Origin of the sequence: Bombella apis, from assembly GCF_018221685.1 — a bacterium.
Taxonomy (GTDB): domain Bacteria; phylum Pseudomonadota; class Alphaproteobacteria; order Acetobacterales; family Acetobacteraceae; genus Bombella; species Bombella apis.
Genome location: NZ_JAGJTM010000005.1, coordinates 64456 through 411263 on the forward strand (window position 1 = coordinate 64456; position 346808 = coordinate 411263).

Here is a 346808-nt window from a genome sequence, read left to right on the forward strand (position 1 = left end):
TCACGGCCAGCTGAAGGCTCAGCTCCAGCAGAACACGAAGGCCAGAAAGCAGAACCATGCCCATCATTGCGCCAGCCCCATGACAACCAGCACCCCCCCCAGAAAGACAAGCCAGAAAACTGCTTCCGGCTCCTGCACAGGGAGAAGGGACAGAATCTCCCTTGCGGAAAGACGAACACTGCGAACCTGCCGCTGCCCCCGCATCAACCACCGCCGCAGGCCCCGGGGACGGACAGGCTGTGCCTGCATGTAAGGCTGGAGACTACCCAGCATGGGGCTGCTCCCTCCATCCCGTTGCAGGCCAGCATCCGGCCCATCACGCCAGCGCCCACGGGACAGGCAGAACCAGAGAGGCAGCAGGCCCGCCCAGAACAGCGGCAGAGCCATCAGACTGCCATCACCACCGGACAGGCCATACAACCAGGCCGCCCAACCCGCACCATGGCCCGTCATCCAGCCTGCCACCATGCCACAGGCCGAAGGCAGCCCCATGGCCAGAAAGAGACCCCATATCCAGGACCGGCGGCGCTCCTCTGGCAGGACGGCCGCACCTTCACCCAGCAGCACCATGCCATCCCCACAGGCAAGCCCCATGATGGCCACCCCCAGCAAACAGCCCACCACGGTCCATCCTTCCGTACTGCTGCTCAACCCCAAAGCCGCATGAAGACCAACCCACCCTACGACAAATCCCGGCAACGGCGGAGCTGGCAACAGCAGCAGGGCCGCCCGGTGCCAGATCACAGCCAGAGACTGACAGACAAGGTCCAGCAGAAGCGCAAAAAGGGCACCCTCCACCCCAAGGTCCATGCCCTGTTGGCGTGAAATTTCCACAATGCCCAACAGAAGCACTGGCCGCACCAACCGACAGTGCCGATACAGGGAGAGCCGGTCCGGCCACGCCCCGGCCAGAAGACATACCCCCGCCAGACCGACAGCGGCCAGAACCCACCCCAGAGGATGCAGAGCAGCCAACCCATGCCCCAGCCCCAGCAGCAGGAACAGGGCGACCAGACGGGCCGCCCCATCGCTGCCGGCCCGGCCCGCACCCCAGAGACAGACGGCCATCAACCCCACGCCCCCTGCCCCATCAGGCAGCAGACCATACCCAACCAGCGCCGGAATCCCCCAGACGGGCTGAAAAACGGTCCCTCCTCCCATGAGGGTGAGCGACACGGCCACCAGACAGGCCGCCGCCCCCACATGGTGCGAGACTGCCAGCGCCAGCATGGCCACGACCATGCCTGCCATGTGGCAGCCACCCCGCCGCCAGAGAGCCAGTGGCACGGAACGCCAGAGCCCGCTGACAAAAATGCGGACATGCCTCTCCCCACAGAGCAGCACGGCCATAAAAACCAGCAGACAGACCATGAAAGGGTCATGAAACGACATGTCCGGCTTTACCCTGCCCTTCTCCAACCTCTGGCGTCCTGCTGCCAGTATGTCAGGCGGTATCCGGCCTGTTTCATCTCTTTCCAGCGCAGACGGGCCTGCTGGACGGCGTCCCCGTCATGCCCGTTGAACAGGTCGAAAATCCTCCTGAACCCCGTCAGCGCCCCATCCCAGGCCCCATTCATGCGGAACAGGAAGGCGCCGCCATTGGGTAATTCATCACACGCTGTCAGCCAGACAGGCTGGCGGTCCGCATGGCCCATCGCACGGCTGCCATGTGGCAGCCAGACACCGGCAGGCGTGGCCCACAGGGCCTCGTCCAGCATCTTGACCTGCCCGGCATCCTGACAGCGGATCACGGCACGCTCGCCAGCCTCAAGCGTCCGGTTCAGCAGGGCAGGCAGGGCGGCTTCAAAAGACGTCCGTGTCAGATGATAGAACCCCACCTGCACGTCCTGCGGCGGATACACCCTGCGCGTGACCAGCCCATCAGACGGCTCCTGCATGTCATGCCTCTTTCATGAAAAGCCCTTGCCGGTTTCCTTTCCCACAGGGGGGAAACCAGCAAGGGCCAGCCCGGACATGCCCCCCTGCGGGGACTGCCCGTCTCTCCATCCCTCAGTACCGGGACGTTCTCTCCTGATGCAACCGGACAAACCGGTCCAGCAGCCGTACACCAAACCCACTGGCACCTTTAGGGGTAATGGCAGAAGCCTGCTCTGCCCACGCTGTGCCGGCGATATCCAGATGAGCCCAGGGTGTATCCCCGACAAAACGCTTCAGGAATTCGGCTGCCAGAATGGAACTGCCCGGCCGTCCCCCGATGTTCTTCATGTCGGCAATGTCGGAATCAATCCGGCGATTGTAAGAGGCCCCCATCGGCATGCGCCACAGGGTCTCACCGCTTTCCTCACCAGCCTGGGCCAACGCACTGGCAAGCTGGTCATCATTGCTGAACAGCCCAGCATGATCGCTGCCCAAAGCCACGACAATGGCCCCTGTCAGCGTGGCCAGATTGACCATCAGGGCCGGTTCAAAAGTCTGCCGTGTGTAGGACAGGAGATCCGCCAGAACGAGACGCCCTTCCGCATCAGTATTCAGCACCTCGATGGTCTGCCCGCTATGGCTTTTCACGATATCACCCGGACGTTGGGCCGCCCCGGAAACCATGTTTTCCACAAGGCCGACAACCCCCACGGCATTGACCGGTGCCTTCCGGCGGGCCAGAGCGCTCATCACGCCCACAACAGCGGCAGCACCGCCCATGTCCATCTTCATTTCATCCATGCCAGCAGCGGGCTTGATGGAAATGCCACCGGAATCAAAGGTCACACCCTTGCCGATGAAGGCCAGCGGCGCACTGTCAGTCCCGGCAGCCCCCCTATGCCGCATGATGACGGTGAAAGGCGGCTTCTCGCTGCCCTGCGCCACGCCCAGCAGGGCCCCAAAGCCAAGCTCTTCCATCCGGGCACGGTCCAGCACCTCGACCTCCAGCCCCAGAGATTCCAGCTCTTTGATGCGCTGTGCAAATTCCTCCGGGAAAAGGACATTGGCGGGCTCGTTGACGAGGTCCCGCGTCAGGAAAACACTTCTGCCAAGCCCTTCCAGCTCCTTCCAGCCTGCCCGGGCCTCTGCCAGCTGTCCAGCATCAGGCAGGACCACATGCAGTGCCTGAAGGGCCGGTGTCCTGCTGCTTACCGTTCTGTAGCGGTCAAACCGATAGCTGCCCAGCTGGGCACCCAGGGCGATTTCCGCCGCCAGCGGCGCCTGCCCGGCTTCCAGCAGCAAGGCAGCGTCCTGCGCCTCGACACCGCTGGCCTTCAGCAGTTTCACAGCCTCACCCCCGGCACTCCGGGCCGCCGTCCCAACACTCTGCGGCTCATCATCCGCCGGGGCGCAGCCCAGAAGGTGGAACTGCGCCACAGCCGCTGATGGAGCTGTCAGGCTGAGAGTCTGTCCGGCCTTGCCAGAGAAGTCCCGCAAGGAAACAGCACGGGACAGGGCACCGCCCAGGGCCTCATCATGCTGGCGGAACACGGCACCCTGTGCAAACTCCGCTCCATGACAGAGCAGAACAGCGGAAAGGCCATTACCATCTTCCGGGCGGGCTGCTGCTGTAAAAGAAATATCGATCATGATCATCCTGTTTCATTCTTCTGGCAGGCCCCACCTTCTGCAGGAACAGCATGGACCCTGCCCTCATCTGCAAAGAAAGCCACAGCCCCGGCCAGGACTGGCGGACCAGCCTCACATGAGCGTGACGGGATGGGACTTCCTCTTTTCAGTCCGCCCATCATAGCAGAGAAGAGGAGAAGTGACGAATGATCCATAATACGGTAACCTGTTGCCATGACTGTTTCCCCCGAGACCCTCCCACACGACCATGAGCTGCTGACGCTGGCTCTGGAAATTGCCATCGAAGCCGCCGGGATCGTAAGAGAGATCCGTGACCGTGGGTTCCAGACCGAGATCAAGGCCGATTCCTCGCCTGTCACGGAAGCAGACAAGGCATCGGAGCGCCACATCCTCGCCCGCCTGCGGGACGCCTGCCCGGCCATCCCCGCCATTGCGGAAGAGGAACATGCCGCGGGCATCCATGTCCCGGCGGGCAACAGCTACTGGCTGATTGATCCCCTTGATGGCACACGGGGGTTCGCCGCCGGAGGGGAAGATTTCACCATCAATATCGGGCTGATCCGCAACAACAGGCCCGTGCTGGGTGCCGTGGCCCTGCCCGCCAGACAGGGCGTGTATGGCGGGGGTATCGGGCAGGGAGCCTTCCAGCTGATCGGCACGCAGCGCCACCCCATCAGGACGACAGAGCCGGGACCGGATGGGCTGCGGGTTCTGACATCATCTCACCACACATCCGAGGCCCTGCTGAAAAAATGGCTGGCCGGGCGGCATGTCCAGTCCGTCACGCACATGGGGTCTGCCGCCAAGATCATCCTCATTGCCGAGGGCAAGGCTGATTTCTACCCCCGCTTCGGTCCAACCATGGAATGGGACACCGCTGCCCCGCAGGCCATCCTGGAAGCCGCAGGCGGGCACCTGCTGGACGATGCAGGCCAGACACTGCGCTACGGCAAAAAGGGCTGGCTCAACTCCCCCTTCTTCTGCACCGGATATTCGCAGGACTGACCTCCCCCTCCCAACTCTCTCCCCCTCCCCGCTTCATCACCCGGTATCATCACCATGCCCCATACTGCCTCCTCCCATCACCGCACAGAACGGCTCGACCAGGACCATGATGGTATCCGGCGTGCAGCCCGGCTGCTCCGGCAGGGGGCTCTGGTCGCCTTCGGGACGGAAACAGTCTACGGGCTGGGAGGGCTGGCCACCTCACAGCGGACAGTGGAGCGTATCTTCAAGGCAAAAGGACGCCCATCCTTCAATCCCCTCATCAGTCATTTCGCTTCAGCTGATGCCGCCTTTGCCGAGGCCGACATGGCCATTCCCCTGCATGACATGGCCCGACGTCTGGCCCAGCGTTTCTGGCCCGGGCCGCTGACACTCATCCTGCCCCGCCATGCGAAGAGCCGTATTGCACAGGCGGTCACCGCAGGGTTGGAAACGCTGGCGGTCCGTGTTCCCAAAGGCCGTGCGGTGGAAGACCTGCTCCGCCTGGCCGGGGCTCCCATTGCGGCTCCTTCCGCCAATCGTTCCGGCAGGGTCAGCCCTTCCACCGCACGTCACGTTCTGGACGAGCTGGAAGGCCGGATTGATGCCGTGCTGGACACGGGGCCCTGTGCCGTCGGGCTGGAAAGCACCGTGCTGGACCTCTCCGGGTCCCACCCCATACTCCGCCGCCCCGGAGGCGTGACGCTGGAAGAGTTGCAGGAAATCTGCGGTCCCATCATTGTGGCCGACCATGCTGGCGCAGCTGATGGCACCAGCCACCCCAACGCCCCGGGGCAGCTCTCATCCCATTATGCACCGTCCCTGCCTGTCAGGCTGGATGCTACCCACGCCCAACCCGATGAGGCCTTCCTGACCTTTGGGGACACACAGGCTGAGACAGTTTCCTCCAGCCTCACCCTCAATCTCAGCCCCGATGGCAATGTGGAAGAAGCTGCCCGCCGCCTGTTTGCCAGCCTGCGCCAGCTGGACCAATCTGCCAGCCGGCAGGGACTGGCCGGCATAGCCGTGGCTCCCCTGCCGGATGCCGGGCTGGGCCGTGCCCTGAAAGACAGGCTGAAACGGGCGGCCGCTCCCCGCCCGACGGATTCTGCCGCTCCCCCAACCTGACATGGCCCGGCTCCATGCAGGCAGGGGCGGGCGCCTCATAAAACCCGAAAGGCTCCTCCCCCTGCGGGAACGTTACATCCTCCAGCACCTGCTTCTGGGACTGGCCGCCCTGACGGGCGGAGCCACTGCCCTGATATGGCTGACCCAGTCGCTGCATTTCATCGGCATGATCGTCCAGCACGGTCTCTCCCTGCCAGCCTTCCTGCATCTGACCCTGCTGATGCTCCCCTCCTTCATCACCGTCATTCTGCCGGTGACCTGCTTCCTCGTCATTCTCTGGGTCTATCAGCGGCTGGACAGTGACCGGGAACTGACCATCCTCCAGGCTACCGGTCTGTCCCCTCTACGACTGGCCTGCCCCGGCCTGCTCTGCGCCGGTTTTGCCACTCTGACAGCTTATGGATTGAGCCTGTGGGGGGCACCTCTCGCCTATCATCACTTCCACCGGTATGAGCTGGAAATCCGCAACCGGGCGGCCGCCTTCCTGCTGGAAGAAGGGGTCTTCACCCCCATCTCGAAAGCCATGACCGTTTATGTCCGTGAACGCCGCAGCGATGACAGTTTTGGTGGTATCATGATTGAGGACAACCGGGTTCCGGCCAATCCCGTGACCATCCTTGCCGAGGATGGGCTGGCAGAGCCGCACGGCAATACGCTGCGCCTGATCCTGCATAACGGCTCCCGCCAGACACTCAACCGCCGGACCGGGGAACTGAGTACCCTGCTCTTCCAGCTTGAAACGCTGGATTTCGGCTCCCCACATGACCAGGCCCTCAACCCGGACGTGGCGGAACTGACCATGTCCCAGCTTTTCCACCCACAGGGCGATCTGTCCCCCCATGCACGCAACAAGCTGCTCATCGAAGGCTGGACACGCCTGACCGGCCCGCTGGCCTGCCTGTCCTACGGCATGATCGGGCTGCTCTGCGTGCTGCGGGGGCGTTTCAGCCGCCATGGCAACATCATCCGGCCAACAGTGGCCATCCTGAGCGTCGTGGGGCTGATGATCCTGTCCCTGATGCTCAAGAATCTGGCGGAAAGAGACCCATCACTCGTGCCCCTGCTATGGACGGAGGTTCTGCTGCCCATTACCCTCGGGGGAGGGCTTCTGCTGTGGGATGCCACCCGCCGTTACAGGCTGTCCGCCGCCCCTGTTCCCTCCCCGGCCTCCCGCTAGCCCGACACGACAGAGAGCGCTGCGCCCCCATGGTCCATTCCGGTTTCTCTTTCACTCTTGCCCGTTATGTCGGCCGCCGGTTCGTCATGACAACGTGCCTGACCCTATTGGCCCTGACCGGACTGATCTCCCTGTTTGACTTCATCGACCTCCTCCGTCGGGCTGCCTCCCATCCAGAGGCTGGCCTCATGCGCGTGCTGGAAATCACCGCCCTGCATGTGCCGTATTATGTGATCTATATCCTGCCCTTTGCCATATTGCTGGGGGGTGTGATCTGCTTCTCCCGTCTGGCCCGGTCTTCCGAACTTGTCGTAACCCGGGCAGCGGGAATATCCGCCTGGCAGGTTCTCACCAGCCCTGCGTTCTGTGCCGCGCTGATGGGACTTGCCGTCAGTGCCGGGCTGTCGCCCCTTTCCTCCTTCAGCTACGGGCTGGCGGCCCAGCTGGACAAGACATGGCTGCGGGGCCAGCACGACCATGACGGAACCCGTTTTTCCGATCTATGGATACGGGACCCCGGCAATCCGGCTGCCCATGGTGATGTCATTTTTCATATCGGCACACTCCAGCAGCAGGGCCGGACCCTGCGCGGGCAGGCCATCACCATCTTCCGGCTGGGTCATGACATGACACTCCAGCAGCGGATGGAAGTCTCCGAAGGTCTGCTTGCGGATGGCTTGTGGAGACTCCATGGCGTTCTTGTCCTTTCGGATGGCCATCCCCCACAATGGAAAAATGACAGCCTGTTCCCCTCCGGAATCACTGCGGAAACCTTAAAACAGCGCACCCTTCCAGCTGATGCCCTGTCCCTCTGGGCATTGCCCGGAGTGATTAAACTGTTGCGTCATTCCGGTTTTTCCACGATACCTTATCGTCTCCACTTTCAAGGGCTACTGGCCCTTCCTATGCTGGCCGTCACCATGACGCTTGTTTCCGCCGGTTTTTCCATGCGCCCAGCCGGGCGGGGCGGGATCATGCGCATGCTGGGCGTTGGTGTCACCGCTGGCTTTGCCCTTTTTGCTGTCTCCAAAATAGCCGAGCAGCTGGGAAAGTCTGGAGCTCTACCCCCGTTCCCTGCTGCATGGGGTCCGGCGGGTGCCGGTTTGTGTCTTGCCGCAGCCCTGCTGCTGCACTTGGAGGATGGCTGATGCCACTGTCTGATGACTTTCCATTCCGCGCTGGAAAGCCCCGGTCACTGCTTAGCCAGGCCCTTGCAGGGACAGCCCTGGGGGCCCTGCTTCAGGTCATTCCTGCCTCTGCCCAGCCCGCCCCGCAGACCACTCCCGACAGCACGGCAGCCATGGCGGGCACAGCTCCCCGGGCAAAAGCCCCGAAGAATGCCCGCACTCTGCCCTCCAGCCCGACGACGGACAGTTCAGCAGATGGGCGTGTTTCCAGCTCAGACCCGGTGACGTATCTGGCCGACCATGAAAGCTACGATAAAACCGGGCTGCTCATTCTGGAGGGGAATGTCCGCCTCTGGCAGGGCGAGCAGACCCTCCGGGCTGATACGGTCACCTACGACCGGGCAGCAGGCATCATCAGGGCCATCCATCATGTAGCCCTGACACAGCCTGACGGGACCATCGCCTACGCTGATCATGTCGAGCTGGCCCACGGCATGAAAGATGCTGTCGGCTCCTCCATGTATGTCCGCATGCCAGATGAGGCCAAACTCTCCAGCAGCGGCATGCGCCGGAGCAACAGCCGCGTGACGGATTTTGCCAACCCCGTCTATACGGCCTGTCCCGTCTGTGCGGCTCACCCCGAGCGCTCACCCGTCTGGGACATCAAGGCCCATGGCATGACGCAGGACAAGGACAACCAGAACATAGAGTTCGACCGGGCCTGGCTGCATGTCCTTGGTGTGCCGGTCTTCTATTTTCCTTATCTGCCTGTCACGGATCCCAGCTCACAACGCCACAGTGGCCTGCTGAATTTCAATGTCAAACCCCATGACCATTATCTGGGTACGGTCTTCAGCCTGCCCTATTACTGGGTCATTGACGGACATCAGGACGCCACCTTCACACCGCTGGTCTCCACCAAATCCGGCCCGCAGCTTTCCACCATCTACCGCAACCGCCTGAACAACGGTTATATCCGTTTTGAGGGCGGGGTGGCTGATGACACCCTGCGGGGACGGCCCTTCTACAACGCCTTTGGCGAGCTCAGCAACGGCGGGAAAGAACACGGCGCACAGGCCTATATCGCCAGCCGTGGCGAGTTCAATCTCTCTCCGCACTGGCGGGTTGGCTTCAATGCCAATCGTGCCACCTCAGCCAACTACATGCGCGACTACAGCCTGCCAGGCTATGGCAACGACACGCTCAATTCCAACGCCTATCTGGAAGGCTTCGGGGTCGGCTCCTATCTCCGGCTGGATACGCAGGTCTATCAGGGGCTGAACCAGGGGCTCATCAACAACAGGGACCTGCCCTATTCCCTGCCCCGCTTCACCTATGAGTTCCAGGGAGAGCCGGACCGGCTCGGCGGGCGGCTGAGCATCCACACGACCGATTTCGTGGTCCTGCGCGAGCGTGGTGCCAACGACCAGCGTGGCGAGCTTGCCCTCCAGTGGGACCGCCCATGGACCAACCGTTGGGGACAGCAATGGGTGCTGACCGCCCGTGTTGACTCCATGCTCTACCACGCCACCCGCATGCATGAGCAGCCGCTCTATGAAAATGCAGGCTCCCATGTCCGGGGGCAGGCCCAGCCGACGGTGGCTGTCAAGGTCAGCTGGCCCTTTCTCCGCTCCTTTGCCAAAGGGCATGGCACGCAGGTTCTTGAGCCCATCGTGCAGCTGATCGCCGCCCCCAATACCGGTAATGCCCTGCACAGACAGCTCCCCAATGAAGACAGCTTCGCCTACGAGTTCAACGATACGACGCTGTTCGCGCTGAACCGGTACATGGGCACCGACCGGCTTGATGGTGGCCTGCGGGCCAATGTCGGCCTGCATCAGAACTGGAGCTGGAATGGCCGCTCCATCGACATGCTGATCGGGGAGAGCTTCATCGAACACCCCACCCGTGGTGGTCCGGCCTATCTTGCCTATTCTGGTGTCCAGCACACCTTCTCCGACCCTGTCGGACGGATCCAGATGACACCGTCGCGCTTTTTCGACCTGACAGCCCGCGGGCGCTTCAATCCCTACAGCCGGAGCTTCGATTACGGGGAGGGCCTCGTTTCTGCCGGGCTGCCTTTCCTGCGTGTATCGGCCGGGTATGTCTATGAGCCGATAACATCATATTACTATTACTACACCCCGCATTTCAGACATCTGGACCCCACAATCCTGAACAATCCCTATCTCAGCAAGACAAGCGAGATCAGCGGGGGCGTCACGGGCCGGTGGAAACATGTCCATTTCGCCTACTACACACGGCGCAGTATTTCCCGTAAGGAATTTGTGGCGAATGGTGGGGTAATCGGCTACTCTAACGACTGTCTCACAACAAATTTCTATGTCTCCCGTCAGAACACCCGCATTGGGGGACGGCGCCCCAGACTGTCTGTCGGCTTCAGCATTTCACTCAGATCTCTCGGTACGTTCGGAAAATGATCTTGACCACGTCCTTCTGCTCCCGTCTCTCCCGCTCCACCCTTCTGCCCCTGACAGCCTGCGCCGCCCTGATGGTCGGCGGTGGCGCCGTGGCCGCCCGCCATGGGCAGGCCCCAGCCCAGAAGCAGGCAGCTGCGACCCCATCAGACCAGGCAGGTTCTCCCTCTGCCCTGACAGAAGACCAGATCATTGCGATCGTGAACGGGCAGATCCTCACACAGCGTGATGTGGAAGACCGGGCCCGGCTGTTTGCCGTTTCCACCGGGCTGCCCCTCACCCCCGAAATCATGGCACGAATGCGCAGCCAGCTCATCAACCAGCTGATTGATGAACGGCTGAAAATGCAGGAAATCCTTGGCCGGCACATCAATGTCGAGCCTGAGCAGATTGCCGAGGCCATCCACACCATTGAGGCCCGCAATGGCATGCCGGAAAATGCCTTGCGGAACCGCCTGAAAGCGGATGGCATCTCCCTGACGACCCTGATCGACCAGCTGCGTGTCCAGATCGGCTGGATGCAGGTTCTCCGGGAAGACCTCGGCGTTCGCAGCCGTGTGACCCCCCTCCAGATCACCCAGCGTGAGCAGGCCCTTCAAAATGAAGCGGGCCGCCCGCAATATTTCATCAGTGAAATCTTCATCCCTGTCATTGATCCCCGTCATGATGAGACGGAACTCTCCTTTGTGAAGACCATCATCACACAGCTGCGCAACGGAGCTCCCTTTCCCATCGTGGCAGCCCAGTTCTCACAGGACCAGTCCGCCCTTCAGGGGGGCTCCCGCGGATGGATGCAGGAAGACAACATCGAGCCGGAAGTGCTTTCCGTCATCAGAAAAATGCCGGAAAATGCCATCTCCAACCCCATCAAGGTTCCCGGCGGTTATGCCATTGTCACTGTCCATGCCCGCCGGACCATCGGCAAGCAGATGGGGACACTCCTCAGCATGAGACAGGCTTTCTTCCCCTTCAGCTCTGCCCTGAATCCAGCTGAACCGACAGACCAGCAGAAGCTCTCCCTCCAGAAAGCTCTTCATGCGTCCCAGACCATCAAAAGCTGCAATGAGATGGAGAGCCTGAACACCTCCCTGGGCAATACCCGCCCCAGCAATCCTGGCCTTCAGGTCATGGAGCGTCTTGCGCCGCAGATGCGGCAGGTCGTGGAGAAAATCCCCACGGGGCATGTCTCCCGCCCGCTTGTGGCACCGGATGGCATTGCGCTCATCATGGTCTGCTCCCGCGAAGAACGCAATCTGGCACAGCAGACACCCGGCCAGATTGCCGACCAGCTGATGAATGAACGTGTTGAGCAGGCCTCCCAGCAGCTCCAGCGTTCCCTGCGCCGCCACGCCATCATCAAGCTCCGTCCGGCCGCCAAAACCGTATTGTCCCACGGATGACACCCGAGACTGCCCTGCCCCCCCTTCCTTCCCTGCGGGAGAGCATCCGGGCGCATGGGCTGGACGCCCTCAAGACACTCGGCCAGCACTTCCTGCTGGACCCCACGCTCTGCATGCGCATTGCCGCTCTGGGCGGCAATCTGACCGACAGTCACGTCGTGGAGATCGGTCCCGGGCCGGGGGGGCTGACCCGGGCCCTGCTGCAATCCAATGCCAGAAGCGTTCATGCTGTTGAAATTGACCGACGGGCCTGGCCTCTCCTTGAAGAGCTTCAGACCCATTATCCAGACCAGCTGCACATCGTCCGCCAGGATGCGCTGAAGCTGGATGCGGCCCAGCTCGCCCCCGCCCCCCGACAGATCATCGCCAATCTGCCCTATAATGTCGCCACCCCTCTTCTTGTAGGCTGGCTACGACAGGCCGACCAATGGTCCCGCATGGCTCTGATGTTCCAGAAAGAGGTGGCTGAACGGGTCTGCGCCGCCCCCGGCACCTCCGCTTACGGGCGGCTGGCCGTTCTTTCACAATGGTGCGCTGACTGCTCCATCGCCTTGACCCTGCCACCGGGGGCCTTCTCACCACCACCCAAGGTCCACTCAGCTGTGGCGCTCATCATCCCTCATGCTGAGCAGCCTTCTCCGGCCTTGTTCAAGGCCATGGAACAGGTCACGGCAGCCGCCTTCGGGCAGCGCCGCAAGATGCTGCGGGCTGCGCTAAAACCCATCAAGGGGGCCATACTGCTGGAAGAAACCGGCATCGACCCGACCAGACGGGCAGAGACGCTCTCCATTGCCGAATTTGACAGCCTCGCCCGCTGTCATCTCCAGCAAAAGCAGAACGATACATAAACAGAAAGCCCCCCATCATTTATCTGGGGGGCTTTCTTCTTCACGGACCTATCGACAGGCTCAACCTCCCGTCTTCGCTCTGTCTTTTTCCCGCTGGGCATTTTCAGCCTCAAACATGTAATCACGAGTCAACGGTACTGCTTCAATGCCCCGGGTGATCTGAAGCTGGAAGTTCATATGCCCCTGAATACGGAAGGCCAGCTCACTGGCCAGCAGATAAAGCTCGAACATCCGCACGAAACGGTCATCATACAGGGCCCGTATCTTTTCCCTGTTCCCATCAAAACGCTTCCGCCAGTGTGCCAGTGTCTTGGCGTAATGCAGGCGCCAGACCTCGCAATCCGTCAACCACAGACCTGTCTGCTCCAGTGCAGCCAGTGTCTCGCTCAGGGCCGGAGAATAACCGCCGGGGAAAATATATTTCGAAATCCACGGATTGGTCATGCCCGGCCCATCCATCCGCCCGATGGAATGAATGACCGCCACGCCATCCGGTTTCAGAAGCCGCTTGATGTGGTTGAAGAAGGTCTCATACTGCCGCACCCCGACATGCTCGAACATGCCGACAGACACGATACGGTCGAACTGCTTTTTCAGCGTCCGGTAATCCAGCAGCTCAAATGACACAAGATGATCCAGCTTCTCATCCTGTGCCCTCTTACGGGCCACCTGAAGCTGTTCAACGGACAGGGTAATACCCGTCACCTTTGCACCGTAATCCCGGGCAAGCGTCAGGGCCATGCCACCCCAGCCACAGCCAATATCCAGAACCTCCAGCCCCGGCTGATTCAGGTTCAGCTTGGCAGCAATGTGCCGCTTCTTGGCACGCTGAGCATCATCAAGCGACATGCCATCATGCTCGAAATAGGCGCAGGAATACTGTCTGTCCTTATCGAGAAACAGCTCATACAGGCTGCCATTGAGGTCATAATGATGAGCGACATTGCTGCGGGAACGCTTGAGCGAGTTCAGAGGGCGCAGCACACGGCTGACATAACGCAGCCTGCCGCTGATATCCTCACTCAACAGCCCTCCACGCTCCACATTGGGTATGATGACCCACAGGACGTCCTCCAGCGAACAGCCATCAGGCACGACCGTGCCGTTCATATATTCTTCACCGAAGGCAAGCGCTGGTTTGAGAGCCAGTGCCCTCTCCGCTGCGGCTGTAAGGATCCGGACAGCAGCCCTGCGCCCCGGCCTTTCTCCCTGATACTGTCGCACCGTGCCGTCGCTATAGGTCACGGACAGGCTACCAAAATAAATGAAGCGCTTCAGCAGAGCATCAAGAACCGATTTCATGCGTTATTCCATCCTGATTCGGAACGAAACAGGTCTGTTGCTACCAACCCCCTGCTTCAACTGCTTTTTCAGACTTTGGCATAGTCCAGCAATATGGCAAGCCCCCCAGCGTACTGGAAAAACGTCATCAGCTGAAAGGCGTCACTTTCTTCCCGCCCCCAAAAAGAAAAAACCCGGCAGGCGCCTTGCCTGCCGGGTTCTTCTGGACGATGTCCGAAAGGAATGATCGAAGATCAGCCCTCGTGACCAGCGCCTTCAGCAACTTCGCCTTCAGCTGCCAGAGCAGCGGACTCAGCCGCAGCCTCTTCAGCAGCCTGCTCGGCATGAAGCTCACCGAGGATATTGTCCTCTTCCTCTTCATGACCGACGGCCTCACCACGGGCCTGACGCTCGGCCTCTTCCTCAGAACGGGCCACATTGACCGTGATCTGGATGGAGACTTCCGGGTGCAGGATGATGCGGGCTTCCACAAGGCCAAGAACCTTGATCGGCTCATCCAGCACAACCTGCTGGCGGGCCACTGTCAGGCCAGCAGCCGTAGCAGCGGCAGCGATGTCACGCGGTGTCACGGAGCCATAGAGGCTGCCGCTGTCACCAGCCTGACGGATCAACGTCACGCTCAGGCCATGCATACGCTCGGAAAGACGCTCAGCCTCTTCACGCTTGCGGATGTTCTGGGCTTCCAGCTGGGCGCGCTCGTTATCAAAACGGGCACGGTTTGCAGCCGTGGCACGCAGGGCCTTGCCCTTGGGCAGGAGGAAGTTGCGGGCATAACCCGGCTTCACACGGACGACGTCGCCCATCTGGCCGAGATTTTCCACACGCTGAAGCAGAATCAGTGATGTCTGGGACATGTCGTGCTCCTCAGTTTACAACGTAAGGGAGCAGGGCGAGGAAGCGGGCGCGCTTGATCGCCTGCGCCAGTTCACGCTGCTTTTTGGCCGACACTGCCGTGATGCGGCTGGGGACGATCTTGCCACGCTCGGACAGGAAACGGCTCAGAAGACGCACGTCCTTGTAGTCGATCTTCGGAGCGTTCGCACCGGAGAACGGGCAGGATTTCCGACGGCGGTAGAAGGGACGACGTGCCCCAACAGCCAGACGGCGGGAGGCAGGGTTGACTGCCGGTGTCGTGTTTGTGTCTGACATGGTTTCTTACTCCGCTGCAGCCGCGTTGTGATCGCGCGTCTCTGAGGAATCGTTATGACGACGGCCGCCACGACCGCTCTCATAACGCCCACCGCTGCGAGCCCCACCACGGGACCCACGGTCACCACGATCATCCTTGCGGGACAGGATCGGGGACGGTGTCTCATCGATCTCATCAACACGGAGTGTCAGCAGACGCAGGACATCGTCATGCAGGCCCATCTGACGGCTCATCTCGTTCATGGCCTCGACCGGGGCTTCAATCCCCAGCAGGACATAATGGCCCTTGCGGTTCTTCTTGATGCGGTAAGCAAGGGTACGCAGACCCCAGAACTCACGCTTGCGGATGGTCCCGCCGTGCTCGCCAAGAATACCGGAGATGTTCTCGACCAGGGTTTCAACCTGAGCCTGAGAGACATCGTTACGTGCAATCAGCACGGTCTCATAAAGTGGCATGAAAACTCCCTTCGGATAAGGTCAACCCGGACCAGCCCAGTGCTGGCCTGACCGCACTCCCCCAATGAAGGAGTGCCGGGTATAGCCGTTGCGCCGCCATAGCGCACGGCAGGGAAAGCGGCCTTTAAGCACAAAAACGACCCAAAGGCAAGGAAAACCGGCAGGGCCCGAGGCCCTTACCGGCAAAGCGGATCAATCATCAAGGAAGGAGCGCAGCTTGCGGCTGCGGCTCGGATGCTTGAGCTTGCGGAGCGCCTTGGCCTCAATCTGACGGATACGCTCACGGGTCACATTGAACTGCTGGCCCACTTCCTCCAGCGTGTGATCGGTGTTCATGCCGATACCAAAGCGCATGCGCAGCACACGCTCCTCACGAGGCGTCAGAGAGGCCAGAACACGGGTCGTTGCCTCACGCAGGTTCGTCTGGATGGCGGCATCCAGCGGAATGACGGCGGTCTTGTCCTCAATGAAGTCACCAAGATGACTGTCTTCCTCATCACCGATCGGTGTCTCAAGGGAAATCGGTTCCTTGGCGATCTTGAGGACCTTGCGGACTTTCTCCAGCGGCATACCCAGCTTTTCAGCAAGTTCTTCCGGGGCGGGCTCACGGCCAATTTCATGCAGCATCTGCCGGGATGTCCGCACCAGCTTGTTGATCGTCTCGATCATGTGCACGGGGATACGGATTGTCTTGGCCTGATCGGCAATGGAGCGGGTAATCGCCTGACGGATCCACCATGTCGCATAGGTGGAGAACTTGTAGCCACGGCGATATTCAAACTTGTCTACCGCCTTCATCAGGCCGATGTTCCCTTCCTGGATCAGGTCAAGGAACTGAAGGCCACGATTGGTGTATTTCTTGGCAATGGAGATCACCAGTCGCAGATTGGCCTCAATCATTTCCTTCTTTGCCCGGGTGGAATCACGTTCCCCACGGGAAATGGTCTGATAGACCAGACGGAACTCATCCACCGGCAGGCCAGTTTCCTTGGCCAGGGCAGCCACTTCGTCCCGCATTTTCTCAAGGGCGGGGAGGTGCTTGCTTGTCAGGGTCTTCCAGCCTTTGCCGGGAAGCTGACAGATGCCTTCGATCCAGTCCGGCGCCAGCTCCTGATGACGATACCGGTCCATGAAATCTTCACGGGGAATCTTGCATGTTTCTGCCAGACGCAGCATCCGCCCCTCCACGGCATTCAGCTTCTGCACATGAGCCTTCAGGGACTGGACCAGCTCCTCAATACGATTGTTGTGCAGGCGCATCCGCTCCACAAGAGCGACAAGCTCCGTCCGCAGCTTGTTATATTTCTTCTCGTCCGTATCGGACGGGGACCGCCCTTCCAGCAGGACCTTGAGACGCTGGCTCTGCATCTTTATCAGCTTCTGATAAAGCGGCTCGAAGGCTTCAAACAGCAGCATGATGTCCGGGCGGAGTTTTTCCTCCAGCGCAGAGAGTGACAGGCCACTCCCCTCGCTGCCACTGCCATCTCCATCACTGTCCTCAGACTCGTCATCCGGTTCGTTCTCTTCCTCGGATGTCAGGTCTTCCATATCCTCTGGCGATTCAGGGTCGCTCTGGCTGGCCTCAAGATCGATCACCTCACGCAGGAGCAGCGTCTCGTTCTTGAGCTGCTCATACCAGCCCAGGATGGACTGGAAGGTCAGCGGGCTGCGGCACAGCCCTCCGATCATCTCTCCACGCCCGGCCTCAATACGCTTGGCAATGGCAATCTCACCCTCACGGGAAAGGAGCTCCACCGCTCCCATCTCACGGAGATACATTCGGACAGGGTCATCCGTCCGGCTGGCCGCAACAGCATCGACATTACCACCATTCGCCTCGTCATCCGAGGCGTCGTCATTGCCAGAACGGTCTTCGCTACTGCCCTCTTCTTCCTCCTTGTCCACGCTTTCGACCACCTGTATCCCCATTTCGGAGAGGGCAGCCATGACGTCCTCGATCTGCTCGGAAGACATCTTGTCCTGCGGGAGGATGGCATTCAGTTCATCAAACGTGATGTGACCGGCAGACCGCCCCTTGGCAATCAGCTTCTTGACGGCCGAGGACTGCACATCAAGCGGAGAACTGTCCTGCTCTGGTGCATTCCTGTCTGATCCAGAGGCTGATTTTGTGGCCATGCGTCTCTCCGTCAACTTTACTCGAAAGCCAGTAATGGGGCAGCTTGGAATTGGTTAATCCAGCCCTCCAAGTCAAGGACCGGGGCACCAGAAAGTTGCGATTGCGTGCTTTATCCCGGGCATCGGGCTCAACGTCCATCCGCCACTTCAGCCGTCTTCCGGCTCCAGCTGCGGGCTTTCTCCCCGGCGGAGGGCAAACAGCACGTTCTGCTTGGCCTGCATCGCCGCCAGTAATGTCCGCTTCGTTGCCTCATCCGATTCGGAGGAAGAATTCAGAAGCTGCTCCACTGTCTGGCGCACCTCTTCTTCCACTGTTTCCTGAAGTGTCCTGAGATTTTCCAGCGCATAGAAATGCCACCAGAGCTTCATGACCGCCTGCATGCGGTCCTCACCATCCTCCACCCGCACCTGCCGGGGCATGGAACTGCTGCACAGTGCTGCCACCGCATCTGCCAGCCCCTGCCCGGCCATCCACTCCCGGCAGCTTTCCGCCGTCAGGGCACCGGTACATTCATCAGCCCAGCTCAACAGGGCCGTACGGATGTCGGCGAGAGAGCCCGACAGGGCCAGCGCATTATATTCCCGGTCAATACCCGGCAATATGTCCGGATGCTGGAGCAGGATGGCCGTGAGAATGTTCAGCCGTTCACCACTGCCCTCCTCTACGGTGCGCTCCGCTGAGACCGGAATGACAGAGGCGGTCATGCTGTCCTGCTGCCCACGCCTCCCCCATCCCGGCTTCTGACGGCGATAGCGGGCGAAGAACATATCGTTCAACGTGCTGCGATATTCACCAGCCAGCACCTTGTCCGGAATCATCCGGGCCAGGGCATTGAGTTTCTCCCGCAAGGCCGCCCGCCGCTCGGGCGTCGGGTCACGCTCCTGCGCTGTCAGCAGGCCGAACAGCTCTTCTTCCATCGGGCGGGCAGCCGCAAGACGGCGCTCCATGCCCTGTACGCCCTCCCGCCGGAGAAGGGAATCAGGGTCATCTCCACCATCCAGACGACAGAACCGCAGGCTGCGCCCGACCTTCAGCAATGGCAGGGCAACCTCACAGGACCGCAGGGCCGCACGCTGCCCGGCGCCATCACCATCAAAACAGATGATGGGCGTGTCCGTCATCCGCCAGAGCAGTTCCAGCTGCTCATCGCCCAGAGCCGTACCCAATGGCGCCACAGCCCCGGCAAAACCTGCCTGAGCCATGGCAATGACATCCATGTACCCTTCCACCACCACGGCCTTTGCGCCCTTGTGGATGGCCTGCCGTGCCAGATCGATATTGAAGAGTGTCCGTCTTTTGGAAAAGATTTCTGTCTCTGGCCCATTCAGATATTTGGGCTGGCCATCCCCCAGAACACGCCCGCCGAAAGAGATGATCCGCCCCTTCCTGTCCCGGATCGGAAACATGACCCGGTTGAAGAACAGCTCGCCCTTGGGATGCCCATTTTCATCGGTCCGCATCAGCCCGACCTGAACCAGCGTCGCCGCTGTAATGTTTTTCCCTTCCAGCGCCTTCAGCAGGGAGCGCCCGTCACCAGACCAGCCGAGCCCGAAACGCTCCAGCGTCTCTTCACTCAGGCCACGCTTCTGCAGGTAATCCAGCCCGGCACGACCTTCCGGCTGGTAGAGCCTGCTGCGATAGATGGCCTGGACCTCATCCATGACATCATGCAGGGTCTGCCGGACACGGGCCTTCTCGACCTGCCGCGGGTCATCAGCCGGAACCTCCATCCCGGCTTCCGACGCAAGCCGCTCGACAGCCTCACGGAACCCGGCCCCCTCACTCTGCATGATGTAGCTGATCGCATCACCATGTGCGCCACAGCCAAAGCAGTGATAGTGATCATCATAGATGTAAAGCGAAGGCGTCTTTTCCCCATGAAAGGGGCAGCAGACTTTCCAGTTCCGGCCGGACCGGACCAGCTTGTTCCGCCGGCCGAACAGGGATGTAAGGGATGTCCGCTGGCGCAGTTCATCAAGAAACGCAGTGTCTATGGCCATGCACACACTGTGACACTCTCCCCCCCAAAAAGGAAGATGCTCCCGATTCCCCCTTGACGAAAGAGCCCCAAACTTCAACACACGACAGGTCACACCCTCCATTCCAGAGCAGAGAGCGGGCCTTTTCATGACACGTTCCACCTTCACCGGCATTGCCTGCGGCGCCGCAGCAGGAGCATTGTGGGGACTGTCCCTCCTCGCTCCGGAGCTGATCGGCCCCTTCGCACCATTGCAGCTCGCGTCTGTCCGGTTCGTCACCTATGGGGTCATCGCCCTGCTGCTGCTCGCCCCGAAGCTGAAGACACTCCTTCCCCATCTGGGTGCTGCCGAATGGTGGGGCCTGCTGGGGCTCAGCCTGATGGGCAACATCATCTATTACAGCCTGCTCAGCACGGCCGTGCAGCTCTGTGGCGTAGCCATGCCCTCGCTGATCGTCGGTTTCATCCCTGTCACGGTGACCCTCGTGGGAGCACTGCGGCATGATTCCACCCTGCATGTCCGCCAGCTTGTCCCTTCCATGCTGCTCAGTGCAGGCGGCATTGTCTGCATCGCCTGGCAGAATTTTCACAATGCCTCTCCCCAGCATCAGGGCGGCCTCTGGGTCCAGCTGGCCGGGCTGCTCATGGCGGCCTGTGCCCTGCTCAGCTGGACAGGCTTTGTCGTCAAGAACGCCAACTGGCTACGGCGGCTTGACCACATCACCCACAATGACTGGAACCTGCTGACAGGCCTCGTCACCGGGGCTCTCGCCCTGCTCATGCTGCCTCTGGCCTTCCTGCTGCCGCAGCATCTGCCCGCCACGGGCTGGGCGCATTTCCTCATGGTTGCCTGCGGGATGGGCCTGCTGGCCTCGGTCGTGGCCAATGCGTTCTGGAACAGCATGACACGCCTGCTGCCCCTGACGATGGTCGGGCAGATGATCCTGTTCGAGACGCTCTTCTCCCTGTTCTACGGCTTCCTCTGGGAGCAGCGTTTTCCCCGGCCTCTGGAGGCCTGCGCCATCGTTCTGGCCATCAGTGGGGTCATCTCCTGCGTCCGTGCCCATGGTCCGGCGAAGCACGACTGAACACTCTTCCCTCTTGACGCAGGCACCATTACCTACAACACAGGCCCATATCGCATAATTAACAATTCAAGAATGAGCCTGCATGACACGTTCCATCCTCATGGGCACCGCTTATGGTGCCATGGCGGGAGCATTCTGGGGGATAACATTTCTCGCCCCGGAGCTTGTCGCCCCGTTCACGCCTTTTCAGCTGGCAACGCTGCGCTATCTGACCTTCGGGATCGTCTCCCTTCTCATCCTTCTCCCACGCCTGAAAACGCTGCTGCCACACCTTACCTTCAAGGCATTCCGGGCGCTCGTACTTCTCGCCATACTGGGCAGCGTGGGCTATTATAGCATGATGGGCGTGGCCATCCAGCTGAGCGGCGTAGCCATGCCATCCCTCATCATCGGCTTCATCCCCGTCACGGTGACACTGGCTGGCATCTGTCGCCATAATGCCGTTGTCACATTCCGCCAGCTCATCCCGTCCATCCTGCTCAGCACGGCGGGCATCCTCTGCATCTCCTGGCAGAATTTCTTTGTCGGCTCCGCCCTGCATCATACCGGCCCGCTGTTACAGGCCGTCGGCCTGCTGATGGCCATCGGGTCCCTGCTGGGCTGGACACTGTTCAATGTCATCAACTCTGACTGGCTGAAAAAGCTGGATCACATCACGAGCGATGAATGGAACCTGCTGACGGGCGTCATGGCCGGTATCCTGTCGCTGGTCATTCTCCTGCCAGCCGCCTTCTTCTGGCCGGCGCACCTGCCCACGACCGGCTGGACACGCTTCATCCTCATTTCCTGCGGTGTGGGGCTGTTCTCCTCCACCATCGCCAATGCGTTCTGGAACCGCATGACCCATCTTCTGCCCCTGACGATGGTCGGGCAGATGATCCTGTTCGAAACGCTCTTCTCGCTGATCTACGGCTTCCTCTGGGAGCAGCGCCTGCCCACCATATGGGAAGCTGCTGCCTTCCTGCTCTCCGTCAGCGGCGTTCTGGCCTGTGTCCGGGCCCACAAGAACAACGAAGCCTCCCACTCCTACCACTGACACGAAAACCCCTCCTGTTTCATCAGGCGGGGTTTTCACACTCCGGTCCGCAAAGCGGAAAAACCGTCAGCCAAGATGGGCCTTGACGAGACCGCTGGCCCGTCCGGCATCCAGTGCCGCACCGAAGCGACCTTTCAGCACACCCATCACCTTGCCCATGTCCTTCATGCCCTCGGCACCTGTTTCCTTCACGGCCTCGGCAATGGCTTCTTTCAGGGCATCTTCGGACAGTTCCGCCGGGAGATAGTTGCGGATGGTCTCGATTTCCGCCTCTTCCTTAGCGGCCAGTTCGGGCCGGTTGCCCTGATGGTACATGGCCGCAGACTCCGTGCGTGTCTTGATCATGGAACGCAGGGCCAAAAGGATATCATCCTCACTCACCTCCCCACTCTTGGCCCGGGCAGCGACATCAAGGTCCTTGATCTTTGCGGAAATGGCACGGATCTGCGCCACACGGTCAGACTGACCGGCCTTCATGGCTGCCTTGAGATCATCCATGATACGGGTACGGAGTGACATGATGGTTCTCTCTCTTAATGATGAGTTTATAAGTTCCATAAAGGAGCGTAAGAGGTACCAGCCCTGCACTATCCTGTCGATATTGCAGGAGTCCACAGGGAGCAGTCACAGATGCGGGAAAAAACTTCCCACCATTGCTTGTATTCCGGCACCCTCCCTCCATATGGGAAAAAACTTCCCATCACGCTCTGGCTGCCCTATGAAGGGACAGGCCCATCCGGGTTCAGAACAGACAGGGCACGAGGCAGAGCAGCAGACAGATGAACGTCGATTCACTCATCAAGAAAGCAGGCGGTGCGGCTGAAATCGCCCAGCTTACCGGTGTCAGCACCGAGGCCGTGCGCAAGTGGCGGCAGGCTGGTATGATACCCACAAAACACTGGCCTGCCCTGCTTCATGTGCCGGGGATCACCCTGGCCGACCTGAACGAGACGTCAGAGGAGACATCCGCCATGACCCACCCTACCGATGACATGCCCCCCAAAGGCGCAACGGCCGTCCTCGTGCTGGCGGATGGCTCCCATTTCTGGGGCCGTGGTTTCGGGGCCTTCAATGACGGTGCCGCAGGCGAGCTCTGCTTCTCCACCGGCATGACGGGCTATCAGGAAACACTGACAGACCCTTCCTTCGCCGGACAGATCATCACCTTCACCTTCCCCCATATCGGCAATGTCGGCACCAACGGGGATGATGACGAGGCCCCCACCATGGCGGCCCTCGGCCTCGTGGTGAAAGAAGATGTCACCGCCCCGGCCAGCTGGCGGTCCATCCAGCCACTGCAGGACTGGCTGAAAGCCCACGGGCGGGCCGGCATCAGCGGTGTGGATACACGGGGCATCACCCGCCTGCTGCGGGACAAGGGGCCGCAGAACGCCCTGCTTTTCTACCCGAAAGATGGCCGCTTCGACCTCGCCGCCCTGCGCCAGAAGGCCGCAGAATGGCCCGGTCTGGAAGGGATGGACCTCGTGAAGGAGGTTGCCCAGCCCGCCCGCAGCTGGACGAAAACCACATGGCACAACACCCGCCCCGAGCGGGCCGTGAAACGCCGTGTCGTGGCTCTGGATTACGGAGCAAAAGACAACATCCTCCGCAGTCTCGTTGCCGCTGGCTGTGAGGTGCATGTCCTCCCCGGCACCGCCACGGGTGAAGAGATCCTCGCCCTGAAGCCGGAAGGCGTCTTCCTCTCCAACGGTCCGGCCGACCCCGCCGCCACGGCCGTCTATGCTGTCCCGGCCATCCAGGCCGTCATGGAGGCGGACATTCCGGTCTTCGGCATCTGCCTCGGCCACCAGCTTCTGGCCCGGGCACTGGGCGGCACAACCTACAAGCTGGACCGTGGCCACCGTGGGGCCAACCAGCCGGTGAAGGACCTCACGACGGGCCGGGTGGAAATCACCAGCCAGAATCACGGCTTCGCCGTGGATGAGAAGTCCCTGCCCGATACCGTCAGGGTGACGCATGTCAGCCTGTTTGACGGCTCGAACGAAGGACTGGCCTCCACCGTGAAGGAAGCCTTCTCCGTCCAGTACCATCCGGAAGCCAGCCCCGGCCCGACCGACAGTTTCTACCTCTTCGAGCGGTTTGTCGCCGTGATGGACCGCCGCGCCGCAGCCCGCACAACCAGCAAGGCAGGAGCCTGACCCATGCCCAAACGCACAGATATCCGCTCCATCCTCATCATCGGTGCTGGCCCCATCGTCATCGGGCAGGCCTGCGAGTTCGACTATTCCGGCGCACAGGCCTGCAAGGCCCTGAAAGAGGAAGGCTACCGTGTCATCCTCCTGAACTCCAACCCGGCCACCATCATGACCGACCCCGGTCTGGCTGATGCCACCTACATCGAGCCCATCACGCCGGAATTTGTCGAGCGCATCATCCTCAAGGAGAAGCCCGACGCCGTCCTGCCGACCATGGGTGGCCAGACAGCCCTGAATGCCGCCATGGCGCTGGACAAGTCCGGCTTCCTCACCAGGCACGGCGTGGAGCTGATCGGCGCACGGGCTGACGTGATCGACCGTGCCGAGGACCGCCTGAAGTTCCGTGAGGCCATGGATGCCATCGGCGTGGAAAGCCCCCGCAGTGCCATCGCCCACACGCTGGACGAGGCCCGCACGGCCCTGGAGCATATCGGCCTGCCCGCCATCATCCGTCCGTCCTTCACCATGGGCGGCTCCGGCGGTGGTATCGCCTATAACCGGGAGGAATTCTCCCAGATCGTGGCCAGCGGGCTGGATGCCTCCCCCACCACCGAGGTGCTGATCGAAGAATCCGTCATCGGCTGGAAAGAGTACGAGATGGAAGTGGTCCGTGACGTGGCGGACAACTGCATCATCGTCTGCTCCATCGAGAACATCGACCCGATGGGCGTCCATACCGGGGATTCCATCACCGTGGCCCCGGCCATGACGCTGACGGACAAGGAATACCAGCGGATGCGTGATGTCTCCATCGCCTGCCTGCGGGCCATCGGCGTGGAGACGGGTGGTTCCAACGTGCAGTTCGGCGTGAATCCGAAGGATGGCCGCATGGTCGTCATCGAGATGAACCCCCGCGTGTCCCGCTCCTCCGCCCTGGCCTCCAAGGCTACCGGCTTCCCGATCGCCAAGATCGCCGCCAAGCTGGCCGTGGGCTACACTCTGGATGAGCTGACGAACGACATCACCGGCACCATCCCGGCCAGCTTCGAGCCGACAATCGACTATGTCGTCACGAAGATTCCCCGCTTCACCTTCGAGAAATTCCCCAGCACGCCGGCCCTGCTCTCCACCTCCATGAAATCCGTCGGTGAGGCGATGGCCGTGGGCCGCAGCTTCGCCGAATCCCTTCAGAAGGGCCTGCGCTCCATGGAGACGGGCCTGACAGGTCTGGACCCTGTGGAGGCCCCCGGCGATGGCTCCCCGGATGCCTACCGTGCCGCCCTCTCCGAGCCACGGCCGGAGCGCATCCTCATGGCCGCCCAGGCCTTCCGGGCCGGTCTCTCACTGGAGGACATTCAGGAAGCCTGCCATTTCGAGCCGTGGTTCCTCCGCCAGCTGGAAGGCATCATTGCGACGGAACGTGAGATCGAAGCGAACGGCCTGCCGGATGACGCCATCAGCCTGCGCCAGATCAAGGCCCAGGGCTTCTCCGACCAGCAGCTTGCCCGCCTGAGCGGCAAAAGCGTGAAGGACGTCGTCGCCCTGCGCACGAAGCTGGACGTGCTGCCCGTCTATCGCCGGATCGACACCTGTGCAGCCGAGTTCTCTTCTGACACGCCGTATCTGTATTCCACCTATGAAGGGGGCTTCGGCATCCCGGACTGTGAGAGCCGCCCGACGGACAAACAGAAAATCGTCATCCTCGGCGGTGGCCCCAACCGGATCGGTCAGGGCATCGAGTTCGACTACTGCTGCGTCCATGCCGCCTACGCCCTGCGTGAGGCCGGTTTCGAGACGATCATGGTCAACTGCAACCCGGAAACCGTCTCCACGGACTATGACACGTCCGACCGTCTCTATTTCGAGCCGCTGACGGCCGAGGACGTCATCAGCCTCGTGAAGAAGGAGATGACGAACGGCACCGTTCTGGGCTGCATCGTGCAGTATGGTGGGCAGACCCCGCTGAAGCTCTCCCGTGCGCTGGAGGAAGCGGGCATCACCCTGCTGGGCACCCCGGCCGATGCCATCGACCGTGCCGAGGACCGGGAACGCTTCCAGGCCATGCTGCGCAAGCTGGGCCTGCGCCAGCCCCGCAACGGCATCGCCCGCACCCCCGACGAGGCCCTGAAGATCGCCGAGGAAGTCGGCTATCCGGTCGTGGCCCGTCCCTCCTACGTGCTGGGTGGCCGTGCAATGGAGATCGTCTATGACAGGGCCGGTCTTTCCCATTACCTCAACACCGTCCTGCGTGCCGCCGGTGAGGATGTCTCCACCGGGCCGGTCCTGCTGGATCACTACCTGAATGAGGCCATCGAGGCCGACGTGGACTGCATTGCCGATGGTCATGATGTCTATGTCGCCGGGGTGATGGAGCATATCGAGGAAGCCGGAATCCACTCTGGCGACTCTGCCTGCTCCCTGCCGCCCTACACGCTCTCCCCGGCTCTGGTGACGGAGCTGAAGGCCCAGACCGAAGCCATGGCCCGTGAGCTGGGCATCCGTGGACTGATGAACGTGCAGTTCGCCATCAAGGATGACGAGGTGTTCGTTCTGGAGGTCAATCCCCGTGCCTCCCGCACGGTGCCTTTCGTGGCCAAGGCCACAGGTGTGCCGGTCGCCAAGATCGGGGCCCGGATCATGGCCGGAGCCAGACTGTCCGAGTTCCCGCTGGAAGGCCGGTCCGTCGCCCCGCATGTGGCCGTCAAGGAAGCGGTCTTCCCCTTCAACCGCTTCTCCGGCGTTGATACGATCCTCGGGCCGGAAATGCGCTCCACTGGTGAGGTAATGGGGCTGGATGCCAACTTCGAGATGGCCTTTGCCAAATCCCAGCTGGCCGCAGGCGTGAAACTCCCCCGGACAGGCACCGTCTTCCTCTCCGTCCGGGAGAGCGACAAGGCCCATGTGCAGCCACTGGCCCGCAAGCTGGTGGAGATGGGCTTCACCATTCTTGCCACCCGTGGCACGGCGGACCGGCTCAAGGAAGCCGGTATTCCGGTCACCCGTGTCAACAAGGTGCTGGAAGGTCGCCCACACTGTGTGGATGCCATCCACTCCAACGAGGTGCAAATGGTCATCAACACCGCCCAGGGTGGCCAGTCCGCCCGGGACAGCTTTGACATCCGCCGCTCCGCCCTGACAATGAACGTGCCCCATTACACGACCATCGCCGGCGCCCGGGCAGCAACCTATGCCATCTCTGTCCTGAAGCAGAAGGAGCCGGATGTGGCGCCGCTGCAATCCTATTTCCACGGCGCCTTCTAAGAGAAGGCTTGCAGCACGCATGGCGTGCTGGTTATCCTGTCCGCCACAGCGTATGCCGCCCCGCCCTTTTCCGCTCCATGTGGAAGGGGGCGGGGCGGTGTGCCATTCATCTCTTTGTACCAGTGCGAGGATTCCCTCCATGCAGAAAAGCCCCATGACCGCCCAAGGACTGAAACGCCTTGAGGATGAGCTGCGCCAGCTCAAATCAGAGGAACGCCCCGCCGTCATCCGGGCCATTGCAGAAGCCCGCTCCCACGGGGACCTCTCCGAGAATGCGGAATACCACGCCGCCCGGGAGCGTCAGTCCTTCATCGAGGGGCGGGTGCTGGAGCTGGAGAGCCTGATCTCCACGGCCGAGGTGATCGACCCCACGACCCTCTCCGGCAGCCGCATCCAGTTCGGTGCCACGGTCGAGCTGGTGGATGAGGAAACCGACAAGGAAAGCACCTACCAGATCGTCGGCGCTCACGAAGCTGACATCAAGCAGCACCGCATTTCCATCTCCTCCCCCCTTGCCAAAGCCCTCATCGGGAAGGAAGCTGGGGACAGCGTTTCCGTCCCGGCACCGGGCGGAGACCGTACCTATGAAGTTCTGAAAGTGATCTACAGATAATGCCGGACTCTGCTTCCAAGACCAGCCTGACCTTCAACGACGTCAAAGACGCCCAGAAGCGCATTGCCGCCACCATTGCCCGCACACCCACGATCAGCAATGTGGCCCTTTCCCGGCTGACGGAAGCAGAGATTATCATCAAGCTGGAAAATCTTCAGGCCATTGGCTCCTTCAAGGAGCGTGGAGCGGCCAACCGCATGGCCCTGCTCACGCCCGAGGAACGCAAACGGGGTGTCATCACCGTCTCGGCAGGCAACCATGCCCAGGGCGTGGGGCGGCAGGCCAGCCTTCTGGGCGTGGAAGCTACCATCGTCATGCCCCGTTTCACCCCCGCCACCAAGGTGGCCGCCACCCAGAGCTGGGGGGCCCGGGTCGTTCTGGCGGGCGAGAATTTCGACGAGGCCGTGAAAACGGCCGAAAAAATCCGTCAGGAAGAAGGCCAGACCCTCATCCACCCCTTCAATGATCCTGCCGTCATCGCCGGACAGGGCACCTGCGCTCTGGAAATGATCGAGGATGCGCCCGATCTGGATGCCATCGTGGTGCCGATCGGTGGAGGTGGCCTCATGGCCGGTTTCGTCACGGTACTGAAAGAACTCAGCCCGAAGACGAAGCTCTATGGCGTGCAGGTGGAGGGCTATTCCCCACTGGGAGCCTATCCTGAACCGCTCCGCTCCGTTCCCGGCGGGTCAACCATTGCCGAGGGCATCGCCGTCGTCCAGCCGGGCCATCACTGCTTGGATGTCATTGGCAGGAACCTTGATGGCGTGTTCGTCGTCAACGAACTCCAGGTCGAAAGTGCCATCACGACGCTGGCCGAGAAGGCCCGTCAGGTGGGCGAAGGGGCCGGAGCCACGCCACTGGCCGCCATTCTGGCCAATCATGACCTCTTCAGGGGCAAGAAGGTGGGCTTTCCCATCTCCGGCGGCAACATCAATGCCCGCATCCTTGCCCATGTCATCCTCCGCTCCCTGCTGAGAGAAGGACGCATCCTGCGGCTGATCTTCCAGATTCCCGACCGCCCCGGCCTGCTGGCCGCCATCTCCGAGAAGATTGGCAGCTATGGTGGCAACATCATCGAGGTCTCCCATCACCGCCTCTTCGCCGCCCCTTCCGTGCAGACGGCAGAGCTGGTGGTGATGATCGAAGCCCGTGACACGGAACATGCCTTGGAAATCGAGCGGGAACTCTCCCGCCATTACCACGTCGAACGGGACTGACCCCCGGAACGTCCTCTGAAGCAGAAGGGAGTGGTCCTGCCCGTGTGAAACGGGGCCACCCCCTTTTTCCGTTCAGGCTCCCTCTTCGTCCGGGACGAAATGAAGGGCCAGACCATTGGTGCAGTAACGCAGCCCCGTGGGCGGGGGGCCATCAGGGAAGACATGCCCCAGATGACCATGACAGCCTGCGCAATGTATCTCCACCCGCACCATGCCGAGACTGCGGTCCTCACGCTCGCCCACCGCCCCGGGCACAGCCCGGAAGAAAGACGGCCAGCCTGATCCGCTCTCATATTTCGCCGTCGAGCTGAACAGCCTCTTCCCGCAGGCGGCACAGTCGTAATGACCGGGCCGTTTCTCACCATTCAGCGGGCTGGAACCCGGCGGCTCGGTCCCATGACCATGCAGGACATGCTTCTGCGCTTCACTGAGCGGCCCACAGCCACAGACGGGTGCTTTTTCAGATGTCTGGTCTTTCATCTCCACTCCTCTCCGGGGCACCATCCCGCCCCTCCGGCTGGACAGACAGCCAATTCTCCGCCACAAAAGACACACGAAAACCGATCATCGCATCTGTCCCGCATGTCCCTGTCACTCATTCCTGCCTGACTGATCTCATGCTGTCAGATGTGTTTTTCAAGCCCCATACCATCCCACCCGGAAAGGGATTCCCAGGCAGGCTCATGCTCCCGAAACGCACCAGCACATCCCTCGCCCTCTGCTGGCTGCTGCCTTGCCTGTTGCTGACCTGCCTTGCCGACCAGCATCAGGCCCATGCCGCCCCAGACCAGGCCGGTACTCTGTGGGGATCAAACACGCCCATTCCCACCACGGAGGCTGGCATCCGCAAGGCACGGGCTGCACGGCGGAATCTTCAGCAGCTTCTGGCCCAGAAAGCCCAGCTGCTCCAGCAGAAGGAAGAAGAAACCCGCAAGGCTGAAGCCCAGGCGCATCTCAGTGCCCGTCAGCTGGCCCGCCTGCGCCAGAAGCAGGCCAGACTGGCCCGGCAGCACATGCTCGTGGAACGTCACCTCACAAAGGTTTCAGCTCAGCTGGACCAGCTCAGTACGGGCAATGACCAGCTGAAAGCCGAAGAAAACACCATTCTTCTGGATGAAGCCACACGTCTTCCTGCCCTCCAGCAGATGAACACCACGCCAGAACTCGCCCTTCTTATGCCACCAGACAATCCAGCCATCAGCCCTGCAGTTCCTTTTGCCCTTCTCGCCCTGCGCCACCAGCAGAACCGGGACGCCATGGCAGACAACATCCAGCGGCAGACCCATCTCCAGAGAGAGCAGATGCGGCTGACAGACCAGAGCCGTACCATCACAGCACAGGAAACCCGCCTCCAGACCAGCCAGAACGAGGCAGAAAGCCGGGCCGAGCAGGCGGCCATAAAATCGGAACAGGCCCAGCAGACCCTGCTGAAGCAGCAGGCTCTACTGACACAGGCCCGCCAGAGCACGGAGGCCCTAACAGCCATCATCACCGTCCTGGCCCGGCAGGAAGCTGAAACACGCCGCCGCCTGCGGGCCCAGAAGGCCCGGTTCCACAAGCTGCACCAGCGCCACAAGGAACAGGAAGTGGAGCAGCAGGACCGCAGCTTCAACCCCGGCAAAGGGCTGATGCGGGGCTCTGCACGGGCCCCTGTGCAGGGGCGCATCGTCACACGCTGGGCACAGCCTACCGAGGCTGGCCCCGCCACGGGGCTGACCTACCAGACGGCTCCTTCCGCCCCTGTGACCGCCCCCTGCACGGGCCGCCTGCTCTTCAGCGGGGCCTTCCGCTCCTTCGGCCCCATGGTGATTCTGGACTGCGGGCAGAAACAGCGACTTGTTCTGGCCGGTCTTGGCACGCTCCAGCTACAGAGCGGCCAGTCCGTCCAGCAAGGGGGCGTGATCGGCCAGATGCCCACCCGGGACCCTCTCCTCTTCGTACAGCTGCGGCAGGGAACAAAGCTCATGGATCCGGCCCATTTCTTCTGAGGCCATGCTGAGTCCTGCCGGGAGTTTCACCCGTGCCGAAAACACTGTAAGCTGCCTCCATCATGTCTCCGGGCCAGGGCCCTCTCATATTGATCGCAGCGAACCGCCTGTCTTCTAAATGTTAAGGAATAGACCGACCATGAACTTCCGCACTGGCCTTATGCTGGGTCTTGCCTGTTCAGCCATGGGTGTTGCCTCTGGTGCCTTTTTTGCCAGTCGCCCGTCACTCGTCCCCCCCGCCTGGGCGCAGGAGATCACACACAAGGACAGCAACACGCCGGCCAACAGCAGCGACAGCAACAATGCTGAAACCGTCCGTATGCTGACACTGCTGGGCACGGTGATGGACATTGCCCATTCGGAATATGTCTCTCCCCTTCCCAACAAGAAGCTCATCCGCAATGCCATTGACGGAATGATCAGCAATCTGGACCCTCACTCTTCCTTCATGGATGCCCAGCAGCTCAAGGACATGCAGGATGAGATGTCCGGCCAGTTTGGTGGGCTTGGGCTACAGGTGCAGGGCGATGCCGGGCATGTACGGGTCGTCTCCCCCATTGATGGCACACCGGCCGCCAAAGCGGGCATCCAGTCCGGCGATGTCATCACCATGGTGGACAACAAGAGCATCGCCAACCTCACGCTGGATCAGGCCGTCCGCAAGATGCGGGGCAAGCCGGGAACGCAGATCACCCTGACCATCCTGCGCCCAAAAACTGGCAAGCAGCAGAACCTGACCCTGATACGGGAGATCATCCATGTGCAGATCGTCCGTTCCGCCCTCTATGGGCAGACGGGCTATATCCGCCTGAGTGAATTTGATGATTCGCTGGAAAAGGAGATGCGCAAGGCTTACGGCAAGCTGGTCCAGTCCGTCGCCAAGACGCCCGGCAAGACACTGAACGGCCTCGTGCTGGACCTCCGCTCCGACCCCGGCGGGAAGCTGGACCAGGCCATCGCCGTGGCCCGTGACTTCATCAAGGATGGAGAGATCGTCTCCATCCGTGGCCGCCACCCCGAGGGCAACCAGCATTGGGATGGTGTCGGCAAGGACATCACCCACGGCCTGCCCATCATCGTCCTGACCAACGCCGGCTCGGCCTCTGCCAGCGAGATCGTGGCCGGTGCGCTGAAGGACCATCGCCGGGCCATCATCATGGGAGACCGGACCTTCGGCAAGGGGTCCGTCCAGACGATCATCCCCATTGCCGACCAGGGGGCCATCCGGCTGACAACCGCCCGTTATTACACGCCGTCGGGCCGGTCCATCCAGGGGCTGGGCATCACGCCAGATGTGCCTGTTCTGGCCAGCCGGGATGATGACAGCCTCTTTACATACCATGAGGCCGACCTCGCCCACACCATCACCAACACGGATGGCAAACTGCCCAAGGAGGCCCCACGGACGGACCTGCCCGCTTTCGCCAAGACCGTGGAACGTCTGCCCCCTGCCAAATGGCCTGCCTTCGACCCCACGAAGCCGGAAACGGACTTCCAGCTCCAACAGGCCCTGCATTTCATCAATGCCCAGACTGGCGGGGCTGATGCAGCCCATGAGGCCGCCCTGCTCGCCCATCCACAACTGCCGCCACAGTCCCACGACACGGCCCCTGATGAGGCCAAGGACGACAGTGCAGCAAAGACGAAGAAATAAGCCCATGTCCCTGCGTGAAACACTGGCCTACCGCCCCAATGTCGGCATCGTCCTCTTCAATGGGAAAGGCGAAATCTTCATGGCCCGCCGTGCGGACCTGCCGGGGGACATCTGGCAGTTTCCGCAGGGCGGCATTGATGAGGGCGAAGAGCCGGAACAGGCCGTCTGGCGGGAAATGAAAGAAGAGATTGGCACAAACAACGCCACCATGATCGGTAAGCGGGATGGCTGGTTTCTCTACGACCTGCCGGACCACCTTATCGGCAAGGCCCTGCACGGGAAGTATCGGGGGCAGAAACAGCAGTGGTTCCTCTTCCGCTTCACCGGCCAGGACAGCGACATCAGGTTGGACACGTTTGAGGAAATCGAGTTCACCACATGGCGTTGGGTGCCGCCGGAGGATGTCCTGAGCGGCAGGTACAATCTGGGCTTCAAGAAGGACGTCTACGAACGGCTCCTGCCCGACATTCTTGCCATCTACCGGGCGGCGTCCAGAGCCTGAGCCTTCACCAGCCGGGCGTAAAGTCCGGCCCTGGCCATGAGCTGGGCATGGGTGCCCGTCTCGACAATCTGGCCCTGATCCAGAACCACGATGTGATCGGCACTCTGTACGGTGGAAAGCCGATGCGCCACGATGAGCGTCGTCCGTCCCTGCCGGAGCTGGGCCAGAGCCTCCTGCACACGGGCCTCGTTTTCTGAATCCAGCGCACTCGTGGCCTCATCCAGCAGCAGCAGGCGGGGGTTACGCAGCAGGGCACGGGCCAGCATGATGCGCTGCCTCTGTCCACCCGAGAGCCTCTGCCCACCGGGACCGATGATGGTTTCCAGCCCTTCCGGCAGATCATGCACGAAATCCAGTGCCGCCATCCGGCAGAGTGCCTCCACCTCCTCCCGTGTCGCAGAAGGACGGCCAAGATGGATGTTCTCCCGCACGCTCATGTCGAACAGGGCCGTTTCCTGACTGACATAGGCCAGATGATCCCGCAGGCTGGCCAGCGTGAGGGACCGTATGTCCACCCCCTCCAGCGTGATCGTCCCTTCCGTCACGTCAAAAAGACGGGGGATCAGGGCCAGCATGGTAGATTTCCCTGCCCCGCTCGGCCCGACCAGAGCCACGCTCTGCCCCGGCCTCACATCCAGAGATATATTTTTCAGGGCATGATGCCCATCCTGAAAACGATAGGATACATCCCTGAACACAAGGTGCCCCGGCCCTTCCGGCAGGGGCCGGGCCTCCGGCTGTTCCTGCACGCTGGCCGGTTCATCAATCACGGCAAAAATGCGTCCCAGCCCGGCCAGTCCTTCCTGCATGGAGGTGTTGAGCGACCCCAGGGCACGCAGAGGACGTGAGGCCGCAAACAGGGCGGCAATGAAGGCCGTGAAGTCCCCCAGCGTGGCCCCGCCCGTGGCGGCACGCCAGCCCGCAAACCCCAGCACGAAAGCGATCGCCACACCACCGATGACCTCCAGCATCGGGTCCAGACGGGCACGGTTGCTGGCAATACGGAAGAACATGTCATGCAGCCTGTCGAGAGCCGAACCGATGCGGTGATGCTCATGCTCCTCCATCCGGTAGATGCGTATCTGCCGGGACAGGAAGAAGCTTTCCGTCAGCAGGGCCGAGGCTTCCCCGACCTGCTCCTGCATCCCGCCGGAGGCCCGGCGCACCCGCCGCCCGAGCTTCTGCACGGGAATGATGGCCAGGGGATACAGCACGACCGCAATCAGGCTCAGTTCCCAGTCCGTCCAGATCATGGAGGCGACAAGCCCGATGATGGTGATGACGTCCCCCAGCGCATTGACCGAACGTGTCAGGGCTTCCCTCATGGCGAGGGCATCCGTGGTGAAGCGTGCCGCCCAGCGGGCGGGAGCCTCTCTTTCAATCCGGGCCACATCCGCCTTCAGGGCATGGGTGAACATGCGTTCCTGAAGACGCCGCACGACCTGAAGGACCAGTGCCTGCACGCAGACATTCTGCCCATACTGGGCCAGAGCCTTGGCCCCCGTCACGACCACAACCAGCAGGGGAATCTGATACAGGATGCGGGGATCATGTGCCGTGAACATGTCGATCGCCCGCTTGATGACAAGCGGATAGGCCGCCGTCAGCAGGGCCATGACGACCGTCAGCACGAACACGGCCAGCAGCATGAGCCGGTGCCGGGCAATGTCCTCCCGCCAGAGCCTCCGCATCAGGGGGAAGGTTGCCTCATACGCTGCCCTGTCCGCAGGGTGCCTGCCTGTCTGCTTTGTCATGCAGACCTTCTAGCAGCCCCCTCAGGAAGGGGAAAGCTGGTGGCTCACCCAGTCCCGACATGCCCCGGCATCGGGACGGCAACCCTGTGTGAGCCACCAGTGCTGCGTCTGTTTCAGCCACCGCCCCATTTCCGGCCCCGGTTTCACACCCAGAGCAATCAGGTCCCGCCCCGCCAGATGGAAAACGGGCTGCTCCACGGTTTCCAGCCGGTGCCGCAACTCATTCCAGCTCCCATCAGGCCGTCCCAGCTCCTGCGCCTGCACCAGCCAGCTTCGCAGCAGCAGGATGGACCTGTCCTGCTGGAAAAGAACCCGCCGGATACCGTCATCATCCAGCGTGACCGCCAGTTCCGGCCCGAATCTGGCAAAAGCGGCCAGCATGTCCCGGCTCTCATTGGAGAGTTTCAGATGGGCACCGACATCCGCCATGCCCTGCCCGTCCCCTCCGCCGGGTGGATACAGAACGGCAAGACGATGCAGCGGCTCGGCAGGATCACCACAGGCCAGAAGACGCCCCAGACCAGACAGGGGCGCATGATGCGGCAGCAGCACGGCAAGGGTGCCCGTTTCCTCCATCAGTTCCAGCGTTCGCAGAAGCTGCGGGCCTGACAGGATTTTCAGCAGCTCCATCGCCACACGCTCGACTGAAAGACGGGTCATCGTCTCCCGCAGGCGGATGATGGCCTGACAGGCCTCGCCATCCGGTTCGCCACGGCCATAACGGGCAAAAAAGCGGAAAAACCGCAGGCACCGCAGGGCATCCTCCTCGATGCGCCGTGCCGCCTGCCCGACAAACCGTACCTTCCCGGCCCGGAGATCATCCAGTCCGCCGAAATAATCATGCAGCTGCCCATCCTGATCCAGCGACATGGCGTTGATCGTGAAGTCCCGCCGCTGCGCATCTTCCTCCCAGTCATCCGTCCAGGCGACGACAGCATGGCGGCCATCGGTACTGACATCACGCCGCAGGGTGGTGATTTCATAAGGGTGATGGTCAATCACCGCCGTGATGGTTCCATGCTCAAGGCCGGTCGGTATCACCCTGGCACCGACCTCTTCCAGCCGCCGCTGGGCTTCTTCCGGTGGAACCGGGCTGGCCAGGTCAAGATCATGCACGTCGCGACTACAGAGCAGGTCCCGCACGCAGCCTCCCACCAGCCGGGCCTCCGGCAGGGCCTGCCAGATACGGGCCAGCCCGGCGTGACCGGGCACATCGGACAGGGCTGCCAGAAGGGCGGCCGGAGATGGTGTCCTGATGGTCACACGCACAGCTCCTCAAGGTCGTCCACGGTCTCATCCGGCAGGCGGGACAGCGGGAAGAACATCCCGTGGCTCCAGACTCCCATGCAGGGTTCACCCCCCACGCAGCCCGGAACGGCCAGAGCCGCCAGCTCGAAAAGGACCGCCCGGCTGATGCGGGCCAGAATGGGCTTCCCTCCTGCTCCGGTCCTCATGTGGATGTAGGGCACGGTCGCTCCATCAGCCGGGCGGTCCCAGTCACACAGAAGGGGATGCTCCGCATCCACACAGAAGACCTCATCCAGATTGGTCCGCAGGCACAATGTCTGCGTCTTTTCCGAACAGCCTCTGAAATCCAGCTCCACCGCCAGAAAGGGAACGTCATCCACCTGTATGACGCCAGCCTCGGTCGGCGTCCGCAGCCAGTAACGTCCCTGGCGGTCCCGGTCGAGGCAGGAGGCGAACAGGCAGAGCATGGCCTTGCGCCGGATGGGCGTCCCCCGGTACAGCCATGTCCCGTCCCGCCGGATATGGAAAGGCAGGTGCAGGACCATCTCGTCCTCGGACATCACGGCCTCATCCGGCCCCTCCAGCGGGGGCACCGGTCTCTCATAAGGCTTGATGCTCATGATCTCCTCCCTTTCCGTCCTTCCATCACGATGGACCTGCATGATGGTGTGCCACTTTCCTGCGACCCTCTCTTTTTAAAAGGGCCTCTTACATGGTAGCTTACCGCCTGCCCCAGAGTTGGGAATGATCCCGGCCTGTTAAAACCCCCCTACCCTCTGTTTCCGAATCTGTAATGACCCAGCATCCTTCTGCCTCCGGCCCGACATCCTCCCCCCAGGACAGGGCGTTCCACCATGATGACACGGTCCGTGCCTTTGATGGGCTGGCCCCCAGGCTGAAAACGCTCGTACAGGAAATTGGCCGAATCGTCCTCGGGCAGGAAACGGTCATCGAACATGTCCTCACAACCCTGCTGGGGGGGGGGCATGCGCTGCTGCTCGGGGCGCCGGGGCTGGGGAAGACGCTGCTGGTCAATACCTGCGCCCATGTTCTGGGGTTGGAAGACAGCCGCATCCAGTTCACGCCAGACCTCATGCCCTCCGACATCACCGGGGCAGAAATCCTGGAGCAGGATGAGCAGGGCAGGCGCCATTTCCGCTTCCTGCCCGGCCCCCTCTTCGGGCAGCTGGTGCTGGCGGACGAGATCAACCGCGCCAGCCCCCGCACCCAGTCCGCCCTGCTTCAGGCCATGGCGGAGGGGCACGTCACGCAGGGTGGCAAAACATGGCCCCTGCCCAAGCCATTTCATGTTCTGGCCACCCAGAACCCCATCGAGCAGGAAGGAACCTACCCCCTGCCAGAAGCCCAGCTTGACCGTTTCATGATGCGTATTCCGCTGGATTTTCCGGCACGGGAGGCCGAGCGCCGGATGCTGCTCCAGACCACAGGGGCCACGAAACGGAAGGCTGAACGCATCTTTTCCACCGCAGAGCTTCTGGCCACCCAGAAACTCGTCCGCACGCTGCCGGTCGGGGAAACGGTCGTGGAAGCCATCCTGACCATTGTCCGGGGCCTGCGGCCACAGGATGAAACAGCCAGTGCCGAGGTCCGTCAGTCACTGGATTACGGCCCCGGCCCCCGTGCTGCCCAGGCCCTGATGATTGCCAGCCGGGCACGGGCCATGCTGCATGGCCGTCTCTCCCCCTCGATGGAAGATGTCCGTGTGCTGGCCGAGCCTGTTCTGGCTCACCGCCTGGGCATCAGCTTCGCCGCCCAGACGCAGGGTGTGGATGCCCGGCAGCTCATTGCCGCCCAGCTGAAGCGCCTCGGCTAGGCCGGGCTCCCAGGGCGGTTCCCAGAGTACGGACATGGCCAGCTCACCCTCCTTCTTCCAGCGGTTTTTTGGCACTCGCAAAGGGCGTGATGCCGCCCCGCAGCCTGTCTCCCTGCCGGAGCTGGTTCTCTCAGCCCGAGGGCTGGCAAAGCAGCTGCGCAATGGCCCTCACGGCAACCGCAGAGCCGGGGACGGACATGAATTCTGGCAGTTCCGTCCCCATCAGCCAACAGAACCAGCCTCCCTGATCGACTGGAAACAGTCTGCCCGCTCGCCGGAACCAAACCTGCTCTGGGTTCGGGAGCGGGAGCAGCATGCCCCCCGGCCACTTTTCATCTGGGTTGACCCCTCTGCCTCCATGCGCTGGCGATCTGCCAACAGCCTGCCCAGCAAACATGACACCGCTCTGGCTGATGCCCTGGCCCTTGGCCAGGCAGCCCTGCTGGGCGGTGAGGATGTGGGCATTCCTGGCTTCCGGTCCCGTTTTTCCGGTCATCAGGCCTTGCCCCGTCTCGCCCATGCTCTCATGCAGCTTCCTCCCCGTGACGATACTGGCAGGGATGCGGTCCTGCCCAGCCTGACAGCTGTTCCCCCTCATGCAGCTCTGCTGCTCGTCAGTGACTTCCTTTGGAAAGAGGCCACCATGCAGCATTGCCTGGCGCCGCTGGCCACCCATCCCGGCCGCATCGCCCTGCTGGCCGTGCTGGACCCACAGGAGCATCGCCTGCCCTTCAGCGGGTCTGTCCAGTTTACCAGCTGCGAGGCTGAACCGGACCTGACACTCCCGGCCACGGAGAACCTGCATGAGGCCTATCAGGCCCGATTGACCGAACATTTCAGCCAGCTTGAAAAGATCGGAAAGGGACAGGCGCCCTTCTTCCGCCTCCATGTCACCGACCATCCTGCCCTGCCTGTCTTGGCGGACTGCCACACCTTCCTGCGGGGGCGGGCATGATCCTTCTCTCCCCTTACCTGCTGCTGTTCCTGCTCCTCCTGCCTGCCCTGTGGTGGCTGGTCCGGGCCATTCCTCCCCACCCCCGGCAACAGCGTTTCCCCTCTCTCATCCTGCTCCGCAGGCTCTCGCCTGTCCGACAGGATGCCGCACGCACGCCGCTCTGGCTCCTGCTCCTGCGCATGGTTGCCCTAGCTCTGCTTGTTCTGGCCTTTGCCCGGCCACTCCATCTCCCCGGACAGGACCAGCAGACCCCGCAGAAACTGGTTCTCATTCTGGATGATGACTGGGCAGCCACCCCACACTGGGATGACCGCAGGAAAAATGCCCTCGCTCTGGGAGAAGCCACACTCCGCTCCGGCGGGCGGGTGACCCTGCTGCTGAACACGCCAGAGGCGGACGGCCACATGCCTCGCCCCTTCCAGCCCGGTGACCGCACTGCCCTGCAACAGTTTCTTGCCGGTCTGTCTCCCCACACATGGCCTGGGGACCGGCAGACCCTCGCCCGCCAGCTTCAGGCGCTCGCCCCGGACCTGCATGGAGCAACGGTCATCGCACTTTCCAATGGCCTGGCACAGCCGGGGGATGAGGCCCTGCGTGCCGCCCTTCAGCCTGCCCACCGGACCGAAGATGTACGCTGGCCCCGCTGCGACCTCATCCGTCTTTCCATCCGGCAGGAAAGCCAGCTGACGGCACAGGCGGAAACACTCCCCGACTGCCCGGAGCAGACACGCCGCCTGCTGGGCATGACGCTGGAAAAAGACGGACATTTCGCCGTCCTGGCCGATACGCCACTTCCCACCGGAACCTGGCGTACCCTGCCTGACCCGGACCATTTCGATGCCTTCAGCCTGCCATCCGTTTCCGGTCCGGCAGGCATGGTGCTTCTACCCGGCAGGATGGACCAGCACCGGGTTGGCCTTCTGCACATCAATGGTGATGATACACCGCTGACAGGTAGCGGCTTCTACCTGACCCGTGCCCTGCAGGCTGTCATCCCCTATCAGGAGGGCACTGTGGACAGTCTCCTGCCCCGCCACCCGGACATCATCATCGCCACGGATGGCACACTCTCCGATGCGGGGCTGAGCGACATACTCGGCTGGGTCCGCAAAGGGGGCATCCTGATCCGCTTCGCAGGGCCGGAACTGGCCCGCCAGAGCCAGCAGACCATGAAAGACGATGACGCTGCTCTTCTGCCCGTGCCCCTCCTCTCCGGCATGAGGCAACTGGGGGGCCCCATGTCGTGGGGCAGCCCGCAGAAACTGGCTCCCTTCCCGGCAGACACCCCTTTCGCCGGGCTGACCATCCCCGAAGACGCCACCGTATCCCGTCAACTTCTGGCCCAGCCCACGGATGACCTGTCCCGGCATGTCTGGGCCACGCTGACCGATGGCACCCCCCTCGTAACTGCCCGGCAGGAAGGCGGCGGCCTGATCGTCTTCTTCCACATCACCCCGACGGCAGACTGGTCCAGCCTGCCACTCTCCGGCCTTTTCCCCCAGATGATGGAACGTCTCATCACCCGTACTCCCATCATGCAGACAAAGACAGGCACCAATCACACCACTTCGGACGCCCTGGCGCCATGGCGGGTCCTGACTCTCGACAAGACCCTCGTACCGCCATCCCCCGCCATCCGCCCGCTGCCCAGCACGACAGAACAGCCTGTCGATGCCCTCCATCAGGCCGGATTCTACGGAGGGGCTGCCCAGCATCACCCACTCAATCTGGCAGACCATCAGCCCCCTATGGCAGATGAAGCCGCTCTCGGTCCGATCAGGGCAGCAGGGCAGGCCACGCCAGAACAGCCCCTCTGGCCACCCCTCATGCTGCTAGCCCTCGGGCTGATCCTGCTGGACCTCTACCTCTCCCTCGGTCGGGCCGGACTGTTCCGCATGGCCCGCAACGCCACTCTTTCCCTGGGAGCCGGGCTGCTCATCGTGACGCAGTTGCAGGCCGCTACGACGGGGCAACCAGCCTCGGCCCCGCAGGCTCCTGTTCCTCCTGCGGCTCTGGCTATCCGTCTGGCCCATATCCAGACCGGTAACGCAGACACGGATGAGGCAGTCCAACAGGGGCTTGAAGGGCTGACGCACTTCCTCAACCAGCGCAGCACCACACATCTGGACAGTCCCGTAGGGGTCGTGCCGGGACAGGATGATCTGGCCTTCTATCCTCTCCTCTACTGGCCTGTCATACCCGGCACCCATCTGTATCCAGCCGGGAAAACAGCGCTTGCCCATTACCTGCAGCACAATGGCATGATCCTGATTGATGAGATGGGCGCAGGCAGCGCCATGGACGGTACGGATGGCCACGCTACCCGCACCGCCCTCAGACAGGCCATGGAGGGACTGCCCACCCCACCGCTTGCCAGACTGACCGACCAGCACACCCTCTCCCATACCTTCTATCTGCTGCACGATTTTCCCGGTCGCATTGCTGGACAGCCCGTCTATGTCGCCCGGCAGGGGAACAATGATGACAGCGAAACCGTAAGCCCTGTCATCATCGGCAATGCAGACTGGGCCCATGCCTGGGCCATTGACCAGAATGGAGAGCACCCTTTCGCCGTCATTCCTGATGGCGAAAATCAGCGGACACTGGCCTACCGCTTTGGTTTCAACACCATCATCTATGCCCTTACCGGCAACTACAAGAACGACCAGCGCCATTATCCAGAGATGCTGAAACGTCTCAGGAACGGGGATGATGACAGCCCTGATGACGCTGATGAAAGTGAGGCTCCATGACGGACGCCCTGTCTTCCATCATCTGGGCACCATTCCTGCCCCCTTGGCTGCTTGCAGCACTGGCGGGCCTATGCCTGCTCCCTGGTCTCTATGGTGCCCTGCGCGGAAGGCGGGATGTCCTCTGGCGGGTGGGTGCCATCCTGCTGGGGCTGCTCTGGCTGGCCAACCCCCGGCAGATACACCCCCACATGCAGACCCAGCCACAGGATGCCCTCCTCGTGGTGGATGTTTCCCCTTCCATGGACATCGGGCAACGGAAAGCCCTCGTCCAGCAGGCTCGTGCCCAACTGCTGCACCAGGGCCGGGCACTGCATGACCTGACAATCCATGAGCTGGAAGTTTCTGGCGGGCATGGCCAGGGCACACGCCTTTTCGACGCCATGGACCATGCCGCCCTCTCCCTGAACAATCCGGCAGGCACCTTCCTGCTCACGGACGGAATGGATCACGACATTCCCGACCAGCTTCCCCCGTCCCTCAAGGACATGACAGGCCGCATCATTCCCCTGCATCTCCTGCTTTCCGCCAGAGGGGAGGAAACGGACCGGCGGCTGCGGGTTCTCAGTGCCCCCCCTTATGTCATCATCGGCCAGACGGCCCATATCCGTGTTCAGGTCGATGATCTGGGAACGCCTGGCGGGCAGCCTGTCGATATTCTGGACCATGGCCCTGACGGCCAGACGAACATCCTCGCCCATACGAAGAGCGGCCAGCCCGTGGAGCTGGATGTCCCCGTCACCCATGCCGGGCTTACCCTGAAGGAGCTCACGGCCTCCCCCCTGCCGGGTGAAGCTTCCCTGCGGAACAACAGTACCATCATCCAGCTTCAGGGCGTGCGGGACAGGTTGCGTGTCCTGCTTGTTTCCGGTGTACCCAATCAGGGGGCCCGTGTCTGGCGCACCCTGCTGAAGGCCGATCCATCTGTTGATCTGGTCCACTTCACCATTCTGCGATCCCCCGATACGGAAGATGATACCCCCCTCTCCGACCTCGCCCTGATCCCTTTCCCCACGCATGAACTTTTTGCCCAAAAGATCAACAGCTTCGACCTCATCATTCTGGATGGCTTCCGCAACCAGAACATTCTGCCGGAGAGTTATCTGGAAAATATTGCCCGCTATGTCCGCAAGGGCGGTGGGCTGCTTGTGGTTGGTGGCCCGGAAATGACACAGCCGGGCACGTTGCAGGATACACCTGTCGGCGCCATCCTCCCTGCCCATGTCCCCTCTGAACAGGGTATCATGACACAGCCCTTCTCCCCCAGACGGACCGCCCTCGGGCTGTCCCATCCCGTCACGCAGGCCCTGCCGGAACAGGGCCCCTGGGGCAAAGAATGGGGCCCATGGTACAGGGCCCTCCGTACGGACCAGACGCAAGGCCGTACCCTTCTGGCCACACCTTCAGGGGCACCGCTGCTGGTGCTGGACCAGAAGGGACAGGGGCGTGTGGCCATGCTTCTCTCAGACCAGATCTGGCTCTGGTCCCGTGGGGAAAAAGGTGGAGGACCACAGGCCGAACTGCTGCGCCGCCTCTCACACTGGCTGATGAAGGAGCCGGAACTGGAAGAAAACCAGCTGGACGCCCATATCGAGCAGGGGCAGCTGCATGTCAGCCGCACCAGTCTGGCTCCTCTGGCCAATGTTCAGGCTGACATCATCGACCCGGATGGCCATCATGCTGTCCTTCCCCTCTCCCCCGTGCCGGGGCGTGACGGTATCTGGACAGGCAGCCTGCCCCTGCCATCACGGCCTGAGCAGAATGGCCGGATATGGACCGTCCAGCAGGGCGGGCTGAGCACGACCGTGGCCCTGCCTGAAACCAACCCGCTGGAAGACCAGGACCTGCGCAGTACCGCCACCAGGATGGCCTCCCTCGTGAGCCGCTCCGGTGGTGGCCTGTTCTGGCTCGGAACAGGGACCATCCCGGAGATCAGACAGGTCGCCGAAGGCCATCCCCTGCATGGAACAGGCTGGGCAGGGCTGCCCCTGCATCAGTCGGCCCTTGCAGCGGGCGGATCCAGCACGGCTTTTCTGCCAGGATGGCTGGCCCTCATCCTCATTCTTGCCATGATGGGCCTTGGCTGGTGGCGTGAAGGACGGTAAAACGACAGCAGTCCATGCTGTGGTGCCGTCACCCTGTGAAATTGACAGGCCCTGCCACTACCTGACATGATGCCTGCGGCCTGTCCCCCGTAGCTGGTAGAAAAGAAAGCACTGTTCCCGATCATGCGTCCATTGAGTTCATTCCTGCCCCGTCTCGCTTTCGCCATCGGTCTTTCGGCTGCCTCCATTGTGGTTCTGCCACACCGGGCCCATGCCCAGTCCGCCGATGAAGCCGAGGCCGAGCAGGAAGCCATGGACGCCCAGAAACAGGCCGAGGCCCGCAAGGATGCACGACGTGCGGCGCCACCTTCGGCCCTGCCCGGCGCAGAGACAGACAGCGGCGACAACAGCCATGCCCGGATGGACATCAACCCGACAGCCGCCCTGTTTGATGCCATCAACCGTGGGTCACTCATCGGCGCCAAAGAGGCCCTCAGCCGTGGTGCTGACATCAATGCCCGCAACGTGCTGGAGCAGACGCCTCTGGACCTTGCCATAGACCTTGGCCGCAATGACATCATGTTCCAGCTGCTTTCCCTGCGGACCTACAATCCCGATGGCAAGCTCATCACCAGCGCCACGCATGATGAGAGCAGCAGCCATATTACCGTCAATGGCCAGGCCAGCCTTGCCGCACGTGCTCCTGCGCCTGTTGTGGAAAATCCGGGCCAGCCCGTCCCCTCGGTCGGCTTTCTGGGCTTCGGGGGGCCGGCAGCCCCTCCGGCACGGACTGGAACAGCCCATGCCCCACAGCGCAGGCCCCACGCTATCGTGCATCGCACATCCCATCCGCAGAAAGCTCCAGCCCCTCGGACTGCGCCCTGAGCCTCTTCCTTTGTTTTCACAAAGCATGACTGATCATGAAAAAAGCCCTTCCCGTGGTCTGACGGAAAGGGCTTTTTTCATGGCAGCTGCCGGATGGTCACGATGAAGCCATTAGCGGCAGAGCGCTATAATAGATGATGGAAATGCCCGCCAGACAGATGAGAAAAATCAGCAGGTCCCAACAGAAACAGACAAAAGCGGACTTCTTCTGCGGGCGCATGATGATGAAATGAAACAGAATGGCAAAAACCAAAGCTATGACGGCAATGACCAGCCCGGTATGTGTCTCCAGAAAATCCATGCGTCGTCCCTTCCCTTCACATCTCTGAAAAGCCGTTTTTCAGGCAGTTCGGCGCAGCAGATGTGTCTCCTGCCGCAATGTATCAATGGACAGGAACTGCCCGTCCCGTTCAAAATACCAGAATGTCCAGCCATTGCAGGAGGCCGCATTGGTCAGCAGGGCCCCCAGCTTGTGAATGGATCCCCGATGCTGGCCGGATACCAGCGTTCCATCCGGTGAGACACGAGCCTTCAGCCGCTTCTGGCGATCATATACCACCGTACCGGCGGGCAGGCTGCCATTCTCCACGAAAGACCCGAACGGAATGCGGGGCATCTCCCGTTTGGCCGGAGTGATCTCCAGCTGGTCTGCTGGCAGAACTTCCACCCGCTCCAGCCGGGCTTCTGCTGCCTTGATGTAATCCGGATGCCTCTCAATGGCGAGATAACGGCGCCCCAGCTTTTTGGCCACGGCTGGGGTAGTCCCTGTCCCGCAGAACGGGTCCAGCACCACATCATCTTCTACCGTTGCGGCCAGCAGGGTCCGGTGCAACAGACTTTCCGGCTTCTGGGTCGGGTGCAGCTTCAGCCCGTGATCATTCTTCAGCCGTTCATTCCCCGTGCAGAGAGGCAGGTACCAGTCCGACCGCATCTGGAGGTCCTCATTGAGTGCCTTCATCGCCTGATAGTTGAAACGGTATTTGCTCTCCGGCCCCCGGGCAGCCCAGATCAGCGTTTCATGGGCATTGGTAAAGCGACGCCCCCGGAAGTTGGGCATGGGGTTCGACTTGCGCCAGATGATGTCATTAAGAATCCAGAACCCCAGGTCCTGCATGATCGCACCAAGACGGAAAATATTGTGATAGGAGCCGATCACCCAGATGGTTCCGTCCTTGTGCAGCAGACGGCGTGCCTCACCCAGCCAGGCACGGGTAAATTCATCATAAGCCTCATAGCCCGTGAATTTGTCCCAGTCATCATCCACGCCATCCACCACGCTCTCATCCGGGCGACGAAGCTCTCCCCGCAACTGAAGGTTGTAGGGAGGGTCAGCAAACACGCAGTTCACGCTGGCATCCGGAAGTGTCTTCATCACCTCCACACATTCCCCGCGTAAAATCCTGTTCAGGGGCATATCCGCTTTCATGCTGCGTGAACCTTTGCTGCGATCATCTGTCTCACAGGGGCAAAACTGCGCCTGTGATGGAGGGTTATCCCCTCTTCTTTCAGTCCCGTCAGATGATGTACCGTGCCATAACCAGCATTCCGGTCCCAACCATAATTACCATGGCGCATGGCGAGACGGGTCATCAGCCTGTCCCGCACGACCTTCGCCAGGATGGAAGCTGCCGCAATGGACAAACTCCGGCTGTCACCCTTGACGACCGTCTCCACACGGCAAGGCAGGGATGGTGCCCTGTTGCCATCAATCAGGGCAACGGCGGGCCATTCTCCCAACGCCTCGGCGAGGCGGACCATGGCCCGCCGCATGGCCAGATGGCAGGCCTGACCAATATTCAGCCGATCAATCTCCGGGACGGATGCCGCACCAAGAGCCGCACAGACCGTATCATCCTCCAGCAGAGCGGCATAAGCCTTCTCCCGGCGGCGGGCCGTCAGCTTCTTTGAGTCATCCAGCAGTCCGGACAGCAGAGGAGATGGTGGCGCACGGAACACAACCGCAGCCGCCACGACCGGCCCAGCCAGAGGGCCACGGCCGACCTCGTCCACACCGGCTACAAGCCCGTCATACTGTTCTTCCAGGCTGTAATCCGGCATCGGGTCCTTCTTCCACTCGCCTCACACGGCACATCATCAACGTGAGGCCGATTCTGAATCACTCCGAGTCGAAAGGAAAGACTTTTTTTGAAATAAAATGAGTCAATAGGAAAAATTATGCCCCGCTGGCCGGACAGACAGAAGCCGTCTGGCCATCAGAGCTCCACATGCCCGTTCTGGTCCGGACTTCCATCAGAAGATGCCCCGAACCCTCCATCACCATGAGACGCCTGACCATCCTGCCGGGGAAGCTCACGAGGGGACGAAGCAACCGGTTTTTCTGCCTGTTTCAGCTTCAGGAGCGGTTCAAAACCCGGTGGAGGATTGGAGAGAAGAATTCCGGCTTCCAGGAAGCCCAGGAAAAGGCAGGCAGCAAACAGCCCCACCCCACGGCGCAGCACTTTCATGCGGCACCAGAAATAACCCGGCAAGAACAGCCACCACCAGAAAGAAGGAGGTTTCACCCCAGCCCGGGCCAAGGTCTGGCGGTCCTTTATCAGCGTCAGAAACAGGATGACGTAAATACAGACACCCGTTACCGGCCGGTCCGGCGTGACCGCCCAATGTGTCCGCTGCCCGACAACGAGAAGAAGCAGGTCAACCAGCCCGGGAACCAGCATCAACCAGGCCCAGACGGACGACACCGCTCCCGCCACTCCTTCGTCCCGTGTGGATGACCGCCCACCCACGGCGACAAACAGCCGCACACCGGCGGAAGGCGACACAAGCCCAGCCTTGCTGGCCGGACGCCACTCATTCCCGAAACCCGGATGCCAGACGAGGGTTTGCGGCCGAATATGACGATGAATGATCAGCCGCACCATCTCGCTCTGCGATACTGGCCCAACCTCCCGACCATCCCGTTCGTAATACCAGTGCATGAACCCTCTCCGGCCTCCTGTTCCCTGTTTCAGCCACGCTTCCTGAAGAAGAGGCGTCCGATCACCAGCCCAACAAGGGAAACGATCCCCAGGGCAACGAAAGGACGCTCCTGAATGAAAGCGGCTACAGCCTCCAGGCGGCTTTCATTGGCATCGTAGAGATCCGCAAATTCATGTTTGGCACGACCACCCAGCTGGTCAATCTTCCCACCGGCCTGCATGGCAGCATCACCAGAGATCGCACCGACCGTGTCCTTCAGCCGACCTTTAGCTTCCTGCACGAAACCCTCGGCCTTCATCGACGTTGTATCAACCATTCCATCGCTCCCAATCAGCGCCATGCATTTCCATGCACCGTTTCACCTGTGGGCCCCAGTGCACTGCATGACGGGGCCACCCCGCAGATATGTAACCCTCATGGATTTTCTTCAAGAGGGGGACAGCCGTCCTCCTCCCTCAGGAGGAAGGTATTTTTGTGACTGCCGAATGTTTAGGTGCAATTCTGGCCAAGCATCTTTAATATGCGCCGGACTTTCTGACATAATGTCGATGACGTGCATGTCATGCACCGTTTCCCCAGCCTACAGGAGTGCCCTGCGACCATGAGCGCCGCCCCAGCTTCAGAAACCCGGCAGCCCGGCAGGGGGAAAAAATGGTGGATCATCGGGGCTGCCCTGGTCGCCATCCTGCTTTTCCTTGTCCTGCGTCCTCATGCCGGTGGTGGGCAGACCACCATGGCCCATGGCGACGTCGCCCAGGCCGTAGCCGTGGAGGCTGCCCACCGGGCCGATGTGCCGGTCATTCTCCAGCTGCTCGGTACGGTTGTCCCCATCACCAACGTCACCATCACACCCCGTGTCAGCGGGCACATACTGGCGGTCTATTATCAGGAAGGGCAGCACGTCCACCGTGGGGATGAGCTGGAACTGATCGACCCCCGCCCCTATGAGGCCACGCTGCACCAGTACATGGGCACCCTGGCCGCCGACCGTGCGCAGCTGGCCAAGGCCCGTGTGGACAATGCCCGCTACCAGAAGCTGATAAAGCAGAACTCCACATCGGCCATGCTGGCACAGGACCAGGCCTTCACCGTCCAGCAGCTTGAAGGGCAGGTCGCTTTTGACGAGGCCAATGTCCGCAATGCCGCACTGAATGTCCTGTACTGTCACATCGTCGCCCCGGTGGATGGCCGGGTGGGTATCCGTGCCCTGGATGCCGGCAACTATGTCACGGTCGGGCAATCCGGCGGGCTGACAACCCTGACCCAGATGCAGCCCATTTCCGTCATCTTCACCCTGCCGCAGAACAGCCTGCCGGATGTGCAGGACCAGCTGAACAGCCATCCCAGCCTGACCGTAGAAGCCTGGAGCAGCGACAACACCCGCCGCCTCGCTACCGGGACGGTCAATGCGCTGGACAGCCAGATTGATACGGCTACGGGGACCGTACGCCTGCGCGGCATCTTCCCCAACGAAACGGAGCGGCTTTTCCCCAATGAGTTCGTCAATGCCCATCTCCTCGTCCAGACACTGAAAGACGCCCTCGTCGTGCCCGGCAATGCCATACAGACAGGCCCTGACGGTGCCTTTGTCTATGCCGTACAGCGGGACATGACCGTGGCCATCCGCCTCGTGAAAACAGGCTATAGCGATGACCACCACACCGTCATTCTTTCCGGTCTCCAGGAAGGGGACCAGGTCGTGACAGATGGCGTCAACCATCTGCGCCCTGGCAGCAGGGTCACCATTGCTGCCGGGCCCGGTTCCTCCCCGAACCCTGCCACCACCCAACCGCACTGATGCCTGCAAGGATGCCCACGCCCCTCTCCTGCCCGCCGACCGGAAGCCCGAGCCCGTGAATCCCTCACGCATCTTCATCGAACGTCCCGTTGCCACCAGCCTGCTCATGCTGGCCATCATGCTGGCCGGTGTGCTGGGGTACCACTTCCTGCCCATCTCGGCCCTGCCGGAAGTGGAATATCCCACCATCACGGTCTCCACCTTCTATCCCGGTGCCAGCCCGGACGTGATGAGCACCTCCATCACCGCCCCGCTGGAAACACAGCTGGGACAGATGGCCGGGCTGGACCAGATGACCTCACAGTCCTCCGGCGGCGCCTCCGTCATCACGTTGCGCTTCGGGCTGAACATGAAGATGGACATTGCCGAGCAGGAAGTGCAGGCCGCCATCAACAATGTCGGCTCCCTGCTGCCCAGCGACCTGCCTGCACCCCCCATCTATGCCAAGGTCAACCCGGCGGACACGCCTGTCATGACGCTGGGCATCACCTCCCGCATCATGCCACTGCCGGAGGTGGAGGATTACGTCAACACACGGCTTGTCCAGAAGATCAGCCAGATTTCCGGCGTCGGGCTGGTGACGCTCTCTGGAGGCAACCGCAAGGCCTACCGGGTGCAGATCAATGTTCCAAAGCTGACCTCCTACGGCATTGCACTGGATACGGTCCGGACCATCATCGGCACAGTCAACGTCAACTCTCCGACAGGAACCTTCGATGGTCCCCAGCACGCCACCTCCCTGCGGATTGACGGGCAGATACAGTCTGTCGAACAGCTGATGGACCAGGTCATCGCCTATCAGAACAATGGGCCCATCCGCCTCCGTGATGTCGGGCGCGTGGTGGAGGGCGCAGAAAACAGCCAGCTTGCCGCCTGGGCCAACAGGACACCGGCTCTCATCCTCAACATCCAGCGGCAGCCCGGTGCCAATGTCATTGCCGTGGCGGACAATGTGCTGGCCATCCTCCCCCGCCTGAAACAGGAACTGCCACCGGGCATCGACATCATCCCCCTGACCGACCGCACGACCACCATCCGGGCGTCCGTCAAGGATGTGGGGTTCGAGCTTGTTCTGGCCATGCTGCTCGTCGTGGGGGTCATCTTCGTCTTTCTCTGCAATGTTCCGGCCACCATCATTCCGGGTCTCTCCGTCCCCCTCTCGCTGATCGGCACCCTGTCGGCGATGTACATGCTGGGCTTCTCGCTGGACAATCTGTCCCTCATGTCCCTCACCATCGCCTCCGGTTTTGTGGTGGATGATGCCATCGTGGTCATCGAGAACATTTCCCGCTTCGTGGAGGCTGGGGACGACCGCTACACTGCGGCCCTGAAGGGCGCAAAGGAAATCGGTTTCACCATCATCTCCCTGACCGTCTCCCTGATCGCCGTCCTCATTCCCCTGCTCTTCATGAGTGACGTGGTAGGCCGTCTCTTCCACGAATTCGCCATGACGCTGGCCATCACCATCACCATCTCGGCCCTGGTCTCCATCACGCTCGTGCCCATGATGTGCGCCCGGATGCTGAGCGAGCATGGCCCCACCAGACATGGCCATACCCGCCGTGAAGGTCGTCTGGCCATGTTCGCCCGAAAAACCGGCCAGATGATGGACTGGTGCATCCGCCATTATGACCATGCTCTCGGCATCGTCCTGCGGCACCAGCCCCTGACACTGCTCACCACGCTCGCCAGCCTCATCATTACCGGCCTGCTGGCCTGGTCCATCCCGAAAAGCTTTTTCCCCCCGCAGGATACGGGAGTGATCCAGGGTATTTCCATCATGCCAGCCAACATCTCTTTTGAAGGCATGAAGAAAAAGCAGGCCGAACTGGGAGCGCTCCTCCTCCAGAACCCGGATATTGTCAGCCTCTCCTCCTTCATCGGGATTGACGGCCAGAACATGACACTCAATTCCGGCCGTTTCCTCATCAATCTCAAGCCCAAAGAGATGCGGACCCACTCACTGGCAGAGATACAGGCCGGACTGGAAAAAGCCGCCACGGCCCTGCCGGGAGTTCACCTTTATACCCAACCCGTACAGGACCTCTCACTGGAATCATCCGTTTCGGCCATGCAGTACCAGTTCCTGCTGGAAACACCCGATTATGATGACTTCTCCCTCTGGGTGCCCCGCTTCCTTGATGCGCTGAAACATGAACCCTCTCTGGGAGGGGTCACCTCCGACCTTCAGGCGGATGGTCTGACCGCCATGCTGACGCTGGACCGGACCAACGGTGCCCGCTACTCCATCACCCCGCAGACGGTTGACAACCTGCTCTATGACAGTTTCGGCCAGCGGCAGGTGTCCACAATCTACACGCAGTCCAACCAGTACCGCGTGATTCTGGAGACAGACCCACGCTTCCAGAAACATGAAAGCAGCCTCTCCCAGCTCTATCTGCCCGGCATCTCTTCGGAGGCCGGAGGCAGCACGAGCGGCCCCAGCCGCCAGCCCACATCGGGACTGGTCCCGCTCCTCCAGGTCACGAGCCTTTCCCGCATCGTGTCTCCCCTGCTCATCACCCATTACGGGCAGTTCCCCGCCACGACGATCTCCTTCAATGTCGCACCGCATCATGCGCTGGGGGAGGCCACGACAGCCATTGACCATATCCGCCAGAAGATAGGCCTGCCCGCCACATTCCAGACAGCCTTCCAGGGAACAGCAGCCGCCTTCCGGAATTCCCTGACCAATGAGCTGGGGCTGGTCGTTGCTGCCATCGTGGCCGTTTATATCGTGCTGGGTGTGCTGTATGAGAGCTTCATCCACCCCGTGACGATCCTTTCGACCCTGCCCTCGGCGGCCATCGGTGCCCTGCTCGGGCTGTACGCATTCGGTATGCCGCTGGACATCATGGGCATCATCGGCATCGTGCTACTCATCGGCATCGTGAAGAAGAACGCCATCATGATGATCGACTTCGCCCTCCAGGCCGAACGTCAGGACGGGCTGGCACCTCCCGAAGCCATACGCCAGGCCGCCCTGCTGCGCTTCCGCCCCATCCTCATGACAACCCTTGCTGCCCTCTTTGGGGCGCTGCCGTTACTTCTCAGTGTCGGGACAGGGGCGGAGCTGCGCCGCCCACTGGGCGTGGCCATCGTCTTCGGGCTGATGCTGTCCCAGCTTCTCACCCTTTTCACCACACCTGTCATCTATCTCTTCATGAACCAGTGCAGCCTGAGGGTGAAGCGCTTCTTCCGGACCTCAGCCGATGACAGCGGCCTGCCTGCCGATACACCGTGAGTCTGATCCGCCTCTTCGTCACCCGGCCTGTCGGCACCATCCTCATGACACTGGCCATGTTCCTTGCAGGCTGCATCGGCTATGTGAACCTGCCTGTCTCCGACCTGCCTGATGTCGATTTTCCGGTTGTCATGGTCATTGCCAACCAGCCGGGCGGGTCTCCCTCCGAAATCGCCAGCACGATTGCCGAACCACTGGAGCGCCACCTTGGCGCCATCGCTGGAATCCGGGAGATCACCTCCCAGTCCACCGTGAACCAGACCCGGATTCTTCTCCAGTTCGATCTCTCCCGGGACATTGACGGGGCTGCCCGGGATGTACAGTCCGCCCTGCGGGCCGCCCGGCAGGACCTGCCCACTACCCTGCGCAGCGACCCGAGCTACATGAAGGCCAACGCAAACGGGCCGCCCATCATGGTCCTTTCGTTGACTTCACCCACCCGCACGCCGCAGCAGCTCTATGATTTTGCCAACAATGTCATCATGCCCGGCCTCAGCCAGGTCGAAGGGGTAGGCAATGTGGACATCCATGGCAGTGCGCTGCCTGCTGTCCGGGTGGAAATCAACCCCCTGCGCCTCTTCCGTTACGGCATCGGCTTTGAGGACATCCGGGCCGCCCTGACCTCTGCCAACGCCCATACACCAAAGGGCTTCATAGAGCTTCAGGGGCAGCGCCTCATCCTTGCCACCAACGACCAGGCCACGAAAGCAAGTGCCTACCGGTCTCTCATCATCGCCTACCGCAACGGCCAGCCTGTGCGTCTCTCCGACGTGGCTGATGTCGTGGACAGTGCAGAGGACCTCCGACAGGCCGGTTATGTCAACGGTGAGCCGGACATCATCTGTACCGTCTATCCCCAGAGCGGGGCCAATGTCATCAGAACAACCGATGGACTGAAAGCCCGCCTGCCCCAGCTGCGCACGGCCCTGCCGGGCAATACGAAACTGGACCTCCAGCTGGACAGGTCCATCACCATCCGGGCCTCTCTGGCCGATACGCAGCGCACGCTCATCCTGTCCGTCATTCTGGTCGTGTTCGTGGTGCTGCTCTTCCTGCGGGACGGTATTGCCGTCCTCATCCCGGCCATTACTGTTCCCGCCTCTATCGTCACCACATTCGCCCTGATGGATCTCCTTGGTTATCAGCTCGACATCATGTCGCTCATGGCCCTGACTATCGTGACCGGCTTTGTGGTGGATGATGCCATCGTCGTGCTGGAAAACATCACCCGCCACCGGGAAATGGGCAAGACAGCCCAGCAGGCTGCCATAGAAGGCACCGGAGAAGTCATTTTCACCGTCATTTCCATCACACTGTCGCTGATCGTCGTGTTTGTGCCCATCCTGCTCATGGAAGGGGTATCCGGCCTGTTCTTCCACGAATTTGCCATGACGATCATTCTGGCACTCTGCGTCTCCATGCTGCTCTCCCTCAGCCTGACCCCCATGCTCGGGGCCCTGCTGCTCGCCCCGGGGGACAGATACCGCCCCAGTCTGGTCCGGCGAGGCCTGCGCTGGTGTGGGGCCAGGCTGGATGATGGCTTCCGGATGCTGACAGCAGGCTACATGAGGTCACTCCATGCCATCATGCGCCATCCCGTACCCGTACTGCTCTCCCTGCCTCTCAGCCTGCTGCTGGCAGGCTGGCTCTTCGTCATCCTGCCGAAGGAACTGTTTCCCCAGCAGGATGAAAGCATGCTCATGGGACGGCTGGTAGCTGACCAGGACATTTCCTTCCATGCCTTGCAGGCCCTGACCATCCGGGTGGAAAAGCGGCTGGCAAAGGACCCGGATGTCGTCAGTGTCATTGGGGGGCCGGGCAAGCGTTCCGCCAACTCCGTGAATCTCTTCGTCACGCTGAAGCCAAAAGCCGAACGGAACGATGATATTTCCGCCACGGTCAGCCGGCTGAATCACATATTCCGACACAGGGCCGGTTTTTCCATCAGGTTGCGCCTGCCCAGCATGATCGGCGGGGGGGCACGATCAACAGACGGCGCTTATCAATACAGCCTTCAGGGCGACTCTGCGGAGGAGCTGTATCAATGGACACCCCGGGTCGTGACGGCGCTCTCCCACCTGCCCCTGCTCTCGGACGTGACCTCCGACGTGGAGGAGGGTGGCCGTGGCATCACGCTGGCCATCAACCGGGACATGGAGGCCCGCTACAGCATCACACCACAGCTTGTCAGCAACGCCCTGTACGACGCCTTTGGCCAGCGGGCTGCCTCCATCATCTATGAGCCCCTCAACCAGTACCGTGTCATCATGGAAGCTGCGCCCGTTTTCTGGGCCGATCCCGCTTTTCTGGAACAGATGCGTGTCAGTGTTACAGGGGGAACGGCCAACGGGGCCTATGCGTCCAACAACATCCGTGTCCGGGCCAGCAGCCGCCCTGCCACCATGTCGCAGAGCCAGCTTTCCTATCTGAATTCCGTGGCCAATGCTCTGGCCGGTGGCCGGTCAGCCTCCAATGGTTCGGCTGTTACCACCAGCAGCGAAACCATGGTCCCCCTGCCATTGCTCGGACCGCTGAAAGCAGTCAATGCGCCGCTTGCTGTCAACCATCAAGGCCAATTTGTCGCCACGACCATCTCCTTCAATCTGGCACCGGGGGCCAGCCTGGGACCCGCCATACAGGCGGTGGAAGGCACCATGGTCCGCCTTCACCTTCCCCACACCATACAGGGGGGATTCACCGGCAACGCCGCCAGTCTGAAGAAATCCGTCAGCCGGGAGCCACTCCTGATCCTCACAGCACTGGTAGCCGTCTATGTCGTGCTGGGCATCCTGTATGAAAGCCTGATCCACCCACTCACGATTCTCTCCACACTGCCTTCTGCCGGTGTGGGGGCTCTGTTGACCGTTGATCTGTTCGGGCAGCCTTTTTCACTTCTGACCCTGATCGGCGTCATTCTGCTCATCGGCATCGTCAAGAAAAATGCCATCATGCTGATCGACTTTGCCACCCATGCCCGCCATCAGGGCAAGACGGCAGAGGAAGCCATTCTCACAGCCAGCCATCTGCGTTTCCGCCCTATCCTCATGACAACGGCAGCCGCTGCCCTCGGAGCCGTTCCACTGCTTGTCGGTGGTGATTATGGCAGTGAAATGCGCCAGCCCCTTGGCCTCGCCATCCTGGGGGGGCTCTGCCTCAGCCAGCTTCTGACACTCTATACGACACCACTTGTCTATCTGTCACTCGACCGGCTGAGCCACAGGGTGCAGCGTTCACTCTTCAGGAAACATACATGACGTAATCTGCCCTCCGTATTGGAAAAACAAAAATCTCCTCCAATACGCCATGACAGATGTGATTGAATCATTCTCAGGAGAGAAAATTGCTTCAGAAAGACTGAAATACCTGATGGTTGTATGCATCGTATCTTATTATATTCTTTTTTTGGATCAAACAGATGAAGAAATCATAAATTCAGCCATGCGTGGGGACCGACAGACCTGTGACGGAAGGAATAGGCATCCACATACAGACCTGTCATCACACCACATTCAGACAGGCTGAGCCTGTTAAAAATTCTACTGCACATCTTTTGCCATCCTGGCTCAGTCATGCAAAACATCACATCCTGCCTTTCTTTCCCCACAAGATACCGCTAGCACCTTACCGGGCTTCCCTCAGCTTGCTGATATTCTTTATTCCAAAAACGTAATAATGCTCATGAACATGCCTCCATCTGATATAACACCTCCTCACACAACACATTACCTTATCCATCATCACGCCCGGATTTTCATGTCGCTTCCCTTTCGTGCCCTTCGCTCTGCCGTTCTGACAACAGGCCTGCTTGCTACACTGGGGGGCTGCATGGTCGGGCCGGATTATCACCGGCCAAAAGCGATCATCTCCTCACGCTTCAAAGAAGCCCCTCCACCTGAGGGCTGGACAAAAGCCAATCCGGCCATGAGCAACATGCCCAAGGGAAACTGGTGGACCGTTTTCAATGATCCCACGCTGAACGGACTGGAAGAGGAAGTCAGCCGTTCCAACCAGAGCCTGAAGCAGTATGAGGCGCAATACCGCAAAGCACGGGCCATGATCGACTCCGTGCGGGCCAGCCTTTTCCCTACCCTCAACGGCAAATTCGGCTTCAACCGCAATTCCAGCGGGGGCAGGACCATCAGCGGCCTGAATGCCGAACCCCATACCTTCGTCAACACCACCAACACCTGGACCATGGGGCCCAGTGCCAGCTGGACGATTGACGTCTGGGGCATGATCCGGCGGCAGATAGAACAGCAGGTCAGCTCGACACAGTCCAGCGCAGCCCTGCTGGCCAACATGCAGCTCTCCTACCAGCTGGAGTTGGCCACCGATTATATGAACCTGCGTTATCAGGACAGCCTGATTGACCTCTTCACACGCAATGTCGGCCTGTACCAGCATAATCTGGAGATTCTCAGCAACCAGCTGGCCGCCGGTGTCGCCGACCCCACCAGTGTGCTACAGGCCAAATACCAGCTGGAATCAACCCAGGCCAGTCTGGCCAACGCCCATGTGGCCCGTGCCCAATACGAGCATGCCATAGCCGTGCTGATCGGCCGTCCTCCGGCTGACCTGACCATTCCCCATGCACCGCTGCCCTTCACGCTGCCACCCATTCCACAGTTCCTTCCCTCCGACCTTTTGCAAAGGCGACCAGACATCGCCCAGGCCGAGCGGGAAATGGAAGGATACAATGCTGAAATCGGGTACGAGATCGGGGCCTTCTATCCGCAGATCACCCTGTCAGCCAGCTATGGCTACAGCGGAAATCCTATCCAGCATCTGATCCAGCTGGCAACACGCACATGGTCGCTCGGTGCAGCCGCCAGCGAGACCCTCTTCAATGGTGGGGCCCGTTCCGCTGCCGTACGGGAAGCCGAAGCCGACTACGACAACGCTGTTGCCAATTACAGACAGGTCGTGCTGAAGGCCCTGCAGGATACGGAGGACCAGCTCTCCAACCTGCATTATCTCGGCGACCAGATGACCTACCAGAATCAGGCTGTAGAGAGCGCACAGCGGGCCGTGGAAGTCTCCATGAACGAGTATCTGGCCGGAACACAGATATACACCACTGTCATCACGGCGCAGCAGACAGCCCTGCAATATGAAGAATCCCGCCTTCAGATACAACAGCAGCGCCTCAACAGTGTCATCCGCCTCATCACCGATATTGGTGGCGGCTGGAGCACAGACCAGCTACCCAGCAAGGATTCCCTCCAGACTGACAATCCCTTCCTGCCCAGCTTCATCCAGAAAGACAAAAATTGACCGCATCAAAAAAGGCGCCCTCTCCTCTGGGGAGAGAGACGCCTTTCCACGAGGACATGATTCTGTCCCGTGCCTTCAGGAAGGCTGCTGCTCCTGACAAGGCTTCTTCTTTCGGCCCAAAAGTATCCCTACGAAAAAAGCAAATCCAGTCCATCCCCAAGGATGGTCCATTACCAGATCCTCAATTACGTCCTGCACCATCCCCAGAATCGGGCTGCTTACGTCTTTCAGATTAGAACTCATGGCATTACCTGCTTTTCTATCGGGTACTCTTACCCCGTGAAAAAAGGCCGATGCCTGATGGCACCGACCTTTCCTTTATTCTCCCATTGGAGAAAAAGCTCAAGCAGCTTCCTGATCTTCTTTCTGAACAGGACCGCTATCTTTGCCCTTGGCCTCGACATCACGCTCGACCAGCTCAATCACGGCCATGTCGGCATTGTCGCCATAGCGGACGCCAGCCTTCAGCACACGGCTGTAGCCACCTGCACGGCCTGCATAACGCTTGCTCAGCTCAGAAAAGAGCTTGGTAACGATGGCATCATCACGCAGCTGGGCAAAAGCCTGACGGCGTGCATGAAGTGTGCCACGCTTGCCCAGCGTGATCAGCTTCTCGACAACCGGGCGAAGCTCTTTGGCCTTCGGCAGAGTCGTGGAGATCTGCTCATGCTTGATGAGCGCAACAGCCATGTTGCGGAACATCGCAGCGCGATGAGTGGAGGTGACGCCAAGTTTACGTCCGCTCAGATTATGACGCATGTTGTTTCCCTAATCCTTCTACCCGAACTTCCCAGCCGGGGTTCTTAGAATGTCTCGTCGAGACGCCGGGCCAGATCCTCAATGCTCTCCGGCGGCCAGGCCGGGACATTCATCCCCAGCGAAAGCCCCATGCCTGTGAGCACTTCCTTGATCTCATTCAGCGACTTACGACCAAAATTCGGAGTCCGCAGCATTTCCTGCTCGCTCTTCTGCACGAGGTCGCCAATATACACAATATTGTCGTTCTTCAGGCAGTTTGCGCTACGCACGGAAAGCTCAAGCTCATCCACCTTACGCAGAAGGTGACGGCTGAACGGCAGATCATCCTGCGGCTCTTCATTCTGAACCGGACGCGGCTCATCGAAATTGATGAAGAGCTGAAGCTGATCCTGCATGATGCGGGCAGCCAGTGCCAGTGCGTCTTCCGGAGTGACGACTCCGTTTGTCTCGACACTCAACAGCAGCTTGTCATAGTCGGTGACCTGTCCAACACGGGTCGGCTCCACCTTGTAAGACACACGCTGCACCGGCGAATAGATCGCATCAATGGGGATCAGCCCGATCGGTGCATCATCCGGACGGTTGGCAGAAGCAGGGACATAACCCTTGCCCATGTTCACCGTGAATTCCATGCCAAGCTTGACATCATCGTCAAGCGTGCAGATCACCAGCTCCGGATTCATGATCTCAATGTCATGGCCCGTCTGAATCTGCCCAGCCTTCACTTCTCCCGGCCCTGTTGCCGTGAGAACCATACGCTTCGGGCCCTCACCATGCATGCGCAAAGCAAGCTGCTTCACATTCAGCACGATGTCGGTCACATCCTCACGCACACCCGCAACGGATGAGAATTCGTGAAGGACCCCGTCAATCTGGATGGCCGTAACAGCAGCACCCTGAAGGGAGGAAAGAAGAATACGACGCAGGGCGTTGCCCATCGTCAGGCCAAAGCCACGCTCAAGCGGCTCTGCAACGATGGTTGCCATACGGGAAGGAACCGGGCCAGGCTCGACTTCAAGCTTCTCCGGTTTGATGAGAGACTGCCAATTTTTCTGGAGAACCAAGATCATGGCCTTTCAAACAACGAAGCCCGCCACAGGATGGCGGTGCCAGGCCCGCACTGTCGTGCGGTACGAACTCACCAAGGTCAATCTGGCTGCACCATCCATTCGTGACAGCCAGACCTACCAGATTTTTGCGTCCAGATCAGACGCGGCGACGCTTGCGCGGACGGCAACCGTTATGCGGCACCGGCGTCATGTCGCGGATGGATGTGATCGTGAACCCGACAGCCTGAAGGGCACGCAGAGCGCTCTCACGCCCTGAACCAGGACCGGAAACCTCAATCTCCAGCGTTTCCATGCCATGCTCGCGGGCCTTGCGCCCTGCATCCTCGGCAGCAACCTGAGCTGCATACGGGGTGGACTTGCGGGAGCCCTTGAAACCCTGTGCGCCGGAGGAGGACCAGGCGATGGCGTTGCCCTGGGCATCAGCAATCGTGATCATCGTGTTGTTGAAGGTGGAAAGAACGTGAGCAACACCGGAAATGATGTTTTTACGTTCCTTCTTACGGATACGCGGTGCGGCAGCCTTGGCCATAGTATGCTTGTCCTATTAAATCTGCGATAGGGTGAAAGAAGCGGCGCCTATCAGCGCGTTGCCTTCTTCTTACCTGCAATGGCAACAGCCTTACCCTTGCGGGTACGGGCGTTGGTATGCGTACGCTGACCACGAACCGGCAGACCACGACGATGACGCAGGCCACGATAGCAGCCAAGGTCCATCAGACGCTTGATGTTCATCGCCGTCTCACGACGGAGATCACCCTCCACACGATAATCGCTATCGATCAGGTCACGAATCTTCGTCACCTCATCATCAGACAGCTCATTCACGCGCTTGGCATTGTCGATACCGAGCTTCTCACAGATAGCCTGTGCGCTCGAAGGACCAATGCCATAAACATAGCGCAGACCGATGACCACCCGTTTGTTGGTCGGAATGTTTACGCCGGCAATACGTGCCACGCCAATTCTCCCATCCACACGGCCCAAAGCCGTGTTTACAAAAATCTTTGTCTGACCGGACCATGGCCGCTCACCGGCGTCGGTCCCCAGAACGATTCCAGCCCCACCATCAGGGCCGTACGCTCACCTTATGCTGGGCGAATATACTGCCCTGCCAGACAAGTCAAACCATAAAGATCACTTTTTCGTGATCAGCTCATTCATTCAGGAGTCTGCCCGATCGAGAATGGCATCAATCGCCCTCCCGACTGTTTCGACATCCTGCATACCATCAATGCGGTTCAGACGACCGTTCTGCTCATAATAGGGCAGGATGGGGGCCGTCTGCTTCCGGTACATCTCCAGCCGGGCATGGATCACCTCAGGATGATCATCAGCCCTGCGAGAGCCATCTTCATGCTGCCGTTCAGACAGACGCTTCACCAGCGCTTCCTCACTGACCTCCAGAAGAATGACTGCATCAATCTTAAGCCCCTGCTCCTTCAGCATGGAGTCCAGAATCTCTGCCTGGCTTTCAGTCCTCGGGAAACCATCAAGGATGACACCCTTTCCACAGTCAGGCTGAGCGATACGGTTTTCAATCATCTGAACGATGATCGGGTCAGGAACAAAATGCCCCTTCTCCATCAACGCCTTCACCTCCACACCAATCGGTGACTGCGCCTTCACCTCGGCACGAAGCATGTCCCCTGTTGAGATCTGCTTCATGCCCCGGCTGTCTTCAAGACGTTTTGCCTGTGTCCCTTTGCCCGCACCCGGCGGGCCAAGAAGAATGATGTTCACCGTAAGTTCCTTCTTTCCTTGCCCGCCCGGCCACGGGCTCCCTTCCGGCCACGCTGCTTGCGGATGAGCCCCTGATACTGATGGGCCACCAGATGGGACTGGACCTGTGTGACCGTATCGATCGTCACGGAGACAATGATGATCAGACTGGTTCCCCCAAAATAGAACGGCACATTATATTTGTTGATCAGGAACTGCGGCAGCAGACAGACCAGCACCATGTAGGCGGCACCGATAGTCGTCAGCCTTGAGAGAATCCGGTCAAAATAACGGGCCGTATTCGCACCCGGCCGGATACCCGGTACAAAACCACCCTGCTTTCTCAAATTCTCAGCTGTCTCTTCTGGATTGAAGGTTACCGCAGCATAGAAATAGGAGAAAAAGACGATCATGAAGGCATAGAATGCCATGTAAAGTGGCTGCCCCTGGGAAAGCCACTGCCCGACATGCCCCAGAAATCCACCATTGTTATGCATGAAGCCTGACAGCGTTGCTGGCACCAGCAGAACGGATGATGCAAAGATCGGCGGGATGACCCCGGCTGTATTGACCTTCAGCGGCATGTGCGTGGAATCGCCACCATAAATGCGGTTACCCACCTGCCTCTTGGGATACTGGATCACGACACGCCGTTGTGCCTGCTCCATGAACACGATGAAGGCAATGACAGCCAGCGCCAGCAGCAGGAAAACCACGACAAAAACCGGAGACAGCGCGCCAGTACGTCCCAGCTCCAGCAGGCTCCCCAGTGCATGAGGCAGGTTGGCCACGATACCCGAGAAAATGATCAGGGAAATACCGTTCCCGATACCCCTGGAGGTTATCTGCTCACCCAGCCACATCAGGAACAGGGTTCCCGTTACCAGCATCACAACATAAGAGACGAGGAAAGTCGGACCCGGCGAGATGACAGCACTGAGCCCTGCCTGCGTGTGCATGCTGCTCAGCCCCATGGCAAAGCCATAGGCCTGCACGATGGCGATCAGCACCGTCAGATAACGGGTATACTGGTTCAGTTTTTTGCGCCCACTCTCCCCTTCTTTCTTCAGCGCTTCCATGGAAGGCAAAGCCGTGGAAAGAAGCTGGATGATGATGGATGCACTGATGTAGGGCATGATGTTGAGAGCAAAAATGGTCATGCGCCCCAAAGCGCCACCCGTGAACATGTCAAACATGCCCAGGATGCCACCCTGCTGCTCCCCAACAAGCTGCCCCAGCACAGAGGCATCAATCCCCGGAACCGGGATGAATGTTCCCAGTCGATAAACAATCAACGCACCCAGCGTGAACCAGATCCGTTTTTTCAGCTCCGTCGCCTTCGCGAAGGCACCCATATTCAGGTTACCGGCCAGCTGTTCTGCGGCAGAAGCCATCTCCCCGTCCTTTCATGAAAACAGCGCCACCGCACATCGTACGGGACGCTGTTCACTAGTTCACCGTCGTCCCAGCAGGCTGGGCAGGACAGGCTCAGGCTTCAGCCTGAGCATCCTTCTTTGCGGCCAGAACCTTCACAGAGCCACCGGCCTTCTCCACTGCAGCCACAGCAGCAGCAGAGGCACCGGACACTTCAAAGTTCACGCCTTGAGACAGTTCACCTTTTGCCAGAAGACGCACACCAGCAACCTTGCGGCTACCGACCAGACCAGCCTGGTACAGTGCTTCTTCCGTCACAGGAGCAGAGGCGGAAAGCTTGCCAGCCTCCAGAGCCTTGCTCACTGCACCGATATTCACCGCAGCATATTCCTTGCGGAAAATGTTGACGAAGCCACGCTTCGGCATACGGCGATAGATCGGCAGCTGACCACCCTCAAAGCCATTGATGGCCACGCCGGAACGTGCCTTCTGACCTTTGTGACCCTTTCCGGAGGTCTTGCCCTTGCCGGAACCGATACCACGCCCGAGACGCTTCTTGTGATAGCGTGCCCCGGCGTTGTCGCGCAATTCATTCAGGTTCATATCAACCCTCCACCTTCACCAGGTGGGACACCTTGCGGATCATGCCACGGACAGAAGGGGTATCCTCCAGCTCACGGCTGGAACCGATGCCACGCAGGCCCAGCCCCTTCACCGTTTCCGCCTGACCCGGTTTGGAACCGATCACAGAAGCGATCTGCGTCACCCGGATTGTCTTGCCTTTTGTCTCAGACATTGGCAGCCTCCGTCTCTGACTGCTCACGACGTCCGAACAGCTCGAATGTCTTCTTGCCACGGCGGGCCGCAACCTGACGCGGGCTGCTTGCACGCTCAAGAGCGTTGAAAGCAGCTTTGATCATGTTGTGCGGGTTCCGGGTCCCGAGGCTCTTGGCAACAACGTCGCTGATGCCCAGGCTCTCGAAGACAGCACGGATCGGACCACCAGCGATGATCCCCGTACCAGCCTCAGCTGCACGAACGACAACCTCACCAGCACCGAAATGGCCCACTGCATCATGATGCAGAGTCCGGCCTTCTTTCATCGGTACACGGATCATGTTGCGACGGGCGCGCTCGGTTGCCTTACGAATGGCTTCCGGCACCTCACGGGCCTTGCCAGCACCGTAACCGACACGACCCTTCTGGTCGCCAACAACGACCAAAGCCGCGAAGGCGAAACGCCGACCACCCTTAACAACCTTGGCGACACGGTTGATGGTTACCAGCTTATCAACCAGCTCATCACCCTGCTCGCGCTCACGACCACCACGGCCGCCTTCTCTTGGCTCACGTGCCATGTGTGATCCTCCTTAGAAAGACAGCCCGCCCTCACGGGCAGCCTCTGCCAGGGCTTTCACCCGGCCATGATAGAGATAGGAGCCACGGTCGAACACGACTTCCTTGACCCCAGCCTTGACAGCGCGCTCGGCAACGAGCTTACCGATAACGGTAGCTGCTGCGATATTCGCACCCGTTTTACCGGCTTCACGAACACTCTTCTCAAGCGTAGAGGCGCTGGCCAGCGTAATTCCACGGGCATCGTCGATGACCTGGACGTGGATATTCTTGCTGGAACGGAAGACCGACAAACGCGGCCGGCCGCCGCTCTTGCGACGAAGCTGGAAACGCAGCCGCTTGCGGCGGCGTTCCTGCAATCCTTGCAGCGATGCCATTACTTCTTCTTACCTTCTTTCTGACGCAGAACTTCGGTCTCATACCGGACACCCTTGCCCTTGTAAGGCTCGGGCTTGCGGAAGCTGCGGATATCCAGAGCTACCTGACCAACGCGCTGCTTGTCGTTACCTTCAACCAGAATGGCTGTCGGGCGGGGCGTCGTGATTTTCACATCGGACGGGATCGGATAGATCACATCGTGAGAGAAACCGAGGTTCATGACCAGATTGGAACCCTGAACAGCAGCACGGAAACCCGTACCCTGGATCTCAAGCCCCTTCTGGAAGCCCTCAGAGACACCTTTGATCATGTTGGCGAACACCGCGCGGGATGTCCCCCACATCGTCCAGCTCTTGTTGGTACGACCACCCAGCGGAGACACGGTAACCTTGCCGTCGGCAATCTTCACATCAACATGAGAAGATACCGGCACGCTGAGCTCACCACGTTTACCCTTGACGCAGAACATACCGTCCTTGACAGCTGCTTCCACGCCTGCGGGGAGGTCAATAGGATATTTACCTACGCGAGACATATTCCCTCCTTAGAAGACGCGGCAGAGGATCTCGCCACCAACATTGGCAGCCCGAGCCTCGACGTCTGAAAGAACACCGCGCGGCGTGGAGAGGATGGAAACACCCAGACCAGCATAAACACGCGGCAGCTCTTTGATTTTGGAGTACACACGGCGACCCGGACGGGACACGCGATGAATCTCGCGGATCACCGGCTGACCATCTGTGTACTTCAGCTCGATACGGAACTGGGAAATGCCCTTGCGGACTTCCTCGGTCGTGTAACCGCGGATATATCCTTCGCGTTTCAGTGCTTCAAGAACACTGGCACGCAGCTTGGACGCCGGAGCAACGCAGGCAGCATGGCGGGCACGCTGAGCGTTACGGACCCGGGTGAGCATATCACCCAAAGGATCAGACATAGACATTCAGACTACCCTTTTACCAGCTGGACTTGACCATGCCGGGGATCTGCCCCGTAGAAGCAAGGTCACGCAGAGCAATACGGCACAGTTCAAACTTGCGGTAGTTCCCACGGGGACGACCGGTCAGTTTGCAACGCAGGCGCACACGGGTCTGGGACCCATTACGCGGCAGCTTGGCCAGTTTAAGTGTCGCTTCGAAGCGCTCCTCCATGGAGAGAGAGCGGTTCTTGATAGTATTTTTGAGAGCGGTCCGCTTTTCAAGGTCACGCTGCGCCATGGCAGCACGACGATTATTACGGTTCACCGCAGAGACTTTCGCCATCTCGAATCTTCTCCCGGAACCTGTCAGGCCTATCCCGACGGTTTTCCAATCACCGGACTTGTAACGGAAACTCCCCCCTCATGTGAAGGGGGAAAGTCCATTTTCCCGTGATTGATACGAAAAATTGTCGCTCAGGACACGAACGGCAGATCAAATGCCTTCAGAAGAGCTTTCGCTTCTTCATCGGTTTTTGCCGTTGTCACAAAGATGATGTCCATACCACGGATGGCATCAACCCTGTCATAATCAATTTCCGGGAACACGATCTGCTCTTTCAGACCCATGGCAAAATTGCCACGGCCATCAAAGCCCTTGTTCGCCGGAAGACCGCGGAAGTCACGGATACGCGGCATGGCGATCGTCACCAGACGATCCAGGAACTCGTACATGCGAGCCTTGCGCAGCGTTACCTTACAACCGATCGGCAGCCCTTCACGAATACGGAAGCCCGCAACAGCCTTGCGTGCCACAGTCTTGACCGGCTTCTGACCAGAGATCAGAGCCATCTCTTCAACAGCGGCATCCAGCTTCTTCTGGTCAGCAGCAGCCTCACCGACCCCCATGTTCAGGACAATTTTCTCCAGTTTGGGGATCTGCATGTCGCTCTTATACCCGAACTGCTCACGCAGCTTAGCGCGGAGCCTGTCCTGATATTCCTGCTGCAGACGGGGCAGAACGGCACTCTTGTTATCGCTCATCGTTCGCTCCTCAGCCTTCGATCACTTCGCCGGTCACCTTGGCAACACGGACCTTGCGACCATCTTCCAGAACACGGAAACCAACACGGGTCGGCTTACCACTCTTCGGGTCGATCAGCTTCAGATTGGACAGATGAACAGGCATCTCACGCTCGATGATGCCGCCACCCTCGCCCATACGGTTCGGCTTGGAGTGGCGCTTGGCAACAGCCACGCCACGCACCACAGCCTTTTCCACCTTCGGCAGAACGGAAAGGACTTCCCCACGCACACCGCGGGAACGGCCTGTCAGGACCAGAACCTGATCACCTTTTTTGATACGTGCAGCCATTACAGCACCTCCGGAGCCAGGGAGATGATCTTCATGAACTTGCGGGCACGCAGCTCACGAACAACCGGTCCAAAAATACGCGTACCAATCGGCTCCTGCTGCTTGTTCAGCAGGACAGCAGCGTTCCGGTCAAAGCGGATGGCGGAGCCATCTGCACGACGCACCGGGTAAGATGTGCGAACGATAACAGCCTGATGGACGTCACCCTTCTTCACCTTCCCGCGGGGAATTGCTTCCTTGACGGATACGACAATGATGTCGCCGACCGAGGCGGTCTTCCTCTTGGAGCCACCCAGCACTTTGATGCACTGCACCCGACGTGCACCGGAGTTGTCAGCTACGTCAAGGTTGGTCTCGGGATGAATCATGTGTCTACCCCCTTATGCGCCGACAGAAGTCGAAGCGGCCTCGGCAACATCGACTCCATTACGGGAAACGACCGTCCACGTCTTACGCTTGGAGAGAGGTGCGCACTCAACGATGCGGACCACATCACCAACCTTGCATGCATTGGCGCCATCATGCGCTGCATACTTCTTGGAACGGCGGATAAACTTTTTATAGAGCGGATGCATGACACGACGATCAACAAGAACGGTCACCGTCTTGTCCATCTTGTCACTTGTCACCCGCCCTGTCAGGACGCGCCTGGGCATCGTCCGTCTCCTCTCAGGACTTGGCGGCGGACGTTTTTGCGCCCGCACGGTTCTTCGACTGGTTCAGCAGTGTCTTGATGCGGGCGACAGCACGACGCACGATCCTGACACGGCTGGTGTTCTCGGACTGGCCTGTAGCCGCAGAGAAACGCTGGTTGATCTGCTCACGCTTCAGATCCAGCAGGAGAGCCTTGAGCTCATCCTCGCTCTTTGCGCGCAGCTCGGCAACCTTATAGGTCGTCTCAGCCATTCTCAAGCCTCCCCGATACGCTGAATGAACTTGGTCTTGATCGGCAGTTTTGCAGCTGCCAAGCTAAGAGCCAAGCGAGCAACCTCCGGCGGCACCCCTTCAATTTCGAAGAGGATACGACCCGGCTTCACACGGGCTGCCCAGTACTCGGGGTTACCTTTACCGGAACCCATACGCACTTCTGCCGGCTTTGTCGAGACCGGAGTGTCAGGAAAAATACGAATCCAGACACGTCCGGCACGCTTCATGGCACGCGTGATGGCACGACGGGATGCCTCGATCTGACGAGCCGTGATACGCTCAGGCTCCAGAGCCTTCAGACCATACGCACCGAAATTCAGCTGCGTACCGCCCTTGGCCATCCCATGAATGCGGCCCTTGTGGGCCTTACGAAACTTTGTCCGCTTTGGAGAAAGCATGATTTTCTATCCTCACATCAAGCACCTCGGATAAAAGACGGGGGAAGCCCCCCGCCCCTTAACGCTGAGGAGCCTGCTCCGCAGCACGACGGTCCTGGGCCATCGGGTCGTGAGCCAGGATCTCACCCTTGAAGATCCAGACCTTCACGCCGCAGGAACCGTAAGTGGTGTGCGCTGTAGAAGTCCCATAGTCGATGTCGGCACGCAGCGTATGCAGCGGTACACGACCCTCACGATACTGCTCGTCACGAGCGATCTCGGCGCCACCAAGACGTCCACTGCATGTCACGCGGATACCCTGGGCACCCAGACGCATTGCAGACTGGATGGAGCGCTTCATCGCACGGCGGAAGGCCACACGGCGCTCCAGCTGCTGGGCGATGTTGTCTGCCACCAGAGTCGCATCGATTTCCGGCTTGCGGATCTCGACAATATTCAAAGCGACATCAGCCTTGGCCATGGCGCTGAGGGTCTTGCGCAGGGCATCAATGTCCTGACCCTTTTTGCCGATGATCACGCCAGGACGTGCGGCGTAGATCGTCACACGAGGCTTCTTGGCAGGACGTTCGATGACCACACGGGAAACACCAGCACCCGAAAGCTTCTTGCGCAGGAAAGAGCGCAGCTTCAGATCCTCATGGAGCAGACGGGCATAATCCCCGCCTGCATACCAGCGGCTGTCCCATGTACGATTGACACCGAGCCGAAGCCCGATCGGATTAACCTTATGTCCCATAGATCAGGCTGCCTTCTGCTCTTTTGAGTTCTTGCCGGCCTTCGGAGCTTCCTCAGCTTCAGCGCGCTCAGCAACAACAATCTTCAGGTGGCTGAAAAACTTCTCAACACGAGCAGAACGACCACGGCCCCGTGCATGGAAGCGCTTCATCACGATCGACTTGCCAACCTCAGCAGTCTTCACCACCAGCTTGTCAACATCAAGCTGATGATTGTTTTCTGCATTGGCCACGGCACTCTCAAGAGCCTTCTTGACCTGCTGGGCGATACGGCGACGGGAGAACGTCAGCGCAGCGATTGCCTTGCCTGCCGGCTGGTTGCGGATCGTGGCAGCAACCAGATTCAGCTTGCGTGGGCTGACACGGATGTTGCGGGCAACAGCCTGTGCCTCTGTATCAGCCAGGGTACGGATATGCTTAGGCTTACTCATGCTCAGCCTCGCTTCGACTTCTTATCGGAACCATGACCGGTATAAGTACGGGTGGGTGAGAACTCACCAAACTTATGACCGACCATATGCTCCGTCACCTGCACAGGCAGGAACTTCTGACCATTATAGACGCCGAACGTCAGCCCGACGAACTGCGGCAGGATGGTGGAACGACGGGACCAAATCTTGATCACCTCATTCCGGCCCGATGCACGGGCCTTCTCAGCCTTGCCAAACAGATACCCGTCGACGAACGGGCCTTTCCAGACGGAACGTGCCATCTTCTATGCCCCTCTCTTACTTGCCGGTTTTACGACGACGGATAATCAGGCTGTCCGTCTTCTTGTTGGTACGGGTCTTGTAGCCCTTGGTCGGCACACCCCACGGTGTGACAGGATGACGGCCACCAGAGGTACGACCCTCACCACCACCATGCGGATGGTCGACGGGGTTCATGACCACACCACGGTTGTGTGGACGACGCCCCATCCAGCGACGACGACCTGCCTTACCAAAGTGCTGGTTCATGTTGTCCGGGTTGGAAACCGCACCAACAGTTGCCATGCACTCGGCACGCACGATACGCAGCTCACCGGACTGCAGCTTGATCTGTGCGTAACCGGCATCCTTGCCAACGAGCTGGGCATAGTTGCCAGCCGAACGGGCCAGCTTGCCACCAGCACCGGGCTTCAGCTCGATGTTGTGGATGATCGTACCAACCGGCATGGAAGCCAGCGGCATGGCGTTGCCCGGACGGACGTCAGCATGATGGGCAGCAACCACACGGTCACCAGCCTTCACGCGCTGCGGAGCCAGGATATAGGCCAGCTCACCATCCTCATAGCGGACCAGTGCGATGAAGGCCGTACGGTTCGGGTCATATTCCAGACGCTCGACCGTGCCGACAACATCGAACTTGCGACGCTTGAAATCAACATAACGGTAGGACTGCTTGTGCCCGCCGCCACGGAAGCGCACGGTTGTACGCCCGTAGTTGTTACGGCCACCAGTCTTGTTCTTGCCTTCCGTAAGCTGCTTGACGGGCTTGCCCTTCCAGAGCTCGCTCCGGTCAATCAGCACGGTACCACGAGTGCTTGGTGTCGTGGGATTAAAGTGCTTCAATGCCATGGTATCTTACCCCGCGCCTCAACCAAGCTTCGCTGTGAGGTCAATTGACTGACCTTCAGCAAGCTGGACATACGCCTTCTTGATGTCAGAACGGCGACCCGGACGACCTTTGACGCGCTTTGTCTTACCTTTCTGGATCAGGGTGCTGACACCAGCCACCTTGACGTTGAAAAGCTTCTCGACAGCGACCTTGATCTGCGGCTTCGTTGCTTCCAGAGCCACCTTGAACACAACCTGGTTCTTCTCAGAAGCCATGGTTGCCTTTTCAGTGATCAGCGGTGCACGCAGCACATCAAACAGAGCTTCCTGAGACAGGCCAGCAGCCGCCTTGCGTGCATTCAGAACTGTTTTCGTTGTCATGCCAGACGCTCCTTGAGACCCTCAAGAGCAGCGTGGGTAATCACCAGCACATCATGCTTGAGAATATCATAAACATTTGCCCCGATCGTGGGCAGGAGATCGATCTTGGGCAGATTGGCAATCGCACGGGCAAACGGCTGGTCAGCAACCTGATCCACGATCAGCGCAGACGAGCAGCCAAGAGCCTTCAGACGGGCAGCAGCCTCACGGGTCTTCTCAACGCCAGCCAGATCCTTCAGGATGATCAGCTTGCCTTCAGAAGCCTTCTGGGAAACGGCAGAGCGCAGCCCGAGACGACGCACCTTCTTGGGGAGGTCGAAACCATGATCACGGGCGACCGGACCATGCACGACACCACCGGTACGGAACTGCGGAGCTCTCAGAGAGCCCTGACGGGCAGAACCTGTCCCCTTCTGTCGATACGGCTTCTTGGTTGTGCCAGAAACGACACCCCTGCCCTTTGTTGCGTGTGTGCCAGCACGACGTTTGGCAAGCTGCCAGTTCACGACGCGGGCCATGATGTCCTTGCGGGGAACAATCCCGAAAATCTCTTCCGGCAGTGCGATTTTACCGGCACTTCCGTTTTCGAGGGTTTTGATATCGTATTCCATATCCCTCACCCGGCGGCCTCAACGGTCGCTGCCGGATATGGCGCGTCCGCATTACGGGCCTTCTTGATTGCATCGCGAACCAGAACAACACTGTTCTTGGCACCTGGGATAGCACCGCGCACCATGATCAGGTTACGCTCTTCATCCACAGCAGCAATTTCGAGGTTTTGTGTTGTCACGCGCTTGTCACCGAGGTGACCAGCCATCTTCTTGCCCTTGAAGACCTTGCCAGGATCCTGGCGCTGACCTGTAGAGCCGTGAGAACGGTGACTGATGGACACGCCGTGTGTCGCCTCAAGACCGGCAAAGTTGTGGCGCTTCATGACACCAGCAAAACCTTTACCCTTGCTGCGGCCCGTGACATCCACTTTCTGACCAACCATGAAATGGGCAGCAGAAAGCTTCGTCCCCGGTTCCAGCAGGGCATCCTCTGCCACACGGAACTCGGCCAGCTTCTTCTTGGGCTCAACCTTCACACGGGCAAAATGCCCACGGTTCGCTTTTGTGACGTGCTTGGCCTTTGCAGCCCCCATACCAAGCTGGACAGCCGTATAGCCATCACGCTCCTGTGTACGGGCATCCACAACCTCGACAGCATCAAGGTGCAGCACCGTCACCGGCACATGTGTGCCGTCTTCTTTAAAGAGCCGGGTCATCCCCAGCTTTTTTGCAATCAATCCGGTACGCATCGTCTGGACCTTAGAGTTTAATCTCGACATCTACGCCAGCGGCGAGATCGAGCTTCATGAGGGCGTCCACGGTCTGCGGGGTCGGCTCGACAATGTCGAGCAGCCGGCGGTGCGTTCTCATTTCGAACTGCTCGCGGCTCTTCTTATCCACATGCGGTGAACGATTCACAGTAAACCGGGCAATATGCGTCGGCAGGGGGATGGGACCCCGAACCCGCGCACCCGTACGCTTCGCCGTATTGACGATCTCTTTCGTGCTGTTATCCAGCACGCGATGATCATACGCTTTAAGGCGAATGCGGATGTTCTGGTCGTCCATGATTTCACTTCATCCTTAATAAACCGGATGCCGTCCTACTGCATTTCTCCTAGAAATGGAACCCCGGCCGAAAAAAATTCGACCGGGGCACCAGATTCCGAAGTCAGCAGGGACTTAGGCGCTGATGGAAGCCACCACGCCGGCACCCACTGTACGGCCACCTTCACGAATAGCGAAGCGGAGACCTTCGTCCATGGCGATCGGAGCAATCAGCTCGACATCCATGGTAGCATTATCACCCGGCATCACCATCTCGGTGCCTTCCGGCAGGGTCACAACACCCGTCACGTCCGTCGTACGGAAGTAGAACTGCGGACGATAGTTGGTAAAGAACGGCGTATGACGGCCACCCTCTTCCTTCGTCAGGATGTAGGCCTCAGCCTTGAACTTGCTGTGCGGGGTGATGGTGCCCGGCTTTGCCAGAACCTGACCACGCTCAACATCTTCGCGCTTCGTGCCACGCAGCAGAGCACCGATGTTGTCACCAGCTTCACCGCGATCCAGCAGCTTGCGGAACATCTCGACGCCCGTAACTGTCGTCTTGACGGTAGGACGCAGACCAACGATCTCGACCTCGTCACCGACGTTGACTTCACCACGCTCGACACGGCCAGTCACAACCGTACCACGCCCGGAGATGGAGAACACGTCTTCGATCGGCATCAGGAACGGACGGTCAACCGGACGCTCCGGCTGCGGGATGTAGCTGTCAACAGCCTTCATCAGCTCCAGGATGGCTTCCTTGCCCTGTGCCGGGTTACCATCTTCCAGAACGGCCAGAGCAGAACCCTTGACGATGGGGATATCGTCACCAGGGAAGTCGTAGGAGGACAGAAGCTCACGAACTTCCATCTCCACCAGCTCCAACAGCTCCGGATCGTCAACCTGGTCAACCTTGTTCAGGAAGACCACCAGAGCCGGCACACCGACCTGACGGGCCAGCAGGATGTGCTCACGTGTCTGCGGCATAGGGCCGTCAGCAGCGGAGACAACCAGAATGGCGCCATCCATCTGGGCCGCACCGGTGATCATGTTCTTCACATAGTCAGCGTGGCCGGGGCAGTCCACGTGAGCGTAGTGACGGTTTTCCGTCTCATACTCAACGTGAGCCGTGGAAATCGTAATACCACGAGCGCGCTCTTCAGGAGCCTTGTCGATCTGGTCATAAGCACTGAAGGTTGCACCACCGGTCTCAGCCAGTGTCTTTGTGATTGCAGCCGTCAGCGTGGTCTTACCATGGTCAACGTGACCAATCGTGCCGATGTTAACATGCGGCTTTGTACGCTCAAATTTAGCCTTTGCCATCGTCTCTCTCCAAAACCTTGACCCACAGGGGCCAGAGGTATGACTGAAACTTCATGCTGGCCACTCTGGAAACCAGAAAATGGCCAGAAGCCTTATTACCGGTAAAAATTACCAGCGATAATGACTGAATGCCTTATTGGCTTCAGCCATACGGTGAGTGTCTTCCCGCTTCTTGACGGCTGCACCGCGGTTGTTCACCGCGTCCATCAACTCATTGGAAAGACGGTCCTGCATGGTGTTCTCACCACGCTTGCGGGACGCCTCAATCAGCCAGCGGATAGCCAGCGCCTGACGGCGTTCTGCACGAACCTCTACCGGAACCTGATAGGTCGCACCACCAACACGGCGGGAACGGACCTCAACGGCCGGCTTTACATTATCCAGTGCTGAGTGGAACATGGCCACCGGGTCCGCAGAAGACCCGCCACGCTTACGCAGCACTTCCAGCGCTCCATAAACGATGCGTTCAGCAGTAGATTTCTTACCATCATACATCAGCGCATTCATGAAGCGCGTAATGACGGCATCTCCGAATTTTGGATCGGGAAGGATCTCACGCTTGACAGCGCGATGACGGCGACTCATTCCAAATACCCCTTATTTCGGCCGCTTTGCGCCATACAGCGAACGGCGCTGACGGCGTTTTGCGATACCCTGCGTATCCAGCACACCACGAAGAATGTGGTAACGCACACCGGGAAGATCCTTCACGCGACCACCGCGGATCAGAACAACGCTATGCTCCTGGAGGTTGTGCCCCTCACCCGGAATATAGCTCACCACCTCATACCCGTTGGTCAGACGCACCTTGGCGACCTTACGCAGGGCGGAGTTCGGTTTTTTCGGCGTTACAGTATAAACACGTGTGCAAACACCACGCTTCTGCGGACATCCCTGCAGAGCAGGAACCTTGTTCCGCTTTGCGGCCGGCTCACGGCCCTTTGCGATCAACTGGTTGATGGTCGGCATGCGCCCTTCCCAATCCTTGTCCATATGCTGACGGGAAACCCCCGCCACGACATTCCGTTCTAACCGACATGCGGCTGAACCGCCTGTCTTCGCACGATTGCACAGAAGAAAGGAAAGAATCTTCCCTCCTCCAAAGCTACTTGCCTCTGGACTTAACCTTTTTTTCCAAGAAACAAAAGTAGTGCCAGATGCTATTTTTTATTCTGGGACGATTCCTTCACCTTAACAGGCGGGAACTGTCTAAGGCGCGGACCCTAAGTTGGGTTGGCCCGAGAGTCAAGCCTCTCTGCCATAACAGAGAGGCTTGACCCCAGAATTCCTCACTCAGCAGCGTCTTCTACCTCAGCTCTCCCCTTATCGAGGCGAGCCGGAGCCTGGTCTGCTGCAAGATTACGCAGACGCCGCATGGCACCGCCCGTCCCTGCCGGGATGAGACGGCCCACGATTACATTCTCCTTCAGGCCACCAAGCGTATCGATTCTGCCAGATGTGGCGGCATCGGTAAGCACACGCGTGGTCTCCTGGAAGGAGGCCGCAGAGATGAAGGACTGCGTCTGTAGAGACGCCTTGGTAATACCCTGAAGGATCGGCATGGCCTTTGCCGGCTCACGCCCCTGCTCCAGAAGCATCCTGTTGTCCCGCTCGAACTCGATCCGGTCCACAGTCTCACCAATGAGATAGGTGGAATCACCCGGCTCCAGAACCTCAACCTTCTGCAACATCTGACGGACGATCACTTCAATATGCTTGTCGTTGATCTTCACGCCCTGCAGGCGATAAACGTCCTGAATCTCATTGACCAGATAGTCGGACAGGGCTTCCATTCCCATGACCTTGAGGATGTCATGCGGCACACGGGGACCATCGACCAGCGGGTCACCCTTCTGGACAAAGTCACCTTCCTGCACGGAAATATGCTTGCCTTTGGGTATCAGGTAATCCGTCCGCTCACCCGTCTCGTCATTATGTACGATGACACAACGCTTCGACTTGTAGTCCTTGCCGAACTCGATGCGGCCATCACCTTCGGCAATGATCGCATGGTCCTTCGGACGGCGGGCTTCGAACAGCTCGGCCACACGTGGCAGACCACCGGTAATGTCACGGGTCTTGGAACCCTCGCGCGGAATACGGGCCAGCACATCACCGGCATGGACCACGGCCCCATTCTCCACGGACAGAATACTGTCAGGAGACAGGAAGTAGCGGGCCTCGTTGCCGTTGGCGAGACGGACCACATTGCCATCCGCATCCTTGAGCTGGAGGCGGGGACGCAGATCAACACCCTTGGCGGCCTGCTTATAGTCCACGACAACACGTGAGGTCAGACCGGTCACCTCGTCAACCCGCTCGACCAGCGTGATGCTGTCGATCAGGTCCTGATATTCGACCGTCCCAGCCTGCTCCGTGATGATCGGCAGCGTGTAGGGATCCCACTCTGCCATCTTGTCACCACGCTTGACCTCCTGCCCTTCGGACACCATCAGGCGGGCACCGTAAGGCACACGGTAGCGGGCCTTCTCCGCCCCGGTTTCGTCAATCAGCAGAATCTCACAGTTCCGGGACATGACCACAGGAACGTTCTGGGAATTCTGGACGACGTTGCGGTTACGGATGGTCACCTTGCCGTCACGGAAAGCCTCGACCATGGACTGCTCGGCACCACGGGTCGCCGCACCACCAATGTGGAAGGTACGCATCGTCAGCTGCGTTCCCGGCTCACCGATGGACTGGGCAGCGATCACGCCAACGGCTTCACCGATGTTGACCGGCGTACCACGGGCCAGATCACGGCCATAACAATGAGCGCAGATGCCTGCCTTGCTGTCACAGGTCAGGACAGAGCGAATTTCCACCGCTTCAATCCCGGCACCTTCGAGCATCTCGACATCAGCTTCTTCCAGCAGACGGTTGCGCTCCAGCAGTTTCTCACCCGTCATCGGATGGAACACATCCTGGGACAGGGTCCGCCCGAGGGCACGCTCTGCCAGAGAAGCCACGACCTCACCGCTATCCGTCACCGCACGGACAACGAGGCCACGCTCGCTACCGCAATCAGTTTCGGTAATGATGCAGTCCTGCGCCACGTCGACAAGACGACGTGTCAGGTAACCAGAGTTGGCGGTCTTCAGCGCCGTATCAGCCAGCCCCTTACGGGCACCATGGCTGGACGTGAAGTAATCGAGAACTGACAGACCTTCTTTAAAGTTGGCCACAATCGGCTGCTCGATGATCTCACCAGACGGCTTCACCATCAGGCCGCGCATACCGGCAAGCTGCTTCATCTGGGCCGGTGACCCACGGGCCCCGGAATGGCTCATCATCCAGACAGAGTTTGTCGGCTTGCCCGGTACCTGCTTGGAAATCTCCTTGAGCATGGCCGCCTGCACTTCATCCGTACAGCGGGACCAGGCATCCACCACCTTGTTATAGCGCTCACCAGCGGTGATCAGACCTTCCTGATACTGCTGCTCGAACTCCTTCACCTCTTCGGTGGTTTTGTTAACCAGAGTGGTCTTTTCGGCTGGAACGATCATGTCGTCCTTGCCGAAGGAGATGCCAGCCTTGGCAGCGTGGCGGAAACCAAGAGCCATGAGACGGTCACAGAAAATGACAGCCTCTTTCTGCCCGCAGTGACGATACACGGTATCAATCACGTCGGACACCAGCTTCTTCGTCAGCTGACGATTGATCAGGCTGAACGGAATGGCCGGATGCTTCGGCAGGATCTGGGCAATCAGGGCGCGACCCGGTGTCGTCAGGATCATCTGACGGACCGGCTTGCCTTCCTCATCCTGAGCATCCAGACGCAGACGGATCTTGTCATGAAGCTTCAGTGCACCGGAAAGCAGGGCCGCCTCAATCTCGGCCACGGCCGCATAGGCAGGCGGAGCCGCCTTGATGACCTTGCCATCCTTGATCTCGGCTTCATCCGGCGTCAGACGGTACTCGGGCACCTCGAGGCTCAGATAGTACAGGCCAAGCACGATGTCCTGGGAAGGCACAATGATCGGCTTGCCGTTGGCCGGGCTGAGGATGTTGTTGGTGGACATCATCAGCACACGGGCTTCCAGCTGGGCTTCCAGCGAAAGCGGTACGTGCACGGCCATCTGATCACCGTCAAAGTCCGCATTGAAGGCGGTGCAGACCAGCGGGTGCAGCTGGATGGCCTTGCCTTCCACGAGGCTCGGCTCAAATGCCTGAATGCCGAGACGGTGCAGGGTCGGCGCACGGTTCAGCATCACCGGATGTTCACGGATGACCTCTTCGAGGATATCCCAGACTTCCGGACGCTCTTTCTCGACCATCCGCTTTGCGGCCTTGATGGTCGTGGCGTGCCCGTACTTCTCCAGCTTGGAATAAATAAAGGGCTTGAACAGCTCCAGCGCCATCTTCTTGGGAAGACCACACTGATGCAGCTTCAGCTCCGGCCCCACCACGATCACGGAACGGCCAGAATAGTCCACACGCTTGCCGAGCAGGTTCTGACGGAAGCGACCCTGCTTCCCTTTCAGCATGTCGGACAGGGACTTCAGCGGACGCTTGTTGGCCCCGGTGATGGCACGGCCACGACGGCCATTGTCGAACAGCGCATCAACGGCTTCCTGCAGCATGCGCTTTTCGTTGCGGACGATGATGTCTGGCGCACGCAGCTCGATCAGCCGCTTCAGACGGTTGTTACGGTTGATGACACGGCGATACAGGTCATTCAGGTCGGAGGTGGCGAAACGCCCACCATCCAGCGGCACGAGCGGACGCAGCTCCGGCGGAATCACAGGCACGATGTCCATGATCATCCATTCCGGACGGGCACCACTCTCGACGAAGGATTCGACCATCTTGAGGCGTTTGACCAGCTTCTTGCGGGCCGCCTCGGATGTCGCCTTGCGCAACTTCTTGCGCATGACCGTTTTTTCCGAATCGCCGTCCATCACTTCGGCGTCGTAATCGAACGGATCCGGCTCGCCACGCTCCCGGGCAGCACGGCTCAGCTCGGCCTCCTGAGCGTTCGGCAGACCCCAGTCATAGCTGGACAGCGCACGCTTGATGGCCTCGGCACCGATACCGACATCCAGACCGTCATCAGCGAATTCATCCATCAGCTCTTCGCAACGGATTTCATCCAGCAGATACTGGTCACGACGCTTGCCGTGCTTGTAGGACTCGACCTGATCGGACTCGCAGACGCCCTTGTCGAGCACCAGGAACTTCTCGAAATACAGGACCGGCTCAACATCCTTGAGCGGCAGGTCCAGCATCGTGGCAATGCGGCTCGGCAGGGACTTCAGGAACCAGATATGAGCGACAGGTGAAGCAAGGTCGATATGGCCCATCCGCTCACGGCGGACCTTGGCCAGCGTCACCTCGACACCGCACTTCTCACAAACGATCCCACGGAACTTCATCCGCTTGTACTTGCCACAGAGGCACTCGTAATCCTTGGTCGGACCAAAAATCCGGGCACAGAACAACCCGTCACGCTCCGGCTTGAAGGTACGGTAGTTGATCGTCTCCGGTTTTTTGATCTCGCCATAGGACCATGAGCGGATCTGCTCACTGGAGGCGAGCTGGATGCGGATCTGGTCAAACGTGCCTGACTGACCAGACTGACCCAGAATCTTCATGAGTTCGTTCATTTGCCGAAACCCCACTGTGCCGGGCGGCGTCCCGCCGGCACGTTAAACATGAACAATGAAGAAGAAGCGGAAAGCACTGCCCTCACAGCCCTCCCTGCTCAAGTTCGACATTCAGACCAAGCGACTTCAGTTCCTTCACCAGAACGTTGAAGCTCTCTGGAATACCAGCTTCAAAGTCGTCCTGTTCACGAACGATCGCCTCATACACCTTCGTCCGGCCGGACACATCGTCCGATTTCACCGTCAGCATTTCCTGCAGCGTGTAGGCAGCACCGTAAGCCTCCAGTGCCCAGACCTCCATCTCACCGAAACGCTGACCACCGAACTGGGCCTTACCACCAAGCGGCTGCTGGGTGACCAGCGAGTAAGGACCGATCGAGCGGGCATGAATCTTGTCATCAACAAGGTGATGCAGCTTCAGCATGTAGATGTAGCCCACCGTGGACTGACGCTCGAACTTCTCGCCCGTACGCCCGTCGATCAGCTGGGACTGACCACTCTCGCTGACACCAGCCTTCTTCAGCATCTCCTCGATGTCAGGGATGGAGGCACCATCAAACACCGGAGTTGCGATCGGCACGCCCTTGCGCAGGTTGTTGGCCAGCTCGATCAGCTGATCGTTGTCCATCGTGGCGATATCTTCATTGAAGATCTTCTCACCATAGACATCTTTCAGACGGTCCAGCAGCTCCTGCCGACGCTCACCCGTGCGCTGATATTCATCAACCATCGCACCGATGCTCTGGCCGATATTGGCACAGGCCCAGCCCAGATGCGTCTCCAGAATCTGCCCCACATTCATGCGGGACGGCACGCCCAGAGGATTCAGCAGCAGATCAACCGGCTGACCATTCTCGAGGAACGGCATGTCCTCGACAGGAACGACACGGGACACCACACCCTTGTTACCGTGACGGCCAGCCATCTTGTCACCCGGCTGAAGCTTGCGCTTCACGGCAATGAAGACCTTGACCATCTTCATCACACCAGGCGGCAGCTCGTCACCACGCTGGAGCTTCTCGACCTTGTTGTCGAAGCGGTTGTTGATGCGCTTGATGGCACCATCAAACTCACGGCACAGCGTTTCCAGCTCGGCCATGACGGCCATGTCGGCAACAGGAATGTTGCGCCACGTCACACGGGGATGCTCACCCAGCAGCTCGGCCGTGATCGGCGTACCAGCCCGTACGCCCTTGAAGCCTGCAGCAGCTTCCTGCCCGACCAGACGCTCCTTGAGGCGGTTGTAGAAACTGCGCTCCTGGATGGCACGCTCGTCATCACGGTCCTTGGCCAGACGCTCGATCTCGGCCCGCTCGATGGCCATGGCACGCTCGTCCTTGTCCACACCACGGCGGGAGAAGACACGGACATCAACCACCGTCCCGCTCGTGCCCGGAGGCAGCTTGAGGGAGGTGTCACGTACATCAGAGGCCTTTTCACCGAAGATGGCACGCAGAAGCTTTTCTTCCGGTGTCATCGGGCTTTCACCCTTCGGCGTCACCTTGCCGATCAGGATGTCACCCGGATTGACCTCGGCACCGACATAGACAATGCCGGCCTCATCAAGGTTGCGCAGGGCTTCCTCACCGACATTCGGGATGTCACGGGTGATTTCTTCCTGACCCAGCTTGGTATCACGGGCCATGACCTCGAACTCTTCAATGTGAATTGAAGTGAAGATGTCATCCCGGGCGATACGCTCGGAGATCAGGATGGAGTCCTCGAAGTTGTACCCATTCCACGGCACGAAGGCCACGAGCACATTACGGCCCAGAGCCAGCTCACCCAGTTCGGTGGACGGACCATCAGCGATGATGTCACCGGCAGCGACCAGATCGCCAACCTTCACCAGCGGACGCTGATTGAGGCAGGTAGACTGGTTGGAACGCATGTATTTGCGCAGACGGTAGATGTCCACGCCCTGGGTGGCCCCCTGCTCGTCCGTCGCACGGATCACGATACGGGCACCATCCAGCTGGTCCACCACACCGCCACGCTTGGCAATGATGGTCGCACCAGAGTCGTGCGCCACAGGGCCTTCCATGCCGGTACCGACCAGCGGGGCATCAGCCTTCACCAGCGGCACGGCCTGACGCTGCATGTTGGAACCCATCAGCGCACGGTTGGCGTCGTCGTTTTCCAGGAACGGAATAAGCGCAGCAGCCACGGAAACCAGCTGCTTCGGCGACACGTCACAGGCGGTAACCTGTTCCGGCGGCACAAGACGGAAGTCACCGGTCTGGCGGACAGCCACCAGCTCGTCCGTCAGACGATTGTCGCTCTGCTTGGCATCGGCCTGCGCCACCAGAAGGCGTTCTTCCTCCATGGCGGAGAGATACTTCCAGCCGTCCTGGAAAACGCCATCCTTCACCAGACGATACGGCGTCTCGATGAAGCCGTACTTGTTCACCTTGGCATAAGTGGCCAGGGAGTTGATCAGACCGATGTTCGGCCCTTCCGGCGTCTCGATCGGGCAGATACGGCCATAATGGGTCGGATGAACGTCACGGACTTCAAAGCCTGCACGCTCACGGGTCAGACCGCCCGGACCAAGGGCCGACAGGCGACGTTTATGTGTCACCTCGGAGAGCGGATTGGTCTGATCCATGAACTGGCTGAGCTGGGAGGAGCCGAAGAACTCACGCACGGCAGCAGCAGCAGGCTTGGCGTTGATCAGGTCATGCGGCATGACCGTGTCAATATCGACAGAGCCCATACGCTCACGGATGGCACGCTCCATGCGCAGCAGGCCGATGCGGTACTGGTTCTCCATCAGCTCGCCGACGGAACGGACACGACGGTTACCGAGGTTGTCGATATCATCGACCTGACCACGACCATCCTTGAGATCGCAGAGAATCTTGACCGTCCGCAGGATGTCTTCCTTGCGCAGCGTCCGCAGCGTATCGGGCGCATCCACATCCAGCCGCATGTTCATCTTTACACGGCCAACAGCAGACAGGTCATACCGGTCCTGCGAGAAGAACAGACCATGCAGCATGGCTTCTGCCGTCTCACGGGTCGGTGGCTCACCAGGTCGCATGATGCGATAAATATCGATCAGCGCCTCTTCCCGCGTGGTGTTCTTGTCCGCCATCAGGGTGTTGCGGATCCACGGGCCATGCGTTCCGTCAATTGCGAGAAGCGGAAGCTCCTTCAGGCCCAGCTCTTCCAGCTCGGCCAGTTTCTCTTCCGTCAGCTCCTCGCCAGCCTCGGCATAGATTTCACCGGTCTTTTCATTGACAAGGTCATGGGCAATGAAGCGACCCAGAATATCCAGACGCCCCACCTGCACAACACGGGTCTTCTCGGCGATCTTGCGAACGACACGGGCTGTCAGTTTGGTCTCGGCATCTGCCACAACCTCGCCGGTATCAGCATCCACCAGCGGGCTGAGCAGCTTCAGGCCACGGAAGGCATCCGGCTCAAACGGGCGGGCCCACTCGCCACCCATGCGGGTGAAGGGCACGACATCGTAGAAAGTGGAGAGAATCTCGTCCTCATCCATACCGGCAACTTCGAGTGTATCGACGTCACCACCCTCGGCCAGCTTGGCTTCACGAGCCTTGAGATAATTGTCACCTTCCAGTGCATAGAGCAGCGTGGTAACCGGCAGCTTGCGCTTGCGGTCGATGCGGACATGGATGATGTCCTTGGCATCGAACTCGAAATCGAGCCAGGAACCACGGTAAGGGATGATACGGGCAGCAAAAAGATACTTCCCGGAAGAGTGTGTCTTGCCCTTGTCGTGATCGAAGAACACGCCGGGACTACGATGCATCTGGGAAACGATGACACGTTCCGTCCCGTTGATGATGAAGGTCCCGTTGTCCGTCATGAGCGGCATGTCGCCCATATAGACCGGCTGCTCCTTCAGGTCGTGAATGGAGCGGGTCCCCGTATCCTCGTCAATATCCCACGTTGTCAGACGCAGAATGACCTTCAGCGGGGCCGCATAGGTCAGGCCACGCTGGATGCACTCTTCCACATCGTATTTCGGTTCTTCGAATTCATAATACTGGAAATCCAGCCGCCCACGGCCAGCAAAATCATGAATCGGAAAAACTGAACGGAACACCTCCTGAAGGCCAGCCGGCTCCCGGCTGTCGGGGCGCACATTCATCTGCAGGAAAGCTTCATAGGAAGCCCGCTGCACGTCAATCAAATTAGGCATCGGCGCAATTTCGGGAATGCGCCCGAAGCTCTTGCGGATCCTCTTACGCCCTGTGAACGATTTTGTGATCGCCATCTTATCCTGCCTCTGAACCAGACCTTCAAGTCGTCCGCTATGTGACCATCCCATTAACCCCATGGAATATCAGACGACTTGAACGGCTGGCTTAATCCTGTCTATGACGCGTGACGGAATGCCTTACTATAGACAACTTCCCTGTCAACGGCAAATGGGGCGGGCACCATAAAGCACCCGCCCACTCGCTCCAACGGCTCCCCCAAAGGGGACCGCATGGATACAGCTCTTACTTGATCTCGACGGTAGCGCCGTTCTCTTCCAGAACCTTCTTGATCTTCTCGGCCTCGTCCTTCGTGGCGCCTTCCTTGATGGTCTTCGGAGCGCCCTCGACCAGGTCCTTGGCTTCCTTCAGGCCCAGACCCGTGATGCCACGGATTTCCTTGATGACGTTGATCTTCTTGTCACCAGCCTTAGCCAGAACAACATCGAACTCTGTCTTCTCGGCAGCAGCTTCACCACCAGCAGCCGGAGCAGCAGCAACAGCAGCAACCGGAGCAGCAGCGGAAACGCCCCACTTCTCTTCGAGCAGCTTGGACAGCTCGGCAGCTTCCAGAACGGAGAGAGCGGACAGTTCGTCAACCAGTTTTGCCAGATCGGCCATGATAATATCCTCTAAGATGCGTAAATGTCAGGCGGCGTCGCTCATGCGGGCCACCCCGTTAATCAAGCGGCTTCCGTGTCGCCTGTTCTGGCATAGGCACCAAGAACGCGAGCAAGCTGCCCAGCCGGAGCCTGGGTGACGCCTGCGATGCGGGTTGCCGGGGTACTGATCATACCAACCAGCTGTGCACGCAGCTCGTCCAGAGATGGCAGGGAGGCCAGTGCCTTGACGCTATCAGCCGTAAGGGTCTGATTGCCAAGGGCACCACCAAGTACCACCAGCTTGTCATTCTTCTTGGCGAACTCGACCAGCACCTTCGCCACGCCAACCGGCTCATCCGACCAAGAAATGGCCGTCGGGCCTTTAAGCAGCGGCGCAATGCCGTCGAACTGGGTCCCATCCAGAGCACGGCTGACCAGCCGGTTCTTCGCAACCCTGTATGTCGCACCTACAGCGCGGATGTTGCGGCGCAGTTCTGTCGCATCGGCAACCGTCAGACCCAGATTCTGGGTGACGACAACCATGGACGTGCTACCAAACACCTTGCTGAGGGACTCGACAAAGGCCCGTTTTTCCGTACGGTCCAAAACCTGTCTCCTCGTTAGTCCGATTGCTCGGACCAGGTTACCCATAGGCCCTGCCCTACCCAAAGGCACAACAGAGCCCGCTCGCCTGTCCATGATAAGGAAGACCGCATCGCACCCAGAGGGCCTGATACGCTCTGCCCGTCTCACGCCTGCGCCCGAAAAGGGCTTTAAGGGATGACACCCACATGCGTTCTAGGACAGGAAAGGAGCAGCCTGGGCTGCTCCAGAACACCACCCTGGAGGGTGGCGATTCCATAATCTCCCCTCAATCAGCCTTCAAAGCTGGAGAGATCGATACGCACACCTACCCCCATTGTGGAGGAAAGTGAAGCCTTTTTCAGATAAGTCCCCTTCGCACCGGACGGACGGGCCTTCTGGAGCGCATCCACCAGAGCCTTCACGTTCTCAGCCAGCTGGGACTCGGAGAAAGAAGCCTTGCCGACGCCAGCATGAACGATACCGGCACGCTCGGCACGATATTCCACCTGACCGGACTTGGCAGCCTCAATGGCACCCTTGACGTCCATCGTCACGGTACCGAGACGGGGGTTCGGCATCAGGCCGCGCGGACCAAGAATCTTACCCAGACGTCCAACCAGAGCCATCATGTCCGGGGTGGCAATGCAGCGATCGAACTCGATCTCACCAGCCTGCACCTTCTCGGCCAGGTCTTCCGCACCGACAACCTCGGCACCGGCGGCGGCAGCTTCCTCAGCCTTCGGGCCACGGGCGAACACACCGACACGCAGCGTCTTGCCCGTACCGTGCGGCAGGGAGATCAGACCACGGACCATCTGGTCAGCATGACGGGGATCAACACCGAGACCGATGGAGAATTCAACCGTCTCATCGAACTTGGCCGTTGCGTTGCTCTTCACCAGAGCGACAGCGTCGTTCAGGGAGTACAGCTTGTCACCATCAACCTTGGCGCGCAGGGCGGCAATACGTTTGTTCTTGGCCATGTTCTCAGCCCTCCACCACATCAAGACCGATGGAACGGGCAGACCCTGCCAGCATACGCACGGCACCATCGATGTCGTTTGCGTTCATGTCCTGGAACTTCTTCTCAGCAATCTCACGCAGCTGGGATGTCGTCACGGACCCAACGGAAGACGCACGGCCAACCGTCTGGGAACCCTTGGTGATCTTCGCTGCCTTCAGCAGGAAGTAGGTGTTCGGCGGCGTCTTCGTAATGAAGGTGAAGGTACGGTCCGCATAGGCGGTGATCACGACCGGGATCGGCATCCCCGGCTCAAGGCCCTGCGTCTTTGCGTTGAATTCCTTACAGAACTGCATGATGTTCAGACCGCGCTGACCCAGCGCCGGACCGACAGGCGGAGACGGGTTAGCCTTGCCAGCCGGAATCTGCAGTTTGATGTAGCCAACTACTTTTTTGGCCATATCCGGGACTCCCTAATTTACAGTTCCCGAACCGTGGTTGAGACGGCGGGGATCATCCCCGCCTCCCACGTTCGACTGAGAGGGTGCCTAGACCATTCCCCCCATACCGTCAAGCAGGAATCAGGGGTGCGCTGGCACGGCAGCCGCCCCCGTCAGGTCACGTTCCGCAGCGGGTGGTTCGATCTCAGAACCCTTCTGCGGGGTTCCCACCGGCACCTCACCGGCGGGGCGGGCATGGTGCAGCCCCTCATACTGCAACGGCCCAATCGGATCGATGCTCTTTATGTCCGGCAGGAGCCTGTCCGACCAGCCGCCGCCAAGGGCACGGATGAGCCTGACCGTGGACTGGAGCTGCCGTGTCTGCGCCTGCACCTCCAGCAGGCGGGCCTTCAGCGCATCCTGCTGGGCCACCAGTGCATCCAGATAGTTCGTCAGCCCCCCCGTATAAAGAGCCATCGTCATGGCCTGTGTCCGCAGTGCAGCATCCACTGCCTGATGCTGCTGGAGCCGTTCCTGATGGTACAGGGCTGTCTGGCTCAGCCCATCCTCAACATCCTGAAAGGCCGCCAGAACCGTCGCCCGATAGGCGTCCACGCGTTCCCGATATTGCGACCAGGCCCGTTGCAGGGCCGCACGCCGCATCCCCCCCGTGAAAAGCGGCTCCACAGCCTGCACGGCCACCCGCCAGAACGCCTTGGAGATGCTGGCCAGATCAAACCCGGCATCCTCGAAGCCACCCGTCGCACTGATGGTGATATGGGGATAGAAAGCTGCCCGGGACACACCAATGGCCCGTGCAGCGGCAGCCATCTGCCGCTCGCTCATGGCCACGTCGGGCCGTCTCTCCAGCAGTGTGGATGGGATACCTTCCTTCACCCGGATGGTATCAAAATGCAGCCGGAAATCCTTGACCGGCTGGATGTGGAAACTGGCAGGCACCATGTTCACCATGACAGCAATGGCATGTTCCTGCACCTGCCGGGTCGCCTCCAGATAGCTCCTTGCCGCCTGTGCGGAGTACAGCTCATTCTCCGCACGGGAGACATCCAGCCCCGCACCAATGGCCCCCCCCTGCCGCAACCTCGTGATCTCCACGGCCGTACGGAAATACCGGATGGAATCATCATAAACAGCCAGCTGGGCATCAATCCCACGCAGTGCCATGTAGTTTGATGCCAGCTCGGCCTGGAGACTCAGCCTCGTCAGTGCATATTCAGCAGCCCCGGCCTGCGCCAGATTTTTCTGCATGTGCGTCTGGTTGCGGATGGCATCCCAGAAATCCGGCTCCCACGTGGCGGCACCGCTATAGGCGACGTTGGATTCATAAATGGGCGTATTGTTGCTCCGCCGCAGGAAGAGCCGCCCATCAGACTGCTTGTTCCGGCTCATCTGCGCCCCACCGGCCAGCTGCGGATACAGACGACTTTCCGTCTCACGGGCGATGTCACGCTCCTGCGTGAAAACCTCCGCCGCTGCCTGAAGGTCCGGATTATAGACGTTCAGCCGCTCTTCCAGCTCATCAAGCTGGGGATCGTGGAACAGCTTCCACCATTCTCCCCGCACGACTGCATCGGCCGGCTTGGCATCCCCCATGATGCCTTTGCCTGCCCACCCCTCCGGGTAAATGAAATGTGGCCTGTGATAGTTCGGAGCCAGATCACATGATGTCAGAAAAAAAGAGAGCCCTCCTGCCAGAAGGGAGACCGTCTTCCACACCCCTGTTGCCATCAGTGCTGCCCCTGTTCCTGTCTGACAGGCGCAGAATCGGATGCCGTTGCCCCTCTTTCGCCCGGCTTTGCCTGATCATCAGGGCTGTTTTCCTCCGGTGGTGGCATCGCACCGACACGCCTCAGATCATTCGATGTCACATTCGGCACTGGCTTCTCAGTATCCTTGGGTTTGACATCATTATATCCACGGGTGGGTGTCACAACCCGGACCTCATCACCATCCAGCATGTCGGCTGTCGGATTGGCCACAATCTCATCATCCAGGGACATGCCGGAAAGAACCTGTGTCGTCATGCCAAAATTCGTACCGACCTGCACAGTCTCCAGCCGGACATGATGATTCACAACCTTGGCCACCTGCATCCCCTGGGCACGGAAGATGAGAGCACTGGTAGGCACGATCAGCACGTTCGGGTCGCCAGGAGCCTGGATATGCGCCGTGGCATAAGAATTGGGCCAGAGCAGCCCATCAGGATTGTCCAGCACCAGCTCGGTCGTCACGGTCCGGGTTGCGGCATTGAAGGCATTGGCCGTGGCCAGAAAACGGGCCTTGAACACACGCCCCGGATATTGTGGCACGCTGAGCTCCGCACTGATGCGGGGCGAAATGACACTGGCAAAATCCTGCGGTACCGATACGAACACACGGATCCGATGCACATCCGCCACGGAAAACAGCTCGGCGATCGCCCCCCGTGAATTGAGATTACCCCCGGCCGCGTTCACATAATCCCCGACATTGACCAGACGGGACGTCACGATCCCATCAAAAGGGGCTACGATACGTTTGAAATTCTCCAGCGCCTCCACCCGTTCAACTTCATGGGCGGCAGCGTCAAGCTCGGCCTTCTGGGCAGCGGCATTGGCAGCCTGCACATCCACCTCCTGCCGGGAGACGGCCTGTGTCCCCCGCAGGGCTGTCCAGCGCTGCGTGGTAATCAGCGCCAGTTTGTAACGGGCATTGATGACCTCATAATGCGCCTTGGCCGCCGCGTACTGGGCATCAATGCTCGGTGTGCTGACCTCCGCCAGAAGGTCGCCCCGCTTCACATGGGCCCCGTAATCCTTATACCACATCTTCACATAACCAGAGACCTGCGCATAGATCGGCGCCTCATACCAGGCTGCCAGATTGGCAGGCAGGTCCACGGTCCGGGTGGCAGGACCCGGCTGCGCCTTTATCAGCACGACACGGGCAATGGCACTGTCCTGCGTCTCCCGCACCAGCTCTCTCCTGTGCAGGGCACGCTGCACAAGCCCCAACACAACCAGCCCTGCAAGCACCGCCAGAAGGATGAGAATCAGCAGACGCCCCCTGCCACGAGCCGAAGATGGAGTCTGATGGGGGGACGGATTCATGAAGGTTCTCCTTCTGGAGTGGCCCGGTCACTCTTCGGGGCACCACCATGGATCAGGGCAAAAACGCAGGGGACAAACAGCAGCGTAGCCACCGTGGCCATCATCAGCCCGCCGATCACGGCCTTGCCCAGCGGCGCATTGGAGGAATTGCTGATGGACATGGGGATCATGCCGATCATCATGGCAAGGGCTGTCATCAGCACGGGCCGGATGCGTTCAAATCCGGCTTCCGAGGCGGCAAGAACGGCATTGCCGTGTTCCTCCAGCCGCTCCCGGGCAAAAGCCACAACCAGCACGGCATTGGCCGTGGCTGTCCCCATGCACATGATGGCCCCTGTCAGCGCCGGAACGGACAGGGTCGTATGGGTCAGGAACAGGCTCCACGCAATCCCGCCCAGAGCGGCAGGCAGAGCCATGACAATGACGAACGGATCCAGCCACGACTGAAAGTTCACGACAATGATCAGATAGACCAGCACGATGGAAAGCAGCAGCCCGCCAATCAGCTGGACATAAGCATTGTTCATCGTCACGACCTGCCCACGCACCACCATGCTGGACCCATGCGGCAGGTCAGGCCGGACGCTTTCCACCTCCCGGTTTACAGCACGGGACAGAGCCCCGAGGTCGATCCCCTCTGCCGCCACGTAGATGTCAAACACCGGCATGATGTTGTAATGGGAGACTTCCGCCGGTGTCCCTGTCTGTTCGATATGGCTGACACCACCCAGTATCTGCATGGTCCCGTTCTGCGGGTTGCCATCCCCCTTGTCGAGCGGCATCTTCTCCAGGTCATTGAGGGTCTGGAGGTACATGGCCGGGGCCTGCACGTCGATCAGCTGTGAAGTGCCCTGCGGGTTGAGGTAATAAGTCTGCCCGACCTGCGAACTCCCCGAAAGGGTTGTCAGCACATTGAAGGCGATATCACGCTCCGTGATGCCGGTGCCCATGGCGAAACTGCGATGGGCATTGATGAGCATGGTCGGCTGGGTCATGGGTTGCTGGACACTGACATCCACCGCACCGGGAATTCTGCGCAGACGCTGGGCCAGACGGACGGCGAAGGCATAATTATGCTGGAGATCCCGCCCGACAATCTGGACATCAATGGGGGATGGCAGGCCAAAATTGAGAATCTTGGCTGTCAGATCGCCCGGCTGGAAGGTGAAGCCTATCCCCGGGAAAGCCGTGCTGAGGGCCGTACGCAGGCGCTTGCGGTATTCGGCGATCGGACTTTCATCATCCTCCAGCTGAATGGTGACATCACAGTCCTGTGTTCCTGTCGTGGGAGAGGGCACCATGGCCTGGTTCATCTGGCTCATCGGCAGGCCGCAGTTATTGACGATCAGCTTCACCTGACCCGGCAGGGCCTCACGGATTTTCTTTTCAATCAACCCGCTGAGTTTGGCACTTTCCTCAATACGGGTTCCGACCGGAGCCCGGAAATGCATCTGCATGGTCCCGGATTTGATCTCCGAGAAAAAATCCTGCCCGACAAAGAAAAGCAGAAGAAGAGACGCCAGCGCACCGGAGAGGAAAAGAATGATGAACCGGGCCCGTATCGCCAGTACGGCCAGAAGAACATCATGATAACTTTGGCGGAACCGCTCGAAATATGCCTCAAATCTCTCCTGGAACCTGCCAAAGAAACCCTTTTTCCGGCTGGCATGGTCAGGATGGCGCTGCTGCTCCACCTGTGCGGCCAGAAGCCAGTTCGCCATCGTCGGGACGAGCGTTCTGGAAAGAACGAAAGAAGCGATCATCGCAAAAATGATGGCCTCGGCCATCGGCATGAACAGCCATCCCGCCACACCTGTCAGCTCAAAGAGCGGGAACCAGACAATGCAGATGCAGGTGGTCGAAACGAATGTCGGGATGACGATCTGGTTGGCAGCATCGACAATGGCAGGCTCAAGCTCCTTGCCCATATGAAGGTGGGCATCAATATTCTCGATCATCACCGTGGCATCATCCACGAGAATACCGACAGCCAGAGCCAGACCGCCCAGCGTCATCACATTGATGGATTGCCCGGACAGGCTGAGGCCAATCAGAGCCGAAAGCATGGCCAGCGGAATGGAAACCGCTACGATCACGGTCGAACGCCACGACCCCAAAAAGAGCAGAACCGTCAGGCTGGTCAGGATGGCAGCGGTGATCATTTCCCGCACCACATCGACCACGGATTCCTTCACGAAGCTGGATGCATCGGTGAGAATATCCATGCTTGTGCCGGGGGGAAGCGTCTTCTGGATATCCGGCAGAAGTTTCTTCACCCCGCTCACCACATCCAGCGTGGAAGCGTTCCCGCTCTTCAGGATGACGATCATCACCGCCTGCTTGCCTCGCACCAGCACGGCGTTCGTCTGCGGCGGCCCACCCTTGTGGACCCAGGCCACATCCCGCAGATAGATGACGGAATTACCCACCTGCTTGATGGGCATCCGGTTGAAAGCGGCAATATCCATGGGGGCAGAATTGGTCCGCACCATGAAATCCATGGCACCGACCTTCTGATCCCCGGCCGGAAGCACGATATTCTGCCTGTTCAGGGCGCTGGCCACATCCACGGCAGAGAGACGGTGCGCCAGAAGCTTCACCGGGTCGATATCCACCATGATGTCCGCTGCCACACCACCATAGGGATTGGGGATGGCCGTCCCCGCTACGGAAACCAGCTCCGGCCGTATGAGGTTGGAGGCCATGTTATAGACCTCCGAAGCGGACATGTTGGGATTGTTGACCTGCAGGGTCAGGACAGGGACGGATGATGCATCCAGTGCCAGAATGAGCGGCGGCGTGGCCCCGGTGGGCAGCTGCTTGATGACCGTCTGGGACACGGAAGTGATCTGCGTCTGGGCAACGCTGGTATCCGTACCGGGCTGGAAGAAGATTTTGACAATCCCACGCCCGTAATAGGAGTTGCTCTCAATGTGCTCGATATTGTTGACGGTCGCCGTCAGGGCGCGCTCATAATAATAGACGATACGGCCGGAGACTTCCTCTGGCATCAGCCCTGTATAGGACCAGACAGCTGCCACCGTCGGAATCCTGATGTTGGGGAACACGTCCGTCGGCGTGCCCAGGATGGCCCTCACCCCGAAAATGAGGATCATGATGGACATGACCACAAACGTATAGGGCCGCCGCAGGGCGGTCAGGACAATGGCATTCATGACGGGCAGGACCCCATGTCGGACAGGGGCAGTCCCAGCATGAAGGCCCCCTCACCCATCCCTGCTTTCATTCGATAGGCTGTCTTCTCTGTCTCGATACTGCTGGGCAATCTGTCTCTCCACCTGGACGGGCCACAGGTGCCCGAAGGCCCCAACCCTGCGTCCGGGGGATTATAACGACGCAACCCAAAGAAAAAATGCTTTTCATCTGAAAAGATTTTTAAGAACACGGTTCCGTTACCAGCCTTTTATCTGCCACGGCCCATCACACCTCACCCTGCGCACTGGGCCTGTTCAGGAACCGGAAAAACAAGACGGAACACGGTTCCGCTGCCAACATCCCCCTGACGGTTCTCATCAATCACGAGACGGGCCTCATGCAGCCGGACGATGGCCGCCACAAGGCTCAGCCCCAGCCCGCTGCCGGGCACGTGGCGGCTCTTGTCTGCCCGGTAGAAGCGGCCCATCACGGCATCACGCTCCTCCACCGCAATACCAACCCCGGTATCCCGCACCTCGAACCACGGTTCCCCCAGCTCGTTCCGCCCTGCCCGTAGAGTGACAGCTCCCCCCTCCCCCGTGAATTTCAGAGCATTGTCCAGAAGATTGGCCAGAACCTCGTTCAGCAGGTCGGCATCCCCCCAAAGCTCCACGGGGCCTTCATGAGGTATCACGGACAGGGTCAGCCCCTGCGTTTCTGCATTGGGCTCGTACAGATCAGCCATGTCGGCAATGAGAGGCATGATATCCATGCGCCTGAAACCAGCCCTGCGCTGACCATTTTCAATCTCCCCGATCCTCAGCAGGGCCGTAATGACAGAAAAACACTGCTCGAGATCCCTCTGGCACAAAGCCATTGCCTGCTCGAAGCGGAGCTCCTCCTCCGGGGTCGATGTCAACGCCTGTACAAAACCGTTCAGGCGATCCAGCCGGGCCTGGACACGGGCCAATGGTGTACGGAGATCATGGGCAATGTCGTTGCCAACATCCCGCATTTCACCCATCAGCTGCTCCAGACGGTCCAGCATTCTGTTGACCGACCCGGCAAGACGGTCAAGATCATCATGACCGCGCCCGACAGGCAGGCGCTCCCGAAGCTGCCCCTTGACGATCTGCTCGATGGAATGATGCATCTTGGTGATGCGCCCCAACGCACGGCGGCTGAGGATCATCCCCGCCATGAGAGCAAACAGTACGACCGGAACCATGGAGAACAGGGCGCATTGCCGGGCCACACGCCGCAGCTCATCCACCATGTGGCGGGAGCGCCCCAATACCAGAAGGCGGGTCTTCCCCGGCTGCATCCCCGGCACTTCCACCACAAGAAAGCGCATGACCGTCACGGAATGATCCGGCAGGACAAAGGAGAGGTTCTGGGTAGAAGGACTGGCCGTAAGCCCTGCGGGCCACGTTGTCATGTCCCCGGCTATGGGGTGATGGTCCCTGTCGAACAGGGCGGCAGCATTCAGGAAGATGCGCAGCTCGCTCGTGCTGCGTTCTTTCAGCCGGACCTCCAGATCACCCGGGGCCTCCTGCATCAGGACCGAAGCAGAACGGCGCAGCAGGTCGTTGGTGCGCAGCTGCTCATAAGTACTGATCTGCCCGTAAAGCAGGATCAGCTCCAGCAGCATCCCCAGCACGACGACACAGACAAGCCCCAGCGTCAACCGGAACGCCGCCGTGCGAAACAGGTCACTCCGGGACACGCAGGCAGAACCCGGCACCACGGATGCTGTGGATCAACGGCTCCTCGCCATCCCGGTCCACCTTGCGACGCAGCTTGCCGATATGCACGTCCACCAGATTGGTGCGGGGGACGAACCGGTAATTCCAGACATCCTCCAGCAGCATGGTCCGGGTCAGCACCGTATTGGGGCGGCGGATCATGTATTCCAGCAGCCGGAACTCCCGTGGCAGAAGGTCGATTTCCCGCCCGTCCCGTCGCACCCGCCGTTCCAGAAGGTCCATCTCCAGCGGCCCCAGCTTCAGCATGGAGGTACGGCCATAGATGGGACGGCGCAGCAGGGCTTCCAGCCGGGCGGCCAGCTCTTCCATCACGAATGGTTTTGTCAGGTAATCGTCCCCGCCCGCCTTCAGGCCACTGATGCGGTCATCCACGGCTGACAGGGCCGACAGGACCAGAACCGGCATGGTCATGCCCTGCTCCCTCAGGGTCTCCAACACGCTCAGCCCGTCCATGCCCGGCAGCATGCGGTCCATCACCAGCAGGGCATAATCATCCCGGCGGGCCATCTCCAGCCCCTCGGTCCCTGTTGCCGCACGTGAAACCTCATAGCCACGCCCGCACAGATCCCCCACGATCTCTTCCGCAAGACTGTCGTCATCCTCGACAAGAAGGAGCTTTACCGGGGCCTGTCCCTCACCCTCCAGCGGAGCATCGCTGGGCCATGGCTGCCGTTCCATCTTCTTCATCTTCTTTTCCGCCGCCATCGCATCGCCCCTCCTCTGGCCACCATCACACACCAGACCGCCCTGCCGCAGCCTGTCCGGCCGCCACGCCACTGGCCCAGGCCCACTGGAAATTGTACCCTCCCAACCAGCCTGTCACATCCACGGCCTCTCCGACAACATACAGCCCCGGTACCGTGCGGGCCTCCATGGTCTGGGAGGACAGGTCTCTCGTATCCACACCGCCCCGCATGACCTCTGCCTTGGCGTAACCCTCCGTACCCGCCGGGTGGAGAACCCAGTCACTCACCTGCGCTGCCAGGGCACGCACCGCCTTCGCTGGCTGTTCCGCCAGCGGGCGGTCATCCAGCATTCCAGCAACCAACACCTTCACCAACCGGGCGGGCAGGGCCTCCAGCAGGGCGGGCGCATGAGCCTTCGGGCGCTGCTGGCAGATACCCCGCATATCCTCATGAACATCACGCCCCGGAGCCAGATTCAGGCGCAAGGCTTCATGCCCGTCCCACCATGACGATATCTGAAGGATGGCCGGGCCGGACACACCCCGATGGGTGAAGACCATCCCCCCCGTGAAGACCGGCTTCTTCCGACCGGCCAGCGAAGCCGTGACCTGAAGGGACACACCGGCAAGATTCGGCTGGGCCGCTTCAAGACGAAAGGGCACGAGGGCCGGAGCGGGTGGCACAATCCGCAGGCCGAACTGCCGGGCCAGCTTCAGGGCAATGTCGGTGGCGCCCAGCTTGGGCAGGGCCAGCCCCCCCGTTGCCAGAATGATGGACCGTGCCCGCACCGGCCCCTGTGATGTCTCCAGTGTGAAACTGTGACCATCATGGCTCACATCACTCAGGGAACAGCCCAGCTGGAACGTAACCCCGCCAACCCGACATTCATCTTCCAGCATGGAAACAATCTGCCGGGCCGATTCATCGCAGAAAAGCTGTCCCTCTTCCTTCTCATGCCAGCGAATGCGGTATTTCTCGACAAGGGACAGAAAATCCTGCGGGCGGTACCGGGCCAGAGCGGAGCGGCAGAAACGGGGATTTTCAGAGCGGTAATATGTCCAGTCCGCCTTCAGGTTGGTGAAATTGCACCGCCCACCACCAGAAATGAGAATTTTCCGCCCCGGCTGATCGGCATGGTCCAGAAGGACAGTCCGCGCGCCCCTCTGCCCTGCCGTGGCCGCCGCCATCATGCCAGCTGCCCCCGCCCCCATGACGGCCACATCCCACATCACCATGTCTGCCCCACGCCCTTCATGACCCGTCAGAAATCAAGATCGGCATAATGGGCAGGTGGTTTCACGCCGCTGACACGGTCACCCAGAAGATCACGGAAACAGGGGCGGGACTTTATGCGGGCGTACCAGTCCCGCACGCACGGAGCCCGGCGCCAGTCGATATCACCCAGAAAATCCAGGGCGGAAATATGGGCCGCAGCCGTAAAATCTGCCGCTGTCAGAACAGAACCCCCCAGCCATGTCCGTGTTTCGGCCAGATAGCCAATGTAATCCAGATGGAAACGGAGATTCTTGTACCCTGCCTGAAGAATCTTCCCATCAGGATGCCCCTGCCCGAAAAGACGCTTCTCCACCTTTTCCCCCAGAAGGTTGACCATGACTTCCTGCTGGAAGAGCCGCTCAAACCAGTCCATGAGGCGGCGGACTTCCACCCGTTCAGCCAGATTGCGCCCCAGAAGAGAGGTCTCCGGGTAGGCATCCTCCAGATATTCGGCAATCACACGCCCGCCAGGCACGACCATGCCACTGTCCTCCACCAGAACGGGCACCTCGCCTGCCGGATTCAGTTCGTGAAACCGTTCGTTCTGCTCCCACGTCTTTTCCACGACGAGCTCAAACGGCAGCTTCTTCTCTGCCAGCATGAGCCGCACAAAACGCGATTGCGGAGACAGGGGTAAGTGATGCAGTATACGCATATGTTTTTCCTACGGCATTTTTGCATCAGGGAACAGAGACCATTCCAATCAGTCCAGACACAACCACGGTGATCCACAGTTCATGTCCAGCCCATCAGCATCTCCGTCGTTTCATCCGTCAGATGCGTTCGCAGTGCAAGCCCCAGGTACCAGCAGAATGACCATCCGTGCCCGGGGCCGGTCTTTCCTGGCACTCATTCTCTCCCCAGAAGCCCCGCTGAAGGACTGGCTGGCCGGACTGGATGAGCATATGAGGCGCGCCGCCGGATTCTTCAACCGCCAGCCCGTCATTCTGGACCTCAGCCTGCTGGATGAAAATACGGAAGGACTGGCCGGTTTCCAGCAGGAACTGCGCCAGCGCCATATCCATCTGATCGGCATTGAGGGGGGAGATCGCCACTGGGCAGCCCTCCAGTCATGGGAGTGGCCCATCGAACTCCAGGGCGGGCGCCCGAGCGGGCCCGTGAACCTGCCCGATGGCGAAGAGCCGCAGGCGGCCGAGCCCGCCACTGCGAACCTGAGCGAACCGCTCATCATCAACCGGGTCGTACGCTCTGGCCAGTCCATCCAGAATCCCGATGGGGACGTCATCGTGCTGGGGGCCGTCTCCTCTGGTGCGGAGATCATTGCCGGTGGGTCCATCCATGTTTACGGGCCGTTGCGCGGGCGGGCCATTGCCGGGGTGGACGGCCATCCCCAGGCCCGCATCTACACCGCCAAGATGGAGGCCGAACTGCTCGCCATTGACGGTTTCTACATGGTGGCCGAAGAAATGCCGGAAGACTCCGTGGGGAAAGCCGCACAGGTCTATCTGGAACAGGAACGGCTGAATGTGACTCCCCTTCAGGCAGGGACTGTCAAAATATGACTTTTTCCTTTTTGAAAAAAGAAAACTGCCCACTTGTGACACAGAATGTCTTATCAATGCTTAATCATCACTGTAGAGTATGAAGCAACAAGGTAAGGTTCCCTTTTACTGAACCTTAATCATCTGCAATAATGTCCACAAATAAGGCTCATAAGCCGACTGCGGGAAAGCTAAAAATTTCATGGCAAAGATCGTTGTTGTTACATCCGGCAAAGGGGGCGTTGGCAAAACGACGACAACAGCCGCCCTTGGGGCCGCCTTGGCGCGAAGCGGACAGAATGTGGCTGTGGTCGACTTTGACGTCGGGCTCCGCAACCTGGACCTCATCATGGGGGTCGAACGGCGGGTCGTGTTCGACCTGATCAACGTCATCCAGGGGGAAGCCACACTCCATCAGGCCCTGATCCGTGACAAGCGCTGTGATACCCTGTCCATCCTGCCGGCCTCCCAGACCCGGGACAAGGACGCCCTGACAAGCGAGGGCATAGAACGGGTGATGAACGAGCTGCGGGAGCGCTTCGACTGGATCCTCTGTGACAGCCCAGCCGGCATTGAGCGCGGGGCCCAGCTGGCCATGCATCATGCCGACCACGCCGTGATCGTCACCAATCCGGAAGTCAGCTCCGTCCGTGACTCTGACCGCATCATCGGTATGCTCGACAGCCAGACAGCCCGGGCACAGAAAGGTGAGACGGTCGAGAAGCACCTGCTTCTGACACGCTACGACCCGAGCCGGGCCTCCCGTGGTGAGATGCTGAGTGTTGAAGATGTCGTGGGCATCCTCTCCCTGCCCCTGCTTGGCGTCATTCCCGAAAGCGAAGATGTCCTCAAGGCCTCCAACGTCGGGGCTCCGGTCACTTTTGCCTCCCCGGAGAGCGTCCCTGCCCTGGCCTATTTCGAAGCCGTGGCCCGCCTGGAAGGCAAGGACATCCCCGTCACCATCCCGACCGAAAAACGTGGTCTGTTCGACCGCATCTTCAAAAAGAGGGGATCATGAGTTTTCTGGACAGCTTCTTTTCCCGGAAACGCCCCGAGGCAAGCAGCAATGTAGCACGGGACCGGCTGCAGATCCTGCTGGCGCATGAGCGGCAGGCGCAGGAAGGTGGGGACTCAACCCTCCTCCGGACTCTCCATGCTGAAATCCTTGAAGTTCTGGCACGTCATGTCTCCATTGATGAAGACAATGTGCAGATCAAGATGGATCGGGGGCAGAAATGCTCCAAGTTGGAGATCGACATCCAGGTTCCGCAGAGTGGCCTGCGGGCGCAGGTTTCCACCATGACTCCCAATGAGGACCTGTAGTACTCCCTTTCCCTTGACCAGACCTTGTGCGGGGCCTGCCCCGCCACTGTCTCCCTATACCTGACAGGGATGCTGCCAGGCCGGTTTCTGCAGTCTTCGCTGCTCCGCTCCCCAGAGGAGCTTTTTTTGCCCCATAATTAACGATTCATCATAGTTAATTATGTGTCCAAGACAGCACAGTTCGGCGCCTTTCATGCAACAGGTGCCCTGTCACACCCTCTATCCCATGGTCTTGAAGACGACTGTTCTATATCAGACAGGCGCATAGATGTTTCTATTTTTCACTATGAAGAATAGGGGTTTGCCCGGATGATCCCCCGTGTGCAAGGTCCTGCTTCACCTGCTGGAAAGTTGGTCTCTGATGCGTTCCCTGCCTCCTTCACGTCGCCTGACTACCCTCCCCTCCCTGCTTGGCATCGGGCTGGGCTGCATGACGGCTCTATCCTCCCAGGTCAAGGCGGCAACCAGAGACCAGACCATGGCACCGGCACAGGAAAAAATATCTGCCACAGGAAAGCCCAAACCCATCACCAGGCGGCAGGCCACCACCCCGTTGCGTCAGAAACACGTCCAGCAGGTGCCCGGCGGAACGGAAACACTCATCGTCACAGGGACACGGGAGATCGGGAAAAAGGCCCGTGATTCCATTGCACCCATTGATGTCGTCTCCAGCCGGCAGCTCACCAGTACCGGCCAGCCAACCCTGCGGGATGCCATGCAGCTCCTGCTGCCATCCCTCACCGTCCCCACAGGCGGCTTTGATGCAGGCGCCCTGACGGATTCCATCAGCCTGAGGGGACTGAGCTCCAATGAGACGCTGATCCTCGTCAATGGGCACAGGCGGCACACCACGGCCAACATCTATGCCGATTCCGGGCCGCAGCAGGGCACGACCCCGACCGACATCGACATGATCCCCCTCTCTGCCATCGATCACATCGAAGTGCTGCGAGATGGTGCCTCGGCCCAGTACGGATCGGATGCCATTGCCGGGGTGGTGAACATCATCCTCAAGAAGCAGGATCACGGACTGACGATCCGGTCCAACAGCGGCATCACCAGCAAGGGAGACGGCTACCAGCAGGGCATCTTCATTGATGGCGGGGCCTCCTTCGGGGAGGACCGTGGCTTCATCCATGTCAGTGGCGACCTCGTGCATCAGGACCACAGCTTCCGCTCCGGACCGGACAGCCGGACCGGAACAACCATCAACAAGATCCTGAGCCAGCCGGAACAGACCCGGGAGTCCGTAGCCATCAATGCAGGCTATGACATCACCAACACGCTCCAGCTCTACAGCACGGCCACCTATGCCCACCGCCATGCGGAGGCCTTCCAGAATTACCGTCTGCCCTCATCCCTTGCCAGCACCCCCGGTTACGCCGCCATCTACCCGGACGGCTATTCCCCCCTCCAGACGCTGGAAGAAAATGATTTTGAAATCACGGCAGGGCTGAAAGGCCGTCTGGCAGGCTGGCACTGGGACCTGTCCAGCACGTACGGGCGGGATTTCGACAATATCGGCCTGAAGAATGACGCCAACAAGGCCCTTCCCGCCTCCGCCCTGCAAACCACCTACAACAGGGTGCAGGGCTTCAATGACACGCAGTGGAACAACGAGCTGAACCTGAACAGGAAGCTCAATCTGTCCTTCTGGCCCCACAGCATCAATCTCGCCGGAGGGGCCGGATACCGTTATGAAGCCTACTCCATTGCTGAAGGCTCCAGTGCCAGTACCTATGGCGGCGGCACCAGCCTGGCCCTCGCCGGAACAAGCCCCCGCAGTGCGGGCAACTCCAACCGTGACGTGGTCTCCGGTTATGTCGACATTTCCACCCATCTGACAAAGCACTGGCAGCTGGACATGGCCGGACGGTACGAACATTACACCGATGTCGGCAACACGCAGACCGGCAAGATTTCCACCCGTTATGACGTGTCAAGGAGGCTTGCCTTCCGGGGGACATTCAGCAACGGCTTCCATGCTCCCACACTGGCGCAGGAACATTATTCCGCCCTGACCCTCTCCCCGACCGTGGCCCGTGGGCTGGTGGCCGCCACCTCTCCCGGAGCCCTGGCCAGCGGGGCCCAGCGTCTGAAACCGGAGCAGAGCACGAATGTGGAAGGGGGCATCATTGCCGAACCCTTCAAAGGGCTGCATGTCACGACCGATTTCTACCAGATCGACCTGCGGGGCCGCATCCTGCCCGGGAACAACCTCTATGGTGTGGAAGCCGCCAACATTCTGGCAGCCAACGGCATCACCGACCTGCCCGCCAACATCACGAACAACAATCTGTCCACCCAGTGGTTTGCCAATGTGGCGAACACCCGCACGCAGGGCATGGACATGACCATCACCTACACCACGAAACTGCGCCACGCCGGGCGCATCAACTGGGATGCCGCCATCAACCTGAACCGCACCAGACTGCGCCATCAGGCGACCCGCAGCGACGGCACGCCGGTCCTCAACGCCCCCAGCCGGGCCTACATCACGACTGCGTATCCCCGCAGCAAGATCATCTTTGGTGGCACATGGGTATCCCCGGCGCATCGCTGGGCCGTTGCCCTGCATGAAATCCGGTACGGGCAGACGACCTCCGCCCTGACCTATTACCGGAACAACAATACCTCAACGGCCTCGACCACCAACTACCTCCAGTTCCATAACAGACCGAAATGGACGACCAATCTTTCGGTGACGTACAACATCAACAAAATCTGGAGTACAACACTGGGCGGGAACAACATCTTCGCCGCCTTCCCCAGCAAGGTGCCCCATGGCAACCGTTATCTGGGAGCCGCCAAATACTACCTGAGCACATCCCAGCTCGGCATCAATGGCGGCTACTATTATCTGGACGTGTCAGCCCACTTCTGAAAAGTGGGCCAGACGGTCACATCTCGGCCCATGTCCGCAGCAGGTTGTGATACACGTTGGTCAGCCGCAGGACCTCCGCATCCTTGGGGCCGTGACTCTGGGTCAGGGCCATGATGCTCTGGTCAAGGTCGAACAGGATGGACCGGTGCTCCTGCGAGCGGATGACGGACTGCGCCCAGAAAAAAGACCCCCAGCGGCTGCCCCGTGTCACCGGAGTGACCGTATGCAGGGCCGTGGTGGGATAGACAATCATGTCCCCCGCAGGCAGGCGCACCCGCTTTTCCTCTGAAGGCCCATGAAGGACCAGCTCGCCCCCGTCATATTCATCAAGATCGGAAATGAAAAGCGTGCTGGACACGTCCGTACGGATGCGGTGCCCCGTACCGGGAATGGGCCGCAGGGCGTTATCGACATGCGCCCCGAAATTCATCCCCACATCATAACGGTTGAAGAGCGGCGGCACGAGACGCAGGGGCAGCACGGCACTGTTATAGAGCGGGTTCGTGCCCAGCTTGCGCAGGACAAACGTGGAGAGCTCCTTCCCCAGCGGGCTGTCTGGAGCGATCTGAAGATTGTTCTTCACACTGCCAGACTGTGACCCGGCTGTTCCCCGGCCATCCACCCATTCTCCCGCGGCCAGACGGGACCGCAGGTCAGCCAGCTCTTCTGCCGAGAGAACTCCCGGAATATGCAACATCATGAGATCATGCCTTTCAGGCAGGCCAGCAGCCTCGCCACCTACAGGAAAAGGAGCAGACAGACCTGCCTGCTCCATGTGAAACCTTCACACCATCATCCACCGGTTTCAAGACCGGACATGCAGAAGGCATGGCCGGCCCCGACACTCAGTAATCCATGGTCAGACGGCCAAGGAATGTCCGCCCCGGTGCGGGCGTGGCATAGCCGCTGAAGAGACTGTTGTAGTTCAGCCGATTGGCCAGATTGTACCCGTTGAGAGAGACCTGCCAGTGCCGCCCGAAATGATGGGAAATGACGGTGTCAAAATCCACATTGGCAGGCACTTTGGAGGTATTGTTGTTATCCAGATACACTTTCTGACGCCATGTCAGACCACCACCGATGGTGAAGTTCCACGGCGTACCGGGGAAGGCCTCATAGGCGGACCAGAGGGTCGCCTGATTGTGCGGCACGTACTGGATCTGGTTATGCATCCGCCCGCCACCATTGGAGGACGTCTTCGGGTCATACAGGGCGTAAGTGGCCGTGATGTTCCAGCCCGGCAGGATCATGCCACCAAGGGAGAGTTCCATGCCCTGGTTGCGCTGCTGGGCACCCGTGTTGATGGTGGAGTTGGAGACCGGGTCTGTCGTCAGGGCATTGCTCTTGTCCAGACGGAAAAGCGAGATGGTGGCCCCCAGGCGGTCATGCAGCAGACTGAACTTGCTGCCGACCTCATACAGGCGGGCACGCTGCGGGCGTGTATCCACGGTTCCCTTTGATCCCGGCCGGACCGGCACGGCCCCGCTGGTCACATACATGCCCGTCGGTGTGGTGGAGCTGGCATAGGTGAAATAGACCGTCTGCCACTTCGTCGGTGTCAGCACAAGGCTGGCCGTCGGGTTGAAGGTATTTGTCGTCTGCGGGAAGCTCCTGTCCGGGTTGTTCGGCAGTTCGGACAGGCCGGACGTCCAGTAGTTGCTCTGCCAGCGGTCCCAGCGGAACCCGCCCTTGATGGATGCCCAGTTTGTCAGCCAGATCTGGTCATACAGGAAAATGCCCGTGTCGAACCCATACCCGCGGCTGTTCGGCTTCTTGCCAATACCGGCAATATTGGGCATGGAATTGGCCTGTGCGGAGACACGGCGCACCATGGCATCCGGCACATTGTGCGGGTCTGGATACAGCATGTTGGCGGTCGGCACCGCCTGGGTGAGGGAAGCACCCTCATAGGTATCCTGATGACGGGAATCATGGACATATTCCATGTCAAACCCTGTCACGACCTGATGCCTCAGAAAACCTGTCTTGAAGTCGGCCTGCAAGGAGGCGACGTCCTGGAAGGACCAGCTGTTCTGCTTGTAGGGCAGCGGCACGCTCCCGTTGGTGTTGCGGGTGATCACACCGGCACCATAATTGCCACTGTTCAGCGCATTGACGCACTTCGTGCCGCACTGCACCTTGGAGGCCTCAAAGTCACGGCTGTACTCACCGAAGCGCAGATCATTGTGGAATGTCAGATGATCGTTGAAGATGTGCTTCAGGCGCAGCGTCTCCATCGTGTCATCGGTATGATTATGGTCCTGCTGCTTGCCGTACCAGTTCTGCCGGGGCACGCCATATTCCGAGATCGGCCGCCCATAAGCGGACCCACGGGCCTTGACGACCGGCATCCCGTAATCCGGGATGCTGTTGTCCGTCTCATGCATCACCTGAAGCACGACGGTCGTCTTCGTCCCCAGCCCGAAGGCCACGGAAGGCGCAATGCCCCAGCGATGATCCCAGACATGGTCCCGCCCGACCACATTGTTGGACGCCCCCAGCCCTTCCAGACGGAAGGCCGTGGTGTCGTTGATCCGCTTGTTCACATCCACCGTGCCACGGAAATAATCCGCTGACCCGCCACTGAAATCCACGTTGTAATGGTCGTTGACCGTCGGCGTCTTCGTCACGACATTGATGGCACCACCGGTCGTTCCGTTACCGAAAACCTGTGAGGACGGCCCCTTGATGACATTGACGGAATCATAGTTGAAGCTGTCACGGGAATAGACGCCGAAGTCCCGCAGGCCATCTTCGTAGATGTCATTCTGTGCCGGGAACCCACGGATGAGAAACTGGTCCCCGTTGAGACCACCGGCCCCTTCCCCGACGGAAGCCGTGATGCCGGGGACGTTGCGCAGGGCCTCATCCAGAGACTTCGCATTCTGCTGCTTGATCAGTTCCCGGGGAACGACATCAATGGTCTGCGGCGTGTGCATGACATCCTGCGGCATACGTCCCATGTCGTTGCCTGCATGCATCGTGTTGAACGGATGACCGATGACATGGATACGCTCCACCTGCGTTGCCTGCACACCATCCTGTGCCGCCCGGGATGCAGATGTTCCGGCTGTTGTCTGTTCCGCATGTGTTCCATCTGATGTGGCAACGCCATCCTGATGCAGGGCTGTTGTGTCAGCAGCATAGGCCCCCCCAGCGACACCACCCAGTGTCAGGACAGCCGAAGCCGGCTTGAGGCATTGATGGATAAAACGACTCATACAAAGGTGCTCCACATCAGGGTAATACGACCTCCACCAAGGAGAGACACCTTCCATAGATGATAATTATTCTCAGTTTCAAACCATAAAAATCATACCAAATCGTTTACAGATAAGATTGTGTCTTAATTGCCACAATATGACACACCATTACCATAATGGCTGTTTCCTGCTGTTTTTCAGCATGTTGCTACCTCCACTCTCATGCTGTGAACAGGTATTCCCGATTATTTCTTAGAACTGACAGGATGAACCGAACACAAAAACAAGAGCCCGTTCCCCAGCCCCAATGCGGAGCCATACCTTCAGGCCGGACAGTATGTCCGGCCTGAAAAAACAGCTCAGTAATCCATGGTCAGACGGCCAAGGAATGTCCGCCCCGGTGCAGGGGTAGAATAGCCACTGAAGAGCGTGTTGTAGTTCAGCCGGTTGGCCAGATTGTATCCGTTGAGAGAAACCTGCCAGTGCCGCCCGAAATGATGGGAAATGACGGTGTCAAAATCCACGTTGGCGGGCACCTTGGAGGTATTGTTGTTATCCAGATACACACCCTGCCGCCATGTCAGCCCCCCACCGATCGTGAAGTTCCATGGCAGGTTGGGGAAGGCCTCATAAGCGGACCAGAGAGTCGCCTGATTATGCGGCACGTACTGGATCTGATTATGCATGGGCCCGCCATTGTTGGAAGATGTTTTCGGATCATACAGCGCATAAGTGGCTGTGATGTTCCAACCCGTCAGGATCATCCCCCCGAGGGAGAGTTCCATGCCCTGGTTGCGCTGCTGGGCCCCCGTGTTGATGGTGGAGTTGGAGACCGGGTCTGTCGTCAGGGCATTGTCCTTGTCCAGACGGAAGAGCGAGATGGTGGCCCCCAGGCGGTCATGCAGCAGGCTGAACTTGCTGCCGACCTCATACAGGCGGGCATGCTGTGGCCGGTTATCCACCGTTCCTCCATTCTTGCCCGGCCGGACCGGCACGGCCCCGCTGGTCACATACATGCCCGTTGGTGTGGTGGAGCTGGCATAGGTGAAATAGATCGTCTGCCAGCTGGTCGGTGTCAGCACGAGGCTGGCCGTCGGGTTGAAGGTATTCTTCGTCTGCGGGAAACGCTTGTCCTCATTCGGGACGGGGCGGTTTTTCTCATTCAGGGTCGTTTCTGGCCCACCTGTTACGGTGTACCCACTCTGCCAGCGGTCCCAACGGAACCCGCCCTTGATGGATGCCCAGTTTGTCAGCCAGATCTGGTCATACAGGAAGATGCCCGTATCAAACCCATAACCATGATTGTCCGGCTTTCTGCCCAGCCCGGCAATGTACGGCATGCTCTTCGGATTCTCCCCTCCCGGCACACGACGGGCCTGTGCATCCGTTACCTCATGCGGATTGGGATAGAGCAGATTGGCCGCAGGAATGGTCCCGGCATAGACGTCCTGATGACGGGAATCATGGACATATTCCATGTCAAACCCTGTCACGACCTGATGCCGGAGAGACCATGTCTTGAAGTCTGCCTGCAGGGACGCAACGTCCTGGAAGGACCAGCTGTTCTGCTTGTAGGGCAGCGGCACACTGTTGCCCGGCGTCGTGCGATTGACCAGCCCCTTGCCAAAATCACCGCCATTGATCGCATCAATACAGCCAGCCCGGCACACGACCTTCGAAGCTTCAAAATTACGGCTGTATTCACCGAAGCGCAGATCATTGTGGAAGGTGAAATGCCGATTGAAAACATGCTTCAGCCGCAATGTTTCCATCGTGTCGTCGGTGTGATTATGGTCCTGCTGCTTGCCAAAGAAATTGTGCCGCGGCACGCCATATTCAGACAAAGGCCGCCCATAAGCCGACCACTTTGTCTTGATGACCGGCATCCCGAAATCTGGCACGCTGTTATCTGTCTGGTGCATCACCTGAAGAACAACGGTCGTCTTCGTCCCCAGCCCGAAGGCCACGGATGGCGCAATGCCCCAACGATGATCCCAGACATGGTCCCGACCCACCACATTGTTGGACGCTCCCATGCCTTCCAGACGGAAGGCCGTCCTGTTATTGATGGTCTTGTTCACATCCACCGTGCCACGGAAATAATCCGCTGACCCGCCACTGAAATCCACGTTGTAATGGTCATTGGCCATCGGCGTCTTCGTCACGACATTGATGGCGCCGCCAGTCGTTCCGTTACCGAAAACCTGTGAAGACGGCCCCTTGATGACATTGACGGAATCATAATTGAAGCTGTCACGAGCGTAGACACCGAAGTCCCGCAGGCCATCTTCGTAGATGTCATTCTGTGCCGGGAACCCACGGATGAGAAACTGGTCCCCGTTGAGACCACCGGCCCCTTCCCCGACGGAAGCCGTGATGCCGGGGACGTTGCGCAGGGCCTCATCCAGAGACTTCGCATTCTGCTGCTTGATCAGTTCCCGGGGGACGACATCAATGGTCTGCGGCGTGTGCATGACATCCTGCGGCAGACGCCCCATGTCATTGCCTGCATGCATCGTGTTGAACGGATGACCGATGACATGGATGCGCTCCACCTGCGTCGCCTGCACGCCCTGCGTCTGGGCATCATTGACAGAAGGCGCTGGTGTCGTCGTTTCCTGCCCTGTAGGCGTGCTTTCTTCCTGATGGGAGGCAGAAGCAGCCAAAGCCCCCCCTGCCATGCTCCCTAAAGTCAGCACCGCTGAGACCGGTTTTAGACATTGATGGATAAAACGACTCATGGAAACAACCTTTGTCCTGAAAGGGTCACGCACATCCCCAGCGGGATAGCCGCTCATAAATGCGACTAATTCTTAATTTTAACTTTAAGAAATTGTTGTCCTTTGCAGAAATTTGATGAATGTGTCGTAAAAAACACATTTATTTTAATTTTTTGTTTATTATCTGTAAGACAGACACAGTCCCTCTCATGATTTTTGTTAATATTTAAACAATTAAATATTAACCATTGCGATCTCCCATAAAAAAACTGCGCCTTCCCAAACAGGAAAGGCGCAGAATCCAGCAGATGATCCGTGTCTGAAGGGTAGATCAGTAATCCATGCTCAACCGCCCAAGGAAGGCCCGCCCCGGAGCCGGTGTTACCCGGTTCGTGAAGAGTGAGTTGTAGTTGAGACGGTTGGACAGGTTGTAGGCATTCAACGACACGACCCAGTGCCGGTTGATGCGGTGCGAGATATAGGAATCGAACTCCACGTTGGCGGGCACCTTCGCCGTGTTGGCAAGGTCCAGATACACGCCCTGCCGCCATGTCAGCCCCCCACCGATGGTAAAGTTCCAGAGCTTGCCGGGAAAGGCTTCATAAGCGGACCACAGCGTCGCCTGATTGTGCGGCACGTACTGGATGTTCCGGCCATGATTGGGACCGGACATCACCCGCGGGTCATACAGAGCATATGTGGCCGTCACGTTCCAGCCCGGCAGGATCATGCCTCCCAGGGACAGTTCCAGCCCCTGGTTGCGTTCCTTCACACCCGTGGCCAGTACCTGCCCGGCGACCGGGTCCGTCGTCAGGGCATTGCTCTTGTCCAGCCGGAAGAGCGATATCGTGGCCCCGAGACGGTCATGCAGCAGGCTCATCTTGGACCCCACCTCATAGAGCTGGGAGCGTTCAGGCTGGGTGGCCACCTGCCCGTTCACGGGGCGGATCGGCAGGGCACCGTTGGTCACATACATGCCCATCGGCGTCGTGGAGCTCGCATAGGTGAAGTAGAAGGTCTGCCAGCTGTTGGGCGTGATCAGCAGGCTGGCCGTCGGATTGATGACGCCCTTCGTGTCATGATAATCCAACGCCGCAGACGGCGCCTTGCCCAACGGGCCACGGGCCGCCGCACTCTCCTGCCCGTCCGCTCCCCATGTCCTGTACATGGTCTGCCAGCGGTCCCAGCGCAGCCCACCCTTGGCGGACAGCCACTTGGTGAACCAGATCTGGTCATACAGGAAAAGACCCGTATCGAATCCATAGCCACGGGAATCCGGCCGCCCCAGACTGTAATTGGTGTTCTTCCAGCAGTTTCCGGAATCCGCCCGGCAGGTCGCATAACCATAATCGTCACGCTGCGGATGGTAGGTGTTCTGCCACGGAATGGCCCGGTGGGCACCCACGGCATCATACGCATACTGGCGGCGGGAATCCTGCACATATTCCATGTCGAATCCCGTCACGACCTGATGGCGCAGGAATCCCGTATTGAAGTCCGCCTGCAGGGAGGCCACGTCCTGAAAGGACCAGCTGGACTGCTTGTACGGCATCGGCCCGCCATTGAGGCCCACACCGGCAGCCGGATCGACCTTCTTGTACCCCGGATTGTATATCTGCATCTCGGAGCAGGACGCATTGGCACAGTGCGGCGTGGAGGCCGCAAAGTCCCGGCTGTATTCACCGAAGCGCAGGTCATTGTGGAACGTGAAATGACGGTTGAAGACATGCTTCAGCCGCAATGTCTCCATCGTGTCATCGCTGTTGTCATGGTCCTGCGTCTTGCCGTACCAGTTGCCCCGGCGCACACCGAGAGACGACTGCTCCGTGATGGGATGGCCCTTGACGACCGGCACGCCATAATCCGGCACGTTGCGGGAGGTCTGGTGCATCACCTGCAACACGACCGTCGTTTTCGTGCCGATACCAAAAGCGATGGACGGTGCAATACCCCAGCGGTGGGAATAGGCGTAATCACGTCCCACCACGTCATTGGAATTTCCCATGCCCTCCAGACGGAAGGCCGAAGTATCCCCGATGCGTTTGTTCACATCCACCGTGCCACGGTAGAAATTCCCCGACCCACCACTGAAATCGGCTCCGTAATGATCCTTCAGTGTCGGGGTTTTGGTGATGATGTTGATGGCCCCGCCTGTCGTTCCGTTACCGAACACCTCGGAGGACGGCCCCTTGATGACATTGACGGAATCCTGAAAGAAACTGTCACGGGTATAAACCCCAAAATCCCGCAAACCATCTTCATAAATGTCATTTTGCGCCGGGAAGCCACGGATGAGGAACTGGTCGCCACTCATTCCTCCAGCCCCTTCCCCCACGGAAGAGGTGATGCCGGGAACATTCTTCAGGGCTTCCTCGAGCGATTTTGCATTCTGCTGCTTGATGAGCTCCCGGGGAACGACATCGATCGTCTGGGCCGTGTGCATGACATCCTGCGGCATCCGGCCCATGTCGTTGCTGGCATGCATCGTGTTGAACGGGTGGCCGATGACATGAATCTGCTCGACCCCCTTGGCCTGAATTCCTCTGGAATCATCTGTTCCATCTGCAGGAGACGTTACATCCTGGGCAACCCTGTTTGCCGCTCCCGGCTCTGCATGGGCACCCCCTACAACACCCCCCATTGTCAGAACTGCAGATAACGGCCTGAGACCACTACGGATGAAACGACTCATATATACCACCAGAAAAACAACATTATTCAGCAGCCGTTCTAGGTGATAATAATTATCATTATATAATAAAGTTTAATTTAAAGATCGGACACACACCCTCCCTCAACAACAGAAGAATGGCAGGAAACTCATGTTTTTTCTGAAAAAAAGCAGATGGGAACAGTCAATGAAAACAGTCACAAGGACACAGTGAAAGGTATAACCTATTATGTGAATTAATGTATTTTATTCCCGATCAAAAGAACGGGGATGACACAGCCTGACAAGGTGACGGCGACAGAGCAGATCATCCGGGGCCCCGCTCTGCTTGCAGGCCAGCTCCAGCTCCTGCGTTGCCTCCGCTGCCTGGGAGAGAGCAACCTGAGACCAGCGCCTCATGCCCGCCAGAAAAGCATCCTTGTGACGAAAAAAGACAGGTGGCTTCAGGGCAGCCATGGCCTCCTGCCGGGACTGCCCCTCCTGCACCAGAAAAAACGCCCGCTGGAAGCGCTCCAGCACGGACAGTGTCACACGGGCAAAAGCAACAGGGCTGGCCCCATCCCCCATGGCCCGCTCAAACGCCCGGTCAGCCTCCAGCCGGTTCCCCGCCAAGGCCGCATACACCGCATCATCAAGGGACGCCTGCCCCGAATCCCCCACGCAGGCCTGGACGTCATCAACGGTCAGGGTGCTACCCGGCTCACCGTAAAGACGCAGTTTTTCCACTTCACTACGGACCAGCGTCCGATCATGCCCCAGATGACCGAGCAGCCACGCCATGCCATCACGATCCAGCCGGATATCATCTTCCGCCAGAATATCGCTCACCGTCCGGGCAAGGTTGCGCCCTTCCTCCGGATAACACCCGATGGACGCCACCTGCCTGTGTTTTTCTGCAAACTGCCGCAGCTTGGAGCGACTTCCCAATCCTGGCCCTTCCAGAACGACCAATGTATCGCTCTGATGCTCCAGAAGGGATTTCAGCTGGCCAAGAGCGCCATCCTGCACACCACGCAACCAGACAGCACGCCGCCCCCCTGTCAGGGACAGGGCCAGAGCCTCCTCCTCCAGCCTGTCCTGCTCTTCCGCTTCCAGCCGGGCCAGACGAAACGGGTCATCCAGATCATCCAGTATGGTCTGGACAGCCTCCCTCGCCCGCTCACGGATCAACCCGCCATCATCTCCGTGGAGAAGAATCACACGCCAGCTGCCAGCCTCCTTCAGAGTCTGCCTGGCAGCCTGCGTCTTGATCTTCACAGACCGTTATCCTCTTCGTCCTCCAGATTCCGGCTGTCCTCACCCGTCCATGTGGAGGCGTTGTTGCTGCTGCGCCCCGTTGCATTGGCTGGGAAGCCATCAACACCAATATAGCGCATGTCCGTCCGCTGCGTGCCGGGCAGACGGTCCAGATAGGGATCACGCCCCGGACGGATGGACTTCTCCTCTCCCAGAGACTGATGCGCCCGGAACCAGACAGCCACCTGCATGGTGATGTCATGCGCCAGGCTTTCCCCGATCCGCTTGTAAAGCGTTTCGTTATTGAGCGTCTGGGCAAAATACTGCTCAATATTCATGTTGAAGCCGTCCAGAGTGCGGGCATAGCCCCGTGCCAGCACCTTGCTGGTATCCCCGACACGATAAAGCCGCCAGTCAGCCCAGCCAACACCACGGGTACGACCCGAGGTATTGTCCTGATGGATATCGATCGACTCCAGAGAAGCCGTGGCATTCACACGCAGGATGTACCCCTCCGGCCGTTCCGGCCCATCCCCCGCCATTTCCTTTTGCAGGCCAAGGCGCAGCTCCTGCCCGAAACGGGTCGGAATGTTCGCTACATAAACATCCTTCAGCTGGGCATTGACGGCAGCATCCTTCTGCCCAGCCTGCCTGCCATAAAGTGGCTGGAAACCACACGCTCCCAGACTGGCAAGCCCGACCCCGGCCAGCAGGATGCCAAGGCCCCGGCGAGCCACTTTCTTCATCCGGGAGTTTCCGTTCATCCAGCCTCTCCCGCTCAGCCCGCTACCACAAAATTGACGATCCGGTTCGGCACATGGATCTCCTTGACGACCCGTCTGCCTTCCAGCGCTTTCGCCACATTCGGCTCGGCCCTGGCCTGTGCCAGCACAGTCTCCTTCGCCTCATCAGGGGCGCAGGTGATCGTACCACGCAGCTTGCCCAGCACCTGCACGGCAATGGTCACCTTCTTCACCGCCAGCAGGCTCTCATCCGCTTCCGGCCAGCTCCGCTCCACCACCATCGGGCCTTCCGGCTCCAGCAGCAACATCAGCTCCTCGGCCAGATGCGGCATCATGGGAGAAACCAGCATGGCCAGAACATGGGCGGCCTCACGGCGGGCGGCAGGCAGGCCCTCACCATCCCGGCCCTCAGCCTCACCCAGCGCAGAGGACAGCTCATGCAAACGGGCCACGGCCACATTCGGCGTGAACCCTTCCAGAGCCTCCGTCACGGCGGCAATGGTGCGGTGCGTCACCTGCCGCAGCTCCTCCCCGGCAGCCCCGTGGGCGGCATCTGCTCCATCCCTTGCCGCAACGGTCTGAACCTGCCGGTAGAGACGCTGCATGAAGCGCCCGGACGCTGCCACACCAGCTGCTGTCCATTCCATGTCACGCTCCGGCGGGCTGTCGGACAGGACAAACCAGCGGGCCGTGTCGGCACCGTAACGTTCAATGATCTCCACCGGAGACACCGTGTTGCGCTTGGACTTGGACATCTTCTCCGAACGTCCGACCGTCACGGGATTGCCGTTGTCCTTGCGGACCACCTGATCCCCACGCTGCTCGACCTCATCCGGGTACAGCCACTGGGTACCATCCCGGTAGCTCTCATGCGTGACCATGCCCTGCGTGAACAGCCCGGCAAATGGCTCGCTGACATCCAGATGTCCCGTCTTCTTCATCGCCCGGGTGAAGAACCGGGCATAAAGCAGATGGAGAATGGCGTGCTCGATACCGCCGATATACTGGTCCACGGCCAACCAGCCATCAGCCGCCTTGCGATCAGTTGGCGTTGCGGCCTTTGGTGCCGTGAAACGGGCGAAATACCATGAGCTGTCCACGAACGTGTCGCAGGTATCGGTCTCACGCCGTGCAGCTGCACCGCATTTCGGGCAGGAGACGTGCTTCCATGTCGGATGGTGGTCGAGCGGATTGCCCGGCCTGTCAAACGTGACATCCTCCGGCAGCGTCACCGGCAACTGATCTTCCGGCACAGGGACAGCACCGCAGGACTCGCAATAAATGATGGGAATCGGGCAGCCCCAATACCGCTGACGGGAAATGCCCCAGTCCCGCAGGCGCCAGTTGGTCACGCCACGGCCAACGCCCAACTCTTCCACCCGCTCGATGGCAGCCCGGATGGCCTCTTTCGTACTCTTCCCGCTCAGGAAGCCGGAATTGTAGAGCGTGGCCTCACCCGTAACGGCCTTCTTGCCGACGCTGAAGCTGGCTTCCTCTTCCCCTGAAGGCAGCAGGACGGAAGGAACGTCCAGTCCATATTTGCGGGCAAAGTCCAGATCACGCTGGTCGCCACAGGGGCAACCGAACACTGCACCCGTGCCATATTCCGTCAGCACGAAATTGGCGATCCAGACCGGAGCCGTCTGTTCCGGGTTCAGCGGATTCACCACACGCAGCCCGGTATCGAAACCACGCTTCTCCATCGTGCTCAGGGCTTCTTCAGACGTGCCAACACGCTGACATTCTTCAATGAAGCCCTGCGCTTCCGGGTTGTCCGCCGCAATCCTGCGGGCCAGCGGGTGATCCGCCGCAATACCGATGAAGCTCAGACCGAACAGCGTGTCAGGCCGTGTGGTGAAGACCTCGATGGAATCCTCATCCACGTCATAACCCTGCGGCGGGTTATGCAGGCTGAAACGGACCCGGGCCCCCTCGGAACGGCCAATCCAGCGCTCCTGCATGGTACGGACACGCTCCGGCCACTTGTCCAGCTCCTTCAGCCCCTCCAGCAGGGGCTCGGCAAAATCAGTGATCTTGAGGAACCACTGGGAGAGCGTCTTCTTCTCCACCAGCGCACCGGACCGCCAGCCACGGCCATCAACCACCTGCTCGTTGGCCAGCACGGTCTGGTCCACCGGGTCCCAGTTGACAGACGAATCACGTCGTTCCACCAGCCCGGCAGCCAGCATGTCGAGGAACAGCTTCTGCTGCTGGCCGTAATAGTCCGGCAGACAGGTCGCAATCTCACGCTTCCAGTCCAGCGAGAAACCGAGCCGCTGGAGCGTCCCCCGCATGGTGGCGATGTTCTGGAGGGTCCATTTGCCCGGATGAACGCCCCGCTCCCGTGCGGCATTTTCTGCCGGCAGCCCGAAAGCATCCCAGCCCATCGGGTGCAGCACGGCATAGCCACGGGCACGCTTGTACCGGGCCACCACATCGCCCAGCGTGTAATTGCGCACATGCCCGACATGCAGCTGCCCAGACGGATAGGGGAACATCTCCAGCACGTAATATTTCGGTCTGTCGGCCGGGGGCACGTCCGGCACATGGAAGATGTCGGCCTCCGCCCACCGGGCCTGCCAGTGAGGCTCACGGGCGTGGAAGTCGAAACTGGAGGAGTCAGAAACGTTGCTGGCTGTCATGTCACTCATCGGATTATGTTATTTCCCACCGCCGTTTTCGGCACGCAGCTGCCGGGCCCTCTCCAGAATACGGGCCGTGATATCCGCCGCCGTATTGGGAGCAGCCGGGGTATCCTGCCACTCTCCCCCATTGATGCGTGTCTGGCGGAAGACACTCAGCCGGATGGCATCCGACCGCAGGCGACGGTCCAGCACATAGGCCGCAATCTTGAAACGCTCATCCTGCGTTCCCGGGGGCTGGTACCAGTCTGTCAGGATGACACCCCCCTGGGCATCGGCAGAGGCCATGGGCATGAAAGAAAGCGTATCGATCGCCCCCCGCCAGAGATAGGCATTCACCCCACCACGGAGCTGGTCATCACCACCCTGTGCGCCACGGTCCACACCCAGCAGATGGTTGCGGGGCAGCGTCAGCGAGGACGGATCCCTTGGCTTGCCACCACAGCCCGCCAGCCCCCCGACAGCCATCACCGCCAGCAGCGACAGTACCATGGGGCGGCGCAGGCTGCACCGGAGAATGGAAGAACGGGATACTGGGCGGGATGATGAAAGGAACATGGGCAAACCTGCAAAGGCCGTGCCAGGGCCGGTCTTGAACAAGGCTTCCAGCATGGCAGGGGTGGAAGCATCAACTGTCAGAACAGGTCCTTCATATCGTGTTCACCCTCACAGGCCAAGGGACATGGTACGATGACAGGCTTGCGAAACCGTAAAAAAAGCGCTAGCTAAGCGTTGCGTGTCCGCGTAGCTCAGCAGGATAGAGCACAGGATTCCTAAGATAATTGGGCACCGGGATGGCAAACCGCCCGGTGAATTCGCTCAAATTCGGGGAACGCTAACGCCCTCATCAGGCCAGGCCAATCCCGAGCCAAGCCTGCCCATACGGGCAGGAAGGTGTAGAGACTGTACGGGCGACACCATGGCAGGCATAAGCCTGTGGTGAAGAGACAGTCCAGACCACGAACGGCCCTGGTACGGGTTCCGGCGGCGAAAGCCGAAGTGGCATGAATCCTGGGGTCGAGGGTTCGAATCCCCCCGCGGACACCACGCAGCACCGATAACAACCGTACTGCCGATGGAATGACAGCAGGGAAAACCCCATGACCCAGAGAGACCTCGAGGCCCTGCGGACTTTCCAGGAATGGTTTGTCTCTCTTGCCGGCCCGGGCCTGATGCGTGTTCCCCTTCATCAGCCCACCTGCCAGAGAGACGGAATGGTCGCCATTACCCTGTACCGGCGCAATGGCTATCAGGCTGAACTGGGCTACATTCCACAAGGCAGGCGATACGCCATCTCCTTCCCTGAGGGGCAATATGCCCTCCTGTCCTTTCTTGGTGGATCGTTTGACTGTGATCCCTCCACCGTACCGGGTTTCCCAGACCCGGCTGGCCGGGCCTACCTGCCAGACAGGTTTCTGGAGCAGACAGGGCCTGATACCCACGCCCCGCAGATGGAACAGGTACACCCATGCCTGTCACTATCCACAGACATACGCACCATTGCCCTGACCAACGGTGCGCCCAGCCGGGTCGTGTTTTCATCACCCGAGGGAGATGGCGTTGTCCTTCTCTTCAGTTTTTACAAAGAAGGAGAGATGGCCAGCACTATCCGGCAACTGCACATGATCGCGGAAAAAGGACCCTGATTCTTCTGGCATTTCGTAACATGATGATTTATAATTGGTTAAAATTACCCGCCGCCAACAGACGCTGAGGGGCACTATCCGCCATGGCCACCTACTCCTATAACTCCAGCTACGACAATCTGAAAGCCATCGGAACCAACCAGGTTACTGGGAAAAAGAACTGGACCTTTATCCTGGGCGGCAACACGACCGGCACCGCACGGGCACAGAGCGACCTCCACAACATTTACGCAGCCGGGACCAGTGGTTTTGGAGACGACACCTCAAACTCCCTCGCCTATGTCTATCAGAAGACCATGTCGAACGGCATCGCCGTAAATGGCGGCTCTCTGGCTGCCGTCGGAAAATTCGGTATCCTCTCGGGCGCCACAGCCCTTTCCGGAGCGTCCATCGAAGCTGTGGGGCAGGGAACCGTTCTGAATGGCATTGTCGGCTCGTCAGGGGGCATCTTCGCAGGGGCCGTCAGTCTCCGCCCCAACGACCCGAATGCGCCTTACGTCAACGGACCCGGCACGGCCATCAATCCCAGCGTCGGCTCTGGTGGATATGCGCTCGTAGGCGGTGGGGCCGCCGACTTCATCGTCAAAGGCTTCCAGGTCAACGGATCGGGTGGCCTCATGGTTGGCGGGACATTCAATCCTGGCAGCCTCTACGGAATTGGTAATGGGGGAACGGGAACCGGAGGCACCATCTTCGGCACTCAGTCCGTTTTCTCCAACGGGCTCTCACAAAACCAGATCTTTGTCGGTAAAAATGCCGTACAGACAGTTGTCAGCAATGGTCTTTCCTCCAAAGCAACCATCATAGGCGGGACGCTTCTCAATTCCGGTGGAACCACATCCGGTGCCACGATCAGCAGTGGCGGGCAGATACGCATCACGGGCGGAACCTACGTCACCTGGCTGAATGCAGGCTATCAGAGTGTAGCTGGCAGTTACGGGCTGGGGACCTCCTATGACGACACCATCACCTCCGGTGGCACGGAGGTGGTCGGCAGTGACGGAACCGTGTACCGCTCCGTCCTTTCCTCCGGGGCGGTCGGGACCATCCTCGGTGGAGGGACCTCCCTCTCTGCCAACATCGCCGGGGGAACGGAGACTGTCAGTTCCGGTGGTATCCTCAGCACAGGAACTGTCAGCAATAACGGTTCCATTTTTGTTTCTTCAGGGGGCTATGCCTCCAACGTGGACATCAGCCAAGGCTATGTTGAGGTCACATCCGGGGGCATCGGCTCCGAATTCTCTGCCAGCAATGGCGGCACCATCCAGATTGATGGTGGCGCTTCAGTCAGCCATCCTGTCGTAAATAGCGGTGGTACCCTGACCATTGCCTCTGGTGCCGTCATTTCCAACGGGGCGACCATCAATGCCAGCCCCGATACCAGCGTCGTTGTCCCTTCCGGGGCAACAGCGGACTATGTCGTGACCAACAATGGCACGACCCTCATCACTCCCGGGGCCACAATCCTCAACGAGGTCGTGTACGCTACCGGTAGTGGTACAACCCTCCTTTCGGGCTCCGGTGCCACCATCGGGACGGCCCTTGCCGGGTTCAACCCCAACAGCAGCCTGGCCAGCCGCGGGACCATCGCTGTCAGCAACGGAGGGGTTCTCTCTGCTGCCACGGTCCAGCTGGGTGGGGCTGTCATTCTCGGCTCTGGCGGGACAGTTGGTGGTACTCTCAGCCTCCTCGGGGGGACGGGCTCGTTCCTCTCCGGCGGCAAGATGGATACCACCACGCCGTTGCAGGTTTCAGGCATCAGCACTTCCGTGCCCATGGGGACATGGGTTGGAGCACCGCTCGACACAGTAACATTTGGTGCCGCCCTTTATGTCGACTCCGGCTACAATTTCACGGAGATTGACGTTGGCAGCAAAGCCACAGCCACCATCAACGGAGGTACTGTCGGTACCTTCACGATCGGCAGCGGTGGGACCGACACCATTACAGGCGGGGCATCTGTCACGTCTCTTGCGGCTACAAGCGGGCTGAGCACCATCTCCGGCGGAACTGTCGACAGTTTCACGGCCACAGAAGGGACCAACAATCTCGCCGCCGGGGCCTCCATCAATACGTTCAACGTCACAGGCGGTGTCAACAGCATTGGTTCTGGCGTGCTGGTCAACACGCTCAGCGCTGGCCCGGGGGCATCCCTCGCCCTCGCCAGTGGGGCGTCCGTCTCCAATGTCACGCTCAATGGCGCCAATCTCACCGTCCCTCAGGGCGGAGCAGGGATCACGCTTCTTTCTGCCCTCAATGGGGCTACGAGCATCATCAGTTCCGGCGCCCGGATCGACAGCGTCTTCCTCTCATCCGGTAATGCAACTGTCACCTCCGGGGCCTTCATCAGCCGCCTGACCATCATGAGTGGCGCCTCTGGCGTTCTGAACTCGGGAGCTTCCGTCCAGCATGTCGAGGTAGCCAATGGCGGCTGGGTCAGCGGGGCCCGCATTGCCAACAACAGTGAACTGGCTGTTTCCTCCGGCGGGACAGCTCTTCAGACACTTGTCACCTTCGATGCCGGTACGGGGCAGCATTCTGGCGCCTCCTACACCATGGTCCAATCCGGCGGGACCCTCTCCGGGGCCTCCATTATCGGGGCTTCCGGGGCCATCAGCAGCAACAATCTGGGGGGACTGCTGACTGTGGCCTCCGGGGCGGTGCTTCTCAACACGTCCATGGGCTATAACGCCCGCATCAAGGTCGATGGGCTGAAATACAGCAATTCCGGGAAGGTGACCATCAGGAATGGTACTCTGACAGTTACAGAAAATGGGCAGACCTGGGCGGTCGGTCTCCAGGGCAATTATGACGCCACCGGATTCGTTCTGAATGACGATGGACAGGGCAACACCATCATCGCCTATCAGAAATGCTTCCTGGCAGGCAGCATGATCCGCACCCCCAAAGGCGAAAAAGCCGTGGAGCGCCTGCGCAAGGGCGAACAGATCAATGTCTTTGTAGATGGCCGGGAAGAGACCCGTGACATCACGGCTGTCATCCAGCGTCGCGCCCGTGTCAACACATCCAGACCTGAAGACATGGCTGGCTGGTCTGTTCTCATCGCCAAGGATGCCTTTGGTGAGGGGCTGCCCAACAAGGACCTTTCCGTCACGCCAGAGCACTGCTTCTACTTTGAGGGCCGCTTTGTCCCTGCCCGTATGCTCGTCAACGGCACGTCCATCCGGTATGATCACAGTCAGGTTGAATACGATTATTACCACGTGCAGACGGAACCGCACTCTGTCATCTGGGCCAATGGTGTCCTGACGGAAAGCTGGCTGGATACGGATGAAGAAGATCTGTACAAACCGGAAGACGATTCCTCGGAAGATACCCTGAAGCTGGCAGAGCGTCATCAGCTCAACTGGGACGACCACGCCGCTGCGCCGCTGGATGTCTCCCAGACTTTCGTAAAGCCGCTGCATGACAGATTTGCCGCACGGACCGTTGAACTCGGCATTGCCGAAGCCGGGACGTCGCACGGTGCGCCGCATGACGGCATGACAGCCGATCCTGCTCCCTATATCCGTCTGCCAGACGGGCGGACCATCCGGCCTCAGCGGCATGAAGCCGGGCGCTACCTCTTTGCCCTCCCGGCACATGCCCGCCAGGTCACGCTGGGCTCCCGGACATTCCGGCCCTCCGAAAGTATCGGCCCACACGTGGATGACCGACGTGAGCTCGGTATTCTGGTCGGACAGGTCTCCCTCTGGGTTGGCGAGAAGGAGCACATCATCACCCGCCATCTGACAGAAAAGAACCTGAAAGGCTGGGATGTCATTGAAGCCGGTCCCCATCGCTGGACGCAGGGTGAAGCAGAACTTCTCCTGCATGATGCCCCCGCTGCCAGTGTTGGCCAGAACATGCTCAGCATTGAAGTACAGGCTGGCGGCCCCTACCGGCAGGTCTGACCACCCCCCGGGGAAGCAGGATAGTTTCCCCGGGCTCCAAAACGTCATAGGCTGTTTCATCGCTTTCCAACGCAGGACTGATGGCAGCCCATGACAACAGGCCTTTTCCTGACAATCATAGAAGCCATCCTGCCCATACTGGTCACGCTCGGGCTGGGGTATCTGGCAGCATGGCGGCGGGATTTTGATTCCCATCAGGCGGGTGTCCTCATCCGCCTTGTCATGCTTTATGCCCTGCCGCTGGCCCTCTTGGCCTCCATTCTCAGCACTCCACGGGAGCGGGTCCTCTCTGCGGGCCCGCTGGCTGGGCTGATCCTTGTTGCCATGCTGGGCGTGTATATCGTCCTCTTTGCCATCCTGCGCTGGGGGCTGGGACGCCGACAGGGAGAAGCAGCCCTGATCACCATGACCGTGACAGGCCCTTCTGTTCCCTTCATCGGGATTCCTGTTCTTGGGCAGCTCTTTGGCCCAACCAGCGCCGTTCCTATTTCCGTCGCTTCGCTCATCATGAATCTCTGTCAGATTCCGCTGACACTGATCCTGATGAATCACGACCAGCAGCGCCAACAACGGCAGCAACAGGATGCCGAAACAAACCCCACATGGCAGACCACGCTACGAGAGCTGGGGGGCCATCTGCTCCATTCCTGCCGGGAACCCGTCGTCTGGGCGCCGATGCTGGCCTTCCTGATGGTTCTGGCCAATATTCACCTGCCCCTCCCCCTCAAAAGTTCACTCCAGCTGCTGGGACACGCCACGGGCGGCACGGCGCTGTTTGCCTCCGGGGTTGTCCTCTGCGCCCGGCAGGTCCGCTTCAGCCTGCCTGTAGGACTCATGGTGCTGGGCCGAAATGTCCTTATCCCTCTTGGTGTCTGCATGCTGGCCTTTGTCTGGCACCTTCCCTCTCTGACCTTGCAGGAAGGTGTCCTCGCCATGGCCATGCCCAGCGCTGCCATGAATGTCATTCTCGCCATGCGCTATCACATGATGGAGCGTGAAATCGCCTCGGTCCTTTTTTTCGGTACGATCAGCTCCATATTGACTCTGGCATTCTTCATATGGCTGACAAACGCATGACAGATTCATCCTCCTTTCCTTCATTTCTTTTTGTCTGCACTGGCAATATCTGCCGTTCTCCTCTGGCAGAGCTGGCCATGCGCCGGGAGGCGGAACAGCGCGGCCTGATGGTCGACATTGATTCCGCTGGCACGGGAAACTGGCATGAAGGCGACCGGCCTGACCCCCGTGCCCGTGCCACGGCACGGCGCCATGGTCTGGATGGCAACCAGCTCCGGGCCCGCCAGGTCAGGACCGTGGATTTTGACCGCTTCGACCATATCATCGCACTGGACCGGTCCCACCTTGCTGCCCTGAAAAAGCTTCAGCCTGCTGGTAGCAAGGCCCATGTCAGCCTTCTGCTGGACCATGTTTCCGGCCGGCGGGGGGATGATGTAGTCGACCCCTACTACGGTCCTGAAGAAGGCTTTGAAACTACGTGGCGGGATGTTGAAGCGGGCTGCAAGGCTCTGGCTGCCCGCTTTCTGGACAGACCTTCCACCTGCTAGGCAGCGGTCAGGTTGGACCTGATCCCCGCCTGCTCCCCACCTCTTGAAAGTGCGCATCATGACGGCAACACCAAAGACACAGCAGCATCTTCTCCTGCTGGAACCGCTCCCGGAACCCACACTGGCAACACTGGGGGAACATTTCGTCATCCATCATTTCAGCACCATGGATGAGCTAAAAAAAATCGCACCGGAAATCCGGGCCATTGCCACGGGCGGGTCCTATGGTGTGGCACCGGAGGTCATGGCCGCCCTCCCCCATCTGGAGATCATCGCCGTCAATGGCGTCGGGCTGGACAGGATTAACCTTGCAGAAGCCAGGAGGCGGCATATCCGGGTTACCGTCACCACGGACATTTCCACCAATGACGTGGCCGACATGGCCATGCTCCTCCTGCTGGCCCTGAAGCGCAATCTCAGAAGCAATGAGCAGTTCCTGCTGAATGGCAGCTGGGCGGCTGGGAAACTGCCCCCTCTGGCTCATTCTCTCAATGGTCGGAAACTGGGAATCGCCGGTTTCGGTCGCATCGGTCAGGCCGTAGCCCGGCGGGCACAGGCCAGCAACATGGAGGTCGCCTACTTCAACCCCCACCCCCGTGAAGGCAGCCCTCTGACTTTTGAACCCAGCCTTGAAAAACTGGCCGCATGGGCGGATGTGCTCGTCATCACCCTTCCTGCCACTGCTGCCACAAAACATATCGTCAATGCCGACATACTGGCAGCACTTGGCAAGGATGGTGTGTTGATCAACACAGCCCGGGGCAGCGTGATTGACGAAGAAGCCCTGCTGGCCGCCCTGAAGGACAGGACGATCGCCGGGGCGGGGCTGGATGTCTTCCAGAATGAACCGACCATCAATCCGGCTTTTTCCACGCTGGACAATGTCGTGCTCCAGCCCCATCAGGCCTCCGCCACCATCGAGACACGGCTGGCCATGGGGCAGAACATCATCGACAACCTGCTGGCTCACTTCAGCGGGAAACCCCTGCTTACACCAGCCTGCTGACCCCTACGAAACATTACAGCCCGGGCCCCGTCAGACGGGTACCCGGGCTGCAAAATTCACCCTGCTGGAGCAGGCAGGCTCAGAACCATTCCTTGCGGTTCTGTACATAGACCCAATAAAAATCTTCATCAGATTTTGTCAGGTAAATCACTCCCTCGATGAAGGCGATCAACCCGATGATGACGGGAGGGAGCACCAGAATACACCCCAGAACCGACACCAGCAGCATGATCAGACCTGCCCGGGTGTATCCCAGATAAAATTTGTGGATGCCCAGCCCACCCAGAAAGAGGGCCAGAATCCCGGCAGCCGTTTTGGACTTGCCACCCACCTCTTCAAAGAGATTTCCTGCTGGCGTCTGGCCAGACCCGGGCACGATGAAAATGGACAGGGCCTCATCACCCTGCACATCAAAATCGACAACTGCACCATTCTTCAGGAAGGCACCTTCAGAGCCGAAGCTGGCCCCCTTGAAAGAGTAACGTTTTTCATCGTTCCCGCTAATGATGCCCTCACCATTGCGTATATCATAGTTCAGGATCGTCCCGCGCATCTCATGTCTCCATCTTTACTGATTGGCCAAAACATTAAAATGAATTCGATCAGACATAAAGGAACATTTCTGTCAGAATTCCTCCCCAGACAGAAAATTGCTCCACTGGCATTTAAAAAGTAATGATTTATTCAGCAAACTGTTCCGCAATGATCCGTTCGGACAGGCTGTGATCAGGATCGAAAAGAAGCGTCACCTTCTTTTCATCGTCCAGCCTGACGATGACCTCACTCACGTCACGGATCTCCTCAGGCCCGGCCACAGCCGAAGCGGGACGTTTGTCCGTGTCATAAAGCGTAAAACGGACTGTCACGCCTGCAGGCAGAAGAGCCCCCCGCCAGTGCCGGGGCTGGAACGGAGAAATGGGCGTGAGAGACAGCAGCTCCGCCCCCAGGGGAATGATGGGCCCATGGGCCGACCGGTTATACGCTGTTGAACCAGCCGGCGTAGCCAGAATGATGCCATCACAAATCAGACGGGACATCCGCACCCGGCCATCAATCTCAATGCCTATATGAACCGTCTGACGGGTCTCCCGATACAGAAACACGTCATTGAAACCAACACCTTCATGCAGCTCGCCAGACTTTGTCCGGGCCCACATGTGCAGGGGAGCAATCTCCGTATGCTGGGCATAAGCCAGCCGCTGGGGCAGGTGATCCTCCGCCGGGCTGTTCATGAGGAAACCGATTGTCCCATAATTCATGCCAAAGACAGGAATATCACTGCCACAGATATGCAGCAGCGTCTCCAGCATGAAGCCATCCCCCCCCAGACACACCAGAACCTCGGCCTGGTCCAGCGGGACATTGCCATAACGCTCAGTAAAACGCTCCAAGGCTTCCTGTGCAGCCTCGGTGGAAGCAGCAACAAAGGCAATGTTCATGGAACGGCTCAGGGAGACCCGCCACCCTGATGCTCGATCACATCATAGGCAGCTGAACCGGGGTAGGCCCCTTTGCGGACATCCAGGACCGAAGGACAGACCAGCCTGTCCTTGTCGTACAGGGCCAGTACCCAGATTTTCCGCCCATCGAGGCTGACCAGCCCGTGCACCTTCACCTCATTGGCCAGACGCACGAACGGCAGCAGGGATTCCGGCATGACAACATCCCGCCCATCAGCGAACAGGACCCCATCACCCGTAATGCGACTGACCGTACCGGTGAAGACCGGAACGGGCTTCACGTCATACTGGCAGTCGGCTGCCTGAGCCACCACAGGAAGCCCGCCCAGCAGGCTCCCCATCAGGACGAAAAGAGCAGAAAATCGGGTGATCATCATGGAACCTCAATGTCTGAAGTGGCGCATCCCCGTGAAGACCATGGCAATCCCGGCAGCATCGGCTGCGTCAATCACTTCCTGGTCCCGGATGGACCCGCCGGGCTGGATGACAGCCGTGGCCCCTGCGGCAACCACACTCTCCAGCCCGTCCGCAAAGGGGAAGAACGCATCGGAAGCAGCAACGGACCCTTTTGTCAGAGCCTCGGACTCCCCGGCTGCATGCGCGGCATCCTCACTCTTGCGGGCGGCGATCCGGGCACTGTCCACGCGGGACATCTGCCCGGCACCGATACCCACCGTAGCCTGATTCTTCACATAGATCACGGCGTTGGATTTCACATGTTTGGCAACACGGAAGGAGAAGAGAAGATCCGCCATTTCCTGCGCTGTCGGCTTGCGTTTGGTCACGACCTTCAGCATGTCCTCCGTGACATGCCCGTTATCCCGGCTCTGGGCAAGGAACCCGCCAGAAACGGACCGGAAGGACAGGCCCGGAGCCTGTGCATCCGGCACACCACCGGTCAGCAGCAGGCGCAGGTTCTTCTTCTTCGCCAGAATGGCTTTCGCCCCCTCATCAGCATCAGGAGCCACGATCACCTCGGTAAAGATCGCACTGATCTGCTCCGCCGTAGCCTCATCCAGCGTGCGGTTCAGGGCCACGATTCCACCAAAGGCTGAAACCGGATCGCAGCGCAGCGCAGCCTTCCATGCCTCAACCAGCGTGGCGGCAGAAGCCACACCACACGGATTGGCATGTTTGACGATCACCACCGTCGGCTCGTCAAACTCGGCCACAGCCTCGAAGGCAGCATCCGTGTCATTCAGGTTGTTGTAGCTCAGAGCCTTGCCCTGAATCTGCCTTGCCGTGGCCAGACCGGGCCGGGCACTGCCATCCCGATAGAAGGCCGCTGCCTGATGGGGATTCTCACCATAGCGCAGCAGCTCGTCACGCTGGCCGGAGAGTGTCAGGACCGGCGGCAGGGCGACCTTGCCCTCTTCATCACCCTGGCGGGTAAACCAGGCGGAGATCATGCCATCATAGGCTGCCGTATGGGTGTAGGCCGCAGCGGCCCAATCCCGGCGTTCGGCCAGCGTCGTGCCGCCCTGCTCCAGAGCCGCCAGAAAGCCCGCATACTGGGCCGGGCTTGTCAGGATGGCCACGGAGGCAAAATTCTTGGCGGCAGCCCGCACCATGGCCGGACCACCAATATCGATATTCTCCACGCACTGCTCTGCATCCGCACCGGATGCCACCGTGGCCGCAAAAGGATACAGATTGACGCAGACCAGATCGATCGGCGCAATGCCATGTTCCTGCATCTGCGCCTTATGCTCTTCCTTGTCCCGCCGCCCAAGGATACCGCCATGAATCCACGGTACCAGCGTCTTGACCCGGCCATCCAGAATCTCGGGGAAGCCCGTATGCTCGGAGACTTCCTTTACCGGCAGGCCAGCCTCACGCAGCGTGCGGGCCGATCCACCCGTGGAGAGGATTTCAACATTCCGGGCCACGAGGGCACGGGCCAGATCAACCAGCCCTGTCTTGTCGGAAACGGACAGAAGGGCACGACGGGGAGAAAAGCGTGTATCAGTCATGCTTGTGGCATATCCCTCACCTTCCGGCTGTGCAAGACAGATTCACATCACGACCTCGCAAAAAAGCCACGTTTCTGTCTCCCCAGCCCTACCGGACCGATCTTTCCCCGCTCCTTCCTCCAGCCTCTGCCGTCATGCGCTGCTCGGTGGCAGCCAGCACGGGCTGCCAGCCCCCACCCAGTGCCCGATAAAGACTGACAGCGGCCAGTGTCGTCTCCATCCGCAGATCCGCCAACGTCACCTGACTGGAGAGCAACATGGACTCCGCCCGGTCCACTTCCAGAAAAGGTACGGCCCCATCCTCATATTGCAGGCGGGCAGCCCGGTAAGCCTTCCGGTTCTGCGCCACAAGTTCCGTGACATGCTGATAGCGGAGCTGAATCTGGGCCAGCCTCGTGATGGCATCATCCACATCCCGCCACGCATTCAGGACCGTCTGCCGATACGCCAGAGCAGCTTCCTGCTGCTCGGCCTTCTTCAGGGACAGCGTGCCCCGCAGGCGCCCCCCCTCAAAGATCGGCACGTTCACGGTCGGGCCAAGCGTGAAATACTTGGCCGCAGGCATGAAGAAGTCCCCGGCCGAAAGGCTCTGCGTCCCCAGATTGCCCGCCAGATTGATATCTGGATAGAAGGCCGCCTTCGCCGCCCCGACCTCCGCCGTGGCCGCATGGAGGCGGGCATCCGCCACCATGATGTCCGGCCTGCGCTGCGCCAGACTGGAGGGCACATCCACCCCGACAGAAACGGGCACATCCAGCTGGGGCTGGACCGGCAGAAGGTCCTCCTCCAGCGCACGGGGCGGAAGGTCCAGCATGACCCCCATCGTGTTGATCAGGGCGGCCTGCATGTCCCGCAGGGGCGGCAGGGCACTGTCTGTCTGCTCCACCTGCCCACGGGCCTGCGCCACTTCCAGATCATTGGCCGCCCCCTCCTTCTGGCGGGCCAGCACGAGGGCCAGATCATGCCGCACGAGGGCCTGATGCCGTTCTGTCAGGCCTATCTGGGCCTGAACCGCCCGCAGGCGCAGATAGGCCTCCACGAAATCGGCCAGACGGGCCAGCGCAATGCCACGGGCATAGGCCTGCTGCTCGTCCACACGGGCCTTGCCGGCTTCCACAAGGCGACGGATGCGGCCAAACACATCCATGTCCCACGAGGCCGAGCCGATATTGGCATACTGCTCATATTGCAGGTTGGAGCCCGGAGCTGGCTGGGCGAGCGTCAGGAAGCCCTTCCGGCTCTGCTGTGTCCATGTATAGGACCCGGCCCAGTTCAGGCTGGGAACACCTTCCGCCGCCACGACCTTCAGCTGCCCCCGGGCCTGAAGCACACGGGTGGCGGCCTGCCGGATATCCAGATTCTCCCGGGAGAGCCGCTCCACAAGCCGGTTCAGGACCGGGTCATGCCATTGCTGCCACCAGCTGACATCCACCGTGGCCGGACTGGTGAAACCACGGCTCCGCCTCTCCCGCACATCCGCCGCCTTCTGCCAGGCCGCAGGCTGATCGTTCTCCTTCGGGGTATGATAGTCCGGCCCCATCCGCACACATCCACCCAGAGAGACCAGCCCCAGCATGGCCCATCTGGCCACTTTCCCCCGACCGCAGACAGACAGACCCTTCATGCTCATTTGTCCGTCACCGCCCGGTCCGTCCGGGTCTGCGCCCTGACCACGGAACTCAGCCCCGTATCCACGGTCGTCTCGACAGAGAAACCCATCCGCAGCAGGCGGGCCAGAGGCTGCCCCGGCACCAGCGTGATCTTGACGGGCAGACGCTGGACGATCTTGGTGAAGTTGCCGGTCGCATTCTCCGGGGCCAGAGGCGCAAAGGCCGCACCGGAAGCCGGAGGCACGCTGTCCACAACACCATCAAGGTCGATGTCGTACGCATCCACATGGATGTGGGCCTTCTGGCCGGGGCGCATGTGCTGGAGGGCCAGCTCCCGATAGTTCGCCTCGATCCAGAGCTGGTCCATCGGCACGACCACCATCAGGGCTGCGCCATCAGGCACATAGTTGCCGCTCTGCACCGTGCGCTCCCCGACCATGCCATCAAAGGGCGCACGGATGGCCGTATAGGACAGGTTCAGCTCGGCCTGATGCACCCGTGCCCGGTCCACGTCCACCTGACGGCGGCTGGAATCCTGCCGGGCCTCCAGCACACGGAGCTGCGCCTCGGCGGCATCCCTCTGGGCCTCCGCTGCCTGAAGGGACGCCGTCAGATCATCCAGACTGGCCCGGGTCCGCTCACCCTCTTCCCGGCTGCCTGCACCATTGAGGGCCAGATGGGCATAGCGGCTGGCATTCTGCCGTGCGAACAGGAGCTGGGCGGAAAGCTGGGCCACCCGTGCCTTTGCCTCGGCAATGATGGCGGGCTGGCGGGCCACGCTGGCAGCGGCATCCATCACGAGGGCACGGTCATGGGCTTCCACCGCCCGGGCCTGGTCTAGGGCCGTCTGATAGTCCCGTGGGTCCAGCTGCACCAGAATGTCCCCGGCATGGACGGTCTGGTTGTCATCCACCGGGACGGACACGACCTGCCCCGGCACACGGGGAGCAATGACGCTGTAATGGGCCGTCACGTAGGCATCATTCGTCCAGACATGCGCTGCGGGCACAAAAACAATGACCAGCACGCTGATGATGAAGGCAAGGATGATCCCCCCGGCCAGCAGGAACGGCCAGCGTCGCCGTCTTTCCCGTGCCAGAGCAGCCCCGTCACTCGGAACCGTTCTGGTGACACTGGCCTGCGGGCGGGCATCTCCGGCCTGTTTGTCTGATTTCTGCGTCATCCCCATCTCCCCCGCCTTGTCATGCCCATCATCCCGTGTCTCTGCTCTTCCCTCATGCCCTGACTGTCTCCTTGTGATGAGCTGCCGGATGGTCAGGGGATTTCCTTGCTCCACGGGGAGCGAACACGACCCATGGCGGATAGGTCCGCACGGGGACAAGCAGGATGAAAACCATCAATACCCCCAGCAGGGCGGCCAGAACGCAGAACAGGTCCGACAGGGTCAGAACGGCTGTCTGATGATGGAACTGCTCCTTGAGGTACCCCATGCTTCCCCGATAGCGGGGCCGTCCGTCCGGCAGGAGCGGTGTCGGACTCTGGATGAGCGGGCTGCTGCCCTGCACCAGCGCATAACGATACTGCCCCAGATGATCCGCCAACCTGTCCGAATGAAGCCCGCCCCGCCAGCGGCCCACAAGCTCCATCAGCCATGTACCACCAACCATCATGAAGGCCCGTGGCATGTTCACCAGAGCCACGGCAAAGGGCGATTCTTCCGCCACCACAGCATTGGTGGACATCAGCAGAAGGGAGGACAGCACCATCACACCGCCAATCCCCTGAAGAAACTGCCAGAGATAGAATTCCGGCCTCTGCCACACGGAAGTGACCAGTGAATCTCCACAACAGGCGATGAACATGCAGACCATGCCGAAGAAGCCGACAATCCGGCAGTCCACATCCCGCCGGTTGAGCAGGTAACCCACCAGCGGGGCTATGGCGATCTCCACGGCGGCGACTTCCAGCGTCACGAGATAGCTCTGCTCGGGCCGGTACCCCACAACCTTCGTCAGGAACTGCAAGGGCACGGCGGAGGCCGAAAGGGACACCACCACGAACAGGCTGATCCCCCCGACCCCGTAAATGTAATTGTTCCGGCTGAGCAGCTGAAAACGGAAAAACGGCAGAGGATGCTTCCATTCATTCCAGATCAGCAGTGGCACAGCTGCCAGCCCGATGGCGCCCAGCACACAGACCAGCGGTGAATTGAACCAGTCCAGCCAGTCCCCAAGGGAGAGGACGGTCGTCAGGCACCAGGCCGCCACGGCAAAGAACAGAAGGCCATACCCGTTGAAAATCTGGAGCCGGTGATGCTGTGGCTCCATGACGGGCATCCCGTACCAGATGAGCAGCCCTGCCAATGCTCCCAGCGGAATGGCCTGAAGGAAGATCCACTGCCAGCTGAGCAGGTCCGTCCATAATCCGGCAAGCATTGTCCCAAGATAGGGGAAACAGGTGGAAACCAGCGTGTAGGCCACCAGGCCATAGGCCCGGAGGTTGAAGGGCAGTATCTTGAGAATGGAAAACATGAGCAGCGGGATGGCGAAACCACCGGCCAGCCCCTGCACACTCCGCAGGATGTAAAGCAGGAGCGGCGTCTGGCAGAACGCCGTGGGCACGATGCTGCACACCGCCAGTCCCAGCACGAAAAAGGCCCACCGCCGCAGGCTGAAAGTAATGGCCATCCACGGCGAAAGTCCGGCCCCGATGACCTGTGCTGACGTATAGAGACTGACAAACCAGCGGGACGGATCATGGCTCAGTCCCATCCCGCCCATGATGTCATTGAGACCCTGCGCCGAGACCTGTTCGTTCAGTGTCGTCATGATGGCCGTCAGCAGCACACCGGACAGGCCGATGATTGACGTCATATGAGCACGAACAGCCTGCAACAATCCCTCCTGACTGACTGGTCAGAGTTGTATCAGGGAACGGGATACATTTTAACTGAAAGATCACTTTTTCATGATTATCCGACCAGTCTGTTACCTGAATACAACAGGCACCCCGTCCACACTCTTTCCTGTAGCGAGATACAAAAATGGCGGGGTACAGCCATGCCGTACAGCCCGCCATCTTTCAGACCGGGGGAACTCCCCCCGGTTCATGCAGCGCCAGTCTTAGCGCAGGCCCAGAGCCTTGGTCCGCTTGGCGACTTCCTCAGGAGACGCATCGCCAGCTGTCAGCCAGGAACCACCGACACAGCCAACGGTCGGCAGGGCCAGCCAGTCCTTGTAGGTAGCCTCGGTGATGCCGCCTGTCGGGCAGAAACGCACGCCAAGGTTGCCAAACACGGCGGACAGACCCTTGAGGGCCGGGATGCCACCGTTGGTCATGGCCGGGAAGAACTTGAAGCGGCGCAGCCCCAGGTCCAGACCCATCATGATGTCGCTGGCATTGGCCGTGCCGGGCAGGAACGGAATGTCACGCTCCAGCGCACCCTTGGCCAGAGCCGGCGTGATGCCAGGGCTGACGATGAACTTCGCACCGGCCTTGATGGCCTTGTCCATCTGCTCGGTATTCAGCACCGTACCGGCACCGACCAGAGCTCCCTCAACCTTGGACATCTCAGAGATGACATCCAGAGCAGCCGGTGTACGCAGTGTCACTTCCAGAGTGGAGATGCCACCAGCGACCAGAGCCTCGGCGATCGGACGGGCCTTGGCCACATCCTCAACCACCAGAACAGGCATAATCGGGCTGCGGTCCATCACCGCATCCAGTCTCTCGATGTAGCTCATACCTCGGTTCCTTTCTCAACATCGTCACCGATTTCTTCAAGTTCACGATCCATCATGAACAGCATCGGTGAAGCACCCTCTTCGGCGGACGGAGCCACCTCACGCATGAGGGCGAACAGTTCACGCCCCGTACCGGCTGTCGCACGGTGCGGCTTGGTCGGCGTACGGGCGGCCCATTCCTTCTCATCCACCAGAGCTTCCAGCTTGCCGGTGCGGGCACAGACACGGATGACATCGCCATCACGCACCTTGGCGAGCGGTCCGCCCACCTGGGCTTCTGGACCAACATGCACCACGGCCGGAACCTTGCCGCTGGCACCGGAGAGACGGCCATCCGTCACCAGAGCCACCTTGAAACCCTGGTCCAGCTCGACGCCGAGGGACGGGATCAGGTTATGCAGCTCGGGCATCCCGTTGCCGCGGGGCCCCTGACCGATGACGACCACAACGACATCACGATGCAGCTCGCCAGCCTTCTGGGCTTCCTTCACGGCGGTCTGGGACTGGAAGACACGGGCCGGAGCCTCGATGGTCAGCAGGTTGTCTGCCACGGCGCTGGACTTGTACACGCCACGGCCCAGATTGCCCTGAAGCAGCTGGATGCCCCCCACCGGGTGGAACGGCTCCTTCGCACCACGCAGGATTTCCGGATCGCTGGAAGGCTTGGCCGGCGTGTAGACGACGTTCTTGTCATTCCCCATCAGGGCACGCTTGGCGTAGTCCTCAAGGCCGTTTTCGGAGATGGTCGGAGCATCACGGTGCAGCAGACCTGCATCGGACAGCTCGGCGATGACCGTCGGCAGGCCACCAACCTCGTTGAACTTGTTCACATCGGACGGACCGCTCGGATAGACCTTGCAGAGTGTCGGCACGACGGCGGAGAGATCGGAGAAATCTTCCCAGTTCACGATGATGCCAGCAGCACGGGCCACGGCCGGGATATGGATGGTATGGTTCGTGGAACCACCTGTTGCCATCAGGCCGACAATCGCATTGACGATGGCCTTCTCATTGACAACTTCCGCCATCGGGCGGGGATCCTTGCCCTTGTTGCTGATCTCGACCAGACGATGCACACCGGCACGTGTCATGGCCTGACGCAGTGGCGTATCAACCGGAATGAAGGAGGAATCCGGCATCATCAGCCCAAGGAACTCCGCCATCATCTGGTTGGTATTGGCCGTACCATAGAAAGTACAGGTCCCTTCGCTGTGATAGGAAGCCATTTCGGCTTTCATCAGCTCATCCTTGCCGATCTTGCCCTGCACATAGAGCTGACGGACACGGACCTTTTCCTTGTTCGGCAGGCCGGAGGTCATCGGGCCGGAGGGGATCAGCATACCCGGCAGGTGGCCGAAGCGCAGCGCACCCATCAGCAGGCCCGGCACGATCTTGTCGCAGATGCCAAGCAGAGCAACACCATCATACATGGCATGGCTGAGACCGACAGCCGTGGACTGGGCGATCACATCACGGGAGAACAGGGAGAGGTCCATCCCCTCCTGCCCCTGCGTAACGCCGTCACACATGGCCGGAGCCCCACCAGCAACCTGAGCCGTGGCACCAACCTCACGCGCAAAAACCTTCATCTGCTCTGGATAACGGCCATAGGGCTCGTGTGCGGAGAGCATGTCATTATAGGTCGTAATGATCCCCAGATTGGGACGCTGCTCAAACACCAGCTCCTGCTTGTCAGCAGCGCTGGAAGCAGCGACGGCGTGAGCCAGGTTGCCACAGGTCAGCCGGGACCTGTCTGCACCTTTTTCACGATTACGCTCCATAAGAGTGAGGTAACGACGGCGGGACGTCTTGGACCGCTCAATAATTCTGGACGTTACACTCTCAACAACGGAATTCAGAGACATTGAAGCACTCGCTGTTCGGCTGGACACCCCACAGACAGACGGATAATTCCCCCTGAGAGACACGGCATCATATTATCATCGCTCGCTTTCCACTCTCATCGAGGAAAGCATGCATCGCCTTTTTTAGGGAAAGACGTCTCACCGGGCAAGCGGGCCACCCATGCACATCTCAGTCATCATCATCTCGCCTACGGCAAGTCCATTTTACGAAAAAGGGCAGTTTCCGGTGGGTTTTTAAAGAAAAACCCAGCTGGAGCCTCATGCTGCCATGCATGAAACTCCAGTCTGGGCTTTGTGAAACGAACCCCTCGGCATGCCGGATCAGAGCTCAGCTGGGCGAGTCACGCCCCTGCTCCTCCTCACGGAAGCTCGGCCACTGGCCATCAGCCAGAGAAACGAGAGACGGCGTGGCCACATGGAGACGGCGGCCATATACCCAGTCATTGGTCAGAACATTGCGTACATACTGGCGCGTTTCCGGGCTGGGCAGGCACTCTATGAACATCAGCGGGTCCTGAAGACCCTTCTGGCCGCTTTCCCATCGGAGAATGGCCTGCGGTCCCGCATTGTAGGAGGCCAGAACTTTCAGCAGCGACGCCCCATCACTCTGTTCCCCCTGGGCAAGGCTGTGGGCCAGATAAAGCATATAGAGCTGCCCGACCTCCAGATTATAGCCCGGCTCCCGCAGGCGGCGCTGCATTTCCTGATTGAAATCATCACTGGAAGCCGCTGCAACCGTCTGAGGCAGGTGGTACTGCTCACTTACGAAGCTGGCCGTCGTCGGCCTCACCTGCATCATCCCGTACGCCCCGGCAGCCGATGATGCCGTGGCGTCAAAATTGGATTCCATCCGGGCCACCGCATAAACGAGCGCCGACGACAGGCGGAAACCATGATGGGGCCGCAGGTCGGGCAATGGCCCCAGAGCATCCTTGAACTCTTTATGATCCAGTTTTGCCAGCGCCTGCTCCATCTGGTCAGCCAGAGCACGCATCCCGGCCTTTCTGACGACGAGCTGGAGCGAATGTGCCCGAACAGGGTCAGCCAGCGCATCCTGCCACATCTGGCGGGCCAGCATCTCGGCACGCCCCTGCTCACCGAGCTGGATCAGGGCGAAAAGATGCTCCCCCTCTCCCATGGAGGCCACGACATTAATGTCCACCTCACTCAGGGATGCCTGCTTCGCACCAGCCCGCCCGATCGTGGAAAGGGCGCCGGAAACGGCAGCGGCCTGTGATTTCTCGGAATGCAGCAGGCGCCCGGCCAGCAGGCCATAGAAACTCTCACTCTGCACGGATGTCCGGCGCAGCCATGTACGATACAGGGCTGTCTTGCCGTGCCGCTCCGCCACACGTCCGGCCCAGAAAGACGCCGCAGCCTGCACGTCACCATCTGTCTGCTCGGCATTGGCCGCCGTTTCGAACAGGCTGTAGGCCGCATCAAGCTGGCCCTCCCGCCAGGCAGCCAGACCAGCTGCAAAAGCAGGAAGCCCAACCCGGTACTGCCCTTTCTCCAGTCCGGCAGAACCAACACGCAGCGCTGTCCGTGTATCACCCTGGCTCAGAGCCTGCATGGCAATCTCGCCATACAGCTGGGCAGCATAAGCCGGAGACATCCCCGGTGTGACACGCAGCTGGGCCAGTGCCCTGCGGACACCTTCCTCCCCGGAGGAGGCCTTGTCCATGAGGTCCCGCTCCAGAAAACCATTGCGGACCAGTGTCTGGGAAAAGGGCGTCGCCCGGTCGGACTGCTGGATATCCGCAACATTCCGGTACCCGGCAGACGGGGCAGCAGCAGACACCCCCCGACGCAGCTCTTCCTGCTTCTGCCTGAGCAGCGGGGCATCAGGAAGAGCCGGATAACGACGGAGCCAGCTGTCCAGCTCGGACTCGGAAGGAGTGAAATATATACTCAGGTACCGCTCGGCCAGATAATCCGGCAGCAGGAGCTGTCCCGCCGTGCCATCCGTCCCCGAGCCATGGGTCAATTCCCCGAGACGGGCCGCATCACCTGAGCGGACTGCCGCAAAAAGCGCCCTGTAGTGTCCGGCCACCGTGGCCGGCAAAGGATGAGGCAGGGAAACCCCCGCCATGGAAGAAGGTGGTGCATCGTGGCCCTCACCGTCTGAATACTCCGGCACGTGGGACGGAAAAGAAAGAGCCTGCCCCTGCGCCGGAAAAACAGTGTTTCCCGCCAGAATGGCAGCACCGAGAACGGCACCACGCCACACTGCGGGAGACCCACATGGCAATATCCATCGCATAATGCCGAGGGACGTAACCCGCTTTTATTTTTCTGGCAACCCTTGACGTCAAGCCAGACAATTCCAGTGTGCCTTTCATAGTAACGGCTCCCTAGCCAGGAATCCAGAATATTCTTCTGATTTTACACGCTGTTAGCTTTTTTTCTGTATCTGGTCAGCGACAGAATTAAGAAATTATGAAATTCACTCCCATTCCGGCCCTCAGCCTCCTGCATCAACACCTGTTCCCGACTACGAATCGGCAGCCTGCGCTGCTTCCTGTGAGAGAGTCGCATCCAGCAGGAGCATGTCAGCCCACAGCGCCTTCCGTCGTCCCGCCGTTTCCCCCAGCTGGGCCGGGTGCCAGAGAGGTAACAGAGGCACACCCCCCTCCAGCCCCGGCACATGAGCCTCATGCCAGCGCCCCCGCAACTGACTCAGCCGGGAGGTATTCTGTAAGAGCATGGCAGCAGGCGTACTGCCCATCGTCACAATCCGGCGAGGTCGTGCCAGTGCCACTGCCCTGTGCAGAATGGGCAGGCAGGCTTCCACATCACGCTGTGAGGCACGCTGCCCTCCCGGCGGGCGCCAGGGGATGGCCGGCGCCATGGAAAGCTGGGACCGCTTCAACCCTATGGAGGCCAATATCCTGTCCAACAGGGCCCCCATGGGACCAGCGAAAAGAGTTCCATGCCGGTCCTCATCCTCATTTGGCACATCCCCCACCAGCAGAAATGGGGCTCCCTCCACGATGACAGGTGCCAGATGATGCTTGGCCGTCCGCATCAGGCCAACGCCCGGCAGCTGCTGGCTGGCCTTCAGCAGGGCGGCAACATCCCGGGCCGCAGCGATATCAGCCAACACCTCGTCCCGCCCCCTGACAACACGACGGGACGCGGAAGGTTTCTCCACTGGAGCAGCAGCCTTCTGGCGGGCCCGCACACGATCCGGCAGAACAGGGCTCTCACCCCAGACATCCCACGGCATGTCCTCCATGACAGCATCCACACCCCATTCCTGATGCAGACGGAGGGCAGCAAGAGCATCCTGAGCAGAGCAGGCCGGGAAAGATGCCATGATGAGCGAGATCTCTTCTCTACAGTTCCACGGGATGAAGGGGCGGCTGCACCCCCTCATGGTCTTTGAGCTTTCAATTTGTTACATAGCCTCATCGGAAATGAACACCCCTCCCCCGGACATGGTGCCAGAGCAGATCAGTCTCCCGCCTTGCCCGGCCTCTTCTGCAAGGATGCCCTGCCATGGCGCTGCATCAGGATATGGCTCACGCCAAGATCAATCTGTTCCTCCACGTCACCGGGCGCCGTGAAGACGGATACCACCTGCTGGACAGTCTGGCTGTCTTTGCTGGAGCGGGTGACCATCTCCACCTCTCCACCGGACCACAGGGTCAGGCAGACAGCCTCACGCTACAGGGTCCTTTCGCAAAAGGACTGGAAGCGGATGAAAACAACCTTGTCCTGAAGGCCGCCCGGGCCCTGCGCCAGACCCGGGGGGAGGAAGCAGCCAGACAGCCCGCCGCTGCCCTCACGCTGGAAAAACGGCTACCGGTGGCATCCGGCATTGGCGGGGGCTCTGCCGATGCCGCCTGCGCCCTGCGCCTGCTGACCCGTCACTGGAGCCTCCCAATGGAAGCGGCCGCCCATGTCGCCCCAACACTGGGGGCGGATGTCCCAGTCTGTCTGGCACAAAAAGCCACACGCATGGAAGGGATTGGTGACATCCTGACAGCAGCCCCGCCCCTGCCAGAGATGGGGATGCTTCTGGTCAATCCGGGGGTCGGTGTCTCCACCCCGAGCATTTTCCGACGTCTGGCAGAAACAGGCGGCATCACCCCCCGCCCGCCACTTGCCTTCCCGGAAGCAGGCTGGCCCACGCTGGACGCTCTCATCGCCTTTCTGGCGCAGACGGAAAACGACCTCCAACCCCATGCCATCGCTCAGGCGCCCGTCATTGCGACCGTACTGGAAACTCTGGCAACCCTACCGCAGGTGCGGTTCCATCGCATGAGTGGGTCAGGAGCGACCTGTTTCGCCCTGTTCGAGACAGCTGACCAAGCCATCAGGGCCGCAGACCATCTGATGGACAGGGACATAGCCCAGGCATGGTGGCACTGGGCAGGACCGGTCCTGCCCTGAACCCACCGGCATTCAGAATGCCCTGCAACAGAAAAGGCCCGCTGCGGAAGAGCGGGCCTTTTTCCATATCAGGAACAACCAGAACCAGCTTACTGTGCTGCACTCTTCAGCCGGGTGTTGCATTCGGAGTAATAACCGCCACCCTTCTGGATCCATTTCAGGCTGCCATTACGCCCGCTGCTTTTATTGGCATTATACTGTGCCAGGCAGGTCTTCATACGCGCCTTGCCCGGTGAGAGAGACGCAAACTCCGGCGAAACACGAGCCGGGAACAGGACATTCCCGCTGGCAACCGGAGCAGCTGCAGCTGGCGCAGCCGGCTTGCCTGTCTCAGCCGGGGCAGAAGCGACCGGCGTGGAGGCAGCAGGAGACTGGGACTGAGCCGCCGCAGCGCTGCCCGTGCAATGGTCCAGCTTGAAATCGGCATACTTCTGACCATTCAGCGTACCGGCCTTCTTCGCATCGCTGAAAGCCTGACGACAGGCCGCCGCAGACATCTTGCCCGCTGGAGACGGAGCAGCCAGAGCGCCCTGAACACCCAGTACGGAACAGGCCACCATGGGCAGGCACAGACGCAACAGTTTCATAGTCTCACCCCTTTTTCATCGTTCGTGATAGCGCAGCCACAGGGGCAGAACGCCACAGTCAGCCGGGCGGATAGCCCGGCCTCACCGTACTGCCTACCAGCCTTATAGGGCTGCCCTGCCTCCGGCAAGAGACAAAACAGCCCTGCCAGTGCCTCAGTTCAGTCGCTCGCCATGCTGGGTCAGGTCCAGACCCATCTGCTCTTCCTCGGCAGAGACACGCATACCGATCAGCCTGTCCACAACCCAGAAAATGAGGGCCGTCAGCACGACAGACCAGACAATCGTGACACCGACAGCCTCAGCCTGCCGGAGAAGCTGGCTCCATCCGCCGCTCACACCGGCAGGACTGGCTGCCGTCGCTGAAAGCGGCCCATAAGCAAACACACCTGTCAGAAGGGCTCCGACAATGCCACCAACACCATGCACACCAAAGGCATCCAGACTGTCATCATAGCCCAGCCTGTTCTTCAGCACGGCAGCGCTGTAGAAGCAGACGCCACCGGCTATCAGCCCGATGGCCAGAGCCCCACCGGGCAGCACATAGCCAGCAGCCGGGGTCACAGCCACAAGGCCCGCCACCGCACCGGAGATGATGCCCAGCGCCGTCGGCTTGCCATGCCGCCACCATTCCACCACCATCCAGCCAACACCACCACCAGCAGCGGCGATCTGCGTTGTCAGCATGGCCATGCCGGCACGGCCATTCGCACCGAGTGCCGACCCGGCATTGAAGCCGAACCAGCCCACCCAGAGCAGGGAAGCCCCGATGATGGCATAGGCCAGATTGTGCGGGGACATATCATCCCGCTTCAGCCCATACCGACGGCCGATCATGATGGCACAGACAAGACCAGCCACCCCGGAATTGATATGCACGACCGTTCCACCCGCAAAATCCACGGCACCAAGACCAGCCACCCAGCCCAGCGGACTCCAGACCCAATGGGCAATGGGAGAATAGACCAGCAGGGACCAGAGGATCGTGAACACGCAAAGTGCCGCAAAGCGGATTCGCCCGGCAAAAGCGCCTGTCAGCAGGGCTGGCGTGATGATGGCGAAGGTCATCTGATACATCAGATAGACACTTTCCGGGATGGTCATGGGGGTTTCAGCCGAAGTCCCGGCGCCCAGCGTGAAGGCTCCGTCCGCACCCTGATGGATATGCTCTGCCACCCCCCCCAGGAAGAAACGGGACAGATCACCAATCCAGGGTGTGCCCGTCGTGAAGGCCAGACTGTAGCCCAGCACCATCCAGACAATGCTGACAATACAGCATATGCCAAAAGACTGGATCATGGTGGACAACACGTTTTTGCGCCGCACCATCCCGGCATAGAAAAGAGCCAGACCAGGAATGGTCATCAACAGGACCAGCGCCGTGCTGACCAGCATCCAGGCGGTATCACCCGTATCAATCGCACGCATCACAGAGCTCCCTCGCCGGTTTCCCCAGTACGGATGCGCACCATCTGTTCCACATTGGTAACCATGATCTTCCCATCACCGATGCGGCCTGTCCGGGCCGTCTCCGTGATGGCCTGGATGATGTCTGGCACACGCTCATCCGCCACGACTGTCTCCACCCTGATCTTGGCAATGAAGCTGACCGTATATTCCGCCCCACGGTAAATTTCCGTCTGGCCTTTCTGGCGCCCAAAGCCCCGTACCTCCGTCACTGTCAGGCCATGCACGCCAAGCTCGGCAAGAGCCTCCCGCACATCGTCCAGTTTGAACGGTTTGATGATCGCCGTTACAAGTTTCATCCCTTGCGGCCCTCTCCCATGGCTCTTCTGCTGCATGAAGACAAAATCGTGCCACCTTCATAACGATTTCTGCAAGACTTTCTTTTCCGCAAGGATAGGGCTAGACACGATAGACCTGCTCCTTTGACGGAAAGTACCGCCATGACGGGAGCATCCTGCCATTCACCGGGCCGGAAGGAACATCTGCCATGGGCACGGATTACGACCTCTGCATAAATGGTGGTGGCCCCATCGGGGCGACACTGGCCTGCCTGCTTGCGCAGAAAGGGCTGCGCATCCTCCTTCTGGAGCGGGCTCCCCTCTCTCCCACCCCGGCGCAGAATCCCGATGGCCGGGCGTATGCCCTTGCTGAAGGCGTCCGCCCCCTGCTGGAAGAAGCGGGAATCTGGCAGGCCCTGCCCCTGTCTCCCCAACCCATCACCACCATCCATGTCACCGATAGTCAGGGGCGCATTCCCTCGGCATCCCGCAGCAGCATTGCAGACGGGCTGAGCCTTACCGGTGATGATGCCCCAGAAGGCCGCCCCTTCGGCTGGATGGTGGAAGCCCACAACCTTCTGGCAGCCATCGCCCGTACCCTGATGGCCCAGCCTGGGCTGGATGTCCGGGCACCAGCAACGGGCCGCTTCACCTTCTCGCCCGACAGCGCCCGGATCACCCTGGATACGGGGGACACCGTTACGGCCTCCCTTGTCATTGCCGCAGACGGGCGACGCTCCCTCCTCCGCGAGCAGGCCGGCATCGGGCTGACCCGCATTCCCTATCACAAGGTTGCCCTGGTCAGCGTTCTGGCCCATGAGAAACCCCATCACGGCAGTGCTCTGGAAAACTTCCTGCCGCAGGGGCCTTTCGCCCGGCTCCCTCTTCCTGCCACCGAAGCCCACCCTCACCGCTCCGCCATCGTCTGGACAGACCGGCCCGAGCGCATCGACCATTTCACCCGGCTTGATGCCCGCAGCTTTGCCCGGCTGGTTCAGGACCGTCTCTGTGGGGAAGACCTTGGTGCGCTGGAGCAGGCGGGCACCCACTGGACGTACCCTCTGGCATCGCAATATGCCCATCGCTATTGCGCCACACGGCTGCTTCTGGCCGGGGATGCAGCGCACGGGCTGCACCCCGTGGCGGGTCAGGGCATGAATCTCGGCTTCCGTGATGTCCGCACCCTGAATGACCTTCTGGGAGACGCCCATGCGCAGGGACAGGATCTAGGAGACCCTGCACTGCTGCGACGCTATCAGCGTCTCAGCCGTCCGGGCAATCTCGCCATGCTGGCAGGCTGCGACATGATGGAGCGGCTCTTCAGCACCGACATGCCCCTCATCCGTCATGCTCGCCATGCGGGACTCATGGCCCTGAAGCGCCTGCCATCCCTGCGTCATGGTTTTGTCCAACGTGCCATGGGGCTATAAGAAAACAGCTATGGCCACTTTTCTCGACAGGTTTCCACACTCCTCATCAGAGCCCGGATTTCTGGAAGAATTCTGGACCACCATGCGGGCGCAGGCCTGCGGCTGTTCCGATGCTCTGATCCAGGGGCTTTTTGCAGTGAATATCTGCAACCATGCGGATTTTGCCTCTGCCCTGACATCACTGATCAGCGCCAAGCTGACAGACCGGGCCATGTCGGAAGCCGCCCTGATGCACCTTGTCGCCTCCACGCTGGAGGCCAGTCCCGACATCGTCCGGGCTGCAGCATCGGATATCGTGGCGACCTTCCAGCGGGACCCCGCCTGCCCGGACCTTGCTACGCCGTTCCTGTTCTTCAAGGGGTTTCATGCCCTGCAATCCTACCGTATTGCCCATCATCTCTGGCTGGCTGGCCGCAGACCACTGGCCTATCACTTCCAGAGCCGTGTGAACGAGAAATTCGGTATAGACATCCACCCTGCCGCCCGCATCGGCCAGCGCATCACAATCGATCACGGCACAGGTATCGTCATCGGGGAAACCACCATCATTGAGGATGACGTCTCCCTCTTTCAGGGGGTCACGCTCGGGGGAACCGGCAAAAACAGCGGGCAGCGCCATCCTGTCATCCGGCAGGGCTGCATGATTGGCGCTGGTGCCAAAATACTGGGCCATCTGGAAATCGGTGCCCATGCCCGTGTCGGAGCCGCTTCTGTCGTGCTGGGCAATGTCCCGCCCCGTTCCACCGCCGTGGGCAACCCCGCCCGTATCGTCCGTTTTGGCGACATGGACCAGGACTTCACGAATTATCAGATATGACCGGCACGCCCCGACTTATCCCCAGTTCAGGGGACAGGTTGGGGCATCATCCTGTGTGCCGGGACGGGAAGAATGTGGATGGAATCAGGCGACTCCTGAGAAAACCGCCCTCCTCTACTGTTGATGATCTGTTCCGGCCCTCTTTTCAGCTCACCACAAAGCCGGAATACCCACCAATGAAAAAGCCGGACCGATGCATGACTGCACCGGCCCGGCTCCTTTCCCAGGATTCAGCTCCTGAAAGCCTCAGCCCTTACTGACGGGAAAAATGGAAGCTCATCCCGTAATCATAGGTCTGACCCGGCTTCAGCTCGATGCTCGGGAAGTTCGGCATGTTCGGGCTGTTCGGGAAGAATTCAGGCTCGAAAGCCAGAGCTTCCCATTTGCCATATGGACGGCCAGACGGCCCCTGATAATTGCCATACAGATGGTTGCCGGAATAGAACTGCATCCCCGGCATGTTGGTGGCAACTTCCATCACACGGCCGGAACGGGGATCCGTCACACGGGCCACGACACGCTCCGTATTGCCCGGCTGGGATGGGCCGATGAGGACCATGCACTTGTCATAGCCACCCTGCGGAGCCATCTGCGGGTCTGCACTGCCCAGACCTTCACCCACCGTGCGTGGCTGACGGAAATCGAACGGTGTCCCCTCAACAGAGGCCAGCTCACCCGTCGGAATGGAGTGCTCGTCTGTCCTCAGGAAACGGTCGGCATAGATCTGCACCACTTCCGGAGCAATGCTCCCGGAACCCTCGCCATTGAGGTTCCAGTAGTTGTGCGTGGACAGGTTCACGACCGTCGGAGCCTTGGTCGTCGCATTGAACTTCAGGCTCAGCGTGTCGTTGCCGCTCAGACGATAGGTAACCTGCGTCTTCAGCTCACCCGGGAAGCCCTGATCACCATCGGGGCTGACCATCTTCAGCACAACATAGGCCCCCTGGGAGTCCACGCCCTTGCGAACGATCTTCCAGAGTTTGCGGTCAAAGCTCTCAGCACCGCCATGGAGGGTGTTCGGCCCCTCATTGACGCTCGTATGATACTTCTCACCTTCCAGAGTGAAGACACCACCGGAAATACGGTTGGCCACACGCCCCAGCACGGCACCGAAGTGCGGGTCGGAGTTATGGTTTTCGTACCCGGCAATGTTCGGAAAGCCCAGAACAACGTTCCCCAGGCGGCCATTGCGGTCCGGCACGTCCATCTCATGGATGATGGCGCCATAGGTCAGCACGACAACCTTCACCCCATGATCATTGGTCAGGGTGATTGCCTGCACCTTCTTGCCAGTGGAAAGACGACCCCAGTCCTTTGTCTGGACCGTTGGCGCTGCGGCAGCCATGCCAGACAGGGCCACACTGGCAACCAAAGCGCTGGCAGACAGAAGCCAGCTGCGACTCTTCAGAAAAGACATAAAATCTCTCGCACTCCACGAAATACAGGACCCGCCAGGACGACGGGCTGCGCTCCTCCCGGGAGGGGCCGGAACACGTCCCCTTCAGGGCTGGTGTCCATCAGAAAACCTAACGATGCAAAAATGCAATACTTCTTTTTCTTAACATGCCTGATATTCGAAAGGGGTAGGCAGCATGGAGCAAGTACCATATGCTTGAGTTCACTGGTCTTCATGACTTGCGCATGTGGAATCAGACGTATGTTACGGCCCGTTCCCGTTAAAGGTACGCCGCTGCCATCTCCTGGTGGATGACGTGGCAAGCCGCATAGCCGGGCCTTGAAGAAAGAAAAAAACAGGAGCGGCAGCAGCATGGCGTGCACAGGCAGCACAAAACAGCATCATCGAGGCAGACTCACTGCACTTTCCGCACTGGTCGGCTGCCTGGCCCTGCTGTCGCTCGGCGGGTGTGGTTCCCTCCACGCCAAGCCGCCGACCGACCCGGACGATCTGGCGGATTACAAGGCGGTCAACGACCCTTACGAGCCTTTCAACCGCAAGATGTTCAGCCTCAACATGTGGGTCTATCACAAGGCCCTGCGGCCGGTAGGACGGTTCTGGAAGAACAACATTCCCCAGCCCATCCGCACCTCTGTCGCCACGCTGAACGAGACATGGCGCCAACCCGCCGTCTTCTTCTCCGATGTGGGGGCAGGGCGCCCGCGGCGTGCGGGGGATTCCTTCATGCGTTTCCTGCTGAACATGACGACGGCTGGCTTCTATGACGTTGCCCAGCATCTTGGCTACAAGCAGCATGAGACAGACCCTGGCATGGTCATGGCGCTGTGGGGGGTCAAATCCGGGCCTTACATTTTCCTGCCCGGGCTTGGTCCTACCAATTTCCGTGATGCCGCAGGCTATGCCATCGGCCAGGGGCTGACACCCATCAACTACGTGCCCAGAGGGTATGGCCTCATCAGCTTCAACTGGGGCTACAACATTCTCGGCACCTTCAATACCTTTGCAGACAGTACAGACCAGCTGGACCAGCTGGAACACCAAAGTCTCGACCCTTATGCTTTCATGCGAAGTGCATGGCAGCAGCAGCGTCAGAGCCAGATCGACGCCCTCAAGGCTGATCACCGCGCCACCACCCCCGACTGGTACTGACCATTCCGTCCCCGTGAGGACAGCCTTTATTGGAAGGATCCCCAAACATGATGCTCCGTCAGCTTACACGCCGCACCATTCTGGGAGCTGCCAGCCTGTTCGCTCTCATTCCCACGCTGGCCTTCGCCACTCCCTCCAGTGATGAAGCAAAGGCGTTTGTCAATGATTTTGGCGGGAAACTGGTGGCCGTCCTGAACAGCGACACTTCGCTGGACAAAAAGCGCGAAACCCTTCTGCCCCTCCTGCGGGCCAATGTGGACGTACCAGGAATCGGCCGCTACTGCCTGGGCCGCTACTGGCGGATCGCCACGCCGGAACAGCAGAAGCTTTATCTTGAGCTGTTTCAGGACGTACTGCTGAATGCTGTCACGGCCCGCGTGGGGGAATATCAGAACATTTCCGTCCGCCTGGTGGACAGTGTGCCCTCCCCGGCAGGCCAGAAGGTGACCCTTCAGATTTCCCGTCCGCATCAGCCCCCCATCCTGATGACGGCCGTCATTGATGGCGAACCGCCCAAGGTGGTGGACCTGTATGGTGAGGGTGCCAGCATGCGCCTGACACAGCGCAGCGACTACACGACCTACCTCACCCGCCATGGCGGGCAGGTGCAGACATTGATCGACGCCCTCAAGCATCAGCTGGGTCGTCACTGATCTCTCCATTCACAACGGATCAGCAACGTGGAGGGGGCCATAAGCCCCCTTTTCGCTGACTGGCCTGTTTCTCCAACCATGTCCCCGGAATGACTGACGACCTCTCCCTCTTCGATTTCACGCTCCCTCGTGACCATATCGCCACGGAACCTGCCCGCCCCCGTGACATGGCACAGCTCCTGCATGTCGTCCCACCGGCCCTTGCAGGAACTGATGATGCAACCCTCTCCCTCCATCGCATCCGCAATCTTCCCGAACTGCTGAAGGAAGGCGACCTGCTCGTCGCCAATGATACGGAAGTCATCCGGGCAAAAATGGAGGCCCGACGGGGTGACGCAAAAATCGGCATCACGCTGGACCGCATCCTGCCGGAAGGGCAGTGGCATGCCCTCGCCCGCAATGCCCGCAAGCTCCGCCCCGGTGACCGGCTCCACTTCGAGGATGATCCCGTCACGGCGGACGTCCTGACCAATGAGGGCGATGGGGCCGTGACCCTCCGCTTCTCGGTCGAAGGCGATGAGTTCGATGACTTTCTGGAACGCCGGGCCGCCCTGGCCCTGCCGCCTTACATTGCCCGCCCCAATGGTCCGACTGAAGCCGACAACAGCGACTACCGCACCATTTTCTCCCGCTTTCGTGGGGCCGTGGCAGCACCGACAGCGGGACTGCATTTCACGAAAGAACTGCTGGAGGCCCTTGCGGCCAAAGGCATACAAAAACAGACCCTCACCCTGCATGTCGGAGCCGGGACGTTCCTGCCCGTCCGCAGCACCATTGCCGAACATAAAATGCATGCGGAATGGGGCCATATTGATGAGGAAACGGCCCGTCTCATCAACGGGACCCGTGCCAATGGCGGCCGTGTCGTCGCCGTAGGCACCACCAGCCTGCGCCTGCTGGAAAGTGCGGCGGATGAACAGGGTATCGTTCATCCATGGACAGGCGAAACCTCCATCTTCATCCGGCCGGGTTACCGCTTCCGGGCGGTGGACGCCCTGCTGACCAACTTCCACCTGCCCCGCTCCACCCTTTTCATGCTGGTCTGTGCCTTTGCCGGTACGGAGACCATGCGCCATGCCTATCATCACGCCATTGCCGAAGGGCTGCGCTTCTATTCCTACGGTGATGCCTGCCTTCTGGAACGTGCCCCATGACGACCGACTCCACCCGCCCCAACCTTACCCCATCCGACCGCATGCACTGGCAGAAAGACGCCCAGTGTGGGCGGGCCCGGGCAGGCTGGCTGCATACCCGTCATGGCAGCGTACCGACACCGACCTTCATGCCGGTCGGAACCGTCGGGACCGTCAAGGGCATCACGATGGACAATGTGCGGGCCACCGGGGCGGGCATCGTGCTGGGCAACACCTATCACCTCATGCTGCGCCCCACGGCAGAGCGGGTCCAGCGTCTCGGCGGGCTGCACCGCATGATGGACTGGCCCGGCCCCATCCTGACAGATTCCGGCGGATTCCAGGTCATGTCTCTGGGGCCGCTGCGGAAGATGGATGAGGATGGCGTCACCTTCCGTTCCCACATTGATGGCAGCTCCCACCGTCTGACGCCTGAAAACTCGACGGACATCCAGTACAAACTGGATGCCACCATCACCATGGCCTTTGATGAATGTCCGGCCCTGCCCGCCACGAAGGACGTGCTGGAAGCCTCCATGGAGCGGTCCATGCGATGGGCCGCCCGCTCCCGTGAAGCCTTCATCGCCCGCCCCGGCTATGGGCAGTTCGGCATCGTGCAGGGCGGCACGGAACAGGACCTGCGGGAACGCTCCGCCCTTGCCCTGCGGGAGATCGGCTTCGAGGGCTACGCCATCGGGGGGCTTGCCGTAGGCGAAGGGCAGGAGCTGATGTTCTCCACGCTGGATTACACGACTCCCATGCTGCCCGAGGACCAGCCCCGCTATCTGATGGGCGTCGGCACGCCAGATGACCTGCTGGGTGCCGTCATGCGGGGCTGCGACATGTTCGACTGCGTCATGCCGTCCCGTGCAGGCCGTACTGCCCGGGCCTATACGGAGCGGGGCACGCTGAATCTCCGCAATGCCCGCTTCGCCGAGGACACCCGCCCCATCTCCCCCGAAGATGACAGCCCGATGGCAGGCCGGTACAGCCGGGCCTATCTGCACCACCTCTTCCGGGCCAACGAGATGCTCGGGCCGATGCTCCTGACCCTCCACAATCTCGCCTATTATCAGCGGCTCATGCGCCAGATACGGGCCGCCATCGTGGCAGGAACGCTGGAACAGACCGCCACCCAGCTCCGCCGGAACTGGGCCAGGGGCGACTGGAGCGAGGATGAATGGCCCATGCTCCGCTACCAGCAGGGCTAGGTCGTTCCTTCAGGGCACCTGTCCTTCATAGCTCCCCCAATGGGTGGCCAGCTCCCGCACGATTGGGCTGGCCACCTGATAGGCCGCACTGGTGGAAGCATAAAGGCCCGGCAGGTTTTCCTCATGCGCTGCATTGGCCAGCATGGTGGCCGGTGCCACGCCGTTGGGCGGCATGTCGAAATTGCTGGTCGTCCGCAGGATGAGGAGGCGCCGGTCATCCACACGTCCTGCTCTGGCCTGCAACGCCAGTGCCTGACAGAGGCCAATGTCCTCCTCTGCCGTCGTGACCATCTCGCCCTGATGGTCCGTCCAGTAAGCGACCCAGCGTTCCGCCCACCGGTTCATGAGCGCTCCAAGCCAGTATGTCTCACCGGAGATCGTATCACCCATCATCACATGCGGCGGCTTCAGTGCCTCGGGGAAACCCTGATAGGCCCGGCGATGGGCCTGAAGTTTTTCATTGTCCGGCAGAGCGATATGGCGTGTCCTTTCATAAGCCCAGCGCACAAGGGAAGGTCGCAACGTATAGGCCATGTCCCCAGCGATGGAATGGAGCGGTGGCCGTGGCTGCTCATCCGGTACATGGCCCTGCAACGGCGTAAAACCATCCGGCCAATCGGACGGAATTTCACGTGAATCAATCAGATGGGCTGCCCCGCCATTCACGACATGCAGCGCCCAGGCGGCAGACCCGATGCTGCCCTTATTGGGATTCACACCGGCAATCCCTGCCAGAACGAAATAGGCACGGCGGAGGTCAAACCGGGGGTCCAGCGCCAGAGCGGTAATGGCCGCTGCCATATGGCCCGGTCCCTCACCACTGACCAGCCCAAGCACATGGTCTTGCGCATTATAGCGAAGGACACCGTGCTCCGTCCCCGGTGCAGGCAGTGTTTGTTCCAGCGGGTACTGTTCCACCCAGTGCTGGAACTCTCCCGGCATGTCGCCACTATCCTGCCCCAGCTCGAAGGTTGTCACCACCACGACGTGTACCTCCAGCGGGACAGCCTGTGCCGGACGGGCAGACCCCGCCCCCGCTGCCACCAGCCCGACCAGAAGACCAAGACCATACATCCAGCCTGTCTTCACTGCCTGTCTCATCACATGTCTTTCCTTCCCATCGTTCTCTCCGGCCTGTCTCAGGGCACGGACCGCAGCAGGGGATTCTTCATCACATCCTACCCGAAAGCCTGAAAACGGGCCTCCAGCTGCCATTGCAGCCGTGCCTTCATATTGTCCTTCAGAAACCGTTCACAGGCTGGAGCGGCGCTTCCACCCGGCACCATGCCCGAACAGGCCGGCACAGCCTGCCCCAGATGATGCCCGGCCCAGAGGCTCTGCCCCGGCATGAACCCATATTCCAGCCCCGTACGGGACAGCTGGACAAGTGTCGGATAATCCAGATGGTAGGCCAATACGGCCCGCATGTATTCCTGCGTCAGATCGCTACGGGACACACCTTCATCATCTGTCGAGAGCGCCACGGGCACACCGGCCTGCCTGTAAAGCGAAAAAGGATGCCGCCCATCCCTGATACCCAGAATCTCATCATTGCTGGTCAGATTGATCTCCACCAGAATGGAGCGCCGTGCCATCTCTTCCAGCAGAGAGGCCGGGTCATGCTCCCACAGAACATCCACACCATGGCCGATCCGCTTGGCCCCCGCCACGTCAATCGCCGCCCGGATATGATGGTCCAGATCGCCCAGCGGCACGAGAGACGGTGTCACCTCCCCCGCATGAAGGCTCAGATTCGTCCCCGGATACAGCCGGTTCAGAGTATGGAACATCTGCATGTGCAGGTCATAGTCCTGCAGGGCCACCGGGTCATCTTCCGGCGCCACGATGTTGACGCCGACCAGCCGGGTATCCTGGCGGGCACTCTCATACGCCGCCACGAGCTGTACCCAGACAAACGGTGCCGGAAATGTCCGCAGGGCGGAATACTGATAGCGCACCGTCACCCCACACCCTGCGGAAGCCTGCGCTGTGCCGCACTTCATGATGGTTCGGGCACGGGCCTCCATCTCATCAATGGCCACATGGGACAGGGCTGCCATCCGCCCTAGGGCGGGCTTCAGAACCTCATAAGCCCGACTGAAATCAGCTTCCGTCCTCAAGGGAGGCAGGGCAGCAGCCTTCATCATCTCCCCCAATGCATCAAAGGGAATGGGAGCGATCTGCAATTCCAGATACTGCACATTGTCACGGGCAGCCCGCTCGGCAGCCTCGGCCAGCATGTCCCCCTGATGCCTTGGCTCCACTGCCATGAACCGCAGAAAGGTCGCAAAGAAATGATCATGGCCGGAGCGGTCATGTTCCGTAGGAATGAAATTGCGCATGGACAACGCATTGACCATCTCATTCCAGCCGGTTTCATTCCCTGGCAGACCATCTGCCGGAACCTGCCCCTCCCCCGGCTTTGGGCAATGACTGGCCAGAATGGTCCGCTTCTTCAGCGAAACGCAGAGGCCATCCCCCGCTGCCCATTTGAGGAAACTCTCGGCATAGACCGCCCCGGAAAGATGGTTGTGCAGGTCCGCTCCCTTGGGGAAGGCCCTAAGGAACAGCTCCAGCCGGACAGGGTCGGTCTTCACCCTTTCGAACAGGGTCGCCACGGAAGGCGGGGCCGCCACCGGGTCAGCAGACACCCGACCTGTCTGGCCAGCAAGAAAGACAAAAAAGGCAAAAACAGCAGAACAAAAGAATCTCATGCCTCATGATGGCGGCCTGCGCCGGAGCTGACAAGAAAATCCCTTTCCACACACAATGCCAGCTGCCACACTTCCCCCATGCACGCTCCTCCACCACCACCACCACAGTTGCAGAAGCGCAGCCTCAGCCTGTACGGGCACAGAACCTCCATCGCTCTGGAAGCCGAATTCTGGCAGGTTCTGGAGACCATGGCCCGTGCCGAACAGCTTGCCCTGGCAGCCTTCATCGCCCGGCTGGACAGGCATCGCCCCCCGGAACAGACGCTGGCCTCCCTGCTCCGCCTCACGGCACTACGCTTTGCCCTGAACCAGGCCCCGTCAGCCCCCGTGTGACCCGTCTTGGAAAGACCGCATATTCCTGTTCCGCCCTCCCCTGTCCCCGTGATAGAGTTTACAACCATGTGAACAGGGAGGGCATCGATGGCTTTCTGGGGGAAAATGTTTGGTGGTATTGCCGGTTTTGCCGCCGGGGGGCCGGTCGGCGGTCTTCTCGGGGCCATTCTGGGCCATATGAGCGATACGGACAGACTGTTGACCCCGCTCTCCGGCACATGGGGCGACCGTTTCCCCGCACGGGGGCAACCCGACCCGCATAATGCCGCCTTCTTCACCGCCGCAAAACTCTCTGCCCTGCTGGGAAAGACGGATCAGCTCTACGGCCTTGGTGTCGTCACGCTCTCCGCCAAGCTGGCCAAAATCGATGGCCCCGTGAACCGGGCCGAGATTGAAGCCTTCAAGACGGCCTTCCGGTTCCCTGAAGACAACCAGAAAGAGGTTGGCCTGCTTTTTGATCGGGCCCGGAACCGGACGGACGATTTCGAACTTTATGCCCGTGAGCTGGGGCGTGCCTTTGCCGACAAGCCGGAGCCGCTGGAAACACTGCTCAGCGTCCTCTTCCGCATTGCCAGGGCAGACCTGCCTGCCGGGGCCCCGCTGCATCCGGCAGAAATGGACTATCTCCGCCGGACGCACAAAGCCTTCCGCCTTTCAGAACGGGCCTGGGAGCGGGCCGAGGACGGCCAGCCCCGGGCTGCCTCCACATCATCAACGGCAGAGTGCTATCGTGTGCTGGGCATCAGTGCAACGGCAACGGATGGCGAAGTCCGGACACGCTGGCGTGTGCTGATCCGTGAACATCACCCGGACCGTCTTGCCCAGCGCCCCATGAGCGATGCTCAACGGAAAGCAGCACAGGAGCGTGTGGCCCGCATCAATGCCGCATGGGACCAAATAAAGCGGGACCGTGGCCTGTAAGGCGGGTCTGCTCCATCACGGCTGGGGTTGCTGTCCCCCCAATGGCACAGCCACCCAGCGCAGCCCCTCACCATCCTGCACCAACAGAAGGATATCCGTCCGCTTCAGCTCACGGGCACGGTCCAGCGCAGCCTGCAGGGCCTCCGGTGTATTGACCTCCTGCTGCCCGACCTGAAGCACCAGATTCCCTTCCGTCAACCCACGGCTGGCAGCGGGGCTACCCTCATAGACACGCATCACCAGCACACCCCTCTGGCTGTCAGTCAGGCCATACTGCGTCCGGGCCGCTTCATCGACCACGCCCAGCTTCACCCCCAGTTCTTTCAGGGTCTTTACCGGATGTTCCGGCGGGTGCGTGTCGGAAGGAAGGGGATCCTTCTCATCGGGGTTGCGCCCCAGGGTCAGATCCAGCGTCTGATAGCTGCCACGCCGCCAAAAGGTGAAATGCACCGTCTCTCCCGGTTGATACCCCGCCACGAGCCGGGGCAGGGTCTGGCCTGTCACCGGCTGACCATTCAGGGCTGTCAGAATGTCCCCAACCTGCAAACCTGCCTTCCGGGCCGGCCCATCCTTGCTGACCTCGGCAACGATGGCCCCCGTTCCCCGTTCTTTTCCGGGCACATCCGCTTTCCAGAAATCAAGGTCTTCTGCCATGTTGCGGGTGACATCCTGATAGCGCACACCCAACCAGCCACGCCGGACATGGCCTGTCTGCCGCAACTGGTTGATGATGCCTCGGGCATCATCCGAAGGAATGGCAAAGCCGATGCCGATGGAATCCCCACCAGACCCGCCATAAATCAACGTATTGATCCCGATGACCTCACCCTTCAGATTGAAGAGCGGGCCACCTGAATTACCGTGATTGATGGCTGCGTCCGTCTGGATGAAGTCGTCATACAAACCGTGATCGACATTCCGCTTGCGGGACGAAATGATGCCAGCTGTCACCGTGCCACTCAGACCGAACGGATTGCCGATGGCCAGCACCCAGTCTCCGATGCGGGCATCGTCACTATGCCCCAGCGGGACGGACGGCAGGGGCCGGTCTGCCTTCACCTGAAGGACGGCAAGGTCCTCCTTGCTGTCCCGCCCGACAATCCGTGCCGGATATTCCGTCCCATCCGACAGGGTCACGCTCACCTGCTGGGCATTGTCAATGACGTGATTGTTCGTCACCACCACGCCAGAAGGATCGATGATGAAGCCGGACCCCAGCGCCTGTACCTGACGGGCAGGGTGCCCATCCGCATGACGGCGGTGGAGATAGTCATGGAAAAACTTCTCGAGCGGTGACCCTGGCGGGAAAGGGGATGATTGCGGCCCGGACGGTGTACTGCCATCCGGCCCGTCCGGCTGCTGTTCATCAGGGTGGATCACGCTGGAGACGGAAATATTCACCACAGCAGGCAGGAGCCGCTCCACCAGTGCCGCAAAACCGGGCATCATGGCCGCCTCATGCGCAGCACGGGTTGTCACGCTCCCCCCCTGCGGCAGCTCTTCCCCCGGCAGGGTCGGCATCGGCACATCATCCTGCGCCCAGGCTCCACCGGACTGGCCAAGAATACCAGAAAGCACGAAACAGGACAGCCAGCGGGCCACCCTCATGCGGGAGGAAGACAGAAGAGAAGAAGACATGAATCGGCTCATGCTGTAGAATCTACTCCACGGCGGACCGGACGTCATCCTTCCAGCCAGCAAGTTTGTGTTTTTTTGCCTCATGAGGGGCGTTGCATGAGAGGTCCTGCCCCATGACAGCCACCGACATCTCTTCCCTGAAAGACCTCATCTCCGACTTTCTCACAGCAGAAGAGCCTGCACATCAGACCAGCATAGAAGCCCTGACACTGGAAGATGGCCATCTCCACCTCATTCTGCGGACAACAGCTAAAGGTGCGGCGTTCCTCCAGGACGCTCAGACGACACTGGAGGACAGGCTCAGGCAGCACCCCGCCGTCAGCAGTCTGACCCTGTCCCTCACAGCTCATCGCCCGGCAGGCCCCGTCCCCCGCAAGGCCGGTGCAGAAAGCGGGCACCGGCCTCTGGCCCTCGGGAAGCGACCCACAGGCCGCTCCGCCCCCCCAGAAGCCTGCTTGCCCGATGTGTGGGCCGTCATTGCCGTGGCGTCCGGCAAGGGAGGCGTGGGGAAGTCCACCACAGCCGTCAATCTGGCATGCAGCCTGGCCCGGCTGGACCTTCGGACCGGCCTGCTGGATGCTGACATTTACGGCCCCTCTCTTCCCCACATGCTGGGTGAAACCCAGAAACCTGTTGTCGAGAATGGCAGGCTGCGCCCACTGGAACGCTGGGGCATGGAGACGATGTCCATCGGCTATCTGGTTGACAAGGAACAGGCCATGATCTGGCGTGGTCCCATGGTCATGGGCGCCCTGACCCAGCTCATGAGTGATGTGTCCTGGGGGGCGCTGGATGTACTGGTGGTCGATCTGCCACCCGGCACCGGAGATGCCCAGCTGACCCTGACCCGCAAGCTTTCGGACAAGCTGAAAGCCGGTGGGGCCGTCATCGTCTCCACCCCGCAGGACATTGCCCTGCTTGATGCCCGCCGGGGTGTCACGCTGTTTGAGAAGACCGAAACGCCCGTGCTGGGGCTGATCGAGAACATGTCCTATTTCTGCTGCCCGCACTGTCAGGAACGGACTGACCTCTTCGGCCATGGTGGGGCCCGCAAGGAAGCAGAGGCCCTCAACATTCCTTTCCTTGGGGAAATTCCCCTGCTGCGGGATATAAGATGCAGTGCTGATGAAGGGACCCCTCTTGTCCTGCGTGACCCGGATCATCCTGCATCACAGGCTTACAGAGCCATTGCCCGCACCCTGAAGGATAGACTGTTTCCCTCTTCGTGCTGACCGGCAATCCTGCCCACCTCTTTGACCAACCCACGGAAGCCCATGCCGACTTTCTGCCATCCCCGTTTCTTCCTCCTGACAGGCCTTGTGCTCTCCCTGCTCAGCATGGGGGGCTGTAACAGACCCAACCAGGCTATCGGCCATCGTGGCCTTTCTTCTGATGGCTATGGCTTTGTACAGGATGGCCCTGTCCTTGCGCCCCCAGCCCATCTCATGCAGCACCAGAAGCCCGCCACCACGGGCCGCTGACCTGTCCGGCTGTTTCCTGGCCGGGATTTTTTCCCCACTCCCCTGATTTTCCACTTGATTTCTGGAGGGAAAAATGAGATGTACGGCCCCGTTGCCGGATTAGCACAGTGGTAGTGCAGCGGTTTTGTAAACCGAAGGCCGGGAGTTCGAATCTCTCATCCGGCACCACGATTTTCCCTGAAAATAGGCCGTTCCCCAGTGCTTCATGCCTGACGCATGTAGTATGTAAGACGCTGCTTTCCGTCCCCTACCCGACACGAAACCGGGCCCCCCGCGACGCACAGGCAGACGCCCCGTCGGCATAATCATGCCAAAGGAGGCGGAAGCGTCCTGCTGCACCTACCTTTCTCCCTCCCATCAGAATGAAGTAAAAGCAGCACAACATTATCCATCCCCACATCAAAGGCATCCCCTACTCCATGAAAAGCACCCTGCCCGGCTTCGTCACACTGTCCCGCCTGTTCGACATGTTTGAAGGAGCGGCCATGCTGGTCCTGTCCATCTGCATCACGCTGGTGGCCTGCCTGGGGCTGCTGCATGTCGTGGTGGCAGTGGCAAAGCTCATCATCCATGCCGGCCTCAGCCCCACGGAGCCTGCCATATTGCAGGAAGTCTTCGGGCTGTTCTTCACCGTCCTGATCGCCTTGGAATTCCGTCACTCCATCCTCGTTCTTCCCGGTTCGGAATCACAGGGAATGATCCGCATGAGGTCCGTCCTGCTCATCGGCATGATGGCAGCCGTACGCAAGTTCATCGTGCTGGACCTGAATGGCGTGAATGTCCGTGAACTTCTGGCGCTTTCAGCCGCTGTTCTGTCACTCTCCACCGCTTACTGGCTCGTCCGTGGCAAAGCCATGACCCGCACGGACCCTACGCCTCAGCCTCCTCCATCCAACCAGTAAGCCCATAAAAAAACCCCTTTCCGGCCTGTGGCTGGAAAGGGGCCCGAGCCTCCTGCTTCCCCTTTGCATCGGGAAGCAGGAAGCGCCATCAGAAGAGCTGGATGTGGGACTTGAAGCCCAGCATGGCGGCATCCTTCAGGACACGCTGCATCCCCGGATGGAAGTAATACTGGAAATCCGGCGCAAAGGTCACACCCCGCATGACATGGATGCGGTAGGTGGCCTCCAGCGTGCTGCCCCAGCGCTGCACACCATAAGACCCCCACAGAAGCGGCGCCCCGCCACTCGCATAATAGGCGGTCGCCCCCTCCGGAGCCATCCCATGATCCACCTGGAACCGCTGCGCAGCACGGGTATAGCTGCTGGAACCGGTATAGGAGAAGGAAACACCCACCGTATCCAGCGGGCGGGCTGGCCAGAAGCCCGTATCCACAAGACCGAATGCATACATCTTGCCACGCATGGCTGTGGCTGGCTTGTTCCAGTATGCATCAAAGAAGGCCACCAGTCCCCCTTCTGGCGTGTCCTGTGTCTTGTTCTTCATGATCATCTGGTCCGCTAGGAACCACATGCTCCAGTTGAAATTGCGACGGATGCCCGTACCGGGAACCTCATCGCCCACCCCCTGACAGGTCGGGCAGTTGGGGATGGTCATCCGGGTCCGCCATGCATTGCGCCGATTGGGAGGACTATACACACCAAGATAATGGTCGGACGTATCCGGGGAGAACCCAAATTTGTAGTGACCCGGCAGCTGCTGTTTACCAAACTCAGGCTCCCAGCCAACCTCGATCGGTGTCACGACCCCGCTGATGGTCCCGCCATTGAACTTGAACCCGCTACGATTCTGCTGCACGCCATAAATACCGCGCTCGGGAAAATAGACACCGACCTGGATGTAGGTACTGTCTGTAGGACGGCCACGAATACGGGCCCCCCAGCTTGACCCCGGATAGGATGACCGTGTGTACGTATCCGTAACGGCCTTGGGGTTTCCGCAGAAAGCGTTGTTCATGAAGTTACAGTAGATCGGGCTGATGGCGAAGTCCGAATCCATGGACATGCGGCCTGCTGCGATATTCAGCCGTCCACCCCAGAGAGTCTCCTCCCCGTAGAAATAGACGAGATGGAACGCCACGTTACCACCACCACCATAGATTTCCTGGCTGGGGTTCACATTGTCGCCAAACATCCTGCTGGCTGGAATACCGTAACGGCCTACGCCAATGACATGGGTCTGGAACCCGGGGATCCCGGCCAGCTTGTACCAGTCAATGTCATTCTCGAAACCATACTGCCCCGTATTGGAGGACCCCTGCCTCAACCCCAGCCCTTTCCTCGGAGAGGTGATGGCACCAGAAAATTCATTGGTGTTGTCCAGCAGGACGACCACACCACGGTCCCGCAGCCACTCATTCCAACGCATTTTCTGGAAGAGTGCTTCTGGCCGGGGCAGCGGCGGCCCATCATTATTGGTCGGATCCCCTTCATGCAAAGGAATGTTCACGCGCTCGAGCAGCTCACGCCCGTTCTCACCGAACACACCGAATTCTTCCGTCGGATAATTGGAATATGGCCGACGCCGCAACCCCATGTCATGGATATAATGGGCCGCCGTCTTCTCGGCATCCACTACCTTCGGTTTCTGCACCACGGATACCTGCTGGACAGGTTTTCCGTCCCGTGTAAGGATGACCTGTCGCTCTGGTGCTTTCTCTGTCTGCTTTACGACGGCAGGTGTCTGCATGGCATGAGACAGGGCACCCTGGGCCGAATAGAGCAGAGGCTGACCTGCCCGGCTGCCATCAGCGGCCATCGAAGGCGAAGCCCCAAAAGACATTGCCGCCACGGATGGCAGCAGAACAGAGCAGGCCCCCACACGGGACCTGTTTAAAAAAATACGCAGAATAGTCAGCATGGAAAACGCTGCCATATTCCCACTTCTCCCCAACAACTGGCCCGATTGCACAAAACACACCGCAAAAGTGGCCCCGTCACTTCTTATAGGGAAAATCTGACGAAAAAAAGTAGCTCATACAGCCTGCTTGCTCTGAAAGAAATCAAGTGACCTGCTGAGCACATCACGGCACACCCGCTCGGGACAGCCGGCTGTCTTGAGGATATGTTCCTCCGGACAGAAGGCAAGCATACGCGCCACCCTGCCCATCATGCCAGGGTACAGCCCCATATAGGCCTCCACCAGACATTTCTTTGGCAGAACCGCCGTACTGCTACAGGCCGGGGCTGAAGGGCCAAGCTTCAGCAGTGCCAGATTTTCCATGACGATGCCACAGATGGCCAGACGCATCTTCTGCAACGCCCGGGCTGACAGGACGTCCATTCCGTACAGCCACGTCACCAGAACATTGACCCAGACACCCAGGGAAAGCGCTTTGACATCCAGCTTCGTCAGCTCATAAAAGCCGCTGCTGGTCTGGCCGGGCAAGGTATCCACAAACCATGAAGCAAGGTCAAAACAGGCTGCCAGCCGCCCGATGTTCAACGCTTCTCCTATGGAACAACGCTGGAACATGCTGGCAGGGATGAAAGAAATGACAATCTCATCCACCTCCCGCACCAGGGGAGGGTGATGACGCAGGATCGAATCATAGACACTGTCATTGCCGCTGCCATCTCCCTGGCCGACAAGACACCGTTTCTCCTGCCCCAGTCCGCCCGTGCCGGGAAATGGCCATTGCCCCTCGAGAAGGACAGGGAGCATCTGTACACCCATCCCTACAAGCCCTGCGGATTCATGATACCCGGCCAGAAAACGTCTGGCCGGCCCCGCAACGTGGCCATGCGGCTGAAAAACGGCACCCCGGGCGGTTTCGGCAATGACGCCAATAAGATTCGCCCCCTGTCCCCTCCCTGCCATCAGCTCTCTCCAGATGCTCCGATGCGGCCAGCCACAGCTTGAGGTACCACACCGGATAACCTTGCCCTACTTGGCACATAGAACATAGGTCAGGGTCAGAACAAGGTAAAATTGCCCCTGTCTTCTTTCAGGTCCGCCGTCTGGCCATACCGCAGCATATCCCTTATCTGCGAAAGCTTTACACCCGCCAGAACGGTACCCATCCCATAACGGGGATTGCCGATCTCCGGAGCCGCCTGTTCCACCTGCTCCAGCACGGTACGGACGGCTTCAACCTCCTGTGTCAGGGCATCAAGACTCTGGAGCCGTTCCATCTGCCCGGCATCCAGCTCTCCCGTGCCGACATAATCTGAAACGACATCCTGAACATCCGAGAGCCGACCACAGACATCATCCAGAATGGCCCCCAGCCTCTTCATCAGCACCGAGGCCCTTATGCTGTCTGCCTCCCCGACAGGCTGGGTTCCTGTATCTTTGGGCATCATCTTTCTCTCTCCATACCGGCCTCTCCCATCATCACGACCGGTCGCCGGTCAGCACAGGTTCTGAAGAACTTTTCCTGTCGTTGGCCAGAAACGGATACGCCGCACCTGGTTGCCACCAAAACTGTAAGACACACAGCGGATCTCCTCCCGCCGGAAATAATCCAGAAGAAAACCGACATTCTCCTGACCAATGTCACTGGCAATGGACAGCACGGCCGCTCCACCAAACGCCTTGCACTGGAAACGCTCCCGCACGCCCCCTGCCTTCATGAGCCCGGTTTCCAGCCCTTTCATGGCGTTTACCCCGTACAGATAGGCAGCTGCATCCATGCTCCCCATGCAGTCCTCTCCGGGCAGAAGGAAATGGTTCATACCCCCTACCCCTGCCTGAAGATCATACATGCAGACTGAAATGCACGACCCCAGCAACGTGCCGAACACCACGCCGGGGTCATCCGAAATGGCGATTTCGCCCTGGATAACAGTCGTGATCTTCAGCAGGTCCGTCACCTGATAGGCCCGAAAACTTTCTCCAGGGTTTCCTTCAGCTTGGCGACCGTATAGGGCTTGGCCAGAAAATTGTTGACCCCCGCCGCAACGGCCTTCTGCACCAGCCCGGCATTTGCCTCACCTGTCAGAATGATGAACGCCAGTTTGGCTGTCTTCGGGTTGGAGCGCACGGCCTCCAGCAGGGCCAGCCCATCCATGCCCGGCATGTTGAAATCTGAAATCACGAGATGGATGGGGTTGGCCTCCAGATATTCCAGAGCCTCCTTCCCATCCTTACGCTGCACGACCCCTTTGAAGCCGAGCGCCGCCATGTGGCTGGCCAGAACCTGCCGGATGGAGGCCTGATCATCTACAATTAAAGCGCGAATCTGAGATGCGGACGGCATTTATGAACCTTTCTGCCTTCTGATAATCACTCTTTGTCAGGATGGCCTGACATCAGGAACGCCACGTCAGGCGTTCATCTTTCCTAGTGCAGGCCCATGGCCAGGCCGGGAATGTCCATCAGGGAGCCAACCTTTTCCACAGCTCCCAGCTCGGCAGCGACACGAGGCATACCATAGACGACCGAGGAGGCCCTGTCCTGCCCTATGGTCCGTGCCCCGGCCCGCCGCATGGCCAGCAACCCTTCTGCACCATCCTGCCCCATGCCTGTCAGGATGATCCCCAGTGAGGTCCTACCTGCCGTCTGGGCAATGGAATGGAAGAGCCTGTCCACCGATGGCCGATGACCACCAACAGGCTCCCCAGACCGCAACCTTGTGAAAAGCCGTGGGGCATGTCCCTCCAGCACGAGATGGGCCTCCCCACCGGGAGCAATACGGACCATGCCGGGAGCCAGCATCTCCCCATCCTGCGCCTCGGCAACGGAAAGCTGCGGGATCAGGCTATCCAGACGGGCAGCAAAACTGGACGTATAAAGCGAAGGCATATGCTGGCATATGACGATGGGCGGACTCTTGGCCGGGAAGTCTTTTATCACCTCTTCAACAGCTTCCACCCCACCGGTGGAAGAGCCAATCCCCACCACATCGAACGGTGTCCGCCACGACGCCGTACCGCTGCCTGCGACAGGCTCTGTCCGTACAGGCCGGGGGCCCGGGGTCGCCTGCCGGTGGCCGGGCTGATAGCGGGCGGCTTCCAGCACGATCTGCCCCAACCCGGCAAAGGCTTCCCCGGCCCCGCCCTGCTTGGGAAAACATTCAAAAGCTCCCATCTGGAGAGCCGTGATGGCCGTATTGGCCCCCCGTGTGGTCATGCTGGACACCATCACCACCGGGATCGGCCGCAGCCGCATGATCTTTTCCAGAAACTGGAGCCCGTTCATGCCCGGCATCTCGATATCCAGCGTGATGACATCAGGCTGGTCGGCGATAATGAGGTCCCGTGCCTCGATGGGGTTCGATGCCATGCCAATGACATCAATCTCGGGATATTTGAGAAAAGAGCGCCTTATCAGCTCTCTGGCGGTTCTTGAATCATCCACTACAAGAACCTTGACCCGTTCTTTCATGGCCTCAACCCTTTTTCATGTAGATTGTCGGCGCCACAGCCTCGAGATGGCACTCCCTGATGCAGTCCACCCGCTCGGAATGACCCACATAGAGAAATCCGCCCGGCACCAGCCGTTCGGCAAGCCGCTTCCACAAGGCATTGCGGGTTTCGTCATCGAAATAGATCACGACATTCCGGCAGAAAATGACATCAAACTGACCTTTGAAAGGCCAGTCCCGATTCAGGTTGAGCTGCCGGAACGTGACAAGGCGCCGTATCTCCCGTGCCATGCTGAACTGCGCCATCTCCACGGGTTCCATGTAGGCATCCCGCCAGCGCTGCGGCACACTCTGCACCTCCTCGCCGGGGTACTGGCCAATGCGCCCTGTCTCCACCACTGCGTGGTTGATGTCCGTTGCCAGAATCTTGAGATCCATCCGCAAGGCATCCGGCAGCTCCGCCATGATGGACATAGCCATGCTCCATGGCTCCTGCCCTGTCGAACAGGCTGCCGACCAGAAACGCCCCCGCCCTCCGGCACGCAGTTTCTGCCCCAGCTGGGGCAGGACATGCGTCTCCAGATGTTCAAAATGACTTTTCTCCCGGAAGAACTGCGTCACATTGGTTGTCAGAACACAGATGAGCTCCTTCAGCTCCTCCTGCCCCTCCCTCATGCTGACGTAATCCAGATAATCACGGAAGGACGCCCGCCCGGTAGCACGGATGCGCCGGGACACACGGGAAAACACGAGACTGCGCTTGGAGATGGGCAGACTGATTCCTGCTTCCTGCCGGGCGATCTCCTGCACACGCCGGAAATCAGCCTCCGAGTAGGAGAAACCGCCCTGTGGCTCCATGTTCATCATCAGCCTGCCCTCATCCTGCGGCCGTACCGACGGCCCCATCTCCCAGCAGGCGGGTCAGAACAGTATCCAGCCGCAGGATGCGGATGACACGCTCCCCAATGCTGACAAGACCACTCAGCTCAGCTGCACCACCATCAACGGAAATGGGCTGTATCTCATCCAGGGCAATCTCCGTGATGCCGATCACACTGTCCACAAGCAGCCCGCATGTAGCACGGTTCTGGCCATCCTCAATGATGATGACCACACGCCGCTCATTGTCGGCCTCCGGCACGGCCCCCAGATAGTTGGCAAGATTGACGACCGTTACGATATTGCCGCGGATATTGATGGCCCCTTCCACATAGGCAGGGCAATGCGGCAGGTAGGTCGGGTCTTCGAACTCCCTGATTTCCTTGATGCTCAGGATGGGAATGCAGTATCGCTGGTCCCCCACGGTGAAGATGATCATCTGCTCCCGTCCCCCGGAGGGAAGGGCCGAAGCCCCGTTCACCTGTCCGTCTGTCTGTTTCTTTTCTTCCAGAGACATAAGATCCATGACTTTCTTTCCTGACCTGCCTGTTATGCTGCCCGCTCTGCGATGGCTTCCAGCGCGCGGGTATCAACACGTTTCGTTGCGGAAACAATCAGTGTTGAAACATCAAGAATGAGAGACACGCTGCCATCCCCAAGAATGGTTGCAGCCGAAACACCCTTGATCTGGCGGTAATTCTTCTCGATGCTTTTGATGACAACCTGAGCCTGGTCGCGGACACCATCCACCACCAGCGCTGCCCGGGCACCAGCCTCGTTCTCCACGACAAGGACAATCAGCTGCCCCTCTTCCCCGGCACGACCCATGTGATGGGTCTCTTCCTGCACACTCTCAACCTCCGGGAGGGTCAGCTCGTCTCCCAGATAGATCAGCGGGATGCAGCGCCCCCGCACGGAAACGACATGACTGCCATCCGGAATGGTGTACACATCATCCTTCAGCTGCACCGTGACAAGTTCCACAACGGATGATACCGGCACAACCATGGTGGACCCACGGCACTCGATGAGCATCCCATCCAGCACGGCGAGGGTCAGCGGCAGGCTGAGGGTGAAGAGTGTCCCCTTGCCCTGCGTGCTCTTGATGTTCACACGCCCACCAAGATTCTGGATGGCCTGCTTGACCACATCCATCCCGACACCCCGCCCCGAAAGGTCGGATACGGTTTCAGCGGTGGAAAAGCCCGGAGCGAAGATCAGCTCGTTGATCTCATTTTCCCCGAGCGATGCCCCGGAGGGGACAATCCCCCGTTTGATGGCTGTCTGAAGGACACGCTGGGTATTGATCCCACCGCCATCATCCCTGATCTCGATGAGAATGCGCCCGGAACGGTGACGGGCGGAGAGCCATATCGTACCCTGAGCCGGTTTCCCTGCCGCAAGACGGGCCTGCGGGGTCTCAATCCCGTGGTCCACCGCATTGCGCAGCATATGGGTCAGCGGATCCGTCAGGTTTTCGATAAGGGTCCGGTCAACCTCTGTCTCCTCCCCTTCCAGCACGAGCGCCACATCCTTGTCCGCCAGGCTGCTGGCCTCCCGCACTACACGCTGCATCCGCTGGAACACGTTGCGGACAGGCTGTGCACGGATCGCCATGACGGCTTCCTGAATATCCCGTGTCAGTGTCTTGATGACAGCCAGCCGCTTGAGCAGTTCCGGGTCATACAAGGCTCCCTCCCGTGTCAGGGCTGATTCAAGAGAGGCCTGGCCAATGACCATCTCCCCGACCATGTCCATCAACATGCCGATCCGCCCGATATCAACACGGATGGAAGCGTTCTGCTCCCGCTTGCGCCCCGATTTTGCCGGAGCAGCAGGAGCGGCGGCCTGTGCCTCACTTTCCACGGTCTCGGCAGGCACGGGAACCGCCGGAGCCATCTCCTGGACAGCCGGACTTTCCACAGCATCCGCCTCGACCGTATCGTCAGTCTGCTCCTCACGGGCAATCTGAAAATCGCAGACATCACCAACCCAGTCGAAGACGGCCTGGATATCATCCTCGGCCGTGCCGCCCGGGGGTTCCGGCAGACGGACCGTCCAGCCCAGGCAAGCCTCCTCAGGCGCCAGCTCTGACAGCACGGGCAGGTCCTGCGTGTTGCAGGTTACATCCATGGCCCCGGCATCTTCGGCCGGCAGCAGCTCCTTCAGCCCCAGCAGAAGATTCCGGGCGTCATCGCCACGGCTGTACAGTTCAGCCTGTGGCCGGAAGGTCACGACCAGCTTCGGCCGGGAAGATTCACCGCCCTCTTCGGCTGGCTCATCAAAATCGAAGCCACCCAGATCTACCGTCACAGGGGTAAAATCTTCCGGAACAGGGGTTTCCCCCACGTCAGAAGCAGCGGGGGCATCCCCCCCTTGACCGATGATCGCCTCCAGCTTGCGGACAGTCTCGTCTATCCGCCCGCCATCAACCTCATCCCCGGCCTGTTTCGCCTCGGCCACCAGATCACTGAGAAGGTCCATCGCCAGAAAGAACGTCTTGATGATGGCCGGGTCCGGCTCCACCTGACCGGACCGCAGACCATCCAACGCACTTTCATAGACATGGGCAAAACGGACGAGACGGTCCAGACCGAAGGACGCCGCTCCACCCTTGATGGAATGTACCGCCCGGAAAATGGCATTGATGGTTTCCTGACTGGACTCCTCCGCAGAAAGTTCACCCAGCCCGCTTTCCAGCTCGGGGAGCAGCTCATCACATTCCTCAAAGAATATCTTGAGAATATCATCCATGACGTCGCCCATATCCACGCTCCCTTACGCTGTAACCCGCCGGATGGCCCATACGAGCTTCTCGGCATTGAAGGGCTTGGCTATCCACCCCGTAGCCCCGAGGGATCTGGCCCGGTTCTTCTTCTCCTCATCCGTTTCGGTCGTCAGGCAGATGATGGGAATACTGGAGAAAGCCTCCAGTTTCCGCACCGCCTCGATGAACTGGAAACCGTCCATCCGGGGCATGTTGATGTCCGTGATGATGGCCTGCGGCATGGGGTCCGCCTGCTGCAGCACCTCCAGCCCTTCAACACCATCACCCCCCTGGATGACATCATAACCGGCCTCACTGAGGGCCTTGCGCAGGACACCCTGCATGGTGCGGGAGTCATCAACCGTCAGGACTCTCACCTTCGGTTCATCCGTCATGGCGGCTCTCCTTCTCATCCATCGATTCCAGAAGCTGCTGCTGGACACCAAACAGCGTGAAGGCTTCCGCTGCCTTGTCAGAACACGGGCCAACTTTCAGCCCGCTGGCCAGAAGGAGCTGAAGGCACAGCCCCCCGACATAATCGACCCCGGAAGCATCCAGCAGTGGCGTCGTCCCTTCTGCCGCTCCGATCTCCTCCAGCAGAAGAGCCTTCAGCCCTGCCGCCGCACCGGTATCCAGACGCTGCGGCAGAGAAATGAGGGGGGTTCCCTCCTGTACTGCCGCCGCCATCAGAAATGATCCCAGCCTGCTTCATCATCAGAGTGGGTCGGCAATATCTTGCCATCCTGCTGGATCTCACCACGCTGGCTGCTCAGCATTGGCGTGCTGCTCTTCGGCTGTGTCTGGGCAGCTGTCTCATTGGGAAGGGCCGGACGCTCATGAGAAAGCTTCAGGCTCTGGCTGGAACCAATGGTGAAAGTTGCCAGTGTCTGACGCAGCTTGACGGTCTGGGTGGTCAGGTTATGGCTGGCTGCCGTGGATTCTTCGACCATCGCCGCATTCTGCTGGGTCATGCCATCCATGCTGCTCACAGCATCGGAGACTTCTGCCAGGCTGCGGGCCTGTTCCTCAGTCGCCTTGGAGACAACCTCCACCCGATCCGCCAGAGCTTCCGTCCCTTCTTCCACATCCTTGAGCAGACCGCTGGTCCGGGCCACAAGGCGGACACCCTCCTGCACATGGGCTGTGGCGGTTTCCAGCACGTCACGGATCATGTCAGCCGCCTTGGCGGACTGCTCTGCCAGGGACTGGACCTCCTTGGCGACCACAGCAAAACCACGTCCGGCTTCACCGGCACGGGCCGCCTCCACACTGGCATTGAGTGCCAGCACGTTGGTCTTGAACGCAATGTCACTGACAGAGCGTGTGATCTGCACGATATCATCAGACGAGGTCTTGATGGAGTTCATCGCCACGCTGGTCTGTTCCATCCCGTTAGAGGCCGTCTTGACCTTTTCCAGCGTTGCCTTGGTCTCGCTGCTGGCATGGGAACAGTTGCTGGCCGTGACCTTGAAGCCGGAAGCGATCGATTTGACAGAAGCCGTTACCTGGCCAAGGCTTGCGGCCTGACGCTCCGTACGCTTTGCCAGATCATCTGATGCCGTGGAGATTTCACTGGCCCCGTTGGCGATCATGTTGGAGCTTTCCGCCACGACGGACAAAGCGCCGCCAAGGCCTGTCAGGGATTCATTGAAAGCCTCCCGCACGGGACCGAATTCACCATCAAACAGGGCACTGGTAATGCGGATGGACAGATTGCCCTGTGCCAGAAGCTGCATGACACGGTTCAGCTCTTCCACGACGGCATGTGTGCGGGCCTCACGCTCCTTGAGCTTTTCCGTCGTTTCCAGCGCCTTGTTCACAGCCTCGCTGTGCGCCTTTTCTGCTGCCTTCTGCTCCTGGAGGCTCAGGGCGAAAGAGGCCAGCATCCGGCCAACGCGTCCAACACAGTTTGTCCTGTTCTCATACAGGCTGAGATCAGGACTTTCACCACGGCTCAGGCCCATACCCATTGCCGTCAGCTTTTCAATGGGTTCGGTCAGGGCCTTGGTAAGGAAAAACCATACGGTCCAGACAAGCACCATCCCAAAGAGAAGTGTTGCCATATTGATGATGGAAACACGGCTGAAGATGCCACTCTGAACATAACCGACACCCTCCACGAGAAGCTGCACGGCGAGATAGAGCTCGATGGCCAGCATTGCCACCCGTACCTGCACGCGGAACGGAGCTGACTTATACAACCAGTTGAACATGAAAACGTCCCATCCCTCTAGAAATTTCATTCCTTCCGTCAACATGACCAAAGGCTTGGCTGATGACAGAGACTCAAGACATGAATTCTAAAAAAGACCATGCAAATGCATGGTTTAGACTTGATTATGCCCAAAACATGATGAAATTTTTAACGGAATAAAAGACATTTTTTTGAAAACAATGAATAAACTATCAAAACTTAACCTGTTTTAAGGGTAAATCTGTATTTTATTTACTATCGACAGCTGTAAGATCACATGACTCCGGTCATGATCCCACAGCTTCAGATTGCTGAATTGGCACACCTCCCCGAGGAACTGTAAAATCGTGCGGACGTATTTTCTGCAGAACACCATCACAACTGCTTTATGACCTGATGTTGTTCAGAATTTTACGATATGGGATCAGCCTTTCACCAATCCATCTTTTGAGACCAGCATGAAAAAACAGAAAAAGTGCCTCCCCAAACCCCTCTGCACCATTCTGGCCCTTGCGCTGCTGCTCCTGCCCGGCGCAGGCCGTGCAGGGTCCACAATTCAGGATGTCCGTGATACGGTCCGGGTCATTCCCATCAAGCTGGACACGGAAGCGCAGGTTCCCATCCAGAAAGGGGAAGTCCTGAAACTTCTCAAGCTCTATCACGACAATGCCAATGCGTGGTCATGGAACGAATATCTCGCCTTTGAACCCTGCCCCCGCGAAGCAGCCCTTCTCTGTGCCGTGCCTTTCCGGGACACGCAGGGAAAGGAGTACAGCCTGAGAGATGCACCACATGACGGTGAAGATGCCCTGACCACCGTTGGTTTCTACACAGTGCAGAGCGCACAGGGACGATGGAACCTGTTCATGATCCGCATGGAACGGCCTCTGGGGGATTCAACCTACGCAAAAACGGAAACAACAGCCCATGTCAGCCTGTTCAGGCTGGCTCCCCATGACACAGACGGGGCCACGCCGGAAAATAACTACTTCGAGGAAATCGCTACCCTGCCCATGGGCGGATACTGCAACAGCACGGTAGCTCTGGCCTCCTTCCTCAAACAGCCTCTCCCCCCCGGCACAGCACCCGATGGCTGCATGCAGGGCCAGTAAGACACATCACAGCTCCCTCCCAATGATCACGGAGGGAGCGAACCTCACGGTGCGATGTTGGAATCGATCGGACTGTTCATACGGTTGATCGTATCGGGACTGAGCTTGCGGATGCCCGCCAGATACTGGGAAAGAATGTTGGCACGGTCGGGCTGCATGTTGCCAATAACATCCGAAATCCGGCGGGGAATCATGTGCTGGGCCACAGGGACCAGCACCCGCATATCCAGAATATTGAACATGGCCGCCGCATCACGTGGAGGCATCTGCTCATAGATATGGGCCAGCCGAGCAATGCTCTGCTCGACATCCTGCCGGCGCTGCTCCTGCTGGGCAGAAAGTTCGGAAGCATTCCGGCCCAGTGCCTGTAATTTTTCGTCCAGCTCCTTCTGCTCCTGCTCGAGAGCCTTCTGCTGGTGCTGGAAACGTTCCGCCTCTCCCTGCATGGCCTGCCGATGCGAGGCAAGGTCGTCATTCAGCCCCCGTTCAGCCAGACGGACACGGGAATCAGGCTGTTCCTCATCAACCTGCCCGGTGGCAGGATCATCATCCGCAAGACCATTGGCTGGCGTCCAGCCCTGGAGGTGGTTCAGAAACAGGCGCTGCCTGCTGGGCCGCACTGTCTCTGGCGCTTTCACACCCGCAGGCGGCGGTGCAGGTACCGCCTTTGCAGCCTTGCCCTGCGGGGCGGCCTCCCCCGACTTTCCATGAGCTGTCTCGGTCTGGGCAGAAGAACTGCTGATCTGTGCCGCAAGGGAATGAAGATTCAACGCCAGCAGCACCGTCATCAGGCAGGAGGCAAGATTGGTGATCCTGCTCAGGGAGAATCCCTTTTTTCTCATGGATCTGACATTCCCTCTCATGGCGTTCTTCCTCAATCCTTCATCAGATTGATGGCCCGTGCCAGCATGGACCGGGTCACCTGCATCGTATTGAGATTGGCCTCGTAAGAGTGCTGGGCATCGTGACTGTCCATGATCTCCACGATGGAGCTGACATTTGGCATCTTCACATAGCCCTGTTCATTGGCCGCCGGATGGGCCGGGTCATACCGCATCTGGAAGTCGGACTGATCCTCCCCGACAGAACGGATCGACACACTGGAAACACCACTCGCACGGTCCAGTGCTTCCCGGAATGTCACTGTCTTGCGGCGATACGGGTCAGCCCCGGGCGATGCACCCGTCGTCTCCGCATTGGCAAGATTCTCGGCAGCAACCCGCAGGCGGGCTGTCTGTGCTCTCATCCCGGCCGCTGAAACACCAATCGTGTCGGAAAAATCCATCCTCTCCTCCTCTCTCCTTTACCGCACCACGACTTACTGGCCACTACCACCAAGGGCCATGCCGTAAAGCCCCATGTACCGGCCATATACTGTAGTGGCGAAACGCTGCTGATCACTCGTCTGGGCGATTTTCCCCAGCTCGTCCTCCAGCACCACACGGTTGCCATCCAGCGAGGCCCGACCGCCCTGCCTGCGGGCATGTGTTTCCCCCGCAGGCCCCAGCATGTGCCCCGGCTGTGTACGCGTCAGCGCCACGGCATGGGCAGTCTCCAGAACACCCTGAAATGGCGAAACATCCTTCGGGCTGTAATGAGGCGTGTTGGCATTGGCGACGTTGCCCGCCAGCACGGATTCACGATTCTGGAGCCAGCTCATCCGCCGCTCGGCCAGGTTCAGAAGGTCCGTCCCGCCCGTATGTGTCACACTCATCCCACGTCACTCCTTCCTCATGCGCTCACTGTGCCTGCTGGGCCGATACAAGAAGACGGAACATCCGTCCGGCATCACCCTCAAAAGGCCGATTCCCCACACGATTGCGTATCCACTCCAGCGCACCTGCATCTCCGGCCCGGGAAGCATCCGATGCCAGCCGCAGGGCAAGAAGCTGCTGGGACACCGTCATGTCTCCCTGCGGTGGCAGAAGCTGCATCACCATGCTGCGCAGATCCGCCACGGCAGGAGACCATTCTTCCCGATTCTCATGGATATGGGCCCGTATGTCCGCTGCCTGCGGGTCCTGATCCGCTCCCAGAAGATACAGGGCGACCTCCGGCTTGCCCGAGGCAGCCGCCATACTGGCCATGAGACGGGTCCGGCGTGCCGTTTCCTGTGGGGGCAGGGACGCCCCACCCGTATCCGCCAATGTGGCCGAGGCCTTGTCCAGCTGCCCCCGTCTGATCTCATTCTCGGCCAAGGCATCCCCGGCAGCAGCCCGGTCCTGCGGGTCTGTCATCATGGGAATGGCCGTGTTCATGGCATTCCCGGCCTGTTCCTCCAGCCCCAGCCGGCCAAGCAGCCGCCCATAGGCCAACAGCAGGTTGCCCTTCTTTGCGCTGGCCGGGAGATCCTGCATGTGCGCCTTCAGCAGGGCGGCTTCATGCAGCAGGGTGGCCTCATTCTGCGACCCACCACCATCAGGCCCGGGCAGCCCCTGAACAACGCCCGACAGCGCTGCGGACAGCAGGGCCTGCATCCTTGCTTCATCATGAGGCGGTGCTGCCTGACGGGCCTGATCCAGCGCCTGAAGAGCGGCTTCCCACTGATGGGCCCGTATATCGGCCCCAGCCCGCAGCATGTTGACAATCCCATCACGACCAGACAGCCGGGCATCTGGCAAAAGCGACGCATATTGCCGGGCCGCTTTTTCTGCCGGGAGGTGCCCGTCCCGCAGGCTCAGGGCCACACCCTCTTCCATCGCCTTCTCGGCAATGACAGGGTCATGATCCACAGAGAGGGCCTCCAGCAGGCTGGTGGCCTTCTTCTCATCCCCATCCCGCAGAGCACGCACGGCCTGAATGAAACGGAATTCACTGCCCTCTGGCAGGGAATCCAGCGCCTTGCGGTCCGCTGGCGTGCCACGGCGGGCAATGAGTTCCGCCGCCATGGGCAGCAAAGACGCCCGCAACGGCTCCGGATAATTCAGCAGACGTGGCATGTCCCGGGCCAGCAGCCGGGCCGCCTCGGCGTCATTCCCCCCGGCGGCGGCCTCATACAGGCCCTGCCACAGTTTTGTGGCCCGCATGGCCTGCTCCGGCCATTCCTGCATCAGCTGGGCCGCACCTTTCATCCGGCCTGCAAGCAGGTCAGTCGCCGCCAGAAAAAATCTTACATCCGGCCGGAAAGCTTCTTCCGGGTCATCTTCCAGAGCGACATCCATGATGGCCCGTGCATCGGGGAAGGCACCAACACCCAGAGCAGCACGGGCTGCGTCCAGCCGTTTGCCAAAACGTTCACCAGGGGATGAATCCGCTGCCGCCACAAGAGCCTGACGATAACGCTCCTGCGCCTGTGGAGCGGCAAGATGTTTCAGGCCAAGCCAGTTCAGGTCCACATCACTGGCGTAAACGGCCCGGTCCATATCAGCCAGAGGGCGGTCATCAGCCCGCTGGAGCAGGTCTCCCTGCATGATGGCCCGCATGACCACCTGCGGCGGCTCATGCTGGGCAATCACCACGCCTTCCATGGAAGGCCAGACATCATAATCCCTGCCCTTGCGCAGGGAGAGCAGGCCGCCATCATCCAGTGTCGTGGTCCCCACGACCAGAGACGTGCCTGATGCCGGGTCCTTGATGGAAAAGACACGTCCCGGCCGCCGCATGGGGAACAGGAGGCCACCCCCCCGCAACCGGGGCGTGATCTCCGGCCTGTCCGTATAATCCATGCCCGGCGGTGGCTGATCCCCTAGCACCCATCCATCACTCTGCTGGGAAAGGTAAAGCTGGCGCGTATCAGGCACTGGCAGGCTGATCATTGTCAGGTCAGGCAGGGTTGTCACACCCAGGCGGCTGAACATGCCATCCCCACGCAGGGCAGAGACATCCATGGGCTGACGGGCATCCACCAGAATGATGAAGCGGTCTCCACTCTGATAAGCCGCAATGCCCATCTGCCCGGGCACGGGAATCAGAATCCTGTTGCGGGACGGCGCAGATACAGCCGGTTCGTTTCCCGCTGGCTGGGAAGGCACAGCCAGCCCCGGTTTTGCAGCATCTGCCTCACGCCCCTCCGCCTGTAAAAATTGATGAAGGGACTGATCCCTGTGCTCCGCCCTGTGATCAGCTGAAGGCGCCTCTGGAGGTGTTTTCTGCGGGGGCGCCCCACCCTGGGCAGCACCAACACCAAGCACATGCGCCCCCCACCCCGCAGGAACCCCCTGCAAAAGCGGATCGCCTGCTTTCACATGGTCCTGCACCTGCAGGGGCGGCGGCACGGCAGGGCGCCCCCGCACCTGATGATGCGGAGAAACGGGACGGGGATGGCCATGATGGGGATTCGCCTGGGACTGCCTGTGCTCCGATGCTGGCTGAGAGTGTGACGTACCAGCTCCAGCCGAGGCCTCATCCATGAAGGGTGAAGACGTCCTGGCGGGCCCCTGCGCAGCCAGCGCCGTACCCGACAGCCACATCTGGCTGCCCACCACAGGCCCACCCAGCATGATGAGACCGGCAACACCACAGCCGGCCCTGCGCCAGATTCCATCGCCTGCCATGGCTTTAGAGACAGCCTTATGAACAGCGCATAGCATGGTGCTGCACCCCTTCATGCTCCTTGATCCGTTCCCGCATCCCCTATTTTCACGCAGAGCGGAGACCGCCCTGCATGACATGACTGGCCATCAGGCCAGAAGATTGACGAAGCTGGCCGTGGCAGAGTTTTTACGGACTCCTTTGGCACTGGGCACGACCTGACCCGTAGCATCGAACTGCATGGAGACCTCCGCCCCATTGCTGCGCTGGGAAGAAACCTGCACACGGCCTGCCTTCTCCGACATGGCAGCTTTACGCATCTCATTGGCCTGCTGGGCTGTCTTGACCCGCATGGCTGAAGCGATTTCGGAAGCCACTGATGCGTCTGACATGATTCTTTTCTCCCTGATATTTCATTCTGCAACACTCAGATGGCCATTCTGATACCGAATACAGAAGGAAAAACAAAGCCATTTGCAGACGTATATATGAAAATAACCTTACATAAACCTTCTGTTAAAAGAAAAAACATGGCGTTATGCCGAAATGGCTATTACAAACAGGCCACCATCATACCCATGACGGAAAGGAGGCCATAACCAGCCCATGTCCCTATCCAGCATTGCCAGTTCCGCAGCACAGAGCTTCGATGCCGGGCAGGCCTATGGCCGGGCACAGCAGCTCAGCCAGACCAGCAGCCCCGCCAGCGCAGGCCCTGCCGACGAAACAGAAAGCACCGATGCCGTTTCCAGCTTCAGCCACGTGCTGGACAACGCCATCCGGGGTGCCATCAACACAGGCAAGGTCGCCGAGAGCCAGACCGCCCAGGCACTTTCCGGCAAAGGCAACATGTCCGATGTCGTCGCCTCTGTCGAAGAAGCCAAACTGACACTCCAGACGGTCACCACCCTGCGGGACCGCTTTGTCAGCGCCTATCAGGATGTCATGCGGATGTCCGTCTGACCGGCACGGCAGGAAACAGGAGGACACCCATGGGTCACGCTGTTGATGTTCAGGAGATCCTGCGTCAGACACTGCTGGTTGCTGTCAAGCTGGGAGCTCCTTCTCTTCTGGCGTCCCTCCTGGCCGGGCTCTGTGTTTCACTGTTCCAGGCCATGACACAGGTCAGTGAGGCCACGCTGTCCTTCGTGCCGAAATTCATCGCCGCCATGGCCACGCTGATCCTGACAGCTTCCTTCATGCATGCCACCATCCATGCCTATGCGGAAATGATCTTCGACCAGCTCATCAAGGCCGGGGGAGTGTGAATGCTGTCCCTCTCCGACTTTTTCGGCTCGCCTGACCTCGCTGCCCCTCACGGATCGCTGGCCGTACTGACGGGCATGTTTGCCATCATTCTCTGCCGTGTCAGTGCGGTTGTCATGCTGGCACCAGGGCTGGGTGAAAGCGGAGCACCAGCACGGGTACGGGCCGGCCTCTGCCTGGTAATCACGCTGGCGCTTCTGCCCGTCCTCCAGCAGCGCCTGGTAGCCGTGTCAGGGGAGGCCCTGCGGATGCCCGCCATGGCTCTCCGACTGATTGCCGGGGAGCTCCTCTGTGGCTTCTTCCTCGGGATGCTGGCCCGGCTGCTGACCATGTCGCTTGCCATTGCCGGGCAGATCATTGCCGTCTTCACCGGCATGGCCAGTGTCATCCAGACAGACAGCCAGCTTGGGGCCTCCAGCACAGCCGTCAGCCACATGACAAGCGCTCTGGCGCCCATCATTCTCTTTTCCACCGGTCTGTACGCCCTGCCCCTGCTGGCGCTGTCCGGTTCCTACACGCTTTTCCCGGCGGGGCATGTCACAGCCATGATCGTCGGAGACATGGCCACCGACATGACACGGGCTGTCAGCACCAGCTTTCTCATTGCCATGCAGCTGGCAGCCCCCTATCTGCTGTTGGGCACCCTCTGGCCAGCCATGCTGGGCGTGCTGAACCGCCTCATGCCCTCCATACAGGTCTATTCCCTGGCCATTCCGGCCCAGATTCTGGGAGGCATCCTGCTCCTGGCCCTGCTGATCCAGATTCTGACAGGCACATGGGCCGAAAAGATGCAGCTCCACCTCTCCACCCTGCCAGGTCTCATCGCTCCCGCCAGTCCTCCGGTCTGACCTCCCATGGCGGAAGAGAATGGCAGTGGCGGTGGTGAAAAGTCACAAGCCCCAACAGAAAAGCGCCTCCAGAAAGCCCGTGAGGAAGGCAATGTTGCCCAGTCCAAGGAACTGCTGATCCTTGTGGCCCTGGGGACGTTTCTCCTCGTATTCGCCCTGAGCATTCCGGCCTCGGCACGCCAGTTCATGCATGAGATGAACGGCCTTCTTCTCAATTTCGGCCTTGTCCCCAACGACCCGGCTGCCCTGTATGGTTTCACCCTCCACGCCATCATGGCGGGCCTGCACCTCATCGCCCCGCTCATGGGCACAGGGGCCTGCGCCATCCTGATGGGCGGCGTGCTCCAGACAGGGTTCCTCTTCCGCCCCGCCGCCCTGAAGCCGGATATCAGCCGTCTTTCTCCCCTGAAAGGCATCAAGCGGATTGTCGGCCTCAATAATCTGATCGAGCTGCTCAAGACCATTGCCAAGATCACCGTATTCAGCCTGATTCTCTACAAGGTTGCCCTTCAGACCGTGTCTCTGGCCCCACAGACAGAACGATGGACAACCTGGCAGCTCGTCAACGCCATGAAGTCATGGTTCATCTACGCAGGTTTCATGGTGCTGGCCATACAGTGCATCATCACCGGGCTGGATGAGGTCTGGTCCCGCTATCACCGCTTTTCCAAACTGCGGATGAGCCTTCAGGACATCAAGGATGAGATGAAGCAGAGCGAGGGTGACCCGCAGATGAAAGCCCGCCTCCGGCAGCTCCGGCTGAGCCGCTCCCGCCGCCACATGAAAAAAGCCGTGCAGGAAGCCACGGTCATCGTGGTCAACCCGACCCATTATGCAGTTGCCATACGCTATGACCAGCATGACGGGACGGCTCCGCAGATCGTTGCCAAGGGAACGGACGAACTGGCATTCCGCATCCGTGACATCGCCCGGGAGGCGAAGATTCCTGTCATGTCCAACCCGCCACTGGCACGGGCCCTGCATGCCTTGCCGCTGGACAGTGAAATCCCCGAAGAATTCTGGAAACCTGTCGCCACCATCATTGCCTACGTCGTACGGCTCAAAACCCCTGGTGCCCGTGCAGCACGCCCTGCAGAAGCAGGTCCTTCCTGACTTTAACAGCCTGTTCATGAAATAAGCAGGTTATATTTGCTTTTATAAAAAGCGTTTTCTAGGGTTTGCCTACAAATAGCCTTAATCATCAGGTCACAGACAAGGATAGAATCATGTCCGGTGTGTTCAATGCACTTACGACGGCTGTCAGCGGCATCAATGCCCAGTCAGACGCCTTTACCAACCTGAGCAACAACATCGCCAACAGCCAGACCGTCGGCTACAAGGCCGACACGACATCCTTTGCCGACTTCGTGGCCGGCAACATCACCGGCAATTCCGCCTCGCAGGCGGAATCCAACACTGTCCAGGCCATTACTGTCCAGCATGTCGACAATTCCGGCACAGCCACCAGCAGCACCAATGGTCTGGCCATGGACATTTCCGGCAGTGGGATGTTCGTCACCTCCAAGCCGACAGGCGCCGGGACGGCCAATGCCGGTGTCACCAACTTCTCCGAACAGAAATTCTACACGAGGAATGGCGACTTCCAGCAGGACAAGAAAGGCTATCTGGTCAACACATCAGGCTATTACCTTGATGGCTACATGGCAGATTCCACCGGTACGCTGAACAATACCCTCACACCCATCAATGTCAGCAACATCGGCTTCAAGCCCACGGCCACAACAACCATGACACTGAATGCGGCCGTCGGGAAGCTGCCGGCCGATTCCACAAACTACACGCCGCAGAGCTATACCACCGCTCCCACCACGACATACGACTCCAGCTCCAATCCACACAAGATCGCCGTGCAGTGGCAGGAGAGCGACACCAATCCGCTCATCTGGACCGTCTCTGCCTATGATGCTGATGGCAACGGGACCGTCTCTCCGAACAGCTACCAGGTCGCTTTCGACCATTCCGGCTCCCTGGCCTCCATCACCGACATGCAGACAGGCAAGGCCGTTGGCTCCACCACGGCGGGATCCGCTGCGGAAATCCCCGTCACCGCCCATTACGCCAACAATGAAGAGCAGACCATGACGCTCTCTCTCGGCACGATTGGCGGAACCAGCGGTACGACCATGGTGACATCCAACAATTCGGCTGCAACCAACCAGGCCAACCCCCTCACCCTTTCCGGCACGAAACTCACCATGCCGGCCACCACGCTCGGCACCACCACCGACAGCCGACAGAGCTACATGAGCTCCCCCCTGACGGTGAGCAGCACGGACAAGAACGGCACGGCCACCAACACGCCTGTTGCCGTGAAATGGACACAGACAGCCGCCTCCCCGCCCACATGGTCCGTGCAGGCTGTAAATCCCTATGACGGCTCCGCCTCCTCTGCCGTGCAGATGGACAAAGCCCATTCCGTCATCTTCAACAAGGATGGCACGATGCAGAGCTTTGATGGCCAGCCTGTCAGCAAGGGCAGCCCGGTCACGGCAAATCTGACCATCAATGGCAGCAGCTACAGCCTGGACCTTTCCAACGCTTCTCTGACAACCGGCACTTCCACCGGAGCCGATACCAGTGCCCTGAGCAACGACAGCATCACCTCCGGGACCTACAAGGGTGCGGAGATTGAAAGCGATGGTTCTGTCATGGCGCAGTTCGACAACGGTTACAGCCAGCTGATCGGCAAGGTGGCTCTGACGAATTTCAACAACGTCAACGGGCTTCAGGCCGTCGATGGTCAGGCCTATCTGGCCACGGCACGGTCTGGCACACCCAAGACCGGTTTTGTTGGCGAAAATGGAACGGGCTCACTCGCCGTCGGGTATGTGGAATCCTCCACAACAAACCTGACAGGCGATCTTTCTGCCCTCATCGTGGCGCAGGAAGCCTACAGCGCCAATACAAAAACCGTCACGACGGCAGACAATCTGCTCCAGCAGACCATCGCCATGAAGCAGTAACATCTGCAAGACTTCACACAGGAAAAAGGCGCAGAGGGTTCATCCCCCTGCGCCCTTTCTGCATGGCCCTGGCGTGGCATCCTCATGCCTTGATGCGGGAGCGGCCTTTCTTCTTGCGGTCATAATGGCCAAGACCGGTCCTGGAGGCCTCCAGCTTCTTCATGGCCGAATAGCTCTCACAGGCCATGGGATAATCCGGGGACAGCCCCCAATAGACACGATAGCCATCCGGACTCTGGCGATGCTGCCGCTCGATATGGCGCTTCAGCATGCTGAAGGCCCCACCACAATGCAGACAGATGATCTCGTCACTGAAAATGGATTCTTCCGGGGCACAGTAAGGTTCATCACGGCTTGCGATCCACTGGCCGGGCTTTTCTTTCACTTCCGGGGACATGCCCTGCACGAAATGACCGCCAAACCCGTTCACACCGTGGCCTTCATGCTGTGCAGCCAGAGCGGAAAAACCGGCAAAAGAATGGCTGCCTTCCCGCTTCTCCGACGCCAGCCCTGCCTCCATCTTGCGGGCAATGATGGCAATCTCATCTGCGGCACTGGCCATGTCATGGATGATACCGACATCTGCAAGGCCAGAAAGGACATGCAGCACGGCACCCGCCCGGTCCGGATAATGGTGGGACAGTTCCAGCAAGGTTTCTGTCATCCCACGCAGACGCTCTGCCTGCCCAACAATATCGCTTAATGTCTGGGAAGGAGAAAACTCCTGCTGAAACCGTGACAGCAGGCGCCCAATCCCTTTTTCAATAAACGTACTGGCTGGTTGTGATGTCATATCCCACTCCCTTCTCCGGCCTATTCCTTAACGCCACATTAAATGATTGTTGCAGCCTTGCCTACAAGACCTTTCATAAGGCCATCACATTAATAAGATCAATACGATCCTATTTCAAACAGACAATGCCCATCAATCGGACAGTCATGACCATACTGCCGGAAAAAGCCAAAAAAATGGCCATATGAACATTTTCCGAAAATGGCCTTTAAAAAAATAAGACCTGCCGGAACAATCCACCGGCAGGTCTCCCCGTAACAGATTGAAAAAAGTAGCCTCCCATGACCATTCACCCCCAAACAGGGATGATGCCACTCACAAAGGCAAATACAAGGTCATCCCCCCATGCCATCCACACTGAAGGCCACCATGCCTGCCAGCCCCAGCCCAGCATCCAGAGCCCGCTCATAAAGGCCCCTGTCCTGCTCATACCCTGCAACACACATGGCCGGAGGGCCGCAGCGTCTCAGCCTTCTGCCCTGCCGGTCAGCTGAATCCACCATGCTCCCTTCAGCAAGCGCACGTATATCGGCAAGAAAATCCTTCATACGTCCCTCGGTTTCCGCAGGACAGGAAGAACCAGCTATACGAGGCATCAGGTAATCCTTCTCCAAAGTTTTGTCATGGCAGACCTTGTCCTCATATCACGTTACCAAGAACACGGTACATAGGTCGATCATGTCACAGAAATCAGCAAAACCAGCCAGAAGTCTTTGCGTGCAAAGATAACCGGAGCGCTCATATACATTACTATCGTTAAATATATATTAAACAGCACTCACAGTAAGCATCACATAACCATCACAAAAGGCCAGAACAAAAATAACACCATGATTTCCCAGCATTTAATACTTTCTAAGCTATCATGACATGAGAAGGTCATAGACTGGCTGCCAGCACAGTGGCCACATGATGCAGGAACCGTGAGATGACCCGTTTGCACTGTCCATCCATTGCCATCATTCTTCTTGCCCTGGCCGGCGGGGGCATCCTGCCTGCCAGAGCCCAGGGATTCTACGGCGGCAGTGAATACCTGCTCAGCCCGCCCCCTCCTCCGCCGCCGCCCACCGGGGAATTCACCCATCTGCCACCGCCCCCACCGCCGCCGCCATCCTTTTCCGGCACATGGCAGCAGGACCAGTACCGCCAGCAGGGCATACCGGCACCGTGGGCAGCGCCGCTCTGGGGAACGTACCAGACACCCCGTTACTCCCGCCAGAATGGCTGGGACGAACCCGGCTTCATGCCATGGAACACCTACATCCAGACCCAGGCCCCCTATCCCGGCCTGCCCTATCCGCCAGCCCCACCAAGCCGGAGCTGCATAGACCAGAACTGTACTGGCCCCTGAGACCAGCCTGCCATGCATTTCTGTATCGTCGGTGCCGGATTCAGCGGGGCGGTCACGGCCCGTCATCTGGCTGAGCGAGGCCACCGCATCACTGTCATTGATGAACGCCCACACAATGGTGGCAACTGCCATACAGCCCGGGACCCGCAGACGGGCATCATGCTTCACCATTATGGGCCCCATATCTTCCATACCGCACAGGAAACGGTCTGGCAGTATGTGCAGCGCTTCGGACGGTTTGCCCCCTACATCAATCGGGTCAAGGCCATCAGCCAGGGGCGGGTTTACACCCTTCCCATCACCCTGCTGACCATCAACCAGTTTTTCGGCAAGACCATGCAGCCCGCAGAAGCCCGGGAATTCATCCGGCAGCAGGCCGTGCAGGACATGGCTTCATCCCGCAATTTCGAGGAGCAGGCCCTGCACATGATCGGCCCTGCCCTCTATGAGGCCTTCTTCAAAGGTTACACGACCAAACAGTGGGGCCTGCCCCCGGCGAACCTTCCCGCCGCCATCCTGAAGAGACTGCCGGTACGCTTCAATTACGATGACAACTATTTCAGTCATCCCTATCAGGGCATTCCGGTGGAAGGCTATACCACCCTGATCGAAACGATTCTCACCCATCCCCGCATCACCGTACGGCTGAACACGTCTTTCGAAACATTCCAGTCCTGCAACAGCATGGACCATACACTCTATACTGGCCCGCTGGACCGCTATTTCAGCTTCTGCCATGGCCGTCTTGGCTATCGCACGCTGGATTTTGAACGAATCGATGCGAAAGGTGACTATCAGGGGACGGCGGTCATCAATTACTGCGACGAATCCATCCCCTATACCCGCATCAGCGAGCACAAGCACTTCGCCCCCTGGGAGGCCGCACGCTTCAGCAGGACAGTCTGCTTCCGTGAATATAGCCGCCTGGCCGGGCCGGAAGATGCCCCCTATTACCCCATAAGGCTGGCAGGCGAGACAGCCATGCTGAACCGCTATGTCCGCACGGCCATGACTGCCCGAAACGTCTCTTTCCTCGGGCGGCTAGGGACCTACCGTTATCTGGACATGGATGTCACCATTGGTGAGGCTCTTGCGGCCTGCCAGATCATGGACGACCATCTCGCCGAGGGCAGGCCACTGCCAGTCTTTTTCACCAATCCGCTCTGAAGGGCGGGAAGGCGTTTCAGCCCTCCTGAATGGCCATTTCCAGCCCGTCCAGCACGTTGCGGGCTGTCTCTATGAGGGGAGCAAGGCTGAGCGTGGGGTCCAGCATGGCCCGTATGCCATACTTCTGGGCCTGATCGGCCATCCGGGCAAAAAGAAGCCTGTCTTCCGTCTCGACCATGCCAGCTTCCACCGCATTGGCACGCTGGATGAGCGACCAGAGACGCTGATTCTTCGCGATGACCTGATTCCGCGTGATGACATCCGTCTCATGGGCCACGCTTTCCAGCATGGCAATCAGCCTGCGGAAACATTCCGCATCCGCTTCCCTGTCCGACAGAGACGAACTGGCCGCCATACGATAAGCGTTCATGGCGTTGTTCTGATACATGCTCCCTCACAACCTCCCGTTCCATCCGGCAGGCAGCCAATACGTCGTGGCTGCCTGCCCTGTTCATGCATCATCAGGCGTGGTTCAGCTTGTGGCCTGCACGCTGGAGAGCGGAACCTCAGCCCCACCCATCATGACATTCATGCCCGTGCTGGTCTTCTTCATCCCCGTGACCGTGCCACGCACGGCAAAGGGCACGTCAGCCGTATTGCCCCGGCTGTCCACACTCTTCACCGCCACGCTATAGGCCCCATCACTGAGGGTCGTGCCATTGTCGTCCTTGCCATCCCAGTTCCAGGATGTCTGGCCGCCATCCGCCCGCACCACGTCGTGATAGACCACCTGCCCGGCACTGTTGGCCACGGAAATGCCAACCATCTGGCCCGCTCCTGCCTGGAAGGACAGACCAGCCGAACCGGACTGCAGGGGCAGCGTGGACCCGGAAGCACTGACCTGCCGCCCGACCAGCCCCTTGTCCTGCGTCAACTGGGCTGTCTCATTCAGAGAAATGAGGGTGTTGAGGTTGCTGTTTGTCTGGACCTGCTGCTCCACACTGGAGAACTGCGCCAACTGGGCTGCCATGTTCTCCGTATTCATCGGGCTGCTGGGGTCCTGATGCTTCAGCTGGGCTGTCAGAAGGGTCAGGAAGTTGTTTTCATTCTTTGCCATCGAGGCAAAGGCACCTTCCGTGGTCCCTGCGGATGACCCGCTCTGCCCGGCGCCGGAGAGGGACGCTGCCCCACTGCGGGCGGCGCTGTCTGTCGCCTGCTGCAAGGCCAGAAGATTGTTGGAAGACAGTGAATTCACCATGTGGTTCTCCTTCCGAGATGATGCATGTCAGACTGAAATATTGAGATGGCCCATCCGTGCGGGCCTGACCGTGGCGGGGGTGACGGCGCTCTCCTCTGCCTGAAGAGACGGTTCCTGCCGGGCTGGAGCAGGCACATCATCTCCCGAGCGGGAGCGCTGTTCCTGGGAGCTGCCGCCTTCCCCTCCAGAGAAAAAGGCACCAGCCTGCTGCCCTGAAGACTGATGCCCCCCCTGCCACTGATGCTGCGGCATGTTCTGCTCCTGGCCTCCGGCCATATGGCCGGCATCGGCAGGCAGGACATCAATCTTCATCAGGCTGGCATGAAGGCCTGCCTCATCCAGCTCTCTGGCCAGAACATGATGTGTTTTCTGAAGGGCCTCGGTCGTGCCATCATCCTGCCCCTGCAAGGAAAGGGCCGACAGACCTGCTACGGAGCGGTCCAGCTGCACATGAACCGGCGTTGAATCCGCTGTCATGACGGTCATGGTCAGCGTCCCAGCCTGCCCGGCAGTCGCCCGCCCTGCCAGCACACCAGCTGCGGAACCACCTGTCTGAAGGGCAGAAAGACCTGTTTCTGCAGCGGCCTGCCGTGCTTCATGCGATGTCACGCCCGCTGTCACGCCACGGGTTTCCGGCTGGATGATGTGCCCCTCGGAGGATGTCACAAGGCCAGCGAAGGACGACAGGCTGCCCTGCACCTCCTGCCCGCCATCCCCACCAGAGCCTCCCGTCACCCCGGCACTCTCATGCCCGGGCATGTCCTGCCCCTCACCGGAAGCGCCCTGGTCGCCATGACCAGCAGAAAACGCCTCCGATTCTCCAGACGAAGCCTTCACCATAAGGCTGAACAGACTGTCTGTTGTCTGGCCCTCAGGCCCGCTGCGCAAATCCCCCTGCCGGGAGGCAGTCACCGTGTTTCCTGCCATGGAAGACGGACCGGACAGAACACCCGCCATGCCGGACTGGAAATTCATCGCCTGCACAGCCGACAGTGCCCTGTCTTTCGGGCCCTGTGTGGCGGCATTCACCATTGTGGGAACCTGTGTGGACTGCCGGGCCAGCAGGGCTGCATCCATCATCCGTCCGGCGGCAGCATGACGGGACGACACGTCATCACGCACCCCGGTATCCTGCCGATGAGAAGACGCCGTATCACCGGACCTGCTGACGAGGCGCATCAGATCCGATGTCGAAACCATGGCAGAACTTCCAGCAGTACCCGCCGCAGCAGAAGCTAGGGAAAGATGCTCCATGGATAAGAAAGAGGAAATGGCTGTGGCACTGGCCGTAGCATGAGCTGACGCCATGGAAGCCTCACCACCAGCCGGAACCGTACCCAGCCCCGCAAGCGCTGCCACTCCGGCATCACTCCGCCCGCCGGTCATCTGCCCAAGGCTGGAAGACGGCATGGCCGTGGCCGTCCCACCACCCGCCGGGCCAGACTGGGGCTGTCCCGCTTCCATCGTGACCATAGACACCTGAGGGGACGCCATGAACGCTGCCAGAGACAGACTCTGCGTGGCCAGCCCCTCTGGCGCTACCCCATCATGGGACGACTGATCCCCTGTCATCTGCCGGTCAGTATGAGGCGCTGCCTTTGCGGATGTATCGGCCTTCTGCGACCCGTCCGCTCCGTCCCCCCTGTCGGCGGGAGAAGAAGCCGTCTGATCATCGTGAGCCCCGGCGGCCGGAGCAGATGACCTGCCCTGCGACCTGTCTCCACGATCTGTCCCATCCGTCCCGCCTGTATGAGGGGCGGCCGCCTTGGGCTGGTCCTGATCAGAAGGCGGCACATCCGCCCCGTCATGATCGGACGGTGTCTGCCCTGCCAGAACTCCGGCAAAGCCTTTCCCGCCCGATGAAGAGCGCACGGCGCCCCTCCCAGCGGACATGGCCGCCGAAGACCGGCTGCCACCAGCAGAAGGCAGGGGAAGGCTGGAGAGTGAAGGACGGGGCATTACCATGGCGTTCTCACATTCATTCAGGCAGCATCATGTCTGTCAGGTCAGCTCACTCAACATGCTGTCGACTTCTGCAAAGCCGGGCATGAATTCTTCCGGGATGTCCTTGCGGCCAATCTCGATGCACACCTGCGGCGGCTGCCCCTGCAGGTACGCCACCAGCACGGTGCGGATCGTTTCATAATAACGATTGTCCATCTTCACGATGGCCTGCATCCGCGAGGCCAGCGGCCCGACCACACCATAGGCCAGCAGCACCCCGAGAAAGGTTCCCACAAGGGCACCGGCAATCATTTCCCCCAGCACGGCAGGCGGCTTGCTGATGGCAGCCATGGTCTTCACCACACCCAGCACGGCCGCCACAATGCCAAGAGCAGGCAGGGCATCGGAAATGCCGGAAAGTGATTCGGCAACGTGAAGATCCTCATGCAGGTTCTTCTTCAGCTCCCTGCCCATGATCTCGTCCAGCTGGTGGCTTTCATCCAGATTCATGCTGATGAGCCGCAGGTAGTCGCAGATCATGTCACGGGTCTTCTCATCCTGCTTGATGCGTGGAGACGTGGCAAAAATGCTGCTTTCCTGCGGCTCTTCAAAATCGTTTTCCAGAGAGGCGATGCCTTTCATGTTGGCCTGCCGCAGCAGGCGGTACATGAGGGCCAGAAGGTCCATGTAGCTCTGCTGACTGTGCCGGGGGCCTTTCACGACCAGCATCAGGTAGCCGAAAACCGACTTCAGCGCTGCCATGCTGTTGCTCATGACAAACACGCCCACGGCAGCCCCCAGGATGGTCAGCAGCTCAAACGGCATGGATGCCAAAAGTGGAGCCAGTGCCCCGCCCGAAGCCGCAAAGGAACCAAACACGCAGAGCAACGCAAAAATCAACCCACCGATATACAGCATCCTATTGTTCCCCTCTCAAAACGGCTCTGACATCATGACCTATCATCTCTTCCTGCCTGTTCATCGTGCTGCCCCCTGCGGGGGGGCCTGCTGTGTACCGGCCTGAAAGGATGCCGGCAGCGGATGCAGACGATGGATGAGCAGAACAATCCGCCGGTTCTCCGGTGCCTCCGGGTGGGCGGGGTTGGCCAGACTGCGGTCCGCACGCCCTTCCACGCTCCTGATCCGCCGGTCTGGATAACCCGCCCGGACCAGAAGCTCCCTCACACGGTCGGCCCGCATCTCGGAGAGTGTCCAGTTGGACAGGCCATGTGGATTGACCTGCCGCAGATGGTACGGAACACCATCCGTCTCCCCGATGATGGAGATATCTTCCGGCAGGCTGCCAAGCCAGGAACCGATCTGCCCGAGCAGGGCCATGCCTTCCCTGTTGGGCATGGTCTCGCCATTGTCGAACATCGGCCTGTGGGCCGTATCCTGCACCTCGATGCGGATTTCATCCGCCCCCATCCTGAAGCCGAGATTATCCTTCAGCTCATTCAGTCCGGCCTGATGGGCCAGGCTGGCCTTCAGCCCTTCCACGGTCTGACGGAGATGGGCATCCTCCTGGGCGGCCTGATGCAGACCTGCCGCCACGCCTTCCGTACCAGCTTCATGGCTGCTCTCATGGTCGGCAGAAGCCCCGGTGGACTGAGCAGCAGAGGCTGGTCCCCCGGCACTGCCATCAGCAGCGGCATTGCCCTGGCCAACCTGGCCAACATTCTCTGCCGCCCCACTCTTCGGCCCTCCGAGAGGAATGATCTCGGGACGGCCGACACTGGCTTCATCCTCATCCGGACGGTCCGCCATACCGGGCGGAAGGATGTTGACGCCACTGGCGGTCAGGATACCCTCACTTGCCCGGCCGCCTCTTGAGCCCTGATCCTCTGGGTGAGTCTCCGAGGAATCCGGCTTCGGCGGCGGCTCATGATCGGAATTGTGCACCGTACGCAGGGAGGAAGGTGCCGAAAGGGGCGAGGTTTCCAGCAGCGCCTGGTCTGATGTCGCCTTGCCCGTCCTGTCCGCCATCGGATTGAAGAACAGGGCAATGCCACGCTTCTGCTCATCCGTGGTGATGTTCAGCAGCCACATGAGCAGGAAGAATGCCATCATGGCTGTCATGAAGTCGGCATAAGCGACCTTCCAGGCACCGCCATGATGCCCTGCCTCCACAACCTCTTCCCGCTTGATGATGATGGGTCGGGCATTCTTCCGGTCAGCCATGGCAGCACCACCACGCCCCCGGGCCACCCATCACCGGCAGGCCACCAACGGTCCTGGCCATCATCAACGGCCCCTGTTATGGGCGATGCCCACACGTACGGACGGCATGCCGGAGAAAGACGCCGTGCCGGTGTGGGTCAACTCAATGGACGTATCCAGCCAGACCTCTCCACCAATCTCCCGCCAGCGTTTGCAGAACGTGTAATCTTCACTGAGATAGGTACCGCTCTCGGTATCCACGCTGCCCTCGAACAGGGCAAACCGTCGGCCATCCTCACCCTCGGGGGCATCAATGCGCCTGTATTCCAGCTCGGGATAGGCCTTGATCATGCGGCTGACCGCATGACGGCTGATCATCATGAATCCCGTCCCGGCATAGGCGGTCTGCAACAGCGGGCCACGTTCATAGGTCTCATGCATGGCCGCCGTCTCGCCCACATAACGCAAAGAGGCTGTCTGCTGGCGTTCCCCGGCAAGAATGTTGTGTTTTGTTTCTTCGTCCCAGAACCGCTCACGCAGTGGATACATCCCGGCCACCACATCTTTCCCTGTTTCAAACAGACGTGTCGGGGCATTGGCGGGGAAGCTGATGTCAGCATCGACAAAAAGGATGTGCGAACAGTCTGACCGGAAATAGAAATTGGAAAGCAGTGTATTGCGTGCCCGTGTCACGAGGGCATCATCACCGACATGCATGACCGTCATGGGGATGCTCTGACCGCTGGAGGCATAACCGATGACGGACAGCATGTAGCCTGTCGTCACCATCCCGCCAAAGCAGGGCGTCGCCAGCATGATCTTGCCTGAAGGCGTGGTCCCCATCTGCATCGTTGCGATTCCCTCCATGAAGTATGCCCATGCGAAAAGGACATGAAAAAATAAGTTTAATCATGGAAATACCGCAGCGAATTGTTGAGTCTCAAGGATTTTATAAGGAATAATATTAAATGATTGCCAAAACCACGCCCATGTAATCCCGATGGAACCAGATGGAAGCCTTTTCGTCATGGGAAGGAAATGTTCTGTTTACAGTTCCAGCTCTTCCAACATCTTCTGATGCTGCGCCCGTTCATCAAGAGCCACCTGTTCCTGCTGTCGCAGCCTGTCTGCCTGCTCCAGCCTGTCCTGCCGCAGCAGGCCATCCGTCGCCTCCTGTGCACGCACGCAGTCCATCACCCGGCCACGGGCCGCAGTACTTACCGCCCTGGCATTGTCCAGCGCCTGTTCCAGACGGTCCATCTCTTCCTGTGCGATGGGCAGCCAGTACCGGTATCCGTTCCACAGGGTCAGGTCCTGCGCTTCTTCCTCCCGGGTCTGACTGACAAGAATCCGGTTCTCCTGCATCTGGACCTTCAGCTCGCTTATGCTGTTCTCAAGGCGTTTTTCCTCGGCCAGACAGTGGGCCAGCTCTGTACGGGCCAAAGTCGTGTTACGCTTCTGGAGGGTAAGCAGAGATGTCAGGGCCTTGAGCCGTGCCGGTTTCATGACGTTCCCTCCTCACACGTCAGGCGGTGTGCGCTTCTACACGCTCACCCTGTGAGAGAAGCTCCCGCAGACCGGCAAAAGAGTCCTCAAGGGAGACACGCTCCGTCTTTTTCTGGATGAGGAATTCTTCCAGCTGCGGGCCAAGCTGTACGGCCAGATCGGCTTCCGGATCATTCCCAGCCTTGTAGGCGCCCAGCCGGACAAGGTCCCGCACCTCATCCCACTGGGACAGAAGACGCCGTGCCCGGACTGTCAGCTCATTTTCACTCTCGCTGTTGCAACCCGGTACGGAACGGGACAATGACCGCAGAACATTGATGGCCGGATACCGGCCCGATTCAGCAATGGAGCGTTCCAGCACCACATGACCATCAAGAATCCCCCGTACCGTGTCCGTCACCGGTTCGTTCTGGTCATCCCCTTCCACGAGAACGGAGAAGAAAGCCGTCATCTGGCCTGCCTGGCCCTGTTCATCCAATGCACCGGGGCCAGCACGCTCCAGCAGGCGAGGCAGAGTTGCAAACACGCTGGGCGGATAACCACGGGTAGCAGGCACCTCTCCGGCTGAAAGACCTATCTCCCGCAGGGCCTGACAGAAGCGGGTCACACTGTCCATCAACAGCAGGACGGACTTGCCCTGATTGCGGAAATGCTCCGCCACGGCCATGGCGCTATAGGCAGCCTCCCGCCGCATGAGGGCGGAACTGTCCGAAGTAGCGACAACAAGCACGGACTTGGCCAACCCCTCCGGCCCCAGGTCATCCTCCATGAACTCCCGGACTTCCCGGCCCCGTTCCCCCACGAGAGAAATGACCGTGACATCGCAGGCCGTCTCCCGGGCCAGCATCCCCATGAGCGTGGATTTGCCCACACCGGAGCCCGCAAAAAGCCCCAGGCGCTGCCCCTGCCGACAGGTCGTGAAAAGGTTCAGGGCCTTGATTCCCAGATCAATCCTTGCCCCCAGCCGGGCCCGTCCGGCGGCCTCCGGCGGGCGGGCATGACGCTGCTGCCGGGCTGCCGATGGCAGAAGAGGCCCTCTACCGTCCAGCGGCTGCCCCATCGGGTCCACAACACGGCCAATCCATGATTCATTGACCGCCAGCCCGCCAGACAGACCCTGCCGCCCCTGGCCGTGAAGCTCATGAAAGACCGGACAGCCGGCCCCGATTCCTTCTATGGATTCGTAGGTCATCGCCAGCGCCTGACCATGGCGGAAGGCAATGATTTCCGCCAGAATGTCCCGGCCATCCAGCGTCCTGATGCGTATCTGATCCCCTACGGCCGTAAAGGATGCCAGACCATCCACCGTCACGCACAAGCCAGAGACATCCACCACATGCCCGGTCAGCTCCCCTATGGGGGCATCCTCCGCAGCGGGGCGGATGGTCCCTGTCAGGGTCTCCATGAGATCCTTCTGCCGGGCAAGCTGGACGGAGAGCATCACATGGCGTTCCCGCACGGCCCGGCACTGGGTTTCAATATCCGGCAGGGTGAGGGCTCCGGGCATCAGAAGAGACCGGAGGACGAAGTCCCGCCATCACCGCTACCCCCAAACAGGGCGAGGATGCCGTCTCCACCATCATCCCCACCAAAAAGATCGATCATGCTGGCCGGCTTGTCATCACTGTTATAGCTGGGGTGAATCTGCAACTGCGTCAGGTACCGTTCGGCATAGCGCTGGACATTCTCCGGCTGCGAGAAAGTCTTCATGTCAACCTTGTTGCTGATGATGCGCTTCTGCTGGTCGAAATCCAGAGCCCCGAACTGGTCCGGATCATACCCGCTGACAACCTCTGCCACACGCAGCAGGGTCGGGTCCGCCATGAGGTCATCCACCGTCTTGATCTTGCCGGACTGCATCCTCCGGGTGAAATAGAGCGCATCCCCCACGCCATTCTTCTGCTGGGCATCGCTTGTCTCGTACTGGCGCTGCTCGTAGGCACTCACCGTCGATGCCATCATGTCTGAAGTAAAAGGCGTTGCACTGGCCGTGCCATGCCCCGCCCCCATGCTGGCGAAGGCATCAGCAAAGGCCAGCCAGCTGGCATTCCGGGAGGTCTGGGCCAGAGAAGAGGAGGAGGTGGGGTCCTGCGTCAGCAGGGCCTTTTCCACAGCCTGCTGCCCGCTGAGGGAACTGAGATTGTAGGCCTTCAGCACCACCTGATTGGCAGAGTAGTTGCTCATGAGCTGCTTGGCCGTGGTGATGGATGGTGCCTTGTCCTGGAAGTCCGACACCATGCGTTTGGCCGTATTGTCGCCCTTCACGCTGTCAGCTGCTGTCTGGACCTCATTTTTCTGGGCCATAAGAAACTGTGCCACGGGTGAAATGCCACCAAGCCCCATAAGCCGCCTCCTCCATAAAACCATAAGGCTGGCACGACATCTGCCAGCATCTGGCCTCACATTAAAACACGAATGATTAATGCAAGGATAAAATGATCATGTTTTAACCATAACAGATATGGCATGACCTGGAAACATGCCATATCTTCGCAACACGACATGAAACAGGCCTGTCATGACAAGAAGGATATTCATGAAACATTACGTCATCAGCCTCGCCCGAACACCAGACCGGCTTGAGAGGTTCCGGCGGGTCAACCGGCATGGCCCTGACATCACTCATGCGCCCGGCATTGATGGCAAAACGCTGGACAAACAGGATGCCATACAGGCCGGCCTTCTGGCACAGGACTGCCACTTCACGGCCGGAGCCATTGGCTCGGGGCTGACCCATGTTGCCCTGTGGGGAACAGTCGCCCAGAGCGGAGAGCCTGCCAACATCTTTGAAGATGACGCTTTTCTCTGCCAGAATTTTGAACAGAAGAGCCAGCAGATCATCCAGCAGCTGCCGGAAGACTGGGAGATCATCCTGTGGGGACAGAATTCGGATGCCCCTCTCCATTATGAGGTTCTGCCGGGGCAGACAGACTGTTTCGCCTATTTCAACCAGGATGATGTTCGCTGCGGCATTGAGGAATTCCGGCACCAGACGGTCGAGACACTTCCTTTCCGCCTGAAGCAGGCCTTTGGCATCTGTGGTTACGCCCTGTCTCCCCGTGGGGCCGTCTCCCTCATGAAACGCTGCCTGCCCATGACCACACTGCCCATCAATTACCCCTCACTGGGCAACAGGACCCTGATGAGCACCAGTGTCGACCATCTCATGAACCGCCATTATGCCGACATGAAGGCCTATTGCTGTGTGCCGCCCCTGGTTCTGACGGACAATCAAACAGCCAAAAGCCTGAACCGGGAGTGACAACCATGGCCCAGACCATCCCCTCACCCTCTGCCATGGCGAGACATGCCTGCACGGCCCTGCTCGGCCTGGCTCTGGCTGGCTGCGTACGACCGGCCGCCCCCTATCTGGAGAAAGGCAGCCTGCTCAGCCATGCCGGATTTGTCGCCCACCCAGCCAACACGACCGCCCGTTTTGCCCTCATGAACAGCCTGCCACCTGGTAGCCTGACCTACCGCATGGCCCCGAGCGGGCAGCGCATCTACCTCTATGCTGACCCACTGGCCTGTGGCTGTGTGTATATGGGGGATGAAACCGCCTATGGCACCCTTCAGGCCCACATGCAGGCCATCATGCAGCGCAAACACGCCCATCATCCACCGCAGGACCCGCCCCTGCCCGCCATGACGGCTGAAAATTACCGGGATACAACCTCATGGGACTGGACCGTCTGGAGCCCAGCCGCAGACCCGGACAACAACCAGCCACGCCACATGATCGGCGGATACTGGTAAAAGAGACGCAACGGGCCTTTGGCCCGTTGCTCAGGCCCGGTCATTCAGTGAAAGTGACCCGCAGGACGTATCAGATCCCACCTCGCCCGTCCGGCCATAGCCATGACGGTTGGCCTCCACCGCACTTTCAATGAGCAGCTTCATCACGGCCTCCTGCGTGACAAGAGCCTGCTGCAACAGCTCCCCATTCTGGGCAGCAATTTCAGTAAAACGCCTCTGCACCTGCCGAAAGGCAGGAGAAAGATTCTCCACCCGTACATCATGCTTCCGTGCCCTGGCCACAAGGGCTGTCAGCTCTTCCATGGTCGCTGTCTTTTCAGGCAGAAGTGCTGCAGCAGCTGACACGTCATTATCCTGAAGAAAGCGGTTTTCCTGCGCCATGATGTCCGCGGCCCGGGCAAAACTGCCCATCAGATGGGGCAGGAAAGAGCCGTCCAGTTCATCCTCGTCCCGTCTGGAAAAATGCCCGGCAAGCCGACGTGCGGCTTTGCCAAGCCTCTGCAATGTCACGGTCTGTATCCTCCTGTCCTGTTGCTGGGATGTATGCTGCTGGCCTGGGCGGCCTGCTCCTGCATGGCCTTCATCCGGCCATAAACCTGGTGGGCAATCCCTATCCCCCCGCTACGGGCAACCTCCTTGCCCAGTTCCAGCACCTGCATGGAGCGGAACTGCTTCTCGGCATTGCCTCCCCCAAAGGGCGCTGCGGAATTATCCACCGTATCGAACATGGGCTGAAGCATTTCTCCCAGCGCCATGGCCTCAAAATCCCGGGCCGTTTTACGGACCCTGTTTTCATCCTGCGGAGACATGGGATGGCTCCGGTCTGCCTGCTTTCCGGCAGACGGGGCCGCCACATGCGCAGACGCCGCATGTGAGACTGACGAAATACTCATGAACCGGTATTTTCTCCTGTAAAAGACAGACAGTCAGACTGGATTCATCCCTGCGATCAGCGCACTTCCAGCTCAGCCTGCAAGGCACCGTCCGCCTTGATGGCCTGGAGAATACTGATCATGTCTCTGGGGCCAACCCCAAGGGCATTCAGGCCCGTTACAAGATTGGCCAGGGAGGGGCCATCAGAGAGAATGCCCATCCTGTGTTCACGATCGGTCGTGGCATTGATCTGCGTCCTGGGCACGACTGCAGTCTGCCCTGCACCAAAGGCGTTGGGCTGGACAACTTCAGGGCTGTTGGTCACCTGCACGGTCAGGTTCCCCTGGGCAATGGCCACCGTGGTGATACGGACATTATCCCCGATGACGATGGTCCCAGCGGCTTCATCCACGATGACCTTGGCCATCGTGTCCGGCGTGACGGTCAGATCCCCGATCTCATACAGGGCCTCGGAGACGTTGCGCCCTGCCAGGTTGACGGCCACCGTCCTGGGATCATCCACCCGGGCTGTCCCCCGGCCCATGTGCCGGTTGATGACATCGGCAATGCGAACCGCCGTCGTGTAATTCGAATTCTTGAGAGACAGATGGATCACCCCACCAGCCCCCAGCAGAACGGGCACTTCCCGCTCCACCACGGCACCATTGGCGATGTGCCCACTGGTTGGCACATTACGGGTGGCGACGGCCCCCGGCCCTCTGGCCGTGAAGGCGTTCGTCACCAGCGACCCCTGCGCCACGGCATAAACCTCACCATCTGCAGCCTGAAGAGGCGTCACGATCAGCGTACCGCCTGTCAGGCTCTGGGCATCACCCACGGCAGAAACCGTTACGTCAATCCGGCTGCCACCATGCGAGAACGGCGGCAGACTGGCTGTCACCATGACAGCGGCCGTGTTGTGTGTCTGCAGCTGGATGGCCTTGTCCCGGATATTGACACCAAGACGGTTGAGCATGCCGACCAGGGTTTCACGGGTAAAAAGCGTATTGGTCAGCCGGTCCCCGGTGCCGTTCAGACCGACAACAAGCCCATAACCGACGAGCTGGTTGTCCCGGATTCCTTCATAATCCACAATATCCTTGATACGGACCGCAGAGGCATGGGCTGAGCCACCCGAAAACATGCCAGACAGCACGCATCCGAAGATCGCCAGCATCATACAGCGACAGGCAGGCCGAATCCCATCCAGACTTCGGGACAGCCAGGCGCAACAGCTCTTCAAAAACATCAAGCATAGTCTCCTACGCCCCAACTTAACCTTATATATGGATTATACAAGGAAAATTATTTAATGGTATTCCTTGGTTACCCTGAAATTCCGCCAAAAGAAAGCCTTGAGAGACCCATGACCTCCATCTTTCAGCATGACAAACCCGGGCGCTGGCTCCACCTCGCCCTCTGGCGGGTCCCGGGGCTTCTTCTGGGCATGTTCCTGACCCCGCCTGCCATGGCCCAGATTTCACTCCCCCCCATGGACCCCACCCAGTCCCGCCTCTGCCGCACTGCCACGGAGCAGGTAGAACGGGCCCTGCGACTGCCGGATGGTTTCCTTTCGGCCATCAGCCGGGTGGAAACAGGCCGCCCGGATGGCAATGGCACCCTCACCCCATGGCCATGGAGCATCAATGTTGCCGGGACAGGTCACTATTATGCCTCACGCCAGGAAGCGGTAGAGGCTGTAAAAGCCTTCCAGCAGCAGGGCATACAGTCCATTGATGTCGGCTGCCTTCAGGTCAATCTCCTCCACCATCCAACAGCCTTCCCCTCTCTGGATACAGCCTTCGACCCCTACAGCAATGCCCGCTATGCTGGCCTGTTTCTCCAGAAAATGAAGGACCAGACCGGCAGCTGGCCACGGGCCGCTGCTGCTTATCATTCACAGACAGGCACCCTGGGCACGACCTACCTGCAACAGGTTCTCCAGCAATGGGCCACACCGCTGGACACTCCTCTGCCACACCCCCCTCTTTCCACATCGCCACATCCCGCTGTGGCGGCTGTCATGACGGGCGATCATTCTGGCGCTGGTCAGAACCACCCGGTGCAGACAACCAGGCCGTACCGGCCCTTCGTCATCAGGCCGGCATCAGCCTCCCCATCAGGGACCGGCATAACCCACGCCACTACAGGGCCCGCCAGTTTTCTGGCCGCTCTCCGCCATCAGGAAACAACACGCCCCCTACCCCCTGTGGCGCAGCCTGCTGCTGCGGCCACACCGGGACAGGCTCCCTCACAGGGGCATCGTCCTTTCCGTCCCTTCCGGGGTTATTTCCGCCCTGCCATGCCACCACCACCGCACCAGCGAATGAAAAGCTCACAGAATGGCCGGAGTCTTGCCGCCTACCGGGCCATGCCTGTCCACGCTGCCAGCAATGTCCCTTACGCCACGGCCTACTGACCATTCCGACAGGAGTGGCCCTCAGCGCCTGATATGACCAAGCAGCTCCACCATCACCTGTGACAGGCTGGCAAAGCCCTCCTGAAGCTGTGCCACCTGCCGGGACAGCTGCCCAAGCTGGGAACGCCCCAGATGATTCCCCTGGATGAAACCGGCCTGCATCTGTCTCAGGCGGTCTCCCCCCTGCATGGCCTTCCGGATGATGCCGTTCTTGTAGGCCAGCTCGTAATCATAGGTCACCTCATGCTGGCTGGCATCATTGGCGTCACCAGTCGCAAGACGGTGATGGTATGAACAGAGGAACTCTTCCAGAATCCCGACCTCACCCGCCATCATGACACGCAGGAAAAGATCGTGGTCCTCGACATAATCCAGCCGCGTTTCCACTCCACCCGCCACCGCCAGGGCCGTCCGGCGGAACAGGAAGGTGATCGGCATGATGACATACATGTGGGAGAGATACAGGCCGTAATCCACCAGCGAGCCACTCTTGCGGCCAAACTGGTCCGTTTTCCTGTCCGTGATGATCCGTCCATCCTCGATACGTTCATACACGTCATAATTGCTGGTCGTGACACCAGCATAGAAACCCGTCCCGTCCCGCTCCAGAAAGGCGACCGTCTCGGCCAGGAAAGAAGGCTCCAGCGTGTCATCATCATCATGGATGAGAATATAAGGCTCGTCGGACACGGCCAAGGCAAGGGCCAGTGCCTTGCTGCGTCCGACAGACCGGGGCAGATCCACGCAGGAAAGGCGCTCCCCCCATGATGGGCCACACTCTGCAACGCAGGCCCGCAGGGCGGCCATGTCTCCCCCGTCATTGATGATATGGATACGGAAGTCCTGAAAGCTCTGCGCCCTCAGTGTTTCCAGAGCCCGACGCAGAAAAACGGGACGGTTTTTCGTGCGCAGCAGGATGGCTACCTTATAAGATGACATGGCTCAGCCCTCCGCAATCCGCCGTCTCAGGGAGACGGCCACGTCCTTCAGAACAGGGGCAAGAGACAGCTCCTGCGCCCGGAAAATACGCATGGTCGGGTACCACGGGGTGCGGTCACCTTCATCACCCCACCGCCAGCAGGCATCCCATCGACTGACCAGCCAGACTTCCCGGCCCAGTGCCCCCGCCAGATGCAGCGGGGCCGTATCAACGGAAATGACAAGGTCCAGACTTTCCATCAGGGCAGCCGTATCCGCCATGTCCTGCACGTGTCCCATCAGATCATGCACGACCGCTCCCTGCCCCTCCACTGGCTCCAGCTCTCCCCGCCGGTCGCCATACTGAAGGCTGAACAGATCAGCCTCCACCGGCCCGAGGGCCTCCATCATCTCCGCAAAACTGCTGGAACGCCGCCTGTCTGCAGCCACATCCTGTGCGCTGGACCGAGAATCCCCTGCCCAGACGAGCCCTACACGCAGGCGCCGCCCGGCAGGGCTGTGCCCCCCTGCCCGGCCACCCTGTGCCACGGCCTGCTCCACAAGTCGGGCAAAATGCTCCCGCCGCCGCACCGGAACTTCCAGATAGGGACTGAAAGCCGGAATATCAGCCACGTGCCTGAGATGACAGAGATAGGGAAGGTCCGGTATCGGGCAGGAAAAATCATACTCTGCCACGCGCTCCGGATGGTCCAGAAGCTCCGTGATAAGACAGACCTGCACCATGGGGTAGCTTTCCCTCAGCAGCCGGGCCAACGATGGCAGAACGGCCAGCGTGACCCGCCCTGCCCGGCGGACGATCTCCGGCAGGAAGCGAATGAACTGGATCGTATCGCCAAGCCCCTGCTCCTGATAGAAAAGAAGGTGGCGCCCTTCCAGCGGAACATCGTTCGTCAGTCTGGGCAGGTCCTGATAGAACCAGCAGTTCAGGCTCGGAATACGGGGCACACGCCTTACATAGCGGGCAAAGCCCTCCTCATACTCACCGGCTTTCAACAGGGCGATGGCATAGCCGAAGGAAACAGCCTCATGCCGGGAGGACAGCTCCATTCCCCGGCGATAATAGGCCAGGGCATCCCGGGAGCGGTTCAGCCGTCCCAGAGCGCAACCCATGTTGTTGTACAGCGAGACGGAGGGCGGTCCATCCGCAAGCCAGGCCAACAGCACCTGCTCAGCCTGATCCGCCAGCCCCGCCTCCAGCAGGGCCATTGAAAGATGCTCCCCGACAAGCACCCGATGTTCTGGCAGAGTCCGGGCAACATCCATGAAGAGGGCCATGGCCTCTTCCCGTTCGCCCGCCACCATGAGCGCCCCTGCCAGAAAAATCTTCACCTCGCCCCGCATGGAGGCCATGGCGGGTTCCGCCTCCGGCATCAAAAGCAGAGCCTTGCGGAAGACGGCAATCACCACCTCATGCCGGGGGGTGAAACGGACAAGAAAAAGGCCCGCCGCAAGAATGAGCGCCACATCCTGCGTCCCCTGGGCAATCTGTATGGCCAGACTGACAGCCTGGTCTCCCTCACCACGGGCAACAAGCTGCTGGCAGCAGGCTGTCACTTCCTGCGGGGTCAGTGCAATCTGACCAGCCTCATGACTGCCATCTTCCACCCTGCCATGCTGCTCTGCTCCTGCCATCATGCTGCCTTTCTTCATGCCTTGAACCATCAATGACCTGACAGGTCATGTTCATGGCAAAACAACATGTCCCCATAAACCTTGATGGGCAAGACTTTAATGGCTAAATTGCAAACTCATAGATAACAGTCCTTAATAAACCTTGTTGCCACCTTCCCTACCCGTCACCCAAGCCGGGGAAGGCAGCACATCATCAGTCAGGATGACAATGCCCGCTCCTTCTTCTTCCCCGCAACGGTCAGGTTCTCCCGCCCCCAAGGCGGCTCCCGGTGCAGGGGGAGCTGGCGGACTGGGCGGAAGGCTGGGCACGCTGATACGAAACCCGGCAGACCTCTTCACACCCAACGGAGCGGCCTCCCGTCTTGCCGCCCGCCTGCCCGGCACCGACATCCTGCTGGCGCTGGGCGTGATCCTGCTCATCTCCATCCTCATCGTACCGCTCCCCACGCTGATCCTGGATGTCGGGCTGTCACTGTCCATCACCTCATCCGTGCTGATCCTCATGGTGGCGCTGTTTCTGGAACGGCCTCTGGACTTCACGTCTTTCCCCACATTGCTGCTGCTGACGACCATGTTCCGTCTCTCGCTGGAAGTGGCGACAACACGGCTCATCCTCAGCCATGGCAATGAAGGTGCCTATGCAGCCGGGCATGTTGTCGCCTCCTTTGGCGGCTTTCTCATGGGCAATGATGTGGTGATCGGCGGGATCGTCTTCTGCATCCTGCTGGTGGTGAACTTCATGGTCATCACCAAGGGGTCGGGCCGCATTGCGGAGGTCTCGGCCCGCTTCTTCCTCGATGCCATGCCCGGCAAACAGATGGCCATTGATGCCGACCTCGCCTCAGGGGCCATCAATGAGCGTGGTGCCCGCTCCAAACGCAAGGAACTGGAAGAGGAAAGCTCCTTCTACGGAGCCATGGATGGTGCTGCCAAATTTGTCCGCAATGATGCCATTGCCGGAATCCTCATCACCGCCATCAACATTCTGGGCGGTCTGACCATCGGCGTGCTGCGCCATGGCATGCCCATCAGTGAGGCGGCACAGACCTTCACCACCCTGACCATCGGTGATGGTCTCGTCTCCCAGATTCCCGCCCTGCTGGTCTCGCTGGCCGCCGGTATCGTCGTCACGAAGGGCGGTACGGATGGCTCGGCGGACGTAACACTTTTCCGCCAGCTGGCGGGCAATGCCAAGCCGCTGGCCATTGCGGCCACCCTGTCAGCCCTGTTTGCCGTCATGCCCGGCCTGCCGGCTTTCCCCTTCCTCATGATTGCCGCCGTGGCCGGGATCGGGGCGTGGATCCGCTACAGGACTCCCCGGCAGGATGAAGGTGAGGAAGCCCTCACCCAGCCCGCCGCTCCCACCACGCAACCCATTTCCGACCTTCTGAAAATCGACCTCCTGCGGCTGGAAATCGGTTATGGCCTGCTCCCGCTGGCCAGCGGGGACAATGCCCAGATCACCAAACAGATCAAGGCCCTGCGCCGCAAGATGGCAGCGGACATGGGCTTCATTACGCCATCCGTGCGGATTCAGGACAACATCCAGCTGCCGACGGACCGTTACGTCATCAAGCTCAAGGAAATCGACATTGCCTCGGGTGAGGTCAGGCCCAACCACCTGCTGGCCATATGCCCGTCCCACAAGAATGGGCAGGCCCCCCTGCCGGGTGAGAAGACAACCGAACCCTCCTTCAACCTGCCTGCCATATGGATTGATCCCGACCTGAAGAAACAGGCCACAGACCAGGGATACACAGTGGTGGACCCGGTCACTGTCATCATCACCCACCTGACGGAATCCATCAGCCAGAATCTGGGCGATCTGCTGACCTATGCCGCCACGCAGTCCCTGCTGGATGATCTGCCGCAGGAAGAGCAGAAGCTCGTCAACGACCTCATCCCCTCACAGGTGTCCCTCAGCACGGTCCAGCGTGTTCTCCAGTCCCTGTTGCAGGAGCGCATCTCCATCCGTGACCTGCCCACCATTCTTGAAAGCATACAGGAAGGCCACGCCCTGGCCGCCAAGGGCATCAAGGCCCTGACAGCCCATGTCCGCATCCGCCTCGCCCGACAGATATGCAACAGCTATGTCGGGCCCTCTGGCTGCATTTCCATGATCACCCTCTCTGCAGACTGGGAGAGCAACATCCTCAACAACACGGTCGGACAGGGGGATGACCGCACGCTGGCCATGCCCCCAGCCATGCTGGACCGCTTCGTCACGGCCCTGCGCCGTGCCTTCGACCAGACAGCCACACTGGGGGAAATGCCCGTCATTGTCACGACCTCCGCCACACGGGATTCCGTGCGTATGATCGTGGACCGAATCCGCCCTTCGGTTGCCGTCATGGCACAGGCGGAAATCTATCCCCGGACCCGCATCCGTACCGTCGCCACAGTGAACTGACTGGCCCCGACAGACTGAAACCCCTCCAACACCGGACCTGACCCATGACCAGCTTTTCCTCCACCCAGACATCTCCCCAGCATCACACCGCCACAGGTGCTTCCGGCATGGCTGGCGGAGATGTCGCCCTGCCCGCCAATGCCCTGAGCATACCGGAGATTCTGGCGTGGCATTCCATCCCGCAGGAACTGATCAATGCCATGGCAGGCAGCAGCCTGGCGGCAGGGCTGGAACGTGTGATCAACTTTTCCCCTTTCCCGCTACGGCTGGGCGTGCCCATGGCACTGGGCGGGGCCTCTGGCTCTGGCAAGTCCCTGACACTGGCCAAACTGGCCGCCCGCTATGCCCGACAGGCCCGGCAGTCCGGCGGGAGGATCAGACGGCCGCTCGTCCTGGCCTGCGACAGCACGCCGGGCAGCTACATCAAGCTGGCCTCCATCCTGCGAGGCTGTGACATTGATCTGATGAAAGCCTATGGCGGCATCAACCCCCGCTTCATCGACAGCTACAACCGCATCATTCTGGTAGATCTGCCGGGGCTCTGCGTCTATTCCCCCAAGGCCATGAGCGAAATGAAGGATGTCGTGGCCCGTACGGAGGCCAGCCTGTCTCTCGTCATCCCCGCAGGGATGGACCCGGAGGAAAGCACGGATATTGCCGCCGCCTTCCTGCAATGTGGTGCAAAATCAATGATCGCCAGCCGCATGGAACAGTCCGGACGGATCGGCAGCATCATCACCGCCGCCGCCTGCGGCCTGCCACTGACCTATGGCAGCTATTCCGGCAGCATCAATGAAGGCTTCACCCAGCTGACACCGACCATTCTGGCCCGCAGGCTTCTGGTCCTGCCGGGGTGAAAGGTGGCGGGGCTACCCCCCGCCAAAGCTACGGACCAGCCCGCCCGACACCATCTGGAACCCATCCACCAGTACAAAGAAAATCAGCTTGAAAGGCAGGGAAATGGTCGGGGGTGGCAGCATCATCATCCCCAGGCTCATCAGCACACTGGACGTGACAAGGTCGATCACCAGAAACGGCAGATAGAGTAGGAAGCCCATCTCGAACCCACGGCTCAGCTCACCGACCATGAAGGCCGGAACAATGACCCGCCATGGTGGAGCCGGAGCAGCTGCTCCATTGGCTGGTGCAGGCTGGGGCTTCAGCCCTGCCAGATGGTAAAAGATGGCCACGTCATTCGGACGGGCATTATGGACCATGAAATCACGGAACGGCTCAGCCGCCGCCTGGAGACCTGCCATCTCCTCCACCCGACCGTCCATCAGGGGTTCAATACCCTGCTGCCATGAGCGCTCCAGCGTCGGCTGCATGACAAACAGGGTCAGGATCAGCGCAAGGGCCACCAGAACCATGTTGGGCGGTGTCCCCTGCGCCCCGATGGCGCTCCGCAACAATGAGAGCGTGATGATGATACGGGTGAAGGCCGTCATCATCACCAGCAGGCTTGGTGCCAGGGACAGAAACGCCACAAGGGCCGTCAGCTGGATCAAACGGCTTGTTGTTCCGGCCTCACCAATTCCACCCCCCTTGCCCATATCCAGCGTGATGGACTGGGCTGTGGCCGAATGGGAAAGTACACACAGCAGCGTTATGCCAGCAGCCAGACAGCACAGCCCCACCGCTCCCAGAACCATGGCGCGCCGCAGGCGTTTCCAGCAGGCTGACATGTCTGCCACCATTCCGGTACCCGAACGGCCTTTCATGATACGATCTGCCCTCATGTCATTTCCTGCCTCTCTTCCGCCACCTGTCCGCACTGTTTCGCCGGCATGGAGGCAGCACCGGCCCCCAGCCAGCCCACGCACAGGTCGGACGGCCCACCTGTCAGAATGATGGCTGTTGCCTGCCGCCCCTCTGCATCCCTGACAGCCACAGAAAAAAGGGTCCGCTTGCCACCGAGCGGTATGGCGTCCTGCACCTTCAGGGCACGATCTTTCAGGCCCTCATCCCGCAACAGGGCTGGCATCCGGTGTTTCAGCCGCCGCAGGCACCAGGGCGTGACAAAGATCAGCCCCACGACCAGCAGAAGAGCCAGAAGCGGATTCATGTGCAGGCCCGTGACAGCCTGCATCATGGCATCCGGGCCGTGCCTCTCTCCCACAGAAGGTGCCATCATGTACTGGCAGAGGAGGACATGATCTCCGTCATCGTCACGGCAATGTTGTCATCCTCAATGATGGTGATCTCGCCACGGGCGATCAGCCTGTCATTGGCGTAAATATCGATGGAAGACCCAAGCTTGCGGTTCAGCGGCACAACGGCACCACGGCCAAGACGGACCAGGTCCCGCACGGGCATCTTCACATCTCCCACCACAGCGGTGATCTTGACCGGAACATCCAGAATCGCTTCCCGCTCCCGTTCCCTGTCCTGCCGACCATCATGCTGGGTGGCGCCCTCCTCCGGCACCTCCGAGGAGAAATCGGCCAGATCGACCTCCGGCGTACTGGTCTGCTGTGTTTCTGGTGCTGTCTCCGGCGTGTTCATATCCTCTGCCATCGTCACTCTCCTTCATGCTGTGCTGTCTGTTCACCCTGGGGCTGGTCGGTAGCGGGATCAGCCTCCGGGGCCGGTGGACGGGTCAGGGCCACCATGGCATCGGCCACCCGCTGGCGGACCGTTTCCGCCCATTTTCCCTGGTCCAGAACAATCCGTGTCCTGTCTGCGGCAATCGTGAGATGCCCGGCCTGCTGCGCCGCCTCCACATGCAGGGAGACGGCCGCCATCCCGGACAGGGCGTGGCGCAGAGAGGCCTCATCCGCCGCAGCGCAGGTCAGACTGACCGGACCACTACAGTGCCGGACCAAGGCCGCCGCATCCTCTGCCAGGTCCCGCCCCAGTGCTGTCCGGGACAGATCGCCCGCCACCAGCTCTTCCACCGTCTGGCACACACCCTGCACGAAGAGATCGGCCATCCGGCTCACGATGTCATGGCGCCGGTTTTCCTCCTCCTCCATGAAAGCAAGCACCTGCTTCACAGAAGCGGCCATCTGGCTGGAAAGCTGCTGCCCGGCTGACATTTCCCCCTGCTCATGGCCCTGCTGCCAGGCCTCCTGCTTCAGTCTTTCCAGCTCATCAGGATGCAGCGTGACAACCGGCTCTGGAGCGGGGCTTTCATCCGCCGCATCCTCGTCAGCCACCGGCTCCGCTCCAGCGGCCAGAGACGGGTCATGAGCGGCAAAATCTTCTAGGCTTTCACTGAAGGCCTGACTTCCAGACCGGGAAGACGCCTGCACTGCCCTATGCTGCACATCCTGTCCCATTGGCGTCACTCAATGATCTCATCGTCAGAAGAAGATGGTGAAATATCGATCTCGCCATCATTGGCCATGGTCTTGATGAGCGTGATCAGCTCCATCTGGGCTGCTTCGGCGTCCCGCAGACGCACGGCACCCAGCCCCCGGATTTCATCCTCCAGCAAACCCGCCGCACGTTTGGAAACACAACCGAAGAAGAGCTGCCGGATGCTCTCGTTGCTGCCCTTGAGAGCCAGGGGCAGCCTGCTCTTGGCCTCACCATCACGATTGATGGCTGCCATGACACGCATCATGTCATCCGGTGTCAGACGCTTGATGTCATCGAAGGTGAATTTCAGCTTGTTCACCTTCTCCATGTCTTCCTCACTCCGGCGGCCAAGATGCTCTGTCAGCATGGCTTCGGTCTTGCGGTCGAAATTGTTGTAGACCTCCGCCACGAAAGCATAGCTGTCCCGCTTCGTGGAGCGGCCAAAGGCGGTGATGAACTCCTTGCGCAGGGTTGTCTCCAGGCTCTCAAGCACATCCTTGCTCACCGGGCTCATATGCAGGATGCGCATGATGACATCCGTAGCAAAATCTTCCGGGAAGAGGGACAGGACACGGGCGACATGCGCCGGTGAGATGTAACTGAGAATGACGGCCACTGTCTGTGGCTGCTCGTTGCGCAGATAGTTTGCCAGAGCGGTCTCCGGCATGTTGCCCATTTTTGCCCAGACGCTGCGCCCGGAGGGCCCCCTGATATCCTCCATGATCTTCTCGACCATTTCGGCAGGGAGGGCCTTCTTCAGATAATCTTCCGTTGTTTCGTAACTGCCGACGAAACCCTCTGCACTGGCGAATTTCTGCGAAAATTCATTGCAGACAGCCTCCACCACGGAAGCCTTGACCAACCCCAGGGAAGACATTGCCCGTGAAATGTCACGCACCTCATCCTCCTGGAGTGACCGGAAAATGCGGGCGGAATGTTCCTGCCCTATGGCGAGCATCAGGATGGCGGCCTTCCGGCTGCCACTCATCCCGGCCGTCAGGCTGGACGGAACCATGCCGGATGATGACGCTTCATTGCCTGCTGTCTCAGCGGAGATGTCCTGTTCTGCCATGATTGCGTCTCCTCAGCCTTCTGCTGTCTGCTTGGGGGGCTCCGGTTCTGCCAGCCAGTTGCGGACGACAGCGATGGCATCATCAGGATTTTCTTCAACACGCTGCGTCACACGGGCCAGAGCCTCACGGCGCATTTCCCCTTCCACACCATCCACACTGATGCGATCACTCCGGCCTGCCTCACCACCTTCAGCAGAGCTGCCATCAGCTGCAGCTTCGGCCCCGGCAACAGCCCCTTCTGCCCCGGCCCCTTTGCGGGCACGCCGCAGGATGGGCCCAAGCAGCATGGCCGCCGCCCCCAGAAGAAGAAGAATGGGAACAATCCATTCCGCCAGATAAATGATCATCTCCCGGGTGAAGAAAGGCGTATCCTGATGAGGCATATCTGCCCCACCATCCACACGGAACGGCATGGACACCACATTGACCTCATCCCCGCGGGTCTTGTCATACCCGATGGCCGTCTGCACGAGCTGGGTCAGACGTTTGACCTCAGCTTCATCCAGCGGTTTCCACGAAGGTTTGCCAGCCTGGTCTGTCGTGACGGTCCCATCGACCATGACAGCGAGACTGATGCGAGAGACACGGGGCCGGGTCTGGTTGATGACACGGGTCCGTTTGCCGATCTCATAATTGTTTGTTTCGTCCGTCCGCTCTTCGCTGGAGCCAGTACGATTGTTCTGCCCTGCATTGGCATTGGGCAGATTGTTGCCAACGCTGGTGTTCTGGTTCGCCTCGCTGTTGGCGCTCTTGTCCGTGCTTGTGCTCTGGGAACGCAGGACCTGCTGGTTGGGATCGTAGGATTCATCCGTCTCATGGATGATGTCCGTATTCATCGTCACGGCAGCACGGGCCCGCACATGGCCCAGGCCCAGCGTGGGGGTCAGGATATCTTCCACCGCCTGGGCAAGGCGCTGCTCTTCGGAATGACGCTGCTTCTCCAGCGAGGATTCCTGCCCTGCCAGACTGTCTGGGTCCCCCGGACGGGCCAGAACATCGCCCCGTGTGTCGACAATGGAAATCCCGTGCGTGCGCAGCCCCGGTACGGCAGCTGATACCAGATTCTGGATGGCCGCAATGGCATCCTCGGACACAGCACCAGAGCGGCCAACATCCAGAATGACACTGGCCTGCGAAGGATTCGTCTCCGTAGAAAACAGGTCCCTATGTGGCAGAACAAGGTGGACCCGCACATTCCGCACACCATGGATCAGACGGATGGAACGCTCCAGCTCACCTTCCAGCGCTCTGGTCTCATCAATGCCCTGTTCAAACTGGGTACTGGTCAGCGTGCCGCTCTTGTCGAACAGTTCATAGCCAACGGCCCCTCCCCCGGGCAGACCAGCCTTGGCCAGCAGAAGACGGGCCTGGGCCACATCATTCCCCGGAACATAAAGGCTGCGACCATCCGGCCCTGTTGTCGTGGGGATGTGAGCCTTGGCCAGATCATCCACCATCTCCGCCGCTTCATTCAGCTCCAGGTCCCCATAGAGCAGCGCCATGGGTTCTGACCGGTTGTGAAAGGCAATCACGCCGAGAGAGAGCAGCAGCAGCACGCCGACAACCCCGAGAGCCACAAGCCGCATGCGGCCCAGACTCTTCAGCCCTTCCATGATATTTGGCAAACGGAGCTTATCAAACTGCATATGAAGGGTATCTACCTGCTGCTTTCACCCCGGACGTCAGACATGCTGGTTCCGGTCATTCACCATACTCTGCCCTGCTCGGAAGAGGACAACCGACCGGCCATCAATTAACCTTGAGAAGAGCATGTGTAAAGCCAATAACAAGGTTAATAATGGCCATATTTCATAACAATTTCATCATGGTGCATAATACTGGCTGGAGGGAGGAACTTTAGCTTCCGGCATCATGAGGCGGTTGGCATTCTGCTGGGTCGTCAGTCCACGGGGACCTTCATAGACTTCATGGGCCATGTTCGGGGTCAACTCAGGACGGGCCCAGCAATCCACGCCATTCCAGCTCTGGGTGCAGTAAGGCTGTGGAGGCAGAACACGTTCCGGTGGATTGCACCAGTCTTCCCCCTCCTCCAGATAACCGGCCTGGCAGTCCCGCCCTGTCAGCTTGCTGGCAATATAATCCGGGGCACAGGCTGACAGTCCCGCAAGAACAGGCAACAGAACCAGCATGTGCCGCCACGGGACCTGAACGGGAAAAGACCGCCTCATCATTCGTTTCTCTTTCATGCCAGCCCCATTACTGCCGCGAGGGCAACAGGGGCCCGTGCTGGGACATGGTCTCGTAGTGCAGATGTTCCACTGACGTATCAGTCGGCACATCATCCTGCCCGGTCGGAAGAACCACACCAGAGCCCCCCAGTGCCACGGGAACGGACAGAACAGCATGATGGAAATGCCGCACTCCCCCCAGATATTGCGACACCAGATTGACCCGGTCCGGCGACATGTGAGCCATGATGCCAGAGAGCTTGCGGATATTCATGGAAGCTGCGATGGCGATCAGCACGTGCGGGTCCATCACGTTGAAAACCGCTGCGGCCTCACGGGGGCGCATGGCCTCATAAATGCCCACCAGCCGGGCTGCTGCCTCCTGCGGGACAAGCTTGTGATTGTCCACATGGTCCGACAGTACAGCCATGGACTGGTTCAGCAGATGGAAGCGCATTTCCAGCGCCTTGCGGGCAGACCCCAGAATGCGCTGCTGCTCCTGCATCTGCTGGGCCATACCCTCATCAGGCATGGCCACGTCCTCCGCCACAGCCGCAGGACAGCCAACCTGCACCCCGCAAAACAGGGCAAGCGACAGAAAGACGGCGAACCAGCCGTCATGCTGATGGAAGCATCTCCTGAGCATCAGCCCCCCAGCGGAATGTCGGCATCCTGATCAGCCTCGCTGATGTCCGGCGTCTGGGCCGGCCAATGCAGGTCTGGCTCATCATCTCCAGCCGGGATATTGGCCTGTGGCGTGGCAGAACTGGTGCTGTTCGTTCTGCTGGAACCACTGCCGGAAGCAGAGCCCCCAGCCCCGCCCTTGCGGGACACGGAAATGCGTACATCCCCTTCAAAACAGGCATCTTCGTGAATGGCGCAGCCAGTCGGGCTGCCCATCTCGATCACACAGTCCGAAATACGGGCCCCGGCACCGGCAGAAAGCCGTGGCGTCGTGAAGGTCACCCCGGACACGCTGCCATCAATGACGATGGAGTCCGCCTCCACCTGACCATCTTTCATCACGCCTGTCTCCGTGACACAGAGATGCCCGGCCTGAAGCTCGACATTTTCCACCTCACCGGCGATGGTCAGCGCACCCTCCAGCGTACCGCAGAGATGGTCGATGACCAGGCCGCCAGGAATGAAGCCTTCCGGCTGTTTTGAATCAGACATTCACTACCCCTTCACTTTTACACCGCCACAATGGCCATCGTAGCACAGGCAACACAAGGCTATTTTCAAGATAAAATCTTCATAACCTGAAAACATTCAATGTTCAAACCATGCTTCCATGACAACTCAGAATGGAAGAACACTGTCCAGCACTTTCTGCCCATAACGGGGCTGCTGATACTGCGAGAGCTGCCCCCGTCCGCCATAGGAAATCCGGGCCTCCGCAATGCGGTCATGTGTGACGATGTTGTCTTCCGAAATATCCTGCGGCCGCACAACACCACTGACCATGATCTGCCTCAGCTCGCCATTCACCCTGACCTCCTGCCGTGCGACGACGACAAAATTGCCATTAGGCAGAACCTGCGTGATGACACCTGCCAGCGTCAGCGTGACCGTATCGATACGCCTGATGGTCCCGGCCCCGTTATTGGAGCTGGAACTGTTGGTCTGAAGGGCATCAGCACTGGTCAGATGGGAGATGAAGCGGCCCTTGAAGCCGAAAAAGCTTGGAATCCCGAAAGCCTCGGCACCACTGCCGGAGGCTGTCGTGTTATTGGTCACGTTGGCCGTATCTGCCACCTGGATTTTCACTGTCAGAAGGTCACCCGCCTGCGCAGCCCGCTGGTCCTTGAAGAACGCCCGACTACCCGGCCGCCAGAGGCTGCCCACTTCAGTCGGCGGAGCCTGAAGGGGCGGGGTTGGCATCGTCACGGGGCGGTAATCCGGGGCCAGGGTGGGGTCGGCCGTCCGTGTCATGCGGGGTGGATGTCCCAGCTCACTGAGCGTACCAGCGCCCATGCAGCCTGCCAGCCCGGTCAGGACCACAACGAGCCCCGCCATGCAGACACTCCTGTGAAGAAGATGGATCATGGATGGCTCCCGTCACCAAGCATCAGGCTGTTGATCCCCAGACGTTTCACTTCCTCCGAATCCGGCGGAATGGCTGTGGAAGAGGCATCAACCCGCACCTCGCCCGAAGCCGTGACCTTGCCGATGAGGACCATCCGGCTTCCCAGATTCAGGGCATGGACGAACTGCCCGCTTCCACCATCCTCCAGCGCCCGGCCTGTGGCTGTCAGCCGGATGCCGGTGCTGTTGTAGCTGAGCAGGACAGGGTCCCCCCGATGCACGAGCACGGCCCGCCGCAGGTCCGTACCCTGCACGGGCTGTCCGGCCCCGACAGTGCGGACAAGTGCCATGCCGATCATCCGCTCCGGCTCTGGCAGAGAACGGGCAAGCGGTGGCACCGTACCTGAAAAAGCGGGGTCGATATGCATGTCGTCCGGCTGGATGATGTGACCGGACGGCAGGGCATGGTCATACACCATCACCGGCTGCACGGGACGGATGCTGCCCCGCAGCGGAAACCTGTCCGCCCCGGCGTCTCCTGCTGCATGAGCAGGCTGTACAGTTGCCGAGAAAAGACCGGTCTTATGATCCCAGTTCAGATTCAGGAGGGTTGCCGGGTCCTGTTCATTCTCACCGGCAACGAGAGGAGTAAAGCTGGTGACATCCACCACGACACTACCCGTCTCACCATCCTGCGAAATGGCCTTGCGGACAAGAGCGGCATATTCGTCCCGGCCCAGCACATGCCCGGCCCGGGTCAGCGACAGACTGGTGGATGATGACTGGTCATCCCAGTCCACACCGTACTGGTCCGCCAGTGCAATGAGCTGACTGCCCCCGATGGTGATGGTCTTGCCCGGCGCAGGAGCCGGGCCAAGCAGCCGGTCCTGTCCGGCATCCAGCCCATCAAAAACATCGGACAGATAGACCGATGCACCATGCACCACACCGGAAGGTCGCAGAGTCGCCGCCATGGCCGTACTGGCAGCGGGCTCTCCAGCCAGCACAAACCCGACCGCCAGCCAGAAGCAGGCTGGCAGGAAGCTACGCCCGGTACCCCGGTATCCAATGCCAAGAAGTGCCATGCCGCCCGCCTTCAGCGCAGGTTGGTCAGGGTCTGGAGCATCTCATCAGAGGCGGTGATGCTTTTGCTGTTCATCTCATAGGCACGCTGCGCCGTGATGAGATCCGTGATTTCCGTCACCGCATTGACGGCTGATTCCTCGACAAACCCCTGACGGATGGTCCCGAAACCTGTTGTCTCCGGGTTGCCGATGATCGGGTCACCCGAGGACGTGGTCTCCGTAAACAGGTTCTGCCCCATGGCTGCCAGACCATTCTCGTTCTGGAAGGTCGTCAGCTGGATCTGCCCGGCCACCTGGGAGTTGGGCTGACCGGAGAGCGTGTACTGCACCTGCCCGGTCTGATCGATGGTGATGTTTTCGGCATTGTTCGGGATGGAGATGTTCGGTGTCAGCGGATACCCGTCTGCCGTCACGATCGTACCATCCTGCGAGAGGGAGAATGTCCCGTCGCGGGTATAGGCATATTCCCCGTTGGGCAGCAGGATGCGAAAATAACCGCGGCCTTCCACGGCGAGGTCCAGCGCATTGCCGGTCTGGGACAGGGTTCCCTGCTCGTTGATGCGGTAAATGGCCGCCGTACGCACACCAAGCCCCACCTGAGCCCCGGCAGGCACACGGTACCCCGTGTCGGAACTCATCGTCCCGACACGACGCAGGTCCTGATAGATGAGGTCTTGGAATTCAGCCCGGCGGCGCTTGTACCCGGTTGTCGTCATGTTGGCGATGTTGTGGGAGATGGTCTCCACATTGGTGGACTGGGCCTGCATGCCCGTTGATGCAACATCCAATGATCTCAGCATAAATGAACATCCTCACGATTTGCCACAACCCACGCTCCCAGAAACGCAAGGCCACCCTGATGATGGCAGGCACCGAAACATTTTGACTGTGCCCTCCCATAAACCGACACGAAAAACATTATCAAGGTTAATTATCAGAATATGATATGAATTGAGCCGTTTGTTAATGTTCAAGCCCTATATTCTCTTCCAATAACCATGAACAAATGACATTATAACAAAACCTACCATGATATAGCCTTGAGGACAGTCTCCCATGGATGTGACCGGTTATCTCGCCCTTTCACGCATTGATGCGCTGACACGGGGGCTTGAGGTTACGGCCAACAATCTGGCCAACAGCAGCACGGATGGCTTCAAGGAACAGCGGGTTCTTTTCTCCGACTATCTGTCCCGCCAGAAGGGCGATCAGCTGGCCAATGGCGAGAAGACGCTCTCCTACAACCAGGACAGATCCACCTATCTGGACACGCTACAGGGTGAGCTGCGCCAGACGGGAAATCCGCTGGACCTCGCCATAAACGGGCCGGGCTATTTCATGGTCCGCAGCCAGCAGGGAATCCGGCTGACCCGCAACGGCCAGTTCCACCGCAGTGAAGATGGCACTCTTGTCGATTCCCTGGGCAATGCCCTGCTGGACGACCAGCGCCAGCCCATTACCCTGACCCCTGATGATCAGGTGCTGCCCCTTGGCATCGGCTCTGATGGCATCATCTCGACAGAAAAAGGTGACATCACCCGCCTCGGCCTCTCGACAGTCGATAACCCCAATACACTCCATGCTGAGGGGAACCATCTTTTCAGGCCAGCCAACGAGAATGACCTCCGGGCCGTTCCTGCCCAGGAAATCCGGCAGGGAATGCTGGAATCCAGCAATGTGAACCCCGTGGAGGAAACCACGGCGATGATAAAAACCCAGCGGGAATATGATCTCAACTTCCAGCTGCTCCAGACCGAATTCACCCGCCGTCTGAACGCCATCGACAAGATTGCGACGGAAGTCACAGCCTAGCTGTTTTTGATCCAGATCAAGGACAAATCATCAAATACAGGCTTTCCATTTAACTTCCTGTAAACTCATGACCTTAGGATGGCCTTAGGGTGAGGTCGCCGGACCGTCATCCAGACCTGTCTGGCCTCGGCCAGTCCCTCATTCCGGAGAAAGACTGAAACCATGGATCTTGGCCTGTCCCTCAATATCGCCACGTCCGGCCTCAAGACGATTGAGAACGAACTCTCAACAGCCTCCAACAATGTCACGAACGCATCCACCCCGGGCTATGTGTCAGAGACTGCCAACACATCCTCGACGGTCGTCTCCGGCACTGGAGTCGGTGCGACTTCAGCGGCCAACCAGCTGAACATTTCCCAGCCTCTTCAGGATGCGCTCTACCAGCAGAATGCCCGTGTCTCCGGCCTGACGGCCACCAGCAACTCCCTTGCGGCCGTCTCTGCCGTACAGGGAACAACGACAGGCTCTGATGGAGCCAATACCATCGGCACGCTGACCAACAACCTCCAGAATGTCAGTACGGCCTTCATCAGCCTCTCCAACACACCGCAGAACAGTGCTTCGCAGCAGGGCGTGGTCTCGGCTGCACAGACCCTTGTCAGCAACATCCATACCCTCTCTTCGGTCTATCAGGCCCAGCGCCAGGGCGCACAGGATGCCATCACCAGCACGGTCTCCGGCATCAATACGGACCTGACAACCATTGGCCAGATCTCACAGCAGATCATGCTGGCACGCAGCTCCCACGCTGACACGGCAGACCTCGCCAACAAGCGCCTGGAAGCCATGCAGAGCCTTTCCAGCAAGCTGGGTGTTACCTTTACCGAAAAACCGAATGGCGACATGCTGGTCAGCACGCAGGACGGCACACGCCTGCCAACCCGCCCGGATCAGGCCGGATTGCCCAACGGACAGTTCCAGGCGCCCACGGCAACATGGCCCCTCTCCACGAAGTCCCCTGCCACACTGACACCAAGCATGTATCACGCCACCGATGGCAGCGATCAGGGTGTTGCCGGTATCATGTTGGCCGGAAAAGACATCACCTCCCACCTGACCGATGGCACGCTGGGTGCCAACCTGACCCTGCGGGACCAGACCTATCCACAGATGCAGGCGCAGCTCGATTCCTTCTCATACACGCTGATAAACCGCTTCAAGGCGGCCGGAGTGCCCCTCTTCACCAATGGCGGGACGCAGCCCCTCTCCAGCGATCCGACCAAAACAGCACCAGCAGGGCTGGTCGGGCTCTCCTCCAAGATTGCCGTCTCCACGGACTATCAGCAGACTCCGTCCCTGCTGACAGCCAACAGCGATGGTGGACAGACCAGCGCCCTCGCCAATGCCGTGCTGAACAAAGCCATGGGCAGCGCCAGCGCCAGCACATCCGGCTCCCTGGCGGCACCCTCCACCTCTCTCGGGCCAGATGGCACACAGGCCACGGGCTATGACGGCACGCAAGGGCTTACACAGCTGGCAACCTCCCTCACCAGCAGCCAGGCCGGGGTGATCAGCCAGAACAGCAGTGACCTCTCCACGGCAACATCCATCAAGACATCCCTCACGACAAAGGTTGCCGATGTCTCTGGTGTGGATGTCAACAGCCAGATGTCCGCCATCGTGTCCCTGAAAAACTCTTACGCAGCCAATGCCAAGGTCGTCTCCATGGTGCAGTCCATGTTCAGCACGCTGCTGGATGCCGTCCACTGACGGACTGCCCCCACATGGCAGCCTGCCCGGCAATGAAACCGAGCAGGCCCTACCCTGACCTGCCCCCCTCACCCTACAGACCATCACAGGAGTGCCACCCATGAGCATGAATGTCAGCCAATATGGCGCCGCCGGTGCAAACCTGATCCTCAACACAGGCATCAGACAGATTGAATCCGAGCAGACAGACATTGCGTGGCAGACCTCACAGGGGACGACATCGTCCAGCATTTCCGGGGTGGGCAGTGACCGGCAGACCATCCTGTCCCTCAGCCCGAAACTGGCCGAGCTGACGGGCTATCAGAGCAACCTGTCTTCGGTACAGAACCGCCTCTCTCTCAGCTCCACAGCCCTCAAGCAGGTCACTGATCTGGCACAGTCCCTCAACTCCCAACTGCTGAGCATGCTCTCCTCTGAGGGCGGAGAAAAAGCATCCACCACAACCGCAGCTGACAGCGCCCGGACAGGGCTGGGCAGCCTGGGAACGATCCTCAACACATCCGATGGCAGCAGCTTCATCTTTGCTGGACAGAACACATCCACAGCGCCCGTCACCTCCCCCTCAACACTGAATGACAGCACGCTGGCCCATACCATCTCCCAGATCGTTTCCGGCCTGAAGGACGGCAACAGCGGGACAGTCTTCAGCCAGGCCACCGCCGCCAGTGCGGACAACAGTGCCAGCATGAGCGTCTTCTCTCAGGCTCTGTCACAACCTGCCGAACAGGCAGGGGCTCTTCAGGCTTCCGCCATCATCGGGCCGGACGGCTCCACCGTCCAGACCGGCCCGGTCGCCACACAGGGCGGGCAGGCCAGCAGCACGTCCACCGGCTCCCCCATCCGGGACCTCATGCGGGACATGATGATCATGACGTCCATGAAGGGAATGGACACGACCACACCCGGCTTCACCAATCTCGTCCGCCAGCTGCATACCTCACTGGGAACAACAGCCAACCAGCTCATCGACATGAACACCAGCGTCGGCGTGACGCAGAACACCCTGACACGCCAGCAGGGCATCTATTCCAGCCTTCAGCTGATGGTGAAAGAACAGCTCTCCAACGGCCTGAACGTCAATCTGGCCGAGGTGGCCACACGCTCCTCGGACCTCAGCCTCCAGCTGAAGGCCTCCTTCTCGCTCATCGCCGACATGAAGAACATGTCTCTGGCGGACTATCTCTGACCGTACCTTCCAGCACGATACCAGCCTGATAACGGGCCGTCTTCCACCGGGAGGCGGCCCGTTCTTTATCCCAGCCTGTACGGAACGCCCCTCCATTTATGGAAAATAAGGCAAGCTTTGCGCAGGATCCTTCTACCGCTGCGCCATGATGAAACCCTAGAAAAAGACTGTAACGCCAGACCAGACGAGGCGTTGAACCGCATCAAGGTCACTATGGAGACAGTCATGCAACATACTGGAAAAACAGACATATCCCATGACATCCTTCTGTCCGCCTACCGGCGCATGAAGACGATCCGTACGTTCGAGAACCGTCTGCATGAGGACTTCAAGGCTGGCATCGTCCCGGGCTTCACCCATCTCTATGCGGGACAGGAATCGGTGGCCGTCGGCATTTGCAGCCATCTGACCGATCAGGACCAGATCGCCAGCACCCATCGTGGCCACGGCCACTGCATCGCCAAAGGTGTCGATGTCATGGCCATGATGAAGGAAATTCACGGGCGGCAGGGCGGCATCTGCAAGGGCAAGGGCGGCTCCATGCACATTGCCGACCTGAGCAAGGGCATGCTGGGGGCCAATGGCATCCTTGGGGCCGGAGCTCCGCTGGCCTGTGGTGCCGCCCTCGCCGACAGGCTGGAGGGCAAGGGCCATGTTGCCGTCGTCTTCGGTGGTGATGGCGGCGTGAATGAAGGAGCCGTGCTGGAGAGCATGAATCTGGCCAGCGTCTGGAAGCTGCCCCTGATGTTCGTCGTGGAGAACAACGGTTATGCCCAGTCCACACCACAGCACAGGACAACCTCCGTCAGCAGCTATGAGGACCGGGCCAGAGGCTTCGGCATGCCTGCCGTCACGGTGGACGGGCTGGATTTCTTCGCCGTCTACCGTGCTGCCGGGGAGCTTATCGCCAGAATGCGGGCCGGAGGCGGACCTGTTCTTCTGGAATGCCGGACCGTCCGTTTTTACGGCCATTTTGAGGGAGACACCCAGCGTTACCGCCCTGCCGGAGACGTGAAGAACGCCTGGGAGGAACGGGACTGCCTGCGCCGCTTCGCCCAGACATCAGGCCTCAGCCCGGCGGAACTGGAAGCAGTGGACCGGGACGTGGAGCAGCTGGTCAATGCTTCCGTGCAGGAAGCCCTCAAGGCCCCGCACCCTGCCCTGAATGAACTCCATGACGGCGTGTACGTCTCCTACTGAACCCATCATCTGAAGGAAAATCTGTCATGACCAGACATGTCTCGCTGAAATCAGCCATCAACGAAGCTCTGGATCAGGAAATGGCCAGAGACCCGAAACTGCTCATCTTCGGGCAGGACACCGCCGGTGGTGTCGATGCTGGGGGAGAAACGGATACATGGGGTGGCGTGCTTGGTGTCACCAGGGGGCTCTATACCCGCTATGGTGACCGGGTGATTGATGCGCCCCCCACCGAGATGGCCTATGTCGGGGCTGCCGTCGGGGCCGCCCTCTCCGGCTTCCCCGTCGTGGCGGAAGTCCCGTTCATCGACTTCATGGGCGTCTGCTTCGACCAGCTGCTGAACCAGGCTGCCAAGATGCGCTACATGTTCGGCGGCACGGCCGAAATCCCGCTTGTCGTCCGCACGATGGTCGGGGCAGGCATCAATGGTGCGGCGCAGCACTCCCAGATGCTGACGGCCATGTTCACCCACATTCCGGGCCTGAAGGTCGTCTGCCCCAGCACGCCGCATGATGCCAAGGGGCTGATGATCGAGGCCATCCGGGACCGGGGCCCCGTGATCTTCTGCGAGCCAAAATATCTCTATGAGACGACCGGCCCCGTTGCCGAGGCTCCTTACGCCATTCCCTTCGGGCAAGCCCATCTCGCCAGGGAAGGACATGACGTCTCCATCGTCACCTACGGGCCCATGGTCCCCCGGGCACTGGAGGCCGCCACCCAGCTGGCGGAAACGGGAATCGAGGCCGATGTCATAGACCTGCGGACTCTCTCCCCGCTGGACATTGCCACGGTCCTGAAGTCCGTACAGAAAACAGGTCGGCTTGTAGCGGCTGATGAGGCCCATCCCCGCTGCAACATGGCCACCGACATCGTGGCGCAGGTCACCAGGCAGTGCTTCACCAGCCTGAAAGCCGCCCCGCAGATGGTCAGTGCCCCACACACGCCCGTGCCCTTCTCGCCCGTGCTGGAGAAAGCCTACATCCCCGGTGCGGAGCAGATCATGGCCGCCGTGACCCGGATCATGGCATGAACAGGCATGGGAACAGTCAAAAGCAAGGAGTCCTCAGAAATGACTACCAGACACCATGTCTCACAGGCCACCATCACCTGTGAGGCCGCCAACAGCCTCGTGCAGGCTGTCCTCAAAGAAGGAGCTGCACAGAAGATTCCCGTTTCTGTCGCCATCATGGATGCAGGCGGGCATCTCCAGGCCTTTGCCCGCCATGATGGAACAGCCTTCCTGACGGTCGAGATCGCCATCGACAAAGCATGGACGGCCTGCTCCTTCGGTCAGCCGACCCATGTCTGGAACCAGCTCGTGCAGAACCCCCACATGGCCCCCCTCGCCAGCAGACCCCACCTTGTGGCCGTAGGCGGTGGATGCCCCATTTTTGCCGGGGGGCAGCTGATCGGCGGCATTGGCGTCTCCGGCGGTACCTACGAGCAGGACCGGGACCTGGCTGAAAAGGCCCTGAACAGTCTGGGATTCGAGGTCGCCTGAAAACCACTTCCGTCCCTGCCAGACAGGCCATCTCTCCAACCGGAGGGATGGCCTGTCTGCCTGTTGCACGGCCAGGACAGCCCAAACCATCACAACGGCCTCTTTTCTCCCTCATGCATATTGGTTAATAAATAACTTACAAACTTTCTTTAAGAAAGTCAGAATGTTCATGGACGTACAATCACTTTCAGCGGATCGGACGGCCCTTTCATGAAGGCCCACCTCACTGTTGCGACGGGCCTGGATGAAAACAACCTCATTCCTGCTCTGGTCACCATACAGTCCACCATCAGCAATGCGCAGGACAAGTCCCGCCTGTCTTTTGCCCTCTTCCATACGGGACTCGATGACCATGTGAAACAGCTGGTAAAAGGGCTGCTCAACTCGTATGGCGTCGCTTTCTCCCTCATCAACATGCCCGGCATCCTTTCCGGCTTCACCTACAAAGACACCATCTGCACCCACCGTCTTTATCCCCTGCTCATTCCCCAATATTTCACATCACGAAATTTCGTACTCAGCATCGGGGCAGGTTCACTCATCCGGGGGGACATTCTGTCCCTTCTGTCCGATTTCCCTACCGGAGCAAAGATCGGGGCTGTCCGCTGCATGTATCATGCCCTCATGGACCAGCCCGACTCCGGGCCTGTCAGGTCGGAGCGCCATTTCAGCCGCAACCTGCTTCTCTTCAACCGGCAGGCCATCTCCCCGGAGGAAGGGCAGGCCTGCATCCAGCTGCTGGACGAAGAATGGCCGGGACGGGACGAAACCATCCTTAACTACCTCTTCCGCCACGCACTGCACCTGTTCCCGCAGTCATGGAATCTCCAGATGCCGCTCTTCCAGCAGCCAGATGAGGCCTTCATCCCTTCCATACGGACAGCCATTACCTCCGCCCGCAACAACATGAACCTCGGCCAGTTCGCCAGCCATCTCGACCCTGATGACATGACAGCAGCCCTGGAGCAGACCAACATCCACGCCCGGGATTACAGAAAGATCGCAGCCTCCCTCATGCGTCAGATACAGGACAGGATGCCACCTCTCCTCTTCGACCCCATATGGACCGCCTTGCAGAACATTACATGATCCCTGCCACTGTCCGACCCATCCCCTGACGCACGCAAGTTGTCCCACATCATGCAGACCATTCCCATCGTCATGTCGCTGAATCAGGCGTATGTCGTCCCCGCCATCGCCACGATACGGTCCGTTCTCAACTCGATATCCGACAGGAACCGCATAGAATTCGTCATCTTCCACAAGGAGCTCTCACCAGCTGCCATCAGGATCATGACCACTCTGGTGAACGATTCGGGGGGACGGATCACCTTCATCAACGTGCAGGAGCATTTTGCAGGCCATAACCTGAAAAAAGAAGAAATGTACCATGCACTGCTCATACCGGGACTGATGGCAGGGCATGATTTTGTCTTTTTCCTTGATGCCGACATGATCGTGACGGGCGATCTGCTGTCTCTCATCCACGCCATGCCCGCAGACAAGAAAATAGGGGCTGTCCGCTGCTTCTTCCGCAACACCATCCTGCCTCCCAACGTACCCCGCCCCCTGCATGATCAGACACTCAGGACTGGCCTGAAGGACACAAGCCGGTATTTCAATGCCGGTCTCATGCTCTTCAACATGAAAGCCATAAGACCAGAGGATGGCAGACGCTGCCTCCAGCTCATCTCCCGCAGGTGGAAGGGCCATGCCGAAAGCATCCTCAATGTCGTTTTCCATGATTCCGTGCAGTTTTTTTCAGTCCGCTGGAATTACGCCATGACGCACATCGCCAAGGATGTTGTCCCCTTCCAGCCGGAGATACGGAAAGATGTCGAAGAGAGCAGACTGGACATCCAGGTCCAGCATTTCCTTTTCCTCTCCAAGCCGTGGCTACCCAAGGCCGAGCACGCCCTCTTCCTGAAGGAAGGAGACTGCCCGGAATTCAGATACCATGTGCAGAATTACAAAAACGCTCTGGCTGCCGTCATGAAGGATATTTCTCATGTGGCACCCCGCCTTCTGTGCGGGGCCTCATGGGAGATGACGGAACGCCATCTGGACCCCGAGGGGAAAGCCCTTCTGGCATAAAAAAACGCCACCGTAAAAATACGGTGGCGTCTGGCACATGGTCGCCCGAAGGCTCCGGCCCAACAACAGGGCCGGATACTTCCCCTTACTGGAACAGGGACAGAATGTTCTGGGACTGACCGTTGGCGATGGAGAGGGACTTGATGCCCAGGGACTGCTTGGTCTGCAGGGATGTCAGCTTGGCAGACTCGGCAGACATGTCAGCATCCGTCAGAGCGCCAGAAGCAGCTGTCAGGGAGTCGGAAGACTTCTGACCATAGGAGCTCATGGAGTCGATGGTCTGCTGGTTGGAACCGAGATCAGACGTGACGTTCGTCATGGCAACGATGGCCTTCTGAACACGCCCGATCATGTCGGCAACAGCCTTCTTCGGATCGCTGGAGCTGTCAGCCAGGGAAGCACCCGTGGCGCTGGCGTTCAGGAAGACGTTGGAGGTCGGGTCAGAACCGGCCACACCATTCGTTGTCAGGCCCAGAACGTCGGTCAGGGTCGCACCCTTGGCACCTGTCGTGGCGGAAACGAGGGAGCCATAGCCGGTCAGTGTCTGTGTATCACCCTGGAGACCCGTAACGAAGGTCAGGCTGCTGGCCGTGATGCCCAGACCATCGGCTGTACCACCTGTCGTACCACCGGCCAGCAGGTTGATCCCCTTGGTCGTGGCGTTACGGGCGATGGTGTCAATGCTCTTCATGTAACCTGTCAGCTCCTTGTCGAGCTGGCCGAGGGAAGAAGAGTTGCCCAGGTTGTTACCGACAGTGGTCACAGCGTTCTGGACGTTCTGAAGGATGTTGATGATGCTGTTGGCAGCAGAGTTTGTGGAGCTGACAATCTGGGAAGCGTAGCTCAGGCCATCATTGACAGCGCTCTGGCCGGCAATGTCACCACCGATCTGGGAGGAAATGCCAAAAGCAGCCGGATTGTCGGAAGCATTGGCGACCTTCTTGCCGGTGGAGACGGCATTTTCCGTCTTGGCCAGATCGCCCTGTGTGGTGTTCAGTGTTTCCAGAGCAACCATGGAAGACTGGTTGGTATTGATGGAAAGACTCATGGTCTTCTCTCCTTGCACATCTGTATAGAAAACAACGAACTCATCGTTGACAGATGGATAGAAACACAGAACCCTTACATGTTTCTTACAGAGGACATTTCAAAATGACAGGCATGGAAAAATACCTGTCTTAACCATCGGCCTCATTCTGCCTCATATAAGGCCTTGGGCTACGCAGGCGGCCCGGAACCGGCATGACAATCTCATCGGAGAAATGCGGGGCAGAATCGCCTTCAGCCGGGGCAGGCCCGGCGGCGGCCCTGCTCTGTTCCAGCGCCTTCTTCTGCATTTCCAGCTGTTCTTCCAGCTGTTGCAGCATGGCCTGTGCCGACTCCACGGCCTGGTTCAACCCGGCTTCCTGCTTTTCCGACCGCTCCAGAACACCAGAAAGCGAATCGGCAGTCTCCTGCGTCATCTTCTGCTGGTCCATCAGGTCCTCTTCAGCATTGCGGGCACGCTCCAGCAGGACAGACAGGCGCCTGTCCCCCTGGGTGACCTCATGCCGGACCCGCTCGAACATATGGTTCATCTGTTCTGTCGAAGCATCAAGCGTGGCCACCATCTCATTCAGTGCCGTATAGGAATCCCGGATGACCCCAAGCCGCCGGACAATGAGACGGGAGCTGACAATCCCGGCTATCAGGACGACCATCAGAAGAATCTCGATGATGAGCTGGCTATTTTTCAGAAGCATGATGTCCCCTCTGCTCTGCTGACTGCTGATCCACCGAAGCAGAACCAAGAGACGCCAGCAGTTCCGGCGTCAGATCTTCCTCCAGCGGGATGAGGCGCTGGTCTATCCGAACAGCCTGCATCCGATGCAGCCGCCCCAGCGTGCCCTCAAAAATTGGCGTTCCGTCACATTCCATCCGCACACGATGCGGCGCTTCGCCCTTGCTGGGCAGATGGAGGACACTACCTTCCTTCAGCTCCAGAATCTGGGAAAGCGGGAAAGACGCCGTCTCAAACACGGTGGAAACGGTCACGCTCGTTTCCATGATTTCGGAAATGAGATGATTCTCCCATATGGAATCATTGCCGAAATTGTCCCCCATGAACTGCTGGGAGAGTTTCTCTCTTACCGGTTCCAGCGTGGCATAGGGAATGACGATATCCATGTCCCCGCTCCTGTCGCCCATATCAATATGGAAGCGGGCCGCAATGGCCGCATTGGAGGGCCGGGCAATCACCGCCAGGCTGGAGCTGATCTCCAGCCGCTCGAAAGAGAGATCCACCTTACCCACTGGCGCAAAAGCCTCGGAGAGATCCGCCAGCGTGATGACAATCAACTTCTCTATGAGGGCTCTCTCCAGAGCAGTGTGGGGCCGATTCTCTATGATCTTGGGTCCACCACCGCGCTCTCCGCCCATCAGGATGTCCACAATGGAATAGGATAGCGACGAATCCACAACAACCAGACCATAATTGCGCCACTGCTCTGCCCGGAAGACGGAAAACAGGGAGGAAGACGGCACTTCTCCCATATAGTCCCCAAAACGCAGGGACCGCATGTTCTCCATGGTGATGTCGACATTGTCGTTGGTAAAACCACGCAGGGTCGAAGAAAGGAAACGCACCAGCCGGTCAAACACGTTCTCCAGCATGGGCATACGCTCATAGGCCACAAAACCGGCCTTGATGATGCGCTCCATCCCGCTCTCTTCCCGCATGGCAGAACCGGAAAATGCATTGCCGAGCATGGCATCAATGGCAGACTGGTCCAGCGCATGGCCATCCGCCTCACCATCATCCCCCCCATGCGCAGCGACCCCGGAGGAGGATGTTCCTTCCTCTTCCGGGGCTTCAGTCCGTGCAGCATTGTCTTCTGTATCCGGGCCGGGCTGTTCCGCTCCCTGCCCTTCTGTCAGGTCAGGCTGGTCAGCCTGTGCCTGCTCCTCTTCATCCGCCATTGGGTCCAAATCCACCTTACTGGGTTAGAAGTTCCGTAATGTAAATGTTCGTGACATTCAGCGGGGCAAACGCCACACGCAGGCGCCTCAGCAGGGCCTCACGCAGGCGATAGAAGCCACTGCCATGCAGGTCCTGCGGGCGGCTTTCGTGCAGATAGGTCTGGAAAATGTCCTGCACCTCGGGAATACGCCCCTGAAGAGCTGCCAGTGTCTCAGCTCCCTCCACTTCGACACTGGCTGTCATCTTTACATAGACCGTCCGCCCGGCCCCGTTATCCAGATTGGCCGTGGCAGAGGGAACCGACAGAAGGAGGCGATGTGAGCCCGCCTCCCCGCCTTCCGCTGCGGCAACCTTGGGGGCAGGCTTCCCGCCACCGCCGAATGGTGGAAGGTGGGCCTGCCAGGCACCCACGCCCCCACCTATCAGCAGCAGAGGCACGGCAGCCATGATGGCCATTTTCTTCCTGGACATGCCCTTCCTGCCATCAGCCGAAGCGGCTGTACCATCACCTCCGGCGTCTGGACTGGTCTCATCACTCATGACGCTGCGCTCCGTTATCAGTCCTGATGAACCGGCTGTCTGGCGGCTTTCTCCACAGTGCGACGGCTTTCCGCCTCGCCTGCCATGGCTGTCACACCCAGACCCGCCGATACGGGCATGCTGGCCTCACGGATGGCCTGCTGGACAGGGTTGCACTCATCCTCGGCACGGGCACCCAGCGGCAGGAAGGCTTCCTCATTCAGCCGATACCCCATGCCCCAGCTCGTGATGAAGGGCTTCTGGATACCTCTTGCCCGCAGCTTCTGACGGATGCGGCAGACCATGACATCGATGGTCTTGCTGATGGGCTTCTCCCGCCCGGCATACAGGGTGGACAGGATGGCGGCCTTGTTCAGCAGGCTACCCCGACGACGCACCATGAGGGACATGATGTCATATTCACCCTGTGTCAGCGGCAGGAGGTCATCATCCACCAGCACCTCACGGGTGTCTTCCTTCACCGTCAGACGGCCGACCGTGATGATCTGGCTGGTCACGCCATGATCCATGACACGCCGGACAATCGCCTTCAGCCGGGCCAGCAGTTCTACCGGCCCTACCGTGATGGGCACGCAGTCATCAGCACCAGCGGCAAGGGCCTCGGCCACGTTGTGGGCTGTCAGATTCCGGGCAATGACCAGAATCGGCAGGCTGAAGCGGTTGTTGCGAATCGTTCTGATCAGAAGCGGATCCGGGTTGGTCTGCTGGATGACGGCCACATCGGACTGATCATTGCGCAGGGCGCTCAGCACGCCTTCCCTGCCAGAAATGCGCAGAAAGATTCCTCCTTCAGAAACCGCTTCAGAAAGAGTGGAGCAAGGCCGTCCGTCCATATTCTTTGGACTATCACCAACGCAGATCAACCTCATGGAAGTTTTCCTTTTCTTCATCGTTTCGTACTCCTCATTATCAAGACATAATGCTAACGCGACATTAAAATATCCTTCCATCTTTTAAATGCAATCAAAATATTCCTTTAAATTCGTTAAAATGCCGCCACAAAGCCCATGAGATTATGGCAATTCCATGGCCTTTTACAAAGCACTAAAGGCCATTTTCTCCCCTTGACACCAGCGGTTCCGATTAATGAACTGGACATCTTCACAACCCTCATGAAAGTCCCCCAATGACCCACATCCACCTCATCAACGGGGCGAAACCTTTTGCCCACTCTGCCGGAAAACTGAACCAGACCCTCCAGAATCTTGCCGCAACCTGCCTTCAGGAACACGGTTTGTCCGTCAGCCAGACCGTCATTGATGAAGGCTATGATGTCGAAAGCGAGATCCGGGCGATCCAGAAAGCGGACATCGTCATCTACCAGTTTCCGGGATGGTGGATGGGCACGCCGTGGCCTCTGAAAAAATATATGGATGAGGTTTTCACACAGGCACATGGCCTTTTTTACAGCAACGATGGCCGCAGCCGGCACGATCCCTCAAAGCGTTATGGCTCTGGCGGCCTGCTACAGGGCAAACGCTTCATGGTATCCACCACGTGGAATGCCCCACTTGAAGCCTTCGAAGACAGGGACCAGTTCTTCGGCGGCGGTGGCATTGATGCCGTGCTTTTCCCGTTCTATCGGGCCCATGCCTTTCTCGGCATGGACCGCCTGCCCACCTTTCTGGCAACGGATGTCATGAAGAACCCGGATGTCCCAGCCATGGAGGCTGCCTACCGGCGGCATATCGAGCAGGTCATCATCATGGCCTGACCGGCTCCACGGATCAGGAACAACCGGCACAGAGAAAGACTGCACCATGCCACAGGACCGACTCGCCGCCCTCCAGGCGGCTGTCAGCCGCCACTGCCCGGAAAAAGTCACCCATACGGCTTTCGACTTCCTGACCCTCTATCGCACCGGGACCGTGACCGATCCCGTTCTGGTCGTTTACGAACCCCGCATCTACATCGTCGTGCAGGGGCAGAAAATCCTTCACCTCCATGACCAGCCCCTGCCCTATGGCGAGGGCGAATATCTGATCTCCACACTGGACCTGCCCGTTTCCGGCCAGATCACCAGGGCCTCGGCGGAAAGACCCTATCTGGCCCTGTGCATCAGCTTCTCCTCCACGGAGATGGAGCAGCTCCTCCGGGAGAGCCAGTCCACCCTCAGCCGTCAGACCCGGAAACTGGCCCTCCGAAAGGAGAACAGCTCTCCCATATCCGCCATGGGAGTGAGCCGGATTACCGACGACCTGCTGGATGCCCTGCTGCGCCTGGTAGGGCTGCTCGCCCGGAATAGCGACCAGAAATTTCTGGCGCGGCTCTACAAGAAGGAGCTCCTCTATCTCTTTCTTCATGGCCAACAAGGCCATGTCCTTCAGGAAACGGCGCACCTCCAGAGTGACCTCTCCCGCATCAACAGGGCCATCATCCATCTGCGCCACCATTTTCAGGAACGGTTCGAGATCGGCACGCTGGTGAAGATCGCCGGGATGGGCCAGTCCAGCTTCTACAAACGCTTCGGAGAGCTGACAGGCATGACGCCCGTCCAGTACCGCACGAAGCTGCGCCTGCAGGAAGCACGCCGCCTCATGGTGCATGAAGAGATGAGCGCTGCCAGCGCAGGCTTTCAGGTAGGATATGACAGTCCCTCCCAGTTCAGCCGTGAGTACAGGAAAACCTTCGCCCGCCCGCCCCAGGCCGACCTCCAGCACATCCGCCGCATGGGCGTGGATGCCTATACGGCCCAGCATGAAGATGTGTGGTTCTGAAGCAGACCTGCCATCCCTCCTGAAAGATTGAACAGAAGGTTAACGTTCCATAGGCTCGCAGCTGGCCCGTTCAATCGCCGCTCTTCAGGGAAGGATGATCCCATGCGCACCATTGGCTTTGCCTGCACCTCTGCCGAGGCCCCTCTCGCCCCCCTCCATTTTGACCGCCGCAATCCCCGCCCCAATGACGTGGTGATGGAGGTCCTCTATTGCGGGGTCTGTCACTCCGACCTGCACTGGGTGCGCAATGACTGGGGCCATACGCCCTATCCGGCCATTCCCGGCCACGAGATCATCGGCCGCGTGCTGGAGGTCGGCCCGGAGGTGACCCGCCACAAGGCCGGGGACATCGTTGCCGTCGGCTGCATGGTGGACAGCTGCATGACATGTGACCAGTGCCGCAAAGGTGAGGAACAGTATTGCCGGGAGGGCAGGAAATATCCCATCGGCATGAATGGGGTCTATGGTGGCATTGATGCCGTGGACGGAACTCCCAACATGGGCGGCTATTCCAAGCACCTCGTCGCCCGGCAGGAATTCGTCCTGAAAGTGCCAGCAGGGCTGGATGCCTCCAGGGCGGCACCGCTGCTCTGTGCTGGCATCACCACATGGTCTCCCCTGCGGACATGGCGTGCCGGTCCCGGATCACGGGTTGCCGTCATCGGCCTTGGCGGGCTGGGCCAGATGGCCGTGAAGCTGGCATCCGCCCTGGGAGCGGAAGTCACTGTCCTTTCACGCAGCGGGAAGAAAAAACAGGAAGCCCTCGCCCTGGGGGCAGACAGCTTCCTCGCCTCTGGCGATGAAAAGGCCATGCAGGAAGCGGCCAGCCGTTTTGACCTCATCATCGACACCATACCGGTGGAGCATGACATCAACCCCTACCTGTCCCTGCTGGATGTGGACGGCACGATCTCCCTTGTCGGGCAGGTCGGCCCCATACCGGCACTCTCAACCCTGCCGCTGGTCTATGGCCGCCGCAACATCACCAGCTCGCTCGCCGGAGGCATCCGTGAAACGCAGGAGCTTCTGGACTTCTGTGCCCGCAAAAACATCCTGCCCGATACGAAGACCATCGCCATGCAGGACATCAACGAGGCCTTCCGCCAGCTGGAACAGGGCGACACGCACTACCGCTTCGTGATCGACATGACCACACTGAAGACCGACTGACCGACCACCCCCGCCGGGACCGAACCCCGGCGGGGCCACCCCGTCACGCTCCGGCCAGCACCTCCCGCAAATATGGCCCTGTCCGGCTTTCAGGGGTCCTGACCACCTCCTCCGGCGGGCCGGAGGCAATGATCCTGCCGCCCTTTTCCCCGCTGCCGGGGCCAATATCGATCACCCAGTCACTCGCCGCCGCCACACGCATGTTATGTTCGGTCACAACCACGCTGTGCCCCTGCTCCACCAATGTCTGGAGCTGGCCCAGCAGCCTGTCCGTATCAGAAGGATGCAGGCCGGTCGTGGGTTCATCCAGAACATACAGCATGGGGGCGGGCCGCCGCTTCTGCAGTTCCGTTGCCAGCTTGAGCCGCTGCGCCTCACCGCCGGACAGTTCCGGTGCAGGCTGGCCAAGACGGAGATAGCCAAGGCCGGACTGCTCCAGCGTTTCCAGCCCGCGGGCCAGTGCCCCTTCTCCAGCAAAGAAGGTACAGGCCTCCTCCACGGTCATGGCCAGCACGTCGGCAATGTTCTTCTCCCGCAGCGTGATGGCCAGCACCTCATCCCTGTAGCGTGCCCCGTGACAGACCGGACAGGGAGCCTCCACACCAGGCATGAAGAGCAGACCGACCGAGACCGTCCCCAGCCCCTCGCAATGCGGGCACCGTCCCTTGGCCACATTGAAGCTGAAACAGCTTTCATCCAGCTTCGCCCTGCGGGCGGCTTCCGTTGCGGCGAAGAGCCTGCGTATCTGGTCAAAAATGCCCGTATAGGTCGCCAGATTGGAGCGTGACGTCCGCCCGATGGGCTTCTGCGTGATGATGGCCAGACGCCGGACATGCTCCAGCCCTGCCACGATACGCCCTTCTGGCTGGGCCTCCACGGCCTCGTCCGCCAGTGGCGTGGTGTCGTCACCATCCTGCGGTTCATCCGCTTCCTCGACCTTCTGGCCCAGCGCACGCCCCAGAAGGCTTACCAGAGCCTGACTGACCAGACTGGACTTGCCGGAACCGGAAACACCCGTCACGCTCACCAGAACACCCAGTGGCAGCTTCAGGGACAGGTCCTTCATGTTCCGCCATGTGATGCCCTCAAGCTGGAGCCACCGCTCCACCTGTCGGCCGGGACCACGCTCCAGAGGCGGCGGGGCAAAGAGATAAGGCCTTGTGCGGGAGGCCTCCACCTGCCGCAGGCCATCCGGCGGACCACTGTAAAGAACCTGCCCGCCATGGCTGCCCGCACCGGGACCAATATCCACCAGCCAGTCCGCCCGCCGCATGACGACAGGATCATGCTCCACGACCAGCAGGGAGTTTCCGGCCCGGGGCAGACGGGCCAGCACGTTCAGCAGGGCCTCGATATCCGCCGGATGCAGTCCGGCGGCAGGTTCATCCAGCACGTAGGCCACGCCGAACAGGGCGGAATGGACCTGCGTCCCCAGCCGCAGACGCTGATATTCGCCGGGGGAAAGACTGTCCACGGTCCGGTCCGTCTGAAGATAGCCCAGCCCCAGCTCCAGCAGGATCTCCAGCCGCCGGAGCAGGGCCGTCCCGATTTCCTCAATCACACGCCCCTGCGCATCATCCCGCCGCTCCCCTGCCAGCTGGTCTTTCAGCACGGCATGAAGCCGTTCCAGCGGCAGGTGGAACAGGGCCGCAATATCCTGCCCCGCAAACGTCACAGCCAGGGCTTCAGGCTTCAGACGGGCACCGTGACAGACCGGGCAGCGTGTCGCCTGCATGAAGGTCGCCGCACGGGCACGCATCTTCGCACTCTTTGAGCCGTGGAAACTCTGCATCACATGGCGGCGTGCGCTGGCAAAGGTGCCCTGATAGGTCGCCGGCTCCCCCCGCTTCATGGCCGCCTGACTCTCGGCGTAGTTCAGGCCCCGGTAGATCGGTTCTGTCGGGGTTTCATCCGTGTACAGAATCCAGTCCCGTGTTTCCCTGGGCAGGTCCTGCCACGGCGTGTCCAGATCGACCCCACGCATCATGAGGATGTCCCGCAGGTTCTGCCCCTGCCACGCACCGGGCCATGCGGCCACGGCCTTTTCCCGCAGGGTCAGCGTCGGGTCGGGCACCATCTTTTCTTCCACGACGTCATAGAGCCATCCCGTGCCCTGACAGCGTGGACAGGCCCCCTGCGGCGTATTGGCGGAGAAATCGTCACTCTCCAGCATGGGCGCACCGGCTGGATACGTCCCTGCCCGGGAATAGAGCATACGCAGCAGATTGGAGAGGGTCGTCACGCTGCCCACGGATGACCGGCTGCTCGTGCCTGCCTGCTGCTGAAGGGCAATGACAGGCGGCAGCCCTTCGATGCTGCGGATTTTCGGTGGAGGCAGCTGATGGAACAGCCGCCGTGCATAGGGAGCGACCGTCTCCAGATACCGCCGCTGCGCCTCGGCATAGAGCGTCCCGAACGCCAGAGACGACTTGCCCGACCCGGACACGCCGGTGAACACCACCAGACAGCCCCGTGGAACCTCCAGCGAGACATCCTTCAGGTTATGCTCCTGTGCGCCTTCCACACGAATCATGCCGTGCTGCTCCGCCTCATGACTTTCTGAGAAACTGATAGTGACAATATAATACCTCCGTTTAATTAACGATGCTAAAGGGGGATCAGTTTCTTCCGTTACGTTAGAAAATCTAGCTGTTAGCCATCATCTATGACACGTCTCATGATATAAAAAAGCTGATCGATAAAATCGAACGAAGAAATAAATTATATAGATAAAATATTACCTCAACCACCCTATCGGACCAAACAACAAACGCAATAAGCTGTCACGATCCTCAGATGGAAATTGATGCGACCGTGCCATCTACCTCTATATGGCAATATGCACCGTCGCAAGGAGAAGAGACGATGAGAAAAAGCATCAGAATAAATGAAAAATTCCATTCACTCGAAAAATATGACTATAATAAACCTTTAAATGAGGGACATTACAAATCAGATCAATGTATAAATGAATTTTTATACAAAATAATAGGAACATCTACTTTCAATAGACTAAATGATATCCGCTTCCTAGGAGGAATAGACTTATTTTATAGGAAAAACCAAAAAAACTCACTCAACAAAAACAAATGTACACGCTTCCAACACAGCTTAGGTGTTGCTCGATTAGCCATGTTCTACGCCTACAAAAAAGAATTAGATATAAAACAGCGTAAATTAATTGGAGCTGCCGCCCTTCTTCATGATATAGGGCATGCTCCTCTTTCTCATACATTGGAGAATTTTTTCAAACGCAATTTCAATATTAATCACCATGAAGCCGGAATTAAGATTATTCAAGGCGAATCGCCTTACAAAAGAGAAATTACTGATATATTAATATCAGAAAAAATTGACCCAGACGAAATAATAAAAATTATTTCTGGGAAAGATGATCGTTTTGACAATTTTTTTAGTGGACCTATCAATTTTGACACAATTGAAGGAATTTTAAGATCTCATCTATATCTTGAAGAAAATAAGAGAGCTCCTCATCCAGAAGAAATCATACTCGCAGCGATATATCGTCAAAACTCAGAGAGTGAAAAGACAGTTGACACTTTCTGGAAATGCAAGGAAGAAGTATATAACACACTAATAAGATCTGAGGAGGGGATAATATCAGATTATATCTGTGAATTATTTTCATCAAATATACTAGAAAAAAATGATTATTTTTTAACTGATGATAAGTTATTTGAAAAAGTTCCCCAGCTAAGAAATTTGGTCTGGAATGGAAAAAAATGCCCCTCTTTTCCTTGTGAAGAGGTCACGTATATTGCACGATCCTTCTTCATTAACAGAGAATTTTCTTTCAAAACTGACGATGATAAATTACGATATGCTCAGAGGAAAGAAAGAAAAACCCTTTCTTTAGACTCTATAAAATGTCGCTCTTTATTCTGAGGCCCGCAATGATCATGAATCTAGAAACTGCAAAAAACGAATCCGAATCTACACTTGATAGGCTAAGAAGGGCTCTCGAAAAAATAATGCCAAACTTTGAAAACCAAGACCAAGGCCGCTTGATAGATAAGCTAAGAGAGGCTCTCAAAAAAATAATACCAAACTTTGAAAACCAAGACCAAGGCCGCTTGATAGTAGTAACATGCGGGTCTTATGCTCGAAAGGAGGCTACATCTGGATCTGATCTTGATTTCTTCATTATCTTCTCCTCCCCTAAATATAAGAAGAAACGTTTACAAGAGACCATTTCTACTAAAATTGCAAAGGTTATTGAAGAAGAAGGTATAAAATTACCTTCAAATAACGGTGCTTTTGGTCAATTCATTGAAAAGGAAGAATTATTAAAAAATATCGGCGGAGACAAAGATAACAACCAACACATCACCAGAAGGATTCTCTACCTTTTAGAAGGAAAATCTCTATATAATGAGGGAGACTTCCTTTCCCTAAGAAAGGAAATTATTAAAAAATATATAAAAGGGACAAAAAAGGAACACTTACCGCGCTACCTCCTAAACGACATAATTCGATACTGGAGGACGGTGACGGTTGACTATGCTTTCAAGGCAGACCGTTATAAAGAAGGAGGATGGGCAATTAGAAATATAAAACTCATTTATTCCCGAAAAATACTCTATGCAAGTGGGATCTTTAGTGTAGCCTATACAATAGGTCTTCCAGAAGATGAAAAGATCTCAAAACTTGCAGACCTCCTTTGTAAGACTCCATTGGAACGAATCGAATATGTTTGCGATGCACATGCAAAGGAATATAATAAATATAAAGTCAAAGAATACCTTATTGAGATTAAAAGGCAGTATAAGACTTTCTTAGAAAAAATAGATGACAAAAGCATCCGCGAATGTCTTGAGAAACTTCCACAAGAAAAGCGCGACGATGAAACAACATTCACAGAATTTAAAAAGGAAGGTACTACTTTTGGAAAGTCCCTGTATGAACTTTTCCTGAGTACTTTCCCGGAAGATCATGAAATTCGAGAAGCCGTGATATTTTGATGCAACTCAACAATAATTAACTATATATATTAATATAGAAAGGCAGGGGAACCTTCCTCTGCCTTTCACAATCCACTATTTTGACATAAGTAATATGTTACTACACAGACCTGAAAGGATCAATTTTTTAAAAATTGAAAGAAATAAATATATTCTCAAGACAAATGTCAAATACCTCTGCTGGTAACCTATCTCAAAAACTAGCGCGATAACGGATGTTTTTTAAGAATACACAGGACAACATTCATCCCCCCATCCTCAAAAATAAAGTAACGTACGAATTTTTCAGGAAAAAACCACCTGGTGGAGGGGGTTGGATTCGAACCAACGTAGGCGTACGCCAGCGGATTTACAGTCCGCCCCCTTTAGCCACTCGGGCACCCCTCCGAACTCAGGATGAGCGTGTGATAATACGCATTTACTGCTATGTCAATGCGGGCCAGAAAGATTATACAAAGACTTATGGCTAAAAAATCATCCTCCCGCCGTGTGGCCCTGCCCGAGGCGCAGAATCTCTCCCGCAACCGCTCCCGCCGCAGCACGACCCGGCACGGTGCCCCCGCCACGGGCAAGGGCTACTGGATCTACGGCCAGCACGCCGTGGAGGCCGCCCTGCTCAACCCTGCACGGGTCATCTACAGCCTTCTGGCGACAAAGGAAGCCGCCGACTCCCTGCCCGAGACGGCCCATCAGCCCCGCATCGTCAGCCGGGAAGAGCTGGATGCCCTCTGCGGGAAAGACGCCGTGCATCAGGGCGTCTGCCTGAATGTCGAACCACTGGAAAATCCCGCCATCGTGGATGTCATCGACCGCCCCGGCCCCATTCTGGTGCTGGACCAGGTCACGGACCCCCGCAACATCGGGGCCATCCTGCGCTCGGCCGCCGCCTTCGGGGCCGCTGCCCTTCTGGTGCAGGACCGCCATACACCTGATGAAACCGGCACCATGGCCAAAGCGGCCTCCGGCGGGCTGGATGTCGTGCCCATCATCCGGGAGACCAACATTTCCCGTGCCTTACAGGGCCTTCAGAAAGCCGGGTTCTGGGTCGTGGGGCTGGATGCAGGCGGCACAAGGCTGGACCGCAACCAGCTCGGCGACCGTCGTGTGGCTCTGGTTCTGGGGGCCGAAGGGGCCGGTCTGCGCCGCCTGACACGGGAAACCTGCGATGAAATCGCCTCCATCCACATGTCCGGCCCGATGGAGAGCCTGAACGTCTCCAACGCCTCCGCCGTTGCCCTGTACGAGCTGACCCGCCCGCTGGACTGATCCCAGACACAAAAACGGGGTGGGACCGGAGAACCCGGTCACCACCCCGCTCTCAAGCGATACTATCGGCCATCACTTGGCGAACGGATAGTCCGTATAGCCCTTGGCCCCCAGTGGGCCATAGCGTGTTTCCATATCATCCTCCTGAAGCGGCAGATCATCCTTCAGGCGGCGTACAAGGTCAGGATTGGAAATATACAGCCGCCCAAAGCTGATGGCATCAGCCTTGCCCTCCGCTACGGCCTTCAGAGCCTCATCCCGTGTATATTCCTGATTCAGCACCAGCGGACGAGTAAAGACCTTACGAATTTCCGGGGACAGCTTGGGCTGGTCAGTCGCCGTGCCATATGTGCTGGTAGGACTGGCTTCACGCAGCTCCAGCCATGCCACCCCCAGATCATTCAGCATCTTTGCCGCCGGGATGAAGACGGCCTCCGGGTTGCTGTCAATCGTACCCTGCACTTCCCCGTTCGGGGAGAGGCGAACGCCGACATGCTCGGCCCCGACTTCCTTGATGACGGCTTCCGTCACCTCACGCAGCAGACGCAGACGGTTCTCGACAGACCCGCCATAGGCGTCCGTCCGGTGATTGGTGCCATCCCGCAGGAACTCATCCAGCAGATAGCCATTGGCGGAATGAATCTGCACGCCATCGAACCCGGCCTTCATCGCATTGCGGGCCGCATGGGCATAGCTTTCCACAATCCCCGGAATCTCATCCAGACGCAGCGCACGGGCTTCCTCATAAGGGGCCTTGCCCTCATAAGTATGAATATGCCCCGGTGCCGTTGAGGGAGACGGTGCCACTGGCTGCTCGCCTGTAACGGAGGAATGAACCATCCGCCCCATGTGCCAGAGCTGGCAGACAATCTTGCCGCCCTTTTCATGCACGGCATCGGTAACGGCCTTCCAGCCCTTCACCTGCTCCTCATTCCAGATGCCCGTGGCATAGGCCCAGCCAAGCCCCTGACGGGAAATGCCCACCGCCTCGGAGATGATCAGACCGGCACTGGCCCGCTGGCCATAATATTCCGCCATGATGGGGGTCGGGACGGCATCCTTGCCTGCCCTTGCCCGTGTGAGCGGTGCCATGACGACACGGTTGGCCGCCTTGATGGCTCCGAAGGAGATGGGATCGAAAAGTGTTGGCATGGTGTTTTCTCCTGAAAAACATGACCAGACAGATGACGGAGACAGGGACACATGGTGTCACCGCCCGTTCTTCTCAAACGCTAACACTTCCCTTTTGTTCTATCAACATAGAACAATGAAACCTTGACAAACAGCCCCCCGACTCCCGATACACGATCTCATGGCTGCGCTGTATCATCACCCCGCCCCGGAAGACATCACCCTCCTGCCCCTTCTGCGGGCCGTGGCGGACCCTGTCCGTCTGGGCATCATCTGCCACCTGCACGGCCTGAAGGAAGCCAACTGCACGACCCTTCTGCGTGGCAGGCCAAAATCAAGCATGTCGCACCATTTTCAGGTCCTGCGGGAGGCCGGCATCCTGCACACCCGTGTGGAAGGGGTCCAGCACCGCAACACGCTCCGTCTTGACGTGCTGGAGGACCGCTTCCCCGGCCTGATGGCCTCCATCCTGCGGGAATGTCCGACAGAGTTTCCAGAAAAAGACTGACCCTCCAACGAGGGCCGTCCCCATCAATGAGCGGCAGGCCCCGTCAGGTCCAATTCCGCCACAAGGCGGGCCTGCTCCGGCTGCCAGAGCAGGATGCGGGCATCGCCCTGCCCTGTCTTGAGCGTGACGGCCAGAAGGCCATCAGGGCGGGCCGTGACGGCCATGACCTGCTCATCCGCCTGCCTGGGCAGTTTCAGCAGGGCTGGCCCTGCCAGAGAAGCAGGCCCTGCCGCTGCCCGTGAAAGCTCGGAAGCCGCCGGAGCGGGTGAAGCCGAAGAGTGGTTCATCATCCGATGAATGATGATTCCTACCAGCAGGACCGTCCCCAGAATGATCATCACCCCCATGATGATGACAGCCGCCACCAGAGCCCTGGGCGTGCGTGGCGGGTTCGACTCGCTGTTTTGTCCCGGCTCGACTAGATTGGGGGCCATGTCCGACTCACTCATCTCCGATTCTCTCCCTGCGGATGCGCCCGCTCTCTTCTCATTCACCATCACGCCCGAGCAGACAGGGCAGCGGGCCGACCGTATGCTGGCAGACGCCATCGGTACCCTCTCCCGCTCCCGTGTCAAAGCCCTGATTGAGACGGGCCACCTTACCTGCAACGGCACGCCCCGGCGAGACCCCGCCTTCGCCCTGCGAGAGGGAATGACGCTGGAGCTGCGCCTGCCCCCGCCAGAACCGGCCCGCCCGCAGGCCGAAAGCATCCCGCTGGACATCCTCTTTGAGGACAGGGACCTCATCGTGCTGGACAAACCAGCCGGGCTGGTCGTCCACCCCGCCCCCGGCAATGAAACAGGTACACTCGTCAATGCCCTTCTTGGCCATTGCGGGCCGGACTTTGAAGGGATTGGCGGGGAAAAACGCCCCGGCATCGTCCATCGGCTGGACAAGGACACATCCGGCGTGATGGTCGTTGCAAAAACCCCCCTCGCCCATGAAGCCCTGTCCGAAGCCTTTGCGACCCGTACGATGGAACGGGCCTATCTCGCCCTGGCGTGGGGTCTCCTTCCGCCTTCAGGCGAGTTTGAAGGGGCGATCGGACGGGATAAGCGGGACCGCAAGCGCATGGCCGTCGTCCCTAATGGCGGCAAACACGCCCTGACACGCTTCACGACGAAAGAAACTTTTCATACGGGGGTATCGCTCGTGGAGTGCCGGCTGGCCACGGGACGGACGCATCAGATCCGTGTCCACCTGTCCCATAATGGCCACCCCCTGCTGGGCGACCCGGTCTATCTGCGTCGTGTCCCGGCAGCGGCCCGCAAACTGCCCGTGAACGTGCGCCATCAGGCTCTCGACTTCCCCCGTCAGGCCCTTCATGCCGCCACTCTGGGTTTTACCCACCCACGAACAAAGGAAGAACTGCTTTTTTCCGCCCCTCTCCCTGATGATCTCCAGACCCTGATTGAAGCTCTCTCGGAAGGGTGAACCACCTGACTTTTTATTAAGTTTGACTCTCGGCAGGAATCAATTAAAGAATAATAGGACGAAAAAAGTCCTATAAAGAATGGACATGTCTCTATTGCCTTATTTGCGATGGAGATACGGCCTGACCGGCGTTAAAATGCAGGCGCTGGTCTCATCGTTCCTGTAAGGGATAGGCTGGTATGATCTGCCCGCCTCTTCCCCAGTCGGGTGCAAGGAGTCGAAGTCGCATGAAGTCTCCCTCAACTCTTCCCGCCATCGGCCCGGAGACCAACCTTTCCCGTTATCTTCAGGAAATCCGGCGGTTCCCCCTTCTCACCTCCGAGCAGGAACTCGCTCTTGCCCGCCGCTGGCGTGACAAACACGACAGCACGGCGGCTCATGAACTGGTAACATCCCACCTGCGCCTTGTTGCCAAGATTGCCATGAGTTACCGGGGCTATGGTCTGCCTGTCAGCGAACTGATCAGCGAGGGCAATATCGGCATGATGCAGGCTGTCCGCCGTTTTGACCCGGAGCGAGGCTTCCGGCTGGCGACCTATGCCATGTGGTGGATCAGGGCAGCCATTCAGGAGTACATCCTGCACAGTTGGTCTCTGGTGAAAATGGGCACGACCGCTGCCCAGAAGAAGCTCTTCTTCAACCTCCGCCGCCTGAAAGGGCAGATGCAGGCTTATGAGGAAGGCGACCTGCAGCCAGAGCAGATTGATCATATTGCCAAAACACTGGGCGTGCCGGAGCAGGATGTCATCTCCATGAACCGCCGCCTTACGGCACCTGACCACAGCCTGAACGCCCCGCTCCGTGCAGATGGCGAGCAGGAATGGCAGGACTGGCTTGTGGACCAAAACGAGAATCAGGAAGACACGCTGGCCGAAAGCGAGGACATGAGCGGGCGCAAGGCTCTGCTTGCCGAAGCCATGCAGACGCTCAATGACCGTGAGCGCCACATTCTGACAGAACGCCGCCTGAAGGAAGACCCCTCCACGCTGGAAGAACTCTCCCATCATTACGGTGTCTCCCGTGAGCGCATCCGTCAGATTGAAGCCCGTGCCATGGAAAAATTGCAGAAAGCCATGGCCTCCGCCGTCAAGGAACGCCGCAGGGAACAGGGCTTCTCCGAAGAAGAGGTGGCCGAAAAAGTCAAAGCCTGATCCCCACCTCCTCCTTCAGAACTGCACTGAACAGAACGCAGCGGGGCCATACCCTAGCTGCGTTTTTTCATGCAACAGGAAGAAACAGTAGACACAAAAAAGGCGGCGTCCCGAAGGACACCGCCTCTTCCGTAAAACCAGCGAAACTGATCTTACTTGGCGCGCAGCACCTCAACACCCGGAAGGGTCTTACCCTCCAGCCATTCAAGGAAGGCACCGCCAGCCGTGGAGACATAGCTCATACGGTCAGCCACGCCAGCGTGACGCAGGGCAGAAACGGTGTCACCACCGCCAGCCACTGTCAGCAGCTTGCCTTCTTCGGTCAGCTTGGCAGCGGCACGGGCCACTTCCACGGTTGCCTTGTCGAAAGGCTCGATCTCGAAAGCACCCAGCGGACCGTTCCAGACAAGAGTCTTCAGGTCAGCAAGATGTTTGGAGATCAGCTCGGCTGTCTTCGGGCCAGCATCAAGGATCATGGTGTCTTCCGGCACCTTGTCCACCGGCACAACCTCGGAGGCTGCACCTGCCTTGAACTCACGGGCCACGACGGCATCCACCGGCAGGACCAGCTTGCAGCCTTTTTCCTTGGCGCGGGCGGCAATCTTGCGAGCCGTCTCATGCATGTCGGATTCCTGGAGGGACTTGCCAACCTTCACGCCTTCAGCAGCGAGGAAGGTGTTGGCCATGGCCCCACCAATGAACAGAACATCCACCTTGTCCAGCACGTTGCCGATCAGGTCCAGCTTCGTGGAAATCTTGGACCCGCCAATCACGGCGCCGACAGGGCGCTTCGGGCTTTCCAGCGCAGCGGAAAGAGCCTTCAGCTCAGCTTCCATCAGGCGACCAGCATAGGCCGGCAGCAGATGGGCCACGCCCTCTGTGGAAGCATGGGCACGGTGGGCAGCAGAGAAAGCATCATCCACATAGATGTCCCCGTTGGCAGCCAGTGCCTTGGAGAATTCGGGATCGTTCTTCTCTTCCTCAGCGTGGAAACGTGTATTCTCCAGCAGGAGAACCCCGCCATCCTTCAGCGCATCCACAGCCTCTTTGGCCTTGGGGCCCACGCAGTCCGCAGCGAAGGCGACCGGGCGGCCAAGCAGCTCACTCAGACGTTTGCCAACCGGTGCCAGCGACATCTCGGGAACGACCTTGCCCTTGGGCCGGTCGAAGTGGCTGAGAAGGATGACCTTGGCCCCCTTCTCAGTCAGCTCACGGATGGTCGGCAGCACACGCTCGATACGGGTCGTATCGGTAATGGCACCCTCATGCATGGGGACATTCAGGTCAGCGCGGAGAAGTACGCGTTTGCCACGTACCTCCGCCTTATCAAGCGTGCGAAAAGCCATGATCAGAGTTTCCCGAACAGAGATGCCGTGTCGGACATACGGTTGGAGAAGCCCCACTCATTGTCGTACCAGGCACAGATACGGACCAGCTCACCACCATCAACCAGCGCTGTCTGCGTGGCATCAAAGGTGGAGGAGAACGGAACGTGGTTGAAGTCGTGGCTCACCAGCGGCTCCGTGTTGTAGCCGAGGATGCCCTTCAGGCGGCCTTCGGAAGCCTCACGGATGGCCTCGTTGACTTCCTCGACGGAGGACGGCTTGCGCTTCGGCACGAAGTCCAGGGAGACGAGGGAGACGTTCGGCGTCGGCACGCGGATGGCCGTGCCGTCCAGCTTGCCCTTGAGGTGCGGCAGAACCAGACCAACGGCACGGGCAGCACCCGTGGATGTCGGAATGATGTTGACCGCAGCGGCACGGGCACGACGGGGATCCTTGTGCAGCGTGTCGATGGTGCGCTGGTCACCCGTGTAGGAGTGGACGGTCACCATGTAACCACGCTCGATGCCGAACTTTTCATCCAGCACGGAAGCAACCGGGGAGAGACAGTTCGTCGTGCAGGAAGCGTTGGAGACGATCTGCATGCCCGGCTTCAGGGCGTCGTTGTTCACGCCGTACACGATCGTGGCGTCGGCATCCTTGCCCGGAGCAGAAACCAGCACATGCTTGGCACCGGCCTTCAGCAGGGCAGAAGCCTTGTCACGGGCCGTGAAGAGGCCTGTGCATTCCATGGCCACATCAACACCCTGGAGCGGAATCTCTTCCGGGTTGCGCTGGGCTGTCACCTTGATCGGACCGATGGTGCGGCCCTGGTGGGTCTTGATGAGCAGATCACCATTGACGACCTCGACCTCAGCCGGCAGACGACCATGAACGGTATCGTACTTCAGAAGGTGAGCGTTGGCCTCCACGGAGCCGAGATCGTTGATCAGAACCGGCTCGACGTCAGTGCGCCCGCTTTCGATGATGCCACGAAGAACCAGACGCCCGATACGTCCGAACCCGTTGATTGCAATTTTAACGGCCATTGGTCGCTTCCTCCGTAATTGGTAGCTAAAGGACTCCTTATCCATAGCACCACTGCCAGAGAGCAACAGAGGGAAAATGAAGTTTTTGAAGCAGCCCTGCTTCCCTCTTGCGTCATGCCCGGCTTCCTGTAACCTGTTGTTTTATGATGGCTCTCTCTGTCCCCCGCTCTCTTCTGCGATTCCGCTCCACTGCCCTGCTTCTGCTGACGGCGTCCCTCTGCGGCTGCAATCCCATCGATCAACGCACGTTCGATGCGCAGGCTGGCAGGCCTCCCAGAACGGCCACCCCGGCCCTGCCTGCTCCCGCCCCGAAAAAACCGGCCTTTCTCCAGATTGCTGGCGGCACACCAGAACGGGATTACGGGCCAGCGGTGGAGAAAGCCACCAAACTTGCACTGGGCCGCAAGAGCAACATCCTGTTCATCATCCAGGGCATGGCTCCCATGCAGCAGACGCCTGAGGCCGAGAGGCAGTCCCTCCAGCAGCTGACAGAGACGCTCGTCAACCCGGTCGCCAGCCATGTTCTGGCAGCCGGTGCCCGCCCCATCCAGCTGGAGATGAAAGTCGGCTCCAGCCCGACCGTCCAGAACAACATGGTCCGTATTTATGTCCGATAGGCACCCTCGTCTCACATGTGCCGTCCTTCTCAAGCAGGCAGACCATACCCTGCCGGGGTGGCTGGCATGGCACCTGGCCCTCGGGATTGAGCATATCGCCATCATTGATGCTGGCGCTTTTGATAATGTGCGGCAGATTGTCCAGAGTCTCCAGCAGGACTGGCCCCTCTCATGGCACCCGGTGGAGCTCCGGGAAGAGCTGAGCCCGGAAGGACGGCGCCTTGAGCTGACCCGGCAGGCCATCACCCACCTCCGGCAGATCACCCAGAACATGCCTCGGGACGTCCAGGAGGAAGCGGAGGGCGACACCATTCCCGTAGAGGACTGGATCATCATTCTGGATGCGGATGAATATCTGTCTCCTACCCGCGAACTGGCACGCCTGTTCCCCCCATCCACGGATGAAATCGCTGCCATGGCCATACATTGGCGGATTTATGGCAGCGCCGGGCATGTTCAGCCTCCTCCGGGGCATGTGGTGGCCAACCATCTCTGGCACGCCATGCCCTCTTTTGCCGATCACCGGTTCGTCCGGCTCATGGCCCGGCTGGACAAGCTGCCCACCCCAGCCAGACTGACCGATGCGCATATGCTGGGCCTGCTGCCGGAGCAGATCATCCGGGCGGATGGAGAGCCCTACCAGCCCGACAGGGAAACCCTTCCAGAAAAACCCTGGGCCGGTGGCTGCATCCAGCATTACATCTGCGCACTGGCCCATGGTGAGGACGAACTGCCTCCACCCATGCGGGCCCACTACAACCGCAACGAACAGGTCACCCCTCCACAGGAACGTGACCTCCGGGCCATGCGCGTGCTCTCCAACCGGATGCGGGAAAGCACACTGAAGGCGGGGCTCTCCCGTTTGCAGAAGCTCGTGGAGCCGCAGCTTGAAGAAGCACGTCTGCATTATCAGGAAGATGCCACAGCACTGGGCATCCGGGACCTTGTGCAGCACGGAACCTTCCAGTACGAGCGGATACGCCCCTTCACCCAGAGTGGCCTGCTGCTGAACAACCAGTTTTCAGCCCGCTATGAAGCCGGACAGACCGTCCTTCTCCGCTTCCCTGAGGGCAGACTCCTGACGGGGGACCAGTCGGACCACCACGAACCACTCATCGGGTTCTGGCTGAAGAGCACTCCGCATCTTCTCACTCTCCATGAGCAGGACAGGTCATCCTTCACACTTGGAGATGCACCCTGCCCGTTTGGCATGGCCAGCCTGCGCATCACCTTCAACACACAGAGGCAGGCCATCCATCTGCCACACGAAACAGGCCATGCCAACATGCCGCTGGAGCTGATACCGACCAGCACAGCGCCTGCCTGCCTCTTCACACCGCTACCCCCCGTTGATGAGCCGGAGGGCCTGAGCGTGCACGGGCTGCTCACATGGCTTGCCGGGCACCCCGGCCTTCCACCACATGACCTGGCACGGGCACTGCTTCTGCTATCTCCGGATTCTGCTCAACATTTGCACAATCTGGCTCCCATGCTGGGGGAATTTCTTCCATTACGGCCCCGGCCTGAATTCCTGCCCTGAGGCCCCACAGGAAAGGGGGGCTCAGCCCCCCTGAAAAAGATGGTGCAGGCCCCACAGGCTAGCTGCAACCAGCCCCCCGCCGAGACACAGCCCTGCCAGAAACAGAAAAAGTGGTGATGGGGAACTGGTCTCCCCGGGACGCTCTGCCAGGGCAGCAAGACTGGCCCGCAAGGCTGCCAGCTCTTCCTGATGTGCCCGCTCTTCATCCTGATGCTGCCGCACCACGCTGCTCTGCTGCCTTATGAAGGTCGCCGCCTCCACAGTCGTCCGGAAAAAACAGTCGACCATATGCGGCAGAATGGCAGAAGGCAGCCCATCATCTGCTGCGGCGTCATAGACCAGAACACGATAGGCCGGACAGTGCAGCAGCGCCTTCATGAACATGGCGGACTCCGTCTCCACCGCCTGTGCACCGGCAATGACCAGAAAAACGATATCCTCTTCCACCCCATGCAGAGACTGGCCTGCTGCCCCATCACCCTGCACGGCACGGAATGTCACGTTCCGTTCTGTCCAGAAACCACCAAGGGCCTGCTCCATGCTCTTCAGCCGGTCCACCCCGACACCAATACCCAGCAGCAGCATCCGCGCCCCTTCACGGGTTGGAAAGCTGCGCCGCTGGGGCGGCGTCCCTCGCAGAAACTGCAACAGCTCTTCCCGCTGCCTGTCGGCCTTCTCTTCTGCATCCCGCCCGACGGCCAGAACCTCAAAACGGGGCATGACCTGTCCCTGATGCAGATGCGCCCTCAACAGGCCGCAGACACGCACACGTTCTCCCGCATGAAGCCCGTCTCCCTCCAGCAGGGAAGGGGAGATGTCCAGCAGAATGGCCGTGCCCGTCTTTTCATCCAGCAGGGGCGTACTTTCCCGACGGCGCCAATGGTCCGGCCGCACCTCCCCAATCACCCCTCTGACAGTAACGGGCATCTGCCAGTCTTCAAAACGGGCGCATATCTCCGAAAGGCGGCGTCGGAACAGGAGCTGTACCTGCTCGGGCGCCATGACAGGAAAACCCTTTTCCGGCCTCACCGAAGGAGCCACAGAGGACCGCCGTGAAAACACCTCCATAACTGCACCTCCTTCTCAAAAATAAAGGCCCCGAAACTGGAGCCTTCTCTATCATCTCATGAACGGAACGGCGAAGAGCCTTCCCTGCATGCCTGACAAACCATGGTCAGGCTGTCGGAGCGAACAGCCCTTCATAAAGCTCAGGCCGGAACCCCACCGTAACGGTCTTTCCGCTCTCAAGCACGGGGCGACGCACCAGGGTTGGATGCTCCAGCATCAGCGCCACGGCACGGGCTTGTGTCAGGTCCTGCCTCTGTGCCTCATCAAGACGGCGAAATGTCAGGCTGGAACGATTGAGCAGCTTCTCCCACCCTACAGCTTCAACCCAACCTTCCAGCAGGGCAGCTGTCAGCCCGTCCTTGCGAACATCATGATAGCGGACGGGAATCCCCCGGTCCTCGAGCCACTTCATGGCCTTCTTCACCGTAGAACAGGTCTTGATCCCGTACAGAACAACCGTATCAACCATAATGACCGTGCCTCTCCAGCAAGGAAACAGAAGACATCATATTATCAGGAAAAAACAGGAGACAGATAAGAGGCTTCATCAAAAACTGAAGAATGGTGCTGCTGGCGAGGATTGAACTCGCGACCTCTCCCTTACCAAGGGAGTGCTCTACCACTGAGCTACAGCAGCACTGCTGTCCCATGGCGGGTTAACTAACCTGTTCGCCCCCGCCATGCAACCCCTAATCAGTCGTCCCGATAAATCTTTTCGTGCCGCTCGTGCCGTTCCTGCGCCTCCAGCGACAGGGTGGCAATCGGACGGGCCTCCAGACGCTGGAGCCCTATCGGCTCACCCGTTTCCTCACAGTAACCGTAAGAACCATCCTCAATCCGGGCCAGAGCCATGTCGATCTTGATGATGAGTTTGCGGGCACGGTCCCGGGTCCGCAGCTCGAAAGCCCGGTCCGTCTCCACGGTGGCACGGTCTGTCAGATCAGCCTCACGTATCCCACCCTCGGAAAGGCTGGCCAGAGTTTCCCCCGCCTCCTTGAGAAGGTCCATCCGCCAATGCAGCAGCTTCTGCCGGAAATAGGCAAGCTGCCGTTCATTCATGAACTCTTCATCATCGGAAGGGCGATAGTCAGGTGAAAGCGTGATCATGCAGAACTCCCTCTCGCAGAGCTTCCCTCACCTCACCGCTCCAAAGCGAGACGGGCAGAGAAGTCGGATGCCCGGGTTATATCGACCCCACCAGATAACGCCAAGACAGAGAACCGCTTTTTTTTAAATGGATACTCCCTGTCATCCCCAGAATATTGGCAGATTCCTCCTTCCCCTATTTTATGAAATATAATTCACAAGAGATATTCATTGTGAATTTACAAAAATTATACTTGTAATTTAATCCATATTAACTGATTTTCCCCAGCATATAAGGGGGATTTTTCAGTTCTTCGCCAAGGCCCAACGGCTGGCCCGGACCCGCAGAACACGCCGCCGCTCCATTTCCAGCACCTCAAAAAGCCAGCCAGAGAAAACCACCTTGTCCCCCTTGGCAGGCACCCGACGCAACAGGGCCATGAGAGCCCCTCCCAGAGTATGATAACGGCCATCATCCGGTGGTACGGCGATATCCAGACGGACACAGACATCATCAATCGGCATGGTGCCATCAAGGATATATTCCTCCTTGCCACCGGATTCAGAATTTTTCTGTGCGGCCACGTCCAGCGCCTCATCACCAATAATGGCCTCGAACACATCAGAGGGGGTCACGATCCCTTCGAAAGAGCCATACTCATCAAAGACAAACACGATCCCGAGGGAAATCCCCTTGAGGCGCTCGATCATCCCCTGTGCGGTCAGACTGTCCGGAATGGCAGGCGGGGTCCGCAATACAGCGTCCACGGACAGGGGCAGACCCAGCAGAAGCCTGTCCATCACATCCTTGGCCAGCATGACGCCGACAGGATGGTCCACATCACCATCACAGACCACAATGCGCCCGTAAGATGACTGGCGCAGTTTCCTGGCCAGTGTTTCCTCATCAGCATTGCGATCGACCCAGAACAGCTCGTTGCGGGGAGTCATGATGGCCCGGACGGGGCGATCCGCCAGACGGAGCAGACGCTCGATGATGGCCCGCTCCTCCGTTTCCAGTATTCCGGCCTGCATCCCCTCCTGGAGGACAGCCTTCAGCTCTTCCTCCGTCACCGTCACACGGGGCATGGAGCCGAGGCCGATCAGCCGCAGGACCATGTCCGTCGTTTTGCTCAGCAGCCAGACGACCGGCCTCGTACACCAGGCCAGCACCACCAGGGTGGATGAAAGATGGATGGCAATGGTTTCCGGGCGCCGCAGGGCTATCTGCTTCGGCACAAGCTCACCAAAGACGAGCATGGCAAAAGTGATCGCCGCCACGACACTGATGATGGCCAGCTCCCCCGCAAAAGGCTGTGGAATGGCCAGATGTTCAAAAAAATGCTGAACTCCCTCCTCCAGCTGGCTGCCCCCGAAGGCACCTTCCAGAATGGAGACAAGGGTCATGCCGATCTGCACTGTCGGCAGGAAATTCTGAGGGTTTTCAGCCAGCTTCAACGCCCGCTCCGCACCGGCAACCTTTTTCTGTGCCAGATTGGAGAGCCGGGCCCGCTTGGCCGAAATAAGCGCAAGCTCCCCCGTGGCGAAAACGCCATTAAGGAAAATCAGAAGAACAATTGTCAGGACAGGAATCATCATGAGGCCATCCTGCCCTGATCTGCCCCATGCCACAAGGACAGACGGGACAGTCAGGGCAGGAAGACAGGGCGTGCCTTACTTGGCAGCCGGAGCAGCCGGGCCTTCCATACGGCCATTGATGCGGACACGCGGCCCACGGGCCGGCTTCTTGCCGCTTTTGGCTTCTTCGCCTTCGATACGCTCGAGCTGGCGGGCCACTTCATCATCGTAGCCATAAGAGGCCGGACGCTGGTTGGCCAGAGAGATTTCCGGAGCCATCGGCTTTTCCGTCTCCGGCCCCTGAAGAGCCACCTTGATGAAGTGCAGCGGGCGGCGGACCGCGTCCATCACGGCCGTGGACTCGTACCCGGAATGGACCATGCAGTCGGCGCATTTTTCATAAGCACCTGTGCCGTACTGGTCCCAGGCCGTGTCGTCCATCAGCTCCTTGAAGGTCTTGGCATAGCCTTCACCCAGCAGGTAGCAGGGGCGCTGCCAGCCAAACACGGTACGCAGCGGCTTGCCCCACGGCGTGCAGTGATAGGTCTCGTTCCCGGCCAGGAAGTTCAGGAACAGCGGGGACTGCGTGAACCGCCATTTGTGGCCCTTGCCAAGGCGGAAGATGTCACGGAACAGCGTCTTGGTCTTCTGGCGGTTCAGGAAGTGTTCCTGATCCGGCGCACGCTCATAGGCGTAACCCGGAGCCGTCATCACGCCATCCACGCCCAGCTTCATGACCTCATCAAAAAAGGCAGCCACACGCTCGGGCTTCACACCATCAAAAAGGGTGCAGTTGATGGAAACACGGAAGCCCTTGGACTTGGCAAGCTTGATGGCCTTGACCGCACGCTCGTACACGCCTTCCTGACAGACGGACGAATCGTGCATCTGCTGGTCACCGTCCAGATGGACATCCCATGAGAAGAAAGGAGACGGCTTGTAGTCGTCGATCTTCTTCTCCAGCAGAAGGGCGTTGGTGCAGAGATAGACATACTTCTTGCGGGCCACCAGACCTTCAATGATCTGCGGCATCTCCTTGTGCAGCAGCGGCTCGCCACCGGCCACGGCGATCACAGGGGCGCCCGCCTCGGTATCAGCATCCATGCACTCCTGATAGCTCATGCGCTGATTGAGGATCTTTGCGGGGTAATCAATCTTGCCACAACCTGCGCAAGCCAGATTGCAGCGGAACAGCGGCTCAAGCATCAGCACCAGCGGATAGCGCTTGCGTCCTGTCAGGTGCTGCTTGAGAACGTACCGTCCAACTCGGACAGCCTGCATCAATGGTACGGCCATTATAATCCTCTGATCATTCTCTCCATCGGGGCTGCATCACGGTATCAGGACACCCGTGCCCAGCCATGGAACATCCCTCCATGACCGGGACCCACCACGAAACCTGCCGGTTCCTTCGCAGAAGCAGCCGGGAATTGCAAGCACAAGAGAAGCTCCCTCCCCTGGTTGTCACAGGCTCCCGGCACCACATGCACCCGCTATAACGCCGACAGACTCGTTCATTCAATGATAATGCGCTATACTGCCGCCCCGACTGTAGCAGATTCACCACAGTGACGCGGCATCCTACAGGGACCCCGTGCCAAGAGTCTCATGGCCTCTTGCATGGACAGGAACATAGGAGGAAAGAACATGCACATGAAACGTTGTCTTATGTTTTCCATCAGCATGATGGCCTTGCTGGCAGGCGTCCCCGCCGCCATCGCCCCTATCTCCGCCCATGCGGCCGGGCGCACCCCCGCCGCCCCGGCAGGGGCAGCCACACCACAGGCCCCGATCAGTAGCCTCTACAAAGCACTTGAGCAGTCCGAACAGTCCGGGGCTGGCATCGGCAGGCGCAGCGCCATGATCGCCCCACTGGTTGACCAGGCCTTCGACATGGATGCCATCCTCAAGCGTTCGGTCGGCCTGCATTATGACCAGCTCTCCGCTGATGAACGCAGTGCCCTCATCAATGCTTTCAAACGGTTCACCGTGGCCCGCTATGCCTCCACGTTCAAGCCTGGGACGAATGCCGTTTTCACTGTCAGCCAGACTACGGAAGAAGATGGACGCACCATCGTCCACACGACCATCGGCAACAGGAATGACTCCGCCGAATCAGCCACACCCATTGACTATGTGATGGTCAAAGGCCCGAATGGCTGGCGCATCGTGGACATCCTGCTGGATGGCCATATCAGCCAGGTTGCCGCCCAGCGTTCCGACTTCAAGACCATTTTCAGCCAGAGTGGCGCCAATGGCCTGGCTCGTACGCTGACAAAGAAAGCGGATGATTTTCTACAAGACTAAAACCGGATTGCATGGCTTTTCTCTTTCCAGCTCTCTCTGACAACGTATCAGGCCATCAGAAACGTCATGACATGGCTGGCAGAGCTGTTCTGCCAGCCAGGCAGACGACCATGATGCCCCTCTGGGGAGCTCTTCCACACCAGTTCCATCATTCCTACGGACACTCCTGCTGATGCCCTCACTGCTTGCGATCGCCTCTGCCGTAAGCGGCATCTTTTCGCTGGCTGGGCATCTCCAGGGGGCCATCGGCACCGGGCTGCTGCACCGTTTCCGCCGGACAGCCCATATCCCCGATGAAACATTGAGCCCCCTGCACCATGATGGCACCCTGCCAGCCGTAACCATCATGAAACCCCTTCACGGGGACGAGCCGCTGCTGGAAGAGGCTCTGGAAAGTTTCTTCAGGCAGGATTATCCGGCGCCCCATCAGATCGTCTTCGGCCTTCAGGATGAACACGACCCGGCACTGGCCGTCGTCCGGCGCCTCCAGAAGCGCTACCCCGAACGGGACATATCTGTCGTCATCGACCAGACAGAGCACGGCCCCAACCGCAAGGTGGGCAATCTCATCAACATGTTTCCTGCCTGTAAACATGATGTCCTGATCATTTCTGATTCCGACATCCATGTCAGCGCAGACTACACGGCCAGCATCGTACAGGCACTCCAGCAAGACGGCGTGCAGCTTGCCACAACCCTCTATGCAGGCCTGCCCGCCAGCAACACGCTCGTCCGCAAGCTGGGGGCATGTGGCATAAATACAAACTTCCTTCCCGGTGTCATGATGTCCCGCCTCATGGGGCGGCAGGACTGCCTGGGGGCCACCATGGCCCTGCGGCGCAAGCATCTGGAAGACATCGGCGGACTGGAAGCTCTTGTCCAGCATGTGGCTGATGACGCCGTGCTGGGGCAGCTCATCCGCCACAATGGCGGCAGAATTGCCCTGGCATCCACCATCTGCCAGACAACCGTTGCCGAAACGGGCCTGGGGGCCCTCTTCCAGCATGAACTGCGCTGGGGACGGACTGTCCGCAGTGTGGAGCCTGTCGGTTATGGTCTTTCCGCCCTCCAGCTGCCGCTCTTCTGGGGCAGTCTCTGTGTCCTTTTTGCACCAGCCCGGTTTTTTTCCTGGGCACTGCTGGGCGGGGGGCTGCTCTGCCGCAGTGCCATGACGTGCCACATCGGACGGCTGACAAACTGCGCCATGCCCGGCCTTTTCCCCCATCTCATCTTCCGGGACTGGCTGTCGGCCGCTGTCATGGCTGGCAGCGCCCGTGGCACGCAGGTGACCTGGCGGGGGCAGTCGCTGCACATCTCCCGTGGCAAAAAACTTCCGAAGTCCCTATAACAAGCTCAATTAACCTTGTGTGCCCCTTTTCCCGTCAACGAAACCGGCGTTGACAGGCCCGACATTATCAGGAGTGTCCGTTCATGTTGAGAACACTGTTTCTGCAGCCCCCATCTTTTGATGGCTTTGATGGCGGTGCTGGCTCACGCTACCAGGCAAAGCGGGAAATCCGCTCCTTCTGGTACCCCACGTGGCTGGCCCAGCCTGCAGCAATGGTGCCTGGCTCACGCCTGATCGACGCTCCCCCGGCCAAGATGGGCATGGGCCCCATCCTTGAGGATGTGAAGAATCGTGATCTGGTGATCATGCACACCTCCACGCCGTCCTTCCCGTCTGACGTCCGTGTGGCCAAGATGCTGAAGGAAACCAACCCGAAGCTGAAGATCGGCATGGTCGGAGCCAAGGTGGCTGTCCAGCCTGACGAAAGCCTTGCACAGGGCAGCCCGATCGACTTCGTGGCCCGCAATGAATTCGACTTCACCATCAAGGAAATTGCCGAAGGCAAGCCCCTTGCCGAGGTGGATGGCATCACATGGCGCAATGAGAATGGTGAGATCATCACCAACAAGGACCGCGCCATGATTGAAGACATGGACAGCCTGCCTTTCGTGACGGAAGTGTACAAGCGTGACCTGAGAATTGAAGATTACTTCATCGGTTACCTGAAACACCCGTACATCTCCATTTACACGGGCCGTGGGTGCAAGTCCCGCTGCACCTTCTGCCTCTGGCCGCAGACAGTGGGCGGGCATCGCTACCGCACACGCAGCCCGGAGCATGTGGCAGCCGAGATCAGGCTTGCCATGAAATATTTCCCGCAGGTGAAGGAATTCTTCTTTGATGATGACACCTTCACCGATGACCTGCCCCGTGCCGAGGCCATCGCCCGGGAGCTTGGCAAGCTGGGCGTGACGTGGTCCTGCAATGCCAAGGCCAATGTGCCTTACGACACGCTGAAGGTGCTGCGGGACAATGGGCTGCGCCTGCTTCTTGTCGGGTATGAAAGCGGCAACCAGCAGATCCTGCACAACATCAAGAAGGGCATGCGCATCGAAACGGCCCGTGAATTCACGAAAAACTGCCACAAGCTGGGCATCAAGATTCACGGAACATTCATCGTTGGCCTGCCGGGTGAGACAAAAGAAACCATCCGTGAGACCATCGAATATGCCAAGGAGATTGACCCGCACACCATGCAGGTGTCTCTGGCAGCTCCCTATCCGGGGACCTTCCTGCACAAGCAGGCCTCTGAAAATGGCTGGCTGAATGAAGACGAAGCTGAGCTGATTGATGAGAACGGCGTGCAGATCGCCCCGCTGCATTACCCGCATCTCTCCCATACGGAAATCTTCAAGAGCGTGGAAACCTTCTACAAGGAGTTCTACTTCCGCCCCTCCAAAATTTTCGCCATCGTCAAGGAAATGATTACGGACCCACAGATGCTCAAACGCCGCCTGCGTGAGGGTGTGGAATTCTTCCAGTTCCTCCGTCAGCGTCACTCCTCCTGACACTGGCCTGAAGCGACTGAACAGGGAAAAGGCGGCCTCACCAGAGGCCGCCTTTTTCATGACATGCCCTGACATTCACATAAGAGCCTGATTGAGGCATCATGCGGGCCCACTGCCACACAGGGCCACCCTCTCACCTTCCTCCCACGAGCCAGACCATGACAGTTTCCTCCCCCCGCCGCGTCATTTTCTCTGCTGATGATTTCGGCATGAGCGTGGAAGTCAATGAAGCAATCGAGGAAGCCCACCGCAATGGTCTCCTCAGCACAGCCAGCCTCATGGTGGCCGCCCCTGCCTTTGAGGATGCCCTGCGGCGGGCAAAAAGACTGCCCAACCTGCGGTTGGGGCTTCATCTGGTCGTCATTGAAGGGGATTCCCTGCTGCACCTCCCCATCATTACGGACCAGAAGGGCTGGTTTGGCAGCAATCAGCTCCAGCTGGGCCTCCAGTATTTTTTCTCGCCCACCACACGTGCTGCCCTGAAAAAGGAAATCCATGCCCAGTTTGAGCAGTTCGCCCGTACAGGCCTGCAACTGGATCATGCCAATGCCCACAAACACATGCACCTGCACCCAACCATCGGGCAGATGATGATCCAGACGGGCAGAACCTACGGACTGCGAGCCATCCGCACTCCCATGGAACCTGCCGGCCCACTGGGGGAAACGCCCAGCCTTGGCGACCAGGCCCTGGAGCAGTGGACCCGTGTCCTGCGCCACCAGATTCGCCGCGCTGGCATGAAAACCAATGATTCCTGCTTTGGCCTGCGCTGGTCCGGCCATATGACACCAGAACGCATCCACAGACTGATCCCACAACTGCCATCTGGTATCAGTGAAATCTATTTTCATCCGGCAAAAGGCCAGAACAGCCAGATGGCAAGCCTCATGCCCGGCTATCAGCCCGAACAGGAACTCGCCACACTCACGAGCCCTGCGACAAAAGAGCTGCTCGCTGCCCACAACATACAGACCACCACATGGGGTGCTCTCTGACCCTCCCCATCCACAACCTGCAAAAAAGGCCAGCCCTCGAACCGCAGGGCTGGCCCTTTCTCTATCCCGGCTGCATGAGCCTCAGGCTTTCAGGGCGAAGCCTTCATCAGGGCGGCCTCCAAGACGGGCAATGACATGGCCTGCGGCCTCATTCCCCAGCGTGGCGCACTCCACCAGAGACCGCTTCCGGCCATATCCAGCCAGAAAGCCAGCAGCGAAAGCATCCCCGGCCCCCGTCGTATCAACAACCTTCACAGGCTTTGTCGGAACATCATGCCGTGTAGCACCAGCCTGCACGACAGCCCCTTTCTCACCCCGTGTCACGACACCCAGCGCCACATCCCCAGAGAGAGCCTTCAGGGCCTCATCAAAATCTTCCGTCTCGTAAAGGGCCAGGATTTCCCCTTCATTGGCAAACAGGATATCAACCGATTCCGACACAAAAGAACGGAACGCCGCCTGATGACGCTGGATGCAGAACGCATCTGAGAGTGTCAGGGCCACTTTGCGCCCCGCCTCATGGGCCAGACGGGCAGCCTGATAGAACGCCTCCTGCGCCTGCGGACGATCGAACAGATACCCCTCCAGATAGGTGATGGCCGAGCCAGCCACGACATCGGCCATCACATCCTGCGGGGTGAACTCCACACAGGCGCCCAGATAGGTGAACATGGTACGCTGACCATCCGGCGTAATCAGCACAATGCAACGGGCCGTCGGGATTCCCTCTTCCCCGGCGAGCGGAACAGACGGAAAGGCAATGCCCTGCGCCTTCATGTCAGCCATGAACTCTTCACCAGCCCTGTCAGCAGCTACCTTGCCCAGATAGGCCGTTTTCGTTCCCATACGGGCAGCCACAACGGCACTGTTGGCAGCCGAGCCCCCACCGGCCACCTGCTCGACACGAATACGCTGTTCGATCCGTGCCATCGTGGGGGCATCAATCAGGGTCATGCTGCCCGGAGTGGCACCAAACTCGGCCAGCATCTCGCTGCTGACGGTGGCCAGCACATCCACAATGGCATTGCCAATGCAGAGAAGGTCATATCTGGGAGCAGTGGAAGACATAAATGGCGACTTTCTTTCGTTTTCAGGCGATCAGCCTGATACCATAACGCCCGTGGCGGGCATATCAATGCCTCTTTGCCACCCGGCATTGACAGGTTATGAAAAAGCCCCCTTTACTGGTCCCGCCACCTGGCCAGAAACATCTTCTGGCTCTATCCGGGTCGTACACCTGCTGGAACGGTGTTCCGGTATCATGTTTCAACCGCTCTGCCGTGATGCAGCCCACTCCAACCACCCGACCAAAGGAAATCATGTCTCTTCCCACGCCTCCCTCCCCCATGCCCGGTTCTGCGCCCCGCCAACGGGCTTCCTCCAGCCGCTTCAGTGGTCAGGACAAAGGCGGCTACACCGATAATGCCCGTACGCTGGTTGTCCATAATGGCATCACCATCCGTGGTACTGTCGAAAACATCGAACGCCTCATCATTGAAGGCACGCTTGAGGTAGACCACCTCACCGTCAAGGAGCTCGCCGTCGCCCCAGACGGCTGCTTCCGTGGCAAGGTCGAGGCAGGAAGTGCAGAAGTCTCCGGTACGCTGGAGGGCGAACTGACCGTTCGCAACACGCTCACCATTCGGGCCAGCGGACGCCTGCTTGGTGATGCGGAATGCCGTCGCCTGCAGGTGGAAGAAGGCGGGCAGATCACCGGCAAGCTGGGCATGATCACCGCACCACTGCCTGGCACGAAAGACCATCCCCACAACCACCCCCATGAAACGGCCGAGGCCCCAGCAGGCAAGCTCAAGGGCTGACCTGCCCCCTCATCATCTGGAAACGGAAAAGGCTGCCATTCCTGCACGGGATGGCAGCCTTTTTCATGACAGCCCGCAAGCCGCAGTCACGCTCTCAGTGACGACGATCCCGAATCTTCACATAAGCAATGGCGGCATGTTCCGCACAATAAGGCTTGCCGGGCAGTGGTGTGGCACCGCAGAAATGGAAATCTGGCGTGCCGGGATCTCCGAGAGGCCACTGGCATGTCGGCCCCTGCCGCAAGGTGCGATCGATCGTATCACGCACACGCCGCGGCGGAGCCACCTTACGCTGGGCGACCGGCGCTGCTGGACGTGCCGCTGGCTCGGCTGCTTTGGGATTTTCAGCAGGAGCCGCTGCAGCTGCTTTCGGAGCTGATGCCTTGGCTGGCTTTTCGGCTCCGGCCGGTCTGTCCGCCTTGACACTGGCTGGTTTTGCCGGCTCCTCCGCAGCAGCAGGAGACACTTTCACCACCTTGGGAGCCGCAGCCTTTTTCTTCTCCGCAGGCTTGGCAGGCGCTGCGGAGGCGGCCTTCTCCTCCACAGCCTCAGATGTGGCCTCGGCCTTGCGGGTCCGGGTACGTGCCGGTTTGGCAGAGCCCTCCGCTGCGGCCTTGTTACGGATGGGAGACGGACGAGGCGGCAACCCAAGGCGATGAGCCTTGCCGACGACCGCATTCTTCGTAATAGAAAGCTGACGGCCAATCTCAGCCGTTGAGAGACCCTGCTCCCAAAGCTCCTTGAGCCGCGCGATCAGCTCATCTGTCCATTCCATAGCCATCCACGTTTTCTCCACTCGTTCCCACAGCACACAGCCATGGCGGTCTCCCACCATGCTTAGCAGAAACCGGGCCAACCCAAAACCGGCCCCATCTCCTCACCTGCCGTGTGGCTCATCCACCAGCGCAGTTTCCGGGCAACAGGGCTTCATCCCCTGTCCACGACCTGCAACTGGCCTTTACTGACAAACAGAACCTTCTCCCCCCGGAGCAGGGCCTGCGCCTCATGCCCGAACAGTTCGGCCCGCCATCCTTTGAGAACCGGCAGGTCCGTCTCCCCCTGCGCCAGACGCTCCAGCTCATCCGAGGAGGCAATCAGCCGGGCTGCCACGCGCCCTTCCTCACTCCGGGCCGTAAGAAGAACCTTGAGCAGAGCCAGCACACCGGAAGGCGCACGGGGCCGCTCCGCCTTGCGTTTGTGCGGCAGTTCCGGCCGCTCGCTCTCCGGGCACTGCTCCCCCTGCTGTACGGCAGCCAGCAGATCACGCCCCAGATCACTTCTGGCAAAATCAGCCGTGACACCACGGATCCGTGCCAACGTCCCGCTATCATGCGGACGGGCCACGGCAATCTCCAGCAGGCTTTCATCACGAATGATTCGCTGGCGGGGCATATCCGCCTGCTGGGCCGCTTCTTCCCGCCATGCAGCCACCTCCCGCAGGACAGCCAGTACCTTCCTGTTGCCTGTGCGGGGTTTCAGCTTCATCCAGAGCCCTCTGGGATCCGGCCGGAAGAGGCTGACTTCCCCCAAAGCCGCAAGCTCATCCTTCACCCAGGGCAGGCGGCCCTGTTCCTCCAGCTGGCCCAACAGCTTTTCATAAATGACCCGCAGATGGGTCACATCCGCACTGGCGTAGGCGATCTGCGCCTTTGAAAGAGGCCGGGCTGCCCAGTCGCTGAAACGGTGTGACTTGTCGATGCCCTGGCCTGTCATGGCAGACACGAGATTGTCATACCCGACCTGCTCACCAAACCCGGCCACCATGGCCGCTACCTGCGTATCAAACACATTGACAGGCAGCTGGTCGAATAAATGGAGGAAAATCTCAAGGTCCTGCCGGGCAGCATGAAAAACCTTCACGCACGCAGGCTCTACCAGAAGAGCCGCCAAGGGAGACAGGTCAATGCCCGGCACACAGGCATCAATCAGGGCAACATCCTCACAACCACCAAGCTGGACAAGGCACAGGCGGGGCCAGTAGGTTCTTTCCCGTACAAACTCCGTATCCACCGTCACGAACGGTTCGTGACGCAGCTTCTCACAGAGGGATGCTACCCCAGCCGAGGTAGTGATCATGACAGGGGCAGGAAAATCGGGCTTTTTTGACATGGCGGACATTCTACACCGTCTGCCGGAAACTGACCATCTCCCTCATGCGCTCCCCCTTTATGAAAACGGCCCGGCAGCAGGGTAACCCCTGCCATCCGGGCCTCATGCCATCCGCCATGGCAAAACGGCATCAATCGATATGGGCCTCCAGCCATGCCTTGAGCTGGCTCTTCGGCAGGGCGCCCATCTGCTGGGCAACCGGCTTGCCCGCCTTGAAGAGGATCATCGTCGGAATGCTGCGCACACCGAAGGTCGTCGGGGTCTCCGGGTTGGAGTCGATATCCACCTTTGCCACCGTGACACGGCCCTTGTAATCCCTGCCGATCTCATCCAGCGCCGGGGCAATCATACGGCAGGGGCCGCACCATTCTGCCCAGAAATCCACCAGAACAAATCCCTCAGCCTTCAGGACATCCGCCTCAAAGCTCTGATCCGTCACAGCTACTGTATGCTCGCTCATGATATGATCCTTCCCCACACAAACACGATCTCACCTGTAGTGTCTCTGCCATAGATCAGACGCAGTGACCAGCAGCACACCCCACCATGACCGGGGCCTCATATGCCCTCATGAAATCATGACTTCTCCGGTACTGTTACCTTCGCAGATGGACCATCTACTTGAGAAACAGGTATTGCCGTGCAGCGTAATATGTTTTCTCTATGATAAACAGAGGGTAACAGACATCATGCCATGCCCCAGTCATCGGGGGAGGTTTTCCTGTGCATCCAGCAGAGACTCCGGCAGCTCCGTCACGGCAGGCCCATCCACCCAGACAATGAAACACCGCACGGGACAATGGGGATACAGCCCCTGCATGACACGCCGGTAGCTGGCCATCTGCCCCAGATAGGCCGATGGTACACGCTCCGGCCGGGATGGGGGGCGGCCCGTCTTGTAATCGCAGAGCCAGACCGTCTGTCCATCAAAGCGGAAGCGGTCCACCTGCCCCAGCACGACCCGACCCGACCCGTCCCCCGGGCGGCCCAGCGTACCGGACACACCCTGCTCGGCCCGGCTCCCCGGCCCGAAAAGCGGCGCAAGAACATCCATCTCCACGACAGAAACCACATGCCCTGCCAGACTGGTCACGTCCTCCTCCGCCAACCCCGGCATGGTATGCCGCAGCCATGCTTCGGCCTTCAGCCGCCGCTCTGATGCGGGCAGGTCTGGCAGGAACTGGAGCAGCCTGTGGACCAGCGTCCCCCGCTCCATGGCATCCTGACGGCGACGGGCCGGCTGTGGAATTACCAGCCCCTCCCGCATGATCTCCAAAGGGGACCGGGCCGCAGGCAATGGCCCATAGGCCGCCGCTTCCGGTCGGCTTGGGGCCAGCGGACGGGCCAGGGCATCCTCATGGGGGGCAGGGGTCACCTGCCAGTCCGGTGCCTGCCCCATCCAGGCAGGCAGAGCAGGCCGGACCGGCGCCGCATCGGGACGTATCCCCGCTACTGCCGAAGCCATGACGGGCATCTCCAGCACAAGACTTTCCCCCTCCCAGTCTCCTGCGAAAGGTTCATCCTTCACCGTCAATCCCATCCGGAAGAGACTCTCCAGATCATCATGCCCATCCCCGGACGAACCGACAGCCTCCTCTCCCAGTTGCTCTTTCAGACGGTTCATGCCAGCCAGACAATGATCATACCAACAGCTCTGACTGCTGTTCTTCTTGGGCTTCCAGCCACAGATGAGCAGCGCATCACTGGCACGTGTCAGAGCCACGTAGAGCAGACGGTTCTTCTCCTCCTTCTGGCGGGCCTGCTGGTGTGCCAGAAGCTCCCGTGTCCGCTCCGTCCCCATCTTGACCTGTGGTATCCAGAGCGGCCCATGTAACGCATCATCCGCAAGGCCACCCTCCGGCATATCGGCATCCAGCTCTGTCCAGAGCAGAGGGTCAGGCCGGCCAGCCGTCCCTGTCATATCAGGCAGAATGACCAGACGGGCCTGCAACCCCTTGGACCGATGGACCGTCATGATGCGCACGGCATCAATCTCGGCCTCCACCTCACGCTTGCTCTCCACCGTACTGGCACGCAGCCAGTGCAGGAAACCCTGGAGGGATGGCGGATGCTGGGTTTCATATGTCAGGGCGACCGTCAACAGTTCATCCACCGGTTCGGCAGCTTCAGCACCAAGACGGGCCAGAAGGCGGGTCCGTCCCCCCTGCACACCCAGCGCCTGCATGAGAATCTCGTAGGGTGAATCATAATCCACACGTTTGTAGAGGGCCTGCAACCGCTCCCATGCCGCCCGCCATTCCGGCCGCTCCTCATGCCGCCGGGCCAGAAGACTCCAGAGCGGCATCCCGCCCCGCCCCAGCTCACGCCGCTGCCCATCCGCCGTGGCCAGGGCCATGAGAGACTCATCACTCAACCCACCAAGGGGGGATGTCAGCACGCTGGCCAGACTGAGATCATCCTGCGGCAGAAGCAGCGCATCACAGAGGGTCATCAGGTCCTGCACGGCTGGCTGCTCCACCAGCCCGCTGCTGATGAAGCTGGCCACCGGCACATCCCGTGCCTTCAGGGCCCGAATCAGCGCCCGCAGGAAGGCGGAGCGCTTGGGCACCAGAATCATCACCTCTCCGGCCTTCAGCGGGGCCGTGTCCGACTGGAGCGGACGGCCGATCTGCGCCCGTATATGCGTGGCCAGCGCATCGGCCAGACGCTGCTGGGTGCTACGCTGATCCTCGTTCTTCTCCGGCGCACGCCATGGATCAGGCACTTCTCCGACTGTCCCATCCACAGGTACCAGAGGCCACAGCTCCACACGCCCCCCACCGCCGGACCGGGCCGAACGGTGGATGAGCCTGCCATCTTCCCCCGGCTCCCGCAGGCCGTCCCGTGCAGCCTCTCCCGCAAAAACGGCATCAACAAATTTCAGAACCGGCGAGAGGGACCGGAACGACACATTGAGCTGAGGTTCCTCCCAGAGAAGACCGGCATTCTTCACACGGCGAGCGAATTCCTGCCGCCATTTGTGGAACTGTTCCGGCTCTGCGCCCTGGAAACTGTAGATGGACTGCTTGAAATCCCCCACCGCAAAGATGGTCCGGGGACGGGGCATGTCCTCCCGCACGCCGGAACCAGAGAAAAAATCTGTCGTCAGGGCCCCGGCAATTTCCCATTGCAGGCCGGAATTGTCCTGCACCTCATCCAGCAGAAGATGGTCGATACCGCCATCCAGCTTGTACAGCACCCATGCTGCCCCCGGCTCCCGCAGGACAGCCCTCGTCCGGGCGATCAGATCATTATAATCGACCGTGCCACGGTTTCTTTTCTCATCGGCAAAACGCCCCATGACCGGCAGGGCAAGGGACAGAAAAGCCGTGTTGATCTCCAGAAGCCGCTGGATACGGATACGCTCCTGCATCTCCTGCTGGCGTCTGGCTTCATCCAGAAGACGCTGTACCAAATCGGGGGCCGCCTTGCGGGCCTTGGCCCCCAGATGGCGGCTCATGTCCATGACCCCGCCTTCCTTCGTGAACAGGAGCGACAGCAGGAAGGCATCATCCCGCTCGGCAGGATTGTCACACCCCAGCCATCTCAGGAACGTTTCGAACTTTTCCCTTTTGGAAGGCGCCAGCTGCGGCAAAGCTGCCTGAATGTCTGCCCGCCATGCCGCTTCATCTTCCAGCTGGCAGGCTTCGACCTTCAGAACCTCTGAAAACTCGCTCCCTACATCAAGAAGCCCCTGATAGGCCTCTTGCACCCGCTCCGGCCACATCTCCCAAAGCCGCAACAGGGGCTGAAGCAGACCTGACTGAGCATTGAACTGCCCAAGCAGGCCCATCAGCCTGTCAAAACCCGTCAGGCCTGCCAGAACCTGCACAGGGTCCTGATTCTGCGCCAGACTGTCCTCCAGCGCACGGCGAAGGGCCATCTGTCCGTCCGCCTCTTCCATCAGGACGAAATGCGGGTCCAGCTCTGCCTCCAGTGGGAAGCGCCGCAGAAGGGACTGGCAGAAGGCATGAATGGTTTCAATCTGCAAACCGCCCGGCGCATCCAGCACTTTCAGGAACAGCCCACGGGCACACTCCCGCGTAGCAGCCGTGTTGGGCACATCCAGTGCAGTCAGTGCCTCTCCCAGTCTTTCATCTGAAAGAGACACCCAGCGACCGAGATGGCTTTGCAGACGATGCGCCATCTCAGCGGCAGCGGCTTTCGTATAGGTCAGGCACAGGATGCGGGAAGGCTCCGACCCGTCCAGAAGGACAGGCTGCCCATCCTCACCAATCTGTTCCAGTGGCAGCATGAGACGTAACAGCCGGTCAATCAGCAGCTTTGTCTTCCCCGACCCTGCCGAGGCCGACACAAAGACGGAAGCCATGGGATTCGAGGCCTTTTTCTGTGCCGTATTGGCCTCTTTCAGGGCCCGCTGATGGTTATCCTGTCCCTGTGATGCAAGCTGGATCATTCTTCCTCGTCTCCTGCCAGACGCCATTCCGCCACACGGGCAAGCTGGGTGTAATCGCTGTAACGGTGCTCTTTCCCTGCCCATGGCTGAGACCGGTAAGGCCGGGATGGATCGTCATAATCCGTCAGAAGAGTCCGCAGCTGCTCAAGAGCCGGGCCAACCAGATCACCCAGCGTCACTTTTGCCTTCACGGAGGGAATGACCACTTCCTTGCCGGGTTCCTCTCCGCCGCTCAGTTTCCAATAGGCCAACGCGTCCGTTTCCACGGCAGGCAGGCCTTCGAAAGCACCCTCTTTCAGAAAGGCAGCCTCCAGCACCAGCTGGGATGACCAGCCTGCGATCACCTCGTTGCTTTCAGGGTGTGTTCCTGTCTTGTAATCAAAGATGCGCCCCGTGGTGTCCTCCTGCCCCGGCGTATTCCACAGATCAATCCGGTCGGCCCGTCCTGTAATATGGAAGTCACCACCCGGCAGGCCCCGTAGCGTATATGCCAGAGAGACCTCTGTATGAGACGTACAGTTCAGCCGCCCCACATGACGCCAGTGCTCCTGCGCCAGTACCCAGTCGGCAATACGATGCAGGCGAGGCCGCCACCAGCTGGCAAGAGCCGGATTCACCAGGGCCTCATCAAGGGCATCATCAAAATGACGGTGCAGAATCTGTGCCGCATGGGCCGGCCACGTACCGGGATGCTCCCCGATCATGCGCTCCAGAGCCGTATGGACGATCTTCCCGTAATCGGCGTGTTCCGCCCCTTCTTCCAGCGGGGCCAGAACCTTCAGCCCCAGCACATGACGGGCATAGATGGTGTAGGGGTCCAGCTTGAGCGTATCCAGCTGGGTAATGCTCAGCCGCCGGGGGCGCAGAGACAGGGGAGGCCGTGGCTTGGGGGGAGCTACGGGCTTTGCCTCCCCGGCAGGCATGTCCAGCATGGTCTGCCACGCCAGTGCCGGGTGAACGGGAAGCGTGATCTGCCTCCCTTCCAGAAACGCTGAAAGGCGCATCAGCCACCGGGCCGGGACGGCGGGTGACCCTTCCCGCCGCTGGGCATTGGACAGGATGACCTGCTCCGACGACAGGGCAGCAGATACAAAGTCATGCGCCTGTGCACCAATCCGCCGCTCCGGTGACGGCAGGCCGACACGCTGGCGCATCGGGCGGCTCATCCACGGGCCGGATTCCGCTGCGGGAGGCCAGCTGCCTTCATTCAGCCCTCCCAGAATGACGGTATCAAAAGCCAGCAGGCGGGCTTCCAGCACGCCATAGATGGAGATTCGGGGATGGGCGAGTTCCACACCCCCCTGGTAGCCCCGCAGCCCTGTCAAAGTCTTGCCCGCCATGCTGGCCGTCAGAAACCCCTCCAGTGCCCTCAGGGGCTGGGGTGGCAAGTCCCCCGTATGGCTCATCAGCTCCACGAAATGCCGGGACAGGGCCCCGCCATCTTCCCCCAGCCAGAGACGGGACCCAGGGCGGGGCTGGTCAGCCCCGTACCCCTCACCCTCCACCGCTGCGAGCTGTTCGGCTGTCTCCAGAAGGGCAGCCAGAAGCTCTGGCACACGGGCGGTTGACTCCAGCCCCAGCAGGGGCCTGAACGCTTCTTCCATCCTGTCCAGAAATATTGCGAGGCGTTCCGGGCTGTCTGGTGCATCAGCCTGATAGCCATTATCCGTCTGCTGCGCCTCCTGCAAAGCCTCAAGAGCATGGCGCAGTCCATCCATCCCCGGCTGGGGAGCCGGCCCCCGTAGCAGCCGCCTTTCCAGAAGGCGGGCACTGGCCCGGGCACGGCCGGGGCTCCCCCCCAGAGCTGCCAGCGGATGCTTGAGAACGGACAGCAATGCCACCGGGCTGAACCGGGCCGTCACGGCCTGGGCGATCAGTCGCAGGAATACGGCCGCAGGAGTACGGACCAGCGGCTCTCCTGCACTATCATCCGCATGGATACCAAAACGCAGAAGCTCCGCCCGGACACGGTCGGCCAAACCACGATCCGGCGTCACAAGAGCACCGGAGCGCCCCGGCTGGCTGGCCACGTCCCGCAGGATCAGGGCAATGGCCTGCGCTTCCTGCTGCGAATCCGCTGCTGGCAGCAGGCTGATGCCAGAAGGACGGACATCACCCACCGGCTGCCCCCAGCGGGCAATGCCTGCCTCTGGCAGCATGACATGCTGGAAAAGATTTTCCCGCTCCGGCCGCAGCGGATATCCCCATATGGCAATATCCGCCCGATTTATCCCGGCCCGGGACAGGAATTCACGAAACAGGGCCTGTGGATGGGTGGGAGGAAGCTGGTTCCACCACTCATCCTCCATGCCGCAATCCAGCCCCTGAAAGACCACCATGCCTCGTGGCAGGGCCGCCACAGCCTCCAGCGCCGTGGCCACCCCGGCAGACCCATCCACAAAGCCTACGGCCCAGAGCGGATAATCCGGCGGCATATCCGCCCAGAGGCGGGCCTGCGCCTCAATCAGGGCGACCTGACGGGCCATGATGTTGCTACGCTCTTCCTCCCGTAGAATGGCAGGCCATGCTTCCGTGACGATCCGAAGGAACTCCAGCGTCTTCTGCCAGTGTCCGGCAAAATCATCAGCCACGGCTTTCGGCAGGGCTTCATATAAGTCCACACCATTCCGCTCGGCATCATCCATCAGCTCTGCCAGAGCCTGCGCCAGCGGCCAGACCCGGTCGATCGTACCGCCGTCCCGGCCTGATACGGTCGTGAAAAAAGGTGCCGCCAGAATCAGCCGGGCCAGAATGGCCAGCCGGAAAACCGGCCCCACAGAAGGCGGAACAGTCTCATCAACCGTCATGGGAAACAGGCTCTGCTGCTCCACATCTCCCAGAGCCACGATGGCAGGCAGCAGGGCCGGACGGCCATCCAGAACCCGCAGGAAGGCTTCCATCAAGGCACGGGCCACACGGCGGCCAGGCACCAGAATCGTGCCATTGTCACCACCGCTGCGCCCGTCCGGGCCAGCCTCCACCCCCACACGCTCCAGCCAGTTCTGCACGACCGTATCCAGAAACGGACAGGATGCCGGAATGGTTGCAATATTGAGCGGATGTGCCTGTCCCATCAGCCTCTCCTCCCTTCAGAAAAAGAGGACAGGGCCTTCAACCGTTCCTCCGGCCAGCCATGCAGGGTCACGATGCGGGCCTCCTCGCCGGTCCCCTGCGCAAATGTCAGATGCAGGGCCCCGGCTGGCAGCATATCCTCAGCACGATCGGGCCACTCCACCAGCATGATGCTTTCACAGGCATCATCCCATGAGAGTTCATAAAGTTCATCCGGCCCGGAAAGTCGCCAGAGGTCATAATGGAACACCGTTCCGGCTTTCGTCTCGTAAGGCTGGACAAGCGCAAAGGTCGGGCTGGGGACCTCCAGAGCCTCATCACCAGCCATATGGCGGATCAGTGCCCGGGCAAACGTACTTTTGCCGGCTCCCATCTCACCCTGAAGGGCCACACAGTCCCCCTGTCGCACCATGTCCGCAAGATGCCGTGCCAGAAGCACTGTCTGCTGCTGAGAAGAAAGATGCACGTCCATCAGACACAACGCCCCGTATCGCTACCCGTAACAGGCGCCAGCATTGCTGAAGCCTCCCCCGGACACAAGAGGGAGCCCCACAACCCCCGGCCGTTTCTCTCAGCAGAACCAGCCAATGGAGCCTGTTCCGGGCTAACATGGCCCAACAAACCTCTACTCGAGCGGCAAAAAAATGCTTATGAATACCAGCATGACACATGCAGCTTCTTCCCACACGACAGATGTCGCCATCATTGGCGCAGGCCCCACGGCACTTTTTGCCGCCTTTGAATGCCGGATGTTACGCTTGGACTGCATCCTGACGGATGTTCTGGACAGTGTGGGCGGGCAATGTGCGGCCCTGTACCCGGAAAAACCGATCTACGACATTCCGGCCCATCCCTCCATCACCGGAGGTGACCTGATTGCCGCCCTTGAAGAGCAGATCGCTCCCTTCAACGTGCCCCGCCTTCTCGGCAGCCGGGTCAGCCATCTGGAAGGTGGGCCGGGGGCCTTCACCCTGAAGAATGAGCGTGGCGATACCATCCATGCCAAGGCCATCATCATCGCTGCCGGTGCTGGTGCCTTCGGGCCAAACCGCCCTCCGCTGGACGGGCTGGACGCTTATGAGCGCAGCGGGGCCGTGCAGTATTATGTGAAAAAACGGGCCGACTTCACCGGCAAGCGCATCGTCGTGGCCGGGGGCGGAGATTCTGCGCTGGACTGGGCCCTCTCCCTCTCCGACATTGCCGAAAAGGTCTATCTCGTCCACCGGCGGGACCGCTTCCGTGGGGCACCGGAGACACTGGCGCAGATCGAGGCCAAGATCACCGCCGGGGCCATCGAAAAAGCCGTTCCCTACCAGCTGCACGGCCTGAAGGGCGAAAACGGCCAGCTGACCCATGTGGACCTCATCGCCATGGATGACACGGTCCGCTCTCTGGAAGCAGACGTGCTGCTGCCTTTCTACGGTCTCTCAACCGACCTTGGCCCGGTGGCCGCATGGGGGCTGGAGACACAGCGCAGCACCATCCCCGTGAATCCCGCCACCATGCAGACCAGTCTGGAAGGCATCTTCGCCATTGGCGACGTGGCCCAGTATCCCGGCAAGATGAAGCTGATCCTTCAGGGCTTCTCGGAGGGAGCCGTGGCCGCCCATGCGGCCCACCATGTCGCCCATCCTGACAAGGCCCTGCGCTTTGAACATTCCACAAGCCGGGGCCAGCCGGGCACGCCCTGATACGGCTCCCCCACCCACCGCCCATGGAAAAAGCAGGTGCCCTATGACGGGACACCTGCTTTTTTTCGTCTGCCGGATGGTCCCCGTTCAGGCAACGCCCTTCAGGAACACGACCCTGGAGGCACCACCTTCAACAAGGGTTTCGATGGCCTTGTTGAACACACGGCCATGCTCGGTCCCCATATGGGCCTTGAAGGCCGCCTCATCCCGGTAGCTTTCCTCGACATGGAACAGGTCCGGCTCATCTTCCAGCGTGTACACCACGAACCGCACGCAACCCGGCTCGGCCCGCACGTTCTCGGCCAGAGCCGTCAGCAGGCTGGCCACCTTCTCCCGGTGGCCGGGCAGGGCTTTCATGGTCGCATAGAGACTCTTGGTCATGACATTTTCCCTTCTTCCCTTGTGAAGCCCCGCCATCATGCCACAGAGGGGCAGACATCTGATACAGCCTGACATGGAAAAAGGCCGGAGCAGACGCCCCGGCCTTTTTCATGACCCAAAACGGAAGTCCGGGCCTCAGCCCTTCGCACCACGGGCGGCACGCTTGCGCTCGTGCGGGTCCAGATAACGCTTGCGCAGACGGATGGCAGACGGCGTGACCTCCACCAGCTCGTCATCCTCGATGTAGGCAATGGCCTGCTCGAGGCTCATCTTGCGGGGCGGAACCAGCACAACGGCATCATCCTTGCCGGAGGCACGCATGTTCGTGAGCTTCTTCTCACGCACGGCGTTCACTTCCAGATCATTCTCACGGGAATGCTCACCGAGGATCATGCCGGTGTAGATCTTCTCACCCGCATCCACGAAGAGCGTCCCACGATCCTGAAGGGAGAAAAGCGCATACGGAGTCGTCGCACCATCCTCGGCAGAGATCAGGGAGCCGTTGCGGCGGCCTTCAATCGCACCAGCATGCGGCTGGTAGGAGTGGAAGAGACGGTTCATCAGACCGGACCCGCGGGTATCGGTCAGGAACTCGCCGTGATAGCCGATCAGACCACGGGAGGGGATCATGAAGGTCAGGCGGACCTTGTCACCGCCAGACTGACGCATGTCCTGCATCACGCCCTTGCGCAGGGACATCTTCTCCACGACCACGCCGGAATAAGGCTCGTCCACATCGATGACGACTTCCTCGAACGGCTCTTCCTGCTCACCCGTTTCCGGATTCTCACGGAACAGCACACGGGGACGGCCGATGGTCAGCTCGAACCCCTCACGGCGCATGTTCTCGATCAGCACGCCCAGCTGCAGCTCACCACGGCCGGCAACCTCGAAAGCCTCGCTTTCCGGGCTGTCCGTCACCTTGATGGCCACGTTGCCTTCCGTCTCCTTGAAGAGACGGTCACGGATCTGGCGGGACGTCACCTTCTTGCCCTCACGACCACCCAGCGGACCATCATTGATGCGGAAGGTCATGGAAAGGGTCGGCGGGTCGATCGGTGTGGAGGGCAGCGGCTCCTCGATGGACGGCTCGGCCAGCGTGTCGGGAATGGTGGCCTCGGAGAGACCGGCAATGGCCACGATGTCACCCGCTTCGGCTTCCTCGACGGGCACACGGTCCAGACCACGGAAGGACAGCAGCTTGGTGATGCGGCCTGTCTCGACCACGCTGCCATCAGCCCGCAGGGCACGGATGGGCATGTTCACCTTCGCACGGCCCTGCTCGATGCGGCCTGTCAGGATACGGCCAAGGAAGTTGTCGCTCTCCAGAATGGTGGAGACCATGGCGAACGGCTTGTCCTTGTCCAGGCCCGGGCTGGGCACATGCTTCAGGACGAGGTCGAACAGCGGGTGCAGGTTCTCACGGGGGCCTTCCAGCTCCGTATCCGCCCAGCCCTGGCGGCCGGACGCATACAGCATCGGGAAGTCCAGCTGCTCGTCATTGGCACCGAGGGCGGCGAAGAGGTCAAACACCTCGTCATGCACCTCGTCCGGGCGGGCGTCGCCACGGTCCACCTTGTTGACGACAACCATCGGGCGCAGACCACGGGCCAGGGCCTTGCCCAGCACGAACTTGGTCTGCGGCAGGGCACCTTCGGCGGCATCCACCAGAATCACGGCCCCATCGACCATGCTCAGGATGCGCTCCACCTCACCACCGAAGTCGGCATGGCCCGGGGTGTCGATGATGTTGATACGGGTGTTCTTCCACACGACGGAAGTACATTTGGCCAGGATGGTGATCCCGCGCTCACGCTCGAGATCATTGCTGTCCATCGCACGCTCGGTGACGGCCTGATTCTCACGGAAGGTGCCGGACTGCTGGAGCAGCTGATCCACGAGTGTTGTTTTCCCATGATCGACATGGGCAATAATGGCAATGTTACGGATGTCCATGGACGATCTTTCAGGAAGTGACAGATTGGGACAGAATGGTGCCCTTACTGCACCGAAACTGATTTTTTTGCAAATCCGAACCGTGTATCAAGCCATGCAGCATCGTATTTCATGCCTTCATCTTTCTCATTCCAGCAGAAAAGGAGCCGTTTCATGACCACCCATCCCCCCAAAGGCCCCACCGCCCCCGGCACGGAAAGCCTCAGCCAGCTTGGCCGACAGACCGTACAGCCGGAGTCGCCTGAAACCGCCGAGCTGGAGCGTGTCCCGGCTCCCCATAAAGGGCGGCGTTATGTTGTCCGTTTCACCGCTCCGGAATTCACCTCCCTTTGCCCGGTGACGGGACAGCCGGACTTTGCCCATATCGTCATCGACTACATCCCACGGGACTGGATCGTGGAGAGCAAGTCCCTCAAGCTCTACCTCACCAGTTTCCGCAATCACGGAGCCTTCCATGAAGACTGCTCGGTAACCATCGCCACACGCCTTGTCGAATTGCTGGACCCGGAATGGCTGCGCATCGGGGCCTACTGGTACCCTCGTGGCGGGATGCCGATCGACGTCTTCTGGCAGACAGGCCCCGCCCCGGACGATGTCTGGATTCCCGCACAGGATGTGCCCGGATACCGGGGGCGTGGCTGAAATTCCCCCTCAGAAACCGAGCGTCACGTCTCCGCCAATCAGAATACGGTTCTGATGCCGGAAATCCGCAAAAGGCCGGGTGTTGTTCAACGAACGGTCAAACCGGATTTCCGGACGGATCTGAAGCAGCTTGACATGATGGCCGATATTCGGCCGCCACACGGCATTGAAGGACAGGTCGCCATACGTCGTTGCCGGGGCGCTGTAGGTCCGGGCGGGCAGGCCGAGCAGTGACCGGCCATAGCCTGTGTCCTCCGGGTACTGCACGACAAACTGGCCCGTGCTGTCCCGATAGACTTCCGCCCGGGCATTGAAGGTCAGGGTGGATGTTGCCGCATAGGCTCCCCAGATGACGCCGCTCCATGTATTGGCATCCAGCCCCTCATCATGAACCTGCGTGGCCTCGGCTGTCAGGCTCCATTTGGGGTTGATCTGCCATGTGGCGTTGAGGTCGTTCCAGAAACGCTGCGCCTCATGCGCCCTGTGGCTGCCCAGCGCACGGCGGGGGTCTTCCGGCCCGACACGCAGCAGATAGGTCAGGGACAAGGCACCTCCTGCCAGCTGGCTGGCATTGAAGCCCACATAACCGGCCGGTTCGCCATTGTTGTTGCCCCGGCCAAATGATTTCTGGTTCCCGGCATCCATCCCGAACAGAACAGCGTAATACGAATTCAGGTGCCACTGCCCATAGAAGCCGACATGCTCGAACGGATTGGAATACTGCGCCGTATAGGACATGGTGTAGAAGGCCCGCCCTGCCGGATTCAGCACCTCCACCCCCATGGGGGAGGACAGGATGCCCAGCTGCATGTCCAGCCCGTCTTTCGTCAGCCACGGCATATGCAGGGCGATGTTGGCCTGAATGGGGGTAAGCTGGTAGCGATGATGATCCAGCCAGCGGTCTGAAATCCCCGTGATGACGTAAGCTCTGGCATCAGAACCATAAAGCATCTGGATGTTCGCCCCCAGCCCGTAACCGTCACCAATCGGGTCAACGGGTTTGGTGATGGTCAGGGCGACCTGATTGAGCATCCCCGTATCACTGTGGGACTGGAGAAGCTGACCGAAATTCATGCCATTTCCAGGATGGCCGGTATTGGCCATGGCCCCGCCCTCAATCTGGAGACCGACATCAATGTCGGAAAACCAGCTCTTCCCGGCCGGTGCGGCAGGCTGGACGGCACTGGGGGCCGCCACCGGAGCAGGTGATGGAGCTGCCGGGACGGAAGAAGAGGACGTGCCGGCCAGCGTGGCCTGAACGGGCCCCCCCTGCTCGCTGGGAGCGGCCTGTGCGCCTTCCAACCATGACACAGCTCCACCGCACACCCCGACCACCAGAAGATACTGCCAATACCGCATTGAGCCACCCCACCTATTGTTCCGGTATCGTAAGTATATCCACCTTCTGAAAAGCGGGACAATATCCAGAACAGACAGAATGGGATGAAAAGTGATATTCTGCTGCCGAAAATGAAAAAAGGCCGTCCCAAAGACGACCTTTTGTGACCTGCAGCAGGCGGGATGACCTCAGAAAGAAATGGCTGATTCCAGATCAATCAGCATGGCATCCTTGTACCGTTTCAGAGCACCGGGACTCCAGAGATACTGCAAGCCGGGCCGCAGCAGCAGCCAGCGTGTGGGCCAGTATCCATAATTGAGTTCGATGGCTTCTTCCGAATGCGGAGCATACAGCCCGGCACCCCGGCCCGTGTGCTGGAGATGCTCGATCCAGTGTGTGACCTTCGGATTGGCCCAGAGGGCCTTCATGCCAAAACTGATTGTATCATTGGGGCGGCTGGCGAACGTTCCCTTCCGGGTAATACCCGCCGTCACAAAATAGGGCGCAATGGCCGTGCGGGGATCGCCCCATGTGAAGGAGGCAAAAAACGCCGTTCCCCGGTGCGGGTCCGCTCCATCCCGCTGCAACATGCGGTCAAACTGGAACCACCCACCAAACCGGCCCCTCACCTTGGAGACGGGCGCATCCTGCGCCGCAGAAGCCGGAATGTAATATGTTCCCATCTGGCCATAGACGTTCTTGACCTCGGACGTGTCCCAATAACCGCCGATCTTCACGTTCGTCTGTAACGGGCCGCTATAATCATCCGTCCCGCCCCGATGCCAGCCCAGCTGGAACGGCAGATAGGTACCTGTCGCCCCGTGCAGGTTCATCTTCCAGCCATTCCGCACGCCGGTGATCGTCGGGTCCACACTGTAAGCCCCGAACTGCACCAGATAATGGTCATTCCCCGCCGGATAGAGCTTGATCCACGCACCGGGATGGGCCGTCGGATAGAAGCCGTAACCCGAATTCATGGCAATGGACTGCGGCATCCCGCAGATGCCGTTGTTCTGGAACTGGCAGTACAGGTTGGCCCCCCAATAGGTGGAAGACTGCTCGAAGTCATTCTCCGTGTTGATCTCACCAACCTCGGTATGTACGTACTTGTTCCAGTGCATTTCCCAGCTGAGGCGGCCAAGGCGCATGGTCTCACCGGCCCCGTAAATTTCCATCGGGCTGTCAACAGCCGGCAACGTGTTTCCCAGCCCGGCCCCCTGACGGGCCAGTGTCAGGAAGTGCAGTGTGCCCGCATTGAAGGCAACGCCCAGTAGCTTCTTCAGGTTGAAATCCAGAGACAGGGCCTCTTCATCCGCATAGCGGACCGCACGGGATTTCCCCCCGAACGGATTGCCTGCGGTGTCCTGAAAGTAACGCCCGCCGATCGTCACGCCATGGTCGGCCAGCCAGCTCCGTGCGCCCCAGGGGTCACCAAAAAACCCATCCTGATTGGCAAAATCGTGCCAGCTGTTGGGGAAAAGCCCCTTCTGCTTCTCTGGTGAAGCCTGCTCACTGGCCCCGCGGGAGAAGACGTCACCCGGGATCGGGAGAGGCACGGACCCGAAAGCACGCTGCTCATCCCTTGCAGGCGCACCGTAATTCCGCTCCTTCAACAGCTCATCCCTCTGGGCCGTCGTGATCTCCCCACCTGCTGCCGCTTTCTCCTTCACGGCAGCCGGCCCAGCAGCATCCTGCGCAAAAACGGCATGGCCTCCCAGCATCCAAGCGACACCTACTGCTGCTGTACCAGCCTTTTGCCACATTCCACGCATAGATTAGCCTTCATAGCCGTTGATCAGGACAGGAACCTGAAGGCCAGATGCGCCATGGCAGCCTTCAGCACGACAATGCCAGACAGGCCACAAGCGGCACTGCGGCAAAGGATGACACCGTCCCTTTATATAAATTTTATCGCTGACTTCCAGTGGTGAAATCTGTCTATACCAGATCAGTCGTCATCCACCTCTTCAAGTTCATGTGACCGTTGCCGGTTTATTTACCGTCCAGCTACGATGCTGTTGCCCGAGGCGGCGGGTCAGCGGCAGAAGCAGGGCCAGCACAACACACAGCCCCACACACCCCAGAAACAGTTCCCGGAACAGGGCAGCATAACCCGCCAGGCTGCCCCCACCATCGGCCGGAACACTGGCGAGATCAGCCACCAGGCTCCCCAGATACATGCCGACCCCCCAGAGCAGGAACAGGGCCCCCATCAGCACTGCGCTGACACGGGCCGGGGCATAACGGGCCACAATGGCCAACCCAAGACCGATGGTCAGCAGCTCCCCGAGGGACATGGTGCCATACCCGGCCACCATGACCCACGGCGAAACAAGCCCCGTGCTATGGCCAGCGGCCAACCACCAGATGCAAAAAGCCAGAGCGACCAAGCCATAACCGAGCAGTATCTTGATGGCGGGTGAAGCATCCTGCCCCCTACCCGCATGACGACGGTACAACCATGCCAGCAGCGGGCTGAACAGCATGACAGCGATCGGATTGAGCGCCTGGAACTGGCCTGCCGACATGGTGAACAGCCGCCATGACCCCAGCTGGTACACGCCAGAGACATCCCGCATGGCAAACAGTGTCAGGGAGGTCTGCATCTGCTGGTAGAAGATCTGGTAGGCCATTGTCTGAGCACAGAGGATGTAGGTCAGCAGCAGACCGGGCCGTTCACCGTCCTTCGCCCGCACATAAAGCCAGACCCAGAGCAGAAGAAGCCCCACCCCTGCCAGAATGATGCAGAGCTGGACCAGCGCCGGGCTGTACAGCACCCATGTGCAAAATCCCCAGACCACCAGCAGGGCCAGCAGGATTCCAGCGCCCAGCGCCCCTTTCAGCACGGGAGTGGAAAGACGCTCCACCAGAGGAACAGGCATGGAGGATGGCCCATGCCGCCGGACTGCCTCAACCGCCCGTGCGGCAAGAAACCTCCGCATACGCCCGGCCCGCACTGCATAATAGCCAAGCCCGACCAGCAGCCCCCCGGCACAGGCCAGAAAGGCCACAGCCGCCCCATAGCGCTGCTGGAGCCACGGCATCAGCAGCATGGAGACGGTCGACCCAACATTGATGGCCATATAGTAGAGTGTGAAAGCGGCATCCAGTGCCGTGCCATCCCCGGCGTAAATGCGCCGAACGAGCGTCCCCGCATTGGGTTTGAACAACCCGTTGGAGAGGGCAATCAGTGTCAGGGCCGGAAGGAAAACAGCCTGACTGCCAAGAGACATGGCCAGAAGACCATATCCGGCTGTCAGCCCGAAGGCCCCCACCAGCATGGTGGGTCTTGTCCCGAGGCACTGATCCCCCAGAAGCCCCCCCAAAACAGGAAGACTGTAGATGAAAAATCCCAGTCCCCCCTGCATGAGGTTAACGTCATGATCCCGCATGTGCAGCTGGGTGACCATGAAAACGGTCAGGACAGCCTGCATGCCGTAATAACCGAAACGCTCCCACAGCTCGATGGCCATGACGACAGCAAAAGCCTGCCGCCGTGCGACAAAAAAGGACGCCGCAGAATGTTGCTGATCGGTCATGAGGGCACGCTACTCCGTTACGGGAAGGACACTGGCTCCCTCCTCACTAGCGCAAAAATCAGCCCCCTGCGAGGTGGAACCCATCCACGTGGGCAATCCCCACCAGGCCCAGCACACACAGGGCCACAACAAACACGATGGCCACCAATGCTCCCAGAACGCTGGACTGTCTGACACGCAGCCAGAAAGACATCCCCCAGACCATGGCTAACCCGTCCTTTCCCCGCCACTCCCAACCCCTTGCAGGGCCATTACCAACACACCAGAGGCAGGCCCTTCACATCCCAAAGCGGGACAGAGGGCCTGCCTTCCTTTTCCACCACCCTGCCACACACCACACTCCAGCAGGGACTGGCCCTCAGCTCTCCGTTTTCTCCTCGGCTTCACGCCGCACGAGGGCTTCCAGCTCCGGCGAAATGGTCCCCAGCACAACACGCAGGGTCACCAGCAGATTTCCCGCCTCATGCCGTTTATCCGCCGCAATACCACGACCAGTCAAACGCAGGACCGTGCCACTGTCAGAATGTGGCTTGACCTTCAGCGCCACCGTTCCACCCGGGGTACGGACATGCACCTTGCCACCCAGAATGGCCGTATGGAGGTCAACATCCTGCGTGACACGCAAATTCCGCCCCTCACGCCTGTAATGGGGGTCTTCCGCCACATGAATCTTCAGCAGCACATCCCCGGCAGGGCCGGGCCGACCATCCATGCCGGGCTGCCCCGGCTGACCTTTCCCCCTCAGACGAAGCGTCTTGCCATCCTCGATGCCCGCAGGAATGGTGACGGACACCTCACGCCCTCCACCAAGGCTGACATCACGCCGGGTACCAAGAGCACATTCCTCCATGCTGATACGCAGCTCGCCATGCAGGTCCTCGCCCCGCCGGGGACGGGCAGACCGGAAACCACCGCCCCCGCCACCAAAGGCACCGAAAATGTCCCCCAGATCCTCCGGATTGAAACCACCGCCCGAGAAACCGCCAAATCCGCCAAAGCCACCACCTGGGCCACCGGCCCCGGCACCGCCACCAAAACCACCCCCGCCAAAGGGACCCCTCATCTGGCCATCCGCATCGATCTCGCCACGATCGAACTGGGCACGCTTCTCCTCGTCACCGACAATCTCGTACGCCTTGCCAATCTCCTTGAAGCGCTCCTCCGCCTTGGTATCACCGGGGTTGCGGTCGGGGTGATACTGTTTGACCAGCCGACGGTAGGCGCTGCGGATTTCCTTCTCCGACGCTGTACTGCTTACGCCAAAAACCTTATATGGGTCAGTCGCCATTACTGTCCTGTATCCTCCAGATCCGTATCATCCAGCAGGTCGATCAGCACGGCCAGAACCCTGCTTCTGGAATAGCCAGCAGCTTCCGCCTCCCTGATGAGGGTCTGCACCCGGGGGCGCAGGAAATCGGCGGCTGACTGTACTGGTGTGCCTGTCATGGAAAAAACCTTTCTTTCCCAAAGAAGTGGTGTGCCTGTAAGGTAAGGTCAATAGAGAATGAATTTTTGCCCGTGCATTTCCCGACACTTTCCCAGACCTTGCCGAAAGACAGTTCTTCATGCTGCATGCTGACAGCCCCTCCCCTGCCAACCTTTCCCGCCGCCTCATCATTACAGGCAGCGACAGCCGTTATTTTCCCCTGCTTCAGGAGCTGGTCGCTTCCATCCGCCGCTTCCCGGAGCTGGCCGGGCTGCCGGTCGCCTGCATTGATGGCGGGCTGAAGCGGAAACAGGTCACATGGCTGGAGCAGAATGGCATCACTGTCCGTACCCCGAGAGCCTTTCCTCATGTCTCACGATGGGCCATGCGCAGGCGTCCCAATCTGGCCATCGAACTCTCCAAGATGTGGCTGGACCAGCTCTTCCCGGAGCATGACACGCTGGTATGGATCGATGCAGATGCCTGGGTGCAGGACTGTCAGGCCGTGGAGCTTCTCTTCCAGGCCGCCGAGCAGACGCCGCACGCTCTGGCCATCACGCCGGAACTCTTCCTGCACAAGCCGCTGTTCCGGCTGCGCTGGCTGCCCTTCGGCCTCGTGCAGCTCCGCACCATCCTGTACAAGAATTCCCGTCTGGCCCGGCTGCCCCGGGCGATATGCCGTCATATCGGCGTGCGCCCCACCCTCAATGCCGGTGTTTTCGCCCTCTCCCGCACGGCTCCGCACTGGCCCCGGCTCCGCCACTGGCAGGAAGAAGCCCTGCGGCACGGCAAGATATTCAGCTCCGGCCAGCTCGCCATGGCCCTGACAAGCTATCACGATGGCTACGCCACCGCCCTGATGCCTGCCGGATGCAACTATCTGGGACCGTGGCAGATCGACTCACGAACGGGCCTGCTCTGCGAGGTCACTTTTCCGCACCGCCCTGTCGGCATCGTCCATCTCGCCGGGCACGACGCCATGCGGCTGGACCCGACCGTGACGATGGACGTGCCCGACCGGGCAGGAGGAACACAGGCCCTCAATCTGCGGTTCGGCACGATGCAGGCTTACCGGGACACCCGCCAGCCAGATATGACCTAACGGCTGAAGGCCCGCAGGATCATGTCCTTGCTCTCATGCTGTTCCACCTTCAGAGTGGTGTTGGAAAGTTCCCGCCCCTGCCAACCGGCACCGAAAGCAATGTAGAGCGAGATGGCATCATCCATGCGCTTGCCGGTAGCCGACACGGCGGCCACCCGGCGGGACAGGTAGGTCTGCTGGGAGTTGAGAACATCCAGATAGCCCGTCAACCCGGCGGCATAGAGCTTGCGGGCACGGGACAGGGCCAGACCGGCCTGCGTGGCGGCCTCCCGTTCTTCCCGCACCAGCTCGCTGTCCTGATGCCAGTCATCGAGGCTGTCTTCCACTTCCCGAAAAGCATTCAGAACGGTCTGACGATATTGCAGGCGACTGGCCTCCGCCTCACTTCTGGCCTGGGCGATCTGGGCGCTGTATTTACCCCCATGCAGGATGGGCAGGGAGGCCATCATCATGACATTCCAGCTCATCCCTCCAATCTGGAACGCCTGATAGGCGGCAGAGGCATTGGGATTGAAGGTCAGCGGGATGCTGAAATTGGGATACAGATTGGAAATCGTGATTCCGATGCGGGAGACGCTCGCCGCATAGCGCCGCTCGGCCGAACGGATGTCGGGCCGGTTGGTCAGCACGGTGGAAGGCAGCATGGCCGGGAACGGGGGCAGGGTCGGGATGGGCCGCCGCTCTTCAAGATCAGGCTGTTCCTTACCGGGCATCTCACCCATCAGCACGTTGATGGCATGGATGAGCTGCTCCTGCCGCGCCCGCAGGGGGGGCAGACGAGCCAGCTCGGCATGTTCTTCCGTCCGGGACTGGGCAATGGCCAGCGTATTGCCGACGCCATTATTGAAGAGCCTCTCCACCAGCTGGGTACTGTCCCGAGCCGTGCGGATGGAATCCTCTGTCACGCTCATGCGGGTCTGGATGGTCCGCAGCTCAACATAGTCTGTCACCAGCTGGCTCAGCAGAGAGAGCAGCAGCCCCCGCCGCTCCTCGATGCTGACTTCCACCAGCCTCTTACGCTCCTGCACCTGCCGGGAGATATGGCCAAAAACATCAATCTCCCAGCTTGCCCGGGCACCATAGGTCAGCACAGACGCATGGGGGTGATTGTTCGGGTTGCCCGGGCGCAGGGGCCAGTTGTCAACATTGATGGAGTAGCGGTTGTCTCCCCCACCCGCATTGGCATCCAGCTGGGGATACCAGTTGGCCTGTGCCTGCCGCCGGACAGACTGCTCGGCCAAAACATGCTGGGTGGCCACCTGAAGGTCGTAATTCCCTCTGATGGTCTGCTCCACCAGTCTGTCCAGAACAGGATCGTGAAACTGCGCCCACCAGTCCCGGAGGTTGGCTTCCGTCTCGGCAATTTCCTCCCTGGTGGCGGGGTGGGGCTCACTGGCAAAATGGCCCGGCACTTTCATCCTGTCCGGCCTGTATTCCGGTCCGACCATGCAGGACGTCAAGAAAAGACAGCTGCTGACAACAAGGGGAACAAACCGCATCTTCATCTCACAGGTGATCCTGCAGCCATGTCGTCAACAGCCCCCTGCCTCCGGCTTTTGCCTTCCCCACCGCCACGGTGGCTGTCATGCCTGCAGACAGAATGACCTCTGGCGGCATCTCATCAATTTCAATACGCACGGGAATACGCTGAGCCAGCCTTACCCATGTGAAGATCGGATTCACATCTGGCAGGCCGAGCCTGTCCGACATGCCGTTTGCATCATTGATGCCTCGGCCAATACTGACGACATGCCCCCGCAGGACATGACGATATCCCATGAGCTTGATACGGGCCTCATCACCAACATGCACACCATGCATCTTGGTTTCTTCAAAATAACCATAGACCCAATAGCTGTTCGCATCGATCACGGCCATGCGGGACTGTCCAGCCGTCACATAATCACCGACACGCAGATTGAGATTGGTCACGTAGCCATCCACGGCAGAATAGACCGTGGAACGCTGAAGATTGAGCAGGGCCGTATCGAGGGCAGACCGGGCTTCTTCCAGCCGTGCCCGGCGTACTTCCATCTCGGAGTCGAACACATCCTGTTCCTCACGGGACACAACGCCACCAAGCCCGCGCCGCCTCTTCGCATTCATGACGCTCAGCTTGTAATCTTCCGTCACACCCGCCAGACGGGCCCGTGCCTCATCGATCCTGAGCCTGAAACGCAGTGGATCCACCGTGAAAAGCGGATCCCCCTTATGAACGAACTGGTTGTCCACAACCGGAACAGACACGACCGTTCCCGACACTTCAGGCGTGGCCGTAACGACGTAAACACGGACACGACCATCACGTGTCCAGGGATCAAGGACATAAAGGTCCCACACGACATACCCCAGACCAATAGCCAGAGCGATGATGATCAGTGTCAGCAATGGACGTACAAGACGCCGAAACCAGTTCATACCCCCGCTCCACCTCAGACGAAAATAACCAGAAGACAGAGAACACAGACATACAGGGCAATCTCGAACAGGGCGACATGCCAGAACCAGCCCAATGCTCCGAGACGCCACAACACATAGCGCAGGGCCAGAGTCACCAGCACTGCGCAGACAGCATAAACAGCTATTGGAGAAACGAACACTCCGCAGAGGCTGACTTCCGAAAGCATCATGCGCCGCAATCCCCGAAAGAACGGGACCGTGCGGGTGATATGTCTGATGCTTTGCTCACGTTGTTCCCTATCGCACCTGCAAAAGGCCCGGTGTCCGTCCAGACGGGCCGGACTCTGCTTCCTCCCGAAGGTACCATGCCGGGTATCCATCCAGAGGACGACACGGCACCACCGCCAGGCCATCTTCCCGTTTCAACCACAGAGGCAGAAGCAGCTCTTACCACTTCTTAACGTCAATTACAGGCGTCTGACCAGATGGAACCCACCTGGAAACAGAAAGCCCATAGCAGAAGCGGCCCCTGAAGGCCGCTTCTTTTGTCTCATATGCCTATGGAACCGACAAAATCACTTTTTCCGGCGTGTGAAGACACCTTTGGCCATACGCCATGCCTGCCCACCCGCATAACGGCCCACCGGACCACTGGCGAGACCAAGCAGGGACGTCAACGCAAAGCTCTGCTTCAGCTCATGCATCTTCCTGTCCCGCTCCATGCGGGCGCGGGCCTCTGCCAGGCCGGAATGACCGGCACGCACCGCCAGAAGCAGGAAAATGATGAAGAACAGCAGGTCTATCCCCAGTACACAGGCAGCAGACAGCAGAAGACCCAGATGGCAGATCTGCCTGAAAAAGGCCCAGAACACTCCGTGCAGGGTAATGGCTGCAAAGCCGAGAAACACGAGAGCCACGACAAGGAAGCACAGCCGGATACCGTGCCGTTTTGCACATTCCCTGAAAATTTTTCCCTGGGCAGCGAGCACTGCCTGACCAAGTTCCAGTAGACCATTCATGATACGACTGCTGCCCCTTCCAGATTCATGAAAAACACCAAGGCCCTTGCCAGAGGGAGGACAGAACACACCCCTCCGCCGACCATTCCCTCACCTATAGCACTGCACGGGAAAAAGCCAAAGCACCTCACGAAGCAGCGCTACCCACCCCCATTAAAGGTTGAATGGAAAATAACTCTTAATTTTATCAATAAAAAAAGGCATAAAGATGTTCTGATTTTTTTTCTTCTCCCCTCTGTAACGAAGTTTCAAGACTCATCATGTAATATCCTTTCATCTCAACCACTTCCATGCATTTATCCTGTCCATTGAATCCCACCGCCACCTCAAGTCCGTACGGTGCCGCTACGTCATGAAAACAGTCCGCCCCCGGAGCTACCAGAAACACCCCTCACTGCCCCACACGGGGCACCGTCTGTTCCGTTCCATCATGCGGGCGGTTTGTCCTGTCAGGCAGTTCCTGGACAAAATTCATCCATCCATCGGGCGTTTGCCTGCACTCTGTCTGGCCCTCACAGCCATGGCTGGCGCAGCCCCTGTCTCCGCCATGGCGGATGCGGCCAGCACACAGACCGACCCTGCCCCACAGGACAGGACCTATTACTGGGCCATTCCAGAGCATGATCTCATCGGCCCGATACTGCGTGATTCCACCTCCATGAATCTTGCTTTCCTGAGCCGTGAAGGACGTGGACTGGACGAAATAGAACAGCAGGCCCTTGCCTATCCACAGACCGTACAGGCCATCATGCTGGACAGCACGGAATCGGCCATCGCCTGTGCACGAGCCTGGTTGCAGCCCCTCCATGCCCTGGGCCGTTGTGGTCGGTCGGCCGGTTTTTTCCGCAATGTTCTCTTCTGGGATACATCCCGCATCACCACCCCACCACATTGGCCAACATTGTGGGATGTTGCCCGCTATCCCGGACAGCGAGCCTTCTTCCAGGGCCCCCGCATGACGCTGGAGATTGCCCTGCTGGCTGATGGCGTCCCCCCCAACCAGGTCTACGCCCAGCTCTCCACCCCGGCAGGGATCGACCGGGCCTTCCACAAGCTCAACCAGCTGCGGCCCTATATAATCTGGTGGCGCTCTCCCTCCGAGGCCTACCATATCCTCCAGAAACAGGCCGTGCTGATGGGAATCACCCCCGGCGCCATCATTCTCTCTCCCAAGGCAAGAAACACACTGGTGCGACCTTATCAGGCAGAGATGGGCAACGTTCTGTACAGTCCCGCCATGTGGGCAATTCCGGCGACACTGCCCACTGAGCAGGCCAACGAAATCCGCACCCTCCTGCTGAAGAACCCTCCACACCTGCCCTATCCTCCTTCCCCCATTCCTGCCGAATCACTTGAAATCAGCGACGGTTTCTGGGCAACACATGAGCTGCTGCTGAGTGAGCGCTTTAACGCATGGCTCACCCACACTCCTCTTTCCAGGCCCCTGACGACAGAACAGACCACACGATGACAGATCACCTTCCCTTCTGGCGGACCACTTCCCTTCAGGACATGACAGCCAGCCAATGGGAATCTCTCTGTGACGGCTGTGGCCGCTGTTGCCTGAACAAGCTGCGGGACGAAGACACCGATGAGATCATCTGGACGGACGTTTCCTGCCGTCTCCTTGATACCCAGACATGCCGCTGCACCGACTATGAGCGACGCCAGAAAAAAATTCCGGACTGCATCTCCCTGACCCCGGCCCTGCTGGACGACATCGACTGGCTGCCCCCGAGCTGCGCCTATCGCCTCCTGCGGGACGGGTTCGACCTGCCGGAATGGCATCCCCTTCGCAGTGGAACGGACGACACCGTGCTGAAGGCCGGCGCCTCGGCCAGTGGCCGCTGCATCAGCGAACGCCGGGCCGGCCTGCTGGAAAACCACATCGCCGACTGGCCCGGTACCTGGCCGGAGGGCGCCCCACCCTGCGTTGCGCTCCGTCAGAATGGTAACAGCTGACACTCCCGTGCTTCTTCCACCCGTTCTCTGGCGTATGTCCTCCCGGGCCCGGCGGATCATTCTCCGTCTGGACCTCCGCCGACGGGCCATTGTCATCACCCTCCCTGCTGGAGCCACCCGCCAACAGGGGCTGCGCTTCCTCCAGAGCCAGTCACAATGGCTGGCACAGGCCATGGCAGACCTCCCTCCTCCGGCAGTCGATCAGGGCCAGATATGGCTGGAGGGGCAGGCCATTCCCATCCTCCCCACCATAATACTGGATGGCCGTACACGCCTGACAGACAAAGGGCTGCATGTGGGCCACCCTCCCGAAGAACATGCCCGCCATCTGCTCTCCTTTCTGAAGCGCCGTGCCGAAAGCCTGTTCCCGCCCCTCTTCCGGCAACAGAGCCTCCGTATGGAGGCCTCACCAGCAAAATTCAGCCTGCGGGATGTCAAAAGCCGCTGGGGCAGCTGCACAAGGCAAGGGCGCATCATGCTCAGCTGGCGGCTCATCATGGCTCCGCCGGACATCTACACCTACGTGATGGTGCATGAGCTCGCCCATCTGCGCCATTTCAACCATGGGCCGGCCTTCTGGGCGCTTGTGGACCAATACGCCCCGGGCGGACAGCCGGGGCGCAAAAAAGCTGAAAAATGGCTTTCACAGAATGGTGCTCATCTGCTGGCCATGATATAAAACGCCCGCTTCCTCTGCGCGCTTGGCGGAATGGTAGACGCACGAGACTTAAAATCTCGAGTTCGGTCAGAACGTGCGGGTTCAAGTCCCGCAGCGCGCACCAGAGGCGCCTTTTCTGCCCGGTACCATTGCCTTTCCATGCAGCCCGGCTCTATCTTCCTGCAAAAGATTATCAGTTTGATCCCAAGGCTTGGCACCCGTCCAGCAAAGTAAGGAACGCCATGGTGTTCGCCCGATTCCGTCGCTTTTTCAGCCGTTCTTCCGCCCATCCGCAAGAGCCCGACCTGCCGGACAATCTTGCAGAAATCTACCAGAAGGCACGGAACGGCCATGTACTGGAGCAGGTTCTCTGGGGGAAAGCCCTGCTGGACAGCGAGTATGTCCCCCGGGATGTGGACAAAGCACGGGAGTGGTTCACCATTGCGGCTTCTGCCAGTTATGGCCCGGCCCACAACATGCTGGGCCGCTGTTCACAGTTCGGCTGGGGGTGCCCGCTGGATCTGACAGAAGCTGTCCGCCATTACAGCCGGGCTGCGCAGCTGGATGACCTGTGGGGCATCTACAATCTCGGCATCTGCCACATGCGGGGCCTGGGAGTGCAGGCAGACCGGCGAACCGCCTTCCTTCTCTTCCGTCGGGCAGCTCTGCGAGGCCATGCGAAGTCCATGAACCTGCTGGCCCGTTTCATTGAGGAGGGATGGGAGACCCCCGCCAATCCCCTTGCCGCTCTGGAATGGTATCAGCGCTCTGCTGACGGAGGCGATTACCGGGGGCAGCATAATTATGCTACCGCCTTGATGGGTATGGGGCAGCCGGAAGATGCTCTGCGCTACTGGCGCATGGCCGTAAAGGACGCCACGCCAGATATTCTTCAGGCCATGCAGCGGGAACTGGAAAGGCCCGGAGCCCCACAGGACCCGGACCTCATGGAAACACTCAGGCAGCGGCTGAAAACAGTCCTGCCGGGCGATGACTGACAACACCCGGCCTGCGCTCTTCCCTCACAGGGAAACGGTATGAACCCAGCCGAACGGGTCCGCTTCCTCACCACGCTGGAGGGCGCACAGGGCGTTGCGCAGCTTCATGGTGACCGGACCAGCCGTTTTTCCATCACCAAACGCCACGGAGCCAGCATCCCGGCGGAATTCACCAATCGGTGAAATGACTGCCGCCGTGCCGCAGGCAAAGGCCTCCGTGATCTCACCAGCAGCGGCAGCCCTGAAGACATCATCTATGGCCAGAGGCTCCTCAACCATGGTCAGGCCCATCCTGCGGCCCAGCTTGAGGATGCTGTCCCTCGTGATGCCTCGCAGAATCGTCCCACCAAGCGGTGGTGTGACCACACTGCCATCCTTGCGGACGAACATGACGTTCATGCCGCCCATTTCATCAATGAAGCGACGTTCCTTCGCATCAAGGAACAGCACCTGGCTACAGCCATGGTCCGCCGCCTCCTGCTGGGGCAGCAGACTGGCTGCGTAATTGCCCCCACATTTGGCCTCACCCGTGCCACCGGGAGCCGCCCGTGTATACTGCTCCGACACCCAGACCGGGATGCTGCCATTACCACTGAAATACCCCCCTACAGGGCTGGCCAGCACGACGAACAGATATTCATTGGCCCGTTTCACGCCAAGAAACACTTCATTGGAGATCATGAACGGCCGCAGATAGAGGCTCTGCTCCGGATTGGTGGGCACCCAGTCATGATCCACCTTCAGCAGGGCCTTGATGGACCCGAGGAAGAGCTCCTCCGGCAGCTCGGCCATGGAAAGGCGGCGGGCTGACGCCGCAAACCGGGCAGCATTGGCCTCCGGCCGGAACAGCGTAACAGCCCCCCCCTTGCCACGATAGGCTTTCAGCCCCTCGAAAATCTCCTGCCCATAATGCAGGACGGTCGATGCCGGGTCGATCTGCAAAGGCTGACGAGGAATAATTCTGGCGTCATGCCAGCCCTTTTCATCCGTATAACGGATGACGGCCATATGGTCCGTAAAGACACGCCCGAACTTTGGGTCCACCATCAGGGCCTGCCGCTGCTCGGCTGATGTAGGGGTCTCTGTCCGTTCAATGCTGAACTCTGCCATGATGCTTCCTGCCTTCCCGGTCGGTTCAAAGATGTCACATTTCGGAATTTATGTGCTGTTCCGTCAAGAGACTAATATATGGAATACTATGTCTTTCAAGACCATATTTTTGAAACTTTATTTCATGAATGCCAGACATGCACCATAAAAAAAACCCCCACCCGGCAGGGTGAGGGTTTTTCCGGCGCAGGCCAGTTTTCCGTATGGCTGAAAGATCAGCGCTTGGAGAACTGGAAGGAACGGCGGGCCTTGGCCTTACCGTACTTCTTACGCTCGACGACACGGCTGTCACGCGTCAGGAAGCCAGCCATCTTCAGCACACCACGCAGCTCCGGCTCGTAGTGGGTCAGGGCACGGGAGATACCGTGACGGACCGCACCAGCCTGACCGGAAAGACCACCGCCAGTGACCGTGCAATACACGTCAAACTGGTTGTAGCGATCTGTCAGCAGGAAGGGCTGGGTGATCAGCATGCGCAGCACGGGGCGTGCGAAATAGTTCGTGACCGGGCGGCCGTTGACGGTGATCTCACCCTTGCCAGGCTTGATCCACACACGGGCGACGGCGTCCTTACGGCGGCCCGTTGCGTAGGAACGGCCCTGCGCATCACGCTTGGCTTCATAGACGGGAGCTGCATTGGCAACAGCAGGAGCCGCATTGGCCAGGTCCTGCAAAGTGCCGGTAAGCTCGGCGGCGGGGCGCTCTTGAGTTTCTGACATGATGACAGGCCTTACTGACGTTTCAGGGTATTCTTGCGGTTCAGGGAAGCAACGTCCAGCTTGACGGGCTTCTGACCCTCATGCGGGTGCTCCGTGCCGGCATAGACGTACAGGTGCTTCATCTGGGCGCGCTGGAGCGGACCACGGGTGATCATGCGCTCGACAGCCTTCTCCACGACCTGACCGGGGTTCTTGCCCTCGAGACGCTGAGTGATGGTGCGCTCCTTGATGCCACCCGGATGGCCGGTGTGGTAATGGAAGAGCTTCTGGCCGACCTTGTTGCCTGTCAGGGCGATCTTCTCGGCGTTGATGACGACAACCGCATCACCGCAATCAACATGCGGGGTGTACTGCGGCTTGTGCTTGCCGCGCAGACGGTTGGCAATGATGGTGGCGAGACGGCCCAGAACCAGCCCTTCGGCATCGATCAGGATCCAGTTTCTCGTCACCTCCGCGGGTTTCAGCGAAAGTGTGGTCTTCATGACGTATCATTTCCAGTTTGAGATGCCACGGACAATGCGGCATCAGGAAAAGGACTGCCCCGACGATGCCGGCTCCGTAAGAGGCCAGACACCCTGAAAGCCGGAAACAGATTCAGGATGTGGGCGTTATTGCGGGAGACGGGAAAAAGGTCAAGCCCTTTAATTCTGGACCATTGCGCCACAAGCGGCAGAGAACAGCCATTTTTTATGATGTGGTATTAAAATACCGCAAAATAATCCCTTCTTTCTGCCTCCTTCCGGCAGCAGACAGCTCCATCCCCATTTGCTCATGCCTCTGCCAAAGGGTATTGTGCCGGTTCGCATATCAAGAGTGCCCAAGTGAGGTAAGTGCAGCATGCAACGGTTACGGCTTCCCCTCTGTCTGGCCCTCCTCATCCTGATTCTGGGGGGACTGGGCATCTACCGCGAGGCCGGAATCCGTCTTTCCCACGCACTGGACCGGTTCCGGGCTGCCCTGCCTGCCGGGGCGGACTTTCATTACAGCGAGGTCCGGCCCGCATTCCTGCTTGGCGGGGTGACCCTGTATGATGTGTCGTTCCATTATCAGGCGACAGATTTCCACGCCCGGCGTGTCCGTTTCGGCTACCCCAAGCTGCTTTCCAGCGGAACCCTGAGACTGGCCAGCCTCCTGCTGGATTCACCCAGCTATACCGACCAGACACATCACATCACGGCAGACGAAGCGTCGTTCCATCACCTCCATATCCCCTCCTCGGCAGAAACGCTGCATGAAGGTCATGGCGAAGCGGACAGCATGCGCTCCCTGGCAGCCATCATGTCGTTTGAACCGGAAGACGTGACAGCCCTGCGCTTTGAACAGATGCAGCTGACAAAACTGCGTGTCTCACCATCAGAAAACGCCCCGCCCATTGCGGCTGGCTCCGCAGTTGCACGCCCGTTCACCATAAAAACACTGTCGGCTGACAACCTGATCGTTGAAGGCTACGGGCAGGGACTCCGTGTCCATACACTCATGAACGGCCTGTCCCTCTCCGTTTCCCTCCCCGGCGGCAAAAACAGCCTCTTCCCGCCAGTATTGCAGCAGATCCTCCTGCCCGGGAACACGGACGCCACTCCCGGGGCCAAATCTCCCATGGAACTGAATCTGGCCCTCCAGCATCTGGAAGCCAGAGAAGGTTACATCCAGTGGCTGAAGCGCCCCTTCCAGCATGCAGGCAACCCGGCAGAAACATTCTGGCAGGACCCGGCAGCAACCCTGTGGGAAAAGCCTGGCAAACTGGAAATCAACGGCCTGTCCCTTCTCTTCAGCCGGACAGACCTGCGACGGACCCTCATCCTCACCCATCTGGCAGGTGAGCGGCGGGCCGGAGAGAATGATGATCTCCGCACGGAGGGAGACCTGTCCGGCCTGACGACCCGGCTCTCGCCCCCCCCCTCACTGCTGGCCTCTCCCGTGGCTCTGCCGACGGATTACCACATCATTGCCACCTCCCGGAAAAGGATGGGGGAATGGGACGAGACCCTCCAGCTCCGTACCCTTTTTGGCAAGGACAGCCCCGCCCTGATGTCCGTGGTCTTCAGTCTGCCTGACATCAATCCGTTCCATCTGGGCGATGACAGCGTGTCACGCTTCCTCCAAGCTGGGCAATGCCTGGGGACAGAGCTGACCGTGCAGGGGCTGGACATCTTCTCCTATTACGGCATCCTGACCCACCAGGCTGAAGCCTCCTCCGAAACGGACAAACCAGCCGATGGAACGGGCGCCGCCAAACCCACACTGGAGTCTCCAAAAGGCTCCATGATGGCCGAACAGGGGTATGTCGTTACACCCCGCTTCAATGTTCTGGCCCTCCAGAAACCCATTCTGGCCCCTGTACTGGATTTCCTGCTGGCACCCGAACGGCGGACCCTCACCTTCAAGACCGGGCCGCTCTCTCTGGAGGAACTGGCCCATATCCCGAGCGACAGCAGCGACACGGCCAAATTCGACCGGCTGCATGTACTGAGTGTCACAACGCAGGACCAGTAAAGGCTCAGGAGAGCCTGCCTGCGTCACTCTACATCACCTTTCAGGGGAAATGCTGGGGCGAATGACGGGATTCGAACCCGCGACCACCGGTACCACAAACCGGCGCTCTACCAACTGAGCTACATCCGCCACACAGCGACCTGACATTTATTAAATCCTGCTTCTGCCGTCCAGCCCTCAAAAGCATTTTTGTCATATTTTTTTAGGACGTACCCCCTCCGGGCCGAAAAACCCGCCATCATGGGCCGATATCCGGTACGACATGGCCACAATGCTTCACAGCCTCCCGGCAGCCGCCTATAGTTGCCGCACAATTGGCCGCACCGGGCCGCCAGTACGGTGACCATGGCAGAACCTTGTATCTGCCCCACAGCCTCAACAGAGAGAAGGACCAGCCGCATTCATGGCCAGTGATTCCTACATCCAGCAATGGACCCAAAGACCCGTCAGGGAAATATTGGCAGGCATGGTGGGCACGTTCGCCCTCATTCCTGAAGTCATCGCCTTTTCCTACATTGCTGGCGTGTCACCGGCCGTCTCGCTGTTCGCTTCCTTCGTCATCTCCGTCTCCATCGCCATCTTCGGAGGCAGGCCGGGCATGATCTCCGGGGCCGCCGGGTCTGTTGCCCTGGTGCTGGCACCGCTCGTCCATGCCCATGGCCTCCAGTACATGCTGCTGGCCACCCTGATGGCCGGGGGCCTGCAGGTCATCTTCGGGCTGCTGCGCCTCCACTCCCTGATGCGATTCGTCTCCAGCGAGGTCCGTACCGGCTTCGTCAACGCCCTGGCCATTCTCATCTTTTCCGCACAGGTCCCGCAGATGCTGGGAGTGAGCTGGCAGACCCATCTGCTCATCATCATCGGGCTGGTCATCATCTATCTTCTGCCCCGGCTCTCCAAGGCCATTCCCTCACCGCTCATCTGCATCATCGTACTGACGGCCATCACCATCATCCATCCGATGCCGGTCCGTACCATTGCGGACCTCGGGGCCCTGCCGACAGGCCTGCCGCAGTTCACCCTGCCACAGCTTCCCCTGAATGCTGAAACGCTCACCATCACCTTTCCGTATGCCCTGGCCGTGGCGGCTGTCGGACTGCTGGAATCCCTGATGACTGCCAGTGTGGTGGATGACCTGACGGACACGCATGGCACACCACAGAGAGAATGTACCGGGCTGGGAATCTCCAACATTTTCGTCGGCCTGTTCGGCGGGATTGCCGGATGCGGCATGATCGGCCAGACCGTCGGCAACCTGCGCTATGGCGGGCGTGGGCGGCTCTCCACCTTCACGGCCGGGGCCTTCCTCCTGCTGCTGATGGTCGTGCTGCACCCATGGGTGGCCCGGGTGCCGGTCGCCGCCCTCGTGGCCATCATGATCATGGTATCCGTCAGCACCTTCGCCTGGGGCAGCCTGAAAGACCTCTTCCACCACCCCAAGCTGACCAGCCTCGTGATGCTCGTCACCGTCGGCGTGGTCGTGCTGACCCACAATCTGGCGGCTGGCGTGCTCGTGGGCGTCCTGCTCTCCGGCTTGTTCTTTGCATGGCATACGGCCCGGCTGGTGCAGGTCCGCTCCACGGAAGAACATGACATACTGACCTACCACATACAGGGTCAGATCTTCTTTGCTTCAGCAGACCTGATGGCCGAGGCCATGACCTACACCACCCATGCCCACCGGGTGACGCTGGACCTCTCCCACGCGCGCTTCTGGGACATCACGGCCGTGCAGGCCCTCGAGAAGATTGTCGAGAAATTCCGCAAGCACGGCAAGGAGGTGACCGTCTGCGGGCTGGATCATGCCCAGCATGGCATCCTCACCGAGCAGTCCGACGAAAAGGCTTTCACCATCTGAAGGAGGCCCGACCTCGGCCTCCGGATACGGAAAACCCCGGCAGGATGACCTCGCCGGGGTTTTTCATGATCAGCCCTCCTGTTCCAGCATGAGGGGCAAGGCTGGAAACTGCCGGACAAAACGCTGCTGATCCGCCGGGAACAGACGGACCCGGAGATGCAGTCTCTCCTCATCATCCAGCCGTTCCATCACCTCCCCATGCTCATGAAGCCATGCCAGTGCGGCACCATCCGTGACAGGAATCTGCACCGAAAACTGCTTCATGGACCGTGTCATGAAGGCATCCAGAGCCTCCATGAGGTCCGGCAGCCCTTCCCCCGTCAGAGCGGACACGGCCACGCTGCCCTCACGGCGGGGCACGGCCTCCGTACCGCCCAGAAGATCAGCCTTGTTCAGCACCTCGATCGTCCGTTCCGGCCACGCCTCATCCAGCATCCCGTCGGCTGTCATGTCACCCAGAACGGACAGCACGTCCTCCCGCTGGGAGGCACTGTCCGGATGGGCGACATCACGCACATGCAGGATGATGTCTGCCTCCGCCACCTCTTCCAGCGTCGCCCGGAAGGCGGCGATCAGCTCGGTCGGCAGGTCGCTGATGAATCCCACCGTGTCGGACAGGATGACCCGACGGCCTGAAGGCAGGGTCAGGTTCCGCATGGTCGGGTCCAACGTGGCGAAGAGCTGGTCCTGTGCGTGGACACCCGCCCCGGTGATCCGGTTGAACAGGGTGGACTTTCCCGCATTGGTATACCCCACCAGAGCCACGACCGGGAACGGAACCTTGCGACGGGCATGACGGTGCAGACCACGGGTCCGACGGACCTGCTCCAGCTCCTTCCGCAGCTTGACCAGACGTTCATCCAGCATCCGCCTGTCCGCCTCGATCTGCGTTTCACCCGGGCCACCAAGGAAGCCGAACCCACCACGCTGCCGCTCCAGATGCGTCCAGAGCCGGACAAGGCGGGACCGCTGATATTCCAGATGCGCCAGCTCCACCTGCAACACACCCTCCCGTGTCGCAGCTCTGGCTCCGAAAATATCCAGAATCAGGCCGGTCCGGTCCACCACCTTGCAGCCCATCTCTTTTTCCAGGTTGCGCTGCTGGGCAGGCGAAAGACGGGCATCGACCACCACCACGCCCACGGACTCCGCCTTGACGATCTCTGTCAGCTCCTCCAGCTGCCCCGCACCGAGGAGGGTCGCCGGGCGCTTCGTCCGCAGCGGATAAATGGCCGTATGGACGATCTCCAACCCAATGGAGGCCGCGAGCCCCACCGCCTCCTCCAGCCGGGCTTCTGCGGCTCGGCCTTCAGCGAAGGCCTGCTTCTCCGCAGGGAGAATGACGGCGGCGAGGGTGGGCTTGCGGGCGGTTTCCTTGGGCTGACGTCTCAAATCCGGAACATCCTGTCTTTAAAATCCTGTATCGGCCTTTTTCAGGCCCGCCTCATATGGGAGGGAGCCCTGCCAGACACAAGCACCCCCCGGAAGAGAGGCACCAGTCAGGGCAGGTCCGAAAGAGCCGCCACGGGCATGATGGTGCTGATCGCATGTTTGTAGACGAGCTGCACATGCCCGTCCCGGCGGAGCAGCACACTGCGACCATCAAACCGTGTGATGACCCCCTGAAGCTTGACACCATTGACCAGAAAAACCGTCACCGGTTCTTCCCGCTGCTGCACATGGGCCAGAAACTGCTCCTGCACGTCGCCTGTTCTCTGTTCTGACATGGATTCCTTCATCATTTCCCACCCTGCCCGTCACGTTCGGACGGGGCAGCAGACCGATCTTCCTGTGTTACACCAAGCTGCTTGAGTTTGCGGTGCAGTGCGCTCCGCTCCATGCAGACAAAATTGGCCGTCCGGCTGATATTGCCACCAAAACGCATCAGCTGGACCTGCAGATACTGTGTCTCGAACTGGTCCCGAGCCTCCCGCAAAGGCAGGCTCATCACATCAGCACCAGCTGTCAGGCAGGTCATGGAAGGAGCCCCCTCCCGGACTGCCTCTGGCAGCATGTCTGCCCGTATGATGTGCGGGGTGTCACCATCCCCACCGGGGGCCAGAATGAGCATCCGTTCCATCAGGTTCCGCAGCTCACGCACATTCCCCGGCCATTCGTAAGTCTGGAGACAGGCCAGAGCATCCACGGCAAGTGTCCGGACCGGCAGGCCGGAAGACCGGGCACAACGTTCCAGAAAATGCTGCGCCATGACCGGAATATCTTCTGGTCGCTCCGAAAGAGCCGGAACCTGAAGGGGCACGACGGCCAGCCGATAATACAGGTCCTCCCGGAAACGGCGCCGGACAATTTCAGCCTGAAGGTCCCGGCTGGTGGTCGCCAGCACCCGGACATCCACCTTCACGCTGTGATTGCCACCCAGACGCTCGAACGTATTGACCTGAAGCGCCCGCACGATCTTGCCCTGTGTCTCCAGCGGCATGTCGGCCACTTCATCCAACAGCAGGGTGCCCCGATGGGCACGCTCCAGCAGGCCCGGACGGCCCGGCCTGTCACCGGCTCCCTCAACCCCGAAAAGTTCTTCCTCCAGATGCTCCGGGGCCAAAGCGGCACAGTTCAGCACCACGAAAGGGCCCTCCGCCCTTTTGGATTCAGCGTGGATGAGCCGAGCCACCACCTCCTTGCCCGCACCGGCAGGGCCGGTGATAAGAACACGGGAGTTGGTAGGGGCCACACGGCTGATCTGCCCCCGCAGCGCATTGACGAGCGCACTGTTGCCCATGAGCGTGCTCTGCTCTCCGGCTCTCAGGCGCAGCTCGGCATTTTCCTTGCGCAGCCGGGCTGCCTCCAGCGCCCGACGGACAATGACCAGAAGACGGTCCGACTGGAAGGGCTTCTCCAGAAAATCATAAGCCCCCTGATGCAGGCTGGAGACGGCCGTCTCGATCGTTCCGTGCCCGGAAATCATGATGACAGGCACATCCGGCTGCTCCTCCCGGAACAGACGCAGCAGGGCCATGCCGTCCAGACGAGAGTTCTGGAGCCAGATGTCCAGTATCACCAGCGAGGGCCGATTCTCCCGGAAAACCCGGATGGCCTCATCAGCCTCCGCAGCTCCACAGGTCACGTAGCCATCATCCTCCAGAATCCCGGCAAGCAGGAGGCGGATATCCGGCTCGTCATCAACGATCAGAATTTCATGCTCCATGGGATACCTTCATGCTTTGCTCACGCCCTCTGCTGCAAGCCCCTTGCCCACCAGCGGGAGGATGAGTGCCACCAGGGTGCCAGCCGTTCCCACATCTCCGGTACCGGCAAGCACCCGGCGCTCTTCCTCTGTCAGGGACCGCAGGTGCAGCCGCCCCTTATGGGCCTCCATCGCCCGGTGAACAATGGCCAGCCCCAGCCCGGTCCCCTTCTCCTTGTGGGTCACGTAAGGCTCTGTCAGACGCTGATGCTCCCCAGCGGGCAGCCCCACGCCGTTATCAGCCACACCAATGATTGCCGCTTCATCCTCAAGCGTCAAGCGGAGGACAATCCAGCCCAGCACGGGCTGGTCCACCCCCAGGCGCCGCCCTGTCATCAGGATGGCATCTGCTGCATTCTGTAGCAGGTTGATAAGAGATTGACCAATCAGGCGATGGTCACACCGCACCATGACCGGCCCACCAGCCGGGACATCCAGCCGATACGCTATCTCCGGATGGGCATTCTGCTGGAGGAACAGCGCCTCACGACACAGGCGGACAAGGTCATGCTCGGCCATCTCTGGCTGGGGCATACGGGCAAAGGATGAGAACTCATCCACCATGCGCCCGATATCCCCTACCTGCCGCACGATCGTGCTGATGAGCTGATCGTAGATTTCCGGATCGCTGGTAATCTCCCTGTAAAAACGCCGTCTCAGCCTCTCAGCCGCCAGCTGGATAGGAGTCAGTGGATTCTTGATTTCATGGGCGATGCGACGGGCCACATCGGCCCAGGCGGCCTTGCGCTGGGCTACCTGAAGGAGGGTGATGTCATCAAAGGTGACAACATATCCCCCCCGGCCTTCATGCCCGTTCTGCTCCGCCACGGCAGAGACGAGCAGGGTCCGTCCGGCTCCGGCACCACCCCCGCCTCCTGGCCCACCCGGCGCCCGGGCACTTTCAGTATCGATCTGGATTTCAGCCCCATGCTCCTTCTCGGGATGCTCTTTCACAGCCTGAAGCAGAGTGGCGAATTCGGGCACATGATCGACCAGAGGGCACCCCTTGGCCTGTTCCAGGTCCCGCTGAAGAATGGAGGAGGCAGCCCGATTGGGAAGTTCGACAGTCTGGTCATGGTCCAGCCCGATCACACCGGCAGACACACCAGCAAGAACGGTCTCCGTGAAACGCCGCCGTTCGTCAATCTGGTCATAAGCCTGCATCAGCTCAGAACGCTGGCTGGCCAACTGGCTGGCCATCAGGTTGAAGGCACGGGAGAGGGCCACCAGCTCATCCTCACGAAGGCCACGGCTTTCCACAGGGACCCGTGCCGTCAGATCCCCCCGGGAAATGCGACGGGCTGCCCGGATCAGAAGGCTGAGGGGCCGAGTGATCCTGTTGGCCTGGGACAGGCCGCTGAGCATTCCCACCGCCAGCACCAGCAGACCCATCAGCGCCAGAATCACGATGAGTGTCAGCTGGGTCTTGCCACGATTGTTGAGCATCCGCTGATAATCCTGCACCAGCGTGTCTGTCCGTGTCATATGGTGGAGGATGTCCGGGTCCACTGGCCGGGTAATGACCAGCATGAGACCAGAATTGCCCCCCAGCGAGACAACCCCCCGCACCAGCTGCGCCTCTGGCTGGTCCAGAAGCACGACTTCTCCTGTTCTGGCCATGGCCGCCACAGACCGGGGCGGCAGCTCCTTTTCCGGGTCCCCCGCCCGGATGGCCATGAGCCCCCCCGTAGCGATGATCCTGTAGGTGATCGGATTGAAAATGATCGCATCATTCAGTCCCCGTTCCGTCACCTCATCTTCCAGCAGGGCCTGAAGGCGTGGCTGGTCGTGGAACAGGTCCGTCCCGTGGGCGAACATCTCGTCATTCTGGACTGTCAGAAGCGTGTTGGCCAGGGCAAAGGCCTCTGTCCTCGTATTCTCATTATGCTCCCGCAGATATCCTGCCGCTACGGAACGGGCCTCGCTCAGGGCCGTGTTGACCCGGTTTGAAAACCAGATCTCCACACCATAATGGAAGAACAGGGCCGAAAGGGCACCGACCATCAGTGTAGGCGCCACGGCCACCACGCCAAACAGCATGACAAGCTGGCTGTGCAGCCGGGCCCCGGCCTGCCCCATGCGCCGTGCGGCCAGCATCCGGCCGATCTGCCGTACCCCGGCAGCACCGATGAGCATGAGCGTGATGAAATCCAGCAGGAAAAGCAGGGCCTGCGCCCGTGGTACCCGGGCCAGTGAAACACCACCCGCAAGGACGATGAATGTCACGAACGTGAGGACCAGCGCCACGACCGTCAGCACCACCACGCCATCAGGGCTGGTCAGACGCCCGAGAGAGGCCCGCATCCTGCTGGCAAGACGTCTGATCATCACGGTATCTTTCCTGCTCAACGGTCCCCCGGCTTCGCTCCGGGCCGGGGGACAACGATATGAAGTTCCCTGATGCGCTTGCGCAGGGTGTTGCGGTTCAACCCCAGCAGAGCAGCGGCACGGAGCTGATTCCCACCCGTATGCTGGAGGGCCATGGTGATGAGGGGACGTTCCACTGCTCCCACCACGCTGCCATGCAGGTTGCAGCTGCCCGCCTCCAGCCCTGCCCGTACATAACTGCGCATGACCGGCTCGAACATCGCTGCCAGCCCCCCGCTCCGGTCACCGGAAAGAGCCCGCACGGCCCGCAGACGTTCCGGCCCGAGGCACTGCTCCATCGGCAGGGAAGCCAGCCAGTGCCGCAGGCCATCCTCCAGCCCTCCGTGACGCAACAGGGTCGCCTGGTCATGCCGGCTGGCCACCACGATACGCACGGCCTCCTCCCGCCGTGCCGGCGGCCTGTGGGCCAGAACAGCCGCAAAACGCTTCTGGAGTGTCGGGCACAGGCAATCCAGCTCATCCAGAAGAAGCGTGCCGCCACGGGCCTGCTCCAGCCAGCCATTGCCTGCCGTACCAAACAGCCGCTCCTCCCGCAGGGCACGGGGAACAGCCGTCAGCCCCGCAACAACAAAAACTCCGCCTGCACAGGAACTGTGGGCGTGAATCCTCTGGGCCACGTCCAGACGCTCCTGCGAGCTGGCACCATGCAGGAACAACGGGCGCAGCGCACGGACTGCCCGGGCCGTCGGCTCACCCATCACGCCACATGCCGGGCAAGAGCCCCTTCCCGATCACGCACGATGCCAGCCGCGATGGCGTCATCATAGAACCGCTCCAGCAGAGCAATGACAGCAGGAGCGGAATCCAGCCGGTTCACCTCCGCCCGGAATGCCGCCGACCCCGGAAGACCGGCGGAATACCAGGAGACATGCTTGCGGGCGAGGCGCAGGCCCGGTCGCTCCCCAAAATGGTCCATCATCATGTGATAATGTTTCAGGACAATCTCTTTCTCCGTTGCGAGATCGGGGTCTGGCACGTCCACGCCGCTCCGCAGGGACTGGGTCAGCTGGGCGAGGAACCAGGGCCGCCCATAGCAGCCCCGCCCCACCATGACGCCGTCCGCCCCCGAATCCGCCAGGGCCTGACGGGCCGAGGCCATGCTCACGATGTCACCATTGACGATCACCGGAAGCCTCACCGCCTCCTTGACCCTGCGGACAAACTTCCAGTCCGCCCGGCCATTGTAGAACATCTGGCGGGTCCGCCCGTGCACCGTGATCATGCGGATGCCGACATCCTCGGCAATACGGGCCAGGGCAGGAGCATTGAGATGCTCATGGTCCCACCCCATCCGCATCTTCAGCGTCACGGGGACATCCACCGCCTTCACTGTCGCCTCCAGCAGGCGGGCGGCGAGAGCTTCATCCCGCATGAGGGACGATCCGGCCATCTGGCCGATGGCCACCTTCTTGACCGGACAGCCGAAATTGATGTCCACGACATCCGCACCACCCGCCACGGCGATCTTTGCTGCCTCTCCCATGGCCTGCGGGTCACACCCCGCCAACTGTACGGCATTGACACCACCAGCCCCGGCGCTGCGGGCCATGCTCAGGGTCCGCTCATTCTCCCGTACCATCGCCCATGAAGCGATCATCTCCGAAATGACAAGCCCCGCTCCCAGCTCTCTGGTCAGCCTGCGAAACGGCAGGTCCGTGACGCCGGACATGGGAGCGAGGATGACGGGGTCATCAATCACGCAGCCCGTCCCCAGAGTGATGGGCGGCAGAGGAATCGGCATTGGCATGGATACGGGATACCTGTCAGGTTTTCGTGGAGCAGACCGGGGCGGGATTTTACAGTTACGGCCTTCAAAGCGCAAATGGCGGCTGCCTTACCCCTGCCTGCGCCGCCGGGCCCGCCTCATGGAAAGAATCTCCCGGTCATGACGCTGTTCCCCAGCCGGCGTGACCTCAAAACGTCCGTCATCCCTCTGCCGGGCCAGCCCCATGCCAGCCAGCCGCAGCAGGCAGGACCGGTCCTTGAGAGGGGCCCGGAAATCGGGCATCCGCCCTTCCGGCGGGGGGCCGACCGGGCGGCCCGTTTCACCGCTCAGCACAAGCCGGTGCAGGGCCGAACGGCAGCAGGTTTCCAGGTACAGGTCATCCCAGCTCATGGCTCCGGCTCCCGTTTCATCGACATGGCGCAACTCCCTCTCTGCAAAGCCACACAACAGTCATCAATACCGCAAATTGTCTTGACAAGAACGACCATGCGTTCTGAAAGGTTCTTAACTGTCAGTAAGGGAAGAGTGAATGCTCGATATCGGAAAAACAGCCACGTGGCTTCTGCGCCGTCTCAACCCTGAAACTGCACATGAGCTTGCCATCCACAGCATTGCCCACGGCCTCACCGGTCGCGGCAAACCCGATCATTCGGCCCTCCGGACGGAAGCTCTGGGGCTTTCCTTCCCCAACCCGATCGGCCTTGCAGCAGGGTTCGACAAGAATGCCCGGGCCGTGCGGGGGCTGGCCAGACTCGGCTTCGGCTTTGTGGAGACCGGCACGGTCACACCCCGGCCCCAGCCGGGCAATCCCCGGCCCCGCCTGTTCCGTCTGGTCGATGACCACGCCATCATCAACCGCATGGGCTTCAACAGCTGTGGGATTGACCGGTTCTGCCAGAACCTGACACCCCTTTTCCGCCCGGACGGGAATGGCACCGTAAAAGCCGCCGGTGTTCCGCTGGGAATCAATCTGGGCATCAACAAGACAGGGGCAGACCCGCTTGTGGACTACCCCGCCCTGGTAGGCCGGACGAAATCCTACGCCGATTATATCACCATCAACCTCTCCTCCCCCAACACCCCCGGCCTGCGGGACCTTCAGGCTACCGACATGCTGGCCCGCCTGCTGGATGCCATACAGACCGCCCATCCCGACCGCCCCCCTTTGCTGGTGAAGCTTGCCCCTGATCTTGAAAATGACGCCTATGGCCCCATCCTCCAGACGGCACTGGACGGTGGCGCTGATGGTCTCATTCTCACCAACACCACGCTGGCCCGTCCCGCCAGCCTGACGGACCCTCACCGTGAGGAGGCCGGAGGCCTCTCCGGTGCGCCACTGGCCGAACGGGCCCGCCATGTGCTCCAGCTCGTGAGCGACCTGAACAATGGCCGCCTCTGCCTCGTTTCTTCCGGCGGCATCGAAACCGGAAAAGACATTCTCGAGCGTCTGAAAATGGGGGCGGACCTCGTACAGGTCTACACGGCCTTCATCTACGAAGGGCCCGCCGTCCTCACCCGGCTGAAGCAGGAGCTGCTGCACGAGATGAGCCGCTCCGGCATCCGCACCCTCGCCTCTCTCCGGCGCTGAATCACCGTAACGCAGGGGCCACGTAGCACCATGAAGACTGCTCTGGTCGGCATCGTCAAAAACGAAGCACACGACATACTGTACTGGCTGGCCTGGCATGCCCTCCTCGGTGTGGACAGTTTCATCCTGTTTGATGATGATTCAGATGATGGCACGAGGGATCTCGTCACGGCCGCCAGCCTGCACTGGGATGTGCGCCTTTTCCATATCCGTGAGCACAGCCTTGACCTGTCCAGCCAGGACCATGCAGAGCGCCAGAGACAGGTCTATCTCGATGCCCTGTCGGCCATTGCCATGGATGAACAGTCTTACGACTGGGTGGGTTTTCTGGATACGGACGAATATGTCAGGCTGTACGCCCACGAAACCCTGCCGGAATTTCTGGAATCATTGCCTGCCGATGCCGGTGCAGTAGCCCTGCACTGGCAGGTTTATGGCCATGACAACCACATCACGACACCCAGCCTGCCGCCTTTCCACAGTTTCAGCCGCCACAGCACGGCGGGAGAGGCCATCAACCGGCATGTAAAGAGCTTCATCCGCCCTCATTGCTGGAAGAAAGGCAAATGGGTCAATGTCCATTATTTTGCGCTGGCTGAAGGGCGTTATGTCACCTCATCCGGTGCGCCTGTTGCCTGGTCTGCCGTACCCGGCATTACGGTGGGGTATCCTGACTGGGCTGTTGCCAGCCTGATGCATTTCCAGCGGCGCAGTCTGGAACAGTTCGTCAAACGGGTCCTCAACCGCAAAGACCTCCAGCTCACCCTTTCAGACCACCAGCTGGCCCAATGGAACGACATTGAAGACACGGTCCCCCGTGAAAAGACGTCGGACGTTCTGCGCTGGGTCAGGCCGGTCATCACGGCAGGGGCCATGACCGCGCTGGAAGAGATGCGGCGTCAGCACCCTCCCATCCCCGGCCTGACTCCCCCCTCAACCCGGCAGAATCCGGCTGGCTTCCGGGTCTTTTCCCTGCATCCGAAGGATGCCCGCCATCCCGGTCTCGTCAATGATCTGCTCCAGGACCTTGGCAGTGCCGAGCAGCAGGGGGGTGAGTTCCAGCTTTTCCTGATCCAGAGCCTGATCCATCCCGAAGCCGCCTTTCTGTTCGGCCTGGATGAAAAGGACAGGATACGGGACTTCTTCATCCTGCATGATGGCCGCCTCACCGGCCTGCCCCGCTACGACATCCTGCCTGTCATCGAACAGACAGCCATTGCCCTGAGGCAGCATGGGGGCCAGAAACGTTTTCTCTGCTCTCCTCCCACGGAACCAATGGCGCCTGACAGGCAGGCCGTCAGCCTTTGGGAATGTTTCATCACCATTCCTCAGGAGACCACACCCTCAGGGGCCTCCTGGTTGAGCCTGTCGCCCTTCAACCTGCTGGAGATGGCTCTGGGCGCTCCAACCTTCACGCTGGACACCATTTCCACCCTGACAGCCATCGACCGGGAAACCACCGTATGGCTTCTCCCTCTTCTGGCCCTCCATTTACAGGCGCCACAATACAGGGAACTGCACAGCCATCTGGGCGCCCTGGCCCCCTTCATCCTGTAAGAACAGGGGAGCAGGCCCATTCCCTTCATTGAAAAAGGCTCACCAGAGGACTGGTGAGCCTTTTTTCTCTTCGTGCCAGACAGGCTGACCGCCATGGCTCAGCGCCCAAGTTTGCGCAGCTTCACACCACTCATCAGCCGTTCTTCAATCTTGGCCAGAGACATGCCTTTGGTCTCCGGCACGTACAGATATGTCAGACCAATGAAAATGAAGTTCAGAACGGCCAGAAGCCAGAACGTGCCAGAGGCCCCAAAGGCCTCCATCAGCGGCAGAAAGCTGACACTCACGCCCATATTGGCCAGCCAGTTCATCAGAGTAGAAGCGGACATGCCGAAATTGCGCCCCTGAATGGGCTGGATCTCTGCACACAGCACCCACATGAGCGGCCCCGCCGACATGGCATGACCAGCGCAGAAAACCATCAGCACGAACACGGCGATCATCTGGGAAGCCTGCTCCGCCATACCCTCATGCAACAGGGCTGCAAGAGCCCCCATTGTCAGCGCCATGACGGCAAAACCGACATAAAGAATGGGCTTGCGGCCCCAGCGGTCCACCAGACCAACCGCCACGAACGTGGCCAGCATGTTCACCAGCCCGATGATGGCCGTACACCAGACCTGCGCATGTGTATCAAAATGGGCAGCCTGAAGAATCTTCGGAGCATAAAACATGACGATATTGATGCCCGCCAGCTGCTGCATGGCCTGAAGGCCAATACCCAGCAGCACGGAACGACGGAAATTGCTGTTGCGCTTCAGCAGTGCCCACCCTTCCTGCTTCGTTTCCAGCTGCTGGCGGATGGCCTGAATCTCCTTGGCGGCCTCCAGCGGGTCATCCCGCAGGTCCAGCAGGATTCTCCGCGCCTCCTTGTGGCGGCCTTTCATCACCAGCCAGTGCGGACTGTAAGGCAGGAACAGAACCCCGATAAGAAACAGCGTTGCCGGGAAGGCTGCAAAAGCAAACATGCTCCGCCAGCTGCCACGATAGGAAAAATAGGCATCAGCCAGAAAAGCCACGAATATGCCGATCGTCAGCATAAGCTGGTAGGTGGAGATCATCGCACCACGGGTATCTTCACTGGCAATTTCAGAAAGATAGAGCGGCGCCGTAAAGGCGGACAGCCCGATGGCATAGCCCATCACAACCCGGAAGGAGATCATGGAGACGACAGACCAGCTCAGGAAGCAGCCCAGTGCCCCAATCACGAACACTGCGGCCCCGCAGATCAACGCCCGCTTGCGCCCGACCTTCTGGGCCAGCTTGCTGGCACTCACCGAGCCAAGGGCCGCACCGGCCATCATGGCACTGACAACCCATGAGAGCGCCAGTGTGGAAGGATGAAACTCCCGGGAAAACAGATCCAGCGCACCGGAAACCACGCCGATATCAATACCAGACATCAGCCCCGCAAGGGCCGCAACACCACCAATGACAAGAATCTTGAATTTCGTGGGATCGAAAAATGACGCATCGTCATCATCGCCTGTCCCTGGGGATACAGAACGGGGATCAACTTCATCTACCATGTAAAGGGCGCAACCTCCCTGATGCAGACCAGCCCCACCAGCCAGACACGAAACCGGGCAGAAGAGACGGACTGTCCCTCCTGCCCGGCAGTGCATGAACAGGGCTGATCTTCAATCAACTACCAAGATCACGCAATTTTACACCACTCATGAGGCGCTTCTCAATAGTTTCCAGCGAAACATCCTTTGTTTCTGGAACGAAGAGATAAAGTAACACGACACAGATGGCGTTGAATCCGGCAAACAGCCAGAAAGTATTGGGGCCGCCAATCAGCTCCAGCACACTGAGGAATGTCGTGCCGATAAGAAGGTTGCTCAGCATGTTTGTCCCGGTAGAGATGGAGATGCCAAGGCTGCGCCCTGCGGCAGGCTGGATCTCCGAGCAGATGACCCACATGAGCGGCCCGGCGGACATGGCGAACCCACCCACGAAGATGATGATCATGCCAAGAGCCAGAAGCTGAAGAGCAAGGGTCGTCGTCCCGTACCACAGCAGGAAGGCAAGAATGGCCATGCTGGCTGCCATGCTGGCATACCCGGCATAGAGGATCGGCTTGCGGCCCCAGCGGTCGGAATAACCAACGGCCACAAATGTCATCAGCACGTTCACAAGGCCGATCAGCGCCGTACACCACATCTGGGCCTCAAGGCTGAAATGGGCTGTCTCCAGAATACGCGGGGCGTAGTACATGATGATGTTGATGCCAGCGAACTGCTGCATGACCATCAGCAACATGCCCAGTCCGAGGGAACGGCGGTAGTTGCTGTTGGTCCGCAGCAGCTTCCAGCCCTCTTCCTTGGTCTGCAACTGCTCGCCAATGGCCTTCAGCTCCTGCCGGGCCTGGGACGGCGCATCACGCAGCTTTGTCATCGTCTCCAGAGCCTCTTCCTCACGGCCCTTGAGCATCAGCCAGCGTGGGCTCTGCGGCAGGCAGAGGAAAATCACCAGAAACACGACAGCCGGCACGGCCTCTACCACCATCATGGAGCGCCATGCACCGGAGGGGGCGAACCAGCTGTTGGAGAAGAAGGCCAGGAAAATACCGATCGTCTTGAGCAGCTGGTACAGCGAGACCATGGCACCACGCTGTTCCGTCCGGGCTACCTCGGAAAGATAAAGTGGCGTGCAGAAGTCGGAAAGGCCCATGCCCATGCCCACCAGCACACGGCAGATGATCATCATGGTGATGGACTGGGAAGCCGCACAGCCAGCCGCCCCTATGGAGAAGAAAGCCGCAGCGGTCGTCAGCGTGTATTTGCGGCCCAGACGCTGGGTCAGCTGTCCCCCTGTCAGGGCGCCAATCGTGGCGCCGACAAGCATACCCCCAACAATCCACTCCAGCGCCACGGTGGAGGCATGGAACTCGATACCAAACGGCCTCAGCACACCGGAAATTACCCCGATGTCCATACCGCACATCAGCCCCGCCAAAGAGGCAAGAATGCAGATGAAAAGCACTCTCCGCCTAGCAGCGGGATCCACAGCAGACCGTGGAGATTCAGCTGTCCCGTTCATAACAATCGGACCTTTATTACTGGAGGGAAAACTCCCTGAAGAGAATCTTCCATATCATAAAAAACAATTTAACCTACGCACCATGACTGACCACAGGATCACAGTTCTGAGAGGTCGCATAACTCCCTGATCTACCTGATCTTTCAGAAAGACAAACCATATGTCTGCATGGCAGGAAAACAGGGCAGGCCTTAATTTTCCCTTACCTTCCTTTCTCCGGCGCAACGGGCACAGACTCCCTCAATCTCCACCGTGGCGGCCTCAGCCCGAAACCCCTGCCCCCGGGCAGACTGCAACAGCACCGCCGCCACAACATCCTGCTCCAGCTCCTGCACCTGACCACAGCTCCGACAGATCAGGAACTGGGCCCTATGGGCACCCCACGCACCATGGGACGTGCAATGCTCTTCACAGTCCAGCCGGTGATGACAGCCCACAAAGGCGCTCTATCCGGTGGATCAGCCCCTGCTCCAGCAGAAAATCCAGAGCCCGATAGACGGTCGGCGGCACGGCCCTCGGCTGATAGGCCCGCAAAAGGGAAAGAATATCGTAAGCGCCCAGCGGTCTGGTTTCCGAAAGAACAAGTCCCAGAACCAGGCGGCGGACCGGGGTCAGTTTCTGCCCGTGATGTCGGCACCAGTGAGTGGCCTCTTCCAGCCGGGCCATGACATCCCGGCTGAACGCCGGCCCGCCCGGTTCCTCCATCCTGTCCGGCTTCCCATGCGCCGCCTTCATGCCGTACCATCCAATGGTGGCACGGCCCAGCGGCATGAGGCCAGTCCGTTGCGGGCCAGCTCCCGATGCAACACCATCACCGGGGCCCGAAGCTCCCCGATCATCGGGTCGGCTGCCAGGTCCTGTGCCAACGCCTCCACGACCGTGACGGAACGATGCCGCCCCCCGCTACAGCCAACAGCAATGGTGACGTATTTTTTCCCTTCCTGCGCAAAACGGGGCAACACGGTCTGCACCAGCCCCAATACATGGCTGTAAAAAGGCTGGTAGAACGGATCCGCCTTCACATACTTCGCCACGCTGGCCTCCAGCCCCGTATGGGGCCGCAGCTCCTCATCATAATGCGGATTTCTCAGGAAACGGGCATCCAGCACGATATCTGCCTCCCGCGGCAGACCTGCCGGATAGGCAAAAGACATGAGTGCCACGGACAGCATGGTCCCAACCCCGGCACTGAAACGGGCCTCGATCATCTGGCGCAGGTCCGGCAGGGGCAGGTCACTGGTATCTATCACGAAATCAGCCACGGCCCGCAGCGGTTCCAGCAGTCCGGCCTCCTGCTCCAGCGCAGGGCGCAGGCCACCTTCCCCGGCGAGAGGATGGCGCCGCCTTGTGGCGGTGAACCGGCGCAGCAGGACATCATAATCCGCCGTGGCAAAAACCAGCTGAGCCGAGCAGTCTGGTTCACGACGGGCCAGTGTCAGAAAATCCACGATCCGATGGGCATCAAACCCCCGGCTGCGCACGTCCACCCCGATGGCCAGACGGGACCCTGTCCGGGTAATCAGCGCCTCAAACAGGTCCAGCGGCGGATTGTCCACCACCTCGTAATCAAGGTCTTCCAGCATATGAAGGATGGAGGCCTTCCCGGCGCCGGAAAGACCCGTCACCAGAACAATACCCCGTGAAGACCGGCCCTGCATCCTCATACCCATGACCTGTTTCCCTGCATCACGCTGGCGGAACTGCCAGCGCAGTGGAGCATATCACAGTCTCCAACCCACAAGAAACAGACCCCCGCCTGCCTACTCCGGAACAGGCGGAAGTGCCGCAGCCGTAAAGCGGGGCAAACGGATGACAAAGCGGGCCCCACAGATGCGGCTCTGCTGGGTTTCCGGATCCAGCTCTTCCCGGTTCTCTGCGTGCAGGGTTCCCTCGAAGGCCAGAATGATCTGCCGGCTGATAGCCAGCCCCAGGCCGGAATGCTTCCCGAAATTCTCCCCGGGGGGACGTTCCGAGTAAAAGCGCTCAAATATGCTGTCCAGCTTTGCAGGCGGTATGCCAGGCCCGTCATCCTCCACGGCAATCTCTATGGTCGGGCCACCGGGGTAGATGGTGCCATCTTCGGCCAGCTTCGGCGGCCCCTTCATGACACGGACAGCAAGCCGGATGATACCATCCGGCGGGGAAAAGGACTTCGCATTGCCGATCAGATTATGCAGGACCTGGACAAGCCCATCCCGCCCGACCATCACATTGAGGGGTTCTTCCCCTTCCGGAATGGACAGCACCAGCCTGGCAGCATGCTCCTTGCGGGTGGCCTGGTTCACCTCGACAAACAGCTCCAGCAGCGCCACGACATCAACCACCACACGCCCGCCCCGCTTGAGCTCTCCCTCAACCCGGCTGGCAAAGGAAATGTCCGCTATCAGCCGTTCCAGCCGCTGGACATCCCGCCCAAGGATACCAAGCAGCCGGTCCCGGGCCTGAACATCCGCAATGCGGGGCAGGGTATCCAGAGCCGAGCGGATGGAAGACAGAGGATTCTTCAGCTCATGGCTGACTTCCGATGCAAAACGTTCCACATCATCCATTCTGGCCCACAGGGCCAGTGCACTCTCACGCAGGGTCCGGGCGAGTTCACCAATCTCATCCCGGCGGCTGAGCAGAGCATAGGGCAGACCATCCACCCGCCCCTGCCCGGGCTCACGCATCTCCCGTGACCGCACGACAAGGCGACGCAAGGGCCGGGACAGTGTCATCGCAAAATACCACGACAGCAGGACGGCAGCTCCCATGCTCATCAGCATCATGATGACGATGACCCATCGCACCTTGATGATGGCCCGATCGATATCCGCATTGTGACGGGTCAGCTGAAGGACGCCGACCGTCTCCCCATTCACCACGACAGGCGCCACAACGGTCATGACCAGCTCATGCTGGGAAGTCTGCCGAATATAGGGTGGCAGGTCCTCCCGGGCACTGAGATGGACATCCTCACCCGTATCCTGCCCGAAATTCTGTGATGTCGTCGAATTGTCCAGAGGGACATCCCCCTCTCTGGTCCTGAGAGGAATCAGGGACAGGACCCAGCCATAAATACGGTCAACCACATTGACATTCGGCTGCCAGCGGGTGCCGGATGCCGACAGACCGCCGCCCACGGCGCTTTCTGTCAACAAGGACCCGTTGGGCGCATAAAGCCGAATTTGCGCATTGCGGCTGAAACGGATCATGTCATCCAGAAAAAGGTGGGCCACCTTCGTATCCAGCTCGACCTCCCCGCTTTCAGGATCGACCTTCTGCGCCTGCTGGAGAACAGAGGCATAAATGCGGGCCTGCTCCCGCAGGCTATCCACACTGTCATTCAGCAGCGTGTTGCGTACCTCATTGATGGAAAGAAGCAGCCCCCCCATGAACAGCAGCGGCAGAAAATTGACCAGCAGAAGCCGGCTCGTCAGCGGCGAAACCCAGCGCCGCAGCCGCACGGCACGCAGATACTCCCAGGTGCTCCGCAGGGGGCTTATCAGCTCGTCATGCCCGGTAATCATGACGGAACCCTGCCAGTGCCGACAGACATGATCTCTCCAGGGCAGGCCATAGGATCACCTCACTCCCGATAGCGGTACCCGACACCGTAAAGGGTCTCGATATGATTGAAACATTCATCCACCCGACGGAACTTCTTGCGGACCCGTTTGATGTGACTGTCGATCGTACGGTCATCAACATAAATGCTGTCCCCATAAGCCGCATCAATCAGCTGGTCGCGGGATTTCACCAGCCCCGGACGCACGACAAGTGCCTTGACGAGCAGAAACTCGGTAACTGTCAGCGCCACCTCCTGACCATCCCAGAGGCACTGGTGCCGGGCTTCATCCAGCGCCAGCGCACCGCGGACCAGGATGCTGCTGCTTGCCCCAGCCTCCCCCGTGATTTCCGCCTGACTGACCTCATGCCGGCGCAGCAGGGCACGGATCCGCTCCACCAGCAGGCGAACAGAAAAAGGCTTGGTAATATAATCATCCGCCCCCAGGCGCAGCCCCATGAGCTGGTCCATCTCTTCATCCTTGGAGGTCAGGAAAATGACAGGCAGGCTGCTCGAACGCATGCGCAGCCGACGCAGAAGCTCCATCCCGTCCATGCGGGGCATCTTGACATCCAGCACCGCCAGGGATGTCGAGCGGGACAGGATACCCTGCAGGGCACTTTCCCCATCCGTATAGACATGAACCGTGAAACCCTCGGCCTCCAGCGTCATCTGAACAGATGTCAGAATGTTCCGGTCATCATCCACTAGGGCAATGACCGGAACCTGCTGGGCCTTGGAACCATGTTTCTCTTCCGTGTGAGACGGAACCACGGGAGGGAAAGTGGTCTTCTTCATGCAAACTCCTGTGCCTTGCAACATAACAAGCAACAAAAAAATCTCAACACAAAGTTAAGACTGTTTACAGCAAATATTAACAGGAAGACGACTGCCAACACATGCCACTATTCTGACAACATTATACATTGAATCCCGGTAATTCCGCCAGCCCATTATGTAAATTGTGTTTTTTTACGCTACCATCCAAAATTCAGCGCCACCCTTCCCCAGCACTACCTCCCCCCTTGCTTTTGCCGCATGGGACACTATCTCCTAGAGGCACGAAAGGAGCGCATCCTGCCGCTGCAATCACGAAAACCCGAAAGGGCATAGTGAGTCGAGTCCGCAGGAAATGTGCTCACGAAGACGGAAACAGGGTCACGATATGACAGAACAGACTTCTCATACCGACATGCCACAGACCGATACCACACAGCACGAAGCCCAGCCGCACAACACGGCATCCCAGGCCGAGGCGCATGAGGCTCACGCTACGGAAGAACAGGCCGGGACCGGCACTGCCGAGGAGCGCATTGCCGCCCTTGAAGAGAAACTGGCTGAGATGGAAGACCGCTGGAAGCGCTCCGAAGCGGACAACCAGAATCTCCGTGCCCGCCACAAGCGCGAGATTGAAGACACCCGCCATTACGCCGTTCAGAAATTCGCCCGTGATGTCGTCGAAGCCGCCGAGAACCTGCACCGTGGCCTGTCCGCCCTGCCCCCGCATGAAGAGGGCGAGGATGCCCTGATCACCCGCCTGCGGGAAGGATTCGAAGGGACAGAGCGCTCCTTCCTCTCCATTCTGGAACGGAATGGCATCACCAGACTGGACCCGACACACGGACCATTTGATGCCAACCTGCATCAGGCCATGCAGGAGCAGGAAGTCGACCACCTTCCGCCCAACCATGTCGTGCAGGCATGGACGCCAACATGGATGCTGAAAGACCGCCTGCTGAAGCCAGCCATGGTCATCGTCTCCAACGCTTCCTCAACGGGTCAGCCTCCCGAAAAGAAGGACTGATTCCCGGAACGATCACCCGGAGCCTCATGCCGCAGAAGATACTGATCATCCGTCATGGTGCTCTGGGAGATCTCTTTCAGGCGTTTGGAGCCTTTGCCTCCATCCGTCATGCTTTCCCCCACGACCATGTCACTCTCCTGACAGCCAGTCCCTATCATGATCTGGCCTCGTGCTGCCCGTGGTTCGATGCCATCGCCACAGATGACCGGCCTCCCTTCACCAATCTGCGCCACTGGCTGAAAATCCGCCACATCCTGCGACAGATGGACATGGTGTTTGACCTCCAGAATTCCGGCCGGACAGCCCGCTATTTCCATCTTGTCCGCCCCGGCACTGTTTGGTCCGGCCAGAACAGGCGGGCCAGCCTGCCCCACCTCAATCCACAAGCCCGCCAGATGCACACGCTCGTGCGGCAGGCCGATCAGCTCCGGGCGGCTGGACTCCCTTCCCTGCCCCGTACCGTCCCGGAATTTCTCAAGAACCGAGGCCCATACCTGCCCGCCCCCTATGCCGTGCTCGTGCCCGGGGCCGCACCACACCGCCCGGCGAAACGCTGGCCTGCCCTCCATTTTGCCACGCTGGCACAGGCTCTCGACACGTGGGGCTGCCAGCCCGTCATCATCGGCAGTACGGCGGACCGCCCACTGGCAGACATCATCCGCTCCCGGGTTCCGCAGGCACTGGACCTGACAGGACGGACGGACCTTCCCGCTCTGGCCGGGCTGCTCCACCGTGCCCTGCTCTGCATAGGCAATGACACCGGCCCGCTGCACATGGCCGCCACGATGGACTGCCCAACCCTGACCCTCTTTTCCGCCGACAGTGACCCGAGACGCTGTGCCCCCCTCAGCATCACGCCCGGGCAGAGCCGGGTACTGGACTGCCCCGACCTCTCCACCCTGCACCCGGAACGGGTTCTCAGACTGCTGGAAGACTGGGGCCGACCCCTCATGCAGGCCCGCCTGACGCTTCAGAGGCATGGTTGATCGACAAAACGTGACCAGCCGACCCTGCCCCGAAAACTGGCAGGAACCGGCAAAAAACCGCCCTTCCTCCATCTGGCTGCATATTAGGGCTTGCAGGACAGCGCCATAAAAGGCCATTTTCGCCCCCATCTCTGTCTGCTGCGCCTTTCCTTTCATACAAGGGCAGCATCCTCTTCTGACCAACAACCAAGGAGTTCCTCCATGCCCGCCATTACCCTGCCCGATGGAAGCATTCGCACCTTCGATGGGGCAGTGACCGGGACAACCATCGCCGAAGCCATCGGGCCGGGTCTCGCCCGTGCCGCCATGGCCATGGAAGTTGATGGCAAAGCCGTGGACCTTGGTTTCACGATCAGCAAAGACAGCACCGTCCGCTTCATCACCCGCAAGGATGATGACGTGCTGGAGATGATCCGCCACGATGCCGCCCATGTCATGGCCGAGGCCGTGCAGGAGCTCTGGCCGGGAACGCAGGTCACCATCGGCCCGAGCATCAAGGATGGTTTCTATTACGACTTCTTCCGGGACAAACCCTTCACACCAGCCGACTTTGAAGCCATCGAAGCCAAGATGGCCGAGATCATCACACGGGGCGATGCCTTCACCCGTGAGGTGTGGGACCGGGACGAGGCCATTGCCTTCTTCGAGAAACGTGGTGAAAAGTTCAAGGCCGAGCTGATCCGGGACCTGCCGGAAAGTGAGGAAATCTCCATCTACCGTCAGGGCGAATGGCTGGACCTCTGCCGTGGGCCACACCTCCGCAGCACGGCGGATGTCGGCAACGCCTTCAAGCTGATGCGGGTGGCCGGGGCCTACTGGCGTGGTGACCACCGCAACCCCATGCTGACCCGCATCTACGGCACGGCATGGCGGGACAAGAAGGAACTGAAGGCCTATCTCCTGCGGCTTGAGGAAGCCGAAAAGCGGGACCATCGCCGCATCGGCCGGGACATGGACCTCTTCCACATTCAGGAAGAGGCGGTCGGCCAGATTTTCTGGCACCAGAAGGGCTGGCGCCTCTACACGGCGGTGCAGGATTACATGCGCCGTGCCCAGAACCGGAATGACTATCAGGAAGTCCGCACCCCGCAGCTGGTGGACCGGACCCTCTGGGAAGCCTCCGGCCACTGGGACAAGTACCGTGAGCACATGTTCATCGCCACGGTGGAGGATGAGGACAAAACCCTCGCCCTCAAGCCGATGAACTGCCCCTGCCATGTGCAGATTTTCCGTCACGGCCTGCGCTCCTACCGTGAACTGCCACTGCGCATGGCGGAATTCGGCGCCTGCCACCGGTACGAACCGTCCGGCTCCCTGCATGGCATCATGCGGGTGCGGGGCTTCACGCAGGATGACGCCCACATTTTCTGCACGGATGACCAGATCGCCGAAGAAACGGCCCGTTTCGTCACCATGCTGGGCGAGGTCTACAGGGATTTCGGCTTCGAGAGTTTCCGTGTGAAATTCTCCGACCGTCCCGAAACCCGTGCCGGGTCTGACGAGGTGTGGAACCGGGCCGAGGGGGCCCTCAAGCGGGCCTGCGAAATGGTCGGCGTGGAGTATGAGCTGAATCCCGGTGAAGGGGCCTTCTATGGTCCGAAACTGGAATTTGTCCTGACCGATGCCATCGGGCGTGACTGGCAGTGTGGCACGCTCCAGGTGGACTACGTCCTGCCGGAACGGCTGGATGCCTCCTACATCGGCGAGGACAGTGCCCGCCACCGCCCTGCCATGCTGCACCGTGCCATCCTTGGCAGCTTCGAACGCTTCCTGGGTATCCTGATCGAACAGTATGCAGGCAAGTTCCCGCTCTGGCTGGCCCCGACGCAGGTTGTGGTAGCCAGCATCGTCACCGATGCCGCCGATTATGCGCTGGAAGTCACCGAACGTCTACGCAAGGCCGGTCTTCATGCCGAGGCGGATGTCCGCAATGAGAAGATCAACGCCAAGGTGCGTGAGCACAGTCTGGCCCGGGTGCCGGTCATGCTCGTGGTCGGCCGCCGGGAAGCGGAAGAAGGCACTGTCAGCGTCCGCCGTCTTGGTGAACAGGCACAGAATGTGATGGCTGCCGATGAGATCATCGCCGCACTGGTGGAGGAAGCCACACCGCCGGATATCCTGCGGGCTGCCTCCCGGAAAACGGCCTGATCTCTCCTGCGTCTGCCCCCTTGCACCATACCGGTGCGGGGGGTATGAATCTGAACAGGTAGTTTGAGTCCCGTTGCTCTTTCATCAGTGATGGGGCCGCAGCATCAACAGGAGATGACCATAGCTAGACCGCCGTTTCACGCCGCCCCGAACCGCGATGGGCCACGTGTCAATGAAGAGATCCGGGTGCCGCAGGTACGTGTTATCGACGCCGAAGGCGAAATGATCGGCATCATGCCGACGCGTGAGGCTCTTTCCCGTGCTTTTTCTGAAGGACTGGACCTGCTGGAAATCAGCCCGACGGCGGAGCCCCCGGTTGCGAAGATCCTCGATTACGGCAAGTTCAAGTACGAACAGCAGAAGAAACGTAACGAAGCCCGCAAGAAGCAGAAGGTCATCGAGATCAAGGAAGTGAAGGTCCGCCCGGGTACGGGTGAGCACGACTTCCAGACCAAGGCCAAGGCCGTCCGCTCCTTCCTGGAGGAGGGTGACAAGGTCAAGGTTTCCCTGCGCTTCAAAGGGCGTGAAGTGGCCCATCAGGACCTCGGTGCCAAGATGATGCATCGCATCCGTGAGTCCGTGGAAGATATTGCCAAGGCCGAACAGATGCCTCGCCTTGAGAATCGCCAGATGATCATGATTCTGGCCCCGAGCAAGCAGCGGGACACCAAATGATGTTTCCGGCCACCCTGTCCTGAAGGTGGCTTGAAACATGCTCCATGAAAACCCCCGGTCCTGCATGGCAGAGCCGGGGGTTTTTACCTTCATGACCCCACGTTGCAGCGCCCCTCCGGTGAAGAAGGAGCGCATGAGTACGGGAACACCCTCAGGCCACGTTCTCCACCAGAGCATGGCAGCGCTGGCGGCCCAGCAACGTGCAGAGAGTTGACGTGGGTGCGCTCTGATTGAGCGTGTAGAAATGGAAATGCTCCACCCCTTCATCTCTCAGACGCTGGCAGATGCGGTCTGTCACCACGGCACTCAGGCGGGAGCGGATCGGAGCCAGATCATCCACCCCCTCAAACAGAGCTTTGAGTTCCTCCGGCACGGAGGCACCGCACATCCGGGCAAAGCGCCATGCCTGCGACGCCCGACCTATGGGCAGGATGCCCGGCACGATGGGCCTGGTGATTCCTGCCTTCACGGCACGATCCCGAAAACGCAGAAAACTCTCGGGGTTGAAAAAAAACTGCGTGATGGCCCTGTCTGCCCCGGCATCAAACTTCTCCTTGAGATGATCGATGTCTGACTGGGACGACTCCGCTTCCGGATGAGTCTCCGGATAAGCTGCGACAGAAATCTCGAAAGGAGCAACCTTCTTCAACCCCGCCACGAGGTCTGCTGCATAGCGGTAGCCCTGCGGGTGTGGCACGTAGGGCGTTGCCGCCGCCCCTTTTGCCACCGGCGGATCCCCCCGCAAAGCTACGATATGCTTCACTCCATTGTCCCAATAGGCTCTGGCCACATCGTCCACCTCTCCCCGGGACGCATTGACGCAGGTCAGATGCCCCGCAAGAGGAGTCGATACCCTGGCCGACATCTGCCGCAAGGTCTCCAGAGTCCGTTCCCGTGAGGAACCGCCTGCCCCATAGGTGACAGACATGAAGCGGGGCTCATAAGCCGTGAGCCGCTGGGCGACACGCAGCAGAGCTGCGGATTTTTCATCCGTTTTCGCCGGGAAGAATTCAAATGAGACCTCAGGCATGATGCCAGTTCCTTTTACATACGGTTCTACGTAACCCTTGATTGCTGATCCAACGGCAAGCGGCCCATCCAGAGCTTCACCGTCAATTCTCCATCGAGAGAGACAGGGGGGTCTGCTTCCAGCCCTGCCGCCTCGAACCATTGTTTCATGCGGTCATCACTGAAGCCGAGATACATGTGGGCATCCCGTGTGCGGAGTTCCTCACGGTCATGCAGGGCAAAATCCACCACCAGAAGACGCCCGCCGGGGCTGAGAATCCGGGCCGACTCGGCAATGACGGCGGCCGGGTGCTGCGCATAACGCAGCGCCTGATGCAGAATGGTCAGATCAGCCGAGCCTGCAGCCAGTGGCAGGGCATAGAAATTGCCCTGCCGCAGCTTGATCTCTTCTCCATCCGCCGTCCGGTTCTCTTCCAGCTTGACCCGGGCCAACCTCAACATGGAGGGGCTGCGGTCAAACCCGATGGCGCTTTCACACTGCGGGGCCAGAAGCTCGAGCATGCGCCCTGTCCCCGTCCCGATATCCACAACACGCCCGAGCGGTCCATCACCCACCAGTTTCACGATGGCCGACTCGACAGATTCTTCCGAAACATGCAGGGAGCGAATCGCATCCCACTCCGCTGCATGAACCTCAAACCAGTCCTCGGCCTCACCCATGCGGACATTCCGCACGGCCTGGAGGCGTTGCCGGTCCGCCCGGCCCATCTCGTCATCATCCTCCTCGTGATAACGCCGCCAATGGTCCAACGCTGCAAAAATGGGCTCCAGGTCATTCTCGTCCCCAAGGGCAAGAAAAACCCAGCTTCCTTCTTTGCGGCGCTCCACCAGTTCGGCCTCCGCCAGCACCTTCACATGCCGGGAAACCCGCGGCTGGCTCTGGCCCAGAACCTGGGCCAGTTCGCCAACTGACAACTCCATTTCGCGCAGCAGGCGCAAAATTCTCAGACGCGTCGGCTCTGCAAGAGCCTGAAAGATTATAAGAGCACGATCCATGCAGACTATATATAATGACTTCATTATATATGCAATATCTGTTGACACATTTAAAAAGCCCTGTCACTTCTGGTTCCCGAAGCACAGCCCGGCCTGTCTCCCCACCCCGTGCAGGAGATGGACCGGACGCTTTTCCCGGCTGCCTCCCGGAGGCAGTCCCGATCTCATCGGTGGGGCAGATACCGCCCGCCCGTTTGCCTTTCTCCCCCGGCGGCACATCCCGCAGGGTGGTGGAAGGCAAATGGAACGGTGCCCACCCAACGCCAGGAGGCATGTCATGACCGTACGCGTCGCAACACTGGGCTTTCCCCGTATCGGTGGTCGCCGTGAACTGAAAAAGGCTCTGGAAAGTTTCTGGGCCGGCAACAGCAGCGAGGCCGAGCTGCTCCAGACCGCCGCCAGCCTCCGCAAGGAGAACTGGACCCGCCAGAAGGAGCAGGGAGCGGACATCATCCCCTCCAACGATTTCTCCCTCTATGACCATGTGCTGGATACCAGCGCCCTGGTCGGAGCCGTGCCGGATATCTATGGCCACAAGGGTGGCAAGGTGGACCTCACCACTTATTTTGCCATCGCCCGTGGCCGTCAGGTCGCCGGTGGGGAAGAGGCCGGGGACCATGCCCACGACTGTTCCTGTCATCACCATGCCGCCACCGATGTTCCCGCTGCGGAAATGACGAAGTGGTTCGACACGAACTATCACTACCTCGTGCCGGAATTCAAAGAAGGGCAGAGCTTCAGCCTCTCCTCCACCAAGATCATTGACGAATACAGGGAAGCCAAGGCTCAGGGCATCGAGACACGCCCTGTCCTGCTGGGGCCGGTAAGCTTCCTGCTGCTGGGCAAGGCCCACGGTGCAGCCTTCAACAAGCTGGACCTGCTGCCGGGGCTGCTCTCCGTCTATACCGAGGTGCTGCGTGAGCTGCGTCAGGCTGGGGCCGAATGGGTCCAGATTGATGAGCCGACCCTGGTGCTGGACCTTGATGATGCCACCCGCAAGGCTTTTGCCCTGGCCTATCAGAGCCTCACCAGTGCCGTTCCTGACATCAGGCTGCTGCTGACGACCTATTTCGGCGGGCTGGCTGACAATCTGGAGACAGCCCTGTCCCTGCCGGTTCATGGCCTGCATGTCGATCTGGTCCGTGCCCCGCACCAGCTGGAGGACGTCGTTGCCAAGGCACGCCCGGACCTGCTGCTCTCCCTCGGCGTGATTGATGGCCGGAACATCTGGAAGGCCGACCTTTCCAGAATTCTGAAGCACATCGCTCCGGTTGCCGCCAAGCGTGACATCATCGTGGCCCCGTCCTGCTCCCTGCTGCACACGCCGATTGATCTGGAGCGTGAAACGCAGCTGGATGCCGAGGTGAAGAACTGGCTGGCCTTCGCCGTGCAGAAGATTGCCGAACTCGCCACCATCGCCAAGGCCCTCAATGAAGGCCATGAGAGCGTGAAGGCCGTTCTGGACGCCTCCGATGCTGCTGCCGAGAGCCGCCGCACCTCCACACGCATCCATAATCAGGATGTGAAGAAGCGTGCCGCCCAGAAGGATGCCAAGCTGACACAGCGTCAGTCCGCCTTCCCCGTCCGCCAGAAGGCGCAGGAAGAGGCTCTGAGGCTGCCGCTCTTCCCCACCACCACCATCGGCTCCTTCCCGCAGACGAAGGAAGTGCGTCAGGCCCGTGCCCGCCACGCCAAGAAGGAACTCTCCACGCAGGATTACGTGGCCTTCCTCCAGAAGGAGACGGCATCCGCCATCAAGTGGCAGGAAGAAGTCGGGCTGGACGTCCTCGTGCATGGCGAGTTCGAGCGCAACGACATGGTGCAGTATTTTGGTGAGAAGCTTTCAGGCTTCGTCTTCACCAAACATGCCTGGGTGCAGTCCTACGGTTCCCGCTATGTCCGCCCGCCCATCATCTTTGGTGATGTCTCCCGCCCGGCAGCCATGACGCTCGACTGGTGGCAGTATGCACAGTCCTGCTCCAGGAAGCCGGTCAAGGGGATGCTGACAGGCCCGGTCACGATCCTGAACTGGTCCTTCGTCCGTGACGATCAGCCACGCTCGGAGACATGCCGCCAGATCGCCTTCGCCATCCGTGACGAAGTGCAGGACCTGGAGAAGGCTGGCTGCCCCGTCATCCAGATTGACGAAGCCGCCCTGCGTGAGGGTCTCCCCCTGCGCCGCAAGGACTGGCAGCATTATCTGGACTGGGCCGTGGAAAGCTTCCGTGTCACGGCCAGCGGCGTGCAGGACAAGACGCAGATCCACACCCACATGTGCTACTCCGAGTTCAACGACATCATCCAGGCCATCGCCGACATGGATGCTGACGTGATCTCCATCGAGACGGCACGCTCCAAGATGGAACTGCTGGAAGCCTTCACCGATCACAAATACCCTGCCGAAATCGGCCCGGGCGTGTATGACATCCACTCCCCCCGTGTTCCGTCCGTCGAGGAAATGGTCGAGCTGCTGCGTGCGGCAGAGAAGAAGGTTGCCCGCCGCCAGCTCTGGGTGAACCCGGATTGCGGCCTGAAGACCCGCAACTGGAAGGAAGTCCGCCCGGCCATCACCAACATGGTCAAGGCTGCCGAGATCCTGCGTGGCTGAAGGCTGAAAGAGATGGAACCCGGCTTCGTTACCTAGCACGATCCATCCAATGAAGCCGGGTTCCGGGGGGCGATTTAAAACAGTCTCCCCCACATGGAAAGGGCTCCCTCTCTGGGGAGCCCTTTTCTGTATTTCCGCTTCCATTGCTGCAGGGCATCTGCCCCATGCTCAATGATCAGCCGTTTTCCCACCGGAAGGGACGACATGGCAGGAAAAGAACACATCATCCTTCCCCTCACGGGCAAACGTGACCTCATCACCCTTCGACCACCAGCTATAGCTGCCTGCCACATATTTGGCACCATCAGCCGCCACGACATTGGAAAACACCAGCACACGACCATCCACGGGCAGAATGGCCAATGCCATGATATCTGCTGTCAGATAGGTCACCGTGAAACGGCCAGCAGGCAGGGAAGTCCGCAGGGACCGGACATCATCACCCGCCTTCTTCTCATCCAGGCTGCATGTGTAATCGACATCCTGCCGCCCCACGACCTCATCGGCCGGCAGGGGAATCAGGAGATGATTCTCGGCCTTCCGGGCTGGGACGGCCTTTTTGCGGGGTGATGGACTAGGCTTTCTGTCCTGTACCGGTGCGACAGACTGAGCCTGGAGAGACGCAGCCGTTTCATCACCTGCCACGGCCTCATGCCCCCCAGTCCAGACCACGCCCAGCAGCAGCCCACACAGGGAGGCTACCTTCATCCGGTCATATGCCATCAGTCACGACTCCTCTCAGTTCGACACGACGTCTTGCGGCCCTGCGTTCTTCCTCCGGCGGACGGGGCTGGCAGGCCATGAAATACAGACCCGTCACAAACGCCAGCTGCGACAGCAGGCCCAGACGGTTCCACAACCATGTGGCCGGAGAAGACGGAGCCATGAAAACGGATATGGTCTCATAAACCAGAAAGGCCAGACAGATCAGCCGCAGGCTGCGCATCAGCGGGCGCAGGGGATTGAGCGTGTTCGGCCTCACCAATGGGCGGAACCGCTGGAAGCCGACAAACAGCACGATACTGCACAGAAGTACCAGAACGGACTGGACACTCTCGCTGATGGAGGCCCCGTACATCAGCAACGGTGCCAGAAGGCAGGCAAACTGGAGAACGACGGACCCAAGCTCAAAATTGATGCCGATGCTCCAGGCAGACATGGCACCCGGCAGACGGTCCGCAACGGGCTGGAACAGCCTGTCCAGAATGAAATCATCCAGTGCCTGAAGAACCCCCTCCTTCATCCTGTCTCCTTTTCTCTGATACCATGCCATCTTGGCGTGGCCTGACTCCTGGCCGGGAGTATAACAGAACACACCCCTTGACGATATGTAACCAACACACCGAAAACAGACACAGACCCTTCCCCTGCTGAAAGGATGCGCAGCCCTCATGGCTCTACCCGCTTCACTGTTCCGTCCGGCCCTGCTTGCGGTCACACTGCTGACCACCAGCCTCACGGCCCTGCCCGCCCTGGCCGAAACGGCCCCCCAGCCGACCCGTACCCCAGCGGCACCAGCTGCCCTGACCACAACCGATGAGGAAGGCATTACCCGGGCGACCCTGAAGAACGGCCTGCGTGTCATCATCGTCCAGAACCATCTGGCTCCGGTCGTGCAGACAATGATGAATTACGAAGTCGGGTCCGTGGATACCCCCAAAGGGTTCCCCGGTACGGCCCATGCGCTTGAACACATGATGTTCAATGGCTCGAAGTCCCTCAGCCGGGACCAACTGGCCACACTCAGCGCACGGCTCGGCAACAACGACAATGCCGATACGACGGCAGACGTCACCCAGTATTACTTCACCGCCCCTGCCAGTGATCTGGACATTCTCCTGCGTATCGAAGCAGGCAGGATGGAGGGCCTGACTCTGAGCGGAGATGAATGGGCACATGAGCGCGGTGCCATCGAGCAGGAAGTCTCCCGTGATCTCTCCAGCCCGATCTATCGTTACCTTTCACAGGTACGAGGCCTGCTCTACAAGGGGACACCATACGAAGCCGATGCCTTGGGCAGCCGCCCGTCCTTCGATGCCACGACGGTCGATCAGCTGCGGCAGTTCTATGAAAGCTGGTACGCCCCCAACAATGCCGTGCTGGTCATCACCGGTGATGTGGACCCGACCGAAACGCTGAAGAAGGTTGACGCCGCTTTTGGGTCCCTGCCAGCCCGCACCCTGCCAGAACACCCACGGGTTGTGCCGAAACCTGTCGCCAGCCAGACCCTGTCCCTGCCAACGGACCTGCCAGCTGGACTGGTCACGCTGGCATGGCAGATGCCCGGGCAGCGTGACCCCCGCTTTGCCGCCGCCACGCTTCTGGCCGACGTGCTGGCCAGCCAGCGGGCTGATCTCTTTGCCCTCGTCCCGCAGGGAACAGCACTTGAGACCGGCTTCATGTATGCACCAGAAGCCCAGGGCGGCATTGCCACGGCCTATGCGGTCTTCCCGCAGGGTGGCAATCCAGACCCGGTCCGGGTGAAGATGGCCTCCATTCTGGAGCATTACCGCTCCTCAGGCCTGCCGGCAGACCTCATCGAAGCGGCACGGCGGCGGGAAATCGCTGCGCTGGAATTCAACGCCAACAGCATCAGCGGACAGGCGGAAAGCTGGTCCCAGGCTGTGGCCATCCAGCACCTGCACAATCCCCGTGACATGATCCGGGCCTTCCAGACCGTCACCAAAGCCGATATTGATGCCCTGGCACAGGAATGGCTGGACCCCAACCACGCCATCAGTGCGACGCTGACACCCAGCAACTCTGGCAAGCCGCTGGCAGATAAAGGCTTTGGTGGTGCCGAATCCTTCACCAATCCGCCCAAGGAGCATGTCACCCTGCCGGACTGGGCAGAGCAGGCTCTTGCCCGGCTGACCCTGCCCCCCGCCTCCCCCCCGCCTTATGCCACCACACTGCCCAACGGCCTGCGGCTGATTGTCCAGCCCGAGCATGTAAGCCATACAATCGAGCTGTATGGCAGCATCCGCCAGAACCCCGCCCTGGAGCAGCCACAGGGCAAGGAGGGTATAGCCTCCCTGACGGACCGGCTTTTCCTCTATGGCAGCACGCAGCATGACCGGCTCTCGCTGGCCCGTGCCCTTGATGACATCTCTGCCGAAGAAGAAGCCGGAAGCAGCTTCAGCCTCAGCACCCTGACAGATTCCTTCACCACGGGCCTGTCCCTTCTGGCAGAGCACGAGCTGCACCCAGCCTTCCCGGCCCAGGCCTTCGTCATCACACGGGAGCAGGAAGCCCGCAGCCAGCAGGGCACGTTGCAATCCCCCGCCTATCGCTTCGGCCGGGCTGTCAAGAAAGCACTGGTCCCGGCAAAGGACCCGACCCTGCGTGAAGCCACGCCAGAGAGTATCCGGGCCCTCAGCCTCAATGATGTGAACACCTATTACCGGCTGGCCTACCGGCCAGACCTGACAACCATCGTCATCATCGGGGACATTACGCCAGAGGATGCCGTACAGAAAATCACGGCTGCCTTTGGCAGCTGGCAGGCCAGGGGACCGGCCCCGCAGATTGACCTGCCGCCAATTCCCCCCAGCCGTGCCAGCAGAACGGTGGTTGCCGACCCCGGGCGCTCCCAGGACAAGGTGACACTGACAGAAACACTGGGCCTGACCGTCACCAACCCGGACCGTCATGCTCTGGCCGTCGGCAACACCATTCTGGGTGATGGCTTCTCATCCCTCCTGATGCAGGACCTCCGTGTCCGTACAGGGTATGTCTATGGTGTTGGCAGTGCACTGAATTACAGCCGCACACGCAGCAGTTTCTCCATCACCTTCGGAGCGGACCCGGCCAAAGTACCCGCCGCACAGGCCCTGGCCATCAAGGACCTGAACCGGCTGAGGACAAAACCTGTCTCTGACGAGACGCTGGACCTCGCCAAGGCCAGCCTTCTGCGCAGTTTCCCGATGAGCCGGGCCAGCTTCGATTCCCTTGCCGGTCTCTGGCTCTCTCTGATTGATCTCGACCTGCCGCTGGACAACCCGGACAAGGCCGCCAAAGCCGTTTATGAAATGACAGCAACGGATGTGCAGAAAGCCTTCGCCCGGTGGATCCGCCCGACAGACCTAGCCCGCATCATCATGGGGCCCGCACCGGCACGATGAAGGGCAGTCATTCAGCCCCCTGAACGAAAAAAGGGCACCCCCACGGGTGCCCTTTTCCATACCTGCCACACGTCAGCGTGACCCATGGCGCACTGAAGGTCAGAGCAGGCCTTCATCCTTCAGATAATTCACGGCCTGGAGGATGCGGTTGCCATACAGATGCTCCTTCATGGTCCGCTCCTGCGCCTTCCTGGCCATCTCGAACCGCAGGTCATCATCCCGCAGATACCGGTTCACGATCTGCTCGAAATCATCACGGTTCGAGAAAACCGGAATCTCGTCTGCTTCATAATACCGGCGCAGCTCATAGGTTTCCTCATGAAAAACCTGGAAAGCCCCGGCCGCCGCAGCCTCGAACGTGCGTGGGCCCGGCGTGGACGGGGAAATCATGAAGCGCTTGTTCTCAAAATGCAGGGAGCGGCCCAGATTCAGCACCAGACGTGAGCGGCTATACAACTCGATGAGCTGCTGTTTCTCAATCCGGGCATCTGAGAAGCCCACACCCATCTCACCCCAGCCCGGCCCGATGATACGGATATTGAGCTGCTGGAGCACCGGCATGAGGTTGCGTACGACCTCCTTGCGGGAACTGAAAGCCACACCGCAGAAGAGAACATCAATGGTCTTGTCCGCCTGCCTGTCGAGCGGCACATAGTGCTGTTTGGGGCAGGCCCCCAGCGGCAGATGGAACACCCGGTCACGCTGGTAGAAATTGTGCCCCCAGCGGTCGCAGGAAAAGATCACATCAAAATCATTGGCGATCTGGTAATGGGCATCCTGCTCATAGGGGTCTTCCGTGGCCCAGAAGGTCGTCACGGCACCAACCTTTTTCGCAGCCCGTGAGACCTCCCCGAAATAGGTGCTCTCCGGCAGGTAAGACCCCATGGCAAACACCAGGGCCGGCTGAAGGGTATGGATTGCCGAGGCAGCGGCCGTCACATGCACGGACACCACGTTCCCTTTGCCAAAGCAGTCTTCCAGTCCCTCCATGATGGTGGCACGCACCTGGGCATTGGCATGGCTCTCATAACGGCCACCGCTACAGAGCAGCACTTTGTGCTCTTTTCTTTTGGGCCTGTTCTTCTTCCGGCTGTCCTTGTCCTTCACGGCGGTCTGCCCTTCACCTGCGCTCATCTGTCACTCCCCCACAACGCCTTGCCCCATGTCAGTTCAGGGAGGCATCCACAATCTGTTTCAATCTATGTCTGAACTGCCCCAGATCGGTATCCCGTTTCACAGCCTCCAGGGCAGACTGGCGGATACGCTGCCAGAGTGTTTCATCATCATACAGCTGCTCCACCGCTGCGGCAAAACCTGCCGGGTCCGTTCCCGGTGCGCTCAGCAGGCTCTCCCCAGCCTGCCAGCCCACCTCCTCCCGAAGCAGATCCGTCACGACCATGGGCAGACCCCGGGCAGCAGCTTCATGCACCTTGAAGGGCAGACCACCGGCAAAGCGTGTCGGCGCCACAAACACCCGGTACCTGTCAAACAGTGCACCAAGATCATCCACCGCTCCCAGAATCTCGACGCGGTCATGCTGTCCCAGCGGGGTCATGTCCACGGCAGGATGAACATACCCGGCAATGTGCAGGCATACATCTTCCGGCAGCGCCTTCAGCAAAGGCAGGACCTCTTCGACAAACCACGTCATGCTGTCGTAATTGGGCGAGGCCTCGCTATGGAAGGCCCCAAGGAAGAGGATGTCCCGCCGCTCCCCATAAGGCCGGGATGTCGGCTCGACTGCCATGCCATGCCCCAGAACCATCACATTGGGATAGCCCGCCCGGCGGATCAGCCCGGCATCATGCTCTGTCACAGCCACGATCTGCTGGCAGTAATGGGCACAGCGCAGCTCCTCCGCCAGCAGCCGGTCCTGCTCTTCCTCCCAGGCTTCCGGCGCAAGCTCCGGAGCCGGGCTGCCATCAGCCATCAGGCCCGTCACCTGCTGCTGAAGGAGAGTTCTCGGGGCCGCCACCACTTCCGTATCCAGGACGGAGCCACAATGCGGCAGGAAGCGGCTTGCCTCATTCAGCAGAGGCAGAAGGCGGGCCATGTTGTGGGTCCGCCCGACCCAGAGCAGGTCATAATACCCGGCCCGTTCCTCCAGAAACCCCAGCAGAGTGGACATGTCCTGATTGAAGACCAGCTCCACCTCTTCCGGGAAGTCCCGGCAAAGCAGGAAGGGCGGTATCTGCTCCCGCATGACGGGAAAGACCGTCACATGATAATCCAGCGCCACCAGCGCACGGACAATATCATTGGAACGCACATAGCCTGAACCCAGACCCCGCAAGGGGATCCGATCCTCGATCAGCAGGACACGCTGCCGCTCCGGCCTGCGCCGCTCGCGCCCCAGCAAGGCATTGCGGATATGCTGGGGCTGCTGCTGACGCAGGAACTCCTGATGCTGCTGGGCAAAAACCTTCCAGTGCCGCTGGATGAGCTGATGGGAGCCACTCTGCCCGGAACTGCCGAACTCCAGATGCTCGACCATCGCCAGCGGTTCATAGACAATCCGGGCCCCGATCTTCTGGAGCCGGACACACAGATCCGTATCCTCGAAATAGGCAGGCCAGTACCGGGTATCGTACCCACCAAGACGCCGGAGCAGCCCTGTCCTGACCAGCAGAAAAGCTGCCGAGCCATAATCGACCTCCCGGCTGAAGCTGGCCTCGGGAATGTTGGGGTCATCCTGCCGCCGGTATCCATAGGTCGCTCCGTCCCTCCAGATGATGGACCCGGCTTCCTGAAGGAAGAGATTGGTCCGCACCAGACGGGCTGCCACGGCCCCGGTTGTTTCCTGACGATACAGGCGCTTCAGCGCATGGTGCAGCGCATCGGGATAAAGCCGTATGTCATTGTTGAGATACAGCACAGCCGGTGCCGTGACATGCTCCAGCGCCTCATTGCAGCCCAGCAGATAGCCGATATTGGTCCTGTGCCGAAGGATGATCGCCCCCTCGACAAGCTGTTCCAGACCGGATGTCTCATCACAGGAGCCGGAATCCACGATGATGAGCTCGATGGCTCCATCATATCCAGCCCGCAGGGACGCCAGAGCCTGAAGGGTGAGGTCGATCTGGTCATGCACGACCATGATGACACTGACTTCCGCCATGCCCCGCACCCGGAAATCCAGCTTCTGACGGGCGAGGGCAGGCAGATGCAGGGCCGCATCATCCCGGAACAGCTGGCGGGTCTGGTCCTCATCAGGAAGAGGGTCTTCACATCCCACTGGTACGGCATGGCCAGCCTTTTCCGCTACCAGACGGGCAAAGGGACTATCATAGACACCGCCCTCACAATCCGACCAGACGAGAGGATGGCGTTTATAAAGTGCCAGATCAATTCCCTCTGCTGGTGAACGTCCCTCATGTGCCCCGAACAGAACGAAATGTTCATACCCATTCCGCAATCCCCCGGCACCGACGGAAGGAAGAATATCCGGGGATGTCCTGCGGTAATAGGCCTCATCGAACCAGGGCGACGGATTGAAGGCCTCCGGCGTTGGATTTGTCAGATAATGATGCAGCGCATTACCATAATCCCCGGCCTCGATGGCTTCACGCACCTGCGGGTAGGTTTCCAGATACCAGGGGGCATCAAAATACCAAGAAAGTGGCGCAGCATCTGCGATATAGGCCGGCAGAACCAGCCATGAGGCCAGCAGCCCCTCCGGGCCGAACCACTCCTCATGACGGCCTGCCATTTCCTGAAGCAGCGTCACATCCACAAAGGGCCCCGCCCTGAACCCATGCACCTCACCATGGGAGAGGTAATGGTCATACCCGTTGCAGAAACCACGCTCCGCCAGATGACGGTCTGTCAGCTCCAGATATCGACGGCGATAGGCCACCTCATCAAACAGCCAGTGTGGCGAGAAGCGATGATACCCCTCTGACCGGTAATGCTCGAAGCCTGACTTCCAGCGTTTTTCCAACAGGCCACGTCGCACTTCAGGATAGGCCTGCCGATACCATATCTCATCAAAATACCGGTTGGGCGAATGCCCCCTGTGGCAGCCAATCTCCTCGTAGAAACGCTGCGCATCTTCATAGCCATGCTGGAGCATCAGCTCCTGCGCATCAGGGTACCGCAGCAGATACCACTGCGGCTGGAACTCAAGCCATTGGGGTGACAGTCCCCCCAATGGCCCACCGGCCCTGTCCGCCACGCCAGAACTCATTGCCGGGACTGTCGGTCAGAAAGGTCCAGCACCAGCTGCCGGATACGCTCCTGCTGCTCGTCGGTCGGCATTTCACGGTAAAGCACCTGGCAACGGCCCCCTTCCATCTGCATGCAGATATCCGTCACGACCGTCCCGAAAATCTCTCCGATGATATTCACCAGAGCCAGATGCCAGACGCCGCCCATTGGGCTGACACGTCCCTTCCATGGTCTCAGGAGCCCTTCAAAGCCAGAGCAGAGTGGCGCATCGTGATGGGCTGTCCGGACATCATCCCGGGCAAAACGGGACATGGCGAAAAGGACGATCTCATCCGTCTCCTCACTGACCATGGCAGCGTACACCGTACCAGACCGGCCCTGCCCCGCCATGAAGCTCCAGCCCCGCAGAACGACCCCCCCCAGCTCCTCGGGCGGCACGACCAGCGTCGTATCCTCATTGGCTGCCAGAAGCTCCAGACGGTCCATGAAATAGAACTGCGTCCCCTGCTCCTGCGCAAAGAGGCGCCCTCGCGGGAAACGGGTCAGCGGAACACCCCGCAGGACATTGTCATCATTCACGACCCTGTAAAAATCGTTCAAAATCACATCATTGTCCAGACGGAAGGCCCTGATGCTCTTGACCTTGCTGCCCTCGACCTCCAGGCCATAGGCCAGCAGCTGAAACGCCCCACGGCCATTGATGGAGTTGACAAGGCCGATCCTGTACCAGCCCTCGCACCATTTGCCCCGGAGCGCCGCCTTGACGGAAAAACCGGACCGGCGCGGCACATCGGCACCGAACAGTTCCGAAATGTCCCCCCGGCTTTCCCGCTCGCTCTTCAGGAAGATCAGCGGGCTCCGCTCATCTTCACTGATCAGCACGACATGCAGCTGTCCCGCCGTCGTGACACCAGGAATGAACAGCCAGCCACGGAGATGGAATTCATCAGCCGATTTGAAGGTCTTCTCTGCCCCTTCAACAAGCACATGGTGGCAGATGTCATCCAGATAACAGTTGGCCCCCTGGATGGCGAACCAGTCATTGATGTGCGATGGCAGATTGATGGCCAGATCCCGCACCAGCGGGGGATCAAAAATATGACGGGGCGGCGCCTGGTTCTTCCAGGAAGAGATGGGCAGAAGGCCAAGCTGCCCGGCATCCAGCATCAGGTCTGACACACCGAGAAGACGCTTTGGTGCGAGCTCCCTGTAAAGGCTGAGCAACCCGGCCGTATAATCTCCTTCATGCGTCCAGAGATCAGGCATGATGGCCTCCATCATCTTCCGGCGGATATCCTCCGAAGACCGCAGAAGCTCCAGACGTTCCAGCACAACGTCTGCCCGGCTGACCGGTACCTTGAAGCCATTGACACCATCCGTCACACGGTCATCCAGCGCCCCGATTCCCGTCACGATGGGCACCAGTCCGTACTGCCATGCCTCGGAGAGGGAGATGCAGTAGGTCTCGGGCCATATGGAGAGAAACAGCGCCACATCGGTCTGTTTCATGACATCCGTATTGCCGACTTCGTACCGCCCATGCACCGTTACGTTCGGGCGTTTCATCCCCTCCAGCACCGGCTGATAATCCGGATGGACATAGCCCAGAATGTGGAAATGGAAATGATCAGGATGGGCCGCCTCTATCAGGGAAAGGATGGTATCCGCTCCCTTGGTCCGGGCGAAATTGCCAACAACAGCCACGCCCAGCGGGCGTTCTTCCAGCGGCCTGTAAGCGTTGGGCACAACCGGCACCGTCACGTCGGGGCTCGGGATCCCGTTGACCAGACTGATCTTCCTGTCCAGCACAGGGTAGATCCTGTGCATGAAGTCCCGAGAATGGGCCGTACCGAACATGATGGCATCAACGTGGTGCAGCATCCGGTCGATGAAGGCACGGCGGGTCTGTTCCCCGCCATACTCGATCCCTTCCGCCTGCTTCAGCATGATATCCATGGCCAGAACGGAACCAAACTGGTCCTCCACATGCCGCATCTCCTGATTCAGCAGGTTGTAGCGGGATGACACCAGCCAGAAATCATGCGCCGAGAACAGGACGCCTGTCCCGCTTGCCTTGGCAATGAGCGGCAGGGAAAGAGCGTGATGCCCCAGATGCTGGAAATGAACCACATCGATATTGTACTGGCTCAGCACACTGGAGAAGAGCATCTCTTCCTGCGCATCGCAGACGACATCATCCCAGCTGCATTCCGCAATATCGAAACGCTCCAGCTCATGCCCGTTGGCAGACAGGAGGCGGCAGTTCGTCCCCCGCCGCAGCCAGAAGAAAAACTCCACATCCCGGCCCAGAAAGGAGCAAAGCTCCCGCTGGTAAACCTCAACCCCACCCCAGACCTGCTCATGAATGGTGGAGTGGGTGCACATCAGCACCCGCAGGCGGTTGCGGCGTGGTGTCGGCACCACATTGGCCGGAGCATAGCATGTGAACTCCGCCTGCGTGACTTCACGGATGAACTGGAGACGATGCGCATAGAGATGCTGCCCGATGACCGACTTCTGCGCCGCCAGGGCGGAGTCCTGCCGCAGCTCATGATCCCGCAGCAGTCGGGCGATGCTCTCCACCACCTCATCATCATCATGGGCCAGATGAACGCCATCCACACTCCTGAAGTGCTCGACATCCATGCCACGGGCCACTTCAACCACCTGCGCTGTCCCTGCGAGGCCAAGCTCAAAATAGCGTGGACCAGGCGCCGTCGCCTGGCTGACATCACCATGGCTGGCATAGTCCCGGAACATGGTCAGCGTCACAGCACTGGCATTGGCGAAATCAATAAAGGCCTCATGGCTGACAGGCCGCTGGAGGGCCAGTGCAGCAATATCGTCCGGCAGCGGGGGAAGATATTCATTGCCCGGGCAGACAAGCTTCAGCCTTACATCAGGAAAGCTGGCCAGAACACGCCGGAGAGTCCGCACCCGGTTGGGCCACATCGTCCCGGCAAAAAACAGATCATACTCACAATCAGCCGCAGCCCGCACGGGCCGCTCATGCAGGCTGGGACTCGCAGCCAGCGGCAGATAATGCCCCTTGCCCTGATAGACTGACACGGAGGCCGGATCATTGGTGAAAACATGGTCAAACAGCGGAGCCAGCTGACCGTTTACCTCCTGCATGAAGGGGTCTTCAAATGTCCAGAGAATCACGGTCTTGAAGGCGGGGCGCACACGGCGGATCAGGGCCTGATTGATGCGCTGGCCATCAATACAGAGCAGGGTGTCATGCTGGCCGGAGGCCGCCGCACTGGCCAGACTCATATTGTCGGCAACGACAATGTTTTCTTTCCCGAACAGCTCTTCTGCCGCACGCTGTATTGCCAGTGTCAGATAGGCATTCGGGTTATGGGTATGATTCGTGTTGTAGATAATCGCCATTGCCAACCCTGAGTTCCAAGAAAAACCTATCTTCAAGTCTGGCCGCACCAGACAGACCGCAAGAACGGCTTAATTACAGAGGACGAGCCAGTCTGAAGCGCAGCTCCAGTAAAGATTTACCACCAACATAATTACAAAACAATAAAAGGGCGGCCAAATGGCCGCCCTTTTACCGCTTTGAATCCATGAAGAAATGTTACCATTCCGCCATGGTCCGAAAATGAGCTTCTCAGTCCTCGGAGCTACGACGACGGATGGCCGCACCAAGGATATCACCGAGAGATGCACCGGAGTCAGAAGAGCCATACTCACTGATGGCCTGCTTGTCTTCCTCAACCTCACGACCACGGATGGTCAGAGACAGCTTGCGGGAAGAACGGTCCAGACCGACCACCTTGGCATCGACCTTCTCGCCAACAGCGAAGCGTTCCGGACGCTGCTCGCTCTTGTCACGGGCCAGCTCGCCACGACGGATGAAGCCTGTCAGGACATCATCGACCTTGACCTCGATCCCGTTGCTCTGAACAGCCGTCACAACGCAGGTGACGACATCACCCTTGTTGATGCGGTCCAGCACATCGGCGGCCGGGTCTTCCTGAAGCTGCTTGATACCCAGGGAGATACGCTCCTTCTCGGCATCCACGTCGAGAACCTTGGCCTGAACGACCTGGCCCTTCTCGTAGCGCTTCATGACCTCTTCGCCGGACTCGTCCCAGGACAGGTCGGACATGTGGACCATGCCGTCGATGTCGGCGGACAGGCCGATGAACAGACCGAACTCGGTGATGTTGCGGATCTCGCCTTCGATGACAGAGCCAACCTTGTGCTCTTCAGCGAACTGCTCCCACGGATTCCGCTGAACCTGCTTCAGGCCCAGGGAGATGCGGCGCTTGGCGCTGTCCACATCCAGAACCATGACCTCGACCTCCTGGGAGGTGGCCACGATCTTGCCCGGATGGACGTTCTTCTTCGTCCAGGACATTTCGGAGACGTGCACCAGACCTTCAACACCCGGCTCCAGCTCAACGAAGGCACCGTAGTCCGTGATGTTGGTCACGCGGCCCGTGAAGCGGGCATTGACCGGATACTTGACGGCCACGTTCTCCCACGGATCAGCCTCAAGCTGCTTCATGCCCAGGGAGATGCGCTGCGTGTCGGAGTTGAAGCGGATCACCTGCACGCGGACAGGCTGGCCGATCTGCAGAGCTTCAGACGGATGGTTGATGCGCTTCCAGGCGATGTCGGTTACATGCAGCAGGCCATCAACGCCGCCGAGGTCAACGAACGCACCGTAATCGGTGATGTTCTTGACGACGCCGTCGAGGATCATGCCTTCCTTCAGGCCCTGGATCAGCTCGGAACGCTGCTCGGCACGGGTCTCTTCCAGAACGGCGCGACGTGACACGACGATGTTGCCACGGGCCCGGTCCATCTTGAGGATCTGGAACGGCTGCGGCTGGCCCATGAGCGGCCCGACGTCACGCACGGGGCGGATGTCCACCTGGCTGCCCGGCAGGAAGGCCATGGCGCCGCCCAGATCAACCGTGAAACCACCCTTCACGCGACCATAGATCGTGCCGTTGACACGCTGGTTGTGGGCAAAAGCGCTCTCCAGAGCGGTCCATGCCTCCTCGCGGCGGGCTTTCTCACGGGACAGAACGATGGAACCGTCACGGTCCTCGTAGCGCTCGATGAACAGCTCGAACACATCACCCGGCTTCACATCCGGGGTTGTGCCAACAGGGCCGAACTCGCGCAGGGCAACACGCCCCTCGCTCTTCAGGCCAACATCGACGATGGCGTGATCGTCTGTCAGACGGATGACACGGCCGCGGACAACGGTCCCGTCAAACGCACTGTCACTGCCCAGTGTTTCATCCAGCAGGGCAGCAAAATCTTCTTTACCGTGTTCCGGTGTATTCTGAGTGGCAGAAGCCATGTATTTCCAGCATTCCAGAGTGCCGCAGCCAGTGCCCGGCACCCAGCCATGCGCCGTCTCCCTCTGCCCAAAAACACAGTGATGGGCTCCAAAAAACGACGTCTCCCCCCGACCCCACAGCCCGGAGCGGAAGTCATCACAAATCGCAGATCCCCCAAGGGGATTCATGACACCACGGGCTGTGCGGCGTCATACCCCCTCACCAACACGCATAAGGGGGGGACTGTCAACAGCGAAGATATGAATCAGCGCCGGATGATGCCCTTTTCCTGCAGAATCTGGCAGACACGGTCCAGCACGTCGGCTGCATCCAGATCATCCGTTACAATCTGCACGGCATCCTCGGCCGGGCGCAACGGTGCCGTCTCGCGGGAGGCGTCCTGCTGATCCCGTGCATTGATGGCCGCCACTTCCTCAGCCAGCTGGGCCGGAGACGTGCATGGCTGACCATGCCGCTGCACATAACGCCGCTGGGCCCGGACCTCTGCCGAGGCCGTAATGAAGAATTTGGCGGTGGCATCAGGAAACACGACCGTCCCGATATCACGACCATCCACCACGGCACCCCGGGCCCGCCCGAAATGACGCTGCCGCTCCAGCAGAGCTTCCCGGACCTCCGGATGCCGGGCCACGGCGGAGGCCGCCCGGTCCACCTCCGGCTCCCGCAGGTCGGTCCGGCGCATGTCCTCCGGCACGAGCTGACGGGCCTGCTCCGGCCCGTCATGAGCCGGATCGCCCCCCTGGTCCAGCACCCGGCGGGCCACGGCCCGATACAGCAGCCCCGTATCCAGATAAGGCAGCTCCAGCGTATCCGCCAGCTGGCGGGCGAGCGTGCCCTTGCCTGCGGCGGCAGGGCCATCAATAGCGATGACCGGATATTTCATGCCCCGCCGGCTCATGCCTCCACCCCCGCACCAAGACCGTTCATCAGGGATACGAAACCGGGGAAGCTGGTCTCGATGAAGGCCGTATCATCAATATGGACCGGCTTCTCAGCCGCCAGCCCCAGCACGGTGGCGCTCATGGCCAGACGGTGATCCATATGGGTCTGGACCTTCCCACCACCAGGCAGGGTTTTCTGCCCCTCGATGATCAGATCATCTCCTTCGACATGCACCTTCGCCCCATTGGCCTCCAGCAGCGCCACGGTGGCGGCCAGGCGGTCACTCTCCTTCACCCGCAGCTCGGCAAGGCCCCGCAGGCGGGATGTACCCTCCGCAAACGCACAGGCCACGGCCAGAACCGGATATTCATCAATCATGGAGGGTACCCGCACAGCTGGAACATCCACCGCCTTCAGCCGCCCCGCACGAACATGCAGGTCTCCGATGACCTCCCCCCCTTCAATCCGCTCATCACGGACCTCCAGGGACGCCCCCATTTCCTTCAGGGTTTTGAACAGGCCGGTCCGCAGTGGATTCTGGCCCACTGCCTCCACGACAATCTCCGAACCCGGCACCAGCAGGGCCGCCACGACGGGGAAAGCCGCTGATGACGGGTCCCCCGGCACCAGCACGTCCTGCGCCACGAGGCGGGCCGGGCCTTTCAGCGTGATGCGCCGTCCGGCTCCGGGCAGCTCCTCAACCTTCACCTCCGTGCCGAAATGACGCAGCATGTTCTCGGTATGATCCCGGGTCGGGGCCGGCTCTTCCACCACCGTTTCCCCCTCGCAGTTCAGCCCTGCCAGAAGGATGGCGGATTTCACCTGTGCCGAGGCCACCGGCAGGCGGTAATGCAGCGGTTTCCCCTTGCCCGTTCCTTCCACGGCCATGGGCAGCTTCTGGCCCGCACGGGTCACGAATCGTGCCCCCATCTCACCCAGCGGAACGCTGACACGCCCCATCGGGCGGCTGCGGAGGGAGGCATCACCCGTCATGATGCTCATGAAGGGATGCGTCGCCAGAACACCACTGAGCAACCGGGCTGCCGTACCGGAGTTGCCCATGTCCAGCACATCGGCAGGCTCTTTCAGCCCATCCACACCACAGCCATCGACAATCCAGCGGCCCTCTTCCCGGACGACCTTTGCCCCGAGGGCACGCATGGCCTCTGCCGTACGCAGCACGTCCTCACCTTCCAGCAGGCCGGAAATATGGGTCCGCCCTTCGGCAAGGGCGGCGAACATGAGCGCACGATGGCTGATGGACTTGTCTCCGGGAACACGGACCCGCCCGGCCAGCCCAGCCGGGGCAGAGGAGACTTTCAAGGGACGCTGTGCTGTCATAATCCTGCTTCACATCATCAAGGGTGGGATCATCCAATAGGACCAGACTACTCCATCCATCTGGAAAAGTCTGTCCCCCCATGCGGCAATTCTGCCAGCAGGAACGGACCCCGAGGCAGAGCTCCGCCTCTTCTGCCACCACATGGAGAAATATTTGACAGCGGGACATTTCGGTGGCATGGCCCAGTCACTTCTCTTTTGTGGCAACATGGGCTCCAGCATTATGGCAAAACCAGAACTCGGTCTGAAACGGACATGCGTTGACTGCAATGCACGCTTCTATGATCTCAACCGCGTACCGGCTGTCTGCCCGAAATGTGGGACAACCCAGCCCGGAAACCTCTCCCGCCTGAAGAAAGAGGACGAGCTGGCCGACGAGAAGGACAAGAATCTCGCCCAGGAAGAGCATGAGGATGATATGGACATCGACACTGGCGATGATGACGATGTCATCTCCGGTGATGATGATCTGGATGACGATGATGACATCAGCCAGGATATCGAGGTCTCGACCGACAAGGATGACCGGGACGATTCATAAAGGGCTCTCCCTGTTCTTCCCATGCAGGAGCCGCACCCCCACCCGGGTGCGGCTTTTCTGTCTGGGGATTGGCACCTGCATGGCCGGCATCGTGCAGGCCCATGCCGCAGCTCCCCGCCCAGCGACAGCAGAGGCCCTCGCACACGAGCTGGGCCAACGGGCCAGTGCCACAGCCACCCTGCAACAGCACTGCCCCCGCCCCATTACAGCCCATCTTCTGGACAGAGCGGCGCCCCCTGCCCTCCAGCGGGACGCCAGACAGGCCCTGCAGGCCTCCCCAACAACACGACTGGTCGTCCGGCACGTCCAGCTTCTCTGCGGGCGGGCAGTATGGTCAGAGGCATGGAATCTATACCTGCCCGACCGTCTGACACCAGACGCCCGCCGGAAACTGGCCGGAAGCCATGTGCCTTTCGGCCAGGCCGTTGGTGAGGCCGCCTTTTCCCGGCAGCGTCTTGGAAGCCGCTTCACAGGGCTGCCCGCAGGCGTCGTGCTGGAAAACCGGGCCATCCTCCACCGCAGGGTGGATCAGCGTGGTTTTTCCTATCTTGTTGAACGCTACAAAAAGGCGGCCCTTGAGATCAGGACGCCGCAGGCGACCAGTTCAGATGTTGCCCGCCATCAGGTGCCAGCATCTGTCCCGTGACAGATGGCAGCATCAGGAACATGCGGGCAATGGCAGCAATTTCATCCGGACCCGCACCCCGCTGAAGGGGTGTGCTGCGGCACATGCTCTCGAAATGGTCCAGAGACTGGCCTGCGGCAGGCAGGACAGGCCCCGGCCCGATGGCATTCACCCGAATGCGGGGTGCCAGCCCCAGAGCCATGCTGCGGGTCAGGCTCCATAAGGCAGAGCGGGATACGGTATAGCTGACAAAATGAGGCGTCAGATTCCAGACACGCTGGTCCAGCATGTTGAGGATCAGCCCCTCCGCTCCGTCCGGCAAGGAATCGGCCATAGCCTGGGACAGAACAAACGGAGCACGCAGGTTCGGCTCCATATGTGCATCCCAGCTTTCACGGGTCACGCCGCCCAGTTCATCCCGTTCAAAAACGGACGCATTGTTGATGAGAACGCCAACCGGCCCCAGCCTGGCCTCAACCTCCGCCAACAGGGGCAGCAGAGTAGCCTCCTCCGCCAGATCAGCCTGCACGACACAGCCATGACCATCAATCTGCCGCAGCAGGGCCTCGGCCTCATCACGGCTGTGGCGGCAATGGATGGCCACGGCAAAGCCTTCCCGGGCCAGCATCTCCACCATCGCCCGGCCGAGGCGACGGGCACCCCCCGTTACCAGCGCAACACGGGGCATATGGGGCGACAGACCAAACATGCTCACAGAACCTTCCGGGATGACATGGCGGCCGCCAGCGTGCCTTCATCCAGCACATCCAGCGCCCCGCCCATCGGCATGCCGTGACCCAGACGGCTCACCGCCACCTTGTGAGGGGCCAGTTTTTCCTGCAACCAATGGGCCGTGGTCGCACCATCCACCGTGGCTCCAAGGGCAAGAATGACCTCTTCCACCTCGCCTGACTGCACACGCTCCATGAGGCCCGTCAGATTGAGGTCTTCCGGCCCACAGCCTGAAAGGGCCGACAGCACGCCACCCAGTACCTGATACCGCCCCCGATGCATTCCGGACCGCTCCAGCGCCCAGAGGTCACCAACACTCTCCACCACACAGATGACTGATGGATCACGCTGGGGGTCTGCACAGAGCGAACAGGGTGTACAGCTGTCCAGGTTGCCGCATTGCGGGCAGGTATGGATCGACTGTGCCGCCGCCTGCATGGCAGCAATCAGGGGCTGGAGACGTGCCTCTGGTGCCTGGAGAAGCGCCAGAGCCGCCCGACGGGCCGAACGGGGGCCAAGGCCGGGCAGACGGGCCAGACGGGACATCAGGGTTTCGATTTCGGGGCTTATGCGCACGTCAGACCCTCATCCTCGCTCCGGCTTTCAGAAAGGCAGGTCCATGCCCGGCGGCAGCTGGAGACCACCGGTGACCTTCTTCATCTCCTCCCGGCTCATGGCTTCCGTTTTGCTGCGGGCATCGGCAAAGGCAGCGACGATCAGGTCCTGCATGGTCTCCATGTCTTCCGGATCAGCCAGTTTGGGGTCGATCGTGATGGACTTGAGCGCCCCCTTGCCCGTCAGGGTCAGCCGTACCAGCCCGTTGCCGGCCTCACCGTCAACCTCCGCACTCTCCAGCCTGGCCTGAACCTCTTTCATGCGGGCCTGCATCTGTGTGGCCTGCTTCATCATGCCAGCAAGATTTTTCATCACGTCACTCCTTGGTTACAGAACTGGGCCGGGGCCATGGTGACCTCTGACGGCTCAGTAAAACTCATCCTCATCAGGGTAATCGGCATCCGGCGGGGCAAATTCAAAATCAGGCGGCACGTCTTCCCCCAAAGGCACCACCGTCTCCGGCGGCAGGCCGTAATCATCCAGAGTATGATCCCGCACCTCACCAATCTGGGCATGCGGAAACCGCTGCATGATGGCCCGGACCAGCGGATGCTGCCTGGCCTTGTCCTGATGCAGGGCGATAATTTCTGCCCCCTGCTCGTCCAGCGTCGCCTCACCCTGTTCTTCGGAAGCAACCACCTGCCAGCGGCCGGGATAGAGCCTGTCCAGCAGGGCTGTCAGGGCACGGAAGGCCTGCCGCTTCTGATCCCGGTCATTTTCAGCCAGACGGAGCACGAGACGGGGCGGCTCAAACTCCACGACATGCCCCAGATGCCGCAGCGTTCCGTGGAGACGGGCTTCCTTCTGCTGCCCCACAAGCGCAACCAGCTCCCGCCAGCTTCGGGGCATGGGCGGAATGGCCTCGCCCGCACCGCCATCATCCGGCCCCGGCCCTTCATCACGGGCCGACACGGCTGTGCCATTCTCCGTGGCCAGACGCAGAGGCTGCCTCGCAGGGACCGGTTCCGGAGTAGGCCCGTCCAGCTGCGGCTTCAGGACGGTACTGCCCTGACGGACCACATCACTCCCCCCGGCCATCGTCCCAGCCCCCTGCACGAAAGCTGAAGGCCCACTTCCCTCCTGCCCCCGGGGAACGGAAGACCGGGACACGGATGAGGACACGCCCCCTGCTGGAGCCGTCCCCCCGCCATGAGCGGCAGATGAAGCGGCATTTCCCTGCGGACCGGACCGTCCCTCGGTCTGGATGGCACCGGAAGACGATGCCTCCTGCATCTGCCGGATCAGCCTATCCGGCGTGGGCAGGAGACTGGCATGACAGAGACGGATCAGCACCATCTCGGCTGCCTGCTGCCGGTCCGGAGCGGCTTCCACCTCGGCCAGCCCCTTCAGGAGCAGCTGCCAGGCCCGCCCCAGAACCGTGACCCCCACATGATCCACGATCGCCCCGCCACGGACCTTCTCCATTTCCGGCAGTTCTGGGCCGTCACGCAGTTCCGGCAGGGCCTTGATGCGGGAGAGAAGGTGCAGCACGTCCATCAGGTCCGTCAGCAGGACGCCCAGATCAGCCCCACGGGCATAAGCCCGCCCGGCAATCTCCAGCACGGGCGCCACCTGCCCGTGCAGGGCAGCCTCCAGCAGGTCGAACACCATGCCACGGTCCGCCAGCCCCAGCATGTCCGCCACGCTGGCCGTATCGGACGCTCCCTGTGCGATGGCCTGATCCAGCAGGGACAGGCCGTCACGCACGGAACCGTCAGCGGCTCTGGCAATGAGGGCCAAAGCCCCCTCTTCCAGCTCCGCCCCCTCCTTGCGGGCGATGCGGGCAAAATGCTCGGCCAGCATGGCCTGCGGCACACGCTGGAGGTCGAAACGCTGGCAGCGGGACAGCACCGTGACAGGCACCTTCCGCAGTTCGGTCGTGGCAAAGATGAAGGTGACCTGTGCCGGAGGTTCCTCCAGCGTCTTCAGCAGCGCATTGAAGGCATTGCGAGACAGCATGTGCACTTCGTCAATCACGAAGACCTTCATGCGGGCCTGCATGGGGCGGAACCGGGCGGCCTCGATAATCTCCCGCACATCATCCACGCCCGTGCGGGAGGCAGCATCCATCTCCAGCACATCAGGATGACGGTCTGCCAGAATGGCCTTGCAGTTGGGGCAGACACCGCAGGGATCAGCCGTCGGGCCACCCCTGCCATCCACGCCGGTGCAGTTCAGGGCACGGGCGATGATCCGGGCCGTGGTGGTTTTGCCCACGCCCCGCACCCCTGTCAGCATGAAGGCATGGGCCACACGGCCCACGGCAAAGGCCCGGCGCAGGATGCGGACGAGGCTCTCCTGACCGATCAGGTCATCGAATGTCTGGGGACGATATTTGCGGGCCAGAACACGGTAGGGTGCCTTCTGTTCCGAAGGAACGGCATCCGCTGGGGCAGCATCGGAGAAAAAACCGGCTCCGCCTTCGGGTGGGAGGGGAATGTCTTCTTCGCTCACGGCTGCAACGTGCCTCCCACAGCTTTCATCGTCTGGAAAGGACGCCCCGGAGGCACACGGGCCTGCACGGCAATCGGAGGAGACCGGACACCCGACCCGACACGAGCCCACTACGGCTGCTCCCTTCCGGGCCTGACCGGGTTCGCAGGTCAGCCGCCCGGGGCCGATCTCCCAAGCGGGCTTCTAGCACAGGAACAGGGGGGGCAGGCAAGCCCTTACTTTCCACCACACCCCATGCCCTTTCAGGGGGCGACAGCCGCACCACCGGGATGCCGGGGGTCCGCCACGCCATAGAACGGGCCGATCCCCTTCCGGGCCGGGTCCTGACCATCCAGCCGGGGCCCCCCGACCAGAATCGCCTCCGTGATGCCCCACGGACGATGGGGGATGAAATGGTACCCTTCCTGTTCCAGCGTCTTCTGCACGTCCGGACTCAGGGCGCCCGTCTCCATCTCCACATCATCGGGCTTCCACTGCTCATGCAGGCGGGGCAGATCGACCGCCTGTGCCAGGTCCAGCCCATAATCCACCACGCCCAGCAGGCTGGACAGCACGATGGTAGGAATGCGGGAGCCGCCGGGGCTGCCTGTGACCATCACGACATGCCCGTTCCGGCTCACGATCGTCGGGGACATGGATGACAGGGGCGTCTTGCCCGGCGCAATGGCATTGGCCACAGAACCGACAATGCCGAACATGTTCGGCTCTCCCGGCTTGATGGAGAAATCGTCCATCTCGTCATTCATCCAGATGCCGGTGCGCCCCCCCATGACGCCCGCTCCAAACCAGCCATTGAGCGTATAGGTGGTGGACACCGCCATACCATGGGAATCGATCGTGGAAAAATGGGTCGTCTCGTGCTTCTCCACGGCCGGGCCGGAAGTCGGCACGCTCCTGCCGGGGGCCGGACGCCCGACCTGAAGCGTATCGGATGGCACGGCCCTGTCCCTGGGCAATGCGGCCCGTATCTGCCCGGCGTAAGTGGGGTTGAGGAAATAGGAAACCGGATTGACGACAAAGGCCGGATCACCAAGGTCCCGCCTGTCGGAATAGGCATGACGCATGGCCTCCAGCTCCAGCTGGACGGCAGGCGCACTGTGCAGGCCAAGGCGACCCATGTCATACCCGGACAGAATGTTCAGCACCTCGCACAGGGCCACGCCACCACCGCTTGGCGGAGGTGCCGTCTCGATCTGATAGCCACGATACTGGCAGGTGACCGGCTCCATGAAGCGTGGCTTATAGGCACGAAAATCCGCTTCCGTCAGGAACCCGCCACCCAGACGGGAGGCCCGGAGGATTTCCGAGGCTATGGGGCCACGATAAAAGGCATCACTGCCATCCCTGGCGATCAGTTCCAGCGACCGGGCCAGACCGGGCTGGACCAGCCTGTCCCCCACGGCCAGCTCCGTCCCGTCAGGCCGCAGGAAAATGCTACGGGCATACTCATCCTGCCGGAAATAGTCGGTGGACGTGTGCAGAAGCTCCACGTCACCTTCTTCCAGAACGAAACCGTCCCGGGCCAGGGCGATGGCCGGGGCCATGTCCTTCGCCCGGCTCAGCCGTCCCCAGCGTTTCCGCACGGCCTCCAGCCCGGCGACCGTCCCCGGTACGGCCACGGCCTTCCAGCCCACCGTGGAAAGACCCGGTTTCACCCGGCCTTCTTCATCCAGATACATGGCAGGCTGGGAACGCAGGGGTGCATGTTCCCGGAAGTCGATGAATACCGCAGGACCATGCGGGGGGCGCAGGGTCATGAAGCCACCACCGCCCAGATTGCCCGCCGCTGGATAGACCACGGCCAGCGCATAGCCGACGGCCACGGCAGCATCGGCGGCATTGCCGCCCTCACGCAGAATCCGTGCCCCTGCCTCGGAGGCCAGATGCTGGGCAGAGACGACCATGCCCGTCTCCCCCTTCACCAGCGTGCCGGGGCGGGTGGTGTCCGGCCCATAGGCCAGCGGGTCATGTGCTGCACTCAGCGTCTCGGCCTGGGACAGGGCCACGCTGCCCAGCACCATGCTCCCCAGAGCCAGCCGGGCAGCCAGTTTACGCAATGCCATCATGACGGGCTTCCTTGTCCACGAAACAGATTTCAGAGGGCGTAAGGCGGTTTCGTATAACCACGGGGCGACAGGGTGAAGATTTCATACCCGTCTTCCGTCACACCCAGCTGATGCTCGAACTGGGCGGACAGGGAGCGGTCCCGTGTCACGGCCGTCCAGTCATCGGCCAGCACTTTCACGTCCGGGCGGCCAAGATTGAGCATCGGCTCGATGGTGAAGACCATGCCCGCTTTCAGTATCGTACCCTGGCCGGGCCGGCCATAATGCAGGACGCTTGGCGCCTCATGGAAGTTGCGGCCAATCCCATGCCCGCAGAAATCCCGCACCACGCCAAGGCGGTGCTTCTCCGCAAAGCTCTGGATGGCATGACCGATATCGCCCAGCGTGGCCCCGGGCCGCACCTGCTCGATCCCCAGCATGAGCGCCTGATAGGTCAGGTCGATGAGCTTCTCGGCCTTGCGGGGCGGCTTGCCCACGACATACATGCGGGACGTGTCGCCATACCAGCCATTCAGGATGGAAGTGACGTCAATGTTGAGGATGTCCCCCTCCTGAAGGCGTCTGTCACCGGGAATCCCGTGGCAGACAACATGATTGAGGGAAATGCAGCAGGATTTCGGGAAACCGTGATAGTTGAGCGGGGCTGGCGTTGCGCCATGCTCCAGCGTGTATTCATGTACAATCCTGTCCAGCTCACCTGTCGTGATGCCGGGACGTACATGCTCGGTGATCATGTCCAGCGTGGCGGCGGCCAGCTGCCCGGCTGCCTTGAGATGCCTGAAATCGTCCGTCGTGTAATGCTGGATGCTGCGCCCGTCCTGAGAAGACATGAAGTATCGTAATCCCTGTTCTTGTTCTGTGATGTGCTGTCGGCTCGACCATGATGTCGGAACTGCCCGCAGAATGCGCCCTGCCCTGCCCCAGTGCAAGACCCTCTCAGACACGGCCAAGTGACCGCCCCCTCAGCTGCCAGAAGCGGAACAGCCTGCCAGACAGAAAAAAGCCCCTCCGGCCATGGGGTCGGAGGGGCTTCCGGCTGTAGCCTCAGGAGCGATGATGCCCCCGGCGTGAGGCCCATGAATGATGCAGCCCCCGTGGAGCGCCGTGAGACCGGTAAGTGACCAGCACGACTCCCCGCCGCAGATGGGAACGGTGCGCCACCCGGCTGCCACCATGCCGGGCCAGGGCGTAATAATGACCCGGCTGCTTGAGCAGCGGCAGCGGGGCCTGCCCGGAAGCGGAAAAACCATCATCCAGCAGGGAAATCATTGTCTGGTTCCGGCTTTCATTGCTGGAAGCCCCCAGCACGACGCCAATCAGCCGCACCTGCCCCTGCTGGGCAGAGCTGACAAGATTGTGCCCTGCCAGATCGGTATAACCGGTCTTGAAACCATCTGCCCCCTGATACACCCCAAGGAGCGGGTCGTGGTTGGGGATCATGTGACGGCGGAACGGAAATTCACGCACGCCGAAATAATGGTAATACTGGGGGAAATCCCGCATCAGGGCCCGTGCCAGCACGGACAGGTCCCGGGCCGTGGTGACCTGATCCGGGTCGGGCAGGCCGGAGGCATTGCGAAATGTCGTATGGGCCATGCCGAGCCGCCGGGCCTGATAGGTCATCAGTGCGGCGAAGCGGGTCTCATCCCCACCCCCCAGGTACTCGCCCAGCACGCAGGCCGCATCATTGGCAGACTTGGTGACAAGGGCCAGAATGGCCTGCTCCACCGCCAGATGCGTCCCCGGGCGCATACCCAGTTTCGATGGGGCCTGCATGGAGGCATGAATGGAAACCGGCATGCTGTCCTGAAGGGTGATGCTGCCCCGCTCCAGTGCCTGGAAGGTCATGTACAGCGTCATCATCTTTGTCAGGGAAGCGGGATAACGCTGGAGGTCGGCATCCGACTCGGACAGGACGGCTCCTGTCCGGGCATCAATGACCAGGGACGATACATGTCCGGCAAACTGCGCCCGTGCCGTACCGGAGAAAGCAGCCAGGGCGACCACACACGAAAACAGGGTACGACTGAAAAACGGGCGCATCAGAAGGAATCATCCCTAGTTTGTCTGGAATCCATAAAAACCGTGCAACTCTAGTCTTCAGTACCTGAGAATGTCCAGATTTTTCCACCAGACATGCCAGATATCCTCCCGGCCCATAAAGTTGAAAAAACGTTTTCACCACAACCCTGTTATGAACCAGAAAGGCAGCAGGCAGCATGACCGGCAGAAAAACGCCATATGCCTCTGTATCATGATGGGGCCAACGCCATCCCGTCAGAGCATCACACCATGCCCTTCGTGCATTTTCCTGATACAAGAAATAAGTCATATTTACCAACCAGTTCAGGAGCGTCCCCCATGCAGCACAGGCCACATGCCATGACATATGGGCTTCCCATGGCCTCTGCCATAGACGATACCGGCATGGCCCTGCCTGTCCACGCTGCCCGGGAAGACACACTGACATCCCGCAAGACGGATATCGCCTACCCCTCCATGTACAATGTCATCCTGCTGAATGATGACTACACCCCCATGGATTTCGTGGTGTTCGTGCTGGAACAGTTCTTTGACAAATCCCCCGCAGAAGCACAGGCTATCATGCTGGAAGTCCACAACCGGGGCAGCGGAGTCTGCGGGATTTTCACCTATGAAATTGCAGAAACGAAGGTCGGACAGGTCATGGACCTTGCCCAGAAGAACCAGCACCCTCTCCAGTGCACCCTTGAGAAAGCCTGAGGCCATCGCCACTTGATATCCTGACAGATTTCTGTACCGCCGCTTCATCATTCTGACATTCCTTCATGGCACAAGGAGCGCCTATGTTGTCCTCCACACTTGAACAGACGCTTCAGCGTGCGCTCCTCCTTGCGGGTCAGAATCACCACGAATTCATCACACTGGAACATCTCCTCTTTGCTCTCTGTGATGACCGTGATGCCATGGCGATCTTTTCAGCATGCCGGATCGACCTTGAGCTGCTCCGGCAGGATGTCGACCATTTTCTCCTGCATGAGCAGCAGGCCATCATCCGCCCCGAGCTGGACGATGCCCCCCAGCCGACAGCCGCCTTCCAGAGGGTGATCCAGCGGGCGGCAGTCCATATCCAGAGTGCAGGCCAGGCCATCATGACAGGAGCCCATGTACTGGTCTCCATGTTCGCCGAGAAAGAAAGTCACGCCGTTTTCTTCCTCCAGCAGCGGGGCCTGACACGGCTGAATGCCATCCATGCCATGCGGCATGACGACGTGGCAGACATCCCGCCGCAGACTGGCCAGACCGGCCGCAGGACTAGGGCCTCCCGCAAGGATGGTGGGGAAAACAGCGAACCTGCCGAGGCCGACCAGAAAGAGGCCCTCCAGACCTACTGCACGGACCTCAACGAGCGGGCCCGCCGTGATGGAATCGACCCGCTCATCGGTCGGGAAAAGGAAGTGGAGCGGGTTGTCCAGATCCTCTGCCGCCGGACAAAGAACAACCCCCTGCTGGTTGGTGATCCCGGTGTTGGCAAGACCGCCATTGCCGAAGGGCTGGCCCAGAGAATCGTGAAAGGCCAGGTGCCCGCCATCCTGGCTGATGCCCGACTGTACAGCCTGGACCTCGGTGCCCTGCTGGCCGGTACACGCTACCGTGGCGATTTTGAAGAACGCCTGAAGACCATCATGAGCGAACTGGAGCAGAAGCCGGGCAGCCTGCTCTTCATTGATGAAATCCACATGCTCATCGGGGCGGGCGCCACGACCAATGGCTCCATGGATGCCTCCAACCTGCTAAAACCGGCTCTGGCAACCGGGAAGCTGCATTGCATCGGCTCCACCACCTATCAGGAATATCGGCAGCATTTCGAGAAGGACCACGCCCTGACACGGCGTTTCCAGAAGATTGATGTCACCGAACCCTCACAGACCGACACGATCCGCATCCTGCGGGGCCTGAAGGAACGGTATGAGGAGCATCACGACATCCGTTTCACAGACCCGGCCATCCGCAGTGCTGTGGAGCTGTCGGTCCGATACATCCATGACCGGAAACTGCCTGACAAAGCCATCGACATCATCGATGAGGCCGGCGCCGCCTGCCGCCTCCTGCCCAGCAGCCGCAGACGGCGCACGGTTGGTGTTCGAGACATCGAAGCAACTGTGGCACGCATCGCCCATATCCCGCCCCGTCATCTCTCCGCAGATGACAGGACTTCCATCCGCCATCTGCCCGCCGACCTCCGCAAGGCCGTCTTCGGCCAGGATGAAGCACTGGATGCCCTCTCCTCAGCCGTCATGCTCTCCCGGGCCGGGCTGCGGGATACGGAAAAAACTATTGGCAGCTATCTCTTCTCCGGTCCAACAGGTGTTGGCAAGACGGAGGCAGCACGGCAGCTCGCCCAATCCCTGGGGATCAGGCTGATCCGTTTCGACATGTCAGAATATATGGAGGCCCATTCCATTTCCCGGCTGATCGGTACGCCGCCCGGCTATGTAGGCTTTGAACAGGGAGGCCTCCTGACCAGCGCCATAGACCAGACACCCCATGCCGTCCTGCTTCTGGATGAAATTGAAAAAGCCCACCCAGACCTTTTCAACATCCTGCTTCAGGTCATGGATCATGGCAAGCTGACAGACAATACCGGCAAGACGGTGGATTTCCGCAATGTCATCCTCATCATGACCAGCAATGCCGGAGCCAGTGATCTTTCCAAAGAAGCCATCGGCTTTGCACGCACTGCCCGCTCCGGTGATGACGAGGAAGCCATCAAGCGGCTTTTCTCACCCGAATTCCGTAACCGGCTGGATGCCATCATCCCCTTCGCCCCGCTGACACCCGCTGTGGTGGCCCACGTCGTAGAGAAATTCCTTGCCCAGCTGACCACCATGCTGGCGGCCAAAAACGTCTCCCTACACCTCACCGCCGGTGCCCGGGCATGGCTGGCTGAACGGGGTTACGACCGGACGAATGGAGCCCGCCCGCTGGGCCGCCTGATCCAGAACCACATCAAGAAACCATTGGCCGAGGAAATTCTCTTTGGCAGGCTGACAGATGGGGGAACCGTCAAAATCGGGGCACGTGATGGCCAGCTGACCTTCACCATCTCCGCTGCGCCTGCGGCACCATCAGACAGAAAGGGCCGCAAACGGGCAGGAACACTCACCCCGGCCTGACACCAGGGTGGGCCGGTCTTCAATCGTAACGCTGACCGTTCACGCTGACATAGCCCGGCCACGGCCAGTGACGGCCCGTGCCATGATGGGTCCAGTCCAACCCCTGACGGCCAGGCCCATCATAATAATACCGCCCCTGCACCTCGACCTGGTCTCCGGTCTTCACCCATGGCCATGACGGGGCCTTCATCTCATCCAGATTGGACACCACACGGATGGGCTGGCCGCCCGCAACGGACATCAGAAAATAACCATGCATCCCGCTTCGGCTGCGACGGGCCCGGAAGACCTTCACAACGGTTCCGCAGACATGCTCCGGCAGGTCCAGATGCTGCCCATAGGGTACCTGCCGATGGGCAAACTGCTGGGCGTATCCTGCCTGATCCTTTACAAACCGGGCATTGTCACACTGTGCCGGCATGGTGGCTTCTGCCTTTGCCGGATGGCTCAGGGCCATCACACCAGCCAGAGCCGCAAGCATGCCTGCCCTCATCATGACGGGATGAAAAAACCGCATATCTTCTCCTTTTCCTCCCCCTTCCCCCACGGGCGAGGCAGGAGTATCCTTGGAATGTTTCATCATTACTGGAACAATTGCCAGACATGATGCCCATTCATTACCGGATGACCCCTTAACGGCTCAACCATATTCGTGGCCGGGCGTTCCACCACCACCTTACCGTCAGGGAGGGAAAAACCATGCCTCTACATCACCTGAAAACGCTCCGTGACCGACTGAAAACCAGCCGGGCTGGAGCTGGGGAAACGCCTGTCACCTTTGCTGACAGCAACCCGGTTTTCGAGATCGTGGCCCTCGGTGTGCGGAGTGGTGTTGCAGATGGCAATCTGTCCTCCTACCTGATCCGCCCTCTGGGCACGAATGAGGCCGTCATCTGCGATGCAGGCACTCTGGGGCACGGGCTGAAACGGGCCGAGGCCCGAGGTGTCCTGAATGACATTCCCATCATGCCCGATTCCGCCCTTGGCCGGGCCGGTCATGTGCTGAAACAGACGGTCCGGGCCTATCTCATCAGTCATACCCATCTGGACCATGTAGCCGGATTGGTCCTCTCCTCTCCCGAGGACACAGCAAAACCCATCTACGCCCTGCCGCAGACCAATGCCATCCTGTCAGACCATCTCTTCAATGGCCGTGTCTGGGGAGCCATGGGGGATAGAGGGCCGGAGCCCCATATCGGAAAATATACCTACAAAGACATGCACCCTGGCAAAAGCCAGACCATTGAAGGCAGTGGGCTGACCATCACAGCGTGGCCGCTCAGCCATGCCAGTACAACATCCACGGCTTTTCTGATCCAGCATCACGGGCGGGCTATCCTCTATATGGGCGACACACAGGCCGATCAGCCTGACGGGCCACAAAACCTGCACGAGCTCTGGGAGGCCATCGCACCACTGGTTCGGGATAAAAAACTCCATACCATCATCATGGGTGTGACCTATCCAGATGAGCAGCCAGATAACGCCCTGTGCGGCCAGCTCCGCCCGAAAGACCTTCTGCAGAGCCTGCGTGACCTCGGCCATGTCTGTGGAGGACGCCATCATATCCGTGGATTGCGGGTCCTCGTCGGCCATGTGAAGGAAACCTTTCATGAAGGCGGCAACCTCGTCCGGCATCTCTACCGGGAGCTACAGGATGGCAATGACATTGGCATCCACTTCATGATGGCAGAACAGAGCGCACGCTACCTTGTCTGACGGGTATCGTTCCAACAACCAAATGAAAAGACGGGCCTTCCTCACCGGCCTTGGTGTGGGAGGCCTGACTTTTTCAGGCCCGGCTCTGGCGAAGATAACCGGGCCCCATCATACACGACATGAGCACCGGTCCCATCACTGCGAGACCGCCCCTACCGTCATGCCTTCTGACGCACCACCTCTCAGCGCTCTGTCAGATACGACCCGCCAACAGATTTCCCGGCTCGTCCATATCGCTCCGCACAGATCACGGCAGGAGCGCATCGTCCTGATCTCACAGGCCATGAAGGGCACGCCCTATCTGGCCCAGCCGCTCATTGGCTCTGCCACCACACCAGAAGAGCTTGTTCTTTCGTGGCGGGGTGTAAACTGCATGACATTCGTGGAAATTGTTCTGGCTGCCAGCATGAGCCTTACTGTGGAACAGTTCATCCATGCACTAATCGCCACACGATACAGCCACCATCATGTCAGCTTTAGGGAACGGCGGCACTTCCTGAGTGACTGGCTACATGGGGCGCCTATTCTCTGCCGTGACCTTGGCCCCTGTTTTCCCTATGCGCAGACAGTAGAGAAAACACTGAACCTGAAACTTCCTTCGCCGGATAACGGGCATGATACATCCAGTCCGACTACGGATCGTTATGTGCCGGGTCTTCCTGTGAAAAGACGCCACATTACCTATCTGCCCACACGCCCTTTTCTTGACGATCTACAGGCCGGTGGTGTTCGCAGGATTGTAAAAACAGGCGATGTTATCGGTATTTACAGCCCATTGGCAGGGCTGGATGTTTTCCACATAGGCTTGGCAATCTGGCAGAACCACAGCCTGTACTTCCGCAACGCCTCATCCCTGCCGGAACATCGTTATGTTGTGGATACACCCCTAGACCACTATCTCCAGCAACGCCGAGGAGTCGTCCTATACCGACCTATGCAAAGGAATGGAGAATAACCCACGGGAGGACCATGGCTATCTGGTTATTTCTGATTTTGTGGGTATGGATGCGGGGGTAGGATTTGAACCTACGACCTTCAGGTTATGAGCCTGACGAGCTACCGGGCTGCTCCACCCCGCGTTGGTGGGTGGTTTTTATGGGGGTGGGTGAGCGAGGGGACCTGGCGGCGACCGACTTTTCCGCTCCTTAAGGAGCAGTATCATAGGCGCTGGAGGCTTTAACGGCCGAGTT

309 protein-coding genes, 6 tRNA genes and 1 other RNA gene (1 of these 316 running past the window's edge) are annotated in these 346808 nt (G+C 59.9%); 108 read left to right on the top strand and 208 right to left on the bottom strand.

Annotated elements, in window-relative coordinates; genetic code table 11:
* From J8Z04_RS07420 to J8Z04_RS07435, 4 genes are all read right to left on the bottom strand, one after another.
* Nucleotides 1-58, bottom strand: the 5' end (the start) of a protein-coding gene (locus J8Z04_RS07420; protein ID WP_146046898.1) for a hypothetical protein. 806 nt of this gene lie to the left of the window's left edge; 58 of the gene's 864 nt are visible here — the first part of the coding sequence; its start codon is at nt 56-58; the stop codon falls past the left edge of the window.
* A gap of 5 nt (nt 59-63) precedes the next feature.
* On the bottom strand, nt 64-1392 hold the full coding sequence (locus tag J8Z04_RS07425; protein WP_192848462.1) for a hypothetical protein: 1329 nt from the start codon (nt 1390-1392) through the stop codon (nt 64-66).
* A gap of 8 nt (nt 1393-1400) precedes the next feature.
* Nucleotides 1401-1898 carry a DNA polymerase III subunit chi gene (locus J8Z04_RS07430; protein ID WP_052348873.1) on the bottom strand — a complete coding sequence of 166 codons (498 nt, stop codon included), beginning with the start codon at nt 1896-1898 and terminating at the stop codon, nt 1401-1403.
* A gap of 112 nt (nt 1899-2010) precedes the next feature.
* On the bottom strand, nt 2011-3528 hold the full coding sequence (locus J8Z04_RS07435; protein WP_192848461.1) for a leucyl aminopeptidase: 1518 nt from the start codon (nt 3526-3528) through the stop codon (nt 2011-2013).
* 213 nt (nt 3529-3741) lie between these two features.
* Here J8Z04_RS07435 and J8Z04_RS07440 point away from each other — a divergent pair, with 213 nt between their 5' ends.
* From J8Z04_RS07440 to rsmA, 7 genes are read left to right on the top strand one after another with little or no spacing between them, the layout of a single operon-like run.
* Nucleotides 3742-4533, top strand: a complete 792-nt coding sequence (locus J8Z04_RS07440) for a 3'(2'),5'-bisphosphate nucleotidase CysQ family protein (protein WP_192848460.1) — start codon at nt 3742-3744, stop codon at nt 4531-4533.
* A 54-nt stretch (nt 4534-4587) separates the two neighbouring features.
* Nucleotides 4588-5640, top strand: coding sequence for an L-threonylcarbamoyladenylate synthase (locus J8Z04_RS07445; RefSeq protein ID WP_043557902.1), 1053 nt, complete (start codon nt 4588-4590; stop codon nt 5638-5640).
* A gap of 1 nt (nt 5641) precedes the next feature.
* A complete protein-coding gene (locus J8Z04_RS07450; RefSeq protein ID WP_086431250.1) occupies nt 5642-6817 on the top strand; it encodes an LptF/LptG family permease in 1176 nt (391 codons plus the stop codon).
* Nucleotides 6818-6846: 29 nt separating this feature from the next.
* Nucleotides 6847-7965: an LPS export ABC transporter permease LptG gene (gene lptG / locus J8Z04_RS07455; protein ID WP_192848459.1), complete on the top strand. Its 1119-nt coding sequence runs from the start codon at nt 6847-6849 to the stop codon at nt 7963-7965.
* Nucleotides 7965-10385 (top strand): LPS-assembly protein LptD, encoded by a 2421-nt coding sequence (locus J8Z04_RS07460; RefSeq protein WP_192848458.1) that lies wholly within the window; start codon nt 7965-7967, stop codon nt 10383-10385. Before lptG ends, J8Z04_RS07460 begins: the two co-directional genes overlap by 1 nt.
* A complete protein-coding gene (locus J8Z04_RS07465; RefSeq protein ID WP_408610220.1) occupies nt 10382-11782 on the top strand; it encodes a peptidylprolyl isomerase in 1401 nt (466 codons plus the stop codon). Before J8Z04_RS07460 ends, J8Z04_RS07465 begins: the two co-directional genes overlap by 4 nt.
* Nucleotides 11779-12630: a 16S rRNA (adenine(1518)-N(6)/adenine(1519)-N(6))-dimethyltransferase RsmA gene (rsmA, locus tag J8Z04_RS07470; protein WP_103765208.1), complete on the top strand. Its 852-nt coding sequence runs from the start codon at nt 11779-11781 to the stop codon at nt 12628-12630. The genes J8Z04_RS07465 and rsmA overlap by 4 nt, the downstream gene beginning before the upstream one ends.
* Before the next feature lie 60 nt (nt 12631-12690).
* On the opposite strand, the gene J8Z04_RS07475 is transcribed toward rsmA, so the two are convergent.
* From J8Z04_RS07475 to dnaG, 6 genes are all read right to left on the bottom strand, one after another.
* Entirely contained in the window at nt 12691-13932 is a 1242-nt protein-coding gene (locus tag J8Z04_RS07475; protein ID WP_043557898.1) for an SAM-dependent methyltransferase, read from the bottom strand.
* Between the two features lie 233 nt (nt 13933-14165).
* Nucleotides 14166-14786, bottom strand: coding sequence for a 50S ribosomal protein L9 (gene rplI / locus J8Z04_RS07480; RefSeq protein WP_043557897.1), 621 nt, complete (start codon nt 14784-14786; stop codon nt 14166-14168).
* 10 nt (nt 14787-14796) lie between these two features.
* Nucleotides 14797-15081, bottom strand: coding sequence for a 30S ribosomal protein S18 (gene rpsR / locus J8Z04_RS07485; protein ID WP_043557896.1), 285 nt, complete (start codon nt 15079-15081; stop codon nt 14797-14799).
* A gap of 6 nt (nt 15082-15087) precedes the next feature.
* Nucleotides 15088-15537 carry a 30S ribosomal protein S6 gene (gene rpsF / locus J8Z04_RS07490; RefSeq protein ID WP_043557894.1) on the bottom strand — a complete coding sequence of 150 codons (450 nt, stop codon included), beginning with the start codon at nt 15535-15537 and terminating at the stop codon, nt 15088-15090.
* Nucleotides 15538-15729: 192 nt separating this feature from the next.
* A complete protein-coding gene (gene rpoD / locus J8Z04_RS07495; protein ID WP_043557893.1) occupies nt 15730-17673 on the bottom strand; it encodes an RNA polymerase sigma factor RpoD in 1944 nt (647 codons plus the stop codon).
* A 147-nt stretch (nt 17674-17820) separates the two neighbouring features.
* Nucleotides 17821-19674: a DNA primase gene (gene dnaG, locus J8Z04_RS07500; protein ID WP_192848457.1), complete on the bottom strand. Its 1854-nt coding sequence runs from the start codon at nt 19672-19674 to the stop codon at nt 17821-17823.
* A gap of 127 nt (nt 19675-19801) precedes the next feature.
* On the opposite strand from dnaG, the gene J8Z04_RS07505 reads away from it, so the two are divergent.
* Together J8Z04_RS07505 and J8Z04_RS07510 are read left to right on the top strand one after the other, a co-directional pair.
* Nucleotides 19802-20740 carry a DMT family transporter gene (locus tag J8Z04_RS07505; RefSeq protein ID WP_192848456.1) on the top strand — a complete coding sequence of 313 codons (939 nt, stop codon included), beginning with the start codon at nt 19802-19804 and terminating at the stop codon, nt 20738-20740.
* 82 nt (nt 20741-20822) lie between these two features.
* Nucleotides 20823-21776 carry a DMT family transporter gene (locus tag J8Z04_RS07510; RefSeq protein WP_081562871.1) on the top strand — a complete coding sequence of 318 codons (954 nt, stop codon included), beginning with the start codon at nt 20823-20825 and terminating at the stop codon, nt 21774-21776.
* Between the two features lie 66 nt (nt 21777-21842).
* Here the strand turns inward: J8Z04_RS07510 and J8Z04_RS07515 are convergent, their stop codons facing one another.
* Nucleotides 21843-22295, bottom strand: a complete 453-nt coding sequence (locus J8Z04_RS07515) for a GatB/YqeY domain-containing protein (RefSeq protein ID WP_043557888.1) — start codon at nt 22293-22295, stop codon at nt 21843-21845.
* A gap of 260 nt (nt 22296-22555) precedes the next feature.
* Here J8Z04_RS07515 and carA point away from each other — a divergent pair, with 260 nt between their 5' ends.
* From carA to J8Z04_RS07535, 4 genes are all read left to right on the top strand, one after another.
* On the top strand, nt 22556-23935 hold the full coding sequence (gene carA / locus J8Z04_RS07520; RefSeq protein WP_086431254.1) for a glutamine-hydrolyzing carbamoyl-phosphate synthase small subunit: 1380 nt from the start codon (nt 22556-22558) through the stop codon (nt 23933-23935).
* Between the two features lie 3 nt (nt 23936-23938).
* A complete protein-coding gene (gene carB, locus J8Z04_RS07525; RefSeq protein ID WP_081562870.1) occupies nt 23939-27193 on the top strand; it encodes a carbamoyl-phosphate synthase large subunit in 3255 nt (1084 codons plus the stop codon).
* A gap of 139 nt (nt 27194-27332) precedes the next feature.
* Complete coding sequence (greA, locus tag J8Z04_RS07530; protein ID WP_154981251.1) at nt 27333-27806, top strand: transcription elongation factor GreA; 474 nt, start codon at nt 27333-27335, stop codon at nt 27804-27806.
* The gene (locus J8Z04_RS07535) at nt 27806-29026 is read left to right on the top strand and encodes a threonine ammonia-lyase (protein WP_043557881.1); all 1221 of its coding nucleotides are present in this window, start codon (nt 27806-27808) and stop codon (nt 29024-29026) included. Before greA ends, J8Z04_RS07535 begins: the two co-directional genes overlap by 1 nt.
* Nucleotides 29027-29098: 72 nt before the next feature.
* Here the strand turns inward: J8Z04_RS07535 and msrB are convergent, their stop codons facing one another.
* Nucleotides 29099-29506, bottom strand: a complete 408-nt coding sequence (gene msrB / locus J8Z04_RS07540) for a peptide-methionine (R)-S-oxide reductase MsrB (protein ID WP_081562869.1) — start codon at nt 29504-29506, stop codon at nt 29099-29101.
* Between the two features lie 203 nt (nt 29507-29709).
* Between msrB and J8Z04_RS07545 the strand changes: the two genes are divergently transcribed.
* The 3 genes from J8Z04_RS07545 (at nt 29710) to J8Z04_RS07555 (ending at nt 33170) form a co-directional block, all read left to right on the top strand.
* Complete coding sequence (locus J8Z04_RS07545; RefSeq protein WP_192848455.1) at nt 29710-31014, top strand: murein hydrolase activator EnvC family protein; 1305 nt, start codon at nt 29710-29712, stop codon at nt 31012-31014.
* A 139-nt stretch (nt 31015-31153) separates the two neighbouring features.
* Nucleotides 31154-32668, top strand: a complete 1515-nt coding sequence (locus J8Z04_RS07550) for a S41 family peptidase (protein WP_192848454.1) — start codon at nt 31154-31156, stop codon at nt 32666-32668.
* A gap of 4 nt (nt 32669-32672) precedes the next feature.
* Complete coding sequence (locus J8Z04_RS07555) at nt 32673-33170, top strand: RNA pyrophosphohydrolase (protein WP_043557878.1); 498 nt, start codon at nt 32673-32675, stop codon at nt 33168-33170.
* Here the strand turns inward: J8Z04_RS07555 and J8Z04_RS07560 are convergent.
* From J8Z04_RS07560 to J8Z04_RS07570, 3 genes are read right to left on the bottom strand one after another with little or no spacing between them, the layout of a single operon-like run.
* Complete coding sequence (locus J8Z04_RS07560) at nt 33146-34924, bottom strand: ABC transporter ATP-binding protein (protein WP_232086373.1); 1779 nt, start codon at nt 34922-34924, stop codon at nt 33146-33148. The two genes, J8Z04_RS07555 and J8Z04_RS07560, sit on opposite strands and share 25 nt — an antisense overlap.
* Nucleotides 34925-34945: 21 nt before the next feature.
* Nucleotides 34946-36187, bottom strand: a complete 1242-nt coding sequence (locus J8Z04_RS07565; protein WP_332067162.1) for a CCA tRNA nucleotidyltransferase — start codon at nt 36185-36187, stop codon at nt 34946-34948.
* The gene (locus J8Z04_RS07570) at nt 36184-36732 is read right to left on the bottom strand and encodes a DUF1285 domain-containing protein (protein ID WP_232086381.1); all 549 of its coding nucleotides are present in this window, start codon (nt 36730-36732) and stop codon (nt 36184-36186) included. The genes J8Z04_RS07565 and J8Z04_RS07570 overlap by 4 nt, the downstream gene beginning before the upstream one ends.
* A gap of 233 nt (nt 36733-36965) precedes the next feature.
* Between J8Z04_RS07570 and J8Z04_RS07575 the strand changes: the two genes are divergently transcribed.
* The 5 genes from J8Z04_RS07575 (at nt 36966) to J8Z04_RS07595 (ending at nt 44641) form a co-directional block, all read left to right on the top strand.
* Nucleotides 36966-38006: an AAA family ATPase gene (locus J8Z04_RS07575; RefSeq protein ID WP_052348866.1), complete on the top strand. Its 1041-nt coding sequence runs from the start codon at nt 36966-36968 to the stop codon at nt 38004-38006.
* A 34-nt stretch (nt 38007-38040) separates the two neighbouring features.
* Nucleotides 38041-38961, top strand: coding sequence for a DUF58 domain-containing protein (locus J8Z04_RS07580; protein WP_081562865.1), 921 nt, complete (start codon nt 38041-38043; stop codon nt 38959-38961).
* Nucleotides 38958-41714 carry a DUF4159 domain-containing protein gene (locus J8Z04_RS07585; protein ID WP_192848452.1) on the top strand — a complete coding sequence of 919 codons (2757 nt, stop codon included), beginning with the start codon at nt 38958-38960 and terminating at the stop codon, nt 41712-41714. The genes J8Z04_RS07580 and J8Z04_RS07585 overlap by 4 nt, the downstream gene beginning before the upstream one ends.
* The gene (locus J8Z04_RS07590; protein WP_192848451.1) at nt 41711-43816 is read left to right on the top strand and encodes a glutamine amidotransferase; all 2106 of its coding nucleotides are present in this window, start codon (nt 41711-41713) and stop codon (nt 43814-43816) included. The genes J8Z04_RS07585 and J8Z04_RS07590 overlap by 4 nt, the downstream gene beginning before the upstream one ends.
* Before the next feature lie 123 nt (nt 43817-43939).
* Nucleotides 43940-44641 carry an ankyrin repeat domain-containing protein gene (locus tag J8Z04_RS07595; RefSeq protein WP_192848450.1) on the top strand — a complete coding sequence of 234 codons (702 nt, stop codon included), beginning with the start codon at nt 43940-43942 and terminating at the stop codon, nt 44639-44641.
* Between the two features lie 97 nt (nt 44642-44738).
* Here the strand turns inward: J8Z04_RS07595 and J8Z04_RS07600 are convergent, their stop codons facing one another.
* The 5 genes from J8Z04_RS07600 to J8Z04_RS07620 all read right to left on the bottom strand — a co-directional run bounded on the left by J8Z04_RS07600 (nt 44739) and on the right by J8Z04_RS07620 (nt 47921).
* On the bottom strand, nt 44739-44942 hold the full coding sequence (locus tag J8Z04_RS07600; RefSeq protein WP_043557871.1) for a hypothetical protein: 204 nt from the start codon (nt 44940-44942) through the stop codon (nt 44739-44741).
* A 39-nt stretch (nt 44943-44981) separates the two neighbouring features.
* Nucleotides 44982-46067 (bottom strand): site-specific DNA-methyltransferase, encoded by a 1086-nt coding sequence (locus J8Z04_RS07605; RefSeq protein ID WP_043557870.1) that lies wholly within the window; start codon nt 46065-46067, stop codon nt 44982-44984.
* Nucleotides 46064-46699 (bottom strand): ribonuclease HII, encoded by a 636-nt coding sequence (locus J8Z04_RS07610; RefSeq protein WP_192848449.1) that lies wholly within the window; start codon nt 46697-46699, stop codon nt 46064-46066. The genes J8Z04_RS07605 and J8Z04_RS07610 overlap by 4 nt, the downstream gene beginning before the upstream one ends.
* 155 nt (nt 46700-46854) lie before the next feature.
* Nucleotides 46855-47580 (bottom strand): DUF4339 domain-containing protein, encoded by a 726-nt coding sequence (locus J8Z04_RS07615; RefSeq protein WP_192848448.1) that lies wholly within the window; start codon nt 47578-47580, stop codon nt 46855-46857.
* 29 nt (nt 47581-47609) lie between these two features.
* Nucleotides 47610-47921 (bottom strand): CsbD family protein, encoded by a 312-nt coding sequence (locus J8Z04_RS07620; RefSeq protein ID WP_227449673.1) that lies wholly within the window; start codon nt 47919-47921, stop codon nt 47610-47612.
* A gap of 261 nt (nt 47922-48182) precedes the next feature.
* Here J8Z04_RS07620 and J8Z04_RS07625 point away from each other — a divergent pair, with 261 nt between their 5' ends.
* From J8Z04_RS07625 to J8Z04_RS07640, 4 genes are all read left to right on the top strand, one after another.
* Nucleotides 48183-49379: an efflux RND transporter periplasmic adaptor subunit gene (locus tag J8Z04_RS07625; protein ID WP_086442049.1), complete on the top strand. Its 1197-nt coding sequence runs from the start codon at nt 48183-48185 to the stop codon at nt 49377-49379.
* Between the two features lie 55 nt (nt 49380-49434).
* Complete coding sequence (locus tag J8Z04_RS07630) at nt 49435-52623, top strand: efflux RND transporter permease subunit (RefSeq protein WP_332067164.1); 3189 nt, start codon at nt 49435-49437, stop codon at nt 52621-52623.
* Complete coding sequence (locus J8Z04_RS07635) at nt 52620-55877, top strand: efflux RND transporter permease subunit (protein WP_192848446.1); 3258 nt, start codon at nt 52620-52622, stop codon at nt 55875-55877. The genes J8Z04_RS07630 and J8Z04_RS07635 overlap by 4 nt, the downstream gene beginning before the upstream one ends.
* A 499-nt stretch (nt 55878-56376) precedes the next feature.
* Nucleotides 56377-57897, top strand: coding sequence for an efflux transporter outer membrane subunit (locus J8Z04_RS07640; protein ID WP_043558323.1), 1521 nt, complete (start codon nt 56377-56379; stop codon nt 57895-57897).
* Nucleotides 57898-58239: 342 nt separating this feature from the next.
* Here J8Z04_RS07640 and rplQ read toward each other — a convergent pair whose 3' ends face one another.
* The 43 genes from rplQ to J8Z04_RS07855 form a co-directional block, all read right to left on the bottom strand.
* Nucleotides 58240-58656, bottom strand: coding sequence for a 50S ribosomal protein L17 (gene rplQ, locus J8Z04_RS07645; protein WP_043557864.1), 417 nt, complete (start codon nt 58654-58656; stop codon nt 58240-58242).
* Nucleotides 58657-58700: 44 nt separating this feature from the next.
* Nucleotides 58701-59720, bottom strand: coding sequence for a DNA-directed RNA polymerase subunit alpha (locus tag J8Z04_RS07650; RefSeq protein WP_043558320.1), 1020 nt, complete (start codon nt 59718-59720; stop codon nt 58701-58703).
* A gap of 142 nt (nt 59721-59862) precedes the next feature.
* Complete coding sequence (rpsK, locus tag J8Z04_RS07655; protein WP_043557862.1) at nt 59863-60255, bottom strand: 30S ribosomal protein S11; 393 nt, start codon at nt 60253-60255, stop codon at nt 59863-59865.
* Nucleotides 60256-60305: 50 nt separating this feature from the next.
* Nucleotides 60306-60683: a 30S ribosomal protein S13 gene (gene rpsM, locus J8Z04_RS07660; RefSeq protein ID WP_043558318.1), complete on the bottom strand. Its 378-nt coding sequence runs from the start codon at nt 60681-60683 to the stop codon at nt 60306-60308.
* Between the two features lie 204 nt (nt 60684-60887).
* Entirely contained in the window at nt 60888-61466 is a 579-nt protein-coding gene (locus J8Z04_RS07665) for an adenylate kinase (RefSeq protein WP_192848445.1), read from the bottom strand.
* Complete coding sequence (secY, locus tag J8Z04_RS07670; protein WP_043557860.1) at nt 61463-62839, bottom strand: preprotein translocase subunit SecY; 1377 nt, start codon at nt 62837-62839, stop codon at nt 61463-61465. The genes J8Z04_RS07665 and secY overlap by 4 nt, the downstream gene beginning before the upstream one ends.
* A gap of 94 nt (nt 62840-62933) precedes the next feature.
* A complete protein-coding gene (rplO, locus tag J8Z04_RS07675; RefSeq protein ID WP_043557858.1) occupies nt 62934-63422 on the bottom strand; it encodes a 50S ribosomal protein L15 in 489 nt (162 codons plus the stop codon).
* Nucleotide 63423: 1 nt separating this feature from the next.
* Complete coding sequence (rpmD, locus tag J8Z04_RS07680) at nt 63424-63615, bottom strand: 50S ribosomal protein L30 (protein ID WP_043557856.1); 192 nt, start codon at nt 63613-63615, stop codon at nt 63424-63426.
* Nucleotides 63608-64177: a 30S ribosomal protein S5 gene (gene rpsE / locus J8Z04_RS07685; RefSeq protein WP_043557855.1), complete on the bottom strand. Its 570-nt coding sequence runs from the start codon at nt 64175-64177 to the stop codon at nt 63608-63610. The genes rpmD and rpsE overlap by 8 nt, the downstream gene beginning before the upstream one ends.
* A 12-nt stretch (nt 64178-64189) precedes the next feature.
* Nucleotides 64190-64552: a 50S ribosomal protein L18 gene (gene rplR, locus J8Z04_RS07690; RefSeq protein WP_043557853.1), complete on the bottom strand. Its 363-nt coding sequence runs from the start codon at nt 64550-64552 to the stop codon at nt 64190-64192.
* Nucleotides 64552-65088 (bottom strand): 50S ribosomal protein L6, encoded by a 537-nt coding sequence (gene rplF / locus J8Z04_RS07695; protein WP_043557852.1) that lies wholly within the window; start codon nt 65086-65088, stop codon nt 64552-64554. Before rplF ends, rplR begins: the two co-directional genes overlap by 1 nt.
* Nucleotides 65089-65097: 9 nt before the next feature.
* Nucleotides 65098-65496: a 30S ribosomal protein S8 gene (rpsH, locus tag J8Z04_RS07700; protein WP_043557850.1), complete on the bottom strand. Its 399-nt coding sequence runs from the start codon at nt 65494-65496 to the stop codon at nt 65098-65100.
* A 13-nt stretch (nt 65497-65509) separates the two neighbouring features.
* The gene (rpsN, locus tag J8Z04_RS07705; protein WP_043557849.1) at nt 65510-65815 is read right to left on the bottom strand and encodes a 30S ribosomal protein S14; all 306 of its coding nucleotides are present in this window, start codon (nt 65813-65815) and stop codon (nt 65510-65512) included.
* 131 nt (nt 65816-65946) lie between these two features.
* Nucleotides 65947-66513, bottom strand: coding sequence for a 50S ribosomal protein L5 (gene rplE, locus J8Z04_RS07710; protein ID WP_192848444.1), 567 nt, complete (start codon nt 66511-66513; stop codon nt 65947-65949).
* A gap of 10 nt (nt 66514-66523) precedes the next feature.
* Nucleotides 66524-66844: a 50S ribosomal protein L24 gene (gene rplX / locus J8Z04_RS07715; RefSeq protein ID WP_081562857.1), complete on the bottom strand. Its 321-nt coding sequence runs from the start codon at nt 66842-66844 to the stop codon at nt 66524-66526.
* A complete protein-coding gene (gene rplN, locus J8Z04_RS07720; RefSeq protein WP_043557844.1) occupies nt 66844-67212 on the bottom strand; it encodes a 50S ribosomal protein L14 in 369 nt (122 codons plus the stop codon). Before rplN ends, rplX begins: the two co-directional genes overlap by 1 nt.
* Nucleotides 67213-67224: 12 nt before the next feature.
* Nucleotides 67225-67500, bottom strand: a complete 276-nt coding sequence (gene rpsQ, locus J8Z04_RS07725) for a 30S ribosomal protein S17 (protein WP_043557843.1) — start codon at nt 67498-67500, stop codon at nt 67225-67227.
* A gap of 13 nt (nt 67501-67513) precedes the next feature.
* Nucleotides 67514-67750, bottom strand: a complete 237-nt coding sequence (gene rpmC / locus J8Z04_RS07730) for a 50S ribosomal protein L29 (RefSeq protein ID WP_043557842.1) — start codon at nt 67748-67750, stop codon at nt 67514-67516.
* Between the two features lie 2 nt (nt 67751-67752).
* Nucleotides 67753-68169, bottom strand: coding sequence for a 50S ribosomal protein L16 (rplP, locus tag J8Z04_RS07735; RefSeq protein ID WP_043557840.1), 417 nt, complete (start codon nt 68167-68169; stop codon nt 67753-67755).
* Between the two features lie 58 nt (nt 68170-68227).
* Entirely contained in the window at nt 68228-68905 is a 678-nt protein-coding gene (gene rpsC / locus J8Z04_RS07740; RefSeq protein WP_043557839.1) for a 30S ribosomal protein S3, read from the bottom strand.
* A gap of 3 nt (nt 68906-68908) precedes the next feature.
* Nucleotides 68909-69334, bottom strand: coding sequence for a 50S ribosomal protein L22 (gene rplV, locus J8Z04_RS07745; RefSeq protein WP_043557837.1), 426 nt, complete (start codon nt 69332-69334; stop codon nt 68909-68911).
* 2 nt (nt 69335-69336) lie between these two features.
* Nucleotides 69337-69615 carry a 30S ribosomal protein S19 gene (rpsS, locus tag J8Z04_RS07750; protein WP_043557836.1) on the bottom strand — a complete coding sequence of 93 codons (279 nt, stop codon included), beginning with the start codon at nt 69613-69615 and terminating at the stop codon, nt 69337-69339.
* Nucleotides 69616-69631: 16 nt separating this feature from the next.
* A complete protein-coding gene (gene rplB / locus J8Z04_RS07755) occupies nt 69632-70462 on the bottom strand; it encodes a 50S ribosomal protein L2 (protein ID WP_081562856.1) in 831 nt (276 codons plus the stop codon).
* A gap of 18 nt (nt 70463-70480) precedes the next feature.
* A complete protein-coding gene (locus tag J8Z04_RS07760) occupies nt 70481-70777 on the bottom strand; it encodes a 50S ribosomal protein L23 (protein ID WP_181005181.1) in 297 nt (98 codons plus the stop codon).
* Nucleotides 70778-70818: 41 nt separating this feature from the next.
* Nucleotides 70819-71433: a 50S ribosomal protein L4 gene (gene rplD / locus J8Z04_RS07765; protein WP_043557831.1), complete on the bottom strand. Its 615-nt coding sequence runs from the start codon at nt 71431-71433 to the stop codon at nt 70819-70821.
* A gap of 5 nt (nt 71434-71438) precedes the next feature.
* Nucleotides 71439-72122, bottom strand: coding sequence for a 50S ribosomal protein L3 (rplC, locus tag J8Z04_RS07770; protein WP_192848443.1), 684 nt, complete (start codon nt 72120-72122; stop codon nt 71439-71441).
* Between the two features lie 10 nt (nt 72123-72132).
* Nucleotides 72133-72441, bottom strand: coding sequence for a 30S ribosomal protein S10 (gene rpsJ, locus J8Z04_RS07775; protein ID WP_018980179.1), 309 nt, complete (start codon nt 72439-72441; stop codon nt 72133-72135).
* Nucleotides 72442-72555: 114 nt separating this feature from the next.
* Nucleotides 72556-73746 (bottom strand): elongation factor Tu, encoded by a 1191-nt coding sequence (gene tuf / locus J8Z04_RS07780; protein ID WP_043557828.1) that lies wholly within the window; start codon nt 73744-73746, stop codon nt 72556-72558.
* Between the two features lie 108 nt (nt 73747-73854).
* The gene (gene rpsG, locus J8Z04_RS07785; protein WP_043557827.1) at nt 73855-74331 is read right to left on the bottom strand and encodes a 30S ribosomal protein S7; all 477 of its coding nucleotides are present in this window, start codon (nt 74329-74331) and stop codon (nt 73855-73857) included.
* 12 nt (nt 74332-74343) lie between these two features.
* The gene (gene rpsL / locus J8Z04_RS07790) at nt 74344-74715 is read right to left on the bottom strand and encodes a 30S ribosomal protein S12 (RefSeq protein ID WP_023979007.1); all 372 of its coding nucleotides are present in this window, start codon (nt 74713-74715) and stop codon (nt 74344-74346) included.
* Nucleotides 74716-75035: 320 nt separating this feature from the next.
* On the bottom strand, nt 75036-79352 hold the full coding sequence (gene rpoC, locus J8Z04_RS07795) for a DNA-directed RNA polymerase subunit beta' (RefSeq protein WP_043557824.1): 4317 nt from the start codon (nt 79350-79352) through the stop codon (nt 75036-75038).
* An 82-nt stretch (nt 79353-79434) separates the two neighbouring features.
* The gene (gene rpoB, locus J8Z04_RS07800; RefSeq protein ID WP_192848442.1) at nt 79435-83601 is read right to left on the bottom strand and encodes a DNA-directed RNA polymerase subunit beta; all 4167 of its coding nucleotides are present in this window, start codon (nt 83599-83601) and stop codon (nt 79435-79437) included.
* A 229-nt stretch (nt 83602-83830) separates the two neighbouring features.
* A complete protein-coding gene (gene rplL, locus J8Z04_RS07805; RefSeq protein WP_043557822.1) occupies nt 83831-84205 on the bottom strand; it encodes a 50S ribosomal protein L7/L12 in 375 nt (124 codons plus the stop codon).
* 62 nt (nt 84206-84267) lie between these two features.
* The gene (rplJ, locus tag J8Z04_RS07810; protein WP_043557820.1) at nt 84268-84792 is read right to left on the bottom strand and encodes a 50S ribosomal protein L10; all 525 of its coding nucleotides are present in this window, start codon (nt 84790-84792) and stop codon (nt 84268-84270) included.
* 269 nt (nt 84793-85061) lie between these two features.
* Nucleotides 85062-85754, bottom strand: a complete 693-nt coding sequence (gene rplA, locus J8Z04_RS07815; RefSeq protein ID WP_043558313.1) for a 50S ribosomal protein L1 — start codon at nt 85752-85754, stop codon at nt 85062-85064.
* A 4-nt stretch (nt 85755-85758) separates the two neighbouring features.
* Complete coding sequence (gene rplK / locus J8Z04_RS07820) at nt 85759-86193, bottom strand: 50S ribosomal protein L11 (RefSeq protein ID WP_043557819.1); 435 nt, start codon at nt 86191-86193, stop codon at nt 85759-85761.
* 120 nt (nt 86194-86313) lie between these two features.
* Nucleotides 86314-87921, bottom strand: a complete 1608-nt coding sequence (locus tag J8Z04_RS07825; protein WP_192848441.1) for an efflux transporter outer membrane subunit — start codon at nt 87919-87921, stop codon at nt 86314-86316.
* The gene (locus tag J8Z04_RS07830; RefSeq protein WP_192848440.1) at nt 87921-89282 is read right to left on the bottom strand and encodes an efflux RND transporter periplasmic adaptor subunit; all 1362 of its coding nucleotides are present in this window, start codon (nt 89280-89282) and stop codon (nt 87921-87923) included. Before J8Z04_RS07830 ends, J8Z04_RS07825 begins: the two co-directional genes overlap by 1 nt.
* Nucleotides 89279-92458 (bottom strand): efflux RND transporter permease subunit, encoded by a 3180-nt coding sequence (locus J8Z04_RS07835; RefSeq protein ID WP_192848439.1) that lies wholly within the window; start codon nt 92456-92458, stop codon nt 89279-89281. Before J8Z04_RS07835 ends, J8Z04_RS07830 begins: the two co-directional genes overlap by 4 nt.
* 272 nt (nt 92459-92730) lie before the next feature.
* Nucleotides 92731-94164, bottom strand: a complete 1434-nt coding sequence (locus J8Z04_RS07840; protein WP_043558309.1) for a sensor histidine kinase — start codon at nt 94162-94164, stop codon at nt 92731-92733.
* The gene (locus J8Z04_RS07845) at nt 94151-94882 is read right to left on the bottom strand and encodes a response regulator transcription factor (RefSeq protein ID WP_052348917.1); all 732 of its coding nucleotides are present in this window, start codon (nt 94880-94882) and stop codon (nt 94151-94153) included. Before J8Z04_RS07845 ends, J8Z04_RS07840 begins: the two co-directional genes overlap by 14 nt.
* A gap of 52 nt (nt 94883-94934) precedes the next feature.
* Nucleotides 94935-96119 (bottom strand): BaiN/RdsA family NAD(P)/FAD-dependent oxidoreductase, encoded by a 1185-nt coding sequence (locus J8Z04_RS07850; protein ID WP_103765282.1) that lies wholly within the window; start codon nt 96117-96119, stop codon nt 94935-94937.
* Nucleotides 96120-96151: 32 nt separating this feature from the next.
* Nucleotides 96152-96820, bottom strand: coding sequence for a glutathione S-transferase family protein (locus J8Z04_RS07855; protein WP_043557811.1), 669 nt, complete (start codon nt 96818-96820; stop codon nt 96152-96154).
* A 157-nt stretch (nt 96821-96977) separates the two neighbouring features.
* On the opposite strand from J8Z04_RS07855, the gene minC reads away from it, so the two are divergent.
* The 4 genes from minC (at nt 96978) to J8Z04_RS07875 (ending at nt 101874) form a co-directional block, all read left to right on the top strand.
* Nucleotides 96978-97688, top strand: a complete 711-nt coding sequence (gene minC / locus J8Z04_RS07860) for a septum site-determining protein MinC (protein ID WP_103765221.1) — start codon at nt 96978-96980, stop codon at nt 97686-97688.
* A 181-nt stretch (nt 97689-97869) separates the two neighbouring features.
* Complete coding sequence (minD, locus tag J8Z04_RS07865; protein ID WP_081562853.1) at nt 97870-98685, top strand: septum site-determining protein MinD; 816 nt, start codon at nt 97870-97872, stop codon at nt 98683-98685.
* Nucleotides 98682-98990: a cell division topological specificity factor MinE gene (gene minE / locus J8Z04_RS07870; RefSeq protein ID WP_043557807.1), complete on the top strand. Its 309-nt coding sequence runs from the start codon at nt 98682-98684 to the stop codon at nt 98988-98990. The genes minD and minE overlap by 4 nt, the downstream gene beginning before the upstream one ends.
* Nucleotides 98991-99351: 361 nt before the next feature.
* On the top strand, nt 99352-101874 hold the full coding sequence (locus J8Z04_RS07875; RefSeq protein WP_043557805.1) for a TonB-dependent receptor plug domain-containing protein: 2523 nt from the start codon (nt 99352-99354) through the stop codon (nt 101872-101874).
* 16 nt (nt 101875-101890) lie between these two features.
* On the opposite strand, the gene J8Z04_RS07880 is transcribed toward J8Z04_RS07875, so the two are convergent.
* From J8Z04_RS07880 to J8Z04_RS07915, 8 genes are all read right to left on the bottom strand, one after another.
* A complete protein-coding gene (locus J8Z04_RS07880; RefSeq protein WP_043558305.1) occupies nt 101891-102574 on the bottom strand; it encodes a Fe2+-dependent dioxygenase in 684 nt (227 codons plus the stop codon).
* Nucleotides 102575-102719: 145 nt separating this feature from the next.
* Nucleotides 102720-105095 carry a TonB-dependent receptor gene (locus J8Z04_RS07885; protein WP_086431270.1) on the bottom strand — a complete coding sequence of 792 codons (2376 nt, stop codon included), beginning with the start codon at nt 105093-105095 and terminating at the stop codon, nt 102720-102722.
* Nucleotides 105096-105436: 341 nt separating this feature from the next.
* On the bottom strand, nt 105437-107758 hold the full coding sequence (locus tag J8Z04_RS07890; RefSeq protein ID WP_232086372.1) for a TonB-dependent receptor: 2322 nt from the start codon (nt 107756-107758) through the stop codon (nt 105437-105439).
* A 370-nt stretch (nt 107759-108128) separates the two neighbouring features.
* Nucleotides 108129-110489, bottom strand: a complete 2361-nt coding sequence (locus tag J8Z04_RS07895; RefSeq protein ID WP_192848437.1) for a TonB-dependent receptor — start codon at nt 110487-110489, stop codon at nt 108129-108131.
* A gap of 225 nt (nt 110490-110714) precedes the next feature.
* Nucleotides 110715-111725, bottom strand: a complete 1011-nt coding sequence (gene holA / locus J8Z04_RS07900) for a DNA polymerase III subunit delta (protein ID WP_081562687.1) — start codon at nt 111723-111725, stop codon at nt 110715-110717.
* Nucleotides 111722-112468: a hypothetical protein gene (locus J8Z04_RS07905; RefSeq protein ID WP_227431506.1), complete on the bottom strand. Its 747-nt coding sequence runs from the start codon at nt 112466-112468 to the stop codon at nt 111722-111724. Before J8Z04_RS07905 ends, holA begins: the two co-directional genes overlap by 4 nt.
* A 14-nt stretch (nt 112469-112482) precedes the next feature.
* Entirely contained in the window at nt 112483-115098 is a 2616-nt protein-coding gene (leuS, locus tag J8Z04_RS07910) for a leucine--tRNA ligase (RefSeq protein WP_192848436.1), read from the bottom strand.
* Nucleotides 115099-115107: 9 nt separating this feature from the next.
* Nucleotides 115108-115647, bottom strand: a complete 540-nt coding sequence (locus J8Z04_RS07915; protein ID WP_043558583.1) for a DUF3576 domain-containing protein — start codon at nt 115645-115647, stop codon at nt 115108-115110.
* 542 nt (nt 115648-116189) lie between these two features.
* Between J8Z04_RS07915 and J8Z04_RS07920 the strand changes: the two genes are divergently transcribed.
* The 5 genes from J8Z04_RS07920 to J8Z04_RS07940 all read left to right on the top strand — a co-directional run bounded on the left by J8Z04_RS07920 (nt 116190) and on the right by J8Z04_RS07940 (nt 123220).
* Nucleotides 116190-116735 (top strand): hypothetical protein, encoded by a 546-nt coding sequence (locus tag J8Z04_RS07920; RefSeq protein ID WP_103765224.1) that lies wholly within the window; start codon nt 116190-116192, stop codon nt 116733-116735.
* A gap of 83 nt (nt 116736-116818) precedes the next feature.
* Nucleotides 116819-120649, top strand: a complete 3831-nt coding sequence (locus tag J8Z04_RS07925) for a Hint domain-containing protein (RefSeq protein WP_192848435.1) — start codon at nt 116819-116821, stop codon at nt 120647-120649.
* Between the two features lie 90 nt (nt 120650-120739).
* Entirely contained in the window at nt 120740-121726 is a 987-nt protein-coding gene (locus tag J8Z04_RS07930; RefSeq protein ID WP_192848434.1) for an AEC family transporter, read from the top strand.
* Nucleotides 121723-122214, top strand: coding sequence for a low molecular weight protein-tyrosine-phosphatase (locus J8Z04_RS07935; RefSeq protein ID WP_043558581.1), 492 nt, complete (start codon nt 121723-121725; stop codon nt 122212-122214). The genes J8Z04_RS07930 and J8Z04_RS07935 overlap by 4 nt, the downstream gene beginning before the upstream one ends.
* A gap of 58 nt (nt 122215-122272) precedes the next feature.
* Nucleotides 122273-123220, top strand: coding sequence for a 2-hydroxyacid dehydrogenase (locus tag J8Z04_RS07940; protein WP_192848433.1), 948 nt, complete (start codon nt 122273-122275; stop codon nt 123218-123220).
* A gap of 79 nt (nt 123221-123299) precedes the next feature.
* Here J8Z04_RS07940 and J8Z04_RS07945 read toward each other — a convergent pair whose 3' ends face one another.
* The 11 genes from J8Z04_RS07945 to J8Z04_RS07995 form a co-directional block, all read right to left on the bottom strand.
* Complete coding sequence (locus J8Z04_RS07945; protein WP_192848432.1) at nt 123300-123773, bottom strand: TM2 domain-containing protein; 474 nt, start codon at nt 123771-123773, stop codon at nt 123300-123302.
* 127 nt (nt 123774-123900) lie between these two features.
* Entirely contained in the window at nt 123901-124659 is a 759-nt protein-coding gene (locus J8Z04_RS07950) for an NAD kinase (RefSeq protein ID WP_043558284.1), read from the bottom strand.
* A gap of 8 nt (nt 124660-124667) precedes the next feature.
* Entirely contained in the window at nt 124668-125057 is a 390-nt protein-coding gene (locus J8Z04_RS07955) for a hypothetical protein (RefSeq protein ID WP_081562697.1), read from the bottom strand.
* Nucleotides 125058-125063: 6 nt separating this feature from the next.
* A complete protein-coding gene (gene purH / locus J8Z04_RS07960) occupies nt 125064-126653 on the bottom strand; it encodes a bifunctional phosphoribosylaminoimidazolecarboxamide formyltransferase/IMP cyclohydrolase (RefSeq protein WP_192848431.1) in 1590 nt (529 codons plus the stop codon).
* Between the two features lie 88 nt (nt 126654-126741).
* On the bottom strand, nt 126742-128277 hold the full coding sequence (locus J8Z04_RS07965; RefSeq protein WP_227449677.1) for an efflux transporter outer membrane subunit: 1536 nt from the start codon (nt 128275-128277) through the stop codon (nt 126742-126744).
* Nucleotides 128278-128279: 2 nt separating this feature from the next.
* A complete protein-coding gene (locus J8Z04_RS07970) occupies nt 128280-129446 on the bottom strand; it encodes an HlyD family secretion protein (RefSeq protein ID WP_081562703.1) in 1167 nt (388 codons plus the stop codon).
* A gap of 52 nt (nt 129447-129498) precedes the next feature.
* Nucleotides 129499-131097: an MFS transporter gene (locus J8Z04_RS07975; RefSeq protein WP_192848430.1), complete on the bottom strand. Its 1599-nt coding sequence runs from the start codon at nt 131095-131097 to the stop codon at nt 129499-129501.
* 249 nt (nt 131098-131346) lie between these two features.
* Complete coding sequence (gene eda, locus J8Z04_RS07980) at nt 131347-131967, bottom strand: bifunctional 4-hydroxy-2-oxoglutarate aldolase/2-dehydro-3-deoxy-phosphogluconate aldolase (protein WP_043558277.1); 621 nt, start codon at nt 131965-131967, stop codon at nt 131347-131349.
* Complete coding sequence (gene edd / locus J8Z04_RS07985) at nt 131964-133832, bottom strand: phosphogluconate dehydratase (protein ID WP_043558274.1); 1869 nt, start codon at nt 133830-133832, stop codon at nt 131964-131966. The genes eda and edd overlap by 4 nt, the downstream gene beginning before the upstream one ends.
* Nucleotides 133833-134160: 328 nt before the next feature.
* Nucleotides 134161-135924, bottom strand: coding sequence for a transglycosylase SLT domain-containing protein (locus J8Z04_RS07990; RefSeq protein WP_192848429.1), 1764 nt, complete (start codon nt 135922-135924; stop codon nt 134161-134163).
* A gap of 402 nt (nt 135925-136326) precedes the next feature.
* Nucleotides 136327-137151 (bottom strand): uracil-DNA glycosylase, encoded by an 825-nt coding sequence (locus J8Z04_RS07995; RefSeq protein ID WP_181005177.1) that lies wholly within the window; start codon nt 137149-137151, stop codon nt 136327-136329.
* A 182-nt stretch (nt 137152-137333) separates the two neighbouring features.
* Here J8Z04_RS07995 and J8Z04_RS08000 point away from each other — a divergent pair, with 182 nt between their 5' ends.
* Nucleotides 137334-138230: a 4-(cytidine 5'-diphospho)-2-C-methyl-D-erythritol kinase gene (locus tag J8Z04_RS08000; protein WP_103765232.1), complete on the top strand. Its 897-nt coding sequence runs from the start codon at nt 137334-137336 to the stop codon at nt 138228-138230.
* 89 nt (nt 138231-138319) lie between these two features.
* On the opposite strand, the gene J8Z04_RS08005 is transcribed toward J8Z04_RS08000, so the two are convergent.
* From J8Z04_RS08005 to J8Z04_RS08015, 3 genes are all read right to left on the bottom strand, one after another.
* Entirely contained in the window at nt 138320-138817 is a 498-nt protein-coding gene (locus J8Z04_RS08005) for a hypothetical protein (protein WP_081562712.1), read from the bottom strand.
* 153 nt (nt 138818-138970) lie between these two features.
* Entirely contained in the window at nt 138971-140242 is a 1272-nt protein-coding gene (locus tag J8Z04_RS08010; RefSeq protein WP_043558267.1) for an ammonium transporter, read from the bottom strand.
* Nucleotides 140242-140580: a P-II family nitrogen regulator gene (locus J8Z04_RS08015; RefSeq protein ID WP_043558265.1), complete on the bottom strand. Its 339-nt coding sequence runs from the start codon at nt 140578-140580 to the stop codon at nt 140242-140244. Before J8Z04_RS08015 ends, J8Z04_RS08010 begins: the two co-directional genes overlap by 1 nt.
* A 188-nt stretch (nt 140581-140768) precedes the next feature.
* Between J8Z04_RS08015 and J8Z04_RS08020 the strand changes: the two genes are divergently transcribed.
* A complete protein-coding gene (locus tag J8Z04_RS08020; RefSeq protein WP_043558262.1) occupies nt 140769-141989 on the top strand; it encodes an FAD-dependent monooxygenase in 1221 nt (406 codons plus the stop codon).
* An 82-nt stretch (nt 141990-142071) separates the two neighbouring features.
* The gene (gene cysE, locus J8Z04_RS08025) at nt 142072-142806 is read left to right on the top strand and encodes a serine O-acetyltransferase (RefSeq protein ID WP_227449693.1); all 735 of its coding nucleotides are present in this window, start codon (nt 142072-142074) and stop codon (nt 142804-142806) included.
* A 253-nt stretch (nt 142807-143059) separates the two neighbouring features.
* Here cysE and J8Z04_RS08030 read toward each other — a convergent pair whose 3' ends face one another.
* Nucleotides 143060-144223, bottom strand: coding sequence for an aldose epimerase family protein (locus J8Z04_RS08030; protein WP_086431281.1), 1164 nt, complete (start codon nt 144221-144223; stop codon nt 143060-143062).
* Between the two features lie 351 nt (nt 144224-144574).
* Here J8Z04_RS08030 and J8Z04_RS08035 point away from each other — a divergent pair, with 351 nt between their 5' ends.
* From J8Z04_RS08035 to tgt, 4 genes are all read left to right on the top strand, one after another.
* Nucleotides 144575-145372, top strand: coding sequence for an MlaA family lipoprotein (locus tag J8Z04_RS08035; protein ID WP_086442084.1), 798 nt, complete (start codon nt 144575-144577; stop codon nt 145370-145372).
* A gap of 47 nt (nt 145373-145419) precedes the next feature.
* Nucleotides 145420-146025: an MlaC/ttg2D family ABC transporter substrate-binding protein gene (locus tag J8Z04_RS08040; protein WP_232086371.1), complete on the top strand. Its 606-nt coding sequence runs from the start codon at nt 145420-145422 to the stop codon at nt 146023-146025.
* Between the two features lie 89 nt (nt 146026-146114).
* Nucleotides 146115-147179 carry a tRNA preQ1(34) S-adenosylmethionine ribosyltransferase-isomerase QueA gene (gene queA / locus J8Z04_RS08045; RefSeq protein WP_192848428.1) on the top strand — a complete coding sequence of 355 codons (1065 nt, stop codon included), beginning with the start codon at nt 146115-146117 and terminating at the stop codon, nt 147177-147179.
* A 41-nt stretch (nt 147180-147220) separates the two neighbouring features.
* Nucleotides 147221-148369 (top strand): tRNA guanosine(34) transglycosylase Tgt, encoded by a 1149-nt coding sequence (gene tgt, locus J8Z04_RS08050; RefSeq protein WP_192848491.1) that lies wholly within the window; start codon nt 147221-147223, stop codon nt 148367-148369.
* A gap of 9 nt (nt 148370-148378) precedes the next feature.
* Here tgt and J8Z04_RS08055 read toward each other — a convergent pair whose 3' ends face one another.
* A complete protein-coding gene (locus J8Z04_RS08055) occupies nt 148379-149470 on the bottom strand; it encodes a purine nucleoside permease (RefSeq protein ID WP_192848427.1) in 1092 nt (363 codons plus the stop codon).
* Between the two features lie 77 nt (nt 149471-149547).
* The gene (locus J8Z04_RS08060) at nt 149548-151083 is read right to left on the bottom strand and encodes an adenosine deaminase family protein (RefSeq protein ID WP_192848426.1); all 1536 of its coding nucleotides are present in this window, start codon (nt 151081-151083) and stop codon (nt 149548-149550) included.
* Nucleotides 151084-151161: 78 nt separating this feature from the next.
* Between J8Z04_RS08060 and J8Z04_RS08065 the strand changes: the two genes are divergently transcribed.
* Both J8Z04_RS08065 and J8Z04_RS08070 read left to right on the top strand, forming a co-directional pair.
* Nucleotides 151162-151416, top strand: coding sequence for a ribbon-helix-helix domain-containing protein (locus J8Z04_RS08065; protein ID WP_043558252.1), 255 nt, complete (start codon nt 151162-151164; stop codon nt 151414-151416).
* A gap of 87 nt (nt 151417-151503) precedes the next feature.
* Nucleotides 151504-152337: a TerB family tellurite resistance protein gene (locus J8Z04_RS08070; protein WP_043558249.1), complete on the top strand. Its 834-nt coding sequence runs from the start codon at nt 151504-151506 to the stop codon at nt 152335-152337.
* Between the two features lie 15 nt (nt 152338-152352).
* Here the strand turns inward: J8Z04_RS08070 and J8Z04_RS08075 are convergent, their stop codons facing one another.
* Nucleotides 152353-153975 (bottom strand): Do family serine endopeptidase, encoded by a 1623-nt coding sequence (locus tag J8Z04_RS08075; protein WP_232086370.1) that lies wholly within the window; start codon nt 153973-153975, stop codon nt 152353-152355.
* 113 nt (nt 153976-154088) lie between these two features.
* Here J8Z04_RS08075 and J8Z04_RS08080 point away from each other — a divergent pair, with 113 nt between their 5' ends.
* The 4 genes from J8Z04_RS08080 (at nt 154089) to J8Z04_RS08095 (ending at nt 156358) form a co-directional block, all read left to right on the top strand.
* Nucleotides 154089-155207, top strand: coding sequence for an Mrp/NBP35 family ATP-binding protein (locus J8Z04_RS08080; protein ID WP_192848425.1), 1119 nt, complete (start codon nt 154089-154091; stop codon nt 155205-155207).
* Between the two features lie 42 nt (nt 155208-155249).
* A complete protein-coding gene (locus tag J8Z04_RS08085; protein WP_081562719.1) occupies nt 155250-155456 on the top strand; it encodes a hypothetical protein in 207 nt (68 codons plus the stop codon).
* Nucleotides 155457-155549: 93 nt separating this feature from the next.
* A tRNA-Thr gene (locus J8Z04_RS08090) sits at nt 155550-155624 on the top strand.
* A 251-nt stretch (nt 155625-155875) separates the two neighbouring features.
* Nucleotides 155876-156358 (top strand): phosphate-starvation-inducible PsiE family protein, encoded by a 483-nt coding sequence (locus J8Z04_RS08095; RefSeq protein WP_192848424.1) that lies wholly within the window; start codon nt 155876-155878, stop codon nt 156356-156358.
* 88 nt (nt 156359-156446) lie between these two features.
* On the opposite strand, the gene J8Z04_RS08100 is transcribed toward J8Z04_RS08095, so the two are convergent.
* The 12 genes from J8Z04_RS08100 to J8Z04_RS08155 all read right to left on the bottom strand — a co-directional run bounded on the left by J8Z04_RS08100 (nt 156447) and on the right by J8Z04_RS08155 (nt 167583).
* Nucleotides 156447-158291, bottom strand: coding sequence for a carbohydrate porin (locus J8Z04_RS08100; RefSeq protein ID WP_227449681.1), 1845 nt, complete (start codon nt 158289-158291; stop codon nt 156447-156449).
* A 99-nt stretch (nt 158292-158390) separates the two neighbouring features.
* Nucleotides 158391-159236 (bottom strand): hypothetical protein, encoded by an 846-nt coding sequence (locus J8Z04_RS08105; protein WP_192848423.1) that lies wholly within the window; start codon nt 159234-159236, stop codon nt 158391-158393.
* A gap of 95 nt (nt 159237-159331) precedes the next feature.
* On the bottom strand, nt 159332-159721 hold the full coding sequence (locus J8Z04_RS08110; RefSeq protein WP_043558238.1) for a hypothetical protein: 390 nt from the start codon (nt 159719-159721) through the stop codon (nt 159332-159334).
* A 48-nt stretch (nt 159722-159769) separates the two neighbouring features.
* Nucleotides 159770-160231: a chemotaxis protein CheD gene (locus J8Z04_RS08115; protein ID WP_043558235.1), complete on the bottom strand. Its 462-nt coding sequence runs from the start codon at nt 160229-160231 to the stop codon at nt 159770-159772.
* A complete protein-coding gene (locus tag J8Z04_RS08120; protein WP_043558231.1) occupies nt 160228-160617 on the bottom strand; it encodes a response regulator in 390 nt (129 codons plus the stop codon). The genes J8Z04_RS08115 and J8Z04_RS08120 overlap by 4 nt, the downstream gene beginning before the upstream one ends.
* Before the next feature lie 83 nt (nt 160618-160700).
* Nucleotides 160701-161744, bottom strand: a complete 1044-nt coding sequence (locus J8Z04_RS08125; protein WP_043558228.1) for a protein-glutamate methylesterase/protein-glutamine glutaminase — start codon at nt 161742-161744, stop codon at nt 160701-160703.
* Between the two features lie 4 nt (nt 161745-161748).
* The gene (locus tag J8Z04_RS08130; protein ID WP_043558227.1) at nt 161749-162591 is read right to left on the bottom strand and encodes a CheR family methyltransferase; all 843 of its coding nucleotides are present in this window, start codon (nt 162589-162591) and stop codon (nt 161749-161751) included.
* 10 nt (nt 162592-162601) lie between these two features.
* A complete protein-coding gene (locus J8Z04_RS08135; RefSeq protein ID WP_227431512.1) occupies nt 162602-163129 on the bottom strand; it encodes a chemotaxis protein CheW in 528 nt (175 codons plus the stop codon).
* A gap of 23 nt (nt 163130-163152) precedes the next feature.
* Entirely contained in the window at nt 163153-165369 is a 2217-nt protein-coding gene (locus tag J8Z04_RS08140; RefSeq protein ID WP_081562773.1) for a chemotaxis protein CheA, read from the bottom strand.
* Between the two features lie 12 nt (nt 165370-165381).
* Entirely contained in the window at nt 165382-165765 is a 384-nt protein-coding gene (locus J8Z04_RS08145) for a response regulator (protein ID WP_043558224.1), read from the bottom strand.
* Nucleotides 165755-166057 carry a hypothetical protein gene (locus tag J8Z04_RS08150; RefSeq protein ID WP_192848422.1) on the bottom strand — a complete coding sequence of 101 codons (303 nt, stop codon included), beginning with the start codon at nt 166055-166057 and terminating at the stop codon, nt 165755-165757. The genes J8Z04_RS08145 and J8Z04_RS08150 overlap by 11 nt, the downstream gene beginning before the upstream one ends.
* Entirely contained in the window at nt 166057-167583 is a 1527-nt protein-coding gene (locus tag J8Z04_RS08155) for a methyl-accepting chemotaxis protein (protein WP_043558218.1), read from the bottom strand. The genes J8Z04_RS08150 and J8Z04_RS08155 overlap by 1 nt, the downstream gene beginning before the upstream one ends.
* 439 nt (nt 167584-168022) lie before the next feature.
* Between J8Z04_RS08155 and J8Z04_RS08160 the strand changes: the two genes are divergently transcribed.
* Complete coding sequence (locus J8Z04_RS08160; RefSeq protein ID WP_154981160.1) at nt 168023-168676, top strand: hypothetical protein; 654 nt, start codon at nt 168023-168025, stop codon at nt 168674-168676.
* Nucleotides 168677-168720: 44 nt separating this feature from the next.
* On the opposite strand, the gene J8Z04_RS08165 is transcribed toward J8Z04_RS08160, so the two are convergent.
* The 5 genes from J8Z04_RS08165 to J8Z04_RS08185 form a co-directional block, all read right to left on the bottom strand.
* Complete coding sequence (locus J8Z04_RS08165) at nt 168721-169518, bottom strand: MotE family protein (protein WP_081562775.1); 798 nt, start codon at nt 169516-169518, stop codon at nt 168721-168723.
* A gap of 32 nt (nt 169519-169550) precedes the next feature.
* Nucleotides 169551-169961: a flagellar basal body rod protein FlgC gene (flgC, locus tag J8Z04_RS08170; protein ID WP_043558212.1), complete on the bottom strand. Its 411-nt coding sequence runs from the start codon at nt 169959-169961 to the stop codon at nt 169551-169553.
* Between the two features lie 33 nt (nt 169962-169994).
* Nucleotides 169995-170390, bottom strand: coding sequence for a flagellar basal body rod protein FlgB (locus J8Z04_RS08175; protein ID WP_043558209.1), 396 nt, complete (start codon nt 170388-170390; stop codon nt 169995-169997).
* A 25-nt stretch (nt 170391-170415) separates the two neighbouring features.
* The gene (locus J8Z04_RS08180; protein WP_192848421.1) at nt 170416-173169 is read right to left on the bottom strand and encodes a hypothetical protein; all 2754 of its coding nucleotides are present in this window, start codon (nt 173167-173169) and stop codon (nt 170416-170418) included.
* A gap of 126 nt (nt 173170-173295) precedes the next feature.
* Nucleotides 173296-173538, bottom strand: a complete 243-nt coding sequence (locus J8Z04_RS08185) for a hypothetical protein (RefSeq protein ID WP_192848420.1) — start codon at nt 173536-173538, stop codon at nt 173296-173298.
* Between the two features lie 214 nt (nt 173539-173752).
* Here J8Z04_RS08185 and fliE point away from each other — a divergent pair, with 214 nt between their 5' ends.
* The 5 genes from fliE (at nt 173753) to J8Z04_RS08210 (ending at nt 178244) form a co-directional block, all read left to right on the top strand.
* Nucleotides 173753-174109 (top strand): flagellar hook-basal body complex protein FliE, encoded by a 357-nt coding sequence (fliE, locus tag J8Z04_RS08190; RefSeq protein ID WP_043558205.1) that lies wholly within the window; start codon nt 173753-173755, stop codon nt 174107-174109.
* Nucleotides 174110-174138: 29 nt separating this feature from the next.
* The gene (locus tag J8Z04_RS08195) at nt 174139-174414 is read left to right on the top strand and encodes an EscS/YscS/HrcS family type III secretion system export apparatus protein (protein WP_043558202.1); all 276 of its coding nucleotides are present in this window, start codon (nt 174139-174141) and stop codon (nt 174412-174414) included.
* On the top strand, nt 174415-175260 hold the full coding sequence (locus tag J8Z04_RS08200) for a flagellar biosynthetic protein FliR (protein WP_227449682.1): 846 nt from the start codon (nt 174415-174417) through the stop codon (nt 175258-175260).
* A 6-nt stretch (nt 175261-175266) separates the two neighbouring features.
* The gene (locus J8Z04_RS08205; protein ID WP_081562778.1) at nt 175267-176373 is read left to right on the top strand and encodes an EscU/YscU/HrcU family type III secretion system export apparatus switch protein; all 1107 of its coding nucleotides are present in this window, start codon (nt 175267-175269) and stop codon (nt 176371-176373) included.
* Between the two features lie 113 nt (nt 176374-176486).
* The gene (locus J8Z04_RS08210; protein WP_043558197.1) at nt 176487-178244 is read left to right on the top strand and encodes a flagellar hook-basal body complex protein; all 1758 of its coding nucleotides are present in this window, start codon (nt 176487-176489) and stop codon (nt 178242-178244) included.
* A gap of 82 nt (nt 178245-178326) precedes the next feature.
* Here the strand turns inward: J8Z04_RS08210 and J8Z04_RS08215 are convergent, their stop codons facing one another.
* Together J8Z04_RS08215 and J8Z04_RS08220 are read right to left on the bottom strand one after the other, a co-directional pair.
* Nucleotides 178327-179037: a MucR family transcriptional regulator gene (locus J8Z04_RS08215; RefSeq protein ID WP_103765243.1), complete on the bottom strand. Its 711-nt coding sequence runs from the start codon at nt 179035-179037 to the stop codon at nt 178327-178329.
* A gap of 335 nt (nt 179038-179372) precedes the next feature.
* A complete protein-coding gene (locus tag J8Z04_RS08220; RefSeq protein WP_143539915.1) occupies nt 179373-179633 on the bottom strand; it encodes a hypothetical protein in 261 nt (86 codons plus the stop codon).
* A gap of 332 nt (nt 179634-179965) precedes the next feature.
* Here J8Z04_RS08220 and J8Z04_RS08225 point away from each other — a divergent pair, with 332 nt between their 5' ends.
* Both J8Z04_RS08225 and glf read left to right on the top strand, forming a co-directional pair.
* Entirely contained in the window at nt 179966-180388 is a 423-nt protein-coding gene (locus J8Z04_RS08225) for a hypothetical protein (RefSeq protein WP_043558192.1), read from the top strand.
* A gap of 12 nt (nt 180389-180400) precedes the next feature.
* Nucleotides 180401-181555 carry a UDP-galactopyranose mutase gene (glf, locus tag J8Z04_RS08230; protein ID WP_192848419.1) on the top strand — a complete coding sequence of 385 codons (1155 nt, stop codon included), beginning with the start codon at nt 180401-180403 and terminating at the stop codon, nt 181553-181555.
* Nucleotides 181556-181571: 16 nt separating this feature from the next.
* On the opposite strand, the gene J8Z04_RS08235 is transcribed toward glf, so the two are convergent.
* From J8Z04_RS08235 to J8Z04_RS08275, 9 genes are all read right to left on the bottom strand, one after another.
* Nucleotides 181572-181925, bottom strand: coding sequence for a flagellar biosynthesis regulator FlaF (locus J8Z04_RS08235; RefSeq protein ID WP_052348933.1), 354 nt, complete (start codon nt 181923-181925; stop codon nt 181572-181574).
* A 102-nt stretch (nt 181926-182027) separates the two neighbouring features.
* Nucleotides 182028-182753: a flagellar hook assembly protein FlgD gene (locus J8Z04_RS08240; RefSeq protein WP_043558182.1), complete on the bottom strand. Its 726-nt coding sequence runs from the start codon at nt 182751-182753 to the stop codon at nt 182028-182030.
* Nucleotides 182754-182780: 27 nt separating this feature from the next.
* Nucleotides 182781-184718 (bottom strand): hypothetical protein, encoded by a 1938-nt coding sequence (locus tag J8Z04_RS08245; protein WP_212125621.1) that lies wholly within the window; start codon nt 184716-184718, stop codon nt 182781-182783.
* Between the two features lie 36 nt (nt 184719-184754).
* Complete coding sequence (motA, locus tag J8Z04_RS08250; protein WP_043558177.1) at nt 184755-185615, bottom strand: flagellar motor stator protein MotA; 861 nt, start codon at nt 185613-185615, stop codon at nt 184755-184757.
* A 60-nt stretch (nt 185616-185675) separates the two neighbouring features.
* The gene (locus tag J8Z04_RS08255; RefSeq protein WP_192848417.1) at nt 185676-186878 is read right to left on the bottom strand and encodes a flagellar motor protein MotB; all 1203 of its coding nucleotides are present in this window, start codon (nt 186876-186878) and stop codon (nt 185676-185678) included.
* Nucleotides 186879-186941: 63 nt separating this feature from the next.
* Entirely contained in the window at nt 186942-187724 is a 783-nt protein-coding gene (locus J8Z04_RS08260) for a glycosyltransferase family protein (RefSeq protein ID WP_227449683.1), read from the bottom strand.
* Between the two features lie 180 nt (nt 187725-187904).
* Nucleotides 187905-188363 (bottom strand): hypothetical protein, encoded by a 459-nt coding sequence (locus J8Z04_RS08265; protein ID WP_192848416.1) that lies wholly within the window; start codon nt 188361-188363, stop codon nt 187905-187907.
* Between the two features lie 19 nt (nt 188364-188382).
* Complete coding sequence (gene fliI, locus J8Z04_RS08270) at nt 188383-189768, bottom strand: flagellar protein export ATPase FliI (protein ID WP_192848489.1); 1386 nt, start codon at nt 189766-189768, stop codon at nt 188383-188385.
* Between the two features lie 101 nt (nt 189769-189869).
* Nucleotides 189870-190682 carry a DUF1217 domain-containing protein gene (locus J8Z04_RS08275; RefSeq protein WP_227449684.1) on the bottom strand — a complete coding sequence of 271 codons (813 nt, stop codon included), beginning with the start codon at nt 190680-190682 and terminating at the stop codon, nt 189870-189872.
* A gap of 217 nt (nt 190683-190899) precedes the next feature.
* On the opposite strand from J8Z04_RS08275, the gene J8Z04_RS08280 reads away from it, so the two are divergent.
* Together J8Z04_RS08280 and J8Z04_RS08285 are read left to right on the top strand one after the other, a co-directional pair.
* On the top strand, nt 190900-191625 hold the full coding sequence (locus J8Z04_RS08280) for a glycosyltransferase family 25 protein (protein WP_043558168.1): 726 nt from the start codon (nt 190900-190902) through the stop codon (nt 191623-191625).
* A 5-nt stretch (nt 191626-191630) separates the two neighbouring features.
* Nucleotides 191631-192119: a hypothetical protein gene (locus J8Z04_RS08285; RefSeq protein ID WP_043558538.1), complete on the top strand. Its 489-nt coding sequence runs from the start codon at nt 191631-191633 to the stop codon at nt 192117-192119.
* Between the two features lie 30 nt (nt 192120-192149).
* On the opposite strand, the gene J8Z04_RS08290 is transcribed toward J8Z04_RS08285, so the two are convergent.
* The 3 genes from J8Z04_RS08290 to J8Z04_RS08300 are packed head-to-tail and all read right to left on the bottom strand — an operon-like array spanning nt 192150 to nt 194172.
* Nucleotides 192150-192629, bottom strand: a complete 480-nt coding sequence (locus J8Z04_RS08290; RefSeq protein ID WP_143539866.1) for a hypothetical protein — start codon at nt 192627-192629, stop codon at nt 192150-192152.
* Nucleotides 192626-193012, bottom strand: a complete 387-nt coding sequence (locus J8Z04_RS08295; RefSeq protein WP_081562786.1) for a rod-binding protein — start codon at nt 193010-193012, stop codon at nt 192626-192628. Before J8Z04_RS08295 ends, J8Z04_RS08290 begins: the two co-directional genes overlap by 4 nt.
* A 56-nt stretch (nt 193013-193068) precedes the next feature.
* Nucleotides 193069-194172, bottom strand: coding sequence for a flagellar basal body P-ring protein FlgI (locus J8Z04_RS08300; protein WP_052348903.1), 1104 nt, complete (start codon nt 194170-194172; stop codon nt 193069-193071).
* Between the two features lie 186 nt (nt 194173-194358).
* Between J8Z04_RS08300 and J8Z04_RS08305 the strand changes: the two genes are divergently transcribed.
* Nucleotides 194359-195411: a transglycosylase SLT domain-containing protein gene (locus J8Z04_RS08305; RefSeq protein ID WP_081562787.1), complete on the top strand. Its 1053-nt coding sequence runs from the start codon at nt 194359-194361 to the stop codon at nt 195409-195411.
* 21 nt (nt 195412-195432) lie between these two features.
* Here the strand turns inward: J8Z04_RS08305 and J8Z04_RS08310 are convergent, their stop codons facing one another.
* Together J8Z04_RS08310 and J8Z04_RS08315 are read right to left on the bottom strand one after the other, a co-directional pair.
* Nucleotides 195433-196350 (bottom strand): glycosyltransferase family 2 protein, encoded by a 918-nt coding sequence (locus tag J8Z04_RS08310; protein WP_081562788.1) that lies wholly within the window; start codon nt 196348-196350, stop codon nt 195433-195435.
* A gap of 3 nt (nt 196351-196353) precedes the next feature.
* Nucleotides 196354-198000 (bottom strand): tetratricopeptide repeat protein, encoded by a 1647-nt coding sequence (locus J8Z04_RS08315; RefSeq protein ID WP_212125623.1) that lies wholly within the window; start codon nt 197998-198000, stop codon nt 196354-196356.
* Between the two features lie 190 nt (nt 198001-198190).
* Here J8Z04_RS08315 and flhA point away from each other — a divergent pair, with 190 nt between their 5' ends.
* Both flhA and J8Z04_RS08325 read left to right on the top strand, forming a co-directional pair.
* A complete protein-coding gene (gene flhA, locus J8Z04_RS08320; protein ID WP_081847639.1) occupies nt 198191-200392 on the top strand; it encodes a flagellar biosynthesis protein FlhA in 2202 nt (733 codons plus the stop codon).
* A 44-nt stretch (nt 200393-200436) separates the two neighbouring features.
* Nucleotides 200437-201249: a hypothetical protein gene (locus tag J8Z04_RS08325; RefSeq protein ID WP_043558159.1), complete on the top strand. Its 813-nt coding sequence runs from the start codon at nt 200437-200439 to the stop codon at nt 201247-201249.
* 12 nt (nt 201250-201261) lie between these two features.
* Here the strand turns inward: J8Z04_RS08325 and fliP are convergent, their stop codons facing one another.
* The 12 genes from fliP to flgG form a co-directional block, all read right to left on the bottom strand.
* Nucleotides 201262-202044 (bottom strand): flagellar type III secretion system pore protein FliP, encoded by a 783-nt coding sequence (fliP, locus tag J8Z04_RS08330; RefSeq protein ID WP_086431366.1) that lies wholly within the window; start codon nt 202042-202044, stop codon nt 201262-201264.
* Between the two features lie 83 nt (nt 202045-202127).
* The gene (locus J8Z04_RS08335) at nt 202128-202526 is read right to left on the bottom strand and encodes a hypothetical protein (protein WP_192848414.1); all 399 of its coding nucleotides are present in this window, start codon (nt 202524-202526) and stop codon (nt 202128-202130) included.
* Nucleotides 202523-202909, bottom strand: a complete 387-nt coding sequence (gene fliN, locus J8Z04_RS08340; RefSeq protein ID WP_227431519.1) for a flagellar motor switch protein FliN — start codon at nt 202907-202909, stop codon at nt 202523-202525. The genes J8Z04_RS08335 and fliN overlap by 4 nt, the downstream gene beginning before the upstream one ends.
* Before the next feature lie 2 nt (nt 202910-202911).
* On the bottom strand, nt 202912-203673 hold the full coding sequence (locus tag J8Z04_RS08345; RefSeq protein WP_192848413.1) for a FliH/SctL family protein: 762 nt from the start codon (nt 203671-203673) through the stop codon (nt 202912-202914).
* A 5-nt stretch (nt 203674-203678) separates the two neighbouring features.
* Complete coding sequence (locus J8Z04_RS08350) at nt 203679-204767, bottom strand: flagellar motor switch protein FliG (RefSeq protein WP_181005179.1); 1089 nt, start codon at nt 204765-204767, stop codon at nt 203679-203681.
* A 12-nt stretch (nt 204768-204779) separates the two neighbouring features.
* Nucleotides 204780-206414 (bottom strand): flagellar basal-body MS-ring/collar protein FliF, encoded by a 1635-nt coding sequence (fliF, locus tag J8Z04_RS08355; RefSeq protein WP_227449685.1) that lies wholly within the window; start codon nt 206412-206414, stop codon nt 204780-204782.
* Between the two features lie 177 nt (nt 206415-206591).
* Nucleotides 206592-206975, bottom strand: a complete 384-nt coding sequence (locus tag J8Z04_RS08360) for a hypothetical protein (protein ID WP_227449686.1) — start codon at nt 206973-206975, stop codon at nt 206592-206594.
* A 10-nt stretch (nt 206976-206985) separates the two neighbouring features.
* Nucleotides 206986-207603, bottom strand: a complete 618-nt coding sequence (locus tag J8Z04_RS08365; RefSeq protein ID WP_081562792.1) for a MotE family protein — start codon at nt 207601-207603, stop codon at nt 206986-206988.
* A complete protein-coding gene (locus J8Z04_RS08370; RefSeq protein ID WP_043558150.1) occupies nt 207603-208133 on the bottom strand; it encodes a bactofilin family protein in 531 nt (176 codons plus the stop codon). The genes J8Z04_RS08365 and J8Z04_RS08370 overlap by 1 nt, the downstream gene beginning before the upstream one ends.
* A gap of 126 nt (nt 208134-208259) precedes the next feature.
* A complete protein-coding gene (flgH, locus tag J8Z04_RS08375; RefSeq protein WP_227431522.1) occupies nt 208260-208976 on the bottom strand; it encodes a flagellar basal body L-ring protein FlgH in 717 nt (238 codons plus the stop codon).
* A 26-nt stretch (nt 208977-209002) separates the two neighbouring features.
* The gene (gene flgA, locus J8Z04_RS08380) at nt 209003-210070 is read right to left on the bottom strand and encodes a flagellar basal body P-ring formation chaperone FlgA (protein ID WP_052348899.1); all 1068 of its coding nucleotides are present in this window, start codon (nt 210068-210070) and stop codon (nt 209003-209005) included.
* A gap of 11 nt (nt 210071-210081) precedes the next feature.
* The gene (flgG, locus tag J8Z04_RS08385; protein ID WP_043558144.1) at nt 210082-210870 is read right to left on the bottom strand and encodes a flagellar basal-body rod protein FlgG; all 789 of its coding nucleotides are present in this window, start codon (nt 210868-210870) and stop codon (nt 210082-210084) included.
* Nucleotides 210871-211126: 256 nt separating this feature from the next.
* Here flgG and flgF point away from each other — a divergent pair, with 256 nt between their 5' ends.
* The 8 genes from flgF to J8Z04_RS08425 all read left to right on the top strand — a co-directional run bounded on the left by flgF (nt 211127) and on the right by J8Z04_RS08425 (nt 219574).
* Nucleotides 211127-211882, top strand: a complete 756-nt coding sequence (gene flgF, locus J8Z04_RS08390; protein WP_043558141.1) for a flagellar basal-body rod protein FlgF — start codon at nt 211127-211129, stop codon at nt 211880-211882.
* 162 nt (nt 211883-212044) lie between these two features.
* On the top strand, nt 212045-213592 hold the full coding sequence (gene flgK, locus J8Z04_RS08395) for a flagellar hook-associated protein FlgK (RefSeq protein WP_192848412.1): 1548 nt from the start codon (nt 212045-212047) through the stop codon (nt 213590-213592).
* A 100-nt stretch (nt 213593-213692) separates the two neighbouring features.
* Nucleotides 213693-214778, top strand: a complete 1086-nt coding sequence (locus tag J8Z04_RS08400; protein WP_081562795.1) for a hypothetical protein — start codon at nt 213693-213695, stop codon at nt 214776-214778.
* A 225-nt stretch (nt 214779-215003) separates the two neighbouring features.
* A complete protein-coding gene (locus J8Z04_RS08405) occupies nt 215004-215978 on the top strand; it encodes a thiamine pyrophosphate-dependent dehydrogenase E1 component subunit alpha (RefSeq protein WP_192848411.1) in 975 nt (324 codons plus the stop codon).
* A gap of 26 nt (nt 215979-216004) precedes the next feature.
* Nucleotides 216005-217009 (top strand): alpha-ketoacid dehydrogenase subunit beta, encoded by a 1005-nt coding sequence (locus J8Z04_RS08410; protein WP_192848410.1) that lies wholly within the window; start codon nt 216005-216007, stop codon nt 217007-217009.
* A gap of 39 nt (nt 217010-217048) precedes the next feature.
* Nucleotides 217049-217480: a GlcG/HbpS family heme-binding protein gene (locus J8Z04_RS08415; protein WP_043558496.1), complete on the top strand. Its 432-nt coding sequence runs from the start codon at nt 217049-217051 to the stop codon at nt 217478-217480.
* A gap of 210 nt (nt 217481-217690) precedes the next feature.
* Nucleotides 217691-218569 (top strand): glycosyltransferase, encoded by an 879-nt coding sequence (locus tag J8Z04_RS08420; protein WP_043558131.1) that lies wholly within the window; start codon nt 217691-217693, stop codon nt 218567-218569.
* Nucleotides 218570-218620: 51 nt separating this feature from the next.
* Nucleotides 218621-219574: a glycosyltransferase family 8 protein gene (locus J8Z04_RS08425; RefSeq protein ID WP_192848409.1), complete on the top strand. Its 954-nt coding sequence runs from the start codon at nt 218621-218623 to the stop codon at nt 219572-219574.
* An 85-nt stretch (nt 219575-219659) separates the two neighbouring features.
* Here the strand turns inward: J8Z04_RS08425 and J8Z04_RS08430 are convergent, their stop codons facing one another.
* From J8Z04_RS08430 to J8Z04_RS08450, 5 genes are all read right to left on the bottom strand, one after another.
* On the bottom strand, nt 219660-220622 hold the full coding sequence (locus tag J8Z04_RS08430; protein ID WP_192848408.1) for a flagellin: 963 nt from the start codon (nt 220620-220622) through the stop codon (nt 219660-219662).
* A gap of 130 nt (nt 220623-220752) precedes the next feature.
* Nucleotides 220753-221316 (bottom strand): hypothetical protein, encoded by a 564-nt coding sequence (locus J8Z04_RS08435; protein WP_043558125.1) that lies wholly within the window; start codon nt 221314-221316, stop codon nt 220753-220755.
* Nucleotides 221300-222532 (bottom strand): flagellar motor switch protein FliM, encoded by a 1233-nt coding sequence (gene fliM / locus J8Z04_RS08440; RefSeq protein WP_052348898.1) that lies wholly within the window; start codon nt 222530-222532, stop codon nt 221300-221302. Before fliM ends, J8Z04_RS08435 begins: the two co-directional genes overlap by 17 nt.
* Nucleotides 222533-222548: 16 nt before the next feature.
* The gene (locus J8Z04_RS08445; protein WP_081562799.1) at nt 222549-223073 is read right to left on the bottom strand and encodes a flagellar basal body-associated FliL family protein; all 525 of its coding nucleotides are present in this window, start codon (nt 223071-223073) and stop codon (nt 222549-222551) included.
* 17 nt (nt 223074-223090) lie between these two features.
* A complete protein-coding gene (locus tag J8Z04_RS08450; protein WP_166651581.1) occupies nt 223091-223942 on the bottom strand; it encodes a response regulator transcription factor in 852 nt (283 codons plus the stop codon).
* 257 nt (nt 223943-224199) lie between these two features.
* On the opposite strand from J8Z04_RS08450, the gene J8Z04_RS08455 reads away from it, so the two are divergent.
* The 3 genes from J8Z04_RS08455 to J8Z04_RS08465 all read left to right on the top strand — a co-directional run bounded on the left by J8Z04_RS08455 (nt 224200) and on the right by J8Z04_RS08465 (nt 226960).
* On the top strand, nt 224200-224787 hold the full coding sequence (locus tag J8Z04_RS08455) for an NAD(P)H-dependent oxidoreductase (protein ID WP_043558122.1): 588 nt from the start codon (nt 224200-224202) through the stop codon (nt 224785-224787).
* A gap of 46 nt (nt 224788-224833) precedes the next feature.
* Nucleotides 224834-225790 (top strand): AraC family transcriptional regulator, encoded by a 957-nt coding sequence (locus J8Z04_RS08460; protein ID WP_192848407.1) that lies wholly within the window; start codon nt 224834-224836, stop codon nt 225788-225790.
* Nucleotides 225791-225892: 102 nt separating this feature from the next.
* Nucleotides 225893-226960 (top strand): NAD(P)-dependent alcohol dehydrogenase, encoded by a 1068-nt coding sequence (locus J8Z04_RS08465; protein ID WP_192848406.1) that lies wholly within the window; start codon nt 225893-225895, stop codon nt 226958-226960.
* 43 nt (nt 226961-227003) lie between these two features.
* Here J8Z04_RS08465 and J8Z04_RS08470 read toward each other — a convergent pair whose 3' ends face one another.
* Nucleotides 227004-229493 carry an excinuclease ABC subunit UvrA gene (locus J8Z04_RS08470; protein ID WP_192848405.1) on the bottom strand — a complete coding sequence of 830 codons (2490 nt, stop codon included), beginning with the start codon at nt 229491-229493 and terminating at the stop codon, nt 227004-227006.
* Nucleotides 229494-229825: 332 nt separating this feature from the next.
* Here J8Z04_RS08470 and J8Z04_RS08475 point away from each other — a divergent pair, with 332 nt between their 5' ends.
* Together J8Z04_RS08475 and J8Z04_RS08480 are read left to right on the top strand one after the other, a co-directional pair.
* Nucleotides 229826-230866, top strand: coding sequence for an HD domain-containing protein (locus J8Z04_RS08475; protein ID WP_192848404.1), 1041 nt, complete (start codon nt 229826-229828; stop codon nt 230864-230866).
* A 14-nt stretch (nt 230867-230880) separates the two neighbouring features.
* Nucleotides 230881-231942, top strand: coding sequence for a nucleotidyltransferase domain-containing protein (locus J8Z04_RS08480; RefSeq protein WP_192848403.1), 1062 nt, complete (start codon nt 230881-230883; stop codon nt 231940-231942).
* A 301-nt stretch (nt 231943-232243) separates the two neighbouring features.
* Here the strand turns inward: J8Z04_RS08480 and J8Z04_RS08485 are convergent.
* Nucleotides 232244-232329, bottom strand: a tRNA-Tyr gene (locus J8Z04_RS08485).
* A 75-nt stretch (nt 232330-232404) separates the two neighbouring features.
* On the opposite strand from J8Z04_RS08485, the gene rlmB reads away from it, so the two are divergent.
* Nucleotides 232405-233208, top strand: a complete 804-nt coding sequence (gene rlmB, locus J8Z04_RS08490; protein WP_192848402.1) for a 23S rRNA (guanosine(2251)-2'-O)-methyltransferase RlmB — start codon at nt 232405-232407, stop codon at nt 233206-233208.
* Nucleotides 233209-233280: 72 nt separating this feature from the next.
* Here the strand turns inward: rlmB and J8Z04_RS08495 are convergent, their stop codons facing one another.
* Nucleotides 233281-234360: an alkene reductase gene (locus tag J8Z04_RS08495; protein WP_192848401.1), complete on the bottom strand. Its 1080-nt coding sequence runs from the start codon at nt 234358-234360 to the stop codon at nt 233281-233283.
* Between the two features lie 160 nt (nt 234361-234520).
* Between J8Z04_RS08495 and J8Z04_RS08500 the strand changes: the two genes are divergently transcribed.
* On the top strand, nt 234521-234847 hold the full coding sequence (locus tag J8Z04_RS08500) for an ArsR/SmtB family transcription factor (protein WP_081562807.1): 327 nt from the start codon (nt 234521-234523) through the stop codon (nt 234845-234847).
* Between the two features lie 23 nt (nt 234848-234870).
* Here the strand turns inward: J8Z04_RS08500 and J8Z04_RS08505 are convergent, their stop codons facing one another.
* Nucleotides 234871-235296: a DUF6476 family protein gene (locus J8Z04_RS08505; protein ID WP_232086369.1), complete on the bottom strand. Its 426-nt coding sequence runs from the start codon at nt 235294-235296 to the stop codon at nt 234871-234873.
* On the opposite strand from J8Z04_RS08505, the gene J8Z04_RS08510 reads away from it, so the two are divergent.
* Both J8Z04_RS08510 and rpoH read left to right on the top strand, forming a co-directional pair.
* Nucleotides 235280-236281 (top strand): RluA family pseudouridine synthase, encoded by a 1002-nt coding sequence (locus J8Z04_RS08510; protein WP_192848400.1) that lies wholly within the window; start codon nt 235280-235282, stop codon nt 236279-236281. The two genes, J8Z04_RS08505 and J8Z04_RS08510, sit on opposite strands and share 17 nt — an antisense overlap.
* A 227-nt stretch (nt 236282-236508) precedes the next feature.
* Nucleotides 236509-237432 (top strand): RNA polymerase sigma factor RpoH, encoded by a 924-nt coding sequence (rpoH, locus tag J8Z04_RS08515; protein WP_043558106.1) that lies wholly within the window; start codon nt 236509-236511, stop codon nt 237430-237432.
* Nucleotides 237433-237584: 152 nt separating this feature from the next.
* On the opposite strand, the gene J8Z04_RS08520 is transcribed toward rpoH, so the two are convergent.
* Both J8Z04_RS08520 and gap read right to left on the bottom strand, forming a co-directional pair.
* Nucleotides 237585-238778: a phosphoglycerate kinase gene (locus J8Z04_RS08520; protein ID WP_192848399.1), complete on the bottom strand. Its 1194-nt coding sequence runs from the start codon at nt 238776-238778 to the stop codon at nt 237585-237587.
* Between the two features lie 2 nt (nt 238779-238780).
* Nucleotides 238781-239803 (bottom strand): type I glyceraldehyde-3-phosphate dehydrogenase, encoded by a 1023-nt coding sequence (gene gap / locus J8Z04_RS08525; protein WP_043558101.1) that lies wholly within the window; start codon nt 239801-239803, stop codon nt 238781-238783.
* A 143-nt stretch (nt 239804-239946) separates the two neighbouring features.
* On the opposite strand from gap, the gene J8Z04_RS08530 reads away from it, so the two are divergent.
* Together J8Z04_RS08530 and J8Z04_RS08535 are read left to right on the top strand one after the other, a co-directional pair.
* Entirely contained in the window at nt 239947-240420 is a 474-nt protein-coding gene (locus J8Z04_RS08530; protein WP_192848398.1) for a hypothetical protein, read from the top strand.
* Nucleotides 240410-241960 carry a glycosyltransferase family 2 protein gene (locus J8Z04_RS08535; protein WP_192848397.1) on the top strand — a complete coding sequence of 517 codons (1551 nt, stop codon included), beginning with the start codon at nt 240410-240412 and terminating at the stop codon, nt 241958-241960. The genes J8Z04_RS08530 and J8Z04_RS08535 overlap by 11 nt, the downstream gene beginning before the upstream one ends.
* A gap of 21 nt (nt 241961-241981) precedes the next feature.
* On the opposite strand, the gene J8Z04_RS08540 is transcribed toward J8Z04_RS08535, so the two are convergent.
* From J8Z04_RS08540 to hpnH, 6 genes are all read right to left on the bottom strand, one after another.
* Nucleotides 241982-242962, bottom strand: coding sequence for a hypothetical protein (locus tag J8Z04_RS08540; protein ID WP_143539921.1), 981 nt, complete (start codon nt 242960-242962; stop codon nt 241982-241984).
* Nucleotides 242963-243134: 172 nt separating this feature from the next.
* The gene (locus J8Z04_RS08545; protein WP_192848396.1) at nt 243135-243497 is read right to left on the bottom strand and encodes an arsenate reductase; all 363 of its coding nucleotides are present in this window, start codon (nt 243495-243497) and stop codon (nt 243135-243137) included.
* Between the two features lie 93 nt (nt 243498-243590).
* Nucleotides 243591-243665: transfer RNA gene (locus J8Z04_RS08550), tRNA-Thr, on the bottom strand.
* A gap of 56 nt (nt 243666-243721) precedes the next feature.
* Entirely contained in the window at nt 243722-244135 is a 414-nt protein-coding gene (gene dksA, locus J8Z04_RS08555) for an RNA polymerase-binding protein DksA (RefSeq protein ID WP_043558086.1), read from the bottom strand.
* Between the two features lie 285 nt (nt 244136-244420).
* Nucleotides 244421-245713, bottom strand: a complete 1293-nt coding sequence (locus J8Z04_RS08560) for a hemolysin family protein (RefSeq protein ID WP_043558084.1) — start codon at nt 245711-245713, stop codon at nt 244421-244423.
* Nucleotides 245714-245788: 75 nt separating this feature from the next.
* On the bottom strand, nt 245789-246988 hold the full coding sequence (hpnH, locus tag J8Z04_RS08565; RefSeq protein ID WP_043558082.1) for an adenosyl-hopene transferase HpnH: 1200 nt from the start codon (nt 246986-246988) through the stop codon (nt 245789-245791).
* Between the two features lie 357 nt (nt 246989-247345).
* Between hpnH and J8Z04_RS08570 the strand changes: the two genes are divergently transcribed.
* The 4 genes from J8Z04_RS08570 (at nt 247346) to hpnK (ending at nt 251850) form a co-directional block, all read left to right on the top strand.
* Nucleotides 247346-247999: an ABC transporter substrate-binding protein gene (locus tag J8Z04_RS08570; protein ID WP_192848395.1), complete on the top strand. Its 654-nt coding sequence runs from the start codon at nt 247346-247348 to the stop codon at nt 247997-247999.
* A gap of 172 nt (nt 248000-248171) precedes the next feature.
* On the top strand, nt 248172-249347 hold the full coding sequence (gene hpnI / locus J8Z04_RS08575) for a bacteriohopanetetrol glucosamine biosynthesis glycosyltransferase HpnI (protein WP_192848394.1): 1176 nt from the start codon (nt 248172-248174) through the stop codon (nt 249345-249347).
* Between the two features lie 83 nt (nt 249348-249430).
* Entirely contained in the window at nt 249431-250855 is a 1425-nt protein-coding gene (gene hpnJ / locus J8Z04_RS08580; protein WP_043558074.1) for a hopanoid biosynthesis associated radical SAM protein HpnJ, read from the top strand.
* A 158-nt stretch (nt 250856-251013) separates the two neighbouring features.
* Nucleotides 251014-251850, top strand: a complete 837-nt coding sequence (gene hpnK, locus J8Z04_RS08585; RefSeq protein WP_081563411.1) for a hopanoid biosynthesis-associated protein HpnK — start codon at nt 251014-251016, stop codon at nt 251848-251850.
* Nucleotides 251851-251931: 81 nt separating this feature from the next.
* Here the strand turns inward: hpnK and J8Z04_RS08590 are convergent, their stop codons facing one another.
* The gene (locus tag J8Z04_RS08590) at nt 251932-252918 is read right to left on the bottom strand and encodes an adenosine kinase (protein WP_192848393.1); all 987 of its coding nucleotides are present in this window, start codon (nt 252916-252918) and stop codon (nt 251932-251934) included.
* Between the two features lie 251 nt (nt 252919-253169).
* Here J8Z04_RS08590 and J8Z04_RS08595 point away from each other — a divergent pair, with 251 nt between their 5' ends.
* On the top strand, nt 253170-253670 hold the full coding sequence (locus tag J8Z04_RS08595) for a bactofilin family protein (RefSeq protein ID WP_043558067.1): 501 nt from the start codon (nt 253170-253172) through the stop codon (nt 253668-253670).
* 94 nt (nt 253671-253764) lie between these two features.
* Here J8Z04_RS08595 and J8Z04_RS08600 read toward each other — a convergent pair whose 3' ends face one another.
* The 6 genes from J8Z04_RS08600 to tsaE form a co-directional block, all read right to left on the bottom strand.
* A complete protein-coding gene (locus J8Z04_RS08600; RefSeq protein WP_192848392.1) occupies nt 253765-254451 on the bottom strand; it encodes a GcrA family cell cycle regulator in 687 nt (228 codons plus the stop codon).
* Nucleotides 254452-254597: 146 nt separating this feature from the next.
* Nucleotides 254598-255788: a ribonuclease D gene (rnd, locus tag J8Z04_RS08605; RefSeq protein WP_408610216.1), complete on the bottom strand. Its 1191-nt coding sequence runs from the start codon at nt 255786-255788 to the stop codon at nt 254598-254600.
* Nucleotides 255789-255909: 121 nt separating this feature from the next.
* Nucleotides 255910-256239: a thioredoxin TrxA gene (gene trxA, locus J8Z04_RS08610; RefSeq protein WP_043558061.1), complete on the bottom strand. Its 330-nt coding sequence runs from the start codon at nt 256237-256239 to the stop codon at nt 255910-255912.
* Nucleotides 256240-256482: 243 nt separating this feature from the next.
* The gene (gene addA / locus J8Z04_RS08615; protein WP_192848390.1) at nt 256483-260196 is read right to left on the bottom strand and encodes a double-strand break repair helicase AddA; all 3714 of its coding nucleotides are present in this window, start codon (nt 260194-260196) and stop codon (nt 256483-256485) included.
* Nucleotides 260193-263270, bottom strand: coding sequence for a double-strand break repair protein AddB (addB, locus tag J8Z04_RS08620; protein ID WP_192848389.1), 3078 nt, complete (start codon nt 263268-263270; stop codon nt 260193-260195). Before addB ends, addA begins: the two co-directional genes overlap by 4 nt.
* Nucleotides 263270-263740: a tRNA (adenosine(37)-N6)-threonylcarbamoyltransferase complex ATPase subunit type 1 TsaE gene (gene tsaE, locus J8Z04_RS08625; protein ID WP_086442170.1), complete on the bottom strand. Its 471-nt coding sequence runs from the start codon at nt 263738-263740 to the stop codon at nt 263270-263272. Before tsaE ends, addB begins: the two co-directional genes overlap by 1 nt.
* Nucleotides 263741-263930: 190 nt before the next feature.
* Here tsaE and J8Z04_RS08630 point away from each other — a divergent pair, with 190 nt between their 5' ends.
* On the top strand, nt 263931-264959 hold the full coding sequence (locus J8Z04_RS08630; protein WP_043558469.1) for an NAD(P)/FAD-dependent oxidoreductase: 1029 nt from the start codon (nt 263931-263933) through the stop codon (nt 264957-264959).
* An 87-nt stretch (nt 264960-265046) separates the two neighbouring features.
* Here the strand turns inward: J8Z04_RS08630 and J8Z04_RS08635 are convergent, their stop codons facing one another.
* Both J8Z04_RS08635 and typA read right to left on the bottom strand, forming a co-directional pair.
* Nucleotides 265047-265340: a putative quinol monooxygenase gene (locus tag J8Z04_RS08635; RefSeq protein WP_043558466.1), complete on the bottom strand. Its 294-nt coding sequence runs from the start codon at nt 265338-265340 to the stop codon at nt 265047-265049.
* Between the two features lie 135 nt (nt 265341-265475).
* Nucleotides 265476-267296 carry a translational GTPase TypA gene (gene typA, locus J8Z04_RS08640; protein ID WP_043558056.1) on the bottom strand — a complete coding sequence of 607 codons (1821 nt, stop codon included), beginning with the start codon at nt 267294-267296 and terminating at the stop codon, nt 265476-265478.
* Between the two features lie 153 nt (nt 267297-267449).
* Between typA and queF the strand changes: the two genes are divergently transcribed.
* Nucleotides 267450-267938 (top strand): preQ(1) synthase, encoded by a 489-nt coding sequence (gene queF / locus J8Z04_RS08645; RefSeq protein ID WP_043558053.1) that lies wholly within the window; start codon nt 267450-267452, stop codon nt 267936-267938.
* Between the two features lie 9 nt (nt 267939-267947).
* Here queF and J8Z04_RS08650 read toward each other — a convergent pair whose 3' ends face one another.
* The 6 genes from J8Z04_RS08650 to J8Z04_RS08675 all read right to left on the bottom strand — a co-directional run bounded on the left by J8Z04_RS08650 (nt 267948) and on the right by J8Z04_RS08675 (nt 274262).
* Nucleotides 267948-269297 (bottom strand): outer membrane beta-barrel protein, encoded by a 1350-nt coding sequence (locus J8Z04_RS08650; RefSeq protein WP_192848388.1) that lies wholly within the window; start codon nt 269295-269297, stop codon nt 267948-267950.
* Nucleotides 269298-269465: 168 nt separating this feature from the next.
* A complete protein-coding gene (locus tag J8Z04_RS08655) occupies nt 269466-270998 on the bottom strand; it encodes a carbohydrate porin (protein WP_156878827.1) in 1533 nt (510 codons plus the stop codon).
* 252 nt (nt 270999-271250) lie between these two features.
* Nucleotides 271251-272816 (bottom strand): peptide MFS transporter, encoded by a 1566-nt coding sequence (locus J8Z04_RS08660; protein WP_081562820.1) that lies wholly within the window; start codon nt 272814-272816, stop codon nt 271251-271253.
* A 58-nt stretch (nt 272817-272874) separates the two neighbouring features.
* The gene (locus J8Z04_RS08665) at nt 272875-273021 is read right to left on the bottom strand and encodes a hypothetical protein (RefSeq protein WP_156878828.1); all 147 of its coding nucleotides are present in this window, start codon (nt 273019-273021) and stop codon (nt 272875-272877) included.
* Between the two features lie 153 nt (nt 273022-273174).
* The gene (locus J8Z04_RS08670) at nt 273175-274104 is read right to left on the bottom strand and encodes a DnaJ C-terminal domain-containing protein (protein WP_192848387.1); all 930 of its coding nucleotides are present in this window, start codon (nt 274102-274104) and stop codon (nt 273175-273177) included.
* The gene (locus J8Z04_RS08675) at nt 274104-274262 is read right to left on the bottom strand and encodes a hypothetical protein (RefSeq protein ID WP_166651579.1); all 159 of its coding nucleotides are present in this window, start codon (nt 274260-274262) and stop codon (nt 274104-274106) included. Before J8Z04_RS08675 ends, J8Z04_RS08670 begins: the two co-directional genes overlap by 1 nt.
* Nucleotides 274263-274381: 119 nt before the next feature.
* On the opposite strand from J8Z04_RS08675, the gene J8Z04_RS08680 reads away from it, so the two are divergent.
* Nucleotides 274382-275344 carry a glycosyl transferase gene (locus tag J8Z04_RS08680; protein ID WP_103765275.1) on the top strand — a complete coding sequence of 321 codons (963 nt, stop codon included), beginning with the start codon at nt 274382-274384 and terminating at the stop codon, nt 275342-275344.
* Here J8Z04_RS08680 and J8Z04_RS08685 read toward each other — a convergent pair.
* The 4 genes from J8Z04_RS08685 to J8Z04_RS08700 all read right to left on the bottom strand — a co-directional run bounded on the left by J8Z04_RS08685 (nt 275341) and on the right by J8Z04_RS08700 (nt 278763).
* Complete coding sequence (locus J8Z04_RS08685) at nt 275341-276849, bottom strand: efflux transporter outer membrane subunit (RefSeq protein ID WP_192848386.1); 1509 nt, start codon at nt 276847-276849, stop codon at nt 275341-275343. The two genes, J8Z04_RS08680 and J8Z04_RS08685, sit on opposite strands and share 4 nt — an antisense overlap.
* Before the next feature lies 1 nt (nt 276850).
* Nucleotides 276851-277762, bottom strand: coding sequence for an HlyD family efflux transporter periplasmic adaptor subunit (locus J8Z04_RS08690; RefSeq protein WP_043558041.1), 912 nt, complete (start codon nt 277760-277762; stop codon nt 276851-276853).
* A gap of 14 nt (nt 277763-277776) precedes the next feature.
* Nucleotides 277777-277971 carry a DUF1656 domain-containing protein gene (locus J8Z04_RS08695; protein WP_043558458.1) on the bottom strand — a complete coding sequence of 65 codons (195 nt, stop codon included), beginning with the start codon at nt 277969-277971 and terminating at the stop codon, nt 277777-277779.
* Between the two features lie 348 nt (nt 277972-278319).
* Nucleotides 278320-278763, bottom strand: a complete 444-nt coding sequence (locus J8Z04_RS08700; RefSeq protein ID WP_192848385.1) for a hypothetical protein — start codon at nt 278761-278763, stop codon at nt 278320-278322.
* A 352-nt stretch (nt 278764-279115) separates the two neighbouring features.
* Here J8Z04_RS08700 and J8Z04_RS08705 point away from each other — a divergent pair, with 352 nt between their 5' ends.
* From J8Z04_RS08705 to J8Z04_RS08725, 5 genes are all read left to right on the top strand, one after another.
* The gene (locus J8Z04_RS08705; RefSeq protein ID WP_232086368.1) at nt 279116-280234 is read left to right on the top strand and encodes an extracellular solute-binding protein; all 1119 of its coding nucleotides are present in this window, start codon (nt 279116-279118) and stop codon (nt 280232-280234) included.
* A complete protein-coding gene (locus J8Z04_RS08710; protein WP_043558037.1) occupies nt 280231-280725 on the top strand; it encodes a YcgN family cysteine cluster protein in 495 nt (164 codons plus the stop codon). Before J8Z04_RS08705 ends, J8Z04_RS08710 begins: the two co-directional genes overlap by 4 nt.
* Nucleotides 280726-280732: 7 nt before the next feature.
* Nucleotides 280733-281404 (top strand): M48 family metallopeptidase, encoded by a 672-nt coding sequence (locus J8Z04_RS08715; RefSeq protein ID WP_166651578.1) that lies wholly within the window; start codon nt 280733-280735, stop codon nt 281402-281404.
* A 16-nt stretch (nt 281405-281420) separates the two neighbouring features.
* Nucleotides 281421-281507, top strand: a tRNA-Leu gene (locus J8Z04_RS08720).
* A gap of 118 nt (nt 281508-281625) precedes the next feature.
* Complete coding sequence (locus J8Z04_RS08725; protein WP_043558452.1) at nt 281626-282381, top strand: tetratricopeptide repeat protein; 756 nt, start codon at nt 281626-281628, stop codon at nt 282379-282381.
* 24 nt (nt 282382-282405) lie between these two features.
* Here the strand turns inward: J8Z04_RS08725 and J8Z04_RS08730 are convergent, their stop codons facing one another.
* The 3 genes from J8Z04_RS08730 to rplM all read right to left on the bottom strand — a co-directional run bounded on the left by J8Z04_RS08730 (nt 282406) and on the right by rplM (nt 284692).
* Nucleotides 282406-283491, bottom strand: coding sequence for a branched-chain amino acid aminotransferase (locus J8Z04_RS08730; RefSeq protein WP_043558032.1), 1086 nt, complete (start codon nt 283489-283491; stop codon nt 282406-282408).
* A gap of 215 nt (nt 283492-283706) precedes the next feature.
* Nucleotides 283707-284210 carry a 30S ribosomal protein S9 gene (gene rpsI / locus J8Z04_RS08735; protein WP_043558030.1) on the bottom strand — a complete coding sequence of 168 codons (504 nt, stop codon included), beginning with the start codon at nt 284208-284210 and terminating at the stop codon, nt 283707-283709.
* 11 nt (nt 284211-284221) lie between these two features.
* Complete coding sequence (gene rplM / locus J8Z04_RS08740; RefSeq protein WP_043558027.1) at nt 284222-284692, bottom strand: 50S ribosomal protein L13; 471 nt, start codon at nt 284690-284692, stop codon at nt 284222-284224.
* A 355-nt stretch (nt 284693-285047) separates the two neighbouring features.
* Here rplM and J8Z04_RS08745 point away from each other — a divergent pair, with 355 nt between their 5' ends.
* Nucleotides 285048-286703, top strand: a complete 1656-nt coding sequence (locus J8Z04_RS08745) for a hypothetical protein (RefSeq protein WP_043558025.1) — start codon at nt 285048-285050, stop codon at nt 286701-286703.
* Between the two features lie 53 nt (nt 286704-286756).
* On the opposite strand, the gene J8Z04_RS08750 is transcribed toward J8Z04_RS08745, so the two are convergent.
* A tRNA-His gene (locus J8Z04_RS08750) sits at nt 286757-286832 on the bottom strand.
* A 274-nt stretch (nt 286833-287106) separates the two neighbouring features.
* Here J8Z04_RS08750 and J8Z04_RS08755 point away from each other — a divergent pair.
* Nucleotides 287107-288561, top strand: coding sequence for a SulP family inorganic anion transporter (locus J8Z04_RS08755; RefSeq protein ID WP_043558022.1), 1455 nt, complete (start codon nt 287107-287109; stop codon nt 288559-288561).
* Between the two features lie 69 nt (nt 288562-288630).
* Here J8Z04_RS08755 and hflX read toward each other — a convergent pair whose 3' ends face one another.
* The 7 genes from hflX to J8Z04_RS08790 form a co-directional block, all read right to left on the bottom strand.
* On the bottom strand, nt 288631-289953 hold the full coding sequence (gene hflX / locus J8Z04_RS08760) for a GTPase HflX (protein ID WP_192848384.1): 1323 nt from the start codon (nt 289951-289953) through the stop codon (nt 288631-288633).
* Nucleotides 289954-290060: 107 nt separating this feature from the next.
* A complete protein-coding gene (gene hfq / locus J8Z04_RS08765; RefSeq protein WP_081563414.1) occupies nt 290061-290288 on the bottom strand; it encodes an RNA chaperone Hfq in 228 nt (75 codons plus the stop codon).
* A gap of 11 nt (nt 290289-290299) precedes the next feature.
* The gene (gene ntrX / locus J8Z04_RS08770; RefSeq protein WP_192848383.1) at nt 290300-291727 is read right to left on the bottom strand and encodes a nitrogen assimilation response regulator NtrX; all 1428 of its coding nucleotides are present in this window, start codon (nt 291725-291727) and stop codon (nt 290300-290302) included.
* Nucleotides 291728-291736: 9 nt separating this feature from the next.
* On the bottom strand, nt 291737-294094 hold the full coding sequence (locus tag J8Z04_RS08775; protein WP_232086377.1) for a sensor histidine kinase NtrY-like: 2358 nt from the start codon (nt 294092-294094) through the stop codon (nt 291737-291739).
* Between the two features lie 17 nt (nt 294095-294111).
* Nucleotides 294112-294852, bottom strand: coding sequence for a helix-turn-helix domain-containing protein (locus J8Z04_RS08780; protein WP_192848382.1), 741 nt, complete (start codon nt 294850-294852; stop codon nt 294112-294114).
* Entirely contained in the window at nt 294852-295901 is a 1050-nt protein-coding gene (gene dusB / locus J8Z04_RS08785; RefSeq protein ID WP_192848381.1) for a tRNA dihydrouridine synthase DusB, read from the bottom strand. The genes J8Z04_RS08780 and dusB overlap by 1 nt, the downstream gene beginning before the upstream one ends.
* A gap of 87 nt (nt 295902-295988) precedes the next feature.
* A complete protein-coding gene (locus J8Z04_RS08790) occupies nt 295989-296270 on the bottom strand; it encodes a hypothetical protein (protein ID WP_043558447.1) in 282 nt (93 codons plus the stop codon).
* Nucleotides 296271-296409: 139 nt separating this feature from the next.
* Here J8Z04_RS08790 and J8Z04_RS08795 point away from each other — a divergent pair, with 139 nt between their 5' ends.
* Together J8Z04_RS08795 and J8Z04_RS08800 are read left to right on the top strand one after the other, a co-directional pair.
* Nucleotides 296410-297468, top strand: a complete 1059-nt coding sequence (locus tag J8Z04_RS08795) for a quinone-dependent dihydroorotate dehydrogenase (RefSeq protein ID WP_192848380.1) — start codon at nt 296410-296412, stop codon at nt 297466-297468.
* A gap of 30 nt (nt 297469-297498) precedes the next feature.
* Nucleotides 297499-299025, top strand: a complete 1527-nt coding sequence (locus J8Z04_RS08800) for a glycosyltransferase family 2 protein (protein ID WP_192848379.1) — start codon at nt 297499-297501, stop codon at nt 299023-299025.
* Between the two features lie 98 nt (nt 299026-299123).
* On the opposite strand, the gene J8Z04_RS08805 is transcribed toward J8Z04_RS08800, so the two are convergent.
* From J8Z04_RS08805 to J8Z04_RS08830, 7 genes are all read right to left on the bottom strand, one after another.
* The gene (locus J8Z04_RS08805) at nt 299124-300554 is read right to left on the bottom strand and encodes a sugar porter family MFS transporter (protein ID WP_192848378.1); all 1431 of its coding nucleotides are present in this window, start codon (nt 300552-300554) and stop codon (nt 299124-299126) included.
* 115 nt (nt 300555-300669) lie between these two features.
* Entirely contained in the window at nt 300670-302070 is a 1401-nt protein-coding gene (locus J8Z04_RS08810) for a sugar porter family MFS transporter (protein ID WP_052348889.1), read from the bottom strand.
* 191 nt (nt 302071-302261) lie between these two features.
* Nucleotides 302262-302507, bottom strand: a complete 246-nt coding sequence (locus tag J8Z04_RS09465; protein WP_338123651.1) for a hypothetical protein — start codon at nt 302505-302507, stop codon at nt 302262-302264.
* Nucleotides 302479-302841, bottom strand: a complete 363-nt coding sequence (locus tag J8Z04_RS09470) for a Fur family transcriptional regulator (RefSeq protein WP_338123652.1) — start codon at nt 302839-302841, stop codon at nt 302479-302481. The genes J8Z04_RS09465 and J8Z04_RS09470 overlap by 29 nt, the downstream gene beginning before the upstream one ends.
* Entirely contained in the window at nt 302802-303734 is a 933-nt protein-coding gene (gene rapZ, locus J8Z04_RS08820) for an RNase adapter RapZ (protein ID WP_408610223.1), read from the bottom strand. The genes J8Z04_RS09470 and rapZ overlap by 40 nt, the downstream gene beginning before the upstream one ends.
* Nucleotides 303735-303830: 96 nt before the next feature.
* Nucleotides 303831-305579: a sensor histidine kinase gene (locus J8Z04_RS08825; RefSeq protein WP_192848376.1), complete on the bottom strand. Its 1749-nt coding sequence runs from the start codon at nt 305577-305579 to the stop codon at nt 303831-303833.
* A gap of 59 nt (nt 305580-305638) precedes the next feature.
* A complete protein-coding gene (locus J8Z04_RS08830) occupies nt 305639-306415 on the bottom strand; it encodes a response regulator transcription factor (RefSeq protein ID WP_192848375.1) in 777 nt (258 codons plus the stop codon).
* Nucleotides 306416-306782: 367 nt separating this feature from the next.
* On the opposite strand from J8Z04_RS08830, the gene J8Z04_RS08835 reads away from it, so the two are divergent.
* The 4 genes from J8Z04_RS08835 to infC all read left to right on the top strand — a co-directional run bounded on the left by J8Z04_RS08835 (nt 306783) and on the right by infC (nt 311230).
* Entirely contained in the window at nt 306783-307421 is a 639-nt protein-coding gene (locus J8Z04_RS08835; RefSeq protein WP_052348887.1) for a nucleotide exchange factor GrpE, read from the top strand.
* A gap of 26 nt (nt 307422-307447) precedes the next feature.
* Nucleotides 307448-308407, top strand: a complete 960-nt coding sequence (locus J8Z04_RS08840) for a glycosyltransferase family 9 protein (RefSeq protein ID WP_081562833.1) — start codon at nt 307448-307450, stop codon at nt 308405-308407.
* 201 nt (nt 308408-308608) lie between these two features.
* Nucleotides 308609-310555, top strand: a complete 1947-nt coding sequence (gene thrS / locus J8Z04_RS08845; RefSeq protein WP_192848374.1) for a threonine--tRNA ligase — start codon at nt 308609-308611, stop codon at nt 310553-310555.
* Nucleotides 310556-310669: 114 nt separating this feature from the next.
* Nucleotides 310670-311230 (top strand): translation initiation factor IF-3, encoded by a 561-nt coding sequence (gene infC / locus J8Z04_RS08850; protein WP_043557988.1) that lies wholly within the window; start codon nt 310670-310672, stop codon nt 311228-311230.
* A 151-nt stretch (nt 311231-311381) separates the two neighbouring features.
* Here infC and metF read toward each other — a convergent pair whose 3' ends face one another.
* Together metF and J8Z04_RS08860 are read right to left on the bottom strand one after the other, a co-directional pair.
* On the bottom strand, nt 311382-312260 hold the full coding sequence (gene metF / locus J8Z04_RS08855) for a methylenetetrahydrofolate reductase [NAD(P)H] (RefSeq protein ID WP_086442185.1): 879 nt from the start codon (nt 312258-312260) through the stop codon (nt 311382-311384).
* Nucleotides 312261-312286: 26 nt separating this feature from the next.
* On the bottom strand, nt 312287-313279 hold the full coding sequence (locus J8Z04_RS08860; protein WP_227449691.1) for an ArsR/SmtB family transcription factor: 993 nt from the start codon (nt 313277-313279) through the stop codon (nt 312287-312289).
* 253 nt (nt 313280-313532) lie between these two features.
* Here J8Z04_RS08860 and metE point away from each other — a divergent pair, with 253 nt between their 5' ends.
* On the top strand, nt 313533-315863 hold the full coding sequence (gene metE / locus J8Z04_RS08865; protein ID WP_192848373.1) for a 5-methyltetrahydropteroyltriglutamate--homocysteine S-methyltransferase: 2331 nt from the start codon (nt 313533-313535) through the stop codon (nt 315861-315863).
* A 168-nt stretch (nt 315864-316031) separates the two neighbouring features.
* Here metE and J8Z04_RS08870 read toward each other — a convergent pair whose 3' ends face one another.
* Nucleotides 316032-316586, bottom strand: coding sequence for an MliC family protein (locus tag J8Z04_RS08870; RefSeq protein ID WP_081562836.1), 555 nt, complete (start codon nt 316584-316586; stop codon nt 316032-316034).
* Complete coding sequence (locus J8Z04_RS08875) at nt 316576-317106, bottom strand: hypothetical protein (RefSeq protein ID WP_043558433.1); 531 nt, start codon at nt 317104-317106, stop codon at nt 316576-316578. The genes J8Z04_RS08870 and J8Z04_RS08875 overlap by 11 nt, the downstream gene beginning before the upstream one ends.
* 148 nt (nt 317107-317254) lie before the next feature.
* On the opposite strand from J8Z04_RS08875, the gene J8Z04_RS08880 reads away from it, so the two are divergent.
* Nucleotides 317255-319987: a M16 family metallopeptidase gene (locus J8Z04_RS08880; protein WP_212125625.1), complete on the top strand. Its 2733-nt coding sequence runs from the start codon at nt 317255-317257 to the stop codon at nt 319985-319987.
* A 99-nt stretch (nt 319988-320086) separates the two neighbouring features.
* Here J8Z04_RS08880 and J8Z04_RS08885 read toward each other — a convergent pair whose 3' ends face one another.
* The 6 genes from J8Z04_RS08885 to aroA all read right to left on the bottom strand — a co-directional run bounded on the left by J8Z04_RS08885 (nt 320087) and on the right by aroA (nt 331710).
* Nucleotides 320087-321121, bottom strand: coding sequence for a CgeB family protein (locus J8Z04_RS08885; protein WP_192848371.1), 1035 nt, complete (start codon nt 321119-321121; stop codon nt 320087-320089).
* A 31-nt stretch (nt 321122-321152) separates the two neighbouring features.
* A complete protein-coding gene (locus tag J8Z04_RS08890; protein ID WP_332067161.1) occupies nt 321153-324161 on the bottom strand; it encodes a glycosyltransferase in 3009 nt (1002 codons plus the stop codon).
* A gap of 8 nt (nt 324162-324169) precedes the next feature.
* Nucleotides 324170-327547 carry a glycosyltransferase family protein gene (locus tag J8Z04_RS08895; RefSeq protein ID WP_192848369.1) on the bottom strand — a complete coding sequence of 1126 codons (3378 nt, stop codon included), beginning with the start codon at nt 327545-327547 and terminating at the stop codon, nt 324170-324172.
* A gap of 229 nt (nt 327548-327776) precedes the next feature.
* The gene (gene rpsA, locus J8Z04_RS08900) at nt 327777-329486 is read right to left on the bottom strand and encodes a 30S ribosomal protein S1 (RefSeq protein WP_043558429.1); all 1710 of its coding nucleotides are present in this window, start codon (nt 329484-329486) and stop codon (nt 327777-327779) included.
* 245 nt (nt 329487-329731) lie between these two features.
* Nucleotides 329732-330385 (bottom strand): (d)CMP kinase, encoded by a 654-nt coding sequence (locus J8Z04_RS08905; RefSeq protein ID WP_181005183.1) that lies wholly within the window; start codon nt 330383-330385, stop codon nt 329732-329734.
* The gene (gene aroA, locus J8Z04_RS08910) at nt 330382-331710 is read right to left on the bottom strand and encodes a 3-phosphoshikimate 1-carboxyvinyltransferase (RefSeq protein ID WP_192848368.1); all 1329 of its coding nucleotides are present in this window, start codon (nt 331708-331710) and stop codon (nt 330382-330384) included. Before aroA ends, J8Z04_RS08905 begins: the two co-directional genes overlap by 4 nt.
* A 223-nt stretch (nt 331711-331933) precedes the next feature.
* On the opposite strand from aroA, the gene J8Z04_RS08915 reads away from it, so the two are divergent.
* A complete protein-coding gene (locus J8Z04_RS08915) occupies nt 331934-332251 on the top strand; it encodes a TIGR02300 family protein (protein ID WP_043558425.1) in 318 nt (105 codons plus the stop codon).
* The gene (locus tag J8Z04_RS08920; RefSeq protein WP_212125627.1) at nt 332232-332897 is read left to right on the top strand and encodes a hypothetical protein; all 666 of its coding nucleotides are present in this window, start codon (nt 332232-332234) and stop codon (nt 332895-332897) included. The genes J8Z04_RS08915 and J8Z04_RS08920 overlap by 20 nt, the downstream gene beginning before the upstream one ends.
* Here J8Z04_RS08920 and J8Z04_RS08925 read toward each other — a convergent pair.
* From J8Z04_RS08925 to J8Z04_RS08960, 8 genes are all read right to left on the bottom strand, one after another.
* On the bottom strand, nt 332833-333585 hold the full coding sequence (locus tag J8Z04_RS08925) for an SDR family oxidoreductase (protein WP_086431339.1): 753 nt from the start codon (nt 333583-333585) through the stop codon (nt 332833-332835). The two genes, J8Z04_RS08920 and J8Z04_RS08925, sit on opposite strands and share 65 nt — an antisense overlap.
* Before the next feature lie 2 nt (nt 333586-333587).
* Complete coding sequence (recR, locus tag J8Z04_RS08930) at nt 333588-334154, bottom strand: recombination mediator RecR (RefSeq protein ID WP_043557970.1); 567 nt, start codon at nt 334152-334154, stop codon at nt 333588-333590.
* 57 nt (nt 334155-334211) lie between these two features.
* Nucleotides 334212-334535 (bottom strand): YbaB/EbfC family nucleoid-associated protein, encoded by a 324-nt coding sequence (locus tag J8Z04_RS08935; protein ID WP_043557969.1) that lies wholly within the window; start codon nt 334533-334535, stop codon nt 334212-334214.
* A 54-nt stretch (nt 334536-334589) separates the two neighbouring features.
* Nucleotides 334590-336677 carry a DNA polymerase III subunit gamma/tau gene (locus J8Z04_RS08940; protein ID WP_192848366.1) on the bottom strand — a complete coding sequence of 696 codons (2088 nt, stop codon included), beginning with the start codon at nt 336675-336677 and terminating at the stop codon, nt 334590-334592.
* 75 nt (nt 336678-336752) lie between these two features.
* Nucleotides 336753-336849: signal recognition particle sRNA small type (gene ffs / locus J8Z04_RS08945), an RNA gene on the bottom strand.
* Nucleotides 336850-336919: 70 nt separating this feature from the next.
* On the bottom strand, nt 336920-338743 hold the full coding sequence (gene ggt / locus J8Z04_RS08950) for a gamma-glutamyltransferase (RefSeq protein ID WP_192848365.1): 1824 nt from the start codon (nt 338741-338743) through the stop codon (nt 336920-336922).
* Between the two features lie 29 nt (nt 338744-338772).
* Nucleotides 338773-339573: a type I methionyl aminopeptidase gene (gene map, locus J8Z04_RS08955; RefSeq protein ID WP_043557966.1), complete on the bottom strand. Its 801-nt coding sequence runs from the start codon at nt 339571-339573 to the stop codon at nt 338773-338775.
* A 214-nt stretch (nt 339574-339787) separates the two neighbouring features.
* The gene (locus J8Z04_RS08960) at nt 339788-340786 is read right to left on the bottom strand and encodes a D-alanyl-D-alanine carboxypeptidase family protein (protein ID WP_052348884.1); all 999 of its coding nucleotides are present in this window, start codon (nt 340784-340786) and stop codon (nt 339788-339790) included.
* Nucleotides 340787-341104: 318 nt separating this feature from the next.
* On the opposite strand from J8Z04_RS08960, the gene clpS reads away from it, so the two are divergent.
* Nucleotides 341105-341485: an ATP-dependent Clp protease adapter ClpS gene (gene clpS / locus J8Z04_RS08965; protein ID WP_227431527.1), complete on the top strand. Its 381-nt coding sequence runs from the start codon at nt 341105-341107 to the stop codon at nt 341483-341485.
* An 83-nt stretch (nt 341486-341568) separates the two neighbouring features.
* The gene (gene clpA, locus J8Z04_RS08970; RefSeq protein ID WP_043557965.1) at nt 341569-343899 is read left to right on the top strand and encodes an ATP-dependent Clp protease ATP-binding subunit ClpA; all 2331 of its coding nucleotides are present in this window, start codon (nt 341569-341571) and stop codon (nt 343897-343899) included.
* A 19-nt stretch (nt 343900-343918) separates the two neighbouring features.
* Here clpA and J8Z04_RS08975 read toward each other — a convergent pair whose 3' ends face one another.
* Nucleotides 343919-344416 carry a DUF3465 domain-containing protein gene (locus J8Z04_RS08975; protein WP_154981118.1) on the bottom strand — a complete coding sequence of 166 codons (498 nt, stop codon included), beginning with the start codon at nt 344414-344416 and terminating at the stop codon, nt 343919-343921.
* Between the two features lie 182 nt (nt 344417-344598).
* Here J8Z04_RS08975 and J8Z04_RS08980 point away from each other — a divergent pair, with 182 nt between their 5' ends.
* Entirely contained in the window at nt 344599-345618 is a 1020-nt protein-coding gene (locus tag J8Z04_RS08980; protein WP_192848364.1) for an MBL fold metallo-hydrolase, read from the top strand.
* A 160-nt stretch (nt 345619-345778) separates the two neighbouring features.
* Entirely contained in the window at nt 345779-346573 is a 795-nt protein-coding gene (locus tag J8Z04_RS08985; RefSeq protein WP_192848363.1) for an N-acetylmuramoyl-L-alanine amidase-like domain-containing protein, read from the top strand.
* Nucleotides 346574-346620: 47 nt separating this feature from the next.
* On the opposite strand, the gene J8Z04_RS08990 is transcribed toward J8Z04_RS08985, so the two are convergent.
* Nucleotides 346621-346697: transfer RNA gene (locus tag J8Z04_RS08990), tRNA-Met, on the bottom strand.
* Nucleotides 346698-346808: the final 111 nt, after the last annotated feature.

Bases quoted from the DNA above. Each gene is read 5' to 3' on its own strand.
- J8Z04_RS07920 (WP_103765224.1), top strand. From the start codon at position 116,190: ATGACCCAGAGAGACCTCGAGGCCCTGCGGACTTTCCAGGAATGGTTT.
- J8Z04_RS07930 (WP_192848434.1), top strand. From the start codon at position 120,740: ATGACAACAGGCCTTTTCCTGACAATCATAGAAGCCATCCTGCCCATA.
- J8Z04_RS08205 (WP_081562778.1), top strand. From the start codon at position 175,267: ATGGCGGAAGAGAATGGCAGTGGCGGTGGTGAAAAGTCACAAGCCCCA.
- J8Z04_RS08180 (WP_192848421.1), bottom strand. From the start codon at position 173,169: ATGGCAGGCGATGGAATCTGGCGCAGGGCCGGCTGTGGTGTTGCCGGT.
- J8Z04_RS07550 (WP_192848454.1), top strand. From the start codon at position 31,154: ATGAACTTCCGCACTGGCCTTATGCTGGGTCTTGCCTGTTCAGCCATG.
- J8Z04_RS08510 (WP_192848400.1), top strand. From the start codon at position 235,280: ATGTCCGACTCACTCATCTCCGATTCTCTCCCTGCGGATGCGCCCGCT.
- J8Z04_RS07590 (WP_192848451.1), top strand. From the start codon at position 41,711: ATGACGGACGCCCTGTCTTCCATCATCTGGGCACCATTCCTGCCCCCT.
- metF (WP_086442185.1), bottom strand. From the start codon at position 312,260: ATGCCTGAGGTCTCATTTGAATTCTTCCCGGCGAAAACGGATGAAAAA.
- J8Z04_RS08220 (WP_143539915.1), bottom strand. From the start codon at position 179,633: ATGCCTCGTATAGCTGGTTCTTCCTGTCCTGCGGAAACCGAGGGACGT.
- flgK (WP_192848412.1), top strand. From the start codon at position 212,045: ATGGATCTTGGCCTGTCCCTCAATATCGCCACGTCCGGCCTCAAGACG.
- J8Z04_RS08370 (WP_043558150.1), bottom strand. From the start codon at position 208,133: ATGTCTGATTCAAAACAGCCGGAAGGCTTCATTCCTGGCGGCCTGGTC.
- J8Z04_RS08775 (WP_232086377.1), bottom strand. From the start codon at position 294,094: ATGATCAGACGTCTTGCCAGCAGGATGCGGGCCTCTCTCGGGCGTCTG.
- rplB (WP_081562856.1), bottom strand. From the start codon at position 70,462: ATGGCATTGAAGCACTTTAATCCCACGACACCAAGCACTCGTGGTACC.
- J8Z04_RS07605 (WP_043557870.1), bottom strand. From the start codon at position 46,067: ATGAAAGCGGATATGCCCCTGAACAGGATTTTACGCGGGGAATGTGTG.
- lptG (WP_192848459.1), top strand. From the start codon at position 6,847: ATGGTCCATTCCGGTTTCTCTTTCACTCTTGCCCGTTATGTCGGCCGC.
- J8Z04_RS07435 (WP_192848461.1), bottom strand. From the start codon at position 3,528: ATGATCGATATTTCTTTTACAGCAGCAGCCCGCCCGGAAGATGGTAAT.
- J8Z04_RS08800 (WP_192848379.1), top strand. From the start codon at position 297,499: ATGAAGACTGCTCTGGTCGGCATCGTCAAAAACGAAGCACACGACATA.
- J8Z04_RS07895 (WP_192848437.1), bottom strand. From the start codon at position 110,489: ATGAGTCGTTTCATCCGTAGTGGTCTCAGGCCGTTATCTGCAGTTCTG.
- rplC (WP_192848443.1), bottom strand. From the start codon at position 72,122: ATGCGTACCGGATTGATTGCAAAAAAGCTGGGGATGACCCGGCTCTTT.
- J8Z04_RS08415 (WP_043558496.1), top strand. From the start codon at position 217,049: ATGACTACCAGACACCATGTCTCACAGGCCACCATCACCTGTGAGGCC.
- rpsL (WP_023979007.1), bottom strand. From the start codon at position 74,715: ATGCCGACCATCAACCAGTTGATCGCAAAGGGCCGTGAGCCGGCCGCA.
- J8Z04_RS07445 (WP_043557902.1), top strand. From the start codon at position 4,588: ATGCCCCATACTGCCTCCTCCCATCACCGCACAGAACGGCTCGACCAG.
- J8Z04_RS08350 (WP_181005179.1), bottom strand. From the start codon at position 204,767: ATGGCAGAACAGGACATCTCCGCTGAGACAGCAGGCAATGAAGCGTCA.
- J8Z04_RS08660 (WP_081562820.1), bottom strand. From the start codon at position 272,816: ATGACCGATCAGCAACATTCTGCGGCGTCCTTTTTTGTCGCACGGCGG.
- J8Z04_RS08400 (WP_081562795.1), top strand. From the start codon at position 213,693: ATGAGCATGAATGTCAGCCAATATGGCGCCGCCGGTGCAAACCTGATC.
- rplN (WP_043557844.1), bottom strand. From the start codon at position 67,212: ATGATTCATCCCGAGACCAACCTTGACGTAGCTGACAACTCCGGTGCA.
- fliN (WP_227431519.1), bottom strand. From the start codon at position 202,909: ATGGCAGAGGATATGAACACGCCGGAGACAGCACCAGAAACACAGCAG.
- J8Z04_RS08000 (WP_103765232.1), top strand. From the start codon at position 137,334: ATGGCGCTGCATCAGGATATGGCTCACGCCAAGATCAATCTGTTCCTC.
- flgA (WP_052348899.1), bottom strand. From the start codon at position 210,070: ATGGCACTTCTTGGCATTGGATACCGGGGTACCGGGCGTAGCTTCCTG.
- J8Z04_RS07845 (WP_052348917.1), bottom strand. From the start codon at position 94,882: ATGGAACGGCAGCCATGGCCCAGCGATGCTCCGCTGGAGGGTGAGGGA.
- metE (WP_192848373.1), top strand. From the start codon at position 313,533: ATGACCGTACGCGTCGCAACACTGGGCTTTCCCCGTATCGGTGGTCGC.
- J8Z04_RS08040 (WP_232086371.1), top strand. From the start codon at position 145,420: ATGATGCTCCGTCAGCTTACACGCCGCACCATTCTGGGAGCTGCCAGC.
- J8Z04_RS08665 (WP_156878828.1), bottom strand. From the start codon at position 273,021: ATGGTCTGGGGGATGTCTTTCTGGCTGCGTGTCAGACAGTCCAGCGTT.
- addB (WP_192848389.1), bottom strand. From the start codon at position 263,270: ATGGGACAGGCACATCCGCTCAATATTGCAACCATTCCGGCATCCTGT.
- J8Z04_RS07615 (WP_192848448.1), bottom strand. From the start codon at position 47,580: ATGCACTGGTATTACGAACGGGATGGTCGGGAGGTTGGGCCAGTATCG.
- rpsE (WP_043557855.1), bottom strand. From the start codon at position 64,177: ATGGCACGTGAGCCAAGAGAAGGCGGCCGTGGTGGTCGTGAGCGCGAG.
- J8Z04_RS08165 (WP_081562775.1), bottom strand. From the start codon at position 169,518: ATGAGAAAAAAGGGATTCTCCCTGAGCAGGATCACCAATCTTGCCTCC.
- J8Z04_RS08435 (WP_043558125.1), bottom strand. From the start codon at position 221,316: ATGCTTCTGAAAAATAGCCAGCTCATCATCGAGATTCTTCTGATGGTC.
- J8Z04_RS07915 (WP_043558583.1), bottom strand. From the start codon at position 115,647: ATGTTCCTTTCATCATCCCGCCCAGTATCCCGTTCTTCCATTCTCCGG.
- J8Z04_RS07460 (WP_192848458.1), top strand. From the start codon at position 7,965: ATGCCACTGTCTGATGACTTTCCATTCCGCGCTGGAAAGCCCCGGTCA.
- rpsG (WP_043557827.1), bottom strand. From the start codon at position 74,331: ATGAGTCGCCGTCATCGCGCTGTCAAGCGTGAGATCCTTCCCGATCCA.
- J8Z04_RS08235 (WP_052348933.1), bottom strand. From the start codon at position 181,925: ATGAACGCTTATCGTATGGCGGCCAGTTCGTCTCTGTCGGACAGGGAA.
- J8Z04_RS08055 (WP_192848427.1), bottom strand. From the start codon at position 149,470: ATGAGACAGGCAGTGAAGACAGGCTGGATGTATGGTCTTGGTCTTCTG.
- J8Z04_RS07475 (WP_043557898.1), bottom strand. From the start codon at position 13,932: ATGAAATCGGTTCTTGATGCTCTGCTGAAGCGCTTCATTTATTTTGGT.
- J8Z04_RS08225 (WP_043558192.1), top strand. From the start codon at position 179,966: ATGACCCGTTTGCACTGTCCATCCATTGCCATCATTCTTCTTGCCCTG.
- J8Z04_RS08540 (WP_143539921.1), bottom strand. From the start codon at position 242,962: ATGGCGCCCGAGCAGGTACAGCTCCTGTTCCGACGCCGCCTTTCGGAG.
- rlmB (WP_192848402.1), top strand. From the start codon at position 232,405: ATGGCTAAAAAATCATCCTCCCGCCGTGTGGCCCTGCCCGAGGCGCAG.
- J8Z04_RS07425 (WP_192848462.1), bottom strand. From the start codon at position 1,392: ATGTCGTTTCATGACCCTTTCATGGTCTGTCTGCTGGTTTTTATGGCC.
- J8Z04_RS07505 (WP_192848456.1), top strand. From the start codon at position 19,802: ATGACACGTTCCACCTTCACCGGCATTGCCTGCGGCGCCGCAGCAGGA.
- J8Z04_RS08445 (WP_081562799.1), bottom strand. From the start codon at position 223,073: ATGAGTGATGAGACCAGTCCAGACGCCGGAGGTGATGGTACAGCCGCT.
- J8Z04_RS07890 (WP_232086372.1), bottom strand. From the start codon at position 107,758: ATGGCAGGGGGGGCTTTGGCTGCTTCTGCCTCCCATCAGGAAGAAAGC.
- J8Z04_RS08475 (WP_192848404.1), top strand. From the start codon at position 229,826: ATGAGAAAAAGCATCAGAATAAATGAAAAATTCCATTCACTCGAAAAA.
- J8Z04_RS08065 (WP_043558252.1), top strand. From the start codon at position 151,162: ATGCACGCTCCTCCACCACCACCACCACAGTTGCAGAAGCGCAGCCTC.
- J8Z04_RS07880 (WP_043558305.1), bottom strand. From the start codon at position 102,574: ATGATGTTGCATATTCCGGGAGTTCTCTCGGCAGAAGAGCTGGCTGAC.
- J8Z04_RS08920 (WP_212125627.1), top strand. From the start codon at position 332,232: ATGACCGGGACGATTCATAAAGGGCTCTCCCTGTTCTTCCCATGCAGG.
- J8Z04_RS08420 (WP_043558131.1), top strand. From the start codon at position 217,691: ATGAAGGCCCACCTCACTGTTGCGACGGGCCTGGATGAAAACAACCTC.
- J8Z04_RS08310 (WP_081562788.1), bottom strand. From the start codon at position 196,350: ATGTCATCTTATAAGGTAGCCATCCTGCTGCGCACGAAAAACCGTCCC.
- J8Z04_RS08405 (WP_192848411.1), top strand. From the start codon at position 215,004: ATGCAACATACTGGAAAAACAGACATATCCCATGACATCCTTCTGTCC.
- J8Z04_RS08030 (WP_086431281.1), bottom strand. From the start codon at position 144,223: ATGTCTTTTCTGAAGAGTCGCAGCTGGCTTCTGTCTGCCAGCGCTTTG.
- map (WP_043557966.1), bottom strand. From the start codon at position 339,573: ATGTCTTCTCAGGACGGGCGCAGCATCCAGCATTACACGACGGACGAT.
- J8Z04_RS08455 (WP_043558122.1), top strand. From the start codon at position 224,200: ATGACCCACATCCACCTCATCAACGGGGCGAAACCTTTTGCCCACTCT.
- rpsN (WP_043557849.1), bottom strand. From the start codon at position 65,815: ATGGCGAAAGTCTCTGCGGTGAACCGTAATAATCGTCGTGCTGCCATG.
- flhA (WP_081847639.1), top strand. From the start codon at position 198,191: ATGCCCGCTCCTTCTTCTTCCCCGCAACGGTCAGGTTCTCCCGCCCCC.
- J8Z04_RS08265 (WP_192848416.1), bottom strand. From the start codon at position 188,363: ATGAAACCGGCACGGCTCAAGGCCCTGACATCTCTGCTTACCCTCCAG.
- J8Z04_RS08245 (WP_212125621.1), bottom strand. From the start codon at position 184,718: ATGGTAATGCCCCGTCCTTCACTCTCCAGCCTTCCCCTGCCTTCTGCT.
- thrS (WP_192848374.1), top strand. From the start codon at position 308,609: ATGCCCGCCATTACCCTGCCCGATGGAAGCATTCGCACCTTCGATGGG.
- fliE (WP_043558205.1), top strand. From the start codon at position 173,753: ATGTCCCTATCCAGCATTGCCAGTTCCGCAGCACAGAGCTTCGATGCC.
- J8Z04_RS08520 (WP_192848399.1), bottom strand. From the start codon at position 238,778: ATGGCTTTTCGCACGCTTGATAAGGCGGAGGTACGTGGCAAACGCGTA.
- J8Z04_RS07600 (WP_043557871.1), bottom strand. From the start codon at position 44,942: ATGGATTTTCTGGAGACACATACCGGGCTGGTCATTGCCGTCATAGCT.
- J8Z04_RS08700 (WP_192848385.1), bottom strand. From the start codon at position 278,763: ATGAATGGTCTACTGGAACTTGGTCAGGCAGTGCTCGCTGCCCAGGGA.
- J8Z04_RS08060 (WP_192848426.1), bottom strand. From the start codon at position 151,083: ATGAGATTCTTTTGTTCTGCTGTTTTTGCCTTTTTTGTCTTTCTTGCT.
- J8Z04_RS08935 (WP_043557969.1), bottom strand. From the start codon at position 334,535: ATGAAAAATCTTGCTGGCATGATGAAGCAGGCCACACAGATGCAGGCC.
- J8Z04_RS07555 (WP_043557878.1), top strand. From the start codon at position 32,673: ATGTCCCTGCGTGAAACACTGGCCTACCGCCCCAATGTCGGCATCGTC.
- J8Z04_RS07990 (WP_192848429.1), bottom strand. From the start codon at position 135,924: ATGGCGGGGGTTTCCCTGCCTCATCCTTTGCCGGCCACGGTGGCCGGA.
- J8Z04_RS08255 (WP_192848417.1), bottom strand. From the start codon at position 186,878: ATGGCTGACCGGAAGAATGCCCGACCCATCATCATCAAGCGGGAAGAG.
- J8Z04_RS08975 (WP_154981118.1), bottom strand. From the start codon at position 344,416: ATGCGGTTTTTTCATCCCGTCATGATGAGGGCAGGCATGCTTGCGGCT.
- flgC (WP_043558212.1), bottom strand. From the start codon at position 169,961: ATGGATTTTTCCGACACGATTGGTGTTTCAGCGGCCGGGATGAGAGCA.
- J8Z04_RS08460 (WP_192848407.1), top strand. From the start codon at position 224,834: ATGCCACAGGACCGACTCGCCGCCCTCCAGGCGGCTGTCAGCCGCCAC.
- J8Z04_RS08560 (WP_043558084.1), bottom strand. From the start codon at position 245,713: ATGATGATTCCTGTCCTGACAATTGTTCTTCTGATTTTCCTTAATGGC.
- tgt (WP_192848491.1), top strand. From the start codon at position 147,221: ATGCACTGGCAGAAAGACGCCCAGTGTGGGCGGGCCCGGGCAGGCTGG.
- flgF (WP_043558141.1), top strand. From the start codon at position 211,127: ATGGATGTGACCGGTTATCTCGCCCTTTCACGCATTGATGCGCTGACA.
- secY (WP_043557860.1), bottom strand. From the start codon at position 62,839: ATGGCTTCTGCCGCAGAACAGCTGGCCGGTAACCTGAATATGGGTGCC.
- rplL (WP_043557822.1), bottom strand. From the start codon at position 84,205: ATGGCCGATCTGGCAAAACTGGTTGACGAACTGTCCGCTCTCTCCGTT.
- rpsR (WP_043557896.1), bottom strand. From the start codon at position 15,081: ATGTCAGACACAAACACGACACCGGCAGTCAACCCTGCCTCCCGCCGT.
- J8Z04_RS08860 (WP_227449691.1), bottom strand. From the start codon at position 313,279: ATGAAGTCATTATATATAGTCTGCATGGATCGTGCTCTTATAATCTTT.
- rplD (WP_043557831.1), bottom strand. From the start codon at position 71,433: ATGGAATACGATATCAAAACCCTCGAAAACGGAAGTGCCGGTAAAATC.
- J8Z04_RS08630 (WP_043558469.1), top strand. From the start codon at position 263,931: ATGACACATGCAGCTTCTTCCCACACGACAGATGTCGCCATCATTGGC.
- rpmC (WP_043557842.1), bottom strand. From the start codon at position 67,750: ATGGCTGAGACGACCTATAAGGTTGCCGAGCTGCGCGCAAAGAGCGAG.
- J8Z04_RS08035 (WP_086442084.1), top strand. From the start codon at position 144,575: ATGGCGTGCACAGGCAGCACAAAACAGCATCATCGAGGCAGACTCACT.
- J8Z04_RS08530 (WP_192848398.1), top strand. From the start codon at position 239,947: ATGATGGCTCTCTCTGTCCCCCGCTCTCTTCTGCGATTCCGCTCCACT.
- J8Z04_RS08695 (WP_043558458.1), bottom strand. From the start codon at position 277,971: ATGCTTTCGGAAGTCAGCCTCTGCGGAGTGTTCGTTTCTCCAATAGCT.
- J8Z04_RS08830 (WP_192848375.1), bottom strand. From the start codon at position 306,415: ATGAAGAAGACCACTTTCCCTCCCGTGGTTCCGTCTCACACGGAAGAG.
- fliI (WP_192848489.1), bottom strand. From the start codon at position 189,768: ATGGAGACCCTGACAGGGACCATCCGCCCCGCTGCGGAGGATGCCCCC.
- J8Z04_RS08495 (WP_192848401.1), bottom strand. From the start codon at position 234,360: ATGCCAACACTTTTCGATCCCATCTCCTTCGGAGCCATCAAGGCGGCC.
- J8Z04_RS08105 (WP_192848423.1), bottom strand. From the start codon at position 159,236: ATGGCAGGGAGGGGACAGGGGGCGAATCTTATTGGCGTCATTGCCGAA.
- hpnJ (WP_043558074.1), top strand. From the start codon at position 249,431: ATGTTGAGAACACTGTTTCTGCAGCCCCCATCTTTTGATGGCTTTGAT.
- cysE (WP_227449693.1), top strand. From the start codon at position 142,072: ATGCGGGCGCAGGCCTGCGGCTGTTCCGATGCTCTGATCCAGGGGCTT.
- rplP (WP_043557840.1), bottom strand. From the start codon at position 68,169: ATGCTTTCTCCAAAGCGGACAAAGTTTCGTAAGGCCCACAAGGGCCGC.
- J8Z04_RS07855 (WP_043557811.1), bottom strand. From the start codon at position 96,820: ATGCGTATACTGCATCACTTACCCCTGTCTCCGCAATCGCGTTTTGTG.
- rpsJ (WP_018980179.1), bottom strand. From the start codon at position 72,441: ATGGACGACCAGAACATCCGCATTCGCCTTAAAGCGTATGATCATCGC.
- J8Z04_RS08710 (WP_043558037.1), top strand. From the start codon at position 280,231: ATGACAGATCACCTTCCCTTCTGGCGGACCACTTCCCTTCAGGACATG.
- gap (WP_043558101.1), bottom strand. From the start codon at position 239,803: ATGGCCGTTAAAATTGCAATCAACGGGTTCGGACGTATCGGGCGTCTG.
- rpoD (WP_043557893.1), bottom strand. From the start codon at position 17,673: ATGGCCACAAAATCAGCCTCTGGATCAGACAGGAATGCACCAGAGCAG.
- carA (WP_086431254.1), top strand. From the start codon at position 22,556: ATGAACGTCGATTCACTCATCAAGAAAGCAGGCGGTGCGGCTGAAATC.
- J8Z04_RS08175 (WP_043558209.1), bottom strand. From the start codon at position 170,390: ATGAGTGTGACACATACGGGCGGGACGGACCTTCTGAACCTGGCCGAG.
- rplO (WP_043557858.1), bottom strand. From the start codon at position 63,422: ATGAACCTGAATGAATTGCGCGACAACGCCGGGGCACGCTATCACAAG.
- J8Z04_RS08600 (WP_192848392.1), bottom strand. From the start codon at position 254,451: ATGGCTATGGAATGGACAGATGAGCTGATCGCGCGGCTCAAGGAGCTT.
- rpsS (WP_043557836.1), bottom strand. From the start codon at position 69,615: ATGGCACGTTCCGTCTGGAAAGGCCCGTTCGTCGACGGGTATCTGTTT.
- J8Z04_RS07995 (WP_181005177.1), bottom strand. From the start codon at position 137,151: ATGGCATCTTTCCCGGCCTGCTCTGCTCAGGATGCTCTTGCTGCCCTC.
- J8Z04_RS07610 (WP_192848449.1), bottom strand. From the start codon at position 46,699: ATGCCGGATTACAGCCTGGAAGAACAGTATGACGGGCTTGTAGCCGGT.
- minC (WP_103765221.1), top strand. From the start codon at position 96,978: ATGACCATCCGTGCCCGGGGCCGGTCTTTCCTGGCACTCATTCTCTCC.
- J8Z04_RS08315 (WP_212125623.1), bottom strand. From the start codon at position 198,000: ATGAAGAAAGGCAGCATGATGGCAGGAGCAGAGCAGCATGGCAGGGTG.
- rplR (WP_043557853.1), bottom strand. From the start codon at position 64,552: ATGGCATCGCTGCAAGGATTGCAGGAACGCCGCCGCAAGCGGCTGCGT.
- J8Z04_RS08960 (WP_052348884.1), bottom strand. From the start codon at position 340,786: ATGCGCCCGTTTTTCAGTCGTACCCTGTTTTCGTGTGTGGTCGCCCTG.
- hpnH (WP_043558082.1), bottom strand. From the start codon at position 246,988: ATGGCCGTACCATTGATGCAGGCTGTCCGAGTTGGACGGTACGTTCTC.
- J8Z04_RS08335 (WP_192848414.1), bottom strand. From the start codon at position 202,526: ATGATGGCACCTTCTGTGGGAGAGAGGCACGGCCCGGATGCCATGATG.
- J8Z04_RS08145 (WP_043558224.1), bottom strand. From the start codon at position 165,765: ATGACGGATGAACCGAAGGTGAGAGTCCTGACGGTTGATGACTCCCGC.
- eda (WP_043558277.1), bottom strand. From the start codon at position 131,967: ATGAGCTACATCGAGAGACTGGATGCGGTGATGGACCGCAGCCCGATT.
- J8Z04_RS07575 (WP_052348866.1), top strand. From the start codon at position 36,966: ATGACCCAGCATCCTTCTGCCTCCGGCCCGACATCCTCCCCCCAGGAC.
- J8Z04_RS08570 (WP_192848395.1), top strand. From the start codon at position 247,346: ATGAAACGTTGTCTTATGTTTTCCATCAGCATGATGGCCTTGCTGGCA.
- J8Z04_RS07570 (WP_232086381.1), bottom strand. From the start codon at position 36,732: ATGTCCGAGGACGAGATGGTCCTGCACCTGCCTTTCCATATCCGGCGG.
- fliP (WP_086431366.1), bottom strand. From the start codon at position 202,044: ATGGTTCTGGGAGCGGTGGGGCTGTGCTGTCTGGCTGCTGGCATAACG.
- J8Z04_RS07875 (WP_043557805.1), top strand. From the start codon at position 99,352: ATGCGTTCCCTGCCTCCTTCACGTCGCCTGACTACCCTCCCCTCCCTG.
- J8Z04_RS08980 (WP_192848364.1), top strand. From the start codon at position 344,599: ATGCCTCTACATCACCTGAAAACGCTCCGTGACCGACTGAAAACCAGC.
- J8Z04_RS08780 (WP_192848382.1), bottom strand. From the start codon at position 294,852: ATGGGTGAGCCGACGGCCCGGGCAGTCCGTGCGCTGCGCCCGTTGTTC.
- J8Z04_RS08810 (WP_052348889.1), bottom strand. From the start codon at position 302,070: ATGAACGGGACAGCTGAATCTCCACGGTCTGCTGTGGATCCCGCTGCT.
- J8Z04_RS08425 (WP_192848409.1), top strand. From the start codon at position 218,621: ATGCAGACCATTCCCATCGTCATGTCGCTGAATCAGGCGTATGTCGTC.
- rpoH (WP_043558106.1), top strand. From the start codon at position 236,509: ATGAAGTCTCCCTCAACTCTTCCCGCCATCGGCCCGGAGACCAACCTT.
- J8Z04_RS08365 (WP_081562792.1), bottom strand. From the start codon at position 207,603: ATGCTCAGGAGATGCTTCCATCAGCATGACGGCTGGTTCGCCGTCTTT.
- J8Z04_RS08595 (WP_043558067.1), top strand. From the start codon at position 253,170: ATGTCTCTTCCCACGCCTCCCTCCCCCATGCCCGGTTCTGCGCCCCGC.
- glf (WP_192848419.1), top strand. From the start codon at position 180,401: ATGCATTTCTGTATCGTCGGTGCCGGATTCAGCGGGGCGGTCACGGCC.
- J8Z04_RS08150 (WP_192848422.1), bottom strand. From the start codon at position 166,057: ATGGCGGCGGCAGTACAGGAGGGAACCCCCCTCATTTCTCTGCCGCAG.
- rpsC (WP_043557839.1), bottom strand. From the start codon at position 68,905: ATGGGACATAAGGTTAATCCGATCGGGCTTCGGCTCGGTGTCAATCGT.
- J8Z04_RS08430 (WP_192848408.1), bottom strand. From the start codon at position 220,622: ATGAGTCTTTCCATCAATACCAACCAGTCTTCCATGGTTGCTCTGGAA.
- ggt (WP_192848365.1), bottom strand. From the start codon at position 338,743: ATGATGGCATTGCGTAAACTGGCTGCCCGGCTGGCTCTGGGGAGCATG.
- J8Z04_RS07560 (WP_232086373.1), bottom strand. From the start codon at position 34,924: ATGACAAAGCAGACAGGCAGGCACCCTGCGGACAGGGCAGCGTATGAG.
- rsmA (WP_103765208.1), top strand. From the start codon at position 11,779: ATGACACCCGAGACTGCCCTGCCCCCCCTTCCTTCCCTGCGGGAGAGC.
- rplK (WP_043557819.1), bottom strand. From the start codon at position 86,193: ATGGCCAAAAAAGTAGTTGGCTACATCAAACTGCAGATTCCGGCTGGC.
- J8Z04_RS08210 (WP_043558197.1), top strand. From the start codon at position 176,487: ATGTCCGGTGTGTTCAATGCACTTACGACGGCTGTCAGCGGCATCAAT.
- J8Z04_RS08120 (WP_043558231.1), bottom strand. From the start codon at position 160,617: ATGCCGTCCGCATCTCAGATTCGCGCTTTAATTGTAGATGATCAGGCC.
- J8Z04_RS08535 (WP_192848397.1), top strand. From the start codon at position 240,410: ATGTCCGATAGGCACCCTCGTCTCACATGTGCCGTCCTTCTCAAGCAG.
- J8Z04_RS08130 (WP_043558227.1), bottom strand. From the start codon at position 162,591: ATGATGAACATGGAGCCACAGGGCGGTTTCTCCTACTCGGAGGCTGAT.
- rplI (WP_043557897.1), bottom strand. From the start codon at position 14,786: ATGTCCCAGACATCACTGATTCTGCTTCAGCGTGTGGAAAATCTCGGC.
- J8Z04_RS08675 (WP_166651579.1), bottom strand. From the start codon at position 274,262: ATGACAGGCACACCAGTACAGTCAGCCGCCGATTTCCTGCGCCCCCGG.
- J8Z04_RS08635 (WP_043558466.1), bottom strand. From the start codon at position 265,340: ATGACCAAGAGTCTCTATGCGACCATGAAAGCCCTGCCCGGCCACCGG.
- rplA (WP_043558313.1), bottom strand. From the start codon at position 85,754: ATGGCCAAGAACAAACGTATTGCCGCCCTGCGCGCCAAGGTTGATGGT.
- infC (WP_043557988.1), top strand. From the start codon at position 310,670: ATGACCATAGCTAGACCGCCGTTTCACGCCGCCCCGAACCGCGATGGG.
- rplX (WP_081562857.1), bottom strand. From the start codon at position 66,844: ATGGCTGCACGTATCAAAAAAGGTGATCAGGTTCTGGTCCTGACAGGC.
- J8Z04_RS08450 (WP_166651581.1), bottom strand. From the start codon at position 223,942: ATGAGGTTGATCTGCGTTGGTGATAGTCCAAAGAATATGGACGGACGG.
- J8Z04_RS07440 (WP_192848460.1), top strand. From the start codon at position 3,742: ATGACTGTTTCCCCCGAGACCCTCCCACACGACCATGAGCTGCTGACG.
- J8Z04_RS07940 (WP_192848433.1), top strand. From the start codon at position 122,273: ATGACGGCAACACCAAAGACACAGCAGCATCTTCTCCTGCTGGAACCG.
- J8Z04_RS07905 (WP_227431506.1), bottom strand. From the start codon at position 112,468: ATGAACGGAAACTCCCGGATGAAGAAAGTGGCTCGCCGGGGCCTTGGC.
- J8Z04_RS08010 (WP_043558267.1), bottom strand. From the start codon at position 140,242: ATGCGTGCGATTGATACGGGTGATACCGCCTGGATGCTGGTCAGCACG.
- rpsI (WP_043558030.1), bottom strand. From the start codon at position 284,210: ATGTCAGAAACTCAAGAGCGCCCCGCCGCCGAGCTTACCGGCACTTTG.
- J8Z04_RS08465 (WP_192848406.1), top strand. From the start codon at position 225,893: ATGCGCACCATTGGCTTTGCCTGCACCTCTGCCGAGGCCCCTCTCGCC.
- J8Z04_RS08885 (WP_192848371.1), bottom strand. From the start codon at position 321,121: ATGAGCGCAGGTGAAGGGCAGACCGCCGTGAAGGACAAGGACAGCCGG.
- rapZ (WP_408610223.1), bottom strand. From the start codon at position 303,734: ATGAGGATGCAGGGCCGGTCTTCACGGGGTATTGTTCTGGTGACGGGT.
- J8Z04_RS07515 (WP_043557888.1), bottom strand. From the start codon at position 22,295: ATGTCACTCCGTACCCGTATCATGGATGATCTCAAGGCAGCCATGAAG.
- J8Z04_RS08505 (WP_232086369.1), bottom strand. From the start codon at position 235,296: ATGAGTGAGTCGGACATGGCCCCCAATCTAGTCGAGCCGGGACAAAAC.
- J8Z04_RS07935 (WP_043558581.1), top strand. From the start codon at position 121,723: ATGACAGATTCATCCTCCTTTCCTTCATTTCTTTTTGTCTGCACTGGC.
- J8Z04_RS07465 (WP_408610220.1), top strand. From the start codon at position 10,382: ATGATCTTGACCACGTCCTTCTGCTCCCGTCTCTCCCGCTCCACCCTT.
- J8Z04_RS08085 (WP_081562719.1), top strand. From the start codon at position 155,250: ATGCCGACTTTCTGCCATCCCCGTTTCTTCCTCCTGACAGGCCTTGTG.
- J8Z04_RS08730 (WP_043558032.1), bottom strand. From the start codon at position 283,491: ATGGCAGAGTTCAGCATTGAACGGACAGAGACCCCTACATCAGCCGAG.
- J8Z04_RS07535 (WP_043557881.1), top strand. From the start codon at position 27,806: ATGCCGGACTCTGCTTCCAAGACCAGCCTGACCTTCAACGACGTCAAA.
- J8Z04_RS08080 (WP_192848425.1), top strand. From the start codon at position 154,089: ATGACAGCCACCGACATCTCTTCCCTGAAAGACCTCATCTCCGACTTT.
- rplQ (WP_043557864.1), bottom strand. From the start codon at position 58,656: ATGCGTCATAATCTGAGCGGACGTAAACTTGGCGTCACCTCCACTCAT.
- J8Z04_RS08840 (WP_081562833.1), top strand. From the start codon at position 307,448: ATGCCGCAGAAGATACTGATCATCCGTCATGGTGCTCTGGGAGATCTC.
- J8Z04_RS08870 (WP_081562836.1), bottom strand. From the start codon at position 316,586: ATGGCATATGACCGGATGAAGGTAGCCTCCCTGTGTGGGCTGCTGCTG.
- J8Z04_RS07625 (WP_086442049.1), top strand. From the start codon at position 48,183: ATGAGCGCCGCCCCAGCTTCAGAAACCCGGCAGCCCGGCAGGGGGAAA.
- queF (WP_043558053.1), top strand. From the start codon at position 267,450: ATGACCACCCATCCCCCCAAAGGCCCCACCGCCCCCGGCACGGAAAGC.
- J8Z04_RS08410 (WP_192848410.1), top strand. From the start codon at position 216,005: ATGACCAGACATGTCTCGCTGAAATCAGCCATCAACGAAGCTCTGGAT.
- J8Z04_RS07830 (WP_192848440.1), bottom strand. From the start codon at position 89,282: ATGAATCCGTCCCCCCATCAGACTCCATCTTCGGCTCGTGGCAGGGGG.
- flgH (WP_227431522.1), bottom strand. From the start codon at position 208,976: ATGGCGGGGCTCGTTGTGGTCCTGACCGGGCTGGCAGGCTGCATGGGC.
- leuS (WP_192848436.1), bottom strand. From the start codon at position 115,098: ATGAGTGACATGACAGCCAGCAACGTTTCTGACTCCTCCAGTTTCGAC.
- J8Z04_RS08125 (WP_043558228.1), bottom strand. From the start codon at position 161,744: ATGAAAGAACGGGTCAAGGTTCTTGTAGTGGATGATTCAAGAACCGCC.
- J8Z04_RS07850 (WP_103765282.1), bottom strand. From the start codon at position 96,119: ATGTGGGATGTGGCCGTCATGGGGGCGGGGGCAGCTGGCATGATGGCG.
- rpsA (WP_043558429.1), bottom strand. From the start codon at position 329,486: ATGGCTTCTGCCACTCAGAATACACCGGAACACGGTAAAGAAGATTTT.
- J8Z04_RS08470 (WP_192848405.1), bottom strand. From the start codon at position 229,493: ATGATTCGTGTGGAAGGCGCACAGGAGCATAACCTGAAGGATGTCTCG.
- hpnI (WP_192848394.1), top strand. From the start codon at position 248,172: ATGCCCTCACTGCTTGCGATCGCCTCTGCCGTAAGCGGCATCTTTTCG.
- rnd (WP_408610216.1), bottom strand. From the start codon at position 255,788: ATGTCCGCCATGTCAAAAAAGCCCGATTTTCCTGCCCCTGTCATGATC.
- edd (WP_043558274.1), bottom strand. From the start codon at position 133,832: ATGTCTCTGAATTCCGTTGTTGAGAGTGTAACGTCCAGAATTATTGAG.
- J8Z04_RS08345 (WP_192848413.1), bottom strand. From the start codon at position 203,673: ATGGGACAGGATGTGCAGCATAGGGCAGTGCAGGCGTCTTCCCGGTCT.
- J8Z04_RS07430 (WP_052348873.1), bottom strand. From the start codon at position 1,898: ATGCAGGAGCCGTCTGATGGGCTGGTCACGCGCAGGGTGTATCCGCCG.
- carB (WP_081562870.1), top strand. From the start codon at position 23,939: ATGCCCAAACGCACAGATATCCGCTCCATCCTCATCATCGGTGCTGGC.
- J8Z04_RS08185 (WP_192848420.1), bottom strand. From the start codon at position 173,538: ATGTCAGACGCATCAGTGGCTTCCGAAATCGCTTCAGCCATGCGGGTC.
- J8Z04_RS07585 (WP_192848452.1), top strand. From the start codon at position 38,958: ATGATCCTTCTCTCCCCTTACCTGCTGCTGTTCCTGCTCCTCCTGCCT.
- J8Z04_RS08300 (WP_052348903.1), bottom strand. From the start codon at position 194,172: ATGATGCTGGCGATCTTCGGATGCGTGCTGTCTGGCATGTTTTCGGGT.
- msrB (WP_081562869.1), bottom strand. From the start codon at position 29,506: ATGAAAGACCAGACATCTGAAAAAGCACCCGTCTGTGGCTGTGGGCCG.
- J8Z04_RS08240 (WP_043558182.1), bottom strand. From the start codon at position 182,753: ATGGTGAATTCACTGTCTTCCAACAATCTTCTGGCCTTGCAGCAGGCG.
- J8Z04_RS08100 (WP_227449681.1), bottom strand. From the start codon at position 158,291: ATGGCAGCGTTTTCCATGCTGACTATTCTGCGTATTTTTTTAAACAGG.
- J8Z04_RS08985 (WP_192848363.1), top strand. From the start codon at position 345,779: ATGCCTTCTGACGCACCACCTCTCAGCGCTCTGTCAGATACGACCCGC.
- J8Z04_RS08755 (WP_043558022.1), top strand. From the start codon at position 287,107: ATGGCCAGTGATTCCTACATCCAGCAATGGACCCAAAGACCCGTCAGG.
- queA (WP_192848428.1), top strand. From the start codon at position 146,115: ATGACTGACGACCTCTCCCTCTTCGATTTCACGCTCCCTCGTGACCAT.
- J8Z04_RS08725 (WP_043558452.1), top strand. From the start codon at position 281,626: ATGGTGTTCGCCCGATTCCGTCGCTTTTTCAGCCGTTCTTCCGCCCAT.
- J8Z04_RS08880 (WP_212125625.1), top strand. From the start codon at position 317,255: ATGGCTCTACCCGCTTCACTGTTCCGTCCGGCCCTGCTTGCGGTCACA.
- J8Z04_RS08825 (WP_192848376.1), bottom strand. From the start codon at position 305,579: ATGATTACCGGGCATGACGAGCTGATAAGCCCCCTGCGGAGCACCTGG.
- J8Z04_RS08875 (WP_043558433.1), bottom strand. From the start codon at position 317,106: ATGAAGGAGGGGGTTCTTCAGGCACTGGATGATTTCATTCTGGACAGG.
- hpnK (WP_081563411.1), top strand. From the start codon at position 251,014: ATGACAGTTTCCTCCCCCCGCCGCGTCATTTTCTCTGCTGATGATTTC.
- J8Z04_RS08005 (WP_081562712.1), bottom strand. From the start codon at position 138,817: ATGAAACTGTTGCGTCTGTGCCTGCCCATGGTGGCCTGTTCCGTACTG.
- fliM (WP_052348898.1), bottom strand. From the start codon at position 222,532: ATGGCGGATGAAGAGGAGCAGGCACAGGCTGACCAGCCTGACCTGACA.
- dnaG (WP_192848457.1), bottom strand. From the start codon at position 19,674: ATGGCCATAGACACTGCGTTTCTTGATGAACTGCGCCAGCGGACATCC.
- trxA (WP_043558061.1), bottom strand. From the start codon at position 256,239: ATGAGCGAGCATACAGTAGCTGTGACGGATCAGAGCTTTGAGGCGGAT.
- J8Z04_RS07925 (WP_192848435.1), top strand. From the start codon at position 116,819: ATGGCCACCTACTCCTATAACTCCAGCTACGACAATCTGAAAGCCATC.
- rpoB (WP_192848442.1), bottom strand. From the start codon at position 83,601: ATGGCGATCACAAAATCGTTCACAGGGCGTAAGAGGATCCGCAAGAGC.
- J8Z04_RS07640 (WP_043558323.1), top strand. From the start codon at position 56,377: ATGTCGCTTCCCTTTCGTGCCCTTCGCTCTGCCGTTCTGACAACAGGC.
- J8Z04_RS08155 (WP_043558218.1), bottom strand. From the start codon at position 167,583: ATGTTCAACTGGTTGTATAAGTCAGCTCCGTTCCGCGTGCAGGTACGG.
- J8Z04_RS07965 (WP_227449677.1), bottom strand. From the start codon at position 128,277: ATGAAGGGTCTGTCTGTCTGCGGTCGGGGGAAAGTGGCCAGATGGGCC.
- J8Z04_RS08280 (WP_043558168.1), top strand. From the start codon at position 190,900: ATGAAACATTACGTCATCAGCCTCGCCCGAACACCAGACCGGCTTGAG.
- J8Z04_RS08325 (WP_043558159.1), top strand. From the start codon at position 200,437: ATGACCAGCTTTTCCTCCACCCAGACATCTCCCCAGCATCACACCGCC.
- rpmD (WP_043557856.1), bottom strand. From the start codon at position 63,615: ATGTCTGAGACAAAAGGCAAGACAATCCGGGTGACGCAGATCGCTTCT.
- addA (WP_192848390.1), bottom strand. From the start codon at position 260,196: ATGATCCAGCTTGCATCACAGGGACAGGATAACCATCAGCGGGCCCTG.
- J8Z04_RS07885 (WP_086431270.1), bottom strand. From the start codon at position 105,095: ATGAGTCGTTTTATCCATCAATGCCTCAAGCCGGCTTCGGCTGTCCTG.
- rpsF (WP_043557894.1), bottom strand. From the start codon at position 15,537: ATGCCACTTTATGAGACCGTGCTGATTGCACGTAACGATGTCTCTCAG.
- J8Z04_RS08545 (WP_192848396.1), bottom strand. From the start codon at position 243,497: ATGGTTGATACGGTTGTTCTGTACGGGATCAAGACCTGTTCTACGGTG.
- J8Z04_RS08195 (WP_043558202.1), top strand. From the start codon at position 174,139: ATGGGTCACGCTGTTGATGTTCAGGAGATCCTGCGTCAGACACTGCTG.
- flgG (WP_043558144.1), bottom strand. From the start codon at position 210,870: ATGCTGAGATCATTGGATGTTGCATCAACGGGCATGCAGGCCCAGTCC.
- dksA (WP_043558086.1), bottom strand. From the start codon at position 244,135: ATGATCACGCTTTCACCTGACTATCGCCCTTCCGATGATGAAGAGTTC.
- motA (WP_043558177.1), bottom strand. From the start codon at position 185,615: ATGCTGTATATCGGTGGGTTGATTTTTGCGTTGCTCTGCGTGTTTGGT.
- ntrX (WP_192848383.1), bottom strand. From the start codon at position 291,727: ATGGAGCATGAAATTCTGATCGTTGATGACGAGCCGGATATCCGCCTC.
- rplV (WP_043557837.1), bottom strand. From the start codon at position 69,334: ATGAGTAAGCCTAAGCATATCCGTACCCTGGCTGATACAGAGGCACAG.
- greA (WP_154981251.1), top strand. From the start codon at position 27,333: ATGCAGAAAAGCCCCATGACCGCCCAAGGACTGAAACGCCTTGAGGAT.
- J8Z04_RS08075 (WP_232086370.1), bottom strand. From the start codon at position 153,975: ATGTCTTCTTCTCTTCTGTCTTCCTCCCGCATGAGGGTGGCCCGCTGG.
- rpsQ (WP_043557843.1), bottom strand. From the start codon at position 67,500: ATGCCCAGGCGCGTCCTGACAGGGCGGGTGACAAGTGACAAGATGGAC.
- J8Z04_RS08795 (WP_192848380.1), top strand. From the start codon at position 296,410: ATGCTCGATATCGGAAAAACAGCCACGTGGCTTCTGCGCCGTCTCAAC.
- clpS (WP_227431527.1), top strand. From the start codon at position 341,105: ATGCAGCACAGGCCACATGCCATGACATATGGGCTTCCCATGGCCTCT.
- J8Z04_RS07510 (WP_081562871.1), top strand. From the start codon at position 20,823: ATGACACGTTCCATCCTCATGGGCACCGCTTATGGTGCCATGGCGGGA.
- J8Z04_RS08285 (WP_043558538.1), top strand. From the start codon at position 191,631: ATGGCCCAGACCATCCCCTCACCCTCTGCCATGGCGAGACATGCCTGC.
- J8Z04_RS08705 (WP_232086368.1), top strand. From the start codon at position 279,116: ATGAAAACAGTCCGCCCCCGGAGCTACCAGAAACACCCCTCACTGCCC.
- clpA (WP_043557965.1), top strand. From the start codon at position 341,569: ATGTTGTCCTCCACACTTGAACAGACGCTTCAGCGTGCGCTCCTCCTT.
- J8Z04_RS08095 (WP_192848424.1), top strand. From the start codon at position 155,876: ATGAAAAGCACCCTGCCCGGCTTCGTCACACTGTCCCGCCTGTTCGAC.
- J8Z04_RS08480 (WP_192848403.1), top strand. From the start codon at position 230,881: ATGAATCTAGAAACTGCAAAAAACGAATCCGAATCTACACTTGATAGG.
- J8Z04_RS08200 (WP_227449682.1), top strand. From the start codon at position 174,415: ATGCTGTCCCTCTCCGACTTTTTCGGCTCGCCTGACCTCGCTGCCCCT.
- J8Z04_RS07825 (WP_192848441.1), bottom strand. From the start codon at position 87,921: ATGGCAACAGGGGTGTGGAAGACGGTCTCCCTTCTGGCAGGAGGGCTC.
- J8Z04_RS07950 (WP_043558284.1), bottom strand. From the start codon at position 124,659: ATGAACATTGCCTTTGTTGCTGCTTCCACCGAGGCTGCACAGGAAGCC.
- rplE (WP_192848444.1), bottom strand. From the start codon at position 66,513: ATGAGCGATAACAAGAGTGCCGTTCTGCCCCGTCTGCAGCAGGAATAT.
- J8Z04_RS08160 (WP_154981160.1), top strand. From the start codon at position 168,023: ATGAAAAAACAGAAAAAGTGCCTCCCCAAACCCCTCTGCACCATTCTG.
- tsaE (WP_086442170.1), bottom strand. From the start codon at position 263,740: ATGGACGTGCATCTTTCTTCTCAGCAGCAGACAGTGCTTCTGGCACGG.
- J8Z04_RS07620 (WP_227449673.1), bottom strand. From the start codon at position 47,921: ATGGCGCTGATTGGGAGCGATGGAATGGTTGATACAACGTCGATGAAG.
- dusB (WP_192848381.1), bottom strand. From the start codon at position 295,901: ATGCCAATGCCGATTCCTCTGCCGCCCATCACTCTGGGGACGGGCTGC.
- J8Z04_RS07945 (WP_192848432.1), bottom strand. From the start codon at position 123,773: ATGCGCGGGACGATCCTGAACTATGATATACGCAATGGTGAGGGCATC.
- J8Z04_RS08680 (WP_103765275.1), top strand. From the start codon at position 274,382: ATGCTGCATGCTGACAGCCCCTCCCCTGCCAACCTTTCCCGCCGCCTC.
- rplF (WP_043557852.1), bottom strand. From the start codon at position 65,088: ATGTCTCGCGTAGGTAAATATCCTATTGACCTCCCCGCAGGCGTGGAA.
- J8Z04_RS08655 (WP_156878827.1), bottom strand. From the start codon at position 270,998: ATGCTGGGAGGCCATGCCGTTTTTGCGCAGGATGCTGCTGGGCCGGCT.
- tuf (WP_043557828.1), bottom strand. From the start codon at position 73,746: ATGGCAAAGGCTAAATTTGAGCGTACAAAGCCGCATGTTAACATCGGC.
- J8Z04_RS08905 (WP_181005183.1), bottom strand. From the start codon at position 330,385: ATGAGCCGGCGGGGCATGAAATATCCGGTCATCGCTATTGATGGCCCT.
- J8Z04_RS08745 (WP_043558025.1), top strand. From the start codon at position 285,048: ATGCAACGGTTACGGCTTCCCCTCTGTCTGGCCCTCCTCATCCTGATT.
- fliF (WP_227449685.1), bottom strand. From the start codon at position 206,414: ATGCAGTTTGATAAGCTCCGTTTGCCAAATATCATGGAAGGGCTGAAG.
- J8Z04_RS08790 (WP_043558447.1), bottom strand. From the start codon at position 296,270: ATGAGCTGGGATGACCTGTACCTGGAAACCTGCTGCCGTTCGGCCCTG.
- J8Z04_RS07450 (WP_086431250.1), top strand. From the start codon at position 5,642: ATGGCCCGGCTCCATGCAGGCAGGGGCGGGCGCCTCATAAAACCCGAA.
- J8Z04_RS08670 (WP_192848387.1), bottom strand. From the start codon at position 274,104: ATGGCGACTGACCCATATAAGGTTTTTGGCGTAAGCAGTACAGCGTCG.
- J8Z04_RS07975 (WP_192848430.1), bottom strand. From the start codon at position 131,097: ATGACGTCAATCATCGGCCTGTCCGGTGTGCTGCTGACGGCCATCATG.
- purH (WP_192848431.1), bottom strand. From the start codon at position 126,653: ATGACTGATACACGCTTTTCTCCCCGTCGTGCCCTTCTGTCCGTTTCC.
- J8Z04_RS07955 (WP_081562697.1), bottom strand. From the start codon at position 125,057: ATGATGATCACCCGATTTTCTGCTCTTTTCGTCCTGATGGGGAGCCTG.
- J8Z04_RS07595 (WP_192848450.1), top strand. From the start codon at position 43,940: ATGCGTCCATTGAGTTCATTCCTGCCCCGTCTCGCTTTCGCCATCGGT.
- minE (WP_043557807.1), top strand. From the start codon at position 98,682: ATGAGTTTTCTGGACAGCTTCTTTTCCCGGAAACGCCCCGAGGCAAGC.
- J8Z04_RS08020 (WP_043558262.1), top strand. From the start codon at position 140,769: ATGGGCACGGATTACGACCTCTGCATAAATGGTGGTGGCCCCATCGGG.
- rpsK (WP_043557862.1), bottom strand. From the start codon at position 60,255: ATGGCCAAGGCTGCCGCACCGCGTATCCGTAAGAAGGAACGTAAAAAC.
- J8Z04_RS08015 (WP_043558265.1), bottom strand. From the start codon at position 140,580: ATGAAACTTGTAACGGCGATCATCAAACCGTTCAAACTGGACGATGTG.
- J8Z04_RS08835 (WP_052348887.1), top strand. From the start codon at position 306,783: ATGACAGAACAGACTTCTCATACCGACATGCCACAGACCGATACCACA.
- rpoC (WP_043557824.1), bottom strand. From the start codon at position 79,352: ATGAACGAACTCATGAAGATTCTGGGTCAGTCTGGTCAGTCAGGCACG.
- J8Z04_RS07580 (WP_081562865.1), top strand. From the start codon at position 38,041: ATGGCCAGCTCACCCTCCTTCTTCCAGCGGTTTTTTGGCACTCGCAAA.
- J8Z04_RS08305 (WP_081562787.1), top strand. From the start codon at position 194,359: ATGACCTCCATCTTTCAGCATGACAAACCCGGGCGCTGGCTCCACCTC.
- J8Z04_RS08135 (WP_227431512.1), bottom strand. From the start codon at position 163,129: ATGGATCTTATGTCTCTGGAAGAAAAGAAACAGACAGACGGACAGGTG.
- J8Z04_RS08140 (WP_081562773.1), bottom strand. From the start codon at position 165,369: ATGGGCGACGTCATGGATGATATTCTCAAGATATTCTTTGAGGAATGT.
- J8Z04_RS08685 (WP_192848386.1), bottom strand. From the start codon at position 276,849: ATGAAGATGCGGTTTGTTCCCCTTGTTGTCAGCAGCTGTCTTTTCTTG.
- rplM (WP_043558027.1), bottom strand. From the start codon at position 284,692: ATGAAGACCACACTTTCGCTGAAACCCGCGGAGGTGACGAGAAACTGG.
- J8Z04_RS08650 (WP_192848388.1), bottom strand. From the start codon at position 269,297: ATGCGGTATTGGCAGTATCTTCTGGTGGTCGGGGTGTGCGGTGGAGCT.
- J8Z04_RS08360 (WP_227449686.1), bottom strand. From the start codon at position 206,975: ATGAAAGAGAAACGAATGATGAGGCGGTCTTTTCCCGTTCAGGTCCCG.
- recR (WP_043557970.1), bottom strand. From the start codon at position 334,154: ATGTCCCGTCTGGCCCGTCTGCCCGGCCTTGGCCCCCGTTCGGCCCGT.
- J8Z04_RS07545 (WP_192848455.1), top strand. From the start codon at position 29,710: ATGCTCCCGAAACGCACCAGCACATCCCTCGCCCTCTGCTGGCTGCTG.
- J8Z04_RS08500 (WP_081562807.1), top strand. From the start codon at position 234,521: ATGGCTGCGCTGTATCATCACCCCGCCCCGGAAGACATCACCCTCCTG.
- aroA (WP_192848368.1), bottom strand. From the start codon at position 331,710: ATGACAGCACAGCGTCCCTTGAAAGTCTCCTCTGCCCCGGCTGGGCTG.
- J8Z04_RS08070 (WP_043558249.1), top strand. From the start codon at position 151,504: ATGGCTTTCTGGGGGAAAATGTTTGGTGGTATTGCCGGTTTTGCCGCC.
- J8Z04_RS07835 (WP_192848439.1), bottom strand. From the start codon at position 92,458: ATGAATGCCATTGTCCTGACCGCCCTGCGGCGGCCCTATACGTTTGTG.
- J8Z04_RS08110 (WP_043558238.1), bottom strand. From the start codon at position 159,721: ATGATGCCCAAAGATACAGGAACCCAGCCTGTCGGGGAGGCAGACAGC.
- J8Z04_RS08915 (WP_043558425.1), top strand. From the start codon at position 331,934: ATGGCAAAACCAGAACTCGGTCTGAAACGGACATGCGTTGACTGCAAT.
- J8Z04_RS08260 (WP_227449683.1), bottom strand. From the start codon at position 187,724: ATGGAGGGAATCGCAACGATGCAGATGGGGACCACGCCTTCAGGCAAG.
- J8Z04_RS08215 (WP_103765243.1), bottom strand. From the start codon at position 179,037: ATGACATCACAACCAGCCAGTACGTTTATTGAAAAAGGGATTGGGCGC.
- J8Z04_RS08925 (WP_086431339.1), bottom strand. From the start codon at position 333,585: ATGTTTGGTCTGTCGCCCCATATGCCCCGTGTTGCGCTGGTAACGGGG.
- J8Z04_RS08805 (WP_192848378.1), bottom strand. From the start codon at position 300,554: ATGGTAGATGAAGTTGATCCCCGTTCTGTATCCCCAGGGACAGGCGAT.
- hfq (WP_081563414.1), bottom strand. From the start codon at position 290,288: ATGTCAGAACAGAGAACAGGCGACGTGCAGGAGCAGTTTCTGGCCCAT.
- minD (WP_081562853.1), top strand. From the start codon at position 97,870: ATGGCAAAGATCGTTGTTGTTACATCCGGCAAAGGGGGCGTTGGCAAA.
- J8Z04_RS08690 (WP_043558041.1), bottom strand. From the start codon at position 277,762: ATGAACTGGTTTCGGCGTCTTGTACGTCCATTGCTGACACTGATCATC.
- J8Z04_RS08590 (WP_192848393.1), bottom strand. From the start codon at position 252,918: ATGTCTTCCACTGCTCCCAGATATGACCTTCTCTGCATTGGCAATGCC.
- J8Z04_RS08295 (WP_081562786.1), bottom strand. From the start codon at position 193,012: ATGAGTATTTCGTCAGTCTCACATGCGGCGTCTGCGCATGTGGCGGCC.
- J8Z04_RS07970 (WP_081562703.1), bottom strand. From the start codon at position 129,446: ATGACGCAGAAATCAGACAAACAGGCCGGAGATGCCCGCCCGCAGGCC.
- J8Z04_RS09470 (WP_338123652.1), bottom strand. From the start codon at position 302,841: ATGCCGCTGGGCCGTGCCACCATTGGATGGTACGGCATGAAGGCGGCG.
- typA (WP_043558056.1), bottom strand. From the start codon at position 267,296: ATGGACATCCGTAACATTGCCATTATTGCCCATGTCGATCATGGGAAA.
- rpsH (WP_043557850.1), bottom strand. From the start codon at position 65,496: ATGTCTATGTCTGATCCTTTGGGTGATATGCTCACCCGGGTCCGTAAC.
- J8Z04_RS08895 (WP_192848369.1), bottom strand. From the start codon at position 327,547: ATGGCGATTATCTACAACACGAATCATACCCATAACCCGAATGCCTAT.